Origin of the sequence: Porphyromonas sp. oral taxon 275, from assembly GCF_018127745.1 — a bacterium.
Lineage (GTDB): Bacteria > Bacteroidota > Bacteroidia > Bacteroidales > Porphyromonadaceae > Porphyromonas.
The window spans coordinates 403,237-864,609 of record NZ_CP072333.1; the positions used below are offsets into that span (position 1 = coordinate 403,237).

The 461,373-nt window shown below is 59.9% G+C and carries 374 protein-coding genes, 9 tRNA genes, 2 rRNA genes, 1 other RNA gene, 4 pseudogenes, 1 CRISPR repeat array and 1 riboswitch (2 of these 392 cut by a window edge); of the genes and pseudogenes, 180 read left to right on the plus strand and 210 right to left on the minus strand.

Features of this window, described 5'->3' with window-relative positions; all coding sequences use genetic code 11:
- The 3 genes from J4862_RS01480 to J4862_RS01490 all read right to left on the minus strand — a co-directional run.
- Window positions 1-275 carry the 5' portion of an ATP-dependent helicase gene (locus tag J4862_RS01480; RefSeq protein WP_211788979.1) on the minus strand. The gene continues 2,044 nt to the left of window position 1, outside the view, so only the first 275 of its 2,319 coding nucleotides appear in the window; its start codon is at window positions 273-275; its stop codon lies beyond the left edge, outside the window.
- A gap of 122 nt (window positions 276-397) precedes the next feature.
- On the minus strand, window positions 398-1,069 hold the full coding sequence (locus tag J4862_RS01485) for a GNA1162 family protein (RefSeq protein WP_211788980.1): 672 nt from the start codon (window positions 1,067-1,069) through the stop codon (window positions 398-400).
- A complete protein-coding gene (locus tag J4862_RS01490; RefSeq protein WP_211788981.1) occupies window positions 1,050-1,424 on the minus strand; it encodes a DUF4810 domain-containing protein in 375 nt (124 codons plus the stop codon). Before J4862_RS01490 ends, J4862_RS01485 begins: the two co-directional genes overlap by 20 nt.
- Before the next feature lie 498 nt (window positions 1,425-1,922).
- On the opposite strand from J4862_RS01490, the gene J4862_RS01495 reads away from it, so the two are divergent.
- The 17 genes from J4862_RS01495 (at window position 1,923) to cobT (ending at window position 20,323) form a co-directional block, all read left to right on the plus strand.
- Window positions 1,923-2,309 (plus strand): rhodanese-like domain-containing protein, encoded by a 387-nt coding sequence (locus tag J4862_RS01495; RefSeq protein ID WP_211788982.1) that lies wholly within the window; start codon window positions 1,923-1,925, stop codon window positions 2,307-2,309.
- A gap of 288 nt (window positions 2,310-2,597) precedes the next feature.
- Window positions 2,598-3,404, plus strand: a complete 807-nt coding sequence (locus tag J4862_RS01500) for an outer membrane protein assembly factor BamD (protein WP_211788983.1) — start codon at window positions 2,598-2,600, stop codon at window positions 3,402-3,404.
- 50 nt (window positions 3,405-3,454) lie between these two features.
- Window positions 3,455-3,781, plus strand: coding sequence for a DNA-directed RNA polymerase subunit omega (locus J4862_RS01505; protein ID WP_211788984.1), 327 nt, complete (start codon window positions 3,455-3,457; stop codon window positions 3,779-3,781).
- 18 nt (window positions 3,782-3,799) lie between these two features.
- A complete protein-coding gene (locus J4862_RS01510) occupies window positions 3,800-4,261 on the plus strand; it encodes a DUF4293 domain-containing protein (RefSeq protein WP_211788985.1) in 462 nt (153 codons plus the stop codon).
- Between the two features lie 150 nt (window positions 4,262-4,411).
- A complete protein-coding gene (purB, locus tag J4862_RS01515) occupies window positions 4,412-5,752 on the plus strand; it encodes an adenylosuccinate lyase (protein ID WP_211788986.1) in 1,341 nt (446 codons plus the stop codon).
- A gap of 317 nt (window positions 5,753-6,069) precedes the next feature.
- Complete coding sequence (locus J4862_RS01520) at window positions 6,070-7,434, plus strand: DUF389 domain-containing protein (protein WP_211788987.1); 1,365 nt, start codon at window positions 6,070-6,072, stop codon at window positions 7,432-7,434.
- A gap of 410 nt (window positions 7,435-7,844) precedes the next feature.
- Window positions 7,845-8,285, plus strand: a complete 441-nt coding sequence (locus tag J4862_RS01525) for a PepSY-like domain-containing protein (RefSeq protein WP_211788988.1) — start codon at window positions 7,845-7,847, stop codon at window positions 8,283-8,285.
- Window positions 8,286-8,335: 50 nt separating this feature from the next.
- Window positions 8,336-9,046 carry a superoxide dismutase gene (locus tag J4862_RS01530; RefSeq protein ID WP_211788989.1) on the plus strand — a complete coding sequence of 237 codons (711 nt, stop codon included), beginning with the start codon at window positions 8,336-8,338 and terminating at the stop codon, window positions 9,044-9,046.
- A 430-nt stretch (window positions 9,047-9,476) separates the two neighbouring features.
- On the plus strand, window positions 9,477-10,619 hold the full coding sequence (locus J4862_RS01535) for a hypothetical protein (RefSeq protein ID WP_211788990.1): 1,143 nt from the start codon (window positions 9,477-9,479) through the stop codon (window positions 10,617-10,619).
- A 24-nt stretch (window positions 10,620-10,643) separates the two neighbouring features.
- Complete coding sequence (locus J4862_RS01540; RefSeq protein ID WP_211788991.1) at window positions 10,644-11,339, plus strand: SAM-dependent methyltransferase; 696 nt, start codon at window positions 10,644-10,646, stop codon at window positions 11,337-11,339.
- 4 nt (window positions 11,340-11,343) lie between these two features.
- Window positions 11,344-12,786 (plus strand): RsmB/NOP family class I SAM-dependent RNA methyltransferase, encoded by a 1,443-nt coding sequence (locus tag J4862_RS01545; protein WP_211788992.1) that lies wholly within the window; start codon window positions 11,344-11,346, stop codon window positions 12,784-12,786.
- Window positions 12,776-13,519 carry a tRNA1(Val) (adenine(37)-N6)-methyltransferase gene (locus tag J4862_RS01550; RefSeq protein WP_211788993.1) on the plus strand — a complete coding sequence of 248 codons (744 nt, stop codon included), beginning with the start codon at window positions 12,776-12,778 and terminating at the stop codon, window positions 13,517-13,519. Before J4862_RS01545 ends, J4862_RS01550 begins: the two co-directional genes overlap by 11 nt.
- Window positions 13,520-13,608: 89 nt before the next feature.
- Window positions 13,609-14,238: a DUF417 family protein gene (locus J4862_RS01555; RefSeq protein WP_211788994.1), complete on the plus strand. Its 630-nt coding sequence runs from the start codon at window positions 13,609-13,611 to the stop codon at window positions 14,236-14,238.
- 161 nt (window positions 14,239-14,399) lie between these two features.
- Window positions 14,400-14,921, plus strand: coding sequence for an NAD(P)H-dependent oxidoreductase (locus J4862_RS01560; RefSeq protein WP_211788995.1), 522 nt, complete (start codon window positions 14,400-14,402; stop codon window positions 14,919-14,921).
- 439 nt (window positions 14,922-15,360) lie between these two features.
- Entirely contained in the window at window positions 15,361-18,744 is a 3,384-nt protein-coding gene (gene mfd, locus J4862_RS01565; RefSeq protein ID WP_249107434.1) for a transcription-repair coupling factor, read from the plus strand.
- Complete coding sequence (gene cobU, locus J4862_RS01570; protein WP_211788996.1) at window positions 18,741-19,262, plus strand: bifunctional adenosylcobinamide kinase/adenosylcobinamide-phosphate guanylyltransferase; 522 nt, start codon at window positions 18,741-18,743, stop codon at window positions 19,260-19,262. Before mfd ends, cobU begins: the two co-directional genes overlap by 4 nt.
- An 8-nt stretch (window positions 19,263-19,270) precedes the next feature.
- Window positions 19,271-20,323: a nicotinate-nucleotide--dimethylbenzimidazole phosphoribosyltransferase gene (gene cobT, locus J4862_RS01575; RefSeq protein WP_211788997.1), complete on the plus strand. Its 1,053-nt coding sequence runs from the start codon at window positions 19,271-19,273 to the stop codon at window positions 20,321-20,323.
- 293 nt (window positions 20,324-20,616) lie between these two features.
- Here the strand turns inward: cobT and J4862_RS01580 are convergent, their stop codons facing one another.
- The 4 genes from J4862_RS01580 to gyrB form a co-directional block, all read right to left on the minus strand.
- Window positions 20,617-21,258 carry an NAD(P)H-binding protein gene (locus J4862_RS01580; protein WP_211788998.1) on the minus strand — a complete coding sequence of 214 codons (642 nt, stop codon included), beginning with the start codon at window positions 21,256-21,258 and terminating at the stop codon, window positions 20,617-20,619.
- Window positions 21,259-21,352: 94 nt separating this feature from the next.
- Window positions 21,353-22,261 (minus strand): TIGR01212 family radical SAM protein, encoded by a 909-nt coding sequence (locus J4862_RS01585; protein ID WP_211788999.1) that lies wholly within the window; start codon window positions 22,259-22,261, stop codon window positions 21,353-21,355.
- 5 nt (window positions 22,262-22,266) lie between these two features.
- The gene (locus tag J4862_RS01590) at window positions 22,267-23,034 is read right to left on the minus strand and encodes a biotin/lipoate A/B protein ligase family protein (protein WP_211789000.1); all 768 of its coding nucleotides are present in this window, start codon (window positions 23,032-23,034) and stop codon (window positions 22,267-22,269) included.
- Between the two features lie 176 nt (window positions 23,035-23,210).
- On the minus strand, window positions 23,211-25,178 hold the full coding sequence (gyrB, locus tag J4862_RS01595; RefSeq protein WP_211789001.1) for a DNA topoisomerase (ATP-hydrolyzing) subunit B: 1,968 nt from the start codon (window positions 25,176-25,178) through the stop codon (window positions 23,211-23,213).
- A 463-nt stretch (window positions 25,179-25,641) separates the two neighbouring features.
- Here gyrB and J4862_RS01600 point away from each other — a divergent pair, with 463 nt between their 5' ends.
- The 14 genes and pseudogenes from J4862_RS01600 to rrf all read left to right on the plus strand — a co-directional run bounded on the left by J4862_RS01600 (window position 25,642) and on the right by rrf (window position 42,125).
- On the plus strand, window positions 25,642-26,289 hold the full coding sequence (locus tag J4862_RS01600; protein ID WP_211789002.1) for a DUF4230 domain-containing protein: 648 nt from the start codon (window positions 25,642-25,644) through the stop codon (window positions 26,287-26,289).
- Between the two features lie 10 nt (window positions 26,290-26,299).
- The gene (locus J4862_RS01605) at window positions 26,300-26,941 is read left to right on the plus strand and encodes a hypothetical protein (RefSeq protein ID WP_211789003.1); all 642 of its coding nucleotides are present in this window, start codon (window positions 26,300-26,302) and stop codon (window positions 26,939-26,941) included.
- Window positions 26,938-28,875 carry an ABC-F family ATP-binding cassette domain-containing protein gene (locus J4862_RS01610; protein ID WP_211789004.1) on the plus strand — a complete coding sequence of 646 codons (1,938 nt, stop codon included), beginning with the start codon at window positions 26,938-26,940 and terminating at the stop codon, window positions 28,873-28,875. Before J4862_RS01605 ends, J4862_RS01610 begins: the two co-directional genes overlap by 4 nt.
- Window positions 28,876-28,950: 75 nt before the next feature.
- Window positions 28,951-29,277: a hypothetical protein gene (locus J4862_RS01615; protein ID WP_211789005.1), complete on the plus strand. Its 327-nt coding sequence runs from the start codon at window positions 28,951-28,953 to the stop codon at window positions 29,275-29,277.
- Window positions 29,278-29,285: 8 nt separating this feature from the next.
- Window positions 29,286-30,032 carry a tRNA (guanosine(46)-N7)-methyltransferase TrmB gene (trmB, locus tag J4862_RS01620; protein WP_211789006.1) on the plus strand — a complete coding sequence of 249 codons (747 nt, stop codon included), beginning with the start codon at window positions 29,286-29,288 and terminating at the stop codon, window positions 30,030-30,032.
- 9 nt (window positions 30,033-30,041) lie between these two features.
- A complete protein-coding gene (locus tag J4862_RS01625; RefSeq protein WP_211789007.1) occupies window positions 30,042-31,157 on the plus strand; it encodes an Mrp/NBP35 family ATP-binding protein in 1,116 nt (371 codons plus the stop codon).
- Window positions 31,158-31,192: 35 nt separating this feature from the next.
- Window positions 31,193-31,557, plus strand: an RNA gene (gene rnpB / locus J4862_RS01630) — RNase P RNA component class A.
- 29 nt (window positions 31,558-31,586) lie between these two features.
- The gene (locus tag J4862_RS01635) at window positions 31,587-32,948 is read left to right on the plus strand and encodes a YihY/virulence factor BrkB family protein (protein WP_211789008.1); all 1,362 of its coding nucleotides are present in this window, start codon (window positions 31,587-31,589) and stop codon (window positions 32,946-32,948) included.
- 5 nt (window positions 32,949-32,953) lie between these two features.
- Window positions 32,954-33,304 (plus strand): CidA/LrgA family protein, encoded by a 351-nt coding sequence (locus J4862_RS01640; RefSeq protein WP_211789009.1) that lies wholly within the window; start codon window positions 32,954-32,956, stop codon window positions 33,302-33,304.
- Between the two features lie 2 nt (window positions 33,305-33,306).
- Window positions 33,307-33,998 (plus strand): annotated as a pseudogene (locus J4862_RS01645) (LrgB family protein).
- Window positions 33,999-34,378: 380 nt separating this feature from the next.
- Window positions 34,379-36,214 (plus strand): DNA polymerase III subunit gamma/tau, encoded by a 1,836-nt coding sequence (locus tag J4862_RS01650; protein WP_211789010.1) that lies wholly within the window; start codon window positions 34,379-34,381, stop codon window positions 36,212-36,214.
- Between the two features lie 44 nt (window positions 36,215-36,258).
- Window positions 36,259-38,310 carry a S9 family peptidase gene (locus J4862_RS01655; protein ID WP_211789011.1) on the plus strand — a complete coding sequence of 684 codons (2,052 nt, stop codon included), beginning with the start codon at window positions 36,259-36,261 and terminating at the stop codon, window positions 38,308-38,310.
- A 732-nt stretch (window positions 38,311-39,042) separates the two neighbouring features.
- Window positions 39,043-41,933: ribosomal RNA gene (locus J4862_RS01660) — 23S ribosomal RNA — on the plus strand.
- Between the two features lie 83 nt (window positions 41,934-42,016).
- Window positions 42,017-42,125: ribosomal RNA gene (gene rrf, locus J4862_RS01665) — 5S ribosomal RNA — on the plus strand.
- Between the two features lie 1,140 nt (window positions 42,126-43,265).
- Here the strand turns inward: rrf and J4862_RS01670 are convergent.
- The 5 genes from J4862_RS01670 to J4862_RS01690 all read right to left on the minus strand — a co-directional run bounded on the left by J4862_RS01670 (window position 43,266) and on the right by J4862_RS01690 (window position 48,731).
- Window positions 43,266-44,333: an AAA family ATPase gene (locus tag J4862_RS01670; RefSeq protein ID WP_211789012.1), complete on the minus strand. Its 1,068-nt coding sequence runs from the start codon at window positions 44,331-44,333 to the stop codon at window positions 43,266-43,268.
- A gap of 263 nt (window positions 44,334-44,596) precedes the next feature.
- Window positions 44,597-45,295, minus strand: coding sequence for a 6-phosphogluconolactonase (pgl, locus tag J4862_RS01675; RefSeq protein ID WP_211789013.1), 699 nt, complete (start codon window positions 45,293-45,295; stop codon window positions 44,597-44,599).
- A complete protein-coding gene (gene zwf, locus J4862_RS01680) occupies window positions 45,292-46,839 on the minus strand; it encodes a glucose-6-phosphate dehydrogenase (protein WP_211789014.1) in 1,548 nt (515 codons plus the stop codon). Before zwf ends, pgl begins: the two co-directional genes overlap by 4 nt.
- 11 nt (window positions 46,840-46,850) lie before the next feature.
- Window positions 46,851-48,317 carry a decarboxylating NADP(+)-dependent phosphogluconate dehydrogenase gene (gene gnd / locus J4862_RS01685; RefSeq protein ID WP_211789015.1) on the minus strand — a complete coding sequence of 489 codons (1,467 nt, stop codon included), beginning with the start codon at window positions 48,315-48,317 and terminating at the stop codon, window positions 46,851-46,853.
- Between the two features lie 48 nt (window positions 48,318-48,365).
- Window positions 48,366-48,731 carry a DUF1304 domain-containing protein gene (locus J4862_RS01690; protein ID WP_211789016.1) on the minus strand — a complete coding sequence of 122 codons (366 nt, stop codon included), beginning with the start codon at window positions 48,729-48,731 and terminating at the stop codon, window positions 48,366-48,368.
- Between the two features lie 644 nt (window positions 48,732-49,375).
- Between J4862_RS01690 and J4862_RS01695 the strand changes: the two genes are divergently transcribed.
- Complete coding sequence (locus J4862_RS01695; protein WP_211789017.1) at window positions 49,376-49,954, plus strand: nucleotide exchange factor GrpE; 579 nt, start codon at window positions 49,376-49,378, stop codon at window positions 49,952-49,954.
- A gap of 17 nt (window positions 49,955-49,971) precedes the next feature.
- Entirely contained in the window at window positions 49,972-51,129 is a 1,158-nt protein-coding gene (gene dnaJ, locus J4862_RS01700; RefSeq protein ID WP_211789018.1) for a molecular chaperone DnaJ, read from the plus strand.
- 213 nt (window positions 51,130-51,342) lie between these two features.
- Here dnaJ and J4862_RS01705 read toward each other — a convergent pair whose 3' ends face one another.
- The 5 genes from J4862_RS01705 to guaA form a co-directional block, all read right to left on the minus strand.
- On the minus strand, window positions 51,343-52,989 hold the full coding sequence (locus tag J4862_RS01705; RefSeq protein WP_211789019.1) for a diphosphate--fructose-6-phosphate 1-phosphotransferase: 1,647 nt from the start codon (window positions 52,987-52,989) through the stop codon (window positions 51,343-51,345).
- A gap of 54 nt (window positions 52,990-53,043) precedes the next feature.
- Window positions 53,044-55,377, minus strand: coding sequence for a helix-turn-helix domain-containing protein (locus J4862_RS01710; protein WP_211789020.1), 2,334 nt, complete (start codon window positions 55,375-55,377; stop codon window positions 53,044-53,046).
- A 221-nt stretch (window positions 55,378-55,598) separates the two neighbouring features.
- Window positions 55,599-56,261 carry a trimeric intracellular cation channel family protein gene (locus J4862_RS01715; protein ID WP_211789021.1) on the minus strand — a complete coding sequence of 221 codons (663 nt, stop codon included), beginning with the start codon at window positions 56,259-56,261 and terminating at the stop codon, window positions 55,599-55,601.
- Between the two features lie 12 nt (window positions 56,262-56,273).
- Window positions 56,274-57,041, minus strand: coding sequence for a 3-methyl-2-oxobutanoate hydroxymethyltransferase (gene panB, locus J4862_RS01720; protein ID WP_249107457.1), 768 nt, complete (start codon window positions 57,039-57,041; stop codon window positions 56,274-56,276).
- 184 nt (window positions 57,042-57,225) lie between these two features.
- Window positions 57,226-58,746 (minus strand): glutamine-hydrolyzing GMP synthase, encoded by a 1,521-nt coding sequence (gene guaA / locus J4862_RS01725; protein ID WP_211789023.1) that lies wholly within the window; start codon window positions 58,744-58,746, stop codon window positions 57,226-57,228.
- A 503-nt stretch (window positions 58,747-59,249) separates the two neighbouring features.
- Between guaA and J4862_RS01730 the strand changes: the two genes are divergently transcribed.
- Window positions 59,250-60,020, plus strand: a complete 771-nt coding sequence (locus tag J4862_RS01730) for a glycosyltransferase family 2 protein (protein ID WP_211789024.1) — start codon at window positions 59,250-59,252, stop codon at window positions 60,018-60,020.
- 50 nt (window positions 60,021-60,070) lie between these two features.
- Window positions 60,071-61,264 carry a glycosyltransferase gene (locus tag J4862_RS01735; protein ID WP_211789025.1) on the plus strand — a complete coding sequence of 398 codons (1,194 nt, stop codon included), beginning with the start codon at window positions 60,071-60,073 and terminating at the stop codon, window positions 61,262-61,264.
- Here J4862_RS01735 and J4862_RS01740 read toward each other — a convergent pair.
- The 4 genes from J4862_RS01740 to J4862_RS01755 are packed head-to-tail and all read right to left on the minus strand — an operon-like array spanning window position 61,261 to window position 65,101.
- A complete protein-coding gene (locus J4862_RS01740) occupies window positions 61,261-62,199 on the minus strand; it encodes a glycosyltransferase family 2 protein (RefSeq protein ID WP_211789026.1) in 939 nt (312 codons plus the stop codon). The genes J4862_RS01735 and J4862_RS01740 overlap by 4 nt on opposite strands.
- 36 nt (window positions 62,200-62,235) lie before the next feature.
- Window positions 62,236-63,174, minus strand: a complete 939-nt coding sequence (locus tag J4862_RS01745) for a glycosyltransferase (protein WP_211789027.1) — start codon at window positions 63,172-63,174, stop codon at window positions 62,236-62,238.
- A 21-nt stretch (window positions 63,175-63,195) separates the two neighbouring features.
- Complete coding sequence (locus tag J4862_RS01750) at window positions 63,196-64,194, minus strand: lysophospholipid acyltransferase family protein (RefSeq protein WP_211789028.1); 999 nt, start codon at window positions 64,192-64,194, stop codon at window positions 63,196-63,198.
- The gene (locus J4862_RS01755) at window positions 64,187-65,101 is read right to left on the minus strand and encodes a GIY-YIG nuclease family protein (protein ID WP_211789029.1); all 915 of its coding nucleotides are present in this window, start codon (window positions 65,099-65,101) and stop codon (window positions 64,187-64,189) included. Before J4862_RS01755 ends, J4862_RS01750 begins: the two co-directional genes overlap by 8 nt.
- 681 nt (window positions 65,102-65,782) lie before the next feature.
- On the opposite strand from J4862_RS01755, the gene J4862_RS01760 reads away from it, so the two are divergent.
- The 11 genes from J4862_RS01760 to J4862_RS01810 all read left to right on the plus strand — a co-directional run bounded on the left by J4862_RS01760 (window position 65,783) and on the right by J4862_RS01810 (window position 77,804).
- Window positions 65,783-66,229: a SoxR reducing system RseC family protein gene (locus J4862_RS01760; RefSeq protein WP_211789030.1), complete on the plus strand. Its 447-nt coding sequence runs from the start codon at window positions 65,783-65,785 to the stop codon at window positions 66,227-66,229.
- 4 nt (window positions 66,230-66,233) lie between these two features.
- Entirely contained in the window at window positions 66,234-67,142 is a 909-nt protein-coding gene (locus J4862_RS01765; RefSeq protein ID WP_211789031.1) for a Fe-S cluster domain-containing protein, read from the plus strand.
- 25 nt (window positions 67,143-67,167) lie between these two features.
- Entirely contained in the window at window positions 67,168-68,502 is a 1,335-nt protein-coding gene (rsxC, locus tag J4862_RS01770) for an electron transport complex subunit RsxC (protein ID WP_211789032.1), read from the plus strand.
- Between the two features lie 4 nt (window positions 68,503-68,506).
- The gene (locus tag J4862_RS01775; protein WP_211789033.1) at window positions 68,507-69,484 is read left to right on the plus strand and encodes an RnfABCDGE type electron transport complex subunit D; all 978 of its coding nucleotides are present in this window, start codon (window positions 68,507-68,509) and stop codon (window positions 69,482-69,484) included.
- 1 nt (window position 69,485) lies between these two features.
- Window positions 69,486-70,157: an RnfABCDGE type electron transport complex subunit G gene (locus J4862_RS01780; RefSeq protein ID WP_211789034.1), complete on the plus strand. Its 672-nt coding sequence runs from the start codon at window positions 69,486-69,488 to the stop codon at window positions 70,155-70,157.
- Window positions 70,158-70,166: 9 nt separating this feature from the next.
- Complete coding sequence (locus J4862_RS01785) at window positions 70,167-70,745, plus strand: RnfABCDGE type electron transport complex subunit E (protein ID WP_211789035.1); 579 nt, start codon at window positions 70,167-70,169, stop codon at window positions 70,743-70,745.
- The gene (gene rsxA, locus J4862_RS01790) at window positions 70,742-71,323 is read left to right on the plus strand and encodes an electron transport complex subunit RsxA (RefSeq protein WP_211789036.1); all 582 of its coding nucleotides are present in this window, start codon (window positions 70,742-70,744) and stop codon (window positions 71,321-71,323) included. Before J4862_RS01785 ends, rsxA begins: the two co-directional genes overlap by 4 nt.
- 549 nt (window positions 71,324-71,872) lie before the next feature.
- Window positions 71,873-72,529 (plus strand): aminodeoxychorismate/anthranilate synthase component II, encoded by a 657-nt coding sequence (locus J4862_RS01795; protein ID WP_211789037.1) that lies wholly within the window; start codon window positions 71,873-71,875, stop codon window positions 72,527-72,529.
- A complete protein-coding gene (locus J4862_RS01800; RefSeq protein WP_211789038.1) occupies window positions 72,516-73,664 on the plus strand; it encodes a DNA polymerase III subunit delta' in 1,149 nt (382 codons plus the stop codon). The genes J4862_RS01795 and J4862_RS01800 overlap by 14 nt, the downstream gene beginning before the upstream one ends.
- 95 nt (window positions 73,665-73,759) lie before the next feature.
- Window positions 73,760-75,244 (plus strand): glycoside hydrolase family 27 protein, encoded by a 1,485-nt coding sequence (locus J4862_RS01805; protein WP_211789039.1) that lies wholly within the window; start codon window positions 73,760-73,762, stop codon window positions 75,242-75,244.
- A gap of 40 nt (window positions 75,245-75,284) precedes the next feature.
- Entirely contained in the window at window positions 75,285-77,804 is a 2,520-nt protein-coding gene (locus J4862_RS01810) for a glycoside hydrolase N-terminal domain-containing protein (protein WP_211789040.1), read from the plus strand.
- A 546-nt stretch (window positions 77,805-78,350) separates the two neighbouring features.
- On the opposite strand, the gene J4862_RS01815 is transcribed toward J4862_RS01810, so the two are convergent.
- From J4862_RS01815 to J4862_RS01890, 16 genes are all read right to left on the minus strand, one after another.
- Window positions 78,351-79,154, minus strand: a complete 804-nt coding sequence (locus J4862_RS01815; protein ID WP_211789041.1) for a DNA adenine methylase — start codon at window positions 79,152-79,154, stop codon at window positions 78,351-78,353.
- A 153-nt stretch (window positions 79,155-79,307) separates the two neighbouring features.
- Window positions 79,308-79,625, minus strand: coding sequence for a hypothetical protein (locus tag J4862_RS01820; RefSeq protein WP_211789042.1), 318 nt, complete (start codon window positions 79,623-79,625; stop codon window positions 79,308-79,310).
- A 13-nt stretch (window positions 79,626-79,638) separates the two neighbouring features.
- A complete protein-coding gene (locus J4862_RS01825; protein ID WP_211789043.1) occupies window positions 79,639-79,914 on the minus strand; it encodes a hypothetical protein in 276 nt (91 codons plus the stop codon).
- Window positions 79,905-80,327, minus strand: coding sequence for a hypothetical protein (locus J4862_RS01830; RefSeq protein WP_211789044.1), 423 nt, complete (start codon window positions 80,325-80,327; stop codon window positions 79,905-79,907). The genes J4862_RS01825 and J4862_RS01830 overlap by 10 nt, the downstream gene beginning before the upstream one ends.
- 5 nt (window positions 80,328-80,332) lie before the next feature.
- Window positions 80,333-80,785 carry an N-acetylmuramoyl-L-alanine amidase gene (locus J4862_RS01835; RefSeq protein ID WP_211789045.1) on the minus strand — a complete coding sequence of 151 codons (453 nt, stop codon included), beginning with the start codon at window positions 80,783-80,785 and terminating at the stop codon, window positions 80,333-80,335.
- Entirely contained in the window at window positions 80,763-81,008 is a 246-nt protein-coding gene (locus J4862_RS01840) for a hypothetical protein (RefSeq protein ID WP_211789046.1), read from the minus strand. The genes J4862_RS01835 and J4862_RS01840 overlap by 23 nt, the downstream gene beginning before the upstream one ends.
- A gap of 2 nt (window positions 81,009-81,010) precedes the next feature.
- On the minus strand, window positions 81,011-81,319 hold the full coding sequence (locus tag J4862_RS01845; protein WP_211789047.1) for a hypothetical protein: 309 nt from the start codon (window positions 81,317-81,319) through the stop codon (window positions 81,011-81,013).
- A gap of 1 nt (window position 81,320) precedes the next feature.
- Window positions 81,321-81,824 (minus strand): hypothetical protein, encoded by a 504-nt coding sequence (locus tag J4862_RS01850; protein ID WP_211789048.1) that lies wholly within the window; start codon window positions 81,822-81,824, stop codon window positions 81,321-81,323.
- A 1-nt stretch (window position 81,825) separates the two neighbouring features.
- On the minus strand, window positions 81,826-82,779 hold the full coding sequence (locus J4862_RS01855; RefSeq protein ID WP_211789049.1) for a hypothetical protein: 954 nt from the start codon (window positions 82,777-82,779) through the stop codon (window positions 81,826-81,828).
- Window positions 82,779-83,369: a DUF6046 domain-containing protein gene (locus J4862_RS01860; protein ID WP_211789050.1), complete on the minus strand. Its 591-nt coding sequence runs from the start codon at window positions 83,367-83,369 to the stop codon at window positions 82,779-82,781. Before J4862_RS01860 ends, J4862_RS01855 begins: the two co-directional genes overlap by 1 nt.
- Entirely contained in the window at window positions 83,366-85,126 is a 1,761-nt protein-coding gene (locus J4862_RS01865) for a tape measure protein (protein WP_211789051.1), read from the minus strand. The genes J4862_RS01860 and J4862_RS01865 overlap by 4 nt, the downstream gene beginning before the upstream one ends.
- A 177-nt stretch (window positions 85,127-85,303) precedes the next feature.
- Window positions 85,304-85,594, minus strand: a complete 291-nt coding sequence (locus J4862_RS01870) for a hypothetical protein (protein WP_211789052.1) — start codon at window positions 85,592-85,594, stop codon at window positions 85,304-85,306.
- 20 nt (window positions 85,595-85,614) lie between these two features.
- A complete protein-coding gene (locus tag J4862_RS01875) occupies window positions 85,615-86,034 on the minus strand; it encodes a hypothetical protein (RefSeq protein ID WP_211789053.1) in 420 nt (139 codons plus the stop codon).
- Window positions 86,035-86,041: 7 nt separating this feature from the next.
- Window positions 86,042-87,238, minus strand: a complete 1,197-nt coding sequence (locus J4862_RS01880; protein WP_211789054.1) for a DUF2586 family protein — start codon at window positions 87,236-87,238, stop codon at window positions 86,042-86,044.
- A gap of 15 nt (window positions 87,239-87,253) precedes the next feature.
- Window positions 87,254-88,159, minus strand: coding sequence for a P22 phage major capsid protein family protein (locus J4862_RS01885; protein WP_211789055.1), 906 nt, complete (start codon window positions 88,157-88,159; stop codon window positions 87,254-87,256).
- 39 nt (window positions 88,160-88,198) lie between these two features.
- Entirely contained in the window at window positions 88,199-89,323 is a 1,125-nt protein-coding gene (locus tag J4862_RS01890) for a head maturation protease, ClpP-related (RefSeq protein ID WP_211789056.1), read from the minus strand.
- 174 nt (window positions 89,324-89,497) lie between these two features.
- Here J4862_RS01890 and J4862_RS01895 point away from each other — a divergent pair, with 174 nt between their 5' ends.
- The 12 genes from J4862_RS01895 (at window position 89,498) to J4862_RS01950 (ending at window position 105,380) form a co-directional block, all read left to right on the plus strand.
- Window positions 89,498-89,974 carry a helix-turn-helix domain-containing protein gene (locus J4862_RS01895; RefSeq protein WP_211789057.1) on the plus strand — a complete coding sequence of 159 codons (477 nt, stop codon included), beginning with the start codon at window positions 89,498-89,500 and terminating at the stop codon, window positions 89,972-89,974.
- Entirely contained in the window at window positions 89,971-91,500 is a 1,530-nt protein-coding gene (locus J4862_RS01900; protein ID WP_211789058.1) for a hypothetical protein, read from the plus strand. The genes J4862_RS01895 and J4862_RS01900 overlap by 4 nt, the downstream gene beginning before the upstream one ends.
- On the plus strand, window positions 91,500-91,958 hold the full coding sequence (locus J4862_RS01905; protein ID WP_211789059.1) for a phage protein Gp36 family protein: 459 nt from the start codon (window positions 91,500-91,502) through the stop codon (window positions 91,956-91,958). Before J4862_RS01900 ends, J4862_RS01905 begins: the two co-directional genes overlap by 1 nt.
- Before the next feature lies 1 nt (window position 91,959).
- Entirely contained in the window at window positions 91,960-92,805 is an 846-nt protein-coding gene (locus J4862_RS01910) for a hypothetical protein (RefSeq protein ID WP_211789060.1), read from the plus strand.
- The gene (locus J4862_RS01915) at window positions 92,795-93,283 is read left to right on the plus strand and encodes a hypothetical protein (protein ID WP_211789061.1); all 489 of its coding nucleotides are present in this window, start codon (window positions 92,795-92,797) and stop codon (window positions 93,281-93,283) included. Before J4862_RS01910 ends, J4862_RS01915 begins: the two co-directional genes overlap by 11 nt.
- Window positions 93,276-94,133: a hypothetical protein gene (locus J4862_RS01920; protein ID WP_211789062.1), complete on the plus strand. Its 858-nt coding sequence runs from the start codon at window positions 93,276-93,278 to the stop codon at window positions 94,131-94,133. Before J4862_RS01915 ends, J4862_RS01920 begins: the two co-directional genes overlap by 8 nt.
- A 14-nt stretch (window positions 94,134-94,147) precedes the next feature.
- Window positions 94,148-100,894 (plus strand): CotH kinase family protein, encoded by a 6,747-nt coding sequence (locus J4862_RS01925; RefSeq protein WP_211789063.1) that lies wholly within the window; start codon window positions 94,148-94,150, stop codon window positions 100,892-100,894.
- A gap of 4 nt (window positions 100,895-100,898) precedes the next feature.
- Window positions 100,899-101,474 carry a hypothetical protein gene (locus tag J4862_RS01930; protein ID WP_211789064.1) on the plus strand — a complete coding sequence of 192 codons (576 nt, stop codon included), beginning with the start codon at window positions 100,899-100,901 and terminating at the stop codon, window positions 101,472-101,474.
- The gene (locus J4862_RS01935; protein ID WP_211789065.1) at window positions 101,458-102,774 is read left to right on the plus strand and encodes a DUF935 family protein; all 1,317 of its coding nucleotides are present in this window, start codon (window positions 101,458-101,460) and stop codon (window positions 102,772-102,774) included. The genes J4862_RS01930 and J4862_RS01935 overlap by 17 nt, the downstream gene beginning before the upstream one ends.
- Window positions 102,775-103,079: 305 nt before the next feature.
- The gene (locus tag J4862_RS01940; RefSeq protein ID WP_211789066.1) at window positions 103,080-104,162 is read left to right on the plus strand and encodes a hypothetical protein; all 1,083 of its coding nucleotides are present in this window, start codon (window positions 103,080-103,082) and stop codon (window positions 104,160-104,162) included.
- Window positions 104,163-104,290: 128 nt separating this feature from the next.
- Complete coding sequence (locus J4862_RS01945) at window positions 104,291-104,869, plus strand: phage virion morphogenesis protein (protein WP_211789067.1); 579 nt, start codon at window positions 104,291-104,293, stop codon at window positions 104,867-104,869.
- A gap of 1 nt (window position 104,870) precedes the next feature.
- The gene (locus J4862_RS01950; RefSeq protein ID WP_211789068.1) at window positions 104,871-105,380 is read left to right on the plus strand and encodes a hypothetical protein; all 510 of its coding nucleotides are present in this window, start codon (window positions 104,871-104,873) and stop codon (window positions 105,378-105,380) included.
- A 345-nt stretch (window positions 105,381-105,725) separates the two neighbouring features.
- Here the strand turns inward: J4862_RS01950 and J4862_RS01955 are convergent, their stop codons facing one another.
- The 11 genes from J4862_RS01955 to J4862_RS02005 form a co-directional block, all read right to left on the minus strand.
- On the minus strand, window positions 105,726-106,196 hold the full coding sequence (locus J4862_RS01955) for a DUF4494 family protein (protein WP_211789069.1): 471 nt from the start codon (window positions 106,194-106,196) through the stop codon (window positions 105,726-105,728).
- Window positions 106,193-106,495 (minus strand): hypothetical protein, encoded by a 303-nt coding sequence (locus J4862_RS01960; RefSeq protein WP_211789070.1) that lies wholly within the window; start codon window positions 106,493-106,495, stop codon window positions 106,193-106,195. The genes J4862_RS01955 and J4862_RS01960 overlap by 4 nt, the downstream gene beginning before the upstream one ends.
- An 11-nt stretch (window positions 106,496-106,506) precedes the next feature.
- Entirely contained in the window at window positions 106,507-107,163 is a 657-nt protein-coding gene (locus tag J4862_RS01965; protein WP_211789071.1) for a DUF3164 family protein, read from the minus strand.
- A gap of 8 nt (window positions 107,164-107,171) precedes the next feature.
- Entirely contained in the window at window positions 107,172-107,387 is a 216-nt protein-coding gene (locus tag J4862_RS01970; RefSeq protein WP_211789072.1) for a hypothetical protein, read from the minus strand.
- 11 nt (window positions 107,388-107,398) lie between these two features.
- Window positions 107,399-107,830, minus strand: a complete 432-nt coding sequence (locus J4862_RS01975) for a hypothetical protein (RefSeq protein WP_211789073.1) — start codon at window positions 107,828-107,830, stop codon at window positions 107,399-107,401.
- A gap of 2 nt (window positions 107,831-107,832) precedes the next feature.
- Complete coding sequence (locus J4862_RS01980) at window positions 107,833-108,030, minus strand: hypothetical protein (RefSeq protein WP_211789074.1); 198 nt, start codon at window positions 108,028-108,030, stop codon at window positions 107,833-107,835.
- A 4-nt stretch (window positions 108,031-108,034) separates the two neighbouring features.
- A complete protein-coding gene (locus J4862_RS01985; protein WP_211789075.1) occupies window positions 108,035-108,451 on the minus strand; it encodes a hypothetical protein in 417 nt (138 codons plus the stop codon).
- A gap of 21 nt (window positions 108,452-108,472) precedes the next feature.
- Complete coding sequence (locus J4862_RS01990; protein ID WP_211789076.1) at window positions 108,473-109,105, minus strand: hypothetical protein; 633 nt, start codon at window positions 109,103-109,105, stop codon at window positions 108,473-108,475.
- Window positions 109,106-109,107: 2 nt separating this feature from the next.
- The gene (locus J4862_RS01995; RefSeq protein WP_211789077.1) at window positions 109,108-109,989 is read right to left on the minus strand and encodes an ATP-binding protein; all 882 of its coding nucleotides are present in this window, start codon (window positions 109,987-109,989) and stop codon (window positions 109,108-109,110) included.
- Window positions 109,990-110,024: 35 nt separating this feature from the next.
- A complete protein-coding gene (locus J4862_RS02000; RefSeq protein WP_211789078.1) occupies window positions 110,025-111,968 on the minus strand; it encodes a hypothetical protein in 1,944 nt (647 codons plus the stop codon).
- Window positions 111,969-112,122: 154 nt separating this feature from the next.
- A complete protein-coding gene (locus J4862_RS02005; protein WP_211789079.1) occupies window positions 112,123-112,482 on the minus strand; it encodes a hypothetical protein in 360 nt (119 codons plus the stop codon).
- 101 nt (window positions 112,483-112,583) lie between these two features.
- Here J4862_RS02005 and J4862_RS02010 point away from each other — a divergent pair, with 101 nt between their 5' ends.
- A complete protein-coding gene (locus J4862_RS02010) occupies window positions 112,584-113,051 on the plus strand; it encodes a hypothetical protein (protein ID WP_211789080.1) in 468 nt (155 codons plus the stop codon).
- A gap of 634 nt (window positions 113,052-113,685) precedes the next feature.
- Here the strand turns inward: J4862_RS02010 and J4862_RS02015 are convergent.
- Window positions 113,686-115,968 carry a GH92 family glycosyl hydrolase gene (locus J4862_RS02015; protein WP_211789081.1) on the minus strand — a complete coding sequence of 761 codons (2,283 nt, stop codon included), beginning with the start codon at window positions 115,966-115,968 and terminating at the stop codon, window positions 113,686-113,688.
- 102 nt (window positions 115,969-116,070) lie between these two features.
- Window positions 116,071-117,870 (minus strand): arginine--tRNA ligase, encoded by a 1,800-nt coding sequence (gene argS / locus J4862_RS02020; RefSeq protein WP_211789082.1) that lies wholly within the window; start codon window positions 117,868-117,870, stop codon window positions 116,071-116,073.
- A gap of 508 nt (window positions 117,871-118,378) precedes the next feature.
- Here argS and rfbA point away from each other — a divergent pair.
- The 5 genes from rfbA to J4862_RS02045 are packed head-to-tail and all read left to right on the plus strand — an operon-like array spanning window position 118,379 to window position 122,293.
- A complete protein-coding gene (gene rfbA / locus J4862_RS02025) occupies window positions 118,379-119,254 on the plus strand; it encodes a glucose-1-phosphate thymidylyltransferase RfbA (RefSeq protein ID WP_211789083.1) in 876 nt (291 codons plus the stop codon).
- A 3-nt stretch (window positions 119,255-119,257) separates the two neighbouring features.
- Window positions 119,258-119,818 carry a dTDP-4-dehydrorhamnose 3,5-epimerase gene (gene rfbC / locus J4862_RS02030; RefSeq protein ID WP_211789084.1) on the plus strand — a complete coding sequence of 187 codons (561 nt, stop codon included), beginning with the start codon at window positions 119,258-119,260 and terminating at the stop codon, window positions 119,816-119,818.
- Window positions 119,815-120,693, plus strand: a complete 879-nt coding sequence (gene rfbD, locus J4862_RS02035) for a dTDP-4-dehydrorhamnose reductase (protein WP_211789085.1) — start codon at window positions 119,815-119,817, stop codon at window positions 120,691-120,693. Before rfbC ends, rfbD begins: the two co-directional genes overlap by 4 nt.
- A complete protein-coding gene (rfbB, locus tag J4862_RS02040) occupies window positions 120,686-121,735 on the plus strand; it encodes a dTDP-glucose 4,6-dehydratase (protein WP_211789086.1) in 1,050 nt (349 codons plus the stop codon). The genes rfbD and rfbB overlap by 8 nt, the downstream gene beginning before the upstream one ends.
- A 45-nt stretch (window positions 121,736-121,780) precedes the next feature.
- The gene (locus J4862_RS02045; protein ID WP_211789087.1) at window positions 121,781-122,293 is read left to right on the plus strand and encodes a methylated-DNA--[protein]-cysteine S-methyltransferase; all 513 of its coding nucleotides are present in this window, start codon (window positions 121,781-121,783) and stop codon (window positions 122,291-122,293) included.
- A 185-nt stretch (window positions 122,294-122,478) separates the two neighbouring features.
- Here the strand turns inward: J4862_RS02045 and aroB are convergent, their stop codons facing one another.
- From aroB to tyrS, 5 genes are all read right to left on the minus strand, one after another.
- Window positions 122,479-123,549 (minus strand): 3-dehydroquinate synthase, encoded by a 1,071-nt coding sequence (gene aroB, locus J4862_RS02050; RefSeq protein WP_211789088.1) that lies wholly within the window; start codon window positions 123,547-123,549, stop codon window positions 122,479-122,481.
- 9 nt (window positions 123,550-123,558) lie between these two features.
- Window positions 123,559-126,195, minus strand: coding sequence for an alanine--tRNA ligase (gene alaS, locus J4862_RS02055; RefSeq protein WP_211789524.1), 2,637 nt, complete (start codon window positions 126,193-126,195; stop codon window positions 123,559-123,561).
- 152 nt (window positions 126,196-126,347) lie between these two features.
- Window positions 126,348-127,733, minus strand: a complete 1,386-nt coding sequence (locus J4862_RS02060; protein ID WP_211789089.1) for a YgcG family protein — start codon at window positions 127,731-127,733, stop codon at window positions 126,348-126,350.
- Window positions 127,734-127,738: 5 nt separating this feature from the next.
- Window positions 127,739-128,338 (minus strand): LemA family protein, encoded by a 600-nt coding sequence (locus tag J4862_RS02065; protein WP_211789090.1) that lies wholly within the window; start codon window positions 128,336-128,338, stop codon window positions 127,739-127,741.
- 48 nt (window positions 128,339-128,386) lie between these two features.
- Window positions 128,387-129,691: a tyrosine--tRNA ligase gene (gene tyrS, locus J4862_RS02070; protein WP_211789091.1), complete on the minus strand. Its 1,305-nt coding sequence runs from the start codon at window positions 129,689-129,691 to the stop codon at window positions 128,387-128,389.
- A 473-nt stretch (window positions 129,692-130,164) separates the two neighbouring features.
- Here tyrS and rbfA point away from each other — a divergent pair, with 473 nt between their 5' ends.
- The 3 genes from rbfA to gdhA all read left to right on the plus strand — a co-directional run bounded on the left by rbfA (window position 130,165) and on the right by gdhA (window position 133,233).
- Complete coding sequence (gene rbfA, locus J4862_RS02075) at window positions 130,165-130,500, plus strand: 30S ribosome-binding factor RbfA (RefSeq protein ID WP_211789092.1); 336 nt, start codon at window positions 130,165-130,167, stop codon at window positions 130,498-130,500.
- Window positions 130,501-130,533: 33 nt separating this feature from the next.
- On the plus strand, window positions 130,534-131,775 hold the full coding sequence (locus J4862_RS02080; RefSeq protein WP_211789093.1) for an FtsX-like permease family protein: 1,242 nt from the start codon (window positions 130,534-130,536) through the stop codon (window positions 131,773-131,775).
- Between the two features lie 120 nt (window positions 131,776-131,895).
- Window positions 131,896-133,233 (plus strand): NADP-specific glutamate dehydrogenase, encoded by a 1,338-nt coding sequence (gene gdhA, locus J4862_RS02085; RefSeq protein ID WP_211789094.1) that lies wholly within the window; start codon window positions 131,896-131,898, stop codon window positions 133,231-133,233.
- Window positions 133,234-134,304: 1,071 nt separating this feature from the next.
- A riboswitch (cobalamin riboswitch) is annotated at window positions 134,305-134,553 on the minus strand.
- A 116-nt stretch (window positions 134,554-134,669) separates the two neighbouring features.
- On the opposite strand, the gene J4862_RS02090 is transcribed toward gdhA, so the two are convergent.
- The 4 genes from J4862_RS02090 to J4862_RS02105 form a co-directional block, all read right to left on the minus strand.
- On the minus strand, window positions 134,670-135,155 hold the full coding sequence (locus tag J4862_RS02090; protein ID WP_211789095.1) for a ferritin: 486 nt from the start codon (window positions 135,153-135,155) through the stop codon (window positions 134,670-134,672).
- Between the two features lie 102 nt (window positions 135,156-135,257).
- Window positions 135,258-135,767 carry a S4 domain-containing protein gene (locus J4862_RS02095; protein WP_211789096.1) on the minus strand — a complete coding sequence of 170 codons (510 nt, stop codon included), beginning with the start codon at window positions 135,765-135,767 and terminating at the stop codon, window positions 135,258-135,260.
- A gap of 49 nt (window positions 135,768-135,816) precedes the next feature.
- Window positions 135,817-136,881 (minus strand): glycosyltransferase family 9 protein, encoded by a 1,065-nt coding sequence (locus J4862_RS02100; RefSeq protein WP_249107435.1) that lies wholly within the window; start codon window positions 136,879-136,881, stop codon window positions 135,817-135,819.
- A gap of 45 nt (window positions 136,882-136,926) precedes the next feature.
- Complete coding sequence (locus tag J4862_RS02105; protein ID WP_211789097.1) at window positions 136,927-137,538, minus strand: DUF4254 domain-containing protein; 612 nt, start codon at window positions 137,536-137,538, stop codon at window positions 136,927-136,929.
- An 816-nt stretch (window positions 137,539-138,354) separates the two neighbouring features.
- On the opposite strand from J4862_RS02105, the gene J4862_RS02110 reads away from it, so the two are divergent.
- The 5 genes from J4862_RS02110 to J4862_RS02130 all read left to right on the plus strand — a co-directional run bounded on the left by J4862_RS02110 (window position 138,355) and on the right by J4862_RS02130 (window position 143,068).
- Window positions 138,355-140,256, plus strand: coding sequence for a hypothetical protein (locus J4862_RS02110; RefSeq protein ID WP_211789098.1), 1,902 nt, complete (start codon window positions 138,355-138,357; stop codon window positions 140,254-140,256).
- A gap of 201 nt (window positions 140,257-140,457) precedes the next feature.
- Window positions 140,458-140,542: transfer RNA gene (locus tag J4862_RS02115), tRNA-Ser, on the plus strand.
- Between the two features lie 312 nt (window positions 140,543-140,854).
- Window positions 140,855-142,081, plus strand: a complete 1,227-nt coding sequence (locus J4862_RS02120; RefSeq protein ID WP_211789099.1) for a site-specific integrase — start codon at window positions 140,855-140,857, stop codon at window positions 142,079-142,081.
- Window positions 142,082-142,119: 38 nt separating this feature from the next.
- A complete protein-coding gene (locus J4862_RS02125; RefSeq protein ID WP_211789100.1) occupies window positions 142,120-142,584 on the plus strand; it encodes a DUF1896 domain-containing protein in 465 nt (154 codons plus the stop codon).
- 148 nt (window positions 142,585-142,732) lie between these two features.
- Window positions 142,733-143,068 (plus strand): hypothetical protein, encoded by a 336-nt coding sequence (locus tag J4862_RS02130; RefSeq protein WP_211789101.1) that lies wholly within the window; start codon window positions 142,733-142,735, stop codon window positions 143,066-143,068.
- Between the two features lie 426 nt (window positions 143,069-143,494).
- Here J4862_RS02130 and J4862_RS02135 read toward each other — a convergent pair whose 3' ends face one another.
- Window positions 143,495-145,195 (minus strand): hypothetical protein, encoded by a 1,701-nt coding sequence (locus tag J4862_RS02135; protein WP_211789102.1) that lies wholly within the window; start codon window positions 145,193-145,195, stop codon window positions 143,495-143,497.
- Between the two features lie 653 nt (window positions 145,196-145,848).
- On the opposite strand from J4862_RS02135, the gene J4862_RS02140 reads away from it, so the two are divergent.
- From J4862_RS02140 to J4862_RS08885, 4 genes and pseudogenes are all read left to right on the plus strand, one after another.
- Window positions 145,849-146,247 (plus strand): hypothetical protein, encoded by a 399-nt coding sequence (locus J4862_RS02140; RefSeq protein ID WP_211789103.1) that lies wholly within the window; start codon window positions 145,849-145,851, stop codon window positions 146,245-146,247.
- 5 nt (window positions 146,248-146,252) lie between these two features.
- On the plus strand, window positions 146,253-146,675 hold the full coding sequence (locus J4862_RS02145) for a PcfK-like family protein (RefSeq protein WP_211789104.1): 423 nt from the start codon (window positions 146,253-146,255) through the stop codon (window positions 146,673-146,675).
- A gap of 2 nt (window positions 146,676-146,677) precedes the next feature.
- Entirely contained in the window at window positions 146,678-147,946 is a 1,269-nt protein-coding gene (locus J4862_RS02150) for a PcfJ domain-containing protein (RefSeq protein WP_211789105.1), read from the plus strand.
- Between the two features lie 170 nt (window positions 147,947-148,116).
- Window positions 148,117-149,204 (plus strand): annotated as a pseudogene (locus tag J4862_RS08885) (IS5 family transposase).
- A 388-nt stretch (window positions 149,205-149,592) separates the two neighbouring features.
- Here J4862_RS08885 and drt3b read toward each other — a convergent pair.
- The 10 genes and pseudogenes from drt3b to J4862_RS02220 form a co-directional block, all read right to left on the minus strand.
- Window positions 149,593-151,770 (minus strand): antiviral reverse transcriptase Drt3b, encoded by a 2,178-nt coding sequence (gene drt3b / locus J4862_RS02165; protein WP_211789108.1) that lies wholly within the window; start codon window positions 151,768-151,770, stop codon window positions 149,593-149,595.
- Window positions 151,761-153,221 carry an antiviral reverse transcriptase Drt3a gene (drt3a, locus tag J4862_RS02170; RefSeq protein ID WP_211789109.1) on the minus strand — a complete coding sequence of 487 codons (1,461 nt, stop codon included), beginning with the start codon at window positions 153,219-153,221 and terminating at the stop codon, window positions 151,761-151,763. The genes drt3b and drt3a overlap by 10 nt, the downstream gene beginning before the upstream one ends.
- Before the next feature lie 76 nt (window positions 153,222-153,297).
- A pseudogene (locus J4862_RS08890) lies at window positions 153,298-153,900 on the minus strand (ISAs1 family transposase).
- A 271-nt stretch (window positions 153,901-154,171) separates the two neighbouring features.
- Window positions 154,172-154,495, minus strand: coding sequence for a hypothetical protein (locus tag J4862_RS02185; protein ID WP_211789111.1), 324 nt, complete (start codon window positions 154,493-154,495; stop codon window positions 154,172-154,174).
- Window positions 154,496-154,694: 199 nt separating this feature from the next.
- The gene (locus J4862_RS02190) at window positions 154,695-155,066 is read right to left on the minus strand and encodes a hypothetical protein (protein ID WP_211789112.1); all 372 of its coding nucleotides are present in this window, start codon (window positions 155,064-155,066) and stop codon (window positions 154,695-154,697) included.
- 835 nt (window positions 155,067-155,901) lie between these two features.
- Complete coding sequence (locus J4862_RS02195; RefSeq protein ID WP_211789113.1) at window positions 155,902-156,420, minus strand: DUF4303 domain-containing protein; 519 nt, start codon at window positions 156,418-156,420, stop codon at window positions 155,902-155,904.
- A 190-nt stretch (window positions 156,421-156,610) separates the two neighbouring features.
- Window positions 156,611-157,165, minus strand: coding sequence for a hypothetical protein (locus tag J4862_RS02200; protein WP_211789114.1), 555 nt, complete (start codon window positions 157,163-157,165; stop codon window positions 156,611-156,613).
- Window positions 157,166-157,275: 110 nt separating this feature from the next.
- Window positions 157,276-157,851: a DUF6707 family protein gene (locus J4862_RS02205; RefSeq protein ID WP_211789115.1), complete on the minus strand. Its 576-nt coding sequence runs from the start codon at window positions 157,849-157,851 to the stop codon at window positions 157,276-157,278.
- Between the two features lie 423 nt (window positions 157,852-158,274).
- Window positions 158,275-158,778: an Imm26 family immunity protein gene (locus J4862_RS02215; protein ID WP_211789117.1), complete on the minus strand. Its 504-nt coding sequence runs from the start codon at window positions 158,776-158,778 to the stop codon at window positions 158,275-158,277.
- Window positions 158,779-158,803: 25 nt separating this feature from the next.
- The gene (locus tag J4862_RS02220) at window positions 158,804-158,989 is read right to left on the minus strand and encodes an RHS repeat-associated core domain-containing protein (RefSeq protein ID WP_249107436.1); all 186 of its coding nucleotides are present in this window, start codon (window positions 158,987-158,989) and stop codon (window positions 158,804-158,806) included.
- Window positions 158,990-159,422: 433 nt separating this feature from the next.
- Between J4862_RS02220 and J4862_RS02225 the strand changes: the two genes are divergently transcribed.
- Window positions 159,423-159,908, plus strand: a complete 486-nt coding sequence (locus J4862_RS02225) for a histidinol phosphate phosphatase (protein WP_211789118.1) — start codon at window positions 159,423-159,425, stop codon at window positions 159,906-159,908.
- 96 nt (window positions 159,909-160,004) lie between these two features.
- Here J4862_RS02225 and J4862_RS02230 read toward each other — a convergent pair whose 3' ends face one another.
- The 9 genes from J4862_RS02230 to dapA all read right to left on the minus strand — a co-directional run bounded on the left by J4862_RS02230 (window position 160,005) and on the right by dapA (window position 168,599).
- Window positions 160,005-160,694: a hypothetical protein gene (locus J4862_RS02230; RefSeq protein WP_211789119.1), complete on the minus strand. Its 690-nt coding sequence runs from the start codon at window positions 160,692-160,694 to the stop codon at window positions 160,005-160,007.
- A 3-nt stretch (window positions 160,695-160,697) separates the two neighbouring features.
- A complete protein-coding gene (locus J4862_RS02235) occupies window positions 160,698-161,378 on the minus strand; it encodes a hypothetical protein (protein ID WP_211789120.1) in 681 nt (226 codons plus the stop codon).
- A gap of 780 nt (window positions 161,379-162,158) precedes the next feature.
- The gene (locus J4862_RS02240) at window positions 162,159-162,701 is read right to left on the minus strand and encodes an isochorismatase family protein (RefSeq protein WP_211789121.1); all 543 of its coding nucleotides are present in this window, start codon (window positions 162,699-162,701) and stop codon (window positions 162,159-162,161) included.
- 136 nt (window positions 162,702-162,837) lie between these two features.
- On the minus strand, window positions 162,838-164,031 hold the full coding sequence (locus J4862_RS02245) for a saccharopine dehydrogenase family protein (protein WP_211789122.1): 1,194 nt from the start codon (window positions 164,029-164,031) through the stop codon (window positions 162,838-162,840).
- A 130-nt stretch (window positions 164,032-164,161) separates the two neighbouring features.
- Entirely contained in the window at window positions 164,162-164,788 is a 627-nt protein-coding gene (locus tag J4862_RS02250; protein WP_211789123.1) for a fumarylacetoacetate hydrolase family protein, read from the minus strand.
- A complete protein-coding gene (locus J4862_RS02255; protein WP_211789124.1) occupies window positions 164,785-165,459 on the minus strand; it encodes a redox-sensing transcriptional repressor Rex in 675 nt (224 codons plus the stop codon). Before J4862_RS02255 ends, J4862_RS02250 begins: the two co-directional genes overlap by 4 nt.
- Window positions 165,449-166,984, minus strand: coding sequence for a lipopolysaccharide biosynthesis protein (locus tag J4862_RS02260; RefSeq protein WP_211789125.1), 1,536 nt, complete (start codon window positions 166,982-166,984; stop codon window positions 165,449-165,451). The genes J4862_RS02255 and J4862_RS02260 overlap by 11 nt, the downstream gene beginning before the upstream one ends.
- Window positions 166,985-167,038: 54 nt before the next feature.
- Window positions 167,039-167,668 carry a YigZ family protein gene (locus J4862_RS02265; protein WP_249107437.1) on the minus strand — a complete coding sequence of 210 codons (630 nt, stop codon included), beginning with the start codon at window positions 167,666-167,668 and terminating at the stop codon, window positions 167,039-167,041.
- 13 nt (window positions 167,669-167,681) lie between these two features.
- Window positions 167,682-168,599: a 4-hydroxy-tetrahydrodipicolinate synthase gene (dapA, locus tag J4862_RS02270; RefSeq protein ID WP_211789126.1), complete on the minus strand. Its 918-nt coding sequence runs from the start codon at window positions 168,597-168,599 to the stop codon at window positions 167,682-167,684.
- 173 nt (window positions 168,600-168,772) lie between these two features.
- Between dapA and J4862_RS02275 the strand changes: the two genes are divergently transcribed.
- The gene (locus tag J4862_RS02275) at window positions 168,773-169,423 is read left to right on the plus strand and encodes an outer membrane beta-barrel protein (RefSeq protein WP_211789127.1); all 651 of its coding nucleotides are present in this window, start codon (window positions 168,773-168,775) and stop codon (window positions 169,421-169,423) included.
- Window positions 169,424-169,528: 105 nt separating this feature from the next.
- Here the strand turns inward: J4862_RS02275 and J4862_RS02280 are convergent, their stop codons facing one another.
- From J4862_RS02280 to J4862_RS02360, 17 genes are all read right to left on the minus strand, one after another.
- Window positions 169,529-171,121, minus strand: a complete 1,593-nt coding sequence (locus tag J4862_RS02280; RefSeq protein ID WP_211789128.1) for a PAS domain-containing protein — start codon at window positions 171,119-171,121, stop codon at window positions 169,529-169,531.
- Window positions 171,122-171,132: 11 nt separating this feature from the next.
- Window positions 171,133-171,417 carry a cupin domain-containing protein gene (locus J4862_RS02285; protein ID WP_211789129.1) on the minus strand — a complete coding sequence of 95 codons (285 nt, stop codon included), beginning with the start codon at window positions 171,415-171,417 and terminating at the stop codon, window positions 171,133-171,135.
- 256 nt (window positions 171,418-171,673) lie between these two features.
- Window positions 171,674-172,762 carry a mannose-1-phosphate guanylyltransferase gene (locus J4862_RS02290; protein ID WP_211789130.1) on the minus strand — a complete coding sequence of 363 codons (1,089 nt, stop codon included), beginning with the start codon at window positions 172,760-172,762 and terminating at the stop codon, window positions 171,674-171,676.
- A 489-nt stretch (window positions 172,763-173,251) separates the two neighbouring features.
- Window positions 173,252-174,634, minus strand: a complete 1,383-nt coding sequence (gene xseA, locus J4862_RS02295; RefSeq protein ID WP_211789131.1) for an exodeoxyribonuclease VII large subunit — start codon at window positions 174,632-174,634, stop codon at window positions 173,252-173,254.
- 11 nt (window positions 174,635-174,645) lie between these two features.
- Window positions 174,646-175,116, minus strand: coding sequence for an Lrp/AsnC family transcriptional regulator (locus tag J4862_RS02300; protein ID WP_211789132.1), 471 nt, complete (start codon window positions 175,114-175,116; stop codon window positions 174,646-174,648).
- A 288-nt stretch (window positions 175,117-175,404) separates the two neighbouring features.
- Window positions 175,405-175,479 (minus strand) — tRNA-Pro (locus J4862_RS02305).
- Between the two features lie 108 nt (window positions 175,480-175,587).
- Complete coding sequence (locus J4862_RS02310) at window positions 175,588-176,871, minus strand: anaerobic sulfatase-maturation protein (protein WP_211789133.1); 1,284 nt, start codon at window positions 176,869-176,871, stop codon at window positions 175,588-175,590.
- A 41-nt stretch (window positions 176,872-176,912) separates the two neighbouring features.
- Window positions 176,913-179,186, minus strand: a complete 2,274-nt coding sequence (locus J4862_RS02315) for a bifunctional (p)ppGpp synthetase/guanosine-3',5'-bis(diphosphate) 3'-pyrophosphohydrolase (RefSeq protein ID WP_211789134.1) — start codon at window positions 179,184-179,186, stop codon at window positions 176,913-176,915.
- Between the two features lie 40 nt (window positions 179,187-179,226).
- Window positions 179,227-180,198 (minus strand): calcium/sodium antiporter, encoded by a 972-nt coding sequence (locus J4862_RS02320; protein WP_211789135.1) that lies wholly within the window; start codon window positions 180,196-180,198, stop codon window positions 179,227-179,229.
- 48 nt (window positions 180,199-180,246) lie between these two features.
- Window positions 180,247-180,396 (minus strand): FeoB-associated Cys-rich membrane protein, encoded by a 150-nt coding sequence (locus J4862_RS02325; protein ID WP_211789136.1) that lies wholly within the window; start codon window positions 180,394-180,396, stop codon window positions 180,247-180,249.
- 18 nt (window positions 180,397-180,414) lie between these two features.
- A complete protein-coding gene (gene feoB / locus J4862_RS02330) occupies window positions 180,415-182,946 on the minus strand; it encodes a ferrous iron transport protein B (RefSeq protein WP_211789137.1) in 2,532 nt (843 codons plus the stop codon).
- 1,040 nt (window positions 182,947-183,986) lie between these two features.
- Window positions 183,987-185,303 carry a thioredoxin fold domain-containing protein gene (locus tag J4862_RS02335; protein ID WP_211789138.1) on the minus strand — a complete coding sequence of 439 codons (1,317 nt, stop codon included), beginning with the start codon at window positions 185,301-185,303 and terminating at the stop codon, window positions 183,987-183,989.
- A gap of 12 nt (window positions 185,304-185,315) precedes the next feature.
- Window positions 185,316-185,780, minus strand: a complete 465-nt coding sequence (locus J4862_RS02340; protein ID WP_211789139.1) for a hypothetical protein — start codon at window positions 185,778-185,780, stop codon at window positions 185,316-185,318.
- Window positions 185,781-185,796: 16 nt separating this feature from the next.
- Window positions 185,797-186,507 (minus strand): fasciclin, encoded by a 711-nt coding sequence (locus J4862_RS02345; RefSeq protein WP_211789140.1) that lies wholly within the window; start codon window positions 186,505-186,507, stop codon window positions 185,797-185,799.
- A gap of 23 nt (window positions 186,508-186,530) precedes the next feature.
- Window positions 186,531-188,078, minus strand: coding sequence for a RagB/SusD family nutrient uptake outer membrane protein (locus J4862_RS02350; protein WP_211789141.1), 1,548 nt, complete (start codon window positions 188,076-188,078; stop codon window positions 186,531-186,533).
- Window positions 188,078-191,548, minus strand: a complete 3,471-nt coding sequence (locus J4862_RS02355) for a SusC/RagA family TonB-linked outer membrane protein (protein ID WP_211789142.1) — start codon at window positions 191,546-191,548, stop codon at window positions 188,078-188,080. The genes J4862_RS02350 and J4862_RS02355 overlap by 1 nt, the downstream gene beginning before the upstream one ends.
- 192 nt (window positions 191,549-191,740) lie before the next feature.
- Window positions 191,741-194,608: a pitrilysin family protein gene (locus J4862_RS02360; RefSeq protein WP_211789143.1), complete on the minus strand. Its 2,868-nt coding sequence runs from the start codon at window positions 194,606-194,608 to the stop codon at window positions 191,741-191,743.
- A gap of 650 nt (window positions 194,609-195,258) precedes the next feature.
- On the opposite strand from J4862_RS02360, the gene J4862_RS02365 reads away from it, so the two are divergent.
- From J4862_RS02365 to dgt, 7 genes are all read left to right on the plus strand, one after another.
- On the plus strand, window positions 195,259-195,660 hold the full coding sequence (locus J4862_RS02365; RefSeq protein ID WP_211789144.1) for a patatin-like phospholipase family protein: 402 nt from the start codon (window positions 195,259-195,261) through the stop codon (window positions 195,658-195,660).
- 115 nt (window positions 195,661-195,775) lie between these two features.
- On the plus strand, window positions 195,776-196,465 hold the full coding sequence (locus J4862_RS02370; RefSeq protein ID WP_211789145.1) for a hypothetical protein: 690 nt from the start codon (window positions 195,776-195,778) through the stop codon (window positions 196,463-196,465).
- A 435-nt stretch (window positions 196,466-196,900) separates the two neighbouring features.
- Entirely contained in the window at window positions 196,901-197,371 is a 471-nt protein-coding gene (gene rimP / locus J4862_RS02375; RefSeq protein ID WP_211789146.1) for a ribosome assembly cofactor RimP, read from the plus strand.
- A 46-nt stretch (window positions 197,372-197,417) separates the two neighbouring features.
- Window positions 197,418-198,716 carry a transcription termination factor NusA gene (nusA, locus tag J4862_RS02380; protein WP_211789147.1) on the plus strand — a complete coding sequence of 433 codons (1,299 nt, stop codon included), beginning with the start codon at window positions 197,418-197,420 and terminating at the stop codon, window positions 198,714-198,716.
- 127 nt (window positions 198,717-198,843) lie between these two features.
- Window positions 198,844-201,882, plus strand: coding sequence for a translation initiation factor IF-2 (gene infB, locus J4862_RS02385; RefSeq protein WP_211789148.1), 3,039 nt, complete (start codon window positions 198,844-198,846; stop codon window positions 201,880-201,882).
- A 114-nt stretch (window positions 201,883-201,996) separates the two neighbouring features.
- Window positions 201,997-202,200: a hypothetical protein gene (locus J4862_RS02390; protein WP_211789149.1), complete on the plus strand. Its 204-nt coding sequence runs from the start codon at window positions 201,997-201,999 to the stop codon at window positions 202,198-202,200.
- Between the two features lie 20 nt (window positions 202,201-202,220).
- Window positions 202,221-203,561 carry a dGTP triphosphohydrolase gene (gene dgt, locus J4862_RS02395; protein WP_211789150.1) on the plus strand — a complete coding sequence of 447 codons (1,341 nt, stop codon included), beginning with the start codon at window positions 202,221-202,223 and terminating at the stop codon, window positions 203,559-203,561.
- Window positions 203,562-203,912: 351 nt separating this feature from the next.
- Here dgt and J4862_RS02400 read toward each other — a convergent pair whose 3' ends face one another.
- From J4862_RS02400 to J4862_RS02430, 7 genes are all read right to left on the minus strand, one after another.
- Complete coding sequence (locus J4862_RS02400) at window positions 203,913-205,178, minus strand: amidohydrolase (RefSeq protein WP_211789151.1); 1,266 nt, start codon at window positions 205,176-205,178, stop codon at window positions 203,913-203,915.
- Between the two features lie 5 nt (window positions 205,179-205,183).
- The gene (locus J4862_RS02405) at window positions 205,184-206,548 is read right to left on the minus strand and encodes a dipeptidase (protein WP_211789152.1); all 1,365 of its coding nucleotides are present in this window, start codon (window positions 206,546-206,548) and stop codon (window positions 205,184-205,186) included.
- Between the two features lie 36 nt (window positions 206,549-206,584).
- Window positions 206,585-207,127, minus strand: coding sequence for an FHA domain-containing protein (locus tag J4862_RS02410; RefSeq protein ID WP_211789153.1), 543 nt, complete (start codon window positions 207,125-207,127; stop codon window positions 206,585-206,587).
- A 1-nt stretch (window position 207,128) separates the two neighbouring features.
- Window positions 207,129-208,706, minus strand: a complete 1,578-nt coding sequence (locus J4862_RS02415) for a S41 family peptidase (protein ID WP_211789154.1) — start codon at window positions 208,704-208,706, stop codon at window positions 207,129-207,131.
- A gap of 149 nt (window positions 208,707-208,855) precedes the next feature.
- On the minus strand, window positions 208,856-209,548 hold the full coding sequence (locus tag J4862_RS02420; protein WP_211789155.1) for a YggS family pyridoxal phosphate-dependent enzyme: 693 nt from the start codon (window positions 209,546-209,548) through the stop codon (window positions 208,856-208,858).
- The gene (locus J4862_RS02425) at window positions 209,538-209,999 is read right to left on the minus strand and encodes a DUF4494 domain-containing protein (protein ID WP_211789156.1); all 462 of its coding nucleotides are present in this window, start codon (window positions 209,997-209,999) and stop codon (window positions 209,538-209,540) included. The genes J4862_RS02420 and J4862_RS02425 overlap by 11 nt, the downstream gene beginning before the upstream one ends.
- Before the next feature lie 64 nt (window positions 210,000-210,063).
- A complete protein-coding gene (locus tag J4862_RS02430) occupies window positions 210,064-211,887 on the minus strand; it encodes a long-chain fatty acid--CoA ligase (protein ID WP_211789157.1) in 1,824 nt (607 codons plus the stop codon).
- 785 nt (window positions 211,888-212,672) lie between these two features.
- Between J4862_RS02430 and rplM the strand changes: the two genes are divergently transcribed.
- From rplM to J4862_RS02510, 16 genes and pseudogenes are all read left to right on the plus strand, one after another.
- The gene (rplM, locus tag J4862_RS02435; protein WP_211789158.1) at window positions 212,673-213,128 is read left to right on the plus strand and encodes a 50S ribosomal protein L13; all 456 of its coding nucleotides are present in this window, start codon (window positions 212,673-212,675) and stop codon (window positions 213,126-213,128) included.
- Window positions 213,129-213,140: 12 nt separating this feature from the next.
- Window positions 213,141-213,527, plus strand: coding sequence for a 30S ribosomal protein S9 (gene rpsI, locus J4862_RS02440; RefSeq protein WP_211789159.1), 387 nt, complete (start codon window positions 213,141-213,143; stop codon window positions 213,525-213,527).
- Between the two features lie 170 nt (window positions 213,528-213,697).
- On the plus strand, window positions 213,698-214,495 hold the full coding sequence (gene rpsB / locus J4862_RS02445; protein WP_211789160.1) for a 30S ribosomal protein S2: 798 nt from the start codon (window positions 213,698-213,700) through the stop codon (window positions 214,493-214,495).
- A gap of 161 nt (window positions 214,496-214,656) precedes the next feature.
- Entirely contained in the window at window positions 214,657-215,481 is an 825-nt protein-coding gene (tsf, locus tag J4862_RS02450; protein ID WP_211789161.1) for a translation elongation factor Ts, read from the plus strand.
- Between the two features lie 80 nt (window positions 215,482-215,561).
- The gene (locus J4862_RS02455) at window positions 215,562-215,960 is read left to right on the plus strand and encodes a DoxX family protein (protein WP_211789162.1); all 399 of its coding nucleotides are present in this window, start codon (window positions 215,562-215,564) and stop codon (window positions 215,958-215,960) included.
- 46 nt (window positions 215,961-216,006) lie between these two features.
- Window positions 216,007-216,102 (plus strand): annotated as a pseudogene (locus tag J4862_RS02460) (hypothetical protein); the annotation flags it as partial.
- Between the two features lie 190 nt (window positions 216,103-216,292).
- The gene (locus J4862_RS02465) at window positions 216,293-217,483 is read left to right on the plus strand and encodes a hypothetical protein (protein WP_211789163.1); all 1,191 of its coding nucleotides are present in this window, start codon (window positions 216,293-216,295) and stop codon (window positions 217,481-217,483) included.
- Window positions 217,484-217,518: 35 nt separating this feature from the next.
- Window positions 217,519-218,613 (plus strand): DNA polymerase IV, encoded by a 1,095-nt coding sequence (dinB, locus tag J4862_RS02470; protein ID WP_211789164.1) that lies wholly within the window; start codon window positions 217,519-217,521, stop codon window positions 218,611-218,613.
- Between the two features lie 123 nt (window positions 218,614-218,736).
- Window positions 218,737-218,813: transfer RNA gene (locus J4862_RS02475), tRNA-Met, on the plus strand.
- Window positions 218,814-219,070: 257 nt separating this feature from the next.
- Window positions 219,071-220,165, plus strand: coding sequence for a glycine cleavage system aminomethyltransferase GcvT (gcvT, locus tag J4862_RS02480; RefSeq protein ID WP_211789165.1), 1,095 nt, complete (start codon window positions 219,071-219,073; stop codon window positions 220,163-220,165).
- Window positions 220,166-221,172: 1,007 nt separating this feature from the next.
- Complete coding sequence (locus tag J4862_RS02485; protein WP_211789166.1) at window positions 221,173-221,940, plus strand: ParA family protein; 768 nt, start codon at window positions 221,173-221,175, stop codon at window positions 221,938-221,940.
- 5 nt (window positions 221,941-221,945) lie between these two features.
- Window positions 221,946-222,839, plus strand: a complete 894-nt coding sequence (locus J4862_RS02490) for a ParB/RepB/Spo0J family partition protein (protein WP_211789167.1) — start codon at window positions 221,946-221,948, stop codon at window positions 222,837-222,839.
- 10 nt (window positions 222,840-222,849) lie between these two features.
- Window positions 222,850-223,617, plus strand: a complete 768-nt coding sequence (locus J4862_RS02495) for a DUF5683 domain-containing protein (protein WP_249107438.1) — start codon at window positions 222,850-222,852, stop codon at window positions 223,615-223,617.
- An 11-nt stretch (window positions 223,618-223,628) separates the two neighbouring features.
- Entirely contained in the window at window positions 223,629-225,074 is a 1,446-nt protein-coding gene (locus tag J4862_RS02500; RefSeq protein WP_211789168.1) for a lytic transglycosylase domain-containing protein, read from the plus strand.
- A 35-nt stretch (window positions 225,075-225,109) separates the two neighbouring features.
- Window positions 225,110-226,018: a sugar phosphate nucleotidyltransferase gene (locus J4862_RS02505; RefSeq protein ID WP_211789169.1), complete on the plus strand. Its 909-nt coding sequence runs from the start codon at window positions 225,110-225,112 to the stop codon at window positions 226,016-226,018.
- 81 nt (window positions 226,019-226,099) lie between these two features.
- Window positions 226,100-226,900 (plus strand): DUF5020 family protein, encoded by an 801-nt coding sequence (locus J4862_RS02510; RefSeq protein WP_249107439.1) that lies wholly within the window; start codon window positions 226,100-226,102, stop codon window positions 226,898-226,900.
- 107 nt (window positions 226,901-227,007) lie between these two features.
- Here the strand turns inward: J4862_RS02510 and J4862_RS02515 are convergent, their stop codons facing one another.
- From J4862_RS02515 to pyrH, 10 genes are all read right to left on the minus strand, one after another.
- Entirely contained in the window at window positions 227,008-229,566 is a 2,559-nt protein-coding gene (locus J4862_RS02515) for a TonB-dependent receptor (RefSeq protein WP_211789170.1), read from the minus strand.
- Window positions 229,567-229,946: 380 nt separating this feature from the next.
- Window positions 229,947-230,018: transfer RNA gene (locus J4862_RS02520), tRNA-Arg, on the minus strand.
- A 413-nt stretch (window positions 230,019-230,431) separates the two neighbouring features.
- Complete coding sequence (locus J4862_RS02525) at window positions 230,432-231,097, minus strand: porin family protein (RefSeq protein ID WP_211789171.1); 666 nt, start codon at window positions 231,095-231,097, stop codon at window positions 230,432-230,434.
- A gap of 12 nt (window positions 231,098-231,109) precedes the next feature.
- Window positions 231,110-232,630, minus strand: a complete 1,521-nt coding sequence (locus J4862_RS02530; protein ID WP_211789172.1) for a LysM peptidoglycan-binding domain-containing protein — start codon at window positions 232,628-232,630, stop codon at window positions 231,110-231,112.
- 48 nt (window positions 232,631-232,678) lie between these two features.
- The gene (locus J4862_RS02535; RefSeq protein WP_211789173.1) at window positions 232,679-232,870 is read right to left on the minus strand and encodes a hypothetical protein; all 192 of its coding nucleotides are present in this window, start codon (window positions 232,868-232,870) and stop codon (window positions 232,679-232,681) included.
- Between the two features lie 119 nt (window positions 232,871-232,989).
- A complete protein-coding gene (locus J4862_RS02540; protein WP_211789174.1) occupies window positions 232,990-233,154 on the minus strand; it encodes a hypothetical protein in 165 nt (54 codons plus the stop codon).
- A gap of 15 nt (window positions 233,155-233,169) precedes the next feature.
- Complete coding sequence (locus tag J4862_RS02545) at window positions 233,170-234,078, minus strand: M48 family metallopeptidase (protein WP_211789175.1); 909 nt, start codon at window positions 234,076-234,078, stop codon at window positions 233,170-233,172.
- A 102-nt stretch (window positions 234,079-234,180) separates the two neighbouring features.
- A complete protein-coding gene (gene rsgA / locus J4862_RS02550) occupies window positions 234,181-235,125 on the minus strand; it encodes a ribosome small subunit-dependent GTPase A (RefSeq protein ID WP_211789176.1) in 945 nt (314 codons plus the stop codon).
- Window positions 235,126-235,140: 15 nt separating this feature from the next.
- Complete coding sequence (frr, locus tag J4862_RS02555; RefSeq protein WP_371742408.1) at window positions 235,141-235,662, minus strand: ribosome recycling factor; 522 nt, start codon at window positions 235,660-235,662, stop codon at window positions 235,141-235,143.
- A gap of 92 nt (window positions 235,663-235,754) precedes the next feature.
- Window positions 235,755-236,465, minus strand: coding sequence for a UMP kinase (gene pyrH, locus J4862_RS02560; protein WP_211789178.1), 711 nt, complete (start codon window positions 236,463-236,465; stop codon window positions 235,755-235,757).
- Window positions 236,466-236,979: 514 nt separating this feature from the next.
- On the opposite strand from pyrH, the gene J4862_RS02565 reads away from it, so the two are divergent.
- The 11 genes from J4862_RS02565 (at window position 236,980) to gpmA (ending at window position 248,943) form a co-directional block, all read left to right on the plus strand.
- Window positions 236,980-237,570 carry a hypothetical protein gene (locus tag J4862_RS02565; RefSeq protein WP_211789179.1) on the plus strand — a complete coding sequence of 197 codons (591 nt, stop codon included), beginning with the start codon at window positions 236,980-236,982 and terminating at the stop codon, window positions 237,568-237,570.
- Between the two features lie 29 nt (window positions 237,571-237,599).
- Window positions 237,600-238,550, plus strand: coding sequence for a DUF2764 family protein (locus J4862_RS02570; protein ID WP_211789180.1), 951 nt, complete (start codon window positions 237,600-237,602; stop codon window positions 238,548-238,550).
- Between the two features lie 58 nt (window positions 238,551-238,608).
- A complete protein-coding gene (locus J4862_RS02575) occupies window positions 238,609-240,366 on the plus strand; it encodes a V-type ATP synthase subunit A (protein WP_211789181.1) in 1,758 nt (585 codons plus the stop codon).
- A gap of 7 nt (window positions 240,367-240,373) precedes the next feature.
- Window positions 240,374-241,696: a V-type ATP synthase subunit B gene (locus tag J4862_RS02580; RefSeq protein WP_211789182.1), complete on the plus strand. Its 1,323-nt coding sequence runs from the start codon at window positions 240,374-240,376 to the stop codon at window positions 241,694-241,696.
- A gap of 81 nt (window positions 241,697-241,777) precedes the next feature.
- Window positions 241,778-242,431: a Type 1 glutamine amidotransferase-like domain-containing protein gene (locus J4862_RS02585; protein ID WP_211789183.1), complete on the plus strand. Its 654-nt coding sequence runs from the start codon at window positions 241,778-241,780 to the stop codon at window positions 242,429-242,431.
- A gap of 22 nt (window positions 242,432-242,453) precedes the next feature.
- On the plus strand, window positions 242,454-243,068 hold the full coding sequence (locus J4862_RS02590; protein ID WP_211789184.1) for a V-type ATP synthase subunit D: 615 nt from the start codon (window positions 242,454-242,456) through the stop codon (window positions 243,066-243,068).
- 8 nt (window positions 243,069-243,076) lie between these two features.
- On the plus strand, window positions 243,077-244,891 hold the full coding sequence (locus tag J4862_RS02595) for a V-type ATP synthase subunit I (protein ID WP_211789185.1): 1,815 nt from the start codon (window positions 243,077-243,079) through the stop codon (window positions 244,889-244,891).
- Between the two features lie 47 nt (window positions 244,892-244,938).
- Entirely contained in the window at window positions 244,939-245,397 is a 459-nt protein-coding gene (locus tag J4862_RS02600) for an ATPase (protein WP_211789186.1), read from the plus strand.
- A 507-nt stretch (window positions 245,398-245,904) separates the two neighbouring features.
- Window positions 245,905-247,461 carry a PglZ domain-containing protein gene (locus tag J4862_RS02605; protein WP_211789187.1) on the plus strand — a complete coding sequence of 519 codons (1,557 nt, stop codon included), beginning with the start codon at window positions 245,905-245,907 and terminating at the stop codon, window positions 247,459-247,461.
- Window positions 247,462-247,488: 27 nt separating this feature from the next.
- The gene (locus tag J4862_RS02610; RefSeq protein WP_211789188.1) at window positions 247,489-248,124 is read left to right on the plus strand and encodes an HAD family phosphatase; all 636 of its coding nucleotides are present in this window, start codon (window positions 247,489-247,491) and stop codon (window positions 248,122-248,124) included.
- A 72-nt stretch (window positions 248,125-248,196) separates the two neighbouring features.
- On the plus strand, window positions 248,197-248,943 hold the full coding sequence (gpmA, locus tag J4862_RS02615) for a 2,3-diphosphoglycerate-dependent phosphoglycerate mutase (RefSeq protein WP_211789189.1): 747 nt from the start codon (window positions 248,197-248,199) through the stop codon (window positions 248,941-248,943).
- Between the two features lie 416 nt (window positions 248,944-249,359).
- Here gpmA and J4862_RS02620 read toward each other — a convergent pair.
- The 9 genes from J4862_RS02620 to J4862_RS02660 all read right to left on the minus strand — a co-directional run bounded on the left by J4862_RS02620 (window position 249,360) and on the right by J4862_RS02660 (window position 257,210).
- Window positions 249,360-249,432, minus strand: a tRNA-Thr gene (locus J4862_RS02620).
- Between the two features lie 48 nt (window positions 249,433-249,480).
- Window positions 249,481-249,936, minus strand: coding sequence for a hypothetical protein (locus tag J4862_RS02625; RefSeq protein ID WP_211789190.1), 456 nt, complete (start codon window positions 249,934-249,936; stop codon window positions 249,481-249,483).
- Window positions 249,937-250,384: 448 nt separating this feature from the next.
- The gene (msrB, locus tag J4862_RS02630; protein ID WP_211789191.1) at window positions 250,385-251,479 is read right to left on the minus strand and encodes a peptide-methionine (R)-S-oxide reductase MsrB; all 1,095 of its coding nucleotides are present in this window, start codon (window positions 251,477-251,479) and stop codon (window positions 250,385-250,387) included.
- Between the two features lie 346 nt (window positions 251,480-251,825).
- Window positions 251,826-252,617: a nucleoside triphosphate pyrophosphohydrolase gene (gene mazG, locus J4862_RS02635; protein WP_211789192.1), complete on the minus strand. Its 792-nt coding sequence runs from the start codon at window positions 252,615-252,617 to the stop codon at window positions 251,826-251,828.
- A 20-nt stretch (window positions 252,618-252,637) separates the two neighbouring features.
- Window positions 252,638-254,731, minus strand: a complete 2,094-nt coding sequence (locus J4862_RS02640; RefSeq protein WP_211789193.1) for a cytochrome c biogenesis protein CcdA — start codon at window positions 254,729-254,731, stop codon at window positions 252,638-252,640.
- 29 nt (window positions 254,732-254,760) lie between these two features.
- Entirely contained in the window at window positions 254,761-255,330 is a 570-nt protein-coding gene (locus J4862_RS02645; RefSeq protein ID WP_211789194.1) for a protein-disulfide reductase DsbD domain-containing protein, read from the minus strand.
- 28 nt (window positions 255,331-255,358) lie between these two features.
- On the minus strand, window positions 255,359-256,438 hold the full coding sequence (locus tag J4862_RS02650) for an RluA family pseudouridine synthase (protein ID WP_211789195.1): 1,080 nt from the start codon (window positions 256,436-256,438) through the stop codon (window positions 255,359-255,361).
- Window positions 256,422-256,781 (minus strand): hypothetical protein, encoded by a 360-nt coding sequence (locus J4862_RS02655; RefSeq protein ID WP_211789196.1) that lies wholly within the window; start codon window positions 256,779-256,781, stop codon window positions 256,422-256,424. Before J4862_RS02655 ends, J4862_RS02650 begins: the two co-directional genes overlap by 17 nt.
- A gap of 45 nt (window positions 256,782-256,826) precedes the next feature.
- The gene (locus tag J4862_RS02660) at window positions 256,827-257,210 is read right to left on the minus strand and encodes a septum formation initiator family protein (RefSeq protein WP_211789197.1); all 384 of its coding nucleotides are present in this window, start codon (window positions 257,208-257,210) and stop codon (window positions 256,827-256,829) included.
- Between the two features lie 672 nt (window positions 257,211-257,882).
- Here J4862_RS02660 and prfB point away from each other — a divergent pair.
- Window positions 257,883-259,005, plus strand: a protein-coding gene (gene prfB / locus J4862_RS02665) for a peptide chain release factor 2 (protein ID WP_211789198.1) whose coding sequence is annotated in 2 segments (ribosomal slippage) — window positions 257,883-257,945 and window positions 257,947-259,005 — 1,122 coding nt in all. Because the reading frame shifts where the segments join, the coding sequence is not laid out codon by codon here.
- 187 nt (window positions 259,006-259,192) lie between these two features.
- On the opposite strand, the gene J4862_RS02670 is transcribed toward prfB, so the two are convergent.
- Together J4862_RS02670 and J4862_RS02675 are read right to left on the minus strand one after the other, a co-directional pair.
- The gene (locus J4862_RS02670) at window positions 259,193-259,825 is read right to left on the minus strand and encodes an OmpH family outer membrane protein (RefSeq protein ID WP_211789199.1); all 633 of its coding nucleotides are present in this window, start codon (window positions 259,823-259,825) and stop codon (window positions 259,193-259,195) included.
- 46 nt (window positions 259,826-259,871) lie between these two features.
- Window positions 259,872-260,087 (minus strand): hypothetical protein, encoded by a 216-nt coding sequence (locus J4862_RS02675; RefSeq protein ID WP_211789200.1) that lies wholly within the window; start codon window positions 260,085-260,087, stop codon window positions 259,872-259,874.
- Window positions 260,088-260,243: 156 nt separating this feature from the next.
- Here J4862_RS02675 and J4862_RS02680 point away from each other — a divergent pair, with 156 nt between their 5' ends.
- Window positions 260,244-261,704, plus strand: a complete 1,461-nt coding sequence (locus J4862_RS02680; RefSeq protein WP_211789201.1) for an aminoacyl-histidine dipeptidase — start codon at window positions 260,244-260,246, stop codon at window positions 261,702-261,704.
- 237 nt (window positions 261,705-261,941) lie between these two features.
- Here the strand turns inward: J4862_RS02680 and J4862_RS02685 are convergent, their stop codons facing one another.
- The 12 genes from J4862_RS02685 to J4862_RS02740 form a co-directional block, all read right to left on the minus strand.
- Entirely contained in the window at window positions 261,942-263,252 is a 1,311-nt protein-coding gene (locus J4862_RS02685; RefSeq protein WP_211789202.1) for a UDP-glucose/GDP-mannose dehydrogenase family protein, read from the minus strand.
- Between the two features lie 12 nt (window positions 263,253-263,264).
- Window positions 263,265-264,434 carry a non-hydrolyzing UDP-N-acetylglucosamine 2-epimerase gene (gene wecB / locus J4862_RS02690; protein WP_211789203.1) on the minus strand — a complete coding sequence of 390 codons (1,170 nt, stop codon included), beginning with the start codon at window positions 264,432-264,434 and terminating at the stop codon, window positions 263,265-263,267.
- Window positions 264,435-264,446: 12 nt separating this feature from the next.
- Window positions 264,447-265,145, minus strand: coding sequence for a WecB/TagA/CpsF family glycosyltransferase (locus J4862_RS02695; RefSeq protein WP_211789529.1), 699 nt, complete (start codon window positions 265,143-265,145; stop codon window positions 264,447-264,449).
- Between the two features lie 2 nt (window positions 265,146-265,147).
- Window positions 265,148-265,573, minus strand: coding sequence for a DapH/DapD/GlmU-related protein (locus tag J4862_RS08895; RefSeq protein WP_211789204.1), 426 nt, complete (start codon window positions 265,571-265,573; stop codon window positions 265,148-265,150).
- Window positions 265,574-265,584: 11 nt separating this feature from the next.
- Window positions 265,585-266,592, minus strand: coding sequence for a glycosyltransferase family 4 protein (locus J4862_RS02705; protein ID WP_211789205.1), 1,008 nt, complete (start codon window positions 266,590-266,592; stop codon window positions 265,585-265,587).
- A gap of 22 nt (window positions 266,593-266,614) precedes the next feature.
- Window positions 266,615-267,625, minus strand: a complete 1,011-nt coding sequence (locus tag J4862_RS02710) for a glycosyltransferase family 4 protein (RefSeq protein ID WP_211789206.1) — start codon at window positions 267,623-267,625, stop codon at window positions 266,615-266,617.
- Window positions 267,626-267,839: 214 nt separating this feature from the next.
- A complete protein-coding gene (locus tag J4862_RS02715) occupies window positions 267,840-269,162 on the minus strand; it encodes a hypothetical protein (RefSeq protein WP_211789207.1) in 1,323 nt (440 codons plus the stop codon).
- Window positions 269,143-270,129, minus strand: a complete 987-nt coding sequence (locus tag J4862_RS02720) for a glycosyltransferase family 1 protein (RefSeq protein WP_211789208.1) — start codon at window positions 270,127-270,129, stop codon at window positions 269,143-269,145. The genes J4862_RS02715 and J4862_RS02720 overlap by 20 nt, the downstream gene beginning before the upstream one ends.
- Before the next feature lie 67 nt (window positions 270,130-270,196).
- Complete coding sequence (wecC, locus tag J4862_RS02725) at window positions 270,197-271,399, minus strand: UDP-N-acetyl-D-mannosamine dehydrogenase (protein WP_211789209.1); 1,203 nt, start codon at window positions 271,397-271,399, stop codon at window positions 270,197-270,199.
- Window positions 271,400-271,451: 52 nt separating this feature from the next.
- Entirely contained in the window at window positions 271,452-272,462 is a 1,011-nt protein-coding gene (locus J4862_RS02730; RefSeq protein WP_211789210.1) for a glycosyltransferase family 2 protein, read from the minus strand.
- A complete protein-coding gene (locus tag J4862_RS02735) occupies window positions 272,438-273,973 on the minus strand; it encodes a lipopolysaccharide biosynthesis protein (RefSeq protein ID WP_211789211.1) in 1,536 nt (511 codons plus the stop codon). Before J4862_RS02735 ends, J4862_RS02730 begins: the two co-directional genes overlap by 25 nt.
- 38 nt (window positions 273,974-274,011) lie before the next feature.
- On the minus strand, window positions 274,012-275,115 hold the full coding sequence (locus J4862_RS02740) for a glycosyltransferase family 4 protein (protein ID WP_211789212.1): 1,104 nt from the start codon (window positions 275,113-275,115) through the stop codon (window positions 274,012-274,014).
- Window positions 275,116-276,028: 913 nt separating this feature from the next.
- Here J4862_RS02740 and J4862_RS02745 point away from each other — a divergent pair.
- Window positions 276,029-277,885 (plus strand): 2-oxoacid:acceptor oxidoreductase subunit alpha, encoded by a 1,857-nt coding sequence (locus tag J4862_RS02745; RefSeq protein WP_211789213.1) that lies wholly within the window; start codon window positions 276,029-276,031, stop codon window positions 277,883-277,885.
- Between the two features lie 4 nt (window positions 277,886-277,889).
- Window positions 277,890-278,933 carry a 2-oxoacid:ferredoxin oxidoreductase subunit beta gene (locus J4862_RS02750; protein ID WP_211789214.1) on the plus strand — a complete coding sequence of 348 codons (1,044 nt, stop codon included), beginning with the start codon at window positions 277,890-277,892 and terminating at the stop codon, window positions 278,931-278,933.
- A gap of 110 nt (window positions 278,934-279,043) precedes the next feature.
- Here the strand turns inward: J4862_RS02750 and udk are convergent, their stop codons facing one another.
- The 10 genes from udk to metK form a co-directional block, all read right to left on the minus strand.
- Window positions 279,044-279,667, minus strand: a complete 624-nt coding sequence (gene udk / locus J4862_RS02755; RefSeq protein WP_211789215.1) for a uridine kinase — start codon at window positions 279,665-279,667, stop codon at window positions 279,044-279,046.
- A gap of 28 nt (window positions 279,668-279,695) precedes the next feature.
- Entirely contained in the window at window positions 279,696-280,850 is a 1,155-nt protein-coding gene (locus J4862_RS02760; RefSeq protein ID WP_249107441.1) for a glycoside hydrolase family 3 protein, read from the minus strand.
- Between the two features lie 132 nt (window positions 280,851-280,982).
- Complete coding sequence (locus J4862_RS02765; protein WP_249107442.1) at window positions 280,983-281,384, minus strand: GtrA family protein; 402 nt, start codon at window positions 281,382-281,384, stop codon at window positions 280,983-280,985.
- 37 nt (window positions 281,385-281,421) lie between these two features.
- Window positions 281,422-282,117, minus strand: a complete 696-nt coding sequence (locus J4862_RS02770) for a CDP-alcohol phosphatidyltransferase family protein (RefSeq protein ID WP_211789217.1) — start codon at window positions 282,115-282,117, stop codon at window positions 281,422-281,424.
- 115 nt (window positions 282,118-282,232) lie between these two features.
- Window positions 282,233-284,386, minus strand: a complete 2,154-nt coding sequence (locus J4862_RS02775) for an Ig-like domain-containing protein (RefSeq protein WP_211789218.1) — start codon at window positions 284,384-284,386, stop codon at window positions 282,233-282,235.
- Between the two features lie 25 nt (window positions 284,387-284,411).
- Window positions 284,412-285,749, minus strand: a complete 1,338-nt coding sequence (locus J4862_RS02780; RefSeq protein ID WP_211789219.1) for a serine dehydratase subunit alpha family protein — start codon at window positions 285,747-285,749, stop codon at window positions 284,412-284,414.
- Window positions 285,750-285,761: 12 nt separating this feature from the next.
- Window positions 285,762-286,604 (minus strand): 5'-nucleotidase, lipoprotein e(P4) family, encoded by an 843-nt coding sequence (locus J4862_RS02785; RefSeq protein WP_211789220.1) that lies wholly within the window; start codon window positions 286,602-286,604, stop codon window positions 285,762-285,764.
- Window positions 286,601-287,197, minus strand: a complete 597-nt coding sequence (locus J4862_RS02790; protein ID WP_371742409.1) for a thymidine kinase — start codon at window positions 287,195-287,197, stop codon at window positions 286,601-286,603. The genes J4862_RS02785 and J4862_RS02790 overlap by 4 nt, the downstream gene beginning before the upstream one ends.
- Entirely contained in the window at window positions 287,197-287,649 is a 453-nt protein-coding gene (gene tsaE / locus J4862_RS02795) for a tRNA (adenosine(37)-N6)-threonylcarbamoyltransferase complex ATPase subunit type 1 TsaE (protein WP_211789222.1), read from the minus strand. Before tsaE ends, J4862_RS02790 begins: the two co-directional genes overlap by 1 nt.
- A 559-nt stretch (window positions 287,650-288,208) precedes the next feature.
- Complete coding sequence (gene metK, locus J4862_RS02800) at window positions 288,209-289,507, minus strand: methionine adenosyltransferase (RefSeq protein WP_211789223.1); 1,299 nt, start codon at window positions 289,505-289,507, stop codon at window positions 288,209-288,211.
- 452 nt (window positions 289,508-289,959) lie between these two features.
- Between metK and cas9 the strand changes: the two genes are divergently transcribed.
- The 23 genes from cas9 (at window position 289,960) to J4862_RS02915 (ending at window position 317,834) form a co-directional block, all read left to right on the plus strand.
- Window positions 289,960-293,478, plus strand: a complete 3,519-nt coding sequence (gene cas9, locus J4862_RS02805) for a type II CRISPR RNA-guided endonuclease Cas9 (RefSeq protein WP_211789224.1) — start codon at window positions 289,960-289,962, stop codon at window positions 293,476-293,478.
- An 18-nt stretch (window positions 293,479-293,496) separates the two neighbouring features.
- On the plus strand, window positions 293,497-294,420 hold the full coding sequence (gene cas1, locus J4862_RS02810) for a type II CRISPR-associated endonuclease Cas1 (RefSeq protein ID WP_211789225.1): 924 nt from the start codon (window positions 293,497-293,499) through the stop codon (window positions 294,418-294,420).
- Window positions 294,402-294,740 (plus strand): CRISPR-associated endonuclease Cas2, encoded by a 339-nt coding sequence (gene cas2, locus J4862_RS02815; RefSeq protein ID WP_211789226.1) that lies wholly within the window; start codon window positions 294,402-294,404, stop codon window positions 294,738-294,740. Before cas1 ends, cas2 begins: the two co-directional genes overlap by 19 nt.
- A 110-nt stretch (window positions 294,741-294,850) precedes the next feature.
- A CRISPR array of direct repeats spans window positions 294,851-296,666; the repeat unit is 47 nt; unit sequence GTTGGATCGCTACTGCGAAGGTACATAAACGGGAAGCCAATCACAAC.
- 556 nt (window positions 296,667-297,222) lie between these two features.
- Entirely contained in the window at window positions 297,223-297,948 is a 726-nt protein-coding gene (locus J4862_RS02820) for a 4-hydroxy-tetrahydrodipicolinate reductase (RefSeq protein ID WP_211789227.1), read from the plus strand.
- 22 nt (window positions 297,949-297,970) lie between these two features.
- A complete protein-coding gene (gene lepB / locus J4862_RS02825) occupies window positions 297,971-299,416 on the plus strand; it encodes a signal peptidase I (protein ID WP_211789228.1) in 1,446 nt (481 codons plus the stop codon).
- Window positions 299,406-300,101 (plus strand): signal peptidase I, encoded by a 696-nt coding sequence (gene lepB, locus J4862_RS02830; protein ID WP_211789229.1) that lies wholly within the window; start codon window positions 299,406-299,408, stop codon window positions 300,099-300,101. The genes lepB (J4862_RS02825) and lepB (J4862_RS02830) overlap by 11 nt, the downstream gene beginning before the upstream one ends.
- Window positions 300,101-300,757 (plus strand): WbqC family protein, encoded by a 657-nt coding sequence (locus J4862_RS02835; protein ID WP_211789230.1) that lies wholly within the window; start codon window positions 300,101-300,103, stop codon window positions 300,755-300,757. The genes lepB (J4862_RS02830) and J4862_RS02835 overlap by 1 nt, the downstream gene beginning before the upstream one ends.
- Window positions 300,750-302,852, plus strand: a complete 2,103-nt coding sequence (locus J4862_RS02840; protein WP_211789231.1) for a S9 family peptidase — start codon at window positions 300,750-300,752, stop codon at window positions 302,850-302,852. Before J4862_RS02835 ends, J4862_RS02840 begins: the two co-directional genes overlap by 8 nt.
- Window positions 302,853-303,283: 431 nt before the next feature.
- Window positions 303,284-303,868 (plus strand): FKBP-type peptidyl-prolyl cis-trans isomerase, encoded by a 585-nt coding sequence (locus J4862_RS02845; protein ID WP_211789232.1) that lies wholly within the window; start codon window positions 303,284-303,286, stop codon window positions 303,866-303,868.
- Window positions 303,869-303,874: 6 nt separating this feature from the next.
- Window positions 303,875-304,693 (plus strand): FKBP-type peptidyl-prolyl cis-trans isomerase, encoded by an 819-nt coding sequence (locus J4862_RS02850; RefSeq protein ID WP_211789233.1) that lies wholly within the window; start codon window positions 303,875-303,877, stop codon window positions 304,691-304,693.
- A gap of 31 nt (window positions 304,694-304,724) precedes the next feature.
- Window positions 304,725-305,612 (plus strand): FKBP-type peptidyl-prolyl cis-trans isomerase, encoded by an 888-nt coding sequence (locus J4862_RS02855; protein ID WP_211789234.1) that lies wholly within the window; start codon window positions 304,725-304,727, stop codon window positions 305,610-305,612.
- A gap of 229 nt (window positions 305,613-305,841) precedes the next feature.
- Window positions 305,842-305,913: transfer RNA gene (locus J4862_RS02860), tRNA-Met, on the plus strand.
- A 110-nt stretch (window positions 305,914-306,023) separates the two neighbouring features.
- A complete protein-coding gene (locus tag J4862_RS02865; protein ID WP_211789235.1) occupies window positions 306,024-306,851 on the plus strand; it encodes a threonine/serine exporter family protein in 828 nt (275 codons plus the stop codon).
- 43 nt (window positions 306,852-306,894) lie between these two features.
- Window positions 306,895-307,386, plus strand: coding sequence for a threonine/serine exporter family protein (locus J4862_RS02870; protein ID WP_211789236.1), 492 nt, complete (start codon window positions 306,895-306,897; stop codon window positions 307,384-307,386).
- Window positions 307,387-307,500: 114 nt separating this feature from the next.
- Window positions 307,501-310,302: a leucine--tRNA ligase gene (leuS, locus tag J4862_RS02875; RefSeq protein WP_211789237.1), complete on the plus strand. Its 2,802-nt coding sequence runs from the start codon at window positions 307,501-307,503 to the stop codon at window positions 310,300-310,302.
- Between the two features lie 40 nt (window positions 310,303-310,342).
- The gene (locus J4862_RS02880) at window positions 310,343-311,341 is read left to right on the plus strand and encodes a YitT family protein (protein ID WP_211789238.1); all 999 of its coding nucleotides are present in this window, start codon (window positions 310,343-310,345) and stop codon (window positions 311,339-311,341) included.
- 626 nt (window positions 311,342-311,967) lie between these two features.
- The gene (gene nusB, locus J4862_RS02885) at window positions 311,968-313,023 is read left to right on the plus strand and encodes a transcription antitermination factor NusB (RefSeq protein ID WP_211789239.1); all 1,056 of its coding nucleotides are present in this window, start codon (window positions 311,968-311,970) and stop codon (window positions 313,021-313,023) included.
- A 40-nt stretch (window positions 313,024-313,063) separates the two neighbouring features.
- Window positions 313,064-313,366, plus strand: a complete 303-nt coding sequence (gene yajC, locus J4862_RS02890) for a preprotein translocase subunit YajC (RefSeq protein ID WP_211789240.1) — start codon at window positions 313,064-313,066, stop codon at window positions 313,364-313,366.
- 156 nt (window positions 313,367-313,522) lie between these two features.
- Window positions 313,523-314,560, plus strand: a complete 1,038-nt coding sequence (locus J4862_RS02895; RefSeq protein WP_211789241.1) for a YbbR-like domain-containing protein — start codon at window positions 313,523-313,525, stop codon at window positions 314,558-314,560.
- Window positions 314,538-315,170: a dephospho-CoA kinase gene (coaE, locus tag J4862_RS02900; protein ID WP_211789242.1), complete on the plus strand. Its 633-nt coding sequence runs from the start codon at window positions 314,538-314,540 to the stop codon at window positions 315,168-315,170. Before J4862_RS02895 ends, coaE begins: the two co-directional genes overlap by 23 nt.
- A gap of 49 nt (window positions 315,171-315,219) precedes the next feature.
- The gene (locus J4862_RS02905; RefSeq protein ID WP_211789243.1) at window positions 315,220-315,636 is read left to right on the plus strand and encodes a DUF5606 domain-containing protein; all 417 of its coding nucleotides are present in this window, start codon (window positions 315,220-315,222) and stop codon (window positions 315,634-315,636) included.
- A gap of 79 nt (window positions 315,637-315,715) precedes the next feature.
- On the plus strand, window positions 315,716-316,906 hold the full coding sequence (gene kbl / locus J4862_RS02910; protein ID WP_211789244.1) for a glycine C-acetyltransferase: 1,191 nt from the start codon (window positions 315,716-315,718) through the stop codon (window positions 316,904-316,906).
- Between the two features lie 94 nt (window positions 316,907-317,000).
- Window positions 317,001-317,834, plus strand: coding sequence for a DNA-processing protein DprA (locus J4862_RS02915; RefSeq protein WP_211789245.1), 834 nt, complete (start codon window positions 317,001-317,003; stop codon window positions 317,832-317,834).
- A gap of 261 nt (window positions 317,835-318,095) precedes the next feature.
- Here the strand turns inward: J4862_RS02915 and J4862_RS02920 are convergent, their stop codons facing one another.
- The 8 genes from J4862_RS02920 to J4862_RS02955 are packed head-to-tail and all read right to left on the minus strand — an operon-like array spanning window position 318,096 to window position 327,526.
- Entirely contained in the window at window positions 318,096-319,619 is a 1,524-nt protein-coding gene (locus J4862_RS02920; protein ID WP_211789246.1) for an MBOAT family protein, read from the minus strand.
- 9 nt (window positions 319,620-319,628) lie between these two features.
- Complete coding sequence (locus J4862_RS02925) at window positions 319,629-320,873, minus strand: GDSL-type esterase/lipase family protein (protein ID WP_211789247.1); 1,245 nt, start codon at window positions 320,871-320,873, stop codon at window positions 319,629-319,631.
- A complete protein-coding gene (locus J4862_RS02930; protein WP_211789248.1) occupies window positions 320,857-322,311 on the minus strand; it encodes an acylhydrolase in 1,455 nt (484 codons plus the stop codon). The genes J4862_RS02925 and J4862_RS02930 overlap by 17 nt, the downstream gene beginning before the upstream one ends.
- Window positions 322,312-322,353: 42 nt before the next feature.
- Complete coding sequence (locus tag J4862_RS02935) at window positions 322,354-324,240, minus strand: U32 family peptidase (RefSeq protein WP_211789249.1); 1,887 nt, start codon at window positions 324,238-324,240, stop codon at window positions 322,354-322,356.
- A gap of 37 nt (window positions 324,241-324,277) precedes the next feature.
- Window positions 324,278-324,931: a uracil phosphoribosyltransferase gene (gene upp / locus J4862_RS02940; RefSeq protein WP_211789250.1), complete on the minus strand. Its 654-nt coding sequence runs from the start codon at window positions 324,929-324,931 to the stop codon at window positions 324,278-324,280.
- Window positions 324,932-324,977: 46 nt separating this feature from the next.
- Window positions 324,978-326,201: a class I SAM-dependent rRNA methyltransferase gene (locus J4862_RS02945; RefSeq protein ID WP_211789251.1), complete on the minus strand. Its 1,224-nt coding sequence runs from the start codon at window positions 326,199-326,201 to the stop codon at window positions 324,978-324,980.
- Window positions 326,202-326,217: 16 nt separating this feature from the next.
- Window positions 326,218-326,988: a 3'-5' exonuclease gene (locus J4862_RS02950; RefSeq protein ID WP_211789252.1), complete on the minus strand. Its 771-nt coding sequence runs from the start codon at window positions 326,986-326,988 to the stop codon at window positions 326,218-326,220.
- Window positions 326,939-327,526: a DUF5063 domain-containing protein gene (locus J4862_RS02955; protein ID WP_211789253.1), complete on the minus strand. Its 588-nt coding sequence runs from the start codon at window positions 327,524-327,526 to the stop codon at window positions 326,939-326,941. Before J4862_RS02955 ends, J4862_RS02950 begins: the two co-directional genes overlap by 50 nt.
- A 615-nt stretch (window positions 327,527-328,141) precedes the next feature.
- Here J4862_RS02955 and ruvA point away from each other — a divergent pair.
- Window positions 328,142-328,765 carry a Holliday junction branch migration protein RuvA gene (gene ruvA, locus J4862_RS02960; protein WP_211789254.1) on the plus strand — a complete coding sequence of 208 codons (624 nt, stop codon included), beginning with the start codon at window positions 328,142-328,144 and terminating at the stop codon, window positions 328,763-328,765.
- Between the two features lie 5 nt (window positions 328,766-328,770).
- A complete protein-coding gene (gene sprA / locus J4862_RS02965) occupies window positions 328,771-335,781 on the plus strand; it encodes a cell surface protein SprA (protein ID WP_249107443.1) in 7,011 nt (2,336 codons plus the stop codon).
- Between the two features lie 331 nt (window positions 335,782-336,112).
- Here sprA and J4862_RS02970 read toward each other — a convergent pair whose 3' ends face one another.
- From J4862_RS02970 to porV, 9 genes are all read right to left on the minus strand, one after another.
- Window positions 336,113-337,249, minus strand: a complete 1,137-nt coding sequence (locus J4862_RS02970) for an endonuclease/exonuclease/phosphatase family protein (RefSeq protein ID WP_211789255.1) — start codon at window positions 337,247-337,249, stop codon at window positions 336,113-336,115.
- An 18-nt stretch (window positions 337,250-337,267) separates the two neighbouring features.
- Window positions 337,268-337,735, minus strand: a complete 468-nt coding sequence (gene folK, locus J4862_RS02975) for a 2-amino-4-hydroxy-6-hydroxymethyldihydropteridine diphosphokinase (protein ID WP_211789256.1) — start codon at window positions 337,733-337,735, stop codon at window positions 337,268-337,270.
- A gap of 20 nt (window positions 337,736-337,755) precedes the next feature.
- Window positions 337,756-338,817, minus strand: coding sequence for a tRNA preQ1(34) S-adenosylmethionine ribosyltransferase-isomerase QueA (queA, locus tag J4862_RS02980; protein WP_211789257.1), 1,062 nt, complete (start codon window positions 338,815-338,817; stop codon window positions 337,756-337,758).
- Window positions 338,818-338,840: 23 nt separating this feature from the next.
- Window positions 338,841-339,572, minus strand: a complete 732-nt coding sequence (truB, locus tag J4862_RS02985; RefSeq protein WP_211789258.1) for a tRNA pseudouridine(55) synthase TruB — start codon at window positions 339,570-339,572, stop codon at window positions 338,841-338,843.
- 6 nt (window positions 339,573-339,578) lie between these two features.
- Window positions 339,579-340,412: an undecaprenyl-diphosphatase UppP gene (gene uppP, locus J4862_RS02990; RefSeq protein ID WP_211789259.1), complete on the minus strand. Its 834-nt coding sequence runs from the start codon at window positions 340,410-340,412 to the stop codon at window positions 339,579-339,581.
- Window positions 340,409-340,654: a DUF3098 domain-containing protein gene (locus tag J4862_RS02995; protein WP_211789260.1), complete on the minus strand. Its 246-nt coding sequence runs from the start codon at window positions 340,652-340,654 to the stop codon at window positions 340,409-340,411. Before J4862_RS02995 ends, uppP begins: the two co-directional genes overlap by 4 nt.
- Window positions 340,655-340,719: 65 nt before the next feature.
- Complete coding sequence (locus J4862_RS03000) at window positions 340,720-341,598, minus strand: ABC transporter permease (protein ID WP_211789261.1); 879 nt, start codon at window positions 341,596-341,598, stop codon at window positions 340,720-340,722.
- Window positions 341,599-341,836: 238 nt separating this feature from the next.
- Window positions 341,837-342,331 (minus strand): 2-C-methyl-D-erythritol 2,4-cyclodiphosphate synthase, encoded by a 495-nt coding sequence (ispF, locus tag J4862_RS03005; protein WP_211789262.1) that lies wholly within the window; start codon window positions 342,329-342,331, stop codon window positions 341,837-341,839.
- Between the two features lie 34 nt (window positions 342,332-342,365).
- Entirely contained in the window at window positions 342,366-343,532 is a 1,167-nt protein-coding gene (gene porV, locus J4862_RS03010; protein ID WP_211789263.1) for a type IX secretion system outer membrane channel protein PorV, read from the minus strand.
- 816 nt (window positions 343,533-344,348) lie between these two features.
- On the opposite strand from porV, the gene J4862_RS03015 reads away from it, so the two are divergent.
- The 7 genes from J4862_RS03015 to J4862_RS03045 all read left to right on the plus strand — a co-directional run bounded on the left by J4862_RS03015 (window position 344,349) and on the right by J4862_RS03045 (window position 351,613).
- Window positions 344,349-344,603 carry a GlsB/YeaQ/YmgE family stress response membrane protein gene (locus J4862_RS03015; protein ID WP_211789264.1) on the plus strand — a complete coding sequence of 85 codons (255 nt, stop codon included), beginning with the start codon at window positions 344,349-344,351 and terminating at the stop codon, window positions 344,601-344,603.
- A gap of 449 nt (window positions 344,604-345,052) precedes the next feature.
- Window positions 345,053-346,789, plus strand: coding sequence for a lysine--tRNA ligase (lysS, locus tag J4862_RS03020; protein WP_211789532.1), 1,737 nt, complete (start codon window positions 345,053-345,055; stop codon window positions 346,787-346,789).
- An 11-nt stretch (window positions 346,790-346,800) separates the two neighbouring features.
- A complete protein-coding gene (locus tag J4862_RS03025) occupies window positions 346,801-347,829 on the plus strand; it encodes an NAD(P)H-dependent glycerol-3-phosphate dehydrogenase (protein ID WP_211789265.1) in 1,029 nt (342 codons plus the stop codon).
- A gap of 56 nt (window positions 347,830-347,885) precedes the next feature.
- The gene (locus J4862_RS03030; protein WP_211789266.1) at window positions 347,886-348,674 is read left to right on the plus strand and encodes a polysaccharide deacetylase family protein; all 789 of its coding nucleotides are present in this window, start codon (window positions 347,886-347,888) and stop codon (window positions 348,672-348,674) included.
- Window positions 348,675-348,694: 20 nt separating this feature from the next.
- Window positions 348,695-349,441: an SIMPL domain-containing protein gene (locus J4862_RS03035; protein ID WP_211789267.1), complete on the plus strand. Its 747-nt coding sequence runs from the start codon at window positions 348,695-348,697 to the stop codon at window positions 349,439-349,441.
- A complete protein-coding gene (locus tag J4862_RS03040) occupies window positions 349,441-350,421 on the plus strand; it encodes a glycosyltransferase family 2 protein (RefSeq protein ID WP_249107444.1) in 981 nt (326 codons plus the stop codon). Before J4862_RS03035 ends, J4862_RS03040 begins: the two co-directional genes overlap by 1 nt.
- A complete protein-coding gene (locus tag J4862_RS03045) occupies window positions 350,399-351,613 on the plus strand; it encodes a glycosyltransferase family 87 protein (protein WP_211789268.1) in 1,215 nt (404 codons plus the stop codon). The genes J4862_RS03040 and J4862_RS03045 overlap by 23 nt, the downstream gene beginning before the upstream one ends.
- 152 nt (window positions 351,614-351,765) lie before the next feature.
- Here J4862_RS03045 and J4862_RS03050 read toward each other — a convergent pair whose 3' ends face one another.
- The gene (locus J4862_RS03050) at window positions 351,766-352,479 is read right to left on the minus strand and encodes a porin family protein (protein WP_211789269.1); all 714 of its coding nucleotides are present in this window, start codon (window positions 352,477-352,479) and stop codon (window positions 351,766-351,768) included.
- Between the two features lie 17 nt (window positions 352,480-352,496).
- Complete coding sequence (locus tag J4862_RS03055) at window positions 352,497-353,081, minus strand: RNA polymerase sigma factor (RefSeq protein ID WP_211789270.1); 585 nt, start codon at window positions 353,079-353,081, stop codon at window positions 352,497-352,499.
- Between the two features lie 684 nt (window positions 353,082-353,765).
- On the opposite strand from J4862_RS03055, the gene J4862_RS03060 reads away from it, so the two are divergent.
- Window positions 353,766-354,599: an enoyl-ACP reductase gene (locus J4862_RS03060; protein WP_211789271.1), complete on the plus strand. Its 834-nt coding sequence runs from the start codon at window positions 353,766-353,768 to the stop codon at window positions 354,597-354,599.
- Between the two features lie 78 nt (window positions 354,600-354,677).
- A complete protein-coding gene (gene lptB / locus J4862_RS03065; RefSeq protein WP_211789272.1) occupies window positions 354,678-355,424 on the plus strand; it encodes an LPS export ABC transporter ATP-binding protein in 747 nt (248 codons plus the stop codon).
- Window positions 355,425-355,631: 207 nt separating this feature from the next.
- On the opposite strand, the gene J4862_RS03070 is transcribed toward lptB, so the two are convergent.
- The 11 genes from J4862_RS03070 to J4862_RS03120 all read right to left on the minus strand — a co-directional run bounded on the left by J4862_RS03070 (window position 355,632) and on the right by J4862_RS03120 (window position 369,323).
- On the minus strand, window positions 355,632-358,313 hold the full coding sequence (locus J4862_RS03070; protein ID WP_211789273.1) for a transglutaminase family protein: 2,682 nt from the start codon (window positions 358,311-358,313) through the stop codon (window positions 355,632-355,634).
- A gap of 22 nt (window positions 358,314-358,335) precedes the next feature.
- Window positions 358,336-359,085, minus strand: a complete 750-nt coding sequence (locus J4862_RS03075; RefSeq protein ID WP_211789274.1) for a copper homeostasis protein CutC — start codon at window positions 359,083-359,085, stop codon at window positions 358,336-358,338.
- Entirely contained in the window at window positions 359,085-360,416 is a 1,332-nt protein-coding gene (locus J4862_RS03080) for an alpha-L-fucosidase (RefSeq protein ID WP_211789275.1), read from the minus strand. Before J4862_RS03080 ends, J4862_RS03075 begins: the two co-directional genes overlap by 1 nt.
- A 781-nt stretch (window positions 360,417-361,197) precedes the next feature.
- Window positions 361,198-363,096, minus strand: a complete 1,899-nt coding sequence (rho, locus tag J4862_RS03085; RefSeq protein ID WP_211789276.1) for a transcription termination factor Rho — start codon at window positions 363,094-363,096, stop codon at window positions 361,198-361,200.
- A gap of 185 nt (window positions 363,097-363,281) precedes the next feature.
- Window positions 363,282-363,355 (minus strand) — tRNA-Arg (locus tag J4862_RS03090).
- Window positions 363,356-363,570: 215 nt separating this feature from the next.
- A tRNA-Leu gene (locus J4862_RS03095) sits at window positions 363,571-363,654 on the minus strand.
- A gap of 464 nt (window positions 363,655-364,118) precedes the next feature.
- Window positions 364,119-365,303: a cytochrome d ubiquinol oxidase subunit II gene (locus tag J4862_RS03100; protein ID WP_211789277.1), complete on the minus strand. Its 1,185-nt coding sequence runs from the start codon at window positions 365,301-365,303 to the stop codon at window positions 364,119-364,121.
- 29 nt (window positions 365,304-365,332) lie between these two features.
- A complete protein-coding gene (locus tag J4862_RS03105) occupies window positions 365,333-366,913 on the minus strand; it encodes a cytochrome ubiquinol oxidase subunit I (protein WP_211789278.1) in 1,581 nt (526 codons plus the stop codon).
- A 66-nt stretch (window positions 366,914-366,979) separates the two neighbouring features.
- Entirely contained in the window at window positions 366,980-367,237 is a 258-nt protein-coding gene (locus J4862_RS03110; protein WP_211789279.1) for a DUF4492 domain-containing protein, read from the minus strand.
- 113 nt (window positions 367,238-367,350) lie between these two features.
- On the minus strand, window positions 367,351-368,274 hold the full coding sequence (queG, locus tag J4862_RS03115; protein ID WP_211789534.1) for a tRNA epoxyqueuosine(34) reductase QueG: 924 nt from the start codon (window positions 368,272-368,274) through the stop codon (window positions 367,351-367,353).
- 59 nt (window positions 368,275-368,333) lie between these two features.
- Window positions 368,334-369,323, minus strand: a complete 990-nt coding sequence (locus J4862_RS03120) for a hypothetical protein (protein WP_211789280.1) — start codon at window positions 369,321-369,323, stop codon at window positions 368,334-368,336.
- A 506-nt stretch (window positions 369,324-369,829) separates the two neighbouring features.
- On the opposite strand from J4862_RS03120, the gene uvrA reads away from it, so the two are divergent.
- The 23 genes from uvrA (at window position 369,830) to folE (ending at window position 399,954) form a co-directional block, all read left to right on the plus strand.
- On the plus strand, window positions 369,830-372,664 hold the full coding sequence (uvrA, locus tag J4862_RS03125; protein WP_211789281.1) for an excinuclease ABC subunit UvrA: 2,835 nt from the start codon (window positions 369,830-369,832) through the stop codon (window positions 372,662-372,664).
- A gap of 29 nt (window positions 372,665-372,693) precedes the next feature.
- A complete protein-coding gene (locus J4862_RS03130; RefSeq protein WP_211789282.1) occupies window positions 372,694-374,118 on the plus strand; it encodes an SWIM zinc finger family protein in 1,425 nt (474 codons plus the stop codon).
- Window positions 374,119-374,624: 506 nt separating this feature from the next.
- Window positions 374,625-375,824 (plus strand): pseudouridine synthase, encoded by a 1,200-nt coding sequence (locus tag J4862_RS03135; RefSeq protein WP_211789283.1) that lies wholly within the window; start codon window positions 374,625-374,627, stop codon window positions 375,822-375,824.
- A gap of 15 nt (window positions 375,825-375,839) precedes the next feature.
- Complete coding sequence (gene asnS, locus J4862_RS03140; protein WP_211789535.1) at window positions 375,840-377,246, plus strand: asparagine--tRNA ligase; 1,407 nt, start codon at window positions 375,840-375,842, stop codon at window positions 377,244-377,246.
- A 587-nt stretch (window positions 377,247-377,833) separates the two neighbouring features.
- Complete coding sequence (gene gcvH, locus J4862_RS03145) at window positions 377,834-378,214, plus strand: glycine cleavage system protein GcvH (RefSeq protein WP_211789284.1); 381 nt, start codon at window positions 377,834-377,836, stop codon at window positions 378,212-378,214.
- On the plus strand, window positions 378,211-378,723 hold the full coding sequence (purE, locus tag J4862_RS03150; RefSeq protein ID WP_249107445.1) for a 5-(carboxyamino)imidazole ribonucleotide mutase: 513 nt from the start codon (window positions 378,211-378,213) through the stop codon (window positions 378,721-378,723). The genes gcvH and purE overlap by 4 nt, the downstream gene beginning before the upstream one ends.
- 77 nt (window positions 378,724-378,800) lie before the next feature.
- Entirely contained in the window at window positions 378,801-380,576 is a 1,776-nt protein-coding gene (ispG, locus tag J4862_RS03155; RefSeq protein WP_211789285.1) for a (E)-4-hydroxy-3-methylbut-2-enyl-diphosphate synthase, read from the plus strand.
- Window positions 380,577-380,588: 12 nt separating this feature from the next.
- Complete coding sequence (gene dut, locus J4862_RS03160) at window positions 380,589-381,026, plus strand: dUTP diphosphatase (RefSeq protein ID WP_211789286.1); 438 nt, start codon at window positions 380,589-380,591, stop codon at window positions 381,024-381,026.
- Window positions 381,027-381,160: 134 nt separating this feature from the next.
- A complete protein-coding gene (locus J4862_RS03165; protein WP_211789287.1) occupies window positions 381,161-385,603 on the plus strand; it encodes a translocation/assembly module TamB domain-containing protein in 4,443 nt (1,480 codons plus the stop codon).
- An 11-nt stretch (window positions 385,604-385,614) separates the two neighbouring features.
- Window positions 385,615-386,616 carry a malate dehydrogenase gene (locus J4862_RS03170; protein WP_211789288.1) on the plus strand — a complete coding sequence of 334 codons (1,002 nt, stop codon included), beginning with the start codon at window positions 385,615-385,617 and terminating at the stop codon, window positions 386,614-386,616.
- 489 nt (window positions 386,617-387,105) lie between these two features.
- The gene (locus tag J4862_RS03175) at window positions 387,106-387,687 is read left to right on the plus strand and encodes a hypothetical protein (RefSeq protein ID WP_211789289.1); all 582 of its coding nucleotides are present in this window, start codon (window positions 387,106-387,108) and stop codon (window positions 387,685-387,687) included.
- 150 nt (window positions 387,688-387,837) lie between these two features.
- Window positions 387,838-387,910 (plus strand) — tRNA-Gly (locus J4862_RS03180).
- Window positions 387,911-387,983: 73 nt separating this feature from the next.
- A complete protein-coding gene (locus J4862_RS03185) occupies window positions 387,984-388,670 on the plus strand; it encodes a MarC family protein (RefSeq protein WP_211789290.1) in 687 nt (228 codons plus the stop codon).
- A 25-nt stretch (window positions 388,671-388,695) separates the two neighbouring features.
- A complete protein-coding gene (locus J4862_RS03190; protein ID WP_211789291.1) occupies window positions 388,696-390,639 on the plus strand; it encodes an NAD(+) synthase in 1,944 nt (647 codons plus the stop codon).
- Window positions 390,640-390,752: 113 nt separating this feature from the next.
- Window positions 390,753-391,202 carry a copper resistance protein NlpE gene (locus J4862_RS03195; protein WP_211789292.1) on the plus strand — a complete coding sequence of 150 codons (450 nt, stop codon included), beginning with the start codon at window positions 390,753-390,755 and terminating at the stop codon, window positions 391,200-391,202.
- 567 nt (window positions 391,203-391,769) lie between these two features.
- Entirely contained in the window at window positions 391,770-393,056 is a 1,287-nt protein-coding gene (locus J4862_RS03200) for a regulatory iron-sulfur-containing complex subunit RicT (RefSeq protein ID WP_249107446.1), read from the plus strand.
- A gap of 20 nt (window positions 393,057-393,076) precedes the next feature.
- Window positions 393,077-393,568 carry a hypothetical protein gene (locus J4862_RS03205; RefSeq protein WP_211789293.1) on the plus strand — a complete coding sequence of 164 codons (492 nt, stop codon included), beginning with the start codon at window positions 393,077-393,079 and terminating at the stop codon, window positions 393,566-393,568.
- Between the two features lie 90 nt (window positions 393,569-393,658).
- Window positions 393,659-396,124: an endopeptidase La gene (lon, locus tag J4862_RS03210; RefSeq protein WP_211789294.1), complete on the plus strand. Its 2,466-nt coding sequence runs from the start codon at window positions 393,659-393,661 to the stop codon at window positions 396,122-396,124.
- 10 nt (window positions 396,125-396,134) lie between these two features.
- Window positions 396,135-396,686, plus strand: coding sequence for a DUF1599 domain-containing protein (locus J4862_RS03215; protein WP_211789295.1), 552 nt, complete (start codon window positions 396,135-396,137; stop codon window positions 396,684-396,686).
- 3 nt (window positions 396,687-396,689) lie between these two features.
- The gene (locus J4862_RS03220; protein ID WP_211789296.1) at window positions 396,690-398,018 is read left to right on the plus strand and encodes a BT_3928 family protein; all 1,329 of its coding nucleotides are present in this window, start codon (window positions 396,690-396,692) and stop codon (window positions 398,016-398,018) included.
- Window positions 397,993-398,754: a triose-phosphate isomerase gene (tpiA, locus tag J4862_RS03225; RefSeq protein ID WP_211789297.1), complete on the plus strand. Its 762-nt coding sequence runs from the start codon at window positions 397,993-397,995 to the stop codon at window positions 398,752-398,754. The genes J4862_RS03220 and tpiA overlap by 26 nt, the downstream gene beginning before the upstream one ends.
- A gap of 86 nt (window positions 398,755-398,840) precedes the next feature.
- Window positions 398,841-399,368: an SPOR domain-containing protein gene (locus J4862_RS03230; RefSeq protein ID WP_211789298.1), complete on the plus strand. Its 528-nt coding sequence runs from the start codon at window positions 398,841-398,843 to the stop codon at window positions 399,366-399,368.
- Between the two features lie 13 nt (window positions 399,369-399,381).
- Window positions 399,382-399,954: a GTP cyclohydrolase I FolE gene (folE, locus tag J4862_RS03235; protein WP_211789538.1), complete on the plus strand. Its 573-nt coding sequence runs from the start codon at window positions 399,382-399,384 to the stop codon at window positions 399,952-399,954.
- A gap of 397 nt (window positions 399,955-400,351) precedes the next feature.
- Here folE and J4862_RS03240 read toward each other — a convergent pair whose 3' ends face one another.
- The 23 genes from J4862_RS03240 to greA form a co-directional block, all read right to left on the minus strand.
- On the minus strand, window positions 400,352-401,602 hold the full coding sequence (locus J4862_RS03240) for an ABC transporter permease (RefSeq protein WP_211789299.1): 1,251 nt from the start codon (window positions 401,600-401,602) through the stop codon (window positions 400,352-400,354).
- A gap of 3 nt (window positions 401,603-401,605) precedes the next feature.
- On the minus strand, window positions 401,606-402,772 hold the full coding sequence (locus J4862_RS03245) for an AI-2E family transporter (protein WP_249107447.1): 1,167 nt from the start codon (window positions 402,770-402,772) through the stop codon (window positions 401,606-401,608).
- 14 nt (window positions 402,773-402,786) lie between these two features.
- Window positions 402,787-404,217 (minus strand): arylsulfatase, encoded by a 1,431-nt coding sequence (locus J4862_RS03250; RefSeq protein WP_211789300.1) that lies wholly within the window; start codon window positions 404,215-404,217, stop codon window positions 402,787-402,789.
- Window positions 404,218-404,233: 16 nt separating this feature from the next.
- A complete protein-coding gene (locus J4862_RS03255) occupies window positions 404,234-406,234 on the minus strand; it encodes a family 20 glycosylhydrolase (RefSeq protein WP_211789301.1) in 2,001 nt (666 codons plus the stop codon).
- Between the two features lie 21 nt (window positions 406,235-406,255).
- Window positions 406,256-406,702, minus strand: coding sequence for a ribose 5-phosphate isomerase B (rpiB, locus tag J4862_RS03260; protein ID WP_211789302.1), 447 nt, complete (start codon window positions 406,700-406,702; stop codon window positions 406,256-406,258).
- Between the two features lie 24 nt (window positions 406,703-406,726).
- Entirely contained in the window at window positions 406,727-408,763 is a 2,037-nt protein-coding gene (locus tag J4862_RS03265) for a transketolase (RefSeq protein WP_211789303.1), read from the minus strand.
- Between the two features lie 476 nt (window positions 408,764-409,239).
- The gene (locus tag J4862_RS03270) at window positions 409,240-411,240 is read right to left on the minus strand and encodes a TonB-dependent receptor (RefSeq protein ID WP_211789304.1); all 2,001 of its coding nucleotides are present in this window, start codon (window positions 411,238-411,240) and stop codon (window positions 409,240-409,242) included.
- A gap of 18 nt (window positions 411,241-411,258) precedes the next feature.
- Window positions 411,259-412,713, minus strand: a complete 1,455-nt coding sequence (locus J4862_RS03275) for a sodium:solute symporter (protein WP_211789305.1) — start codon at window positions 412,711-412,713, stop codon at window positions 411,259-411,261.
- Between the two features lie 98 nt (window positions 412,714-412,811).
- Window positions 412,812-413,639: a glutamate racemase gene (gene murI, locus J4862_RS03280; protein WP_211789306.1), complete on the minus strand. Its 828-nt coding sequence runs from the start codon at window positions 413,637-413,639 to the stop codon at window positions 412,812-412,814.
- A gap of 3 nt (window positions 413,640-413,642) precedes the next feature.
- A complete protein-coding gene (locus J4862_RS03285) occupies window positions 413,643-414,230 on the minus strand; it encodes a chromate transporter (RefSeq protein ID WP_211789307.1) in 588 nt (195 codons plus the stop codon).
- A 4-nt stretch (window positions 414,231-414,234) separates the two neighbouring features.
- Window positions 414,235-414,783 carry a chromate transporter gene (locus J4862_RS03290; RefSeq protein ID WP_211789308.1) on the minus strand — a complete coding sequence of 183 codons (549 nt, stop codon included), beginning with the start codon at window positions 414,781-414,783 and terminating at the stop codon, window positions 414,235-414,237.
- A 105-nt stretch (window positions 414,784-414,888) separates the two neighbouring features.
- Window positions 414,889-416,940, minus strand: a complete 2,052-nt coding sequence (locus J4862_RS03295) for a M13 family metallopeptidase (RefSeq protein WP_211789309.1) — start codon at window positions 416,938-416,940, stop codon at window positions 414,889-414,891.
- A gap of 382 nt (window positions 416,941-417,322) precedes the next feature.
- Window positions 417,323-419,611: a BamA/TamA family outer membrane protein gene (locus tag J4862_RS03300; protein WP_211789310.1), complete on the minus strand. Its 2,289-nt coding sequence runs from the start codon at window positions 419,609-419,611 to the stop codon at window positions 417,323-417,325.
- Window positions 419,604-420,356, minus strand: coding sequence for a shikimate dehydrogenase (locus tag J4862_RS03305; RefSeq protein WP_211789311.1), 753 nt, complete (start codon window positions 420,354-420,356; stop codon window positions 419,604-419,606). The genes J4862_RS03300 and J4862_RS03305 overlap by 8 nt, the downstream gene beginning before the upstream one ends.
- An 11-nt stretch (window positions 420,357-420,367) precedes the next feature.
- The gene (cbiE, locus tag J4862_RS03310; protein WP_211789312.1) at window positions 420,368-421,585 is read right to left on the minus strand and encodes a precorrin-6y C5,15-methyltransferase (decarboxylating) subunit CbiE; all 1,218 of its coding nucleotides are present in this window, start codon (window positions 421,583-421,585) and stop codon (window positions 420,368-420,370) included.
- 676 nt (window positions 421,586-422,261) lie between these two features.
- Complete coding sequence (locus tag J4862_RS03315; protein ID WP_211789313.1) at window positions 422,262-423,692, minus strand: MFS transporter; 1,431 nt, start codon at window positions 423,690-423,692, stop codon at window positions 422,262-422,264.
- 9 nt (window positions 423,693-423,701) lie between these two features.
- A complete protein-coding gene (locus tag J4862_RS03320; RefSeq protein ID WP_211789314.1) occupies window positions 423,702-425,012 on the minus strand; it encodes a folylpolyglutamate synthase/dihydrofolate synthase family protein in 1,311 nt (436 codons plus the stop codon).
- A 21-nt stretch (window positions 425,013-425,033) separates the two neighbouring features.
- A complete protein-coding gene (locus J4862_RS03325) occupies window positions 425,034-426,317 on the minus strand; it encodes an adenylosuccinate synthase (RefSeq protein ID WP_211789315.1) in 1,284 nt (427 codons plus the stop codon).
- Window positions 426,318-426,823: 506 nt separating this feature from the next.
- Window positions 426,824-427,150: a MerR family transcriptional regulator gene (locus J4862_RS03330; protein WP_211789316.1), complete on the minus strand. Its 327-nt coding sequence runs from the start codon at window positions 427,148-427,150 to the stop codon at window positions 426,824-426,826.
- Window positions 427,151-427,177: 27 nt separating this feature from the next.
- Window positions 427,178-428,170 carry a type I phosphomannose isomerase catalytic subunit gene (locus J4862_RS03335; RefSeq protein WP_211789317.1) on the minus strand — a complete coding sequence of 331 codons (993 nt, stop codon included), beginning with the start codon at window positions 428,168-428,170 and terminating at the stop codon, window positions 427,178-427,180.
- 36 nt (window positions 428,171-428,206) lie between these two features.
- Window positions 428,207-429,847, minus strand: a complete 1,641-nt coding sequence (locus tag J4862_RS03340) for an ABC-F family ATP-binding cassette domain-containing protein (protein ID WP_211789318.1) — start codon at window positions 429,845-429,847, stop codon at window positions 428,207-428,209.
- Window positions 429,848-429,920: 73 nt separating this feature from the next.
- The gene (locus J4862_RS03345; protein WP_211789319.1) at window positions 429,921-430,316 is read right to left on the minus strand and encodes an HIT family protein; all 396 of its coding nucleotides are present in this window, start codon (window positions 430,314-430,316) and stop codon (window positions 429,921-429,923) included.
- 26 nt (window positions 430,317-430,342) lie between these two features.
- Window positions 430,343-430,813 (minus strand): transcription elongation factor GreA, encoded by a 471-nt coding sequence (gene greA, locus J4862_RS03350; protein ID WP_211789320.1) that lies wholly within the window; start codon window positions 430,811-430,813, stop codon window positions 430,343-430,345.
- Window positions 430,814-431,446: 633 nt separating this feature from the next.
- Here greA and J4862_RS03355 point away from each other — a divergent pair.
- From J4862_RS03355 to J4862_RS03370, 4 genes are read left to right on the plus strand one after another with little or no spacing between them, the layout of a single operon-like run.
- Complete coding sequence (locus J4862_RS03355; RefSeq protein WP_249107448.1) at window positions 431,447-432,703, plus strand: ectonucleotide pyrophosphatase/phosphodiesterase; 1,257 nt, start codon at window positions 431,447-431,449, stop codon at window positions 432,701-432,703.
- A gap of 6 nt (window positions 432,704-432,709) precedes the next feature.
- A complete protein-coding gene (locus J4862_RS03360) occupies window positions 432,710-433,261 on the plus strand; it encodes a DUF4924 family protein (RefSeq protein WP_211789321.1) in 552 nt (183 codons plus the stop codon).
- 34 nt (window positions 433,262-433,295) lie between these two features.
- The gene (locus J4862_RS03365; RefSeq protein ID WP_211789322.1) at window positions 433,296-434,891 is read left to right on the plus strand and encodes a peptide chain release factor 3; all 1,596 of its coding nucleotides are present in this window, start codon (window positions 433,296-433,298) and stop codon (window positions 434,889-434,891) included.
- Between the two features lie 40 nt (window positions 434,892-434,931).
- Entirely contained in the window at window positions 434,932-436,350 is a 1,419-nt protein-coding gene (locus J4862_RS03370; protein ID WP_211789323.1) for a Gfo/Idh/MocA family protein, read from the plus strand.
- A gap of 480 nt (window positions 436,351-436,830) precedes the next feature.
- Here the strand turns inward: J4862_RS03370 and J4862_RS03375 are convergent, their stop codons facing one another.
- From J4862_RS03375 to gmd, 9 genes are all read right to left on the minus strand, one after another.
- Window positions 436,831-438,687, minus strand: a complete 1,857-nt coding sequence (locus J4862_RS03375; RefSeq protein ID WP_211789324.1) for a sulfatase-like hydrolase/transferase — start codon at window positions 438,685-438,687, stop codon at window positions 436,831-436,833.
- A gap of 112 nt (window positions 438,688-438,799) precedes the next feature.
- Window positions 438,800-439,822 (minus strand): FAD:protein FMN transferase, encoded by a 1,023-nt coding sequence (locus J4862_RS03380; RefSeq protein WP_211789325.1) that lies wholly within the window; start codon window positions 439,820-439,822, stop codon window positions 438,800-438,802.
- Between the two features lie 53 nt (window positions 439,823-439,875).
- Window positions 439,876-440,829, minus strand: coding sequence for a glycosyltransferase family 2 protein (locus J4862_RS03385; RefSeq protein ID WP_211789326.1), 954 nt, complete (start codon window positions 440,827-440,829; stop codon window positions 439,876-439,878).
- A 27-nt stretch (window positions 440,830-440,856) separates the two neighbouring features.
- A complete protein-coding gene (locus J4862_RS03390) occupies window positions 440,857-441,381 on the minus strand; it encodes a DUF4199 domain-containing protein (RefSeq protein WP_211789327.1) in 525 nt (174 codons plus the stop codon).
- A 490-nt stretch (window positions 441,382-441,871) separates the two neighbouring features.
- Window positions 441,872-444,382, minus strand: coding sequence for a primosomal protein N' (gene priA / locus J4862_RS03395; RefSeq protein WP_211789328.1), 2,511 nt, complete (start codon window positions 444,380-444,382; stop codon window positions 441,872-441,874).
- A gap of 15 nt (window positions 444,383-444,397) precedes the next feature.
- Window positions 444,398-446,806 (minus strand): BamA/TamA family outer membrane protein, encoded by a 2,409-nt coding sequence (locus J4862_RS03400; RefSeq protein ID WP_211789329.1) that lies wholly within the window; start codon window positions 446,804-446,806, stop codon window positions 444,398-444,400.
- Window positions 446,807-446,818: 12 nt separating this feature from the next.
- Entirely contained in the window at window positions 446,819-451,648 is a 4,830-nt protein-coding gene (locus J4862_RS03405) for a translocation/assembly module TamB domain-containing protein (protein WP_211789330.1), read from the minus strand.
- A gap of 60 nt (window positions 451,649-451,708) precedes the next feature.
- Window positions 451,709-452,794, minus strand: a complete 1,086-nt coding sequence (locus tag J4862_RS03410; protein WP_211789331.1) for a GDP-L-fucose synthase — start codon at window positions 452,792-452,794, stop codon at window positions 451,709-451,711.
- A gap of 2 nt (window positions 452,795-452,796) precedes the next feature.
- Window positions 452,797-453,867: a GDP-mannose 4,6-dehydratase gene (gene gmd / locus J4862_RS03415; protein WP_211789332.1), complete on the minus strand. Its 1,071-nt coding sequence runs from the start codon at window positions 453,865-453,867 to the stop codon at window positions 452,797-452,799.
- Between the two features lie 778 nt (window positions 453,868-454,645).
- On the opposite strand from gmd, the gene J4862_RS03420 reads away from it, so the two are divergent.
- The 3 genes from J4862_RS03420 to cobM are packed head-to-tail and all read left to right on the plus strand — an operon-like array spanning window position 454,646 to window position 458,351.
- Window positions 454,646-455,947 (plus strand): Na+/H+ antiporter NhaC family protein, encoded by a 1,302-nt coding sequence (locus J4862_RS03420; protein WP_211789333.1) that lies wholly within the window; start codon window positions 454,646-454,648, stop codon window positions 455,945-455,947.
- 12 nt (window positions 455,948-455,959) lie between these two features.
- Window positions 455,960-456,499 carry a GNAT family N-acetyltransferase gene (locus J4862_RS03425; RefSeq protein WP_211789334.1) on the plus strand — a complete coding sequence of 180 codons (540 nt, stop codon included), beginning with the start codon at window positions 455,960-455,962 and terminating at the stop codon, window positions 456,497-456,499.
- 37 nt (window positions 456,500-456,536) lie between these two features.
- Window positions 456,537-458,351: a precorrin-4 C(11)-methyltransferase gene (gene cobM, locus J4862_RS03430; RefSeq protein ID WP_211789335.1), complete on the plus strand. Its 1,815-nt coding sequence runs from the start codon at window positions 456,537-456,539 to the stop codon at window positions 458,349-458,351.
- Between the two features lie 419 nt (window positions 458,352-458,770).
- On the opposite strand, the gene dprA is transcribed toward cobM, so the two are convergent.
- Both dprA and J4862_RS03440 read right to left on the minus strand, forming a co-directional pair.
- A complete protein-coding gene (gene dprA / locus J4862_RS03435) occupies window positions 458,771-459,907 on the minus strand; it encodes a DNA-processing protein DprA (RefSeq protein ID WP_211789336.1) in 1,137 nt (378 codons plus the stop codon).
- Window positions 459,908-460,028: 121 nt separating this feature from the next.
- A protein-coding gene (locus J4862_RS03440; RefSeq protein ID WP_211789337.1) for a family 20 glycosylhydrolase crosses the window boundary here: on the minus strand, window positions 460,029-461,373 show its 3' portion. Its footprint extends 1,010 nt past the window's final position; 1,345 of the gene's 2,355 nt are visible here — the last part of the coding sequence; the start codon falls outside the window, past its right edge; the stop codon is at window positions 460,029-460,031.

Consider the following 461,373-nt stretch of genomic DNA (forward strand, 5'->3'; position numbering starts at 1 on the left):
CCCATACGGATGTGCCGCGCTGCAGCTCCCGCTCGCTGGCTGATACGCTCGCGCATCTCGCGGGCGGCCTTGTTGGTGAAGGTCAGGGCCATCAGCCCCTTGGGGTGGTAGCCCGAGTCGATGAGGTAGAGCAGCTTGTAGACCAGCACGCGCGTCTTGCCGCTGCCGGCGCCCGCGATCACCAGCGCAGGGCCATCGTTGTAGGTCACAGCGGCACGCTGGGCATCGTTGAGTTCGCTGAGGTAGGGGAAGTCGAAGGGGGCTGCGCCTTGCATAGGGGAGCTTGCTTAGGTCTATAGGGGAGATGAGAGTAAGGGAGCGGGGCTGAGGCGGTAGGGCCTCAGCCCCGCTCCTCTGAGGCCACAAAGATACGGAATTACCCGCGGGGCTCCGTGCGCTAGGGCTCGCGCTCGCGCTCCTTCATATCCACGTAGTGCCGCTTGTGGTAGGGCCCGTAGGGGAGCTCACCGATGCCGAAGTCCTGCACTCGGTCGATCGCGTGCCGTGGCGACCTGAAGAGGCTCGTCAGCGCATTGAAGAAGAACTGGAAGATGTGCGTGCCGACGGATTCGTCGCGGAAGTCCACCACGCTATCGTCGATCACTCCGCTGACGCGGCGATTGATGAGGGTCTCGCCCGATCGGAGCGAACGCAGCTCGTAGCCGATGTTGATTCGTGTCTCCCCCTGACCCCTATTCTGCTGCCAGTCGAGGATGGTCGTGTAGAGGGCGGCATCGGCGCCGAAGAGCTCCACGAGGTAGTGGGGCTCCATCGTGCGATAGAACTCCAGTCCGCCTGCCCCGACAAGCGCCGAGACCACGCGCGGGCTGATGACGTAGTAGCCCTGCTCGCTCAGAGCGCGTACACTGGCTTGCAGCAGGGGCTGGTCCAGCTGGGCTCCTCCGCCCTTGTTGACTACAGGCATCAGGAGGATGGTGCGGGGGCGCTCGGCGTAGAGCTTGCTGTAGTTGTCCATGCGGCTGCGCTGCACGTGGGTGTTATTCTGTATGCTGCAGCTGCTGAGGGCGAGGAGGGCGCCGAGGGCTAGGCTAAGGGCGTGGAGCTTCATCCTTCTGTAGACGCTTGATGAGACGTGTGATCATAGGGCTGCTCTCGGGGTAGAGCTCCATCTCCTGGCGGAGGTAGTGGAGGGCCTCCTCCCGGCGCTCGAGCTGCCAGAGGAAGAGCCCGTACTCGGCGCAGCGTCCAGGGGCGGGGCGGCGTAGCTGGCCACCAGGCTGCTGTATGGCCTTGAGGTAGAGCTGCTCCAGGGTTTTTGCGCGGCTAGGGGTGAGCTTCTTGGGCTGCAGGTCGACCAGTGTGTCGTACTGCTTCCACGAGTAGAGCATGCGGCGGCCGCAGCTGGAGGCGCTGAGCGTCAGCACGAGGGCGGCCAGGGCGCAGCCTAGGGGGAGGGTCCTCATATGATAGGTATATACGTGTCCTTGGGGGAGCGGGGGCGGGCACCCGCCCTGCTCAAGGCGCAAAGATATAGGGAATTGCGCACGCGCGCAAGGGGGGGCTTGTCCATTGTCTTGTTCTTGTTTGTGCCTTGCGGATAGGGAATTGCGCACGCGCGCAAGGGGGGGGCGCTGAGGGGCTTCCCACAGAGGGGTGAGGCCTCCACGCCCTCCTGCCGTCCTCCTCTGCCTTATCCTTGAGCCACTTTGAGGGATATCCCTCAGCGCGCCCACTGCCGTCCCTCAGCTCCCTGACTGCCGTCCCTCAGCGGGCTGACCGATATCCCTTAGGAGACCTCGGGGCTAGGACGGCTGTCCGCTCAGCTCCTTAGCCCCGCCTGCGCGGCCTAGGTGGGTGAGGCGTGACGAAGGGCCTTGAGGACGGTTTGCCGGGAATTCTCGACCTTTGTACCCAAGGAGGGGACGGCGCTCCCCTCAGCACACCATCACCTGTCGTTCATTATGAAGCATCTCTTTATGACCCTTGTCTCCACCTTCGGGCTTCTCTCCAGCGCGGCTGGCGATGAGGCCATCCCCCTGCTCGCACCTAAGGCCTTCCAGGAGGCTTTCCAGGCAGACAGCACCGCTGTGATCCTCGATGTACGCCGTCCCTCAGAGTTCGCCGAAGGGCATCTCAAGGGCGCCGTGCTCCTCGATTGGCTCAGTGATAAGGCCTTCGTCGAGGGGCTGGCGAAGCTCGACAAGAGCCGTACGCACTATGTCTACTGCCGCAGTGGCCATCGCAGCCATGCGGCGGCCACGCTGATGAAGTCCCGCGGCTTCAAGGTCGTCGAGATGAAGGGCGGCTATCTGAGCTGGGTCTCCGAAGGGCTCCCCGTAGAGAAGTAAAGCCCTCCCCACTAGGCGCTCCTAGAGCTGCTGGGGCAGCCTCCTTCTACGTGAGGGGGCTGCCCCAGTGCGTCTGCGTCGGGTGGGGGCCTCGGGCCCCTCAGTGCGGGGCAGGCGTGGCGCCTCATCCCCTGCAGCGGAGGACGCGGGTGGGGGAGGCGTGCTGCGGCCCTAGCTGGGGAGGAGGCTTGCTATACTGAGGCGACTTCCTTGGCCGTTTATTCGTCTGAAACTAGTATCTTTGCATGACCCTGCACCCGCGTGCATGGGTACAGACTAATGTATGTTATGATCAAGAGACTCTCTATAGCGGCCTTCGGGCTACTGCTCCTCTCCTCCTGCGGCGAGTACTATCGCGTGCAGAAGTCCACGGACGTGGCCGAGCGCTACTCCTATGCCAAGAAGAGCTACAACGAGCAGAAGTACGGCCGTGTGGTCAGTCTGCTGGAGGATGTCGTGCCCTCGCTGGTCGGCACCGCCGAGGGGCCGCAGAGTACCTATCTCTTGGCTAACTCCTACTTCGAGCAAGGGCAGGAGGCCGATGCCGCACGCTACTTCCAGAGCTACTACACGAGCTATCCCAAGGCTCCAATGGCCGAGGAGGCGCACTTCAAGGCTGGCTACTGCCTCTATAAGGCTTCGCCCGACGCACGCCTCGATCAGTCCGCTACGCTCGGCGCGATCAAGGAGCTGCAGACCTACCTCGACCTCTACCCCGAGGGGGGACACAAGGGGGAGGTGGAGCAGATGCTCTTCGACCTGCAGGACAAGCTTGCCTACAAGGAGTACCTAGCGGCCAAGCTCTACTTTGACCTAGGCCTCTACCTGGGGAACAACTATGAGTCGGCCGTCATCACGGCGCAGAACGCACTCAAGGACTTCCCCTACACGCGCCACAAGGAGGATATATACTTCCTCATCCTGCGCGCCAAGTATGAGCAGGCCGAGCTCAGCGTCCCCGAGCGTCTCCAGGAGCGTATCCGTGAGGCCCTCGATAGCTACTACGCCTACGTCAATGATTTCCCCGAGGGCAAGTACCGCAAGGCTGCCCAGCGCATCTATGAGCGCATGAACAGCCGCAAGACGCAGGACTAGCCGCCGCCCTTCCCTCCCTCAAGACGATATCTACAGACAATAAAGAGAATATGCCCAAGTACAAGAAGAACGTACCGACCAACACGATCAGCCGTGACATGGTCAGCCTCAGCAAGGATACGGAGAACATCTACGAGACGGTGATGATCATCGCCAAGCGCGCCAACCAGATTGCTCAAGAGACGAAGCAGGAGCTGGAGGCGAAGCTGCAGGAGTTCGCTGTGTACACCGATGAGAACCAAGAGGTCTTCGAGAACGAAGAGCAGATCGAGCTGTCGCGTCAGTACGAGCGCCTGCCCAAGCCTACGCTCGTAGCGGCGAAGGAGTATGAGGACGGCGAGCTGTACTACAACATCGCCGGTCGCAACAAGAAGTAATCCCCGACGTCTACCGCTATGTGGCAACGTATTCAGACCCTCTGGCTACTCCTTGTAGCCCTGGCTATGGGCGTCTTCGCCTTCCAGGACATCGCCATCTTCACAATGGATGAGGGCACCTACTGCCTGCTCAATAACTGGGGCATCTATAACGGCGCCGACGGCCTCGTCCAGCACCGCGTCTACGCCATCGGGATCCTCAGCTGGCTCAGCTGCCTCGGCGCGCTCGGCCTCATCGGGCTCTACAAGCGCCGCATGCTGCAGATGCGCCTGACGATCCTCCTGGCGCTCGTCATCTTCGGCGAGCTGATCTACATCGGCTTCGTTAGCTATGCCTTCTGCTTCAACAATACGGCGAGCTTCGGCATACGCTTCCCGCTGGCTCTGCCCATCATCTGCCTTCCGCTGCTGTACCTGGCTGCGCGACGCATGATCTACGACGAGACCCTCGTCCGAGCCTCCAATAGACTCCGAGACTAGGCAGTGTATCCCCTCGTCCAGACCCCACAGTAGACGAAGCGAAGTCTTACCCCTTGCCCCCGCGGCGGCCTTGGTAGGACTTCGCTTTGTCGTATCCCCCCGCTTATCCTAGTCTACACTTCACCATCCCTAGACCCACAGTCACAGCTCATGCAGTTCGATTCCCTACAGGCGATCTCGCCTATCGATGGCCGCTATCGAGCCCAGGCCGAGGCCCTCGTCCCTTATTTCTCTGAGGAGGCCCTCATCCGCTACCGTGTACGTATCGAGATCCTTTACTTCATCGCCCTCTCAGGCGAGCTGCCCAATCTGCGCGGCGTCCTGAGCGAGGAGCGCCTAGAGCGTCTCCACGACATCTACCTCAGCTTCACGAGCACCGACGCAGCACGTATCAAGGACATCGAGCGTATCACCAACCACGATGTCAAGGCCGTCGAGTACTTCATCAAGGAGAAGTTCGACGAGCTCGGACTGGCGGATGAGAAGGAGTTCGTACACTTCGGTCTGACGTCTCAGGATATCAATAACACCGCCTTCCCGCTGATGATCCGAGAGGCGGTAGAGCACGTCTATCTGCCCGAGCTGGGTGGACTGGTCGACCAGCTACAGTTCTACGCAGAGGAGTGGGCCGACGTGGCGATGCTGGCCCGTACACACGGGCAGCCTGCCTCCCCGACGCGCCTGGGTAAGGAGCTCGCGGTCTATGTCTACCGCCTGCAGGAGCAGCTCAAGACGCTGGAGGCCCTACCCCATACGGCTAAGTTCGGCGGTGCAACGGGCAACTTCAACGCCCATGCCGTGGCCTATCCAGGGCGTGACTGGCGCCGCTTCGGGGCGGACTTCGTCCAGAGCCTAGGCCTGCAGCGCGAGGAGTACACCACGCAGATATCGAACTACGACCAGCTGGCGGCGCTCTTCGACGTCCTGACGCGCATCAATGTCATCCTCATCGACCTGGCACGCGACTTCTGGATGTACATCTCGATGGACTACTTCAAGCAGCAGATCCGTGCGGGTGAGGTCGGCTCCTCGGCCATGCCGCACAAGGTCAATCCTATTGACTTCGAGAACGCGGAGGGCAACCTCGGGATGGCCAATGCCGTCTATGGCTTCCTGGCGCGCAAGCTCCCCATCTCCCGCCTGCAGCGTGACCTTACGGACTCGACCGTCCTGCGCAACGTCGGCGTCCCCCTGGCACACAGCATGATCGCCCTGAAGAGCCTACGCAAGGGACTGGGTAAGGTGCTCCTGAACAAGGAGGCGCTGTACCGCGACCTAGAGCACAACTGGGCCGTCGTGGCCGAGGCGCTCCAGACGATCCTGCGCCGCGAAGGCTACCCCAAGCCCTACGAAGCGCTCAAGGCTCTGACCCGCACCAATGAGGGCATCACCGAGAAGTCGATCTACGAGTTCATCGAGGGGCTGCCCATCAGTGCCGAGCTCAAGGAGGAGATGCACCGCATCAGCCCACACAGCTACACTGGGATCTAGGCTCCCGCCTTCCTCCCCTTAGCCTCTCGGTAGAGGCAGGAGCCCCGCAGTGATCTGTCCCTCCAGAGTGGAGCTGGGAGCGGTCGCTGCGGGGCTCGCTTGCTTCGACAGTCTGGGGCTACGGGCAGTCTCCTCGCTCCAGCACCCCGCCTCGCCCCGCACCGCTTGCTGGCCTCGCTCCCGCCCTAGGCGCTTGATCCGAGCGTCCTTTGGGACTTCGCCTTCCCCTTTCACTTTGTATTAACCTCTCCCTGCGGCATGGCGCTCGCGCTGAGCGCTCCTTTCACTGACCGCAGGCGCTTACCAAGCTCTCCTATATGAATATACTACGGCGCGTATGCGTCTTCCTCAATCTGCGTCCTGTCCTCGAGGACGAGCAGCTCGTCGTGGCCGAGATCACGCAGGGCGTCTCCTTCCGTGGGGCCAACCTATGGATCTTGATCTTCGCCATCTTCACTGCATCGCTGGGCCTCAATGTCAATTCGACGGCTGTCATCATCGGCGCCATGCTCATCTCCCCGCTCATGGGCCCTATTATCGGTATGGGGCTAGCGGTGGGGATCAATGACCCTGACCTCCTGCGACGGGCGGCGAAGAACTTCAGTATCGCTACGCTGATCAGCGTCCTGACGGCTATGGTCTACTTCCTCATCAGTCCGCTGGGGGAGGCGCAGTCCGAGCTCTTGGCGCGTACCTCTCCGACGATCTACGACGTGCTGATCGCCTTCTTCGGCGGAGCGGCAGGGATCGTCGCGCTGGCGACACGTGGGGGTAAGAGCGGCAATGTGCTTCCGGGCGCGGCTATCGCTACGGCGCTGATGCCGCCGCTCTGTACGGCGGGCTACGGGCTAGCGACAGGGCAGCTGCTGTACTTCCTCGGTGCCATCTACCTCTTCTTCATCAATACGGTCTTCATCGCACTGGCTACTATCATAGCCGTGCGGCTGATGCGCTTCACCCCGCACAGCTTCCTGACGCCCGAGCGTGCCAAGCGTGCGCGCCACATGCTCACCCTGATCGTCATCGCTACGGCGCTTCCTGCACTGTGGATGACGGTCGACATCGTGCGTAGTAGCATCACGGCGGCCAACCTGCGGAGCTTCGTCAAGGGCGAGCTGACGCAGTCGGGCACGCAGATCCTCTCCAGCGACCTCGACCGCGGGGAGCGGACGCTGCGTATCGTGGCCGTAGGCCGTGAGCTCAGCGAGCAGATGCAGCAGGAGGCCGCCGCGCGTCTCTCGAACTATGGCCTCTCGGGCTATCAGCTCTCCGTGATCCAGGGGGTGCAGTCCGATAGCATCCTGGCGCTGAGTAGCCAGCTGGAGCAGCGCCTCAGTGGGCAGGAGCAGCAGCGCCAGCAGCTGCTGCAGCTGACGCAGGAGCACGCGCTGCTCACGGATCGCCTTGCAGGCTATATGCGCTACGAGGAGCTGAGCCGTCAGCTGCAGCCCGAGCTACGGGCGCTCTTCCCTGGGGTGCAGCACCTGGCGCTTGCCCCCGTGGCTGAGCCCGAGGGGGACAGTACGCTGCGCTATGTCGTGGGGCTGCTGAGCCTCGAGGAGTCGAAGGTGCTGACTGCTGCCGACCGCGAGCGTCTAGAGGCCTGGCTCCGTACCCGTCTCGGTGGGGATAGCCTCTTGCTCGTCCAGCGCCCCGCTCCGCGTGGGCGGCCTGTGCCTTAGACGATAGCGCTAGGGGATAAGGGGGAAAGGCTCCCAGCGAGAGCCTCCTCCATAGCTGGCCGTAAGGCCTAGCCAAGGGAGCAAGATGCCCCTGCAAAGCTCAGCTATAAGGGGGAGCCGTTCTGAAGGATACCCGTCAAGGCGCTGAGGGACGTCCCTCAGCGCCTTGACGGACGGCAGTGAGCTCCGCGAAGGGTATCCCTCGCGGAGCTCTGCCTTAGGTGGCTACCTTGCTCTACCTCCTTCCCGCTCTCGCCCCAGGAGCCTAGGACGGAGCTTTGCCCCCCGCTCCCAGCATCCCTTGCGGCGGCAATAAGTACCCGAAAAGCAAGGGACTGCGAACCTTTGGGCAGGCAGCGAGGTTTTATATACGTTCACATACATATTACTCACACTTTTACCTGAACGTTATGAAGAGATTCTTTGCCTTTGCCCTAGCCCTGATCGCGATCTCGATCACCGCACTAAAGGCGGACAATGATCGCATCATCACCTTCAACCAGCTGCCCGTGGCAGCTCAGCAGTTCATTAAGTCTTACTTCCCTGATCGTACGGTCGCCTATGCCAAGGAGGACCGTGAGCTCACGGGTAAGACCTATGAGCTACGCCTCTCCGATGGCATCGAGATCGAGTTCGATGGCAAGGGGAACTGGAAGGACGTCGATGGAGACCACGTGCACATCCCTACGGGCTTCATCCCCAAGGGCGTCCTGAACAGCCTAAATGCAGCACATCCCGGCGATCGCATCGTCAAGATCGAGCGCAAGTGGCACGGCTACTATGTCGAGCTTGCCTCTGGCCTGGACGTCCTGCTCAACAAAAGCGGTAAGATCACCGGCTACGACGACTAAAACACACAAACAGCACACTTACACCACACACATCACAATCCCCTAACTCAATGAGACGATATCTCCTGACCCTACTCTTGGCTAGCCTCGGGCTACCTCTATCCACCTCTTCGACGCTGCAGGCGCAGACGACGAGCCCCGCCACTACCCAGAGCTACGAGCTCATCAAGCTACCCTACGCCAGCGATGCCCTAGCGCCTGTCATCAGCAAGCGCACGGTGGAGCTACATCACGGCAAGCACCTGGCGGGCTACGTCTCCAAGCTGAACAGCCTCCTCAAGGAGTCGGGCATGCCGGGCTCGGACCTGGTGCGCCTGGTGCGCTACAGCTCGGGGGCTATCTTTGACAACGCGGGTCAGCTGCTCAATCATAACCTTTACTTCCTACAGTTCCGCCCTGCCACAGCCGAGGCGACCAAGCCCGTAGGAGCATTGGCCAAGATGATCGAGGCGTCTTATGGGAGCTTCGAGGCCTTCCAGAAGGCCTTCGAGCAGGCAGGGGTCTCTATCTTCGGATCGGGCTGGCTGTGGCTGGCCTGCGACGCCGAGGGCAAGCTCTACATCGATAAGGAGCCCAATGCGGGCAACCCCGTAGTACGTGGGCTGACGCCCCTCCTCGGGATCGACATCTGGGAGCATGCCTACTATCTAGACTATGAGAACCGCCGTGCCGAGCACCTCAAGCAGGTATGGCGTATCATCGACTGGGAGGTCGTGGGCAAGCGCTACGACCGCCGTGCCGAGGGGGTCCGTCCCTACTAGGCACTCCAGAGCTCAGCTATAGGAGCGGGGCGAGCATCCATCAGGGTGCTCGCCCCGCTTCCTTTTGGGCGCTAGCACTAGGCGGCAGGCCTTGCGCGCAGGGAGGGCTCCAGAGCGTGGCGGACGAAGGGCGGGCGAGGCGATCGCCCGAGGTGAGGGTGCTGACTGCTATCCCTCAGCCCTCTGACTGCTATCCCTCGCGGCGCTGACGGACGTCCCTGAGCTCGCTGACTGATATCCCTCAGAGGCCTCCCCCTTGGGATAGCACTTCGCGGGGGAGCTTCGTCCCTTCGCTGGATGAGCGGGGAGGCCAAGGCGCGGGCTGGTCTGCAGCTCGCTTCGGTCGAAGGTGACGAGGAGTTCGGGCTAAGAGAGGCCGCGTGGAGGGGGCGAACTGAACCCTGCCCCCCAAGGCTTGTTATAGCTATACATGACGAAGCAAAGCAGATATCTCTACGCCCTACGCCGCCGCCTCGGGCTGATGCAGCTCCCCTTGCCTACGGAGTTCTTCACGCTCCCCGTGGGGCTGGTGCTGAGCCTTTTCCTCTCGCCCTTGCTGGCGCTCCTAGGGGCAGCCCTTGGCCTGGGTCTTGGCATCCTGCTGCTGTGGCTGGTGGGGGGGCTCGCGGCCAATCGTCCCAGTGTGGGGCGCTCGCTCTTCGTCCTGCTGCTCTGGGCGACGCTGGTCCTCAGCTTCGATGACTTCTATGAGCACCCTCTGTGGCTGCAGTCGCTGCTGCTCTTCAGCTACATCACCAGCAGCCTCGTGGCTGGGATCTATCGCTGGGGACGGGATCGCTGGGGTACGCGTAGCTGTGGCTGCATACGCACGCGCATCCTTAGAGAGGAGCGGCTACGCTTCGAGCGCATCCTCATCGCCTTCTCTCTGGTGACGCTCTGTGCCATCTCGACCTGCGTCCACCTCTGCCCCGTGGAGTGGGGCGAGCTACTGCAGTACTTCGCGATCTTCGTGGCGCTCTTCACCTGGGGCGTCTATGCCTTCGAGTCCCTGCACCTGCTGTGGGTCAATAAGCGCCTAGACCGCGAGCAGTGGATCCCCGTAGTGGGCGACCAACAGCAGCAGCTGGGGCGCGTGTCGCTGACTGATGCGCGTAGCGACCAGGGGCGCCTGCCCGTGGTGCGCCTGATGGCTACCACAGGCGACATGCTCTACCTGGAGCACTCCGAGCGGGAGCAGCTGCCGATTGCCGCGGGCTATGACACGCCCTTCGTCAGCTGGCTCACCGAGGGCTGCCGCCCCGAGGCGCTGGCGCAGCTGCTGATCGATCAGCGCTTCTGCGGCGTACGCCGAGCCCGCCCGCGCTTCCTCCTGCACTACCATGAGACGCTAGAGAGGCAGCCGCTCAGCGTCTACCTCTACGCCGTCGACATCGCTGAGCCCAGCCAGCTGCTCGTAGACTGTCAGCCGCAGCAAGGGCGCTGGTGGCCGCTGGAGCACATCACCGCGCAGCTCGAGCAGCTGGATTTCGCCCCTTATCTACGTGCGGAGTTACCCTACCTCGAGCAGACCATCCTCTTGGCGCAGCGCCTGCGTCAGGGCGCTAGCCTCTAGACCTCCCTGCCACTTACCCCTTCTATGATCTACCTCATCCCCGTACCGCTGGCTGACGTAGCCCACGAGACTTGCCTGCCCGAGTACAATAGACAGCTGCTGCCCCAACTACGGCACTTCATCGTGGAGAACGTACGCTCGGCACGCCGCTTCCTCAAGGCGGCCGACCGCAGTATCGATATCGACGCCTGCACCTTCTACGAGCTGAACAAGCACACCCCCGCCGAGGAGCTGGCGCGCTACCTAGAGCCCGCCCTACGCGGAGAGGACATGGGCATCATCTCCGAGGCAGGCTGTCCCGCCATCGCGGACCCTGGGGCGGATGTCGTGGCCCTAGCCCAGCGCAAGGGGCTGCGCGTCGTCCCACTCGTCGGGCCCAGCTCCATCCTGATGGCTCTGATGGGCTCGGGCTTCAATGGGCAGCGCTTCGCCTTCCGCGGCTACCTGCCCATCGAGGAGGCCGAGCGTAGCCGTACGCTGCACGAGCTGGAGCAGCGCCTGCGCTCCACAGGGGAGACGCAGATCTTCATCGAGACGCCCTACCGCAATGTACAGCTGGTGGAGCAGCTGATCCGCCACTGCTCGGGCGATACGCTCCTCTGCATCGCCTCGGGGCTGACGGGGGAGGGGGAGCTGCTGCAGACACGCCGTCTCAGCCAGTGGCGCGGGCACATCCCCGACATTCATAAGGTGCCTACCATCTTCCTGATCGGACGCTAAGCCTATGCCGCTGACTACGCCGCTACCTGCCGAGTTCGCTCGGCTCATCCAGCAGCTCCTGCCTGAGGAGGCCGAGGCGCTGCTGGGCGCGCTCGAGGGAGAGGCCTCGGTCTCTGTGCGCCGCAATGCGGCCAAGTGCGCCGCCCTGCCCTCCGAGCTCCCGCTCGCTGGGCTCGTAGCTTGGTCTCAGGGGCTCGGCTACTACCTCAGCCGCCGCCCGAGCTTCACCGCCGATCCCCTCTGGCATGCGGGGCAGTACTACGTGCAGGAGGCCTCCTCCATGACGCTGGCCGCCATCAGCCCCTACCTCGGAGAGGAACCCCTAGTAGCCCTCGACCTCTGTGCCGCCCCTGGGGGGAAGAGCACGCTGCTCCTGGATCTACTCCCCGCGGGTAGTACCCTCGTGAGCAACGAGTACGTCCGCAGCCGCGCGCATATCCTTACGGAGAACCTCCAGAAGTGGGGCTCGCCCTACAGCATCGTCACCAGTACGGACGCTGCGAGCCTGGGGCGCATGCGCTCCAGCTATGATCTCATCCTCGTGGATGCCCCTTGCTCGGGCGAGGGGATGATGCGCAAGGACGAGGAGGCACGGCGTCAGTGGTCGCCTCAGCTGGTCAGTCAGTGCGCTGCCCTACAGCGCAGCATCCTCGAGGATATATGGCCGGCGCTCGCCCCAGGCGGGCTGCTGGTCTACAGCACCTGCACGCTGAACGGCCAGGAGGACGAGGCGCAGGTAGCCTACCTCGTGGAGGAGCTCGGCGCCGAGCCGCTCGGGCTGCAGGCGCTGGAGCCCTTCGTCGCACCCTCAGCCCTCAGTCCCTATCCCTGCTACCGTATGATGCCGCACCGCACACGTGGGGAGGGGCTCTTCCTCGCGCTGCTCGGCAAGCCTGCCGCCGAAGGGACGTCAAGGCCCTCCACCGCACGTAAGGGCAAGGCGACCAAGGCGGGGCGTAGCGCGAGCGTCAAGCCCCCGAAGGAGCTCCTCCCGTGGCTCAAGCCCATCCCCGAGCTGCAGTGGCGCACGCTGGAGGAGACGCGGCTGCTGGCACTGCCTGCTCCCACCGCCCGCCTCCTAGAGGAGCTCGAGGCGCTACGTATCCCCGTGCTGAGCGCGGGGCTGCAGGTGGCCGAGCTCAAGGGGCGTGACTGGCTGCCCCAGCCTGCACTGGCACTGAGCCAGCTGCTCGCTCAGGAGGCCTTCCCCCGTGTGGAGCTGACACGTGAGGAGTGCCTGCGCTACCTCGCTGGCGAAGCCTTGACGCTGCCCCCCGAGACGCCGCGCGGTTTCGTTCTCATCGCTTATCAAGGTGCGCCCTTGGGCTTCGCCAAGCATCTGGGCAACCGTACGAACAACCTCTACCCCCAGCCCTGGCGCATCCGTCAGCTGGACGCCGTGCTGCGCCGACTAGAGGAGTCCCAGCCTGAGGAGGATGTCCAGTAGCACGGAGATCTTCCACTTCCGCCAGTTCGAGCTCAGGCAGGGGCGGGCCGCGCAGAAGTGTGGTACGGATGCCCTGCTGCTGGGCGCTTGGCAGCCCGCGCGTCTCACCCCGCCGCGGCGTATCCTCGACGTCGGTACGGGTACGGGCGTGCTGGCCCTGATGCTCGCCCAGCGCTACCCGAAGGCCGAGATCGAGGCTTGGGAGCTGGAGGCCGAGGCCGTAGCCGAAGCGGCGGAGAACTTCGCCGCCTCCCCCTGGGGCACACGCCTCCGCCTACGGCAGACGGACTTCCTCGACGCGGTGAGGACAGCAGAGCCTGCCCGCTATGACCTCATCCTCTCCAATCCTCCCTACTATACCGAGACGACGCTAGCCCCCGAGGCGAGCCGAGCGTTGGCGCGCCACACGCTCGGGGGGAGCCTCTCTCCCGCCCTACTGCTAGGCTATGCAACCCACCTCCTGGAGCGCGGTGGAGCACTCGCCCTCATCACGCCTGCCGAGCAGCTCGAGGCACTGCGGCAGCAGGCCGTCAGGAGCGGCCTCTACCTGTCGGAGTGGGTCGCCGTCTCCTCGCGCCCCGCTCGCCCCGTGCGTAGCCTCACGCTCTGGCGCCCCATCGCCGAGCTCACGAGCTACCAGCCCTGCCTCCGTAGCGAGCTCGTCCTGCAGGAGCCGGACGGCTCACCGAGCGCTGACTACAGGCGCTTGACGGAGGCCTATCTACTGGGTTAAAGGCCTCCCTACTGAACCATCACCTCCCTCTCTGGTTACTAAGGAGTAAGCAAGTAATCAATACAACAACTAATCAACACCTAAGTATTATGCAATCTGCATTCCTATCCTTCCTCGAGTGCGCCAGTAAGCTGCGCGGGCTCGGCCTGAAGCTCATCCGTGTCGCCATCCTCATCATCTTCGTCTGGATCGGTGGTCTGAAGTTCGCCAACTACGAGGCCAACGGTATTATCCCCTTTGTGGCCAACAGCCCACTGATGAGCTTCTTCCTCAAGAACGCTAGCAATGAGGTCACTACCGACGAAGGCAAGGTCGTCAAGGAGTACACCCTCAACAAGGTCCCCGAGGGCAAGTACGATCAGGCCAAGCATGACTGGCACGTCGAGAACCGTACCTACCTCTTCTCGCACGGCCTCGGTATCCTCATCATGACGATCGGTATCCTGGTCTTCCTCGGCCTCTTCAGCCCCTACCTCGGCATTGTCGGTGAGCTGCTGTGCATCATCATGACGATCGGTACCCTCAGCTTCCTCGTCACGACGCCCGAGACCTTTGTCAGCGCTTCGCCCGAAGCTCTGGCCGCTGGTGAGTGGGCCAATGGCTTCCCCTTCCTCTCGGGTGCTGGCCGTCTGGTGATCAAGGATACGGCTATCCTCGCGGGTGCTGTCGTCCTGCTCTCTGACTCGGCGAGCAAGATCCTGGCACGCCTCAAGAAGTAGGCCCGCCCCTATAGCATAAGACCTAGGCGCAGCGTCTCGACCCTCGCGGTCGGGGCGCTGCGCTTTTTTTGTGCCAAGCGAGAACAAAGTCCCTCGCCTGCTGTTACCTCTATATAAGTAGGCCCTAAGTCAGGGCCTAAGTAACTCAAGATATATTCCCAATGAACGTACTCGTCATTTATTCGCACACCTACCACAGTCAGAGCCACGCTGGTAAGGCCATCCTCGAGGTGCTCGAGGCACAGCCCGGCATCACCGTCCGTAACCTAGAGGAGCTCTATCCCGATAATCGCCCCATTGATGTGGCCGCCGAGCAGGCAGCGCTCGTGGCCGCTGACGTCATCGTCTTCCAGCATCCCCTCTTCTGGTTCGCCACGCCCGCGCTCATGAAGCGCTACATGGACGAAGTCTTCCAGTACGGCTTTGCCTACGGCGATGATAGCTTCAAGCTCGCAGGGAAGAAGTTCGTCCACAGCTATACGACAGGTGCGGCTGCCGAGGTCTACACCGGTGGTCTGCATCAGAATGCAGAGGCTGCGCTGATCGCTACGGCAGCCTTCTGCCGTATGGAGTACGCTGGCGCCTTCCCCCTCTACGGACAGCTGGCACTGACCAATCTCAACGTCGCTGCCGAGGCTAAGGCACACGCCGAGCGCCTCGTCGAGTACCTCAAGACCCTCTAGGCTTGGGTGCTTAGCCCGCAGGCAGGAGCGTGAGCCCTAGTGCCTCCTTCGCCTCTCCCTTCGCCCCCAGCTGTCCACCGTATAGCGGACAGCTGGGGGCGAAGTCTTTTGCTGGCTTCCCTTAGTCTAAGTGGAGTAGAAGGCCCACTAGGCTGCCCGCCCGCTAGCTGCGAAGGGCGAGCGCTCCTGACCGATATCCATCAGCGCTCCTCAGGGATATCAGTCAGCTAGGCCGAGGGATACCCATCGGCGTGCTGATGGGTATCAGTCAGAGCGCTGAGGCTTCGCCCTCGCCCGAGGGTGAAGCCTAGAGTGAGCGCCCCGAGTAGCTGCTAGCAGCTCAGCGACAGAAGGAGCGAGCTGCGGGCGAAGCCTCCTTCGTTCGCCCTTCTGCCCGTGCGGGGAGCCGCTGGTGGACGAACTGCCGTATCTTTGTAGCGTGAAGAAACGAAAACAAGAGCTCGACCTCCCGAGCTTCCACTTCCCGAGCTACCTGACGCAGGCGGCGAAGGGACAGCTGCAGCGCCTCGATCCTCGGGGTGTGCTGCGCATCTCTGGCCTCTATGGCAGTGCCTTAGCCCCGCTGGTGGCGGAGCTGCATGGGCAGTCTCCGATCCTCGTGCTGCTGCGCGATGAGGAGGAGGCGGGCTACCTCTATTCCGACCTCGAGCAGCTGCTGGGGCGTGAGGCCGTCCTCTTCTTCCCCTCGGCCTACCGCCGTGCACTACGCTACGGGCATAGGGACGAGGCGCAGGTGCTGCTGCGCTCCATGGTGCTCAGCCGTCTCAGCGAGGAGGGCGGACGCCTACCCATCCTCATCTCCTACCCCGAGGCGGTGCAGGAGCTGGTGCCGCCGATGCGTGAGGCCAGCTACGAGCGCTATACGCTCCGCCAGGGGCAGCTGGTGGATCGCGACGAGCTGCGCGATCGGCTGCTGGGCTGGGGCTTCGAGCGCGTGGACTACGTCTACGAGCCGGGTCAGTTCGCCATCCGTGGGAGTATCTTCGATATCTATTCCTTTAGCTCCGAGCTGCCCTACCGCTTGGACTTCTTCGATGACGAGCTGGAGAGCCTGCGCCTCTTCGAGGTGGACAGCCAGCTCTCGGTGGAGCGCCTCACGGAGCTGACGCTGAGCCCCGACCTAGGACAGGCCGAGGACGGCGCGGTATCGCTGCTGGAGCTGCTGCCTGAGGGGCTACGTATCCTCTATAAGGGTAGGGGAGGGCTGCGCGCACGCCTCGTGACCAACTGGCAGACAGCCCCCGTGTACCAGGAGGAGGGAGGCTTCCGCTCGCTGGAGGAGGTACAGCGTATGCTGTGCTCCCCCGAGGCCCTGGAGGAGGAGCTAGCACGCCATGCCAGCTACGAGCTAACGAGTGACCGTGCGGCCGCCGACCTTGTCTTCTCCACGGCAGCCCCGCCGCACTTCCGTAAGGACTATGCGGCGCTGGCGGCGCAGCTACGCCACTGGCAGGAGGCGGGCTATCAGCTGTGGCTGGCAGCCTCGAGCGACAGCGCCTACGAGCGCGTCGTGGAGCTCCTCGCCCCACACCTCGCCCCGAACTACCTGCCGCAGCGTGTCCAGGCGACCTACCATGAGGGCTTCGTCGACGAGGCGCACCGCTGGGTGCTGCTTACCGAGCACGAGCTCTTCGACCGCTACCATAAGTACAGCCTGCGCAGCGACAAGGCGCGCTCGGGCAAGGTCTCCCTCTCGCTCAAGGAGCTGCAGAGCTTCCACCGCGGCGACCTCGTGGTGCATGCCGATCACGGCGTGGGGCGCTTCGACGGCCTGGTGACGATGGAGCAGCAGGGCCGCCCGCAGGAGTTCGTCAAGCTCATCTACAACCGCGGCGACAGCATCTATGTCAACCTCCACAGCCTGCACAAGCTCTCGCACTACCGCGCCGGTGGCGAGCAGTCCGAGGCTAAGCTGAGCACCCTCGGCACGAGTGCCTGGCAGCGCATCAAGGACAAGACCAAGAAGCGCATCAAGGACATCGCCCGCGACCTGATCAAGCTCTATAAGGAGCGCCGCGAGAGCGAGGGCTTCGCCTTCAGCCCCGATAGCTATCTGCAGCACGAGCTCGAGGCGAGCTTTGCCTTCGAGGATACCCCCGACCAGGCGGCGGCCACAGCGGCGGTCAAGGCCGATATGGAGCGTGCCTTCCCCATGGACCGACTGCTCTGCGGGGACGTGGGCTTCGGCAAGACGGAGATCGCCGTACGCGCGGCCTTCAAGGCTGCTACCGACGGTCGCCAGGTAGCCGTACTGGTGCCTACGACGGTGCTTGCCTACCAGCACTACCGTACCTTCTCTAAGCGCCTGGCAGACTTCCCCGTCCGCATCGACTATATCTCACGGGCCCGCACGCCTAAGGAGCTCCGCGCCCTGCTCTCGGAGCTAGCCGAGGGCAAGATAGATATCATCATCGGCACGCACCGCCTGACGAGCAAGGACGTCCGCTTCCGTGACCTCGGCCTACTGATCATTGACGAGGAGCAGAAGTTCGGTGTCGCCGTCAAGGAGCGCCTGCGTCAGCTGCAGGTCAACGTAGATACGCTGACCATGAGTGCCACGCCTATACCCCGTACCCTGCAGTTCTCGCTGATGGGCGCACGGGACCTGTCGAACCTCAACACGCCGCCCGCCAATCGCCGCCCCGTCGAGACCATGCTCAGTCAGACCTCGCCCCAGGTGATCCGTGAGGCGGTGAACTACGAGCTGAGTCGCGGGGGGCAGGTCTACTTCGTCAATAGTCGCATCGAGAATATCGAGAGCCTGGCAGGCCTCATCCAGCGTGAGGTGCCCGACGCGCGCATCGCCGTGGCGCACGGCCGACTGGCGCCCAAGGAGACCGAGCAGATCCTCACCGCCTTCGCCGCACACGAGTATGACGTGCTGGTCGCGACTAAGATCATAGAGAACGGCATCGACGTGCCGAACGCCAATACCATCATGATCCACGACGCCCACCACTACGGCCTGAGCGAGCTGCACCAGCTGCGCGGCCGCGTCGGGCGCAGTGACCGCAAGGCCTACTGCTACCTGCTGACGCCTCCGCTGTCGGGGCTGAGCGAGGACGCCCAGCGGCGTCTGCGTGCCATCGAGAGCTTCAGTGACCTCGGTAGCGGCATCCGTATCGCGCTGCAGGACCTCGATCAACGCGGCGCGGGCAACGTGCTCGGGGCGGAGCAGAGCGGCTTCATCACCGACATGGGATACGAGACCTACCAGAAGGTCTTCGATGAGGCAATACGCGAGCTCAAGGCCGACGAGTTCGCCGAGGTCTACGCCGAGCAGGATCAGCGCTCTGGGGCAGAGACGGCCGACCGCTTCGTCGTGGAGACGCAGGTAGAGAGTGACCTCGAGCTGAGCTTCCCCCAGGACTACGTGCCGCAGGACGGCGAGCGCATCCTCCTGTATCGCGAGCTGGACGGGCTGACGGAGGACGCGGAGCTGGAGGCCTTCCGTGGGCGCATGATCGACCGCTTCGGGCCGCTGCCCGAGGCTGCCGAGGCGCTCATCCAGGTGCCGAAGCTGCGGCGTCTCGGGCGTCACCTCGGCATCGAGAAGCTCGTCCTCAAGGGCGGCTCCATGAGCCTGCACCTCATCGCCGACACCGAGAGCGCCTACTACAGCACCGAGGTCTTCGGGCGTCTGCTGGGCTATGTGGCGCGCAATAATAGACGCTGCGAATTCGTCCAGCGCTCGGGTCGGCACATCATCCGCATACAGCATATACCCACCATCGCGCTAGCCCTCGAGACGCTAGAGCACATCCTCGGGGGCAAGGACTCCGAGGCGACGACCAAGGCATGACGACCATACATCTGATCACCGGCGGGGAGCGCTCGGGCAAGAGTGCCTATGCTGAGGCTGAGGCACTATGCCTCAGCCCTCAGCCCGTGTATATCGCCACGGCACGCATCTGGGACGAGGAGTTCGCCGAGCGCGTACGCCGCCACCAAGAGCGGCGAGGTCCCGAGTGGACGAATATTGAGGAGGAGAAGGCCCTCTCGCGGCACCCACTCTCGGGCCGCACCGTGCTCATCGACTGTGTGACGCTATGGGCGACGAACTTCTTCTTCGACCTCGAGCAGGACATCGACCGAGCTCTCGAGGAGATGAAGGCCGAGCTGGAGCATCTCTTCGCCCAGGAGGCGCACTTCATCCTCGTGACCAATGAGATCGGCCTCGGCGGTGTCCCGATGGACGCTGTGCAGCGTCGCTTCACCGACCTGCAGGGCTGGATCAATCAGTATATCGCCGCGCGCGCAGACCGCGTGACCCTTATGGTCTGCGGCATCCCTGTGCCCGTCAAGGGCGCACCCCTATAACTGGAACTATGAGACACTATGATATCAAGCCCCTGAGTGACCAGGCGCTCCTGCAGGCTCAGGGCTACATCGACCGCATCGCCAAGCCCCTCGGATCCATGGGGCGCCTCGAGGCGCTGGCCGCACGGCTGGCTGCTATCCAGGACACACTACGCCCCGAGCTGAGCCCCCGGGAGCACTTCGTCTTTGCCGCTGACCACGGCATAGCGGAGGAGGACATCAGTAAGAGCCCCAAGGAGGTGACCCGTCAGGTTGTCTACAGCATGCTGCGCGGCGGGGCGGGGATCTGCTTCCTCTGTCGTCAGCACGACTTCCGCCTGCATCTGGTGGATGTGGGTGTGGACCATGACTTCGGGGATGAGCCGGGGCTAGTGCACCGCAAGCTCCGCCACGGCACCCGCTCCTACCTGAGGGAGGCAGCGATGACTCAGGAGGAGGCGACGAAGGCGCTGGAGATCGGCGAGCGCTGTGTGGACGAAGCGCTGGAGCGTGGCTGCCGCCTCCTCAGCTTCGGCGAGATGGGCATTACCAATACCTCCTCCTCGGCGCTGTGGATGTACTACCTGACGGACCTGCCGCTGGAGGCCTGTGTAGGCCGTGGCAGTGGGCTCGATGATGAGGGCATGCAGCGCAAGCTCTCCGTGCTCCGCACCGCGGTGGAGCGCTACTCGGGGACGGGCGACGCCTGGAGCGTGCTCTGCTATTTCGGTGGCTATGAGCTGGTGGCGACCGTGGGCGCGATGCTGCGCGCGGCCGAGCGGCGTACGCCCTTCCTCGTCGATGGCTTCATCATGACGGCCTGCGTGCTGATGGCACGGAGCTTTGCCCCCGCGGTGACGGACTACGCCTTCTACGGCCATGTAGGGGATGAGGCAGGGCATGCACGCCTCTTGCGCTACCTCGATGCCCAGCCCATACTGAACCTCGGGCTACGCCTCGGCGAGGGTACAGGTGCTATCTGCGCCTTCCCCATCCTCGACTCGGCGGCGCGTATGCTGCGCGAGATGGCGAGCTTCACCACCTCGGGCGTTACGGACTATATAGGCGTCACCGAGGGCTAGCCTTAGCCTGCATACCCGCCGCAAGGTGGAGCAGAGCGCACGGATAGCCTTGTCCGAGCTCTGCGAGGGATATCCCTCAGAGGACTGACTGATATCCCTCACGAGCCACAGGGACGTCCCTCAGCCTGCTGACTGATATCCCTCAGAAGGCCTCCCCCTTAGTCTGGGGCGCAGTGCAGGCCTTAGTCCAATATACCTACATCGGATATAAATAGCGCGCCCAGCGATAGTCCTGCTATCGCTGGGCGCGCTATTTGCCTTGGCTTAGGCTGTGAGGAGGCGAGGCTTGCGGTCTAGTCGGCGTAGGTCCAGATGTCACGGGCCTCAAGGATGCCGCTGTGCTGGGAGCGGGCGAGCGCGTGCATGCAGCGCGCTACGACGCTCGTCGGCATGGGGCGGAAGGCACGTAGGAGCCCCAGCGCGCTCAGCCCCCGAAGGACGGCCGCTGTTAGGCGCTCGCCGCTGCGTGTGGAGCCAGGACGCAGGAGAAGCGGCGGGCGGAGGATGCTGATGCGTCGGAAGGGCAGCGCCTGGACGGCCTCTTCCAGTTCGCCCTTCATACGGGAGTAGAAGCTCCGAGCCTTGGGCTTCGCTCCCCAGGAGGAGACGAGGACGTAGTGCGGAACGCCTCGGGCAGCTGCGCGGCGTGCTACTTCGTACTGATAGCCGTAGTCCACGCGGTACTGCGCGGCTTGGCTGCCCGCATCGCGTAGCGTCGTGCCGAGAGAGGAGAAGAGGACGTCAGCCTCGGGGAGTTCGGGCCACTGGTCGGGCTGGTCGAAGTCGAGGAGCTCGATCCTGAGCTTGGGGGAGCTGAGCCCCTCGAGAGGGCGGCGTACGAGGAGGTAGAGCTCGGTGAAGCGGTCGTCCTGCAGCAGCTGGCGGACGAGGTCGCGCCCGACGGCGCCCGTAGCGCCTAATAGGATGGCCTTCATCGTGTGGGGAATAGGGGGAGGCTTAGGTGGGGGAGTGCTTGGAGCCCTTTGCTGGTGAGGCTAGGGAAAGGAGGAAGCTGAGGGGCGGGAGCGGCTAGGGCTCGGCTTCGAGGAGGGCGCGCTCGATCTTGGCCGTGAACTCGAAGTTCTTCCAGCCCCAGCGCGGCGCCAGCAGCAGCTCGGGTGGGGACTGCGAGACGAAGCGCTCGATGACGAGCCCCCGCGGGAGGCGGCGCACGAAGTCCACGCAGAGGGCGATGTACTCCTCCTCGGTGAAGAGGTGGAAGTCCTCGGGCTGGCGGAGGTATTCGCCTGCCATCAGCGTGCCCTTGATGATCTGCAGCTGGTGTATCTTGAGGGTCGTCAGCGGCAGCGCCCCGAGGCGGCTGGCATGGCTCAGCAGCTCCTCACGGCTCTCGCCAGGTAGCCCCAGGATGATGTGCGCCCCGACCATGATGCCCGCTCGGTGCGTACGCTCGATGGTCTCCACGCTCTCGGCCCAGCTGTGCCCGCGCTGGATGCGCTCGAGGCTACGGTCCAGCGTGCTCTCCACGCCATACTCGATGAGGACGAAGCGACGGCGTGCCAGAGCGCTCAGATAGTCCAGCAGCGGCTCGGGCATGCAGTCGGGGCGCGTGCCTATGATCAGCCCCACGACGCCGGGGTGGGCTAGGGCCTCCTCGTACTTGGCTATGCAGTCCTCGACGGCGCCATAGGTATTGGTGTAGGACTGGAAGTAGGCCAGGTACTTCATCGCAGGGTACTTGCGGCTGAAGAATCGTATGCCCTCGTCGAGCTGCTCGGTGATGCTGCGCTGCTTGGCGGCGTAGTTGGGACTGAAGCTTTTATTATTGCAGTAGGTGCAGCCCCCCTTGCCCCGCGAGCCGTCGCGGGTGGGGCAGGAGAAGCCCGCCGTCAGGGTGATCTTCTGCACCTTCTCGCCTGGGAAGTGCTCCGAGAGGAAGCTCGAGAAGCTGCGATAGGGGAGTGTCGGTGTGCTCATAGGGGCTACTTAGCTCGGCCTATAGGGGCGTGGATCCAGTCGGGATGCTCGAAGTGCGTCTCCCGCTGCTCGCGTATGTAGTCCTCTACCTCGGGGCGGAAGTCCAGCGGATAGAGGGCACCTGCGTGGCGACGCTCCAGCTCGGAGAGGATGCTGCGCTTGAAGTCCTCGATCGTGAAGCCTGCAGGGAGGTGCGGCCTGAGGTTCGTCACCACGGAGCGCACAGAGGCCACGCGGGATCGTGCCTCTGTCTCGGGGACGGTGAGGATACGCTCCAGTTCGTCGAGGTCTGTGTCGAAGAGCAGGCAGATGTGGTACAGCATGCGGCTGCGCGTGGTGGCCTCGGCAGCGCCGCCGACCTTCAGCCCGTCGAGCCTCAGATCCCCGCGGGGCGAGCGTACGACCTCTACGCCGAGTGTGGCGAGGGCGGCCTGCACGGGCTCGGGGAAGGCCTTGAGGTCGAAGCCTCGGCCCGTATGGTCGTTGCTGATGACCGAGAAGTTGAGGTTGCCTAGGTCGTGGTAGACGGTGCCGCCGCCCGAGCTGCGGCGCAGCAGAGCGATCTGGCGCTCCTCGAGATAGGCCATGTCCAGCTCGGCCTCGGCGCACTGGTAGCGCCCCATGAAGACGGAGGGGCGGTTGACCCAGAGCATGTAGATCGTGTCCAGCGGGCGTAGCTGGCGGTAGAGGTAGTCCTCGAGGGCGATGTTGTAGTAGGGGTCAGTCGAGGGGCTGACGTAGTAATAGGCGTGCGCGGGACGGTCGTGTATCATCTTTGTCCTAAGTGCTGGGGGGCGGGCTGAGAGCTCGTGGGTAGGCTCTTGGGGTGCGGGTGGGAGTGCGGCTCCAAGCGGGCTGCTCTCGTCGCGGTATATAGGAGCGAGCGCACAGACTCTAGAGGTAGAGGCTGTGCGCTCGTGCTGTGCTGGCGTCTTGCTAAGCTCGAGACCTAGGCATCGACATTGGCGTGGATGGCGTTGGCCTCAATGAACTCGCGGCGTGGCCCTACCTCGTCACCCATCAGCATGGAGAAGATGGCGTCGGCCTCGGCGGCGTTCTCGATGGTGATCTTGCGTAGGGTGCGGTTCTCTGGGTTCATGGTCGTCTCCCAGAGCTGCTCTTCGTTCATCTCCCCAAGACCCTTGTAGCGCTGTACGTGGACGCGCTTCTCGTCGCCCCCGCCGAAGCGCTCGACGAAGGCCTGACGCTGCTGCTCGGTCCAGCAGTACTCGCGCTCCTTGCCTCGCGTGCAGAGGTAGAGCGGCGGCGTAGCGATGTAGACGTAGCCGTTCTCGATAAGGGAGCGCATGTTGCGGAAGAAGAAGGTCAGGATCAGCGTGGCGATATGGCTACCGTCCACGTCGGCATCGGTCATGATGACGATCTTGTGGTAGCGTAGCTTGGAGAGGTTAAGGGCCTTGCTATCCTCCTCGGTGCCGATGGTGACGCCTAGGGCGGTGTAGATGTTGCGGATCTCTTCGCTCTCGAGCACCTTATGCTGCATGGCCTTCTCTACATTGAGGATCTTACCGCGCAGAGGCAGGATGGCCTGGTACTCACGGTCGCGTCCCTGCTTGGCCGTACCACCTGCCGAGTCACCCTCGACGAGGAAGAGCTCGGAGAGTGCAGGGTCCTTGGACGAGCAGTCGGCGAGCTTGCCGGGGAGGCCACCGCCTGAGAGGGGCGACTTGCGCTGCACCATTTCGCGCGCCTTGCGGGCTGCCTGACGTGCCGTGGCGGCAAGGATGACCTTATCGACGATCACCTTGGCCTCCTTGGGGTGCTCCTCGAGGTAGATCTCTAGGGCCTCGCTGACGGCGACGTCTACGGCGCCCATCACCTCGTTGTTCCCCAGCTTGGTCTTCGTCTGTCCCTCGAACTGTGGCTCGGCTACCTTGATGCTGACCACGGCGGTGAGGCCCTCGCGGAAGTCGTCCCCCGTGATCTCGACCTTGACCTTATCGAGGAGCTTGGAGTCGGTGGCGTACTTCTTGAGCGTACGCGTCAGCCCGCGGCGGAAGCCTGCCAGGTGTGTCCCGCCCTCGATCGTGTTGATGTTGTTGACGTAGCTATATACGTTCTCGTTGTAGGACGTATTGTAGGTCATCGCCACCTCGACAGGGATGCCCTGCTTCTCCGTGATGATGTGGATGACGTCCTCTATGAGGTGCTCCTTAGAGCGGTCGATATAGCGAGCGAATTCCTCGAGCCCAGTCTCGGAGTAGTATTCCTCGGTGAGCGGCGTGCCCGCCTCGTCGAGTACGCGCTCGTCGACTAGCGTCAGGCGGATGCCGGCGTTGAGGAAGGCGAGCTCGCGCAGGCGGTTGGAGAGGATCTTGAACTGATACTCCGTGACGGTGAAGATGGTCTCGTCGGGCTTGAAGATGACCGTTGTACCCGTACGATCGGTCGTGCCTACGGTGAGGAGCTCGGTCGTGGGGACGCCGCGACTGAAGTCCATGGTGTAGATCTTACCCCCGCGGTGGACGATGGCCTTCAGCGAGGTGGAGAGGGCATTGACGCAGGAGACCCCTACGCCGTGCAGCCCGCCCGAGACCTTGTAGGAGCCCTTGTCGAACTTACCCCCTGCATGCAGGACGGTCAGGACGACCTCGAGGGCGCTCTTGCCCTCCTTCTCGTGCAGGTCGACGGGGATCCCGCGACCGTTATCTTGGACCTCTATGGAGTTGTCAGGGTGGATGATGACCTTGATGTCGGTACAGTAGCCAGCTAGGGCCTCGTCGATGGAGTTGTCCACGACCTCATATACCAGGTGGTGTAGCCCCTTCTCGCCGATGTCACCGATGTACATGGCAGGGCGCTTGCGCACGGCCTCCAGTCCCTCGAGGACTTGGATACTGCTCGCCGAGTATTCCTTGGGCTGGGTAGCCTCTAGGTCAAATAGCTCTTCGCTCATTTAGATTACGTGCTTGTTTACGTATATATAACTATGTAGACAAAGATACGAAAAAGCCCCCAGCTGGCCAGCCCTAGAGGCCCTCCCGTGAGGTAGCCCGTGCGGTGCGTGCCCTAGCCCGCTTTGCCGCGCCTTTAGTGGGGCACGCGTCCCGAGCGGGCTCCTCGGGAGCTGAGGGCCTCGGGGCGGCAAGCTACCCCGAGGGGCTCGTCGGGGATTCTTATATTACTTCTCGCCGAATATTATATTACTTTCGGCGGAATATTATATTACTTTTGACAGGAAGTTATATTACTTTTCCCTGAATATTATATTATTTTTCTCCCTCCGAGCAGTATCTCAGCTCCGTCCCCCTTATCCTGCACCGCGCTGAGGGGCTCCTCGGGACGGCAGGGCCTACGTAGTTGCAAAAGCTTCGTACCTTTGTCTAGCTCATATAATAGCACTCTCTACCGTATATCCAATGAAGAAGATAAGTCCTATTCGCTCCCTCCTGCTGCTGGCGCTCCTCTTGGGGGGCGTGGCCTGCAGCTCAGGCTCGAAGGAGCAGAAGCCCGACCCCGTGCAGCTACTGCTGGTGGAGGCACAGAGCCTTGCCCGCCTCGAGCTGGCGACGACCAAGCTGCGTACGACGGTCGTCATCGACCCCAAGCAAGATGGCTTCCTCGGCTGGAAGCGCCTCTTCGGCACGCGTCGCACCGAGCTCGAGCTGACGAGTCAGGCCTCCGTATCCTGTGACCTCAGCAAGCTCACCGAGTCTATGATCCACAGCGTCAACGATACGCTGGTGGAGCTGACGCTGCCCCCGCTAGAGGTGCAGCGCGAGCTGGAAGGCGTCCATCGCAAGGTGCGGCGTGAGGCCGACCCGCTGCGCTCCTCGCTGACGGCCAATGAGGTCAACGAGCTGCTCCGTCAGCGCAAGGAGCTCATCGAGGAGACGCAGGAGCGTGCCCTCATAGAGGCGCGCCCACAGCTCTTCCGTGCCGCCGAGCGTAGTGCCCGCACGCGCCTAGCGCCGCTCTTCGCTAAGCTCGGCCTCGGGATGCGTGTTTCCCTCGCGCCTCAGGATGCTGCCTACCTCGCCCCGAGTGGTGAGACGAACCCCCAATAGCTAGACGACGATGACACTCAAGTCTTGGCTACGCCTCGTCCAGGGGCTCATCGTACTGGTACTGGCCCTCGGCCTCGGTGGCTACATCCTCTATACCTGCCGCTCTAGGGAGGCGGAACGCCAGCCTGAGGTGACACCCCAGGAGATCCAGATGGAGATCACCGAGCGCCTCCGACTGATCACCCAGCGCATCACCTACCGCAGGCAGATCTACATCCGCGACGGGGCCTACAGCGCCGAGGGAGTGGCGGATCTAGCGGCCTACAGCAAGTTCGATCTCGAGCGGCTTAAGGTCCAGCGCGGCCCAGGTGATACCATCTACATCTCGCTGCCCGAGCCACAGGTGGAGCTGGGTCAGACGCCTGGGGGCTCGCACAGCGTCAAGTACTACGAGTATAGCCAGGGCCTCTGGGGGACGCGTCGCAGGGCTACGAGTGATCGCCGCGCCGTCAAGCGCCTCGACGACTCCATCATGAGCCGCGCCTGGCGTGAGATCCAGGCGGACCCCCAGCTCGTGCCGCAGTCCAAGGTGGAGGCGCGGGAGCGCCTGCAGAGCCTCGTCAGAGCGCTCTACCCCCAGCAGCATATCATCGTCACCGAGGAGCTCCTGCTGCCGGGTGTCGAGACCAGAACGAACATAGCGCCTCAATGATCAGCGTCAACAAGGTATCCGTATACTTCGGGGCTAAGCCCCTCTTCGAGGATCTTTCCTTCGTCATCTCAGCGCGGGAGCGCATCGCCCTCGTGGGCAAGAACGGGGCGGGTAAGTCCACCCTCCTCAAGCTGCTGGCAGGCGTCTCCTCCCCGACAGAGGGGACGATCGCCTTCCCCAAGGGGCTGCAGATCGGCTACCTGCCGCAGGTGATGCAGCTCAGCGATGAGCGCACCGTGCTGGAGGAGTGCCAGCAGGTCTTCAGTCACATCACCGAGCTGGAGGAGGAGGTAGCGCAGCTGGCGGCCGAGATGGCCGAGCGCACCGACTACGAGAGCGAGGCCTATATGGAGCTCATCGAGCGCCACGCCCAGCGCTCGGACCTCTTGCTGATGCACGGCTCGGACAACTTCCAGGCCGACATCGAGCGCACGCTGCTCGGGCTGGGCTTCGAGCGCAGTGACCTCGAGCGCCCGACCTCCGTCTTCTCGGGCGGCTGGCGTATGCGTATCGAGCTGGCGAAGATCCTTCTGCAGCGCCCCGATATCCTCCTGCTGGACGAGCCGACCAATCACCTCGACATCGAGTCTATCCGCTGGCTGGAGCGCTTCATCGCCTCCAGCAGCTCGGCGCTTGTACTCATCAGTCACGACCGCGCCTTCATAGATGCTACCACCAGCCGCACCCTAGAGATCGAGCTGGGCCGCCTACACGACTACCGCACCAACTACAGCCACTACCTCGAGCTGCGCGAGGAGCGCCTGGAGCAGCAGCGCCGCGCCTACGAGAACCAGCAGAAGGAGATCAAGGACACCGAGCGCTTCATCGAGCGCTTCCGCTACAAGCCCTCCAAGAGCGATCAGGTACAGAGCCGCATCAAGCAGCTGGCCAAGATCGAGCGCATTGAGGTCGAAGATGTGGATCGCCGCGCCATGCACTTCTCCTTCATGCCCGCCGTCACCTCGGGCGCCTACCCCGTCATCATCGAGAACCTCAGGAAGGACTACGGCGAGCACACCGTCTTCTCGGGCGTCAATATGACCATAGAGCGCGGGGAGAAGGTAGCTTTCGTCGGGAAGAACGGCTCGGGAAAGTCGACGCTGGTCAAGTGTATCATGGGCCTCATCAACGATTACGAGGGCGAGCTGCGCCTAGGGCATAATGTCGAGGTCGGCTACTTCGCCCAGACGCAGAGCCAGGAGCTCGCGGGGGACTACACCGTCTACGAGACGATCGACCGCGAGGCACAGGGTGAGATACGCACGCGTATCAATGACCTCTTGGGAGCCTTCATGTTCGGCGGCGAGGAGGCAGAGAAGAAGGTCAGCGTCCTCAGTGGTGGCGAGCGCGGACGTGTCGCGCTCATCAAGCTGCTCCTACGCCCCGCGAACCTCCTGATCCTCGACGAGCCGACGAACCACCTGGATATCCGCTCCAAGGAGGTACTCAAGGAGGCTATCCTACGCTTCACGGGCACGGTCATCGTCGTCTCGCATGACCGTGAGTTCCTCGATGGGCTGGTGAGCCGCGTCTATGAGTTCCGTCGCGGCAAGGTTACCGAGCATATCGGCGGCATCTATGACTGGCTGCAGGCTCGTGACCGCGAGGACAGCACGGAGGCTGGGACTCCGCGCCCCGGGAGCACGGCAGGCGCCTCTTCGGCCGCAGCTTCCACCCCCAGCAGTGGGGCGGAGGATTACCAGCGACAGAAGGAGCTGGCGAAGCAGCGCCGCAGCCTGGAGCGCGAGCTCAAGGCGCTGGAGGAGCGCAGCGAGGCCATCGACGCCGAGCTGGCGGCTCTGGAGGAGCAGCTGGCCGAGCCCGAGCACGCTACGGACGCGAGCCTATTCCAGCGCTACTCGAGCCTTAAGAAGGAGCAGGAGACGACCCTCGAGCGCTGGGCCGAGCTTAGCCTCGAGCTCGAGGAGGCCTAGACAGAGGCGCTCCAGCCTTTTTGCGTAACTTTGCGAAGAAGGAACCCTAAGTAAAGATTCACTACATAGATCAGTATGGCAGAAGACGAATTCGACGGCTACGATGACGCTGCGTCCGTGGCCTTCATACGCAACTATATCCCCCAGGAGATGAAGGAGCTGCTGAGTGACGATGATATCGTCTACTTCGTGGACCTTATCTACGACTACTACGAGAGCCGTGGCTACATGGACGAGGACCTCGATGAGGACGAAGCCATAGAGGTAGACGAGGACGAGCTCGTAGAGTATGTCGTGCGCAATGCCCGCAAGGATGGCGTCGGGAAGTTCGAGCCCGAGCAGATCCGCTTCGTCGTACAGGGCGAGCTGGAGTATTGCCAGAGCATCAACCTCTTTGACTAGGCGCGCGGGTGGGAAAGAATAAGCTGGCGAAGTTCGCCGAGATGGAGACCTTCCCCCATGTCTTCCAGTATCCCTTTGCGCGTCTGCAGCAGGAGGACTTCCCGCTGCGTGGTCGTTGGCGGGAGGACTTCTTCCACAACGATCACCCCATAGTCCTCGAGCTGGGCTGTGGCAAGGGCGAGTACACGGTAGGCCTCGGAGAGGTCTATCCTGAGAAGAACTTCATCGGCGTGGACGTCAAGGGGGCACGTATCTGGACGGGGGCTAAGGCTTCGCACGAGGCAGGGATGAGCAATGTGGCCTTCCTGCGCGGCGAGATCGAGTCCCTGGGACGCTTCTTCGCCCCCGGGGAGGTGGACGAGATCTGGATTACCTTCCCCGATCCGCAGATGAAGAAGGTGACGAAGCGCCTGACCTCCTCGCGCTTCCTCCTGCGCTACCTCGAGGCCCTCAAGCCCGGCGGTATCATCCACCTCAAGACGGACAGTCCCTTCCTCTATACCTATACTAAGGCCTTCGTCACGCTCAACGCTCAGGAGATCATCACCGACACCGACGACCTCTACAGCGGAGCCTACGAGGACAAGATCCTTGGTATCAAGACCTACTACGAGCGTCAGTGGCTGAGTCGCGGCCTCACGATCAAGTATCTGAGCTTCCGCCCCGCGCTCCCTGCGGGAGGCTTCGTGGAGCCCGACATAGAGATCGAGCCCGACAGCTACCGTAGCTTCAGCCGCTCGCGCCGCGTACAATAAATGAGTACTATGGCCACGACCCTATATCCTAATCTGATCCTCGAGGCGCTCGCCAAGGTACGCTACCCGGGCACGGGGAAGAACCTCGTCGAGTCGGGCATGGTGGAGGATGACATCCGTATCGAGGGGATGAAGGTGAGCTTCTCACTGATCTTCGACAAGCCCAATAACCCCTTCGTCAAGTCCGTCGTACGCGCTGCCGAGACGGCCATCCTTACCCATATCGGCCCTGAGGTCGAGATCGTAGGGAACATCTCGGTCAAGCAGCCCGAGCTCGTCCCCCAGGAGGAGCTGCCGCTACTGCCCGAGGTGCGCAATACGCTGGCGATCTTCTCAGGGAAGGGCGGCGTCGGCAAGAGCACCGTCTCGGCCAACCTCGCCGTAGCCTTAGCCCAGGCTGGCTACAAGGTGGGACTACTGGATGCCGACATCTTCGGCCCCTCGCAGCCCAAGATGTTCGGCTGTGAGGACGCCCGTCCCGTCCTCGAGGCGACGAGCTCGGGGCGCGAGCTGATCGCTCCCGTAGAGCGCTACGGCGTCAAGCTCCTCTCCATCGGCTTCTTCGTCAACCAGGAGAGCCCCGTCCTCTGGCGAGGCAGCATGGCCAGCAATGCCCTCAAGCAGCTCCTCACCGAGACGAACTGGGGCGAGCTAGACTACCTCCTCATCGACCTCCCCCCAGGGACGAGCGACATCCACCTGACGCTCGTGCAGACGCTGGGCCTTACGGGCTCGATCATCGTCACGACGCCGCAACAGGTGGCTCTGGCGGATGCCATCAAGGGTATAGGCATGTTCACCGACGAGCACGTACAGGTGCCCATTCTCGGACTGGTAGAGAACATGGCTTGGTTCACCCCTGCCGAGCTGCCCGAGAATAGGTACTACATCTTCGGCCGCGAAGGGGGCAAGGAGCTGGCCGAGGAGCTCGGCCTGCCGCTGCTAGGGCAGCTGCCCCTCATCCAGAGCGTATGCAGCTCGGGGGATGAAGGGCGACCGATAGCCACCGACGAGACCAGTCTGATGGGCATCTACTTCCGCACGCTGGCGCGCAACGTCGTCGAGCAGATGGAGGCGCGCAATGCCTCCGCCGCGCCGACACAGCGGGTCGAGGTACAGCGCTAGGTACGCGCGACACATCATCATAGTCAAGTAGCGTCGCAGTGGGGCGGTCTGTCGCTTCTCCCCCAGAGGGAGGTGAGGAACGTCCGGGCAACGCAGAGCACCATGCTTCCTAACGGGAAGTCGTCCGTGAGGGCGAAGTAGCGTAACAGAGAATGACCGCCCGCAGCCTCGGCTACGGGTAAGGGTGAAAAGGTGCGGTAAGAGCGCACCGAGCCTGTGGTGACATCGGCTGCCGTACGCCTGATGGGTTGCAAGATCATGTATACCGACGTCACGAGGCTTGCTCGGCCCATGTCGGAGGGTAGATCGCTTGAGAGGAGTGGTGACACTCCATCCAGATAAATGGCAGACGCCGAGCCTTGGCTCGGTACAGAACCCGGCTTATAGCCCCACTGCCGCTGCTTGACTTCCCCTTTATCCCCCTTCTATATGAGTAGTAGCATACGTAGACTCACCGCACTAGGCTTCAGGAGCTATCGCTTCCTCAGCCTCGATATGTGGCGCCTTCGTCCCGAGGGCCTCAGCTCGACGAAGCGCTATGGGGTCGCGACGCTGCGCGTGCTCTACATGACGATCCTCAGCTATATCGAGCAGGGCATAGGCACGCTGGCGGGTTCGCTGACCTACAGTACGGCGCTCTCTATCGTACCCCTGCTGGCCGTGATCATCGGCATTGCGAAGGGCTTCGGCCTGCAGGAGATCGTGCGTGATGCCCTCATCCAGGGGCTCCCTGGGCATGAGGTGGAGCTGGCGAAGGCCTTCACCTACGTCGAGAACTATCTAGCGCAGGTGCAGGGCGGGCTCTTTATCGGCGTGGGGCTAGCGGTGCTCTTCTACACTGTGCTGATGCTCATCTCGACAATCGAGGATAGCTTCAACCGCCTGTGGCAGGCGCCGAGCGCGCGTCCCTGGGGGCGTAGGATCATGGGCTACCTCAGTGCCTTCCTGCTGCTGCCCCTCTTGATGACGATCTCCAGCGCCACGACCATTTTCCTCTCGACGCTCAATCATACCTACCTCGCTCAGCTAGGGCTCATCTCCACGGTGACCAATCAGCTGCTGCAGCTGCTGCCCTTCGCCATCCTCATCATCCTCTTCACGCTGCTCTATCTGCTGATCCCCAATGTGCGGGTACACTTCGTCCCTGCGCTTATCGCGGGCGTCATCGCGGGGCTGGCCTTCCAGTGCTTCCAGGCGCTGTATATCAATGGGGTGCTGTGGATCTCCAAGTACAATGCCATCTATGGGAGCTTCGCCGCCGTACCTCTGGCCTTGCTGTGGACGCAGCTCTCCTGGGTCATCATCCTGCTGGGGGCGCAGATCAGCTATGCCGTGCAGCATGTGTGGTACTTCACGACGCCGCCCCTGAGCGGGCGGCTCTCCCGTCGCTACGAGGATCTTATCCTCATCTCGGTCGCGGCTACGACCGCACGCCTCTTCGCCGAAGGCTACCGTCCGCTGCCTGAGGCCACGACGCTGGCCGAGCGCAGCCGTCTGCCGCTGCGAGAGACGCAGGAGGCGCTGCTCAGACTGCTGCGCCTGGGGGTGCTAGCCGAGGTACGTACGCTGCAGCATGGCTCCGAGCAAGTCGGCTACCAGCCCGCCCTGCCGCTGGATAGGCTCACGCTGGGCTACCTGCTGGAGCTCCATGATCGGGGAGGGGAGGAAGTGCTGCCGCTGGAGCTGGACGGGCGGCACGAGTCCGTTTGGCAGCTACGCCGTCAGCTCTATCGCCCGCTCTTCAGGAGCGCGGCACAGCTTCGTATTTGTGATATCGATTTAGACACTTAGACCTTATGCAGACATTGATCAAGATCTTCGCGATCTTTCTCTTCTATTGGATAGGAGAGTTTGCCTCCAGCTTGATGGGCGGCTTTGTCCCCGGGAGCGTCCTTGGGATGGTCTTCCTCTTCCTTGCCTTGCAGCTCAAGTGGATCAAGGAGGACCAGGTGGACACCCCCGCCAAGGCCTTGACCGACAATATGGGCCTTTTCTTCATCCCCGCTGGTGTAGGCCTCATGGCACAGATGGATACTGTGCGGGAGAACTGGTGGGTGATCCTCGTGGCGGTGCTGGTGAGCTCGGTGCTCGTCATCGCCTCGGTAGCATACATTCAGGAACACATGGAGCGTAGGAGGAGTAAGTAATGATACAGCAGTTCTTCAACAGTGAGGTCTTCACCATCACCTTCGTGATCGCCCTCTACCTACTCAATTACAAGCTCTACCGCCTGGCGGGGACGACGCTGCTGCACCCTGTGCTGCTGACGATCATCGAGCTCATCGTCCTGCTGATGTACCTGGATGTGCCCTACGACACCTTCAAGAGCGGCAGCCGTATGATCCACTTCATGCTCGGCCCCTCGGTAGTCTCCCTGGGCTACATCCTGCACCAGCAGGTCGCGCACCTCAAGGGCAACGTCATCTCCATCATGGTCGCCATCACCGTGGGAGCTATGATCGGCATCGGCTCCATCATCGGCATCGGCCAGCTGCTGGGGGCGCATCAGACGCTCATCGCTTCGCTAGCGCCGAAGTCCGTGACGACGCCTATTGCTATGGAGCTCTCGGGGAATACGGGCGGCATCCCTGGCCTCACGGCCGTCATCGTCGTCTGTGCTGGGATCCTCGGCAGCATCATCGGCCCCCCATCATGAAGCTCATGGGGATCAAGAGCCCCGTGGCTAAGGGCCTGGCTATGGGAGCCTCCTCGCACGGCATCGGTACGGCGGCGGCCATACAGATGGGCGCGATCGAAGGTGCACTGAGTGGCCTGGCCATCGGCATCATGGGGCTCATCACGGCGCTGCTGCTGCCGCTCTTCGCCCACTGGTTAGGCTAGCCGACGCCCTAAGTACTCACTTAGCTTGCCTCCCCGCAGGGTCACAGCTCCAGGCTGTGGCGCTGTGGGGAGGCTTCTTTTTGTCCCTGCCCGCGCTTTGTGCTTCGCCCCGCCTTCGTGAAGGGTATCCCTCAGCGCTCTGACTGCTGTCCCTCAGCCTCGTGACTGACGTCCCTCAGTGCGCTGATGGATATCCATCAGAAGGCCTCCCCGCTACACGTAGCCCCCTCGGGCTTGTTTCTTCCCCCTTTGCCATAAAGGCGAAGGAAGCGCCGAGGCTCGTCCTTAGACCTCTGCCCAGACGAGGTAGCGCTGTGCGTGGCGACGCCTCAGGACTTTTGTATCTTTGCAGCAGAAGCATTTCCCCAAGCTAAGCATTCATGTCAGATCAATATATCGTCTCGGCTCGTAAGTATCGCCCCGATAGCTTCCACAGTATCGTGGGGCAGGGGGCTATGGCCTCGACACTGCGTACGGCGGTGCTGGAGCGCAAGCTCGCACACGCCTATCTCTTCTGCGGCCCGCGTGGGGTGGGGAAGACGACAGCGGCGCGCGTGCTCGCCAAGACGATCAACTGTACCAACCTGCAGCCCGACGGCGAGGCCTGCAACGCGTGTGAGAGCTGCCGTGCCTTCAACGAGCAGCGCTCCTTCAACATCTTTGAGCTCGACGCCGCGTCCAATAATTCGGTCGACGACATCCGTACCCTGACCGAGCAGGTAGCCATGCCGCCTGCCCTCGGGCGCTACAAGGTCTACATCATCGACGAGGTGCACATGCTCTCGGCGGCGGCCTTCAACGCCTTCCTCAAGACGCTCGAGGAGCCTCCCAGCTACGCCATCTTCATCCTCGCCACGACGGAGAAGCACAAGATCCTGCCCACGATCCTCTCGCGCTGCCAGATCTATGACTTCAAGCGTATCACGGTCGGGGACATCACCCAGCACCTGCGCTACGTGGCCGAGCAGGAGGGGATCGAGGCGGACGAAGCCGCCCTAGGGCTCATCGCCGAGAAGGCCGATGGGGGGATGCGTGACGCGCTGTCGATGTTCGACCGCATCGCTAGCTTCTCCTCCGGGCATATCAGCTACCAGCACGCACTGGAGAGCCTGAACGTCCTGGACTACGGCTACTTCATCCGTATCTACGAGCAGCTGCTCAGCGGGGACTTCCGTGCGCTGCTGCTGCTCGTAGATGAGCTGCTGGCGCGCGGCTTCGAGGGGCAGCTGATCCTCAATGGTCTGGCCGCCTTCACCCGCGACCTGCTGGTGGTGCAGCACCCCGATACGGCGCAGCTGCTGGAGAAGCCCGAGGGCGTGGCGCGGCAGTATCAGAGTCTGGCGCAGCGCTGCACGGCGGCGCAGCTCTTCGGCGTGCTGAAGGTGCTCGTCGCGGCCGATCAGCAGTGGCGTGCGGCCACCAGCAAGCGCCTGCTGCTGGAGCTCTCGCTGCTGCAGCTCGTGGCGCTCTTCCCCAGCTCGGGGGAGCTCGCCGCTCCCGCTCCCGAGCCTAGTGCCGCTTCGAGGACGAGCCCCAGCCCTGCGACTCCTAAGGCCGCCCCTGCTCCCGCCCCGACGCCGAGCGCAGCCCCGACGGCAGCCCCCGTCTCCGCTCCGCCTCCTCCAGTCCCCGCCGCTGAACCTCAGAGCGCTCCGCCTGCCGCACCTCAGCCAGCGTCCACTCCCGCGCCCGCTCCTCCCGCGGCGGCTCCCGAAGCCCCTGCACCTGTCTCCCCCGAGCCGCCGAAGCGCCGCCGCCCCATCTTCGGCGGGCAGCGTGCCGCCCTGCAGCAGGCACAGCAGCAGGCCGAGACCTCCGTGGCAGCCCCCACGCTCGAGGAGCACGAGCCCTTCACCGAGGAGCAGCTACAGCGCGCCTGGATGCGCTACATCGAGGAGGTACTGCCGAGTGAGCAGATCGTCTGCCGCTCCATCCTGCTGGAGTCCCTGCCGCATCAGCTCAGCGCTACCGAGGCCGAGACAGCGCTCCCGCCGAGCTCCGCCGCTCGTGAGGCTATCGAGGCCATCTACCCTCAGCTACTTAGCTACCTGCGCGGCCAGCTGCACAACCATGACCTGACGCTGCTGCTGCGCGAGAAGAACGCCGAGGAGCAGGCGCGCCTAGCCTTCACTCCCGAGGATAAGCTCAAGAAGCTAGCCGAGGTCAACCCGCAGGTGCTTGAGCTCAAGGAGCGCCTGGGCCTGCGCTTCACCTAGGGCCCTTCCCTTGCCCCGACCCAACCCCAAATACAGCATAGACTATGAAGATCAAGCAACAGATGGCGGCCCTCGTGGCGGCCACCACGCTGGCTGCCGCTGCCCCCGAGCAGCTGGCCGCACAGCAGCACATGAGTCCGGAGATGATGCTGAGCCTAGCGCGCCTCGGCGAGTCCGCTGCTTCGCCCGACGGCAAGCAGATCGTCTACAGCGTCGGCTTCCCCAGTATCAAGGACAATAAGATACGTACCGAGTTCTTCACCATCACGAGCTCGGGCAGCGCACGCCGCCAGATCACCGAGGGGCTCAAGGGCATCCACGCTCCTCGCTGGATCCAGCAGGGGCGCCGCATCAGCTACCTCTCCTCCGAGAGTGGCAGCTCGCAGCTCTGGACGATGGCGCCCGACGGCAGCGATCGCCGTCAGGTGACAGACGTCGAGGGAGGCATCACAGACTACCTCTATTCGCCCGATGAGACGAAGCTCGCCTATATCCGCGAGATCAAGTTCGGCCAGTCCACGGCCGACCTCTACCCCGACCTGCCCCAGGCTACAGGGCGCATCATCACCGACCTGATGTACAAGCACTGGGATGAGTGGGTAGAGACCGTCCCGCACATCTTCGTCGCTGAGCTGGGCTCGGGACTGGTGAAGGCGGGCAAGGACATCCTCGAGGGCGAGCCCTACGAGGCGCCGACCAAGCCCTTCGGCGGTGCGGAGGAGCTCTCCTGGAGTCCCGATGGCAAAACGCTGGCCTATTCCTCGCGTAAGAAAACGGGCCTGGAGTACGCCCTCTCGACCAATACCGATATCTACCTCTACGACCTCGCGACAGGGCGTACGCGCAACGTCACCGAGGGCAACGGCGGCTACGACACGCAGCCCCGCTTCTCCCCCGATGGCCGTAGCCTCAGCTGGATCAGCATGGAGCGCGACGGCTACGAGGCTGACCTCAAGCGCCTCTTCACCCTCGATCTGAAGACGGGGGCGAAGAGCTGGCTCACCGAGGGCTTCGAGTGCGACGTCGACCAGACCGTCTGGGCTGCCGACAGCAAGTCCATCTACTTCCTCGCTACGAAGGAGGCCGAGACGCAGCTCTGGCAGCTGACGCTCCGTGGCAAGAAGCTCCGCCAGATCACCTCGGGGACGCACGACTACACCTCCATCGCGCTGGCAGGAGGCAAGCTGCTGGCAGGTCGCCAGACCATGGTGCAGCCCAAGGACCTCTACCTGGTCGATCCCAAGACGGGCGCAGCGCAGCAGCTGACCCAGGAGAATGCCGCTACGCTCGCCCAGCTCGCTACCCCCACCGTCGAGAAGCGCTGGATCCAGACCACTGACGGTGGGCGTATGCTCGTATGGGTACTCCTGCCGCCGCACTTCGACAAGACGAAGAAGTACCCCGCGCTGCTCTACTGCCAGGGCGGGCCGCAGAGCACCGTCAGCCAGTTCTTCTCCTACCGCTGGAACCTTCGTCTGATGGTCGAGCAGGGCTATATCGTCATCGCCCCCAACCGCCATGGCGTGCCTAGCTTCGGCAAGGCGTGGAACGAGCAGATCAGTGGCGACTACTCGGGGCAGAACATTCAGGACTACCTCACCGCCGTCGATGAGGTGAGCAAGGAGCCCTACGTCGACAAGGCGCGCCTGGGCTGCGTCGGGGCTAGCTACGGCGGCTACTCGACCTTCTACCTGGCGGGCGTGCATCAGAAGCGCTTCGCCGCCTTCATCGCACACGCGGGGATCTTCAACCTCGAGCACCAGTACATGTGTACCGAAGAGATGTGGTTCGCCAACTGGGATATGGGCGGTGCACCCTGGGACAAGGGCAATGCCGTAGCGCAGCGCACCTTCGCCAATTCGCCCCACCGCCTTGTGGGCAACTGGGATACGCCTATCCTCGTCATCCACGGCGAGCGTGACTACCGTATCCTCGCCGATCAGGGGATGGCGGCCTTCAATGCTGCCAAGCTCCGCGGCATCCCTGCCGAGCTGCTCGTCTACCCCGACGAGACGCACTGGGTCGTCAAGCCGCAGAACGCGCTGCTCTGGCAGCGCACCTTCTTCGGCTGGCTCGACAAATGGCTCAAGAAGTAAGCCCGCCCGCCCGCTAACCTAGCTGGTATATAAGTAAGCCTCGCCCCCGCAACGCTCGTCGAGCATTGCGGGGGCGAGGCTTTTCCTTGTCCTCGGCGCTCGGACCGATATCCCTCGCCGCGCTGACTGGCGTGGGTCGTGGGGCTGACTGGCGCCGGTGGGCGTCGTGACTGCTATGGGTCAGCGGCGGCCAAGCGGCTCCGCGAGGTGCTGGGCCAAGCCGCTCAGCATCCTCGGGCAAGTCCTTCGCCACCTCTCTCGCCTCGTCCAGCCACCCCGACAAGCCCTCAAGCCCGCTCCGAGATCCCCTTTTTCGCGCCTCCTCGCCTTGCTTCGAGCTCGTTGAGCGCCCCTTCCTGCTCCTAATTCCGCACAAATGGGAAAAAACTTTTGGTCCTTGTAATCGCCTGTTCTAAGGGGTAATGAATAGCACTCAGGGCCTACTCCGATCGCCTTTTTCTCCTCATGATTTGGTTGGTATTACTTTTTCGTCTTACCTTTGCAACCGCAAACGAGGAAACGCCCCACGGAGCTACGGCAAGCGCGCCGAGCTGGGATGAATAAGACAAGCCTCGGGAGCGAGATGAGTCTAAGACGAGAAGCGATTCTCCTTAGATAGCTAAAAGCGATCATTGACATACTTGATAAAAACAAACGAGAAAACAACGTAGAGCATATTAAATAAGTTAGTATACAACCTGGATGCGGATGGGTAACCTGAAGCATCTTAGGCGCAAAAACAGATAAGGGCAGACGGTGGATGCCTAGGCTCTCGGAGGCGACGAAGGACGTGATAAGCTGCGATAAGCTACGGGGATCGGCACATACGAATTGATCCGTAGATTTCCGAATGGGGCAACCCGGCATGTAGAAGACATGTCACACTGCAGAGCAGTGAGCGAACGTGGGGAACTGAAACATCTAAGTACCCATAGGAGAAGAAAACAAAAGTGATTCCCTTAGTAGTGGCGAGCGAACGGGGAACAGCCCAAACCGTGCTTGTTTCGGCAAGCACGGGGTTGTAGGACTCCGTCATATGAAGACAAGACTAGGAGAAAGGTCTGGAAAGGCCTGCCATAGAACATGACAGCTGTGTATCCGAAAGTTTTAGTTGGAGTTAGGAGTATCCTGAGTAGCGCGGGACACGTGAAATCCTGTGTGAATCTGCGGGGCCCATCCCGTAAGGCTAAATACTCCCGAGAGACCGATAGTGAACCAGTACCGTGAGGGAAAGGTGAAAAGAACCTCGAACAGAGGAGTGCAATAGATCCTGAACCCGTCTGCCTACAAGCGGTAGGAGCAGCCATTGGCTGTGACTGCGTGCCTTTTGCATAATGAACCTACGAGTTACTTTCTCTGGCAAGGTTAAGTGATGAGGAGTCACGTGAGCCGAAGCGAAAGCGAGTCTGAATAGGGCGGATAGTCAGAGGGAGTAGACGCGAAACCAAGTGATCTACCCTTGGTCAGGTTGAAGGTTGGGTAAAACCAACTGGAGGACCGAACCGGTAAGCGTTGAAAAGCTTTCGGATGAACTGAGGGTAGGGGTGAAAGGCTAATCAAACTTGGAGATAGCTCGTACTCCCCGAAATGCATTTAGGTGCAGCCTGTGGAGTTTCTTGTGTGAGGTAGAGCGACTGATTGGATGCGAGGCTTTCACCGGCTATCAAGTCCAGACAAACTCCGAATGCACACAAGTTAGATCCATGGAGTGAGGGCATGGGTGCTAAGGTCCATGTCCGAGAGGAGAAGAATCCAGACCATCGGCTAAGGTCCCGAAATAATAGCTAAGTTGACCAAACGAAGTCAGAGTGCTAAGACAGCTAGGATGTTGGCTTGGAAGCAGCCATTCATTTAAAGAGTGCGTAACAGCTCACTAGTCGAGTGCTTTGGCGTGGATAATAATCGGGCATAAGCTATTTACCGAAGCTGTGGGATATGAAAATATCGGTAGGGGAGCATTCTAGCGGCGTAGAAGGTTTGAGGACAACTCAGGCTGGAGCTTCTAGAAAAGCAAATGTAGGTATAAGTAACGATAAAGGAGGTGAGAAACCTCCTCGCCGAAAGACTAAGGTTTCCTGATCAACGCTAATCGGATCAGGGTTAGTCGGGGCCTAAGGGGACAGCCGAACGGCGCACCCGATGGACGAACCGGTTAATATTCCGGTACTAATTATGTGAGCGATGTGGAGACGGAGATGTGACGGTCCTGCCAGCTGACGGAATAGCTGGTTGAAGGGTGTAGGCGATGATCGGGGTAGGCAAATCCGCCCTGAGAGCTGAACCTGACAGTACGCTGAGTGCTTGCACGAGGTGATATGGACAGAGTAACGGCGCTCCCAAGAAAATCCGCTAAGCATATTGCATGATTACCCGTACCATAAACCGACACAGGTGGTTGGGTTGAGTATACTAAGGCGCTCGAGTGATTCGCGGTTAAGGAACTAGGCAAAATGGTTCTGTAACTTCGGGAAAAAGAACGCTCACTCTAAAGGTGAGCCGCAGAGAATAGGCCCAGGCGACTGTTTAACAAAAACACATGGCTATGCTAAATCGAAAGATACTGTATATAGCCTGACACCTGCCCGGTGCTGGAAGGTTAAGAGGAGATGTCATCGCAAGAGAAGCATTGAATTGAAGCCCCAGTAAACGGCGGCCGTAACTATAACGGTCCTAAGGTAGCGAAATTCCTTGTCGGGTAAGTTCCGACCTGCACGAATGGTGTAACGATCTGGGTACTGTCTCAACCGCGAGCTCGGTGAAATTGTAGTATCGGTGAAGATGCCGATTACCCGCAACGGGACGAAAAGACCCCGTGAACCTTTACTATAGCTTTGCATTGGATTTGGGTAACAAATGTGTAGGATAGGCCGGAGACTATGAATCGGGTACGCCAGTATTCGTGGAGTCGCCGTTGAAATACGGCCCTTTTGTTATTTGGGTTCTAACTCGCGGATGCGAGGACATTGCATGGTGGGTAGTTTGACTGGGGTGGTCGCCTCCAAAAGAGTAACGGAGGCTTCTAAAGGTACCCTCAGACCGATTGGTAACCGGTCGTAGAGTGTAATGGCACAAGGGTGCTTGACTGGGAGACTAACAAGTCGCACAGGTAGGAAACTAGAGCATAGTGATCCGGTGGTTCCGTATGGAAGGGCCATCGCTCAAAGGATAAAAGGTACTCCGGGGATAACAGGCTGATCGCTCCCAAGAGCTCATATCGACGGAGCGGTTTGGCACCTCGATGTCGGCTCGTCACATCCTGGGGCTGGAGAAGGTCCCAAGGGTTGGGCTGTTCGCCCATTAAAGTGGCACGCGAGCTGGGTTCAGAACGTCGTGAGACAGTTCGGTCTCTATCTGTTGTGGGCGTTTGAGATTTGAGGGGGCCTGACACTAGTACGAGAGGACCGTGTTGGACGAACCGCTGGTCTATCGGTTATACCGCCAGGTGTAGTGCCGAGTAGCTACGTTCGGTTGAGATAAGTGCTGAAAGCATCTAAGTACGAAGCTTGCCTCAAGATTAGATCTCATTATAAGGGTGGTTAAAGACGATGACCTTGATAGGCTACAGGTGTAAAGATGGTGACATCAAAGCCGAGTAGTACTAATAGCCCGAAAGTTTTTGCGCGCGTGGTTGTATACCGACTTAGCGCTACGGTGGTGAGTATCGGATGTTTTTATCAAGTCAATGATTGTCTAGATATTGAGATATTTAGGTGGTTATAACGTTGGGGTTCCACCTCTTCCCATTCCGAACAGAGAAGTTAAGCCCAATTGTGCCGATGGTACTGCGAAAGTGGGAGAGTAGGTAGCCGCCATTTTAGGATGAGCGGGTGTGATTGCAGAAGCGATCGCACCCGCTCTTTTTTTGTGCCCTGCTGCCAGCTGGCACTCAGCTCACCCCACAAGGGCGGCAGAGCTTCCTACTAACAGCGTCGCCACTTACTATCTACTACACCTGCCCTGCTCCGCCGCAGAAGCAAAACCACCTCAGACCGTGCATCGACCGAGCTGCCAGCCGGCACACGCCGCTTACCCCCTTGCCTAAATCAGTCAGTAGCTTAGGGGGAGCAGGCCTGCTAACCTTGCCCAAGTCTATTTCCCTATTCGCGGGACAGGCGTCGTTAGTTTAGCACGAGCCTACTCGTTCGCCTTACCTAAGTGCAGGCTTCTCTTCGCAGGATGTGCGCCGTCAGTCTAGCGCATACCAGCCGCCACTCGACTGCTCCCCTGTCGTCAGCTGTGCCCGCCCGCCCTTCCCAAGTTTGTCTTAGCTCGCCTGTCATTCGGGGGGAGGCGGGCTTTTAGTTTAACGTAAGGCTGCCGACACATATCCGTACACTCTGCCTCCGCAGTCCTTGCAGGGCTCCTTTAGCTTGGGATACAGCTGCCCTGCTTGTTGCTTGTAAGACCATTTGTTGACGCTCCGCACAGCACTAGACCTTCGGGCAGCTCCCGCCTGCATGGATGGGGAGGGCGCGCTGCTCGGAGCTCTGGGTAGCGTTTGGAGGGCTTGTCTGAACCACGGAGACACAGAGCCTTTAAGCCTACTTACTGCCTTGGGAGGCGCGGGCTAGTGACCGAAATCATGCCGCTTGGGGGCGGCAGCGGGGCTAGCTCTCAGTTTGGGGATAGGTATTCGTTTAGGGGGGAAAGGTGTGTTTGTGGTGAAGGGGGGGCTGGCGGAGCTTCTTGCCTTGGGTAGACCAGCTCTGTGTCGCCTTAATTAGGGCGGTAAGCGGTAGGGGGAGCGGGAAGGTATGACGATAGGTAAAGAATAGCTCAGCCCCAGCGTGGTAGCGCTGGGGCTGAGCTATTGATTCCAGTCAGGTGGGGAGGTACTAGGCTTAGAGATCGCTCTAGACTCCGGCGACAAGGCGGGCAAGCGGGACAGAAAAAGAGAGCCCCCAGCGCGGTAGCGCTGGGGGCTCTCTTTTTGGCTTTGGTCTAGCGGGGAGGGGCTAGAGGCGGCGGTAGTCGGGGTCGTCGGTGATCTCGCGGACGACTTCGATGAAGGGGGGGAACTTGACCTCCAGCTCGGGGGCGCAGGAGAGCTCGAGGATCTGATGGTCAGACTTGGGGACGATGAAGTCATCGACCTCGAAGTACTGCTTGGCCCAGACAAAGTTGCGGCGCAGCTTGTGCACGACCTCGGAGGCGGGTACGGAGCTGAGGTAGGAGAGGTATTCGTCGGGCCCGATCTGACGCTCGGTGATGATGGACTGCGACTCGATGGGGCTCTTGCGCGTCATGAAGTAGACGTAGTTGCCCCGCAGGCCGCGCTTGCGGATGCGGACGCTGGAGCCGTCCTCCAGGTCGATATAGGCCTGGTAGAGGTCGGTCTCTACGCCATAGGGGATCTGTCCCGTGACGCGTACGAGGAAGCGGCGGCGTACGTCGGTGAAGGTGGAGGGGTCATCGCCTAGCGTCTCGTGGATGGCGTTCAGCACGTGCTGGATCTTCTCCTGGAAGTCGACGTTGTTCTCCACGATGTGCAGTTGAGGGTGGCCCGTCCAAGCCTTGAGGATGCGGGAGTCGAGGTCGCGTGCTTCGTCGATGGTCTCGTGGCGGGCGGCGTTGGTCTCCAGCGTGTAGAATTCCTCGGCGCCCTGAGCGGCCGTGACCATGTGGATGACGGCATCGTAGCGGGCATCGCGCAGCTTGATCTCCGAGAGGCTGAGCTCGTCGAGGATGGCCTGCCACATGGTGCGCTCCATATAGTTGGAGATGTCCATGGTGCCGCGGTCGGAGATGATGATGACGGGCTGCGAGGCGGCGTGGGCCAGCTCGAGGAAGGTATCCTCCATCTGCAGCTGGTACTTCATCACGGCCTTCTCGATATTGTAGAAGTACTGCCTATCGGGTGTGCCGAAGTTGATCGAGGCATTGCTGAAGAGCGTGGGCGTCTCGGGGAGGGCATAGACGAGGTAGCCGAGGTCGCTGAAGTGCTCGATGATCTGAGCCAGCGCGGTCGTCTTGCCAGCGCAGGGGCCCCCAGTAAGGGCGATGCGCGTGATGTTCTTATTCATCTATAGGTGTGGTGTATTCTTGCTTTTGCGCCGCAAAGATACGGCGACTTGGCGAGACCTTCGGCCTCACGTCGCGGCCTCGCTATCAGCGTGATGGCTGGGGTTCGGGGAAGGGCGGCCCTTTGCTGTGGAAGGAGGCGGCTGGGAGGCTGCTTTTAGCTCCGTCCTATGGGGGATAGGCTTAGGGGAGGGCACGAGTAAGGCCGCACGGCAGCGCTCGGGAGAGAGGCGGTACCGTGCGGCCTTATGCGTAGGGTGAAGCGCTAGAGCTCGACGTCGGTGTAGACGGCGATGTCGTGGCGGTGTCGGAGGATGTAGTCGGCGGGGTAAGCCTTCGCCTCAGGGGTCTTCGCGGCGATGGCGCGCAGGATGGGCGCCTTCTTCTCGCCCGTAGCGTGGAAGAGCAGCTGTCGCGCCGCCAGGATCGTGGGACCCGTCATCGCTACGCGTGGCTGCCCCTTGGGGCTGATGCCTACGGCGTAGGGCTGCTCGGTCTTCAGTAGCTCCATCTGATGGGGGAAGATGGAGGAGGTGTGGCCGTCATCCCCGAGGCCGAGGATGATGACATCGAAGACGGGATAGTTCCCATCGAAGGGCAGCTCCGCTCCGACGAGCCAGGAGTAGTCCTTGGCCTCACGCTCGGGATCATTCTCTCCTGCTATGCGGTGCACCTGATCCTTGGGGATGGGCACGTGGTCGAGGAGGGTGGCCTTGGTCATCCCGTAGTTGCTCTCGGGATCGGTGGGGGGCACACAGCGCTCATCGACCCAGTAGAGGTGCACCTTGTCCCAGCGCACGGCGCTGCGGAGGGGCTCCTCAGCTAGCAGCTCGAAGAGCAGGCGCGGCGTGCTGCCGCCCGAGACGGCGATGTGGGCCCAGCCGCGCTCGGAGGGACGGACGAAGGCTTCCTTGGCTACGGCGCGGGCGACTTCCTCGGGCGTAGCGTAGTGGTTGATGATCATAGTTCGCAGTAGAGCTCGGAGTTGGTGAGGTTGCGGCAGGGGTTGGTCCAGCTGTGGTCACGCTCGATGATGGCGTCACTCTGCTTGGGCCCCCAGGTACCTGCGGGATAGCCGTAGAGGGGGAAGTCCTCATCCTGCCAGAGGCGTAGGATGGGGTCGAAGAAGCGCCAGCTCATCTCGACCGCATCGCTGCGGGTGAAGAGCGTGGAGTCCCCGAGCATGCAGTCCTCGAGGAGGCGCGAATAGGCATCCCCTGAGGCCAGACCCCCGAGCTGATCGTAGGTGAAGTCCATGGAGACGCGCTTGACCTCAAAGCCCGAGCCGGGCACCTTGGCTGCGAACTTGAGGGCGATCCCCTCGTCGGGCTGGATGCGGATGATCAGCTGGTTGGGCACGGCCTGCCCGTCGCTGTCGGTGAACATCTTGTGGGGCGTGGGCTTGAAGTGGACGACGATCTCCGTGACCTTGGTAGGCATCATCTTCCCCGTGCGGATGTAGAAGGGGACACCCTGCCAGCGCCAGTTGTCGATGTAGAGCTTCATCCCGACGAAGGTCTCGGTACGGCTGTCGACGGGTACCTTGTCCTCCTCGCGGTAGCCACGATGGTGCTCGCCGCGCCACTCGCTCTCGGTGTACTGGCCGCGGATCACGCGGCGGCGTACCTCGGCGTCGGTCATGGGGCGGAAGGACTGGTAGACCTTCACGACCTCGTTGCGGAAGAGGTCGGCATTGAACTGTACGGGGGGCTCCATCGCCGTCAGCGCTACGAGCTGCGCCAGGTGGTTCTGCACCATGTCGCGCAGTGCGCCCGTCTGGTCGTAGAAGCCGCCACGGCTCTCGATGCCCATGTTCTCCACGGCGGTGATCTCTACGCGCTCGATGTAGTTGCGGTTCCACAGCGGCTCGAAGATCCCGTTGGCAAAGCGCAGCGCCATGATGTCCTGCACCGTCTCCTTACCGAGGAAGTGGTCGATGCGGTAGAGCTGATGCTCCTCGAAGCCACGGCGGTAGATCTCGTTGAGCTCCAGGGCGGAGGCGAGGTTGTAGCCGAAGGGCTTCTCGATGACGATGCGGCGGATGGCGGGCTGGCCTGCGGCATTGAGCTCTTCGTTGAGCCCGACGCTCATCAGGTGCTGCGGCACGACGCCGTAGAGGGAGGGCGGCGTGGAGAGATAGTAGATATAGTTGCCGGGGTTGTCGATCTCGGCATCCAGCTCCTCGAGGCGTGCCTTGAGGGCAGGGTAGTCCTCAGCCTTAGCCGGGTCGATGGCCAGATAATGGACGCTGGAGAGGAACTGCTCGGCTAGCGACGCGTCGTACTCGCCCGCGGCTAGGTACTGCTGCAGGGCGCTGTCGAGGTGCGGGCGGTAGCTGGCATCGTCGTAGGCGGTGCGGCCGAGCCCTAGGACGGCAAAGCGCTGGGGGAGCTTGCCCTGCTTGAAGAGCTGGTAGAGCGAAGGGATGAGCTTGCGCTTGGTGAGGTCACCCGAGCCGCCGAAGATGGCGAGGACGAGGCTCTCAGGCTTGGTGTGTGCTGTCTGCATCGTGCGCTCCTTTAGACATTATAGGTAGTGGAGGAGGTGTCGCTGCCGCGGCCCGTCCAGTTCTCGTGGAAGAACTCGCCGCGGGGGCGGTCGGTGCGCTCGAAGGTATGGGCGCCGAAGTAGTCACGCTGGGCCTGCACCATGTTGGCGGGCAGACGGCGGCTGGTCAGCGAGAGGAAGTAGTTGAGCGCAGCGGAGAAGGCCGGTACCGAGCACTCATGCTCGAGGGCGCTGGCGACAGTACGCAGCCAGTCGGCCTTAGCCTCCTTGATCTCCTGCTGGAAGAAGGGTGCCAGCAGTAGGTTGGGTAGGGCGCTATCCGCCTCATAGGCTGCGGCGATGTCGCCGAGGAAGGCCGAGCGGATGATGCAGCCATTGCGCCAGATGCGGGCGATGGAGGCGAGGTCAAGCGCCCAGTCGCGACTGCGTGAGGCCTCCGCCAGCAGCGCGAAGCCCTGCGCGTAGGATACGATCTTGGAGGCGTAGAGGCTCTGCTCGAGGGCCTTGGTCTCACGCTCGCCGAAGGAGGCGATACGCTCCGTGCTGCGGGGATAGGCCTCGGCAGCCTCGGCACGTAGCTCTACCGTCGAGGAGAGGCTACGCTCGTAGACGGCGGTAGCGATCAGGCCGAGCGGCTGACCGAACTCCAGCGAGTTGATCACCGACCACTTGCCCGTCCCCTTCTGCCCTGCGGCGTCGAGGATCTTATCGATGAGGTAGTCGCCTGTGCTCTCGCGGTGCGCTAGGATCTCGGCGCTGATCTCGACGAGGTAGCTGGAGAGCTTGCCCGCATTCCACTGGGCGAAGATCGCGGCCATCTCCTCGTTGGTCTTGCCTGCCACGCGGCTCAGATAGCCGTAGGCATCAGCGATGAGCTGCATATCGCCGTACTCGATGCCATTGTGCACCATCTTGACGAAGTGCCCCGAGCCGCCTGCGCCGATCCAGGCACAGCAGGGCGTGCCGTCCTCGGCCTTAGCGGCGATCTTGGTGAAGATAGGCTCGATGCTGGGCCAGGCTTCCTTAGCTCCGCCAGGCATGATGGCGGGGCCATTGAGCGCACCCTCTTCGCCGCCCGAGATGCCACAGCCGACGAAGTGAATGCCGTGACTGCGCAGTTGTGCCTCGCGGCGCTCGGAGTCCTCCCAGTTGGAGTTGCCCCCGTCGATGACGATGTCGCCTGCCTCGAGGTAGGGCAGCAGCGCCTCGATGACGTAGTCTACGGGCTTACCGGCGCGGATCATCATCATGATCTTGCGTGGACGCTCGAGGGAGGCGACGAAGTCCTGAAGGTCGGTGAAGCCAAGGAAGTGCTTGCCAGCACCGCGGCCCTCCATGAAGTGCGCGACGACCTCGGCCTCGGCGCCCTCAGCGCGATTGTATACGGAGACTTGGAATCCATTACGCTCCATGTTGAGCGCGAGGTTCTCACCCATTACCGCTAGGCCTATGAGGCCGATGTCTGATTTCTTGTTCATATGCTTGTTGTCTTTGCTTGTGTCTGTTGCTTGTGCTCGTTCCTTATCCTAGCTCAGCAGGAGGCTGAGGAGGGCAAGGGCTGCGGGCAGTCCTTGCTTGAGGAGGATGCTCGGCGAGGAGCGCAGGGCGCCGAAGGTCGCCGCGATGAGGACGCAGCTGAGGAAGAAGCTCTGTACGCGTAGCGCCCAGAGCGGGTCTGCGATGCAGAGCCCCCAGATGAGGCCCGCGGCGAGGAAGCCGTTGTAGAGGCCTTGGTTGGCAGCTAGGCCCTTGGTCTGCTCGAAGAGTTCGTCGGGCAGCGCCCCGCGGAAGACTTCGCGCCCCTTGCTGGTCCAGGCGACCATCTCGATCCATAGGATGTAGCTATGCTCTAGCGCGACCAGCGCGACGAGTATGAGGGAGAGTGTCTGCATGAGGGTCTCTATATATATAATGTAGGGGCGCTGGGGCGCCCGCGTGGGGATTAGGCCCTTTTACCGAACAAGTCTCCCCGCGCTATAGTTCGATCGCTGCCCGATCCATGCCTTAGTCTAAGCGCTGTCCCTCAGCCGCTCGCCGCGCTTGGCCTAGCCTCTGAGCTGGGGCTGATGAGTCACTTGGCGGGGGCGCATCAGTCCTTTGTCGAGCGAAGATACTGATGAGGCTGAGAAAAGTAATATAATAATTGAAGAAATATTATATAACTTTCCGACAAAAGTAATATAACTTTTGGCAGAATATTATATAACTTTCCGCCAATTATTATATAACTTTTCCCGAAATATTATATTACTTCTCGACGAATATAATATAAGTTCTCCCGAGATATGATATAAGTTCGCTCGTGATATGATAGTATTTTGCTCGGAGTGATAAGGCACTTCGCTCGCTCACTCCATACACTTAGTGCGCTGAGCTTAGTCCCTTGGCGTAGCCTGACGAAGCAGGGGGCGGCGTGCACTGTGGTATCATCTTTGCCTCTTAGAGGATGAGCGCCAGGCGGATGTACGCCCTTCGGGGGCGCGCTTAGCCCTATGCGCCGACGTCAATAGATTAGTAAATAAGCAATTAAGATAATATGAGCGAAGAAATTAAGGACTGCCAGCAGGCAGAAGAGCAGGGACTGGAACAGTCATTTTGTCAGACTGAGGCGGCAGCGTCCGCAGCCGAAGAGGCTAATCTGTCAGCCGAGGATGGCAGTCAGCCCAGCACTGAGGAGCAGCTACAGCAGGAGCTGGAGCGCCTCAAGGATACGCATCTGCGCTTGGTAGCCGAGTACGATAACTTCCGCAAGCGCACGCTCAAGGAAAAGAGCGAGCTCATCCGCAACGGCGGAGAGAAGGTGCTCACGGAGCTGCTTCCCGTCGTCGATGACCTCGACATCGCGCTGCAGAACCTCGATAAGGCTAGCGACCTGGAGGCCCTCAAGGAGGGCATGCACCTCATCCACGCCAAGTTCGTCGACTACCTCTCGCGTCAGGGCGTCAAGGCCATCGAGACCGAGGGAGCAGCCTTCGACGACGAGCTGCATGAGGCCATCGCGCTACTCCCCGCGGCAGCAGAGGAGCAGAAGGGCAAGATCATGGACTGCGTCAAGAAGGGCTATAAGCTCCATGACAAGGTACTGCGTCATGCCTCGGTAGTCGTCGGTCAGTAAGGAGAAAGGAATAGATCATGGCAGCAAAGAGAGATTACTACGAGATACTTGGGGTGAGCAAGGGCGCTTCGGCCGATGAGCTGAAGAAGGCCTATCGCAAGCTCGCCATCAAGTACCACCCCGACAAGAACCCTGGGGATAAGGAGGCCGAGGAGAAGTTCAAGGAGCTGGCCGAGGCCTATGACGTGCTGAGCGACCCCGACAAGCGCCAGCGCTACGATCAGTTCGGTCATGCCGGTGTCGGTAGCAGTGCTGCTAGCGGCGGCGCTGGAGGCTTCGGCGGCGGCATGAGCATGGAGGATATCTTCAGCCGCTTCGGCGACCTCTTCGGCGGTGGCGGCTTTGACTTCGGAGGCTTTGGTGGCTTCGGTGGCGGTGGCGGCGGACGTCAGGTCATCCGCGGCTCGGACCTCCGCGCCCGTGTACGCCTCACGCTCGAGGATATCGAGAAGGGCGTGGAGAAGAAGCTCAAGATCAAGAAGAATGTCGCCTGCTCGCACTGCGGCGGCGAAGGAACCTCCGACCCCAATGGCAAGCAGACCTGCGGTACCTGTCACGGTACGGGCTCGGTCGTCACGGCACAGCGCAGCCTCTTCGGTATGGTGCAGACGCAGAGCGTATGCCCTACCTGTGAGGGGACGGGCGAGGTGATCACCAAGCCCTGTAGCTACTGTAAGGGTCAGGGGACGCAGATCGGCGAGGAGCTGGTCAGCTTCCGCATCCCTGCTGGCGTGCAGGAGGGTATGCAGCTGACGGTCTCGGGCAAGGGGAACGCTGCTCCGCGTGGCGGCATTCCTGGTGACCTACTCGTCCTGATTCAGGAAGAGGAGGATCCCAATCTGATCCGTAACGGCAGCGACCTCATCTACAACCTGCTCGTCTCCATCCCTATGGCGGCGCATGGTGGATCGGTCGAGGTGCCTACCATCGGCGGTAAGGCGCGCGTCAAGATTGCCCCGGGCACGCAGCCAGGCAAGGTACTGCGTCTGCGCGGCAAGGGCCTGCCCTCGGTCAATGGCTATGGGAAGGGCGACCTCTTGGTCAATGTCAATGTCTTCATCCCCAAACTCAAGGAGGATGACGAAGCGCTGGCGGGGATGTCGGGAGAGGCCTTCCAGCCCACCGAAGAGGCTCGTCGCGAGATCGACAAGCACTACCGTCAGATGCTCCGCTAGTAGCCGCGCGGCGAGCTCGCTATGAGCTGCCGCTGCCGCTGAATATACAAGGCCGCCTTCCCCCAAAGGGAGGCGGCCTTGCTTTTAGGCAGAGCCTGCCTTACTCTAAGCTAAAAAAGAAGTCGTCCCCCACGCAGACCTCCGATAGCGGAGTAGCGTGGGGGACGGCTTTTGTATTAGGATCAGCCGAGCGGCTGAGTAGGGTAGGACGGCTTACTTAGCCTGCTCCAGAGCGAGCGTACGCGAAGGCTGGTCGCAGAGCTCAGGAGCACCGTAGAACTGGATAGGCCCGGGGTAGATGTAGCTCGTGTTCTTAGCCCACTCCTCGCGGTGTGCTGCGAAGAAGGCGAAGGGCTTGCCCTCGAGGTCTACCAGCGCCTTCTGGATCACAGGCTTCATCTCGCCGTGACGACGCTCCATGTTCATCATCATCGTGGTGGGGATACCGCCAGCGATCCACTCAGAGGCAGGAGCCGTGAGGTTCTGCACGGAGCTCATGTAGCCCGTGACCCCTGCGGCGATGAGGCAGGCTGCCGTACGACCGAGGGCGTAGCAGTAGTCAGCGTCGAAGTTGGAGGGCATAGCGCAGCGGCCTTCGTAGCCGAAGAAGTGCGTCAGGGGCGAGAACTTGCCCGTGTAGCGACCCTCTGCCTTCCAGGCTGCGAGCTTGGTGCCGACCATCTCAGCCAGCAGCTTCTCCGTCTCGATGAGCGATACCTGGACGTTGCCGTGAGGGTCGCGGTCGAGCGTCAGCTGGCGAGCTACCGTAGCGGGGAGGCTAGCGTAGAGCTCGGAGTTGTCCTTGCTGAGCTTGCTGATGATATAGGCACGCTGGTCGGCAGCGGCTACGGCGCGGAACTCTGCCTCGTGGTGTGCGAGGTAGTCGTTGAGCTCGGCGATGAGCGCCTTCATAGCAGGGACGAACTCGATGAGCCCCTCGGGGATGAGGACGGTACCGAAGTTCTCACCAGCGGCAGCACGCTGTGCTACGACCTCAGCGATGTAGGTGACGACGTCGTCGAGCGTGAGGCGCTTAGCCTCTACCTCTTCGCTGATGATAGCGACATTGGGCTGTACCTGCAGGGCGCACTCCAGGGCGATGTGCGAGGCCGAGCGACCCATCAGCTTGATGAAGTGCCAGTACTTGCGTGCCGAGTTACAGTCGCGCTGGATGTTACCGATGACTTCGCTGTAGACCTTAGTAGCGGTGTCGAAGCCGAAGGAGGTCTCGATCTGCTCGTTCTTCAGGTCGCCGTCGATCGTCTTGGGGCAGCCGATGACCTGGACGGGGGCACCGATAGCCTTGTAGTACTCAGCCAGGACGGCTGCGTTGGTATTGGAGTCGTCGCCGCCGATGATGACCAGGGCACGGATGTCGAGCTTCTTGAGGACCTCGAGCCCCTTGTCGAACTGCTCCTTCTCCTCGAGCTTGGTACGACCCGAGCCGATGATGTCGAAGCCACCCGTATTGCGGTACTCGTCGATGATCTCGGGCGTCAGCTCGATGTAGTTGTGCTTGACCAGTCCGTCAGGGCCCATGAGGAAGCCATAGAGACGGCTGTCGGGATGGATCTTCTTGATGCCATCGAAGATCCCTGCGATGACGTTGTGTCCACCTGGAGCCTGACCACCGGAGAGGATGACCCCTGCGTTGAGTGGCTGAGCTGCAGCGGCCTCGCTGCTGGTCTCAAAGACGAGCTTGGGCAGCCCGTAGGTGTTGGGGAAGAGCTGCTGGATAGCTTCCTGGTCGCTTACGCTCTTGGTTGCTTCACCGAGGACAGCCTTTACATTGCCCTCTAGAGCCTTGGGCAGCTTGGGCGCGTACTTGCCACGAGCCTGCTGCAGTGCACTTTTAGTCATTGATCGATTATTGTGTTGTTAATCCGAAGTTTGCTTCTGCAAAGGTCTGAAATTTTATTCAAATAGCCGCTGCTCAGCCAGCTCGCGAGCCTTAGCCTTGGCTGCTGCGACACGCTGACGATGGAGGAAGGCAGCGTGATAGAGGCGGAGCTCCTGATAGCTGTAGCTACCCTCGGTAGCCTCGTAGATTGCCTTGAAGCCCTGCTCGCCGCGCATGTGCTCGAAGTGCGGAGCGAGCTCGTCGTAGATCGCGGGCTTGATGCCCGCCTCGCGCTCGCTCAGTAGGCCGCGCTCCATCAGCTGGGCGATGTGCCCCGCGATGGTGGAGGGAGCGAGCTCGCGCGCCTTGGCGATCTGGTTGAGGCTCTTGCCTGAGCGGAGCAGTGCGAGGGTCTGCTCCTGGGTACTGACCTTGGGCTCGCCAGTCGTGGTAGCCTGCTCTTGCTTCGCGCCCTTACCCTTGCCGGCGCTGCCCTCCTTGCTCTCGGGGACGATGTAGGGCGTCTTGAACTCGCTGTAGATGCCCTCGAGCCAACGCTTGAGCCGCCCGTCGATGTCGAGCTGCTCCCGCAGGAGCGGCTGTCCAGCACGGAGGGCCTGCATGATGCCCTGGATGCGGAAGAGCCCGCGCAGCGTCTGGATCAGTTGGCCGTGCAGCTCGTCGAGCTCGGCCTGGAACTCCTTGACCTTGCGCATGCCTCTGACCTTGCGCTGTACCTCCAGCAGGCTCCGCATGACCTCACGCCAGCGGGGGACGAAGTAGGCTGCTGCCTCCTCGATGCGTAGGGCGACGGCCTCCAGCGCCCCCTCCCCGCTCGCCCAGAGCTGCTGCAGCTGCAGGACGAAGCGCTCGGCGATCTGATGGAGCTCCTCGATGGTGGCGCTCACCTCAGCTGCCCAGTCCCCGAAGCTGCTCTTGGCGCTGCGCTCGCTCTCTATATGGTAGCTGAAGGCGTGGGTGCGGAAGCGCTGGGCACAGCCAGCCCAGCGGAAGGCTGCGAGGGTCTGCTCCTGCCAGTAGTCACGCTGGGCGGATGAGAGGCAGTCGGCCAGCTGGCTGTCGCTGGCCGCAGTCCCCTCGTAGGCCAGCAGGCGTGAGGGTACCGCGATCTGATGCCCGCGGTCGAGCTCCGAGATGAGGATGAGCCCCTCGGGACTGCGTAGACGGGAGAGGGCTACGTAGGCTTGGCCCGAGGAGAAGACGGCCTCGAGGTCGATGGCCGCCCGCTCGAAGGTCAAGCCCTGACTCTTGTGTATGGTGATAGCCCACGCCAGGCGCAGCGGGTAGTGCTTGAAGGTGCCGATGACCTCGGGTTGCATGTCCCCCGTCTCCTCGTCGAGGCCGTAGCGCTCGTTGTGCCAGGTGTAGACGGGTGCCTCGATCACCTCGCCCGTCTCGAGGCGTAGCAGCAGCTCCTCGCCGCTCATCTCCTCCACGGTCGCTAGACTGCCGTTGTAGTAGCGGCGGGGCGTCTCGCTGTCGTTCTTGATGAGCATGACGCGCGTCCCGACCTTGAGCGAGAGCATGGGGTCGACGGGGTAGAGCTGCTCGGGGAAGTCGCCCGAGATCTGGGCGTGGTAGTCCTGATAGGCGCCGGGGAGCTCCTCGAGGGCGTGGCGGTTGATCTCCTCAGCCCGCTGATTGTGCGTCGTCAGGCAGACATAGCCCTCGGTGCGGCTGGGGTCGAAGCTGCGGCGCACACGGCTCTCCAGCCAGGCTCGCTCGCTGGGCGTCGTCTCATTGTAGCGCAGATGATTTAGCAGCGTCACGAAGCGCTGATCCTGCTGGCGGTAGACCTTCTCCAGCTGCACATGGATGGGTGGGTACTGCCTGAGCACCTGCGCGTCGAAGAAGAAGTTGCTCTCGTAGTAGAGCCGTAGTCGCTCCTGCTCCTGGGGCTTGACCACGGGGGGCAGCTGCAGCATATCCCCGATGAAGAGCAGCTGTACGCCGCCGAAGGGGAGGGGCGAGCGCCGCACGCTCCTCAGCAGCGTATCCACCATATCGAGGGTGTCGGCACGCAGCATACTCACCTCGTCGATGATCAGCAGCTCCATGGCCTGCAGCAGCCGCACCTTCTGCTCGCGTAGATGTACGTGGCGGCGTAGGGTGGCGGGGGTGACGAAGAGCTGCTGCCCCTGCTCGGGCAGCCGGGCGCTACTGTCGGGGATGAAGGTCCCCAGCGGCAGCTGGAGGAGCGAGTGCAGCGTCACGCCGCCTGCGTTGAGCGCAGCTATGCCCGTGGGGGCGGCGACGACACAGGCCTTGTAGGTCTCCTGGATGATCTGCCGCAGTAGAGTCGTCTTCCCCGTTCCCGCCTTCCCGGTGAGGAATATGTTGTGCTTGCTGTGGGCTATGAGCTGCTTGATATAGTCTTGTCGCTGCATCCTAGGGCTTGTGCTTGGTTTTGGGGACAAAGGTACGGCTTTGCGCTCGGGCGCTGGCTCCGCTGCTCTCGCGCATGCCGCAGGACTGCCGCAGCGAAGGGCGACGTGCCTTGGTTATGGCCAAGGCCTCGGGCTCGGCGACACCTTAGCCTATACCTTATATATAGGTAGGGCGTCATCACCCAGCGGGGATGACGCCCTAAGTTGTATCGGGGCTTCGGCTAGCCTTGCTCCTCCTCGTGCTCTATGGTCGAGGGGTCGAAGGTCGGCACCTTGATATGCAGGGCGACGGCCAGCACGCGGAAGAGGAGCACCGAGCAGGCCGAGATGAACTGCACCCACTCGATGGACATCCCCGTATAGTGCGCCAGCAGCACGTAGATCACTGCCCCGAGGAGGCAGGCCGAGGCGTAGAAGTCCGTGCGGAAGATCAGCGGCGTCTCGCTGATGAGGATGTCACGGATGAGCCCGCCGAAGGAGCCTGTCACCGTCCCCATGACGATGGCAACCCACCAGGGGAAGGCCGCGGCGTAGGACTTCGCTACCCCTACGACGACGAAGAGGCCGAGCCCCACGGCGTCGAAGAAGAAGAGCGAGTGATTGAGCCGCACCACGTGGCGCCTGAAGACTATGGTGAAGAGTAGCGCCAGCCCCGTGATGACGAGGTAGGAGGGCTGCACCAGCCAGAAGGGCTTGATGTCTAGGAGAATGTCGCGGATCGTCCCCCCGCCCACGGCCGTGACGAAGCCGACGACGTAGGCACCGAACCAGTCGAAGCCCTTAGCGGCCGCCAGTCGGATACCACTGATGGCAAAGGCAAGCGTGCCGAGGTAGTCGCACCAGTTGACGAAGTCGTTGACGTCAACGATTTGCTCAAGCTGCATGGCTGCTGGGGACTAATAGGACTCGTCGATCGTGGGGAAGCTGCGCTCCTTGACGGCAGCGATGTAGTCGCTCGTGGCCTGGCGTATGGCCGCGCCCACGGCACCGAAGCGGCGTAGGAACTTCGGGCTGAAGCTCTCCTCCATCCCGAGCATGTCCTGCGAGACCAGTACCTGACCATCTACATCTGCCCCCGCCCCGATGCCGATGACGGGGATGGAGAGCTGCTGGGCGATCATCGCCGCCAGGCGTGCAGGTACCTTCTCCAGCACGAGGGCGCAGCAGCCTGCACGCTCCAGTGCCTCGGCCTGCGACTGGATGGCGCTGGCCTGGGCGCTGTCGCGCCCCTGCAGGCGGTAGCCGCCGAGCTGGTGGACGGACTGGGGCGTCAGCCCGAGATGCCCGACCACGGGGATACCCACGGTGGTGAGCTGGCGCACGGTGTCGATGAGCTCGGGGGAGCCGCCCTCGAGCTTGAGGGCATCACAGCCCGTCTCCTTCATGATGCGGATAGCAGAGCTGAGGGCCTGCTGGGCGGAGACCTGATAGCTACCGAAGGGCATATCTACGACGACGAAGGCACGCCGCACCCCGCGCACGACGGAGGCGCCGTGGTAGATCATCTGGTCGAGGGTGATGGGTAGAGTGGTGCTGTGACCTGCCATGACATTGGCTGCGGAGTCCCCTACGAGGAGGATGTCCACACCCGCGCTATCGAGGAGGCGCGCCATGGTGTAGTCGTAGGCGGTGAGCATACTGATGAGCTCGCCCGACTGCTTCATCGTGGCGAGGCTATGTGTCGTGAGCTTCTTAGTCTCAGGCTGGTGTTGTGACACGTCTGTCTTACTTAGTTAGTACTTTATATCCTATTTATAAGCAGAGCGCATACCCCCGGCGTCCGAGTGGGACGCTAGGGGTATGCTGCTGTTCTGATCGATCTCTAGTTGGTACTGCGGCTACTAGCGCTTACTCCCACTCGATGGTGCTGGGTGGCTTGGAGGAGATATCGTAGACGACGCGGTTGACGCCGCGCACCTTATTGATGATCTCGCCCGAGACCTTCGCCAGGAACTCGTAGGGGAGGTGGGCCCAGTCGGCACTCATCGCGTCCGTGCTGGTGACAGCACGCAGTGCGATGGTGTACTCGTAGGTACGCTCATCACCCATCACGCCGACCGAGCGAATGGGCAGCAGGATGGCTCCTGCCTGCCAGACCTCGTCGTAGAGCCCCCACTGGCGCATCATCGTCATGTAGATGTCGTCGGCATTCTGGAGGATCTCCACCTTCTCAGCCGTGATCTCGCCCAGGATGCGGATGCCGAGGCCAGGGCCGGGGAAGGGCTGGCGCTTGATGAGGTGCTCCTGCATGCCCATCTCCAGGCCTACGCGGCGTACCTCGTCCTTGAAGAGCAGGCGCAGCGGCTCGACGAGCTTGAGCTTCATGCGCTCGGGCAGGCCGCCTACGTTGTGGTGGCTCTTGATGACCGTCCCCGTGATGCTGAGCGACTCGATGACGTCGGGGTAGATGGTGCCCTGACCGAGCCACTTGATGTCCTTGAGCTTGTGCGCCTCCTCATCGAAGACCTCGATGAAGCCGCGGCCGATGATCTTGCGCTTCTCCTCGGGGTCGGTGACGCCCTTCAGGGCGCTGAGGAACTTGTCCCGAGCATTGACGCCGATGACGTTCAGCCCCAGGTGCTCGTAGTCGCGCAGGACGCTCTCGAACTCGCCCTTGCGTAGCAGGCCGTGGTCGACGAAGATACAGGTGAGGTTCTTGCCAATGGCCTTGTGCAGCAGCACGGCCGTCACCGAGGAGTCGACACCGCCCGAGAGTGCGAGGATGACCTTGTCGTCGCCCAGCTGCGCTTGGAGCTCGGCCACCGTAGCCTCGACGAAGGAGGCAGGCGACCAGTTGCCCTTGATGCCCGTGAGCTCAAGGAAGTTGCCGAGCAACTTCGTCCCCTCCTCGGAGTGGAAGGCCTCGGGGTGGAACTGTACGCCCCAGGTATGCTCGCCGTCGATGCGGAAGGCCGCTGCGGGTACATCCTCCGTGCTGGCGATGATGCGGAAGCCCTTGGGCAGCGTCGTGATGGTATCGCCGTGCGACATCCATACGGTGCTGCCTGGGGTCAGTCCCTTCAGCAGCGGGTCGTTGGCATGGTGTAGCGTCAGGTGGGCACGTCCATACTCGCGGCTATCGCAGGGCTCTACCTGACCGCCAGCCTGATGGACGAGGCTCTGAGCGCCATAGCAGATGCCTAGCAGGGGGCGCTGGCCACGGATGGCTGCGAGCTCGGTGCGGAAGGCCTCCGCATCGTAGACCGAATAGGGGCTACCCGAGAGGATGATCCCCGCGATACCCGTGAGGTCCTGGGGGAGCTTGTTGTAGGGGACGATCTCACAGTAGGTATTGAGCTCTCTGAGGCGACGCCCGATGAGCTGTGTGGTCTGTGAGCCGAAGTCAAGGATGAGTATCTTCTCCTGCATAGTTGCTTCTGTTGGCTTACTCTGGTGGAACAATGTAACGCAAAGATACACATAAGGCCGCGGATGGCAAGTCTTCTGTCGGGCCGCAGGCTCAATCCACCTCACGAGCTAGGCGGGGCGGCGAGTGGGCGCCTTCGCCTAGGCGGCAGAGGGAGGCTCCGAATGGGGGCGAAGCCTCCGCAGTGAGGCGACGGGGTGCGGCGACTGCCTGCTCCCGCCTCCGTGAGGGATATCCCTCAGCGCGCTGACGGCTATCCCTCGCGTCCCTCACGGACGTCCCTCAGCCCTCTGACTGATATCCCTCACGGAGCCTCCCCCTATGGCCTCGCTTCGCTGGGGCTTATCCCAGCCTGCCTGCTCCTTCAGGATAGAGGAGGTGGGTGACGGCCTTGGCTCCTAGCCCCGAGCGGAGAGGCCAGGCGGCTCCAGCCTCGGGGGCGTACGCCCACGGCGTGGGGTGCACCTCCGCGCTCCGATCGGCTATTTCTTTGTAGCTTTGCTCCATGATGAATCAGCACGGAATATCGGTCATTATCCACACCTACAATGCGGAGCAGCACCTGGAGCGTGTGCTCCAGTCGGTCGCGGGCTTCGACGAGCTCATCGTCTGCGATATGGAGAGCACGGATGCGACACTCGCCATCGCCGAGCGGCATGGCTGCCGCATCCTCACCTTCCCGCGTGGGGAGCATAGGATCGCCGAGCCAGCCCGCCAGTTCGCCATCGACCGTGCCAGCTGTGACTGGATCCTGACCGTCGACGCCGACGAGCTCGTGAGCCCCGAGCTGCGGGACTACCTCTACGCGCATATCGCCTCGGAGCAGCCTGCCGCGGGGCTATATCTAGCGCGGCGCAACTACTTCATGGGGCGCTTCCTGCACGCAGCCTATCCCGACTACGTGCTGCGCTTCTTCCGCCGCGAGCAGACGACCTGGGCGCCCTATGTGCATACGCTGCCCGTAGTCGTCGGCGAGGTAGCGCACATCGACAAGCGGCGGTACGAGCTGGCGCTGGAGCATCTAGCCAACGACTCGGTCGCGGTCATCCTACGCAAGACCAACGACTACTCTGACAACGAGCAGATCAAGCGCTCGGGCAAGCGCTACGGCGTCGCGGCGCTCTTCCTGCGCCCGATGGTGCGCTTCACCAAGTCCTACTTCATCAAGGGGGGCTGCCGCGACGGCGTCCCTGGACTCATCCATGCCCTGCTGGACGGCGTCTACCAGCTGGTGATGGTGGCCAAGAACATCGAGCGTCGTCAGGGCAAGCCTTAGCCTAGCGCCTTGTCCTAAGACCCTTACTACCTTCTCCTAAGACAGCCCTCATGCAGCCCCTACGATTGACCTTCCTCATCACCAGCCTACGCGACGGCGGCATCGAGACGGTGCTGCTGGAGTACCTCCAGCACCTAGCGGAGGATCCGCGCTACCGTCTGACGCTAGCCATCGCTAGCTATATGGGAGATCTGGAGGTCTATAGGGAGCGCATCCCCGAGGGCGTGCGGGTATGCTATCTCGTCCAGGCGGCTCCACTGGTCTACGTGCCGCAGCAGCGTGCACGCCGTAGGCTGGGGGGCGCCATCAAGCTCTGTGACCAGCTGCTGGCGAACCCGCTGCGGCGCTGGCTCGTGCAGCGTGGCATCCAGCGCCTCGAGGCGGAGACGGATATCTTCGTGGACTTCGATACCTGTGCCTACAGCTATCTGCGCTCCATCGGGCGGCCGAAGGTCGCCTTCCTGCACTTCAGTCTCGAGCAGCTCATGCAGCAGAATGCCCGCCGCATGCAGCGTATCGGGCGTATGCTCCCGCTCTACGATCGTGTCGTCTGTATCTCGGAGGCCATGCGCGCTGAGGCCGAGCAGCTCTTCCCAGAGCTGGGGTCTCGCCTGCGCGTGCTCTACAATCCCAAGGACGTCGCGCGCCTTCGGCAGCGCGCCTCGGAGCTGCCCGAGGATCCGCGCATCCAGCGTCCCTACCTGCTGGCAGTGGAGCGACTGGAGGAGTCGCAGAAGGACCTCAGCACGCTGCTGCGCGCCTATGCCCTGCTCCAGAGGGACTACGGAGTCGAGGAGCAGCTCTATATCATAGGGAAGGGGGGATCGGAGGGCGAGCTGCGGCAGCTCGCAGAGGAGCTCGGGATAGCAGGCTCAGTGTGTTTTCTAGGCTTCATCAGCAACCCCTATCCCTGGATCCAGCGCTGTCGCCTCATGGTGCACAGCGCGAAGTTCGAGGGGCTACCTACGGTCATGATCGAGGGGCTCCTGCTGGGCAAGCTCATTGTGGCGAGCGACTGCCCTACGGGGCCTCGCGAGATCCTCGAGGGGGGAGCAGCAGGGATGCTGGTGCCTGTGGGGGATGCCTCGGCCTTCGCCAGCGCCATCCATCGCCTCCTGACGGACGAGGCCTATGCTCGAGAGCTCGCCTGTGGGGCAGCGCTCGCGGCGGGGCGCTTCACCTTCGAGACCATCGCCCCCCAGCTCGACGAGCTCTTCCTTGGGCTAGCTGAGGGAAAGGCTTAGCCCTTCTTCCTCGAGAGCTCCCGCACTACCTTATATATACGCTCTAGGATATAGTCCGCGCGCGTCGCTCCGATAGCTCGATGTAGCTCCTGGAGGGCGTGGGTGCGGCTCGCCTTGTCCCTATTGAGGCGCAGAGTCTGCTTGTAGAGGTGGCCACGGCGTAGGCGCTGCTCCCAGCGGCTGGGGTAGCCGTGGGCGTTGAGGTAGCGGGTGATGGCGACGTGCTCCGAGAGGCGCGCCCCCGACTGATCGGAGCGCACCGTGACGCGCTGGGTGTGCTGGCGGAAGCGGTTGAGCTTGCTCCTGAGCTCCAGCACGGCTCCCTGCTCCACCAGCTTGATCCAGAAGAGCCAGTCCCCGCAGGAGCGCATCCCGAGATAAGCCTTGCCCTCGAGCCGCAGCCAGGCCTCGCGACGGAAGACGACCATGCTGGCATTGTAGATACTGTTCTCTCGGGAGAGCCTATGACGCAGGTAGTAGTAGGAGCTGTAGGTATAGAGCTGCTGATCCTCCTGCCATCGGTCGTAGTCGCGGGGAAGCCTCTCGCCGTGTTCGTCGACCTGCAGCGAGCCGCAGTAGGCCAGTACTGCGTCGGGCTGCGCCTCTAGGGCTGCCACGAGCCGATCCAGCAGCTCGGGCGTGCAGCTGTCGTCACTCTCCGCGATCCATACGTAGCGGCCACGCGCCAGCTCGAGGCCCCGCTCCCACTGAGCGAAGGGGCTGCCGCTGTTCTGCTCGTTGGGGACGTAGTGGCTGACCTTGGGATGGGAGGCGTAGCGCTCTAGGATGCTGCGGCTCTCGTCGGTGGAGCAGTCGTCCAGCAGGATGAGCTCGAAGTCCTGAAAGCGCTGCGTGAGGATGCTCTCGAGGCGCTCCTCGAGGTAGCGCGCATAGTTGTAGTTCGGCACGATGACCGAGACGAGGGGGGCGTCCATAGCTGGGCGTATCTAGGTGAGTGAGGGGCGGGATTGCTAGTAGCGGCGCCCTGTGAGCTGGCCGAGGACCTTGGTGAGGCGCTCGAGGAGGAAGTCCCTGCGGGTGGCACCGAGCTGCTGGTGGAGGTAGCCGAGGCAGCGGGTACCGAGCTCAGGCTCCCTGCGTCTGAGGCGGCTGCACTCCTTGTAGAGCTGTCCCCGACGGCGGTGGCGCTCCATCCAGCCGAGTGGATAGCGCTCCTCGATGTAGCGGGCGATGTCGATCTGCTCCCTGAGGCGCTCCCCCGAGCGGTCGGAGCGCATGGTCACGCGCTGGGTGTGCTGGCGGAAGCGGTTGAGCTTGAGCCGCAGCTCGAGGACGTCCCCCCAGCGTGAGAGCTCCAGCCAGAAGATGCCGTCCCCGCAGTAGCGCATACGGGCGTAGGTCGTGTCGATGCACTCCGCGGCCGTGCGGCGGAAGAGCACCTTGCTGGCGTTGTAGAGGGTGTCGCGGTGGCGCATCGCCTTGTAGAGGTACTGCTCGGGGCTGTCGCGATGCAGGCTGCCGTCTGGCTCCCAGCCGTCGAAGTCACGCTCCAGTGGCTTGCCCTCCTCGTCTATTTGCACGGAGCCCACGTGCGCCATCACGGCCTGGGGCTCGGACTCGAGGATGCTGACGAGCTGCCCCAGGAGCTCGGGCGTGCAGCTGTCATCGCTCTCCGCGATCCATACGTACTTGCCCTGCGCCAGCTCGAGACCCCGCTCCCACTGGGCGAAGGGGCTACCGCTGTTGTGCTCATTGGGGACGTAGTGGCTGACCTTGGGATGGGTGGCGTAGCGCTCGAGGATGCTGCGGCTCTCGTCGGTAGAGCAGTCGTCAAGCAGGATGAGCTCGAAGTCCTGGAAGCTCTGCCCGAGGATGCTCTCGATGCGCTCCTCGAGGTAGCGCGCGTAGTTGTAGTTCGGCACGATGACCGAGACAAGGGGCTGGGGCATAGATATAGGGGTGTGAAGGGGCTAAGACTTGGCCGCATGCGCCTCAGCCTCACGGCGGGCGAGGATTTGCTCTATAGGGCTGTGGTCGATGGCCCCAGTCTTGGGATTACGTCTGAGGTCATACTCCCAGCGCGTGCGCTTCCAGCGGTTGTGGCTCCAGAGGTAGAGCTCGGGCGAGGCCTGGATATTGGCCTCGAGGAGGCGGAAGTATTGCCTGGTCAGCTCGTGCTCCTGGAGCGCCTGCGGCTGATCAGTCATCAGCTGCAGCTCACAGCGGTAGTGGCCGCGGCGCACGCGACTGATCGCGCCGTAGAAGGGCACCTCGTCGGCGCGCCGTATGATGCGCTCGGCACCCGTCAGCACAGGCGTATCGTGATGTAGGAAGGGGAGCCACAGATGGATGCTGTCCCACATGGGCACCTGGTCGGCTATGTAGCCGATGACGATGGGCTGCTGGGCACGCTGGTAGCGGAGGACTCGTCTCAGGGTGTCCTCCATCTGTACGCTGATGGCACCGTTGCGCCCGCGTACGTGCAGCAGTAGCTTGTCGAAGGCGGGGTTCTCCAGCGCGTGGTAGATCTGTACGCAGGTGCTGTCGGGACGCAGCCAGTTGGGTAGGGTAGAGATCCATTCCCACTGGCCGAAGTGCCCGAGGTAGACGGCGCAGGAGCGCCCCTGGGCGGTGTAGTGATCGATCTGCTCGGTGCCGACGAACTCCATGCGCCTGCGGAGCTCTTTGGGTGAAAGGCTCATCAGCTTCACCGTCTCGATGATGTAGTCGCAGAACCAGTGGTAGAAGTCCCGCTGCAGCCTACGTAGCTCGGCCTCACTGCGCTCGGGGAAGGACTCGGAGAGGTTCTTCCAGATCACCTTGTGGCGGTACTTCACCACGTAGCACATCAGCAGATAGAGAAGGTCCGAGAAGCGGTACAGCAGCCAGAAGGGCAGCAGCGAGGCTAGATACCAAAGGCCGAAGCCCAGCGCGTAGCCTAGGCGTGACCCGAGACTCAGCTTACTCATCGGCGTCGTGCGCTGCAGCTAGCCCCAGAGCTGGGCGTAGCTCGGTGAGCCCCTCGAAACTTGTCCAACCATTGGCGCTGCGGCCACATAGGAACTGCGCAGCCGCCGAGGGACTATTGAAGGCGATAGGTTCGAGGCTGCGATAACCTCCCTCTTCCGCGGTAGCAAGGAGACCCTCGGCGAGGTACTTTAGGCGGAGGCTTTGGATCCGTTCATGCAGTGCGACTTGCTTCTTGGGCGGATTGAGTGGGGGGAGGAGGGCTTCGCGCTCGATGAAGTACTTGTCTGCCTCTTGATATAGCTCGGCGAAGCCTCGCCCGCCGATCCATCGGTAGTATCTCTTCTCTGGAGCTTGGCTAGCATCCTTATTAGCTGGCGACTTAGCTTTACGCGGCTTGGCCTGCGCATGCGTAGGGAGTGGTACTCCCTCGGCGCGTAGGAGAAACTCGATCTCGGCGATATACTTCGTATAAGCCACCTTATCAAATGAACTGACGTTGGGAGCCTTGTCTCGGAGCTCACAGTTCTCTAGCTCGTAGCGGTCTGCATCCTTGAAGCGGTGGATAAAGTGGTGCTCCATGAAGTCGATAGCATTGGCATCAAAGCTGTTATTCTCCGAGATGAACATCAGGCAATGCGTCCAGAAGTCCTTCTTCGTCTTGTGCTGGCTGATACGTGTGATACCGTTGCGAGACTGCCCGATATAGACCCGAGGTCGCTGGCCTGGGGCTGGGCTGTCAAAGAGGAAGTACACGGCGTAGTAGCCCGTTCCCTCCTCCTTGCTTACCGCCGTAAGTCGGCCTGCGCTGAAGTAAAAGCCTTTGATGGAGCTGGCAGCCTCCTGGATGATCTTGAGCTCGGTCGGTGCGTGCTCGTCGGGGAATGTATATCTGATCGCTTTAGCCATATAGGGGTCTATGTCTTGCAAAGTTAGTACAAGCCAGTGCGATAGGCAAATGCCAGCGACGGCGCTGATCGGCTTGCCCTGCAGCCAGCCTCGGCACGCTGTCGAGAGCCGAGGAGGGCGAGTGGCCTACCTTGGGCGGTACGTGACTACCCGGCGCGGCGGTCGGAGCTTGTCCTCTACCCTTGGCTGCCTTAGCTCAGTCCTTGGTCGGCCTCCCCAGTAGTGCCTCGCTAGCCCCCTATATAGATCGGAGTGAACGGACCCTAAAGGGGGACTGAAGTTTATTATATAAGTTCTCGCTGTCACAGCTATCAGTCAGCTCCATTTATTATATCATATCTGGCGAGAACTTATATTCCTTTTCTCCGTCCCCCTAGGCTGTGAGCTTCGGCAGGGACTTGTCGGGGCTTCGTCACCCTTATCCTTGATCTCGCTGTGAGGGGGCTCGGAGGGCCCTTCTGAAGAGGCGCTGAGGAGGGCTGCCAGAGGGCGGGAAGTGCTCCACGACCTATTACCAAGAATTATGTATTCTAGGGCTTGTTTCTTTGGGGCAGAATACCTACTTTTGTCTATGTGAATTGTTTGGGGCTGGGGCTGAGTACCTTCGCAAGAGCTGGGACTAAGCCCTCGGTCTGATCTGAGCTGATAACTACAGCTCCTCACCAGCAATAGGACATCACAATGAACGGATCATGTACTGGGTCGGAACGCCGGTCGGGGGTTGTCGTGGCAGTGACCCCGACCGAGGTGACCGTGAAGATCCAGCAGCTGAGCGCCTGTACGGGCTGCCATGCCAAAGAGTTTTGTACCACTGCCGACAGCCAGGATAGGCTTCTCAAGATACCTACCCAGGGAAGACACTATGAGCTCGGCCAGGCTGTGCTCGTCGAGGCGCGCGATAGCATCGGACGCCGTGCTATCCTCTTGGCCTTCCTCCTCCCCCTCCTTCTGCTCCTCCTAGGTCTCGGCCTCGGCCTGCATGCCCTCGGCCTCAGTGAGGGGCTGAGCATCGCCCTCAGCCTCGCCTTCCTCGGGCTCTATGGCCTCGTGCTCTACGCCTCTCGAGGCCGCCTGGCGCGCTCGCTGCGTCTGGAGCTGCATCCCCTGACATCTACTACACATCCCTAGCATCATGTTTACCACCATCGCTGTCCTCGCTCTCATCGGGGCGCTAGGTGCAGGACTGCTGTATCTGGTCTCACGCCGCTTCGAGGTGCAGGAGGATCCCCGCATCGCTGAGGTGGCCGAGGTGCTGCCCCAGGCCAACTGTGGCGGCTGCGGCTACCCGGGCTGTGCTGCCTTCGCCTCGGCCTGCGCTCGTAGCGAAGGCCTCGAGGGGCTCTTCTGTCCCGTGGGGGGCTCGCCCGTCATGGACAAGGTGGGCGCTATCCTCGGCATGGCCGCCAAGAAGCAGGACCCGCTGGTCGCCGTCCTGCGCTGCAATGGCACCTGTGACGCGCGCCCGCGTACCAATATATATAATGGTGCCTCCAGCTGTACCGTCGCCTCGGCCCTCTACAAGGGCGAGACGGACTGTAGCTGGGGCTGCCTCGGGCTAGGGGACTGCGTCGAGTCCTGCCACTTCGATGCGATGTACATGGACGAGGAGACGCGCCTGCCCGTGATCCTAGAGGACAAGTGCGTGGCCTGTGGTGCCTGTGTCAAGGCTTGCCCTAAGACCATCATCGAGCTGCGTAAGAAGGGGCCCAAGAACCGCCGCATCTACGTCAGCTGCGTCAATAAGGACAAGGGCGGCGCGGCGAAGAAGGCCTGCAGCAATGCCTGCATCGGCTGTAGCCTCTGCTTCAAGGAGTGTAAGTTCGAGGCCATCACCATCGCCGACAACCTCTCCTATATCGACCACACCAAGTGCCGCCTCTGTCGCAAGTGTGTCAGCGTCTGCCCCACGCACGCCATACACGAGCTGGGCTTCCCGCCCAAGAAGGAGCCTGCCGCTGAGCCCGCTACCCCCGAGGCCGCAGCGGGTCCGGCATCCCCTCCGCCAGCCGCCCCCGCTAGCAGCGGAGCTCTTCCTGCCTAAGGATCCCCTAACTAAGAGCTAGACCATGCTACGTACCTTTCGTCTCGGAGGCATACATCCTCCCGAAAACAAGCTCTCCGCAGCCGTCGCCCCTCAGCCGCTGGCGCTGCCACGCGAGGTCATCATCCCCATCGGGCAGCACATAGGCGCCCCTGCCGTGCCCGTCGTCGCTAAGGGCGACCTCGTCAAGGTAGGCACCGTCATCGCCAAGACAGGGGGCTTCGTCTCCGCCAACATCCATTCCTCAGTCACGGGTAAGGTCACCAAGATCGACGCCGTCTACGACGCTGGGGGCTACAAGCGCCCTGCCATCATCATCGCTGTCGCTGCTGAGGAGGAGTGGGAGGAGGGCATAGACCGCAGCCCCGAGTTGGTCCGCGACTGCACGCTTAGCCCCCAGGAGATCACCAGCGCCATCGCGGCAGCTGGGGTCGTCGGCCTCGGTGGGGCAACCTTCCCCACGCACGTCAAGCTCGCTCCGCCCCCAGGGGCCAAGGCCGAGCTCCTCATCGTCAACGCCGTGGAGTGCGAGCCCTACCTGACCAGTGACCACCAGCTGATGCTCACCAAGGCACCCGAGATCTTCGTCGGCGTCCAGCTGCTGATGCGTGCCCTCGAGGTAGGCCGTGCCGTCATCGGCATCGAGGCCAATAAGCCTGACGCCATCGCCCTCATGACGCGCCTGGCGAAGGACTACCCTGGGGTAGAGGTCATGCCACTGAAGGTACAGTACCCGCAGGGAGGGGAGAAGCAGCTCATCGATGCCGTCCTACGCCGTCAGGTCAAGAGCGGCGCCCTGCCGATCTCCGCGGGTGCTGTCGTGCAGAACGTCGGTACGGTCTTTGCCGTCTACGAGGCCGTGCAGAAGCACAAGCCCCTCATCGAGCGTATCGTCACCGTCACGGGCAAGCACCTCGAGCGCCCAGCCAACTACCTCGTGCGCATCGGTACGCCCATCCACGAGCTGATCACGGCCTCGGGCGGGCTGCCCGAGGACACGGGGAAGATCATCGGCGGCGGCCCTATGATGGGCAAGGCGCTCCTTGGCCCCGACATCCCCGTCACCAAGGGGACCTCGGGTGTGCTACTGCTGCCGCGCGAGGAGTCCGTACGCCAGCCCATGCGCGCCTGCATCCGCTGCGCCAAGTGCGTCAACGTATGCCCTATGGGGCTCAACCCTACCTACCTGATGCGCGACGTGCAGTACGCCGACTGGGATCAGGTGGAGCGTGGCTACGTCCTCGACTGTATCGAGTGCGGCTCCTGCAGCTACGCTTGCCCCTCGCATCGCCCGCTGCTGGACTTCATCCGTGTAGGCAAGCAGCGCGTCTCCGCCATCGTCCGTGCCCGTAAAAGCTAAGCTCATGGATAAGCTCATCATCTCTCCCTCCCCGCACATACACAGCGGTGATAGCATCGAGCGCAATATGTACGCCGTGCTGCTGGCGCTGGCGCCTGCTTGCCTCGTCTCGCTGGTGATCTTCGGCCTTGGGGCGCTGGTCGTCCTGCTGATCAGCGTCCTCGGCTGCTGCCTCACGGAGTGGCTCATCGCGAAGTACCTCTACGGCAGTGAGCCCACGCTGCGGGACGGCTCGGCTGTCCTTACGGGGCTGCTCCTAGGGATGAACCTCCCCTCCAGCCTCCCTTGGTGGATCGTCCTCATCGGCAGCCTCGTAGCTATCGGCGTGGGCAAGATGAGCTTTGGTGGCCTCGGGGGGAATATCTTTAACCCTGCGCTCGTCGGGCGTGTCTTCCTGCTCATCGCCTATCCCGCACCTATGACGCTGTGGCCTGAGGCAGGGCAGCTGCTTCGCTATACCGATGCTACGACGGGGGCTACGCCACTGGGTATCGCTAAGGGCGTAGCGACGGCGGCCCCAGGGGTGAGCTGGGAGCAGCTCCCCTCGGCGGGTGACCTGCTGCTGGGGCTGCACGGCGGTAGCCTCGGGGAGGTGAGTGCCCTAGCGCTGCTCCTAGGCCTCGGCTATCTGCTCTGGCGGCGGGTCATCACCTGGCACATCCCTGTGGCGGTGCTGGGCTCTGCCTTTGCCTTCTCTGGGCTGATGCACCTGATCAACCCCGCGCTCTATGCCTCGCCGCTGGTGCACCTCCTCTCGGGAGGGATGCTTCTCGGGGCGATCTTCATGGCTACGGACTACGTCACGAGCCCGCTTTCAGCACGTGGGCAGCTGATCTACGGCGCCTTCATCGGGCTCCTGACGATACTGATACGCCTTTTCGGGAGCTACCCCGAGGGGATGTCCTTTGCTATCCTGATCATGAATGCCTTCACGCCTCTGATCAATATCTACGTACGCCCTAAGCACTTCGGAGGACGCTAAGATGAAGAAGCTAAGTTCGACCCTGCCCAATATGCTGCTCTCCCTGACGGGGATCTGTATCGTCGTCTCGGGGATCCTGGCTCTAGTGAATAAGGTGACCGCCGAGCCCATTGCGGCCTCGGCGATGAAGGCCAAGGTAGAGGCTATACGTGCCGTGACACCTGCCTTCGATAATAACCCCTACGCCGAGCGCGAGCGTTTGCTGCCCGAGGGCGAGACCGATAGTCTGACGGTCTACCCAGCCAGGAAGGGCGGCTCCCTCGTAGGCTATGCCGTGGAGAGCTACACGCGGGCGGGCTTCAACGGCCTGATCTCCGTGATGGTGGGCTTCGATGCTGAGGGCACGCTCGTGGACTTCTCCGTGCTGGAGCATAGCGAGAGTCCCGGCCTTGGCTCGCTGATCCCCGAGTGGTATCACCAGAAGAGCGAGACGGGCGGCCTAAGGGAAATGCGCGGCCTCAGCATGAGCAAGGAGGCTCCGCTCTCGGTACGCAAGGACGGCGGACGGGTGGATGCCATCACCGCCGCCACCATCAGCAGTCGTGCCTTCCTCGACGCTGTCAATCGCGCCTGGCGTGCCTACCGCCAGCTGCAGTCGCAGGACGCAGCCCCTTCAGCAGAGCCCTCCAGCTCCAGCACCGCAGTCTCTGCCCCGACCTCCTCACCTAGCTAGCCTACCGCCATGCGACCTCTAGACATCATCAAGAACGGCATCACGACAGAGAACCCTACCTTTGTCCTTCTGCTCGGGATGTGCCCTACGCTCGCCACGACCAGCTCGGCACTGAATGGACTGGCGATGGGGCTGGCGACCATGTTCGTCCTTATCTGCTCCAATAGTGCGATCTCGTTGATCAAGCACCTTGTCCCCGACGCCGTCCGTATCCCCAGCTACATCGTCGTCATCGCAGGCTTCGTGACGATCGTCCAGCTGCTGATGCAGGCCTATCTGCCCGCGCTGTACGCGTCGCTGGGGCTCTTCATCCCGCTGATCGTCGTCAACTGTATCGTCCTAGGGCGTGCTGAGGCAGTGGCGGCGAAGCAGCCCGTACTGCACGCCAGTCTTGATGGCGTAGGCATCGGCCTAGGCTTCACGCTCTCGCTGACGTTGCTGGGGCTGCTACGCGAGCTCCTCGGGGCAGGCACCGCCTTCGGCCTACAGCTCTACCCCAAGACCTATAGCGCTCTGCTCTTCGTCCTCGCTCCAGGGGCCTTCATCGTCCTGGGCTATCTCATCGCACTGAAGAATAAGCTATCATGACGCACTACCTACTCATCTTCGTCGCGGCGGTCTTCGTCAACAACGTCGTCCTCTCGCAGTTCCTCGGCATCTGTCCCTTCCTTGGCGTGTCGAAGAAGGTAGATACGGCCGCTGGTATGGGTGCTGCCGTGACCTTCGTCCTAGCGCTGGCGACGATGTGCACCTTCCTCCTGCAGCGCTTCGTCCTAGAGCCGCTGGACATGGTCTATATGCAGACCATCGCCTTCATCCTCGTCATCGCGGCCCTGGTGCAGATGGTGGAGATCATTCTTAAGAAGGTCTCGCCCGCCCTCTACCAAGCGCTCGGCGTCTTCCTCCCGCTGATCACGACCAACTGCTGCGTGCTCGGCGTGGCGATCCTCGTGATCCAGAAGGAGTTCAGCCTAATGGAAAGCGTCGTCTATGCCGTCTCCATCGCGCTTGGCTTCACGCTCGCACTTGTCGTCTTTGCGGGCATCCGCGAGCAACTGGCGCGCACCGAGCTCCCGTCCAGTATGCGTGGCATTCCCATTGCTCTGATTTCGGCGGGTATCCTCGCCATGGCCTTCATGGGCTTCAGCGGCATGGTGCGCCTCTAGCCTAGGCTAAAGCTCCACGTCGGAGGATCAGGCACGGGAGGGAACGAAGTACGCTTCGTTCCCTCCCGTGCCGTTTTTGTTTTAGGGCTAAGGTGCTGTTTGGGGCTTGGCTCTCTCCTTACTTCCAGTAGGCCGATTGGGGAGGAAGAAGTCCCCTAAGGGCTTGCTCGCTATTAGATTATAAGTCCGAGATCAGTGGTGCGAGCTCAAGACTCACTGCCCGCTCTAAAGGTAGGGCCGAAGGCTCGGCGGCGTGCGGCAGCGTGCGGCGGATATAGGGGGAGGGCGGCCGAGGGATATCAGTGGGCGGGCTGAGGGGCGTCAGTCAGAGGCGTGAGGGATAGCAGTCAGCGAGGCTGAAGGATATCCCTCGCGGAGCTCGGCTAAGGCTGGGGGCGCGCTGGGCCTTTGCTTGGAGGGACGCTGCGCCTTTGCTTGGACTACGCTGGGAGGGCTGGAGTGGGGTGGGGTGGTGGCTGGGCTCCTGCACCCTGGCTTATCCTTCGCTGTGTGCGGCTAGGGCAGGGCTTTTCCGTACCTTTGCCTCATATGATACGTCTACTCGTCATTGACAATAGGGACTCCTTCGTCTACGACATCGTCCAGCTCCTTCGGGAGCTGCCGGACATCAGCTACGAGCTGAGGCAGGAGGAGACGCTCGCGGAGGAGCAGCTCGAGGGCTACGATGGGCTGATCCTCTCCCCAGGGCCGGGACTGCCTCGGGATTATCCCGAGATGCTGCGCCTGGTGCGGCTGGCACTGGATCGGGGGCTTCCGCTGCTCGGCGTCTGCCTCGGACACCAAGCGCTGGCAGAGACGCTCGGCGCCCAGCTCTACCAGCTGGAGCGGCCCCTGCATGGACATGCCAGCCAGCTCGTGCAGCTGGTGGCCGATCCCATCCTCGGGGCGGAGGCCAGCGGGCGTATCATCGGGCGCTACCATAGCTGGGCGGTGGAGGCGAAGAGCCTGCCGCCCTGCCTCGAGGTTACGGCGCTGAGCGGCCCGCTAAGTGCGGACGGCCGCGAGGAGCCCGTGGTGATGGCCCTTAGACACCGCAGTCGTCCCGCCTTCGGCCTGCAGTTCCACCCCGAGAGCATGATCAGCCAGGAGGGGGCGGGCTATATAGAGCGCTTCGTCGCCCTCATCGCTGCGGGGCTGGGACAAGGGGCGCGCTTCGACCAAAGAATAGACTATGTACTTCCGTGATATCATCGGGCAGGAGGCTGCCAAGCGGCTCCTGCTGGAGACCGCACAGCGAGGCATCGTGCCGCACGCACAGCTCTTCGTCGGGCGCGACGGCTCGGGGGCGCTTGGGCTGGCCTATGCCTATGCGCGCTACCTCAACTGTCAGGAGCCTAGCGCCACTGACGCCTGCGGGCACTGCCCCTCCTGTCGTCGCTACGACGGCTATGCCGAGCAGGAGCTGCTCTACCTCTTCCCCATCGTCAACGAGGCGGGGCGCAACTACTGCAGCGACTACCTCGAGCCTTGGCGCCAGTACCTCGCGCGGGGCCCCTACGGTCGCTATGAGGAGTGGCTGGAGCAGCTCGGGGCGACGGGCAAGCGTGCCTCGATCTTCGCCCGCGAGGGAGACGAACTGCAGCAGCACCTGAGCTACCGCGTCGGCGGGAAGGGCTATCGTGTGCTCATCGTGTGGTGTCCCGAGCGGATGCAGGAGGCGCTGGGCAATAAGCTCCTCAAGTTCGTCGAGGAGCCCGCAGCCCGCACCGTCATCCTCATGGTGACGATGCAGGAGGAGCTGGTGCTGGGCACGCTGCGCAGCCGCATGCAGCGCCTACAGCTGCAGCCGCTGAGTGAGGGCGAGCTGATCGGCGCCCTGATGGCGCTGCCGAGTGTCCCCGCAGGCTCGGACGCCCTGCTAGCGGCACACCTGGCGGACGGGAGCTGGCGCCGTGCGCGCGAGCTCTTCCTCGGAGAGGACACGAGCGATCGGGAGCTCTTCGGCTACCTACAGCGTATCCTCCGCGCTACGGTCAATGCCCAGCCGCTGGAGATGCGCGCTCTCGGCGATGAGCTCGCCCAGCTGAGCCGTGACGAGCAGACGCAGCTCATCGAGTACCTCGCGCGGATGTTCCGAGAGTTCTATCTCTACAACCTGCAGCAGCCCGAGCTGAACTACCTGACCAGCCGCGAGCAGGGCATAGCCCAGTATCTGCGCCGTGTCGTCACGGGGCAGAATGTGCGTGTCGTCCAGGAGGAGTTGGATCTGGCGCAGCGTCACCTGGCGCAGAATGTCAATGCGCGGATGGTCTTCTTCGACCTCCTACTGCGCTTGACCTCGGCTCTGGCGGCCAGCTACCGCCAGCATGGGATACGCTGACGCTACACGCGGCGCGCTGCTTCGCCCAGTCCCGCCTCCTCGCCTAAAGGGCGTATCTTCGCACTACGAATACTCATCTAATAGCACTTCCCTCTATGAAGCATCTACTCTCACTAGCCTTGCTGGCAGCCTGCAGCACCCTGCCCGTGGCGGCTCAGAGCGCGTCCGATAGTCTCGGCCTCAGCTGCGCTACTGAGGTCTTCAGCCTCCCGCATCGCCCCTTCATGCACAAGATCGTAGCCTCCTCCCCCGAGGTGCAGCTGAGCGTCAAGGGGCTGCCCAAGGGCCTGCGATGGAATGCGCAGCGTCGCCTCATCGAGGGTACAGCACCCGCCGCAGGGAGCTACAGCTACAGCCTCATCGTGAGCTCGGGCAAGGAGCAGCGTACCATCCCCGCCCAGCTCACCGTGAGCAAGAGCCTCGGGCTGGCGCGTCCCTTCATGGGCTGGATCTCGTGGAATGTCGTCGAGGGCAATATCTCCGCCTCCATCGTGCGGCAGGTGGCTGATGCGATGACGACGCAGGGGCTGAGTGCCGCAGGCTACCGCTACCTCATCATCGACGACCTGTGGCACGCACCCCAGCGTGCTGCCGATGGCGCTACGCAGCCCGACCCGAAGAAGTTCCCCGAGGGGATGAAGCCCGTGGTAGACTACGTCCACGGGCGTGGGCTGAAGTTCGGGATCTACTCCGACGCTGCTGAGCGTACCTGCGCAGGTGCCTATGGCTCGCTCGGCTACGAGCAGCAGGATGCGCGCACCTATGCTCAGTGGGGCGTCGATCTCCTGAAGTACGACTATTGCTTCGCCCCTAAGGATGCCGCCACGGCCGAGGAGCGCTACCGCACGATGGGTACTGCGCTGCGCGAGGCAGGGGGTATCCTGCTCTATATGTGTGAGTGGGGCGCCCGCAAGCCTTGGCTCTGGGGGGCACGCACGGGGGCCTCTGCCTGGCGTGCGACCTACGACACGCGCGACTGCTGGGTCGGGAAGCCCGGCGGCATAGGCGTGACTCAGAGCATCGAGGACATGAAGGGGCTATGGCCCTACAGCGGGGTGAACCGCTTCAACGACGCTGATATGATGTGTGTCGGGATCCATGGGACGGGGAAGTCCAGCAATGATCTCTGCGCCACGGGCCCAGGGATGACTCAGGACGAGTACACGACCCAGTTCGCCCTCTGGTGCATGTGGTCCTCACCGCTGCTGCTGTCCTTCGACCTGACGAAGCCCATCCGTCCCGAGGACAAGCACCTCATCACCAATGCCGACCTCATAGCCCTCGACCAAGACGAGCTAGGGCAGCAGGCCGAGCTCGTCCTGGAGGATCAGGGCATCATCTACTTCATGAAGGACCTCGCGAATGGGGATGTGGCCATCTCCGCGACCAACCTCAAGGACTCGGAGCAGACGGCACACTTCGACTTCACACGCTTCTCCGCCCTCCAGCCCAAGGTGCGCTACCGCGTCCGCGACTGTGTGGAGCAGCGCTCGCTCCCTGCCGTACAGGGGCAGCTCTCCCAGACGATCCGCCCTCATGCGACCCTAGTCTATCGCCTTAGCCGCCTAGCACGCCGCTAGCCTCTCTCCTATGACTCACTTCACCAAGCATAAGCTATCCATGTATAGACCCAAGCAAGTCATCCTACTCCTCGGCCTGAGCCTCGCCCTTCCGCTGGGGCTCTCGGCAGGCGTGCGCCCTAAGGCCACTCCAAGCCCCCTCCTCAAGGACAGCAGCGCCTACCGCCAGGCGCTGAGCTACCACCTCGATCGCCCTGCACGCAGCATGATGGAGGAGCTCCCCCTGGGCAATGGTCGCCTGGGGATGCTCTCCGATGGGGGCGTGCAGCGCCAGCGTATCACGCTCAACGAGAGCTCTATGTGGAGCGGCAGCATCGACTCTACGGCGCTCAACCCCGAGGCGGCCAAGCACCTGCCCGAGATCCGTCAGCTGCTCTTCGCAGGTAAGGCCAAGGAGGCCGAGGCCCTGATGTACCGCACCTTCGTCTGCGGGGGGAAGGGCAGCGGCCACGGTAGTGGTGCCAAGACGCCCTACGGCAGCTACGAGGTCGGGGGCTTCCTCCAGCTGGACTGGACACGTGCACCGCAGCTCTCCGCCTACCGCCGTAGCCTCGATCTCCAGGAGGGGATCAGCACCGAGCGCCTCGAGGTCGCAGGCAGTCCCTACCGCCTCAAGACGCTCTACAGCTCCATGACCCAGGATGTGCAGGTGCTGCACATCGAGAACCTCAGCCCCGAGGCCAAGAGCGATACCCTTCGCCTCACGCTGAGCCGCCCCGAGTGCGGCCAGACGGCCGTGATGGGCGGTATGCTCACCATGAGCGGGGCTCTCAGTGATGGCAAGGGCGGCCAAGGGCTGCGCTATGCTATCCTCGCTAAGCCCGTGCTCCCCGAGGGCGGGCAGCTGATCAGTGAGGGGCAGGAGCTCCTCGTCGTCGGGGCGCCCGTCGTGACGATCTACCTGGCGCATAATACCAACTACTACGACCCACGCCTCCCCCTCCTAGCCAGGGGTGTCGAGCAGCTGGTGGCGGCAGAGCGCCTTGGTGAGGCCCAGCTCCGTCGCGCCCAGCAGCAGGCCTTCGGCGATCGTATGGGGCGCGTGCAGATCGCTCTGAAGGGGAGCGATGAGACGCTGCTGCGCTTGCCGATCGATCAGCGCCTCGTCGCCTACTACCGCGACCCTCAGCGTGACCCTGCGCTGGCTGCGCTCTACCTGCAGTTCGGCCGCTACCTCCTCCTCTCCAGTACCCGACCTGGTGCTCTGCCCCCCAATCTGCAGGGGCTATGGACCAATACCATCCAGGCGCCATGGAATGGGGACTACCATCTGAACATCAACCTACAGATGAACTACTGGCCTAGCGAGAAGGGCAACCTTGGGGAGGCCGTCAGTCCGCTCACCGACTGGATCGCCTCCCAGGTACGCTCGGGAGAGGCCACGGCTAAGGCCTTCTACAATGCCGAGGGCTGGGTGACACACATCCTTGGCAATCTCTGGCAGTTCACCGCCCCTGGCGAGCATCCCAGCTGGGGCGCGACGAATACGGGCGCGGCTTGGCTCTGCCAGCATCTCTACAACCATTACCGCTACACGCAGGACAAGGCCTACCTCGAGCGCATCTATCCCATCATGCGCGGCGCGGCACGCTTCTTCTCCAGCACGCTGGTGGAGGACCCGCGCAATGGCTATCTGGTCAACGTGCCGACGACCTCGCCTGAGAACCACTACCTGACGCCCGAGGGCAAGAGCGTCGCCGTCTGTGCGGGCTCTACGATGGACAATCAGATCATCCGCGAGCTCCTGCAGAACACCATCGCAGCGGCCAAGACGCTCGGCGTCGATACCGCGGCGCAGCGCCATCTGGCGACGCTGCTCCCCCGCATCAAGCCTACCACGATCGCTCCCGACGGGCGTATCATGGAGTGGATGGAGAACTTCGCCGAGGCTGAGCCACACCACCGCCATGTCTCCCACCTCTACGGGCTCTACCCGGGCAGCGAGATCACCCAGGAGGAGACGCCCGAGCTGGTGGAGGCTGCACGCCGTAGTCTCGACGCCCGCGGGGCTAGTAGTACCAGCTGGTCTATGGCCTGGAAGGTGAACTTCCGTGCACGCCTCGGGGACGCCGAGGAGGCCTACAAGGTGCTCAACCTCCTGCTGCGCCCCGTCGCTGAGCTGGACCCCACGACGGGCAAGGCCAACGGTAGCGGCACGGAGAACAATCTCTTCAGCGCGCACCCACCCTTCCAGATCGACGGCAACTTCGGCGGTGCCTCGGGCATCATGGAGATGCTGCTGCGTAGTGAGACGGGGAGCATCACACCGCTGCCGGCCCTGCCCAAGGCTTGGGCTAAGGGGGAGATCACGGGTCTGCGTGTGGTGGGGAATGCCACCTGCTCCCTCTCTTGGGATCAGTCGAAGCCCGGCAGCCTGAGCTACCTCGAGCTCGTCAGCCATAGCCCCTACCGCCATCAGCTCACCCTGCCCAAGGGGCTCGAGCGCTACGAGCTGCGCCTCAACGGGCGTCTCCTGCAGCCCAAGCAGCTCCTGCGCTCGGGTCGCCTCCAGCTTCCCCTGATGAAGGCGGGCGATAAGCTCACCCTCACGGTACGCTAGAGGCAGCGGGGAATGTAGCTTGCCCTACTAGGGCTGGCTCTCTGAGCCCCTAGCCAGCCTACTTGATCCGCTAGATATAGCGCCCCGCAGCTCCTTGTGAGCTGTGGGGCGCTGTGCTTTGGGGGGCTGAGGCGGGAGGCTTGTCCTAGCGGAGTGACGGTCTAGGGGGAGGCCTTCTGAGGGATATCAGTGGCGAGGCTGAGAGACGTCCGTCACGCCTGCGAGGGATATCCCTCAGCCCTGCCCACTGATATCCCTCACCGAGCTGGGCTAAGGCTGTCGTCTCGCTGCGACACCTTCCTCCCTTTGCTGGGCGGCCTTGGCTAGGGTGCTGGGCCTTCGTCTCTTCCTTCGTCCGCGGGCTGAGATCCGTGCACGCTTAGCCTGCTTATCGTGCCATTAAGACACTATAATCCGCAAAACGAAGCGTGCGGCACATTGCAAACGAAGCGTGCACCCACACACCCCGCTGAGAAGAAACGAAGCGTTACATTTTCGGGGAATATACTAAGGGCGTTCGGCAACCATCCGAACGCCCTTCTTTCATCAGTCGAACAGGGTCGGCTCCTCCACCTTTACATAATTACACACCATCCACTCCTCCTGTTTTCGTCGGGAGGTCTTAGAGGCCGATATCGTGCGCTCGATACGATGGATGTGCCACCCGTATTGAGTGGCATATCGCTCAATGTTGACATCGGGGAACATCGTCAGCATGAACTTACCCTTGACCTCTGCAAGGAGGTCAAGGAGAGCCAGCAGGTGGCTCTCGCCGAACACGCCCTCATAATGGCCGCAGTCACTCCCCACATAGGGAGGGTCGACGAAGTGAAAGGTGTCGGGAGTGTCATAGCATTGGATGACCTCAAGAGCATCCCTATTTTCGATCGTGACGTTATCCAAGCGCTTGGATAGGTGCTCGCCGAACTCCTCCTTGGCGTTGCGTATCTTTTTCGGTAGCCCTCCCCCGAAATCATAGCCAAATGAACCGTCCAGCATACTGGCAAAACTCATCTTAGACAAGGCCCACACTGCCCATGCTCGGTCCATACGAGTGAAGAACTGAGGGTACTCCAAGATGTGTGCTGCATGGGCATGCATATCTCTGGAGTGCACGGTAACATCGACTCGAGCTTTAAGCGTGTCGTACTCACTCTTGAGCATCTCGTAAAAGTTGGTCATCTGCTGGTTGAGGTCGTTGATGACCTCACCGTCGGAAGGCTCCTTCGCAAAGAGCACCGCTGCGCCCCCACAGAAGGCCTCGGTGTAGAGGGTGTGCGAAGGTATTAGCGGCAGAATGTGCTTGAGCATGGTCTGTTTGCCGCCGTAGTAGGTGATTGGTGTCCTCATATATAATATAATGCTTACTTTTGCAGTGTCTCACCCCTATATAATAGCAACGCCAAAGCGTGGAAGAGAGCCCTAAAGAGCCCCCGACCACACGCTTTGGCGTTGCCGCATTATAGAGGTGAGATCCTATTTTGCAAGGTCGGGGGCTCTCCTTTACCCCCTCTTGCCTGAGTGATAGTTGAACTGCCCGCCCCCGAAGGCGCGCACTGCGAGATAGTAGAGGTAGCTGAGGAGGACGAACCACAGCTGTGAGGAGGGCTTGCGTCCCTTGAAGTAGGCGGAGGAGCGGGCTACCATATCCTGAAATAGTCGGATATCGGCCTTGCGCCTATCCGCAGCACTGCCTCCAAGGTTGTAGAGCTCGTCATGCAGCGTACACTCCTTGACAAAAAAATCATGATGGGGCGGGCGCAGCCAGGCGAAGAAGCCACTGCAAGCGCCGCATCCGTTAACCTTAGACTGCTCTCCCATCGTCACCCGAATGCTATGCGAATACCTCGCTGAAGGATGGGGAGAAGACACGAAGCGCAGCACGCGGGAGCTGCTCGAGCGTTGCTGGCTCAATCTTATTGAGCTTGGCATAGCGCTCAAGCGCCTTGTCGTAGACGACGGAGGGCAGGGGGTAGCTAGCGCCCTCCTGTGGCGTCTCCGTCATCGAGCGGCCAGCTGACCGCGCCATATCAATGCCTGCGCGCCAGTCACCCTTGTGCTGCACGGCTAGATCCCACAGCGTCTGCCCCCGCTGCAATATCACCTCCATCTCCGTCGGAATCGGGCGTAGAAGTAGAGCGTTACGGCGACGAGGGAGCCAAGCACCAGGAGTCGAATGCTGTAGCCTGCATCGCCGAGGATCCCCATCTTTTTAACTTGCGTATCCACGTACACGCTGTCTACCTTGTGCATATATACGGTGTCACGCTGCAGGCGGTCTCGGAATCGGGTACGCCAGCGCTCTAGGTAGACAGTGTCCCCCCTTGAGTGGAGGTACACGCTGTCGTGTACGTAGATACTATCGCGCCGCTCGGTGAGGCGGTCGCGCCACTCGGTACGCACCGCCCCCTCCTTAACGATGGTGCGCGTCGTCGCGCAAGAGGATAGAGCGAGGAGGATGAGCGCCCAAAAGAGGATGAGCGCCAGGAGCATCAGTAGCCGTTCTGTTCGTAGTCGTGTCATAGCTGCTATATGTCTTTGTATTCGGGGATAGCGTCAAAGCAGGGGCACTCTTTGATCCGCTCCCAGGGGTCGACGATGCCGTTGCCGTTTTTGTCGGGGGAGAAGTCTCGGTGGCCGAGGATGGAGGCCGTCGGGTACTGCCGCTTGAGCTCACGCAGGAGGTCTAAGAGGGCTGCCTTCTGCGCGGGGGTGCGGTTATCGACACCCTTGCCCTCACGATCAATACCACCGATATAGGCCACATGGATGGAGGTTGCGTTGTGTCCTCGCACACCATTGCTCACTCGGTCGGGGCTGAGGAGCTCATGGAGCTTGCCATCGGGAGTGATGACATAGTGATATCCAGGAGCGGACCAGCCACGGGCTCTGAAGGCCGTAAGCAGGCTAGCTACGGAGGTAGACTGCGAGGTGGCAGTACAGTGCACCACGAGGTGCTCAATCTTGCGGGGGGTCGTCATCTGATGTCTTTGTTTTTTTGTTGTTTAGGTCCTTGTTTAGTCGGTGTTTGTAGTCGATGCCGAAGAGTGCCCCCGCGAAGGTGGACATCTCGCCAAAAGCGAGGAGTACGGAGTTGTGTATCTCCCCGAGGGGCACGACCAGGAAGGCAGCCCATAGCAGAGCAATACCTGAGAGGGTGAGGATGACAGCCACCCACAGCTGTATCGTTAGTCGTCTGTGCATTGTTAGTAGTGCGCGTCTATGGTGATGCCTTGAGCAGTGATGCTCACTCTGTCCACCCGCTGTCCGTCGAGCTCAAGCTGCTCGCGTATCCGCGCCCGCCAGTAGAGGGGGCGATGATCGAGGGGCATATCCGTGATCCCTACGCCAAGGGCGGGTGCCTCCTTGAGCTCCCCCTGATGCATCAGGAGGAGGAGCGCTTGATTCTGTGGCGTCGTCTCCGCGAGGCTCAAGCCGCCGAGGATGCGCCCCTCTTTATCACGGGCGATTCGGACGGCAAGGTCGTAGTCCTCACCAAGCTGCAGAGCTATCATATCAGTGTCTAATTTTGCTGTTCTCGAGCTTTTTGCGGGTCGTCCGCTCGAGGGGTTTGGAGGCCCATCCCGCTAGCGAGGCCTTGAGTGCAGCGCCCCCATCGTTAGGGACAGGAGTCCAGCTGGCTATGCCCTGCCTTAGCTCCTCGATGCTGCGCTCCAGCTGCTCGAGCTGCTCGACCAGTGGGCCGACCTTGACGAGGCCACCGAAGCGACCGCCCATAAGTACTAGCTCCTCCGCCTTATCGCAGGAGAGCACCACCAGCTGGTCCAGGTCCCCCGTAAGGGAGCCGAGGATGACGACTGAGCCGACGGCAGGCCTCACCAGCAGCTGGGCATCCTCCTCAGCCGTAGAGGCTCTCAGGCGTACCTCGTCGATAACGAGCCCCTCCACCTCGACGGAGCAGGTGAGCTCACCCAGCTCTGTGACGATGCCCTGCAGGAGTACGGACCTATTGGGCGCGAGCGAGCGAAGGAGGTCGGCGAGCTCTCTGTACTTATCCATATCAGCTCAACCTAAATCCCAACTCCACCTTACGCTTGCCCCCCGAGGCGGAGAGCTCCGTCGTCACCGAGCGAACGAAGTAGCTCCCCTCCTTGTAGGGGTAGTCCTCGTCGATGATGAGCGCCGTGTCGCCTGGGCGGCACTCTGGCTCAAGCCAGGTGGTGATACTGCCATCATAGCCGTCAAAGGAGCGGCGGCGCAGCTCGGCCTCGCCCCTGAGGCGCATGCTCGTCTCGTCGGAGGTCGGGCACTTGATGGTGAGCTTATCGCCGCCAGCGCTGCCGACCTCCACCTCACGCACCTTACCGTCGGGGAGCAGCGCCTTGACGGTGATCTGATATTTTTTATCCTCCGCACGACGATAGGCAAGGTCCGCCTCCTCGATATTGTGGGCAAAGTTGTAGACCCGCTCCTGACCTACGAGCTCCCCAGGTGGATGCAGGTGCAGCGTCCCGCCCTCGATGTAGATGTCCGCCCCACACTCCTCTTGCACCTTGCGCAGCGCGTCATAGCCCGTCGCCCCCTTAAGGACGAACTTGTTGTAAGTCCAGCTGTAGGTAGACGACACCCTCAGGGGGAGGCCAAGCTCGCGGATGATGAGCTCCAGGAGCTTAGAGAGCGTGATCTGCTTGTGCACCGCATCCGCTAGGGGCTTGCGGAAGAGATATAGTGCGTCCTCACAGTGCAGGGTGATACTCCCCCCATCGGTGGCTATGCGCTGCAGGTAGCCGCGGAACTCCTCCCTGAGCCCCGTCTCCTCGTAGCCGAGGGCTATGACCACCTCATCGCCACGGCGCAGTGCATCCTCCACCTCGAGCGTCTTGTTGTACTCGCTACCAGGCAGGGTGATCGTCGCCGTGTCAGCGAGGAGCTCCACCGATCGATGCAGCTCCACCTTGTCGAGCATGCCCAGGCTGTAGTCACCTATCTGTATGTCGTAGGAGAGGGTCAGCATTAGCGTGCGAGGGTCTTACGGGTGAGGAGGAGCTTGTAGCTATCGTCGCTCACGGCCTGGGCTGTGAAATTTTGGTTGGCGGTCCCCGAGGTATGGGGCAGCTCCCAGCTCTCGACAACGATGCGGGATATCCCGAAGAGCTCCAGGAGCGGGCAGTAGGCGATGAGCTTCCCCGCCTCAAAGTAGCTCACGAGGCGGCGCAGCTCCTCGCGCGGATACTGCCCACCCGCCCCTATGAGTGTCCCCTCGAGGCGTATGATGTAGTCATCCTGAGCCCATCGCTCCTTGATGCTGCCGCGTATCTTGCCCTTGGCCACCTGCCGCTTGACCAGGATGTGCGCGCCCGAGACGGAGAGCATCAGCTCCTGCGGGATCAGCCAGGGCTCCTCACCTTCGCGGGCGAGAGAGAGGGGGAAGAGCATCGGGAGGCCTAGGGCGTTGCTCTGCAGCTCCTCGAGCTCTTGCTCCTCCAGGGGGATCTCCACCTGAGGTACAGCACCTGAGGGGACTACGGTGCTGATTCGATCGAAAAGAAAAGGAGGGGGGACAGGGAGGCGGTGTGCCAGGCTCTCTAGGTCAAAGCGTGTCATCGGTCGGTGGAGGTGCTTATCGCCAAGGCGCGGTTAATCGATGAGAGGACCAGCTTATCGAGCTCGGCTGTGTCCGCCTTGTCGTGCATGGTCACCTCGAAGCGTTCGATGAGCTTACCGATATGCATGGTGATTTGCGTGTTGCGCGTGCCACCCGTGGCTATCGCATCGCCCGTCTTGCCTCGCCCGTGCTTTTTGTCCTTGCCCTTGCCTGCGCCAAAGATGACGCTCTCCTCGCTGCCCTTGAGCCCAGGGAGGCTAATCTTCGCAGGCTCGGGCTTCTTCGTCTGCTCCTCGACAGCCTGCTTCGCTGACTGCGTGGCAAGCGTGGCATCGTAAGCTGAACCGAGCCCGCCGAGGAGGTTCTTCGAGGACTCATAGGCGGCCTTAGCGCTATTCACCCCGAGGACGCCCTTGCCTGCGTCCTGGACGGCCTGAGCCGCACCTGAGAAGTCCCCCTCGAAGAGGAGCTTAATTGCCTTGCCGACCTTGCCTATAGCGCCGAGGAGCTCCTCGATACGGCTGACCACATAGTCCTTGATGATGCCCCCAAATCCCGTCATCGTGTCCCACATGGTGAGGATGAAGGCGCGGAAGCCCGCGAACTTGTTCCAGCAGTAGACGACGCCTCCAGCGAGCATCGCAATGCCCGTGATGACAAGGCCGATGGGGTTAGCGGTGAGGGCTGCGTTGAGCAACCACTGCACCGCTGTCCATGCGGCTGTAGCTCCCTGGGCGACGTAGGCGGCTGAGGCGAGGGCAAGGTGGCCGATTGCTTGCGCCTTGAGGGCGACGGTGGCAACACCGACGACCCACGCGGCAAGGAGCAGCTCGCTCCGCCAGCTCTTGACGAATTTTGCCGCAGCGACCACTCCGTGGATGAGCTTAGTCACTGCCTGGACAGCCTTAGGGACATTGGCCGTAACGAGCTCCACTACGCCGATGAGGTAGGGCTTGAGCTCATCGTAGATACTCACCGCCCCCTTAATGATGACTCCTGCCAGTTTATTCCAGCTCCCCGCCCCCGAGGCAACGAGGGCGTCCATCATCCCATGAAAGCGCCCGCCCTCGCTCGTTGCGTGGCGGATTGCCTGCGCTACGTTGTAGGCGGAGATACGCCCCTTCTCGCTCATCGCCTGTATCTCGGCGTAGCTCTTCCCCGTCATCTCCGCCAACTCCTTCATCGGATTGAATCCCGCCTCTGTAAACTGATTGTTCTCCTGACCCATCAGGTGCCCCTTGGAGGTGACCTGACCAAAAGCCAGGGCAAGAGATCGGAGACGCTCGGCGCTACCGCCCGAGATATCACCCAACTGTTTGACCAGCTGAACGACATCCTCGGCGGCTACGCCATAGCCCATAAGAAGTTTAGAACTCTCCGACACCTGCAGGCGTGAGAACACGCTCTCGCTGTCCGCGTACTCATTGAGTTCAGCGAGCTTACTCGTCGCAAGCTCGACATCACCCACGAGCGTTCGAAAGCCGATAGAAGCCTGTTCGGCCTGCATCCCCACACGAGAGATCGCCGCAATCCCCCCGCCAAGGAGCCCGTAGGGGTTCGTCAGCAGGGCGAGCCCTGGGATGCGGCTAAGCTCGCGCCCCAAACCCGACAGCCCAAAGGCCCCTGCAAGGCTCGCGCGGACCTTATGAGCCCGACGCTCTATGCCCTCGAGTGAGCTGGTAACGCCTCGAGCGGTGGACAGCAGGTTCGAGCTGTCCGCCTGGAGCTTGATGAGGAACTTAAGGGTCTTATCCATTATTTGCGGCTTCGAGCTTACGTATCTCGTTCAGGTGGGCAATGGTCATCGCCCACTGGTTGTCGGAGAGAGTGTCGGGGTTGAGGTGGAGGTAATAACGGAGGTAGGTGTCGAAGAAGTAGAAGCTCTCCCAGGTGATTTGCTGCTCTTCGGAGGCAGAGATCGCACCCGCCCCCCTTAGAGCTTTTTTATCTGGGCCTCCTTCTGCTTGAGGAGCGTATCTAGCGTGCCGATAGCAGGGAGGAAGTAGTCATCGTCCTGACGCATCTCCTCATCGCCATCTATCCACACAGCCCCGAGCACCGCTGCCGACATCTCGATAGGGTCCGTCAGCCCAGCCACGAAGCTAAACACTTCGCGATTCGGCTTGCGAACAAGACAGCTCTTATCTTCTACCTCGATGAGATAGACGTTGTCCTCGCCGAACTTTTTCTTATACTCTTCGATCTGTTCTTTGCTGAAATCCATAATGATAGGTTCGTTTTGTGTTATTCGGCCTGCTTGCGGAGGAACATGAAGGGGATAGGGAACTCAGCAAACTTGTCGCCTTGTTTCCACTTGTCCTCCTCCTTACTGAAGGTGCAGCCCAGGAGGGTATCGGTATGGATGACATCCCCTTCTGAGGGGTTGCCATAAGCGACCACGATGGTCGTCGAAGCGCCGAGGATACTCCCCCCGCAGGCCCGCTGCAGTAGGTGGTACTCGCTACCCGTGAGGGTGATCGTCCCCGAATACTTGATGTTGCCGCGCTGGATGCCCATAGGCTGGCTGCCTGCTCCGTAGATGACCTCCTGCTCTTCTTCGGCCGTGTACTCGATGCCTCGGAGCCCCACGATACGGCGCCCGCCAACAAGCACGGTGATTTTGCGCCACTCGTACTCGCTATAGTTAAATACATTTACTGGCATAGCTCTATTACTGTTTAGTTACGGCGAATCCTAGTGCAACATCGATGTAGCGCGCATAGCCCAGGGGGCGTACGCTCAGCACGCCCTCCACCTTGGAGGAGGCGAGGACATTGCCAGGCTTGAGGACGAAGCGGCAGCCGCTGCCCGAGGTCTGATCCGCCGAGAGCTCACCCCTAGCGGTCATTGCCTTGTCGACGGCGCTGGTGACGGCACTCTCCCACTGCTTTGCTCTGGCGGGGTGCAGCGATCCATCCTCCTCGACCTCGAGCTCATCCAGGAGAAACTCCAGCAACTGCCCGTAGGCGATACGGTAAGCCTTGTCGGCCGTGCGGCGTGAGGTCAGCTGGCTATAGTCGTCGACATCTGCGGTGCAGAGTCGGTCGTCGGTGAAGTAGTAGCCAACACGACCGACGTGCTGACGCGGGCTGATGTAGCCCTTGGCGTAGAGCTCGGCCACGAAGGCACTCTGCTCCTCGATGGGCTTGCCCTCGAGATAGAGGGCCTCGGCCTTAATCTTACCATCGGCCACACGTCCGACATTGCGCTGCACCCCCACACGGGCGATGCGCCCCGCAAGCAGGCCAACAGCCGCCCCCTTGCTCTCGGGGCTCGTGTCCCCGACAAAGACGGCCACACGATTGGACGCTAGCTCGCTGAGGTCAGTGAGCCCCTGACGCTTCAGCCCGCGCCCCTCAAGCAGGACAAAGAGCGGAGCGTAGAGCTCGCTGGTAGCCCACTCGGCCGTCTCTTGCGCCTTGGGGATAGCGGTGAGGACGTCAGGGACGAGTCCCGCCGTGGCCTCCTGCTCATCGGAGGCATCCAGCGCGACGACGACGCCCCTAAGGCGTCCACCTGTGAGCGTGATGAGCTTGCGCAGCTCGCCCGCGTCCTCATCGCTCTCACCCTTGGCGACCAGCTCTGTCATGGTCTTGCCCTTGGGGACGCCGTAGAGGACGAGGGGGACCCCCTCGCCTGCCTCGGCGTAGAAGTCACGGAGGTGCTTCAGGAGGACTCCGTTGTGGGGCTCATCGATCCCTGTGGGCAGGTCAGCCATGCTATTCAGCTCGTAGGGGTGGCCGAGCTGGAAGCCCCCACCGCTGGCCTCGGCACTCACGAGGAGTGCCAGGAGACCATCGGGGGACTCAGAGACCTTACCCAGCTTCCCATTCTGAAAGGCGATTTTTACGCCTGGTAATTTCTTCATAAGGCGAGGTTTTGTTTAGTTCGTTCCTTCGGCCACGAGGAGGATACCCTTCTTGTCCACACGGTGACGAGCGCCCCCAGTGCGCAGGAGGAAGGAGTAGATATCACCGTAATGGGTAGGATCACCTTCTTTCCCAAACATCTCAAGCTTGGTGAGTGCACGGGCCACACTGTTGCGCTGCCAAGCAATACCCGCAGCGACCTCAGTAGCCTGCCCCTCGTCCTTTTCCCCGATGATCGTCGAGTCGCTCAGGACACGGAGCACCGTGCTGCGCATCATGATGTCGATGCCGAAGAGTCGGCCGACAGTACCCTTGGTGACGTCCGCCGAAGAGAGGAAGGCCAGCTGCTGGTGGTCCGCGAGCGAGCCCAGCAGGTCATCGTACATCTCAGCATCCAGCAGGAGGTAGCGCTCGAGGGCGGGGACGTTCTGCTTATTGAAGATGACGGAGATGCGCTTGACATCTCGCCAGGTAATCTTCAGTCGCTTGCCCGAGCCCTTGAGGGTGTGGGCGTCACGGGCTTCCCCCGTCGTGAGGACCGTCTCTGCCGAGGTCAGGCCCTCGGTCCACTTCTTCAGCAGCAGCTCGTGCGCCACACGCTGCAGCTCGGCCTTATCCTCCCCGATGATGCTATCGCGCTTGTCATAGGTCAGCTCCACCGTGTCCTTGTGCGACAGTCGGATGGGGTCCGTCGTCAGCTCATGGATCTTATATACCAGTTCGGAGTCGGTGCGCTCATTGACCTCAGCGGGCTTCTTGGTTCGGTCGATTTCCACCCTACTGGGGCGCCCTGCGTTCGGCACGTGGACGATACTTCCACTCACATACTCGGAGTCGTCCAAGCTCTTGACGGCAAAGCCGTCGTCGGGGAAGAAGCCTTCCTCGATGTGGTTAATCCACAATTCTTTGTTTACAGCCATTTTCCTTTTTGGTTTTGTTGATGCTAGAGGTTCCTTGAGTTAGTCCTCGTAGGACTTACCCCAGGTCTCCTTGTAGAGGTTATTGAAGCCTTCAGGGTCCTCGCGCTTGAAGGCGACGAGGTCACCCGAGCGATCGAGCTCCTTCCAGCTGCGCCCCGCAAAGCGATTCGAGGGTCCGTTCTCCTTGCCGATGTAGTCGGCGGCGCGGGGCGCACTCTTGCGGGCGGGGAGCGAGTTCAGCAGCTCACGCGTTTCCTCGGGTGCCGCCTTGAGGAGCTCGGCATACCTTTCGCGCTGCGCCTCGGCGATCTTACCCGAGCTTACGGCCTCATTCAGGAGCGCGGCATTCGCCTCGCCCTCGAGGGCCTCTACACGAGCGCGCAGCTGCTTGTTCTCCTCGTCTTTCACCCCGAGGCGGGCGTACATCTCGGCGACGGCATGAGCCGCCTCTGCATCGCCCATGGAGGCGGTGATCGCAGGGCAGCCCCTGCGCAGTTCATCTAACAGTGCCATGTCTTTATCTTTTAGTGCCTGGTTGTTCAGGCGGTTCGTAAAATACTTTTCGATCTCCTCAGCCGTCGAGCTATCAGAGAGGCTCCCCTCCTCGTCGTCGAGGTTGTAGATACCATCGATGAGCCCCAGCTCGAGCGCTTCACGGGCGGTAATCCAGTGGTCCTTACCGTCGTTGAAGTAGGCGTCCTCGATCTCCTCGGGCTGCTTACCAAGACGCCCAGCAATCATACGCGCTAGGTCCTGCTGCAGGCTCTCCATGTGCTCGGCCGTCTCGCGCAGCTCCTTGCTGTTGCCCCAGCTGCCGCCACTGACATTGTGCAGCATCAGGCGGCTGAAGGGGGACATATAGAGGGGTTTGCCACAGAGGGCGATGATAGCGGCCATCGACGCTGCGATACCATCGACATAGATGGTGACATCCGCCTTGCTGTTGACGAGGGCTTGATAGATGGCCATACCCGCATAGACCTCACCGCCCACGCTATTGATGCGCACGTCTATCTTCTGATAGCTACGCTCGAGCTCCATGAAGGAGCTGACGACCTTTGCGCTGGAGAGCTCGGACCAGTCGCCAATCTCCCCGTAGAGGATGAGTGAGGCCTCGCCTGAGGCGGAGGGCAGAACGTTAAAATAGCTTTGTTTCTTCGGCATATCGCGTCATCTTTTGCTGGCAAAGTTAGGGCGCGAACAGGGGCTAACGCAAATACGTTATCATGCACGTAAGGTATTGATTACGTGCTATAAACAGCGCGTTATCTGACTAATATCCGATTTGTAAAAGCACACAAAAGCGCCCGAACTTTGCGGTAAAAGATGACGCGAGAAATGGCAAAGACTAAGGATACAGAGAAGCTCACGGCGAGTGCTCGGATGGCACTAGCGCAGCGCCTCTACGTGGACAACGGCTACACGCAGGAGGAGATCGCGGGCATTATCGGAGTGAGCCGCCAAACGGTGGTGCGCTGGGCCAACAAGATGCACTGGCAGGACTTGCGCGCAGCTACCTCGGTGACCCCCGCCGAACAGATACGCCAGCTGCGCGCGCAGATAGCTGCCATTAACGAGCGCATTGCGCAGCGACCTCTTGGGGAGCGCTGGGCGACGCCTGCCGAAGCGGACAGCCTGAACAAGATTGCCTCCGCCATCCAAAAGCTCGAGAAGGACGTAGGCATCGAGGACCTCGTAGCGGTGGCCATGCGTATGACCGCCTGGCTGCGCTCCTCCGAACCTGAGCGCGCTAAGGAGCTCGGGGCACTCTTCAATAGTTACATACAAGACGTCTCGGGAGGGGCGAGACGATGAAGCTACAAGAGAAGCAAGCCCTAGCTCAGTGGGAGGAGTTCCACCGATCACTCCAAAGCAACGTCTTCATCGACACCTCGCTCTCGGCTCAAGAGCTGGAGGCACTCAGAAAGCGGCTTGAGTCGGATCCCATCGCCTGGATCGAGCATATGTTTCCCGCCTACGCCAAGTACCCCTTCGCCGACTTTCAGCGCGCGGCCATCAAGCGCATCATTAGCAATGGGGAGTGGTACGAGGTCTTGTCCTGGTCACGAGGGCTCGCCAAGAGTACCGTGGCGATGTTCTGCCTGATGTACCTAGCCTTCACGGGGTGCAAGCGCTTTGTCATCTGCGCCTCGGCTACCGAGGACGCGGCCACGCGCCTGCTCATCCCCTACCGCATCAACTTCACCAGCAACCCGCGCATCCGTCAGCTCTACGGGCCTCAGGAGACGATAGGCGCCTGGACGGAGAGCGAGTTCACGGCTCGCTGTGGCTGTAAATTTTTAGCGATAGGCGCGGGCTCAGCACCTCGAGGAGCGCGCAACGAGTACTCGCGCCCCGACGTACTCTACCTCGACGACTTCGACACCGACGAGGAGTGTCGCAACGAGGAGCGTCTAAAGAAAAAATGGGAGTGGTGGGAGCAGGCTCTGTACGGGACACGCGACATTTCTGAGCCCCTCCTCTCGCTGTGGTGTGGCAATATCATAGCCAAGGATTGCTGCGTAGCCCGTGCAGGCAGGCAGGCAGACCACTGGGACGTAATCAACATACGCGACGCCGAGGGGCGCAGCATCTGGCCAGCGAAGAACAGCGAGGAGAGCATCGATATCGCCCTGTCGAAGATCAGCAAGCGTGCTCAGCAAGCCGAGTACTTCAACAACCCAATCAGCGAGGGGAAAATACTCACGCAGCTCCCCTTCGGCAAGGTGCCGCCCCTCGAGTCCTTCAGCTTCCTCATCACCTACGGGGACCCCGCCTACTCCGACAGCCGCAGTCGAAAGAGCTCGACGAAGTCGCTTTGGCTCATAGGGAAGAAGGGCGGGCGCTACTACATCATTAAGGGCTTCCTCGGGCACGCCACCAACGCCCAGTTCATCGACTGGTACTTCCAGCTTGAGGACTACGTAGCAGGCGCCTGCCCACTCTACCACTACATCGAGAATAATAAGCTGCAGGATCCTTTCTTCCAGCAGGTCTTCCGCCCGCTGCTCCTGGAGGCCAACAAGCGGCGAAAGAAGAACCTCTACATCCGACCTGACGAGAAGAAGAAGACGGACAAGGCCACACGTATAGAGACGAGGCTTGAGCCCATCGACCGCGAGGGCCGCTGGCTCTTCAACGAGGAGGAAGCCGACAACCCCATGATGCAGGAGCTCATCGAGCAGTGCAAGCTCTTTGAGCTGCACCTGCCCTATCCAGCCGACGGCCCTGACTCCCTGGAGGGCGGCATCCGCGTCCTGGACGACAAGCAGCGCGAGTCGGAGCCCCCCGTAGTCATTGGCTTCGACCGCTTCAATAAAAAAAATAACTACCGCCTCTAATGGACAACTTCATCGACCTCAAGGATTACGACGCCTCGCTCCATAAGGAGATCCTCAGCTCGCTGGTGAGGCGCGAGAGCGCTGCGGGGGTGCCTAACCCCGACTATGATCCAAGCATCATAGAGATCTGCGAAGACAGGGCAGTCAGTGAGATGGAGAGCTATCTCAACAAGAGCTACGACACGGCAGCCATCTTCTCGGCGCGAGGAGAGGCACGCCACGCGCTCATCCTCATGTACGCGATCGACATCGCCATCTACCACATCTACTCCCTCCACAACCCTTATAAGCTCTCCGAGCTACGCAAAGAGCGCTATAAGCGTGCCACCGAATGGCTGCAGCTCGTCGCCCGCGGGGAGCTCACTATAGGCGGGGCACCCCGCCTCAGCCAGGAGCAGCAAAGCGCGAACTCCCCTTGGCAAATACACAGCGAGCGCGCTCGCCCTCATCGATTATAAGATGGCTAGAGACGTCGACGAAATCAAGAAGGCCATGACCGACGCCTTCATGGCTGACCCCGTAGTGCGCGAGCGCTACGGGCTAGAGGAGGGCGCGAGCTTCCGCAGCTCCTTCTCCCTGCTCTCGATCGAGAACATCCTCTTTTTCATCACGGCTGCTGCGCACCATGTGATGGAGCGCCTGTTTGAGGGCTACCGCGAGGAGCTTGACGAGCAGCTGCGCCGTGGTATCGTTGCTACGGTGCCCTGGTACTACCAAAAAGCGCTCGAGTACCAGCACGGACACGCGCTGCGCCTCGACGAGAAGAGCCGCCAGTGGGGCTATGCACAGCTGGACGAGGCCGCACGGCTCGTGAAGTTCGCAGCCGTTCGTGACCTCGGGGGAAGCATACAGATACTCGTCGCAGGGGCGGACAAGGACGGACTCCCCGAAGCCCTTCCGAAGGACAACCTAAGGGCGTTCGAAAGCTATATCAACGCTCTCAAGCCAGCAGGCACCATCCTCTCGGTGCGCAGCGTGCCCGCCGACCGTCTGAAGCTCTCGCTCACGCTTTGGGTAGACCCCTTACTCTTCGACCCTTCAGGGCGGAGCTTCGACACGGGCGAGGAGCGTGCACGCGCGGCCATCATCCGCTACCTCGGGGGCATCACCTTCGGAGGCGCCTTCAATCGAAACAAGCTCATCGACGCCCTACAGGCCGTGCCAGGCGTCCGAGACGTCAGCCTCTCAGAGGTAGAGGCAGCAGCTCACGACGGCGAGCTGCACCCCATCACAGGCCTAGGCTACACCTCCTATAGTGGCTGCTTCCTTCTTGACCCCTCTAGCACCCTGACCTATGTGGTATAACTTCGACCCTGAGCGCTTCGCCGAGGATATGCTCCCGCCCATCCTGAGGCGTCCGCTCCTGCTAGCCCTCCTGAGGGCCATCCTCAAGCCCCTAACGAGCCTCATGGCACGCTTCACCTCCCTCAGGGAGCAGTCACGCAAGCGCCTAGCTGTAACGGGGCAGACCATCTCTCTGGTGGAGACGCTCCGAGAGCGCTACCGCCTCCCCGAGGGCGTCATCTACATCACTGAGCCGAGCGAGTGGCAGCTCTATCTCTTTCAGGCTGGTGAGGGGCGAACTAACATATACATCCACTCTACACGGGAGCAGCGTGACCCCACCACAATCCGATTCGCCGAGGAGGGCAGTCGAGAGCCTGACTTCACGCTGCACCTCCCTGACTTCCTCGCCAGCGAAGAGGCCGAAATCCGCCGCTTCCTTGACCTCTACAAACCAGCGGGCAAACGCTACGCAATAGAACTCTACCCATATGCATAGACTATCCTTCTCAGAGGGCGGCCATCCGCTCTCCCTCGACGACTTTTACTTCCTCCAGGCTGCGCTGTCCACCCCCCTACTAGCATCGCTCAACGCTTGGGGCAACTGCATTGTCGGGGGCTGTGAAATCAACCGCAATGAGGCCACGGGGAAAATCAGCGTTACCCCAGGTGTCATTGCCTTTGCTGGTGACATATATCAAGCCTCTAAGCAAGAGCTCCCAGCCCTTAAAAACGGGGAGGTGCTCTACTGGGAGTTCACAGCCTTTTGGTCGGGAAAGCGCACATACGCGGACGGCGCCGAACGATACACCCAGGGGAATAGCGTGGCTATACTGCGCGCTTGGACAGAGCCGAAATCCAAGACCTTCGCCCGCGCTGACACCCTCCCGCGCCTTGGGGTCGACATCCTGCGCGCCACGCGCCGCACCTTCAGCTACGATGGCAAGGGGGATGTCGTAGACTTCCAGGAGCAGAGCGCTCACAGCGCGCTGGTGACCTTCAGGTTCGACGAGCACACCTATGCGCTCAACAGCACCCTCGGGACACTCACCATCGACGGAGCCTCACACCTGCATGCCTCGCATGGCCTCAACGGCAACTGGCTGACGATCTCCTCGGGCAACCTCCAGTTCACCTCGGACATCACTGGAGCCACGCGCACACCTCGATCCAGCGACCCTCGCGAGGCTGGAGGGCAGGGGGAAGTTCGCGATACCCTCCCCAAATATGTGACGCTCCTGGTGAGCTATGGCCCCGCCGAGACCACGAGCTCTGAGCCTAACGACCCCGACCGTAGAGGCACTGGCCCCGTAGGTGGAGGCTACTCTGGCCCTGCACGCAGACGATAATCACACGAAAAAAAATGAAGCAGGAAGAATTACAGCGCATGGCAGCCGCCATCGCAGGCGCCACAGGAGCAGGGAGTATCACCCCGCAGGAGGTCGGAAAGCTCTTCACGGGCGTCATCGACTACATCAGCGAGGTAGCGCGTGAGGGCGGCGCCCTAGGTGTGCGCAAGATCTACACGAGCGTCGAGGCGATGAAGGCCGACAGCGCGCCCAAGGGCGAGGGGGACAAGCCCCTTCGCCCAGGCAACCTCGTAGCCATCTACGACAAGACGAAGCCCGCCGCTAAGGACAACGGCCGCATCTTCGTCTACACGGGGGCGGGCTTTGAGCAGCTCGCCCAGCTCAGCGTCCAGGTGTCCAACGACTACAGCGACGAGGACAAGGCTAAGGTCAAGCTCATCCAAACGGATGGCGACCCCAACAGCTACCTCGCTGCCGATGGAAGCTACAAGCCTGTCCCCATCCCCGACGCTCCTATTCAGAGCCTCTCGGTAGGCGGTAATAAGATGGAGCCTGACGCGCAGGGCAACGTCGACCTTACCATCCCTAAGGCCCCTGTGCAGGGGGTGGCGGTCAATGGCAGCACGGTCGCACCTAACGAGTCGGGCATTGTCAACATCGAGACCAAGAGCGGCACTGTGCAGAGCGTCGTCTTCAACGGGGCGAAGCAGCTCCCCGACGAGGCGGGCGCGGTGCACATCACCACCGACATCGTCGAGGTGGACGAAACACTCTCCGCCGAGAGCACCAACGCCGTCTCCAATGCCGCCGTGTCGGCCAAGCTGCAAGAGCTCAGCGCCTCGAGTATCTCCGCCTTAGAGGCTCAGCTCTCGGAGGACGAGACGAGCGTCACCCTCAAGCTCCTCAACAAGGAGGGCGGAGAGGTGGCTTCGGCGAGCATCCCTGCAGGTGGCAAGGGCGGCGGCGGGGATGCCCCAACTACGCGTATCGTTCTGAGCGCCTCGGTGGATAAGCCGCAGCTTAAGGTCGGCGATAGCGCCACCCTCAGCTACAGCTATAGCCACGTGACGGCGGATAGCGAGGCGGCGCCCACGGGGCAGCGTGCCACGCTGAAGATGACCCTGAGGCGCGGGGCGACCATCCTCCTGGAGCGTGTGACCCCCGAGGTCAGCGCGGGTAGCTACAGCTTCGACCTCACCCCCTACCTCACGCAGGCAGGGACGCTCGACGTGCTCCTCTCGGCCGAGGTGAGCGACCCCGAGGGCAAGACCCAGCGCCGCAACATCGCCACCTCTGTGCGCGCCTACAGCATCAGCCTATCGACGAGCCACCCCCTTGCAGAGGGACTCGTCGGTTATACCCCTGGCACCATCCTCAACATCCCCTACCTCGTCACAGGCGTAGGCAACAAGACCGTCACGCTCTATATTGACGGCAAGGCTGCGGGGGCGCAGAGCGTGACCCGCTCAGGCGCCACGAGCGGAAGCCTGCAGCACCCCCTTACCTCTCTCTCCGAGGGACGACACACGGCACAGCTTGTGGCAGAGCTCTCCCTCGGCGCCGAAGAGCTCAAGAGCGAGAGCATCTACTTCGACTTCTACGTCGGAGCGACGCAGGAGCAGCCACGCATCGGCATCCTTATGCGCCGCGAGGACGGACACATCTTCGGCGAGACGGAGCACCTCGCCCCCGAGCTCTTAGCGGAGCAGTTCGCCCGCTACAGCTTCGCCTACGGCGTCTACGACCCCCTCAAACAGCCAGCAAGCCTCAGCCTCAAGGTAGGCAGCGCTGCACCTAGCATCCTCTCCGTCGCACGCGGGGCGCATGACTATGAGAGCCGAGCCTCGGAGAGTGGGCGCACAAGTATCAGCCTCTCCACGCGCCTCGGCGTAAGCTACGAGCTGGCGCTGCGCGTCAAGCCTGGCAAGGTGTCCGTTAGCGAGGTCAGCGATAGCCTCAGCCTCGCCCTCTCAGCCCTCGGCAGGTCCAATACCGAGGAGAACCCCGCCCTATGGCAGAGCGGGGATGTGGCGGCGCGCTTCCTCAACTTCGACTGGGCGGCGGGCGGCTGGCAGGACGGAGCGCTGCACCTGACGGGGCGCAGCGAGCTGACCATCCCCGCGGCTTTTTTTGTCCGCGACCCCATGACGGCGGGGGCAAGCATAGAGCTAGAGCTTAAGACCTCGAGCCCCCGCGAGCGATCGAGCGCCGTCTTCAGCTGCGTCGACAGTCGAGGGGTGGGCATCGTCATCACCCCTGGCGAGGCACGGCTCAAGACCAGTTCAGGGGCGGAGGTCGCCACTAAGTTCGCCGCGGGCGAGTGGTATCGCCTGGCCTTCGTCGTGCATCCGAAGGGTAGTACAAGGCTCCTCGAAATCTACGTCAACGGCATCCGCTCGGGCGTCGTCAGCTACGGGCAGGGGGATAGCCTCCTGCAGGCTGAGGCGATGCCCTTCCGCGCCTCTGCAGAGGCTGCCGACCTCGACCTCAGAGCCATCCGTCTCTACAGCCGCGCGCTGACGGACGACGAGCTCCTGGGCAACTACATTGCTTCTCGCCCCGAACCATCGGAGCTCATCGCCCTCTACGAGCGCAATGAGGTCCTCGGCGAGCGCGGGGAGGTGTCGCTCGAGAAGCTGCGCGCTCAGGGCAAGAGCGTGCTGCGCATCGTAGGTAACGTGCCACTGGTCAATGAGACCAACAACAAGAAATACGAGGAGCAGGTGGATGTCTACTTCTACAGCGGCTTCGGCAAGGAATACGACTTTGTCTGCAAGGGCGCAGGGTTACGCATACAGGGAACCTCGTCCACAACCTACCCGCGTAAGAACTACCGCATCTACCTCGACCGAAAGAAGAAGTACAACACGACGCTCACGGTGGGCGGCGTCGAGCAGAAGGAGCTCAAGTATGCCTTCTCCCCTGGCGCTGTGCCCGTCTCCATCTTCACCATCAAGGCGGACTTCGCCGAGAGCTCGTCCACGCATAACACGGGGCTCGCGAAGCTCATCGACGAGGCCTTCCGCAAGGCGGGCATCCTCACGCCCCCGCAGAAGGCGAATAAGGGTGTGCGCATCGCTGTCGACGGCTTCCCCTGCGATGCCTTTTTCGCAGGACAGGCGGCGGGCGAGAACACCTATCTCGGCAAGTACAACTTCAACAACGACAAGGCGGGCAGCGAGGCCGTCTTTGGCTTCTCAGGCGACGACTGCATCTGCCTGGAGTTCCTCAACAACAGCGAGCCGCTGGCGCTCTTCACGACGGATAACATGGCAGCCTTCAAGACGGCCCTCGAGTTCCGTCATCCCGACGGGCTCAAATGGGATGCCGCCAGCGAGGCGCAGAAGGGAGCCGTTCGACGCCTGTGGTCCTGGATTCAGAGCTGCAAGGGCAAGCCCACAAAGTTCCAGCGCGAGGTCGCTGACTACTTCGACGTGGAGAGCCTCTGCGGCTGGTACGTCATGACCGAGTACTTCATCATGGTCGACCAACGCGCGAAGAATATGATGCTCGCCACCTGGGACGCCCGTAAGTGGTACTTCCTCCCCTATGACAATGATACGGTCCTTGGCGTGCGCAATGATGGTAAGCTGGTCTATGACTACACCATCGACGAGGAGAGCTTCGACGAGAGCATCGGCTCCTACGCTTATGCGGGACACGACTCCCTGCTTTGGCAGCTCGTACGCCAGGCACTGCCTAGTCAGCTCGACGAGGTGGCGCAGAAGATCCGTGGCGTCATGAGCAAGGAGCATGTCCTCGAGGTCCTCAACGGCAAGTTCATGGGCAACTGGCCCGAGCGCGTCTACAACAAGGACGGGGAGTACAAGTACCTCACGCCCTTCAGAGAGCAGGCCATCGACTACCTCTACTGTCTGCAGGGGGCACGCTATGCTCACCGAACGGCCATCATCGGCGACCGATTCGCCCTCTTGGACGCGCAGCACCTGGCGGGCACCTACCGCGCCGACGCGCTGCGCCTCTATTTCTCGCATAAGTTCTCCAGCGACAAAAAGCGCATAGGCATCACCGCCAGCGAGCGCTACTACTTCGGCTATGGATACACCTCCAAGGCGCCGCAGGTCTCGGGCGTTCGTGCCGACAAGGCGGGTAGCAAGGTGACGCTCACGCTCGACACGGACCTCATCGTCAACGATCCGCAGAACCTCTACGGGGCGAGCCGCATGGCAGGGATCGACCTCTCGGAAGTCAGTGCCTACATCGTCGGCACGGCAAACTTCGACCGCTGCACGCAGCTCCGATCTCTCGACCTCAGCTGCAGCACGGGGCAGCAGACGCTCACAGCCATCACCCTCGGCGCCTGCAGCCAGCTCGAGCAGCTGAAGGTGGCAGGGCTTAAAGCCCCCTCCCTGCGCTCCCTGGACCTCTCGGCCAACAGCCGTCTCAAGAGCCTCGACGCCTCGAATACGGGGATTACTGACATCACCCTTGCCTCGGGGGCGCCCATCACGGAGCTCCGCCTGCCCGATACGCTCACCACGCTGCGCCTGGTACACCTACCCCTGCTCAAGCGCGAAGGGCTCAAGGGGCTCAGAACCGATGGCATCAGCCGTCTGTGGTTCGAGGACTGTCCCCTCATCAGCTGGGAGCAGCTCCTAGAGGAATTGAGCGCCGTGACGCACCTGCGCATTGTAGGCGTCAAGATGGAGGGCTCAGCCAGCTGGCTGACGCGCTTCCTTGGCAAGGGAGGCCTCAGCGCCTCAGGAGCGCTCACCACGACCTGCGCGCTGGTGGGGAGCTACCGCCTCACCGAGTACCTCGAGGAGGAGGAGCTCGCGCGACTGACGGCACACTTCCCAGAGTTGTCGATCCAACAGCCTGAATACACGGTCATAGGCTACTATAATCGCTGGACCAGCAAGGAGGGGCTACCCGTAGACCTCTCGGTCATGGATAAGTGGTTCAACCGCGACAACAACACGGGCTACGGCACAGGACAGCCCTACAAGCCCTCAGGGCACATCTTACGCATCACTGCTGCACGCCACCGCTGGCGCGGCATTGAGGCGCGTCGCGGCGAGATGGTCGTCTACCAGCTCAGAGACGAGCACTCGGGCTACTATGCCGATGCCACGGAGCTCAAGCGCTGCACCCCCTCGGACCTCTCCAGCGCCGAGGAGGGCGGACTGTGGGTCAATGAGCCGCATTATTGGTACAAGGGCGTGCATGACGGCGAGACAGGCACTGACTACCACGTCTACTCCTCGCTCCTGGAGCGCCCACGAATGCCCGAGGGCAAGCTGTACACCTCGACCGAGGTCATCAGTGTGCTGAAGCCCGTGCTCCAGCACTACATCCGCGTACCCAAGGGCACCAAGGCGGACGGCTCGGTAGCCGTCGAGTCGCTTATCTATAAGCACCTGGCGGCCTTTACCAATGAGGAGGGGTGCAACCTCTATGCCTATATCAAGATCCCCGTATCGGGCTATAAACGCGTACGCTTCCCGATCTGCAATAACGGCTATACCGACAGCGACAACGAGAGTATCGGGGTGTACTCCCCAGAAGATAAGCAGCCCGCGCCTTACCAAAATCGCTACAGATACGAGCGCGGGGTGTCCATCGCCTCCGTCTTCACAGATGCCGAGGGCAAGGTCATCCGTATCATTCGTCTCTCGAACAAGGAGTACCCCATCATGTACCGCGACTACGTGGCCGCTGTGCCTGCAGGCGCGACGCACCTCTATACCTCGGTGCTCACAGAGCTCATCGATGAGGAGCTGGACGTGTGGCTCACCTCGTCGGACAAGCCCGAGGACTGGGAGCCGCACTGGCAAGAACACAGAGAGACTTGGATAGCCGCCACACCGCTGCACTGGCAGCCTGGGGAAACCCTCCCCTCGATGCGGATCGGAGAGAACATCCCCCTAGGCCGACGAGACGAGGAGCGGTGGATCTTCTACCTCCGACATGGGTACTACGACAACGTTAGCTATGAGGAGTTCAAGGACCTCCGTAACCTCCTCTACGCAGAGATCGGCACCTTTGACATCAAGGGATATTACGGCAAATGCCAGTACTACATCAATAGCCCATCTTATAGGTATTGGACGCTCCCAGAGGCGGGGATGCTCGGAACACGAGCCAAAACTTTACAGGGGACAAAGGATGACAATCTCACCCCAGCAGTCATCACCGACGATGGTCTAGGCTCTGTTAACAGGAAGGCTTGCACTATGCCCTCAGCCCTTGGCTACACCTGGGCGATTACGGGCGTATGCAGCACGCTAAGCTCCCCGCAGCGCGACACTACTGTGCTCGCCGCCACAAAGAACCCCAGCATCTCCTTTACCCACCAGCTACGACGACAGAACACCCAGCTCACGAACCACCCGTATGGGATTAAGTTCGGCTTCACCGAAGAATGGCGCAATGCCTCATCCGCAGCTCTCAAGAAAGCTCGACGTATCATACACACAAGTAGATGGTACAGCTCTGAGGGGCAAGAGAAGAGCCACATCAGAGAGATGCTTGGCGGGCGGTACATGGACATCCTCTCCCGTCGCAACTACGTAGACCGAGTGCAGGGGTTAGCTACTGGCTGCTACGCCAACTTTTACAATTCGGGTGACAAGGATGCGATACTCTCCACAGAGCCCGATATAGGGAGCTACGATGATCAGATGCAGCTCTTCAGCACCCAATCGAGGCTAGAGCGCACTGCAATGATCCCCGTATATCGCGGCAAGGTCATCAAGGCCCGTACGCTCGCGGAGCTCCGCGCACTCAAGAATTATCAGTTCCTCCTTGACGAGAAGGCGGACTTCACTAAGTGGTAAAGACATGGCAACATACGGAAACCCATACAGAGAGGGCAAGCTCCTCTACCGCGTAGACCCCCTGAGGGACATCTACTACTTCGCCTACGACCTTCGGACGCCCAGCGAGGAGGAGTTCAGAGCGATCTTCGGTCGAGAGCGCCAAGACGGAGAGCAGCAGTACATCTACGAGTGGCAGTTCTTCGACCACAAACCGACGCACGAAGAGATGGCAGCGCTCATCTACGAGCGCATCAACGCGCGCTGCGACGCAGCGATCCTCGAGGGTGGAGCGTACACCACCCTCGAGGACGAACCGCGCCGCTGCCGCCTCTACCTCTCCCAGCAGAATCAGTTCAACTGGAAGGCGATCTACGACATGGCCTGTCGCCTCGAGGGGCGCAACCTCCCCGCCGTCTTCAAGCTGGGTGTCAGCGACGAGGACGCCTACTACTATACGATCACCTCCATGCGCCAGCTGGAGCACTTCATTCTATCGGTATTCAAATTCATCGAGACGACCCTCGCTGCCTGCTGGCAGGCGAAGCAGTCCGTCGACTTCACCCCCTATACCCTCGACCACGATGGCAAGACGAACTAAGAAGACCCAAAAGCGTATCACCTCGGGCGGCTCCTACAACCCAGGGACAGATATCGTCCTCTCTGCGCCGCAGCTCTTCTATTTCGACATAGACAGATACATATCCAGCGTCATCGCCGCAAGCAGCATCGACTTCAGCCGCCGAAGCCAGCTCTACGATATGTATGAGTCAGCCTTCCTTGACCTCCACCTCGGAGGGGTCATGGCCAAGCGACTGAGAGGGGTTACACGCCTGTCAATCGAATTCCAACGCAACGGCGTACCCGATGAGGAGCTCAACCGCCAGCTCGCCTCTCCCTGGATGAAGAGCCTGCGCAAGGATATCATCATGGCGGAATTTTGGGGCTACTCGCTCTTCCAGTTCTACCGAGACGAGGAAGGGCTGCTTCGCTATGACCTCATCCCCCGAAAGCACTACAACCCCATTTCCCGCAAGCTGCTTCGCAGGCAGTACGACAACGATGGCGTGGACATCGATGCCTACGACAACATGCTCTTCGTCGGGGAGGAGCGTTCGCTAGGGGTACTTGCCGAGCTTATGCCCGCGATCCTATACAAGCGCAACAACATCGGCGACTGGGCGAAATTCTGCGAAATCTTCGGCATCCCGATACGCAAGTACACCTATAATGCGGGCGACGAGAAGACGAGAGACCGCCTGCTCCGTGACGCCTATGAGCAGGGCGTAGGAGCCGTCTATATTACCCCCGAGGAAAGCAGCCTTGAGATCGTCGAGGCGGGCAATAAGGCAGGTTCATCACAGCTATACAAGGACTTCACGGACTACTGGGATCGCGCTATCTCTATCCGTGTACTCGGCAATACCCTGACCACCGATGCCTCGGCGACAGGGACACAGGCGCTGGGCACCATCCATAAGGAGGTCGAGGAAGAGCTCAACGAGGACGACTGCGCCACCATCCTCGACGTCCTCAACTACCACCTCAAGCCCATCCTCGAGGCGCTTGGCTTTCACGTCTCGGACGGCGACTTCGTGTACGCCGTCAAGGAGAAGCACGACCCCCTGCAGCGCGCTGAGCTCTACCTCAAGGCCAAGCAGCTCGGACTTCCCCTCGACGACGACGAGATGTACGAGACGATGAACATCAAGAAGCCCGACAACTATGAGGAGCAGCGGGCTCAGCTGGCCGAGCAGCGCGCCGCCCTCTCCGAGCGATTCGATGACAATCAGGAGGACAAGGACGAGGAGGAGCGCAAGGAGAAGCGCAAGCTCAAGGCGCGCCTCAGCCGTTTTTTCGGCCTAGCCCTCGGGGACACAGCCGAGGGCAGCGACTTCTAATTGAGGAGCTCTACTATGGCTGCCCCTGCAGCGCTTGTCAAGGCATCAAGGGCAGCACGAGCAAGGTCGTCTTCTCCCCCGATGTACTAGAGAGCTACCTGTACAAGATTTACGATGGCTTTGACAGCTCTTCCGCTATCGAGCCTAGCGCCTGGAGGGAGGTGCTGCGCCTTATCAATGAGGCTGCCGTCGAGGGGCTGACCAGCTCCACGACACCTCCAACGCATGAACAAGACTTCTTGCGCGCCATAAGGCATTCGAACGAGGTCTTTAGCGCCTTCAAAGTGCATTCGATGTCCACTAAAATGGCGGAGCGTCTCATAGGCGAAGACGGCAAGCTGCGCTCTTTTTCCGAGTGGCGTAAAGCCGTCGCACCCATAGCACGCCACCAGGTGGGCTCCTGGCTGCAGACTGAGTACGACACCGCCATCCTCCGAGCACATCAGGCCGCCGACTGGCTCGAATTCGAACGCAACAAGGACCTCTTCCCTCACCTGCGATGGATGCCCACGACGTCCCCAGCACCCGAAGCCGCCCACCGCGTATTTTGGTCTAAGCCCGTCGTGCTGCCCATCGATGATCCTTTTTGGAGCGAGCACCGCCCAGGCGACCGATGGAACTGCAAATGCTCAATCGAAGCTACCGATGAGCCGATGAAGCCACTCACAGAGGAGGAGCAGAAGATCGCCGAGGACCCCAAGCATGCGGCACAGCCAGGCCTTGAAGGCAACCCCGCACACAAGGGGCTCATCACCGACAAGCATCCCTATTACCCCTCCAGCTGCAGCAAGTGTCCATTCTACAAACCTAAGGGGCTGAAGGGGCGCCTGCAGAAGGCTTTCGTCGGGCGCATCAAGGACTGCCACAGCTGCCCCTACATCAATGAGGCCCTTGAAGAGGCGATGAAGGGTGACGCAGGGATATATAGGATCGTAGAGCGTGAGGAGTTCGGAGATCGCTTCAAAATTAGCGACACCGCCGACCCCTCAGACCTCGAGGATAACAAGCGAGTAGCACGGGCTATACTGCGATCCTTTCCCGATATTCGAGTTCGAATCAGGTCACACATTAGAGAGCATGAGGTTAAGAACCCCGAGCTAAATATAGATGGGCTTATTGCCGACAACAAGAGGATTAAGGGCGAGGAGGGTATTACCAGCGGATTCAACAAAGCCATAAAGCAAGGTTGCAAAGCTGTGGTAATCGACCTGGATGCCAATCTAGGGAGATTGCGAATTAACGACCTCTCTAAATATCTCTCTCGGCGAGCTACCGACTTTAAGGAGGGGAGGATTCAGAAGTGCTACGTGGTTTATAGAGGCAGGGCTATCATGATCGAAAGCGGAGACAAGGGAGGGATAAGAGAAGCCCTCCGTCAACTGCAATAAAAGGAATGGAGTCGCAGATAGCTCTACGACCCCACTATAAACGTCACCCAGAGACCAGCGGAGCTTGATAGAATCGCACTTAGAATAGCTGGCGTGCTGACAACACAAAGATACAAAACATTCATATAATGCAAAATCATGACCTTGAAGGCAAGTTTCGAGAGCTCGCCAGGGAGCTCGAGCGCGAACTGAATAATCGCCTGCCGCGCAGGGTGGGCGTCTACGCCAAGAACCACTTCACCGACAACTTCAGAAAGTCGGGCTTCGTCGATGGAGGGTTACACCCCTGGCAGCAGGCAAAGCGCCAACTGGGCAGTGGCACCTCTGCACGCTACCCTACGCTGACCTCCTCACGCAACCATCTAATGCGGAGCATCCAGTCCACCCCAGGACGCGGCTATGTGCTCATAACGAACCCTGTCCCCTACGCAGCGATACACAACGAGGGCGGCGAGCTAAGGGTGCAGCCCACCATCAGCCAGCAGATGCGCAAGTGGGCTTGGCGACGCTACTACGAGGAGGGCGGAAAGGAGAGCAAGGATGCTGAGAAGTGGAAGGGGCTAGCCCTGACGCGCAAGAAGACGCTAACCATCGACATCAAGATGCCTCAGCGCCAGTTCATCGGGGAGAGTAAGGAGCTGCGCGAGAAAATAGATGCGGCCATCGCCGACGTAGTCCACAGAATTAACGACAAGATATTTACGTGATATGGAACATATCCTTTTACCTATCATCCGAAGGCTCTCCGAAGGCATCCCCGAGCTCATGCTCGTCGATGAGGACTACGGACAGCTTGAGATGCTGGATGACTCCAAGCGCGACAGCTACGCCATTACCTTCCCCGCCGTGCTCATCGACCTCGAGGAGGTCAGCTGGGAGGGCATCGCAGGGGATGGGCAGTATGGGACAGCCAGCATTAAGGCACGGCTCATCATCGACTGCTATGACGACACGCATGCTGGTAGTGGCACGGAGGAGTTCATCCAAGAGCGCTCAGCACTCCGCTGGCGGATGCACGCGCTTCTGCAAGGCTTTTCAGTGGCCGAAGGGTCGGGAGGGCTCATCCGAGAGGAGAGCAAGTTCTACACATGGCGGCATGGAATTAAGGTCTACGAGGAGCGTTACAGCTGCCGCGTCGTCGAGCTCACGAGTCCCCAAAAAGCGACGGCGCCTCAGGGGCTACGCTTGGGGCTTTCCTCTTCCCCAGGGGCTTCCTGAAGCCCGAGAACTCGCGGGGGCGCTCCTCTGATTCCTTCTGCTCCTGGTAGACGTAGTGCCGCAGGATGTGCATGATGGTCCCCTCAGCGATAAAGAACTCTTCCTCGAGGATCGGGAAGATCGCCGAGTAGCGTAGACCGCGCTTGCTGAACAGCTCTTTATAGCGCTTATACAGCTTTCTATTGCGTAGCTCTATGAGTTCTTTGCTTCGTCCTTTGGGCATGAGAGAGGGGAGGGGCTAATTGTCGCTACAAAGATACAACCGAAACACCCCACGCAACAAGCGGCAAGGGGCTGCGCACCAACACGGTGCGCAGCCCCTTGCTGCTTTAGGTTACCTGGTGCTTAGTCCTTGTAGACCTTGACCTCGGCGGGAGCGATCTCGCGCTCTATGATCGTGTCGATGGGCGAGCGCTGCACGCTGACGACATCCTCAAGACCAGCCCCCACAGGGTAGAGCGCCTTCATTGACTCGAGCACGTCGTAGGTGTCTGTGGCCTCCACGAGGTAGAGCAATCGCCTCGTCGTCTCCTTGCCCAGCTCGCCCTCCTCGCGGTAGTCGAGCTTCACCCAGTAGTAGGCGGTCGCGGTGTCCTCGGCGAGCTGCTGACGGGAGACCTCCTCGACCTTGCGGCGGACCACGCTCACCACGTCGATGTATTGTGACCCCTCGGGGTAGTGCTCGGCGAGATCCTCCTGGAGTAGGCGCTCCGCCTCCGCATGAGAGTGGGCGCGCACGAGCGCCTGCAGCGTCGAGGAGCCGTCTGCGTCGAGGCCAAAGGAGCTCGAGGCCTTGCAGAGATACCAGTGTATCATCGGGCAGCTCCTTCCTCCTCGACGCCGAGGCTGCGCTTAAGGCGGGACTTATAGATGGCATCGCCGCTGGCCATCGCCTCCAGTGAGGACCGATAGAAGCCGAGACTATCGCCGTCGCTGAAGAGTATCCATTCGCTTCCGTCGTCGCTGTTGTAGTTGTGCACCACGAGCGTCATCAGGGGCAGCTCGGCAAGGTAGCTGCGGTGGATGGGTGACGCACCCGCCTCGGGGCTCTCCTCCTCTGCCCAAGGCATAGGCAGCCAGTCGATGTAGTCGGATAGTTCTTTCTTGTTGATCATCGCTGTGGTCATTAGATGTTAATCATTGCCAGGGGGACGTTCCTCCAGGCACCCGCCTCGTCCTTCTCTTCCGCGCGAAAGTAGTACTTCGTCCAGTCGAAGCGGAGCGATTCCTTAATGATACGGACGCCCTCGGCGAAGGTGTCCGATCCGAATTCTTCGGCGTAGCGGTCCAGCTGCAGGATCTTGTCGGGCTCGATCTCGCCCTGGGAGTTCTCGCTCAGCAGGTCAAGGATGATGCGCACCAGCTTTTGGCTCTCCTCATCCGTCCCGAGCGTTTCGAGGTACTCCTTCACCAGCCCGATGCCCGCCTCCGCGGTCGTGTCGTGGGTGAACTTCTTATAGCGCCCGATGATGATCCGCTGGGTGCACTCCTTGTTGACAAAGGAGTACTGCCCCTGCTTCGCTTCCGTGTCGAAGGCCTCGTTGCGCATCTTCAGGAGGCCGAGGAAGCGCTCCATCACCGTCTTCTTGGCGCCCTGCATCTGCTCGTTGAGAGACTTGATGAGGGGGAAGACCTCCGCCACCGCCTCCTCGCTGAGCGTGCGGTAGGCTTCGCGCTCCGCCTGCCGCTGGAGCGCCTTCTTACTCTCCTCCTGCTGCTGTTTCAGGGCTTGATACTCAGCCCACTCTTCGTCCGTCATTTGGACGGTCCTTACTTGTTCCATTTTTTGTTCTAGTAGTTTATGTGGATAGCTGGCGCAGCATAGGCGCTGCGCTTTTTGTCGTCTAGTCGGTCGCGTACGCTTTCGATTTTCCATCCGAGTGATCGATAGCGGACTTCTTCGCTTGGGGTGGCGACGCCGCGCAGCTTGCGATCGAGGAGCTCCTGACGTTCTCGCTCCAGCTTGGCGATTTCCGCCGTGTAGGTCTTTCTCAAACATTCTTCCATAGTCTGTATAGTTAGGAGGGGGCTTGCCCCTTGGTGAGTGCTTCGCCCAGTTTGCAGAGCTGCTGACGCTCCTGCTTGCGTGAGGCCTTGTTCTGCATGCTTAGAAGCTTGCGCCGAAGCGCCTGGAGCTCGCCTATCGTGAGGTGGCTGAACTTCTTCCCCGCGATTTTTGGTGAGGAACAGAAGCGATCGACGGCGTCCCAGTCGGATGTGTCGACGCCGTAGCGCTGTAGCTGCTTGAGTGCTGCCGAGCGCGCCTTTTTGCGGGCTGCCTCGTCCGTCGTCTCACTCTTCATCGCGCGCAGCATCGCATTGTACTCATTGACCTCCATGGCGCGCAGGCTGTCCGTGCGGCCGTTCGTCCACTGTATTACGAGCTCCTCCTTCGTTATGCCCTCCAGCTGCCGCAGGAGCGCATAGAAGGCAGCGTAGTTCTTATCCATGGCTATCGGCGGCTACGGTTGTATCGGCTGCGGCGCAGCTCTTCGTCGTACATCTTCTTCAGGTCGTAGCTGAGCAGCGTCGTATAGACGGACCAAAAAGCTAAGAAGACCAGTAGGCAGCCCCAACTACCATTAAGGTAGTCGAGGAGGACAGCGACGAGCGCGAGTACAATGCCGAGGGTGATCTGTAATGCGTTCATTGCTTTACTTGTCTTGGGGTTCAACTTGCTCCAGGAACGCCTTGTATATCTTTTCATTCCGCAGCTTGAGCTCCACGAGCTTCTGGCTCTTTTCGTAGTGGGCTTTACGTTCCTGCTTGAGCAGCATCCACAGACGCGTAACCTTCTGCTCCGCCTTCTCTCGAGCAGCTCGCTGGGCGTGCAGCTCGTCTCTCACGGCCTCCAAGACCCCCTTACACAGCAGCAGGATCCCTTGACTTTCAAGCTTCTCTTCCTCGAGCTTCTCCAGCTCGATATTCTGCTCCGCGATGAGCTGCGCCTGGGTCTTCACGACATCCCGATGCGCCTCGCGCTCCTTGGCGACCAAGTCGCCTGCGAGCCAGTTCCACACGCCCACTCCGAGCACGGCGCCAAGGACGCCCACAAATAGATTACTTACCATTGTCCTACGTATTTAGTGTTATTAGTTGTCATTTTCTTCTAATCCCCAGTACTTCGCCTCGGCTTCTGCCCAGATGCTATAGTGCTTACCCGCTTCGGGCACGAAGCGTCCCTTGCATATTGCTCGATAGCCTTGTACTAGGATTTTCATGTCAGCGTCATATTGGACGCTGACGGCAGTCGACCCTTTTGGCTTCTCCCCATCGGCGTGCGACACGAAGACGAAGAGCTTGTTGGGGAACTGCTCCTTGAGCTTTCTATACTCCTTGTAGTTCATACCTGTGTACTGTAAGGAGTCGATAATCACGAAGTCGGGGGATCGTTGGCGCTTGAGACGCTCGATGAGGGCTTCTATCGGCTCTCTGTCGAGGACCAAGAAGCGCCCCCGAGCTTCCTCCATTCGGCAGCGGCGCATATTGTTTTGGAAGGAGAGGGAGAGGGACTCTTCAAGAGAGTTGTAGGCGACCTTGCCGTGCTTAGTTAACTCTCTAGCTAGTTGCATCGCAAAGGAGCTCTTCCCGTTGGCGCTCTCTCCCCAAATGATCCAGACACCTGTGCGTCCTGGCTCCCCGAAGGCATCCCGCCACACTCCCTCGAAGGGGATGCTGGGGATCTTCTTACGGAGTATCTCGGAGGCTGAATAGGCTCTTTCCATCGTTATGCCCCCGCTTGTAGTTTGAGCTTCTCGATCTCGGTGTAAGCTCTACGAAGGCTCCCCGACTTTCGAGCAAGACTAACAGCGTCCACCCCTTGGGGTACATTGAGCTTTGCCACCTCGACCACCTGGCGCATCAGGAAGTTCTTTCGCTCCTCCCCGTCGAGCGGTGTCACCTGGCGGTAGGCATCGCCGAAGCGGGAGAAGAGCTCGGCATATCCCACCTTTCGACAGTCGATGCTTCGCTCAATCTTCGCTCGTAAGCCATCTGCACCCATCATATACCATCCGCAGGCATTCTCGAGCGCATTCCACAAGGCTTTGAGTTCAAGGAAGGCTTCATACTGAAGGTCTCCAGCCTCATCAAGGATGATCAGGGGCTGGTGGAGGCTCTTGACGTAGTAGACGAGGTTAGCGTAGATCTCTTCATATCTTCCCTTGGCTTCCAAGCCAAAGCCTAGGGCGATCTGTCGTACCAGACGAACCTTCGTCTTGACCTGCGAGCAGTCCACGTAGACTACATTCTTATGCGTCCGAGCGTATTGCCGAGCTGAGAAGGTCTTGCCGATGTTCGGTAGGTCGCAGAGCAGGGCAGAGAGACTTCGCTCCTGACATGCTTCCAGTTGTCCCGTTACATAGTCATAGGTAGCGGTTGGTGCTACCTTCCATTCGATTTCTCCACGCAGGGGCACGTTGAGTCGTCGGGCAATGCTAAGCCAAGCAGTCTCACTCAGCTGTTTCTCGACCTTCCCCTTCTTCAGGGCATTGTAGACGCTGGGGGAGATCCCCAGGGCGGTGGCGTGCTTGCTATCGCTGGGGTAGTTAGCACGGTCGGCGATGATTGCCTCGAGCGTGCGCCCCTTGAGTTCTTTCGTTAGCTCCATTCTAATTCTATTTGATGAGTGTTCGATTACTATTCTTACAGGTCTGCTAGCGCCCTCGCTCGGATGTCGTCGACCTCGGGGGAGGTCACCAGCCAGTCCTCTGTTTCGTTTTCGTCGTGGAGTTCACCATCCTCGCCACGGCGTAGCGTGACCACCTCCTGAGGCTTGAGGTCGGTAAGCATTCGGTGTGTCTCTTCCTTCAGCAGGCGAGCCTTATCAGGGAGACGCTCCGTGATGTAGGTGTCGAAGGACTTTACACGCTGTAGCTGTCCGTGTAGCTTCTTGCGATCCTCCGCTGTCTGTTCGATCGTCGCTTCATTGAAGCGTTCGACCTCGACCGCTGTCTCGATGTACCGCCCACCTTCGTAGACGTAGACCTCGTCCATCTTACCTTCTTCCTGTTCCCACCAGTAGGCATCTACCTTGCCGTTGCGGTCCTTCAGCTTCCCGATAGCTTGGGGCGAAAGGGAGAAGGAGCGGTAGTTCGCCTTGATAGCCCCTCGACGTACCGAGGTGGCGCGATGTTCGCCGAGCAAGACGGCTAGGCGGTGCATGTCGATACTTGCTAGTTCGGGATTGACCGACTCCTGGAGGACTTCCCATCGGGTGCGTCCGCCCCAATACGCTTCGTTGCTATGAGGCGAGTGGTTGTACTTATAGATGAGTTCCTCATAGTAGGCGACGGCATCCTCATACGCCCAAGCCTTGACCTTGAAGCGGTCGTTATGCTCATCGAAGCTCTTCTCTTCGCTGGTCTGGTTTGCCTCAAGCTTAGCGTAGTGGCGACCAGTGTTGGGGATGTACTCCTTCTCTATTGTGTACTTAAAGAGTCTGTTGAAGTGCTCAGCGCCCTTTGCCTGTGAGTTCCCAGGTGCCAAGAAGAGGGCCTTAGGGAAGAGTGCCCCATCCGCCATCAGTGAGGTGCGGAAGTCCGACACCAGGTGCTGTTCCACCTCCGCCTCATGTGGGCAAGGTAGCCCTAGCGAGAGGAGCGTGCGGAAGGTTGAGCGCAGACAGCCGATGAAGATGTCGTGGCGCTTCTTCCCCGAGAAGGCATACCCGATGATTGCTTGGCTTGCCAAGTCGTAAGCCACGTAGATCTTCAGGCTGACGGTCTCGCTGATGCCCTTCTCTCTCCAGTTGACCTTGATTTTGAGATCTCGGTCGTCGAGGGAGATCTTCGAGAGGGACATCGTTGGGCGATTACGCATCACATAGGGCTGGTGCTTGCCTCGCCAGGTCTGGTAGTCATCGTGTACCTTACCTCGCAGTGCCTTTGCCTCAGGGGTATTGAGGTAGAAGGCAACCGTAGAAGGGGAGAGGGGCTTGTACTGACGATTGTCGTACAGCTCACCCGTCTCGGGATTGTAGATGGCTACTAAACCTTCCACGAAGTCATTGTATCGGTCTGCCACCGTGCTGTTGTAAGGGCGAGTATCATCGTTATCGATGGCGAGGAGGAGGCGGAGCGTATTGTGATCGACTTTGCGACTCTGTTGGTTACCGAACTTCTTGCTTATGAGACTTTCGTAGCCCTCCTGCTCAAACTCCCGCAGTACCTTCCTAAAGCGGGGGGCACTCTGAGGGAGCGTATGCCCCACTTCTTGTCTATAGTAGCTGATAGCACTTGTCAGTTGTTCCCAGCGTACCCTTTTGCTACCTCCCATCACTCGCTTCAAGAGGCGTATGTCCGCTTGCAAGCTCCGTACGCTCTGTAGTACCGACGCATTCACGATGTACTCCTCTGTCAGCTGGGCTATGCGCTCAAGAGAGAGGGTGAGGTTAAGCTCGCGCAGGCGCTTAGGGTAGTACTCCTGAGCGAGGCGGTCTCTATGGTAGTGGTCGCTGAACCATTTGCGGAGTACCGCCACATGGACGGCATCGCTCCCAATGCGCTTATCCACCTTGTCTCGGAGCTCTCGGGGCAAGCTATCGTAGTCGATGAGCACGTTACTCCCAGCGCCTCCACCACGGCGCAAGACTTTAATCTTCCCTCGGTTGACAAGATTCCGATAGTTGTATGTGGTAATCACTGGAGCCAAACACTCGGACTTGTCATCGGCTGTGCGCCGATCCTCCGTGAGGTCAGCAAGATCTATCACCGTGGATTTCCCGTAGTGCTGGAGCATAGCCTTAGAGATTGGAGGCTAGTGTCTGGAGCCCATCAAGCATATTAATGGTTACGTGGTAGCAGAGGCTGACTACTCTCCCATTATGCTCAATGCGCCCTTCGCTGTTACCCTTGTCAATGATGATCCGTGCACCATTTCTGAAGACCTGGATCATCTGCCCGTCAGCGTCATGTATCGTCTCGCACTCTGGTATGGTGCAGTAGACCTCACCGCCTAGCTCGAGAGCCAGGGCACGAGCCTTCCTCGCATCCTCTCCATCTCGCTTGTAGTTGAGAGCGAGGGATAGCCCGCCCTCTGTGATGCCCAGCTCCTGCATGATGCGCTTGCGGACATCGGCACCTACTTCAATGTGTCGTTGCATAGTTGTTGCCATTGTGATTATTGTCTCTAATCAGTTTCTGTCTATCTTTACACGTTGTTAAGTCTTAACAACACTGCAAAGTAAAGACTAAATTTCGACTAATGCAAGAAAAGGGGTGCAAAATTTCGGCTCCAATCAAGGAGAGGGTACGTATGTATTTGAAAGTGAAGGGGGTAAAAATTCGTGATTTTCTCGAGGCTACTGGTGTATCAGAGTCTAATTTTAAGTCAAAGTACAGCGAGTTTGGCGGAGAGGCAATAGCCGAAATAATGTCTACTTACGGTGATATATCGCCATACTGGCTAATCTTAGGGAAAGGCGAGATGCTTACAGCGCATCGCCCTCTCATTGAGATCGGCAATATTAAAGGGGATAACAATATATATGGAGATGCCAACACCATACCCTCATTAGGAGACAGACACCTCGGAGATCAGGAGGCTCTTCTGCGAAGCCAATCAGAGCAAATCCGCATTCTTGAAGAGCAAGTGGGACACCTAAAGGAGCTCCTATCGAAACGAGACGACCAGATGGATCAAGTGTTAGCCTTGCTCCATTCTAAGAAGTAAGAGACTTTACCTGCTGTCTCTCAATGGGATAAGATTCAATAAGCAATGTAATACCCCCCTATACTCAAGTGTGATTGCGGTGTTTAATGGTAAATTAATGCTGTTTACTACTCTCACACATGAGGAAATTACACCCTGTTTGAATTTCCAAGTGAATTCCCTTGATGCCTCTTTTAGAATTCCCTTTTGGGGCAAGCAAGTGAATTCCCTATGCACTTCGAATGATGTATTTTCATATAACTGCCTCTCAATATCAAAGATGTGAGCGAGGGCAGAAACAGCATAGGCGGTTATAGCAGGACTCATCCTCTATAACCGCCTATTTCAAGCGTTTGCGCCCGCTATGGGCGTTCTATGGGGCTATCTCAGCCCTTCAGTGTTCGAATGTAACACGTACCGCCTTCTAATGCCATCCGAAGCCTCTCAATGTAACACCAATGTAACCCAAATGTAACGCTTCGTTTTGCAGGCGCATTTGCCTGTGTCCTTCACGAACTACGCGACAATCAGCGATTTAAGGGGTGTTGAGCAGAGGTATTATTGTGTACGTTTCGTTCTACCCCCCTTAACACAGCGCCCCGCAGCTCACGAGAAGCTGCGGGGCGTGATACCTGAGTGAGAGGAGGGACGGTGCCTAGCGCTCGTCCTTGAGGTCGATCTTATCGGCCGAGGGTGGGGGGAGCTTGGCTCCCCATTCCTTATTGGGCTTGTCGCCCATGACGAAGACGAGGCGGCCGCCCGAGGCGAGCTCGCTGTGACGCAGCCAAGCACGGTCGAGCGCCTTGCCGTTGAGCTCGGCGCGCTGGATGTACTTATTGACCGAGGAGGCGCCCTTAGCCTCGATGACGAAGCTACGTCCCGAGGAGAGCTGCAGCGTCACCTTCTCGAAGAAGGGCGTACCGATCACGTAGACGGGCAGCCCAGGCGTCACGGGGTAGATCCCCATCATGGAGAAGACGACGAAGGCGCTGAGTCCGCCACCATCCTCATCCCCAGGGACGCCCATCAGGTCATTGCGGAACCAGGTGTCAATGAGCTTGCGCACCAGGCGCTGCGTACGCCAGGGAGCCCCAGCGTAGGTATAGAGGTAGGGGATGTGCATGCTGGGCTCGTTGCTCATGGCGAACTGCCCTACGTTGCCCGTCTGGTCGGGGAGCTGGCTGTAGAACTCCCACTTGGACTTGCTGAGCGGGGTGCGCAGCGTCTGGTCAAGGTTGGCGATGAAGCGCTCGCGGCCGCCCATCAGGTAGATGAGGTCGGCGGGATTGTGCGGTACGCCCCAGCGGTAGGTGTAGGCGTTGTTCTCGTCGTAGTAGTCGCGCGCCCCGAGGCCACCCGAGAGCTCGTAGTCGAAGGGCTGGATGAACTGCCCGCGGCTGTCGCGTGGATGGAAGAAGCCCGTCTCGTAGTTGAAGAGCTTGCGGTAGTCGTAGCTGCGGCGTAGGTAGCGTGCGGCATCCTCGTCGTGCCCCGCGCACTTAGCCAGCTGCGCCAGCGTCCAGTAGTCGTAGGCCGCAGCTAGGCTTACGGCTACGCTCTGGCGCTTCTCCCAGAGGGTGACGCGTGGGTCACTCTCGCGCTCGCCTGGACGTAGGGCGGGCATGTAGCCGCGCTCGTCGAGTGCCTTAGAGAGGGGCCCCTTGGGGATGCGGGTCCAGGGGAGGTAGGACTTCTCCTCCAGCGTGCGCTGGGCAGCGGTGTAGGCCGCTGCGAGGTTGAAGCCCGTGACACCCTTGGCATAGGCATCGGCGAAGGTGGCGATGGTGTGCGAGCCGTTCATGCGGTGCGTGTCGCCCTGTACCTCGGGGAAGGTAGGCAGCCAGCCCTCGGGGGACTGGTGCGCCATCCGCAGCAGCGAGGTGAGCATCTGCTGCTCGCGCTCAGGGTCGAGCAGCAGGCGCAGCGGGTGCACGGCACGGTAGGTATCCCACAGCCAGTCATCGGTGTAGAAGGGTACGCCGCCGTCCTCGTGTACCTTGTTGTCGAAGGCCGACCAGTAGCGTCCCTCCTCCGAGATGCAGACCATACGCTCGTAGGTGCGGTAGAGGGAGGTGTAGAAGGTGCTCCGCTCGGCGGCCGTCCCGCCCTCGACCTGGATCTTGTCCAGTGCCTTGGCCCATTCGTTGCGCCCAGCCTTGGCCACGAGCTTGAGCTCGTAGGACTGGATCTCCCGCTGGACATTGCGCTGCGCCTGCTCTACGCTGATGTAGGAGACGCCGTAGCGCAGGGCGCCCTTGTCGCCGCTGAGTGCCACGACGATACTTGAGCCCGAGACGCTGTCGGGCTGCATCTGCACGCGCCCTGTACGTACCTCCCGCAGGCCAAGCGCCTTGGGCGCCTCGCTCAGCTCTGCCCAGAGATAGACCCGCGTAGAGTCGGAGAGCTGCTGCCAGCCCGAGATGCTGCGCCCCGAGGCACGTAGCTGACCGTCGGGCGTGGAGAAGACGAGATAGCGCCCCGAGCCCTGTCCCTCGAAGTCAAAGGTATAGAGGGCGCTGCGTGCTGCGGGGGCATAGCCTACGCTGACCTCAGGCTCCAGCAGGCGTACGCTGTAGAGGTAGGGCTTGACCTCCTCCTGGTCGTAGCTGTAGCGCGTGACGGCGGGGACGGAGTCCTCCAGCGAGGTGCGGGGGCTGAGGGCAAAGGCGGAGATCCCGCGGTGCGAGGTGAGGATGAGCGGGAGGCCCTCCAGCTGCTCGGCGGCGTAGTCCGTGCGCTGGGGGTGGACGCGCATCATACTGTTCGGTAGGTGCACCGTGGGGAAGGTGGGCACGAGCAGGTGGCTGATGCTCCCCAGGTAGGGGTTCACGTAGTCGATGGGATCACGCTGCTCCCCGCTGGTGCTGCTGCTCGGGCTGCAGGCCACGAGGAGCCCCGAGCCCAGGAGGAGGGCATAGAGGATCTGTCTAGTCGTCATAGCTGCTTTATGAATGCCGGAGGGACGCCCCGAGGCGGCTTGCCTCGAGGCGTCCCTCCGCTCTTAGATGATGCTGGTGGCGCCCATGGCTGGGGGCTTGGGTTACATGCGCTCGGGCATCTCGATGCCCAGCAGGGCCGAGCCCGCGGCGATGGTACGGGCGATGACCTCGGAGAGGGCGAGGCGGAAGGCACGCTTCGTCTCGTCCTCCTCCTTGAGGATGGAGTGCTCGTGGTAGAACTGGTTGTACTCCTTGACCAGCTCGTAGACGTAGTTAGCGATAAGTGCGGGGCTGAAGTCGCGGGCTGCATCGGCCACGACATCGGCGTACTCGGCGAGCTTGGCTACCAGCTCCTGCTCCTTCGTCTCGAGGGTGAGGGTCTTGGGATCGAAGCGCTCGGGCAGGCTGATGCCCTGCTCGGCGGCACGGCGTAGCACGCTGCGGATACGGGCGTAGGTGTACTGGATGAAGGGGCCCGTATTGCCGTTAAAGTCGATGATCTCCTCGGGGCGGAAGACGATGTTCTTGCGGGGATCGACCTTGAGGAGGAAGTACTTCAGCGCTCCGAGGCCTACGCGGCGAGCTACCTCGTCCGTCTCCTCGGGGCTCATATCCTTGGCCTTGCCCTGCTCCTCGGCGATGCTGCGCGCCGTGGCGATCATCTCGTCCATGAGGTCATCGGCGTCGACGACCGTGCCCTCACGGCTCTTCATCTTGCCGTTGGGCAGCTCGACCATGCCGTAGCTGAAGTGTACGAGCCCCTTGCCAAAGTCATAGCCGAGGCGGTCGAGCAGTAGGGAGAGCACCTTGAAGTGGTAATCCTGCTCGTTACCCACGACGTAGACCATCTTGTCGATGGGGTACTCGTCGAAGCGCTTCTTCGCCGTCCCGATGTCCTGAGTCATGTAGACGGAGGTGCCGTCGGAGCGCAGTAGGATCTTGCGGTCCAGTCCTTCGTCGGTGAAGTCGGCCCATACCGAGCCGTCGGGATCCTGGACGAACTTCCCCTCCTTCAGTCCACGCAGTACCTCGGCCTTCCCCTCGAGGTAGGTCTCGGACTCGTAGTAGATCTTGTCGAAGCTGACGCCCATGCGCTCGTAGGTCTCGTCGAAGCCCGCGTAGACCCAGCTATTCATCATGCGCCAGATGGCTACGGTCTCCTCGTCGCCCTCCTCCCAGCGGCGCAGCATGGCGCGCGCCTCGGCCATCAGCTCAGAGGCGGCCTCGGCCTCCTCCTTGCTCTTGCCTGCGGCCATGAGGGCCTCGAGCTCGGCCTTGTAGTGCTTGTCGAAGAGGACGTAGAAGTCCCCGATCAGGTGGTCGCCCTTCTTGCCCGTGCTCTCGGGCGTGGCGCCCTCGCCCCAGCGTACCCAGGCGAGCATGGACTTACAGATATGGATACCGCGGTCGTTGACGATATTGGTCTTGACCACGCGCTGCCCTGCGGCCTCTAGGATCAAGGCGAGGCTGTAGCCGAGGAGGTTGTTGCGCACGTGCCCGAGGTGCAGGGGCTTGTTGGTATTGGGCGAGGAGTACTCGACCATGACCAAGGGGGACTGCTCCGTGGCGCGGATATGTCCGTAGTCCGCATCGTGGCGTATGGCGTTGAAGTCCTCGACCCAGGCCGCGGTGGCGATGGTGAGGTTGAGGAAGCCCTTGACGACCTGCACGCTGGTGACGAGCTCAGGGTGACGCTCCAGCAGTGCCTCGCCTAGCTCCTGGGCCGTAGCCTCGGGGCTCTTGCGGGAGACCTTCAGGAGGGGGAAGGTCACCAGGGTCCACTGACCCTCGAATTCGCTGCGTGTCTTCTGCAGCTGTAGCTGCTCCTGGGGCACGCTCTGTCCGTAGAGCTGCTCTACGGCTTGGCTCACTGCGCTCTGCAGTGCGTGTACGATGGACATATTGCTCTCTGCTTATCTTATACTTTGTCGGTGGGTGGCTTAGCCTCGGGGCTACGGCCTCGGGATCGCCCCGAGCTGCTGCCTCCGCTGGCTAGGAAGTACAAAGATACGAATAAGGGGCGCAAAGTCCAGACACTCAGCGCTGGGCTCGCCCTACAGCGCCTCGCGGAGTGCTTCCCCTTCGTGGGCGAGGATGCTCCGTGCTCGGGGTGAGCTCCGCTGAGGGATATCAGTCAGCCCGTCGAGGGCCGTCAGTCAGCGCCGTGAGGGCTATCCCTCAGCCCGCCGATGGGTATCAGTCAGCCCGCCGAGACTTGGGGTGGACGAAGCGCGCTGCCTCGAGTGGCTGCCCTCGGGCTGGGATGAGGCGGCTGCTCAGCCGCTCGGGAGGAGTCCGTCCTCCTGCCTACTGCGGCGTGCAGCTCGCTGGGGCTCGCGGGGATACGGGCAAAAGCCGTATCTTTATCCATCATTAAGAATCAGAACGGCAAACGACTCACCTAGATAGATGAAAGGAATAGTCCTAGCAGGCGGTGCGGGCACGCGCCTCTATCCCATCACCAAGGGCGTGAGCAAGCAGCTCCTGCCCATCTACGACAAGCCGATGATCTACTACCCGATCTCGGTACTGATGCTCGCAGGCATACGCGAGATACTCATCATCTCCACCCCCGAGGATCTGCCCGGCTTCCGCCGCCTCCTCGGTGACGGGTCGAGCTATGGGCTCAGCTTCAGCTACGCCGAGCAGCCCTCTCCCGACGGCCTAGCTCAGGCCTTCATCATCGGTCGGGACTTCATCGGCGACGACAGCGCCTGCCTCGTGCTGGGGGATAATATCTTCTACGGTATGAGCTTCACGCAGCTGCTGCAGCAGTCGGTGGCGCGTGCCGAGCGCGAGGGTAGGGCGACGATCTTCGGCTACTGGGTCAGCGACCCCGAGCGCTATGGGGTGGCGGAGTTCGACGCCGAGGGGCGCTGCATCTCCATCGAGGAGAAGCCCGCCCAGCCCAAGAGCAACTACGCCGTGGTAGGCCTGTACTTCTATCCCAATAAGGTCGTCGATGTGGCGGCTGAGGTCAAGCCCTCGGCACGCGGCGAGCTGGAGATAACGAGTGTGAACCAGGCCTTCCTCGAGTCGGGCGAGCTCAGCATAGAGACGCTGGGCCGTGGCTTCGCTTGGCTCGATACGGGTACGCATGACTCCCTCTCGGAGGCCTCTACCTTCGTCGAGGTCATAGAGAAGCGTCAGGGGCTCAAGGTCGCTTGCCTCGAGGAGATCGCCTACCACCAGGGCTGGCTCAGTGCTGAGGAGCTGCGCCGTGTGGCCGAGCCGATGAAGCGCAATCAGTATGGTCAGTACCTCCTTAGACTCCTCGAGCGCTAGCGTATGAAGATCCTAAATACTGCTATCCCCGAGGTCAAGATCCTCGAGCCGCGCCTCTTCGAGGATGCCCGCGGCTACTTCTTCGAGTCCTTCAATGAGCGCCTCTTCGCCGAGCTCGTAGCACCCGTACACTTCGTCCAGGACAATGAGAGCCGCTCCAGCTACGGCGTCGTGCGCGGCCTTCACTTCCAGTGCGGCGAGGCGGCGCAGGCCAAGCTGGTGCGCGTCATCCGTGGCCGTGTGCTGGACGTGGCGGTAGACGTGCGGCGGGGCTCGCCCACCTTCGGGCAGCACGTGGCCGTAGAGCTGACGGAGGATAATCACCGCCAGCTCTTCATCCCCCGCGGCTTCGCCCACGGCTTCAGTGTGCTGAGCGAGGAGGTCATCTTCCAGTACAAGTGCGACAACTACTACGCCCCCGAGGCCGAGGGCGCTATTGCCTGGGATGATCCCGCGCTAGGGATCGACTGGCGCATCCCGCACGAACGGGTGATCCTCTCGGCCAAGGACAGTGCTCACCCCCGCCTCTCGGAGGCCACCAAGCTAGCCGAGTACATCCGATGAGCTACGCCCAGCCACTTCTACTCCTCGGCGCCAGCGGTCAGCTCGGCAGCGAGCTGCGCCGCCTGCTGGATGCCGCCGCCGTACCTTATCTAGCCCCTGAGCTGGACGAGCTTGACCTCACGAGCCCCGCCTCCCTGACGAGCTACCTAGCGGCTCATCAGCCGCGCCTCATCATCAACGCAGCGGCCTATACCGCCGTGGACAAGGCCGAGAGCGAGCGTGAGCTCGCCGAGCAGCTCAATCATCTAGCCCCTGCTCAGCTCGCCCAGTGGGCTGCCGAGGCGGGCGCCTACCTCATCCACGTCTCGACGGACTATGTCTTCGACGGCACGGCACACAGCCCTCTGAGTGAGGAGCAGCCCACGGCGCCCCTCGGCGTCTATGGCCGTACGAAGCGCTCGGGCGAGGTGGCCATCGAGCGCTCGGGCTGCCGCTACACGATCCTCCGTACGGCCTGGCTCTACTCCAGCTACGGGGCGAACTTCGTCAAGACGATGCTTCGCCTGATGCGCGAGCGCAGCCAGCTCACGGTCGTCGCGGACCAGATCGGGAGCCCCACCTATGCGCGAGATCTGGCGGGCTGCATCCTCCAGCTCCTCCAGCTCCCCGAGCCGCTGGTCGGGCTCTACCACTTCAGCAATGAGGGGGTCGCCAGCTGGTACGACTTTGCCGAGGCCATACGCGAGTACGCAGGCCTCGACTGCGAGGTGCTGCCCATACCGACGAGCGCCTACCCGACGGCAGCCGAGCGCCCGCTCTATTCGCTCCTAGACAAGGCGAAGATCAAGGCAGCCCTGCCCGAGCTCTACATCCCCCACTGGCGCAGCTCGCTCCAGAGCTGCCTGCCCCTAATCCTAGCGAACACTCATGACTAAGTATACCCGTAGCCTCCTCATCACTGGGGGGGCGGGCTTCATCGGGGGGCACGTCGTGCGCCTGATGACCCAGCGCTACCCCGACTACCACATCATCTGCCTCGACAAGCTCACCTACGCGGGCAACCTCGAGACCATCTCTGACGTAGCCGAGGCACCGAACTTCACCTTCGTCCAGGCCGACATCTGCGACTACGAGACCATGTGCCGCCTCCTCGTGGAGCACGAGGTCGACGGCATCATCCACCTCGCGGCCGAGAGCCACGTGGATCGCAGCATCAGCGATCCCTTCACCTTCGCCCGTACCAATGTCCTCGGGACGCTGAGCCTGCTGCAGGCCGCCAAGGAGGTCTGGTCGGCACGCCCCGAGGGCTACGAGGGCAAGCGCTTCTACCACATCTCTACCGATGAGGTCTACGGAGCGCTGGAGCTGGACGGCGGCTTCTTCACTGAGGAGACGAAGTACGATCCGCACAGCCCTTATTCGGCGAGCAAGGCCTCCAGTGACCACTTCGTCCGCGCCTTCCACGATACCTACGGCCTGCCTACGCTGGTGACCAACTGCTCCAATAACTACGGGCCCTATCAGTACCCCGAGAAGCTGATCCCGCTCTTCATCCACAATATCATCCAGCGCAAGCCGCTCCCCGTCTACGGCAAGGGCGAGAACATCCGTGACTGGCTCTATGTCCTAGACCACGCCCGCGCCATCGACACCATCTTCCACAAGGGAGCCATCGCCTCGACTTACAACATCGGCGGCTTCAACGAGTGGCGCAACATCGACCTCGTGCACCTGCTGGTCAAGACCGTGGACCGCATCCTTGGGCACCCCGAGGGCTACTCCGAGGAGCTCATCACCTACGTCACCGACCGCGCGGGGCATGACCTGCGCTACGCCATCGACTCGTCGAAGCTCAAGGAGGAGCTGGGCTGGGAGCCTAGCCTCCAGTTCGAAGAAGGGCTGGAGCTGACCGTACGCTGGTACCTCGAGCACCAGGACTGGACGGAGCTCGTAGCGCGCCGCACGAGCGAGGCCTAGCTGTGCTATCCCTTGCGCTTAGCTTAGTTGCTTCGTCTCCAGCCCATGGATCAGCCGCTACACTGCTACGCCTACCCCTCACCCCTCGGGGTGATCACGCTGGGGATCAGAGCTGGTGCGCTCGCGCTGCTTGATCTCCCAGGCGAGGCGCGGCCTAGCGTAGACGCCGAGGAGCTCCGCACGGAGCCCCCAGCCGAGGAGGCCGAGCTCCTGGGGCGCGTGGGGCAGCAGCTGGCAGACTACTTCGCGGGGCGTCGCCAGCACTTTGATCTGCCGCTCGCCCCAGTGGGGACGCCCTTCCAGCGGGCCGTATGGGCCGAGCTCGCCCGTGTGCCCTATGGCGAGACGCTGAGCTATCTCCAGCTGGCCCAGCGCCTAGGCAAGCCTGCCGCCGTGCGTGCTGTGGCGCAGGCCTTGGGGCGCAATCCCATCGCCATCATCCTGCCCTGCCACCGCATTGTCTCTAGTGGTGGTGGCCTCGGCGGCTTCAGTGCGGGCCTCGAGACCAAGCGTAGCCTCCTGCAGCTGGAGGGCGTGCTTGCCCCTGAGCTCTTCTAGTCGGCGTAGCCACTCCACCCTTGGCGTAGAGCCCGCGGAGTCTTGCCCACAGTGCCCCGAGCCTACATCCGCTCCTCCTTGCATAGCCTCCCTAGGCCTTAGCGATAGCAGCAAACAGCCGCGCCCCCGAGTACATAGAGATGCTCGGGGGCGCGGCTGTTTGGATGGAGGAGGGGCGGGGGCGGCTACAGCCGTCCGAAGGTCTCGCGGAGGAAGTCTAGGGCGGCGCGCAGGGGCGCCTCGTCGCTGAGCTCCAGCAGCTCCCAGTCCCCCGGGGCCTTGATACCGACGAAGCGGATAAGGCCGTGGCTGTTCTTCTTGTCCTGACGCATCAGTGAGATCAGTTCGCCGTAGTCGCGGCAGCTGTAGAGCGCGGGCTGGTAGAGCTCCTGCGCGAGGTAGAGCAGCTGGCGGAGGTAGTCGCGGGAGCAGCCCGTGAGCTCCGTCGTGAGGTAGCTCTCGACGATGAGCCCGAGGACGATAGCCTCGCCGTGGCGCAGGCTCTGCCCCTGGGGACGCGCTAGGGCGAAGGCCTCGAGGGCGTGCCCTACGGTATGCCCTGCGTTGAGGATACGCCTGAGGCCCGACTCGCGCGGGTCGGCCGCGACGACGCTTGCCTTATAGTCTACGCTGGCGCGGATGAGCTCTAGCCACTCCGCATCGCTGAGCCCGACGGGGTCGCCGAGGCGCCGCAGCTGGTACCAGGCCTCCTCCCCCTGCAGGCTCGCGTGCTTGATGATCTCCCCGTAGCCCGAGAGTAGCTCCTCTAGGGGCAGGGTCTCTAGGAAGGCCGTATCAATGAGTACCTCCTCGGGGAGGTGGAAGGCGCCGACGAGGTTCTTGACCCCAGCGAAGTCGATAGCGGTCTTGCCGCCCACGGAGGCGTCTACCATGGCCAGCAGCGTCGTGGGGACATTGATCGTCCGTATGCCCCGCATGTAGGTAGCGGCAGCGAAGCCGCCGAGGTCCAGCAGGGCACCTCCGCCGATGATGACTAGTAGGCTCTGACGGCTGGCTCCTGCCTCCGCGAGCCAGCTCCAGAGCTCGGCCAGCTGGCTGGGGGTCTTACTCTCCTCGCCTGAGCACTCGAGGCTGTAGTAGGCCGTCGAGGGGGGGAGCTCAGCCTGGAGCACCGTGATGCGCTCAGCCTGCAGCTGTCGAAGTGCGGGGTCAATCAGGACAAAAAGACGGTCGCAGGCTAGCCCCTCGACGAGCGAGGGTAGCCTGCGACCGAGTAGGTCTGTGCCTAGGATCATGGGTGTGCCTTAGGCCTGAAGTCCGAGGTCAGCCAGCAGCTGGTCTACTGCGGCATTGAGCCCGTCGGAGTTCTTCCCCCCAGCAGTAGCGAAGTGAGGCTGACCGCCGCCGCCGCCCTGGATGTGCTTGGCAGCCGCGCGGAGGAGCTGGGCGGCATTCCACCCGCGGCTCTCGACGAGGTCCTTGCTCAGCATCAGCGTGAGGTTAGGCTTGCCCGAGGTCTTGTCCTCCTGGGCTCCGATGAAGACGAAGGGCTCGCTGAGCTCACCTGCGATCTGGAAGGCCAGGTCCTTAATGATCTCGGTGGGGACGTCCTGACGCAGGAGGAAGAGGCGGATACCATTTACCTCGTGGCGCTTCTCCAGTAGGCGTCGCTTGACCTCGAGGAGCTGCTGCTTGACGTAGTCGCCTACCTGGCGGGCCAGCTCGCTGTTCTCCTCGAACATCTTCTGGATAGCCGTCATCAGCTGCGGGCTATTGTTGAATAGCCCGCGGATGCTCTGCAGGAGGTCCTCCTGTGCATAGAGGTAGTCCTCCGCAGCAGCGCCCGTCACGGCCTCGATACGGCGTACGCCTGCAGCCACAGAGGACTCGCTGGTGATGCGTACCGTGCCGATGACGCCCGTGGAGGCGACGTGTGTACCGCCGCAGAACTCCGTGGAGCTGCCGAAGCGGATTACGCGGACGTGGTCGCCGTACTTCTCTCCGAAGAGCGCCATGGCGCCCATCTGACGGGCCTCCTCAATGGGTACCTCACGGTACTCCTGTAGGGGGAGGCAGGCGCGGATGCGCTCGGCGACGAGGCGCTCTACCGCACGGAGCTGCTCGGGCTCGACCTTAGCAAAGTGGGCGAAGTCGAAGCGCAGCACCTCGTCAGAGACGAAGGAACCCTTCTGCTCGACGTGTGCACCGAGGACCTCACGTAGGGCCTCGTGCAGCAGGTGCGTAGCGGAGTGGTTGGCCTCGATACGGTGGCGATGCTCGGCATCGACCACGGCTCGGAAGCTCCCCGCCAGCTCGGCGGGGAGCTGCTTCATCAGGTGGATGGCTAGGTTGTTCTCGCGCTTGGTGTCGAAGATCGCGTAGCGCGTGCCGTCCGAGGCGATGAGGACGCCGCGGTCACCGACCTGTCCGCCCATCTCGGCGTAGAAGGGCGTCTCGCTGAGGACGACCTGGTAGTACTCCTGCCCCTTCTGCTTGACCTGGCGATAGCGGAGGATCTCGGTCGTCGTCTCTAGCTGGTCGTAGCCTACGAAGCGTACGGCAGCCTCGTCGTGGACGCTGATCCAGTCACCTGCGTCGATGGCAGCGGCGTTGCGCGCACGCTCCTTCTGCTGCTGCATCGCAGCGTCGAAGCCTGCCTCATCGACCGTCATGCCCTGCTCGCTGAGGATGAGTGCCGTCAGGTCCAGCGGGAAGCCGTAGGTGTCGTAGAGGACAAAGGCGGCCTGCCCGTCCAGCACCTGCTGGCCCTGGCGCTGGCACTCCTCGATCTGCTTGTCCAGTAGACGGATGCCCGTCTCCAGTGTGTGCAGGAAGCTCTCCTCCTCCTCGCGCATCACCTTCTCGATCAGCTCGCGGCCTGCCACGAGCTCGGGGTAAGCCTCGCCCATCGTCTGTATGAGGACGGGTAGGAGGCTGTACATGAAGGCCTCACGACGCCCGAGGAAGGTGTAGCCGTAGCGTACGGCGCGGCGCAGGATGCGGCGGATGACGTAGCCCGCCTTAGCATTGGAGGGCAGCTGCCCGTCCGTGATGGCGAAGGCGATGGTACGGATGTGGTCGGCGATGACACGCATCGCCACGTCCGACTTCTTGGCCGCACCGTACTCTATGCCCGTGAGGGTGGCGATGGCCTGGATCATCGGGGTGAAGATGTCGGTATCGTAGTTGGACGTCTTGCCCTGTATGGCCATGCAGAGACGCTCGAATCCCATCCCCGTATCGATGACGCGCTTGGGTAGGGGCTCCAGTGAGCCGTCGGCCTTGCGGTTGTACTGCATGAAGACGAGGTTCCAAATCTCGATGACCTGAGGGTGGCCTTGGTTCACGAGGCTCAGCCCGTCGACCTGTGCACGCTCTTCGTCGGGGCGGATATCCACGTGGATCTCGGAGCAAGGACCGCAGGGACCCTGATCGCCCATCTCCCAGAAGTTGTCGTGCTTGTTGCCATTGATGATGCGCTCGGCAGGGAGGTGCTTCTCCCAGAAGCCTGCGGCCTCATCGTCGCGCTCCAGCCCTTCGTCGGGTGCTCCCTCGAAGACGGTCACATAGAGGCGATCCTTGGGCAGCTTGAGTACCTCGGTCAGGTATTCCCACGCCCAGTCGATGGCCTCGTGCTTGAAGTAGTCCCCGAAGGACCAGTTCCCCAGCATTTCGAACATCGTGTGGTGGTAGGTGTCGTGGCCTACTTCCTCGAGGTCGTTGTGCTTGCCGCTGACGCGCAGGCACTTCTGCGAGTCGGTCACGCGGGGGTACTTGATCTCGGCATTCCCGAGGATGATGTCCTTGAACTGGTTCATCCCGGCATTGGTGAACATCAGCGTAGGGTCGCCCTTGATCACCATGGGAGCAGAGGGCACGATCTGGTGTCCCTTGCTATGAAAGAATTGCTTGTACGACTCGCGGATTTCTTGCGAAGTCATGCTGCTCTTGTCACTCATCTATGTATTTAGGCTTGTATCAATGTGATTGAGGATGCAAAGGTACGCTAATTCCACGTATCGCTGCGGGCGCTGAGCCCTCGTCCTTGACTAAGGGACTGCCTGGACTAGCTAGGCGTGGACCCTCCGAAGGGCTACCACCCGCTGGTGGCGCCACCGCCGCCCGAGGAGCCTCCCCCGAAGCTGCCTCCACCAAAGCCCCCGCCGAAGCCTCCGCCGCCGAAACCCCCTCCACGGTGACGGCCTCCACTCAAGAGCCCGCCGAGGAGCATGGCGCCGAGGGCTGCGTCATCGGTCGAATTATCTCGGTGGTCGCGGTGATCGCTCTCCCCACAGTTGTGGCAGCGTAGCTCGGTACGTATGTAGCGGACCCCCTCGAGACGTATGCGCTGCTGCCTGACGACCTCGGCCGTACGTGCTCCACAGTGACGGCATACGCTCCAGTGCTCGGAGCGGTCCTCCCCGACGAGCTCTAGCTCGTGGCACTCAGGGCAGGCGAAGGCGACATAGCGCCGCGAGCCGAGGGCGGTCTCTAGGCGCTGGGGCTGCGTCAGATAGCTGTAGCTCTGCTCGAGGCTCAGCTGCTCGAGGAGCCCCTTCCGACAGTGCGGGCAGCGCGAGAGGCGCTGCTCGATCTCCTGCAGCCTACGCTGCATATATATATAGTATAGGATACCGACCGGCAGGCACAGCACGCAGAGCAGCAGCGCCCAGATGCGGTAGGTGCGGCGTAGGCTGGGGTAGCTGAGCAGGAGCTGACGCTGCCCACGCTGTGCCTGGTGCACTACGCCCTGCAGGTTGTTCACCAGCGAGAAGGCGATGATCGCTACGATGAGGATATAGAGGTAGAGGAGCGCAGAGCTATCCAGCCCGAGCCCCTCGCTGCTAGGGCCTCGGGCAGTGTGCCGATCCGAGCGGTAGCCTGCTGCGATCAGCTCCTGCTTCACAGCCTCTACCCCCATGATCAAGGCATCCGCATAGTGGCCCTGACGGAGGAGGGGGATCATCACTTTGCGCTGGATGCGGGAGGCTACAGCATCGGGCAGCGTACCCTCGAGGCCATAGCCGACCTCGAAGCGTACCTTGCGCTGGTCGAGGACGAGGAGGATCAGCAGTCCATCGTTGAGCGTGCGGGAGCCTATGCCCCAGCTGCGGAAGAGCTCGGTGGCGAAGCCCTCGATGTCGCGCTCCCCGATGCTAGGCAGCAGTACGACGGCGCACTCGACACCCGTGTCGCTACGTAGCTCGGTGAGCAGAGCGTTCAGCACATCTCGCACGCTGGGGCTCATGTAGCTCTCGGGATCGGAGAAGAGCTGGAGGCTATCCTCGGCGAAGACCTTGGGGACACGCTCTACCGTGTAGACTGTGCCGCTCGAGCCCTGTGCCTGGAGCTCTGGGCTGGAGAGCCCGAGGCCAAGCATCAGCGCCAAGAGGAGGCTAAGCGTGTAGCCTATATGACGAAGCCTGCCCCCACGCTCCCCGAAGGAAGTCCTGGGAGCAGGCTGTAGGTACTGCAGCATAGGCGCTACTTCTGACTAGAGGAGAAGTCGACCACTGGAGCTACATCGCTGCCAGCCTGGGCGGTGAAGTAGGGGCGGGGACGGAAGCCCGTGATACCCGCGATCAGCGAGTTGGGGAAGCTACGCACCTCGAGGTTGTAGGTCTTGGCGATCTCGTTGAAGTCACGGCGCGCCGTGGCGATACGATTCTCTGTGCCCTCCAGCTGCGCCATGAGTGTCTGGAACTGCTCGTTGGCCTTCAGCTCGGGGTACTTCTCCACGACGACCATCAGGCGGGAGAGCGCCGAGGAGAGGGCATCCTGTGACTGCTGGAAGCGTGCCAGTGCGGCCTCGTCCATATTGTTGGCATCGATCGTGGTGCTCGTGGCGCGGCTACGTGCCTGGATGACGCCCTCGAGGGTCTCACGCTCGTGGCTGGCGTAGCCCTTGACTACGTTCACGAGGTTGGGGATGAGGTCGGCACGGCGCTGGTAGTTATTCTCTACCTGAGCCCAGGCCGTATTGACCTGCTCCTGCGAGCCTACGAGGCCATTATACTTCGATACCCCCCAGAGGAGGACGAGGACAGCCACGACGGCTGCGATGATTCCTTTTGAGAACTTCATGATGTCTGTCTGCTTAGTGGTTTGAGTCTAGGGGCTGCGTGGGCTAGGCTAGCGGGCGATGAGGAGGTAGTAGTTTTTCTTGCCGCGCTGCACGAGCAGGTAGCGCCCGTCGATGAGCTGCTCGGTGGTGATCAGCTCGTCCGTGGAGCTGGCCTTCTCCTTATTGATACTGATGCCTCCAGCCTGGACGAGCTTGCGCAGCTCGCCTTTGGAGGGGAAGATGGCGGCATCCTCCGTCAGGAGCTCGATGAGGCGACGGCCTGCCTCGAGCTCGGTTCGGGCGACCTCGTACTGAGGTACCCCCTCGAAGACGGCCAGCAGCGTAGCCTCGTCCAGCGTCTGGAGCTGCTCGCGTGTGCCCTGACCGAAGAGAATGCCCGAGGCGGCTACAGCGGCCTCGTAGTCGGCGCGGCTGTGTACCAGTACGGTCAGCTCCTCCGCTAGGCGACGCTGCAGCGGACGTAGGTGCGGTGCTGCTGCCTGCTCGGTCTCGAGGGCAGCGATCTCCTCGCGGGAGAGCGTGGTGAAGATCTTGATATAGCGGGCAGCGTCGGCGTCGTTGACGTTGAGCCAGAACTGGTAGAAGGCATAGGGCGTCGTGCGCTCGGGGTCGAGCCATACGTTGCCGCTCTCCGTCTTGCCGAACTTACCCCCGTCGGCCTTGGTGATCAGCGGGCAGACGAGGCCGAAGGCTTCGCCCCCATCCTTGCGTCGGATCAGCTCTGTCCCCGTGGTGATATTGCCCCACTGGTCCGAGCCGCCCATCTGCAGGCGGCAGCCGTAGTTGCGGTAGAGGTAGAGGAAGTCGTAGCCCTGGAGGAGCTGGTAGCTGAACTCAGTGAAGGACATCCCGTTGGAGTTCTCCCCGCTGAGACGCTTCTTGACCGAGTCCTTAGCCATCATATAGTTGACGGTGATGTGCTTGCCGATGTCGCGGATGAAGCCCAGGAAGCTGTAGTCCTTCATCCAGTCGTAGTTGTTGACGAGGACCGCGGCATTGGGGGCGTCGCTCTCGAAGTCAAGGAACTTCGACAGCTGCTTCTTGATCCCAGCTTGATTGCGCTTCAGCGTCTCCTCATCGAGGAGCTTGCGCTCGTCCGACTTCATCGAGGGGTCGCCGATCATCCCCGTAGCGCCGCCCAGTAGGGCGATGGGGCGATGGCCGGCGCGCTGTAGGTGGCGCAGCATCATGACGCCCACGAGGTGACCTATATGCAGCGAGTCCGCCGTGGGGTCTATCCCGAGGTAGGCGGAGGTCATGCCCTTGGCGAGCTCCTCCTCTGTCCCGGGGATCATATCATGGATCATGCCACGCCAGCGTAGCTCTTCGACGAAGTTCTTAATCTCACTCATATCTATGCTGTGTTTATATCGTTTCTGCAAAGGTACGTAATCCCTACGTTCGCCCCACACGGAGGGACAAGCCGCGTTTGTCCCCGACGCAGCTCGCAGCTCCAGCCTCACCCCATCTCCAGCGAAGGGAGGGCTAAGCCCTCGGCGAAGTGCGCCCATAGGGAGAGCGCCTCTGAGGGATAGCAGTCAGCGCGCTGAGAGACGTCAGTCGCTCGCGCCATGGATACCCATCGCGAGGCTGAGGGATATCCCTCAGCGGCGCTCCGAGCCTAGTCAGCGGCCTGCGATCACTCAGAGGATGGTCCTGCCTAAGGGTAAATGGGATCGGACGTAGCAAGGGCCTTTGCTGCTGCTCCTAGAGAGTGGCAATGGGGTGGAGTAGTGGGGGCGCGGTGCGTCAGCCCGCCTGCTGCGTGCGGTCGGCGCAGGCTTTTACGTATCTTTGTGCCGTACCAACTAGACAGTATAGAAGAATGGACAATACCCGAATGAGCCGCATCAATCGGCTGATACAAAAGGAAGTCAGTGACCTCTTCCGCCAGCAGACCCAGGCCCTACCTGGGACGCTGGTCACCGTCACCTCGGTCACCGTGAGCCCCGACCTAAGCATCGCACGTGTGCGCCTCTCGATCTTCCCCACCGAGCGCGGGGAGGAACTGCTGGAGACCATCCGCTCCAACGCCCGCGCCATCCGCTACGACCTAGGGCTGCGCGTAGGCAAGCAGCTGCGTAAGCTACCCGAGCTGACCTTCTTCATCGACGACTCGCTCGACTACCTCGAGCGTATCGACGAGCTGCTGGGTCGCTAGTCGCCCCGATACCATATTATATATAGGAGGGACGTGCTCAGCCTACGTATAGCGCTCCGCTACCTCTTCAGCCGATCGCGCCTACATGCGGTGAACTATGTGACGGGGGTCTCCACCCTCGCCGTAGCCATCGTGGCCATGGCGCTGGTCTGCGTCCTCTCGGTCTACAATGGCTATGTGGAGCTCATCCTAGCGGGGACGGAGCGTACCGATGCCGAGCTGCTCGTACGTGCTCGCAGCGGTGGTGTCTTCGACCTCAGCAAGTATCCTCAGTGGCCGAAGCTCCTCCGTGAGACGGGTGTGCGCAGCTGTGTGCGCCTACTCTACAGCAAGGGGCTGCTGCGTGCCGATGAGCGTCAGTGGGTCGTCGAGGTGCAGGGGGTAGACCGTCACTTCGGGGAGGTCTACACGATGGAGCAGCAGCTCTTCTCGGGCCGCGCCCTGAGCTCGGCACTCCACCACTACAGCAGTGCCGACAGCCTCCTCCCCATCACCATAGGCGCGGGGCTGCCACTGCTCTCCGATAGCACGGCTCGCGGAGCTGAGCCCGCTGAGGTGACGCTACTCTTCCCCAAGCGTCGGGGCTTCATCAACCCGCTGAATCCCGCCAGCTCCTTCAGCGGTATGCCTGTCGAGGTCATAGGCCAGTATCCCCCGATGAGCCTCGAGACGGACCACACCATCTACGTGCCGCTGGAGGGCCTGCAGCAGCTGCTGGACTACGAGCGGGACGAGCTCAGTGCCCTAGCGCTTCGCTACCCTAAGGGGACGGACCTCGAGGCCGTCCGCGAGCGCCTCGCAGAGGGTCTCGGGTCGGAGCTAGTCGTACAGGACCGTGAGGAGCAGCACCCCGAGCTCTCCTATCTCATACGCATGGAGAAGGTGATGACCTACCTGATTCTGCTCTTCATCCTGCTGCTGGCCTCGCTCAATGTCGCCAGCAGCCTGACGATGCTGCTCCTGGAGAAGCGCAGCGACTATGCCATCCTCTACGCCCTCGGCGCCTCGCAGCGCATGGTGGGGAGCATCTTCCGCAGCGTAGGTCTGCTGATCGCCCTCATCGGATCGAGCCTGGGGCTCGTCCTGGGGCTCGTCGTCTCGCTCCTACAGCAGTACTTCGGCATCATCTCCACAGGTGCGGGGCTATCGGCGCAGGCACTTCCGGTGAAGATCCTGCCCCTGGACCTCGTGCTGGCCTTCGTCAGTGTCAGCGCGATCTCGTACCTGATCTCCCTCTATCCGATACACTTCTTCGTGCGTCAGCGCAAGGGATGAGGCGCGCTCCGAGGCTCAGTAGAGCGCGCATTTGGGCGTTACAAAATCATTGGTTACATTTGCCCATAGGAAACTAGACTCCACCAGGAGCCTACACATCATAACTAAATACTATTGCGTATGAAATCCGCAGAAATCCTCGCCTCGCTTGAGGCGAAGCACCCTGGAGAGAAGGAATTCCTCCAAGCCGTGAAGGAAGTGCTCCTCTCGGTAGAGGAGGTGTACAACCAGCACCCTGAGTTCGAGAAGGCCGCCATCATGGAGCGCCTCGTGGAGCCAGACCGTATCATCACCTTCCGTGTGCCCTGGATAGACGATGCCGGTAAGGTGCATGTCAACATCGGCTACCGCGTGCAGTTCAACAACGCCATCGGCCCCTACAAGGGCGGTATCCGCTTCCATCCCACGGTCAACCTCTCCATCCTGAAGTTCCTCGGCTTCGAGCAGACCTTCAAGAATGCACTCACCACGCTGCCTATGGGTGGCGGCAAGGGCGGCGCTGACTTCTCCCCCAAGGGTAAGAGCGACCGTGAGATCATGACCTTCTGCCAAAGCTTCATGCGCGAGCTGTGGCGCTACATCGGTCCTGACACCGACGTGCCTGCAGGGGACATCGGCGTAGGTGGCCGTGAGGTCGCCTATATGTATGGCCAGTACAAGCGCCTGGCGAACGAGCATACGGGTACGATGACGGGTAAGGGCTTCACCTTCGGGGGCTCGCGTCTGCGTCCCGAGTCTACGGGCTTCGGGGCTGTGTACTTCGTACAGCACATCTGCCAGCAGCACGGCATCGAGCTCAAGGGCAAGACGGTGGCCATCTCGGGCTTCGGTAACGTCGCTTGGGGTGTGGCCAAGAAGGCTACCGAGCTCGGCGCTAAGGTCGTGACGATCTCTGGCCCCGACGGCTACGTCTACGACCCCGACGGCATCAATACCGAGGAGAAGTTCCAGGCGCTGCTTGATCTGCGCTCCAGCGGTAACGACGTCGTATCCGACTACGTCAAGAAGTTCCCCAAGGCACAGTTCTTCGCAGGTAAGAAGCCCTGGGAGCAGAAGGTCGACATCGCTATGCCCTGCGCTACGCAGAATGAGATGAACGAGGCTGATGCCAAGATGCTGCACGCCAACGGCGTGACCATCGTCGCCGAGACGTCCAACATGGGCTGTACGGCAGAGGCTGCTGAGTACTTCGTCGCACAGAAGATGCTCTTCGCTCCTGGTAAGGCTGTCAACGCCGGTGGTGTGGCTACCTCGGGCCTTGAAATGTCCCAGAATGCCATGCACCTCTCTTGGACCAACGAAGAGGTGGATGCTAAGCTGCACCAGATCATGAGCGACATCCACGAGCAGTGCGTCCTCAATGGTAAGGAAGGCAACTATATCAACTACGTCAAGGGGGCTAACGTCGCAGGCTTCCTCAAGGTCGCCACGGCGATGCTCGAGCAGGGCGTCATCTAGTTCCAGCACCTACTAGACAGCAAACGAAGTCGCCCCCATCAGCTCGCTCTGAGCTGATGGGGGCGACTCTTTTTATTGGGATACGCGGTGGCGGGCTTCTTGCCTTGTCTCCTTCTTGGTCTCCTTGCTGGTCTGTTCCTTATCTCTTGATGCCGCTGCCTCCCTTGCTGGGCGCTGCGCTCGGAGCTATGTGCTCGGGTAGCTACAGCCGTGCTGTAGGACTGCCGCAGCGATGAGCTAGGCAGAGCATAGCACGGCTTGGCCTACCTTAGATTAGGCTGGAGGAAGGGGGAAAGGATGTTGTGGGGGGAGCTGCTCGCAGTAGGAGCTGAGGCTACAGGGCTGGGGAGGAAGGCCCTAGCTATAGGGTGCGGATGAGGTAGGATGGTCCTCGAGGGGTGTTTAGGTCTAAGGGGGGGGGCGCCTTGAGGGGCGGTGTGTGGCGACGCTTTGCCTTATGCTTTGTCTCCTTGGCTACTTGATCCTAGCGGGTGGGCTTACCTTACTTGAAGCGCAGGGGTGATGGTGGTGACAGAGGTGATCTCCCTCCGAGAGGGCTGCTCACGACTCTGTACCCGACCATGCACCTGCTGCATGTACGCTACCGGCTTATAGCTGCTCCTGGCACATGATCCACTCTGGACGCTATGCTATCTAGGCTGGAAGGGGCGGTTTTGGATAGGTTGGAGGAACAAATAAAGAGACCCCTTCGCGAGTCTAGCCTAGATCCCAGTCCGGAGTGTGTAGTGATCTGTCCTACTTCTCCCAAGTGGGTGGGGACGTCTCCCCAGCCTGGGGGACATCCGAGCATGAGGGAGCCTAAGGTCGGTCGTATGGTGCGGTCGGATAGGTACCCCTCGTAGAGCGAGCTTGGTCCTCGTCGTAGCGAGGACGATAGCGACATGATATCAAGAGGAGGTATCCACTGTGGCTAGGGAGCTACACAAGGGAAGACCCTTCTCTGACCTATACGTCGAGCAGAAGGTGCACCTAGGGTGAGGATAGCTGGCCTAGAGGCGGCGCGCTATGGGGTCACATGGCTGTCGTCTTCTCAATCTTATTCCCGAGATTGTCACACTGGTCCTTACGGGCAGGTCTCCTGGCTCATCACCCTGGTCTATCCCCGAGCACGCACCTTCCCAAGTCCTAGGACTCAGTGGCAGGCCGTAGCCTTTGGTGTCGGAGACCCTCCCTGAGGGGGAGGGGGTGACTCACAGTAGCGGGTACTGCGCCGGATTCGCACCGGCTTCCCTTACTAGCCCCGTCCTCTAGATGCGCTTCATCTGCTGCGGCGGCTATACCTGTAAGACACTGCAAAGGTACAGATTATATTCGATAGCGCCAAGGACGCTACACGGGGCTAAAGCAAAGCCAGCCCGCAGCTCCCTTTCGTGGGGCGTGCGGGCTGGCTTGGTCTTAGGGGCTAGGAGGGGCGCTTACTTGCGCTCAGCGAGCTCCTTGTCGAGGAAGATCAGGGCTGCACCCTGAGCCAGGCGCAGGCGATCGACGAGGTTGGAGGCGGTAGCCTCTTCCTCTACCTGCTCGCGGATATACTTCATGAAGAAGTCCTGCGAGGCCAGGTCCTGCTCCGCAGCCGCTAGGCGTACGAGCTCCTCGATCTTGGAGGACACGAGGCACTCGTGGGCGTAGGCCTTCTCAGCGATCTCGAGGGCGGAGGCGAAGTCCGTCTCTACGGCGGGAATGGCCTGGATGCGTACCTTGCCCCCACGCTCGATGCTGTACTTCATCATGTCCTCGGCGTGCCCCAGCTCCTCGCGGTACTGGACATAGTACCAGTGGGCGAAGCCGTCTAGGCCAGCCGATGCGTAGTGTGCCGACATCGAGAGGTAAAGGTTGGCGGAGAACATCTCCAGGGCGATCTGCTCGTTGATGGCAGACTGCATCTTCTCAGTAAACTTCATAATAGCTTGTTCTTGTAATTGTGATTGTATAAACCGTTCGTCTAGTAATACAGCCGAGCGGTCCTCTTTGTTCATTGGGGCAGGCGTGGTGCCTGCGCCTCCTTAGTCGTCCCAGTCCTTGCGTAGGCGGGCGGGACGGCCCTTGGGGGTACTGCGTTCCTGGCGTACGGCGCCGCGGCGGCCGCTATTGCGATGCCTCAGGGCACGCTCGTCGAAGGACTGTTCCTCTTCGTCCCAGCCCTCGATGCGCTGCTTATGGAGGCGGCGGTTCTCGGGGTTATTCTTGCTGGTCTTGCGTAGGGCCGCGCTCTTGGCTGCCGAGGCCTGGCGCTGGCTCTCGGCGCGCTCGGTACGCTTGTCTCGCGTGCGGCTGCGGCTGGCATCCTTCTTCTCCTTGGCCTGGAGCTTCTCCTCCGCTAGGTGATCACGGATGAGATCCTTGACGGGCAGGTCTACTTCGTCAAAGTAGACGCTGTCCTCGGGGCCGACGAGATCGGCCAGGGTGGCGCGGCGTCCGTTGACCTTGACGCGTCCCTGCCGTATGTAGTCCTCGGCATCGCGACGAGAGCCGAGGCCAGCGTCGCTGATGAGCTTGTTGATTCGTAGTTTCATTCTGCTGTGGTATGGGGTCGCTGATGGGGGTGTCTGGGCTGGGGCGGGCCTAGGGGCGGAGCTGTGCATCCGCCCAGGCTGTGATATGCTGCACGACCTGGGCGCTGGGCATAGCCTCCGAGCAGCTCAGCCCCTCGGAGTGGCATTCCTTATTGTCCCCGAAGATACTGCAGGGGCGGTGCTCCATTCCCTCGGGCTGTAGACAGTCCTCGAGCTGCTGCCCGATGCCGAGGAAGCCCGCCGCGGGATGGGTGCAGCACCAGATGGAGAAGCAGCGGACACCGACGAGCGATGCCAGGTGCATATTGGCGCTGTCCATGCTGAGCATGGCGTCGAGCGTGGCGATGAGGAGCAGTTCTTCGGAGAAGTCCAAGAGGCCAGCCACCGTGCGCAGCTCGGGGAGCTCCTTGGCCCAAGCCTCGAGCTGCTGGGCCTCACGGCCAGGCGCCCCGAAAAGGTAGAGCTCGAAGCGGCCGTCCTTGACTAGGGCCGCGAGTACCTCCTTCATGCGCTCGGGCGCGTAGGTCTTCGCCGCCGTAGAGGCGAAGGGGGCTATGCCGAGGCGAAGGCGCCCGCGTGGCGTCTGCACCAGCTCGGGGTGGAGGCGTGCGAAGGTCTCCAGGAGCGAGGGGTGCAGCGCTATGGGCGGCGGGAGGTCGGGGACCTCGAGACCCGCCTCGACGAAGACCTTGCGGTAGAGCGTCCACATCGGCGGCACAGGCTGTATAGGTGCTCCTGCGGGGCGGTGAAGTAGGGCGCGGCGCTCGCGGCGGGGCTTCACCAGATGGCGCACGGGGATCTCCCAGAGGCTGAGGTAGCGGCGGAGGAACTTGGTACGCAGCACATCGTGCAGGTCCAGCACGGCGTCGAAGCGCTCCAGCCTCAGCCTGCGGGCATAGCGCATCAGCCCGAGGAGGCTGCGCTCCTCGCGGCGGGTGTCTATGGCCATGGCCTCGAGGTTGTCGGGCGGATCGACCAGCAGCTCCGTCATGAAGGGCTGTGTCAGGAGGATGAAGTCGTGCTGCTCATTGGCCCGAGCTACAGCGTAGAGGAGCCGGAGGAGCATCGCCACGTCCCCCAGAGCGGAGAGGCGAATGACGAGGTAGCGCGCCACAGAGGTCTGTTATATATGGAGTAGGGAGCTCGTGAGCGTCGTGGGCTAGAGCGTCTGCCCCTTCAGGAGGGGATTGAGCTGCGGGTCGTTGTACATCTTCATCTGCTTGTAGACCTTCATGTACTTACGCCCTGCGGCGATGTCCTCTAGGAGCTCGTCGATGGCCTGCGTCAGGTCGCGCTCCTGCTCGAGGAGTATGGTGAGCTTGCTGCTGCACTTAGCGCGCAGCTCTTCGTCCCCCTCGGCACCCTTGAGCGCCTTGCCCATGTTGTAGATCTTCAGCTCGAGGATGGAGAGGCGATCGATGGCCCAGGCTGGGCTCTCGGTATTGATGCTGGCCTCGGACAAAGGCTTCACGGAGGCAAACTCCTGCAGGAAGAAGCTGTCGATGAGCTCCACGAGGTCGGTGCGCTCCTGGTTGCTGCGGTCGATGCGGCGCTTGATCTTGAGCGCCTCCACGGGGTCGATGTCGGGGTCGCGGATGATGTCCTCGAGGCACCACTGGGCGTTGTCGATCCAGTTCTTGCGGAAGAGGTCGTGCTCGATCGTCCGCTCGGGATAAGGGTTGACACAGGGAGTATCGACGCTACCCTGAGTCTCGTAGACCCCGATAGCCTCCTTGAAGATGCGTGTAGCTAGGTGACTGAACTGCTTCATAGATGGTTGCTAGCGCTTGATTGCTAGCTCAAAGATAAGTAAAAGCCCCTAGCGCACCAAGCCCCCATAGGGCCTAGCGCGTAGGGGCTTCCCCGTGTGCTGTCTCCTGCTCCTTATCGCTCCCGTCTGCTACCTGCCGCTCGCCGTCCTCCTTCGCTGCTGTCCGTCCCTCTGCTGAGCCTTATCCCTCGGCCTGCTGACTGATATCCCTCACGGCGCTGACTGCCGTCCCTCAGCTCGCTGACTGATAGCCCTCGTGAGCCTCCCCCTTGTATTTGCGTAAAGTCCGTCAAGGCTGTCTAAGGCGTGAACGACCAAAGGGCGGACGCTTGAGGAACTTGGGGGGCAAGCTAAGTAAGCCCTCCGAGCGAAGTCCCTAAGCTGGCTTCGGAAAGTACCTTATGAATCAAGAAAAAGTGGCTAATCTTTTGCGCAAAAGATTAGCCACTTTTTCTGAAAAGATTAGTTACTTTTGGGAGGAAGATTAGGGACTTCGTCTCGGGCCTGCCTCAAGCGCCCTTGCGAAGTCCTTCGACCTCACCAGCAAAGGCTAGCGACTTCCTTCGTCCTTAGCCTAGTCTAAGGGAAGGAAACGGCTGAAGGAAGGCTTGGAAATCTAGCCACATTCCCCGCCTTCTGGCTGGGCTTCGGGTCGTCTTCGCAGCTCGAGCCAAGCGGCCGAGGCGGTAGCGCCTTCGCCTTGTCGAGGGCGAGGCGAAGCAAAGCTGCTATCTCATCTGTAGGCGGACGGGCTACAGAGCGTTGAATGGATAGGGCTTACCATTGTTTGATTAGGTATTTGTAGTAAGATAGATTATGAAGATCAAAGGACTTAATAGGGTGATTCCTGGAGGCCGCCATATCGAGAGTATGGGCGATAACCTTTTGTTATATACTTTGGATGATGGACTGTACTGTAATGGGGAGCTCATTTTTCCTACGTACTTAGAACCGTACTTCAACTATGATGGTGGGCACTACCTAAGCTCTTCGGAGCCATCTGGAATATACAAGCTCGACCCCGAGAGTAATTCTATTAGGCTTTGCGTGTCGAGATCACGAAGAATACGATTAGGTACCTCTGATGAATGCTTGCTTCTAGGGAGATACAAGAATAGGGAGCACACCTATACACTAGAGCTTGAGGGAAAGGAGATTTGGACTAAGACCACTAGTCTCTCTCAAGTCATCCAAGTAGGGCCGTATGCTCTGTTTTATCAGGGGAGAGGACAACTTGAAGGTTCTTGTCAGCTCATCGAGCTCGCTACTGGAGCTGTGCTTTGGAAATTAGACCTCCCAGGTGCTTATATCTACAAAGTTTATCCCTACGAGGATAAGGTCGTTATCGTGTGGTTCCCTCCTATGGGGGAAGAAGATAAAAGTCGTGTGTCGTGTGTGGAGGTGCCATCAGGGAAGATTATCTGGGAAAATCGAGAGCCGAGATACTACCAAAAGTATGGCAACGACAAACTAGTATTCTTCTGCTCTTCACTTTGGGAGGATGGATATGAGCGTGGAGATAATCACGAGCTTGCAGAGCTAGATGTACGGACTGGAGCCTTTCAAACGTATACGTTCCCAGGCTATAACACCAGTACCTATGTAACGACGGTCTACAAGAACTATCTTTTCTATGGAACACTGAACTATTACTTCTACGTTGGGGCTATCGACTTACGCACGCACGAGATGCTTCCAGAGGTTAAGATTGACTACACTCCAGGGAATCTTAACCAAATATCGAGCATCGGCGTACACGATGGACAGCTCTACGTGGAGATTCAGACTGAGCTCGACCATAGCGATATCCATGTCCTCGACCTAGACGAGGAGGAGTGCTCAGCGGGTAAAGAAGGAATTAATATGGGACGAAAAATAAGGATCTGTAGGTGTCGAGGCGAATGCTGTTACCCCGAACAGAGCACAGGATTCTATGCGCACTTATGCGAATTGCTGAAAGACCCATCAAGGGTCGAGCAACTAGTTAAGGAGGGGTATGTAGTCTTTGATCGTTACCTAGATAGCGGGGCTTATAGAGCTCCAGACCTAGAGTTCTTGAAGGCGCTACAAGACCACTTTCTGGAGCTAGAGCGTAAGGGTAAACTATACACCACAGGAGATCCAGACCCTTACATACTTTTCCTATATCAGCCAGGGGTTACCTCAAAGCTGTTGGCTCAAAGCTTTATTGAAGTGGAAGCAGTACTCGGTCCACACACGATACGCTATGAGTACTCTAGAGCCTATATGAATGTGATCTATTGCGACACGAATTTCATCGGTCCCGAAGAAAAAGAGTACCTTATAGAGAGGTATGGAGCGCCTACATATACCAAGGAAAGTAGGGGAGAGCAATATTGCCCAGGAGGGTATATCATTATCCCAGTAGAGGATGTCGATAAGCTCGTTGCCGTAGAGCGCTTCCGAGCGCTAGATGACACTGATGAGAGACCAGTATACACGGGTGAAGAGCGGATCTACGAGCTAGACTTGAGGGCCCCCGAGGAAAGTGTCTATAAGTACTTCCTAGGGCATGGGATTATCCTAGAGTATGATCCCGAGAACTTCGCTCCGGAGTATCTGTATCCTCCACAAGAGGAAGACGACACGGAGGAGCAACGCTCCAAAGGATATCTCCCCGCTTGGCTTCGATCTCTATGTCGTAAAGTGTCAACGCTACTTCGGGGTGAAGAATCAGAGAGTTACTATCGTAGATAAGCAAGCTACTTATTGAGACTATTGCACGAAGAGAAAGTGAAGCCGATAGGAGTTGCTTGGTACCTCCGCTTGTCTGTGGAGTAAGGGGCGCTATTTATATGGGATGTACAGAAATGTCCATACGAGCGAGGTGCTTGCAGGATTAGCCTAAATATCGTACCTTTGCAGCGCAAGTAAGCGCTAGCTTATTTGCTGACCAACGGAGAGATGGCAGAGTGGTCGAATGTGGCGGTCTCGAAATCCGTTGTACCGCAAGGTACCGGGGGTTCGAATCCCTCTCTCTCCGCAATGAGGCTTCAAAGTGACTGCAAAATGGTCGTCAGAGAAGCCTTCAAAATCAAAGAGAAAGCGTTGTAAGACCATGTCTTACAACGCTTTCTCTTTGTACGCTGTGCATAGACCTGACGGCTTACCCTTAGGGTCTAATCGTCATCAATCGGTCAAATTCTGCTACAGAAACTGCTACACAAATCGGGGCCTAGCAATTTGTGTAGCAGTGACGGCTAGATGAAGGGCTATTTGAAGGCAGCAACGTGCTCTCATTCAATGTGTAAGTAAGTAACTTTGTAGCACCCGCTACACTAAGGAATGATGCATTATGAGACAATCGTTCAAGGTGTCCTTCTACCTACGCTCCAACTACGAGAACAAAGAAGGCAAGTCGCCCGTCATGCTACGTATCTTCCTCTCAGGAGCAATGAGCAATCTTGGCTCCACGAAGATCTTCGTAGACAAGGCACAGTGGAACAGCAGAACCAGCCGACAGAAGGGCCGATCCTCAGAAGCCCTCGCTGTGAATGCTAGCTTAGATGCCATCTCAGCCAGCCTCCACTCCCTCTATCACAAGTACCAAGACGACGAAACCATCTCGCTCGACAAGCTCCGATCCGCCTACCTCGGACAAATCCAGGAGTTCAGCACCTTTCTCTCTGTCTTTGACAAGTTCATCGATGACATCCGTCAGCGCGTGGGGCACACCATCAGCAAGGAGAGCTTGCAGAAGTACAGCGTCTTGCGTAAGCACTTCTTCGAGTTCCTAGTACACAGATATAAGCGTAAGGACATTGGACTGATGGAGCTCACACCTGCCATCATCCAGGACTTCGAGTTATACCTCACGACAGTGACCTCATGTGCCTACAATACCGCTGTCAAGAAGATGAAGACCTTGAAGACTGTCACTATCTATGCCCTCAAGCGGGGCTATCTCCTCCAAGATCCTTTTCGCGATCACCACTTCCACCTCGCACCAGTGGACAGAGGCTTCCTCACCGATGAGGAGATCCTGAAGATAGCCAACAAGGAGCTGACCATCCCTCGCCTCGCGCTCGTCCGTGACCTCTTTCTCTTCTCCTGCTTCACGGGACTTGCCTATATTGATGTCGCAAACCTCAGAAGAGAACACCTCGTTACTATGAATGGAAAGACATGGATCATGACGCGGAGAAAGAAGACAAGCGTAGAGAGTAACATCCTCCTCCTGGACATCCCCAAGGCCATCATCGAGAAGTATAGCCCTAGTACGACTTCCAAAGACGGGAAGCTTTTCCCCATCCTCTCCAACCAGAAGATGAATGCCTACCTCAAGGAGATCGCTGACGTATGCGGGTTGCAGAAGCGGCTCACCTTCCATCTAGCCCGCCACACCTTTGCGACGATGTCGCTCAGCAAAGGTGTACCGATGGAGAGCGTCTCAAAGATGCTAGGACATACCAACATCAAGACCACGCAGATCTATGCCCGTATCACCAGCAAGAAGATCGAGCACGATATGGAGCAGCTAGCGAGTAAGCTCGATAAGTTCAACGAAGCCATGGGCCTCTAACCTAATCAATCATCTCATCATAAGCTATAAGCTACATTATGAACCAGACCAAGAAAGAGCTTTCCTACTTCCGACTCAAGCTGGAAGGCTACCTCAGAGACCATCATCCCGAGCTAGTGGCCAACAGCGCCTTCATCGGAGCTCGTACAGACCTAGCCCTTTCCTCCTACTGCGATAGCGTAGCCCAGGGCTTCTCGCACCTCGAAGCGGAGGCAATGGCTAGCGAGGTCCTCTACCAGGGACTCCACTTCTCCAAGTATGACACCCTTGTCTCCATCCTAATGGAGGAGTTCTCCGAAGAGCTTCCCGATCCCCTTCCCCGTAGGCTCGCCCCCATCCTCCTGGGCAACAAGTCCGTCCAAGCGGTCTTCTCCAAGTACGAGCTACACGATGACTTCGACGGCAGTCCTGAGTACGAGCTACTCTACACCGAGCTGACGGGTACCATCGTCCTGCTCATTGAGGAGAATCACCTCCCCACTCTCGGCAAGGCAGAAGCGTAAGCTCAAGAACAAGATATCATCCAGGGGACACGCGAGTATCAAGAGCCAAGATATACGCTCCGCTCCACACGTCAAGGGACCAGCGCCTTGTCCTTTGTGTCTTGGAGCATCTTGCCCCTGCTCTTGAATCTCTAGCATGTCCCCAGATATGAATACTCAAGCAATGAATCACGATCCGCACAGCCCCGTCTTCATCAGGGGCAAGACCACTCCCGATAAGCAGACGAAGGAGCAAGCTCCTCCCTCTCGCTCCATCGACTGGCGACGCCTCATCGAGCTGGCGCTTCTCCTGGTACTCGTGGTAGCTGCCCTCTACCTCGTCTCGAGGCTCGTCACACCACAGCTCGTGACGATTGTAGGTATCATCATGGGCTTCCTCCTGCTACGCTTCGTAGTACGAACAGTCCTACGGGTTACCTTCACCATCCTTGGCTTCCTCTTCTGGCTAGCCATCTGCGTGGCGATCCTAATCTGCATCCTTTAGCAAGGATACTTCCTCATGCTCTAGACGGGTGGCTTGCTCTCAGGAGCTAGCTACCTTTTCAGTTTCAACTTATAGGCTTTGCACTTCTGCTTCTCATCCAGCCGCTCCACTTGATGCGTAAGCGACGGATGCTGTTTCTTTTCCCTAGCAAAGGTAGGACGGGGCTGGGGCTACCCCAAGGTCGGTGCCTGCGGTTGGCAGGAAAATCTCCACACTTCCGCCTCAAGGGCTCCAGGTCGTATTTTCCCTCCAAACCTTGTGTCCGCCATCGCCCCGCTACCTCTGTCTTGCTCGAAAAAGGAATCAGCATACTCCGATCGTTGGACGCATAAAATATTAATATTGAGATAATATTCCATATTTTCTCAGCGTATCATAACTGAGTGATAGTAAGTTTCCGTAAAGCAATCTAGACAACCTATAAGATTACAGGTCTTTCTTTGAAATCTCGCAAAATGAAATATTCTTGCATTTCTTTGGGTTAATCACTATTTCCTTTTTCTCACCTTTGACACCCCAAACTGCAAAAATCTCACTTTTATCAATCTCCATATTTGCACACCAACCAATATCCCCTATTACCTCGTTCTTCTTATAGAAAACATAATCCAAGGCATTGTTTTTGTCCATAGTCCAACTGATACCAAACTGCCTAGATTGTTTTTCCTCATCACACATACCTCTATATACTGTAACCTTTTGGGGCAATCCTTCATAAATGTATTTTTCCTCATCAGTCAGCTCATCTGAGTTTCTATTTGGTAGCTCATTTTCCAAATTTTCAAGATAGTCCTCCAGCGCAAAATCATAAGTTGTTTTTTTCAACTGTCCATAGATGTTATCTGTCATGATATAAGCCTCTTTTAACAAGTGATAAGCTAACTGGGCATCATCCCTTAGATTAGCTGTTTCATTAAGAAGCAGTACAAACATTAGCATTCTAAACGGTCTGCCATTAGAATAACCACTATACATCAGTTGGATTCCTAAATCTTTCGTTAGCGTTAGACCTTTGCAAAGTCTAGCAATTATAGAATGCAATGAGAGAAATTCAGGCATCAAGAAATCCATATCTTTTAGCAGTTCTTCATCTGAATATTTATCTCCCATTATGTTTTTTTTGCTAACAATTTGGTTCCCTAAAAGTCTACATATAGCCATTTCTGTAGCTTTGGTCTTATTCTTTATGCTCGTTTTCTTCTGTAGCACATTAATCAGAGTTTTAATCGTATTATTCAGTAGTTCCATGATACCCTTCACAAGCTCAGGAAGGAATACATTTATTTTATTGCCCTTTGCGTAGAATTTATTTCTCGTCCCCGATGATACTAGACGACCTTCAATATCAATGTCTGGCATCAGAATAAAAGGCTCCACAGGGTTGCCACCCTCAACAAAAGGATAGTAGATGGCACAACGGTAATCCCATGCACCGTTATGAATAAACTCATCACGGAAGCTGATAGCTGTTCTAACATATTTAGGCTCACTATATAATAATCCATCAGCCTTCAACTCGTCAAAACCGAAGTTCCCTTTTTTATATAGTATACTTTGGGTTCTGCATTTCAACTTCTTATATTTAGAAAAATCTTGGGAATCATACTCCGAGCATTCATATACTACTTTTGTAAAAAGATCAAACGATGAACAAAGCGACACAAAAACATTATTGATGGCCGTATGTACTTTATCAGATGTCTCATCCAGTCCTCTCGTTGCTGCTTCATATTCGCTGTCCTCATACAAGCAATAAGTAGGAAGGTACTTATATATCACTTCCAGATAGCTTCTAATAGACATTACACGATCTTGAAATGCATTCAAGACTCCTTGCATGTCTGCCCAATGAATAATCCTATTTGATACTGGGTCATTAAACATAGAGCGTAATTGCTCGTAACATTCCTTATCCATCATGGATTCTGGGGACCTTCCTGCATCTATCATCCATAGAGGAATAACAGACATTAGCCTTTGGTAGTCTAAATCCTGGAATAAGTAATCTTCTATAACATCATACAAAGGAACCACGCATTCAGATGTATAAAAAATCTGCTGATACAATGCTGTGAGTAATTCCTTGCTGTGTTCTTTTGCCATTTTGCTATCTTGTTCTGATTTCATGCGCATCTTATTTGCCACTATGTTTCTTCATATCATTAAGACACTAAGTAGCTTCAATAGAAACCACTACGAAACATCCATATTTCATTATATTCGATGTATGACGAACCCCAGTAATATCAACCGAGAGATACGAAATTACGACATTCTCTTATAAGTCTCGATTAAGATGTTCCTAAATTGAGTTTCCGTTGTGATCTTCTATTGATTTTTCTTCTGTATTTGAGGAATCTTCTTGTACGGTAATCAAAAGTTGTGTATGATGCAGTAGCATCTACCTATTTTAATTTTTCATCTTCACGGATGGCGAGCTCTTCGGAGCTTGCCACCTTTTACTTTCAGCTTATAGGCCTTGCCTTTCTGCTTCTTCATCCAGACGCTCCACTTGATGCGTAAGCGACGGATGCTGTTTCTTTTCCCTCGCAAAGGTAGGACGGGGCTGGGGCTACCCCAAGGTCGGTGCCTGCGGTTGTCAGGAAAATCTCCACACTTCCGCCTCAAGGGCTCCAGGTCGTATTTTCCCTCCAAACCTTGTGTCCGCCATCGCCCCGCTACCTCTGTCTTGCTCGAAAAAGGAATCAGCATACTCCGATCGTTGGACGCATAAAAAAAATGTCACTATGGATAAGCAGAATGTACATACCACAGCTCCGATGAAAAGAAAAGGAGATAGCTCCTCCTCCCATTACCGCATAAACTCGGGACTTGAGGAGTGTGCGTGTGCCGTAGCGACTAAGTTCGTGCAGTGGGAGGTGCAACCCTTGGAAACCCTCTGGGCCTGTGAAGCCGACCTCCTGCGTGTGAAGCTCAATCGTGGCGAAGCGATGAGTCGTGAGGAAAAGGATTGGCTATGCGAAGCCATGAATAGCAACACCTACTTCCGCACCGCTGTCCCCGTGATGGGCTACCGCTTTGACTTCTTCGATGTGCTGGAAAAGTACTTGCTCAGGCAATACGGACAATGGGCTGAATACTATGCCTCTGACCGCCCCAGCCTATGTAAGCACCTTCATGGACGTATCAAGCAGATTGTAGAAACCCCTAAATACTAAGGACAATGAACGGAACAGAACAATTCACTCGTACCATAGCCGAGTACCTCAACCTACGAGCAGCTACAGACCCTCTGTTTGCTCCTAACTTGGCAAAGCCCCACAAGAACATCGAGGACTGCATCACCTATATCTTAAAGCAGGTACAACAGAGTGGTTGCAACGGCTTTGAGGACGATGAGATCTACTCCATGGCGGTACACTACTATGATGAGGACGATCTTGAAGTGGGTAGCCCTGTCGCCTGCCATGTGGTCGTCAATCATACCCTAGTCCTTACCGAGGAAGAGAAAGCCGAAGCCCGCAAGCAGGCGATACAGCAGTATCAAGCCCAGGAGCTACGCAGGTTGCAAGAGCCGAAGCGAGTAAAATCCAAGACAAGCACCGAGAGTGAGCAAGTACCCGAACCTTCTCTATTTGATATGTAGCTATGAAACCGAGAAACAAGTTTGAGCAAGCTGTCCTCACTCAAAGCAAGTACCTCCGTCTCATAACGAAGGCACAGACGCAGTGGGCATTCCGTGAGTGCATTGACCACTATGCCTATCGTCTACCCAAGGGCAACACTACTTGCATGGATTGTGGTCATTCGTGGCAAATAATTGAGCCTACAGAGCATTGCACCTGCCCCCAGTGTGGGGCAGGCTTAGAGGTCATAACGACAAGGGCGAGGAAGTTAAAGCAACGGCAGTATTTCACAGTGCTGACCACTTCGGGAGGGTATCAAGTCTTGCGTATGTTCTTGCTTATTTCGGGTATGGAGAAAGGCTACCAAGCCACCTCCTCCGTCATGGAGATTGGCCAGTATTGGTGGGATGAGCGTGGCAGGCAGTCGATTGTCGCCGTACAGCGAACGATGGGGCATTATATAGATAGTTTTGCCTACTATTCGCCTATGGCTATTCGTCGGGACAACGAAGCCTACCGCTTCGTCGCCCGTTGTCCTTTATGCCCTAAGGTTAAGCTAAGCGACACATTAAAGAGAAACGGCTTTGAAGGCAAGTGCTATGACATCGCTCCTACGAGCCTTATCCCTGCCCTCCTCACAGACAGCCGAGCCGAGACCCTGATGAAAGCTGGACGTACCGAGCATTTAGCTTACTTTCTCAGCCGTCCAAGGAATTGGGATGCCTATTGGCCAGCCTACAAAATCACACTTCGCAGGGGCTACGACATCATGGACATCGCCCTTTGGTGCGATTATGTGGATATGCTCCGTAGATTAGGTAAGGACACGCACAACGCCCACTACGTTTGCCCCGAGGATCTACAGCAAGCCCACGACGAGGTACACCGAAAGTTGCGGGCCCGGGAAGAGCGAGAACAAGAAGAGCACAAACGACAGAAGGCGCAGGAGGATGAAGCACGATTCCAAAAACTCAAAGCCCCATTCTTTGGCGTTGCCTTCACTGATGGTAGCATCCAAATCCGAGTGCTGGAGAGCGTGCAGGAGTATATTGAGGAAGGACAAGCTCTACACCATTGCGTATTCACTAATGAGTATCACCTCAAGGAAAAGAGCCTTATTCTATCGGCTCGCATTGAGGGCAAACGGATAGAGACCATCGAGGTATCGCTTGAAACAATGGAAGTCCTTCAGTGCCGTGGCTTGATGAATCAAAATACCGAGTATCATGAGCAGATTATCAATTTAGTTTATAGTAACATCTCGTTCGTCGCTCAGCATATGAGGGCATAAGGCAAGAAATTTATGAAAGAACAAGTATATGCAGTGAGGGCATGATACATCTTTTGAGAGAGGTCAAGATATATCAAGTGGAGACCATTGCACGGTATTCAAAGGTGTACAGGGTTGTGATTGCTTCATATATCACTGATATTTAGTATCTTCATAACCAGAACAGTCATATAGCTATGCCTACCAAACAAACCGAATCCGCTCCGAGCTTCCTGCAAGTTTACACGCAGGTGCGTCGCGACCGCATGAAGCACTCGTTCCTTCGACAGATCAGCGCTTGCGTTGACTGGCGAGGTATTCGCACACTACTCAACAAGAAGTATACAAAGACCCAGAACGCCATAGGCAATCCAGCCTATGATGCTTTGATGATGTTCAAGATCCTACTGCTTCAGACCTGGTATGGCCTGAGTGATTACGAAGTTGAAGAACGAATCAACGACTCCCTCCTCTTCAGCAAATTCCTCCTCTTGGACATGGGCCTTCCAGCTCCAGACCCCAGCACCATCTGTCGCTTTCGTGCTGAACTGACACGCTTGGGGATTATGGACAAGCTCCTTCGCGAGCTGAAAAAACAGTTCAAGAAGCACGGGATTAGCCGTATTGACCAAGGGGCTATCGTGGATGTGAGCATTGTGGATAGCTCGCACGCTCCCGATGGAAGTATCCTTATCGAAGTGGCGGACGACCGAGAGGACTTGCACACCGAAGAAGAGCAAGCCGAAGAGCAGGCTTATCAGTATGAGCTGAAAAGTCGCAAGCCAGGGGTGGATACGGAAGCTCGTTGGGTGCGCAAAGGCAGGCACTATCGCTACGGGTACAAAAAGCACGTGCTGACCGATGGGAAGGGTTGGTGGAGAGCATAATTACCAGGCCAGCCAATTGTGCCGATACGGTGGTATTGCCCGAGCTGATCGAGAAGGCTGAGCTTACTCAGGGCGTTAGTGTCCTTGCCGATAAAGGTTATTGTAGCAAGAAGAACTCGGCTTGTCTCTTTGAGCACGGCTTGATTGATGGGATTATGCTTAAGGTGCAGAAGGGGATGAAGCTCACAGAGCGACAACGTGAGTTCAACAATCTTATCAGTAAGACGCGCTGTTTGATAGAGCGTACTTTCGGAAGCATACGAAGGTGGTTTTTGGGAGGGCGATGTCGCTACCGAGGGCTTGAGCGAACGCATACACAGAATGTCTTGGAAGCTATGGCATACAATCTGAAGCGTATGCCTGGGCTTCTTGTGCTCCAGAGCTCCAAATAGCCCGGAAAAGCCCCCTCTCGGAAGGATGATCCTTCCGAGAGGGGGCAAGGGGGAGAGACAGGCATCCCACTGCTCAGCCTAAAGATCCCGATTTTCGAGGCAAGAGGGTACGTGCAATGAAGGGCGGGCTTGCGCAATGGGCTCCTTTGGAAATGCCGTGCAATGCGCTCATACATAGAAATCGATCAGTATAGAAAAAGCTACCCCCAAGACTATTAGTCTTGGGAGGAGTTCGTTATTGAGAGGTTTATAAGTTTGAGAAAGGCAAGATTTCACATTCGGTACAACCCTAACCAACCATTTGGGAAAACGCAACTTCCTGCTTAGTTTCGGCTAGCTGAAGGTTATGTGTGTGAATGTATAGTTGGACCAACAGCTGTTACAGAAGCTACGAATATACCTCCTGTGAAATCTTTGCCTGTAATTCTTTATTCAAATTAAACATTGTCCAGCGAGTGAAAATGTACTTTTGTTTCTTCGCAAAGCGCATTATCATCTGCTGATCTTTTGGCTCAGTAATGCCCATCAATTTAAGAAGGCTTTGCTTGTATACATCATCTACAAAGGGACAAGTCATCATATCTGCGGTGAGAATAGTAAGTTCCGAACTGCGTTTACGTTCTGACTCTGCTATGAGCCTATACTTCTTCAAAATTTCATCTTTTAATGAATCCTTTAGTTTATCATAGCACTTATGATTCGAAAAGTAATACAATAAGATGATACATGCAAATAGCTCATACTGCAATTCACTCTTTTCAATGAAGGATTTGATAATTTCAGGTGCGAATAGATATGTGGAGCCTAATTCTTTGGCTAGTATTAATAGATAGAGACTTTCATGCAAGGTGTGCCGATGTGAATCAGTTGTAGCTAGTACTAGGGCTATTTCATCCTGAATCTTCTTAAAAAGAATATCCTTGCTTACCGTTTGAAATCTAACTTCTGGATTATCCATGAAATTACCATGTCGTTTTGCATAGATAATGATGGAGTTCATTATCTTCTGCAATTTCAATGTAGTGTTTATCTGTCTGTTACTATTGAACACGAAGAACGCCACATCAATCAGAGATACAAGATAACTTGTAAGCTTCCTTTGCACTCCTTGTGCCAGAAGCTCAACCTCCTCCTTATCGGTATCCTCTTTAGACATCAAGCGTTCATACTTCTTAAGCCCCATTTCATATCGATTGAGAAAAGCGTCAAGGCGTTGACTCATTTTCTCAAGCAGATAGTTTGCTATATCGCGATATTCAATTCCACATTCCCTTACTATTGCCTTTATTCGAGTATTTATGCTATTTGCAGGCAAGTATATATTGAATTTTCTGTATAGTATTTCCTTGTCTTTATCAGAACATAAATCTTCAGCATCCTCATCTTTCTCTGCCCCTAAATTTGATTCTACTTCTTCCCAAAGTGGGATTGAGAATATATCGCTGAACAAATCATCGATTCGATGTTTGGCTATTGTAATTTTTGTGACGAAAGGTCTTTCAAACTCTTCTGTTTTGGATGGACTAATTTGTAACTTGAACTCCTTCAGCCATTTTACTAAGCTTTCCAAGAAGAGATTTCTATCCTTTTCATCATTATAGAAGAGAAAATAGTCATCAACATACCGAAAACATTCATAGTTAGATTTCTGACAAAGCTTTTCTTCCAATAGTTCCTGCTCAACCTTTTGGTCTATATACTGAAGTATAATCTCTGCAAAGATTCTTGAAAATTCAGGACCTATAACAATACCATTTGTTTCACGAGCATTGACCGACTGCATTAGATTATCAAATGCATCACCGACCCATGATCCATGATATCCGGGCAAAACCTTTACCTTATCCGCACCCCCAGCTGTTGCCCAGCTTATTGTATGAGTATAAATACTGTCGAAACAGCTTTGAAGGTCAAACTTGGTGAGATACTTGAACTTCTTTTCAGCACGCTGATACCGATAGTCTTCGTAGAACTTGTATATACTTGAGTACTTCTCGTAACTAAAATAGGTTTTCAAGTTCTCATATTCATTGAAGAATAGCTCGACTTTGTCACTTTTCTGTCCTAACAACTTTTGATGGAGTCGATCTCTATAGTAAAAGTACTGTGCTATCTTGTGAGGCTTGCGAAGAGAGTATCTACTTTGGTTGCATAGATATAGTATGGAGTACTTATACTGATCATAAAATTCTACTACCTGCCATTGATTATATGGATGTATAATTGATAGCGTTCTGTTCTTATTTGGCTTGTGAGCTATATTGAAATGATAAGGATAGAATAGAGCATTTGGTCGATGTTGAAGAGTCCCGATTCCTTTCCCCTTTTCATAACACCCGAATAGCAATGCTGCAAAAGCCGATGCATCTTTTTCGCCAGTCCGCTTGTTTTGCTCTAATTGTATTTTCCCCCCATTGACTTCACCAACCCATAGATATTTTGCAAGAAATCTGTATAGATACCTATTGGAAAAGATAATAGGACATTCGTAGGGCAAAACATCGGAAAAGAGAACTCGCTCTTTGCTATAACTAAGCTTTATCTTCTTTCTCTTTCTTATACCCACGATGATTTTATAGTTCGTAGTCTCTGCTTCTTTATTTTGTAACGCTTGTGGGGATAATTGAATCCTTTTGTAAAAGACAGTAAAGCAAGCTTTCTTTTCAGTCTATCCTCTAGTACAGCCCTATCTGCAATTGCAATAGATGTCTTTGAAGAAAGACTCAGCCTACCTATGTTGCGACTCAATTGTCCATCCAAGTATGACAGATTTCTTTTATTATCCAATAGCTGATTGGAATAAAAGATGCCAACCTTAACTCCTTTCTTTGCGTTATACAGATTTATGTTGCATGTCAATACATGAAGTGCATCAAACAAATAGTGTGCTGCTACATCGAAACCTACTATATCAATCATGTTGTCAAAAGTAGTGAACGACTTATCTATTCTATTTGTAATACTTTTCAATTTGTCTTGGGAGAGCGAGAATACCAAACTATCTCTATTCTTATTGCCAATATGAATATTATATCCTAATAGATTGAAGTCTAAATCTATTGCATTAGCCGAATCATACATATAGCATTTTCCTAAGCCATCTGATGGTGTGTGTATTGTCAATCCCTTTTGAGAATAAATTTCCTTAAGCTCTTCAATATACCAATCTATTGATTTATGGTATTCATCTCTGATATCAGGGTGAATAACAAGCACCATATCGTCCACATATCTACCAAGAAATAAAACACCTGGCAAAAATCTCTTTATCACCTCATCTATCTTGGATAAATAGAATTCAGATAGTAGCGAACTGATAGCGCAACCTCGTGGAATACCAGTCTGTAAGGTCGGTACAAGTGGGCGTAGATTCTTGGCTTCAAACTCCTTTCGGATGAGTCCTCGCAAAAGGGATTTACTCTTTACATCAAGCAGATTGTTACCCTCCAAATACTCAAACAACTTATCATGTGGTATCGACTCGAAACAATGACGAACATCCGTTCGGATGATATAGTACCTGCTCTTATCCTCCCTCAGTAACATCTTTAATTGAGAAAGTATCTCGTCACGACTTGACATGGATATCTTAAACAGTTTCTTTACATTTTGGCAAAGGACTTGCATAGCAAAGAACTCTTCAGCTGTAGTCCCAATAGAATAAACTGGCTTCTCTGGATTTTCTGATGCATCTGGAGTGAGGGTGAAACGAAAACTACTTGATGAAATATTTAAAGACACTTCACTAAGATGTGCTTGTAACAGGGCTTTCTGCTCCTGAGCATTCTCCTTCATTGATTGCTTCAAGTTGACGATCTGGCTCGTTTCTACCTCCGTACGCTCTTTCTTTTTCTTTCTCAATAGCTCATTGAGTTCCTTCCTCATCTCACGATACTCCTGAGCTGCAACCAAATATTCAGGTGAAAGATACCTTTTCTGCATCTTTCCCTTCCTATTCACCGCATTGAATGCATCATTCAGCGATTCGCAGTTATATGAGAAACTATATTGGGACATCTCGTTAGAACCTATTTGGCTATAAAGGTATAAAATTATCCTCAGTAAAAAACGCTCTAGTATCAGGACCCCCGCATCAAAATCCGAGTACCAGCTTGAGGTAGTCGATGCGCAGGCTGCATTTCCAACGTCTGGCCTTAAGCGAGAGCGTGTCATGCTGCCTGCGAAGAATAGCCAAAGCAAACTTGCGGATGAGATTCAGATTGCGCGCCGAAAAGTTCTTTCGCGCCCGGAAAGCATCTTCCCGAAAGGTCACATCCAACTGCCAATGTAGGCAGTTCTCAATTCCCCAATGCTTCCTTATATAGTAGGCTATCTCCTTTGCAGAGGTCTCGTTGAAGTCCAAGCTTGAGATGTAGTAACGCGTTTCCTTCGTTGGTTGTGCACTGGGCTTGGTAACCTCATGTTCGACCCGTACCAAGCTACGTATCATCGGCCAGCGTCGAGCAACTTCATCGGTAAGATTGCCCTCTGCTGGGAGCACTTAGTAGCTCCTTTTGTCGATACGCCCATGCCCCTTCTCCTGCTCAAGGTATCGCTTGTGTGGCTGTCGCGTGGAGAAAGCATCGGTCGTGTCCTCGAAGAGATGGCGCTGATTTCCCTTGAGAGCGAGGACAAAATCTGCCTTCTTCTTGACCACCTGTTCGGCTATTTCCACCCGCGTACCCATGGCATCCATCGTAACGATGGCCTCTCATTCTTTAGCTGAACAAGAACAGGAGTGGTCTTGTCCTCAGCAATCTCGATGGAGAAGACGGAAGATATCGGTGCTGGCTGCTCGTGGAGGCAGGAGGAGAAGAGTACTATCAAGAGATCTGTTATTATTTGCCTAAGAAAAATACTTCCATATTTCATATTCACCGTCTTATTCCCAAAATATCATTATCATACTTAATCAGGTGTTGGATGCTGATTTAACAAATTACTACGCCCCGTTGATGTTGATCTAGTTATATATTTCTTTTTTTACAGACACGTATAACTTGTTTTTTCAACAAGTCTTGTGTTCTCTCTATCTTGCTAATGAGAGAATCACAGGTCTCTTCTGATACACCTCGTAAATACCCAGTATCATAGAAGGTTCTTACCAATTCAAAAAGCCAACGATCTACTAAATGGAATTGCTTTATATTTTTATGTTCGACAACTTGAATACTCTTCCTGAGCTCTTCTATTGGAGGCAATTTGAGTTTAGCATATAAAACCTCTTGTACTTCTAATAGAAGACAAAGAGCCTCTTGAATATTAAGCTTATCCGATATTTTTGAGTCCATATTACTATGTGTTTTATCTATCTATAACTACCTAAAATCAGGGAGCTCTTTATCCGTATATACTCATGGATACGCTCTCGGAGCTGTTGAGTGATACGATCTATACGTATGAGCTAATCGTACGCTCCAACCTGAGGTCGTCTACCCGAAGCTTCTCCAGATTCTCCGCTGTGATGGGGAGCAGTATACCTTACCACTTCTATGGGGAGGTACTGTTGTGATAATACTCTCGTTGAAAATCTCGCCAGTCTCGCATCAGTTCGTAAACCTCTTCGATAGGTATAACCGCTTCTATACGATCGTCTTCATAAACATTTTTTACAACAGCCTTCTCTCGGTCACATTCAATCATATAAACCTCAAAGCCAAATCCTTCATAAAAGTCGACTTCTCCATTTAGAACTGCTTCAATCTCTCCGACAATCTCTTCAACGTAGTCTAAAGACAGATGATGGATTTCAGCCTGAAAGAAGCTTCCGTATTTCTTAGAGTCTTCTATAACAACTGAAGGATAGTTGTTTTCTCTACCATCTCTATCTACATAGGTTGTTTTTTTGAAAGAATAATGCATAATTACTCCGTTGTTATTGGATAATACGAACTTATCTCACCCTCCTCATAAAAGAAGTTGATTGTAACTTTCCCATCCTTAGACTTACCTGTATAGGTATTTAGTGAGAAAATCCTGAATTGCTAGGATATGGCATGGATACAAAAACGTTTTACCATAATCGTCAATTCGGCATCCAAATAAGGGGTAAAGACACTCTTCTGAAAGCAAAAAGACTTCCTTGTCTGATAAGAAAAACAATTCATGTTTCCCTTGCCTATCTTCTATGGGGTGCACAGAAACAGCCATACTATGAGGTTCTAAATTGTTCTTCGGGGAATGAAGCTACAATCTTATTCTTGACAGGATCGACCATCACTCGTAGCCTTTCTTCCCCTTTAGTACCTATTCTTCGTCCAAAATCCTTTTCATAGACGACTCTGCCATCGGGCTACATCGTCTTTCTGTCAGGTTGTTTAATGGTACGTTCTTCTAACTTTTTGTAGTTCTTGTCCTTCCCAATGCGTTCTGTAGATGTTTTAGGCGGATGTGTCCATAGATATCTAGCACACAGTCCCACACCTTGTTCCCTCGGCTATCACAAAGACTTGCGTTGGTGTGCCAAGATGGTCTTGTACAATACTGTAGCAATCCTTTTCGGTAAACTTCGCCACAGGCGTATGACTTTGGCCATCATACATCCATGTTGTAACATTCGTTAGTGGCTCAGGACTGCTGTAGCTACCGACCATACTTGTCCTTCCTCCGAACAGGTTTAGTCCAACTTTGATAGTTCCACTCATGGAGCAAAACATTACTATCCCAAGCATAGCGATAGCGTATAAATTCTATATACTTATTGCATATCGCTTAACCAATCTTTTAGAATTTCTGAGCTGGGATTTAATCTTATAGCTCTTGATATATCTGCTTCTTCCATGGGCATTGATTCGACATTTATATACACTTGCTTTCGAGTTTCTCCCTGACCAAAAAAAAACTCTTCATCTAGATTCTTCATCGCCCGTTCATAAGCAAGCATTCTATCTTGCCATTCTTTATCCCACTCTTCATCACTTAATTCGTCAATTGATGGTCGCAGACTCAAATGGTGTTGCACAGGCAAAAAGAATTCTTCCCCAAAAGCGTAGTAGGGAGAATCTGCGTAAGACCACATAAGCTCGCTCCGAAGATGTTCAGCTTCTTGTTTTGTGCACTCCCTGTTCAATGCTTCCCAGGACCAAGCTGATATAGTAGGAGCATATCCCTCACCTGTAACGAGGAGAACACAGTAGTAAAAATGCTCTTTGTTACCAAATAATTCACTAAAGGCTAATCTTGTGCAAGCTTGTACAATAGAAACCAATTCATCCATTCTATTATAGTGTTTATTTTATCTTCTTCAATACATTTTTCCCTATATTCCGCAATTCTTTTCTTATCGCAGGTCTTCTCGGCTTATGTGTAATTAAAGAGTCTACTGCGCCATGTGAGAACACACACTTCTCCTGATATGACCCAATCTTTCCCGTGATTTCATCGAACTTTTTACAGGAAGTGAAAATCTATGATCCGCTTCTCTCATCTATTGGAATGTTACCACACTCAAGCGACGCACAAAACCTCTGCCTGCACTGACGGAGTAACTCCTCGATTTTCTGGCTGGGAAAAGGTTCATCCCCTCTTATAACCAACATCACAATCAGCTCATGAGTTAAGCCTATAATTTGCGACTGATATTTATCATCTTTCCTAATTGGCTCTTCTAATACAGAAGCATCCAACTCCTCTCCTCTTAAAACACGCTGGAAGACTCGCATGTTGACAGCTTTTCCTGCACGTAACACTTCCCATACACGATCTTGTACCCTATCAAGTTCAATCATCCCAGCATGTCCTTTAAGACACATCACACCTCTAATCCATGCCCATGTCAGGTAATCAATAAAGGGATATTCCTCTACTGGATATGATAGATACTTTTGGAGTAGGGTATCATCTAACAGGTACAAGGAAAAGGCATAGAAGCAATAAACCTCCATACTGTCTGGCGAAGAAGGATCTATCCCCGATTCTATGAATTCTTTTGCCTCCTTCACAAATTCTTTTCTTCTGTTCATAAGCTTAGAGTCTTACTTGTAAGATATTTAATCGATCACTTCACACAAGAATCCTCATCAAGTTACCATAGATGCTCTACCATACAAGTGCTGATCGTGCCACTGTTAAGTTACACTATCCCAAAGGACGCTTGAAACTTAATCTTGCATTCCTCTAATAGTTCGTGAGCTCGAGCAACAGGGAAAGCTTCGCTTCCTCCCAGTTCAGCAATTCGGACTATGTCCATTGCAAGTATCACCAAATCAAAAACATTAGACCATTTAGTTTTAGCATTGAATATCGAATTCAAGGTATCCAAATCTAAATGCTCTCCTTTTAGAGTACGAAGAAAAACAGACCGATTTACCTTTTGTGAAAGTTCGTCTCCTGAATTTAGTGCTTCTTCAACACGTTCTTTCCCCTTGGTTCTTGTACACTTACCACACCTTACCTTGAGCAACAATAAAGGCTCTATAAACTCCCAAGAATTGAAGTCTATAAAGGGAAGTGATTCAATAGGTTTTTCTAAGAACTGCCATAGGACTGGACTATTAAGCAAGTAGGAACAGAATGAGAAATGAGCAAAAAGCTCTATTTCTTCCGTATCGTCCAAGGAGGGGAATTTTTCCACTTCCCGAATGAATCCACTCGCCTGCTCTTGAAACCATACAAACTCTCTATGCTTATACAAAGCTACTGCATTCATATTTAATCTATTATCTTAAATGAAACTCCTGTATCTTTTGATTTTCCTTTTAACGCGTGCATAATAGCAGCACCAGCCCCTCTATTGTCAGAGGGAGATATGTACCGAACACTTGCACCTTTCCCACCTTCCTTAAACATCACCATGGGCCATTCATCACGATCAAAGCCTTTTTTTTGTTGCTATGTCCTTAAGAGATTCAGCTCGGCGATTACTCCAACTCTGGGAGCACTATAGTCGTCACAGACCACTGAAGAAAGCAGGTGGATTCCCCCATAACAAATCATCATCAGCATGAAAGTAAGCGCTGCTCCCAATATATTCAGATCTTATCCAAGATTTCATCAGACGTTTTTACAAAGAAGCTCCCGATAAGGGATTAGAGCTCTCCTAACCAGCTCTGGAGCTTTCCACAAGGAAGGTTCAGAAGGATATGCCCTCATCGGTCAAGGCTTTAATTATTCGCTTTTCAAGATGAGGGGCTAGCCAATAGATCCATTCTTCATATGGTTCAATGGCCTCATCGGGAATTCGCCCCAGACTATGCCCCCCCCTCCATAGGAAATAGTGCCCTTCTGCTCCCGACACTAATGTTATATCAGAATACATAGAGTCTTGTTCCTTATTATAGTTCTCTTGCTTACCTATTCTTCTCCATCTCCCTTTTCTAATAGGTAAGGGTGTAATAATTACAGGAGGAAATAAACGCATAGACTCAACCACTTCTTCAATAGATATATCTAAAGTCCCTACTTTGTTGAATATTTCTACTAAAATCCCCCTCGAGCCTAGGTCTTCTATTATACGACAGTAAGCAAACTTTTTGTCGTCGCCTCTTAAATCCTTTAGAGATACTCGTGTCGTAAAGTGAATATCTGTCAGGAATAGAGGGATAGCATATACCTCACCAGGAATCACGTTCTTCATTATTCTACTTTATTATATTGATGACTCAATCATAGATTACTATAGATGCAGATTCAGCATACCCATACAAAGAAACTCCACCCTCTAATCTTATCGGATCCTCCGAGATATATCTTCTACCCAGCTCGGGGTCGTAGTAGCGGCATCGATTGTACGTCAGTCCCGTCTCCCCATCATAGTCCTGCCCTTGGAAGAGGGAGGCTATCGACACATCACCCTCGGGATTCAGCGCTGCCTTGCCTATATGCTGCTCTTTGTCTCGTGTTACTTTATTCTACTTCTTCCTTGAGTGGTTGTTGCTTCGTCGTCCAGCTTCTTGGCTCAAAGCTACAGGTTTTTCGCGACAGAATGATCGCCACTCTGTCGGTAAGGCTTAGGGACTTGGCAAGCAGTCTCAGTAAGCCATTCGAGCAAGATCACTAAGCCCTTCGAGCGAGGTCTCTAAGCCGGATTCGGGAAATACCTTATGAATCGACAAAAAGTGGCTAATCTTTTCGGAAAAAGTGGCTAAACTTTTGCGCAAAAGATTAGCCACTTTTTCTAGGAAGATTACTAACTTTGTCCTCGAAGCATCTAATACCTCATCGCAAAGTCCCTCCTCCTTCCTTGAGGTTCACCTGAGGGAACTAAATCTTAATCATGTCATGGCCAACAAACCATTGCAATTCGTAGTCGTCGAGCGCAAGCTCAATGTCGGCAAAAACGCAGGAAAACTCGTCCAGATCGCCAAGCCGACGGGCCGACATCGCATCGACTTCCGCAACTTCTGCGAGCGTGTCGCCAAGTCCACGACCTTCAACCGCCAGGAGGTCGAGGCCGTCCTGAACTACGCCACCGAGATCGCCAAGGACATCGTCGCCAATGGCGATATCGTCGAATTCGGGGATCTCGGCACGCTGATGCCTTCGTTCAAGAGCAAAGCCGTCGAGCAGGGCACCAAGTTCAACGCCAACGTCCACATCGAAAAGCCCGTGGTGCTGCTCCAGCCCTCCAAGAAGTACTTCACGCTCACGGGTGTCAGCTACGAGCAGACCGAGGCCAAACCCACCAAAGCGGCCAAGCCCGCCAAGCCCAAAGCAAGCGAACCCGCGCCTAAATCCAAGGACGAGTCCCACAACAGCGGGCTATAAGGGCTTCGTCCTCCCCTGAAAAGACTTCGCCCCGAGCAGCCGTCTGTGGCCGCTCGGGGCGAAGTCTTTTCAGGGGAGGTGGAGGTTTTTATAGGCCTAGATATTGTACTTGGGCTCGATCGTTGGGAGCACCTCGGCCTTTAGCTTCTCGTAGTAGGGAAGCCACTCATTATTTGTCCCATCATAAAGATACTTCTCGCAGAACCTAACTTTGCTCTCGAAGTTCGACTCTGGATCATTACAGAGCTTGGCAATGATTAGACCTCGGAAGAAAGCATCCAAGGTCCAGTCGAGGATGCCCTGTTTGCCATTTTGCCAAGATAGCCCTTGACTTAAGAGTTCATCCATACGCTTGAGAACATTCGGCAAGTAGGAGTAGTGCTGTACGAAGTCCGCTCCTTCGCCATTGATATAGCCGAGGTACCAATCGCAGAACTCTTCCACTTCCTCTTCCGTATCAATCGCCACTAAATGGTACTTCCGGATGAAGCTGTGGTGACTTACCGTGCTCGTCAGTATTGTCCCTCGATGCATATCCCATGGGAAGGGGTAGTGCTCATCTGCGACCCGCTGCAATAGGAGTTCTACTTCATCATGAGTTATTCTTGCACGGTGAAAATCTATAAAGCTGTACTTCTTCTGAAAGCCAAGTGACCAAGTGACGGTTATCCCATCTTGATGCAGATAGTACCACATGCCATCAGCTTTTCTCGTCTTATAGCCCTTCGCCTTCAGGACGGGGTCGATACGCTCTAGGGTGAGCCTTTGTCTCTCTGCTCTTTCCATTGCCTACAGATTGTACTTGGGTTCGATGGTTGGGAGCACCTCGGCCTTTAGCTTCTCGTAGTAGGGAAGCCACTCGTTATTTGTCCCATCGTAAAAGCGCTCGTCGCACCAAGCTATCTTCTTCTCAAAGTTTGGGTCATTGCACAGTTTCGAGATGATTAGCCCTCGAAACCTTGCATCCAAAGTCCCTGAGAGTATTCCCTTGTCAGGGTATTGCCAAGTTAACCCAGCTTCGACCAATTCATCCATGCGCTTGAGGACATTCGGCAAGTAGGAGTAATGCCGCACGAAGTCCGCTCCTTCGCCATTGATATAGCCAAGATACCAGTTACAGTAATCCTCTATCTGTTCCTCGGTATCCATATCTGCCGTTTGATACTCATCAACGAACGTGCTGTGACTTATTGTTGGGGTTAGTATTGTCCCTCTATGTGTCTGCCAAGGGAAGGGATAGTTCTCATCTGCAACCCTCTGTAGTATCAGTTCTACCTCGTCATGGGTAACCATAGCTTCTCTTGAGTTGATCCACCCCAAGTTGAGGAAGACAATCGCCCATGCGGTAGTTATCCCATCTTGGGATAGATAGTATCGTATTCCATCGGCTATCCGAGCCTTGTATCCTCTCGGCTTCAGAACCGCATCGATGCGCTCTAAGGTGAGCCTTTGTCTCTCTGCTCTTTCCATCTTATTTGATTCTATTGATTGTTATGTGCGCTGTCTATCCTTTGGGCAGCGACCAAATCGAAGTTTCTGTTTCCTGCTGATGCGAAGATAGGGAAAGTTCCTTAAAAGGTATTGGCTTACAGGCTATGTGACGATGCTTAATGGCTTCGTCTATGATGCCTATTGGTCGGAAAAGATAGAGCGTGCCTTTGGGCTACTAGATCAGCTCCAGCCTAAGGAGCTGGGCCTAGCTTCTACGCTATCAGTGTACTCATTCTGCTGCTCCATCTGCTGCCGTTCTTATTCGTGAGGAGCAGATACCTTTATGCCTTCGGATGGGGAGCCGTGCGCTATCCTTTCTATGGTTTCTTCCCTGCCATTTGTCTTGTCCCTGCTTCCTTCTTGCTGATGCTTGGTGTCAGACTAAGCCAATATAGGGTGCTCTTTAGGGCGGCGTAGGCCTGAAGTCCTTGGGAGAATAGACTAAGCGGCCTTATGCTCCAGCTGCTTAGTTTGCTCCGAGGAGTGGGAGAACTCTTCACCCCTCACTCCTTCCTTAGACGCTTAATCGGCGTTCGAGGAAGCGCCTAGGGATGGTGAGCGCGATGACGGATATCAGTCGGCGAGTTCAGGGATGTCGGTCAAGGAGCCGAAGGGTATCCGTCAGCGTGCCGAGGGATATCCGTGAAAAAGCCCAGGCATATGCTAGACGATCGTCTAACATATGCCTGGGCTTCTGTCTTGGTTTACGGGGAGGGGCTGCTTAGTCCCCTTGGCTGGTAGATGGAGGGGCTTGACCTCTTACTTCTGCTGCCTGGAGGTAGAGGGGCAGAGCGGCTCGGGGGTGCCTATCCAGGCGATGCCCTCATCTAGGGGATGGATCTCCGTCATCGAGAGCTGACGGCGGATATCCTGGATCGAGCTCTTGACGCAGTAGTCGCCAGCCAAGCCCGCGACATCAATGCGGCTCGCTGCGATGAGGAGCTCTGGGATGGTGTCGGCGAAGGCACTATAGGAGTCACGATGCTGTGACATCGCCTTGGGGATATAGAGCAGTGGGATGCGGTGGCTGCACTTGATTCGCCCCAGGACTTCGGCTAGGGGTGGATAGATCGCTGCGCCGTAGGTGTAGCGGACGCAGTGCGGGGGCCATGGGCCGCCCATTCGATCGAAGCTGCAATGGTCAGCTGGGTGCTGGTCCATAGTCACGACGATGGCGTCGTAGTCCTGCTCGTGCTGCTCGATCCAGTGGGTCAGGAAGTCCATGGCCTCCGTAGCGCCAGGGACAGCGAGGCTGCCGCTGATGAAGTCGATCTGCGGATCGATGATAAGGAGTACGTTCATGTGTCTTTGAGGCTGTAGTTAGGATGAAGTCTCCCCATAGGGAGTAGGGTATAGGAGGAGTGATATAAGCACACAGGCGGTAGTCCCCTCAGCGAGGGAACGACCGCCTGCATGCTTGGCTAATTGTCTGTGTACATCAGAGCTCGAGGTCGAGGTCGAACTGCTCGTGCCAAGGCAAGCCCTGCGTCATGAGCTGCTCCATGAAGGGATCTGGATCGAATTCCTCGACGTTGTAGACCCCAGGCTTGCGCCACAGTCCCTTGAAGAACATCAGAGCACCGATGGTCGCTGGTACGCCCGTCGTGTAGCTGACGCCCTGAGCGCCCGTCTCCTGATAGGCGGCCTGATGGCTGCAGTTGTTCCACACGTAGTAGGTCTTCTCCTTGCCATCCTTGATCCCGCGGATGCGGCAGCCGATGGAGGTCTCACCCGTATAGTTCTCGCCGAGCTCACCGGGGTTGGGGAGGATGGCCTTGAGGAACTGGATGGGGACGATCTCTACGCCGTTGTAGAGGACGGGGTCGATGCGCGTGATCCCGATGTTCTGCATGACGCGCAGGTGCGTCAGGTACTCCTGCCCGAAGGTCATCCAGAAGCGTGCACGCTTGATCGTGGGGTAGTTCTTGACGAGCGACTCGAGCTCCTCGTGGTAGAGGAGATAGGACTCACGTACGCCGATGTTGGGGTAGGTCAGCGGCTTGTGGATCTCCTGGGGCTCGGTCTCGCGCCACTGGCCATCCTCGTAGTACTTACCCTTCTGCGTGATCTCACGGATGTTGATCTCGGGGTTGAAGTTGGTGGCGAAGGCCTTGTGGTGGTCGCCCCCGTTGCAGTCTACGATATCCAGGTAATGGATCTCGTCGAAGTGATGCTTGGCAGCGTAGGCCGTGAAGACCCCCGTCACCCCTGGGTCGAAGCCACAGCCGAGGATGGCCGTCAGCCCTGCTTCCTCGAAGCGCTGCTTGTAGGCCCACTGCCAGCTGTATTCGAACTTAGCCTCGTCCAGCGGCTCATAGTTGGCCGTGTCGAGGTAATTGACGCCAGCCTCTAGGCAAGCGTCCATGATATGGAGGTCCTGGTAGGGCAGGGCTACGTTGATGACGAGCTCAGGCTTGAAGGACTTCATCAGCGCCACCAGCTCGGGGACGTTGTCGGCGTCCACAGCTGCGGTCTGTATCTTGACGTTCTTGATCTCGGAGGCGATCTTGTCGCACTTGCTCTTGGTGCGACTAGCGAGCATGATCTCGGTGAAGACATCACTGTTCTGCGCCACCTTCTTGGCTACTACCGTGCCGACACCGCCGGCACCGATAATGAGCACTCTTCCCATAGGCTAGGTCTTAAAAGTCTATATGATTACTGAATGTTGCACTGTGACGTAGCCCAAGAGCGGTCTCCCTTTACCCATAACCATGGGGCTAAGGCGCTCTAGACTACGGCGCAAAGATACGAAAAGTGCACTACTTGATCGCGAGCTCCAGCACGCGCTCCTCCCCGAGGTAGCCCTCGAGGTGATCCCCGATGGCTACGGGGCCTGTGCCCACAGGGGTGCCGGTGAAGATGAGGTCGCCCATGCGCAGCGTCTGGTAGCGACTGATGTAGGCGATCAGCTTGTCTATGCTGTGGATCATGCAGCTGGAGTCGGAGCGCTGCACCTCGAGGCCGTTGTGCCTTAGGGCAAAGGGGATGGGGTGCTCGGGATAGCCAAGCGTATCCTTGTCAATCCAGTGCCCGACGACCGCGGAGCCGTCGAAGACCTTCGCGCTAAGCCAAGGCTTCCCCTCCGCGATGGCTGCTCGCTGCAGATCGCGTGCGGTGAAGTCGATACCTAAGGTGATGTGCTGGTAGTAGCGGTGGGCGAAGCGCTCGGCGATGCACTTGCCCACGCGGCAGATCTGTACCACGAGCTCAGCCTCGTAGTCGATCCTAGAGCCCATGTCGGGCAGGAAGAAGGGCATGCCCTGCTTGAGTAGCGCATCGCCCTTGTGGAAGAAGAGGGGCTCGGGCTGATGAGGGAGACCTATCCCTAGGTCTGTTGCCTCGGCCGTGTGCTCCCGATAGTTGAAGCCTACACCTAGGATTTTCATGCCTCACCTTGTCCCTGGCGCTCGCCAGCAGCCTTCATCCGGGTGAACATGAGAGCGAGGTGTGCGTACATGGAGGTGTTCTGTACGACGACGTCAGCTGGCGCCTGGATGCGGAAGGGGGTGAAGTTCCAGATCGCCTTGATGCCCGCTCGCACGAGGCGGTCGGTCATGAGCTGCGCCTGCAGGATGGGGACGGTGAGGATGGCAATCTTGATCTCCTCGGCCTGGATGCGTGAGGCCAGCTCGTCGATGTGATGGACGGGGACGCCTGCGACCTCTGTCCCAATGAGCTCCTGGGCGACGTCGAAGCCTGCCCGCACCTCGAGCCCGAACTGATTGAGTCCCTTGTCCGCAAGCAGTCCAGAGCCGAGACTCCCCACGCCGATGAGGAAGGCTCGGTGGCGCTGGGTGAAGCCTAGGAATTCCTCGAGGTACTCGATAAGGGCCGTCGTCTCATAGCCGACACGTGTACGGCCCTGGAGCTTGACATAGGAGAGGTCCTTGGCGACGAGCGCTGCATCAACGCCGACCCCAGAGGCGATGCGAGGGGAGGATACGTAGCGATGCCCCTCGGTCTGGAGGAGCTTGACGAAGGATAGGTACCAGGGGAGGCGCCTCAGGGTGGGCTCGGGGATGGATCCTATCTTTTCTTTGCTTTCTTTAGTCTTCATTGGGCGTGCTTGTGGAAGCCTTGCTAGGACGCTTGAGGATATGATGGTAGGCGTAGTCCCAGATGTAGAGTAGATCCTCGCGAGAGAAGAGCCACAGGAGCGCGACGTAGCTCGCGGCCATGGTCACTCCGCCTAGAGCCAGACGCCAGAAGGGTGCCCAGCCCGCCATGAGGAACGTGTCGAGGAGCCAGACTAGAGCTCCAGAGACTAGCCCCAGGAGGAAGAGCGGGAAGAGCTCGCCGAGCTGCTCGCGCAGCGGGAAGTGAAGGAGCTGCCCCGAGTAGCGTGTATTGATGAAGAGATTGAAGACCTGTGCTACTGCTAGGGCCCAAACGAGACCATAAATTCCGCCAAACCATAGCCCGGCTAGCATAGCTCCGAATTCAACTACTTTACGGATGATGTCTAGCTTGAGGTGGAGATCACTGCGCCCCTTCACTTGGACTACGTTGATGTTGTAGTTGTTGATCGGTCGTAGGATACCGTTAACGCATAGAACCTGGAAGAATGGGGCTGCGTCTAGCCACTTCTCTCCGAAGAGAAATAGGTAGAGGGGTTTACCCAGGACGATCAAGGCCAGCATTACCGGAGTAGATAGCTGGAAGAGGAGCCGCTGAGCACGGCGGTACCCAGACTTGAGACGCTCAATATCATCCTGTATCCGTACAAATATCGGGGCTGTCACCTGATTGATTGGATCGGCGATGATCCCTACAGGTACTGCTTCGAAGGTCTTTGCCTGATTGAAGAGGCCTAGCTCCCGTTGGCTAAAGAAGCGTCCAATCAAGATGGTGGATACCTTGTCGTAGGCTACAGTCAGTACTTGGGCTGTTGCCATACGAGACCCGAAGGCAAAATGCTTCTTGAAGTGCGGTACGCTGAACATTAATTTGGGGCGCCACCAAGAGGCGTACCAGTTGAAGACCATGAAGGTGAAGGCACGTGAAAGCTCCTGCGCCACCAAGGACCAGGGGCCGTAGCCTAGATTCGCCATGGTGCAGCCTACAATCCCACCAACGAGGGTCGAACTAGCGCTTGACCAGGTCTGGACCCGGAAGTTCATGGCACGCCATATTAGGATCCATTGTATGGTCCCTAAAGCTCCGAGAATGAGGCTGAGCGACTGAACGCGCATCAGTGGAACAAGGTTCGGGGCATGGAAAAAGTCGGCAATCCAGGGGGCGGCAACGAAGATGATGAGGTAGCAGATACCACTCATCGCGAGGTTGAAGTAGAAGACGCTATTGATATCGCGCTCATCGACCTCAGGGCTGCGTGCCAGTGAGGCTCCGAAGCCGCCATCCGATAGGACGCGCGCTATGTCGGTCAAGATCGCCACGGCTGCCAAGGCTCCGAAGTCCTCTGGGGTCAGGAAGCGAGCCAGGAGCAGCATGACCGTGAAGCTAATGATACGCCCCAAGCCCTGCTGCAGTACGGCCCAGCCGAATCCTGAGACCGACTTGCGCTTCAAGGCCTCAGTGTCGTAGAGGACCTCTTTAAGTTCTTCTTCTTTATTGCTTGCCATGTAAGCCTATATATTAGGATGCGAGGGCACGAAGCAGAGCCGATCGCTGTGAAGTTAGTCTTTGCTTGATTGCTTGATAGTGAGGCCGTAGATGGCTCCGAGCCGCTGCTCTAGCTCTGGGATCTTGGCCTGGCGCAGCTGGAGGCGGAGGATACAGCTCTCGCGGAAGTCCTGTGCCTTTACCTCAGCCTCGAGCTCCTTGACGTGGCGCATGACGAGCCCCATGAGCTCGTAGCTAAAGTGGAGCTCGATCTCCTCGGTGAGGATGCATTCCTTTCGCTCGGCGGGCTCGAGGGCGGCTAGTGTTGCCTCGCGATAGGCTTCGATCAGTCCGCTGGTCCCCAGCTTAACTCCGCCGAAGTAGCGAACTACGAGCACGATGATCTCTGTTAGTCCTAGTGAGGTGATGATCCCTAGGATGGGCTTCCCAGCCGTCCCCGAGGGTTCTCCATCATCGTTGGCGCGGGTCGTGCCGCCATCTGGTCCTAGGCGATAGGCCCAGCAGACATGACGCGCATCGTAGTAGAGGCCGCGGATCGTGGCGACGTGTGCTAGCGCTTCCTCCTCAGTCGTGACGTGGTAGGCAAAGGCGAGGAACTTGCTCCGCTTCTCGGAGTAGTTGCCCTCTGATTCGCCCGCTATCGTCCAGTAGCTATCCTTTATCTCGATTAGCTCTTCGCTCACGGTTTACCTTGTGCTAGCCTCTCCGTCCTTGTTCGTAGTGGATCAAGCTCTGGGCTGCCTGGCCTAGCTTGGTCTTGAGCTCCTCGCTGACGGGAACTAGAGGAAGGCGCAGCTGCTCACTTGCGATGAGCCCCATCTCTAGGAGGAGGGCCTTGATTCCTGCGGGGTTCCCCTCCTGGAAGAGTAGGGTGTTGATCTGCTGCATCTCGGTCTGTATCATGTCCGCCTCGGGATACTTCTGCTCCATCGCCAGATGGATGAGCTCCGAGGTGAGCTGGGGGAAGGCGTTACCGACTACAGAGATGACTCCTTGAGCACCCTGCTGCATGAAGGCGACGCTGAGGGCGTCATCCCCTGAGAGGACTACGAAGTCCTCGGGAAGCTCAGCTGAGGTAATCTGTCCTGCCTGCTGAGGGAAGCCCGAGGCCTCCTTGACCCCCATGATGTTGTCGAAGTCACGAGCTAAGCGTACGACCGTGTCGGAGGCCATATTGACCCCTACGCGCCCGGGTACATTATATAGGACTATGGGGAGACGGCTGCAGCGAGCGAGGTGGGCGAAGTGCTGATAGATGCCCTCCTGGGAAGGCTTGTTGTAGTATGGGACTACGGAGAGTATTCCTTGAATACCCTCGGTGTCGAGGTCTGCAATGCGCTGCCCGATCTCTCTGGTGTTGTTTCCCCCGAGGCCGATCATGATGGGGCAGCGTCCAGCCACCTCCTCTATTACGAAGCGGGTGACCTGATCACGTTCCTCGCGTGTCAAGCAAGGGGATTCCCCCGTCGTCCCATGGACGACGATAAAGTCCGTCGCTTGATTCTTCAGTAGGTGGTTGAGTAGAGTACGTAGGCTCTGATAGTCTACCTCTCCTCGCCCGTCGAAGGGGGTGACGAGGGCTACTCCTAGCCCACGGAATGCATGCTTGCTCATACGCTGTCGTCTGACTAGAGGGCTCTGCCCTCCTGCTTGTGATGGAGCAAATATAATGATTTTTGACTAGTATTCGTAAGGCTACGTCTTGGGGGCGGCAGGCTATCTGTTTGATAGCAAGGGGACTTTTAGTTACCTTTGCACCAGGTAAGTGTAATCGTAATAATATGCAAATGGTAAGTGTTAAGAAACTTGGGCTCCTAGCCCTTGGGCTCCTCATCGGGGCTTCCAGCATGTCAGCCCAGGTCCTGGGCCCATTGAACTACCGTGCTGAGGTCGGTACTACATTCTCTAAGATCTCAGCTCTCGGCCTTGGGATGAACGGGGATAAGGGGAAGCAGTTCGTGAGCTTCCGCGTTGGGGGGAGCGTCGTGATGCCCTTTGAGGGGACTGCCTTGAGCTTCAACCCTGGGCTCTATCTCCTGGGACGTGGTGAGAAGCAAGGCTCGCTGCTGGCTACTCAGAAGGATCCCTACGAAGTAAGTAGCTATGCGCTGCAGCTCCCTCTCGAAGTCTCGCTGATGCTGGCTGAGTTCGACGAGAAGCAGCACCTCTATATCAACGCTGCTCCCTACGTAGCCTATGGTCTCAGCGCTAAGCTCTCTGGTCATGGCGAGAGCGTCAATCTCTACAAGCAGAAGATCTTCCGCCGCATGGACGTCGGTGCAGGGGTGAGTCTCCTCTACAAGTATCGCAAGGCCTTCCTACGCGTGGGCTTCGACACGAGCCTTATGGGTCAGGTCAAGGGCGCACACGAGGCACTGGTCAATGTCGGCACCTCACGCTTCTTCACGACTAATATCTCTGTAGGCTATCAGTTCTAATCTACGCAAGTAAAGTACGCTGCACGCAGCGTCTCGATAAGGCATCGCCCCCTGTGACCCGATGGTCACAGGGGGCGATGTTCGTTTAGGGAGGGCTAAGAGAGCCTAGCCCTGATGCTGGGTGATACGCTGGAGGATGGCTGCACGCAGCTCCTCGAGTGGCATGCCGCTACGCTCGCTCATCATCGCCAGCGTTGCCTTGGGGATCATGATACGCGCTAGGGGCGAGGAGAGCATCTTGAAGGCTGGGTTGATCTCTGGGAGAGCTTGCTTGAGCCAAGGGTAAGCCTCCAGTAGCGCCTTGAGGCGCGTCTCGGGGCCTAGCTCCAGGAGCTCAGAGGTAGAAGGGGTGGGCTCTGGGCAGATTTCTTCTGGCTCGTGGGCTACCTCGGGCGCAGCTGCGGGAGCTGCCTCAGCCTGGCCCTTGCTCGCTTCCTTATTGCTCTTATCCCAAGTCAGCAGCGTGCGCGAGCCCTCGAGGCTACGGATGCGTGTGCAGTCCTGCATCATCTCCAGGACGCCGCGGAAGCGTCCCTCGGCATCGCGCACGGCGACGTAGTAGATGTAGATGAAGAGCCCAGGCTTATTGATCCAGAAGTCTACCGAGTCCTGCTCCCCGCTGCGGAACTTCTCGATGATCTCCTCGACCAGGTGCACGCTGGTACGGGGGTGACAGTTCTTGACATCGCGGCCGATGACATTCTTGCTGCGGGGGAAGACGCGGTGCTCCGTATCGGTGTAGAAGCGTACGATCTCCTGCTCATCGACGTAGGAGAAGTCCACGGGCATGTGCTTGTAGACGAGGTTGACCTGCTCAAGCGTCATCTGCCCTGTGGCTAGCTCGAGTAGCTGATCGGGGCTGGAACCACCGCCGAAGCCGTACTTGCCGAGGAGCTGAGCCAGTTCGCCTGCGAAGCCTGTAGCTGAGGCCTCTTCTTGCGTGGGGGCACTTGCCTTGGGCTGCTCACTAGCCCCCACTGTGATCCAGGCGAAGCCGATCTCTCGGTCGCCAGCCTTCATCTCCTCAAATTCCCGAGGGCTGATCATCGCCAGCGAAGTGGGGTAGAGGACGGTCTCCTCCTTCTGCATCAGGTCGAGCACGTCGGCGACGATGGTCTTCTGCTCGGCGATGAAGGCCTCATCCTGATCCTCCTCCAGAAGGCGGCGCGCATCGCGGATCTCGTCGCGGACGAAGTCGTCGAGGAGCCACATGGTCGTCGTCGGGCGGTCGAAGCCCTTGCGCTCTAGGATCGAGTAGAGCTGGTTCTGCTTGCGCGAGAGGTGTGTGCGCCACTTCTGCAGCTCGTCGTAGAGCCCCAGCCACTCGTTCTTGATGACGGGATAGGGGGCGAGGCGCTCGACTTCCTTGAGCCACTTGCGCATCTCGTCATTCTCGCGGTAGTAGCACATGATGGGGTGCTCGGGGGCGAGCTCGGGGCGTCCCGTGTCGAGCAGCCCGTCGAAGAGCAGCATCATCTGCTGGATGTCCTCCTTGCGGCATTCATCCTCCTCGAAGGTCTTCAGCTCCTGCTCCGCCAGCGCTAGCTCATAGGGGCGGATCTTCTTGACCTGCTGGCGTAGCTCGGCCTGTGCCTCCGAGAGGCTCAGCTGCCCCGCCAGATAGCGCGCCTTGATGTCAAGGACGCGCTTGAGCTTTTCCATATCCACCTCAGGGAGGTGCTTCCTCATATCTTCCATGCTCGCTGCTCTTAGGGGCGCTTGACCAGGGATACGAAGAACTCGCTATCTACGAGCGCCTCGATGGAGATGGTTGCCTCACCTGGGAAGCTGAGTACCGTCCCAGGGCTGAGGCGGTGCTCCTCTACGCCGTCTAGTATGGTCTTGACCTCACCACGGACGATGGTGAAGTATATCTCGTGGTCGAGGTGGTCGTGTGCGGGGATGACCTTCCCCTGGGGGAGGTTGACGTGTACCAGCTTGAAGTGTTCTTCCTTGATGACCTGACCGAAGTCCTTGATCTCTGTTGCTATCATGATCTTGTAGCTATATATATAGTGTGTAGCTCCACTTGGGAGGGGCTGCAGTAGGCTTGTCCTAGCCTAGATCGCTGCAGTTAGGATGAGGGCAGGAGCTGAATGATCCCTCTGTAAGCAAAACAAGGCATGGGGCACTTCGGTTGTGCCCTGCTCTTAGCTGTAATGATCGAAGCCCCCAGCGCCAGCGGCTCTACTCGTCGGAGTATAGCTGCTGGGGCTGGGGGCTTCGCTGTAGTATCTGCGGTGTGGGAGCTTAGTCGAACTTCTTCTCGAAGCGGAGCGAGATCTCGCTCATGAACTCGCGGATGCGCTGCTCCTGGTCGCGCTTGCAGATGAGCAGGGCGCCCTGGCTCTCGGAGATGATGCAGTCGTCGATCCCCTGGACCACCACGAGACGCTCGCTCTGGGTGCCGTCCATAGAGACGATGTTGCCGCTGGCCTCGTAGAAGAGCACCTCGGTGTGTAGGGCTACATTCGCCTGCTCGTCCTTATCCTTGAGGCTGTAGAGCGAGCCCCAGGTGCCGAGGTCTGCCCAGCCGAAGTCTACCGGCAGCACCATCACATTGCTCGCCTTCTCGAGTACGGCGTAGTCGATGGAGATATTGGGGCACTCGGGGAAGACCTTGCTGATGGTCTCCTGCTCCCTAGGTGTGGCGAAGCAGTCCTTAGCCTCCTCGAAGAGCGTGGTGAGGCTAGGAAGGTACTCCTTGAAGGCCTCTAGAATGCTGGGGATACTCCAGGCGAACATCCCGCTATTCCATAGGAACTCTCCGCTCTCGAAGAAGACCTGAGCCATCTCGCTATTGGGCTTCTCGGTGAAGGTCTTCACCTTGTAGAACTCTTGGTCGGGCTCCCCGACGGTCTGTATATAGCCGTAGCCTGTCTCTGGACGTGAGGGACGGATCCCGAGGGTCGCCAGCTGGGGGTGGGCTGCCACGTAGGCCAAGGACTTGCGGATGGCCTCGACGAAGAGGTCCTCGTGGAGGATGAGGTGGTCTGCCGCGGTGACGATGACGTTGGCCTTAGGGTTCTTGGCCTGGATGTGGTAGCTAGCCCAAGCGATGCAGGGAGCGGTGTTGCGCCGCATCGGCTCCAGTAGGATCTGACTTTCCTGTAGCTCGGGGAGCTGCTCGAGGACGAGCGCCTTGTAGCGCGCGTTGGTCACGACGACGAAGTTCTCCCGAGGGATGACGCGCGCAAAGCGGTCATAGGTCATCTGTAGGAGCGTGCGTCCCGTGCCGAAGATGTCTAGGAATTGCTTAGGCTTCGCCTCGCGACTGAAGGGCCAGAAGCGGCTACCTACGCCGCCGCCCATAATGACGCAATAGTTGTCTGTATGCATCCTGGTGCTTGTGGGTGTGGATCTTGCGATCGATGAGTTCCGTGACGAATCACTTCACAAATGTATACAATAAAGCCGAGACTGCAAGGCATTGGAGTGCTTGCTCTAGTCGGGACGCTCCATTTGCCTTAAGTGCTGGGGAAGTAGCCCTTGGGAGAGCCCTTCCGTCACGGTAAAGCGCTAGCCTGCGTCGAGCTGTCGGAGGCTCCCCGAGGTGCAGGCTGTGAGCTCGGTGGGCGAGGGGGCTTGGGTACAGCTTAGGAGAAGGCGCAGCGAAGTGACAGCCTTGCCCCAGCTCCCTGAGGGATATCCCTCAGCCTCGTCACAGGTATTCCTCACGCGTGTCACTGACGTCCCTCAGCGCCCGCACTGATACCCCTCAAGAGTGCTCCCCTTATGCTCGGAGCCTTGCTGGGGCTTGTGCGTCCCTTCGCTATTCCTAAGGGGAGGGTGGAAGTAGAGGCCTCAGTGCTGGCTTCGCTTTGGGGGCTAGCCCTCTACGCGTACGCGTATTGAATCTTGGTAGAAGCAGAGCTCCAGTTCCTCGCCCTTCCGCAGTTCGCTGGCCGAGGTCTGGATCTGGCCAGCGCGCTTGACGATGCTGAAGCCTCGCCGTAGAATGTTGTCGGGGTGGGAGAGCCGTATCGCCTGCTCGTAGTGCTCTAGCTGCTGATAGCTGCGACTGCGTAGATGCTCGAGTAGCAGTGGAAGGCGCAGCAGCGGGCGGTGCAGCTCCTGATGGGCCTCCTGTAGGCGTAGGCGAAGTAGATCGGGAAGGCGGCGCCCAAGCTGTCCCAGCTGGAAGTCCGCTCGGCGTAGGGTGGCCTGGGTCTGTAGGCCTAGCTGCGACTGCTGCTGGGTGAGGCTGTACTGTGCCCGAGCGATGCTGCGCTGTGCAGTCTGCTGCAGGCGGCTGCTCAGTAGCTGTAGGCTTTGGCCGCGCCCCAGGGAGAGGCGCTCTAGGAGTCGGGGTAGGCGCTCGCTGCAGTAGGCGACGCGTCCTAGCTCGGTCGCAAGCCCCTCGATGAGGTAGCTAGCGACGGCCGTCGGTGTCTTGAACGAGCTATGGGCCACCAGGTCGAGGACGGAGACGTCTCGCTCGTGGCCTATACCGGTGATGATGGGGAGGGGGTACTGGGCGCAGCTCTCGCAGAGGCGGTAGTCGTCGAAGGCGCGCAGCTCGCTGACGGCGCCCCCGCCTCGGATGATGACCACGGCGTCGAAGTGCTCCTGGTACCTAAGTATACGCTCGAGGGCTGAGAGGATGGAGTCCGTCGTCTGCTCCCCCTGCATCTGCGCACGGAAGAGGGCGGTATAGAGCTTGACCCCGTAGCTATTGGCCTCGATTTGCCGCATGAAGTCCCCGTAGCCCGCTGCGGTGGGCGAGGAGATGATCGCCAGACGCTGCAGCGGCTCGGGGAGCTCCAGCTCCTTGTTCATCTCGAGGAGCCCCTGTCGCTTTAGGCGGGCTATGGTCTCCTGTCGGAGGCGTGCGAGCTCGCCGAGGGAGTAGCGGGGGTCGATGTCGGCGATGTTAAGGCTTAGTCCATAGAGCTCGTGGTAGCTGAGACTGACCAGCGCCAGCACGTTCATCCCCGAGCTGAGACTGCCTAGCCCCTGCTGGGCGAGTGCCCGCTCGATCTGCTGGTAGGCTGTACTCCATATAGTAGCGCGTACGCGCGCGACGATATCGCCCCCAGCTCCCTTCTCTAGGAGCTCGAGGTAGCCATGGCCTCCCGCGCCAGAGCGCCTTAGGTCGCTCACCTCAGCACGTACCCAGTAGCGTGTCGGGTAGGTGTGCTCGATGCAGCGTCGCACCGAGCGGAGGAGCTCGCTGAGGCTGAAGGAGCGGAGGTTCGCGCTATCCTCCATCGTGTCTCGGACTATTGGGGCGGCTGATTGGGGATGTGGATGCTACGCTCGAAGCTCACGTCCAGCGAGATGAGCGTCTCCGTGGCTGTGACCCCAGGGATCTCCTGGATGGTGCCGTTGAGGATGCGCATGAGGTCGTTGTTGTCCGTAGCGTAGAGCTTGATGAGCAGGGTGTAGGGACCCGTCGTGTAGTGGCACTCGACGATCTCGGGGATGCGCTCCAGCAGGGCCGCTACCTCCTTGTAGAGCGATCCGCGCTCCAGGCGAACGCCGACGAAGGTGCAGGTGTTGTAACCTAGCATTTTGGGGCTGACGTGGTACTTCAGTCCAGTGATGATGCCATTCTCGATCATGCGCTGCAGGCGCTGGTTGACGGAGGAGCGCGAGCTGTTCTCCCCTTCTGCCACGTTGCGTAGGGGGACACGAGCGTTCACGGTCAGTCGACGCAGGATCTTTAGGTCTAGTTCGTTCAACTTCTTCATTGGGACTCTGAATCTTGCTATTTGCTGTGGTTCGTTTTCTACAAAAGTACGAAACTTTCCTACGATATAGCATTTTGTTACAATTTGCAGGGTGGGGGAGCTCCTCGAGCGTATGCGGGAGGGTGGCTGAGGCCTTTGGTGCGAGGTGCTCCAGGGAGGGCGGAGCTCCGCCAGCCTTTACTAGGATAGTGTTGTGTAGTGTCGGAGAGGAGGGGTCTTCCTTTGTGGGCCGATCGTTGTGGGTAAAAAGCAAAAGGCATCGACAGCTGTTGCTATCGATGCCTTCAGTCGGGATGACTGGATTCGAACCAGCGACCACTCGCCCCCCAGACGAGTACTCTAACCGGGCTGAGCTACATCCCGCGGTGCTTCACTCGAGACTTTGTCAGCCTTTCAGCGTGCTTATCTCTCGTTTGCGCTGCAAAGGTAAATACTTTCTCGCAAAGTACCAAATCTTGTGTTTTAGTAAGGCTAAGTATTGCGTCCATCCTGCATTCGTGCCCATTGCATGACCTGGGCGGGAGGGAGCTCCTGCATGAGGCAGGCCTTCATATAGTCCATGTAGGGAGCGACGTGATCCCAGTATTGGTAGTAGCCCTTGCAGAGGTAGTTATGCCCGGGTTCGCCCTCGAGGCTGTAGCCGAAGCGGTTCTTGGGACACTCGCCCCAGCAGGCGAAGAGGTATTCGCACTCCTGACACTGGCGCGTGAGCCCCGTGCGCTTGGCTCGGCCGAAGCGCAGCTGCTCGGGCTGGTCCATAAGGCTGCGGATGGGCTGCTCGGCGATATTGCCGAGGCGGTAGCGCGGGTAGACGAAGTGGTCGCAGCTGTAGAGGTCGCCATTATGCTCGAGGGCGGCAGCGTGCCCGCACTCCGAGGTGAAGATGCACACCCCAGGGGGGACGCCCACCCAGTTGGCTAGCGTCGCGTCGAAGAGCTGGATGAAGTAGCGCCCCACATCCTGCCGTACCCATTCGTCGAAGATCGTGGTGATGAAGTAGCCCCACTGCTCGGGCTGGACGCTGTAGGGGGCAAGGATCACCTCATCATCCCCGTGCAGCTCACGCTCCTCGGGACGCTCCGTGATGAAGGGAGCCTCGACGAAGGCGTGGCGCTTAGCCCCTGGGCGTAAGCGCTCGACGATGGGAGCAAACTGGATGTAGGGATTGCCGATGGCCTTGAGGAAGTGGTAGAACTCCAGCGGCTCGTCAGCGTTGAAGCGATTGACCGTAGCAAGGATGTTGAAGTCCACACCTCCGTCCTGCAGTAGCTTGACGCCACGCATGACGCGCTCGAAGGTCGGGAGGCCCGAGACCGTCCTGCGGTAGCGGTCGTGCATCTCCTTGGTCCCGTCCAGAGAGATCCCGACGAGGAAATGATGCTCACGGAAGAAGTCGCACCACTCCTTGCTGACGAGGAGCCCATTGGTCTGCAGCGTGTTCTCGATGAGACGTCCCTCGCCGTAGCGCTGCTGCAGCTCGATGGCCTTGCGGTAGAAGGAGAGCGGCCTCAAAAGTGCCTCCCCGCCATGCCACGTAAAGGTCACGGGGGTATCCTTGGGCTGTGCCTCGATGTACTGACGGATGTAGCGCTCGAGGAAGTCCTCGGGCATCATCGTGCGGGGCGTCGGGTCTTCGTCCTGCTTGTACAGGCGCTCCTTGTCGAGATAGTAGCAGTAGTCACAGCGCATGTTGCAGGCAGCGCCTGCAGCCTTGGCCATGACGTGTATAGGGCGGTGCTCTGGGGCGGTGCTCATAGTATTATAGGGAGAGGGGAGGGCGTCCCTAAGCTCAGGGCCTAGGGACGCTCGCTGAGCTCAGAGAGGCGGTAGGCCTCGTGGATGGCTTCGTTGCGTCGCAGTAGGGCGCAGATAGCCTCGACCTGGGAGACGCCTAGCGTGCGCAGGCTGATGACGCCCTCGAAGACGCCATCCTTCGCTGCCATCTGGATCGCGGTGATGCTGACCTTGAAGTCCTCGAGCAGCACCTGCGTGATCGCGTTGAGCAGCCCGCGGCTGTCGATCCCGCCGATGACGATGCTGGTCTCGAAGAGGGGGCTATGCTGCGCACCCCATACGGGGGCAAGTAGCTGGTCGCCCTGAGTCGTCTTGTAGCGTGTGGCCTCGGGGCAGCTGCTGCGGTGCACCACGACTTTGCCTGATCCGTCCTCGATCCCGAGGATATCGTCCCCAGGGATGGGGTGGCAGCAGGGGGCCATACGGTAGCGTATGCCGTAGCCGTCTTCGGTGAGCTCGAAGCGGTGGCTGTGGTCGACGTGCTCCTGGCCCTCGGTCTCTGTACTGCCCTTAGTACCCTTGTCGCGGCCTGAGCTGAAGAGCCCTCCGATGGCACGCGACACACGTCCTAGCCGTCCCTCGCCCTTGCCACGCAGTACGGCGTCTAGGTCCTGCGGCAGGGAGAAGCTCCCGTCCCCGATATGCCGCAGGAGCGTGTCGGGACGGTCGAAGCTATAGAGGTGCGTGAGCTTATTGATGATGTCGGAGGAGAGTGGGCGTCCTGTCTCGGCTAGCGCGGCCTCCAGCAGCTCCTCGCCGCGGGTGACCAGCTCGCGCTGGTGGCGGCGTAGAGCCGTCTCAATCTTGACCTTGGCGTAGGCTGTGGTGACGAAGTCGAGCCAGCTCGGCTCGGGGCGTACGCTTCGGCTGGTCAGGATCTCCACCTGGTCACCGTTGGTCAGCACCTGGGAGATGGGTACGACCTTATGATTGACCTTAGCGCCGATACAGCGGTCGCCCAGGTCGGTGTGCACGGCGTAGGCGAAGTCCAGGACGCTGGCCTGTATGGGCAAGGTGATGGTGCGCCCCTTGGGGGTGAAAGTCGTGATGTCGTTGGCATGCAGGCTGAGGTGCACCGTGTCGAGGAACTCCATGCCCTCGCTGTCGGGGTGATTGAGTACCTCGCGGATGGTGTCTAGCCAGATGGTCAGCTCGCGATCCTCCTCGACCTCGTTGCCCTTGTAGCGCCAGTGGGCGGCCAGCCCTTGCTCTGCGATCTCGTTCATCCGCTGGCTACGTATCTGCACCTCGACCCACTGGGCGTCGGGGCCGAGGACGGTCAGGTGTAGGGCCTGATAGCCGTTGCCCTTGGGGGTGGAGATCCAGTCACGCAGGCGCTCGGGGCGGTTGCGGTAGGTCTCGGTGATGGTGGTGTAGATGTCCCAGCAGCGGTTCTTCTCGGGGTAGCCGTCCGAGCTGTCGAAGATGATACGCACGGCGAAGAGGTCGTACACCTCCTCGAAGGGGATGCCCTTGGTCTGCATCTTGCGCCAGATGGAGAAGCAGCCCTTGACCCGCGCCTTCATCTCGTAGACGAGCCCCATGGCATCGAAGCGCGCCTTGAGCGGCTCGGCAAAGCGCTGGAAGAGATCCTCACGTCCCGCCTCGCTCTCCTGTACCTTACGCAGTATCTCGCGGTAGGCCTCGGGGTGCTCGTAGCGGAAGGAGAGGTCCTCTAGCTCTGTCTTGATGGAGAAGAGCCCCAGGCGATCAGCCAGTGGAGCGTAGAAGTAGGCCGTCTCACCTGCGATCTTGAGCTGCTTCTCTGGCTTCATCGAGGAGAGCGTGCGCATATTGTGCAGGCGGTCGGCGATCTTGATGAGGATGACACGGGCATCGTCGCCTATGGTCAGCAGCAGCTTGCGGATGTTCTGCGCCTGCAGGCTGTCGATCGGCTGCGTGACCTGCTGGGCTGAGATCTTGGTCAGCCCCTCGACGATCTGGGCGATCTTGTCACCGAAGTGATGCCGTATATCCTCCACCGTGTACTCGGTGTCCTCCACCACGTCATGCAGCAGGGCGCAGCAGATAGAGGTCGAGCCGAGCCCGATCTCCTTGCACACGATACGCGCCACGGCGATGGGGTGCAGGATGTAGGGCTCGCCACTGCGGCGGCGTACGAGGCCGTGGGCATGCCGCGCCAGGCGGAAGGCTCGGTCGATGATCTCCGTCTTCTTGCGGTGCGGGGAGTTGACGTAGTCGTAGATGAGTGCTTGGTATTCGCGCTCGATCAGCGCCTCTTCCTCGGGGCTGAATGCGGTGTAGAGCTGTTCCATAGCTACTGTCCTGTACGTGGTGTGTCGCTTGTCTTGACCCTTAGAGCTGGGTGATCAGGTAGATGGTGTAGGCGATATAGCAGGAGAGGAGGATGAACCCCTCGCCGCGCTTGATGACCTTGTCGCCGAAGAGTAGCGCGAAGATATAGAGAAGTAGCGCGGCTGCCGTCATGACCACGAGGTCAAGCACCCCGATGCCGCCAGCACGGATGGGCTGTACGGTGGCCGTCGTACCGAGGATGAAGAAGATGTTGAAGATGTTGGAGCCGACGATATTCCCCACGGCAATCTCGGGCTGCTTCTTCAGTGCGGCTGCTACCGAGGTGGCGAGCTCGGGCAGTGAGGTGCCCGCAGCTACGATGGTCAGCCCGATGAAGCTTTCGCTCATCCCGAGGGCACTGGCGATCGACGAGGCCGAGGAGACGAAGAGATCCCCGCCCCAGACCAGTGCCGCTAGCCCGCCGAAGATAAAGAGCAGCTGCAGCCACAGAGGATAGTTATTCGGGCTATCGCTCACTTCATGGGGATCTCCAGGGCGTCTCTTGGCGATGGCGAAGGTATAGCTCAGGAAGATGAGGAAGAAGGCCAGCAGCGTCAGTCCCTCGCTGCGGGTGATCATATTGGCCGTCGCCGTAGGATCGAGGACTCGGTCCAGCACCATGAAGGAGAGGACGAAGCTCGCCAGCAGCATCAGCGGTATCTCACGCTTCAGCGTACCGCGTGTAATGGAAATCGGGGCAACGAGGGCGGTGACCCCTCCGATGGCTAGGACGTTGAAGAGGTTGCTCCCCACGACATTCCCCAGCGAGATGTCGGCACTGCCCTTGAGGGCTGAGGTAAGGCTGACGATGAGCTCGGGAGAGGAGGTGCCGAAGGCTACGATGGTGAGCCCCACGACTAGGGGCGATACGCCGAAGCGGCGAGCGAGCGTCGAGGCGCCCTCGGTAAGGTAATTTGCTCCTCCGATGATCAGGCCGACCCCGAGGACGAAGTAGAGTATATCTAGTATCATAGGCTATCAATGCTTAGAATGTGCATGTGCTGCGGCTAGCTCCTTGATTTAGCAAGAGCCGCCACAGCTACCTGAGCAGCCCGTACATCCTGGGCCGCGTTGCCCTCCCTTGGGTGGACGCAGCATGCGCCATAGGGAGCGGAAGATGAAGAAGAGGACGACGCCGACGATGGCGAAGACAATAAATTCCTGTACCATGATAAATAAAGCACGGAGCTAAGCTAAAAGTTGTCCCACCTGGTAGACAGCGAAGCATACGAGCCAGGCCACGACGCAGGAATACACGGCTGCGAAGAGCCCCCAGCGCCAGTCATCCGACTCCCTCCCGATGGCGATGAGCGTCGCGATGCAGGGGAAATAAAGCAGGATGAAGAGCATGAAGCTGTAGGCGATGAGCGGCGTGAAGGAGGGACTACCATCCGCGCGCCGCTCCTGCTGCATGCGTGTAGAGAGCTGGGCGATAGCTGCATCGTCATCCTCCCCTACGCCTGTGTAGATGACGCCCATGGTGCTGACGACGACCTCCTTGGCCATCAAGCCCGACACGATGCTTACCCCCATCTTCCAGTCGAAGCCCAGCGGACGGATGACTGGCTCGCAGACCTGACCGATACGCCCGATGATCGACTGCTCCTGATGGAAGGTGGCGAAGGCGTGCTCCAGCGAGTCGATGCGCTCCTGACGTAGCTCGGGGGCGAGCTCGCTCTGCTCCAGCTGCTCGATCTGGTGATCCACCTGCTGGCGTGCCTGCTCCTGCCTGGGGTAGTAGCTCATGAACCACACGATCACGGAGGCCGCGAGGATGACGGTACCCATCTTCTGTAGGTACTGCTGTGCTCGCATCCATACGTGGATAGCTACCGAGCGCAGCGTGGGGCGACGATAGGGCGGCAGCTCCATGACGAAGGGGATATCCTCGCCCTTGAAGGCTACGGTCTTCAGCAGTCGAGCCGAGAGCACGGCCACCAGTACCCCGATGACATAGAGGGAGAAGAGCACGAGCGTCGCCTGCCACGGGACGGGGAAGAAGGCCCCCGCCAGCAGGATGTACACGGGCAGACGTGCCGAGCAGCTCATGAAGGGCAGCACCAGCATCGTGATCAGACGGCTCTTGCGGCTCTCGATCATACGCGTGCTCATGACGGCGGGGACGTTGCAGCCGAAGCCCATAACCAGCGGGATGAAGCTCTTGCCATGCAGCCCCATGCGGTGCATCAGTCGATCCATGATGAAGGCCGCACGCGCCATATAGCCGCTGTCCTCCAGCAGCGAGATGAAGAGGTAGAGTAGGACGATCTGCGGGAGGAAGACGGTGACGCCGCCTACGCCCTTGATGATGCCATCAACTAGCAGATCACGCAGTGGTCCTGCGCTCATCTGGCTGCCGATCCAGCCGCCGAGGAGGCCGATTCCCTCCTCGATCCAGTCCATAGGGTACTGCCCGAGGGAGAAGGTGACGAAGAACATCGTGATCATCAGCCCGAGGAAGATAGGGAAGCCCCACAGACGACTCGTGGCCAGGTCATCTAGCCTATCGGTCAGCGTGCGCTCGCCTCGGTGCTTGGGGCGGTAGGTCTCCTTGAGCGCACCCGAGATGAAGCCGTAGCGTGCATCCGTGATCAGTTCCTCGGCCTCCTCGCTGGCGTGCTCCTGCAGCTTGTGCAGGGCGTAGTCACGTGCCGAGAGGAGGAAGCCTCCGCGGGCGTGACGTGCCAGTAGCTCCTGCTCGGTATCCTTGTCCCGCTCCAGGAGGCGTATTGCGATCGAGCGCGCAGCGATGGGATCCTTGATCTCGGAGTGCTCCTGGACCTTCTCCGTCAGTTCCTCGATGATGGGCTCAAGGAGCGGTCCGTAGGGGATACGTAGCGGGCGGAGCTTGCCCGTCTCTGCTGCGAGCAGCGTCTCATCGCCCTCCTTGAGTCCCTTGGCTAGGCTGATGACTTCGTCGAAGAGTGCTTCGAGCCCCAGCCCAGTTCGGCAGATTGTCGGGATCATCGGTACGCCCAGCAGGGTCGCTAGGCGTGGGTAGTCGAACCATTCCCGACGCTGCAGGAACTCGTCGTACATATTCAGCGCCGCGATGACCGGCAGCCCGAGCTCCTTCAGCTGGAGGGTCAGGTAGAGGTTGCGCTCGAGGTTGGTCGCGTCGATGACGTTGAGCACGAGGTCGGGACGCTCCTCGCCCGTCAGGTAGTGACGGATGTAGAGCTCCTCGGGGCTGTAGGGGGAGAGGGAATAGGCACCGGGCAGGTCAATCAGCTCCAGGCGGTAGCCGCCGTAGTAGATGTGCCCTACCTTGGCCTCGACGGTGACGCCGCTGTAGTTGCCCACGTGCTCGTGCGCTCCGCTGGCTTGGTTGAAGAGCGAGGTCTTCCCGCAGTTGGGATTCCCCACGAGGGCGACGCGCAGTGTGGGTAGCTTCTTGGTCTCGGAGCCACGGCCGTCCATGCGCTGCAGGCTGTGCAGCTCGGGGGCGGGGAAGAGCTCCTCCTCGGGTTCACTCGTGGGGCTCGTGCTGAGGGCCTCTAGGGGCCGGATCTCGATACGCTGGGCATCCTTGCGTCGCAGGGATACGTTGTAGTCGAGGATCTTATAGTATATGGGATCCTTGAGCGGTGCGTTGTGTACGGCCATGATCTCCTTGCCTTGGACGAAGCCCATCTCTAGGATGCGCTTGCGGAAGGCTCCAGAGCCACCGACACGTAGGATGACTGCTCGCTGTCCTGTCTGTAGTTGCGCTAGATTCATATAGCGCAAAGATACTAACAATTCGCGCTGAAGTCTCTATCGAATCCCGCCGAGCTCTCTATCGAATCTCGCCGAAGTCCCCAGCCAATAGCCCCGCACATAAGTCCCCTAAGCTGCAAAAGCGATGATCTATCCTTGCGCCGAGGCCTGAGGGCTGCCTGGCTGATGCTCGTCGATCGGGCTGAGGCTGCTGATGAGGCTAGGGAGTTCCATAGCTTGAAGCATGCGCGTTAATCGCACAAAGCTAGGCAAGTGTGCCCTTCGATCAAGATTATTCCTCAGGCCTGCTGGGCTTTCCTGCGCTCAAACCAAGGCCCTGTAGCCCTTCTCCCTACAGCTAGGATAGTAAGTTCGCTTCGTCTCGGCCTCGACAAGTCGAAGGCGCTACAGCGCCCGCCGCTTTGCTCGGGCTGCGCAGACGACACGAAGCCAGTCAGGAGATGAGGGGATGTAACGAGACTTACAAGCCTTCCTTCAGCCGCTGAATTCCCTTAGACTAGGCTACGGCCGAAGGAAGTCGCTGGCCTTTACTGGCGGGGTCGAAGGCCTTCGCAAGGGCGCTTGAGGCAGACTCCAGACGAAGTCACTAATCTTCCTCCCAAAAGTGGCTAATCTTTTTGGAAAAGTGGCTAAACTTTTGCGCAAAAGATTAGCCATTTTTTCTTGATTCATAAGGTACTTTCCCGACACGGCTTAAAGACTTCGCTCGGAAGGCTTACTTAGCTGGCTCGCCAAGTGCCTCAATCGTCCGTCCTTTGGTAGTCCAAACCCTTGACCGCCTTACCCAACTTTACGTGAAACTAGGGGGGAAAGGCTCGTGAAAGTGGTTAGTCAGCGCCGTGAGCGCTATCAGTCAGCGAGCTGAGGGACGTCCGTCAGCGCCGTGAGGGATATCAGTCAGCGAGCTGAGGGATAAGTAAGGGCGCGGCGGAGACAGGACCAAGGGCGGGAGCGGTAGCCCGAAAAAGAGCGAGCCCCGAGCATCCGAAGAGGGACGCTCGGGGCTCGATGGATGGAGCACTCGAAGTAGAGCGGGCGGCTTACTTCTCGAGGAGCTCGAGGGTGGAGAGCTTGTAGACGATGGAGGCCTGGATCATCTGCTGGGCCTGCTCGGCCTCACCCATCTGGAGGGACTCGCCGTAGGCTTGGTTGTAGTACTCACGTGCCTGCTTGTAGTCCTTGAGCTCGCGGTAGGAGTCACCGACCATGACGAGGAAGTTGATCTTGTTCATCAGCGTCCGTTCGCTGGGGATGGCCTTCTGGAGCCAAGCGATGGCCTGCTTGTGGTCTGCGGCGGTGAGCTTGTTGCCCGCGGCATTGTAGAGCGACTGGGCTGCGATGCCGTAGTCGGCAGCGTTGGCGTCCTCGCCGAGGCCGTCGAGGTAGCTGGACATGAGCTGGATGTAGCGGGGGACGTCCTTGCTCTTGTAGATGGCGTAGAGCGCACCGTAGTAGTCGACGGACTTCTGGTAGGGCGTGACCTTCTTGAACTTGATGACGTCGTAGGCCTTCTTGTAGTCGGTGCGGATCTTCTCGAGATAGGTCTTGTAGGACTCGTCGCCCTTCTTGACGAGCTCGAGCATGCGCTCATCATTCTTCTCGATGACGTAGTAGGCGGCAGGCTCACCGACAGCAGCGATCCAAGCGTCGAGATTGGCATTGATGTACTCGACGACGCGGGCTACTTCGTCGGCATCATCGCCGCCGAGGTTGCTGATGATGAGGTAGTCCTTCTTGTTGATGAGGCTGCCGTCGGCCATCTTCTTCGCCAGGTACTCCTTGTAGAGCTTGCGGACGCGGACGACCCACTTCTCAGCATCCATGCCGTCCTGCGTGGTGAGGAAGCGGGGAGCGATGGTGAGGAGCTCCTGCTGGATCTTGAGATCGTCGGGCTGAGCACGGTATTCCTTATACAGCTCTTCGAAGCCCTTGATCTCCCCGACGGCGGTCTTGGCCATCTCGAGGAGTTCGTCGGCCTTCATGAAGCCTACGTTGATCTGTATGGCCTTGCCGTCGGGGGCGATAATGCCGAGGGTGGGGAAGGCCTCGATCTTGTACTTCTTGGCGATCTCTACATTCTCGGGGGCCTCGGCGTCGAGCTGGAGGTTGACGAACTTAGCATTGAAGAAGGCACCGACCTCGGGCTGGGTGAAGATGGTCTTCTCCATCTTCTTACAGGGGACGCACCAGGTGGCGAAGAAGTCTACGAAGAGGGGCTTGCCCTGACGCTGTGCCTCGGCCTGCGCCTCGGCAAAGCTGCCCTTGAAGAAGCGGATGCCCGCGGTCTCCTGAGCAGAGACCAGGGCAAAGGCTAGGAGCGCTACGACCACGGAGGTCATGTACTTGAGGTATCTCATAGGGGGAGAGTGTTAGGCTTCGTCTTGGATGATGAAGGTGAAGAGGCCACGTAGCTCACGGCTGTAGCCCTCATTATAGACGCGGAGATTGACGGTATAGCGTCCGTTCGGCAGGCTCTGCACGGCCTCGGGGAAGAGGTTGATCGTGCCGCCATTGACGGTGATCTTGCCTGCCTGGACGGCGGCGGCGAACTTCGCTGCGTCGCCTCCGTCAGCGACGTCGACGCTGAGGAACTGGTAGTTCACGGGATTCGTCCCCGAGACGCCCTGGATACGCTGGGAGGTCCAGGGAGCTGGGTACTTCTGCTTGAGGCTGTGGGGATCGTCGTCCGCTACGGTGCGGTAGACCTTGAGCTCCTTGGAGGCGAAGGTGGCGTGCGTCGTGTCGAGGTAGCCCACCGTCACCTTGCGGCAAGAGGGTAGGGCGAGCGCTAGGAGCGTCACGAGGAGCAGGCTATAGATGGATCTTGCTGTCATCGGTCAGGAGAATGTATTAGAAGTCCGTAGGCGTGAAGTCGTACTGGAGGGAATGCACCACGCCGGTACGCGTCTGGATATTGTGCGAGGCGATATCGCGGGAGATGCTCGTCGTGGGTGAGACGACGTGCAGGCGGTTGGCCCCAGCGCCCGCCACACCTGCATAGGTGTCGCGGAAGGTATAGAGCCATAGCTGCTTGCCCGAGGCCATCGTATAGGTCTTCCCCCCCGTGCCGACGGCGCTCCCATCGGCTGCTCTACGGCCAGCGGGGAAGTCCTCCAGGAGGATCTTCTCCTTGGGGATGACGCAGTCGAGGATGAGGCTACGGCAGGTGGCGACACTCATACGGTCGATGAGCTTCATCGTCTCCTCCTCTGTGAGCTTGCTGGGATCGACGGCGTCCTCAGGCGACTCGGAGCCATCGGTCTTGATGCCGTAGGTGCGGTAGAGGTAGCGGCGGATGCTGTGATTGGTCATCCCGAGGAAGGTGATATCAGGCCCGTACTGGGTGCTCTTGCCCTGGAAGAGATCCTCCAGGCCGGCACGCTTGGTCATATAGACTAGGTAGCTCCAGTTGTAGCTATCGGTCTGGAAGTACTCCCACATCGTCGTGTCGTGGTAGGCCTTAGCCTTGCCCGTCTCGACGAAGTCATACTTAGTGCAGGAAGAGCATATCGTGAGCAAGAGTAGGGCGAGTAGGTAGAGAGGATGCTTGATCGTACGCATAATGGATAGATCCTTAGTAAGTACTACATGTAGCGGAACCAGTAGGGACGCTGCAGGATGAGGCCGTTGATGACCTTGCCATCCTTGTCACGCTGGGCACTCGAGGGAATGGGTAGGTTGAGCGCACCGCCAGCGATGTCCGCCGTGGTGAGCGTGGGGAACTTACCCTTGAGCTCGGTCTTGTGGTAGCCGTTGCGCAGGATGTCGTAGTAGCGGCTATCGTTCTCGAGGATGAACTCACGCTCACGTTCGCGGAAGATGGCCTTCTTCAGGTCACTCTCCCCAGAGGCGGGGTAGCTAGCGGCACCAGCGCGGGAGCGGATCTTGTTGAGGTCAGCTATAGCGCTCGTATTGTCGCCGAGCTTGGCGGAGCACTCGGCACGCAGCAGATAGACGTCTGCCAGACGCCAGTAGACATAGTTGGCATTGATGCTGAGGAAGCTCTTGCCCGAGTCCGAGCTCTGGTCGACGGTGTAGACCGCGGAGCGGAACTTGTAGGGTACGGCATAGTTCACCCCCGAGACCTCGTGGTCGGTGTCGAACTCATAGAAGAAGGCCGTACGACGTGCATCACCCGCATCTGGGTAGAGCTTCTCGATGGTCGTCTTCTTGAGACGGAAGGAGGCCTGTGCTAGGTTCCCCTGCGTCAGCGTGCTATTGACAGGCCAGGTAGCGAAGAGATTGGCCACCTCGTTCTTGGAGGTCGACTCATTGCCTCGGCTCTTGTCATAGACGAGGGAGAAGATTTCCTCGGGGTTCGTCGCACTGGGATCCGAGAGGAGCTGGCAGAGCTGCTCGGGCGTGGAGACGAGGCTGTAGGCACCGACCTCGCCGTTGATGACCTTGCTGGCATACTCGACGCTCTTGCGGTAGGCTGCTGCTGCATCTACGGAGGTATCGGAGTAGAGCTCGGCCATGCTTCCCTTCCAGGCGTAGAGGTGGGCAAGGAGCGTCGCGCTATTCCCCTTGCTGCCGTACTGCTTGTAGCTGGCCAGGCTCCCCGAGGCCGTGCGGAGCTTGTCGTAGGTAGGCAGCAGCTCGAAGGCCTTGAGGGCATGCGCGATCCCCGCATCGATGACCTGCTGCTGGGTGGATAGCCCATAGAGCTTCAGGTCCTTGGCATTGTCGGTGACGACGGCCTGACCATAGGCGCGAGAGAGCATGAAGTAGCCGAAGCCAAGGGCGAAGTGCGCCTGCCCCGCATGGTAGGCATAGCGCTCCTCGGAGAGGCCCTGGGTCTTGTCGATGTTGTCCAGCAGGAGGTTCGCCTCGAAGATCATACGGTAGACGTACTCCCAGTCGGCAGCTGCCTCGATGATGCTGCGGGGGTTGCCCTCACGGAGCTGCCCGTCGTCCTGCGTCTCGTCGGCGAGGAGGCCGATCTTCGTCAGGGGCGTGAAGGCATCCATGCAGTTATCGAGGTAGAAGTGTATGGTGCTCGTCGTGGTGTTGAGCTCAGCCTCAGAGGAGAATGCGTTGCTGTAGGTGATGGCATTCTCGGGCGTCAGGTCTAGCGTGCAGGAGGAGGCCAGCAGACTGATCGCTAGAGCGGGTAGGATATAGCGTTTCATCAGAACTTCAGATTGAGACCAAGGGTCAGCTTACGATTGAGGGGATACATGCGCCCCGTATCCTTACCCGTAGCCGGGTCGACGATCTCGGGGTCGAGCCCAGAGTAGTTCGTCAGGAGGAAGAGGTTCTCACCTGCGAAGTAGATACGCAGGTCCTTGAGGCGAAGGCGCTTCGTCCAGCTCTCGGGGAGTGTGTAGGAGAGGCTCAGCTGCTTGAGGCGCAGGTAGCTCACGCGCTCGATGTTGCTGTCGATGTCGCCATCGAACTGCCCCGTGTAGCCGTCATCGGAGAACTCCAGCGAGGGGTACTGCGTCTCATCCCCAGGCTTCTGCCAGAAGGAGGCGCGGGAGAAGTCGTTCATCACGACGCCGAACTTCTTGTTGAATAGGAAGGCGCCATTCTTCACCATGTTCATCATGCGCTGGTCGAGCGTGTAGGTCAGCAGGACGTTCAGCGCAAGGCGCTTGTAGGTAAAGGTGTTGGTGATCCCCCCGTAGGCCTTGGGGATGGCGCTGCCCGCGTAGTAGAGGTCCTCGCTGTTGATGTAGCCATCGCCGTTCTGGTCCTTGATCTTGCGGGCACCGACACGCAGCGGATAGGCCAGCGAGCCGAAGGAGAGGGGTACGCGCTGACCCGTCTGGTCGTAGTAGTAGGGGATGTCGGACTCACGCTGTACGAGGCCCTCGTCCTTGTAGGTGTAGATCCCATAGATAGGACGACCGAGCACCTTGTCCCCGAGGTCCTTGCCGTCGTAGGAGGCGAGGAAGCGGTTCCAGTTGCGTGCGATGTTGAAGCGCAGCGTCCAGCTGAAGTCCTTGCGGCGCATCACGTCGGCCGAGAGGTCGAGCTCCAGACCTTCGTTGGAGATGGCGGAGGCATTGGTCCAGGTGGTCTTCGAGATGAAGAAGTTCCCTGGGGTGGGCACCTGCATCAGTAGGTCGTAGGAGTGCTTGTAGTAGTAGTCGAGCTTGACCTTGAAGCGGTAGTTGAGCAGGTCTAGGTCGAGCCCGAGGTCGTACTGGTCGCTCTTTTCCCAGGTCAGGTGGCTATTGGCCATGGCGCTGGGCTGGAGCCCGGGCTGGCCGAGGAAGGAGTTGGACTCCTCCATCAGCCCGTGGGCGAGGTAGGCCTCCTGGAACTTCTGCCCGCTCTTACCCCAAGAGGCACGGAGCTTCCCGAAGCTGAGGAACCAGAAGTCCTTCATGAAGGGCTCCTTGGAGAAGGCCCAGGCAGCACCCAGCGAGGGGAAGGCCGCCCAGCGTACATCGCGGCCGAAGACGGAGGAGCCGTCGTAGCGGAGCGAGGCCTCGAGCATGTAGCGCTTGTCGAAGTTGTAGGCGACGCGTCCCAGGTAGCTGAGCATGATCTGCTCCTGGCGGTCGGTTGTCACACGCTGGAGGTACTCGTCGCGTCCCTCTACCGAACGTGCCTGGGGCCAGCCGTCACCGATCTCGTAGATCTTATTGGTCGGGCCCCCTGCAGCCTTGCCCTTGATGTTCTCCATCAGGTCGTAGGTCGTGGTGACCCCAGCCATGACGTCGAAGTTGTGGCGGTCGCGGAGGTTGAAGCGATAGGAGAGGATGTTCTCCCACTGCAGCATGGCGACCATCGAGCGCGAGGCCTCCACGGAGGAGAGGTTATTATTATTGAGGTAGGAGGGGCGGAAGACGTGGTTGTTGGAGAAGTAGGCGTCCCCTGAGGCCGAGGTTGCGAACTTCAGCCCCGAGATGGGCGCGTAGTCGAGCCCGACGGAGAGACGGGCGTTGAACATCCCGTTGCGGGCCCGCACATCGCGGATCTTCTGCAGCGTGAGCTGCTCGGCGATCGAGCCGCGGCCAGGGTAGACCGAGGGCGTCTCCTTGGGGTCGACGTCCAGGCCCTGGATGTTGGATCCGCTGATGGCGTCCTGCTTGTTGTAGGCGAGGTTGAGGCGCGTGAAGGCGTTGACCTTCGGCGTGAGGCGTAGGTCGAGGTTGGAGAGGAAGCTCAGACGCTTAAAGCCTGAGTTGATCTGGATCCCGCGCTCATCGTAGAGCCCAGCGCTGACGAGATAGCGTACGTTGTCGTTCCCGCCCGAGGCGTAGAGATCCCCCGAGCTGACACGGCCGAGCTGGAAGATGTACTTCCACCAGTTCGTGTCATTGTTGTAGAAGCTATTCAGCGAGTCCTGCGCCGAGGCGGGGGGCTGGTTGTCCTTCGCTAGCACATTCCCATTACCCCAGAAGTAGTCGTAGGCGCCGTCCAGCGTAGGCTCCCAGCCATAGGACTGGCCGTAGCTGCGGGGCAGGGTGTAGCGGTTGGTGGTGTAGTCGTTGTGCCCGATACGCTGGTGGCGCGCCAGGAGGTTGTGCACGAGGCGCTCTCCGTGGCCGCGCATCTGCAGCGGCGTGGCGGGGAGGAAGGAGATGGACTGGGAGAAGTTCAGCCCGAACTCTGCCTTGCCTGACTTCCCCTTCTTGGTCGTGATCAGCACGACCCCATTGCCCGAGCGCGAGCCATAGAGCGAGGCGGAGGCAGCGTCCTTGAGCACCTCCACCGACTCGATGGTCGAGGGGTCGATCCCAGCCAGCGCGTTGATCCCGCCCGTAGTCTCGGCCGAGACCTTCGAGAGGGGCACCCCGTCGACGACGAAGAGGGGCGAGCCATCGTTGATCCCCTGATCATTGAGCGAACTGATCCCTCGGATGTTGATGCGCGCACCGCCCCCACCAGGTGAGCCGGACTGGTTCGTCACAGAGAGACCAGACATCTGCCCCTGTAGGAGGGACTGGATGCTGGGGGCGGGGGCGTCCTTGAGCTGGTCGGCCTTGATCGAGCTGACCGCCCCGACGAGCTCACGCGTATTGCGTCGGCCGTAGGCGATGACTGTGACACCGTCGAGCGCCTTGACATTCTCCTTGAGGACGATGGTCACGGGCTGGCCCGCGGAGAAGGAGGCGCTGCCGTCGTAGTAGCCGACACAGCTCACCTGGAGCTCACCAGAGGTCTTGTCCGTGTGGATGGTGAAGCGCCCCTCGATGTCAGTCTGGGCACCGAGCTTCGTACCCTTGATGCGGACGTTGGCACGGATGACAGCCTCGCCTCGAGCGTCCTTGACGACACCCGTGAGCTGCCCCTTAGCACTGGCCTGCTGCTGGGGACGGAAGATGCGGATGGTCTTGCCGTCTACGGCGAAGACGAAGGGCGTGCCCTTGAGCAGACCTTCGACGGCCTTCTCTGGGCTCACCTCATCGAAGGAGACCGTGGCCTTGTAGCCCGCTGTGCGGAGCTCGGGCTCATAGTCGATCTTGTAGCCTGAGCTCTTGGCGATGAAGTCTAGGATAGAGGCGATCTCCTTGTCCTTGAAGGAGATCGAGACGGTCGGCGTGGGGCTCTGGCTCCAGCTCTCCGTCGGTGTGGAGAGGCCGAGCGTACAGAGGCACAGCCCAAGGGCTAGGCGCCGACGTGTACTATGTAATGGTTGTCGCATGGAGAATAGGTATGGACTATGACTTATCTATTCGGGGTGATGGGGACTATGTATAGCAGTGCGAGCCTCCAGCGAAGGTGCCTAGAGGGGCTACTCTAGGGCCGCTTCACTTAGGCACCTCCGCTGGACGTCGCTAGCCGATTGCTGTCGTGCTATACATATATAATGTATCTCGCTATCTCGATGAGGCTGCTAGTGCTCCCAGGTCTTGGCCTCGGGGGCGATGCTCTTGACCACGATGTCGCGGCGCTTGCCCTCGTCGAGGAGCTTCTTCAGGAGTGCGGAGAGGTCTTGGGCGGTGACCGCCGATACCTTGACCTCCTGCCCTGGAGCCTTCTTGGAGAGGTCTGGTGCCTTGCCCGTCTCGGCATAGGCGTTCAGCAGCGCGATCCAGTCGCCGAGCCCTAGCTCATTGCCTGCAGCCTTCTCCTCGGCCTCTTCGTCGAGGACCTGAGGGATGTGCACCTTCTTGTACTCGTCGCGGTCGATCTTGCCCGCAGCGATGGAGCGGAGGATCTCATAGGTGCGCGCCTTGAGGTGGTCGGCCTTGGCTCGGGAGGTGATGAAGTGGATCGAGAGGCTGCTGCTCGCTAGGGGCTCGTCGGTATAGCTCGTCTTGACGGCGATGCTGTAGGTGCCCTGCTCCTTCTCGCGGAGCTCATCGAAGAGGCGGTTCTGCAGCAGGGGCTCGAGGAGCCCGAGTGCTAGGCGCTCGCGCTCGCTGAGCTTCTTGTCGCCGAGGAAGGAGAGCTCGACCTCGCCGAGATCCCCCTCAGTGTCTACCTCGAAGGTGCGCTCGATGACGCGCTCGCGGGAGCTGTGGTCGCGGATCGTGTAGCTGCGGCGTGGTGCCTTGGGGTCGCCAGGCAGAGCGGCTAGGTAGGTCGTGACGATACGCTTGGCCTCGGCCTCGCTGATATCCCCGACGAGACAGCCCGCCATCTGGGAGGCGTCACCGAAGTGCTCTTCGTAGAGGCGGCGCACATCGTGCAGATTCATCTTGTCATAGAAGGCCTGATCTTCACGAGGATTGGCCTCGGTGATGGGATTCAGGAGCTCACGTATCTCACGATCGACCGCCTCACGTCCTTGCTGGGGCTGTGAGGCATATATATAGCGCTTGCGCTGGAGCCACTTATTGAAGATTAGATAATTGAATTGTTGCTTGTTGAGTACAAGATAGAGGTAGGAGAAGAGGTCGTCTACACCGTCGGTCTTGCTACGTGCCTGCATCCCGTCCATGTACTCCGTGATGGAGAGGTTGACCTCCATAGGGCGTCTACGCAGCCACTGAGCAAGCTGGTTGCGGTTGTACTTGTAGAGACCAGAAGCCATGATGAGGCTCTGCATCGCAGAGAAGGAAGCTAGATCCCGAGGCTTGACGATGGACTGACCACCCTTAGCCGAGGCGAGGAAGAGTACTTCACCCTTGAGCTCCTTAGCTAGGTTCTTATAGATCACCTTCATGCCATTGGAGAGCGTCCACTCGGTAGCGCCGAGCGCGGGGATCTTCTTCTCCTGAGTGATCTTCCCTGCGGGGAGCTCGAAGTCAATGAGCTTAGTGATAGGTGTGAAATCTATCATTGAGGCATAGACGCCGGGACCATTGTGTTCCGCTAGTTGGCGACGGAAATCCTGCTCGGAGATAGCCTCTGCTTCGGGGCTATTCGTGTAAGCCACGAAGGCGAGGTTGCGATCACCCATCGCACGCTCTTTGAGCCAAGCGCGTAGGTCGTCAGCCTCCAGCTCTACCAGTGCCTCGAGGTTGTCCTCGAGCTGCTGACGGAACTCACGCATCGGCGTCCCGTAGAGGTAGTTGTTGCGGTAGATGTCGATGAAGTTCTGCGGTGTCCCCAGGCCCTTGTCGTCACTCAGTACCTCCTTCATCCCCTCGTAGAGCTTCTGCTTCTCTGCCTTGAAGGCCTCATCGATGATGAAGTCGTAGGGTATCATAGCTCTACTCATGAGGATCTGCGCAAAGGCGTACTCATCCTGACCCGAGTAGGGCACGAAGTCCCAAGCAAACTGAGCGTAGCCACGTACCAGCGGTGAGTAGCTCACCGAGACGGCGATATTAGCCTCCTCCCCATTGTTGCGCAGGCGAGCGAAGAACTGTGGCGCAAGAGTATTGAAGAGCTGACCGAGGAGATAGTCCTTCGTCGCCTCTGCCGTAGAGCGGTTGGTGGGGGTAGCTACGCGCTGGTAAAGTCCGTAGGAGTGGAAGCGGTTCTCCTTGTCGATGAAGCGGTAGTAGAGGGGCTGCTCGTTATCAGCTATGGTGAAGGCAGGGCGCTCCTTGGCCTTGCGTGCTGCGGGGAGCGAGGAGAAAAGCTTCTGCACCTGCTGCTCGTAGGCCGCAGGGTCGATGTCCCCGACGATGATGACGCACTGCAGGTCGGGGCGGTACCAGGTCTTGTAGAAGGCCTGGATGTCGCGATACTTGAAAGTCTTCAGCACGTCGAGGCTGCCGATGACATTGCGCCGAGCGTATTGCGAGCCGTTGTAGATGACGCCAGCGATGCTGTCACTGAGGCGCTTGTCGATGCCGCCACGCTGGCGCCACTCCTCGATGATGATACCACGCTGCTTCTCCGTATCCTTCTCGGTGATGGAGATGCCATTGCACCAGTCCTTGAGGATGAGGAGCACGGAGTCGGTGAGGCCGCGCTCGGCGGTGGGGACGTCGAGGATGCTGTAGCGGGTGTCGTCCGTCCCTGTGCGGGCATCGAAGCTATAGAGGCCGCGGGCACGGAGGAAGTTCATCACCCCTCCTGGGAAGTGCTCGGTGGCTTCGAAGGCCATGTGCTCCAGGTAGTGAGCTAGGCCATTCTGCTGCTCGCCCTCGAGGATGGCTCCTACATTCTGCAGGAGGAAGAAGTGTGCTGTACCCTGGGAGGCGCCAGCGTCGCGGCTGATGTAGTAGGTCAGTCCGTTGGGCAGGCGGCCGGTACGTAGCGTAGAGACTTGGGCAGCGAGGGAGGCGAAGGAGAGGCCTCCTACGGCAGCTGCTATCAGGATGCGTTTAGCCAGGCGGGTGGCTTGTGGTGTCTTGATCGTCATCACGTGTTGGAGTCTAGTGGGTCCATGGAGGCGAGAGCGGGCACCGACAGCCTCGGCCAATGCGCCCTGTGCCCTCACCTAAAATCACCCTAAAGGTACGCAAAGTCCTCCGTAATCACAGCGTAGCCTCCTTGGTGCCTACTTTAGAGAACGCGCACGCGAGACGGGTAGCTGAATTTTCAGCCTTGGTATATACCTCTGTCTTAGCTTCTCCGCCAGCTCGTCGGCTCGCCGCTCCCGTGGGGTGTAGGCGAGGGGAGGAAGGCGGCTGCCGAGGCTCGGGCCGCACTCAGAGGTAAGGGTGAGGGGCTCTAAGGGATATCAGTGGGTGTGCTGAGGGACGCCCATCAGGCCTCTGAGGGATATCGGTCAGTGAGGCTAGGGGTATCCCTCGCGGAGGTGCGGCAGGGCTATCGCCTCGCTACGCCTCTTCCCGCCAAGCGCTGGCGGGCTTAGCGCGCCTCATTGCGACTAAGGACAGAGCTCCCCCGAGGGCCTTGGAGTGCCTTCGCACGGAGGGGGTGACGGCGCTCTGAGATGCCCCTCGCGGTGAAGCAGAAATAATGTAGTATGTTTGTGCTAGGCAAGACTAAGTTCTTCGTACATACTTTCTTCACCTTGCATCGTATCACCTTCATTATTGCCAGACCATGAGCATCGCAGGAAAGAAAATAGGGGTGGCCTTATCCGGAGGAGGCTATAGAGCGGCAGCCTATCATATCGGTACGCTGCGCGCCCTGCATCACCTCGGCCTACTAGACAAGGTAGATGTACTCTCTTCGGTCTCCGGGGGATCGATCACAGCAGCCTACTACGCGCTGCACAAGGACGACTACGAGGACTTCGAGCGGAGCTTCATCAAGGGGCTCTCACGGGGCGTCTTGTGGTCCTCCTTCCTCTATCTCGGCGGCGTCGGGCTCGTGCTGCTGGCGCTCTCGGTAGCGCTGGGCTACCTGGCGGCCTCCCTCGCGGGGCATTCCGCTTGGCTGACCGAGCTCCAGCTGCGCCTCTACATGCCCATGCTGCTGACCCAGTCCGCCGCGCAGCCCTAAGCCCTAGACGCCTTTCCCGACCCTAAGCCGTATAGCGCCTCCTCCCGCCTCGGCGTAGTCCGAGCGCTAGTCGTAGAGAGGCCGTAGCCTCGGTGCGGCAGAAGCAAGCTAAACAATGGTAATCAAGAGACTTCTTATCAAGCTAAGCCTAGAGCAGAGCAAAACCCCGCACCCGCGCTTTGCGTATGAGTTCTATCTCAAGAGTAGGCACCTCTTCAACTTCATTGAGCGTACCTGCCTCAGCAAGCTCAAGCAGCAGGCAGACTATGATACCATCTGTATCGACGCTCGGTATGGCTTTGACGCCCCGTATATGGAGCGAAGTGCAGAGCTTGTTTATCCTGGCGTCCTTACGATCGTCTTGCCCTTTGACCTTGCAGGCTACAGGAGCTTGACGACGATGGTAGACTACTATGACTTCATAGAGCGTCTACTCGTGGAGGGCTTCGCGATCGCTGGTGATCGCTTCGCGCTGCCACAGCATGATGTGCTGGAGAGCTTCCGTCAGTTCCGCTCGGAGGGCTGCGAGAACACGTGGAGCATCTTGAGCAAGGTCATAGACAAGGAGCGGAAGCTCAAGGTGCAGCTACGTGGACGATTGACTGCTGATAGCTTCAGCCTTGAGTATTCGCTCCTTCAGGGTAAGGCCTTAGTGGATGCCCAGGTCGTGTTTGTTGGGGAGCCTGACGAACTGATCTTTGCCAAGATCGTCCAGGCGCTTTACGTAGACCAAGGAGAACTCGTCATTCAGGGCAAGCGCGGGGTGCTCAAGCGGCTACCCTTGCCCGCAAGCGAAGGATTGTAACCAAGCTGTTGAGACTTGGCCATTAGGCTAGGCTAGCCTCGCTGTCCTCATCGTGAGGGATATCCCTCAGCCTCGCGACTGCCGTCCCTCAGCTCCGTGATGGGCATCCCTCAGCACGCTTACAGATATCCCTCACGGGGGCTCCGCCTAGAGCGGCGCTTCGCTGGGGCTTAGCACAGCCCTCGTCGTACGCAAAGGGAGCGTGGGGAGGAGTGGTATGAGGGCCTGGGCTTGGGGTGCTTATTCGGGGAGCTTGCGAAGGGGGGATGGGCTGTCTTAGAGCAGACCTTTGGCTATGCGGCTAATTTGTGCTACCTTTGTAGTGTAAGATACAGAACGAGAGAGCGGAGGAGGCAAAGAGCTTCCTCCGCCTCATTTTATAAAGCTCCCTCATGCGCTGAGCGCAGGGGCGGAGCAAGCAAAGAAAGCTAAGGAATGATCGCAAAGAGCCTCATCGAGCAGCTGGTCACGGACTTCTGTGCCAGTGAGCATCCCGACTATTACATCGTAGACGTAGCCGTCCACCCCGGCAATAGGATTGTCGTCGAGCTGGGTGCAGACGAAGGCATCAGCATCGATGTCTGCGTGGTGCTGACCAAGCATATCGAGGCGCACCTAGACCGTGAGGTCGAGGACTTCGAGCTCGAGGTCGGTTCGGCGGGGCTTACCAGCCCGTTCAAGGTGCTTCGTCAGTACGAAGGTGCCATAGGCGAGGAGCTGGAGGTGCTGCGTAAGGGTGGCGTGAAGGAGAAGGGACTGCTGACGGCGGCCACAGCCGAGGCCATCACCCTCATGGTCGTGCGCATGATACGCCCCGAGGGAGCTAAGCGCAAGCAGGCTGTAGAGGAGTCCCTCGTCATCCCTATGGAGGAGGTGCTGCAGGCCAAGCGTATCCTGAAGTTCTAGCCCACCAGTCAAGCAAGTGAACATACAACAATAATAAAGCCCAACAATGGCAAAGAAGAAAGAACAAGCTAATCTCATCGACGCCCTCTCTGAGTACAAGGAGGAGAAGAATATAGACAAGAACACCACCATCAAGGTGCTGGAGGACTCCCTCCGCAATGTCCTGTCCAAGATGTTTGGCTCGGATGACACCTTCTCCGTCATCATCAACCTGGAGAAGAAGGGGGACTTCGAGATCTGGCGTACACGTCGTGTCGTCGCTGACGGCGAGGTCGAGGATCCCGTCCGTCAGGTCGCGCTCAGCGAGGCACAGGCCGTAGACCCCGACATCGACCTAGGGGAGGACTTCGTCGACGAGGTGGACTTCAAGAGCTTCGGCCGTCGTGCGGTGATCAACCTCCGCCAGGCGCTCTCGAGCAAGATGCTGGACCTGCAGAAGGAGAACTTCTACCACAACTTCGCTGGCCGCGTCGGTGAGCTCGTCACGGCCGAGGTCTACCAGGTGTGGAAGCGTGAGGCGCTGCTCGTCGACGACGATGGCAACGAGATGCTCATGCCTAAGAGCGAGCAGATCCCAGGCGACTACTTCCGTAAGGGCGAGACCGTACGCGCCGTCATCGAGCGTGTGGAGAATGAGAACGGCAATCCTAAGGTCATCCTCTCCCGCATCAGCCGTCGCTTCCTCGAGCGCCTGCTGGAGCAGAACGTCCCCGAGATCGCCGATGGCCTGATCACCATCAAGGCCGTAGCGCGCATCCCAGGTGAGCGTGCCAAGATCGCCGTCGAGTCCTATGACGATCGTATCGATCCAGTAGGGGCCTGCGTCGGGGTCAACGGCTCCCGTATCCGCGGTATCGTCCGTGAGCTACGTGGTGAGAACATCGACGTCACCACCTACACGACCAATACGCTGCTCTTCATCCAGCGCGCCCTCAGCCCTGCACGTGCCACCGCCATCACCCTCGATGAGGAGGGCAAGCAGGCCGAGATCTACATGCGCCCCGACCAGGTGCCCCTGGCTATTGGTAAGAACGCAGCCAACCTCAAGCTCGCCTCGCTACTGACGGGCTACCGCATCGAGGTCTTCCGCGACGGGGACGCCGAGGAGGACATCTACCTGGATGAGTTCAGCGACGAGATCGACACGTGGATCCTCGGCCGCTTCAAGGAGAACGACTACACGACGGCCAAGGCCGTGCTCCGTGCTAGCCGTGAGGAGCTGCTCGAGAAGACCGACCTTGAGGAGGAGACGCTGGATCACGTCCTGAGCGTCCTGGCTGCAGAGTTCTCCGAAGAAGAGCTCGCCGAGGAGCCTGCCGAAGAGGGAGAGGAAGAAGAGGCCTAGTGCCCATATCGTCATCGTATGCTGCCCTGTCCATCAGCTCCCGTTGCGAGTAGAGACACCCATAGAGAGTAGGGGAGCTGCCCAGTGCAGCCGATGAGTCACCATATAACAAGAGGAATAGATATACATGCCAAAAGAAATTAAGCTCTTCACCCTGGCCAAGAAGCTCAACGTAGGGATGAACTCCTTCAGGACATCCCTCGAGAAGCGCAATGTGCCAGGCGCCGACAATATCAACCCCAATAGCCGCGTGCCCGTAGATGTCGCCCTTCAGCTCATCCAGGAGCATGGCAAGGGGATGAACAAGACGCAGATCGACGAACTGATCACCGAGCTGCAGGGCGGTGCGCCCAAGGCTGAGCCCGCAGCGGCTCCAGCCCCCGCGCCCGAGCAGCCTGCCGCTCCAGCCAAGGAAGAGGCGCCCCAGCCCGCTCCCGAGCCTAGCCGCCGCCAAGGCCTCAAGGTCGTCGGTAAGCTAGCTGCCGACGGCTCCATCCAGAAGTCCGAGCCCGCAGCCCCCGCGCCTAAGGTCGAGGCTCCGAAGGCCGAAGTGAAGCCCGAGCCCACCCCACAGCCCGCGCCTGCAGCTCCCGCCGCTAAGGTGGAGGAAGCACCCAAGGCAGAGCCTAAGGCCGAGGTCAAGCCTGAGCCCGTGGCCGCACAGCCCGAGCCCGCTGCTCCTGCCGCTAAGGTAGAGGAAGCACCCAAGGCCGAGCCTAAGGCCGAGGCCAAGCCTGAGCCCGTGGCCGTACAGCCCGAGCCCGCTGCCCCTGCCGCTAAGGTAGAGGAAGCGCCCAAGGCCGAAGCAAAGCCCGAGCCCAGTCTTGCAGCACCCGCCGCAGAGCAGCCCGCCGACGAAGTGCCTACCGAGCGTGAGCCCGAGATCTTCCGTCCCTCGACGCCTAGCGCAGGCATCAGCTTCAACGTCGTAGGTAAGATCGACCTTTCCGCGATCAATGACAACACGCGTCCCTCCAAGAAGAGCAAGACCGATAAGAACCGCAAGCGCGCTCGCGTAGGCAAGAACCCCGTCGACGTCAAGGCCGAGGCTGCCAAGGCTGCCGAGCTAAGTGCCAAGACGCAGGGAGCTAAGAAGCCCGCCCAGGGCCCGGGTGCGCAGGGTGGTCGCTCCGCAGATCCCAACGGTCGTGGGGCTAATCGCCCAGGTCAGGGTGCTACAGAGCAGAAGCTGGGCCGTAAGGCAAAGCGACAGAACCAGCAGCCCCAGCAGAAGGCGCCCGTCACCGATGAGGACGTACAGCGTCAGGTCAAGGAGACGCTGGCACGCCTGCAGGGTAAGAACCAGCAGGGCGCTAAGTCGGCCAAGTACCGCCGTGACAAGCGTGACGCTGCCCGCTCGGCAGCACTGGACGCGCAGGAGCGCAGCCAGGAGGAGAGCATGACGCTCAAGCTCACCGAGTTCGTCACCGTGAGCGACCTGGCGAGCATGATGGACGTCCCCGTGACGCAGGTCATCGGTACCTGCATGAGCATCGGGCTGATGGTCTCCATCAATATGCGTCTCGACGCTGAGACCATTGAGATGGTCGCTGAGGAGTTCGGCTTCAAGACCGACTTCGTCAGTGCTGAGGTCGTCGAGGCCGTCAATCAGGACGATGAGCCCGATAGCGAAGAGGACCTCGTCACGCGTCCGCCGATCGTCACCGTTATGGGACACGTCGACCATGGGAAGACCTCGCTGCTCGACTACCTCCGCAAGACCAACGTCATCGCTGGTGAGGCAGGGGGGATCACGCAGCACATCGGGGCCTATGCCCTCACGCTCGCAGGTGGCAAGCGTATCACCTTCCTCGATACCCCAGGTCACGAGGCCTTCACCGCTATGCGTGCTCGTGGTGCCAAGGTGACCGATATCGCCATCATCATCGTCGCGGCTGATGACGATGTGATGCCTCAGACCAAGGAGGCGATCAACCACGCTGCGGCTGCAGGTGTACCCATTGTCTTCGCCATCAATAAGGTGGATAAGCCCGCTGCCAACCCCGACCGCATCCGCGAGCAGCTGGCTGCGATGAACTACCTCGTAGAGGAGTGGGGCGGTAAGTACCAGTGCCAGGAGATCTCCGCCAAGCAGGGGCTCAATATCGACGCCCTCTTGGAGAAGGTGCTGCTGGAGGCCGAGCTCCTCGAGCTGAAGGCCAACCCCAAGCGCCGCGCTGTGGGCTCGATCATCGAGTCTTCGCTGGACAAGGGCCGCGGCTACGTAGCCAAGATCCTCGTGCAGAACGGTACGCTGGCTCAGGGCGACGTCGTGCTCGCCGGTACCCACTACGGGCGTGTCAAGGCGATGTTCAACGAGCGTGACCAGAAGGTCATGAAGGCTGGACCCAGCGAACCCGTGCTGATCCTCGGGCTCGATGGCGCACCTACGGCTGGTGAGACCTTCAACGTCATGGAGAGCGAGCAGGAGGCCCGCAGCATCGCCAGCAAGCGTGAGCAGCTCAAGCGCGAGCAGGACAACCGTACCAAGAAGGGCCTTACGCTGGACGAACTGGCGCGTCGCCGCGCTTTGGGCAACTTCCAGGAGCTCAACGTCATCATCAAGGGCGACGTGGACGGCTCGATCGAAGCGCTCTCCGACAGCCTCATCCGTCTCTCCACCCAGGAGATCCAGGTCAACGTCATCCACAAGGGCGTCGGTCAGATCTCCGAGAGCGATGTCGTGCTGGCCTCGGCCTCATCGGCGATCATCCTGGGCTTCCAGGTGCGTCCCAGCCAGGCCGCACGTCGCCTAGCGGACCGTGAGGGCGTCGAGATCCGTACCTACTCCATCATCTACGATACGATCGAGGACATCAAGTCCGCTATGGAGGGGATGCTCTCGCCCGAGATCAAGGAGAACATCGTGGCCAACCTCGAGGTACAGCAGACCTTCAAGATCACCAAGGTCGGCACGATCGCTGGCTGTATGGTCATCGATGGGAAGATCAAGCGCAACAACAAGATCCGCCTCATCCGCGACGGGATCGTCAAGTATGCTGGGGAGCTCGGCTCGCTCAAGCGCTACAAGGACGATGCTAAGGAGGTCGTCATGGGTCAGGAGTGTGGTCTCAATATCGAGGGCTACAACGACATCATGGTCGGCGATATCATCGAGGCCTACGAGGAGATCGAGCTCAAGAAGACGCTCGACAGCATCAGCTAGTCTCCCCCATCCTCCCTACAGTGCTAGAGCCTACGCCTCACGCCGCAGCGAGCTGCGGCCGAGCGTGGGCTCTAGCTCTTTACTCCACATCCATCATCTCACCCGCTATACACTATGCCTACCCCTAGTCAGCGCCCTCAGCACGATCGCATAGACACGGCGCTTACCCTCTGGTTCTTCATCCTAGCAGGCGGAGCGCTCGTGGCCTTCTTCCTCTACCGCCACACGCAGCCTCTGCTCTTCCAGGCGCTCGGGACGGCTGCGCTCGTCCTGCGCGTCATCTACTACGCCAAGCAGCTCCTCACACGCCGCCGCTAGGCCCCTTAGTCACCACGCTTATGCTTTGGGAACAGTTACTCTCTGATCGGCGGCTTGGTGCGAGTGCCAGCAGCCGCCCCGCCTCGCGCTCCATCGCCCGCAGCGACTTCGAGCGCGACTATGACCGCCTCGTCTTCTCGCCGCCCTTCCGTCGTCTGCAGAATAAGACCCAGGTCTTCCCCCTCCCGGGCAAGGTCTTCGTCCACAACCGACTGACGCATAGCCTCGAGGTCAGCTGCCTCGGGCGCTCGCTCGGTTCGCTGGTCGGCGACTGCCTCGCCGAGCGTCATCCCGAGGCACGCGAGGTGCCGCTGCGCTCGGGGCTAAGCGCCATCGTCAGCGCGGCCTCACTGGCACATGATATGGGTAATCCGCCCTTCGGGCACAGTGGGGAGCGTGCCATCAGCGCCTACTTCACTGAGGGCGCTGGGCGTAGGCTGGAGGATCAGGTGCGCGCCGAGGGGGGGCGCTGGGAGGACTTTGTCCACTTCGAGGGCAATGCCAATACCTTCCGCCTCCTGACGCATCAGTTCCGCGGGCGCCGCGAGGGGGGCTTCGCCCTCACCTACAGCACGCTCGCCAGCACGGTGAAGTACCCCTACAGCTCGGAGCAGGCGGGAACGAAGGGCAAGTTCGGCTTCTTCCAGAGCGAAGAGGAGACGATGCGCGAGGTCGCAGGTACGCTTGGGCTCATCCAGCGCTCCACGGCGCCGCTGAGCTATGTCCGTCATCCGCTGGTCTTCCTCGTCGAGGCGGCCGATGATATCTGCTATCAGATCATGGATATAGAGGATGCGTCGAAGCTCCACCTGCTGCCCTACAGCGAGGCGACGAGCCTATTGGAGGCCTTCTTCACTGAGGAGGAGCTCCGAGACGTCCACGCCGTCTGCCGTACGATAGGGGATGATAATGAACGCCTCGGCTACCTGAGGAGCAAGGTCATCAACCTGCTGGTCGAGGAGTGTGCTGCGGCCTTCCTCGACTGCGAGGGGGCACTGCTGGCAGGCACCCTCGCCGAGCCGCTCATCCAGCTCACCTCCCCACATACGCGCCGTGCCTACGAGGCTTGCTCGGAGGTCGCACGTGCCCGTATCTATCGTGCCCGCGAGGTGGTAGATGTCGAGCTGGCAGGGCATCGCATCTTCTCGGCCCTCCTGGACGAACTGATTAAGGCTATGGAGCAGCCCGATCACCTCTACAGCCGCACACTCCTCAGCCGCGTCAGCAGCCAGTACGACACGGCGCAGACGACGCTCTACGGCAAGGTGCAGTGTGCCCTGGACTACATCTCGGGCATGACCGACCTCTATGCCCTAGACCTCTACCGCCGCCTGACGGGGATGAATCTCCCAGCCGTCTAGGGTGGCTTCGCTGCGAAGTAAACCAGCGCTCAGTGAGGAAGAAGGCTTCGCTGGGCAGGCCGCAAGCCCGCTTGCACGGAAGCCGTGACGCCTTGCTCAAGCCTCATGAGCAAGCGCTGCACGAAGGCGCGGCGAGCTCACAGCTTCGACCTAGCCGCCGTGAGGGATATCCCTCAGCGTCTTGACGGATATCCCTCAGGCGTGTGACTGACGACCCTCAGCCTGCTGACTGATATCCCTCAGGAGCGTCCCTCCGCGTCGCTCGCACTTCGATCCCATAATAAAGGCCCTCGCCCCCAGCAGTCGCGGCTGCTGGGGGCGAGGGCCTTTTATAGAGGTGTGGGTAAGGGGCTACTTGCGCCCGAAGAGGCGATCCGCGACCTCCCGAGCCTCGGCGATGATCTGCTCCTGCCCGGGGACGTGGCGGTGACGCATGCGGATGACGCCGTCGATGATGACTGTATCGACGCAGCTCGAGCCTGAGGTGGCGTAGACGAGATTGGAGGTAAGGTTATTCAGCGGCACGAGTTCGGGGACGTTGAGGTCTACGAGCGAGAGGTCGGCGAGCATCCCCTCAGCGATCTTTCCAGCCTTGAGGCCGAGGATCTCGGCACCACCGACGGTCGCCGAGTGGTAGATGTCGGCAGCCTTCGTCGCCGTGGGGCTGAAGCGCCAGGCCTTCCCGAGGAGCGACGCGAGCTTCATGGCGATGACCATGTCGAGGTTGTTCGACGAGGAGCAGCCATCGGTCCCGATCCCGAGCTTGATACCACGGCGCTTCATCTCCTCGTACTTGAAGGTGTAGCCGCTGCAGAGCTTCATGTTGGAGGCGGGATTGTGCACGACGCTGACGCCATGTTCGGCCAGTAGGTCCATCTCCTCATCGTCGACCCACACGACATGGGCGATGACGAGGTGCGGGCTGAGGATGCCGAGCTGGTGGAGGTAGCGCACAGGGGTGGTGCCGTGCAGGCGGATACAGTCGTCGACCTCGCCCTTGGTCTCCGCCAGATGCAGGTTGATCTTGACGTCATGCTCTACGGCAAAGCGGTGACAGAACTGCAGTTGCTCCCCGCTGACGGTATAGATGGCATGTGGCCCGAGGGTGAAAGTCACGCGGTCACTGAGCCCCTTGAAGGCCTCATAGTACTCGTAGCTACGCTTGCGATCGAGGGCTGCACGCTCCGCTCCGCCCTGGTCGAAGAGCGTGTAGGAGAGGTGGGCTCTGAGGCCGAGCTCCTCGACGGCGCGTGCCGTCTCCATAGGGTACATGTACATGTCGAGGAAGCAGGTCGTCCCCGAGCGGAGCATCTCGAGGCAGGCGAGCTTCGCCCCTACATAGACGTCATGCTCGGTCATCTTGGCCTCCACGGGCCAGATGTAGTCCTGCAGCCACTCCATCAGTGGCAGGTCGTCCCCATAGCCGCGGAAGAGGGTCATCGCCGCATGGGTATGCGTGTTGATGAAGCCCGGGATGGCGGCCTTGTCACGGCCGCTGAGGATCTCGGCGCCCTCGGGAGGATCGATGTGTGGGGCGATACGCTTGATGTACTTGCCCTCGATGAGGATATCGGTGATCTGGTCCTCCAGGAGCACCTGCTTGATGAGTAGGGACATAGGCACTAGTGCTGGGGATAGATCTTGTAGAACTCGGCGACGGCCTCGATGCCCTTGTAGAAGACATCGAGCGGCATGTTTTCATTGGGCGAGTGGATAGCGTTGCTCTCCAGCCCGAAGCCCATGAGGATGGTCTTGATACCGAAGACGCGCTCGAAGGCCGCGATGATGGGGATGCTCCCGCCACGGCGTACGGCTAGCGGGCGCTTGCCGAAGGCCACGCCTACAGCCTCCTCAGCAGCCTTGTAGGCGGGTAGGTCGATGGGGCAGAGGTAGGCCTCGCCACCGTGCATCGGGGTGACCTCGACGCGGACGTACTTAGGTGCGATGCTTTTGATGTAGTCGATGAAGGCCTGGCTCACCTGGTGGTGATCCTGGTTCGCCACGAGGCGGCAGGAGACCTTGGCGTAGGCCTTGGAGGGGAGGACGGTCTTGGAGCCTTCGCCCTGATAGCCGCCCCAGATGCCGCAGACGTCGAAGCTAGGGCGGCAGCTATTGCGCTCCAGCGTGTGGTAGCCCTTCTCGCCGAAGAGGGCATCGACGTCGAGGAACTTCTTGTACTGCTCCTCGTCGAAGGGGATCTGGGCGATCATGGCGCGCTCCTCGTCCGTCAGGTCGACGACCGCGTCATAGAAGTGGGGGATGGTGATGCGCCCATCGGCGTCCTGCACCTGGGCGATGAGCTTGCAGAGCTCGTTGATGGGATTGGCCACCGCACCGCCGAAGTGACCCGAGTGCAGGTCGTGGTTGGCACCCGTCACCTCGATCTGCCAGTAGGCTAGCCCGCGTAGCCCCGTGGTGAGCGAGGGCGTCTCGGCGCTGACCATACTGGTGTCGGAGACGATGATGTTGTCTGCGCGCAGCATCTCGAGGTGCTCGCGGCAGAACTGCTCCAGGTGCGTCGAGCCGATCTCCTCCTCGCCCTCGAAGAGGAACTTCACATTGCAGCGTACCAGCCCAAGCGCTAGTGCCGTCTCGAAGCCCTTGACCTGGATCATCGACTGACCCTTGTCGTCGTCGGCGCCACGTGCCCAGATGTGGCCGTCGCGTACCTCGGGGGCGAAGGGTTCGCTCTTCCATAGCTCGAGGGGCTCGGGGGGCATGACGTCGTAGTGGGCATAGACGAGGATGGTGGGGAGCTTGGGGTCGAGCTCGTAGTGCCCGAAGACAATGGGGTTGCCCGCCGTCTGGTAGATCTCCACGGTCTGGACGCCGAGGCTGCGGAGATGGTCACGCCAGTGCTCGGCACAGCGCTGCATATCGCTCTTGTGCTCGCTCTTGGCGCTGACGCTGGGGATACGGATGAGGGCGAAGAGGTCCTCGAGGAAGCGTGCCTGGTGCTGCTGGATGAATTCCTTGATCTGGCTCATGATACTGCTGTACTTTAGGGTAGTGATAGGGGGAGATCAGCTGATGTCGGCCTCCTCCTCGAGGGGCTGATCGCTGAAGATGATGCTGGTGGCACCGAGGGTGATGACGTCGCCACTCTGGAGATAGACCGACTCGCGGGGGCCGAGGATCTGCCCGGAGACGAAGGTGCCCACGTGGCTATCGTCGTCGGAGAGGGCGAAGCGTAGGGTGCCCGTCTTGCCCTGGGTGACCTTGATGATGGCGTGATGCCTGTCCATACTGGGGTCGCCCGTGATGATGGGGATGTCGGTCTCGGTGTCCTTGTTGCGGCGGCCGATGCGGTTGACTCCTAGGTATAGGGGGAAGGTCTGCTTGTAGCCGAAGCCGTTCTCCACCACCAGCAGGTGCCCCACGCTCTCACGCTCAGGGCGGGGCTGCTTGCCCTCCTCCTTGGGGAGACGTAGCTTGAGGTTGAGCTGATGCGTGCAGCTGGGGCAGACGATGGAGAAGCGCTCCTCACCGCGCTCACGCAGCTGGCGCAGGCGCTCTGCCGTCAGGACGATGGGGTTGTCACACTTGGGGCAAAAGATCTTCTTCATGCTACTTCTTTGCTGGGGGACTAAGGAGCTGGCGGTAGCGCGTGCCGTCGGCCAGGAGTTTGAGGCCCTCGGCGATGACCTTATCCTCCGTCACGCCACGCTCGCGAGCTCCACGGTCGTAGTAGTAGCGGGTAAGGATGCTCGTCGTCAGCTGGCGCTCGATGGCGGCCTTGTGGTAGTCAAGGTCGTGCTTGAGGTCGGGGACGAGCAGCGTCTTGAGGCGCTCGAACTCCGCCTTGGTACGCTCGTAGTAGCCCTCGAACTTAGCTAGGTCCTCCAGTCGCTTCAGCTCCTTGCTGCTCTGACGGTCGTAGTCGAACTTCTTGTCGATCATGTACTGGGAGAAGTCGGCATAGTCCGCGGCGCTGAGACGGAACTCTAGGGGTGAGGCGATGGTCTTGTGCTGCTGCGTGTAGCGCGTGACCCAGTCGAAGGCATCATTATTATAGGTCAGGTAGAAGAGCATCGTGGGCAGGCTGTCCGCCGTGACCTTGACGTCGGGGAGGATCCCCCCAGCGTCACGTACCTCACGGCCTGCCCGCGTGTGGAAGACCTGCGTCAGGCTGTCGGGCGTGACCTGCTCGCCCTTGCCCTCACGTACCGAGCGGTAGTTGATACGCTGGATGCAGCGACCGCTGGGAATATAGTACTTGGCCGTCGTCAGCTTGATCGTGCCGTCGTAAGGGAGCTGCATCGTCGTCTGCACAAGCCCCTTGCCGTAGCTCTTCTGACCCATCACGACGGCGCGGTCCATATCCTGCAGCGCGCCACTGACGATCTCGGAGGCGGAGGCTGAGGAGCCGTCGATGAGGACGACCAGCGGCAGCTCCGTGTCTAGGGGCTTGGCGGAGGTCCGGTAGGTCATCTCCTGTCGGGTGGATAGGGCACGTCCGCGGGTGGTCACGACGACCTGTCCCGCGGGGACGAAGAAGTTCACGATCTTGATCGCCTCGTCGATGAGGCCCCCGCCGTTGCCACGTAGGTCGAGGATGAGGCCCTTGAGTGCCTTGCGTCCCTTGAGGTCAAGGAGGGCGCGCTTGACCTCCTCGGCAGCGGTGTTGGGGAAGCTCGTCAGCGCGATGTAGCCGTAGTCCTTACCCACGATCCCGTAGTAGGGCACGGGGTTGACCTGCACCTGCTCACGTTTGAAGGAGAAGAGCTGGGGCTTGGGCGCCCCTGGGCGTTGCACGAGGATGGTGATCTTGCTTCCGGGGCTGCCCTTGAGGGCCGCGCTCACCAGCTCGCTGGTGGAGCGGCGGAAGTCCTTGCCGTCGACCTCGAGGATGATGTCCCCTGCCTTGAGCCCTACCTTAGCTGCAGGCATGCCCTCCATAGGGCTGTTGATGATGATGGTGCTGTCGGGGCGCTGCGAGATGATGGAGCCAATGCCGCCATATTCGCCTGTGGTCATGAGGCGGAGCTTGTCGTTGTCCTCCGCAGAGTAGTACTCCGTGTAGGGGTCGAGGCTCTCGAGCATGCTCGCCAGCCCGAGGCGGCTGAGCTGCTTGAGGTCGACGCTGTCGACGAAGTAGCGGTCCAGCAGCGCCATCGACGAGCCGAGGACGTCGATCGCCTGCATGTAGTTGAACTTGTTGTCCTGCTTGGGCTGGGCGCTGCGCGCTGAGGGGGAGGATGCAGGCTAGGGAGAGCAGCGCGAGGCTAGCTCTATGTAGTAGACGCATAGGTGAGAGGTCTATTAGCTGTATATAAAGTGAGGAGCAGGACACCTCAGTGCCGCTCCCCGAAGAGTGCCGAGCCGATACGTACGTGCGTGGCGCCCTCCTCTAGGGCTAGGGGGTAGTCCCCACTCATGCCCATGGAGCGGATGGTGAAGCGCTCGCTGTCGACCCACCCCGAGCGGAGGAGCTGTGCGTGGAGCTCGGCCACTCGGGCAAATTCGCCCCGTACCTGGGCGCTGTCCTCGGTATTGCTGGCCATAGCCATCAGTCCGCGTAGCTCGATGCCTCGGTAGTGCTCGGGCTCGTGGTGGATGCGCTCGACGAGCTGCAGGAGCTTCTCGGGGCTGAAGCCGCTCTTGGTCTCCTCCTCGGCCACGTAGACCTCGAGGAGGATGGGGATACGACGGCCCACGCGCTGCCCCTGGCGGTTGATCTCCTCGAGGAGTCGCTCGGAGGTCACGCTCTCGATCATGTGGATGAAGGGGGCGAGGTACTTGACCTTATTGGTCTGTAGGGGGCCGATGAAGTGCCAGACGATGTCAGGGCAGTCGGCGGCAAGGGCCTCATGCTTGGCCACGAGCTCCTGCACGCGGCTCTCGCCGAAGAGGCGCTGCCCCAGCTCGTAGCTGAGGCGTACGTAGTCGGCGGGGTGGAACTTCGATACCGCCACCAGCTCGGCGCGCCCTGCGAGGCTTGCGCGGACTTCGCTGAGTCGTGCGGCTAGTTCGTCTTTACTTAGCATCCTTGGCTGGTGCTACATACTGGTAGACGTCCATGATCTGCGTCTCGGTGATCGAGGCGAGCTCATAGGCCGAGAGCTGTCCGTCCATCTGGGCGGTGAGCTCCTTGACGGCTCCCTGTAGGCTGTCGCTCTTGACGATCATCTGTGCGGCGGTACGCTTCTCCTTGCCGCTCTTCTCGTCGACGGTGACGAAGTTCACCTTGGCGCGGTAGTAGCGGTCGTGGTCTGGGTCCTCGCTGAGGAAGAGCTCCGCGATGCGTGCGCGGCGTATGTTCACCACCTCGAGGTCGCCGCCGCCGATGGCTGCGAAGGGGGTCACCTCCTCGATGATGCGCTTCTCTGCCTCTGTGAAGCTGAGGGCATCTACCAGGTAGCTCTCTGATACCTTAGCCGTACCTAGGTTGTCCGTCTGTCGCTCGTAGGACACCTTGCATTCAAACCAATAGTTCATCTTGGGTATGTCTTAGTCTTTGTGGGTCTATATATAATGTATGTAGCTAACGCAGCAGCTGGGGCTATTCGGCATATAGGCCAGCGATGGCCTCGGCGAAGTGCTCGTTGATGACCTTGCGGCGGATCTTGAGCGTGTTGGTTAGCTCGCCTCGCTCGAGGCTAAAGGGCTCGGTGAGCAGGACGAAGCGCTTGACCTTCTCGTACTGAGCCACCGTGCTCAGCGCCTGCTCGATGTGGGTGGTCATCAGTCGATGTACCTCGTGGTCGCCCGCCAGAGCCACATCGCTCTGCGTCATATCGACCCCGCGGGCCTCGGCCTCGCGCCTGAGCAGCTCCCAGTTGGGGTAGATCAGCGCACTGACGAACTTGTAGCCGTCGCCGATGATGGCTACCTGCTCGATGATGGGGTCTAGGGTAAGCATCCCCTCCAGCATCTGTGGGGCGATGTACTTCCCGTTGGCGGTCTTGAAGAGGTCCTTGAGGCGCTCGGTGAAGTAGAGGACGTCACCCTCCAGGCGACCAGCGTCTCCAGTGCGGAAGTAGCCGTCCTCGGTGAAGGCCTCTGCGTTGGCCTCCTCATTATTGTAGTAGCCCTGCATCACGCTGGGCCCCTTGATGAGGATTTCGCTTGTCTCAGGATCGATGCGCACCTGTAGGGTGGGCATGATGGTCCCGATACTCGTCGGGTCGAAGCCTACCAGCGGGCAGGAGCTGACCGTGGCCGTGCTCTCTGAGAGGCCGTAGCCGAGGCAGATGGGCACGCCAATCGAGCGCATGAAGCGGTAGATCTCTACCGAGAGTGCAGCGCCAGCCGTGGGGAAAAACTTGCCGCGCTGTATGCCTATGGCCTGCTTGACCTTCATGAAGAGGGTGTGGTCATAGAGCTTGAAGAGGGCATTGAGCCACAGCGGAGGGCGCTTGCCCTCGTTGACATAGTCGAAGAAGTAGCGCTCCCCGATGCGTATCGCGTGGCGCATGATCCCACGGATGGGGCGGGGGGACTGCTCGATCTTCTGCTGTACGCCAGCGTAGACTTTCTCCCAGAAGCGGGGTACATTGCTCATCATCGTGGGGCGCACCTCGGGTAGGGCCTCGAGGATCTTCTTGGGGTCGCTCAGTACAGCTACGCAGCAGCCCATGCTGAGGCAGAGGTAGCACCAGGCCTTCTCGAGGATGTGATTGAGCGGGAGGAAGCACATCGAGGTGTCGCGGGGCGACATGAAGGGGTACTTCAGCTGGTGCGCGTACATCTGCTCGATGAAGTTGCTGTGGTGCAGCAGGACGCCCTTGCTACGCCCCGAGGTGCCCGAGGTGTAGATGATGACGGCTAGATCGCTCGCCAGCGCCTGGCTGGCGGTGACGTTGGCCTTGTTCTCATAGGCCACGGCATCACCGCGGCGGATGAACTCATCGTAGTACGTGCTGGTCGTGTCGCCTGGGGCAAGGACGACCTCGGGGTCGATGATGATGAGCTGACGTAGGACCTCGGAGCGCTGCTGCACCTCGTAGGCATTGTTGTACTGGAACTGTCCGCCGACGAACATCGTCGCTACCTGGGCGTCCTCGATGACGAACTGCACCTGCTCGGGCGTGCTCGTGGCGTAGAGCGGCACCGAGACGCCGCGCATCATGAAGAGCCCTAGCTCGGCAGCGATGCCCTCGACGGTGTTCGGGGAGTAGATGCTGACCTTGTCCCCAGGCTGGAGCTGGAGCCAGGCGAAGCCCTTAGCCGCAGCGAGACACCGGTCGGCTACCTGTTCGCCCGAGAGCTTGACCCAGCGCCCCGAGACCTTGTCGTGGTAGCGGAGCATGGGTTTATTGGGGTAGCGGAGGCGGAACTGGTGGGGGTACTCAGCGAGGTGATATTTGGGGTAGGGTGTTGTCATTGCGACGCGTTACAAGGGTGATCGTGTACCCATCACCGCTCTAGGCGGGGTACTATTACTACAAAGATACTGCGATTACTCGGATTTGCTTCGGTCTTGTCTCCGCGCTTCTGTGCGCCTCCTATACCTATATATAAGGGGACTTCTCCCGCTGCGCTGGATAGCTCTGCCGCTTTACTTGGCTGCTCGTCTTGGATAAGGATGCTACTACTTAGCTGGGGTTCTTCGAGCCTCTCGCTAAGGCTGTGCCGAGGCTAAGTTCCCCCGCCACGTAAGCTGTGAGCTAAGGGGGAGCTCGCTGAGGGATATCCGTCAGCGAGCTGAGGGGCGTCTGTGAGGCGGCTGACTGATAGCCGTGGGCGGGCTGAGGGGTATCGGTCAGCGTGCTCCGAGCTCGGGGCGCGTGGGGTGGGGGATAGGGAGGCCTTAGCTAAGGGGCTGCTTGTGACGACTTGAGGGGATTGTTTGGAAGGGCAGGTGTGTATGTGGAGGTGCCGCTGAGCCAGGCTGGAGGGCAAGGCGAAGATGGGGAAGTCGCGGGGCTTAGGCAGGTGCTGTGAGGAGGCTATTGCTGGGCGCTTGAAATTTTGTATCTTTGTGCGCTGTTTATCAAATAGTACCCCTACGAATCCGCCGACTGAGGGTGGCTGCTCTTCCCCAAGCGAAGGGCGCACTCGTGCGAGATCAGTGTCCAATCTGTATGATCTCGTGGCGGCTGTATGGTCATCCAAAGCAGGAGTGGATCGTGGGTTTGTCTAACTTAATCATTATTAACAACAGAAGTAATGGACACGCTAAGTTTCAAGACTGTCTCAGCTAACAAGGCGACCGCTCAGAAGGAGTGGGTCGTAGTGGACGCTGCGGGTCAGAGCTTGGGTCGTGTATGCTCCAAGGTGGCTAAGCTCCTCCGCGGTAAGTACAAGCCCAACTTCACGCCACACGTCGACTGTGGCGACAACGTCATCATCATCAACGCCGACAAGGTCGTCCTCACGGGTAAGAAGTGGGATGATCGCGTCTACCTGAAGTTCTCGGGCTACCCTGGTGGTCAGCGCAGCTTCAGCCCCCGCTTCCTGCAGGCTAAGGGCTCTGATCGCCTCTTCCGCAAGGTCGTCAAGGGTATGCTGCCTAAGAATCGCCTCGGTGCAGCTATCCTCGACAACCTCTACGTCTATGACGGCGCAGAGCACAAGCATGAGGCTCAGCAGCCCCGCGTCATCGACATCAACACGCTCAAGTAATACTCAGGACAGATGGAAATGATCAATGCTATTGGCCGTCGCAAGGCCGCCGTCGCTCGTGTATACGTAGCAGCTGGTAGCGGTAAGATCACGATCAACAAGCGTGATATCGCTACCTACTTCCCCTCCTCTATCCTCCAGTACATCGTCCGCCAGCCTCTGTCGGTCCTCGATGTAGTAGAGAAGTACGACATCAAGATCAACCTCAAGGGTGGTGGCTTCAAGGGTCAGAGCGAAGCAGCTCGCCTGGCTATCGCTCGTGCGCTGGTCAAGATCAATGCCGAGGACAAGCCTGCACTCCGTGCCGAAGGCTTCCTGACGCGTGACTCCCGTGTCGTCGAACGTAAGAAGCCAGGTCGCCCCAAGGCACGCAAGCGCTTCCAGTTCAGCAAGCGTTAAGATCGGTCACCAGGTGTGCTGCCTAGCGTGTGCCGCCTGATCCGACTTATCTCGCGTTTAGTATCTAAACCGCCTAGAGCTACAGCCTAGCTTGCTCCTCGAGCCCGAGAGGCTGTCCTACCAGACGGTTGAAAGTAATCCAGTTACATTTATAGAACGTAAACGAAATCATGTCAAGAGTTTCCTTTGACCAACTCATCGAAGCTGGCGCACACTTCGGTCACCTGACCCGCAAGTGGAACGCAGCTATGGCTCCATACATCTTCATGGAGCGCAACGATATCCACATCATCGACCTGCACAAGACTGTTGTTAAGGTTGACGAAGCAGCAGAAATCGCCAAGGCTATGGCTAAGGGTGGCAAGAAGATCCTCTTCGTCGCTACCAAGAAGCAGCTCAAGGGCGCCGTCTCCGAACTCGCTAAGGCCGTAGGTATGCCCTACGTCACCGAGCGCTGGCCCGGCGGTATGCTCACCAACTTCGCCACGATCCGTAAGGCCGTGAACAAGATGAGCTCCATCGATAAGATGACTGCTGATGGTACTTTTGATAACCTCTCCAAGCGTGAGAAGCTTCAGATCTCTCGCCAGCGTGCCAAGCTCGAGCTCACCCTCGGCTCTATCGCTGACATGAAGCGCCTGCCCTCTGCCCTCTTCGTCGTAGACGTCATGAAGGAGCACATCGCAGTGGCTGAAGCTAATCGTCTCGGTATCCCCGTCTTCGCTATTGTGGACACCAATAGCGATCCTAGCAATATCGACTACGTCATCCCTGCCAACGACGACTCCACGGCAGCTGTCGAGCTCATCGTCTCGGCTGTCTGTGCAGCGATCGCTGAAGGCCTGCAGGAACGCAAGGCCGAAGGTAAGGGCGAGGAAAAGGAAGAAGGCGAAGGCGCTAAGCGCATCGGCGGCGGTCGCGGCCGTGCTCGCAAGGCGGCTCCTGCTGCTAGCAGCGAGGAGGCCTAAGCCCGTCCTCTCCCCTCTGACGTAGCCCCAGCTAGCCTGGGAGCGGACGCAGCATAAAATAAGAGACGAGGATAAGCCGGCAAGCTCCAGCTTGTCCTCGGATCTTATTCTACCCCCATAAAACTATTGTAACGTAACAACCCAATACCCATACTGCAATTATGAGTGCACTGATGGAAAGCATCAAGAAGCTCCGCGCCCTCACCGGTGCTGGCCTCTCTGATGTCAAGAAGGCGATTGAAGAAGCCGAAGGCGATCTCGAGAAGGCGATCGAGCTGATCCGCAAGCGCGGTCAGGCTATCGCTGCTAAGCGTGGTGACCACGACGCTGAGGAAGGCTGCATCCTCGCAGCTCACGAAGGCGACTACGCTGTCATGGTCGGCGTAAAGTGCGAGACCGACTTCGTAGCTAAGAACGAAGACTTCATCAAGCTCGTCTCGACGATCCTCGAGGTAGCCAAGAGCAAGAAGGGCGCGACGAAGGAAGAGATCCTTGCTACGACGCTGGAGAACGGCCGTAGCGTGCAGGAGTACATCACCGAGCGCAGCGGTGTCTCTGGTGAGAAGATGGAGCTCGGCGTATACGAGTTCGTCCAGGGCCCCTTCACGACCTCCTACGTACACCCCGGTAACATGCTGGCTACCATCGTTGCCTTCAACGAGGCTACCGATGCACAGGTCGCTCGCGACGTAGCTATGCAGATCGCTGCTATGGCTCCCGTCGGTATCACCGAGGAGGACGTACCCGCAGAGATCAAGGAGCGTGAGCTCGCCCTTGCTCGTGAGAAGGCTATCGAGGCAGGCAAGCCCGCCAACCTCGTAGACACGATCGCTCAGGGTGCCCTGAAGAAGTACTACAAGGAGAACACGCTCCTGGATCAGCTCTTCGTCAAGGACAACAAGCTGACGATCGCTCAGTACCTCCAGGCACAGAGCAAGAGCCTCACGGTGACTGCCTTCAAGCGCGTTACCCTCAAGGCTGAATAAGCTCACCACGTCTTATAGCATAGCCCCGCAGAGCTTCGTCTTCTGCGGGGCTATTCTTTTCTCCCATCAGATTTATACGTATGCTTAAGTACCGTCTTTATTTCTTCTTCTATTACCTCTGTGGGATCTCCTATATCCTAGCAGGAGTCAATCACTTTGTCAATCCTAACTTCTACCTCCGCATAATGCCAGACTATCTGCCTGCTCACGAAGCCTTGGTCGCACTAAGTGGTGTCGCGGAGATCCTCCTTGGGCTAGGGCTGGTGGTCAGACCCAAGAGTCAGCTTCGTGTTTGGTCGGCTTGGGGGATTATCCTACTCCTGATCGCTGTCTATCCGGCCAATATCTACTCCTATACACACCTAGCTGAGCTCGGTGATCCTCGTGCGACGATAGCCTTGATCCGCCTCCCCTTCCAGCTTCTCTTCCTTTGGTGGGCTTGGGTGTATACCCGTCCTTTCCCCAAGCGTCCCGAGTAGAGCTCGATGACTGTCTTAGCCCCGTCTATTTAGGTCTTCCTCCTTCATGCGCAAGATCATACACATCGATATGGATGTCTTCTATGCCTCGGTAGAGCATCATGATCATCCGGAGCTGCGTGGTATCCCCATCGCCGTTGGGGGAGGACAGAGAGCCAGCGCAGGCTGCTGCGTGTATCCTATGTATAAGGTAGAGAGCCTCTACGACGCGCCTTATCTCGGCCTTGTGATCGGTGGAACGGAGCCCCAGCGACGAGTGCTGTGGAGCTCTGGTAATGGATAGGAATAGTGTAGGTGTCCCTTAGGGGGCTACGAATTACCAACGATAGCTAATGGATTATAAGGACCTCCTGCTGCGCGGCTATAGTTCCGCCCCGCGGCTGTCGCTTCAGTACTTCGGCTCGCCAGCGCCTAGCCTCATCGTGGGCCTACCCTTCGAGCAGGATCGTAGCTCCCTCGAGGAGCGCCTAGGTTATCGTCTGAAGCTCTATACCATCCTAAGACAGGATGAAATCTGCTTCACTCCTGGGGACGATGAGGACGCCTACATCGTGGTCTCGTACTATAGCGATGACTACGGGCATTGGGCCTATGTCCTCTATCCCTTCTGGCTGGGGCTGCCTAAGGCAGATGATGCGGCTGGGGCAGACGCTGTGGCTGCTTCGGCTACTATCCCTAGTCCCGTAGCTGGGGCGACAGTGCCTGAGGGGCCTGCCGATGAGGGGCCTGTAGGGGTGACACTGGAGGATGATGCGAGCTCTTTCATAGCGTCACCCGATCCCGATACGCTCGTCTTCGTCTACGAGGTGCTCGGGGCGATCAGCGATGAGGCCCCCGAGGCGGAGCCTACCCGACCGGTCAGCGATCTAGAGAGCTACCTCTATAGCATCTTTGTCACGCCACTGATCCCTGTCCCTGCCATTCCCCGTGAGCGGATTAGCTCGGAGGAAGAGGTGCGCGAGATCGTGGCCCAGCTACTCCCCGAGGAGGAGCTGGTATACCCGCCCTACATAGAGCGCATCGTCGATCGCTACGATCGCTGCGCGTGTGTACCTCGCTATGAGGTCAGCCTCCGAGGGGCACAGCTGGCTGACGCTGCCTACCTAGAGGGTGGCCATCGTCTGCTCCTTGATCTGGGGGGAGACCTCTGTGCGGAGGTTACGAAGCTCTACCAGTCGATCGGCTACGAAGCGGTACTGATCCAGCTCTCAGGGGTGCCACGCTGGGGCTACCTTGGGTACTTCATCCTGGAGCAGCGTGCCTCGACAGTCGAGGCTTACCTCGCTCAGCACTATAGAGAGCTCATGCTCCTAGGGGCTGTACGCAGCTCGGTGCGGAGCTGGGACGAGCGTATCTCGGTCTCGCAGCTACAGCTAGAGGAGCAGGCGTCAACGTCTCAGGAGTCCTTGGCCGAAGCGGAGAAGGCTGAAGCGGCAGGACGGCCTCAGCTCGTGAAGTACCTCGTTCTCTTGCTCGTGCTCCTATCCTTGATCCTACGCCTCATCTACTGGCTACGCTGGTAGCCCCTACCCATAGCCCTTTTCCCAAGCGAGTCCTCATGCGCAAGATCATACACATCGACATGGACGCCTTCTTTGCCTCGGTAGAGCAGCATGATCATCCGGAGCTGCGTGGTATCCCCATCGCCGTTGGGGGGGCGGAGCATCGAGGAGTGGTCTGTGCCGCGAGCTACGAGGCGCGTCGCTATGGAGTGCGCTCGGCGATGTCAGGGGCAGAGGCGCGCAAGCGCTGCCCGCACATCACTTTCGTGCCCGTGCACTTCGAGCGCTACAAGGAGGTCTCGGCGGCTATCCATAGCATCTTCCACGACTATACCGATATCATCGAGCCCATCTCCCTAGACGAGGCCTTCCTCGATGTGACCGAGAATAAGCCCGGCATCCCCCTCGCGGTGGACATCGCCAAGGAGCTGCGGCGGCGCATCTGGGAGGAGCTCGGGCTGACGGCCTCGGCGGGCGTCTCCTATAATAAGTTCCTGGCGAAGATCGCCTCCGAGGAGCGTAAGCCCAACGGCCTCTGTACCATACACCCCGACCAAGCGCTGGAGCTCATCGAGCGGCTGCCCGTGGAGAGCTTCTGGGGCGTGGGACGTGCCACGGCACGGCGCATGCACCAGCTGGGGATACGCACGGGGGCTGACCTCAGGGCGCGCAGCCTTCAGGAGCTGCAGCGGCACTTCGGTAAGGCTGGACAGACCTTCTATGACTATGCTCGCGGTATAGACGAGCGCCCCGTGGAGTACGAGCGCGTACGCAAGTCCATAGGCTGCGAGCATACCTTCGAGACGAATACCGCCGAGCCGCTGGAGCTCGAGCAGCGCCTCCTCGAGGTGCTCTCCGACCTTAAGAGGAGGCTAGAGCGACGCTCCTTCCGAGGGCGTACGCTGACGCTCAAGCTCAAGTTCGCCGACTTCTCCGTCCAGTCGCGCGCCTATTCCGCGCCGCATCTCCTCGAGGAGGCCGAGCTGGAGGCCGAGGCCCTCACGCTGCTGTGGGGCGTGGAGCTCTCCGGGCGCTCGGTGCGCCTCCTCGGGCTCACGGTCTCCAACCCTCCCGAGGAGCTTAGGCCTGGGATGTGGGTGCAGCAGTGGCTGGACTTCGATCCCGCCTCGCTGGAGCTCAAGTTGCTCTAAGTCATCCCCAAGCCTTGGGGGCAGCCCTTAGACACCTTTAATCCCTTTAGATGCTGGGGGACGAGGCATTTGGATAGTTCGTTTACTTTCTCTATCTTTGCAGTGCTTTAAGCGATAAGAGGCGGCGAGATAGCTCAGCTGGTTAGAGCGTCGGATTCATAATCCGAAGGTCGGGGGTTCAAGTCCCCCTCTCGCTACCACTAGGACGGCAGGCATGATCTAGAGATCATGCCTGCCGTCTTTTTGTATGCTTCCCCTTGCGCTTCGGTGGCATTTGGCTTCGGGCGCAGCGGGGGCTCTATCGGCTCTGGATGAAGGGCATGGTGGGGACGCTGCTGGGGGAGGGCTCGGCGGGGTGCTGCTCCTTTAGGGGGCGAAGGTGGATACTTCGTTTGTTCTTAGTACCTTTGGGTCAGTAGTACAACTAACTTTTATATTAGAGCACGCTTCCAAGAACATGAAGACAACTCCATTCACTGCTCTGCACGAAGCCCTGGGGGCTAAGATGCACGAGTTCGCAGGCTACAACATGCCTATCGAGTACAGCACGGGGATCATCGACGAGCACATGACAGTGGTCAAGGGCGTAGGTGTCTTTGACGTCTCGCACATGGGTGAGTTTTGGGTCAAGGGGCCTCAGGCGCTCCAATTCGTCCAGGACATCACCAGCAATGACGCCTCCAAGCTCGGTGTCGGCGATATCCAGTACACCTGCTTCCCCAACGCTAGCGGAGGGATCGTCGACGATCTGCTCGTCTATCACTATGAGGAGGAGAAATACCTGCTCGTCGTCAATGCGGCCAACATCGACAAGGACTGGGCCTGGTGCCAGGCCAATAACAAGGTTGGGGCTATCCTCGAGAACAGCTCCGACAATGTCGGGCAGCTGGCTGTCCAGGGGCCTCTAGCTACCCAGGTACTGCAGCGTCTCACGGAGGTCAACCTCAGCGAGATCCCTTACTATACCTTCAAGGTCGGGGAGTTCGCTGGCTGCCCCGAGGTCATCATCTCCAACACGGGCTATACGGGTGCTGGGGGCTTCGAGCTCTACTTCTATCCCCAGTATGGCGAGCGGATCTGGAATGCGATCTTCGAGGCAGGTAAGCCCGAGGGTATCCGTCCTATCGGCCTGGGCGCACGCGACACGCTCCGCCTCGAGATGGGCTTCTGCCTCTACGGCAACGATATCACGGATACGACCTCACCCCTAGAGGCGGGCCTCGGGTGGATCACGAAGTTCAAGGACGACAAGCACTTCCCCGGACGCGCCCTCCTAGAGCAGCAGAAGGCCGAGGGGATCAAGCGTAAGCTCGTCGCCTTCCGTCTCAAGGACAAGGGCATTCCCCGCGCGCACTACGAGATCGCTGATGCCTCGGGTCAGGTGATCGGCGAGGTGACCTCAGGGACGATGTCGCCCACGCTCAAGGTCGGTATCGGCATGGGCTATGTGGCTAAGGAGTACAGCGCTCCCGGCACGGAGATCTACATCGTGGTACGTGGGCGTCAGCTCGCGGCCGAGGTCGTCAAGCCGCCTATGCGTCAGGTCGACTAGCTCGCTGAGCTGATACTTAGACCAGTAAGCAAACTAGGCCGAGGTGCTCGCTGCACCTCGGCCTAGCTTTTTGATGGGGCTTCGTGTTTCCTTTGGGACTTATGGGGGAGGCTGGGGGAGTCCTGCTTTGCGCTGCAGCTGGGAGCTACTCCTGAGCCCAAGGTACCCTCCTTTGTCGAGGGCCTTATAAAATGAATAGGGACTGTCTCCCGACACCCCCTATTCCAGTTAACCTTAAATCTAATACCATGAAAAACACACTGCAAAGATACAACATTTATTTATATATGCAAACTTCTGTAAAGCATCTCGACGCGCTCCCCCTAATTTATGGGTGCGCTAGGAGCTAAAGGAGGGTGGTGTTCTTGTTTTTATTCGCTCTTGCTTAGTGTCTTATGTGTCTATCGTGAGGCTAGGACTAGCGAGCCTTCAGAGCGAAAAGTTTTTTCGCTGAGAGGCTGAAAAGTTCTCCTTGAGGCCAAGTTTGGAGCTCCCTCGGGGGCTGAGTGAGGGGGAGCGGAGCGGCATGGACGAGTGTGCTGCGAGAAGCTAGGGGGGGCGCCTCGATACGCTGGAGGCTAAGTTCGCTCCTTAGTCTTGCTCAGCGCTCGGCATAGCCCGCCCAGCCTGAGGGCTATCCCTCAGCGCGCTGACTGATATCCCTCAGCCGTCTGACTGATACCCCTTACGGCGCTGACTGCTATCCCTCAGAGCGCTGAGGGATAGGTCGGCGGATGGGGAGGGCTTCGGAGGAGGAAGCCGAGTGCCGTAGGGTGGGGGCGCTTGCTCTTGGCCTCAGTTGGGCTGGGAGCCTCGCTATACCGAGGGTGGAGGAGGCTGCGTTTTCACCTCAGAGCCAGGGCGAAGGAGGGTTGCTGGCACTAGAGATGTCGTCTATGTCGGCGAGTAGTCGTAAATTTGGAAGTTATTTAGGAACTATAGCGCCTGGCTCAAACCGGGCTAAATAGAATAGGATAAGGATAATAGACTATAGGGAGACCATAGGAATGGGACGAATCATCGCCTTAGCAAACCAAAAGGGTGGCGTAGGGAAGACTACGACAGCTATCAATCTGGCAGCCTCGCTGGCCTCGCTCGACAAGCGCGTGCTGCTGGTGGATACCGATCCGCAGGCCAACGCCTCCTCAGGGCTGGGCGTCGAGAGCCTCAAGCTCGGCAAGACGATCTACGAATGCCTCTGCGGCGGCCTCGCGGCCTCCGAGGTCATCATCCCTACCATCGTGGACGGCCTCGAGCTACTGCCTTCGCACATCGATCTGGCGGGGGCAGACATCGAGCTGATGGAGCAGGACGAGCGCGAGCACAAGCTGCGCCGCGTCCTCGAGCCACTCGTAGACCGCTACGACTATATCCTCATCGACTGCTCCCCTTCGCTGGGCCTGATCACGATCAATGCGCTGGTAGCGGCGGACGCCGTCCTGATCCCCGTGCAGTGCGAGTACTTCGCCCTCGAGGGCATCTCCAAGCTGCTCAATACCATACGTATCGTACGCCAGCGCCTCAACCCGCGCCTCGAGATCGAGGGCTTCCTGATGACGATGTACGACAGCCGTACGCGCCTCAACAATCAGATCTACGAGGAGGTCAAGAGCCACTTCAAGGAGCTCGTCTTCGAGACCGTCATCCAGCGCAATGTCAAGCTCGGCGAGGCGCCGAGCCATGGGCTACCTGCCCTGCTCTACGATGCCGACAGTCGCGGCGCCGTCAATCACCTCCAGCTGGCAGTCGAGCTGATCAATAAGACTAAGAAGTAGACGCTATGGCAATGAAGACTAAGAGCGTCCTCGGGCGCGGCCTCGGCAACCTCCTCCCCGATGAGCCTATGGCCAGCCTCAGCGGGGCCGCCTCGATCCAGGAGCTGAGTATTTCACTGATCCAGCCTAATCCCAATCAGCCTCGCCGCGAGTTCGACGAGGAGCGCCTCGAGGAGCTCGCGAGCTCGATACGCGCCCTAGGGCTCGTCCAGCCCATCACGGTGCAGGAGCTCGGGGGCGGTCAGTACCAGATCATCTCGGGCGAGCGCCGCTGGCGTGCCGCCCAGCGTGCGGGGCTCGAGCGTCTGCCCGCCTACATCCGTCCCGTACGCGCCGAGGAGCTCATGGAGCTGGCACTGGTGGAGAACATCCAGCGCGAGGACCTCAATGCCATAGAGATCGCCCTAGCGTACCAGCAGATCATCGACCTGCAGCACCTCAAGCAGGAGGAGCTCGCCGAGCGCGTAGGGAAGAAGCGTACCACGGTGGCCAACTACCTGCGCCTACTGCGCCTGCCCGCCGAGATCCAGCTGGGACTCACCCAGCGCCTCATCGACATGGGCCATGCCCGTGCCCTCCTGCAGATCGAGGATACCGAGCGGCAGCTCGAGCTCTACGCCCTCATCCAGCAGGAGCAGCTGAGTGTGCGCGCCGTCGAGGAGCTCGCCCGTGCCGTCCAGCAGGGCGGTGAGGAGCTCCCCACGGCTAAGCCAGCCAGCGCCCCCAAGCCTTCTGCACGTGCGGACTACAAGATCCTAGAGCAGCACCTGGCACAGGTCTTCGCCTCGCGCGTCACCCTGCGCTGCAACGCTCAGGGTAAGGGACGCCTGACGATCCCCTTCTCCAGCGATGAGGAGCTGGAGCGTATCATGCAGCTCCTCGAGCGCGTACAGCACTAGCCCTCCGTCTATGACCGCCTCCAGCTATCGTCCCTTGCTCCTCCTCGGCCTTGCCCTCCTCCTCGGTGCGGCCTCTGCCCGAGCTGCAGCTCCCGACAGCCTCCTCACGCTGCGTAGCTATCCCTCCCTAGTGAGTGCGGGGCTCGAGGGCCTTCCGCGCTATGTCGGGGACGAAGCACCGCGCCGCGGACTCGTCGCACGCTACGATAGCCTCGCGCGTGTCCCCGAGGCACCACAGCAGGTGCAGCTCTCGCCCCAGGCGACGGCGATAGCTCCGCTTTGGCAGCCCAATTCGACCAAGGCGCTCCTCTGGGCGCTCCTCCCTGGGGGCGGACAGATCTATAATCGCAAGTACTGGAAGCTCCCCATCGTCTGGGGCGCACTCACGGCCTGCTACTACGCCATCAGCTGGAACAACCGCCAGTACCGCGACTACCATGAGGCCTATCGCGACATCATGAGTGCCGACCCCGCGACCAATACCGCTTGGCTGGCCTTCGCCCCCGCGGGCGCCAAGGCCGAGGACTACGCGCAGTACAGCTCGCTCCGCTCGACGCTCAAGCGCGGCAACGACTACTACCGTCGCTACCGCGACCTCAGCATCGTCGCCACGGTGCTGGTCTATGGCCTCTCGCTCCTCGACGCCTATGTCGATGCCGAGCTCTACACCTTCGACATCTCTCCCGACCTATCGCTGCGCCTCAGCCCAGAGATAGCCGTGCCTGCGCTACCCCGACCCGCACTACAGCTGGGGGTCAACTGTAGCCTTACCTTTTAATGACTCCCTCTATGAAGAGCCTCCTCAGGATATCCCTTCTCTCGCTTCTCCTCACGCTCTCGCCCTCCCTCTGGGCACAGCGCGACAGCATCCGTCAGCAGGGATCTCCGCTCTCGCTCTCCCTATCCTCAGCACTGCTCGATCCCATCACGCTCCCCGCTTCGCTAGACCGCGACGTAGAGAGCCTGCTGGAGCAGTGGTATAGCGGCTATGGGCGCAAGGGTACCGCGCGTACCAGTCCCGCCCTCCCCGCCTCCGTCTCCGTCCCTTACACTGCCGACAGTACCTACATCAGGATGCTGAACCGCATACCCTCGGTGATGCGCTTCAGCTACAATCCCCTCGTGCGTGAGGCCATCGAGCTCTACCTCTACCGTCGCCGCGGCCTGCTGAGCTCCATGCTCGCCCTCTCGGATCTCTACTTCCCCGATATAGAGATAGCGCTCGACAAGCATAGTCTGCCTATGGAGCTACGCTATCTGGTCATCGTCGAGTCGGCGCTCAATCCCAAGGCCATCTCCCCCGCTGGGGCCGCTGGCCTCTGGCAGCTGATGCTCCCCACGGGCCGCGCCTATGGGCTCAACATCAATAGCCTCGTGGATGAGCGCATGGATCCCATCCGCAGCACGGAGGCCGCGAGCCGCTTCCTCAAGGACCTCTACAAGATCTACGGCGACTGGTGGCTGGTGCTGGCGGCCTATAACTGCGGCCCGGGCAACGTCAATCGTGCCATCAAGCGCTCCGGGCTCCTCAAGCCGAACTTCTGGGACATCTACCGCTTCCTCCCTGGGGAGACGCGTCGCTACATCCCGCTCTTCATCGGGGCTTACTTCGCCATGCACTACTCGCGCCACTACGGCATCCTGCCGCGCGAGCTGGGGCGTCCGCTGGCTACCGACTACTACGTGACGCCGCACCGCGTGACCTTCGACCGCATCGCCGAGCTTACAGGGCTGGATCGGGAGACGATCTCCACCTTCAACCCCCAATACCGTAGCGGCATCATCCCAGGGAATAACGCCTCGGTACGCCTACCCCTGACAGCCATCCTCAAGCTCGATAGTCTCGGCGAGGCTGTGGTCTCCCCCGAGCTGCGTGTCAACCTCGAGGGGCCTGACCAGCAGGCCTCCGCACGTCGGAAGCAGAGCCCGAGCGAGGAGACGAGCGAGGAGGAGGCAGAGGCCGAGACCAGCTCCAGCCGCTCCCGCACTCGCTCTAAGGCTGAGCCAGCCACCACGAGCCGCCAGCATAAGGTCAGCTCGGGCGAGACGCTCTCCAGTATCGCCCATCGCCACGGACTCACCGTCGAGGAGCTCAAGAAGGCCAATAGACTTCGCTCCGACAAGCTCAGCGTAGGTCAGAGCCTATCTATCCCTGGCAAGCACAGTGCCAAGGCGGCGCAGAAGCACACGTCCTCTAAGGGCAAGGCCACGAAGAGCCGCAGGCGCCGCCGCTAATGCGTCATCACTAACTCCTAAACACTATAAGTACAATGAAACAACCTACACTCGTTGTCCTCGCTGCAGGTATGGGTAGCCGCTACGGCGGTCTCAAGCAGCTCGATGGTCTAGGCCCCTCGGGCGAGACCATTATGGACTACTCCATCTACGACGCTATCCGTGCTGGCTTCGGCAAGGTCGTCTTCGTCATCCGCCACCTCTTCGAGGAGGAGTTCCGCACGAAGATCGTCTCCAAGTACGAGCACAAGATCCCCGTCGAGATCGTCTTCCAGGACCTGGACAAGCTGCCTGAGGGCTTCACTGTCCCTGAGGGGCGTGAGAAGCCCTGGGGTACCAACCACGCCGTCATGATGGCTGAGGAGGTCGTCAAGGAGCCCTTCGCGGTGATCAACGCCGATGACTTCTACGGTCGTCATGGCTTCGCTGCGCTGGCGGACAAGCTCCGTAGCCTCTCCGACAGCGAGGGTAAGTACTGCATGGTTGGCTATCGTGTGGGCAATACCCTCAGCGAGAGCGGTACAGTAGCGCGTGGCGTCTGCCAGGTCGACGCCAAGGGCTTCCTGACGGAGGTCGTAGAGCGCACGGCCATCGCTCGCGGGGAGGATGGACGCATCTTCTTCGAGGACGAGCAAGGTCAGAAGCAGTACCTCGAGGAGAACACGCCCGTGTCGATGAACATGTGGGGCTTCACTCCCGACTACTTCCGCCACTCCAATGAGCTCTTCCGCCACTTCCTCCAGGCGCTGGACACGAACCCTAAGTTCGAGTACTTCATCCCGCTGCCCGTCAACCTCCTCGTAGCTCAGGGCAAGATCTCGGTCGAGGTGCTGGATACGCCCGACCAGTGGTTCGGCGTGACCTACGCTGCTGACCGCCCCGAGGTCGTAGCCAAGATCCAGGCACTGGTCGACGCCGGTGAGTACCCCACCAAGCTCTTCTAGGCGCTAGCGTCTCCCTCATGACAGGCGAGCGCAGTCGGTAGCTCCCGCTACTGGCTGCGCTCGTGTCTATAGCTCCTCAGCATGATGATGTCTCGCTTCCGCCAGTCCCAGCACGGCCGAGGCCTTCTCCTCGTCGCTCGCCCACTCCTTGGCCTCCTCTTCGTCTCGGCAGCCCCGCTCCTCAAGGCGCAGAATATCCAGCTGCACTACGACCTCGGCCGCGCCCTCTACCCGACGGTGCAGCGCGAGCGTCCTATGATGACGGCTACCGTCGAGCAGCAGAGCCTCGACCGCTTCGGCGATACCTTCTACTTCGTGGACATGTCCTGGCGTGATCAGGGTGCGGTGAATGCCAACTGGAAGTTCATGCGCAACCTCCGCTTCTGGCGCGCGCCCTTCGCCCTGCACCTCCGCTATGATGGGGGCCTCCGCTTCAGAGACTACGCCCCGAGCACGGAGCGGACCAAGCCCGCCTTCTCCCTCAACGATGCCTTCATGCTCGGCGGGAGCTACACCTACCTCAGTCCTACACGCCGCACGATGCTCCAGCTCATCCCGCTCTACAAGTATATTAAGGGGGCAGAGCAGCCGCACAACTTCGAGCTCTGTGGTGTCTGGCGCTTCGCCTCGGCCTCGGAGCTCTTCACGGCGACGGGCTTCTTCAGCTGGTGGCGTCAGGAGCTGAAGGCACCAGGCTGGGGAAGCACGACCTTCAAGTTCATGTCCCAGCCGCAGCTGTGGTGCAATCTGAACCGTATCAAGGGCGTCGCACCCGACTTCAACCTCAGCGTAGGCACGGAGCTGCGCGTGTCCAAGAACGTCGATGCCCCTCAGTGGATCGTAGCCCCGACGCTTGGGCTCAAGTGGAGCTTCGGCCGCTAGACACACTCCTCACAGTATAAGGGCAGCGCCCCCAGCATCTCGATCGGATGCTGGGGGCGCTGCTGTATGAGGGGCGCTCGCTCTCTGCTCCCTGCTGTGGCACCTCGCTAGAGGTCGAAGGTCGCCGAGAGGTAGAGGCGTCGTGGACGCGTGGGGCCGTAGATGTAGGCCGAGGCGCGGCCAGGTCCCTTGTCGGTATCCTGCTGGTAGGAGTTCAGGAAGTTCTGTATACCAGCGTCCAGCGTGAGCTTGACCAGTGAGGTGAGGTCTAGCGCGTAGCTGATGCGCAGGTCGAGATCAAGGAAGGGCTTGGTCGTGGTGAGCTGTGCGAAGCCTGGGGCCAGGCCGCGGTGCTGCGTGCCTGCTGCGTCGGTGTAGTCGAAGGCTCCACGGCTGTCGGGCTTAGCCGCGCTGGCGATCCCATCGAAGCCCTCGTAGGTCTCGTGGGGTACCTTCATCGAGCCCGTGTAGGTGCCCGAGAGGGTGAAGCTCAGCGGCCGGCTGGGGCGCAGCGTAGCGGCGAAGTAGCCGTACACATTGGGTGTACGCTCGTAGTCGCGCGTGGTGATGGTCGCCTGCGTGGGCGTCTCGTCGCTGGGCTCGAAGAGCGTCTTCTCCGCCCCATAGCGGCTGCGCTGGAGCGTCAGTCCTGCCTGCAGGTCGAGGAGACGGCGGTACGCCAGGCGTCCCTCGAGGTTGATCCCGTAGACCTGGCTGGGGCTGCCCGCGGCGTTGACGATGGTGATGACCTTCTTCCCCGTCTTGGGGTCGAGGACGCCATCCTCGTTGTCGGCGGTGAACTTATTCTTGATGAAGGTGGCGAAGCCCTCTCCCATGAGGTTGAGCTGCCAGCTACCGAAGGCGGTATACCAGTCGGCCGAGGCGCTGAGGCTACGGCTGCGCTCCTCGCGGAGGTCCTTGCCGAGGACGCGCTCCTTGGGCTCACCACCAGCGAGCGTCACGTGCATCTCCTCGTCGAAGAACTGCGGGGCGCGGAAGCCCTCGCTATAGGAGAGGCGTAGGCCGAGGTCCTTGGTGGGTGCGAAGCGTACGTTGGCACGCGGACTGAGGATGAGGAGCGGGTCGATGCTCTTCTTGCCCCCCTGCGTCAGATGCACGTAGTCGAGGCGGCCACCGAGGAGGAAGCTCCAGCGGTCGAGGCTGTACTCGAGCTGGTCATACTGGCTCCAGGTCCAGGTCTTCTGGTCGATACCCTGAGCGCGGTAGCCGCTCTTATCGTTGAGCAGCGAGTAGCTGACCTCAGCCCCAGCCGTGAGTGTCCAGGGGCGGTCGAAGTGGTGGATGTAGGTGCCGCCTGCCTGGAAGTCGAAGCCCTTGGTCTGGCCGTAGGAGGTCAGCGCCTTGAAGGCGGCATCGTAGGCCTCCTGATAGGCCGACTCCTCGGCGCTACCCTGAGCGCCACGAGGCAGCTCGCGTAGAGGCTTGAGCAGCTGTTCGGCATAGTCACCCCCGCCGTAGTAGCTCTTGCGCAGCACCTGCTGGCCCGATCCGTAGAGGCTGAAGCTATCCTTGCCCTCGGCCGTATTCTGGTCGAAGCGCAGGCTAGCGCCGTTAATGAAGTGCTGGAGATACTCGGCGATGCGCGCCTGGAAGGGAGCTTCGTCGAGGCGGTCACCGCCGCGGCGATACTCGTGCATGGAGCGCCATTCGGCCGTGAGCTTGCTGTAGATACCCGTCTTGTAGTAGGCACGCAGACCGAGGGCGCGCTGCTTGAGCTCGGGGATGTCGGTGAACTGATCCCCGTCGACGTCGACGAAGCCACGGCGGGCGTGCTGCCCGAAGACCATGACGGCAGCGCGTCTATCTTCACTGACGAGGCTCGCATTGTAGCTCGTCACAGGCATGGGCGTGGTATAGCGATGGTCCGACTGCTCGTAGCTGGTGATGCTCTGCTTGAGCGTGGCGGTGCTACGCAGAGGCTCGCGGGTGATGACGTTGATGACGCCTCCCACGGCATTCGCCCCGAAGAGCGCCGAGCCTCCTCCACGGATGACCTCCACGCGCTCGATCATCGAGGCGGGGATCTGCTCGAGGCCATAGACGCCTGCTAGGGCGCTGAAGACGGGACGGCTATCGATGAGGATCTGCGAGTAGGCGCCCTCGAGACCGTTGATACGCACTTGGTTGAAGCCGCAGTTCTGGCAGTTGTCCTCGATGCGCAGCCCGGGCTGGAAGCGCAGTCCCTGACTGAGGTTCTCGGAGTTGGTCTTGGTGAAGAGCTCCTGCGAGAGCACGGTCACGAGGCTGGGGGCATTACGCCGCATCGTCTCGTGTCGATTGGCCGAGACGACGACGCCATCGAGGTCTATGCTCTGCGCCTTGAGGTAGAGGTCGAGGTGGCGGCTCTGGCCTGCGGTGACGGAGAGGCGTACCTGCTCGGAGGCGTAGCCGACGAGTCGTGCCTGGAGGGAGTAGGTGCCAGGCTTGAGCTTGGTCAGTGAGAAGGCTCCATTGGCATCGGTCGTAGTGCCGAGCGTAGTACCCGTGATGAATACCTGGACGAAGGGAAGGGCCTCGTGTGTCGAAGCGTCTACGACGGTGCCCACGATACTTCCTGTCGTCGCTGTCTGCTGCGCGCTGCCGCTCCAGCTGACTCCGAGGAGGAGTAGGGCGGCCAGCAGCACCTGCTGCATCAGCTTGTTCATTGCGTTTCGCTTGGTTTTATGCCCCTATGCTCCTAGGGCATGGGGGCGGTTAGTAATAATGAAGGAATGATGCTCCCGATGGGCGCTGAGCGAGGGCACACCAGCGGGGGACCGCGGCGTAGCTTGGGCTGTCAGGGCTAGGCACTCGTGGATGGGATGGGGGAGTAGTTAGCTCGGCCAGGGGCAAGCGGTAGCTTCGGTCAGTGCAAAGGTAGGCCAAAGCCTATAGCCGCGCTCTATCTGGCGATAAAATACCTATTCTTGGGGATGGCCCTCGGCTGGGGGAGAGGGAGGCTCGGATTAGGCTTTGAGACTAAGTCTATTAAGGAGCGAAGCCCACTCAGGTTGCTGCTGCAGGCCTGAGTGGGCTTTGTCGTGCGTACCCCCGAGCAGAATCGAACTGCTATCTAAAATTTAGGAAATTCTTGTTCTATCCGTTGAACTACGAGGGCCCGGTGCTCGCCTTGGACGGAGGACTCCTTTGTGGGAGGCTTGCTGACGAGTTAGCGCAAAGATAATGAAATTTAGCTAGAGCCCTCGTGGACAGCTCGCGTAGCGGCTTCGTTGGGCGAAGCGTGCGGCGACTAGCCCGCTTGTGATGCCAGATGTCTAGGCTAAGGCGGGGATGGTGGATTGGCTTGTCTTGGGAGTGGCTAAGCCGCCCTCGAGACGACTTAGCCTAAGGCCTAGAGCGCTTCGGCAAGAGGGGGACAGAAAAGGCTAAGCGGAGGGCGAGCGAGAGGACAGCCTAAACGAAGCGGCGCGAGGGATATCAGTCAGGGGGGTGACTGGTATCCCTCGCGCGGCTCATGGACGTCCCTCAGTTCACTGACTGATATCCCTCGGGAGCCCTCTGCCCTAGGGGTTAGAGCTGGATGACGTAGCTGAGGCGTGCGCCGAAGCGCAGCTCGGAGGACTGGGGATAGGGCGAGGTGCGTGCACTCGACCATATATTGCCGAGCCCGTAGACGAGGCGTCCCTCCAGCTCGATGCGGTGACGGCCGCCGAGCTGCAGGCTAAGGCCTGGGCCACCGCCCAGCCCCCAGAAGAAGCGGTTGGCGACGGGCAGCGCATGGCGCACCTTATCCTGATCACTCATCGCATCCTCTCCCGAGCTCGTGGAGGCCTCGGAGAGGATGTAGCCGACGAAGGGACCCGCGTTGAGGTAGAACTTAGCGCTCCCTTGCCCCAGATAGAGGTGCGTCAGCAGCGGCACCTCGAGCGCGTTCAGCGTACGGCTGTAGCTGGTCGTAGCGGCATCGTACTTCTCCCGCCAGCCGCCTTGGACATAGTTGGCCTCGAGCTGCAGGGAGGCACCACGCTCTACATTGTAGCGGAGCAGGACACCGCCCATCAGTCCTGAGTGCAGCCGCTGGCTGACGCTGGGGACGAAGTTGATGCGGCTCATCAGCATCCCACCATGGACACCGACGGCGAGTGACTGGTGAAAGGGGGGCTTGGCCTCCTGGGTGCTGGCCGTCGTAGCGGCGAGCCCTAGGACGAGGAGGCTGTAGCATAGGGTACGTATCATCTCTGGGCGGAGCTAGATAGCATCACGCTGGATGGTGCCCGAGGACTTGTAGGTGACCAGGTAACAGCGGGTGTTGGTATAGACGCTGCGGCGTACGCCATCCTGCTCGTCGGTGAAGGTCACCTTGGGGTAGATATCCAGTTGCAGCCCGTCCGAGGGTAGGGAGTTGAGGTGCTTGACGAAGCCTTGCCCGTAGAGTGAGTAGGCGCGGATGAAGTAGCGGGCTAGGTCGTAGCCAAGGACGCTGTACTTGGGGTAGGTGTTGTCGATCTTGTGGCTGAACCAGTGATTGTACTGCGTGAGGAAGTCGCGCGACTCGCTGGTCGTCGGGTCGAAGAAGAAGCTCGAGTAGATCGTCGCATTGTAGCGGCTAAGGCTACGCTGGAAGCCGCCCCCGAAGGACTGCCACTGTGGGTAGCCGAAGAGGGTAAGGTTCGCCGAGCTCTGGCGCTCAAGGTAGCTGATGGTAGCCTGCGCGAGGTTGCGATCCGCTGAGACGGGTACGAGGACGGCCGTCGTGCCTAGGGTCGGGCTCTGCCCGCCGAGCTCGATGGAGCGGTGGGGGAGGCCAGCGCTGCGTAGGGCCTTGCGCAGCTCCTGGGCGAAGAGGTCCTCGCTGTCGCTGCTGCGCTTGACGAAGACGACTTCACGTCCCTTGTAGCGATGTAGGAAGCTCGGGATGACGCGGTCGATCAGGTACTCGGGGTGTGCGTTGACGAGGACGGCCGAGTTCCCCGCCCCGAGCTCCAGCCCGTCGACGCGGCTGAAGGGGACGACATAGTAGCGGTAGCCGCCCGCGCGTGCTAGGGCACCGATCTGCTGCTCATTGACCCCGCCGAAGACGAGATCCATATCCCGCAGCTTGCCCTGCGCGATGTGCCCCGAGAGCGCGTCGTCTGTCGGCGTGTCGAGCGTGGTCAGCTGGATGCTGACGCCCGTCTTCTTGAGCTCGTACATGCCGAGGAGGAAGCCCTCGTAGAACTCTACGTAGCGGCGTCCCTTCGTGAGCGGTAGCAGCAGCGCCACGCGTACCTGCGCCTTGGCCACCTGGTTGGAGGCGATCTCTACGCTCTGAGGCTCAGGGGCAGGGCTGGCCGTGGCGGACTGCTCGGCCTCGGGGCTGGGGATGACGAGCTCCATGCCTACCTTGACATTGGAGGAGGTGACGCCGGGATTGGCACGCAGGAGCTGCTCCAGCTCGATGCCATAGTTCTTACTGATGCGGTAGAGCGTCTCGCCAGCGGCTACGATATGCTTGCGGCTCTCGGCCTTGGGGTTGGTGCTGCTGTGGCTCGTCGCCTCGCTTGGGATCAGGAGCTTGTCCCCGACCTTGATCTGGGTACGTGCCCAGGGATTCAGCTCGTAGATCTTCTCTATGGGGACATTGTAGCGTCGGGAGATGCTGTAGACGGTCTCCTCGCGTACGACCTCATGCTCGCGGATGCGCTTGCTCTGTGCTAGGACGGGGATGCTGATGAGGAGGGCTAGGGTGAGGGCTAGGACGCGGCGCGTCCGCCTAGAGTATGGGCTCATAGCTGTGGGCTGTGCTGATTAGTCGCTGCTCGAGTCGTGGTGCTGCTGCTAGCGGCGTGGCTCTGGGCGCTTACTATTCTTGCTGATGAAGAAGAGAATAAAGACGAGGTTGAGGATGGCAAAGCCGCCCCCGACGAGGACGATCATGCGCTGAGCCTCCGAGAGGAAGGCTAGGGAGACGAGGCACCCGACGGCGACGAGGATGATCAGGATGAGGACGATTTGCTTCAGCAGTTTCATAGGGCTGTGTGGCTAGGGGAAGAGGGTGGGGTGGCTGTGGGTCGGCGACGCCTCGCTCGGGTGACCTAGGCGGCCTGAGTAATAGAAGCTCAGCTGGCCGAGTAAGTTGGGCTCGGCAGCTAAGGTACGATGGCGCTGCGGCTCGGCGCGAGCTCGCCCTGCCGCAGAGTAGCCTTGCCGCGGGGCGAGGTCGTCTCTAGAGCAGGGCGAGGGGTCGATCCCAGAGCCTCGAGGCTATAGGCCAGGGGGAGGCTAAGCTGGGGGCGCAGCGAGGCAGAGGCCATCGTCGGCTAGGCGAACTAGCGCTTGAGTAGACGGTTGAGGTCCGAGACGCGTACGCCCTGCTGTTGGGTAGAGCGCGTCGTCGTGGGGCTCGTGCTGGGAGTGGCCTTGCCCGTGTAGTACTTCAGCGCCGTGGGGAGGTACTCGTTGATGGCGCGGATGCGGTTCTCGTCGCTGGGGTGCGTGCTCATCAGTTCGCTGACCTGCTGGCCGCCCTTGCTAGAGGACATCTTCTGCCAGAAGTTCACGGCGTAGCGTGGATCGTAGCCTGCGATAGCCATGAGGACGAGTCCCATCTTGTCGGCCTCATACTCCTGTTTGCGACCGAAGGGGAGCATCACACCGACCTGAGCACCGATGCCGTAGGTCTGATTGATGAGTGCGCCGAGGGTCGCCGAGCGTGATCCTACTGCAGCGCCGAGGATCTGGCCGCCTGCCTGCAGGAGCATCTGATTGCTGATGCGCTCGTTGGCATGCTTGGCCAGCGCGTGGCTGAGCTCGTGCCCCATGACGGCTGCGAGCTCGTCATCCGCGTGGGCGCCGTTACCTACGAGATTCAGCAGACCGGTGTAGACGACGATCTTGCCGCCAGGCATACAGAAGGCGTTGACCTGCTTGCTATCGACGACGTTGAACTCCCAGCTAAGTGTGGAGAGCATGTCGGTATAGCCGTTCTCCTTGAGATAGGAGTTCGTGGCCGCGGCGAGGCGACGGCCTACCTGGCTGACACGCGCGTTGTAGCTGCTGTTCCTGCTGAGCTGAGCCTGGCTGATGAACTGGCGGTACTGCGTCGCGCTCATCGATAGGATCTCGCCGTCGGATACGAGGCTGAACTGGTTGCGCCCCGTGATGGGCACGGTGCTGCAGGCTGTGAAGAGGAAGAGGGCCGCTGCTGCAGCGCATCCTCTAGATAGGATATTCATCATTCGTACTAATGCTACTGATTGCTTAGGCTGGGCTGTGGGGGCTAGGCTGAGGCCGCAGCCCAGGGGCTTAGGACGTCGTGCCTGAGGCCTCCCGGCCTTACCTTACTTATACTCGGGGCGGTACTTGCCACCTTCTTTGTCCTCGAGGATACCGAGGTAACTGGTGTATCGGGAGGGCGCGATGCGTCCCTCCTCTAGTGCTGATAGAACGGCGCAACCAGGCTCGTGCGTATGCGAGCAGTTGCCGAAGCGGCAGTGTGCGCTCTCTGCGAAGATCTCGGGGAAGTAATGCGAGACCTCTGCCTCCTCCATCTCCAGCATGCCGAAGCCCTTGATCCCCGGCGTGTCGATGAGGTAGCCTCCGCCAGCCGAGGGCAGGGGGATCATCTGCGAGAAGGTCGTGGTATGCATCCCCTTGAAGTGCGCCATAGAGATCTGCCCCGTGCGCAGCTCCGCGCCAGGGATGAGCCTATTGATGAGCGTGCTCTTGCCGACGCCTGAGTGACCGCTGAAGAGGGTTATCTTGCCCTCCAGCCTGCCTAGGAGCTCGTCGACGCCCTCACCTGTGGTGGCAGATACTGCGTGGCAGGGGTAGCCGATGCCGCTGTAGAGCTCGATGAGCTCCTGCATGTACTCCAGCGCCTCGGGGGTATAGAGGTCGACCTTGTTGAAGATCAGCTCCGTCGGTACCCGATAGGCCTCCGCCGTCGCGAGGAAGCGGTCGATGAAGGTCGTGCTGGTCTCGGGGGCAGCGATGGTGCAGACGAGGAAGGAGGCGTCGAGATTCGCCGCTAGGATGTGCGACTCCTTGGAGAGATTGGCCGAGCGACGGATAATGTAGTTGCGTCGCGGCAGGATGTCGCGGATGTAGTGCACCTCGTCCTGCTCGTTGAGCTCGAGCTGGACGAGATCCCCCACTACGATGGGGTTGGTGCTGCGGAAGCCTCTAAGGCGTAGGTTGCCCTTGGCAAGGCAAAGATATTCCTTGCCGTCCTCGGCCCGTACGCCGTAGTGGCTCCCGGTATTCTTGATGACTAGTCCCGTCACACTACAGGGCCTAGATTAGACGGTCATGATTTCCTTCTCCTTGGCGGCGAAGAGCTCGTCGATCTTCTTGATATAGCGATCATGAATCTTCTGCACCTCGGCCTCGGCGTCCTTAGCTACGTCCTCGGGGGTGTTGTCCGCCTTGATGCTCTTCTTGATGGCATCGTTGGTGTCGCGGCGCGCATTGCGTACGGCTACCTTGGCAGCCTCGGCGTCGGCCTTGACCTGCTTGACCAGCTCGCGACGGCGATCCTCGGTGAGGGGCGGGATGCCCAGGCGGATCAGCTCGCCATTGTTCTCAGGCGTGATACCCAGGGGCGAGTTGATGATGGCGCGCTCGATATCGCGGATGATATTCTTCTCCCAGGGGGTGATGACGATACTCTTGGCGTCGGGTACGGTCACGGTACCTACCTGCGTCAGGGGTACGAGGCTGCCATAGTACTCGACCATGATGCCGTCGAGGATCTTGACATTGGCCTTACCAGCACGCACACGTGCCAGCGCCTCCTCGAGGTGCTCTACCGTCTTCTCCATCTGGGCGCCAGCCTGCGCCGTTAGATTCTTCAGTTCGCTCATTGATATGCTTTATAGATTTATGCTTGTCCTTATATATAATGTATCTGTCCCTAGAAGCCCACGTAGGTGCCGATGGACTCGCCGCGCAGCACCTTCAGTAGGTTGCCCGGGGTATCCATATCGAAGACGATGATGGGGAGCTTGTTCTCCATGCACATCGTCGTAGCCGTGAGGTCCATGATCTTCAGCCCGCGCTGATAGATCTCATCGTAGGTGATGCGGTCGTACTTGGTCGCCGTGGGGTCCTTCTCCGGGTCTGCCGTGTAGATCCCATCCACGCGGGTACCCTTGAGCATGACGTCGGCCTTGAGCTCGATGCCGCGCAGCGAGCTACCTGTATCGGTGGTGAAGTAGGGATTGCCCGTACCGCCCGAGAGGATGACGACCTCGCCACGCTCCAGCGCCTCCAGGACGCGGGGCTGTGCGTAGTACTCCCCGATAGGCTCCATGCGTATGGCGGTGAAGACGCGGTTCTTGACGCCGAGAGCTGTCAGTGCAGAGCCTAGGGCGAGGCTATTGATGACCGTGGCGAGCATCCCCATCTGGTCGCCCTGCACGCGATCGAAGCCCTGGGCTGCACCGCTCAGTCCGCGGAAGATGTTGCCCCCGCCGATGACGATCGCTATCTGAATGCCCTGCTCCGAGGCCGCCTTGATGTCGCGGGCGTAGTCGCCCAGGCGATCCGTGTCGATACCATACTGCTTGGCGCCCATCAGAGACTCTCCGCTGAGCTTGAGCAGCACACGCTTGAATGTATTCATACCTTGAGTATATGCTGATTATATATACAAAGTAACGACTTTTCTGCCACACTCCAAGGAGTGCACACCCACTGCGGCGGGCTGTCGTAGGGGGCTGCGGGGCTTGGACGAAGGGCTTGTCTCGGCCCTGCTCGCTTGCCTTGGGTGCAGCTTGCGTGAGGCCTTAGCTTCCTCCGCAAGGGGCTCCACAGGCTGAGGCTTAGGCCGCGCCGCACTGAGGGATATCAGTCAGCACCCCCGAGGGATATCAGTCAGGGCACTCATGGACGTCCCTCAGCCTCGTGAGGGATATCCCTCAGGTCCACCGAGCCTTGCCCTCGAGCGCTCTTGCGAGGCAAGGGGGGCTGGCCTGGAGGACCCTTGGGAGCTACTTGAGACGGGGACTGTGTGGGGCTAATTTGACGACTTCGGCGAGGGGGTGTTTTGAAGTGAAAAAATCTTTACCTTTGTCCAAGACGCAGGGAGCACAGCCTCCTGACGATACTACTGCAGACAAACGAACGTAATTCAGGATATGGATGCAAAGATTCAAGAACTGACCGAGAAGATCTACAACGAAGGGGTAGAGCGAGGACAGACGGAAGCACAGCGACTCATCGCTGAGGCCGAGACCAAAGCCAAGACCATCGAAGCCGACGCACAGGCACGTGCCGCAGCACTCATCGCAGATGCTGAGCGCCGAGCCAAGGAACTCAAGGAGAACACACAGTCCGAGCTGCGCCTCTACAGCGCCCAGCTCGTCGACAGCCTCCGCAGCAGCATCGCTGACCAGATCCAGGGCCAGGTGGCAGAGCAGAATACCAAGGCACTAGCTGTAGATCCCCAGTTCATCCAGGGCCTCGTGGCTCGTATCGTCGAGGGCTTCGACCTCAACCGCGGCGTAGAGATCGCCACGGCTGACGCCGAGGCACTGCGTAGCTACTTCGCGTCCAACGCCAAGCAGCTCCTCGAGCAAGGGGTCAGCATCCGCTCTGTCGCGGGCAAGCCCACAGACTTCACGATCTCCCCTAAGGATGGCAGCTTCAAGATCCAGTTCGGAGAGGCTGAGTTCGCCGAGCTCTTCAAGAGCTTCCTACGTCCCGAGCTGAGCAAGATGCTCTTCTAAGGCCTCACCAGCATCCTTGAGACAAGACCATGGCTAAGTACTACGGCTTAGTATCAGGGCTCCCAGTCTTGACCGCTGAGATGGCGAAGCCTCCCTATACGGCGGAGGAATTCTACCACGAGCTACAGCCTGTCCTCAGCACCGCCGACCGCCAGCTCCTGGAGGCGCTGCGTGCCGAGCGGCTGCATCCTCAGCTCATCGACTGGATCAGCACCGATGCGCTAGCCCCCAGCCCCGAGGGTGACTCTGAGGAGCTGCCCCATGAGGATTCGGACGAGAGCTCTAGGCGCCTCGATGCGCTGCGCTCGATCGCGCAGCGCGCCTCCGAGGGAGCACGCCTCACAGCACCAAAGGGGATCCCCAGCTATCAGGCACGCTTCGTCTACGAGCTCTACTATCGTCCCGCGGCCGATGACTGGCGCGCCGATAGCACCACGCCCGCCCTCATCGAGGAGCTGCGCCACGAGCGTATCGCCCTAGAGGATCGCCTCTCGCGCTACTACTATGAGTGGCTCGGGACGAGCTCCAGCGCCTTCGTCCGTGGCTGGGCTGAGCTGAACAAGAACCTACGTAACATACTCGCGCTCTATACCTGTCGTCGCCTCGGCTGGGACCCTAAGGACTACATCGTAGGCAACGGTGAGGTCGAGGAACTGCTGCGTACCAGCACGAGCAAGGACCTGGGGCTGGGCGATCAGTTGCCCTACCTCAAGGACGTGCTTCGCATCGCTGAGGAGCGTGATATCGCGCGCCGCGAGCGCCTCATCGACCTGCTGAAGTGGCAGTGGATGGATGAGTGGACCTTCGTCCGTGTCTTCGATATAGACAATGTCCTTTGCTACTACCTGCGCCTAGAGATCCTCGGCCGCTGGGTCCAGCTAGACGCCGAGCACGGCGAGGCTACCTTCCGCGGTATCGTACACGGGCTCAAGGGCGAGAGCGCACGCGTCCTCGATGACTTCAGGCACAGCCACCGATAGGCGGCCCCCGAGGGACATCGCAATCACATCGCAACACCGAAGAATACAATCATACATAATGGCAACAAAAGGCATAGTAAAGGGCGTGGTCGGTAACCTCGTGACCATAGAGGCTGACGGTCCTGTGTCTCAGAATGAGATCTGCTACATCACCGTCGCAGGCGTAGACCTCATGAGCGAGGTCATCAAGGTACAGGGCAAGAACGCCTACGCCCAGGTCTTCGAGTCGACGCGTGGCATGCGCATCGGGGACGAAGTCCGCTTCGAGGGGCACATGCTCGAGGTGACGCTCGGCCCAGGGATGCTCTCCAAGAACTACGACGGGCTGCAGAACGACCTCGACAAGATGGAGGGCGTCTTCCTCAGCCGCGGTACCTATACCTATCCCCTAGATGAGGGCAAGCAGTGGGGCTTCTCTCCGCTGGCTCAGCCTGGGGATCGCGTGCAGGCTGGGAGCTGGCTGGGTGAGGTGACGGAGAACTTCCAGTCCATCAAGGTCATGGTCCCCTTCACCTTCGAGGGCCTCTATACCGTCAAGACCATCGCCGCTGCGGGGGACTACACGGTAAAGGAGACCATCGCTGTCCTCACCGACGAGGCAGGGCAGGAGCACCAGGTGACCATGGAGCAGAAGTGGCCCGTCAAGCGCCCCATTAGCTGCTATGCCGAGAAGCCTCGCCCCCATAAGCTTCTCGAGACAGGGGTGCGTATGATCGACACCATGAACCCCATCGTAGAGGGCGGTACGGGCTTCATCCCCGGTCCCTTCGGTACGGGGAAGACCGTGCTCCAGCATGCCATCAGTAAGCAGGCCGAGGCCGACATCGTCATCATCGCTGCCTGCGGGGAGCGTGCCAATGAGGTCGTGGAGGTCTTCAAGGAGTTCCCCGAGCTCAAGGACCCCAACACCGGCCGCCCGCTCATGGAGCGTACCATCATCATCGCTAATACCTCCAACATGCCTGTGGCAGCCCGTGAGGCCTCGGTCTACACCGCGATGACCATCGCCGAGTACTACCGCTCCATGGGGCTAAAGGTGCTGCTGATGGCCGACTCCACCTCCCGCTGGGCTCAGGCGCTGCGTGAGATGTCGAACCGCCTCGAGGAGCTCCCTGGCCCCGACGCCTTCCCTATGGACCTCTCGGCCATCGTGGCGAACTTCTACGCTCGCGCTGGCTTCGTCCACCTCAACAACGGCGCTACGGGCTCCGTGACCTTCATCGGGACGGTATCTCCTGCAGGGGGCAACCTCAAGGAACCCGTGACGGAGAACACCAAGAAGGTAGCCCGCTGCTTCTACGCCCTCGAGCAGGAGCGTGCCGACCGCAAGCGCTACCCCGCCGTCAACCCCATCGACAGCTACTCCAAGTACCTGGAGTACCCTGAGTTCCAGGACTACATGGCCGAGCGCATCGGCTCGGGCTGGATCGCTAAGGTCGGGGAGATGAAGCAGCGCCTCATCCAGGGTAAGGAGATCTCCGAGCAGATCAACATCCTCGGTGACGACGGCGTGCCGCTGGACTACCACATTACCTTCTGGAAGAGCGAGCTCATCGACTTCGTCATCTGCCAGCAGGACGCCTTCGACGAGATCGACGCCAACTGCTCGCTCGAGCGTCAGGAGTACATGGTGGACAAGGTCATGCAGATCTGCCGCACGGACTTTGCCTTCGAGGACTTCGTCCAGGTGGGTGAGCACTTCAAGGATCTGATCAATGCCCTCAAGCAGATGAGCTATTCGGTCTTCCGCAGCGAGGACTTCGCGCGTAACGAGGCACGCGCCGACGAACTGGTCGCACAGCGCGCAAAAAACTAAGACGATTATGGCAGCAAAAGCATTCCAAAAGATATACACCAAGGTCGAGAACATTACGAAGGCCACCTGTATGCTCCGCGCTACAGGCGTAGGTAATGAGGAGCTGGCTACGATCGACGGGCGCCTGGCGCAGGTCGTGCGTATCATGAACGATGAGGTCACGCTGCAGGTCTTCGGCGGTACGGAGGGCATCCCCACGGACGCCGAGGTCATCTTCCTCGGCAAGGCCCCTTCGCTCCAGGTCGGCGACCAGCTCGTAGGGCGCTTCTTCAACGCCTACGGCGAGCCCATCGATGGCGGCCCCGCCGTCTCGGGCCAGGAGGTAGAGATCGGCGGCCCCTCGGTCAATCCTGTTCGCCGCGAGCAGCCCTCCGAGCTGATCGCCACGGGGATCGCAGGCATCGACCTTAATAACACGCTCGTCACGGGGCAGAAGATCCCCTTCTTCGCTGACCCTGACCAGCCCTTCAATGAGGTGATGGCCATGGTGGCCCTCCGTGCCAAGAGTGACAAGATCATTCTCGGCGGGATGGGTATGACCAATGACGACTACCTCTTCTTCAAGAATACCTTCAGCAACGCCGGTGCCCTAGACCGCATCGTCAGCTTCATCAACACGACGGAGGATCCCTCCGTCGAGCGCCTGCTCATCCCCGACATGGCGCTCACGGCCGCTGAGTACTTCTCCGTTGTCAAGGGCGAGAAGGTCCTTGTGCTGCTCACCGACATGACGAACTACGCCGATGCCCTGGCTATCGTCTCCAACCGTATGGACCAGATCCCCTCCAAGGACTCGATGCCGGGCTCGCTCTACTCCGACCTAGCGAAGATCTACGAGAAGGCGGTACAGTTCCCCGACGGAGGCTCCATCACCATCATCGCCGTGACGACCCTCTCGGGTGGGGACATCACCCACGCAGTGCCCGACAACACGGGGTACATCACCGAGGGGCAGCTCTACCTGCGCCGCGACTCCAATGTCGGTAAGGTCATCATCGACCCCTTCCGCTCGCTGTCGCGCCTCAAGCAGCTCGTCATCGGCAAGAAGACCCGTGAGGACCATCCCCAGGTGATGAATGCTGCCGTCCGTCTCTTCTCGGATGCCGCTGGCGCACAGACCAAGATGGAGAACGGCTTCGACCTCACCGACTACGACGAGCGCACGCTCTCCTTCGCGGCCGACTACTCCCGTGAGCTGCTGGCCATCGACGTCAATATCGATACCGAGCAGATGCTCGATACGGCATGGCATCTCTTCGGTCGGTACTTCCGTCCAGCAGAGGTGAATATCAAGCAGTCCCTCGTCGATAAGTACTGGCCTAAGGCCTAAGGGAACTCGCGACAGTATGTTGGCCCACGGGGAGCCTCCGCTCCCTATAGGTGTGGCTGGTAGAGTCAAATAGTACAGAGAATGAACCCAAATATCTTCCAGAGAATGAACCCAAATATCTTCCTTTTCCTCTGCTCCTCTTTCGCCGATGTAGCTCCTCTACTAGAGCAAGCCTGCCCTATGGAGCTACGGGAGAAGGTCGTCACCTTTATCCCCACAGCTAGCATCCCGGAGTCCTATACGGGGTATGTCGGGCTGGGGCGAGAGGCCTTGGAGCAGCTAGGGCTAAGGGTACTCCCCCTTGATGTCTCTAAGGCTTCACCTGAGGAGATAGCAGTCTCCCTCTCGCAGTGTGACCTTATCTACATCTCGGGAGGCAATGCCTTCTACCTCCTTCAGGAACTGAAGCGTAAAGGTGCGGATAAGCTTATCCAGCGGGAAATAGAGAGAGGAAAACCTTATATAGGCGAGTCGGCAGGGTCGGTGATCCTGGCACCTAGCATCGAGTATGTTCAGCTAATGGATGAGACCCAGGCGGCTCCTGAGCTGACCTCCTTCGCTGCACTAGGCTTGATCGAGAAGTATCCTTTGCCGCACTACCGGTGCTTCCCCTTCGTCGAGATGGCGGAGACTGTGCTCGCTACGTATGGTGGCCGACTCTCTCTCGTACCGATCACGAACCACCAGGCTATAATCGTCCGGGGTCGAGAGCTCACCATCGTGACTAAGGAATAACTAGGTAGCCATCAAACGTCTTATGGCGATACGATTTCAATACAACAAGACCTCGCTACAGCAGCAGGAAAAGGCGCTGAAGATGCGCCTGCGCACCTTGCCTACCATCAAGAGCAAGGAGAGCGCCCTGAGGCAGCAGGTCAAGCAAACCAAGCGCGAGGTCGAGGAGCTAGAGGCGAAGCTGGAGCGAGAGCTGCAGGGCTACCAGGGTATGGTGAGCCTGTGGGCAGAGTTCGACCCCAGCTTGATCACCGTCGATAGGGTAGACCTGTCCATGCGCAAGGTCGCTGGCGTCATGCTGCCCGTCCTCGGAGAGATCCACTACGAGGTGCGTCCCTTCAGCATCTTCAACGCCCCGAGCTGGTTCGCCGAGGGCATCGAGCTGCTCAAGACGCTTGCCACGACGGGCATCCAGGCCGAGTTCCTCCGTCTCAAGATGGAGTACCTCGAGCACGCTCGCAAGAAGACCACGCAGAAGGTGAACCTCTTCGAGAAGGTGCAGATCCCTGGCTATCAGGATGCCATCCGCAAGATCAAGCGCTTCATCGAGGATGAAGAGAGCCTCTCGAAGGCCTCGCAGAAGATCATGCGTACCAATATCGAGAAGCGTAAGCAAAAGGAGGAGGAAGAGCTATGATACAGCCAATGAGTAAATACGCCTTCCTCGTCTTCCATAAGGACTACGAGGCTGTGCTCCACCAGCTGCGTGAGCTCGGCGTGCTCCACATCCAGGAGCGTCGCGATACGCGTGAGGTGGAGGAGCTGCAGCAGATCCAGCAGGAGCGTGGTGAGGTCAAGACCCTGCTACGTCAGCTGCGACCCTTCGCCGAGGGGCAGGACCCCGAGCTGCATCCTCGCCTCAGGCAGCGCGCTGAGGGGCAGGAGCTCAGTCGTGAGCTGCACGGACTCCTCGAGCTACGTGGACAGAAGCAGCAGGAGCTCGCCGCCCTACATGCGGAGGCTAGCGAAGTAGCGCTGTGGGGCGACTTCAGCCCCGAGCGTCTCGAGGAGCTGGATGCCGCGGGCTATCAGCTGGAGTTCTATAGTATGCCGCTGGCACGCTATACGGAGGACTTCGAGGCAGGGCACGATGTGCTCTCCATCGCCGAGCAGGCGGGGCGTAAGTACTTCGTCCTCGTGCGTCGTGCTGGGGATGCTGCGCCGCTGACCGAGGCCGATCGCCTAGCTCGCCCCGCACGTAGCGTGGCACAGGTCGAGGAGCTCATCACGCAGCGCCGTGAGGAGCTGGAGACGCTGGAGCGTAGCATCACGATCGAGGCTCCCAGCCATCTGGCTGAGCTGGAGCAGTATGATAGGGTGCTGGAGAATGAGCTGAGCTTCGGCAAGGCACAGCTGCAGGCCGAGCGCCTGGCCGATGAGCGCCTGTATCTGCTGGAGGGCTTCGTCCCGACGGAGCAGGCCGCGGCCTTCGAGCAAGCACTGGCGGGCTCGGGCTGCTACTTCAAGCAAATCGACTTCGACCCTGCGACGGAGCGCGTGCCCATACAGCTCAAGAATAATAGCTTCGCCCGTAGCTTCGAGTTCATTACGCAGCTCTTCTCGTTGCCCAACTATGGAGAGATCGACCAGACGGTCCTCATCGCACCCTTCTTCATGCTCTTCTTCGGCATGTGCTTCGGCGATGCAGGCTATGGGCTCATCCTCCTGCTGGCCTCGACCTACTTCCGACTCAGGAACAAGGGCGGGGACAATAGTCTCCTCAGCCTCGGGCAGTGGCTCGGAGGCGGCGCCTTCGTCGTAGGGCTCGTCCTCGGCTCGATCTTCGGCATGGAGCTACCCTGGGCACGGGACAAGGACTACCTCTTCAACCAGGACAACATGATGGTCATCGCCGTGGTCATCGGCCTCATCCAGGTCTTCTTCGGTAAGCTCGTAGGGGCCTACAAGACGAGTCGACAGCAGGGCTGGCGCTATGCGCTCTCAGGCTATGCCTGGGTGCTGCTGCTCATCGGCCTAGGTCTGATCTACCTCCTGCCGAAGCTCGAGATCGCGCTGCCCCTATGGCTGCAGTATGGCCTCTACGGCATCGTCGGGCTCTCGGTACTGGTAGCCTTCCTCTACAACAGTCCAGGCAAGAACCCGCTGATCAATGTCGGCTCGGGCCTCTGGACCTCCTACAACAATGCCTCGGGGCTGCTCGGGGACGCCCTCTCCTATATCCGCCTCTTCGCCATCGGGCTGACGGGGAGTATCCTAGGGAGTGTCTTCAACCAGCTGGCTATGTCCTGCATCCCCTCGGGGGCTGATGCGAGCATCGGCGGCATCGTCATCGGCTGGGTGATGGCGCTCTTCATCCTGGCCTTTGGGCATACGATCAACTTCGGCATCGCCCTCATCGGCGCCTTTGTCCACCCACTTCGTCTGACCTTCGTAGAGTACTACAAGAACAGCGAATTCGAGGGCGGAGGCCGTCCCTATGCGCCCCTCAAGCGTAAGTAAGTAAACAAGCAAAAGAATAATAGTACTATTAACTCAACTCAACGATTATGAATGAGATGTTGTCATTCCTCGGCCTCGCGCTGATGGTAGGCCTTACAGGTATCGGTAGTAGCATCGGCGTGACGATCTGCGGTAATGCTGCAGTCGGAGCGATGAGGAAGAACCCTGACTCGCTGGGGCAGTATATCGGTCTGGCGGCGCTACCTAGCTCCCAGGGGCTGTATGGCTTCGTAGGCTTCTTCATGGCCAAGACGGCGCTGGATAAGCTCATCGCCGCAGGGGCGATCACTCCCTTCGCTGCCTGGGCGATCTTCGGTGCTGGGCTGATCCTCGGTATCGTCGGCCTCTACTCCGCGATCCGTCAGGCGCAGGTCTGCGCCAACGGGATTCAGGCCATTGGTAGCGGCGAGAACGTCTTCAGCGCTACGATGGTGATGGCCGTCTTCCCTGAGCTCTACGCCATCCTGGCCCTGCTGGTGGCTATCCTCACGGTGAACTCCCTCTAATCTAGGATAAGCTGGCTTAGGCCGCAGGCCTTAGGCGCTACGAGGGGCGCATCCTCCGCTGGAGGGTGCGCCCCTTGTCTTTTGCCGAGGCTGCGGGAGAGGGAAGGTGAGATCGTGAGCTAAGGCGGAAGGCCTCTGAGGGATATCAGTGGGCGTGCTGAGGGGCGTCAGTGAGGCGCCTCAGGGATAGCAGTCAGGAGGCTGAGGGATAGCCCTTACGGTGTCGAAGCCTTGTAGGGGGCTTCGCTGGGCCCCTTGGACTGCTTTGCTGGGGGACTTGGGCAAGGGGCTCACGGCCTTGGCCGTCGCTTGCCCGCGGGCAACTGGAGCGAGGCTGCGGCTTGGCTCTGCCTTTGCTGGGCCTTAGGGGCGGGGCTTCTTGTCCGAGCTGAGCCCTAGGCCTCAGTCCTGCAGCGGAGGGCTCGGGGGCAAGGCTATGTGCTCGGAATGCCGTATCTTAGTAGAGGCAATGCGCATGGCATCGCCCCGATAAAGGACTGCAGACAAATGAGCACAAGCAAAGTATATCAGATCCTCTGGGCAGACGATGAGATCGACCTGCTCAAGCCCCACATCCTCTTCCTGAAGAATAAGGGCTACGAGGTAACGCCCGTACTGAGTGGCAACGAAGCCATCGATGCGGTGCAGGCGGAGCACTTCGACCTCATCTTCCTCGACGAGCATATGCCTGGCCTCACCGGGCTCGACACGCTGCAGCGGATCAAGGAGCTGCGCCCCTTCGTCCCCGTCATCATGGTGACCAAGAGCGAGGAGGAGGAGCTGATGAACCAGGCCATCGGCGGCAAGATCACGGACTACCTCATCAAGCCCGTCAATCCCAGCCAGCTGCTGCTCTCGCTGAAGAAGCATCTCCACCAGAGCGACATCATCAGTGAGGCTACGACGATGAACTACCGCCAGGAGTTCGCCCAGATCAGCATGCAGCTGAGCGATCGCCTTAGCCTCGACGAGTGGAAGGACCTCTACCGTCGTCTCGTGCACTGGGAGCTGGAGCTGGAGCAGGGCGATGCGCAGATGCGCGAGCTGCTAGAGATGCAGAAGGCCGAGGCGGGACGCCTCTTCAGCCGCTTCATCATGCGCCACTACGAGGGCTGGATACGTGAGCCTGAGGGGCGTCCGCTGCTTAGTCCCGACCTCTTCAAGAAGCAGGTCTTTCCGCTCCTGGACGCTGGGGAGAAGGTCTTCTTCATCCTCATCGACAACTTCCGCTACGACCAGTGGGAGTCGGTCAAGGCTATGCTCAGCGAGTTCTACACCTTCGACGAGGAGCAGCTCTACCTATCCATCCTGCCGACGGCGACGCAGTATGCGCGCAATGCGATCTTCTCTGGGCTGATGCCGCTAGACATCGCCAAGATGTTCCCCGAGCTATGGGTGGACGAGGAGAGCGAGGAGGGGAAGAACCTCAACGAGGAGCCCATGATCCAGACGCTGCTGCAGCGCTACCGCAAGAACTACAGCTTCTCCTACAATAAGGTCTACGAGCCGCGCTTCGGTGAGAAGCTCCTCTCGAACCTCAACAGCCTCAAGCAGTACCCGCTCAATGTCATTGTCCTGAACTTCGTCGACATGCTCTCGCATGCTCGTACCGAGAGCAAGATGATACGCGAGCTGGCTAATACCGAGGCCGCCTACCGCTCGTTGACCAAGAGCTGGTTTCGCCACTCGACGACCTACAACCTCTTCAAGCAGATCGCCGAGATGGGCTACCGCGTGATCCTCACGACAGACCATGGTACCATACGCGTCAAGGGTCCCGTCAAGATCGTAGGCGACAAGAATACCAATACCAACCTACGCTACAAGGTCGGCAAGACCCTGAGCTACAATCCCAAGGAAGTCTACGAGGTCGCTGTGCCCGCCAAGGTGGGCCTGCCGCAGACCAAGCTCTCGGACAAGTACGTCTTCTGCTACAACGACGACTTCTTTGCCTACCCCAACAACTATAACTACTACGTGCAGTACTATCGTGATACCTTCCAGCACGGCGGTATCTCGCTCGAGGAGATGCTCGTGCCGCTGATCACGATGAGCCCCAAGTAGTAGCCCCTATACTCATTATTTATCTAGATGATCAAGAACATAGTATTAGACCTCGGTGGCGTGCTCTTCTACCTCGATCGCGAGGAGGCACTGCGCCGCTTCGATGCCCTAGGCGTGCCCAACGTGGCCGAGATGCTCGACCCCTACCTACAGAGTGGCTACTTCCTCCAGGTGGAGGATGGACGCATGACGGAGCCTGAGTTCCGCGCTGCCCTGAGCCGCAGTGCGGGCCGCGAGCTGAGCTACGAGGAGATCGCGCACGCCTACTTCGGCTTCCTGCGCGAGGTCGATGCCTACAAGTTCGACTTCGTGGACGAGGAGCTCGGTGACTACCGGATCTTCATCCTGTCGAATACCAACCCCTACGTCATGGACTTCTGTGAGAGCGACCGCTTCCTACCCAATGGGCGTACCCTATCGTCCTATTGCGTCAAGAAGTTCGCCTCCTGCGAGATGGGGATGGTCAAGCCTGACCGCCGTATCTTCGAGACGATGCTGCGCGAGGGCGAAATGAAGCCCGAGGAGACACTCTTCCTCGACGACGGCCCCGCCAATGTGGCCATGGCGGCAGAGTTCGGTATCCACACCTACTGCCCTAAGAACGGCGAAGACTGGCGCGAGCCCGTCCGCAGGCTCCTGGCGGAGCTCAACGCGCGCGGTTAAGAATGGCTATCTTTGTAGCCGCAAGCACATGCAAGCAGATTATTAGTTCACTATAAGTATCAATATCACATCATGAAGAGAATCGTACTGATCCGTCACGGCGAGAGCGTGTGGAATAAGGAAAACCGCTTCACGGGCTGGACGAACGTCGACCTGTCCGAGAAGGGCGTAGAGGAAGCAAAGAAGGCTGGGGCGCTGCTCAAGGAGAACGGCTTCCACTTCACTAAGGCCTACACCTCCTACCTCAAGCGCGCCATCAAGACGCTCAATCAGATCCTCGACGTCATGGACCTCGACTGGATCCCCGTCTCCAAGAGCTGGCGCCTCAACGAGAAGCACTACGGCATGCTGCAGGGTCTGAACAAGGCAGAGACGGCAGAGAAGTACGGCGATGCTCAGGTCAAGATCTGGCGCCGTAGCTACGACGTGCCTCCTACGCCTCTGGCGATCACGGATGAGCGCGCACCTCAGGCTGACCCCCGCTACGCTGGTGTCGTACCTGCCTACCTCCCTCTGACGGAGGCGCTGTGCCACACGGTAGCGCGTACGCTGCCCTACTGGGAGGGTGAGATCTTCCCCTCGCTGATGGAGCATGACGATGTACTCGTGGCTGCACACGGCAATAGCCTGCGTGGTATCATCAAGGTTCTCAAGGGGATCTCGGACGAGGACATCATCGAGCTGAACCTGCCCACGGCTGTGCCCTACGTCTTCGAGTTCGACGATCAGCTCAACCTCGTCAAGGACTACTTCCTCGGCGATCCAGAGGAGATCAAGAAGCTCATGGAGGCTGTTGCCAACCAGGGTAAGAAGGCCTAAGACCCTTTCGGTGGCTTAGCCTCATCCTTTAGAGGCCGAGTTCCATAAAGCAAGCGAGCGCGCCAGCATCCCGATCGGGGTGCTGGCGCGCTCTGCTTTTATCCCCTTCGCTCCTTGTATGTACCGAGGCTAGGGAAGGACTAGGGCGGACCGTCTCCCGTGTTCGCCTGGGCTCTAGTATAAGGGAGCATGCGCTACCAAGCCTGCGGCGACGATGCAGGCTATAAGTGGGAGGAGGAAGGGAGAAAGGCAGGAGTGAGATGGATATAGCTCGAAGCGAGGCTGGAAGATAAGGTGGGCCGAGGCCGAGCTGTAAGTGGGGGAGGGGTAGCCCCCTAAGGGCTAGGACTATAAAAACTCAGCGCTGCCTGTCTCCCGACAACCAGCGCCTATAACATACTTGTTCATACTACTTGAGCCGAAAGCCGGACTCGAACCGGCGACCTATTCATTACGAATGAATTGCTCTACCAACTGAGCTATTTCGGCAACCTTGCCTTAGTGGCTTTCCCGCTAAAGCGATGCAAAGATAGGGATTTATTTCAAATCCACCAAAAGCTCGCTCAGAAATTCGTTGAGCTCGGCATTGAGCCCCTCCAGCAGCGGCGTCGAGAGCTGTACCAGCTCCTCATCGAGGAAGAGCAGCTCCTCGAGGACGGAGAAGTCGGAGCGTACGAGGACGACGGAGAAGGGACGGGCGAAGAGCGCCTTGTCCCAGTAGCCCTTTTGCTCGAGACGCGTCACTACCTCGCGCAGGGTCTCTAGGGCCGCCTCGCTGGGGGCATCTACCGAGCCCGTGTCCTCCCAGGCGTAGACCGGTAGGCGTGAGAGCTCCTCGTCGGTGTCGTCGTAGAGGCGCAGCTCGCCAGCGGCGCAGTCTAGCTGGATGAAGAGGTCATTGATCGGGTGGTCTAGCCGTGGCGCCTCCTCGCTGAGGAGACTGAGGAAATGCTTGCGTAGGAGCTGTAGCTCGCGTTCGTTGCTGTGCGACATCGTTGTACTATCTAGGTGTAGCCCGCTCCTGCCCTTGGGGGCTCCACGGAGAGCCCGAGGGTGGGAGGCAGACGCTCTACCGCAAAGGTACGCAGTAATCTTTACTTTTTCGGCCTGTCCGCCTTGGCCTCTGCGATATGCTCATCCTAGTCTCCTCCCCGATCGGCCTTGAGCTCAAGCCGAGGGATAAAGATGTCGTAGCGAAGGGCGGGTATAGGGGGAGGGGCGTAATGGATATCAGTGAGCTTGCTGAGTGCCGTCAGTCAGGCGGCTGAGGGCTATCTGTCAGTTGGCTGAGGGATAACCCTCGCGAGGCTAGGGAAAGGCCCTGGGCTTACTTTGCCTAGGCTGAGACAAAAGCGGGAGGGCTGCTGGGGTGATACCCAGCAGCCCTCCCTAATAGTTTGCCTATGGTGTGGGTGAAGTGCTTCTTCTCTAGCTTGATAGCTTACTTTTTCTTCGGCTCGGACTTCGTCTGTAGCAGGGGAAGGTATTTGCCGTAGCCCTGCTGCACCATGGAGTCGCGGGGGATGAAGCGCAGGGCTGCGCTATTGATGCAGTAGCGCAGACCGCCTCGCTCCTTCGGTCCGTCATCGAAGACGTGCCCGAGGTGTGCCTTGCCCGTCTTGCTTCGCACCTCGATGCGTAGCATGCCGAGGGTCTTGTCCTGATGCTCCTCTAGGAGTTTGTTGTCGATGGGACGGGAGAAGCTCGGCCAGCCGCAGCCCGAGTCGAACTTGTCGGCCGAGACGAAGAGCGGTTCGCCCGTAGTGATGTCTACGTAGATCCCCTCGCGCTGCTCATCCCAGTAGTCGTTGTCGAAGGGGTGCTCCGTCGCGGCGTGCTGCGTGACGGCGTACTGCGTGGCCGTGAGGCGCTGGCGTAGCTCGCTGTCGCTGGGACGCACGTAGGGATTGGCCTCACGCGCGATGCGGAAGAGCTCGGGGCGTATGTGGCAGTAGCCGCTGGGATTCTTGTCCAGGTAATCCTGGTGGTAGTCCTCCGCGCTGTAGAAGTTCTGCAGCGGGGCTAGCTCTATGGCCAGGGGCTTGGAGTGCTTGGCCTGGAGCGCGCTGAGTGCCGCCTGGATCACGGGTAGATCCGTGGAGTCGGTGTAGTAGATCCCCGTGCGGTACTGGTCCCCGATGTCGCCGCCCTGTCGATTGAGCGAGGTGGGGTCTATGGTGAGGAAGTAGAGCTCGAGGATCTTGGAGAGGGCGAGCTGATCGGGGGCGTACTGGAGGTGTACGGCCTCGGCGAAGCCCGTCGTATGGGAGCATACCTGCTCGTAGGTGGGGGCGCTGGTATGTCCGTTGGCGTAGCCGACCTCGGTGGAGGTGATGCCGCGTACTTGCTTGAAGAAGTGCTCCGTACCCCAGAAGCAGCCTCCGGCTAGATAGATCTCTTTCATGCCTGCTAGGTGTTGAGTGGGTTTGCTAGGTGTCTGTGCTCGTCTCGTGGCAGAGGTGTAGCTGGCTAGTCCAGCTGTGGCGGCAAGGATGAGGATGAGGAATCCGAGCGCCCTGAGTGACTTGGTGTTCATCTGTATGGCTTGTCTATGGCGCACGCAGTGGCGTGGCTCTGTTTGGAAAACGCGGTGTTGTCGAGGCGCATTGCCTAGGTGCTCAATGAGCCCATATACGCTATCTATAGGAAGCACTGGGGCGCTGACTCTAGGGTAGAATCAGCGCCCCAGCTCCTTAGGGTCGTGTCGGCAGTCTGCGCCGTGAGGCCTGCTAGAGCCCCTTACGCTTGGCCTCGTTCCAGAGCTCGTCCATCTGCCCCAGCGTCAGCTCACGCAGCGACTGGTGTCCCAGCTCGGGACTCTAGGGTAGAATCAGCGCCCCAGCTCCTTAGGGTCGTGTCGGCAGTCTGCGCCGTGAGGCCTGCTAGAGCCCCTTACGCTTGGCCTCGTTCCAGAGCTCGTCCATCTGCCCCAGCGTCAGCTCACGCAGCGACTGGTGTCCCAGCTCGGCAGCGCGTGCCTCGACGTAGCCGAAGCGGCGGATGAACTTCTCATTGGTACGCTCTAGGGCGTCGTCGGGATTGACCTTATACTTACGCGCTACGTTGATGACGCTGAAGAGGAAGTCCCCGAACTCCGCCTCGGTGTCCTCCACCGAGCCGCTCGTGATGGCCTCCTGGAGCTCGTCGAGCTCCTCGCGCACCTTCGTCCAGACCTCCTCGGGCTGCTCCCAGTCGAAGCCTACACCGCGTGCCTTGTCCTGGATGCGGTAGGCCTTGATAAGGGCGGGCAGCGAGCTGGGGACGCCCGAGAGGACGGTCTTATTGCCGTCCTTCTCCTTGCGCTTGAGCTCCTCCCAGCGCTCCAGCACGATGTCGGTGGACTCGGCCGTGGCCTCGCCATAGACGTGCGGGTGGCGGTAGATGAGCTTGTCGCAGAGGGCGTGGCAGACATCGGCTAGGTCGAAGTCCCCCTGCTCCTGAGCGATCTGGCTGTAGAAGACGATGTGCAGGAGCACGTCACCGAGCTCCTTCTTGAGCTCCTCGTGCTGCCCCTTGAGGATCGCGTCGGAGAGCTCGTAGACCTCCTCGATGGTGTTGGTGCGCAGGCTCTCGATGGTCTGCTCCCTATCCCAGGGGCAGTCCACGCGCAGGCGCTCTAGCACGTCGAGGACGCGACTGAGCGCGGCGAGCTTCTCTTCTCTCGTGTGTGCCATATCTTGTATCGCTTGCGCCTTTACTTGGTGCGGCTGGCGAACTCACTGAGGCCGCCCTTGAGGAAGGAGATATAGGCAGGCACGTCCTCGTCGTAGGCACGCGAGGGTGCCAGCGGCTTGCCCTGGTGGTCTAGGAGGACGTAGAAGGGCTGGGCGTTAGCGCCGAACTTCACGCGCTGCAGGTAGCTCCACTTATCCCCGATGGTGCGGAGCTTGACCTCATGGCCGTCCTCCTGGACGACCATAGGCTCGGCGAGTGGCTTCTTATCATCGACCATCAGCGTGATCAGTACGTAGTCCTGCTCGAGCAGCTTCTTGACCTCAGCGTCGATCCAGACGGAGGCCTCCATCTTGCGGCAGTTCACGCAGCCGTAGCCCGAGAAGTCGATGATGACGGGCTTGCCCACCTGGCGGGCGTAGGCCATCCCCGTCTCGTAGTCGTCGAACTGGGCGTGCACCTCATTCTTGTACAGGTTGAGGTCCTGCGTCTTGAGCGGGGGGGCGAAGGCACTGATCGCACGCAGCGGAGCTCCAATGAGCCCAGGCATCATGTAGACAGCGAAGCTCAGGGATACGATGGCCAGGAAGAGGGCGGGGATAGGGGTCTTCTCCTGGGGCGAGTCATGTGGGAAGCGGAGCTTACCCAGCAGATAGAGCCCGAGCAGGATGAAGATGACGATCCAGAGCGAGAGGAAGACCTCGCGGTCGAGGATATGCCAGCCGTAGGCAAGGTCCGCGATGGAGAGGAACTTCAGTGCCAGCGCTAGCTCGATGAAGGCCAGGACGACCTTCACGGAGTTCATCCAGCCGCCGCTCTTAGGCATGGACTGCAGCAGCCCTGGGAAGATGGCGAATAGGGTGAAGGGCAGAGCAAGGGCGAGGGCGAAGCCGAACATCCCCACAGCGGGTGCTAGGAAGCCCGAGCTCGAGGTAGCAGCCTGCACCAGCAGCGTCCCGATGATGGGGCCCGTGCAGGAGAAGGAGACCAACGCGAGGGTGAAGGCCATGAAGAAGATGCTCACCAGCCCCGTAGCGCTGTCGGCCTTCTGGTCCATCTTCGTCGTCCAGGAGGCGGGCAAGACGATCTCGAAGGCGCCGAAGAAGGACGCTGCGAAGACGACCAGCAGCAGGAAGAAGAAGATGTTGAAGTAAGCATTGGTCGCTAGGTTGTTCAGCGCATCAGCACCGAAGAGCGCCGATACCGAGAGGCCGAGCGCCAGATAGATGACGATGATCGCCAGTCCGTAGATGGCGGCGTCGCGGATGCCCTTCTTGCGGTCCTGGCTGCGCTTGAGGAAGAAGCTCACCGTCATGGGGATCATAGGCCAGACGCAGGGCGTCACAAGGGCGACGAGTCCCCCTACGAAGCCTGCGAAGAAGAGCATCAGCAGACCCGAGTCCGCCCCGCTGAGGGCGCGGTCTCCATAGGCCTTGAGCTCGGAGATGACGGGCGTCCAGAGGGCGCTGGCGGCATTGGAGGGCTCGGCAGGGGCTACAGCGGCGCTGTCGGCAGCCTGCTGGGTGCTGTCTACCGTGAGGGGCTGAGCGACCTCGGCGGTAGGAGTGGCCTCGGCCTTAGCCTCGGTCTGCTCGGCTGCGGGGGCAGCTGCGACCTTGCCTAGCTCCTTGAGGGCGATAGTGAAGTCCCAGTTGGTGGGCGGGAGGCACTGCTCGTCATTGCAGACCATATAGCGGATAGCCCCAGAGAAGGCAAAGGCCTTAGGGTCGGTGATGCGTAGGGTCTGGCGGAAGCTGACCTGGCCCGAATAGAAGCGCAGCGTCATGTCGAAGTTCGGGTCATGCTTCTCGATGGGCTTCTTGCTAGCCGTGAGCTTGCCCACGAGCTGGGCGCCCGCGATCTTGTCTACGATGAGGCTCGTAGGGGTGGGGCCCCCGCTGGGGAGCTCGGTACCGTAGAGATGCCAGTCGCCCTTGATGGTCGCCGAGAAGACGATGACCTTCTCCGTCGGGGACTTGTCCTCTACAGAGTGCGACCAGCTGACGGCGTCGCGTATGATCTGTGCCTTGGCCCCGAGGCTCGTCAGGAGCAGGGCTAGAGGCAGGAGCAGGGCACCTAGCCGGCGGGCTAGATGGCGTGAGGATGGGATCTTCATCTGTGTGTTTATTATCGTTTAGCTGTGTGTTACTTACGTCCCTTGCTGGTGCGCCTTGGCTGGGACTGATCGGCGCCTGTCTTCGCTGCGGTGACCTTACCCAGTTCCTTGAGTGCGATGTCGAAGGTCCAGTTCGCTGGCGGGAGGCACTGGTCGTCATTGCAGGCCATATAGCGCATCGCTCCCGAGAAGGCGAAGGCCTTGGGGTCGGTGATGCGTAGGGTCTGGCGGAAGCTCACCTCTCCAGCGTAGAAGCGGAGCAGCATGTCGAAGTTGGGATCGTGCTTCTCTATAGGCTCGCGGCTCGGCGTGAGCTTGCCGACGAGCTGGGCCCCCGCGATCTTGTCCACGATGAGGGTCGTGGGTGTGGGGCCTCCGCTGGGGAGCTCCGTGCCGTAGAGGTGCCAGTCGCCCTTGAGCTTGGCAGTAAAGACGAAGACCTTCTCCGTCGGGGACTTGTCCTCTACGGAGTGCGACCAGCTGACGGCGTCGCGTGCGATCTGTGCCTGCCCTCCTAGGCTCGTGAGGAGGAGCGCTACGGGGAGCAGTAGGGTGGTGGCTAGCCTGCGGGCTAGATGCTGTACGGATAGGATATTCATAGCTGTCTATCTCCTAGGGTGGTGGATCTTATCTGCGGGCTTTCGTCGGGGTGCCTTTGGCCGAAGGGCCCTTGCTGGAGCTGGCTCTGCTGGGGCTAGGCTTGGCGGGACGCTTGCCCTTGGGGCTGTCGAGGCGGCCGAGGGAGCGCAGGAGCTTGCGGAAGAGTGGGGGGATGGGGCGACGGAAGTCCAGCTCCTGCCGCGTCACGGGGTGCGTGAGCGTGAGGTGCGTCCCCTCGAGGGCTACACGCCCCAGCTCGGCCTCGGTCGAACCGCTACGCCAGTCGCCGACGATGGGACAGCGTAGGGCGGCGAACTGGCGGCGCAGCTTGTTGTTGCGCCCCTTCAGGAGCTCGATGCTCACGAGGCTACGCTCGGGGCTGGCGCTGAGGACGCGGTAGCTGGCGAGGCCTGCCTGACTGAGCTGCTCCTCATCCGAGCCCTTGGTGCGCTTCTTGGTGCGAAGTCCCTTCTTGCCCTTCGTGTCCTCCTCTGGGGCAGGGGGCGTCAGGGTGCCTTGCTCGGGGCTCAGGTGTCCCTCGACGACAGCGGTGAAGTGCTGATGGCGGACGTAGCGCCCCCAGTGCTCACTCAGCTCCTGCTGCAGCTCCTTGCTCTTGGCGAAGACGACGATACCCGCCGAGTCCTTATCCAGACGGTTGACGTGGTAGACCTTCGCTAGGGGGTTGAAGCTCTTGAGGTGCTCGGACAGCAGGCGCAGTACCGTCTTGTCCTTCTCCTCGCCGCTGGCTACCGTGGGGAGGCCTGCATCCTTGTACACGACCACCAGCCACTCATCCTGATAGAGGACGTTGAGCTGGGTGTGGTGGAGCTGCTTGGGCAGCGGTGCGGGGTGTACCTGCACGATGTCCCCAGCCTTGAGCGGCGCGTCGAACTGCGTCGTCGGCTCGTTGCCGATGGCGATGAAGCGGTCGTGTAGGAGCTGCTTGACCGTGGTGCGGCTCTTGTCGCTCAGGGCCTGCAGGAGGAAGGGCAGTAGGGTCGTATCCTCACTGACGCGTAGGCGCAGGAGGCTCTTGCCGCGGCTGCCCGGTACGCTGATGCGCTCAGGGCCTGCGGGAGGCTGGGGCTTAGTTCTTTTTTCCATGCTTCTTTTCATCTAGGTAGAGCAAGACATTGCCGTAGATCATATAGACCAGGCCGAGGGCGAGGAAGAGGAGCCAGGCGTTCTGCCCATAGGCATCGAAGACCCCAAAGCGCGCGACAGCCGACAGCCCGAAGAGCAGGCCAGAGAAGACGCCCATGCGAGCGACCCGGCGTATGACTTGGGGCGCGTCTCGCTCGGGGGCTACGAGGTAGTAGACTAGGTAGCCTACCGCCCCCAGCGCATAGCACAGGTCGAAGACGAAGTGCCCCGTCAGCTGCAGGGCCGCCCCCGAGAGGAGCAGCAGTAGGCTGACGATGTAGAGATACTTATACTTGATGTTCATTGACGGGTATGAGGCTAGCACCCTCGGATACTGTACTTAGTCGGGCTAGTGTGCCGTGGTGTCGGCGAGCTCGGCCTGTGGCGTGATGAGGAAGATCTCCTCACCAGGGGTACGCATATAATACTGTTCGCGGGCGATATGTTCGATATGCTCCACGCTGGTACGCACATCATTGAGGCGCAGACTATCGCTGCGGTAGCGCTCTTGGTAGTACTGATAGCTCTGCTGTACCTGCTGCATACGCGCGCGATGCTCGATGTAGGCGCCGATGCTGTACTTATTGGAGGTGCCTAGGATCCAGACCACGATGAGCGGCCCAGGGAGGAGGATGAGTGCCGTGCGGTGGCCGTAGAGCCATCGTCTGCAGCGGGTGAGCTTGTCCTTTAGCCAGCCTTGCTGCTGGTCGTCCTTGTCTTGCATTCTTGTCATCTGCCCCTTGGGATGAGGCTATAATAAGGCATAATATATACCGCTAAAATACGGAAAAATAGCTTACCTCCCTCCGCTGTCTCCTCCAGCACAAGCTCCCCACCCACTGGGCTGCAGCGCCCGCTCTCCCGTGCCCTAAGGCGAAGGAGCGCTTCCCTTCCTTCGTAGCTCAGTGCCGTCCTAGGGTGGAATAGCCGCCGAAGTCCTTCGCGCCCTCCGAAGTCCTCCCCTTGGCTTGCTCTAGGCGCTTGCTCATCGAGGGAATAGCCTTGCCTTAGTTCCCTCATCCTAGTATCTGACCTGGCGCAGGGTAGTCCCTCAGCGCGCTTCCACTAGTCCCTCGCAGCGCTCGCACAAGCCCCTGGACACGCCCACAGCAGACCCTCGGCGACATTTCTTATATCACTTTTGCTCCTGATGGACGTCAGTCAGCACGCTGACTGACGTCCATCAGCGCCAATTATTATATTATATTATATTACTTTACTCGCTCCCCCTTAGCTCGGAGTTTGTCTCCAGTAGGCTGGGAGGCGCTTACCCCTCCTGTGAGGGCTGCGGGGGACAGGGCTTCGGCGGCTCTTTCGGAGGGCTGTCGTATCTTTGCGCTCGGTGTAGGACTTCGCTCCTTCCCTAATAGATAACTACTTTACCCATCCCATACATCACAGACGTATGATAACGACAGACCAGCTCAATGACCTGCTGGAGCGCAAGCTCGCGCTGAGGAGGTACCTTTGACATCGATAGCCGACGTATAGAGCTCGAGGAAGAAGAGCTGCGCACGGCCGACCCTGCCTTCTGGGAGGACCGTAGTCGTGCCGAGGTGCAGATGCGCCGTGTAGGCGAGCTGCGCCGCTGGATAGGCTACTACGACGAGGTAGAGCGCCTCGTGGACGAGGTGAGCCTCGCCCTAGAGTACTACCGAGAGGAGATCACCACTGAGGAGGAGGTAGATGCGGCCTGCGCAGCGGCCGTGGCCCTCCTCGAGGAGGTCGAGCTGAAGAACATGCTTCGCTCGGAGGAGGACAGCCTCGGCGCGGTGCTCAAGATCAATGCAGGGGCGGGCGGCACCGAGAGCCAGGACTGGGCCTCGATGCTGGCACGCATGTACAGCCGCTGGTGCGATAGGCAGGGCTACAAGACGACCATCACCAACTGGCAGGATGGCGATGAGGCAGGCATCAAGACCATGACCATGCAGGTCGAGGGCGATCAGGCCTACGGCTTCCTCAAGAGTGAGACGGGCGTACACCGACTGGTGCGTATCTCGCCCTACAATGCGCAGGGTAAGCGTATGACCAGCTTTGCCTCCGTCTTCGTCGTACCCCTGGTCGATGACAGCATCGAGGTGGAGGTCAATCCCGCCCTGATGAGCTGGGATACCTTCCGCTCCAGTGGCGCAGGGGGGCAGAATGTCAATAAGGTCGAGACTGGCGTACGCCTGCGCTACCGCTATACCGACCCCGAGACGGGCGTAGAGGAGGAGCTGATCATCGAGAATACCGAGACGCGCAGCCAGACGGACAATAGAGAGAACGCCCTGCGCCTGCTGCGTTCACAGCTCTACGACAAGGAGCTGGAGCGTCGCCGTAGGGCACAGGCCGAGGTCGAGGCTGGGAAGAAGAAGATCGAGTGGGGGGCACAGATACGCAGCTATGTCTTCGATGACCGCCGCGTCAAGGACCACCGCACGGGCTACCAGACCTCCAATGTCACGGCGGTGATGGACGGCGAGATCGATGGCTTCATCAAGGCCTACCTGATGGAGTACGGCGCCGCGCCCAAGGAGGACTAGCCTCGCGCCTCGGTGCTGAGGCTTCTAGTCACCCGCCCGCCCTACTGAGGCAAAGCTCCGCGCCAAGCGTGCGGCTATATCAAGCGATAAAGGGACAAGCCCAGGCTACCAGCTGGTAGCCTGGGCTTGTCCCTTATCTTAAGTCGAGCTGCGAGGTAGCTCGTGGACGCTCGTGGGCGTATCTGTCTTACTTCTTGCTCGTAGAGTCAGCCTTGGCAGCCGTAGCCTTGCCTGCGGTGTAGTGCTCGTTGAGATACTTGATGAAGTCGTCGGTGATGTCCAGTGCCTCCTCAGCGTAGAGCACGTTATCCCCGACCTGCGTGAGGACGAGCTTGTAGCGGCCATCCTTGTTGTACTCCTTCAGCTGGGCGCGTAGCTCCTTCATCATATCCTCGAGCATGAGCTGCTGCTTCATCGCCAGCTGCTGGGAGAGCTGAGCGCCGAGGGCCTCTCCCTCCTGCTGCATACGGATGAGCTTCTGCTGCTCGCTCTGCTGTGCTTCGGCCGAGACGAAGGCGTTGATACGCATGCGACGCTCGAAGTCGGCAGCGGCCTTCTGTAGGGCAGCTCCCTTGCTCTGTAGGCGCATCTGATGCTCCTGGGCATCCTTCTCTAGTGCGGCCTTGACCTCCTGGGCGTACTTGTACTGGGAGGTGACCGAGTCCATACGGACCAGGGCGATGGGCAGACCTGTAGCCTGTACCTCGGCGGCAGTGGCAGGAGCGGACTTCTGCGCCTTATCCTGACAGGAGGGGAGGCTGAGGACGGAGGCAAGCGCTAGCGTCAGCGAAGCAAAGCCTACGAGACTTTTCTTTGTCATAAGTGATGTATCTGGGATTAATTCTGTTGCGTATGGGATGAGGGGCCTAGTCCTGCTGGGCGACGCGCTCGGCGAGCGAGCGGCGCTGCTGGGCCTCCTTGTGCTGAGAGGTGTGGCAGGAGATGCCACGTGCCTGCATCGCCTTGCTACCCCCGACGTGGGTGTTGGGGAAGCGGCCTCCTCGCTGTAGAATGATGCGTACCGAGAGTAGGAGCACAGCGATCGCCACGATGAGGAGTGAGACGAGGATGAGTGCCATCATTAGTTTACTATATTATCTTTATATTTGCTGTGGACAAAGTTACGAGTTTTTGTGCTACCTAGCGTAGCGCACCTCTGCCCGTAGCTAGGGCGCCTCCGCCCAGCTGTCCTCTAGTCTGTGACACGTACGCATCATTAACACATAACAGTAAGTACAATGGAGATTACAGAACTGAACCCCAAGATCGTATGGAAGTACTTCCATGAGATCACACAAGTCCCCCGCCCCTCGAAGAAGGAAGGTAAGATCATTGCTTATCTGGAGAAGTTCGCCAAGGAGCATGGCATCGAGTATAAGAAGGATCATGTCGGCAACATCGTCATGATCAAGCCCGCCACCCCAGGATACGAAGATCGCGTCAAGGTCATCCTCCAGAGCCATGTCGACATGGTCTGTGAGAAGAACGCTGGCACGCAGCATGACTTCGACAACGATCCTATCCGTACGATCATCGACGGGGAGTGGCTGCACGCCGACGGCACGACTCTCGGCGCGGACAATGGTATCGGCTGCGCTGCTCAGCTGGCGCTGCTCGCCTCCACGGATCTAGAGCATGGCCCCATCGAAGCCCTCTTCACCGTAGACGAAGAGACGGGTATGACGGGTGCCTTCGAGCTCAAGCCCGGCTTCCTCACCGGTAAGATCCTCATCAACCTCGACAGTGAGGACGAGGGCGAGCTCTTCATCGGCTGCGCCGGTGGTAAGGGGCTTGAAGCTACCTTCAGCCCTCAGTGGCAGCCCGCTCCTGCAGGCCTCGTATGGCTGCGCGCTGCGGTCTCTGGCCTCAAGGGTGGTCACTCGGGCGGCGAGATCCACTGTGGTCTCGGCAATGCCAATAAGATCCTCACCCGCTACCTCTATAGCCTAGAGCGCGAGCTGGGTAGCTGGTCGCTGGCCGAGATCGCTGGGGGGAACCTCCACAACGCCATCCCCCGCGAGGCACACGCCGTCATCGGTGTACGCCCCGAGGACAAGGCTAAGGCTGAGCAGCTCCTCGAGACGCTCTTCAAGAACGTCCAGGCAGAGCTCAAGCGCGTCGATCCTAAAGTCCGCCTCGAGCTCACGGAGGCTGCTGCCCCCAGCCAGGTCATCGACGACAAGACCAAGCACGGTCTGGTGCGCTCGCTCTACGCTTGCCCCCACGGTGTCCTCGGTATGAGCCACGAGATGGAGGACCTCGTAGAGACCTCCAATAACCTCGCCTCCATCAAGCAGCGCGACGGCAAGATCGTCGTCACTACGAGTCAGCGCAGCTCTACGACGAGCCTACGCGACAGTGCGAGCGAGATGGTCGCTTCGGCCTTCGAGCTCGGCGGAGCTCAGGTAGCCCTCACCGACGCCTATCCAGGCTGGAAGCCGAACCCCGAGTCGGCTATCCTCAAGGCTTCGGCGGATGCCTACCGCAAGCTCTTCGGCAAGGAAGCAGCGGTCAAGGCCATCCACGCTGGTCTGGAGTGCGGCCTGATCCTCGACGTCTATCCCGACCTCGATATGGTCTCCTTCGGTCCCACGCTGCGTGACGTCCATTCGCCCGCTGAGCGCATCGAGATCAAGACGGTAGACCTCTGGTGGCGTCACCTCCTCGAGGTCCTCAAGGAGATCCCTGCCGATAAGTAGGCCTTCCCCTCACCTTGCCTCAGCTTAGTCTGTAGCGAGGCTCTGACAAGCAAAGCCCCACGATAGGAGGATCTCCTCGCTATCGTGGGGCTTGCATTTTGTCGTCGCTGTCCAAGCATGCGGCTGTCGCGAGACTAGCCTAGGGATAAAAGCGAAGCGCTGTAGGCGTGCTGCTCCGAGAGAGCGTAGCACACCTACAGCGCTTGTGCTTGGGGGAGGCTAAGTAGGGGAGTACCCTTAGCCGATCTTGTAGTAGACGAAGCCCTGCTCCTGCAGCTGCTCCTTGTCGTAGATGTTGCGCCCGTCGAGGATGAGGGGCGTGCGCATGGTGCGCTTGAGGACGTTGAAGCTCGGCAGGCGGAACTCCTTCCACTCGGTCACGAGCATCAGTGCATCGGCATCGACAGCGGCCTCGTACATGTCACGGCAGTAGCTGACGCGATCGCCCAGGCGGCGGCGTGCCTCGTCCATAGCTATGGGGTCGTAGACCTGCACGCGGCAGCCTGCCTCCAGGAGGCGCTCGATGAGCACGAGGGCAGGTGCCTCGCGCATGTCGTCGGTCTCGGGCTTGAAGGACAGTCCCCAGAGCGCCACCACGCGTCCCTTGAGGTTGCCGTCGAAGTGGCGTAGGAGCTTCTCGAAGAGGATCCCCTTCTGCCGCTCGTTCACTCGATCCACCGCCTGGAGCACCTCCATGGGGTAGCCTGCGCGCTGGGCGGTCTGGATGAGCGCCTTGACGTCCTTGGGGAAGCAAGAGCCACCGTAGCCGCAGCCTGGGTAGAGGAACTTGCGCCCGATGCGCGTATCGCTGCCGATGCCGCGGCGCACCATGTTGACATCCGCCCCGACGAGTTCGCAGAGGTTGGCGATATCGTTCATGAAGGAGATACGTGTGGCGAGCATGGCATTGGAGGCGTACTTGATCATCTCGGCCGAAGCGATGTCGGTGAAGATGATACGCTCGCGCTGCAGGAGAAAGGGCTTGTAGAGGCGGCTCATGATCTTCTCCACGCGCGGGCTCTCGGTACCGATGACCACGCGGTCGGGCGACATGAAGTCGCGGATGGCAGCCCCTTCCTTGAGGAACTCGGGGTTGGAGGCGACGTCGAAGGGGACGGCCACGCCGCGGCGGGCGAGCTCCTCCTGGATGACCTCCTTGACACGCTGCGCCGTCCCGACGGGCACGGTGGACTTGGTGACGAGGATGGTGTAGCGATTGATATGCTGACCAAAGGTGCGGGCGACCTCAAGGACGTAGCGCAGGTCCGCCGCCCCATCTTCGTCGGGCGGCGTGCCGACGGCGGAGAAGACGACCTCCACGTCCTGCAGGCAGCTGGTGAGCTCAGTGGTGAAGTGCAGGCGGCCAGCCTCGACATTGCGCAGCACCATCTCCTCGAGCCCAGGCTCGTAGATGGGGATGTGTCCCTGACGCAGCGCCTCGATCTTCGCCGCATCGACGTCGACGCAGGTCACGTCGACGCCCATCTCAGCGAAGCACGTGCCCGTGACGAGCCCGACGTAGCCAGTACCAACGATTGCGATATTCATAGCTTGGGATGTTTAGTAGGAAGAGGTCCTTAGTACCTCAATGATACGCTCAGAGGCGTGTCCATCTCCATAGGGGTTGACCGCTTGGCTCATCCTGGCATATAGCTCTGCATCCTCAAGGAGGTCAGAGACGCCCTTAACAATGCAATCGTAGTCTGTCCCGACGAGACGAACTGTACCAGACTCTACAGCTTCCGGGCGCTCTGTCGTATCACGCATGACTAATACAGGCTTACCAAGACCTGGAGCTTCCTCTTGGATTCCACCACTGTCGGTGAGTACGATATCCGCATACTGCATCAGATAGACGAAGCCCATATATTCTAGCGGTTCAAGGAAGAATAGGTTGGGATACACTGAGAGATCCTCACCGAAGACCTCATGGATTGGCTGGCGTACATTGGGGTTAAGATGCATGGGGTAGATGAAGTCTACCTCAGGATAACGCGCGCGAAGGTCACGGATTGCACTGCAGATTTGGATAAAGCCATCTCCAAAGTTCTCCCTTCGATGTCCTGTGATGAGCACCATACGTCGACCTGTATCTATGAGGCGCTGGGTATCGTAGCCTAGAGAACAGAGCTCCCTATGTAGGTTTTGCTTGAAGGTAGGGTTGTCTCCTAAATATCGGCGAACCCACTGTAGAGCATCAATGACTGTGTTCCCCGTGACGAATATCTGCGTCTCGTCGATATTCTCTGCAAGGAGGTATTCTTTACTTTTTGCTGTAGGAGCAAAATGTAGGTGAGCGATACGTCCTGTGAGTTGACGATTGAGCTCTTCTGGCCAAGGGCTATATATATCATGGGTACGTAGACCTGCCTCGATATGACCAACAGGTATATGCTGATAGAAGGCAGCCAATGCAGCTGCGGTACTAGTAGTCGTATCGCCGTGTACGAGGACGATATCGGGCTGGGCTTCCTTAAGAACCTCTCTCATGCGCATAAGTACTCGGCAGGTGACGTCGTAGAGATCCTGCCCCTGCTGCATGATGTCAAGGTCGTAGTCAGCAGTCAAGCCGAATACATCCATTACGGAGCGGAGCATATCACGATGCTGTCCCGTAGTGCAAACGATGGTTTCGAAGTCCTCCTTATGCTGCTGCAATTGGAGTATGAGTGGGGCTACTTTGATGGCTTCGGGGCGCGTCCCGAAGACCAACATAATCTTGCGTGGCATAGTTATGGGGCTTTAAATACGATTGGTAATGAGTAAAAAAAGGAAGCGAATAAGGTGTATTTGCCGCTTGATGCGAGTGGGCTGTTTCAATAGGCGATAGGCAAACTCTAGTTTATGATCAATCCACCATTGAGGGGCTCGTTCGACGTGCCCCGTATAGACATCAAAGCTCCCTCCGAGACCCTGATAGATTGCCTCCGGATGCTGTTGTTGCATGCGTTGCATCAGGTATTCTTGTCGAGGTGAGCCCATAGCCACAAAGACTAGGTCTGGTTTTTTCGCCGCAATGTCTTGGAGAAGAGCATTCTCGTCCTCTTTCTTAATGTAGCCATCTCGGTAGCCCCTAATCTGGAGGCCTGGGTATTCGTGCTGGAGCTTGGTGACTGTTTCCTTGATTACTTCTGGCTTTGCTCCTACAAGGTAGATGCTCTTGGAGGTGTAAGTTCGTGCGATGATCTCAAGCCAGAGATCGCACCCCGCGATCTTAATGACGTCAGGATACCCTTTACGTTTAAGAGCCATAACGGCTCCGATCCCATCACAGTAACCGATACCAGAATTAATAATGGCACGCGTCTCGTCTGTTGCATGAAGTATTTTCTCTGCATTGACTGCGACTAGGATTCCAGGATGCTGAAGAGTGTGGTCAAGTAGCTCTTCTGTCGATCGGAAGGGGTAGACGGCTACACCGTTAAGCAGTATTGGTGAGATTTTCATTGTACGAGTTGTCCGAATCGTTTTGTCCGTATGTTAGACCTGATAATCCGCGCTGGGTTTCCTCCAATTATTGAATGAGAGGGTACATCTTTGGTAACAACAGCGCCCGCACCCACAATGACTTCGTCTCCAATGGTCACACCACACATGATGATGGCATTTGCTCCGATGAAACAGCGCTCTCCTATGTGTGTCTCTCCATGACTTGCATAAACATAGTTATGGGCCAGAATAAGGGCTCCTGAGGCAACATAAGAGTCTGCTCCAATGTGTACTCCGTGAGGATTCGCTCTATCTAAGATTGCCCCGAAAGATATACTGGCTGAAGGGTGTATGTCCATCTTATAGATACGAGTAAGGGTAATATGGTGAGCCCATAGAATTGCCCTCCTCAAATGATGTCTGAGTGTGGTAATTATCATGCCGCGATGAATTAATTGTCCTGGATGATTTCCTCTAGGGTAGCCTTATAGGCGGCTATCATATCCTCTTCCCTGAAGAGCTGAAGATATCTCTCTCTCGCATTACGAGAAAGAACTTGGTACTGATCGGATTCAGGGGGAGGGAGCTCTCCTATGCGGGCTTTGAGATCCTCAAAATCCTTATATATAAATCCTGTGATTTGATCCTCATTAATTTCTCGAAATACGGGGATGCTACCAGTCAATATAGGTCGAGCCGCCCGTAGGCCTTCGATCAGAGACAATCCGAGGCCTTCATTTAGAGAAAAGAGCATTACATAGTCATAATCAGGGAGAAGTTCTTGGACATTCACAAAACCGAGGGCCTTTATGTTATGATAGGGTGCAATAGCTTCTTTGAGAGCATCATAGTCTGGACCTACCCCTGCGAAATGAAGGACTATATGTGAGGGAAGTATTGTTGCTAACTCTTTGACTAAACGTAACTGTTGCTTCCCAGGATCAATACGGGCTGGGAAAAGAATTTTGATAGTTGTTGAGGTTTCTTTCTTATGTGGTAATAGGGTAAGATCTGGAAGTCCATTATATATCACACGTACCCGCCGCTCAGCTACCCCAAAGTAGTTAATGAGATTGTCCTTGACTGTATTCGATACAGCAATGATATGCTTAGGGAAAAAGCTCAATGACTTGAGAGACGAAAACGTGCTGTGTGCGACATGAATAAGCCGGCCTTTACGTCTCAGCAGATAGAGAAAGGGTAGGAGGAAGGAGGTATATTTGCGATGATGCGAGAGAAAGACAACATCTTCGATCTGAGAATACCTTCTGAGTGCTCCCCAAGAAAGAGGGATAAAGGTTAGGCGCTCAAAGGACCTATAATGAGGATGTATTTGGTCTACCGGGGTGTCCGTAAGAATAATTGCTTCACCCTCATTCAGCTTCAGGGCGAGTTGTATACATACGTTCTGGGCTCCTCCCCGGACATGAAAATTGCATAAGATAGATATGACCTTCATCGTGGCTAAGATAGAAGTAAACTTAATGGGTGCCGCTAATTAGAGCGCCTTCAATTAAAGAACTATAGATTTCTTTAAGTTGTAGCATAATCTGGGGGAGGTAGAATCGTTCTGCTAGCTTTTTGCTATTATTCCCATACCGTATTCGTCGCTCGTTATCCTTCGCTAGAAGAACGAGTGCTTGGTAGATGGCTTCTGAGCTCTGCGATGGGATAAGTATACCATTAACATCGTTCTTCACGAGCTCAGGAATTCCTCCTCGATTTGAGGCTACAATGGCAGATCCGTAACTCATCGCCTCCATAATACCGATCCCTAAAGATTCAAACTCTGAAGGTTGGAGGTAAATTTGAGCTTGCCTCAATAACTCTTGTTTTTGCGGTCCTGTAACCCATCCGTGGTAGGTCGTAAAATCAGAAAGAGAGTCCTGTACTCGTTGATCAACGATTCTCTGAAGGGGGCCCACACCGCAGAGGTGTACCTCTACTTGGTTTGCTAGGGTATCTCGATTCGCCGCTAGACAGTCTAGAATGTTCATAATCCCTTTATTCTCATTCATGGTTCCAAAGAATAGAACCTGTATCTTATCAGGGGAGTCAGGGACACAAGATCCTGTCCTTAGGTTCGGCTCAGGAATAGGGTTATAGCAGGTTTGTAGAGCTATGCCTTGAGGAAGCATAGGCTTAAGCTGTTCTCGGAGATAATCAGAGACAGTCAGTACTCGATCTACGAGTTTAAATACCCGACTACAATAAGATCTGTGAGATTGATAGAAAGGGACAAAGAATCCCCCATGAATATGTAGGATTACCTTTTTTCCAAAAAGCTTAGCTAAAAGTACATAGAGGGATTTCCGATAGAAGGATAGATGAGAGGAGCTGTGAATATGTACCACTTTAATCTCCCTAAAGAGCATGTAAAATATGAAAATCGGAAGGGAGCGGAGAAAAAGCCACAGTTTCTTGAGTTTGGGACCCTCTCCTTGAGAGGTCGGAATAAAGTTAAAATCTCCAGGGTTGGCGTCTTTGTACATGCGTATGACGGCAGCTATGCCCCCGGGGCCTATACAGTTGGTGCCTATATGAAGAACTTGAGAGAATGGATTAAAGGGTGTCTTAAAGGGTGTCATATTAATTCATCGCGTAATTTGTCTCTAGTTTTTACGGCTTGCTTCAGAGACGTTATTGAGATTCAATGCTAAAATACGTTGATAGTACTGTGAAGTAGCGGTAGTTCAAGATTGGGGCTTAATACAGCTGCATGTTGAACAAGAATAGAATGACAGTGGCCGCAGCCATGTATATAGGATACAGATTCGTTCGCTGTCGAGCTCCTAGCGTCATGAGGATATAGGCGCAGGGGAGTATAATGTAGATGTATCTATAGTCAAGCATATGTAGTGAGACTATAAGGAGCAAGCTTGTAAATAGGAATATAGAGATTAGTGGATAAACGCGATAATCCTTGTTTTGGATTGCCTTGACTCCCCCCCAGATTGCTAACCCAGATAAGAAGAACTTGGGGATGGAGAATGTGAAGAGGAACTGCTCAACCACATATAAAGGACTATAGAATCGGGGTATTGGCCCTAAAAAAGTAATGGGAATACTGAAGATACGGAAGGCTAAGCCTTTACTTTGATAGAAACCTGAACTCGAACTGACGACGCTATCAATTGCTGGAATATAGCTTCCAAGAATCTGTGGTAGCACAATACAGATAATCATCGCAGTGATACAACCAACTGCGAAATACTTGTTATAGATACGAGGAAACCAGCAATAGCCTAGGTAGATAATGATAAAGAAAAGACTCATATAGTACCTAAAGAACCATGTTAGGGTTATGAATAGGACTACGGATAGATGCCACATTATCCCTCCAGAAGATTTAACCTTATAAATAGAGTGCATGACGGCTGTACAAAGTAGAAGGAATAGTGGTTCCTTGAGCATGGATACATTGAAATATAGAGATGCTCCATTAAGTCCCCAGAGTCCTATTATCCACATAGTCTCTCCGTGCCGTAGCCCTACTATCTTGGCTATGTCATAGATAAGGTAGACTGTCAGGGTCTGGAACCCCACATTAAGGAGCAAGAGGAAGAGCCTTACCCATTCAGTATCGCCATTCCCAATACGATACAAAATGCTGATAAATAGAGGATATCCTTGGTCTGAAATATCTTCGAGATAGAATCCAATGACGTCGAAAACCTTGGCTAGAGGTAGCTGGGCAGCCTGTAGACCAATTTTATTATATAGCTCTGCGTCAACTGAGCCAAAATTGAACTTTAGAGAAAGCTCTGAGTCAAAGATCTGTAGTAAGATAAAAGAAAGCGCAAGCTGATAAGCCGCTATGTAAAATAAGGCTGCATTGATGCTTAGCTTCTGGACTAAATGGAGTGAGGCTAAGAAAATAAGCATGCCTCCCAACTGCCATATGACAATGAGGGGCTCTAAAGTGTTATTGGTAAGTAAGGCGACCTGTAGAAGGAATGTTATAAGAATTCCCACATAGAGGTAGCGCTTGGGTATTCCTGAATCTAAATTATCTGGATAGGCTTTCATATAGATCTGCGTAAGCGGAACACATATGGGCAGGGCTATAGCGTTGTGCGTTCGAACGTCCCTTCTCTATCAGTTCCTTTCGGTAGTTTTCCTCATGAATGACACGTAGAAAACCAGAGCGTATACTAGATATATCTTCTGGATCAACATAGCATACGGAGTCCTGTGCTATTTCAGGGATAGCGCCAGCTCGGCTGCTGACGACTGGGCGTCCTATAGCTCCAGCCTCAATAATAGGCATACCGAAGCCTTCATACAGTGACGGGAAGCTGATAATATCGGATTCTCTATACAGCTCGATGATACGCTCTAGCGACACATCCGATTCTTGGGTGAAAGATATCTGATGTTTGTCTAGTAGTAAGGTCTGATCTGCAGAGAGTCTCCCCACAATACGCAGGATACAATCTATGCCCTCAAGCGCAGGAATTACACGTTCTAGATTTTTGCGCTTGGCCGTACCTATATGCAGTATCACCGGGGAATGCATCTCAAACGCAGATCGAGCGGGGGTGTAGGTGAAGAGCCTATTATAGGAGTTGGGAATGACACGAATCTTTGCTGCTCCTTGAGGGTAGATGCTCTCAAGTTCACGCCGGGTGGATTCAGAGATGGCTACAATAAAGTCTGCATAGCGCATAGGCCAGCGCATGGAGACGTTGAAACGCAAAAATTTCTTGAGCCTAGATCGGGATTGCAATGCCGTTGATACATCATGCCAAGTAACAATCTTCTTTCCCCTTATGAAAGGTAATACATAGCTTTCTACAGGAGCTGACAGATGATTAACCTCTCCAGCATGCTTTATTGCAAATACAATGTTCTTTAGCATACCCCATATATTAACACTGGGTGCAGGGAAGGTTTTAAGAACAACTTGACCTATCCCTTGCTGAAGCGAAGCGGCAAGCTCCTCAATACTGTTTTGCCCAAGCGTCTTATGTCGGAGGAAAATAACAGTCGACATGACTAATATTTATGATTGGGTGGAACATACCTCTGGTATGTTCCACCCAGTAGACTCAATCTAATATTTACTTTCTTATTCCGCAGAAGTCCAACTCGATCTTGTTGGTGTCGCGAGTGAGGGTCTTGAAAGGTGCATGCGCTGTCAGGAAGGCAACGATGTCGGCACGCTGATAGGCCTCACGATAGTCCGTGAGCGTGTAGTCCTTGTAGCTCGAGACGTTGGGCTCTACGATGAGGAGCTGATGCTCGGGGTGTTCACGCTGTACCTGCTCCACGATGTGTATCGCTGGGGATTCACGCAGGTCGTCGATGTCGGGCTTGAAGGCGAGGCCCATCAGTGCAATGACAGGCTTGCGACCATGCTTCAGCTCGAATTCTAGAGCCGTGCTGTGGATGCGCTCGGCGCACCATACTGGCTTGTAGTTATTGCGCTCACGTACAAGCGCAATCATTTGGCTTTCACCTGGGAAGGCAGCCGTGAGGAAGTAGGGGTCTACTGCGATGCAGTGACCACCGACGCCGCAGCCTGGCTGGAGGATGTTGACTCGTGGGTGCTTGTTCGCTAGCTCAATGAGCTCCCATACGTTGATCCCAGCCTTGTCGCAGATTAGCGAGAGCTCATTGGCGAAGGCGATCTGAGCATCGCGGCTAGCGTTCTCCGTCAGCTTGCACATCTCTGCTGTACGGGCATTGGTGGGGTGCAGCTTGCCCTGGACGAACTGAGCATAGAAGCTCTGTGCCTTAGCCGTTGACTCGGGATTGACCCCTCCGATGACACGGTCATTGTGCACCAACTCGTGGATCACATTGCCTGGGAGTACACGCTCGGGGCAATAAGCAACGTAAATCTTATCCTTGAGTTCGGGGCGTTGGCTGAAGATGAGTTCAGCCATCAGCTCCGTCGTACCTACAGGAGAGGTGGACTCGATGACAAAGAGGTCTCCTTCCTTGAGGAGAGGGAGTGCTGCGCGGGTGGCAGCCTCTACATAGGATATGTCGGGCTCATGATCTCCCTTGAATGGGGTGGGGACGACGATGAAGTACGCGTCACTAACCTCAGGGCTTGTCTGGGCATGCATCTGTCCCGTGCGTACGACCTCCTGCAGAAGCTCCTGTAGACCAGGCTCTACGATATGCAATTCCCCCGCGTTGGTCTTTGCGACAACGTCGGGATTGATGTCAACACCGCAGACCTTAACACCATGCTTGGCTGCGATGATAGCAGTGGGGAGGCCGATGTAGCCTAGCCCGAGGAAACAAGCTTTCATTATGACGATTCCTAAATAATGGTTGAAATTTGAAACTTTGAAAAATACCCTCTTAGCGAAGGTAGTAAAAAGTGCTGAATATTACGTGTTGTAAGGTCTTAGGAAGATATAAGTAAATCCAGCGCATGACACGGAGAGAGAGAGGTCTTCGTATGTCTGCGGAGGTCACCTTCTTCCTGTATTCGGCTAATCTTCGGAGCAGCTCTAGCTTCTCTTGATTACTCACCGCTCCTCTATAAGCATAGGCAATTGTGCGAAAAAGAGTGCTACAAAGAAAGGCGTTAATCTCTCGTTCGTATGAAGTACTTTTAATAGTGAAATGCTCCGAAACGTCTTTGAAAGACTTGTCTAGATACTTGAGGGCACGTTCAGACTCAGTATAGGGATGGAGTCTATGAGTTAGGCTTCCAGAGCTCTGTCTATATAAGTACTCGGTGGCTGGGCATAGGTGTATCCTATCCACATGTTGCATGTAGCTCAGTACAAATAAATGATCCTCATGAAAAGATATGCTTGCGTCAAAGCAGAGAGCATACTGATGGATGAGGTTCGTATTGAAGAGCTTAAGTACCGGATGCCCTGCGTGTAGTAGCCTATATTGAGGAATCAACTGGGGAGCTGTAGCCATCGTGATCGTCTCTCTAGGGTATTTCAAAACCGAGAGCTGAGTTTGCAAGTCTTCAGTCATGACTTGCATCCCTTGTATTACGAGCGTGGTTGGGGCAAGTGCCCCTTGCTCCCAGAAAGCCCTAAGATAGTCGGGGCCTATAACATCGTCCGAATCAACAAAGCATAGCCACGGAGCACATGCCACCTCTATCCCTTTATTGCGTGCGGCTCCAGGACCTGCATTGTCCTGAGAGAAGACCTTTACTCGAGAATCCTTTTGCTGATATTCTTGGCAGATCGCGAGTGAATCATCTTGGCTTCCATCATCGATAAGAATCAACTCGAAGGTAGGAAGACTCTGTGCTAGGACGCTCTCTATGCATTCCTTAAGATAGGCCGCAGCATTATATACGGGGACGATAACAGAGACTACAGCTTGCTGGGGCGCTTCCATAATTTTGCCTTAATGAACCCTAAAATTTGGTTGCGTTCATTTCTCCTGAGACCAATCATATAGATTGTAAGGATACCTAGTGCTGACACACTAAGACTCCGAAGTCCAATAGCTACCAAATCTGACCCCGTAATATATCCTCTGAGTACATAGCCCAGTGCAAACAAGACCATGGATACCCCTACGATTGGGGAAAGAAAGTATAGATAGCGTCGTATAGAAAGGCCCGTCTGGGTTGCTACTATATATAGACGTACGAGCTGGGCTACGCACTCTGCTAGTAGATATACTCCGATGACTTGAGAGGGGGATATGCTAGTGAACTTGAGTAAAAGATACGCAGCTGGAATGACAAGCAGAAGTATGCCCCCTTCGAAGATCTGGAATCTCCGAATGTTTCCCGTAGCATGTATTGCTGTAAGGAGGGGGATCTTCAGAGGAGAGACGAGTTCAACACAGAGGAACATGACAGACATTCCAACCGTATAAGGGGGGACCTCTCCAAGCCATAGCCGGAGTATGGCTTCTATTGACGTGAATAGAGGAGCGACCAATAAAAGAGTAAGGAAGAAGCCGTATTTGGAGGATATAAGAACGAGCTTATACACCTCTTCTTTGTTGCCGAGGGCGTATTGCTTGATAATTTGTGGGCGTACAGCTGTCTGGAAGCCTAAAATTATGTTCTCTACTGCTGCCTGTATTTGTACAGCGAACCCCCGGGCCGCATTAGCGACTGGGCCGAAGAAGAGATTGAGTAGAATATTGATGCCTTGAGTGTAGCCAATCACGGAAAGGCTGCCTGAGGCATTCCAGCCTACGAAGCCGAGAACCTCCTTGCCGATAGCCTTGTCGTATCTTGGTTTGGCTCGCTCCTGTTTGAATTTGGAGCGGCAGACAATGAGGTATGCCAGCCGAATGATAATCTGGGAGACGAGCGTGAAGACCCCAAAGTAGAGGAGTCGATCAGCGTCAAGATAACTAAGTAGACAGACGGATAGGAGCTTAAGCATAGCCTCGCCGATGGCAATGTAGGCATATATATCCATTCGCTCATGCGCCATGATTAGCGAGTTGTCTGGCACCGCGATGATGGATACTGCGGCAGAGATCGCAGAGCATTGTAGTAGCCAGAAAGCTGTGTCAGCTCGGTCTACAGGGATGTCGAGTATAGAGTAAACAAGGTAGTGGGCAAAGAGCTGCGTGACGACTAAGAGAAGAATCGCAAGCGCAAGATGAAGGAATTGCAAAGTTGCATAGTAGGCCCGCACCTTCTCCACGATCCCCTCCCCCAATGCGTAGGTGATGAAGCGCGATGAGGCCCCAGCCAGTGAGGAATTGAGGAAGGATAAGGATACGATGATTCCCCCGATGAGATTGTATATACCCAAGTCTACCACCCCTAGACTCTGAAGCAATACACGGGAGGAATACAAACTGACCCCAAGCACCAAGATCATGCGCAGGTAGAGGTACAGCGTGTTCTTCGCGATGCGCTTATGCTCGGATGCCATATACTCTAATTCCTTGATGGGTCATCTATCCTTGTACCCTATCTTTGGGCGGCCTGCAGCCTGCGGGCTACGACGCCGACGAAGGCGAGGTAGGCGACGTAGTCTAGGATGAGTGTTGCCCAGACGTTCGTAGTCGTGAGGAGTACTAGGTGGAGTACCCCGAGGAGTACCGCGCTCAGCAGAATGATGAGGCGGGTCTTGGCCTGCGAATAGCCCTGGTCGAGCAGATAGTGATGTATATGATGGCGATCCGCAGAGAATGGGCTGCGGTGCCTGTAGATGCGCAGGAAGAAGAGGCGCGCCGTGTCGAACATCGGGAGTAGCAGCGGTGCTGCACCCAGTGCCAGGGGGGCTACGTCTAGCCGCGTGATGACCTCGCCAGGCAGGCTCAGCGACTGAAGCCAAAAGAAGCTGACTATCGCGCCTAGCGTCAGGGAGCCCGTGTCGCCCATGAAGAGCTTGGTCTGGCTCGTGGACCTGCCCCATACATTATAGTATAGGAAGGGTATAAGGGTCGCGATCACCGCGCAGGCAAAGACTACAATGCAGCTATGGGCTCCAGTCCCTAGGCAGCTAAAGAGGAGTAGGTAGAAGCCCATCGAGAGGACAACGAAGCTCGCTGCGAGCCCATCCAGACCATCGATGAGGTTGAAGGCGTTGACGACGAGCATCACGGCTACCACGAGGAGCGCCATCTGCAGAAGATGCGGCAGCTGTGTGAGGGGCTCGAAGCCTGAAAGCGGAGCTGCGGGCAGCTTGAGTACCAGCAGGATGCCGGCGAGCATCTGTATCGGTGCCTTTAGGGTCGCCTTTAGACCCGATAGATCGTCAAAGATCCCTGTGACGTAGAGGATGAGTGTCGCTAGCAGCAGGTGTAGGTACTCCGAATTGACCTCAAAGGGAACCTCTCCTGTGAGGAGGGGAGAGAGGAAAGCTGCTAGGGTGAGACCGAATAAAATGCTGGGGAGGAAGCTCAGGCCTCCGAGACGAGGCACGGGGAGCGTGTGTGAGCTGCGTTCGTTCGGTTGGTCGTACAGCTTGCGCGCGTAGGCAATACGGAGCACCTTCTTGAGTAAAACCCAAGAAAGTACTAGCGCGCCAGCGCTAGCAAAGACGACACTTACTAAATCTCCCGTACGCATGTTCGTAATGAGCTTCGATGCTAGAGTTTAAGGTGATTTGATATCAGGCTATTAGCCGATGTCTACACTTACCGTCATCTAGCCCGGCCTAGTTGCAAAGGTAGCGTAAGTCTCGTAGCTGTGCAAGTTTAGGGGCTGAAGTAGGCAGAACAGTAGAAAGATGTCAGGAACTGGAGCAGTAAGTCCGCCCGCACTCTTCCTCCTTCGGAGGGCAGATTTAGGGGTAGAAGTGAGGGCGCTCAGGGATAAGCCTCGTCGCGCTGAGGGCTAACTGAAGCCGAGGAAAGTAATATAAGAAATGGAGCTGAGACTTATCAGTCAGCGCGCTGATGGATAAGGGGGACGAGCAGAAGTTATATAATAAATCTCGCTGAGACCCTGCTTGGGCTTTGCTAAGCCCTTGGTGGAAGATCGCCCCAACACTGCTCGGGGCTCGCCGAGGGAGGGCTGCGGACTCGATGAAGGCCTGTGATTTACTCGCTTGCGAGACTAGTCGTACTTGCCTGAAGGGTAGCTGATGGGAAGGCTGCGGAGGGTGAGCTTAGTTGGCCTTCTGGAGGGTTTGGCTACTTGATCCGAATATGTCGGTGGCAGAATGTCAAGTTTTGAGCGATATGCGGCCCTCAAGGGAGGGAATCTGCCGTAAATAGGGTAGAGCGGTGCGCTTCGTAGGGTAGAGCCGGGATGAGATTGCTGAGGTCAAGACTCTAGGCTTCTTGGCATTTTGCTAACTCTAGTTTATTCCTTAGCTTTGTGACAAGCAATAAAGCTACTTAGCTGTTAGAGCAAAGCGACCTCTATCACTTATCAAACGGTGTTCAACGGTGCTACGACCTATGGGCAAGACCCGTGGGGAGTCCCTCGCGGCCGACTTGCTGTGACATACACATTATTATATAGTTAGTTTAAGACTATGGACGAACAGAAAGCGGTCAAGACGCTCAAGGACATCGTCATCCGATTCTCAGGAGACTCGGGTGATGGTATGCAGCTGACGGGGACGATCTTCTCTGACCTCTCTGCCATGACGGGGAACACCATCTCGACCTTCCCAGACTTCCCAGCTGAGATACGTGCCCCACAGGGTACGCTGAGTGGGGTCTCCGGCTACCAAGTACAGATCGGCTCGCGAGCGGTGCGTACCCCAGGGGAGCGCGCTGATATCCTCGTGGCGATGAACCCCGCGGCCCTCAAGGTCAGCGTGGGCTACCTCAAGAAGGACTCGATCATCATCATCGATACCGATTCCTTCGCTGCCAATGACCTGCGCAAGGCCGAGTTCCAGACCGAGGATCCCTTCGAGGAGCTCGGGCTACGTACCCAGCAGATCATCCCTGCGCCTATCTCCTCGGTAGTGAAGGAGGGGCTCAAGGACTTCGGTCTTGATGCCAAGAGCGCCCTGAGATGTAAGAACATGTTCGCTCTAGGGCTCATCTGCTGGCTCTGTGATCGTCCACTGGGCCCAGCTGAGGCCTTCCTCGACCGCAAGTTCGCCAAGAAGCCCCAGCTGCGCGATGCCAATAAGGCCTCGCTCAACCACGGCTTCGACTTCGGGGCTAATACACACGCCTCGGCAAGCATCTTTCGTATCGAGACGCAGAAGCCTACTCCAGGCCGCTACCTCGATATCAATGGGAATAAGGCTACCGCCTATGGCCTCATCGCAGCTAGCGAGCGTGCCAGGCTGGAGCTCTTCCTCGGGAGCTATCCCATCACTCCTGCGACGGACATCCTCCACGAGCTAGCCAAGCATAAGGCGCTTGGGGTAAAGACCGTGCAGGCAGAGGATGAGATCGCGGGGATCTGTACCGCTATCGGTGCGGCCTTCGGCGGTGACCTCGCCGTGACGACGACCTCTGGCCCAGGCCTTGCGCTCAAGGGCGAGGCGATCGGGCTGGCTGTGATGGCCGAGCTGCCGCTGGTCATCATCGACGTCCAGCGTGGGGGACCCTCTACGGGGCTGCCTACCAAGAGCGAGCAGACCGACCTCATGCAGGCGCTCTACGGACGCAATGGGGAGGCTCCGCTGCCCGTCGTCGCGGCTACGACGCCTGATACCTGCTTCCTCTACGCCTATTGGGCAGCCAAGCTCGCCCTCGAGCACATGACCCCCGTCATCCTGCTGACGGACTCCTTCATCGCCAACGGCTCCAGTGCCTGGCGTATTCCCGAGGCCGATACCCTCCCCGATATCAAGCCTCAGTACGTCGACCAGCTACCCGAGGGGACAGAGAACTGGCGTCCCTACCTGCGCAATGAGGAGACCCATGTGCGCTACTGGGCCGTACCTGGTACCCCAGGCTTCGAGCATCGACTCGGGGGACTGGAGAAGAACTACAAGACGAGCGCCATCAGTACCGACGGGGCTAACCACGCCCTCATGGTCGCTACCCGTCAGGCCAAGGTCGACTATATCGCCAACAGCATCCCGCTGCTGGAGGTAGAGGGGGATCAGGACGCCGAGGTCCTCGTCGTCGGCTGGGGGGGCACCTACGGGCACCTCTACGAGGCAACGCATAAGGTGCGTGAGCGCGGCTACAAGATCGCCCACCTGCACTTCAGCTTCATCAACCCGCTACCTAGCAATGCCGCTGAGCTGCTGCTGCGCTACAAGAAGGTCATCGTCGCTGAGCAGAACCTGGGACAGTTCGCCCGCTACCTGCGCGGCCTGATCCCAGGCTTCGCCCCACGTCAGTACAACGAGGTGACTGGACAGCCCTTAGTGCTCTCGCACCTCATCGAAGAATTCATCAAGCTAATCGAGGAGTAAGATCATGGATACGAATGCAAATGCCGTCAAGCTCGATGCTAAGAGCTTCAAGAGCGACCAGTACGTACGCTGGTGCCCAGGCTGTGGTGACCACGGCGTGCTGGCGACGCTACAGAAGGCTATGGCCGATGTAGGGGTGACGACGGAGCAGACCGCCGTGATCTCGGGGATCGGCTGCTCCTCGCGTCTGCCTTACTACATCAATGCCTATGGCTTCCATACGATCCATGGTCGTGCCGCAGCCATCGCTACGGGGCTCAAGACGGCTCGTCCTGACCTCTGCGTCTGGATCGCCACGGGGGACGGTGATAGCCTCGCTATCGGGGGGAATCACTTCATCCACGCCGTCCGCCGCAATGTGGACCTCAACTTCATCCTCTTCAATAACCGCATCTATGGGCTGACGAAGGGGCAGTATTCGCCTACCTCCGAGCGCGGCTTCGTCTCCAAGAGCTCACCCTACGGTACGGTGGAGGATCCCTTCATCCCCGCTGAGCTCTGCTTCGGGGCTCGCGGTCGCTTCTTCGCTCGTTCGCTAGACATCGACATGAAGCTCCTTGGCTCCTGCATGGTAGCAGCCGCTCAGCATAAGGGGGCTGCCGTCGTAGAGGTGCTGGTGAACTGTGTGATCTTCAACGACGGCGTACACAAGGGGGTAGCAGATCGCGCCACCCGAGAGGAGCGCTCTATCGTGCTGCGTCACGGAGAGAAGATGATCTTCGGCAAGGATAAGAATAAGGGGATCGTCCTCGATGGGCTTCGCCTCAAGGCTGTGACGATCGGCGAGGACGGCTATACGCTGGACGATGTGCTGACGCACGATGCTCATGAGGAGGATCCTACGCTGCACACCATGCTCGCTATGATGGGTACCAATGATGATATGCCCGTAGCTATTGGCGTCATCCGCGACGTCGCAGGCATCAGCTACGACGAGGCGGTCACGCAGCAGATCGAGGAGGTCAAGGCTCAGAAGCCAGGCATTCGCAAGCTCGAGGACGTGCTCCTCAAGGATGCCTACTGGGAAGTCAAGGCCGAGGATCTCTAGTCCTAGACCATGCCCTGAGCGTAGCATAGCGCTCGGCGGACAGAAGGACAAAGGGGCTAGCACCACGTAGGTGCTAGCCCCTTTGCTGTATACTAGGAGGTCGAGGTCGCCTAGCGGAGGAGGGAATGGATATTCTCCACCAAGAGGGAGAGGGCCACGGGATTCATGCCGCCCTCGGGGATGATGATGTCGGCGTAGCGCTTGGAGGGCTCTACGAAGTCGCGGTGCATGGGCTTGACCGTAGAGAAGTACTGCTTGAGCACCGAATTCATGTCGCGTCCACGCTCCTGGACATCGCGCACGAGGCGGCGTGCTAGGCGTACGTCGGCATCGGTATCGACGAAGACCTTGACGTCCATCAGTTCGCGCAGCTCCTTATGCTCGAGGATGAGGATACCATCGAGGATGAGCACCTTGGCTGGGTGTACGAGTACCGTCTGCGGGAGTCGGTTGTGCTCGGTGAAGGAGTAGACGGGGCGCTGGATGCTCTCTCCCTGCTTGAGCTGGCGGATATGCTCGATCATCATATCCGTGTCGAAGGAGTGCGGATGGTCGTAGTTGAGCTGGGTGCGCTCCTCGAAGCTCAGTTCGTCATGGGCCTTATAGTAGTAGTCGTGACAGAGCGTGGTGACGTGCTCCTCGACAAAGGCCTCCTGCAGCTTGCGTACGAGGGTAGACTTACCAGAGGCCGAGCCTCCAGCGACACCAATTACCGTAGTTTGATTAGGACTCATCGGGATGATATTATGCTGATAGTGATATTTACTTGCGGCGGGAGGCAGCGCCCGTGGCTGCCGTGGGGTCTTGCTCCTTCGCTCGCTTCGTCCCCAGCTGCTCGAGCTGCTGCCTGAGGCGAGCCTCCTCACTAGTCCAGATGCGGTGCTTGACCTCAGCAGGGCTGGCCTCCTGGCTGGTGCCCGGGTGGACGATGAGGGCGTACTTGAAGCGTAGGATCTTCTTGCACTTCTCCTCCAGCAGTTGCGCGGGGATCTCTCCCTTGCTTAGGGCTTGCTCCAGCTCCCGTAGGGCCTGCTGCGGCTGAGGGGGGCCAAGGAGGATGTCGTTGCCTGCTAGTAGCGCTGCGACGATCAGGGACTCTCCAGGCTTCACCTGTGCTCCTTTCATCTCGAGGGCATCGGTGAAGATTAGCCCCTTGAAGCCCATCTGCCTCTGGAGTAGGTCGGTTGTGATCGCTTGGCTTAGGGAGGCGGGGCGCCCCGTAGAGTCATAGGCGGGGACACGTAGGTGGGCTGTCATCACGCCTCCATAGCCCGCAGCGAAGTAGCTGCGGAAGGGCACGAGCTCGAGGGCCTCCATACGCGCCTTGCTGGCGTTGACACTCGGGAGCGTCTTGTGCGAGTCCTCGGAGGTGTCGCCATGGCCAGGGAAGTGCTTGGCTACGGAGAGGACGCCACCCGACTCGAGCCCTCGGGCGTAGGCCAGTGCTCCACGCTTGACCTCTTCCACGGTGCTGCCGAAGCTACGCGTGCCGATGACAGGATTGCGCGGATTGCTGTTGACGTCCAGCACGGGGGCGAAGTTGATGTGTATCCCCATGAGGCGGCATTGGCGGGCGACCTCACGGCCGTAGGCCTCGAGGAGCTGGGTGGAGGCGGCTGCGATCTGCTGGCTGCGTGGATAGCGCGGGGCATCCTTGAGGCGCATATAGAGCCCCCATTCGCCGTCGAGGGCGATGAGCAGGGGTGTACGGGCTGCCTGCTGTAGGCGGAGGGTAAGCTGGCGCTGCTCTGCCAGCAGTCCCTTCTGGAAGAGGATGCCACCCCACTGCTCGCGCTTTAGGCGCTCCAGCAGCTGTGTGCTATCGGCGGGGACGGGGTAGATGATGGGCATGATGAGCTGCCCGAGACGCTCGCGGGGGCTGAGTTCCCGATAGACGCTATCGACCCAGCGTTCCATAGGACGCTGGGGGACACCCTCTAGTACGCGTAGGGATCTAGAGGTCGTGGGGCGCTGGGCTGCCAGTGGGAGCGCTGCGAGGAGTAGAAGGGCGCAGCGGAGAAGCGGAGTGATCATCTCGAGGTCATGCAGTTACTTAGGCGCGCGGCGGAAGACCCAGAAGCGCTGTAGGGTGTAGTTGAAGAGGACGGAGACGACGAGGTCGGCTGCGAGCTTACCCAGCTTGTAGTCGACACCAGCATAGCGCTGCAGTGCATAGGTGCCTAGGTACTTGAGCAGGATGCTTCCTGCGACGGTGAGGGTGAAGCGGAAGAGCTGCCCCCTGAGGCTGCTCGTATAGTCCGCCTTAGGGTCGCTGCTGCGGAAGGTCCAGTAGCGATTGAGCGTGAAGTTGATGATCGCCCCCACGATACCTCCGATCGCGATGGCCCAGAAGAGGGGGAAGCCTAGGAGCTGACGGCAGCAGACCATCAGCCCATAGTCCACGACAGAGCCTGCACCGGCTGAGACCTGCGCTAGGGAGAAGGTGAGCACTAGGGCTCGGAGACGAGCGCGGATTCCCAAGGGGCCCCTAGGACTCGGATGAGTGCTTCTCCTTCTGCTCCAGGCGTGCAGCGGCGTCACGCTCGTTGGCCAGTGCCAAGAGACCCGCGAAGTCTGTGAGGAAGGCAATGAGGAGTACGACGGAGATAGCGAGGCCTATCCACTGGATGCTGCCTGGGAAGAAGTACTCGCTAGAGAAGAGCAGGGCGAGGATGATACGCACCTCCGTCGGGCCGAGGAGGCCCGAGTCGATGGAGTAGCGGTCGGTGACCTTGTAACGGAGCTGGGAGATGATCATCTCTGCACCGTAGAGGGCGACGAAGATGAAGCCGACGAGCTTCCACTCAGGCGCTACGTAGCTGTAGTATCCGAGTCCGATAGCTACGATGCCTATCCAGTCCACGACGATGTCGAGGCAGAAGCCGAACCACTTGCGTGGCTTGCCTCGGTAGTAGGCGAGGCGCCCGTCGAGCGAGTCGCCGAACCAGTTGATGGCGAAGCCTAGGGGCGTGAGTAGGAGCCACCAGCTCTCACCCGTCAGTGCCCCGAGGAGCATGAAGAGGGCTACGAGGAGGTTGCCACAGAGCCCGATGGTGGTGAGCATATTGGACGTGACCCACCGCGGCATACGCTCGACGAGGTAGGCAATGAGGGCGAGCTCCTGGGTGTGGAGCACGTTGGTGCGTTTGCGATCTTGGCTGATCGACTTCTTTGTATCCGACATAGGGTGTGATGTCTTTACGCTAGCTGGCCCCTAGAGGGAGGGGCGAGGCTGCTGTTCTTATTCTAGTTAAAGTACCAGCGGGGGCCAAGGCTTAGTCGCTACCTCAAGCGGCAGGCTAGCGTGGCTGGGCTAGCTGGGGCTGTGGGGCGGCTTTGCCCCCCTTGCCCCAGCGCTTGTAGTACTCGATGTTCTTATCTATGCGCTGCTTCTTGGCCGTGTCAGGCTTGACCTTGCGCAGCTCCTGGGGCTTCGACTCCATGGGATCTGTGGCCCGGATGTCCCACTGCTCCTCGGTGGTGAAGCCCTTCTTGATCGCGAAGGTCTGCGGGCAGTAGAAGACCTCCTCGGGCTGTCGTGGGTAGTCCCCAGGAGTGAAGGCTCCATCGCCGTCTGCGTCTACGATGAGGCGCAGGTAGTATTCCCCAGGCTTGAGGTCCTTGAAGCGCACTGCGAGGAGGCCAAGGCTATCCGAGGCTGCTGGCTTCGCGCTGGGCTGGCTTAGGCTATCGCTAGCAGCCTTTTGGGGGCTCTGGGTGAGGCTGTCTGCTGTGCCGCGTGCCTGCTGGCGCTGCTTGTTGAGCAGCTGCTGGAGGACGGCATCGGAGGCCTCGGACTGGGGTGCAGGGTTGGCCTTGGCCTGTGTCGAAGCGCGCTGCGCGCTGTCCTTATGAAGGGGGAGCGCCTTGGTCTGGGTGATGACGGCGTCGCTCTTGTCGAGGAGCTGCACGAGGGCGTGCTCGTGTATGCCCTTGAGTTGGACGGAGAGCTGGCCGAGCTCCTGCTCCGCAAGGGTGCTTTGGCTGAAGCTCAGCGAGTCGGCGGCTGCCCCGTAGATGTCGCGTACAGTGGCCGAGTCGAGCTTCAGCTGATACTGTCGCCCATAGCCTCGGGCGAAGTGTAGGCTGTAGCTGAGGCGGTCGAGACTGTCCTGTACGAGGGTGAAGTCAAGAGGCTTCGTCGTGGAGTCCACCGTCACCGTCAGCCGCAGCGCCTCCTTGGGCAGCTGAGCGAGGGGACGACTTGCGGTGATCTTGAGGCTATCCTCTAGGCTCTGGGCGCGTAGTCCTGTGGCGCCGCTCGCCAGTAGCTGCAGGGGGGACTTCTCTACCTCGCCCTTCTTGGTGCGCGGCGTCCGTAGGCGGGGCTTGAGGAAGCTAAGCGTATCGGTATGCAGGGCTACGCGCTGCAGGGAGTCGCTGCGCTCGTAGCTGAGGGCGAAGCGTACCGAGTCCCCAGCGATGAGCTCGGCATCACGTAGCCATAGGTCGAGGGTGCGGCCCTTCATGCTCGCCAGATAGAGCTGCGCAGCGGGAGCGCTCGGCTTGTCGAGGGAGCGGATGACGGGGAAGCTACCCGTCGGGGAGAGGAACTCGATGCGACAGAGGAGGCTATCCACTCGGCTGTGGCGCTCTATGCCCTTGCGGACGATGGTGGGCACGGAGTAGCGCAGGGCTACATCCTGGGGGTAGTAATAGGTATAGGGGCGCGTAATCAGGCTGTCGCGGTGGAGCGTGTCACGCCGCACGATGGAGTCGATGCGCAGCGTGTCGGTGCGCAGGCTGTCCTTGAGCGAGGTGCGGTAGCTGCGCGGGCTGAAGGCGAGCCCTTCGCTAGGCTCGTTGTAGCGGTAGTTCCTATCGTTATCCTTCGTGGCGAAGACGAGGTAGGTGGAGTCGGGGAGGCCTCTCAGGGTGAAGCGCCCCATCTTGTTGCTCTTGGATACGTAGGGGAAGGTACGCTGGGCGAGCGTGCTGTCGCTCATCTGCCCTGGGTGGTAGGCGCCGATGAGCAGGTCGCCGATGGGCTCGTAGGTGAGGGCATCGACGACGCGCCCCGAGACCTGCATGGAGTCTACTCTGTCCCCCGTGGAGAAGAGGTAGGAGAAGTCCTCGAGGGCGTTGTCCTCATTGTTGTCCATGATCGCGTCATCGAAGTAGAAGCTGTAGGTTGTCGCTGGGCGCAGGCTATCCTCTAGATAGATGATGACGCTGTGCCCGCTGGTGGTGATGCGCGCGGGCTTGAGCTGGGCGGGGGATACGATGATCTTATCCTGGTCGCTGGAGAGCTTGATATACTCGTCGAAGTTGAGGACGAGCCGTCGGCTACGTACCCCCGTGGCCTTGTTCGAGGGGTTGGCCTGCAGGAGGCGTGGAGGCTGGGTATCGTAGGGGCCTCCCTCTGGGGCGCCTTGGTTCGCACAGCTGCCGATGAAGAGGGCGCTGAGGAGGAAGGCAAGGACGAAGCAGAGGGTATGCTTGGGATAGGTCATCTAGGAGGTCTGTCGTTGGGAGTCTTTAGTGAGCAGCGGCCTTGGCCTTCTTGCTCGTCATGATCTTGAGGACGTGCTGGTCGGTCAGAGCCATACCCTCACGCCCTAGCTCGGCGAGGTTGCTGATGCAGCGGTCTATGTCCTCATCCACGATCCCCTCGTTGCCCGTCACGACCTGGCCCTGCATGGACAGGAGGGCGGCGATCATCGCGGAGCCCACGCCCGTGGATGCCTTGAGGCTGCAGCTGGGCTTGGCGCCATCGCAGATCATCCCTGCGACATTGCCTATCATGTTCTTGATCGCACCGATGGCCTGGTCTCGTGTGCCGCCGAGGAGGTAGGTCAGGGCGCAGGCCGTGCCTACCCCCGAGACGACCATGCCACAGAGGCAGGATAGACGCCCCAGCTGCTGCTTGATGTAGATGACGATGAGGCTGCTGAGCATCAGCGCCCGTGTAGCCTCCTCGCGGCTCGCCCCCTGGTGCTCGGCGAAGGTGAGGACGGGGAGCATGGAGGAGATCCCTTGGTTGCCGCTGCCCGAGTTGCTCATCACCGTCACGGGCGCTCCGTCCATGCGGGCATCGCAGGCCGAGCTCGTGTAGGTGAGCATCTGCGCCAGCACCGTGTCGCCGAAGAACTGCTTCCCGAGGTCACTCTGCATCATCTTCCCGAGCTGGTGTCCGCAGCTGTGCCCGAGGGAGTACTCACTGGCACGCTTGTTCTGCTGGGCCGCCTCGTAGATGAAGTCCATGTCCTCGATGGGTCCCGTGAGGGAGTATTCGTAGACGAGGTCGAAGTCGAGGCGGATGTCCGTGCCCTGCTCGGGGCAAGGCGAGCCCTCACGCTCTGTCTCGACGCTCTGTCTCGAGGCTCGCTGGGGGACACCGTCCAGCTCCAGCTCCGTGAGCCCCGTGTGCGTGCGGCAGAGGACGGCGCGTGCGCAGTGCCCCGCAGTGTCCTCCAGGAGTGCCTCTACGTAGAGCTTGTCGATGCCCTCGCCCTCCTTGAGTCCGATGGTAATGAGACCACTGTCTACGAGCTCCTTGGCGTGCTGGAGCTCCTCGCAGCTGAAGCAGTCGAGCAGCTCCAGCTGCTTCTCCGGCCGTGCTAGGATGACCCCGAGGGCGATAGCGATGGGGATGCCGAACATGCTCGTCCCTGGGATGCCGACTCCGAGGGCGTTTTTCAGCATGTTGGCGCTGAGGAGTACCTCGACGCGGGAGAGCTGGGCTCTGTCCTCGAGGAGGGAGGCCGCATAGGCTACGGTCAGCGCCACGGCGGCGGGCTCTGTACAGCCCGTAGCTGGGACGACCTCGCGGTGCACCAGCTCGGCGATCTGCTTCAGCTGACAGGGGGTAAGCATAGGATAGGCTGCTTAGGGGTGGCTACGTAGGAGCTGGGGGAGCTTCTTGTCGCGCTTCTTGAGGGGAAGGTAACCGCCGTTCATAGCGGGCTCCCAGGTGCCGTAGTTGGGGTTGGGCAGCACGATGAAGCGTCGGCCGAACTCCCGAGCGAGCTTGGCCACAGCTGCCTCACGTGTCTGCTCCTGCTTGCTGTCGAAGACGTGATCGAAGTCCCCGAGGTTGTCCCCCAGCAGCATCAGGATCTCGTACTGCTGGAGTACGGCGTTGCGGCGCGCTGTCTTGTCTGAGTTGCGGGAGGCATCACGCAGCATCAGGTGCTGGTCATCGGCCTGCGGTAGGCCGAGGCTGCGGAGGTTGCGCAGCGTGCCCGCGCGGTTGGCCTCATCACGGTTGGAGATGTAGAAGATCTGCACCCCGAGGGAGTCTGCCTTGCGGAAGAAGTCGATGGCGCCCGCCAGTGCGATGGCGGAGGCCTGGTCGCACCACTTGTCCCAGGAGGCCTGGGTGAAGTCCTCGCCCTTGAGGGCCTGGTGCACGGAGTTGGCGCTGTTGTCTACGATCGTCTCGTCGATGTCGGTGACGATAGCCCAGCGGTGCCCGCCTCGGGCCGTGGCGGCCAGGAGCCGCTCGGTGGCGATGTTGTAGGCCTGATGGCAGAGGGCCTTGTATTCGGCCGAGCGCTGGATCCAGGCCGAAGTATAGAGCTTGCCTCCCAGTGTGGGGCTCATAGCCTCGGGGCTGGCCTTGGGCGTCATGACGCTGCGATCATTACCCACGGCGATGATGCAGCTGGAGGTGGTCGCTAGGGCGAGGGAGCTAGCTAGCGCCATGGTGAGGTAGGTACGGCGGATCATAGGTTCTTACTTTCGTGTGGTGTATGCTGGTGATTGAGGTAACACTTGCGGCAGAGCGGGCTGTACTCCTGGGCCTCCCCGAGCATGACCTGCTGGTCGCCCGCTACCAGGCGGTAGGAATAGTTGGCCCAGCTGCCGCACTCGACGCAGATGGCGTGTATCTTGTCCACATTGTCTGCGATGCAGCAGAGCTCGGCCATAGGGCCGAAGGGGCGCCGCTGGAAGTCCATGTCCAGCCCTGCGATGATGACGCGCACCCCTTGGTCGGCGAGCTGCTCGACTACGGAGATCAGCCCCTCGTCGAAGAACTGAGCCTCGTCGATCCCGATGACATCCACGTCGGAGGCCATCAGTAGGATGCTCGAGGAGCCCGATACGGGGCTGGAGGGGATGGCGTTCTGGTCGTGGGAGACCACCTGCTGGACGTCGTAGCGGGTGTCTAGACTGGGCTTGAAGATCTCCACGCGCAGCCCAGCGATCTTGGCCCTGCGTAGGCGGCGCAGCAGCTCCTCCGTCTTGCCGCTGAACATCGAGCCGCAGATGAGCTCGATGCTCCCGCGCTCGCGTGCGTGGCCTGTCTCGAAGAGGTTCATCATCGTCCCACCCCTCCCTCGGCGCGTATGCGGAGCTCACGTGTGCCGTCGGCCAGCTCACGCAGCTCTATATATAATGTATCCTCGGGGAGTAGGGGCTCGAGGACCTCTGGCCACTCGATGAGGCAGATCGCGCCGCTCTGGAGGTAGTCGTCGGCGCCAAGGTTCAGTGCGTCCTCCAGCCGTTCCAGTCGGTAGCAGTCGAAGTGGTAGATCACTTGCCCCGAGGGCTCAGCCTGATACTCGTTGATGATGGAGAAGGTGGGGCTATTGATCACATCCTTCACTCCTAGGCGCTCACAGAGGGCTTTGATGAAGGTCGTCTTCCCAGTCCCCATGGGAGCTAGGAAGGCAAAGACTCTGCTCTGAGGCAGCACCTCGCGGATGAAGCGGTCGGCGACGTCGCCAAGCGCATCAGGGGAGGGAAGTAGATAGCTGGTGTCTAAGTCCATTTGTTCGTTGCCTCGCAGGGTAAGCTATACCCTACATATAGGATATTACAAATTTAGGACATTCGGCGCATATCACCGCATGCCGAGCTGTGGGCAGAGGGATGAACTCTTGCTAAGGCTCAGGGTGGGCTGCTCTTGCTCCCTGCCTCGGGATGGTGGAGCGATAGGCGGTGCGGGAGGCCTTGCCCTTAGCCCTTGTAGCCTCACGAGCAGGCTGCGAAGGCTGCCATAAAAGCTCCTAGCAAAGGGCGCAAGGTGGGCGCCTCAGGGGGAGGGCCTGGTCTCTGCTCCGTGAGGGATATCCCTCGGCCTCCTGACCGCTATCCCTCACGCTCGTGACGGACGCCCCTCAGCGCTCTGACTGGTATCCCTCACGGGGGCTCCTTCTAGGGACGCAGCTCGGGGCGACTTGCCTGTCCTCTCTGCGATTTTATAAATAGGGTAGGGGAAGAGGTGCTGCTTCGTCCCGATAGAAGCAGCTAGCCCCGATAGCGTGGCGGGTGCCGTCTATCGGGGCTAGTAGAGCATGGGCTTAGCTCCTAAGAGGGAGCTGGGGCAGCTAAGCCTTGATGCCGAAGGCCTCGCGCACCTGATCTACGTAGTCGAGACGCTCCCAGGTGAAGAGCTCGACGTCGAGGCTCAGCGTGCTGCCGTCGTAGTTATTGACCGTGCGGGTCACGCGGCGGGGCTCACGGCCGAAGTGTCCGTAGCTCGCCGTAGCCTGGTAGATAGGCTTGCGCAGCTGTAGGCGCTGCTCGATGGCATAGGGGCGTAGGTCGAAGAGCTGCTGGATGCGCTCGGCGATCTCGCTATCGCTCAGCCCTACGTGGGACGTGCCGTAGCTGTTGACGAAGATGCTGATGGGCTTGGCCACCCCGATGGCGTAGGCCAGCTGCACCAGAAGGCGGTCTGCGACGCCAGCAGCGACGAGGTTCTTGGCGATATGGCGCGCAGCGTAGGCTGCCGAGCGGTCTACCTTAGAGGGGTCCTTACCCGAGAAGGCGCCGCCACCATGCGCCGCACGACCGCCGTAGGTGTCGACGATGATCTTGCGCCCCGTCAGGCCCGTGTCTCCGTGGGGGCCTCCGATGACGAACTTGCCCGTGGGGTTGACGTAGAGCTTGAAGTCCGCATGCTCGATCTGCTCGAACTCGGCGGCGTAGCCAGCAAAGACGCGGGGCAGAAGGTGCTGGCGGATGTCGGCCGTGATCTTGGCCTGCATCGCAGCGTCGGCTGCTGCCTGTGCCTCGGGGCTCTTGTCCTGGGGCTGGATGAACTCATCGTGCTGCGTGCTGATGACGATGGTGTCGATGCGCAGAGGCTTGCCCTCCTGGCTGTACTCGACCGTGACCTGGCTCTTGGCATCGGGGCGTAGGTAAGGCATCAGCTCGGGCTCCTCCTTACGGATGCGAGCTAGCTCCTCCAGCAGCGCGTGCGAGAGGTCAAGGGTCAGGGGCATATAGGAGGGGGTCTCGCGGCAGGCGTAGCCGAACATGATCCCTTGGTCTCCTGCGCCCTGCTCCTCAGGTTGTGTGCGGTCTACCCCGCGGTTGATGTCGGCACTCTGCTCGTGGATGGAGGAGAGCACGGCGCAGCTATTGCCGTCGAAGCAGTAGTCACTCTTGTTGTAGCCGATCTGGCGGATGACCTCGCGGGTGATCTCCTGGAGGTCTATGTAGGCCTTGCTCTTGACTTCGCCAGCGAGGATCACCTGCCCCGTCGTGACGAGGGTCTCACAGGCGACCTTGGACTGCGGGTCGAGGGCGAGGAAGTGGTCGAGGATGGCGTCGGAGATCTGGTCTGCGACTTTGTCGGGGTGTCCTTCGGAGACGGACTCCGAGGTGAAGAGGTAGCTCATAGCTATATATCTTGTAGTTATTTGGTTGATAGGAGGCCGAGCGCCTATAACGTAAAAAGCCTTGGCTGCAGTGGGGCAACCAAGGCGCGATAAGGGCGTTCACTCTGTCCTGCCGCAGCACTCGAGCCAGCAGGCTACTGGTGGCGGCGTGACGGGTTTAGCATTTTTTCGCGTGGTTGCAAGCATCACAAATCTGTCCACGTACTGGTCTCTTAGCCGCCACAAAGGTACGAAAAAAAGCGATGTAGCTTATCTCGTCCCTTGTGGAGCGCCCTAGGGAGCGGGGCTGTGCGCTAAGTGCCTCGCTCCCTCTCGGGACGCGTCTGCTCGAGGACGAGGGATAGGGACTGATACTCCTTGTCCTAGTGCGTGCTAAGTTATTTGGCTTATTCCTTGATTTTGGCTACGTTTGTAGCAAGCCTTCAACGTGTAAGGCCCTAATAGAGTATAGCATGAAAAAAGTCTTAGGTCTCGACCTCGGGGTCGGATCCATAGGGTGGTCACTGATCACCCTCGACGAAGACCAGCACCCCGCCGAGATCCTTGGCATGGGCTGCCGCATCGTCCCCCTCACTACCGAAGAAAGTAAGTTCGCCAGTGGCGAAGGCATCAGCAAGAATGCCGAGCGTACCCAAATGCGCACCATGCGCAAGATGCTCGACCGCTACCAGCAGCGCCGCACCAAGCTCGCCAACATCCTTCACGAGCATCAGATGTACCCCGACGAGGCACTCATGCAGCTGCCGCTCATGCAGCTCTGGCAGCTGCGTGCCGATGCTGTAACGCCTGGGCGACAGCTGAGTCTACCCGAGCTGGGGCGCGTCCTCTACCATCTGAGTCAGAAGCGCGGCTACCGACACAGCAAGAGCGACGAGAGCGGAGAGAAGAAGGACACGGAGTATGTCGCCGAGGTCAAGAGTCGCTACCAGCAGATCCAGGAGGAGGGCCTCACCGTGGGGCAGCACTTTGCCAAGCTCCTCAAGAATAACGAGCAGCACAGCGAGCGCGGCGGCGTGTACTACAACTACCGCACGAAGGATCAGGTCTTCCCCCGTGAGGCCTATACCGAGGAGTTCGATCGCATCATGGCGGTGCAGCGCGGCTTCCATCCTAGCCTGACGGATCGTCTTATCGCCAAGCTAAGGGACTGCATCTTCTACCAGCGCCCGCTCAAGTCCTGCAAGCATCTAGTCTCCTACTGCGAGTTTGAGCGCAAGCAGGTCGAGCTCCCCGTCAAGCAAGTGGAGCGCGACGGCACGATCACCTACAAGAAGCAGCTCGTAGACGTCGGGCCCAAGGTGGCGCCCAAGTCCTCGCCGCTGGCCGAAGTATGCCGCATCTGGGAGACGCTCAATAACCTCTGCCTCTACTTCCCCGACGGCAGCGAGCGCACTATCACGCAAGAGGAGCGCCAGCGGCTCTTCGATTACCTGCAGGAGAACGATGCCCTGAGCTTCACCCAAACAAAGAAGCTCCTTAAGATTAAGCCTAAGGAGCAGGTCTGGTGCAACGATCTATTGACAAGTAAGGTAAAGGGGAATCGTACTATAGCACCCCTCATTAAGGCCTTTGCCGACTATCCGCAGTACCTTGACCTGCTGTCCTTCGAGCTCTCCGAGGAGGAGAAGGCTGATCCCGAGACGGGCGAGCTGCGTCCTGCCATCAGCGAGCGCTACCAGCAGGAGCCTCTCTACAAGCTGTGGCATATCCTCTACTCCATTGAGGACAAGGAGGCTATGAGACGAGCGCTGACGAGGCAGCTCGGCATCTCCGAGGCCGACCTCGACACAGGGCTCCTCGATCAGCTCTTCAAGGTAGACTTCGTCAAGCAGGGCTACGCCAACAAGTCCATCAAGTTCATCAGCAAGCTCCTCCCGCACCTTATGCAGGGGCAGATGTATAGTGAGGCAGCCAAGCGAGCAGGCAAGCGCCATTCCGAGAGCCTTACCCTAGACGAGCTCCAGACTCGTCCGCTCCTCGATAAGATCCCCGTGCTCCAGCGCAACTCGCTTCGTCAGCCCGTCGTGGAGAAGATTCTCAACCAGATGATCAACCTTGTGAACCAGCTCAAGGCGGACTACGGGGAGATCGACGAGGTACGCGTAGAGCTAGCCCGCGAGCTCAAGATGAGTCGCGAGGAGCGTGAACGTACTGCGAAGAATCAACGTAGGAACGAGAAGGAGAACAAGCGTATCGCTGAGCTGATCAACGAGCTAGGTCTTTACCCAACGCGAGCCAGGATACAGAAGTACAAGCTATGGGAGGAGAGTCAGGAGTGCTGTATGTATTGTGGCAAGATGATGAACCTTACGCAGTTCCTTTCGGGGAGCGAGGTAGAGGTTGAGCACATCATCCCGCGCTCCATACTCTACGATGATTCGCTGTCGAATAAGACTTGCGCTTGTCGCCGATGCAACCAAGAGAAGGGAAACCGTACGGCCAAGGAATATATCCTAAGTAAAGATGAGGCGACTCAGAAGGACTATAACGCTCGGGTGCAGGAGCTCTTCGAACTGCATAAGATTAGCGCCTCGAAGCGTAGCCGCCTGCACATGACGCTCGCTGATATCCCCGAGGACTTCCTCGAGCGACACCTTCGCTTAACGCAGTATATTTCGCGTGAGGCACATAGCATCCTCGCTAAGGGAATACGCCGCGTGCAGGCCTCCGAGGGCAGCATCACCGCGACCCTACGCCGCCTCTGGGGCTACGACGAGATCCTCAAGAGACTGAACTTCGAGATCTACAAGTCCCGAGGGGAGACCGAGATGGTACGCGTCGGAGATACGCCTACTGAGCGTATTGCGAACTGGTCCAAGCGTAATGACCACCGTCACCATGCCTTGGATGCCCTCGTCGTTGCCTGCACACGTCAGGGCTACATTCAGCGGCTGAATCGCCTAAATACGGAGGACGATAAGCTGAGTATGTGGGATGAGCTAGCCTCACTAGAGCGGCAGCATGCGGAGCGGCTGCAGTTGCTAGAGCGCTGGCTGACCGCGCAGCCGCACTTTGCTCCGCGTGTCGTGCAGGATAGAGTTGCTGAGATCCTCGTCTCCTTCCATCCCGGGGGGAGGACCTATTCTAGAGGACGGAATATCATCAAGCGGAAGGGACAAAGGTTTGTCCAGGAGGGCATCCTGGTGCCACGTGGGGCCCTATCAGCTGAGACCGTCTATGGCAGCATACAGCAGGGAGACCACAGAGAGGTCGTCTGCAAGTACCCGCTACATAGTATCACGGCGAAGGATACGCCCTATATCATAGACCCGCGCCTAAGGAATATCATTGCCGAGCGCCTAGCGGAGTACGGCGATGACCCCAAGAAGGCCTTCGCTGAGCCGCTGTACTCAGACCGAGCTCAGACGCAGCAGGTACGCACTGTGCGCTGCTTCACGGGGCTACAGAAGGAGAAGCTGGCTCCGCTACGTCGGGATGAAGAGGGGCAGGCTACAGCCTTTGTCTCGCCCAGTAATAACCATCATGTTGCTCTCTATCGAGATGTAGAGGGGCAGCTGCAGGAGTGTGTCTCTAGCTTCTGGCAGGTCATCGAGCGCGTGCGCTTCGGCCTACCGTCCATCATCTACGACCCTCGAGCTACGATGGAGCAAGCCCTTGCCATCGCTGAGCTCCCTGAATCTGTTCTCAAATCCCTCCCTCCTTCGGATTGGCGCCTCGAGGTGACGCTGAGGCAGAATGAGTTATTCCTTATGGGGCTAACTGACCAGGAGCTAGCTACAGCTCTCGAAGTTCAGAATTACAGCTTGCTCAGCCTCCACCTTTACCGTGTACAGAAACTCTCCTCTATGTATTACGTCTTCCGCCATCACTTGGAGACTAGTGTAAAGGATGAGCAGAATACTACTGGGGAGGTTCCTAAGTTCTGTAGAGTACGTAGTATGAAAGCCTATATCTCTCTTAATCCAAGGAAGGTGAAGGTCGACCGACTCGGTAAGATCAGCCTCCTCTAAACCATCAAAGCTTGTATCATGATAAAACGCACGCTTTACTTTGGGAATCCTGCTTATCTGTCTCTTAGGGACAGACAGCTTGAGGTACACCTAAGACAGGATTCCCCTAGTAAAGTACCATCACGGACGATCCCGATAGAAGATGTCGGGGTCGTCCTCCTTGATGATCCTCAGATCACCATTACCCACGGAGCCTTGAATGCTCTGCTGGAGCAGAACTGTGCCCTCATTACTTGTGGAGCTAGTCACCTGCCTTCGGGCTTGATGCTCCCTTTAGATGGGCATAGCCTTCAGAATGAGCGCTTCCGGAGTCAGCTTGATGCCTCATTGCCGCTACGCAAGCAGCTATGGCAGCAGACGGTGCAGGCCAAGATTCGTAACCAAGCTACGCTGTTGGCCTATGTGCTGCAGGAGCCTGTCCCCAATATGCTTGCTTGGGCTCGACAGGTAAAGAGTGGGGATAGTGAGAATCTCGAGGCACGTGCGGCAGCTTTCTACTGGCGCAATCTTTTCATTCCACTTCCTGATTTTACTCGTGAGCGAGAGGGCTCGGCTCCTAATTCGCTGCTGAACTATGGCTACGCTATCCTCCGCGCTGTCATTGCTCGCGCCCTAGTGAGCGCTGGCCTACTGCCTACCCTTGGTATTCATCACCATAATAAGTATAATGCCTATTGCCTTGCTGATGATATCATGGAGCCCTACCGCCCCTACGTGGATCAACTCGTGGTGGAGCTCTGTCAGGATGGGTATCCCAGTGAGCTCACGAAAGAACTAAAGGCTGAGCTGCTGATGATCCCGACGCTCGATGTGGAGCTGGAGGGGCAGCGGCGGCCCTTGATGGTCGCTGCAGCGCAGACGGCGAGTTCGCTGCAGCAGTGCTTCGCTGGCAAGCTTCGTACTCTAGCTTATCCATTACTGCGATGCGACGACGTAGACTAAGTGAATATCGTATTATGTGGGTGTTTGTTCTCTTCGATCTCCCGACCTATACTGCCTCCGAGCGTAAGGCGGCCTCCGGCTTTAGACGCGAACTGCTCAAGGATGGCTTCATCATGTTCCAGTACTCGGTTTATATACGACATTGCTCCAGTGTGGAGAATGCTGCCGTACATATTCGTCGAGTCAAGAATATGCTTCCAGAGGAAGGGGAGGTCATTATCATGCAGGTCACAGATAAGCAGTTTGGAATGATCGAGCATTTTTCCTCGCATCAGATTGGGCCGACTCCCGCCCCCTCTCCCACCGTAGAGATGCTTTAGGCTCAGAAAAAATGGGCCTAAACGAGAAAAAGCCAGTGGTCACCCACTGGCTTTTTCTTTCTTCGCATTCCTTGCTAAGTAGCTGGTCCTATTCGATTTGTTGAGGTCGTGTTGGATCGCTACTGCGAAGGTACATAAACGGGAAGCCAATCACAACCTCGGTGGCTTCGGGCAGCATAGCCTACGGGTTGGATCGCTACTGCGAAGGTACATAAACGGGAAGCCAATCACAACACCCTCCCAGCGCTTGCGGATGCGATAGAAGTTGGATCGCTACTGCGAAGGTACATAAACGGGAAGCCAATCACAACTGTAGGTAGGTCGCTCTCAGCGTGGTGTTCGTTGGATCGCTACTGCGAAGGTACATAAACGGGAAGCCAATCACAACAACTGAGTTGGCGAGACAAGCAGGCGTGACGTTGGATCGCTACTGCGAAGGTACATAAACGGGAAGCCAATCACAACTGTATCGAGCGCCGCAAGTACCTCTGTCTCGTTGGATCGCTACTGCGAAGGTACATAAACGGGAAGCCAATCACAACGCAGCACCAACAGAGCAGACTTATTGATGCGTTGGATCGCTACTGCGAAGGTACATAAACGGGAAGCCAATCACAACTCAAGGAGGAGACGCACCGCAAGCTCACGGGTTGGATCGCTACTGCGAAGGTACATAAACGGGAAGCCAATCACAACATATCTATTATACTTATCCTCTCTGTTTGAGTTGGATCGCTACTGCGAAGGTACATAAACGGGAAGCCAATCACAACATCGATGGTGCGATGTGTGGTAACAACATCGTTGGATCGCTACTGCGAAGGTACATAAACGGGAAGCCAATCACAACAAATGGGCGGATAGCTTGGGCGTAGACCTCGTTGGATCGCTACTGCGAAGGTACATAAACGGGAAGCCAATCACAACATCCATAAGGATAGGCGTGGCGTAGCATAGTTGGATCGCTACTGCGAAGGTACATAAACGGGAAGCCAATCACAACCGCAAGCCAACGATAGTGCAGCTCAAAGATGTTGGATCGCTACTGCGAAGGTACATAAACGGGAAGCCAATCACAACACTCCGTCCAGACGGTGATGCTGTTCGTCCGTTGGATCGCTACTGCGAAGGTACATAAACGGGAAGCCAATCACAACAATATCACCTAACACGATGAGTAAAGATTCGTTGGATCGCTACTGCGAAGGTACATAAACGGGAAGCCAATCACAACTTCCTGTTGAAAGGAGCTACAACCTTCTGAGTTGGATCGCTACTGCGAAGGTACATAAACGGGAAGCCAATCACAACCCCAGCGGGTGGCGATCTCCAAGCGCGGATGTTGGATCGCTACTGCGAAGGTACATAAACGGGAAGCCAATCACAACGGCGCAATCAGGGTAGTGCTCGGTGATTTCGTTGGATCGCTACTGCGAAGGTACATAAACGGGAAGCCAATCACAACAAAAGAACGTGCGCTTACGGCGATCCTTGGTTGGATCGCTACTGCGAAGGTACATAAACGGGAAGCCAATCACAACACGACGGCCAACACTGACCACGGCGAGACAGTTGGATCGCTACTGCGAAGGTACATAAACGGGAAGCCAATCACAACGAGGTCGTAAGTGTGAATTACGGCCTCCATGTTGGATCGCTACTGCGAAGGTACATAAACGGGAAGCCAATCACAACTAGCATGATGTGGTTGTAGCTATGGATGGAGTTGGATCGCTACTGCGAAGGTACATAAACGGGAAGCCAATCACAACTACGATGCCGTCAGCCTCTACGTCGAGGAGGTTGGATCGCTACTGCGAAGGTACATAAACGGGAAGCCAATCACAACTGCTGGAGGCCGTCTTTGGTAGAGCGGTTGGTTGGATCGCTACTGCGAAGATACATAAACGGGAAGCCAATCACAAGCACCAGTAGGCGTCCACCTTGCGCCTCGAGTCGGATTGCTACTACGAAGGAGTATAAATGATTCGAATCTAAGGCTTGAGCTTTGGTGTTCTCAGCGGATAGATGGGTATGTCTCTGCTCTATCGGCTGATAATCCTCACATGTGTAAGCATACATGCCTTGCTGGCATTGACGGGTATCCTTGGGCGCGCTGACAGATATCCTTCAGACGGCTGACAGGCATCACTGAGAGCGCCGACTGATATCCTTCAATGAGCTGAGGTACTGGTCGCAGATCAAGGCCGCTAGTGAGGTGACTTAGCGTACTGGAAGTTTGGAGAGAAGGTACTGACCCAATATAGGGAGATTAGCTTCCCCGTTAATGTGTCTTCACAGCAGCGATACAACTCCTCGAGTATAGTTGCTCGTGGATTCCCCCTTGTTATTGGCTTTCAGTTTGTGCGGGACTTCGGTGCGGCTTCCCCTCAGTATTTGTATCTTTGCTCTAGGCGCGTGCTGCGCTAGGGCTGGATCTTGGCCTCGCGCGCGTACCTCTATTATTACAGACTAGTCAAGGATGAAACAACTCAAGATCGTACTCATCGGCTACGGCAAGATGGGACGCATCATCGAGCATATCGCTCAGGAGCGTGGCCACCAGGTCGTGCTCACGATAGACCGAGGCGAAGAGGCGCTCTTCGATGATCCGCGCTTTGCTTCGGCGGATGTAGCCATCGAGTTCACCTCCCCCCAGGCAGCCTATGCCAACTGCTTGAAGACCTTAGAGCGGGGCCTACCCTTGGTCTCTGGCTCTACGGGCTGGAGTGAGCGTCTGCCCGAGCTCAAGACACTCTGCGAGCAGGAGGGGAAGACCTTCTTCTGGTCCTCCAACTTCAGTATCGGCGTCTACCTCTTCCGTCAGCTCGTGGCTCAGGCCTCGCGGCTGATGAAGCTGGCCCCTGACTATCAGCTCAGCATGAGCGAGACGCACCACGTGCACAAGCTAGATGCCCCCAGCGGTACGGCTATCACGCTGGCCGAGACGGTGCTGGCCGAGCGCCCAGAGCTCGAGCGCTGGACGCTTGGTGCAGCTGTGGAGGGCGAGTTGCCTGTCGTGGCCTATCGCGAGGGCGAAGTCCCAGGGACGCATAGCCTGAGCTTCACCTCCGGTGTAGATCGTATCGAGCTGACGCACGAGGCCTTTGGGCGCGAAGGCTTTGCTCACGGTGCTGTCCTCGCAGCCGAATATGCCGCCACGCATAGCGGTTGGCTGACGATGGAGGACCTCCTGCAGTCTCGTTAATCCTAAGTATGCCGATATCCCTATGAATAGATACCCGCTCTCGGGGCTCAGTCCTCGTCAGCTCCTCATCCGCCGCGTTAAGGGCGGGATTATGATCGTACTGCTCCTGCTCTTCGCCCTCTGGGCGGGCTGGGGCTGGCTTCTGCTGCTGCCTTTCTTGGTAGACTTCTACTTCACACGCTTCATCCCCTGGCGCTACCTCAAGGAGCACCCCAACGGTATGGTACGCCTGCTGGGAGGGCTGCTGGAGGACATCGTCTTCGTCGTGGTGACGGTGACGATCATCTTCACCTACTTCTTCCAGAACTTTGCCATCCCCTCCTCCTCGCTGGAGAAGACGCTCTTGATTGGGGACTACCTCTTTGTCAATAAGCTCAGCTACGGGCCGCGCGTGCCGATGACGCCGCTGGCACTGCCGCTGGCGCACAATACGGCCTTCGGGCACAAGTCCTACCTCGATAGCCCTTCACTGCCTTACCGCAGGCTCAAGGGGCTGGGCAAGGTGGAGCGTAATGACCTCGTTGTCTTCAATTTCCCTGCGGGGGACACGGTGGCGCTTTCCATGCCGAACCCCGACTACTATACGCTGTGCGCGCAGTACGGGCGCGAGCAGGTGTGGAGCGATCGCCAGCAGTTCGGCGAGGTCGTCGCTCGTCCTGTAGACCGTCGTGACCACTATGTCAAGCGCTGTGTCGGGCTGCCCGGAGAGACGGTAGAGCTACGTGCCAATCAGCTGTACATCAATGGTAAGGCCATGGCCAATCCGCGTCAGATGCAGCTCAACTACTTCGTCCAGACCGACGGGACGCCGCTGTCGCAGGAGCTCCTCGACCAGCTGGAGATCAACGACAGAGATGTGCAGCTCATCTACGACTACCGTACGAGCGATGGGGGAGACCTCTCGCCCTTCCTTGCGCAGATGAAGCTCGCCTTCCAGTCCGAGGGTTCGCGTGGCTACGGCCTTATCTATCACCTACCGCTGACGGCTGAGATGGTGCGCGTACTGCAGGCTGAGCCCTATGTCAAGGGCCTTGGGGTGGAGCGTACGACGACCGAGCTCAGCGGGCAGGTCTATCCGCTGGACTACGCTACGGGCTGGACGCGTGATGACTACGGGCCGCTCCTCATCCCGCGTAAGGGACTGACGGTCGAGCTCACCCCCGCGACGCTCGCCTACTATGCCCGCTGCATCCATGCCTATGAGGGGCACCAGCTGGAGCAGCGCCCCGATGGTGTGATCCTCATCGATGGTCGTCCCGCGACGCACTACACCTTCGCGATGGACTACTACTTCATGCTGGGGGACAATAGGCATATGTCTGCTGACAGCCGCTACTGGGGCTTCGTGCCCGAGGATCATGTCGTAGGTAAGCCCGCCTTCCTCTGGCTCTCCATCAATAGCGAGCGTCCGCTCCTCTCTGGCGGTATCCGCTGGGGGCGGATGATGCGTCTCATCAATGGGAAGTAAGGGCCGATATATCCCTAGCCTACTACGCTACGGAGCCTTGCCGCTGGGAGTCGTACTCCTGGTGCTGCTCCTACGTGCCTTTCTCCTCGTGCCGCTGACGCTGCAGACCAGCGCCCTGGCCCCGAGCTATCCTCGGGGAGCGTGGGTGCTGGTGCTCAAGAGCTTCGAGCCTGAGCGTGGCGACTGCGTCCTCATTGACCTAGCTCGACTAGGACTGGCGAAGCCCTCAGAGCCTAGCCTCGTGGCAGGGCGTGTCGTCGGTCTGCCGGGCGATAGCCTCGAGCTACGACAGGGACTGCTCTATGTCAATGGTCGCCGCACGCTCGATCATCGCCGTGCGCTCAGCGCTGGCGAGAGCTACGCACTGCGTCTACCGCGTGCTCAGGGCGTCTATCCCCTGAGCCCCGTGAGCCTCGTGGCCTATCGCCAGGCCCTCCTAGAGGAGCAGCGCGCCGAGGAGCGTCTGCACCCAGGGCGCGGACAGCTCGGGCTGGACTCCGCCCGCTGGATGGCGCGCCTCAGTGAGCGAGCGCTCTACACCTTTGCCCAGGACTACTACTGGGTGCTGGCGGACGACACTGCCTCGGGGCCTGACTCACGTCACCTAGGGATTATCCCGCGCGAGGCCATCGTAGGGCGTCTGCTCTTCGGCCTCGGCACGCGCAGCCCCTTCGTCTATCCTTGATGCACTACGACCTCCTGCTCTCCACGGCGCTGACGCCCCCCATCAGCTACTTCACCCTCCTGTATCATCACCAGTCGGGTAGGGTAGGCCTTGAGGCTGCCGAGCACTACATCAAGCAGAGCTACCGCAATCGCTGCTACATCCTCGGGCCTAACGGCGTGCAGCCACTGAGCATTCCCGTGGAGCTCCCCCAGGGGACGAAGACCCCCATCACCGAGGTGCGTCTCTCTACGCACGGGCAGTGGCGCTCCGTCTGGCATCAGACCCTAGCCACGGCCTATGGTGCTAGTCCCTACTACGAGTACTACATCGACGAACTGGAGGCGCTGTGGGGCACCCTCGAGGACGATAGCCTCTGGGCCCTGAACCTGAGGCTGCTGCAGCACCTCTGTCCCCTGCTCGAGATCGACCCCGCCTGCCTCTGCCCGACCGAGGACTTCACTCCGCTGGAGTGCCACGAGGCGGACTACCGCTATAGCCTGCGCCCCAAGCAGGGCACACTGCCCCCTGCCTACCTCCCCCAAGCCTATCATCAGCTCGATCGACCCGCTCGGGGCTTCGTCCCTGAGCTCAGTATCCTCGATCTCCTCTTCAATATGGGGCCCGAGAGTCCCCTTATTCTCCAAGCTAGCTACCATCCCTATCCTCATGAATAAGCCAAAGCAATCAGCCTTCGGCCCAGCCCCTCGTGTGGCTTCGCGCCCCGAGGAGCTGCGTCACCTCGATGACCTACGTGTCGACCCCTACTACTACCTGCGGGACAAGGAGCTCCCCGAGCTACAGGACTACCTCCAGGCCGAGAATGCCTACACCGAGGAGGTGATGGCCTCGACCCAGGAGCTGCAGGAGGAGATCTATCAGGAGATCGTGGGGCGCATCAAGGAGACCGACCAAAGCTATCCCACACTGCGCCGAGGCTATTACTACTATACCCGCACCGAGCAGGGCAGGCAGTACCCTAGCTATTACCGCTACGAGGAAGAGGCCTTCGACGAGCGCTGGAGTGAGCGCCCGCAGGAGGTGGAGGGTGGCGAGCTGATCTTCGACGTCAACCTCATGGCCGAGGGGCAGCCCGCCTATATCTTCGCAGGCTATAGCGTCAGCCCTGATAATCGCTGGGTAGCCTATATGTCCAATACGACGGGCTCCTACGCCGAGTTCGACCTCAGGATCAAGAGCCTCGAGACGGGGCAGGAGCTGCCGCTGTGCATCGCGGGCGTCGCTTCGCTGGCCTGGGCTGAGGATAGTGAGACCATCTACTACAGCCTGATCGACGAGACGCTGCGCTCTAGCCGCGTCCTTCGTCAGCGTCTCGACGAGGCCGAGGGGCAGCTGATCTACGAGGAGCTGGATGGCCGCTTCTCCTGCAGCGTCAGCGAGACCAAGACGCACGAATACCTCTTCATCTCCTGCTCGAGCAGCACCAGTAGCGAGGAGTACTACCTGGCTGCGGACGGGCGGGACACAGAGCCCAAGCTGCTGCTAGCGCGCCAGCCCGACGTGCGCTACTCGGTGCTGACGCACCGCGATCGCCTCTACCTATACTATAAGGATAAGGAGCAGCTCAACGGCGCCCTCTACGCGACGAGCCTCGAGGGCGTGGCTGACCGCTCCTCCTGGCGTACGATCCTGGCGCATCGCCCCGAGGTGCGCCTCGAGAGCCTCGGCATCTACGAGCACTATGTGGTGACGGAGGAGCGCGTCGAGGGCCTCTCGCAGATCCGCATCCTCGATCCGCTGGGGCAGCCGCTGCGCGAGGTCGCCTTCCCCGAGCCCGTCTATACGCTGGCTCTGAGAGGTAGCAGCCAGTACAGCACGCGCAAGGTGCGCTACACCTATTCCTCGCCCAATAGACCCAGCAGCCTCTATGAGTACGACCTCGAGACGGGGCAGAGTCGACTGCTCAAGCAGCAGGAGGTCGGCGGGGGCTACCAGCCAGAGGACTACATCGTGGAGCGCCGCTGGGCGCTCGGCGAGGACGGCACGACGCGCATCCCTATGGCCTTGCTCTACCGTAAGGGCCTCAAGCGCGATGGCTCGGCGCCTGCTCTGATCTACGGCTATGGGAGCTATGGGATCTCGATGGAGGCACAGTTCAGCGTCTCTATCCTTAGCCTCGTGGATCGTGGCTTCGTCTATGCGCTGGCTCAGGTGCGTGGCGGGAGCGAACTCGGGGAGCAGTGGTACGAGGATGGCAAGTTCCTCAAGAAGGAGCATACCTTCACTGACTTCGCTGCCTGCGCCCGTCTCCTCGTGGATGAGGCTTATACCTCCCCCGAGCGTTTGGCAGCTATGGGGGGCAGCGCGGGCGGTATGCTGATGGGGGTCGTGGCCAATCGCTGGCCCGAGCTCTTCGGCTGTATCGTCGCCCAGGTGCCCTTCGTGGACGTCGTGACGACGATGCTTGACGATAGCCTACCTCTGACGACAGGGGAGTACGAGGAGTGGGGCAATCCCAATGAGCCGGAGTACTACCACTATATGAAGGGCTATTCCCCCTACGACAACCTCCGTGCGCAGCGCTATCCTGCGATGCTCGTCACGGGCGGGATCAATGACTCGCAGGTCCTCTTCCACGAGCCGACCAAGTACGTGGCGAAGCTGCGCAGCCTCAAGACGGATGACGAGCTCCTCTTGCTGCGCATGAATATGGACTCGGGCCACGGCGGCGCTACGGGGCGCTACAGCGGGATACGCGACACGGCCTTTGAGTACGCCTTCATCCTCTACGCCCTAGGGCTTGTCTCCTAGACGAGGGGAGGCTGCCCCTAGGGGCACTGTCTAGCGGAGGGCCTTAGCCTAGGTGCTCTAGTACAGCCCGATAGGATCTGGAGCGAGGCGCTAGCCTACTCCTAGCTTTTCGAGGGATAGCGGTCAGGACGCTGACTGCTATCCCTCGCACGCTTTATGGACGTCCCTCAGCCTCGTGACTGATATTCCTCAGGCACCCTTCCCCTTATCTCTGGGCTTTGTGGGACTACCTCCGCCCCTTTGTCTTACCTAAAGGGAGGGTAGGGGGAAGGCTATTCCCTGCCTGCTCTGATGCTCTGTGTGCGGCGTCGCGTCTAGTGCAGTAAAATTCATTACCTTTGTCCCCGTATTATCCCAGTCTCTCGGTAGCGGGCTCTTGCCTCGCCCTTCGTAGGGCTGCGGACGCACTAGATACATTATATATAAAGGATATGAACAAGGTAAGCTATGCCCTAGGGCTAAGCATCGGGCAGAACTTCCGTGCCTCGGGCTTTGACGAACTGATCTTCGAGGACTTCCTACAGGGCGTACGCGCCGTCTACGAGGAGGCACAGCCCGAGATGAGCTACGACGAAGCGAAGCAGATCATCAACGACTACTTCCAGGAGGTGCAGCGCAAGGCTGTCGAGCGCAACAAGGAGGCCGGTGAGGAGTTCCTCAAGATCAACGGCCACAAGGCAGGCGTCGTCACGCTGCCTAGCGGTCTCCAGTACGAGATCCTGCGCGAAGGCGATGGCCCCAAGCCTAAGCTCACCGACAGCGTAGAGTGCCACTACCACGGTACGCTCATCAATGGGCAGGTCTTCGATAGCTCGATGGACCGCGGCGAGACGGCTACCTTCCCCCTGCAGGGCGTCATCAAGGGCTGGACGGAGATCCTCCAGCTGATGCCTGTGGGCTCTAAGTGGAAGGTCACGATCCCTGCTGACCTGGCCTACGGCGATCGTGGTGCTGGGCAGATGATCCAGCCAGGCAGCACGCTCATCTTTATCATCGAGCTCATCGCGATCAAGTAAGGCTAGATGAAGAAGACCGCTCTAGTGAGCCTCGGGCTGGCTACGGCCCTGCTCCTGGGGGCTTGCTCCCCCCGCCTCAAGCAGCGCACCAGTGCCCTACCCTCAGCGCAGGACTCGGTGGCCTATGCCTTTGGGGTGCTGAATAGTCAGGCCTTCTCCTCCGCTATGGCGGGTATGCCTGGCGATAGCCTTAGCCGTGAGCAGATCCTACAGGGCTTCTCCGACGCCTTCCTCAGCCGCCCCGCTCAGGTGCTCAGCCTCGACGAGGCACGTCGTATCTACGAGGGCTATATCAACGGGCTGCGCGCAGCCGAGGCGCGCGAGCGTAGCGCTCGTGCCGACTCGCTGCTGCGCCTCAACGCTCAGCGCCCTGGCGTACAGACGACCGCGAGCGGCCTGCAGTGGCGCGTGCTACGTGCCGCCGAGGGGCAGCGCCCCAGCGCTCAGGACACCGTAGTGGTGAACTACGTGGGTCGACTGGCCGATGGGGGCAAGGAGTTCGATAGCTCCTACAAGCATGGCGAGCCCGCGACCCTTCCGCTCAGTGCCGTCATCAAGGGCTGGACGGAGGGTATCAGCCTCATGTCCAAGGGGGCTAAGTACGAGTTCCTCATCCCTGCGCCCCTGGCCTACGGCGAGCGTGGCGCAGGTGGGGTGATCCCCGCTGGGGCGCCTCTCTTCTTCGAGGTCGAGCTCCTGGATATCAAGCCTTACGTCGAGCCTCAGGCAGCCGACGAGGTCTCAGAAGCACAGCCACAGTCCGGCTCCAGCACTAAGGCTAGCCCTCGGACTAAGGTGGGTAAGCGCACCAAGCGCACTAAGTAAGTAAACTTCAAATCAATTCTATAAGACGACAATGAAAAAGTTCGCAATGATCCTGGCTGCATCAGCCATGGCCCTCGGTACCTACTCCTGCCAGCAGGGAGGCTCCACGCCCAAGGACAGCGTAGACAGCGTAGCCTACGCTATGGGCTTCAGTAATGCTGCTGAGCTGATGAACGCCATCAAGGGCGCTCAGGCTCAGGGCCAGCAGATTGACTCCGCGCTCTTCTTCAAGGGCTTCGAGGAAGGCTTCAACAGCGATACGACCAAGCTCTGGTACTACGTAGGTCAGATGCAGGGCGTACAGGCTGCTCAGCGCTTCAAGGAAGACTCCACGCTGATGAACAAGAAGGCCCTCTTCCTCTCTGGCTTCAAGAAGGCGCTGGCTCTGGACTCCGCTACGCGCGTAGGCCAGGTAGACAGCCTCGGAGCTGTCGCTCAGAAGTACTACGAGAAGAAGTACGAGGAGGAGCAGAAGAAGCAGGAGGCTGAGATGGCGAAGCAGATGGAGCAGCAGTATGGTGAGAATAAGACCAAGGGTGCTGCCTACATCAAGAGCTTCGCCGCTGAGGCTGGTGTCAAGACCACGGCTAGCGGTATTGCCTACAAGGTGATCAAGGAAGGTACGGGCGCTACGCCTACGGCTAACGATGTCGTGAAGGTCAACTATAAGGGTATGCTCATCGATGGTACCGTCTTCGACGAGTCCAAGGATAAGCCCGTCGAGTTCCCCGTCAACGGTGTCATCAAGGGTTGGACCGAAGTGCTCCAGCTGATGAAGGCCGGTGAGAAAATCAAGGTGGCTATCCCTCAGGAGCTGGCCTACGGTGCACGCTACCAGGGCGACAAGATCCCTCCCTTCAGCACGCTGGTCTTCGAGATCGAGCTCCTCGAGGTCAAGCCCGCTGCTGCCCAGCAGTAGGGTAGTAGCCTTGGGCTAAGCCTAAGACATTAGTGCGCAAGGGCCGCTGCTCCATATGGAGCGGCGGCCCTTGCTGCTTTCTCGGCTCTGTGGTAGCATGCTAGGGGCTCGGTCTAGAGCCTGATCTCGCGCGCGGGATACCTTAATAGAAGGTGCGTTGAGGGATAAGTTTTGGCTAGAATTTGGAGCGTATGGATAAAAGTGCTACCTTTGCAGTGCAAAAAGATAGCGCGGAGTGGAGCAGTGGCAGCTCGTTGGGCTCATAACCCAAAGGTCGTAGGTTCGAATCCTGCCTCCGCAACTAAGTAAGGGTATCCTTATCAGAAGAGAGTCTCCACAGTCACTAGCGGAGACTCTTCTTGCATTTACGACAGCGTACTACTCACCTCCCCAAGGCAGCGATCATCTATTATGGCCCAGTCCGTCCCCCTAGCACTACGAGATATTGACAAGGAGCATCTCCTGGAGTTCCTTCTGCGCTACGCGACGACGCAGACCAGCGTCGGGGTGCAGACCTCCCGCATCGTCGTCAATACGACGCGTATAGCCCATGCCTATGGCTATGAGCTGACGATCATGATGTTCCAGCGCAACATCGCCATGACGCTGACCCCCGTCCTGGAGGGTGCTGCGGGGAGCTATCAGCGCCTTGACTACGCCCACCCCGTGACGGGCATGAGCCAGCATAAGCACAGCCCGCTGAACTTCTACCTCAATGCCGAGCTTAGCCGTCTGAGCTGGTACACCTATGATAACCACCCCGATCTAGATGAGCTGGAGGCACGCTTCGAGCGTATCCTCACCACACAGCCCGTCAATCGCTGGCTCGTGCTCTACCTCATTAGCCAGGCCAATATGTGCCTGTGTCTGCTCTTCGGCGGCGATCTCGTCTCCTCGCTCTTCGTCTTTCTCGGGACCTTCCTCGGCTTCTTGGTGAGGCAGGAGCTCAATAGACGGCACGCCTATATCTACCTGACGATATGCCTCTCTGCCTTTATCGCCTCCTTCGTCGTAGGCCTAGGGGCGAAGTGGGGGCTGGAGGCTAGCCCTGAGATCGCCCTAGGGGCAAGCGTCCTCTACCTCATCCCCGGCGTCCCCTTCATCAATGGCATCATGGACCTGCTGGACGGCTATATGCTCAATGGGCTTTCGCGTCTGATGACTGCGGCCATGATCGTGGTGAGCATCACGGTCGGGCTCAGCGGTACGCTGCTACTGCTCGGACTATCGCTGCTCTGATCCCCTCGCTTCGCCTCTTCCCCTTATACGACACACCTTCCCTATGGACTTCGTCTTGATCTTTCAGAAGGGCTTCTTCGCCGCCATCGCAGCACTCGGCTTCGCTGCTGTCGGGAATCCCTCGCCTGCGGCCTTCCGCTACGCTCCGCTTCTAGCCTTCTTCGGCAATGTGATCCGCTTCTCTCTCATGCAGTACGCAGAGGTGAACATCGCTGTGGCCTCCTTCTTCGCCGCCATCTTCATCGGCTTCATGGCCGTAGGCTTCGCCTTCTATGCCCGCTATCCGATCGAGGTCTTTGCCTTCCCGGCCTTGCTCCCGATGATCCCAGGGCAGTATGCTTACCGCTCACTCCTGGCGATGATCCGCTTCATCGAGACCAGTAGTACTGAGATGCAGGAGCAGTACCTGCCGATGATCATCAGCAACGCGATCACGGCGCTCCTGACGATGTTCGCCCTCGGGGTCGGGGTCGCGATCCCGCTCTTCATCTTCTACAAGACCTCCTTCCGTATGACGCGTGGCGAGGCCAAATAGGAGGTTGCTCTAAATGATGTACCTTTGTGTTGCGCTTACCTATACCCCTTGACGGAGCTATATGTAGGCGCAACGATTATTTAAGGAATACGTATCATCATAGTAAGGTCATAGATGGAATACAACTTTAGAGCGATAGAGGCTCGCTGGCAAGAGTACTGGAGCGCACACGAGGTCTACCGAGTCACTGAGGACAGCACGCGTCCAGCGTATTATGTGCTAGATATGTTCCCCTATCCCTCTGGTGCAGGGCTGCACGTGGGGCATCCACTGGGCTACATCGCCTCGGATATCTTCGCTCGCTACAAGCGTCTACGCGGCTTCAACGTACTCCATCCTATGGGCTATGATGCCTTCGGTCTGCCCGCCGAGCAGTATGCGATCCAGACGGGACAGCACCCCGAGGTCACTACCGAGGAGAACATACGGCGCTACCGCAGCCAGCTGGAGCGTATCGGCTTCAGCTACGACTGGTCGCGCGAGCTCCGCACCTCAGACCCCGAGTACTACAAGTGGACGCAGTGGACCTTCATCCAGCTCTTCCACTCCTACTATGATAAGGCGGCTGATAAGGCTCTCCCCATCGCCCAGCTCGTGGCTCAGCTGGAGCGCACGGGTACGGCTGGCCTTCATGTCGCTCAGGGCGAGGAGCTGCACTTCACGGCAGCCGACTGGCAGAGCTGGTCGGAGACCAAGCGTATGCAGGTGCTGATGAACTATCGCCTTGCCTACCTCGGCGAGACGATGGTCAACTGGTGTGCCGCTCTGGGCACCGTGCTGGCTAATGATGAGGTCAGCGATGGCGTCAGCGTCCGTGGTGGCCACCCTGTGGAGCAGCGCAAGATGCAGCAGTGGTGTCTGCGCGTCTCGGCCTATGCGGGGCGTCTGCTGAGCGGCCTCGATGGACTGAACTGGAGCGAGTCACTCAAGGAGTCGCAGCGCAACTGGATCGGCCGCAGCGAGGGTGCTGAGGTGCGCTTCCCTGTGCTCCGCTCGCCTGAAGGCTCCGAGGAGAAGGGAGCCCTGACGGTCTTCACCACGCGTGTCGATACGATCTATGGTGTGACCTTTATGGTGCTTGCCCCCGAGAGTGACTACGTCGCCGAGGTGACCACCCCTGAGCAGGCAGCGGCTGTCGAGGAGTACCTCGCTGCCACGCGCCGCCGTACCGAGCGCGATCGCATGTCCGATCGCCGCGTCTCGGGCGTCTTCACTGGCGCCTATGCTCGCCACCCGCTGACGGGTGCAGCCATTCCCATCTGGGTCAGCGACTATGTCCTGGCGGGCTATGGTACGGGCGCTGTGATGGCCGTACCCGCCCATGACAGCCGGGACTTCGCCTTTGCACGTCACTTCGACCTGCCCATCGTGCAGGTCGTCGTCCCCGAGGGCGAGGAGCCCAGCGATACCAGCACTTGGACGGAGAGCAAGGATAGCAAGCAGGGCGTGCTTATCAATTCGGGTATCCTTGACGGCCGCTCCGTGGCCGACGCCATCGCGACGATGAAGGCCTATGTCGAGGCTGAGGGCCTCGGCCGCGTCCAAATCAACTACCGCCTACGTGACGCCATCTTTAGCCGCCAGCGCTACTGGGGCGAGCCCTTCCCTATCTACTACGACGCTGAGGGCATAGCCCGCACGCTCCCCGAGGATCAGCTGCCGCTGCACCTTCCCGAGGTCGATAAGTTCCTCCCCACGACGGACGGGCAGCCACCGCTGGGTCGTGCTAAGGGCTGGCATACCGCTGAGGGCTACCCCTACGAGCTGAGCACGATGCCTGGCTTCGCAGGGAGCTCGGCCTACTACCTCCGCTATATGGACCCCCACAATGAGCAGGCACTCGTGAGCCCCGAAAAGAATGCCTATTGGCGTAGCGTCGACCTCTACGTCGGCGGCGCCGAGCACGCTACGGGCCACCTGATCTATAGCCGCTTCTGGAATAAGTTCCTCTACGACCTCGGCCTCGTTGTCGAGGACGAGCCCTTCCAGAAGCTCGTCAATCAGGGCATGATCCAGGGACGCTCCAACTTCGTCTACCGCATCAAGGACACCAATACCTTCGTCTCGCTCGGTCTACGCGATCAGTACGACACGACACCCATCCACGTGGACGTCAACATCGTCTACAACGACCAGCTCGACCTCGAGGCCTTTAAGGCCTGGCGCCCTGAGTATGCCACTGCTGAGTTCATCCTCGAGGACGGGAAGTATATCTGCGACTGGGCTGTCGAGAAGATGAGCAAGTCGATGTTCAACGTCGTTAATCCCGACATGATCATCGAGCGCTACGGTGCCGACACCCTTCGCCTCTACGAGATGTTCCTTGGCCCGCTCGAGCAGAGCAAGCCTTGGGACACGAACGGCATCGACGGGGTGCACCGCTTCCTACGTAAGCTCTGGGCGCTCTACTACGGTGCTGAGGGGCTGCGCGTGACAGATGGGGCGGCCACCAGCAAGGACGAACTGAAGAGCCTGCACAAGCTGATCAAAAAGGTCACGCAGGACGTCGAGCAGTTCTCCTTCAATACCTCCGTAGCAGCCTTCATGATCTGCATCAACGAGCTGCAGGCGCTTAAGACTAGCTCCCGCGAGGTGCTGCAGCCGCTGCTCATCCTCCTAGCGCCCTTCGCTCCGCACATCACCGAGGAGCTGTGGCACGCCCTCGGCGAGACGACGACTATTGTCTCTGCGCAGTGGCCCGAGTGCCGCGAGGAGTATCTGGTAGAGGATCAGGTCAAGTATCCCGTCAGCTTCAACGGCAAGACACGCTTTACGATGGAGTTCCCCACCGCGGCCACACCCGCCGAGATCCAGGAGGCTGTACTCGCCTCGGAGGAGGCACAGCGCTGGCTCGAGGGTAAGACGCCCAAGAAGGTGATCGTCGTCCCTGGGCGCATCATCAACATCGTCCTCTAGCTCCCTTAGCTACTACTACCACTCATTATATCTATCACCTATGTCTGCTCAGTTTAACCTCCTGCACTTCTTCGGGCGTAAGTTCAAGGAGCTAGGAGAGGAGCTCTCGCGTCAGCTGGTATCGAAGTACTTCTGGCGAGACCTTCTTGTCGTCTTCGCTGGGGTGCTCATCTACACGGTGGGCTTCAGCTTCCTTATCTATCCCCAGCGTGTCACTACGGGGGGGCTCATGGGGATCTCCAACATCATCACCATCATCACGGGGGTGCCCGTTGACGTGCCGTACAACCTGATCAACATTACCCTGCTGGTCATCGCCTTCCTCTTCCTTGATAAGAACTTCTTCATCAAGACGCTCATAGGCATTGGTCTCCTGGCGATCATCGTCCCTATAGCGACGCGCTATGTGATCCCTGACCCCAGCAATGAGGCCTATTGGCACCTGATGGTACTGAAGGATCAGCCGCTCCTTGCGCTTATCCTTGGGTCGATGATGACGGGGCTTGGGCTAGGCTTTGTCTTCTCGGTGAACGGCAGTACGGGGGGGACGGACGTGATCGTGGCGCTCATCAGCCGCTATCGCAACATGTCCTTCAGCCGCCTCTACGTGGCTACGGACTCCACCATCGTCCTCTTCTCCTTCATCGCCAACGTGTATCTGGCGGACATCAAGATCGACCCGCTGGTCGCCTTTGACAAGATCGTGATGTCCTTCATCCAGGTTGTCCTGCTCGGCATCACGATGGATTGGTACACGAGCGGCAATAGGCAATCCATCCAGTTCCTTATCTTCAGCCAGAAGTACAAGGAGATCAACGACGCGATCATCTCACGCCTGCACCGCGGTTGCACCATCCTAGAGGCTACGGGCGGCTATACGGGGCAGTCGCAGAAGGTGCTGCTGGTCGTCGTGCGTAAGCAGCAGTCTGTCGCCATCTCCCGCGTCATCGAGGAGATTGACCCCAAGGCCTTCGTCTCACAGGGGGCGGTCAAGGGCGTCTACGGCCAAGGTTTCGAGAGCCTCAAGAGCCTCAAGTAAGGTCTTCCGCATCCTTCCCCGCGCTTATCTACATCTTAGCCTAAGCGCCGACTCCCTCCTCATATAGAATCTCATCACGAGCGCCCCACCTACCTTCGCGGTAGGTGGGGCGCTCGCTGTTTATTGGGCTGCGCCCTTGGCCTCCCGAGGCTCTTCAGCTGGTGAGGTAGGTCGCTGATGCTTCTTGGAGCCTGCGACGAGCCTCCCCGTCCTTGCTCCTCGGCAAGTTGACTGATATCCCTGAGCGAGCTGACGGACGTCCCTGAGGTCGGTGACTGATAGCCCTCACGGCGCTGAAGGATATCGCTCAGCCCCCGTCTGACTAGGCTCGCAGCTTGCTGCTGGGCGGGGCAAGCCGAGTGCTTGGCGGTCTACTCCATGAGGCCTGGCTGATTGCCTTAGGCGTCTTCGCCTGCTGTGGAGCCTTAGGCGAATGCTCCCTAGGGGAGAGCTATGGATGTAGCTTGCGCTCCTTCGGCTTTAGGCGGTGCGTACTAATTGGCCGAATCATCGTATCTTTGTCGTACAGCTAGAGGATAGCCTGGTGATCTTTGCTCATAGGGACTGGTAGTCGTCACACCGAAGAGTACTGTCATCCGTCCCGAGAGCTCAAGGAATCAAACGATATGATCAACAGAGTACTGATACGCACCCGTGTGCTGCAAGTGGCCTACGCCCACCTACATCGAGGAGAGCTAAGCCTCTCAGCGGCTGAACAAGATCTAGAGCTGAGCCTTCAGCGCACCTATGATCTCTACCTCTACCTACTGCAGCTGATCCCTTCCCTTACCGACTTCTATCGCGAGGTGCTCGAGGTGCGCCGCCGTAAGCATCTGGCTACACAGGCCGAGCGTACGCCGAATATGCGCCTGGTCGAGAACCGCCTAGCCGCTCAGCTCTCTGAGACGCCCGAGCTCACGGCCTGGTATGCGAACTTCGGTCTCCGCTGGGAGGACGATGAGGCGCTGCTGCGTCATCTGCTGCGCAAGATCGAGCGCTCCGAGCTCTACCAAGACTATACCCATGGTCGCAGTGATAGCTGGGCCGCTGATCAGACCTTCTGGCTAGAGGCCTTCCACCAGCTCATCGCGGGCGACGAGCTCCTCAATGAGTACCTCGAGGCACACTCTATATACTGGGAGGATGACCTTGCCGTGGTCGAGAAGGCCGAGGTAGAGGAGCGTCCACACAGCGAGGAGGAGCAGCTACAGCAGGCTCTTCAGGTAGCCCGTGAGGCCGGTACCTATCAGGCCGTACGCCTGGAGAACGGTCCCGTAGAGGTCGTCAAGGACTTCCTTGAGAAGACGCTACGTCGTGCCACCGAGGAGGAAGGGCTGCAGGGGCAGATCCTGCCGATGTTCCGCGACGAGGAGGACGAGCTCTTCGCCCGTCACCTCCTTCGCCAGCTCCTGATGAAGGGCAATGACTACATGCAGTTCATCGAGCCGGTTCTCTCCGAGGGCTGGAGTACCGAGCGTCTTGCTGACATCGATGCGCTGCTGCTGCGTCTAGGCGTGACCGAATTCCTCCACTTCCCCGCCATCCCCACGCACATCACGATCAACGAGTACGTCGAGCTCGCCAAGCACTATTCGACGGCGCACAGTGCAGCCTTCGTCAACGGCGTGCTGGATGCTGTAGCGCGCCAGCTCAAGGATAGTGGGAAGATCATCAAGCAATAATTCAACCTTTTCCCAAAAGAACTAAGAACAAGTACAAACGATGGTAATGACGATCCTACAAGCCTCCCCTCAGGGTGGGGGTATGATGAATATAGCGATGATCATACTGATCTTCGTGATCTTCTACTTCTTCATGATCCGCCCACAGCAGCGCAAGCAGAAGGAGCTCCAGAAGAAGCGCGAGGCGCTCGGGACCAATGACCGTATCGTGACCAGTGGCGGCCTCTATGGCGTCATCAAGGATATCAAGGAGACGGAGTTCGTCGTCGAGATCGCCGACGGCGTGCGTGTGCGCGTCGATAAGGGCTCGGTCTTCCCCGCTGGCGATAGCTCAGCTCGATAAGCGCTCCCTATAGAGGAGCAGATCCTACTACGTGAGGGCTGCCCTCGGAGCGTACCGCGCTCGGAGGGCAGCCCCGCTGTTTGTTCCCTAGCTGGGAGCCTCGGGCTGCCTTGGCCTTAGCCCCTATGCCCTGCTAGGACTCATAGATCATATAGGATGCGTCTCGAGATAAAGAACCTCCCCACGACGAATGCCGACAGGCAGCAGCCCCAGCAGCGCTCTCGGCGGCAGGGGGCTAGCCGCCAGCTGCTCACCTTCCTCTTCTTCGTCTTGCTCTCCGCTGCCCTGTGGTTCATCCAGAGCATGGAGCGCCGCTTCACCTACACGCTGCATATCCCTGTCCGCTATGACTCGGTACCGCCAGCGGTAGGGATCAATACGCGTCTGCCGGAGGAAATCCAGGTGACGCTCGAGGATACGGGGGCGCACATCCTCGAGTATGCGACGCGCGGAGTCAATGTCCTGCACGTCCCACTGAAGCTCGACCAAGGGGTCCCCGTGGGCTTCAGCCTCAGCGTGGAGGAGCTGCAGCACGCTGTCAGTCAGCGCCTCTATAATACGGCGCGCGTCAGCCAGATCACTCCGCAGACGCTCCAGGCGACCTCCTACCGTAGGCAGCGCAAGGTCGTACCCGTGGAGCTGGGAGCACTGCCTCCCATCGTCTCGGGCTTCACGGTACAGGATCGGGAGCTGACGCCGAGTGAGGTGACGATCTTCGGCTCACGCGAGCAGCTCGATGGCATCAGCAAGATCTATACGGCGGCCTTTGCCGAGGAGCAGCTCTCTGGGACGACGACGACCAAGGTCGGGCTCCAGCTCCCCGAGGGCATCTATGCCTCGACGCGGGTCATCCAGGTGCACCTAGCCATCGAGCGCCTGATCGAGAGTAGCCTCACGCTACCGCTCTCCGTCCTCGGTGTCCCCGAGGGGCAGACGCTCTACCCCCTGCCCAGCCGCGCCACACTCCAGCTGCGCATCCCTTACTCGCGTAGCGGTCAGGTACGTCCTGAGGACTTCGCCCTCACCGTCAATTATCCTCAGCCTACGCCAGACGAGCATGGGCAGCTGCGCTACCCGCAGAATCTCGCCGTGGAGCTGAGCAAGAAGCCCAGCTGGGTCAAGTACTGGAGCATACAGCCCGATAGCATACAGTACGTCATCGAGTCGGATCATGAGCGCGCACAATCCAAGTAATCCCTACCGCGAGCCGCGTATCCTGACGCTGGGCCTCACGGGCGGTATAGGCAGTGGCAAGAGCTATGTCTCGCGTCTCCTCGAGGCGGCAGGCCTCCCCGTCTACGACAGTGATCGGCGGGCTAAGGAGCTCTACGATGAGGATACCCAGCTACGAGGCGCCGTGCAGGAGCTCTGTGGGGCAGATGTTTACGACGCGGAGACGGAGCGCCTCGACCGAGCGCTGCTGGCCTCGCGCATCTTCGCTGACCCGAGGCTCCTCCAGCAGGTCAATGCCTTAGTACACCCTGCGGTGCGTCGAGACTTCCAGCGCTGGCGCCGCGAGCAGCTCGAGGCGGGCGCTGCGCTTTGTGCCCTAGAGAGCGCCCTTCTACTAGACTCGGGCCTGCGACACTATGTCGATCGGGTCGTCGTCGTCGCGGCCTCGGAGGCACTCCGCCTGGCGCGGGCGATGGCTCGTGATGGGGTAGGGGCGGAGGCGATACAGCAGCGTATGGCGCGTCAGAGACCCCAGGCGGAGCTCATCGCCGAGGCCGATCACGTGCTCTACAACGAGCTAGACAGCGATCTCGAGGCTCAGGTATCGAGCCTTCTGGCCTCGTTAGCGTGATATTGCTTACATTTGCACTACCAAGTATATAGAACCACATAGCAATCATATGTTACAGACCATCCTCTCCGTCTCAGGTAAGCCTGGGCTCTATCGCCTCCTATCGCAGGGTAAGAATACGCTCATCGTCGAATCGCTACAGACGAAGCAGCGCCTGCCCATCCTCCCTAAGGATAAGGTGGTCTCGCTGGGGGATATCTCTATGTTCACCATCGAGGAGGACGTGCCTCTGTCGGAGGTGCTGACCCGCGTGCAGGAGCATCAGGCAGGCGTGCCCTTCGCCGAAGAGCTGCTGAAGGACGGCGACGCGCTGCGTGAGACCTTCGGTGAGATCCTCCCCAGCTACGACAGAGAGCGTGTCTACACCTCGGATATCAAGAAGCTCTTCAGCTGGTACAATATCCTCCTCGCCGCTGGCATCACCAGCTACAACGACGAGGAAGAGGCCACCGAGGCAGAGCAGTAAGCACAAGTAAAAGGGTAGCGCAGCACGAGGCTGCAGCTACCCTTATCAGTTAATATACCTACATTAAGACACAAGTACTATGTTCGCAGGCATGAAGGAGTTCCTCTCCAAGGAACTGCAAGCCATCGATGAGGCTGGGCTCTACAAGCGTGAGCGCATCATCGTCACCCCACAGACGGCTGACATCAAGATCAGCACGGGACAGGACGTCATCAACTTCTGTGCTAATAACTACCTCGGGCTCTCCGACCATCCCCGCCTCGTGGCTGCGGCCAAGGCAGCTATGGATAGTCATGGCTTCGGCATGAGCTCGGTGCGCTTCATCTGCGGCACGCAGGATCTGCACAAGGAGCTGGAGCAGGCCATCGCCCGCTACTTCCACACCGAGGACACCATCCTCTACGCTGCGTGCTTCGATGCCAATGGTGGGCTCTTCGAGCCGCTCTTCGGCCCTGAGGACGCTATCATCAGCGACGCCCTGAACCACGCCTCCATCATCGACGGCGTGCGTCTGTGCAAGGCTCAGCGCTACCGCTACGAGAACGCCAATATGGAGGACCTCGAGCGCGTCCTCAAGGAAGCCCAGTCCGCACGCTTCCGCATCATCGTCACTGACGGGGTCTTTTCCATGGATGGCAACGTCGCTCCTATGGATAAGATCTGTGACCTGGCAGAGCAGTACGATGCCCTCGTGATGGTCGATGAGTGCCACTCGGCAGGAGTCGTCGGTGCTACGGGGAGAGGTGTGGCAGAGCAGTTCGACTGCTACGGCCGTATCGACATCCACACCGGGACGCTGGGTAAGGCCTTCGGCGGCGCGGTCGGCGGCTTCACCACGGGCCCTAAGGAGATCATCGATATGCTTCGTCAGCGCTCGCGCCCCTATCTCTTCAGCAACTCTATCCCCCCCGCAGTTGTCGGCGCAGGGCTCGAGGTCTTCAAGATGCTCGAGGAGAGTGACGAGCTCCACACCAAGCTGATGGAGAACGTCAACTACTTCCGCGACAAGATGCTGGCAGCGGGCTTCGACATCAAGCCCACCCAGTCAGCGATCTGCGCCGTGATGCTCTACGATGCCAAGCTCTCTCAGGAGTACGCTGCTCGTCTCCTCGAGGAAGGGATCTACGTCACGGGCTTCTACTATCCCGTCGTCCCCAAGGGGCAGGCACGTATCCGTGTCCAGCTCTCGGCTGCACACGAGCGTCACCACCTCGACAAGGCGATCAACGCCTTCATCAAGGTAGGGCGTGAGCTCGGCGCGCTGAAGTAAGCAGAGCGCCTCCCCACCTATGACACTAAGGCTACCGCTCTGCCCTCGCTATGGGGTAGGGCGGTAGCCTTACTTACTTCGCCCCTTCGCTGCGATGACAGACCTTTTAGCTAATCGCCTGATTGACCTCCTAGCACTGCAGCAGGCGGGGCTGGCGCGTCGTGAGCTCCTGCAGCTCTTTGACCCCACCACGACTGAGCCCGAGCTGCCCCTAGACCTACCGCCACTGCTTCACGCCTATGAGGCCGAGCTAAGGAGCGGCCACGCGGCTGCCTGCACGCTCCTCGAGCGCTGCGACGAGCTCGGGATTAGCCTCCATCCCATCTTTGCCCCAAGCTATCCCCAGCGTCTACGACGCCTCGGCGCAGGGCGCCCGCTCGTCCTCTATAGTCGGGGTAATAGCCAGCTGCTGGAGTCGCCGAGCGCGCTGTGTATCGTGGGGACGCGCCAGCCCGATGCAGCGGGAGCAGCCCGAGCCTACCAGCTGGGCTATGATGCCGCACGGAGTGGCGCAGTGGTCATCAGTGGCTTGGCGCGGGGCTGTGATGCTGAGGCGCACCGTGGGGCACTCTCCGCGGGAGGAGCGACGCTGGCCGTCGTCGCCACGGGGCTCGATGTGACCTATCCCGAGGAGCACGCCGAGCTCTCGGAGCAGCTCCTCGTGCACGGCGGCCTCATCCTCTCGGAGTACCCTCTGGGCGTCGGGGTCGCCCGGGAGCGCTTTGTACATCGGGATCGCTTGCTCGCGGCGCTCGCCGAGGAGGTGCAGGTCGCGCAGTGTGGCCTCGATAGTGGTACGCTGCATACGGTGCGGGTCGCTCGGCGGCTGCACATCCCCGTCTCGGCCTCCAGCTATACCCCTTATACCGAGCAGAGCCGCGGCAATGAGTACCTCCTGGAGGCGGGGCTGGCACGGCCTTTAGATTAAGTCAAAGGTCTCCTCGCCTTAGCCTAAGGGTAGGGTCAAGGGGGCTCAAGCGAAGCCCGAGCATAAGGCGAAGGTTCCTGATGGATATCAGTCAGGCTGCCCAGGGGCGTCACTCAGCAGCGTGACTGGTATCATTCAGAGGGCTGACGGCTATCCCTCACGGAGCCTCTGCCTCTCCCTTGATTCCCTTAGCGCGTAAAGATAAAGCCCCGAGCACCGTATGGCGCTCGGGGCTTCCTTGTACCCTAGGGGAGGCTAGGGCTAGAAGTTGAAGTAGATGAAGGGCTGGGCATCTGCGCTGCGTATCTGGATGAGCAGGAAGATGACCCCTACGAAGAGCAGCAGCTGCACGAGGAAGCCGCTCTCGGTGATCCACTGGCGCAGGGCGAGCTCCTGCCTGCGGCTGGTGAAGTGCAGCAGGTAGCCCACTGCCAGCATCGCCAGCGGTCGCCAGTAGCCGAGCACGAACTGGTCGAAGATCTCAGGACTGAAGTGATCCTTGATCTGCCCGATGACACCTAGGGCACTCTCCATGCTGTCGGCACGGAAGAAGATCCAGGCGAAGCAGACCAGGTGGAAGGTGATCACGCCTCCGAGGATGCGCTGGATGCGCCAGGGCTGCTTGCGCCTCAGCCCCATCCAGCTGGTCAGCTGCACGTAGAGCTTGTGCAGCGCGAGTGCCACACCATGGATCGCGCCCCAGAGGACGAAGCGCATGGCAGCCCCGTGCCATAGTCCGCCCAGCAGCATCGTCACGATGAGGTTGACATAGGTGCGTACCGCGCCCTTGCGATTGCCCCCGAGCGGGATGTAGAGGTAGTCCCTCAGCCAGGTGGAGAGCGAGATGTGCCAGCGCCGCCAGAACTCCGTGATCGAGCCCGACTGATAGGGCGAGTCGAAGTTGATATTGAAGCGGAAGCCCAGCAGCAGCGCGATCCCGATAGCCATGTCAGAGTAGCCCGAGAAGTCGCAGTAGATCTGCATCGCATAGCCATAGACAGCGAAGAGGTTCTCCACGCCCGTGAAGCGGGTGGGCTCGGCGAAGATCTGGTCGACGAAGTTCGTGCCGATGAAGTCCCCGATGATAGCCTTCTTGATGAGCCCCGAAAGGATGAGCGTCAGTGCCTCGCCATACTCCGCCTTCAGCAGCTGCGGGCGGCGGTAGATCTGAGGGATGAAGTCACGCGCGCGGACAATCGGCCCAGCGACGAGCTGAGGGAAGAAGGAGAGGTAGAAGAGGTAGTCGATCCAGCGCTTGAGGGGCTTGATCTCCCCGCGGTAGATGTCCACCGTGTAGCTCAGCGTCTGGAAGGTGTAGAAGGAGATCCCAGCCGGGATAAAGTAGTCCCGCGCCTCTAGCGGCACGAGCGGCGCACTTGCCCAGCCAAGGTAGCTGAGGAGCTCCTGCCCGAGGTCGAGGATGAAGTAGAAGTACTTGAAGTAGGAGAGTAGCCCGAGGTTGACGAGTATGCTCAGCGTCACGAGCCGCTTGCGTGCCCTTGGGTCCTCACTAGCTCCCATTGCCCGCCCGATGCAGTAGTCCATCGTGGCAGAGAAGAGGAGGATCAGGACGTACTCACCGCTGCTCTCGTAGTAGAAGAAGAGCGAGAAGAGCGCGACGAAGAGGATGCGCAGCGTCGTCGTGCGCCGCAGCATCATGTAGATGGGGAGGAAGAAGAGGGCGCAGAAGAGGAAGAGCCCCGAGGAGAAGATCATCGGGCTCGACTTGGAGAAGCGTAGCACCTCAGGGAGGCGCCCCCAGTCTATGCTGTCGATATAGTCCATGCGTGTGGCTTAGGGCTTAGGCTCGAGCTGAGCGAGGAGCGCCTCGGTGAGCAGCTGCCCCTGGCGCTCGTAGCCCTCCTGAGCGTAGTGTACACGATCCCCGAGGAGGAGACCATCGGCGATCCAGCTCTTGATCCCCTGCTCGCCCCCCATAGCGCTATGGAGGTCAAAGGCGGCGATGCCCTCCTCCTGGGCTAGGCGTATTAGGGCTGCGGCGAATTCGCGCGCTTTCGTATTGTAGCTGTAGACGGTCGTCGTCACACGACGGCGACGGCGCTTCTTGCGCTTCCCCGTGTAGACATAGCTGACACTGGCGCTGCGGAAGTAGCTTGGGGGCGGGGTCGTGAGGAGGATCTTGGTCTTCGGTAGCAGCTCACGGACCAGCTGGACGAAGCTACGGGCCTGCGCCAGCGCCTCCTCGACATTGGCCTTGGTGCTGTAGGTGTCGTTCGTGCCCAGGGAGAGGATGAGGAGCTCGGGGCGAAGCTGCGCGAGCTGCTCGGCGTAGTCTGCCGCGAGATAGTGGCGGTAGGCAGCGCCGTTGATGCCGATATCACTGACGAGGGCACCGCCCTTGCCTGAGAGCAGGGCGCAGCCTGCGTAGACGGCTTCATCGCCCTCCGAGAGCTGGGGGCTGAGGCTGGTATCCATGATCGGCGTGCTCCAGCTGAGGGTGTCGGCGACATAGCTGCCGATGGCGAACTGTCCGCGCTGTGCGCTGCTTTGCCCCGTACCCACCAGAGGATAGGAGAGGGCGGAGCGTAGGACTACGAGCTGACGAAAGGGACGCCCGAGGCTGCTGATGGATAGGGTGAAGGAGCGTCCAGCGGGGGCGGAGAGCGAGTAGCCCCCGAGGCCGATGGGACGCGTAAGCTCGCTGCGCAGCACCGTCTCGCCGCTCCAGGGGAGCCCCAGGCTGGTGACGCTGTAGTCGCGTGGGGCATTCGACCCATAGAGTCGATACCAGCCGATCCAGCCACGGCCTGCATCCCCGTAGCGCTGCTGCAGCGCCTGGCGTAGGGGGCGTGTCGCATAGCCCGCCTGGATGTGGCTGTCGCCGAGCTGTATGATGGAGACGCTGCGCTGCTCGGCTTGGGCGGCCTTGAGGCTCGTGCTGAGCTCCGTGAGGTAGCCCTTGGGAGCATACCAGTTGGGGAAGCTCATAGGGCTGGGGGGCGCGGCCTCGGCATGACCAGCCCCGAGCATGAGGCTGAGTGCGAGGGCTGTGTATCGTAGCTTATCGAATAGCATCATAGTATTTGGCTTCGAGCGTGAAGGCATCGAGGAAGATCCGAGCGAGCTCTGCTCCGCCTCGATGCGAGAGATGGGTGAAGTCCTTGCTGGCCCAGCCCTTAGCTGCGAGCTGGCCTATACCCCCGATCTGCAGCACGGCCGAGCGGGTACTCCAGAAGGCGAGCCCCTGTGCTGCCGCTAGGCGTATCTGCGCCTGCTCGAGGCTGCGCACGGCGGGCATGGTGACGACCACCCCGTCCTGCTTGGTGCCTCGGTCCGAGACACCGAGCAGGAGGTAGTCGGCACGGCCGGTCTGCTGTCTGAGGTGCTGGATAGCCCCCGCCATCTGCTTGGCGTAGCCCGTGTAGTCGAGCTGCTTGGGCGAGATGATGTTGAGCCCGTACTGTAGGATGATGAGGTCGTAGGGGCGTGCGGTGCAGAAGGCGGCGTTGAGGTCGCTGGCTACGGAGCGCAGGCCAGTGCCTGAGTGGCCTCTTAGGGAGAAGTTGTCCAGCGAGATGCCGCTCTTCCCGTCGAGGGAGATCCCGTAGCAGGTGAGGGCGCTGGCCTCAGCTCCTACGCTGAGATAGATGCTGCGCACCTGCCCTTCGGCCAGCGTATAGCTGCGCATCGCCTCTCCCTCGGTGGCGGGGAGGGTAAGCTCCTGGGGCTCGCCGCCATTGACCTTGAGGCTAAGGCTGACGGGGCTCGTCGCCTTATAGTAGATCGTCGCCAGCTCGCAGGGGCGGCTAAGGGTGTAGCGCGCCCAGTCGCCTGGAGCTGCCGTGTAGTAGTGTCCCGTGATGGGGAAGCGTCCCTTGGCATGCAGCTGGTTGCGCTCACGCCAGCCCTTGAACTCGTGGCGTACCGTCTTGCGGAAGCCCGCCGTCTCGCTGCTCATCGGGAGCCAGCCGACGCCGCTACCGCCGTAGCGCTCCTGGAGGGCCTTACGTAGGCTGCCAGTAAAGATGTCGCCCTCGATGAAGGAGTCGCCGAGCACGGCGATGCGTACGGGGCGTCCGAGACTGGAGCGGCGGTGCAGCGCGTCGTAGAAGTGGATCAGCGCGTCGTGGTGGGGGCTCATGTCCACGAAGTTATTATGCGCCTGCAGTGTCGAGTCCGTAGGGAGGGCGGCGTCGGTATCGATGCTACCCAGTGGGGCGCGGGGTGCCGCCTGCTGCTCGGCCTGCTGCTCCTGGATGAGCTTGAGGTGGATGGCTTCGCGCTCCTGGGTCACTTGGTCGCCCTTCTTCGCTGCTTGGCTCAGGGCGAGGGCATCGACCTCAGTCTCTGCCGTGCTGTCGGCCGCACTGCGGCGTAGGTCGCCGAGGAGGTCTACCTTATTGAGCTCCCAGGAGCCGATGCGCTCGGGGAGGAAGTAGAGCGCTCCTAGCACGAGGGTGATACTAAGGGCTAGGAGCCAGAAGCGTAGGAGGTAGTCGGGTTGTTTCTTATCCATTGTAGGGGTAGGGTCGGGCAGAGCCCGAGGGGGAGGAGAGGTCTAGGCCTGATAGATCTTCATCTGGCAGACGGCGCAGTCGAACTCTAGGCGTAGTCTGTTGCCCTCATGCAGCAGGTACAGCGGTTCGGCATAGGGGAGGGGCTCCTTCGTCTCACGTATGCAGTAGCCCAGCTCGTGCTTGATGCAGTGCTTGGTGCACATCAGTTCGGCATCCGCCACGGGGCTGAGCTCGAAGGCATCGGCTGCCTCCGTATAGCCCATAGCCGCATAGTAGGCATGGGCCAGCTGGTTGGCGATGTTCGCGCGGTAGTCGGCCTGCTTCATGCGGCGTGGGGGGACGTCGCTCTGCGTCTTGGTGCGCATCAGCGGAGTCTTCTCTGAGCTCAGCGGCGTAAGGGCGCTATCCCAGCGCGCGAGGAAGCGCTCGCAGACGGCTCGGCGTAGAGGCGCCAGCAGCGATACGGGGATGAAGGGCGGGGTGTCCCCGAGCTCGAGCTGCACCTCAGCGGCTAAGAGGTCGGTATCCCCGAGCTTGCTCAGCTCTGTGCGTAGGCGCTCGGGCTGGTAGCGCTGGGCGGGCTCGAGGCTGAGCTCAAGGACCTGGCTAGCCTCGATCTCGGGCTTGTCAAGGGAGCGCATCGAGAGCTCCAGTTCGCGCTCATGGAGGCGCAGCGTCAGCGCGACCCTTAGGCGGCGCTCTGCGGTCGGGCCAGCCAGCAGCCGCTCAAAGGCTTGGTCGTAGTTGCGGTACACCTCGCTCCCCTCGGGGATCGACTCGCGGCGTGCTAGGAGCAGCTGTCCACGCTCGTCTACCCGATTGACCTTGATGCCCCCGACCTGGCCTGCGGGGGTGATGAAGAGCAGGCCGTCGCCGTTGCTCATCGCCTGCTTACTCTCGAGGATGAGGCTGCCGCTCTTGCTGCGCTTAGCCTTGCCGAGGTACTCGCCCTGGCTCTTAGGGGAGTGGACGTTGATGACGGAGGCGTTGGGCTTGCTGGGGGTGGCGTGGTGGAAGAGGTAGGGGGTGAAGCCTCGGTTGAAGCTCTTGTTGGGGTCGGGCGTGAAGCGATGCTGCACCTCGCCGTAGCTGGCGCGGCAGTAGCGCTCGGGATAGCGTGCGATCAGCTGGTCGAGGAGCTGGCGGTAGTGCGCGGTGATGTTCTTGACGTAGCTCTCACTCTTGAGGCGCCCCTCGATCTTGAGAGAAGAGGCACCCGCATCCAGCAGCGCCTCCAGCTGGGCCGAGCGGTTGAGGTCACGCGGGGAGAGGAGGTGCTCGTCCTGGCGTATCTGCTGCCCTGAGGCGTCGATCAGCTCGTAGGGCAGACGGCACTGCTGGGAGCACTCTCCACGGTTGGCCGAGCGCCCCGTCAGGGCATGCGAGAGGTAGCAACGCCCGCTATAGCTGACGCAGAGGGCGCCGTGGATGAAGACCTCGAGCGGCACCTGGGTCACCGCATGGATGCGTCGTATCTGCTCCACATTGAGCTCGCGTGCTAGCACGACCTGCTCGAAGCCCAGCGCCTCGAGGTGCTGGACGTCGCTTGGCTCCAGCGTGTCGCACTGGGTGCTGGAGTGTAGCGGGATGGGCGGTAGCTTCATCCGCGTGATCCCCATATCCTGAATGATCAGGGCATCCACGCCTGCACGCCACAGATCCCAGATCATGGCCTCGACCTCGGCGAGCTCCTTGTCGTAGATGATCGTATTGCAGGTGACGTAGATGCGCACCCCGAAGCGATGCGCCTCCTCAGTGAGCGTCCGTATGTCCTCTAGGGAGACCCCAGCGGCAGCACGAGCTCCGAAGCGAGGCGCACCTATGTATACGGCGTCAGCACCATGAGAGATGGCTACGCGCGCGGTGCTGAGGTCACGGGCGGGCGCTAGGAGTTCGATCGGGCGTGGGCGTGGGGCTGTCTGCGGCATCTATTATGGGCTAGGTGAGGGAGGGCGGTGTGCTGGGCTAGAGCTTCTCGCCGTAGGCTAGGTCGCCAGCATCCCCGAGGCCGGGGACGATATAGGCGTGCTCGTCGAGCTGAGGGTCAATGGCGGCGACCCAGAGGGTGATGTTGTCCTCGGGGAAGAGCTGCATGAGGTTGTCCACTGCCTGCTGGCTGGCAATGATGGAGACTAGGTGTACCTCGGCGGGCTTGCCCTTGGTCAGTAGCGCACGATAGGCTAGCTCCATAGAGCTCCCCGTGGCGAGCATGGGGTCTACCAAGAGGAGGGTCTTACCCTCGAGTGCTGGGGAGGCGATGTACTCGATGAAGATGTCGAAGTTGAGTCTATCCTTGTACTTGCGGTAGGCCGAGACGAAGGCGTTCTCCGCCTTGTCGAAGTAGTTGAGGAAGCCCTGGTGCAGGCTGAGCCCCGCGCGTAGGATGGTAGCGATGACGACCTGGTCAGAGATCTGGGCACAGCTAGCTACGCCCAGCGGGGTACGTACCTCGCGCTGCGTGTAGTGGAGTCGCTTGCTCAGCTCGTAGGACATGATCTCGCCGACGCGCTCTACGTTGCGGCGGAAGCGCATGGAGTCACCCTGTACAGTGACGTCACGCATCTCGGAGACGAAGTGACAGAGGAGGGAGTTCTCCTCGATGAGGTGTTGGACGCGCATAGTGCTTGTGTTCCTTAGTCGGTGAGGGGATAGGGGGAGCTATACTCTATTCAACGTAGAGCACGAGCCCCTTGAGGTATTCGCCCTCGGGGTGATAGATATTGATGGGATGATCCACGGGCTGCGTCAGCTGGTGCAGGATGCGTACGCGGCGTCCCGAGCTGGCTGCGGCGGTGAAGACCGCCAGGCGGAACTCCTCCTTGGACACCGCCTGAGAGCAGCTGAAGGTGAAGACGATCCCGCCAGGGGCTACCTTCTTGAAGGCAAGGGTATTGATCTTGCGGTAGCCCATCAGGGCATTGCGTAGCACCTTGCGATGCTTGGCGAAGGCAGGCGGATCAAGGATAATCAGGTCATAGGCATCCTGGGGCATCTGCTCCAGGTACTCGAAGGCATCCTGCGTGATGGAGCGGTGACGTGGGCAGTCCTTGCCGAAGTTCAGCGCCACATGCTCCTCGGTGAGGTACATCGCCTTGGCCGAGCTGTCTAGCGAGTCCACCTGCTGGGCTCCAGCATGGAGGGCATAGATGGAGAAGCCGCCCGTGTAGCAGAAGGCATTGAGCACGCGACGGCCTGAGGCGTAGTCGGCCACGAGCTGGCGGTTGTCACGCTGGTCGATGAAGAAGCCCGTCTTCTGTCCCTTGAGCCAGTCGGGGATGAAGCGTATGCCGTGCTCATAGACGGGCTGCGCCTCGCTGTGGCCGATGAGGAAGCCGTCCTCGGCCAGCTCGCGCAGCTCCTGCGTGGGGAGCGTCGTCTCGGACTTGTAGTAGACGGCCTCTAGGGGGATGGGCGCCGCTTCGCTCTGGTAGACCTCCATGAGGACCTCGGCGAGCGTCTGGCGGATGAGGTGCATCCCTAGGCTGTGAGCCTGCATCACGGCGGTGCTGCCGTAGACGTCGATGATGAGCCCGGGTAGGCCGTCGCCCTCGCCATGGACGAGGCGGTAGCAGGTATTGGGGCACTCTGTCCCCTCGGGGCGCAGCAGGTGGCTGCTGACGCGTAGGCGTAGGGCCTCGCTCAGGCGCTCGCGGTAGAAGGCTCGGTCGATCTCCGTGGAGGGCTCGAAGGTGAGCATACGTACGGCGATGCTGCCCGAGGCGTAGTGCCCGAAGCCGCGGCTGGTGCCGCGGCTGTCACGTACCTCGACGAGCGAGCCCTCAGTGGGCTGCCCCTCGATGCGGGCTATAGCCCCCGAGAAGATCCAGGGATGGAGGCGCTGTAGGGACTCCTCCTTGCGAGGATATAGATGTACAGTGGGGTACTTCATAGCTGGATGATGGGGGCTAGAGCAGGGCAAAGTATACGGGCGAGGGATTGGGCTGCTGACGGAGCTCGAGGAAGATGCGCAGCGCGGCCCAGGCGTCGAGGGCAGCGTAGTGGATCTGTGCGGGGCTGAGCTCCTTGGCCTCCCAGTTGCTCATCCGGGAGGCCTTGCTCATGCGCTCCTTGAAGAGGATGGCGTAGATCTTCTGCAGGCCGAGCTCGCGTATGCCGTAGCCGAAGCAGAGCTTCTGCAGCTCGACGAAGGAGCCGGGCTCGAAGGGGCGCAGACGTCTCAGGCAGCGCACATCGTCCGAGAGGCTCAGGCCGATCTTGAGGATCTTCTCATCCGAGAGGAGGTTCGCCAGCGCTACGGAGAAGCCGATGAGGTTCAGTCGGAAGAGGTAGCAGTCCGTGGGGGTGGCTATCTGCAGTAGCGATACCTCGTAGCGTATGCCCTGCGTGAAGCTCGGGCGCGTCTCGGTGTCGATGCCGATGACCTCGTGGCGGCGTATCTTGGCGATGGCCTTGCGTGCCTCCTCCTTGTCGGTGATGACGTGCAGGGGGACGGGGCACTTAGCCAGGGGGAGTGCCTCGAGTTCGCTCTCGAGGATATGGCTCGGGTAGAGGTAGGGTGGGTGGAGCTGTACCTTGGGCTGCTCCTTGCGGCGCTTCTGCTCCTTGATCTCGGCTCCCTCTGGGTGCTCGGTGCGCTGGCCCTTGGAGCTGCTGCGCTTGCTGCTTTTAGAGGTACTCTTCGTCCTCTTCGTTGTCGTCTGCGTAGTCTTCGTCATCTTCTTCTAGTCGGAGGAGCTGGGTGTAGGTGCGATGGAGCGAGGTCAAGGCCTCGAGTAGATGCGCTCCCCAGTATTCGCGGAAGTAAAGGATACAGCGCCCGATGGCTGCCGGGAGGGCGCGCTCGTTCTCATCGCGTAGCACCCCGAGGAGGTTGCCCACCTGCTGGTAGACATCAGCCAGGTACTCCGAGACGAAGACCGCCAGCGGCGTATCGCTGTACTGCATCTCCTCGCCCTGGCAGGAGAGGAAGCTATCATCCTCGTCCAGCAGGGAGGCGATACCAAGGCGTATACGCTCGTAGCTCTCCTCGCTGACGAACTCAGGGACTAGGTCCTCCTCCGCATTATATAGGTAGTCGGGCAGTCGGAGCGTCGCGTAGTAGAGCTGGGGGAGTAGGCTGAGCGCCTGCTCGATGAAGGGGCGCTTCTCTAGGGAGCGTCCCTCGAGTAGGGCGGCTGTCTTCACCCCAAGGGCAGCAAACTCTAGGACCTCGGTCGTGTAGAGGGTCCCGGTGACTTGTTCCTTTGATTCCATAACGTCTGCAAAAATACCGCTTATTCTGCTAATACTCCTTGTCCTAGCTCAGCGCCTAGGGCTAAGCCCCTTCCTCTCCTGGGGGGCTTAGCCCTTACGAGCAGCCGAAGAGCCGTATGCAGCTAGGCTCGGGAGCAGCCTTAGTCTAGGCCTGTGCGGGCAGGCGCACAGGAAGAGGCGGGGCTTCGTCCAAGCCTCCGAGCTCGGGGTGGAAAGCGAGGCAGCGCGGCCAGTGCCTAGCCCCAGTACCCTGAGGGGTATCCCTCGGCCCTCTGACTGGCGTCCCTCAGAGACGGCACGGACGTCCCTCAGCGCCCTCACTGATATCCCTCAGCTAGCCTCCCCTTCATCTCTGAGTAGCGACCAAGGATAGCCCAGCCTCGGGCACACTCTAAGGGGTGCAGCATCATAGGGCTGCCCCTAGCTGGTTCCCGAGAGCTAAGGCCTAAGGTGCCCCACTAGGATGACTTGTCCCCTTCCTTACCTATTATAATAGGGGAGAAGGATCGAGGAGCAGAAGCTGCCTTGCCCCTTGTCAGCCTCCCGAGGGAGCGGCATAGTGCGCCTATTTGGCTATTTTTGTGCCTACTCAAGGATACGACTAATCTTACCTCTATGATTGCTTACCTCAAAGGACTATATACCGAGCTGAGCCCTACGGCTGTGACCGTGGAGTGCGCAGGCGTCGGCTACGCCGTCTCCATATCGCTGACGACCTACTCTGCCCTGATGGGGCAGCGCGAGGGGCGGCTGCTCATCACGGAGATCATCCGTGAGGACGCCCATCTGCTCTACGGCTTCGCCACGAGCGCAGAGCAGGAGCTCTTCCGTCACCTCATGAGCGTCTCGGGTGTCGGGCCCAATACGGCGCGCATCATCCTCAGCTCGTACCCTCCTATGGAGCTCAATAGCATCATCACCCTCGGGCAGATCGAGCCACTCAAGGCCATCAAGGGGATAGGCCTCAAGACCGCCCAGCGCATCCTCGTCGACCTGCGTGGCAAGCTCCCTCCCATGGACGAGCTGCCCGCAGACGAAGCTCGCCCCAGCGGCGCCTCCGCCTCCGCGAGGTCGCGCCAGCAGCCGCTCGATACCGCCACGCCCAGCGAGGCCATCAGCGCGCTCAAGATGCTGGGCTTCCCCGAAGCTGCTGCGCAGAAGGTCGTACGCCAGCTCATCGCCTCCGATCCCACGATCTCGGTCGAGGAGCTGATCAAGCAGAGTCTCAAGCTCCTCTAGAGCGCGTGCGTCGGAGCTGCGTCGTCTATGTCGTCTGTCTCGGGCTGGGCCTCGCGCCTAGCTCGCAGCCCTCAGCGGCACAGCGCCTAGCCAGCGCCCTCGACAGCACCGCCCTGAGCCTGAGCTACCGAGGCGGGCTCCTAGAGCAGCGCTTCGTTTACGATCCCCGCACCCAGCTCTATCTGCTGACCAGCTACGTCGCAGGGCAGCCTCTCGGCGAGGCCGTGCCCTATACTCGGGAGGAGTATCTGAGGCTACGGGCGCAGTGGGGAGAGGCGCGCTACTGGGCGGAGCTCAATAAGGAGGGAGGCGTACGGGCGCAGGGCTTCGACCCGCTCAGCCTCCGTCCGCAGCGGGTCTCGGCGATTGACCGCGCCTTTGGCCCAGGAGGCCTGCAGCTCACCCTTCAGGGCTCTGTAGAGCTGAGGGGCGGGGTGCGCAGTGTCGTCAATCCCAATCCGCTGCTCAGCCAGCGGGCGCGTCGTCGGGAGGACTTTGACTTCGGCGAACAGATACAGGCCAGCCTCGATGCACGCCTCGGGACCCGCCTCGGGCTCAAGCTCCACTACAATAGCAGCTCTACCTTCAGCGTTGACAGCCGGCAGCTGCGCCTGCGCTATGAGGGCCGAGAGGATGACATCCTGCGCTTCGTCGAGCTCGGGCAGGTCCAGCTCCAGTCGCGCAATCGCCTGATCCATGGCGGTGGCTCCGCACTTGGACTGCGGGCACAGATGCAGCTGGGACGCCTGACGGCCGACCTGCTGGTGAGCCAGCAGCGCAGCCAGCTGCATACGCTCCAGACGCAGGGCGGGGTGCAGACGCAGGAGTTCAGCTGCCGCTCCAGTGACTATGATGCCTCGCGGCACTTCTTCCTCTCGGGCTTCTTCCGTGCACGCTATGAGGAGGCGCTGCGCCAGCTTCCGCACATACGCTCAGCGGTGCGTATCACGCGTGTGGAGCTCTGGGTGACCAATAGACGCGGCGACTACAGCGCTTCGCGTAGTCTGCTGGCGCTGGCGCAGCTGGCCGATCCTGCCCGAGGAGATACGCAGCAGCCCCCGCACAACGAGGCGGGCTTGGGCTACCGCAGGCTGAGTGCCCTACCTCAGCTCCGCATGCTAGGCGGCGTCGAGACGACGCTGGCGGGGACGGGGCTACGCGCTAGCTGGGACTACGAGGCGCTGGAGCATGCGCGACGTCTCGAGCCCAGCGAGTACACGCTGCAGCCCGAGCTCGGCTACATCAGTCTCAAGACGGCGCTAGCGCCCGACGAGGTGCTGGCGGCGGCCTTCGAGTACAGCTATGAGGGACGTATCTATCGGGTGGGGGACTTTGCTCGTGGCGATGTGGGGGCTCAGGGTGGGCGCCTCTTCGTCTCGCTCTTGAAGGGGACGGAGCCGAGCCCCGAGACGCCCTACGGCTCCTTGATGATGCGCAATGTCTACCGCATCGGCTCGGGGACGACGAAGCTCGAGCCTAAGGGCTTCGAGCTCGAGATCAACTATCAGGATGCCGCTACGGGGCTTAGCCTCCCGTACCTAAGTGAGGGTCCGCTGAAGGGGCAGACGCTTCGTAGCCTCCTCGGCCTCGACCGCCTCGACCGTAGCGGGGTGCAGCGCCCCGATGGGCACTTTGACTTTGTCGAGGGCTACACAGTGCGCAGTAGTGAGGGGCTCATCATCTTCCCCACGCTGGAGCCCTTCGGGAAGACCCTCGAGGGGCTGCTGGGCTCTGAGCCATGGAAGGGGCGCTACAGCTACCCCGAGCTCTACAGCCAGACGAAGGCAGAGGCTGCGCGCGTGACGGCTAAGGACAGATACCAGCTGCGGGTGCGCTACGAGGGACGTACCCTCGGGGAACTCGACCTCGGGCGCCGTGAGGTAGACCCCGAGTCCCTGCGTCTACGTGCTGCAGGGCAGGAGCTGAAGCCCGGAGTTGACTACCTCCTCGACGCCAGCGCGGGTAAGGTACGCATCCTCAACCAGCAGCTCCTCGAGAGCAATACGCCCATAGAGGTCTCGCTGCAAGGCGCAGCCGAGCAGGCGATGACGCGCCGCAACCTCGTGGGGCTGGAGCTAAACTACGAGCTCAGCAAGCAGCTGAAGCTGGGCGCGACCCTCATGCACCTCAGCGAGCAGCCTGGGAGCAGTCGCCTCCGGGTGGGGCAGGAGCTGCTGCGCAATACCATGTGGGGCGCGCATCTGAGCTACGAGGCCGAGAGCATGCGCCTGACTGACTGGCTCAATAAGCTCAGCTGGGGGCACTTCACCGTCCCCTCTCGCATCCAGCTGACGGGGCAGTTCGCTCAGCTCCACGCGGGGACGGGGACGGACGGCTATGATGATGGGGCGAGCAGCTTGGATGACTTCGAGCAGGCACGTAGCGGCATCGACCTGATGAACCCGATGAGCTGGCACCTCGCCGCTACCCCCGTGACGCTCAGCCCGCGCTTGGGGCAGGGGCTGGCGCAGAACGGCGAGCGGGCACTGCTCTCGTGGTTCAGCATCGACCCGATATTCTCGCAGCACCGCAGCAGCCAGACCCCCGCCTACATACGCAACAACCCCGACCTCGTCAGCAACCACTTCGTCCGCGACGTGCTGAGCTCGGAGCTCTATCCCTACCGTGAGCAGCTCCTCAGCCAGGCGAGCTATCTCCCGACGCTCTCCCTAAGCTATTACCCCAGGGAGCGCGGCCCCTACAACCTCAATGCCGCAGCCCTCACCACCGAGGGCTATATCGCCGAGCCCGAGCGCAGCTGGGCCGGGATCACACGGAGGGTAGACCAGACGGACTTCGACCAGGCGGGTATTGACTACCTCGAGTGCTGGCTGATGGATCCTTTCGTCTATGAGCCTACAGCACGTGGCGGCTCGCTCTTCATCAACCTCGGGGAGATCTCGGAGGATGTCCTTCCCGATGGCTACAAGGCCTATGAGAACGGCCTCCCGCTGACCGATGATCCCGCCTCGACGCGCAGCACGCTCTGGGGGCGCGTCTCCACACAACCCAGTGTGGGCTATAGCTTCGCTACCTCAGCCGAGGGCCTGAGGAAGCAGGACGTCGGCCTTGACGGCCTTGCCTCGGCGGCCGAGCAGAGCCATCCCAGCTACGGCAGTTACCTCGCCCAGCTGCGCAGCCGTATGAGTGCCGCGACCCTCTCCCGCTGGGGACAGCAGCCCATGAGCCCGCTGAGGGACCCTGCAGGGGATGACTTCCACCACTACAGAGGCTCTGACTACGATGCCGCTCAGCTACCCATCCTCGAGCGCTACAAGTACTATAATGGTACGGAGGGCAACTCGACGGATGCCGACTATGCAGCCAGCGCGAGCCCCGACACCGAGGATATCAATAGAGACAATAGCCTGAACGAGGCCAACCGCTACTATGAGTATGAGGTCAAGCTAAGCCCCGAGGCGCTACGCGTCGGGCAGGGCTTCGTCGTCGGCGAGCGTAAGGTCGATGTGCAGCTACGCAATGGGCAGACCTCGGAGGTGCGCTGGTACCAGCTGCGTATCCCGCTGCAGGCGCCTACGCGCCGGGTCGGGGGCATCGAGGACTGGCGTAGCATACGCTTTATGCGCCTTTACCTCAGGGGCTTCGATAGGACGACGCAGCTACGCTTCGGGGCACTCCGCCTGATGCGGGGGGACTGGCGCGCCTGGCAGGGGAGCCTCGGGGAAGAGCAGGGGGCGGCAGCTGCCGCGGCTCCGAGCGTAGAGGATGGCGGCCTGCTCGTCTCCTCGGTCAATATCGAGGAGCATGGGGATCGCCGCCCGATCAACTACGTCTCGCCTCCCACCAGCGCCCGCCAGCTGGGGCAGCGACTAGGGCAGAGCCAGCTGCAGAACGAGCAGGCGCTCTCGCTCAAGCTCCGTGAGCTCGAGCCGCAGCAGGCACGCGCCGTCTACCGCAGCGTGCAGTACGACCTCAGGCGCTACGGGCGCTTGCAGCTCTTCGTCCACGCTGAGCAGCTCCTCGAGCAGCCGACGGACACCCAGGACGATGAGCTCCAGCTCTTCCTCCGCTTAGGCTCGGACTACACGCGCAACTACTATGAGTACAGCCTCCCGCTCAAGCTCACCGCCCCGGGACGCTATGCCAATGAGCTGGCCTCCGACCGTGCTCGGGTGTGGCCCCTAGCCAATATGATCGACCTTGCCCTAGAGCAGTTGCCGCAGCTCAAGCAGCGACGTAATGCTCTCGCGGCTACCCGTCCCGAGCAACTCTATCGGCGCTACAGTGAGCCCGACCCCGAGCACCAAGCGGCCCAGTGGAGCGTGCTTGGCAACCCCAGCCTAGCGCATGTCCGCTCGCTGATGATCGGTGTGCGCAATCGTTCGGGGCAGGTGCGCAGTGCTGAGATCTGGGTCAATGAACTCCGTGCCAAGGACTATAGCGCTCCTGGGGGATGGGCAGGTAGCGGACAGCTGGGGCTCCAGCTCTCGGATCTAGGTACGGCTAATGTCAGAGCGCACTATCAATCGGCGGGCTTTGGCGCTATTGACCAGGCGCGCGCGCAGCAGTCCTTGGAGTCACGCAAGAGCCTAAGCCTCTCGCTGCGTGCCGACCTGGGGAAGCTCCTGCCGCAGGGCGTGAAGCTCCGTGCCCCCATCTACTATGCGCTCAATAGCGAGGAGGCGCGCCCCGAATACGCCTCGGGAGCGGAGGACCTACGCCTTAGTGAGGTGCTGGATGCCGCACCTACGGAGGCGGAGCGGCACGCCCTGCTGCAGCGCAATCAGCGTGGGCGCAGTAGCCAAAGCCTCTCACTGACGGGACTTCGCCTTGAGCAGCGCTCCCGCAAGGCTATGCCTTATGACCCAGCCAACCTTTCCCTTAGCTTTATGCAGAATAGCAGCCAGGAGCACAGCCCCGAGACGGAGTACCGCCGCACGCTCGATTGGCAGGGTAGCCTCAACTACGACTATAGCCCGAGCTGGGAAGCCTGGCGCCCCTTCCGTAGCCTCTCAGGTGCGGGCGCCTGGCGGCAGTTCCTCAGGCAGTATGGTCTCAAGCTCTGGCCCGAGAAGCTCAGCCTACAGACCAGCATGCAGCGCCACTATGATGAGGAGCAGCTGCGCAGCATCACGCCGCAGGGCGTGGAACCGAGTGCGCTGGCGCCTAGCTGGTCGCAGCTCTTCCTCTGGAACCGACGTCTAGACCTCAGCTGGACGCCACTCACCGACCTCCACCTTAGTCTACAGGCAGGAACCGATACACGTATCGAGGAGCCGCACCGCCAGGTCAATCGCCAGCTCGACCCCGATGGCTGGCGGGTCTGGCGCGACTCTGTCCTAGAGAGCATCGCCGCGGGAGGTACGCCGCTGCACTATGGGCAGCAGACGAGCCTCAGCTGGCAGCTCCCGACGACACGCATCGCGCCGCTCTCCTTCCTCACGGGTCAGCTCAGCTATCACGCTAGCTATACCTGGGATCGGGGTACGCTGCTCCCACTAGAGACCGAGCAGCTGAGCAATAGCCTAAGTAATGAGGGAAGTACCGAGCTGCAGCTACGCCTGCAGCTACGCAAGCTCTATCAACAAATCCCCTACCTGCGCCGCCTCGAGCAGCGCTATGGCTCGAGTGGCAGCGGCAAGCCGCAAGGTGTGACCTCCTGGCTCGACCGACTCGTCTACACCCTCCTGATGCCGCGGGAGCTCAGCCTCCACTGGCGACACAGCCAGCACAGCCTCGTCACGGGCTATCTGCCCCTCATCGGGAGCCTAGGGGGGCAGGTACAGCAGTCTAGTGGAGGCCTTAGCCCAGGGCTGCCCTTTGCCCTCGGGCTAAGCACGCTCGAGACGCTGGAACAGCTCGCGCGCCGTGGAGAGCTGGTAGCAGACGCTAGCTACGCCCGTCCGCCCGTCTATAGCCTGACGCGTAGCCTAGACCTCAAGGCCACCCTGCAGCCGCTGCGCGACCTCACGATCACCCTTACAGCCAACCACACACGCACCGAGCGCACCGAGCTCCAGTACTACTATCCCGAGGCTCCACGGCTCTATGGCGGGGACTTCACGATGACGACGATTGGCCTCAGGGGCTTCTTCGCCCAGCCCCGACTAGAGGCAGGCTATCGCTCGGCGAGCTTCGAGCGCTTCCTCGACTACAGGGCACGGATCGCCGCGCGACAGCATGCCCGCAGTCCCGAGCCCTTGGTGCAGCTGGAGGCGAATGATCCCGCGGTCTTGATCCCCGCCTTCCGTGCCGCCTATGGCCTAGCTGGAGGAGCCGAAGGCGTGAGCCTCGAGGCACTGCCAGGCCTTGGGAGCCTGCTCCCCAACTGGAACATCTATTATTCGGGACTAAGCCGTCTGCCGCTCCTCAGCCGCTACCTACGCAGCGTCGTCCTGCGCCATGCCTATCGCGGCGTCTACACGGTCGGGGCTTACAATAGCTTCGGTGACTGGCAGGGCACAGATCCCGACGGGCTGGGACTGCGGCCTCAGACGGAGGGCAGAGCACCGCGCCTCAGCTACGCCTATGACCTCGGGAGCGTGGCCCTGCAGGAGAGCTTCTTCCCCCTGATTGGGCTGGATCTGACCTGGCTTAATGGTCTTGGCCTCAGTACGCAGTGGCGTCGTAGTCGTGGCCTCGTGCTTGGGCTGAGCGCCCAGAGTATCGTGGAGACCTTCTCCGACGAACTGGCGCTGGACCTCGGCTATAAGGTGGCTGATCTCACCGAACTCTTGCGCCCCGGGCGCAGCCGTCGACGGAGCCCGAGAGGGGCTGTAGGTCGCGGCCTTATCCTTAAATCCTACTACAGCTACCAGCGCAGCCTAAGCCTCATCCGCCGCATCGAGGAGCTCTACACGCAGAGCCTCGCGGCGACAGACGAGCATCGCCTGCGCTTCAGCGCTGAGTACGAGCTGAGCAGCCTTGTCAGCCTGCGTGCCTACTACGAGTGGACCCGCAGCCGCAGTCAGGTCAGCAGCTATGCCTTCCCCATCACGCTGCGTAGCTACGGTCTCAGCCTACGTCTCTCGCTTCCTAGTTCGCTAGGACGCTAGGGGCTAGAGCTGTCCTGTCCTAGCCCAAGCGCCTTGCCTCCGTCCTCGTCTTTATGGGTGAGGAGGGAAGCATGCTGTATCGCACTGCGCTGTGGGGTAAGGGGAGGGGCTGGTGAGGGATATCAGTCAGCGCGCTGAGGGACGTCCGTGACGGGCGCGAGGGATATCAGTGAGTTGGGCTGAGGGATAGCCCTCACGAGGGGTCGGACGAAGCGCTTGCTTCTTCCCTAGCTTCATGCTAAGGAAGTACCCCCCATCCTTTTGTGATCTAAGACATGCTCTGAGCCCTCGCCCCCCTGCCGTGTGGTGCGAAGGGGAGGCTTTAGTTCTGCTACTTCGCGGACTCGCTGGGGAGCGGGTAACTGAAGCCTGCGAGCACGGGGTAGTGATCGCTGTAGCCTCCATGGTAATAGGTGCCGAGGTAGCTGCGGCGTGGGCGAGGAAAGTCGCTCCGCTCCTTCGCCTGCTCCCCGAGCCAAGGGAAGAAGACTACCCGGCTGGAGTGGGGCAGGTAGCGTAGCCCCTTGGGCTCCTGCTCCAGCAGCGAGGCGGAGGCAAGGATCTGATCAAGGTAGCTCCATATCCCTTGATAGCAATAGCTGCCCGGGGGCTCTCCCTTGCCTTGCCGTGGCTGTAGGTAGTAGAGCTTCGCAGGCGAGGCTTGCATCGCAGCATCGGATGGATAGGGCTGCGCTCCGAGGATACGCCGCGTCGGGGCTTCGTCGGGTGTCCCATTGAAGTCCCCGAGGATAAGGATATGGCAGCGAGCACCCTCTACCGCTTGCTGGAGGAGCGGCTGGCAGCGCGCAGCTAGGAGCGAGGCGGCATGATCTCTATAGGGCTGGCTATGTCGGGCGCCGCCTCGTCGTGAGGGCAGGTGGCAGACGAAGATGTGGAGGCTGTCGCCTGAGGGGAGCCGCCCGAGGGCATGGAGTAGGGGGCGCGTGGCTAGTGGCTCGACCCCAGGAGGCTGCAGGTCGATTTGCTCCCAGCCAAGCAGCTGAAAGGCCGAGCGGCGGTAGAGCAGGGCGACATCTATGCCGCGGCGATCGGCCCCCTCTGTGATCAGGTAGCTGTACTCCTCAGAGAGGCGCGTCTGTAGCCGAAGGAGGTCCTCCAGACAGCGTGCACTCTCGACCTCGACGAGGCCTATGAGGTCAGGCGAATAGAGGCCCTCTCGAGCCGAGCTGAGGACGGTGGCGACCTGCATGAGTTTGGTGCGGTAGCGCGTCTTCGTCCAGTGGTAGCTCCCCTCGGGCAGGAAGTCTTCGTCCGCCTTCGACGGGTCGTCCTCGGGGTCGAAGAGGTTCTCCACGTTGTAGCTCATCACCCAGAGCTCGGCACGCTCTTGGGCTGCGGCTTTTGCGTCTCCTAGCAGGAAGGCGAGGAGGAGTAGGCTAAGGCGGAGGGCAGAAGGGCGGCGAAGGAGGTGGGAGGTGTGGGGCGCGGAGGCTGTGGTGTCGTTCATGGCTAAGGTGGGGGTAGCCTAGCGCTGGAGCCTGCTGTAGAGCTCGGCGATGCTGAGCCCCAAGACAGGGTGCTGCAGCGTAGGGGCAAGCTGCTGGAGCGGTTCGAGGACGAAGTCCCTGAGGTGCATCAGCGGGTGCGGTAGGGTGAGGCGGGGCGTCTCGAGTACGAGGTCGTCGTAGAGCAGTAGGTCTAGGTCAATGGGGCGGTCTTGGTAGCCAGCCGCCGAGCTCTTGGTCTGACGCCCGAGCTGCCGCTCGATCTCCTGCGTGCGCTCTAGGACTGCTAGCGGGCTGAGCTCGGTCTCCAGCTCCAGCACGGCATTGAGGAAGGGGTGGGGGCTCGAGAAGCCCCAGGGAGCGGTCTCTATATAGTCCGAGCAGCCCGTGACCCTCCCGAGGGAGGCATCACAGGCTGCTCGTGCTGCGTCTAGAAGGGCCTTGCGGTCGCCTTGGTTGCTCCCGAGGGCAAGATAGAGCTTCGCCATGGGATGCTTAGCGCTAGGCCTTAGTCGAGGATGAACATCGCGTCGCCGTAGGCGCCGAAGCGGTACTTCTCCTTGATGGCTACCGAGTAGGCGTGCATCACGTGCTCGTAGCCCCCGAAGGCCGCGGCCATCATCAGGAGGATGGACTTCGACATGTGGAGGTTGGTCACTAGGCGGTTGGGGACGTTGAACTCGTAGGGGGGGAAGATGAAGCGGCTGGTCCAGCCGTCGAAGGGCTTCATGTGGCGCTGCGTGCCCGAGGCTGTCTCCATGGCGCGGAGGGTAGAGGTACCGACGGCACAGATGTTGCGTCCCGCATCACTGGCCTTATTGACGATGGTGCAGGCCTCCTCGGGGATGATGATCTGTTCACTCTCCATCTTGTACTTCGTGAGGTCCTCTACGTCGATGTCACGGTAGTTCCCCAGGCCGTTGTGCACGGTGATGAAGGCCTTGTGGATGTCGCGGATCTCCATGCGCAGCAGCAGCTCGCGGCTGAAGTGGAAGCCTGCTGCTGGGCCGATGACCGCACCTTCGTTGCGTGCGAAGAGCGTCTGGTAGCGCTGCGAGTCGTCGCTCGTAGGCGTGCGATTCATGTATTTGGGCAGCGGTGTCTCGCCCATGCTGTAGAGCATCTGGCGGAAGGTCTCCTGGTCGCCATCGTAGAGGAAGCGCAGCGTACGACCGCGTGAGGTAGTGTTGTCGATGACCTCGGCCACGAGTTCGTCGTTCTTCCCGAAGTAGAGCTTGTTACCGATGCGGATCTTGCGCGCGGGGTCGACGACGACGTCCCAGAGCTTGAGGGCGGGGTTCAGCTCGCGTAGGAGGAAGACCTCGATTTGGGCGCCCGTCTTCTCCTTGTTGCCATACATGCGGGCAGGGAAGACCTTGGTGTCGTTGAAGACGAAGACGTCATCCTTCTCGAAGTAGTCGAGGATGTCCCTGAAGTGTCGGTGCTCGATCTCGCCCGTCTGGCGGTGCAGGACGAGCATACGGGCATCGTCGCGGAAGGCAGCGGGCTTCTTGGCGATGAGCTGCTCGGGGATGTCTAGTTCGAAGTGACTTAGCTTGGTATCCTTCATATTGTATCTTCTCTGTTTCTTGCTTAGTTCGTGGCGCAGGCAGCGGCTTCGTCGAGCGTCATCACCTGCTCGTGGAGGAAGTGCTCGAGCTCCTCGAGGGTGATGCACTGGTCTATGCTGTAGTCACCCACACGGGTGCGTCTGAGGTCGGTGAGGTAGCCGCCCGAGCCTAGCGCCTGCCCGATGTCACGGGCTAGAGCACGTATGTAGGTGCCCTTGCTACACAGCACGCGGACCTTGAGATCCGGGAGCTTGCATTCCAGCAGCTCCAGCTCGTCGATGACGATGGGCTTGGCCTTGAGCTCGAAGTCGCGTCCCTTGCGGGCGAGGTCATAGGCGCGACGGCCATCGACCTTGACGGCGGAGAAGGTCGGCGGCACCTGGTCTATAGGGCCTACGAAGCGCTCCAGGGCCTGGGCTACCAGCTCGGGGGTGATGTGCTCGGTGGGGAAGTGGGCGTCGGGCTCACTCTCGCGGTCGAAGGTCGGGGTCGTCGCCCCGAGGCGGATGTCCGCGATGTACTCCTTGCGTCCCGCCTGCAGCTCCTCGATGCGCTTGGTATGGCGTCCCGTGCAGAGGATCATTACGCCGCTGGCCAGCGGATCAAGGGTGCCAGCGTGGCCTACCTTGAGCTTCTTGATGCCCAGATAGCGGCAGCACTCCTTGCGTACCTTATTGACGAGCTGGAAGGAGCTCCAGGTGAGGGGCTTGTCTACCGCGAGGGTAGCTCCGGCTACGAGGTCTAGCTTCTGCATGGAGGCTTAGCTGAGCGAGAGGTCTGCGCCTAGGAGGAGCGCCAGGGCCACGATGAGCGCCAGGGCGATGCGATAGTAGCCGAAGAAGCGGAAGCCGTACTTGCTGACGAAGCCGATGAAGAACTTAATGGCCAGCAGAGCTACGATGAAGGCAACGACATTACCTACGAGGAGCGTATCCCAGTTGTCGCGGAAGACCTCTACGCCTAGCTCCTTATACAGCTTGTAGCCCTTCAGCAGCGTAGCCCCTGCCATCGTGGGGATGGCGAGGAAGAAGGAGAACTCGGCTGCCTGGCGGCGTGTGAGCCCCTGCTGCATACCCCCGACGATTGTCGCCATAGAGCGCGAGACCCCAGGGATCATCGCCAGGCACTGGAAGAGCCCGATGATGAGGGCGTTCTTCGGCCTTAGCGGGCGCTCGCCGTGCTCAGGGAAGAGGCGGTCGATGTAGAGCATGAGGATCCCCCCGAGGAAGAGCATCACGAGGACGACCCAGGTGCTGCCTAGGAGGGTGTCTATATAGTCATTGAGCAGCAGCCCCAGCACCGCAGCGGGGATGCAGCCTAGGATCATCAGCCCGTAGAGTGACCAGCCACCGAGGCTCGTACTGCTGTCGGGCTTCAGCCCAAATATAGGAAAGGGGAGGAAGCGACGGAAGTAGTAGACCAGCACCGAGAGGATGGCGCCGAACTGGATCATCACCGTGAAGGCCTTGAGGTAGGCCGTGCTCTCCATGCCCAGGATACCCTCGGTGAGGATCATGTGCCCCGTAGAGGAGACGGGGAGGAACTCGGTCAGACCCTCGACTATGGCGAGGATGAAGCTCTGTAGGATGGTCATGCTGCGTCCTCTCCTCCCTTCTGATGATGCCCACGGGTGCCGCCGGCTAGGATAGCATAGATCATTAGCACGAAGCCGAGGACACAGATGATGGGCGCCACGACAATGCGCTGCGCGCTGAAGATCTCGGCGCTGAAGGCCGTCGGATCAGTACTCTTGCCCCCCGCCATCAGGAGGAAGCCCACGAGGATGAGCAGCACAGAGGCTCCCATTAGGGCGTAGTTTTTCTTGCTGTAGAGCATAGCTTAGGATATTACTTGCTCAGCAGGGGAGGGCTCTTGGACGCTCCCCGCTGCATTCATTGAGTCTAGAGGAGATGGATCTTAGCCTCCTCCATGTGGATGTACTTACGTGTGGCGATCCAGGAGGAGAGGCAGCTGACGAGGACCCCCACGAGGAGGACGCATAGGGCGATGATGCCCAGCTGGAGCGGGCTGCAGAGCTGGAGCAGAGCGTAGCCGAAGAAGTCCTGGCTGAACCATGTGAGCCCCGCGATCAGCCCGAGGGCGATGACGCCCCCGCCCAGCCCGTCGAGCATGGCGCTGCCGATGAAGGGGCGGCGTACGAAGCCTGGGCGCGCGCCGAGGAGCGACAGGGTACGGATGCGCATGCGCTGCGAGTAGATGACGAGCCCCGTAGCAGTGTTGATCTGCAGGAAGCTCACCAGGAGATGGAGGCCGAGGAAGGCCCAGAGGATGTAGCGGATGGTCTGTAGATTGCGCGCAGCGCTGCTCCACTGCGTCTGCTGGTCGCTGTAGCCCTCGGAGCGGCGTAGGATGGGCTCGCGCTTCATCAGCTGCTCGAGGCTGTCGGGATGGGTGTAGGCGGGCTGCAGGTAGACCTTCATCAGGGGCTGCAGCGGGTTATAGCCCAGTAGTTTGGTGGGGTCCTCTCCGAGTAGCGAGGATAGGGAGCGGGCGGCGCTATCGGCAGAGATAAGCTCTACGTGATGCACCCAGGGTGCTTGCTTGAGCTGGATGATGCTGGTCTGAGGGCTGGCTGCCTCCTGCTCGCTGAGCTCTATGGTCAGGCTCATGCGGGACTGGATGGAGGAGCTGAGCCCCTGCTCGAGGGCATAGACGAGGCCGAGGATGCCGAGCATGAAGAGGGTAAAGGTGATGCTGATGAAGCTCAGCAGACGTGCATAGCGCAGCGTCGAGGATTGTTTGGCTTTGGGGGCACCCATCTGTATGGTTTATTCCGAGTTCGCTTACCTTCTAGTTCCTGTCCCTAAGACTCTATAATAGGGGCAATTTGCGCACAAAGATAGTCATAATTGCTGGTATAGTGCGCGAGGCGCTTGCCCTAGCTGCACACGGAGCTGTGTCACGGCGCGGCGCGTGATGGGATGAGGAGAAGGATACAGCCCCCAGCCGAGGTCTAGGCCTTCGGCTGGGGGCTGTGCTGTCTGTGGAGGCTGTGTGCTAGAGCGCCTCGCGCAGGGCGATCAAGGCCGTCGCGTAGGCGGCCATCCCTTCGCTGCGCCCGACGAAGCCTAGGCGCTCCGAGGTCGTAGCCTTCAGCGAGATAGCCTCGACCTCAAGGCCCATGATGCCCGCCATCACCTGACGCATCTGGGGAATGTGTGGGTTGAGCTTGGGCGCCTCGGCTGCGATCGTCGCGTCGATGTTGCCCAGCTCATAGCCGGCCTCACGTACCAGCTGGCATACGCGCTCGAGGAGGATCTTGCTGTCGATGCCCTTGTACTGCATGTCCGAGGGGGGGAAGTGGACGCCGATGTCGCCCAGGGCTGCGGCGCCAAGGAGCGCATCGCAGACGGCGTGCAGCAGGACGTCCGCGTCGGAGTGGCCCTCTAGCCCGAGTTCGTGGGGGATCTTGATCCCGCCGAGCCACAGGTCATAGCCTGGCTCCAGGCGGTGCACATCGTAGCCGAAGCCGGTACGGAATGGTATCTTCATCGCTTTACTTGATAGATGGTGTTGCGTGTGGACTTTACTTGAGGAGCTCGCGCAGCCCTTCGTAGTCGAGGCCTAGGGATAGGCGGAAGGTCTGGTCGAGCGGATTGTGCTTGATCGTGCTGATGAGGTAGGAGGCGTCTAGGCGGAAGGCCTTGAGGCGCAGTCCTACCCCCGAGGTCAGTGCCTGTAGGTTGCCCTTGGTGGGGTGGAGGTAGCTATAGCCCAGGCGCACATAGAAGCGCTGGTCAAAGCTGTATTCTGCCCCGAGCGCCCAGCGCACCTCGTGAAGCTCCTCCTTGAGGCCGTCGGGGGCGTCGCTCAGGCTGCGGAAGATCCCCGCGATGGAGGAGGTGTCGTAGTAGCGCTGGCGTGCGGCGGCATCGTCGCCCATGATGGGACTCGGGACGAGCAGCTTGCTAGCCTCGATATGTAGGGCTAGGCTGTGCACCTGGTCGATCGGGTAGCTGAGTCCCGTGCCTAGGCTGAGCTTGGTGGGGATGAAGGAGCTGGTCAGTCCGTCGTCGAAGCTCATCTTCGTCCCTATGTTGCTTAGGTTGAAGCCCAGCGTCCAGAGACTCTCGCTCGATCCTATGCGTAGATCCCGCTGCAGGTAGCCCGCGACATCGGCGGCGAAGGCCGAGCCCGCACGCTGATCCCCGCTGCCGTCGAGGGCAGAGTGCATGTAGCGTAGGGCGACAGCGAGGGAGAAGCTGCGGCTGAGCGCACGCGAATAGCTTAGGTCAAGGGCGTACTCGTTGGGCCGTACATCCCCGAGGCTATTCCCCTGAGCGTCGTAGCGCACCTGTGTACCGCTGGCGAAGTAGCGTAGGCTCGCGCCCACGGCCTGCGGTGTCTCGCCGCCTAGGCTGTAGTAGCCGCCTAGCTGCATCAGCGCGATGCCGCTGGTCAGGCGTGAGAGCCAAGGGGTGTAGCCGAGGCTGAGCCCCGCACGCTCGGGGAGGAAGGCGTACTTGGCAGGATTCCAATGCTGGGCGTAGACGTCAGGCGTCGTCGCCACGCCCTGGTCCCCTAGGGCGGCACTGCGCGCATCGGGGGCTATCTGTAGCGAGGGCATCGCCGTGAGGATGGGGCGGTAGACCTCGGTCGTCTGCGCTGCGGCTTGCCCAGCCCCGACGAGGAGCCCGAGGGCGAGGAGGCTGTGCTGGAGCACGGCCTTATGCTTTGGGATAAGTCTCTTCATATATAATGTAGGGATCACACGTGTCGCGCTGCGCCCGAAGGCTGGGAGCCCGCTTGACGAGACAAAGATAAGCCATTTCCCTAGCCCTAGGCTAGCAGGAGGAGCTTGGGGCTCCGAGACTCCTTATTATATATAGCTGCGCTGGATCGACTATCGGGCGGAGCGCTTGCCTTAGTTTCGTCTCCCTTCGGCTGCTCCAAGACCCGCCTTTACGCTCTCGGGAATGCGGATAGGGAGGCTATCTGTCTCCGCCGCTTGGCTAAGTCAAAGCGCCCACTATCCAAGCCCTAGAGACGGTGCCCCATAAGTCGCCCCGAGGCCACGGATAGCCGTCGCCGAGTTGATCCCCTAGCGGAGCTGAGGAAAGTAATATAATATCTAGGGAAAAGTAATATAACTTTTGGCTGAAAGTAATATAACTTCTCCCGAGAAGTAATATAACATTGCTCGAGAAGTAATATAACTTTGCTCGCCCAGCCTTATCCTAGAGCTCGGGGAGCCTCCCACGCGGCGGGACCGAGGGGCTACTTATAGCTCGAGAAGGGGCAAGGTGCAGCGTGCCCCCTGTGCTAGGGAGGGTGGCTAGCAGCGTGGCTAGGGGTCGTCCACTGCGTCGCTTGATTTCCCTCTGTGCCAAGTATCGCTACTCGCCCAGCCGCTTGAGGGCGCCGTCGGAGTAAGTAGGGGGCGTCATGTTGTGCATTGGGTGCATGCCTATAGTTGCTTGGGGGGCGTGCTTCAGGTCGAATATGTACCCATACTTGTAGTTTGAATGAATAAGGCTTACCTTTGCTTCATAACTTAATACTAATAACTATGGGTATTATCGCATCACTTATCGTTGGAGCCATCGCGGGATGGCTGGGAGGAAAGATTTATAAGGGCAGTGGACTAGGCCTTATCGGGAATATCATCGTTGGTATCCTTGGCGGTGGCGTGGGGTCTTGGCTCCTGGATCGCCTATTCCACACCTCGCTCGGAGAGGGCTGGTTTGCCTCCATCCTGACGGGCGCTATTGGCGCTATCGTCATTCTCTTCGTGCTGAATCTAGTGTTTGGAAAGAAGAAGTAAGGAAGGGAGACCAGGCATTTTGATGCCTGCTGTCTTATCCCTGACTATCTCTCTGATGAATGGAAAGCCCCAAGACCTCTATGGCCTTGGGGCTTTCCATTGTATGCTTGCCGAGGGCTAGTCCCTGCAGGCAGTGCAGTAGTTGGGCTCTCTAGCTGGGCTCCCAAGGGGGCTCTCGATAGTCCGATTGCTGCGCCTCGTAGAGCCTAGGACGTAGGGAGCTAGCGCTGTGACGCTCGCTGATTGAGCTGTGCCCTTTGACGAGGCAGGGTGCTCGCATCCCTTAAGGAACGAAGGTGAGACGAAGTGGGACTAAGCCCGCCCGCTTAGCTGGGCGCAATCTTACCTGCCAGCCCCCTTCGCTCCAGTACTTTTCCCGTAGGCCTCAGGATAAATGTGTATCTTTGCCTTTGTTAATAGGACAAAGGAATTAAAGCCATATAATGAACATCAATATCTTAGAGCTGAGCGAGCAGGAGAGCTTCCGCCGTCGTAGTCTGGAGGAGCTTCGCGCCCTTGGCATTAACCCTTATCCCGCAGAGGAGTACGAAGTGACAGGACATGCCCGAGAGATCCTCGATAGCTTCGAGGACGAGGCACCCCGCCGCCAGGTGCGTGTGGCAGGACGTGTCATGGGGCGTCGTATCATGGGGAAGGCCTCCTTCCTCGAGCTGCAGGATGCTACGGGGCGCATACAGATCTACATCACGCGCGACGAGCTCTGCCCTGGAGAGGACAAGGCGCTCTACAATAGCGTGGTGAAGAAGCTGATGGATATTGGTGACTTCATCGGGGTGGAGGGCGAAGTCTTCCGCACCCAGATGGGGGAGATCTCCGTCCACGCCCACAGCCTGACCTTCCTGGCGAAGGCACTGCGCCCACTGCCCGTGGTCAAGGAGAAGGACGGCCAGACCTTCGATAGCTTCACGGACCCTGAGCTGCGCTTCCGCCAGCGCTACGTCGACCTCGTGGTCAATAGCGGGGTGAAGGACATCTTCCTCAAGCGTACGAAGACCTTCACGGCGATGCGCCAGTTCTTCAATGATCGCGGCTACATCGAGGTAGATACGCCCGTGCTGCAGCCTATCCCTGGTGGAGCAGCGGCGCGCCCCTTCATCACGCATCACAATGCGCTGGACATCCCCCTCTATCTGCGTATCGCCAATGAGCTCTACCTCAAGCGCCTCATCGTCGGTGGCTTCGAGGGCGTCTACGAGTTCAGCCGCAACTTCCGTAACGAGGGGATGGACCGCACGCACAACCCCGAGTTCACCGCCATGGAGATCTATGTCTCCTATAAGGACTACAACTGGATGATGGCCTTCACCGAGCAGATGCTGGAGTACATCTGCATGCAGGTGCTTGGCACGACGAAGGTGAAGGTAGGGGAGCGCGAGATCGACTTCAAGGCTCCCTACAAGCGTATCTCCATGCTCGACGCGATCAAGGAGCATACGGGTATCGATATCAGTGCTATGGATGAGGCTGAGCTGCGCGCGACCTGCCAGCAGCTCGGCATCGAGGTGGACGAGACGATGGGCGTAGGCAAGCTGATTGATGAGATCTTCGGCGAGAAGTGCGAGGGCAGCTACATCCAGCCTACCTTCATCACCGACTACCCCAAGGAGATGTCCCCGCTGACCAAGGAGCATCGCTCCAATCCCCACCTCACCGAGCGCTTCGAGCTTATGGTCAATGGCAAGGAGCTGGCCAATGCCTACTCCGAGCTCAACGACCCGATCGACCAGCGCGAGCGCTTCGAGGAACAGCTCCGCCTCTCGGAGAAGGGCGATGACGAGGCTATGTTCATTGACAATGACTTCCTCCGTGCCCTGGAGTACGGCATGCCTCCGACCAGTGGCATGGGTATAGGTATGGACCGCCTGGTGATGCTGCTGACGGGTCAGGAGAGCATCCAGGAGGTGCTTCTCTTCCCCCAGATGCGTCCCGAGAAGGTGGCTCCCCGCGACAAGAAGGAGGTCTTCGCCGCCGCAGGTATCTCCGAGGAATGGGTGCCCGTACTGCACAAGGCTGGCTACCTCACCCTCGAGGCTGTGCAGAGCGAGGAGAAGCCCGGGCGTCTCCTGCAGCAGCTCATGGATATCAAGAAGAAGTATCAGCTCGACTTAGCACCGCTGACGCTCGAGACCGTCACCGCATGGACCGAGGGCGGAGCTAAGGCTTAGATCATAGGCTTATGGCTATAGCAGATCCAGTGCCCAGCTTACCTGGGCGTGTAGGCATACTCGGCGGAGGGAGCTGGGCTACGGCTCTGGCGAAGATCGTCTTGACGAAGCAGCCCCAGATCAACTGGCTGCTGCGCACCTCGACGCATGTCAAGGAGTTCACGCGCCTCGGGCATAACCCGAGCTACTTGACCTCCGTAGCCTTCGACACCTCACGGATTACCTTCTTCACCGACTCGGACGTCAATGACTTCTTCCGAGCCTGTGATACGGTGATCCTCGCGACCCCCTCTCCCTACATCCGCTACTACCTCAAGCGGGTACGCAACTCGGTCATCCGCCCCAAGCTCGTCATCAACGCGATCAAGGGCATGGTCCCTGAGGAGAACATCCTCATCTCGGACTACCTGCAGGAGTACAAGGAGCTGAAGCCCGGGCAGATCGCCGTCATCGCTGGCCCCTGCCACGCTGAGGAGATCGCCAAGGATAGGATGTCCTACCTCACGGTGGGCTGCTTCGACCTCGGCAAGGCCAAGATGCTGAGCGAGGAGCTCTTCAGTAACGAGTACGTCCACTGCGCCGTCAGCCGCGACGTCGTCGGCATCGAGTACGCCGCAGTGCTCAAGAATATCTACGCCATAGCCTCGGGGATCTGCCATGGGATGAACCTCGGGGACAACTTCCAGTCCGTCCTCATCTCCAACGCGATCGCCGAGATGAGCCACTTCGTCAATACGGTGCACCTCCTTTCGCGTGACGTCACCGAGTCCGTCTACCTCGGTGACCTCTTGGTGACGGCCTACTCGAGCTACAGCCGCAATCGTACCTTCGGCAACATGATCGGTAAGGGCTACAGCGTGCGCGCCGCTCAGATGGAGATGAACATGGTGGCCGAGGGCTACTACGGAGCCAAGTGTGTCCACGAGATCAACCAGCGCTACCAGGTGACGATGCCCATCTGTAAGGCCGTCTATGATATTCTCTACGGCGGCGCTCCCGTTGAGCAGACGATCCGTCAGCTCAGCACCCTCTTCAAGTAGTCGAGGTGCGGTAGTGCACCCCTCACCCCTTCCTCTTCCTATCCTTCCCCTTGGTGATGACTAAGCCGCAGCGTATCCTCCTGAGCTTCGACGTCGAGGAGTTCGACGTGCCTCGCGAGCATGGTGTAGACCTCCCGATGGAGGAGCAGGTGCGTATCTCCACGATCGGGACGCACGCCCTGCTGGACGTGCTGAAGCGCCACGGCGTACGTGCGACGATCTTCTGCACGGCCAACTTCGCCCTCCGTGCCCCCGAGGTCTTACAGCGCATCCTAGACGAGGGGCACGAGCTGGCCTCCCATGGCTACTACCACTGGACCTTCGAGCCCAGTGACCTGAAGAAGTCTAAGGACGCCCTCGAGCAGCTCTCGGGGCGAGCGGTCCGCGGCTATCGCCAGGCACGTATGATGCCTGTGCCCGAGGCCGAGGTAGCACGTGCGGGCTACTGCTACAATAGCTCGCTGCATCCGACCTTCATCCCAGGGCGCTACATGCACCTCACCGCCCCACGCACCTACTTCATGCAAGAGGGTGTGATGCAGATCCCCGCCTCAGTGACGCCGCTCCTGCGCTTCCCGCTCTTCTGGCTCTCCTGCCACAACCTCCCCTTCTTCCTCTATCGCTGGCTCTGTCGCCGCACGCTGCGGCACGACGGCTACCTCGTCGTCTATTTCCATCCCTGGGAGTTCTACCAGCTGGACGAGCACCCCGAGCTAAGGCTCCCGCGCATCATCCGCAATCAGTCGGGGCGCGGGATGATCGACCGCCTGGACCGCTGGATCGCGGGCTTCCTGGCTGAGGGGGCGAGCTTCGTGACCTTCTCTGAGTTCGTCGACACACTATAATCCCTACACTACATCATCCTATGCAGATCAATCGTAACCTCATCGCCGCTAGTGCCATCGCCGCTGTGGCACTCGTGGCCTCGGTCTTCCTCCTGGCGGGGGGCATGAAGGGCTTCCGTAGCCGCAGTGCCAAGACCATCGCTGTGACGGGTAAGGCTGAGCGTACCTTCACCTCGGACCTGATTGTCTGGACGGCGACCATCAACAGCGAGTCGCTTACCCTTTCGACGGCTTACTCCGAGCTCAAGGAGAGGCAGAAGGCCGTCGCCGACTACCTCAAGTCCAAGCAGATCTCTGCCGATGCCATCACCTACAGCAGTGTGGACATCACCAAGCAGCATGATAGCTTCTATGACTCCGAGGGTAGCCGCGTGGTCTCGACCTTCCGTGGCTACCTGCTGAAGCAGACTGTCACCATCTCCTCCAAGGACATCCACTCCATCGAGGCCGTGTCGCGACAGATCTCTGAGCTCATCAACCAAGGGATAGAGATCGAGTCTGGTGCTCCCCGCTACTACTATACGAAGCTCAATGAGCTGAAGATCCAGATGCTCAAGGAGGCTGCCGAGGACGCGCGTAACCGAGCTAAGGTCGTAGCCGAGGGCGGCGACAGCCAGCTCGGGAGCCTAGAGCGCTCCTCTATGGGCGTCTTCCAGATCGTCGGTGAGAACAGCGACGAGGACTTCAGCTGGGGAGGCTCCTTCAATACCAGCTCGAAGGTCAAGACCGCTAGCATCACCGTCAGCTCTACCTACGCGATCAAGTAGTGAATAGACCCATCGTACCCAAGCTCGTGATCGTCTCCCCGTGCTACAACGAGGAGGCGATCCTTGCTTATTCTGCCGAGCGCCTCACGAGCCTCCTGCAGCAGCTCCTCCAGCGGGGCAAGATAGCGCCCGAGAGCTATATCCTCTACGTCAATGACGGCAGCCGAGACCGCACCTGGGAGCTCATCGAGGAGCTGCACCAGCGCTATGCGGAGGTCAGCGGCCTTTGCCTAGCGGGTAACGTAGGCCATCAATCCGCCATCATGGCGGGGATGATGGAGGTCGTGGAGGAGGCGGATGCCGTCATCACGATCGATGCCGACCTGCAGGACGATCTCGGAGCCATCGAGACGATGATCGACCGCTACAGGGAGGGCTACGACATCGTCTACGGCGTGAAGAAGACCCGCGAGGCCGATCCCTGGCTGAAGCGTACGACCGCGCTCTCCTTCTACCGCCTGCAGAGTGCGATGGGGATACGAGCGGTGTACAACCATGCGGACTTCCGCCTGCTGAGCCAGGCTGCGCTGCGTGCTCTGGCTAGCTACCCCGAGCGCAACCTCTACCTGCGCGGGCTCATCGCGCAGCTGGGCTTCCCCGCCACAGAAGTCGATGACCACATCAGCGCGCGCGTGGCAGGCAGCTCGAAGTACACGGTGCGCAAGATGCTCATCCTTGCCATCGATGGCATCACCTCCTTCACGACGCGCCCCATCAGCTGGATCATCGCTATGGGCTTCCTGAGCCTGCTGATCAGCGTAGCTATGGCAGTGTACGTGCTGGTCTCCTATGTCGAGCACCGCTCCGTGCCAGGCTGGGCCTCACTCATGCTCTCGCTGTGGTTCATCGGGAGCATGCTCCTCTTCTCCCTCGGGGTCGTAGGGCAGTACATCGGCAAGATCTATATGGAGGTGAAGGCACGCCCTCGCTATCACATCGCCAAGCAGCTCAAGCATCATGACCGACCTACAGAGCACTAAGCCTAGCACCCTGCAGCGCCTGGAGCGCCTGCTGGCCCAACCCTTCCTCCGCAGCCCACGTACCCTCCTCGGGCTGTGGACGCTGCTCGCGCTGGTGGCTGGCCTGACGAAGATGTCGCCTGCGCGGCACAACAACTTCCTCATCTTCCGAGGCGTCTTCGACCACCTCACGCAGCAGCTCTCGCTCTATGCCGAGTACCCGCAGGAGTACTTCGACCACAACCACTACGGCCCCTTCTTCTCTCTCGTCATCGCTCCCTTTGCCGTCGTGCCCGATGTGCTGGGGCTGCTGCTCTGGCTCGTCGCGCTCTCGCTAGGGCTTTACTGGGCGGTGCGCTATCTACCGCTGGCGGAGGGCAAGCAGGCCTTCGTCTACTGGTTCTGTGCCCACGAGCTGCTCACCGCGCTGCAGATGCAGCAGTTCAACATCGCCATCGCGGCCATCCTCGTGGGCTCCTTCGCCGCCATCGAGCGCAGGCAAGAGTGGCTCGCAGCGCTGCTCATCGTGGTGGGCACCTTTGTCAAGCTCTACGGGATCGTAGGGCTGGCGCTCTTCTTCTTCGTACAGCGCAAGCCGCGCTTCATCCTTTGGCTCGCCCTCTGGTCGGTGGTCTGCCTCGTCAGCCCCATGCTCCTCAGTTCGCCCGACTACGTGCTGGGGCAGTATCAGGAGTGGGCGGGGCGCCTAGCGACGAAGAACGGGGAGAACCTCTTCTCTCTCATGCAGAACGTCTCTCTGCTGGGCATGGTACGCAAGCTGACGGGCATCGCCAGCTACTCCGACCTCTGGCTGATCCTGCCTGGACTCGTTGTCTTCGGCCTGCCCTACCTACGTGTCGGGCAGTATCGACACCTCGCCTTCCGCTACGGCATCCTCTCCTCGGCGCTCCTCTTCCTCGTGCTCTTCAGTACGGGGAGCGAGTCCAGTACCTACATCATTCCCTTCGTGGGGATCGTGCTGTGGTACACCACTGCCCCCTGGCAGCGCGGACGCTGGGAGCAGCTGCTGATGCTTTTGGTCTTTGTCTTCAGTAGCCTCTCGCCCTCGGATCTCTTCCCGCGCGCGCTGCGCACCGAGCTGATCCAGCCCTACGCCCTCAAGGCGCTCTTCCCGACCATCGTCTGGCTGCAGCTCAGCTGGGAGCTCTGCACGCGTGACTACAGCGCAGCTCCCGAGGGGAAGGATATCTAGGGCTTGAGCAGCCTCAGCTCCTCGCAGCTAGCACTTCGTCACTCCTCGGAGCCTCCTCGACCCTAGCCTAACTATACGATCAAAGGCAGCGCCCAGCTCAGTCCCTCATGGGGCTAAGCTGGGCGTTGCCTTTGCTGTTTGCTTCTGCTTACTTACTCGATGCTGAGGCTGAAGAGGAGCATCCGTGCTCGTGCGTGTGCTATGGCCTCGGTGTAGTAGCGCCGGCGGTCTCCTTCCAGCTCAGGGCGATCACGCAGGAGCGCATCTCCTAGACCGTAATGGAGGCTAAGCTGGGGCGAGAGCTTGAAGCGACTGAAATAGAGGTCACAGCCCAGCCCCGAGCTCCATCCGTAGCTGAGCGGGCGAAGGCGCAGAAGGTCGCTCTGCCGTCCCCCGAGCTCGATGTCCGTGTAGAGCCCCGTGAGGAGGAAGGGGCGGATATTGCCTCGCCGCAGTCCCCACTTCAGCTCCAGTGGGAGTTGTAGGGAGGAGCTCCGCGCCTCTGTGCGTAGCAGCTCGCTGAGACCATCGGTATAGCTGACGGAGACGCTCCCTAGGTGCAGCGTCGGCACGAGACGCAGCTCCAGCCCGGGCGAGAGCGTCAGTCCGCCGATGACCCCGATGCTGAAGCCTGGCTGATAGTCGGGACTCTGCGGGATGAGTACCCGTCCCTCGTGATCGCTCAGCCCCGAGGGGCGCAGCTGTAGATCCCTGCTGTGCAGCCCTATCCTCAGCCCGAGATAATACCTGCGTAGGTCGAGGTAGGGTTGATGCTGGACGTGGCGCGTGAGCTCCTGCGCTGAGAGGGCGCCAGCCCTGATGAGGGGCAGTGCCGCGAGGCAGCCGAGGAGCAGAGAGCGGAGCACGGGGGTGGGGGAGCGGCTTAGGCCTGGATATGGCGGCGCAGATGTGCTAGTGCATAGCGCATGCGCCCCAGGGCGGTGTTGATACTGACGTTGGTCTTCTCGGCGATCTCCTTGAAGCTCAGTTCCTCCCAGTAGCGTAGGCGGATGACCTCGCGCTGCTCGGGGGATAGCTTCGCCAGCCCCCTAGAGAGCTCGCTGATATGCTCGTGACGGATCAGCTGCTCCTCCGCCGACAGCTCGTCCGAGGAGAGCTGTAGCGTGAAGAGTGCTTCGTCGGCACTCTGCGTATCCTCGATCATCTGCTCCTGTCCGCGCGTCTTGAGGCGGCGGTAGTGGTCGATGATGAGGTTATGGGCGATGCGGGAGATCCAGCTCTTGAACTTCCCCTCAGCCGAATAGCGCCCCTGACGGATGGTTGTCATGACCTTGATGAAGGTATCCTGGAAGATATCTTCGGCTAGGTCCTCGTCCTGCACCGAGTAGCGGATGTAGGTGTGGACGTAGGAGTCGTATCGGTGGAGTAGTTCGTTGAACGCCTCGTTGCATCCTGTAGCGTAGAGCTGTACCAGCTGGTCGTCGCTCTGACTTGCATATCTTCTCATTGTCGTCTGGGTATTTGTCCCAGCCCTCTTGCACCGCGGGGCGCACTAGAGCCGGGGTGAGTCCGACTTACTTACTTGTTTTAGATATGTACAGTTGCTTCTATAGGCAGTTCCTTCTTGTTACTGGGGTAAGACTTATATCGTGTAGTTGTGACCCTACACTTAGCACAAATTAAAGCATATATTTCGACTTTTCAAAATCTAAGGCCGCCTTTGCCCTTTTGGGGCAGTGCCTGCAGCGCGGCTGTTGAGGCTATATGCTCGCGTGCGGCTACTCCCAGAGCTCGCCTCCCACGCGCGAACGCACCGTATACAATGGAGAAGTCTTCCCTGCCTTGTCTCTGCCCTTGCTGACTGATATCCCTCAAGCAGCTGACTGATACCCATCAGCGTGCTGACTGGCGTCCCTCAGGGAGCTGACTGATATCCCTCAGCGGCCTGAGGAGTAGGCGGGTGCTTCTTGGGGCCTTGGGCACATGGCTTTAGCCTGCCTTTCTCTTTGTCCTTAGCCTAGGGAGTTCCTGTACTGGAGGCCGAGAGGGAGGAGCTCCCTCCCTTGGTTTAGGCTACTCGGCCAGGTAATAGCGGAGTGCATCCGAAGCCTTGTCCTAGCGGGCTTGCACATTTTTTGTATCTTTGTGCTATAGTCATTACGATCATTCAATAACAAAATACAAGCTACTTATGAGCTACAATCTGCTAGCAGGTAAGAAGGGGATCATCTTCGGTGCCCTCAACGAACAGTCCATTGCATGGCGCGTCGCAGAGCGTGCCGTAGAGGAGGGTGCTGAGATCATCCTGACCAATACCGCTGTAGCCGTCCGCATGGGACAGCTCAACGAACTGGGTGAGAAGCTCGGCGCTAAGGTCGTCCCCGCAGACGCTACCAAGGAGGAAGAACTCGAGGTCGTCTTCCAGGAGGCGATCAAGTCCTTCGGCAAGGTCGACTTCGTCCTGCACTCCATCGGCATGAGCCCCAATGTACGTAAGGGCCGCTCCTACGATGACCTCGACTACAAGATGCTCCAGACGACCTTCGACATCTCGGCCGTCTCCTTCCACAAGATGCTCCAGGTGGCGAAGAAGCTGGACGCCATCGCCGAGGGGGGCTCGGTCGTCGCACTGACCTACGTAGCGGCACAGCGTACCTTCGTAGGCTATGGCGATATGGCCGATGCCAAGAGCCTGCTCGAGTCCATCGCTCGTAGCTTCGGCTACATCTATGGCCGTGAGAAGGGCGTGCGTATCAATACCGTCTCTCAGTCGCCTACGGTCACGACTGCAGGTAGTGGGGTCAAGGGCATGAGCGACCTCCTGGACTTCGCTCAGGACCTCTCGCCCCTGGGCAATGCCGACGCCAACGACTGCGCTGACTACTGCATCACGCTCTTCAGCGACCTGACGCGCAAGGTCACGATGCAGAACCTCTTCAACGACGGGGGCTTCAGCTCCATGGGGATGAGCCTCGATGCCATCGAGGTCTTCGCTGAGGGTCGTGCCGCTCGTCAGGCTAAGTAAATAGGCTACACGCTTAGCGCCTCCGCCGGTCTCACGCGTAGACTGACGGAGGCGCTTTGCCTTATCCATGCTCGCTATATGATACTACGTACAGAGAACCTCGTCAAGCGCTACCGCACACGTACCGTGGTCAATCACGTGTCCATCCAAGTAGGGCAAGGGGAGATCGTCGGGCTCCTCGGTCCCAATGGGGCGGGTAAGACGACGACCTTCTACATGACCGTGGGGCTCGTCGTGCCCAACGAGGGGCGCATCTTCCTCGACGATGAGGACATCACGAAGTATCCCGTCTATCAGCGTGCCCGCGCAGGCATCGGCTACCTAGCGCAGGAGGCCTCGGTCTACCGCCGTATGTCGGTGGAGGACAATATCCTCTCGGTACTGGAGTTCACCGACCGCACGAAGGCCGAGCAGCAGGCGCGTCTGGAGGAGCTCATCGCGGAGTTTCGCCTAGAGAAGGTACGCACTAACCAAGGTAACCGCCTCTCTGGGGGCGAGCGCCGCCGTGCTGAGATCGCGCGCTGCCTGGCCATTGACCCTAAGTTCATCATGCTGGACGAGCCCTTCGCTGGGGTAGACCCTATCGCGGTGCAGGACATCCAGAGCATCGTGGCGCAGCTCAAGCATAAGAACATCGGCATCCTCATCACCGACCACAACGTCTACGAGACGCTGAGCATCACCGATAGGGCCTACCTCCTCTTCGAGGGTAAGGTGCTCTACGAGGGTACGGCCGAGCAGCTGGCGGAGAACGAAGTCGTCCGCGAGAAGTACCTCGGTAAGGACTTCCAGCTCCGTCGTCGTACCTTCGACGTCAAGCCCTAGCGCGGACACCCCGCCTCGGGGAGCCTTCCTCCCCCGCTCCTCCGAGCAGCACCGAGCCCTAGGTGCAAGTGCCTCCCGAGCACTCCTAAGGGCATAAGAAAAGTGGCTAATCTTTCTGCAGAAAGATTAGCCACTTTTTGTCAAAAGATTAGCCACTTTTCGTCGAAGGCTAAGCGAGCGCGTGCGGCAAGCCTTCGGTGGGGGCGCTTAGTCCTTGGTGCAACCACCGCGCTCGCAGGCGGAGCTGGCCTGGGTCAGGCGCGTGAGCGTCTCCCTCAGCTGGCGTCCCAGGCCGATCGTATAGCCCTGCGAGACGAAGACCACGCGGTCGAAGGTGTCGGCCACGACGATGATGGGGTAGAGGCCTGCGCGTAGCTTGAAGCGCTCGGTCAGCTGCTTGGCCAGACCCTCCGTATCGAGGCCGAAGAAGGTCTGCTGCGGTAGACCTGCGCGGTCCTCGGGACGGTAGCCTGCCGCTGCGGTGCTGTCGGGGAATAGGAGGGCGATGGGACGGCCGAGCTGCTCCAGCGCGGGGGCCTCGCCGATGAGATCGCGGAGGGCGTGCTTGGTCGGCTCGCTGCCCGCATCCATGAGGCAGAGGACGTAGTAGCCGCGACCCGTGCTGCTCAGCAGGCTTCGCTCCTCACCCGCGGGGCTTAGCTTCTTATCCTCGCCAAGGCTGAGGGGACGGTAGCGGCTCTCGGAGCTGAAGTTGCCCAGCACAGCGATGGCGGTGCTGTCGCGGCGCATCACGAGGCTGTCGCTATGCTCCTGTCCTGCCTTGATGTCGAGGCTACGCAGCTGGGCCAGTACGCTGCCGTCCGCTAGGCGCGAGCCCGAGACGAGGAGGTACTGCCCCGCGTCGAGCTTGGTGCCGCGCTTGAAGGTAGGACGCCAGGCGCTGCCTTGCTCCAGTCCGTTGGCATCCTCGTCGTAGCTCAGTAGGTGCAGACGCCCCGAGCGGTCGAAGCGGCTCAAGGTGAAGTGGTAGTAGTACTTTGGGTTGTCTAGGATGCCGTTGTCCTGGTAGGCCAGGCGAAGTGTCCCCTGCGGGCTGACCGAGCTAGCTGCGGCAGCCTCCTCGAGGGCGAAGTCCTGCCACTGACCCTCGTGGTAGTACTGCGCCTTCCCCGTGACGGGCTCGAGGCGCGCCGCCCAGCCGCAGCTGCGCAGGAGCGAGAGGCAGAGCAGCGTCCGCGAATGGCTGTCAGCGCGGCGACTACGCCATACCTGCAGCGGCTCGGTGGGGTAGCCGAGCGGGTTGAAGTCCTTGTCCAGCGCGATCTCCTTGCGACACCAAGCGACGATCGCCTCGGGGCTGCGGTCGAACTGCTGCCTGAGCTCGCTCGGGAGCGCCTGCCGTAGCGCCGCCTTGTAGGGCGTCAGCGCCTCGTGAGCAAAGCGTGGGTTGTAGACATAGCGCATGCAGAGGGCGCTGTCAGCCGCGATGCTGGGCTGGGGCTGGCTATGCTGGAGGTGGTCACGCAGCACGGCTAAGGGCACGTCACGCAGGTCCTTGGCCGAGAGCACGTAGAGCAGGGCGCGGGCCTTAGCCTTGTCTGTTGACTCCTCGACGAACTGCCTCAGGACGCCCACATTGGCTCGGGCATCGAGGCCGAAGACCTGCTCGGCGCGTAGGCTGTCCAGGTAGCGGGTGCGTAGGCTGTCCTCCCAGGCGAAGCGCTGAGTATTGCGCTGGCGTGCCTCGGCGCTGACCTCGGGATAGCGTGCCGCCTCGCTCGGAGGCGTCAGCTTGAGGTCGAGCTGTAGCCGTTCGCCTGCCTGATGATCGAGCACGAGGCGCACGGCCTTATCCTGACCGAAGCGTATCTGCTTCAGCCCATAGACATAGCTCGAGCCCTTAGGCTGGCTGGCGTAGGCGATGAGGTCGCCCTGACCCGAGGTGAAGCGCGTGCGTCCCTGGGCGTCACAGCGCTGGCGCGCCACGGTGTAGAGCTCGCCGTAGTTGTACAGCTTGAACTCCACCTCGGCGTGCGGTACAGGTCGGCCCTTCGTATCCCGTACCTCCACGAGGCAGGTCGCCGCATGGGCGTAGCCCTCGATGACGTTGATCTCGGTGTAGGTCGGCGTGCGGCTGATGACGGGCTCGGGCCCATCGTAGTGCCCGAAGGCCTTGGTATGGACGAGTATCGCGCGGGACACGGGGGCATTGAACCACGCTAGGTCCAGCACGGGCTCAGGCTCGCAAGCGCCGAGGAAGTGCCAGCGGCCATCGACCCAAGCCTCGACCCAAGCATGGTTGTCATCCGTATGCGCCCAGCGTGGCGTATAGACCTGGCGGGCAGGGATGCCTATGGTGCGCAGGGCGGCCACCAAGAGCGTCGATTCCTCTCCACAGCGTCCCGTCGCCGAGGCAAGGGTACAGAGCGGCGAGGAGGTGCGCGCGTCGCTGGGGTTGTAGGTCACGTGCTCGTGGCACCAGTGGTTGACCTCAAGGATGGCCTCACGGAGGCTGAGCCTGCGCACACGATCTCGTAGCTCGGTGTAGCGAGCGGTGCGGAAGTCGTCGAGCGCCTCATTATTGACGCGCAGGGGCAGGACGAAGTGCCGCCACTCGCGCTCGGGGATCGCCTTGCCCCAAGGCAGCTCCTGGCGTGCCCGCAAGGTCGTGCGGACGTTGGCCAGATAGTACTCCCCGCTGCGGTTCAGTAGGTCACTGGAGGGCATATAGGCGTAGAGGAACTCTAGGGCGGAGCGCTCAGCGGGCTGGAGTTGCTGCTGGAAGATATCGAAGAAGCCGCCTCGGGGGAAGCTGCGCTGCTTCAGGGCGAAGTCCTGCTGCAGCTGCGTCGTGCGCGCCTTCGGCGTCTGGGCACCTAGTGTGAGCGGCAGGCTGAGGAGCCCGAGGCTAAGGAGAAGAGCTTTCATAGTGTAGGGATGAGGGATGATCTTAGGGAAGCTGCTCGAGTGCCAGGTGGGCAGCGCGTATCTTGCTCGGGTCGGTGAGGAGCTGGGCGTATTCGTCCACGCCGTTTCCACCACCCATGCTGACCCGAGGGTTGCGGTAGCGCATGGCACTGGCTACGGGGCTACGCGCAGAGAGGTGCAGCTCGTGGGCCCCTGTCTCTAGGGCTACCTGCTGGATGTTCTCGGGCGTGATGCCGCCGCCTGGCATGATGCGGATGCGCCCAGCGGAGCGCTCCACGAGCTGACGCAGCAGCGGCGCACCCTCGAGGGCTGTAGGGGCTGCCCCCGAGCTGAGGACCCGCTGACAGCCGAGGGCGATGATGTCCTCCAGCGCCTCGAGCGGGTCACGGCACATATCGATGGCGCGGTGGAAGGTTACGGGGCATCCCTCGGTAGCCGCGATGAGGCGCTCCATCAGCGGGCAGTCAATGTCCCCCTCGGGGGTCAAGGCCCCCAGGACGAAGCCGTCCACGCCGAGGGCTAGATACTGGCGGATGTCCTCCAGCATCAGCTCCTCTTCCAGTGGGCTGTAGAGGAAGTCGCCCGAGCGTGGGCGTACTAGCACGTGTAGCTTGATGTCGATGAGACGGCGTGCCAGCTTGACCTCGCCGTAGGAGGGGCTCAGGCCACCTTCGCTGAGGGCAGCGCAGAGCTCTACACGCTGAGCGCCGCCCTCCTGGGCGCGCAGGGCGCTGAGGGCGCTGCCCGCGCAGTTCTCGATCAAGTACTTCATCAGCGTAGCTCTACCTGGACGATGTAGTCGACGGCGTTGGCCGTGGAGGGTGCCTGGTCGAAGCTCAGGGTCAACCCGTCCCTGGACTGCTGGTAGCGTATGGGGCGCTGCGTGTCGTAGCTGAGGACGCGCTTGACGGGCGTGGTGAGGGGGAGCGAGAGCAGGCGGCTACTCCAGTCGAGGATGTGCAGGTAGAGGGTCTTGCCTCGCTGCGTCGTCACGCCCCACTCTTGCGGGGGGAGCAGCCCAGCGCGCACGCCTCGGACGGTCGCTCCGTAGCGCTGCATCCAGGCTCCGATCTTACTCAGGCGGTCGAGGGCAAGTGCAGGCAGGGCACCCGAGGGCTCGGGGCCGATGTTCAGCAGGAGGTTGGCGTCACGGCCTGCAGTGGATACGAGCAGGCGGATGAGCGTCGTGTCGCTCTTGTAGTTCTGGTCGGCGATCTTGTAGCCCCACATCCCGTTCATCGTCTGGCAGGTCTCCAGGGGGAGCTTGCTGATGGCTTGGCCCGAGAGCCCTGCGGTATTGGCTCCAGGGACATCGCGCTCGAACATCTGGAAGTCCTCCCCTGCGTGCGGCGTGCCGTGGTGGTTGTTCCCGATGAGGCAGCTTGGCTTGAGCTGATGGATGAGACTGTATAGAGCGGGGAAGCCCCAATCGAAGCTGGGGTTCTGATCATGGTCCCACTCGCCGTCCAGCCAGATCGCGTCGGCATCGTAGTCACGGACGAGCTCGGTGAGCTGTGCCTTCATGAAGGCATCGTAGCTCGACCACTGGCCGTGCTTGGTGCGTCCCGTACCTCGACCCGTGCGGCCGAGGGGGTAGTAGTCCTCACGGCTCCAATCGAGTAGGGAGTAGTAGATATGGAAGCCCAGTCCATGGCGGCGGCAGGCATCGTGCAGCTCGCGTAGTACATCGCGGCGGAAGGGCGTGGCGCGTACCATATTATAGTCACTCTGCTTCGTGTCCCAGAGGGAGAAGCTGTCGTGATGACGTGAGGTGATGGTCAGGTAGCCTGCACCCGAGGCCTTGATCGCCTTTACCCAAGCATCGGCGTCGAAGCGGCTGGGGTAGAAGCCCGCTGCTGCCTTGGCATACTCGGCGTGATTGATATTCGCAACGGTCATGTACCACTCGCCCTGCGCAAAGGTGCTGTAGAGCCCCCAGTGGAGGAAGATGCCGAAGCCGTGGTCACGGAAGGCTTTGCGTGCCTCTAGATTACTTTGGCTGGGCTGGTAGTTGCTTTGGGCATGGCCGAGGAAAGAGACGCCGAGCGCTGCTGCCAGGAGTAGGCTGCGTGCCTTGCGGCCTCGAGGTGTAGACTTACTCATGATGTACTAAGATGTTTGATGGTATCCAAAGGTACTTAATCTTGGCGAGAGCTCGCCTAAGCTCCAGTACCGACGCGTCAGCAGACTAAGTGCCATATGCCTAGCTTGTCGCTGGGCGCTCACGTATGGTCGTATAGCGTGGCGCTCACTTAATCCTCAGAGAGCAGTTGTCAGATGGAGCTAAGCCCCTATAGGGGCAATCCCTCTAGAGCCCAGGGTGCGTAGCCCTGTAAGGGCGACCAAACCCTGGGTAGCCTTCATCAATAAGGATAGAGCCCTACAGGGGCGACCCACAAAGTGGTCGTAGCGTTGTAGCTGTACGGCTCTGATCTCGCTTTGCTCCGTTTGGATGGTCGCCCCTGTAGGGCTCTCCATGTATGGGGCTCTTTCTCCCAGGGTTCCGTCAGGCTTACAGCCTTCCCTCACCCTGGGCTTTGGACGGGTCGCCCCGCAGGGGCTTGCGCAGCCGCTGGTAGCCTATGGGCATGCGGGACTACAGCCAGCTGAGTTCCTTGTCCGAGCGCTCTGGGGGATAGCCCTCATAGAGCTGACTGATACCCCTTAGCCTCCTGACTGGCGGCACTTAGCCTCCTGACTGATATCCCTCAGAAGAGCGCTCCCTTATCCCCCGCATTGCTTAGCCTCCGAGCGGGGAAGACGCTCGGGGGGACTTAGCCTCCGTAGCACGAGGGCATGGAGGAGGCGGAGCAAAAGAAAGCAGGGCGGTATACGCTCGCTGCGTATACCGCCCTGCTTGGTAGGGGGAAGAGGCTTCGGAGGCCTAGCTATTGGCTTCGGCGAAGAACTCCTCGTTGTTCTTGGTGCGGAGCATGAGCCCCTTGACACGCTCGAGGGCCTCGATGGGGTTCATCTCGGAGAGTACCTTGCGCACGCCCCACATGAGGGTGCCGGTCTTGTCGCCCAGCAGGAGGTCGTCGCGGCGCGTGCTGCTGGCCACCAGGTCGATGGCGGGGAAGATACGCTTGTTCGCCAGGCGACGGTCGAGCTGCAGCTCCATGTTACCCGTCCCCTTGAACTCCTCGAAGATGACGTCATCCATCTTGGAGCCCGTCTCCTGCAGCGCTGTGGCGAGGATGGTGAGGCTACCGCCACCGCGGATGTTGCGCGCAGCACCGAAGAAGCGCTTAGGCTTCTGCAGCGCATTGGCATCGACCCCACCGGAGAGTACCTTACCCGAGGCAGGCTGTACCGTATTGTAGGCACGTGCCAGGCGGGTGATGGAGTCAAGGAGGATGACGACATCCTGACCACTCTCGACCATGCGCTTAGCCTTGTTGAGGACGATCTCGGCGATCTTGACGTGGCGCTCGGCAGGCTCGTCGAAGGTCGAGGCTATGACCTCAGCATTGACGCTCGTGGCCATATCGGTGACCTCCTCGGGACGCTCGTCGATGAGCAGGATGATCATGTAGACCTCGGGGTGATTGGCAGCGATGGCGTTGGCGATATTCTTCAGCAGCATCGTCTTACCCGTCTTGGGCTGCGCTACGATGAGGCCGCGCTGTCCCTTACCGATGGGGGCGAAGAGGTCGACGATACGCATAGCCGTCTTGTCCTGGACTGCGGGGCTATTGCCTGCGGCGAGGTTGAACTTCTCCTCGGGGAAGATCGGTGTCAGGTGGTCGAAGGGTACGCGGTCGCGCATCTCGGCGGGCGTACGGCCGTTGACACGGGTGATCTTGTCGAAGGGGAAGTACTTGTCCCCCTCCTGAGGAGGACGGATGAAGCCTTCGACGAGGTCACCAGGACGGAGGCTCCACTGCTTGACCTGGGCGGCCGAGAGGTATATATCGTCGGGTGAGGGCAGGTAGTTGTAGTCTGCCGAGCGTAGGAAGCCGTAGCCGTCGGGGAGAATCTCGAGGACGCCGCTGCACTCGAGGATACCCTCGAAGTTGAACTCGGGCTGCTGCACGGGCTGCGTGCGAGGCGCATTAGAGCGCTGTGCAGGGCCTGCGTTGTTGCTTGCCTTGGGCTCGGGACGCTGGGGCTTGGCGGGGGTGTTGAAGGCTGGGAGCACCTGGTCGAGTACGGACTTGCTGTCCTTGTGGCGGAAGACCATCTGCGCGGGGCTAGGGCTGGCCGCTGCCTCGGTCTCGCTCGTGCTGGGCTCCTTAGGGCTCTCTGTCTGCTCGCTGGGCTCAGCGCTCGCGGCTACCGCACGCTGGCTGCGCTGGCCGCGGCTTCGGCTCTGGCTAGACTTAGGGGCTGGCTGCGCGCTGCTGGCTCCCTCGGGCTGAGGGGCTGCGACGCTCTCGGGAGTAGCTTCCTCCTCGGAGGCCTTAGCTACGGCCTCAAGGGCCTGGTTGCGCTCCTGCTCGGCACGGGCGGCGAGCTCAGCCTTGGTGGGGCGTCCGCGCTTGCGCTGCTTGGGTGCGCTCTCTTCTTCGGGGGATTGAGCTTCAACAGTAGGGGCTACGGCTGTGCTCTCGGCTTGTTCTTTGGGCATTGGATTCTTAGATTTGGTTCGGCTCTTGGGGCGCTCGGAGCTGCGCTTGACCGTCTGGGTCTCCGCGATGGAGGTAGCCTGCTGGTCGAGGATGCCGTAGATGAGCGCTTGCTTATCGGCGTAGTCCCCGAGCTTCATGCTCAGCTCTTCGGCGATGCTATTGAGCTCCTCTTGGCTTTTGGCCAGTAGCTCAGTGATGTTGTATCGTTGCATATGTGTGAATATAACGTCGGTGCTTGGTGACGAGACTGACGCTAGAGGGACAAGCCGCCTGTCAGATAGGCGCTGCCACGGGCTCTAGGATCCCTAGCCCAAGGCCTCCCATAGCTCTCTGGAGACGATAGTTGAGGATGTATAAGCGGGAGGGGAAAGGGGGGGAGGGATGCGTATCCGTCGAGTGATTGGGCTGGGATTCGAACCCAGGACCGATAGCTTAGAAGGCTATTGCTCTATCCAGCTGAGCTACCCAACCATCATATCTCTCACTGCGCTGTATAGTAGAACTGAGGACACAAGGAGAGGTGGGGACGGGAGGAGCGGTGCCTCCCAATTGCACGGCAAAGGTATCAATAATTGAGGACTTTGGCAAATGCTCGCCCAGGAGCGGGCCTGAGGACTAGCTGAGGCAAAGAGCCCCGAGTGCCACAGGGCGCTCGGGGCTCATCCTTAATCAGGCTCGTGCTGCTGTACCCAGAGCCGGGCTCGAACCGGCACAGCCTAATTGGCTAAGGGAGTTTAAGTCCCTCGTGTCTACCATTTCACCATCTGGGCATCGCTGGCGCAAAGGTAGCCCAATTCTGCCGTATACACAATAGCGGGAGCGAGGGAGGCTTGGCGTGAGGGCTAAGACTTCCTTTGACTTCCACCCCTCCTCGGTAGTCAAGCTCAGGGCAGCTAGGCCTCGGCAGATCGTGCCTATAGAGGGAGGGCTCGTGAGGGATATCGGTCAGCGTGCTGAGGAACGTCAGTCAGCCTCGTGAGGGATACCAGTCAGCCAGCTGAGGGGTATCAGTCCTGGAGCTTAGACTAAGCAGGGGCTTCGCTTCGCCTTTCTACGTATTGCGGTGAGGAGGGCTTTGTGCTGGGCAATAGACAGCACTGGGAACGTACGCGGAGGCGTGGGGAAAAACTGTGCTGATTGGGGGGGCGCCTTAAATGCGGGAGCGGCTGCAAGGATCTAGCATCTAGATCTTGCAGCCGCTCCGCTTATAGAGGGCTAGGGCTGAGGTAGCCGACTAGTAGTTGTGCCCGTGGGGATCCTCCATCTCCTTACGCGTGATCTTGTGTAGATCCAGAGCGCGCCAAGCGTAGATGATGTACGCCAGTACGAAGGGGATGAGCAGCGAGACGAAGCTCATCGTCTTGAGCGTGAAGGGGCTCGAGGAGCTGTTGCGGATGTTCAGCGAGTTGTTGATGATCTCGGGCATCTCAGGGCTGTAGGCAGGGTAGTAGGAGGTGTTGTTCCAGCCTGCGATGAGGAAGAGCGCCAGTGCGGTCAGTACCACACCGATGCCTTCGTACCAGATCCCCTTGCGGAAGCCCTCCTTGAGGAGGGTCAGTAGGATACCAGCCAGCACGAGGACCACCCCGAGGAGAAAGATCGCCAAGACGGCAGGCATCTCGACGAGATTGAGCCAGTACTTGTAGTCCACGAGGAAGGTGACGTCGGGGTTCGCTGGATCATAGGCGAAGCCCTGCTTGGTCAGCAGGAAGAAGAGGTAGCCGAGGAAGAGCAGCAGGAAGGCAGCGGCATTCCAGGCCAGCGCAGCGCGTGAGCGGCGGTAGATGGTCTCGTCATCGATGTTATTGATGAAGAAGAGCAGTGCCGTGGTGCGTGAGAGGAAGAAGATCGCCAGGCCGAAGATGACGTTCCACACGTTGAGCACCGCCTCCAGACCATGCAGTTGTAGCCCCTTATAGGGGAGCCACTCCGAGATCACCTGGCTGGCGCCCGAGAGGTCAGCGATAGCCTCCTTGTTCACCTGGAAGGTAGATCCGGTGAAGAAGGTTGACACCGCAGCTCCGAGGAGGATAGGTGCCAGGAGCCCATTGATGAAGAGGAAGGTCTGGTAGGTGCGGCTCCCGAGGACGTTCCCATTCTTATTCTGATACTCATAGGACACGGCCTGGATGATGAAACAGAAGAGAATGAGCATCCACACCCAGTAGGCACCGCCGAAGCTGGTGGAGTAGAAGAGGGGGAAGGAGGCGAAGAAGCCACCGCCGAAGACCACCAGTGTGGTGAAGGTGAATTCCCACTTGCGCCCTACGGAGTTCACCAGGAGCTTGCGCTCGAGCTGCTCCTTGCCGAGGCTGAAGAAGAGGGACTGGCCTCCCTGGACGAAGAGGAGGAAGACGAGGAGTGCCCCGAGGACCGAGATCAGGAGCCACCAGTAGGATTGGAAGAATGCGTAATCCATTGTATGCTGTGTTGCTAGAGGATTCGACTTTAGTGCTGCTCGGGGCCCGACTTGATGGCCTTGCGCATGATGTTCACCTCAGCCACGAGCATGATGGTGAAGAGCAGGGCGAAGAGCGTGAAGGTGATGATCACGGAGCTTGCCTCGATCTTGGAGATAGCTGCCTGCACGGGTAGGAGGTTCTGGATGGTCCAGGGCTGACGTCCTACCTCCGCTACGACCCAGCCTGCCTCAGTAGCGATCCAGGCCATGGGGGTCAGGATCAGGCTTATCCATAGCAGCCAGCGGGTGGACTGGAGCTTATCGTTGCGCTTGTAGGCGTACCAGGTCAGCAGTAGGTAGAGCAGTAGGAAGGCGCCGCCCAGACCGACCATAGCACGGAAGGAGTAGTAGGTCAGAGGTACATTGGGCACCGTCTCGTACTTGCTGTCGAAGTAGCCGTAGCCGTAGTAGGGGAAGTGCTCCTCGAGGATCTGACGCTGGGCCTGAGCCGCTACGCTGTCGCCCGCCTTGCGCGCCGCACGGAAGGCGTTGAGCGCGTCGATAGCCTGGCGGCCGCGCTGCATCTTCTCCTCTGCCGAGAGGGCTACCGTGCCATCGGGGAGGTGATAGCCGCCCTCGAGGATGTTGTTGATACCAGGTACGTAGTGCGTCCCATTGTTCGCGACCATGAAGGAGAGGAGGCGGGGCGCCTCGATGCTAAAGAGGTGCGAGGGCTCAGCGTCGTCGGGACGCTGCTTGGAGGGGTTGAGGACGCCGATGATACCAAGGCCTACGCCTTCACCATCAGCGGTGTGGCCGTCTGCGGTGCTCTTGCCCGTGTCGTAGATGGCCTCCATGGCGGCGAGCTTCATTGGCTGATTCTTCGCTACGTCTACGGCAGAGAGGTGTCCCGTCTCAGCTGAGAGGATAGCTGCCAGCAGGCCAAAGGGAGCGATGATCTTGAGGTTGCGACGAGCGAAGTCCGTGTGGTGGCCACGCAGCAGATAGAGGGCGCATATCCCAAGGGCAAAGAAGCTCCCCAGTGTCCACGAGGTCGTGACGGTGTGGAGGAACTTGATGACTGCCGTCGGTGACAGAGCTACGGCCCAGAAGTCGTGCATCTCGTTGCGCATCGTCTCGGGGTTGAAGATCATCCCCTGGGGGTTCTGCATCCAGGCATTGGCTATGAGGATCCATACGGCCGAGATGGTCGCACCGACGATGGTGAGCCAGGAGGAGGCCAGGTGGAAGCCCTTGCTGACCTTGCCCCAGCCGAAGAACATCACGGCGATGAAGGTCGACTCCATGAAGAAGGCCAAGATGCCCTCGATGGCGAGAGGCGCGCCGAAGATGTCTCCGACGAACCAGCTATAGTTGGACCAGTTCGTCCCGAACTGGAACTCAAGGATAATCCCCGTGGCGACGCCGATAGCGAAGTTGATCCCGAAGAGCTTCTGCCAGAACTGTGCTGACTTCTTCCAGAAGGGGTCACCGGTACGGTAGTACTGGGTCTCAGCCAGGGACATGATGACCCCCAGCCCGAGCGTCAGCGGCACGAACAGCCAGTGGTACATAGCTGTCAGAGCAAACTGCGCACGTGACCATGCGAGTAATGATGTTACATCCATTGTAAATAGTGATTAGCGTATTGGGTTGGTTCTATTCCTTTGATATGGGCGCTGGAGGCAGCCTGTCTAGTGGCTAGGGAGGCTGTCCACAGCACGGCGCTGGATCAGTTCGTCCCCGACGACCTCGGACTTCTCTACGTGGCGCTCGGAGGCCTGCTGCTTGAGGAAGTTGGGGAAGAAGAAGGCGCGCAGCACGGCGAACATAATGAAAAGCTTGATGGCGATGATGAGCCAGAGCTTCTTGCTCGTCGGTGTGAGGCCGCGGAAGCCATCACGGTAGAGCCGGAAGGCGCGGACGAAAAAGTTTGCTTGGTCGCTACTCATTGAGTTATAGGTTTGCTAATAGGAGGGCTCTACAGGCGGTCTCCCGTCTAGGACAAAGATATGTAAAGGTGTCTGTCTGCACAAATTGCCGCCGTGCAAGGATGTCCGTCGGCTTAGTCCTCGAAGTTGGCGCGCAGGCCGCGCATCGTACGCTGTAGGCCGCTGAGACCAGCGCGCTTGACGGCTGTGCCTGCGAAGAGGGCGAGGTACTCCTCCTCACTCAGCTGGTCGAGCTGCTCTGCGGTGAGCGCTAGGAGCGCCTCGCGGGGAGCATAGTCGGCGACCGTCGTGGGACGGGCAAAGCGATTCCAGGGGCAGCACTGCTGGCAGGCATCGCAGCCATAGACGCGGCGGCCGATACGCTCCCTGAGCTCGGGCGGGATCTCGGCCTTGGACTCGATCGTGAGGTAGCTGATACAGCGACGGGCGTCGATCTTGCCGGGGTGGGTGATGGCCTCGGTGGGGCAGCTCTGGAGGCAGCGGGTGCAGCGCCCGCAGAGGGACTGCATCGGGCTGTCGGGAGGCAGGTCGATCGAGACCAACAGCTCGCCGAGGAAGAAGTAGCTGCCTGCGCGGGGGATGATCAAGAGGCTGTTCTTGCCTCGCCAGCCGAAACCTGCGCGCTCCGCCCAGTAGCGCTCCATGATGGGCGCCGAGTCGGAGAAGGCACGCCCCTCGACCTCGAGCCCTAGCCCCTCACGCATGTAGTGGAGCAGCTGGTCGAGGCGCTTCTTGACGACCTTGTGGTAGTCGCGGCCGTAGGCGTAGTAGGCGAATTGGGGTGCCTCGGGATCCTGCTTGCGCTCGGGGTAATAGTTCATGGCGACCATGATCAGCGAGCGTGTCCCAGGCAGGAGGAGGCGCGGGTCGGCCCGCAGCTCTCGGTTGCGCTGCAGGTACTCCATGGTGCCGTGGTGCCCCTCGTCGATCCACTGGTCGTAGCCCGCTAGGATCTCCTCGGGGACGGCCTCGGCTAGGGCGATGCCACAGGCTGCGAAGCCCAGGCGCCGAGCCTCCTGCTTGATCGCGTCGGCCAGCGCTTGGGCTGAGGGGAGTTGCCTATCCTCGCTGTATGCTGATGGAGGCGAGTCGGGCACTACTTGTTATGGAAGACCCAGGAGGAGCTGTAGGCACGGTGTGCCTTCACCAGCCTATTGAGGTAGTTGTAGGCTGCCGCTGCGTCGTCGAAGGAAGCCGCGGCCAGGCGGAGCGTCGAGCTGTGGCGTGAGCGCAGGGCGACGATGGCCTCAGGCTCCTCGATCTGGTGGCGCGCCTCCTCGTAGTAGCTCAGTAGACGCTCCTCGCCGCGCTCGGTAGCGATGATCACGTAGTAGCGTCCGTCGCCCGAGCTACCCCAGCGGAGACCCCTGTCAGCGGGTGCGGCGGGTGCCTCCTCTTTGGGTTGCGTCGCGAGGCTGCTGTGTCCCCAGAGGCTCTGTGCCGCCTCGGGCGTCGGGGTGAAGCCTGCCTGGAAGTATTGCTCCGTCACGGGGCTCTGCTGCCAGGGGATGAGGCTCAGGATGAGGATGATGATGGAGGCGGCATAGGCCGCGACGCGCTTGGGGATGCGTAGCTGTATGTAGTCGCGGCTGGGACGCTCGGTCTGGGGCGCCTCGTGTGCCTTGGGCAGGGGCTCGGAGCTCCCTGCAGCTGTCTCCTGCTGGAGGAGGGGGAGGGAGAGCGGACTAAGCCCGTAGGCGATACCCTGTAGGAGCTTGGAGCTGCTGTAGGGGACGAAGTTGATCTTGCCCGCTCCCGTCAGCTCGAGTGTGCCGAGTAGGGGCAGCTGATACTGCCCACGCTGTATGAGGATGTGCCGCAGCTGCTTGACCTCCTCCTCGAGGATGAGGCGCGCGCGGCGCAGCGAGATCCCCAGGAGGAGCGCATAGCGTGCCTCCAGCAGCCCATCACTGTGCTGCAGCTCCTGGCTGAAGTGGAGCTCGGCGCTCGGCGGATAGGCGAGATGCTGCTCGTGCTGGTAGCTGGCGGGGAGTGCTTCGCGGATGAAGCCCCCGAGCTGCGGCACTACGACATAGCTATGCCGAAGGAGGAGGTAGGATATTTGCTCTGCTAAGCGATTGTTCATAGATCGGAGACCCTAGCGCTCATAGTAGGCCTAGGATAGTGCAAAGATACGGCTTTTCTCGCTCTAGCCTCGCGCTAGCGGAGCAGCCCGCGCCTAGCTTAGCTCTTCGTCCCCTTTGTCTCCTGGGCTGGTCTCCCTTAGGAGAGGGAGCGTTCTAGGGATATCCCTCAGCCCGCTGAGGGATATCAGTCACGGCGCTGAGGGGTGTCAGTCAGCCTCGTGATGGATATCAGTCAGCGCGCTCACCCCTGAGGGGGAGCGGGTACGAAGGGCTTAGGCGAGACCTCCTCGAGGGTGTGAGGGGCCTTTGGCTTAGGCCGAGCTGTGGTGAGGCTTCGCTCGTGGGGAGATGCCTTGTCGGGCCTCGTCCTACGGCGAGGCGTGTGGGATGTGCGGGGGGAAGTAGCTTGGGGGCAGCGAGCTACGACGCTTTTTACTTATATTTGTATCTATAGCAGTCCTTGAGCTAAGGGGCTGCCTTGCTTTATTTGATATATCAGCTGTAGATGCAGGACTTAGAGATACGGGGAGCGCGCGTGCACAACCTCAAGAACATAGATGCCCATATTCCCCGCTATTCGCTCACGGTATTCACCGGGCTGAGCGGTAGTGGCAAGTCGTCCCTCGCCTTCGATACGATCTATGCCGAGGGCCAGCGCCGGTACATAGAGACCTTTAGCTCCTATGCCCGCGGCTTCCTCGGGGGCGGTATGGAGCGCCCCGACGTGGAGCAGATCGATGGCCTCGGGCCCGTGATCTCCATCGAGCAGAAGACGACGAACCGCAACCCGCGCTCCACGGTCGGCACCGTGACGGAGATCTACGACTTCTTCCGTCTGCTCTACGCGCGTGCTGGTGAGGCACGCTCCTACCTCACGGGGCGCCCCATGGTGCGCTATACCGAGGAGCAGATCCTAGAGCTGCTCTTGGAGCGCTACGAGGGCAAGCGGGTACTCCTCTTGGCGCCCGTGGTCAAGCAGCGTAAGGGGCACTACAAGGAGCTCTTCGAGCAGCTGCGCAAGAAGAGCTACCTCACCGTGCGTGTCGACGGCGAGCTGCGTGAGCTGACCTACGGGATGAAGCTCGACCGCTACAAGATCCATAGTGTAGAGGTGCAGACGGATAAGCTGACCATCTCGGCCAAGAATAAGGACCGCCTGCTGGCTAGCCTGAGGCTGACGCTGCGCGAGGGGGATGGCGTGATGATGGTGCAGGAGCTCGAGCACAATACCATAGCCTACTACAGCCGTCATCTGATGGATCCCGAGACGGGGCTATCCTACAGCGAACCCGCGCCGCACAACTTCTCCTTTAATTCGCCCAACGGAGCTTGCCCTCGCTGCAAGGGGATGGGGGAGATCCGCGTCATAGACCCTGCCAGCATCATCCCCGACCCAAGCAAGAGTATCTATCAGGGAGGGATCATCCCGCTAGGTAAATACAAGCGCAACCTAGTCTTTGCCCAGATCGAGGCGCTGTGCGAGCGCTACGAGCTTAGCCTCAAGACGCCGATCAAGAGCCTCCCCGAGGATCTACTCACCGAGATCCTAGAGGGGAGTTCGGAGCCCATCACCCTCGCCGACGAGCGTATGCCCGAGCTCAAGGGCATCCCCCTGAGCTACGATGGTCTCGGCGCCTACCTGATGAGTCAAGTCGAGGAGGTCGAGAGCAGTCGTGAGAGCGAGCGCTGGATGAGCCAGTTCACCAAGGGCGAGGTCTGCCCCGAGTGCCACGGTGGGCGACTGAATCAAGAGGCTCTACATTATTATATAGGGGACAAGAACCTCGGCGAGGTAGGGATGATGGAGCTGACACAGCTCACGGCCTGGATCGACGAGGTAGTGAAGGAGCTCTCGGAGTCCCAGCGACAGATCGCCACCGAGGTGCTCAAGGAGATACGCACGCGCCTCTCCTTCCTCCTAGATGTCGGGCTGGGCTACCTCTCGATGAACCGCGTGTCCTCCACCCTCTCGGGCGGTGAGAGCCAGCGCATACGTCTGGCGACGCAGATAGGGACGCAGCTCGTCGAGGTGCTCTACATCCTCGACGAGCCCAGCATCGGCCTGCACCAGCGGGACAACCTACGCCTCATCCACTCCCTGCAGAAGCTGCGCGACCTCGGCAATACCGTCATCGTCGTCGAGCACGATAAGGATATGATGCTCGAGGCCGACCATATCATCGACATGGGACCCCGTGCGGGACGCCTCGGCGGTGAGGTCGTCTTCATGGGCAGCCCTGCTGACATGATGAAGACCGAGACCCTCACAGCTCGTTATCTGCGGGGTGAGGAGGAGGTAGACGTCGAGCAGCACAAGCCGATCAGCTCTGAGAAGCTGCTCCTCAAGGGCGCACGCGGGAACAACCTCAAGGGTATCGACGTCAGCTTCCCCCTCGGTAACCTCATCTGCGTGGCTGGGGTCTCGGGTAGCGGCAAGAGTACGCTCATCAACGACACCCTATACCCCATCCTCAGCCAGAGGCTCTACGGATCGCTGCAGGAGCCCCTTGCCTATGATTCCATAGAGGGGCTGGAGCTCGTCGACAAGGTCGTGGCGGTGGATCAGGCGCCGATCGGACGCACGCCGCGCAGTAATCCCGCCACCTATACGGGCGTCTTCACCGACATCCGCAACCTCTTCGTAGGGCTTCCCGAGAGTAAGATGCGCGGTTACAAGCCTGGGCGCTTCTCCTTCAACGTCTCGGGTGGGCGCTGCGAGACCTGCTCGGGGAACGGCTACAAGACCATAGCGATGAACTTCCTCCCTGACGTCTATGCCCCCTGTGAGGTCTGCCACGGACGCCGCTACAATAGGGAGACGCTCGAGGTACGCTTCAAGGGGAAGTCCATCGCCGACGTCCTGGATATGACGATCAATGCCGCCGTTGAGTTCTTCGCCCACGTGCCTCCCATCCTCAAGAAGCTACAGGTGCTGCAGGAGGTAGGCCTAGGCTATATCAAGCTAGGGCAGTCCTCCACGACCCTCTCGGGTGGGGAGAGCCAGCGCATCAAGCTCGCCTCCGAGCTCTCCAAGCGCGATACGGGGCGCACGGTCTACATACTCGATGAGCCGACCACTGGCCTGCACTTCGAGGACATCCGCGTCCTGCTCGGCATCCTGCGCCGCCTGGTGGATCGAGGAAATACGGTCATCGTCATCGAGCACAACCTCGATGTGCTGAGGAGTGCGGACTACATCATCGAGATCGGCCTCGACGGGGGGCGGAGTGGGGGAGAACTCGTCTTTGCAGGGAGTCCCGAGGAGCTCATCAAGCGCAAGGATAGCCCCACCGCGCCCTACCTCAAGGAGGAGATGAAGGGATCCAAGAAGGCTAAGTAGGACTACACCATACAAGAAGAACACAGCTTATGAAACTAGGGAATCGCCTCTCCAACAAGATCTGCCCCGATGATATGACCATCGAGGAGTGGCAGGTAGCCCTACGCCGCGAGACGGCGCAGATGAGCAACTTCAAGGTCGAGCACCTGGATCGTAACCGCATCTGGGGCGACTACCTGGTCTCCGGAGTGACGGGTCGCTACAAGGTCGCCTTCCGTGGCGTGCAGAGCGACCGCAACTTCTGCTCCTGCCTAGACTTCCGTACCAACGGGCTGGGGACCTGCAAGCACCTCGAGGCCGTAGCGCTCTACCTGCAGGATCACGTGCCGGGCTACCCCTGGGCAGGGCTAAGCTACGCTGCCGAATACACCTCGATCTTCGTTAGCTACAAGGGGGGGCGTAGCATCCGTGTACGTATAGGGTCGTCCCATCGAGCGGAGTTCGAGCAGCTCTTCGCGGAGTACTTCGACCGTACGGGGGTACTACCGAGGACGGCCTACTACCAGCTGGATGAGATCTGTCGTAGGGCTCGGGAGATCTCACCCTCCTTCCGCTGCTACGACGACGTCCAGGACTTCGCGCGTGAGGTCGTGCACTACGATCAGTGGCAGGTGGAGCTGGACTCAGCCTATCCCGATAAGGCGATCCCCTGGGACAAGCAGGAGCTGAGCAGCCGCTACGCCCCGCTCGAGCAGCTCCTCTATGCCCTCTGCTTTCAGAGTCATGGCTTCCTGGTAGGAGACCACCACGCCTTCTACATGCACCTGGTGGCGCGCCTCGTCGAGGAGATCTATCAGGGAGAGGAGCACAAGGAGCGGGGCTACATCGTCGTCGCGACAGAGGACGAGATGATGTCCTGGCAGTCCGTCATGATGCAGTACAGCGAGTACATCACGCTGCCCGTGCAGGTGACGACCCAGGAGCACTTCATCCAGCAGCAGGAGGCGCAGCTGGGGCAGCGGGCGACCTTCGTCTACATCCACGAGGCCGACTGCCTCAAGGAGTGGAAGAACCCCCTATCCCTAGCGGTAAAGAAGCTCGAAATACGGCACCTCTACCTCCACGTCGAGAACCTACAGCACTATACGCCCGTACAGCTGTCCTCCATCCTGCAGCACATCAATCCCTTCCTCATCGGGCCCTTCTACAAGTTTATCCATACCTACCGTCCCTACTTCCCCTTGGTGGAGCAGGAGGAGCGCTTGCCCGAGGAGATACGCCCCTTCACCTTCTTCACCACGCGCCTCTTCGTGTCGGCCCCCCAGCTCCCGACCGCGGGCGATAGGCCTGCGCCTGCTAGCCTGAGCCCCGCACCCCAGCCGCAGACCCCTGAGGCTAAGGTGAGCCACTTCCTTCGAGGGCTGAGCCAGCTGCTCGAGGATCCGCGTGCGACCGAACTGCTACGTGCCCGCTTAGGGCAGCTCCTGGCTGACGAGAGCCCCGTGCAGCACTAGGACGAAGTACTTGGAAAGCTACCCTTCTGCTACGCCTCCGCGTAAGGGGCCTAAGGATACGGAGCGAGGCAATCGCCTGCAGCCCGTGCATTGAGGGATATCCTTCAGCCTCCTGAGGGACGCCCCTCACGCGGCTGACTGACGGCACTCAGCTCCCTGACTGATATCCCTCAGGAGGCCTCCCCCTTGTCCTTTAGATCCGCCATGCTTCCTTCGCCCCTCCCGTCTTCCCTAAAGGGGGCTAAAAGTCGCTAGGGAAGGGCCTGGTCAGACAGCTTGGTCGGGGTAGATGAGTGAGATACGCCAAAATCTTAGTATCTTTGTGCCAATAAAGGCATCACTCCGTACTTGGACCACCCTCCACCCTTAGGAGGAAGTAGCGATGCCACGACCAACGCATATATATGACCTACCGTCCCGAGCGGACTATATCCTTACATTGACCGAAGGGGAGCCGAGAGGCTGTCCTCCAGATCATCTTAAAACAAGCTTAACAACACCTAAACATGGCTGAAGACAAAGAGAAGCTATCTCGTCCTGATCAGCAGCGTACCCCATCGGCCAAGCCCCGAGTACGCACCCGTCGTATCCCTACCGCCTCGACCGATGGCCTGCAGGCCAGCTCGCATGGGACGACACCCTCACGCCGTCGCCGTGTGTACATCGCTTCGGACGACCTAGGCCACGACACGCCACGACCAGCACACACGCCTCGCCCTTCCTACCCCTCGAATCGCGGCTTCGACGATGCACAGCAGCGTGCTGGCGAGCAGCGCTCGCGCTACGACGAGCGCTACCAGGCCGAGCGTACCAGTGGCAACTACAGCTACAACTATAATCGCAGTGAGCGCCCCCAGCGCCCTGGCCCTCATGCCGCAGGCCCACGTCCAGGCGGCAAGAAGAAGGTCAAGAATGCCCCTAAGGGTAAGAAGCAGCGCCCCTTCACCCCGCCCGCACCCATCAAGTATGCCGAGGCTGTAGACCCCGCACAGGATCTGCGCCTCAATAAGTTCCTCGCCAACGCCGGAGTCTGTTCGCGTCGTGAGGCTGACCAGCTCATCCTCGCAGGGGAGATCACGGTCAACGGGCAGGTCGTCACCGAGCTGGGCTCGCGTGTCACACGCCTAGACGATGTCCGCTACAAGGGCGAGCCAGTATCTACGCAGAGCAAGGTCTACATCCTCCTCAACAAGCCTAAGAACTGCGTCACCACCTCCGACGACCCCGAGTGCCGCCAGACGGTCATGGACCTAGTCAAGGGCGCTTGTGAGGAGCGTATCTATCCCGTAGGCCGCCTCGACCGTAATACGACGGGGGTCATCCTGATCACCAATGACGGCGATCTCTCCTCCAAGCTGACGCACCCCTCCTTCATGAAGAAGAAGATCTACCACGTCTGGCTCGACAAGCCCGTATCCATCGAGGACATGCAGCGTATCGCTGAGGGCATCGAGCTCGAGGATGGCGAGATCCACGCAGACGCCTTGAGCTACGTCAAGGAGGATGATCTCAGCCAGGTCGGGATAGAGATCCACTCCGGTCGCAACCGTATCGTGCGTCGTATCTTCGAGCATCTGGGCTACCACGTGCATAAGTTGGACCGCGTCTACTTCGCTGGTCTGACGAAGAAGAACCTCCCACGTGGACGCTGGCGCTACCTTACTGAGCAGGAGGTCAACAACCTGCGTATGGGCGCTTTCGAATAGCAATCTACATACCTCATATACATAATGAAACGTACTAAAATCATCGATCTACTGCGCGGCGAGCTCGTCGGGCAGCAAGTCCTCGTCAAGGGCTGGGTGCGTACGCGCCGTGGTAACAAGGCCGTTAGCTTCGTTGCCCTCAATGACGGATCGATCATCCATAACCTGCAGATCGTCCTAGATCTAGCCAAGTTCTCCCCCGAGGAGCTGACGCTGATCACCACGGGTGCCAGCCTCAGTGTCGTCGGTACGCTTGTCGCCTCACAGGGGCAGGGGCAGACGGTAGAGCTCCAGGCGGAGCGCGTCGAGGTGCTCGGTGCAGCCGACCCCACGACCTACCCACTGCAGAAGAAGGGGCATAGCCTCGAGTTTCTCCGAGAGATCGCGCACCTGCGTCCGCGTACCAATACCTTCGGGGCGATCTACCGTATGCGCCACCACATGGCTATGGCCATCCATAGCTTCTTCCATGAACGTGGCTTCTTCTACGTCCACACGCCGCTCATCACCGCCAGTGATGCCGAGGGGGCTGGGCAGATGTTCCAGGTCACGACGCTGGACCTAGAGAACCTCCCTCGCACTGAGGAGGGCGCTGTAGACTATAAGGAGGACTTCTTCGCACGTCCTACCTCGCTCACCGTCTCGGGCCAGCTCGAGGGGGAGATGGCGGCTATGGCGCTCGGGGCGATCTATACCTTCGGCCCTACCTTCCGCGCTGAGAACTCCAATACGCCCCGTCACCTGGCGGAGTTCTGGATGATTGAGCCCGAGGTCGCCTTCCTCGAGATCGAGGAGAATATGGACCTAGCGGAGGACTTCATCAAGTACTGTGTACAGTGGGCTCTGGATCACTGCATGGAGGACCTCACCTTCCTCTCCGAGCACTACGACAAGGAGCTTATCGAGCGTCTACGCTTCGTCCTAGCACAGCCCTTCAAGCGCATGACCTACACCGAGGGTATAGAGATCCTCGAGGCAGCAGTAGCCGCTGGACACAAGTTCGAGTTCCCCATCTACTGGGGCGCAGATATGGCCAGCGAACATGAGCGCTACCTCGTCGAGGAGCACTTCCAGCGTCCCGTCATCGTCACCGACTACCCCAAGGAGATCAAGAGCTTCTACATGAAGCTCAACGAGGATGGCAAGACGGTGCGCGGTATGGACGTACTCTTCCCCAAGATCGGGGAGATCATCGGCGGATCGGAGCGTGAGGCCGACTACGACAAGCTGCTCCAGCGTGCTCAGGAGGTCGGTGTGCCCGAGAAGGACATCTGGTGGTACCTCGACTCTCGCCGCTATGGCACGGCACCTCACTCGGGCTTTGGGCTAGGCTTCGAGCGTCTGCTGCTCTTCGTCACGGGTATGGCCAATATCCGCGACGTCATCCCCTTCCCACGTACCCCACGTAGCGCAGAGTTCTAGTGACTCGGGGCCTTCGTCGAGAAGCCCCTAATATATAAGGAACGTGCGGTAAAGCCTCGGAGCTTTGCCGCACGCTCTTTTTATCCCCCTTGATGGCGGAGTCTGTGGGGTGGGGAAGGGGCTCGGGTCGAATTAGCTTAGCCTCCTCCCCGCCTTTTGCCATTGGATGAGGCGAAGGGACGCACGGACGCTCGTCTAGCTCTCGGATAGGGGGAAGGCCTTCCAAGGGATATCAGTCAGAGAGCTGAGTGCCGTCAGTCAGCCACGTGAGGGACGTCCGTCACGCGGCTGAGGGATATCCCTCGCGGAACTAGCAGCAGGCAGTTGCTTCGCTTGGCTTTCTTGCTCGTTGCCTTGAGGCGTGGGGCTAAGGAGGCTAGCTTTAGGGCTTCGTCGAGGGGATTGTTTAGTCCGCTTGAAGGGGGAGACTGCGGGGAGGAGAGTCGATGCTATTGGGGCAAGGATGGGGTGTGGCTAGGGGGATAGGGGCGCTCCCTTTTCCTTAGTTGCGAGATGTTGCTTATATTTGCTCTATAAAGAGCATGTAAGCAGATCACATTCACCTAACTTATAACCCCATTACGAACATGAACATTCCTCAAGAACTACGCTACACCAAGGAGCACGAATGGGCTCGCCTCGAGGGCGATGTCGTCTATGTCGGGATCACGGACTACGCTCAGGGCGAGCTCGGTGAGATAGTCTTCGTCGATGTAGACACGGAGGGCGATAGCCTAGAGGCCGAGGAAGTCTTTGGCTCGATCGAAGCCGTGAAGACCGTCTCCGACCTCATGCTGCCCATCGAGGGAGAGATCCTTGAGCTCAATCCCGAGCTAGAGGAGTCCCCCGAGCTCGTCAATAGCGACCCCTATGGCAAGGGTTGGATCGTCAAGGTCAAGCCTGCCAATGCAGAGGACCTCGACGGCCTGCTCTCGGCTGATGACTACAAGGCTCTGATCGCAGGATGAGCCTAAAGCCTCAGGTCAGCATCATCATGGGGAGCACCTCGGATCTCCCCGTCATGGAGAAGGCTGCAGCACGCCTGGATGCCCTCGGCGTACCCTTCGAGATCCTTGCCCTCTCGGCACACCGCACGCCTCGCGAGGTAGAGGCTTTTGCCTCCAGTGCCCATGAGCGTGGGATCAAGGTGATCATCGGTGCCGCTGGCATGGCGGCGCACCTCTGTGGAGTCATCGCCTCGATGACCTCGGTACCCGTCATCGGCGTGCCCATCAAGGCCAGCCTCGAGGGCGTCGATGCACTCTACTCCATCGTGCAGATGCCTCCAGGGATCCCCGTGGCTACTGTCGGGATCAACGCCGCAGAGAATGCCGCACTCCTGGCCGTGCAGATGATGGCTACGGGTGACCCCGAGCTCTACCAGCGCCTTGAGGAATACAAGGCTTCACTCAAGGATAAGGTCGTCAAGGCCAACGCCGAGCTCGCCGAGCTCAAGTACCGCTATAAGACGAACTAATCCTCCCAGCACGCTGTTGTAAACCCAGGTGCAGCTCATCGTGTGCTGCGCTTGGGTTTACTACGTTCACAAGCAATATGACAGACCAACATAGCTCCTCGCTCCTCTCCGAGCCTTGCCACTACGCCCGCCGTCGATCGGTAGCCGTATCTATAGGTACGACGCCGCTGGGGGCAGACTATCCCGTACGTGTCCAGTCTATGGCCACGACCTCTACCCTAGATACGGAGGCCTCCGTAGCTCAGGCCAAGCGCATCATCGGCGCGGGCGCAGAGTACCTGCGCTATACGGCGCAGGACAAGCGCGTCGCCCTGAGCCTAGGCCCCATCCACGCTGCACTGCGTGCCGAAGGGATCACGACGCCGCTCGTGGCGGACATCCACTTCAACCCCACAGCGGCCGACACCGCACTGGAGTACGTAGAGAAGGTACGTGTCAACCCGGGGAACTATGTTGATACGAAGGGCGTGAAGGAATGGACTGAGGAGATCTTCGCCTCTATGCACGCCCGTGTCGAGGAGCGCTTCGGGGTCTTTGTCGATCGTGCCAAGGAGCTTGGCCGTGCGATACGTATCGGGGTCAATCACGGTTCACTCTCCGAGCGTATGGTCATGCTCTACGGGGACACGCCCGAGGGGATGGTGCAGAGCTGCCTCGAGTACCTCGATGTCTGCCGTGCTCATGACTTCCACGACATCGTCATCTCGATGAAGAGCTCCAATACGCTCGTCATGACGGCTGCCGTGCGTCTCCTGGTGCAGCGCCTCGATGAGCTGGGCTATCCCGCCTATCCGCTGCACCTCGGGGTGACGGAGGCAGGTGAGGGCGAGGACGGTCGTATCAAGAGCGCCGTGGGTATAGGCTCGCTCCTGGCCGACGGTATCGGCGATACGATACGCGTATCCCTCAGTGAGGAGCCCGAGTGCGAGATCCCCGTGGCGCGCGCGCTGGTCGACTACATCAGCGCCCGTGCCGAGCTTCCCGCGCCTTCCTATAGCTTGTCTTGGGCTGAGTACCGCACCTTGGCTCGTGATGCCCGCCGTGAGTCCCGAGCCATAGGGCGCCTTGTCGGTGGGGCTAATCTCCCCATTGTCCTCTCGGAGCAGGGGGCTGAGGCCTTCGCCGAGCAGCGCCCCGATGTGTTGCGCTCTGGCGAGCGGCTCTTGCTCCCCGGCGGTACGCCCATCGTGGGGGTACGTGTCTACGAGCTCGAGGCGGGGACTGAGCTCGATGCGACGCTCCTCGAACAGATTCAGCAGGATGTAGAGGCGCTTGTCCTACTACGCAGCACGGGAGCCAATCCCGTCGCTGAGTGGCGCTGGGGCTTCGCTCAGCTACGCCGAGCAGGCGTCGAGGCGCCCATTATCCTATGTCGTCACTATGACGTGGCCGAGCTGGACGCCTTCAGACTCTATGCCGCCGCCGACTGTGGGAGCATCCTCCTTGATGGCTGGGCCAATGGTCTCTGCCTCTCCGCCGACGGGATTGCCCCCGATGAGCTCGTCAAGACGCAGCTCAGCATCCTGCAGGCGACGCGCCTCAGGATGAGCAAGACGGAGTTTATCAGTTGCCCTGGCTGCGGCCGGACGCTCTACAACCTACAAAATACCATCGCTGAGATCAAGGCTGCGACCTCGCACCTCAAGGGGCTCAAGATCGGCATCATGGGCTGTATCGTCAATGGTCCAGGGGAGATGGCGGACGCGGACTACGGCTATGTCGGTGCCGCCCCTGGCAAGATCGACCTATACAAGGGGCAGGAGTGCATCCAGAAGGGGGTCCCACAGGCGCAGGCCGTGGAGCACCTCATCAAGCTCATCAAGGACGGCGGGGACTGGAAGGACCCCGAATAAAGCGCTACAGATATGCTAGAGGTCAAGATAGTCAACCGCTCGCGCCATGCTCTACCCGCCTACGCTACGGCAGGGGCAGCAGGGATGGATCTTAGGGCACAGCTAGAGGCTCCCATCACCTTGGCTCCGCTCGGGCGTGTGCTCGTACCGACAGGCCTATTCATCGAATTGCCCCAGGGCTACGAGGCGCAGGTGCGTCCCCGTAGTGGGCTGGCGATCAAGCACGGGCTTACCGTCCTGAATAGCCCAGGGACGATAGACGCCGACTACCGCGGCGAGATCAAGGTTGCGCTGGTCAACCTCTCTGCCGAGCCCTTCGAGATACAGGACGGGGAGCGCATTGCACAGCTCGTCGTCGCCCGACACGAGCAGGTCGCATGGCAGCCCGTCGAGGAGCTCGGGGAGACCGAGCGCGGCGCAGGCGGATTCGGGCATACGGGGCGGGGGTAATGCTTCGTTACTCATCTAGAGGCTAGGGAAAGGCCTAGCTCTGGTCTTAGCTTATCCTTAGCCTAGCTGAGGAGCGGCTAGGCTAAGGCAGGACGTTCGTGTCATACATATATATAGAGTAGGATAGGGCAGGCATGCGCTACTGGCAAGTAAATAAGCACGTGCTGCGAGTGCTGAGAGTGGTCGTGAGGATCGCGCTCGGGCTCTTCCTATGCCTCTATGTACTCCCCTTATTACTCTTCCGCATCCCTGCGGTACAGCGTAATGTCGCTAGTCGGGTGAGCAAGGAGCTGACGAAGCTCTTCGACGCGCCCGTAAGCCTAGAGCGCGTCGACCTCCTGCGCTGGACGGATCTCGAGCTGCACCAGGTGCTGGTGCGCGATAGCCTCAATCGGCCTATGCTCACGGCTAGCCGACTCGTGGGGGGCATCAGTCTCCTAGATCTCATCACAGACCAAGAGGTACGGATCACCTCGGCTCGCCTCTTCTCGGCGCACCTATTGCTGGTACGGGATCCCCGTACGGGGCGACTGAATATCCAGCATGTGATCGATCACCTAGCACGCCCCAAGAAGGACAGCTCCTCGATCCCCGTCGACATCAATAGCATCATCATCCGCGACATGCGCTTGACGCTCGAGGAGGAGGGACGGCAGCGCCTTCGCCTGGATCGTATCTCGACGCGCATCCGACGCCTACGCTTCGCTCCGCAGTATGTGGGAGGGGCGCTCGATGAGCTCTCCTTTACCTCGAGCCTCGGCCTTGAGGTCACTGACCTTACGGGGCAGGTCGAGCTACGCCAGCAGCAACTCACGCTGCTGAACCTACAGCTGGCCTTACCCAAGAGCCAGGGCTCTATCCCCCTCCTTCAGCTCGACCTTACTAAGCGTGGACTGCCTATACTACAGGCCCTGCGCTTAGGGCGCTCCAGCCTGTCCCTCACGGACCTCGCCTTCTTCGCTCCCGCTTGGCGTGGCCGCAGCGAGGCGCTACAGCTCTCAGCCAGCTATCAGCAGGAGCCCCATGGGCGTGGTGTAGGGCAGCTCAGCGCAGAGCTAGCTGGACAGCTGGCCTTGGAGCAGAGCTTCCAGCTCTCGTGGGATGTGGAGGCGCACCTCCAGCAGCTGACGCTCAAGACCCCGACGCTGCAGCTCCGTAGCTCACTCCTCCCACTCATACTCCCCCTCCTTGGGCAGCAGGCCCTCCCCGAAGAGCTCATCACGCGTCTCGGCAAGCTTCGCTATCAGGGTGAGCTAAGCTATACCCCCTCACAGGAGCTCAAGGGGACGGGGCAGCTGGCCTCAGACCAAGGCCGCCTAGAGTATGAGCTCGCGGCGGTACTAAGCGGGCAGCAGCTGGAGCGCGTCACGGGCTTCGTCCGTACCGAGCAGTTTGACCTCGGCGCACTTCTTGGCCCTAAGACGGGGCTCGGGGCGCTGGCGGGGCAGGTGACGCTGGATGCTAAGCACGAAGGGCAAGGGCTAGAGGGCTGGAGCCTCAATGCCCTCGCGACGCTGCGCGACCTGGACTTCCGTGGCTATCGGTATCAGGGCCTGCAGCTAAGCCTCCAGCCACAGCAGGGGCAGCGCCATCTCGTAGATCTAAAGCTGGATGATCCCAATGCCGATCTGCACCTCGAGGGCTCGGCGCGCCTCAGCACTGAGGGGCTGCGTGACCTAGAGGCGCGCCTAGATCTCCAGCACGTGCGGGCTGACCAGCTGCACCTCCTCCCGAATCTTCATGAGGACCTAAGCCTGCAGGCCTCCCTCTCCCTAGACCGCATCGACCTAGATCGTATGCAGGGGCATATAGCCCTAGAGGGGCTCCAGCTCCAGGGGGGCTCGGGCCTCAAGCAGCTGGATGAGCTGCGCCTACGCCTGCATGGTAGCCCCGAACGTGGCCGCCTACTGCGCTTGACTTCCCCTTATCTCTCGGTGGAACTGACGGGGAACTATACCCTTGCCACCCTGATCCCCGACGCGCAGCAGACGCTGAGCCACCACCTCCCCTCCCTCTTCCCGCCCAATCCTCTGTGGGCTCGCCGAGCTGCCCAGGCAAGCTATGAGCTGCGCCTGGAGCTCAAGCAGATCCCTGAGGTATGGGCCGAATACCTGCGCCTCCCCCTTGGCCTAGATCAGGGGGCACACCTCTGGGCGACACTCGAGGGCGATGCGCGGCGCATCCAGTGCCACGCCAGCTTCCCGCAGCTGCGCTTGGGGGCGAATCAGCTGCGCTCGGCTAAGCTCGACTTCGATGGGGAGACGCTGGAGCTAAGCTCCGATCTAAGGCTTGCTAAGGGTGCCCTACTCAAGGGGCTCCTTCTTCGCAGCCAGCTCAGTCAGGATAGTATCTACACCCAGCTCAACCTCGGGGAGGATGACAAGGGCGTCTCGAATGGGACGCTGGGACTGGCGGCACGCTTCCTCCGTACCCCCGAGCGTCACCTCGGGATACAGCTGGGGTTAGACTCCTCGCGCCTTCGTATTCATAGCGAGGCCTGGCGTATCGCACCAGCTACGCTGCGCTGGCAGCCAGGCTTACTCTCAGTCGATGGACTTGACCTCTCGAGTGCGGACCGCCGCGTCAGCGTCTCGGGACGCCTCAGCGAGCACGCAGGGGACCGCCTCTCGGTAGCCCTGCAGCGGATCAACCTACTCTATATCCTCGAGTCGATCGGGGTAGGCTTCAACATGCTGGATGCCGACCTCACGGGTACGGGCACAGCTAGCCTGCGTGCAGGCGTCGTCTCGGCCTCGGCTGATGTCTCGAGTGCCTCCTTCCACGTCAAGGGCGTGGATGTCGGCGCGCTCCGAGCAGCGCTGCACTTCAATAGCTCCGAGGGCCTCATCCATCTCGACGGTGAGGTGCAGCAGCCTGAGGGCGGCCACTCGGCTGTCGCGGGCTATATCCGTCCTGTGGGTGGAGCGGGCATTGACCTACGCTTCGATGCCGAGCGCCTGCGCACGGACTTCATCGCTAAGTTCATGGATACGCTCTTCGACGAAGTCCGAGGACGGGCCACGGGCAAGATGCGCCTTTTCGGTCGCTTTGAGGAAGGGGTGACGGTCGAGGGCCTTGCCGACGTGACGGAGGGAAGCATCGGGGTGCGCCTGCTCGGCACGCGCTACCTTTTCGAGGGGCCCCTACGCTTTACTCCCGAGAGCATCCTCTTTGATAAGATCCCCGTCCGAGACGACGAGGGACATACCGGGCGCCTAGATGGCAGCATACGCCACCGCTTCTTTGACCACTTCGACCTCGACCTGCACGCCGATGGGCTGGACCGTATGAAGGTGCTGCAGACGCAGAGCAAGCAGAGCCTACCCTTCTTCGGGACGGCCTATGGCTCTGGGCGGGCTACGCTGAGGGGCAAGCTTCCCCGCCTGCAGCTGGGCGTCGAGATGACGGCGCAGCAGGGGACGGATGTGACGCTGGACTTCAATCAGACGGATGTGCGCAAGGAGGATCGCCTCTTTACCTTCAAGCCGCTGCGTCCCCGCTCCGAGCGGGATAGCCTCCTGTATCTGCCCCTGCCCCCGCCCGAGGAGGCTCAGGGGACGGAGCTCAATATGCAGATGAGCCTACGTGTGACGCCTGCCGCGCAGCTGACGCTTCGCTTAGGCTCGGGCGAGATCCCTAATGAGGTGAAGGCGCGCTGTGAAGGGGCCTTGACGATCGACGTCCCCCATATCGGTTCGCCCAAGACCTACGGCTCGCTGCGCCTTGTCGAGGGCTCCTATGTCTTCAACTTCGAGCAGCTCACCCGCCGCCGCTTCACCCTGCGCGAGGGCGGTTCGTTGGACTTTCGTGGCGATCCTATGGCTGCGGAGATCGACCTCAAGGCCAGCTACAGCCTCACGGCGAGCATCTCTGATCTAGATGCCACGCTGGCTGCAGAGGCTAGGCGCAATACCGTCCCGGTGAACTGTATCCTACAGCTGGGTGGTGTGATCACGCAGCCCAGTATCAACCTCGGACTGGAGCTGCCAGGTGCTGAGCCCGAGATCGAGCGCCGCCTGCAGTCGCTGATCAATACCCGCGATGAGCGCAATCGACAGGTGCTCTACCTGATGACGCTCGGGAAGTTCTACACGCCTGAGACACGTCAGACGACCACGACCTCGGTGTCTGATGGCTGGGCCTCGCTAGCCTCCTCGACGATCTCGGAGCAGCTGACCAACCTCCTGGGCAACCTGTCGAAGGACATCCAGTTCGGTACCAACATCCGCACGAGCAATACCGCCTTCGAGGATACGGACGTCGAGCTACAGTTCTCGGGGAGCTGGTTCAATAACCGCCTCTCCATCAATGGTAATGTGGGCTACCATAACAATCCCTTCCTCCAAGGGAAGTACATCGGGGAGTTCGACCTCGAGTATAAGCTCAACCCCGAGGGGACCCTCCGCTTGAAGGGATACAACCACTACAACAATATGTACCAGTACCTCCGTCAGTCACTGACGACGCAGGGAATAGGCGTCATGTTCCAGCGGCGCTTTGACTCCTTCTCCGAGCTACTGTCGCGTAAGCAAGCGAAAAAGCGTACATTTGTGCCAAAGCAACAACCATCACATTAAGTGCAAATATTATGAGCTACCTAACACAAGACAAGCTTACCATCGTAGGCGCTGCTGGTATGATCGGGTCAAACATGGCACAGACTGCTGCCATGATGGCTCTGACGCCTAACATCTGTCTCTATGACCCCTTCCCCACGGGACTCGAGGGTGTCGCGGAGGAAATCCGCCACTGTGGCTTCGAGGGGCTGAACCTTACCTTTACCTCTGATATCAAGGAGGCTCTCACCGGGGCTAAGTACGTAGTATCCTCGGGTGGCGCTCCTCGTAAGGACGGCATGACCCGCGAGGATCTGCTCAAGGGCAACGCTGAGATCGCAGCCCAGCTGGGTAAGGATATCAAGGCTTACTGCCCCGATGTCCGCCACGTAGTCATTATCTTCAACCCCGCTGACATCACGGGGCTCGTCACTCTGATCCACTCCGGGCTACGTCCCGAGCAGGTCACGACCCTCGCTGCTCTCGACTCTACGCGTCTGCAGAGCGAGCTCGCCAAGCACTTCGGCGTAGCACAGAGCGAAGTCGTAGGGGCTCGTACCTACGGTGGCCACGGTGAGGCTATGGCTGTCTTCTCGAGCGGTGCTACCGTCGCTGGCAAGCCGCTCTCCTCGCTCATCGGTACCGAGGCGCTGTCCGAGGCTACCTGGGCTGAGATCAAGGAACGCGTCACGAAGGGCGGTGCCAACATCATCAAGCTCCGTGGTCGCTCCTCCTTCCAGAGCCCTGCCTATGTCTCTATCGAGATGATCCGCGCTGCTATGGGTGGTGCTCCCTTCCGTTGGCCCGCTGGCTGCTATGTCAATATCGACGGTATGGACCATGTCGTCATGGGCATGGAGACGGTGCTCGACAAGGATGGTGTACACTACAGCCACGAGCTCAAGGGGAGCGAAGCCGAGAAGGCTGCACTCAAGAAGAGCTACGAGCATCTGGTGAAGATGCGCGACGAGGTCATCGGCATGGGCGTCATCCCTGCTGTGGCTGATTGGAGCAAGGTTAACCCCAATCTCTAGGCCGCGCAAGGACGATTCCCGTCCACGACGCTTTGAGCCCCCTATCCTCCAGTTGCCTTAGGGCGCTGCAGGGTAGGGGGCTTTGCTATGTCTACTCTTGGACAAGGTCAGCCGCTTGGGACGGTTTACAGCGGCTTTCCCTCTTGTGCGCTCGCTACGAGGCTGTAGAGGAAGTCGGCGCAGTAGCCTTGGAAGTTGCATAAGGTGAAGCGGCCAAGACTGCTGCGCTTTGGCTTGGAGTGATGCTGAAGTCCTTGCTGCAGCGCGATGCGAGTAGTGGGGGAGGGCTCGTGAAGGATATCAGTCAGGAGGCTGAGGGCCGTCAGTGGCGAGCGTGAGGGATAGGCATTAGCAGCCTGAGGGATATCCCTCATAGAGCCTAGTGGCGGGCTGTCGGCGTGCTACGGCTTTTTCTGAACCCCGCTGAGGAGGCTTGGCCTAAGAGCTGTATCTTTGCAGCACGAAAGATTACAGATAAGTACAGACGATATGGATATACAGGAATACCAGTCAGAGTATCGGGCTAAGGTGCTGCAGCAGCTGACGGACTACGCTCGGGAGAAGGGATATGGCAGTGTTCGCCTCCTAGAGACCGATGACCTAGACGAGATCGCCCCAGTCTTGCTTCGGGCTTATTTCGCTGACTCCGTACCCGACTTTGCCCAGTATCCTGCGGTCTCACTAGGCTGGAGCTGCTTCGTCGGCGTCGCGCTCGCGGTCCTATGGGACAGCGACTGGGAGAAGTATGGGGCGGCTCCGGAGCAGCTCTACCCGATGATACGCGATGCGCGTGGCTGGGATGAGCTGGATGAGTACGTCCTGGAGGAGGTGCTGGGGTGGCAGCTGGATAGTGAGGAGGCGAAGGCGCTGACGAACTTCTTCAAAAGCGCTGTAGAGCTCTGCTATACGACGCTGCGCCATGAGCGTATCGAGCCCGGGACGCCTGCGGCCTTCCAGCTCTATGGGGCCACGGTCTTCGCCCTCTATAAGCTCGGAGTCTCCGCCGGGCTGAAGATCCTAGGCTATAAGCTGGAGGCGGTGCAGCCTCAGTCTATGGGGCTGCCGAACTAAGGTGTAGCTGGGCGCGGGCTCTGTGTGGACTCGCCGAGCAGGCGGCATAGGGTCGAAGCCGATGCTGTAGAACCACTTTGCTAGGCTACTTGCAGCGAATAGATATTCTTATTACCTTTGCACCAGCAAGCCCTAAGGGGTATCAAGATCGCGGTAGTAGCTCAGTTGGTAGAGCATCAGCTTCCCAAGCTGAGGGTCACGAGTTCGAGCCTCGCCTACCGCTCTGATGGAGGGGTACCTTTCTCATGAGAGGTATCCCTCTTTGCTGTCACTACACAAGTACAGATTACACGCCTATGCTCGGTTTACCTCTACTGGCTGCAGCTAGCGAAGGCATCTTTGCTAAGCTGGTACACGAACTAAGCCTCTTCGATCTTGACCAGCTCTACAAGAGCTTCCTTACGCTCTTCGTCACGATAGATATCATCGGGGCTATCCCCATCATCCTCTCACTGAAGTCCAAGGGCAAGGTGTATAATGCCACGCAGGTCGGTGCCTACTCGGGACTCATTCTGCTGGTCTTCCTCTTCGTCGGGGAGCGCCTCTTGCAGTCCTTCGGAGCCGATATCTCGACCTTCGGCGTGGCGGGGGGGATCGTCCTCTTCGTGATGGCCGTGGAGATGATCTTCGGGCTCGAGATCTTCAAGAGTGAGGAGGATGACAATGGCAACTCCACCTTCGTGCCGCTGGTCTTTCCCCTCTTTGCAGGCGCTGCCTCCTTCACCACGCTCCTCACGCTGCGCTCGGATGGGATGGCGATGATCAACCTCGCGCTGAGCATCGTCGTCAATATGATCCTCGTCTACCTCGTCCTCCGCTACGTCTCTATCCTAGACCGTCTGCTCGGGGCCAACGGGGTGTACATCCTGCGCAAATTCTTTGGGGTCGTGCTCCTGGCTATATCGGTGAAGTTCATCACCAAGAACCTCATAGACGTCATCGCCATGGTGCAGCACGGTGTGGCTGCGCTGGGCGCTCAGTAGCTGATACTACGTATACATTATATATATGAAGCATGGATTCATCAAGGTAGCAGCGGCGGTACCCTTCGTCCGCGTCGCTGACTGCCAGTACAACATAGAGCATATCGAGGCGCAGGTGCGCCAGGCTGACGCTCAGGGAGTAGAGATCATGACCTTCCCCGAGCTCTGCATCACGGGCTACACCTGTGGGGACCTCTTCCTCAAGCCCTTCTTGATCCGCCAGGCGCAGGAGTCGCTCCTCGAGCTGGCGCATCGTACGGCGGATACCGAGGTGCTCTTCATCGTCGGGATGCCTATACTCATCGAGTCGCAGCTCTTCAATGCGGCCGTCGCCCTACAGGGGGGGCGCATCCTCGGCGCCATACCCAAGACCTACCTGCCGAACTATCGCGAGTTCCAGGAGGCACGCTGGTTCTCGCCTGCCAAGGACCTGCAGCTAGCGACCATACAGATAGGGGAGCAGCAGGTGCCCATAGGCTATAATGTCCTCTTCCGCTCGGGTGGGGTGGCCATCGGCATCGAGATCTGCGAGGATATGTGGACGCCCTACACCCCTGGGACGCGCCTCACGCTCTACGGCGCACAGATCATCTTCAACCTCTCGGCGAGCAATGAACTGGTGGGGAAGAACACCTATCTACGTAGCCTCATCAGCGGCCTCTCCTCGCAGAACCTCTGTGGCTATGTCTACGCCTCCTGCGGCTATGGCGAGAGCAGCACCGACACCGTGCTCACGGGCAAGGCCTTCATCGCCGAGGTCGGTAAGCTGCTGGTGGAGATGCCCCGCTTCGTCTACGAGGAGCGCATGATCATCAGTGATATCGATATCAGCCGCATTGACTACGACCGCATGAGTAGCAATAGCTTCAACGCCTCGGTGGCAGACCATACGGAGCGCGGGCTGCTGACGGAGATCCCCTTCCGTCTGCGCAGCGAGGAGGCCTCGCACGACATCGACCGCACGATCGATCAGAACCCCTTCTATCCAGATAATGGGACGCGTGATGAGCGTGCCGAGGAGACCTTTGACATCCAGGTCAGCGCCCTCGTGCAGCGCCTGCGTCACATGGGTGCCGAGCATGCCGTCCTGGGCATCTCGGGCGGACTAGACTCTACGCTGGCGCTGCTCGTGACGGTGGGCGCCTTTGACTTCCTAGGCCTCGATCGCAAGGGCATCATCGGCGTGACTATGCCTGGCCTCGGCACGAGTAGCCACACCAAGGGCAATGCCCTGCGTCTGATGGAGCTGCTGGGGATCACGCAGCGCACCATCGACATCAAGGATGCCTGCCTGCGTCACTTCGAGGCCATCGGTCACGACCCTGCTGTGCAGGACGTCGTCTATGAGAATGCCCAGGCGCGCGAGCGTACGCAGATCCTGATGGATCTGGCCAATGCCTACAACGCACCCGTGATCGGGACGGGCGACCTCTCGGAGCTCGCCCTCGGCTGGTGCACCTACAACGGCGATCACATGTCTATGTACGCGGTCAATGCCGGCCTGCCGAAGACGGGGGTACAGCTCGTCGTGGCCTATCTGGGGCGCTCGGAGCGCTTCGGCCACGAGCTGCGTGAGGTGCTGCGCTCCATCGTCGAGACGCCCATCTCTCCCGAGCTGAAGCCCGTGGATGCCTCAGGCGCGATCCAGCAGAAGACCGAGGACGTCGTCGGCCCCTACGAGCTGCACGACTTCTTCCTCTATAACTTCCTTGGCTTCGGCTACGAGCCGAGCAAGATCTACTACCTGGCTTGCCTCGCCTTCAAGGATAAGTACGACGAGGAGTCCATCTATCGCTGGCTACGTACTTTCTACTACCGCTTCTTCACGCAGCAGTACAAGCGCACCTGTATGCCCGATGGACCTAAGGTCAGCCGCGTGAGTCTCTCGCCTCGTGGCGACTGGCGTGTCCCCAGCGATGTAGCCCCTACGGCCTGGCTGCGCGAGCTTGATTCGCTGCGCCCTAGCTAATCTTTGGCAGGGCTTGGTGGTATATCCTGTTTTTTTTGTACGTTTGCACCAGCAACGGGCTACAGAGTGGCTGAATCACGAAGGACCCGTATAGGAATTAACTTAAAGGAATTATGAAGAAAGTATTTGTTTCTTTTGCAGTTCTTGCTATGGCCCTCGCATCTTGCGGCCAGAGCAATCAGGAGGCTAACCAGGCAGACAGCCTAGCCCAGGACTCCGTGACGGCTACCGTAGCAGAGGCAGCTCCCCAGGGTGAAGCACACCTCGGTACCTACGTAGGTACGATCCCTGGTGGGGACGGCTCTGTCAAGACCACCATCACGCTCAACGCTGATGGCACCTACAGCTCTCGCGAAGAGTTCTCCAAGGCTGGTCAGGAGCCCATCGAGGAGAACGGCACCTACACGCTGGGTGCTGACGGCCTCGTGACGCTGATCACTCCCTCCTCTGGGAACGAGCGCTACTTCAAGGTAGCAGAGGGTACCCTCACGCTCCTCGATCAGGCTACGAAGCAGGCTCCTACGGGCGAACTCGCTGCTCAGTACGTCCTGACGAAGCAGTAAGAGACGCGCATAGCCTAAGCTAAGCACACAGGCGACAGCCGCAGGGAACGGAGCTAAGTTCCCTGCGGCTGTCTCGTTTTACTTCGCTACGGCAGCCCCCAGCAAGGCCTATGAGCTTTGCTGGGGGCTGTTGTTTTATTCGCTTGGAGCCTTTCGGCCGAGTTCGTGACCTTGCGACAGAGGGGGTAAGAGGTACCACTCAGGCTGGGGAAGGGTATCAGTCAGAGGGCCGAAGGATATCCCTCACGAGGCTGACTGATAGCCCTCAGCGCCGTGCGACTTATCGCTTAGCGCTCTGATGCCTAGGCTGAGGGCGTCTACCCCTTGAGTCTGCTCGTTTCTTCCCCATAAGGTAGGTCGTGGCTATAGCCTCAAATTCCGTATCTTTGTACAATGCCGTATTACTCCCGCATCTTGCTGATGTAGGAGGCTCAGAGGTCGCTAAGTGCGGCGCTCTACGGCACCTTCGGTAGGCGAGGGGCGTGTGGGGGATAGCTTCCTCAGCGCTTCGCCGAAATATCATATACGGTCTGTGTAGTGACGCAGACCCCCCTAGTAAGATACACTATGGACTATAAGACCACACGGGCTAACGTCGGCTGCTGTGCTATGACCGCTGGTGGGTGTGAGGGCTGTAGTAAGGCTCAGATGAGCTCTTACGACTGGCTCAGTGACATCCCCGAGGCCTTGCGCAGCTCCGATCTCGTAGAGGTACAATTCAAGAATACCCGCAAGGGCTACTACATAAATAAGGAGCAGCTCGATCTCTCCAAGGGCGACCTCGTCGCCGTCGAGTCCACGACAGGGCACGATATAGGCTATGTGACCCTCCTGGGGAAGATGGCAGAGCTGTCGATGAAGTCGCATCGCTACCGCCCCGATAAGGGAGAGTTCCTCCAGGTCTATCGTCTAGCGCGCCCCAACGATATAGAGCGCTGGGAGGAGGCCAAGCGTAGGGAAGAGCCCACGATGATCCAGTCGCGCCAGATCGCTGCTGGCCTTGGCCTCGACATGAAGATCGGGGACGTGGAGTATCAGGGGGACGGGAATAAGGCTATCTTCTACTACATCGCTGATGGACGTGTAGACTTCCGCCAGCTGATCCGTGTGCTGGCCGACACCTTCCACGTGCGCATCGAGATGAAGCAGATCGGGGCACGCCAGGAGGCTGGCCGCATCGGGGGGATAGGCCCCTGTGGGCGCGAGCTCTGCTGTGCGTCCTGGATGTCGGGCTTCTCCTCGGTCAGCACCAATGCCGCACGCGTGCAGGACGTCACGATGAACCCGCAGAAGCTGACCGGCATGTGCGGCAAGATCAAGTGCTGCATGAACTTCGAGGTCAATGCCTATGCCGAGGCGCAGCGCTCCCTACCTGACAAGGAGATCGTGCTCGAGACTGCGGCGGGGAGCTACTACCACTTCAAGACCGACCACTTCCAGCGCCAGATCACCTACAGCACCTCGCGCCATGCCCCTGTACACCTGGTGACGATCTCCTCGGAGCGCGCCTTTGAGGTGATTGCCCTCAATAAGGAAGGGCAGCAGCCCGAGAGCCTAGAGGAGCTTGCGCCTAAGGGGCGCAGGGAGCGCAACCATGATATCCTCGCCGACAACAGCCTGACGCGCTTTGACAAGGCAGGCCGCGGTGGACGAGCTGGTACTCGTCCGCGTCGTCACGACGCAGCCCCCAGCGGGCGCCGTCAGGAGCGTCCGGAGCAGGGCGAGCAGCGGGCGGATCGTAGTCAGGTACGCCAGTTCCGTGGGCCTCGAGGAGCGCAGCAGGGGAGTCCTTCCCCGCGAGGAGCTGCCGAGCGTCCCGCCCGTGAGGGGGCCAAGGCAGAGGAGCGCCACTAGGCGACCAAGCTCGACACGCGATGCAGCTATTCTCTTGGCTTCGTCCCCTCATCTTGCCCGTACTCCTCGGCGTGCTGGTTGCTGGCTGTAGCCCACTGCCCAAGGAGTACTACTGCTACTATGTGCCCAAGCAAGGCCTGTGGGGGGAGCGGATGTGCATCCTCTATCCGCTGCTGGTCACGCAGTCGGAGCGACAGCATCATGCAGAGCTACTGCTGCGCCTAGATAGCCGTATGAGGCAGTCCGATCATCGCCTGATATTGGAGCTGCAGCGCGGGGGGCGTACGCTCACCAGCGATACACTGCGCCTGAGCGTAGCTGACCCTCGGGGCGAGTGGTCCCAGGCTGGAGTACATTATCATGAGTATAGGCTCCCTTTGGCACGGGCTTTGCAGATTAAGGCGACAGGGCTCTATCAGCTGCGCCTACGCCACCTAGACGGGCACCCGATAGCGGGTGTCGCTGGTGTCGGGATTTATGTGCGGCCTAGGGTAGAGCCTCGGGCTAACTAATTTGAGTGTAGAGGATTGAGTGCCTCTACAGCTGGCAGAGGGCGCTGCGGTGTGCCTATCCCATCTCTCTGCTAGCATGGATATGAATGTATGAGTAAGAAGAAAAAGAATACTGACGAAGTGGCAGGCGCTGAAGAGCAGCGCCCCTTCCTCGCGATACCTGTACTGGCTAACTATGAGGAGCAGGAGGGCTTCGCCCCCGAGGCGAGCGAGCTCCCAGAGGAGCTCCCCATCATCGCTCTGCGCAATATGGCGGTCTTCCCAGGCACGCTAGCGCCGATCCTGATCGGGCGCAAGAAGTCTATGCAGGTCATCCGCAAGGCTGAGCGCGAGCAGCTCCTCATCGGGGTGCTGGCACAGCGCGACGCACTTGTGGAGAACCCCAAGGAGGCTGATCTCTACCCCCTAGGGACGCTCGTCGAGGTGACGCAGATCATAGAGCTTCCCTCGGGAGAGTTCTCTGCTATCCTGCGTGGACGCCAGCGCTTCGTCCTTGACGAACTGAAGACGACGACCCCTTACCTCAAGGGAAGCTATCATACCCTCCCCGATACAGCTCGGGAGCTGGAGGCGAGTCAGGACTTCGACGTACTGGTCGGTATGCTCCACGAGCGCCTCATCACGCTGCTGGAGCGCCTTACCCCTGGCGCGCCCAAGGGCTTCATGGATACGATCCGAGGCATACGCAATCGCGCTTACCTCGTGAACCTCGCCTCCTCAGTCGTGGACGTGCCGATTGAGGTACGTCAGGAGCTGCTCAATGCCGAGGACCTGGGTGCGCGGGCGATGCTTGTCCTGCCGCTCATCCAGCGTCAGATCAGGGAGGCCGAGCTGCGTGACGAGATCCTGGCCAAGACCAAGCTGGAGATGGATCAGCAGCAGCGTGAGTACTTCCTCCAGCAACAGATGCGTGCCATCCAGAGCGAGCTCGGGCACGAGGACTCTGCCGAGGACGAGATCGAGGAGCTACGCGCCAAGGGAAAGAAGAAGAAATGGAGCAAGGCAGTCGCGGAGACTTTCGCCAAGGAGCTACGCAAGGCCAAGCAGCTCAACCCACAGAGCCCCGACTACTCCGTCCAGATGCAGTACCTGCGCACGATCGTAGATCTGCCCTGGGGCATCTATAGCAAGGATCACTTCGACCTCAAGAAGGCAGCCGAGCTCCTCGACCGCGAGCACTATGGTCTGGAGCGCGTCAAGGAACGTATCCTAGAGCATCTAGCGGTACTGAAGCTCAAGGGGGATATGAAGTCCCCCATCATCTGCCTCTACGGCCCTCCAGGGGTAGGGAAGACCTCGCTGGGGCGTAGCATCGCCGAGAGCCTCGGGCGTAAGTACGTCCGCATCTCCCTCGGGGGTGTCCATGATGAGGCCGAGATACGAGGCCACCGCCGTACCTACATCGGTGCTATGAGTGGGCGTATCATCCAGAGCCTGCAGAAGGCAGGGACCTCCAATCCCGTCTTCGTCCTCGACGAGATCGACAAGCTCTCCAGCGACTACAAGGGTGATCCCGCATCGGCACTCCTAGAGGTCCTGGATCCGGAGCAGAATACGACCTTCCACGACAACTATCTAGATATAGACTACGACCTCTCGAAGGTGCTCTTCATCGCTACGGCCAACGATGTCTCCAGCATCCCTCAGGCACTCCGTGACCGTATGGAGCTCATCGAGGTCTCGGGCTACATCGCTGAGGAGAAGCTGCAGATCGCTCAGCAGCACCTCCTGCCCCGTGAGGCTAAGTCTCATGGTCTGGCGGAGCGCATCCCTCCCTTCAGCCGCGAGGCACTGGAGCTGATCATCGAGGAGTACACCCGCGAGAGTGGGGTGCGTGGTCTCACGAAGCGTATCGCCGCTGTGCTACGTAAGCTCGCCTGGGCGCTAGCCTCAGAGGAGGGCCTCCCCGAGGAGGTGACGCCCGAGCTGGTGCGTCAGTACCTTGGCAAGACCGTATATTCGCGCGACAAGTATCAGGGCAATGAGCTCCCAGGCGTGGTCGTTGGCCTTGCTTGGACGAGTGTCGGAGGGGAGATCCTCTTCATCGAGAGCAGTCTACAGGCGGGGCAGAATGGCCGTCTGATCCTTACGGGGAGCCTCGGTGATGTCATGAAGGAGTCTGCGACGATCGCCCTCAGCTACGTCCGTGCCCACGCCGAGGAGCTGGGCATAGACCTCGAGCAGCTCAAGGACAAGGAGCTCCACATCCATGTACCCGAGGGCGCCATCCCCAAGGATGGCCCCAGCGCAGGGATCACGATGGTGACCTCTATTGTCTCGGCACTCACACGCCGCAAGGTGCGCCCACGTCTAGCGATGACGGGCGAGATCACCCTGCGCGGCAAGGTGCTGCCCGTCGGTGGCATCAAGGAGAAGATCCTCGCTGCTAAGCGATCGGGTATTCAGGACATCATCCTCTGCCGCGAGAATGAGCGTGACATCGAGGAGATCAACGAGCGCTACCTAGAGGGCCTTAGCTTCCACTACGTGGACGAGATAGGTCAAGTGCTTGACTATGCTCTCCTTGAGGAGCGCGCAGACGAAGTAAATAAGTAACTTTGCAGCGATGAACCCTAGCCAACTAAACACGGAGGAGGCCTGTCGGCAGATCTTGCAGATCTGTCGCAGGCTCTTTGTGCAGAAGCTCCACGACTACGGAGCCTCGTGGCGTATCCTTCGTCCAGAGTCCCTCACAGATCAGATCTACATCAAGGCAGAGCGCATCCGTAGCCTGCAGACCAAGGGCTATGCCCAGGTCAATGAAGGGATAGATGTCGAGCTCATCGCGATCGTGAACTATGGCCTCATCGGGATGATACAGCTCCAGCTCGGGGCTGTATCCTCTCCCGATATCTCGCCTGAGGTAGCCCTAGAGCTCTATGATCGCTTCGCTGAGGATACGCTGCAGCTGATGCTAGCCAAGAACCATGACTATGGCGAGGCCTGGCGTAATATGCGCATCTCCTCCATGGTCGATATGATCCTCTCCAAGGTCTACCGCACTAAGCAGATAGAGGACCTCAAGGGGCAGACACTTGTCTCCGAAGGCATCGACGCCAACTACAAGGACATGGTCAACTACGCGCTCTTCTGCCTCATCAAGATTGCCGAAGCCTAAGCCGTGATACATCTACGCCATACGATCGCTGAATGTGCCCGCCTCATCGTAGGGCTGACCTTCGTAGCCTCTGGGCTGCTGAAGGCAGTGGATCCTGTGGGCACGGCGCTCAAGATCACGGAGTACCTGGCGCCTGTCTTTGCCTTCACTGGGCATGGCTATAGTCTCGCGCTGGGGCTATCCTTCGTCCTATGCGCAGGGGAGTTCATCCTTGGCGCCTTCCTCCTGGCTGGCTCCTACCGCCGTGTCTGTGCCCGCTTCGCCTTCGTCTTCATGATCTTGATGACCTTGGTGACGGGCTACATCCTCATCGCGGATCCCGTCAGTGACTGCGGCTGCTTCGGGGACGCACTGCACTTGACCAACCTTCAGACCTTCCTGAAGAACCTCGTCCTCCTGCCGCTGAGCTACCTCGTCCTACGGGACGCCTCAGCGCTAAGGCACCTTTTCAGCCTTCGGGAGCGCTGGGTCCCGACCCTCCTCGCGCTTGGGGGAATCATCTTCTTCCTCGTCGAGAACTACCGTCACCTGCCGCTCTTCGACTTTAGGCCCTATACGGTGGGGCTCAAGCTCGATGAGGCCATCATCGCCGAGGAGGAGCAGTTCCAGCGTGCGGCACTGCAGAGCACGAGCTATATCTACGAGAAGGCAGGGGAGCAGCGCAGCTTCTCTCCCGAGGCCTTGCCTGATAGCAGCTGGGCCTTCGTCCGAGTGCAGGATAGCCTGGCGCTGGAGGCCTTCAAGCCCAAGTACGACTTCGCTCCCGTCGATAGCCTAGGTTATCCTATGGCTGAGGATCTACTGAGCGATTCCAGCGTCACGCTCCTACTGCTGGCGCCTAGCTGGGATGCGGCGAATCAGAGTGTCATCGACGAGGTGGGTGAGCTCGCTACGCAGGCGGCTGCCTTGTGCTACCGCTTCTACGGCCTCACGGCTTCGGGGGCAGAGGAGATCGCCCGCTGGCGCTACCAGACGGGTGCGACCTACCCGATGCTGCAGATGGACCCCACGCCCATACGTACGATGATACGTGCCTATCCAGGCCTCCTTGTACTGCGCGGTGGTCAGATCATTGACAAGCGGGCCTACTCTGACTTCCCCAAGGTGGAGGAGGTCACCACCTACCTCAAGGAGCTCGGCGATCCCAAGCGTCCGCTCCCCACACCCAGCTACGTCCGCACCTATCCGCTCCTCCTCTGGGCACTTCTCCTGGTGCTGGCCTTCCTACGCTTCTGGGCCAGGAAGCTCCACCTTACCCTCTACCTCAAGAGACGTATACATTATTCACATATAAAGGAAATAGACAATGAGAAAGAACATCGTCGCCGGTAACTGGAAGATGAACAAGACCCTTCAGGAGGGTACGGCCTTCATCGCTGAGCTCAAGCAGACGCTGGCAGGCAAGAGCCTGGGCTGTGACGTCGTCATCGGCGCTCCCTTCATCCACCTGGCTACCATCGCTGAGCAGGCTAAGGGCAGCGCAATCGGCATCGCTGCTGAGAACTGCGCTGACAAGGCTGAAGGCGCTTACACAGGTGAGGTATCGGCTGCTATGGTAGCCTCGACGGGCGCTCGCTACGTCATCCTCGGCCACTCGGAGCGTCGTGCCTACTACGGTGAGAACGATGCTATCCTGAGCGAGAAGCTCGCCCTGGCGCTAGCCAATGGCCTGACTCCCATCTTCTGCATCGGGGAGGTCAAGGAAGAGCGTGAGGCTGGCAAGCACTTTGAGGTCGTAGCACAGCAGCTCGAGGGCACGGTCTTCGGGCTTTCTGCCGAAGACTTCTCCAAGGTCGTCCTGGCCTACGAGCCTGTATGGGCCATCGGTACGGGTCTGACCGCTAGCTCGGCTCAGGCACAGGAGGTACACGCCCACGTGCGTCAGCTCATCGCTAGCAAGTATAGCGCTCAGATCGCTGAGGACTGCACGATCCTCTACGGCGGTAGCTGCAACGCTAGCAACGCCAAGGAACTCTTCGGCCAGCCCGACATCGACGGCGGTCTGATCGGTGGTGCTTCGCTCTCGGTAGAGAAGTTCCTCCCCATCATTGAGGCCTTCAACAAGTAGACCTTATCTTCCCGACCACTTCCTCCGCTGACGGCGCCTAGCCTCAGTTGGGGAAGTGGCTTCATTCATTTAGCTGCACGCGATTCATGCTAAGACGATATCGACTGACCCTCGGCTTGCTCCTCTGCGCCCTTGTGTCGGGTAGCCTCGCCGCTCAGACGCTGCCCGAGAAGAGCCGCCCGCGCAATATCTTTGAGGCCCTCGAGGAGCCTTCCTCGGGCGAAGGGCTCATCACCATCATCCAGTCGTCCGAGCTGCGCACACTCGTCGGCTCTGTCGCTGGTGGGCGTACTGCGACGCTGGGACGTGATGGTAACTATACCCTGCTCATGGGCTATCGCATCCAGGTCTTCAATAGCAACCTGCCCAATGCCAAGGCTGAGGCTTATAGTCGTGCTGAGCAGCTGAAGCGCTTAGCCCCCTCGATGAGCAGCTACATCACCTATAAGGCTCCCTTCTGGAAGCTCACGATCGGCAACTTCCTTACCCGAGAGGAGGCCAGCCAGACCCGCACGAGCCTCGTCCGCACCCTGCCTAGCTGGATGCGCGAGTCCTACGTGGTGCGCGATAAGGTGCGTATCCTTAACTACACAGATCCCAATGTCAGCCAATAAGTATATCCCCACCATGAGCGATCAAGAGCGTGATGAGGCGCTGCGTCATCACTACACGCAGATCCTCCAGTTGCTGGGCGAGGATCCCGAGCGAGAAGGTCTCGTCAAGACCCCCGAACGGGTGAGCAAGGCGATGCGCTTCCTGACGCAGGGTATGGCGCAGTCCCCTGAAGAGATCCTTCGCTCGGCGATGTTCAAGGAGGACTATCGCCAGATGGTCATCGTCAAGGACATTGACTTCTATTCCCTCTGTGAGCACCACATGCTCCCCTTCTTTGGTAAGGTGCATATCGGCTATATTCCGAATGGCTACATCACGGGGCTGAGCAAGCTGCCACGTGTCGTGGACGTCTTCGCTCGCCGCCTGCAGGTGCAGGAGCGCCTCACGATGCAGATCAAGGACTGCATCCAGTCGGCGCTCAATCCCCTTGGGGTCATCGTCGTCATCGAGGCGCAGCACATGTGCATGCAGATGCGTGGGGTGGAGAAGCAGAACTCTTACACCACGACCAGCGACTTTACGGGGGCCTTCCGCGAGGCCAAGACGCGCGAGGAGTTCATGCAGCTCATCACGCACGGCAAGTAGCCTCCTTCGCTTAGCTGAATAGTAAAGCGCGAGGTCAGCAGCCACTCAGGCTGCTGACCTCGCGCTTTATTCATGTCTTGCTCTCTCCTTGGTCTTAATGTTCGTCTGATATAGCTTGTCGTCCATACGAAAGCCTAGTAGGCGACCTTAACTATCTGCATTAAGTAGAGCTGCAAGGGAGGGTAGAGCCAGTTCCTTAGCCTACCAAAGGCCAACCCGCATACTGCTTGCGTGGTCTCGTCGAGACCGTATCCGTAGAGGGGGGAGGCAATGACGTGAGGGGATAGCCTAAGCGGAGCTCCGTGAGGGATATCCCTCAGCCTCGTGACTGCTACCCCTGAGCTTCGTGACTGACGTCTCTCAGCGGGCTGACTGATATCCCTCGGGAGGGCTTCTCCTAGTCTATCCGCATGCTCTCGGCGGGACGTATGCGACCTACCAGCCGTGTCGGGATAAGGATCATCGCAAGGATCAGTACGAGCGTGCCGAGGTTGATGCCCAGCCACAGCAGTAGGTCTAGCTGTATGGGTACGGCATCGGTGAAGTAGTTGGCTGGGTTGAGACGGATGATGCGGTAGTGCTGCTGCAGAAGACAGAGGCTAAGGGCGAGGAGATTGCCCCAAAAGAGCCCCTTGACGATGATACGCCCCGAGAGGAGCAGAAGGCTGAGGCGCAGCGTGCTATCTTTGCTGCCGAGCGCCTTGAGGATACCGATCTGACGGCTCTTATCAAGTACAAGGATGACAAGCCCCGTGATCATGGAGAAGCCGCCGACGAGTAGCATCAGCGCCAGCAGGGCATAGACATTGGTGTCGAGGACGGCAAGCCAGCTGAAGAGCTCGGGCTGGAGCTCTTGCCCGAGGTTGAGCCCGTAGCGCTCGCCACCGATGAGCTCGGGGCGCTGCTCTAGTTCACGCACGAGACGATCGAGGACTTTGGGAGCTTCGTCTGGCTGCTCTAGCATGATCAGCAGACGGCTATAGCTATGCTCATCCCACTTGCGCAGACGCTGTAGCGTCACTAGGGGGCAGAGGGCAGGCGAGAGCTCGAGCCCCGCCGACTCGTAGATGCCGACGAGCTGGAAGGCCCGCACACGCATCTTCTCCCCCATGAAGTAGATACGTACCTTGTCGCCGAGCTTGTAGCCGAGGCTACTGGCTAGATGTGAGGGGAGGGCGATCTCGGGCTGCTCCGAGCCCTGGGGCTTCGGCAGGCGTCCTTGGCGGAGCTGCTCGTCGAAGTAAGAGCTGTGGAAGCTGCTATCGACCCCATAGAGCGAGATACCGTCGAAGCTCTCCTCGGTCTTGATAAGCCCGGCCTCCTGGATCAAGGGCATGACCGAGCGCACGCCAGGGCTATGGCGCAGGTACTGGAGGAAGGGATCGGAGATGTAGAGCGGGCTGTTGCTGTCGCGCCAGCTAGCGCCGTAGCCCGAGAGACTGATGTGCCCCGTCTGGCTGAAGGCAAAGGAGCGCACCTGTCCGCGGAAGCCGAGGATGATGCTCACGGCTAGCAGCATCACCGCCAGCGAGAGGGTAATGCTGAGTGTCGTCAAGCTCAGCGTACGGGCGAAGCCCGACTCCCCACCGCGCGAGCTGCGGGCAAGACCTCGGGCGAGGAAGATACTGGGATGCTGGAGCAGTCGCATGGCCTAGTCTTCACTCTTAGCCTGCTTGGGCTGCTTCGCTCGCTTGCTCTTGCGCCCCCGCAGGGCATCCGCCTCAGCGATGTAGGCTTCGTCCTGCAGCACGTAGCGCATATAGAGATTGTAGCCGAACATCGTCGCGGGCAGGGCGATCAGCATGCCGAAGAAGCCGAAGAGTGAGCCCCACACAGTGAGCACCAGTAGGATCAGCGAGGGGCGCATGCCCATCGAATGCCCCATGATACGCGGGACGATGAACATATCCTGTAGGATCTGCACCAGCAGCAGTACGCCGAAGCCCAGCAGCAGGCAGATGAAGGCGTTCTCCCCCGTCTGTGCCGCCATCAGCAGGCAGGTCAGTCCGAGCGGGATGACACCTAGCGCCTGCATGTAGGGGATGAAGTTGAGGAGCCCGATGAATATGCCCATCGCTATGGCCAGCGGGAGCCCAATGATGTTGAAGCCTATGGAGAGCAGCACCCCGACGCTTAGCGCTACGAGCGCTTGGCCACGGAAGTAGCTATTCATGTAGTAGTCTAGATCCTTGAAGATGCTGTAGGCTGTGGGGCGGACGCTCTGGGGGAAGAGACTGACAAGCCCACGGGCAAGGCCCTCGAAGTCCAGTAGGATGAAGATGAAGTACATGAGGCCCACGAGGAAGACGAAGCCCCAGGAGAAGACTGAGAGCGTCCCTGAGATGATGCTCCCAGCTTGGTCGATGATGATCTTCGTATTCTCAATGATCTGCTGGAAGGAGACGCCGCGCGAGAGGCGGCCGAAGTTGAAGCTCCCTTCCAAGTAGCGTCGCATCTCGGGCGGGAGTATCCGCTTGAGGATGTCCTGTCCACCGTTGTAGGACGAGATGGAGCTGAGGGTCTTCTCTACCTCCTCGCGCACCGAGGGGACGATATAGATGAGGCCTAGCCAGATCAGTCCGCCCAGCAGCACGAAGGTCAGTAGCACGGCTAGCCCGCGATAGCGCAGCCGTAGCCGATACTGGAAGAAGCGTACTATGGGCATCATCACATAGGCAAAGATCCCCGCTACGAGGAAGGGCAGGATGACGCTCCAGATGGCGCTCAGGGTCCAGATGAGTAATACAAGGAGCACGAAGAGGAGGAGCATCCTCACCGTGCGATCGAGTGTGAAGGGTCTTGAGAGGTACTGCTTCATAGGAGTACGGGGAGCTATCTAGGATGGGCCTCGGCGGTGTGCTCGTACTTGAAGGGGAAGGCCTTGGAGGGCGTACGCATGGAGTGCATCTGCTTGTAGAGCCGCTCGACGCGCTCGGGCTGCTCCTGGCTGAGGTCCTTCGTCTCGCTGGGATCCTCCTTGAGGTTGTAGAGCTCCAGCTTGGGCTGTCCGCCATCGACCTGGAGGGCAACGAGCTTCCAGGGGCCTTGACGTAGGGCCATCTTGCCCCCATCCTCGTGGAACTCCCAGTAGAGGGGACGCTCTAGGCTACGCTTGGTCAAGGGCCGGCCCTTGAGGAAGCTAGCGAAGCTCTGGCCGTCACTGCCTTGTGCAGCTCCACGCTGCCCGATCAGCTCGGCGAAGGTCGGGAGGAAGTCCCAGAAGGCAAAGGGCGCGTCACTGCGTCGCCCTGCAGCGATCTGCCCCTTCCACGCAATAGCCATGGGGACGCGTATCCCTCCCTCGTAGACATCGCGCTTGATGCCGCGGAAGATGCCGTTGCTGTCGAAGTACTCAGGGTTGGCACCGCCCTCACGGTGGGGACCGTTGTCGCTGGTGAAGATGATGATGGTGTTGTCCTCGATGCCGAGGCGACGGATCAGCGCCGTGACCTCACCCGTGTATCTGTCTAGACGCTCTACCATGGCGGCAAAGGAGGCGTGGGCGTTGGGGGAGGACTCGTAGTCCCAGGAGGCGCGCTGCTTATACTCGCGAGGCGTCAGCTTCCCCTCGTAGTACTCGTAGACGGCGTCGTGGGGGAGGTTGAGCTCGGCATGTGGGAGCGTGTAAGTGAGGAGGGCGAAGAAGGGCTTGCCACTGCCTGCCGACTGCTCGATGAAGCGTAGCGCCTCGCGGTGGATGGTGTCTGCTGAGTAGACGCCCTTGCCTCCATCCTTGTTGGCAGCAAAGTCTACGCGCTCCTTGCCACGCCACAGGTGGTCGGGGTAGTAGGAGTGTGCTAGGCGCTGGCAGTTGTAGCCGAAGAACTCGTCGAAGCCTCTATCCGTAGCCTCAGCGCCTGAGCCGGGATAGCCTAGCCCCCACTTGCCGAAGATCCCCGTGCGGTAGCCCGCGCGCTGGAAGAGGCGCCCCAGGGTCATACGGTCGGCCATAGGCGCCTGCCCCTCGGGCTGTATCTCGTGGTTGCCGCGCACCTGGGTGTGCCCCGTGTGCATACCTGTCATCAGCGAGGCACGGGAGGGCGCACTGACCGAACAACCCGCATAGAAGTCCGTCATCTGTAACCCTCGGTGTGCTAGGTCGTCGATATTTGGGGTGCGGACGTGGCGCTGTCCATTGAAGCCCACATCACCGTAGCCGAGGTCATCGGCAAGGATGAAGACGACATTGGGCAGAGGACGCTTGATCTGGGCCGTTAGGCTGGTGGCAGAGGCGAGTACGAGGAGGCTTGCTTTGGGTATCATTGAGGTATAGCTTGTACTAGAAGGCTAGATAGCGGACGGGCGCAGCGCGGCGTCCGTCGGGGGTGAGTAGTGAGGCGGTGAACATCCACTTGACCAGGCGTACCTCACGGGAGGTGAAATGGTCGATGGGGAGCTTGATGCAGATTTGCGTCCAGCCCTTGGGGAGCTGTAGGGGGATGAGGGGGCGGGCACTGGCATTCTCGTTCTTCAGGGCTAGCTCCTTGTCCTTCTGCTGGTGCTGGTTGGTCCAGCGAGGGGGGAGGAGCTCACGTCCCCCGACCCAGATGCGGCTGCCTCGCCAGTCCCAGGCACCCTGGGGCGGTGCTAGATCCTGCTCGGAGCGGCTATAGTTCTGCGTCTCGAAGAAGAGCCCGACGCGCTGCGCCCGCTCACTGTAGACCCAGGCCGTGGCGTAGACGGTGTGTTGCGGCTGCGGGTCAAGTAGTGCCCCGGGGCAGATGTCGCCCCAGACGTGACGTAGGTAGATACCTGAGCCCGCTACCTGCTGGCTGGGGTACTGCTTCCCCTCGTAGCTGTAGCTAGGGAGCTCTGTGGGTGGTGTCGCCTGCCCTAGACCCTCCTCGGGTGGGAAGCGGCGGCCGAGGTCTCCCCCATTAGGGAAGGGGGCGCTTAGCAGCCAGCGTGCCTGCGTCTGCTGGACGTAGGGGAACTCCTCGGGAGGGAAGTGCCCCTTGTAGCGGAGCAGTCGCTGCTCGAACTCGCGGAAGTGCTGGAAGGCAGCTCCCTTAGGATCATAGCAAAGACTGTGCCTATCGGTGAAGTAGCCCTGCCCCCCGCCGCGCCAAGCACGCTCCGCCAGTGCCAGCATCGCGGGATAGAGGCTATTCTCCTGTATAACCTGCTTCGTGTCCCTCGGTGCCCTATCTGTCCAGATGCCTAGGATAGCCCCCCAGAGGGTGGAGTCCCCTACGGGCTTGCCGTAGATCGTGCTGCTGTAGAGCTGAGCGATGTCGGCGAAGTAGTCGAAGTGATTGAGGTAATGGTAGCGGCTGTCTACCGCTGCGATCCCCTCATGCACCTTGCCACGGGAGCTCCACAGCTGGAGCAGGTCGACCTCCCCAGGCTTGTAGTGCCAGCCTGGGTTCCACGAGATCGCCTTGCGCCCGAGGCTATGGATGTAGCTCGTCATCTCGGGGCCGAAGTGCGGATCCGTGAACTGCACCTCGTCTGTCCCTATATGGATGTAGGGCACGTCTAGCGCCTCGGTGAGCTCCTTGATGAGCTCCTTGAGCGTCGCCTTACCCTCGGGCGTCTGCATGCCGTAGCCGAGCGCTCGCTCGAAGGCTGCACTATGGCCAGGCATATCGAGCTCTGGGATCATCAAGACATGGTGCTGACGACAGTAGTCGGCGAGCTCCCGTGCCTCGGCGAGCGTGTAGTACTTCCCCGCATCGCGTGTCATGCTGCTCGCGGCATTGAGCTGAGGGAAGCGCTTCGACTCGATGCGCCAGGCCTCGTTCTCCGTCAGGTGCCAGTGGAAGACATTGACCTTGAAGGGCGCTAGGCGGACGACCAACTCCTTGAGCTTCGCTAGAGGAATGTAGCTGCGCCCCGTGTCTATCATGAAGCCACGCCAGCGGAAGGCAGGCCAGTCCGTGATCTGCCTGCTGCGCCAGCCTCGCCCCTCGCGGAGCTGCACCAGCGTCTGAAGCCCCCGATAAAGGCCTGTGGGCTGCTGAGCCTCCAGCGTGATCGCCTGCTGCGTGATGTGTAGGCGATAACCCTCCTCATCCCCCTGAGGGAAGTGGAGGCTGCTGTCGAGACGTAGCTCTAGCCGCTGCCTAGCTCGCCGATCTAGGGTAAGCCCGAGCTGCTCGCCCACGAGCGGGGCGAAGCGCCGACTAAGCTCGGGGCTCGCTACCAGCTGCACGGAGCGCGCGACGAAGCGCGCCGACCCGAGGAGGCTGTCCTGCTGTGCACTCGGGAGCAGCGTCTGGGCAGAGCTCCCTATAGAGCATAGTCCCGTGGCGAGCAGGGCAAGGAGGCTAGAGCGCATAGACCTAGGGGGGGAGATGGGCTAGTCCTGAATGGGGATCTTGGCTACACGCGCGGTGTGACGGCCGCCCTCGAAGTCCGTGTCGAGGAAGGCAGAGACCATCGTCTCAGCTGTCTCGAGGCTGACGAAGCGGGCGGGGATGGAGAGCACGTTGGCATCGTTGTGCTGGCGTGCGAGCTCGGCGAGCTCCTTGGTCCAGCAGAGGGCAGCGCGCACCCGAGGATACTTATTCATCACCATAGAGATGCCGTTGCCCGATCCGCAGACCGAGATGCCGCGCTCTAGGGCACCCGACTGCAGCGCCTGCCCCATGGGGTGGGCGTAGTCGGGGTAGTCACAGCGCTCAGCCGAGGGACACCCGAAGTCCTCGACCTGAAGACCTCGGGCGACCAGCTGAGCCTTGATATGCTCCTTGACCTCGTAGCCTGCGTGGTCGGAGCAGATACCAATCTTGTTGGAGTAAGGCATAGTAGTTAGTTCGTGCTCGCGAGGCTATCGGCCTAGGAGCTGTTTGACCTGCGTGCAGACGTTCTGGGCGGTGAAGCCGAGCTTCTCGTCCAGTACCTTGTAGGGTGCAGAGAAGCCGAAGGAGTTCAGCCCCCAGATGCTGCCGTTGTCCCCTACGAGTCCGAGGAGGTTGACGGGGAGCCCTGCGGTGAGTCCGAAGCGCTTGACGCCCTGGGGCAGTACCTCGTCCTGATAGTCCTTGGGCTGCTGGCGGAAGAGTCCTTCGCTAGGTACGGCTGAGATCTGTAGGCGGATGCCCTCGGCGCGCAGCAGGGGTGCTGCCTCTACGAGCGTGGAGACTTCGCTGCCGTTGGCGATGAGGACGACCTCGGGCTGCTCATCGGCTAGGACGACATAGCCACCGCGTGTAGCAGCCTCGGCAGCTGCGCGGCGCGTCTGTCCCTCGGGGGCGGGGAGGTCGTTGATGTTCTGTCGCGAGAGGATCAGTGCGGTAGGCGTATGCGTGTTCTCCATAGCCATGCGCCAGGCTACGGTCGTCTCCTCGACGTCGCAGGGACGTAGGACGAGCACGCTGTCTCGGCCGCTGTGGTTCTGCAGCTTCTCCATCAGACGGATCTGTGCCTCCTGCTCTACGGGCTCGTGCGTCGGGCCATCCTCGCCGACGCGGAAGGCGTCGTGCGTCCAGATGAACTTGACGGGTAGCTCCATCAGAGCAGCCATGCGGACGGCGGGCTTCATGTAGTCCGAGAAGACGAAGAAGGTACCGCAGGCAGGGATGACCCCACCGTGCAGCGCCATACCGATACAGAGGCAGGCCATCGTCAGCTCAGCGACGCCAGGCTGGAGGAAGGCCCCGCCAAAGTCCCCATGGGAGAGGGCGCGCGTCTTCTTGAGGAAGCCATCGGTCTTGTCCGAGTTCGACAGGTCGGCCGAGGCTACGATCATATTCTCTACCTGCGTGGCTAGGACGCTGAGTACCGTAGCGGAGGCAGCACGCGTCGCCTGATTGGGCTTCTGCTCTACCTGGCTCCAGTCGATGCTGGGGGCTGCTCCACCGAACCAGCGCTCCAGCTTGGCCGCGCGGTCGGGAGCCTCCGCAGCCCAGCGTGCCTCTTCCTCACGGCGTGCAGCTGCTAGCTGACGGAGCTCGGAAAGGCGTGCGTCGTAGAGGGCCTGGACGTCCGGGAAGACACGGAAGGGATCCTCGGGATCCCCGCCAAGATGGCGTACCGTAGCGGCGAAGTCAGCCCCTGCGGCCGAGAGTGGCTGGCCGTGCGTGCTCACCTTGTCCTCGAAGCTCGAGCCGTCGGCAGCCACAGCACCGCGGCCCATGATGGTGCGGCCGATGATGAGGGTAGGCTGCCCGACGGTAGCCTTGGCCTCGGTGAGGGCTGCGCGGATTGCGTCGCTGTCGCAGCCGTCGATAGAGAGGACCTTCCAGCCCCAGGCGCGGTACTTGGCTGCTACATCCTCGCTATCGACTTCGTCTACCTTGGTCGAGAGCTGGATGTTATTGGCATCGTAGTACATGATGAGGTTGTCCAGCCCGAGGTGTCCCGCGATGCGGCCAGCGCCCTGCGAGATCTCCTCCTGGATTCCCCCGTCGGAGATGTAGGCATAGATCGTCTGGCTCATGACCCAGCCGAGACGCTCGGCGAGGAACTTCGCGGCGATGGCTGCACCGACAGCGAAGGTATGCCCCTGACCGAGGGGCCCCGAGGTATTCTCGATGCCGCGCTCTACATCTACCTCAGGATGCCCAGGCGTGGGGCTGCCCCACTGGCGGAGCTGCTTGAGCTCCTCCATATCGAACTTGCCGACCAGTGCCAGCTGTGCGTAGAGCATAGGGGACATGTGCCCGGGGTCGAGGAAGAAGCGGTCACGCCCTGACCAGGTAGGTCTGTCGGGGTCGAAGATGAGGAACTCGGAGTAGAGCGTATTGATGAAGTCTGCTCCACCCATAGCTCCACCAGGGTGACCACTCTTAGCGCGCTCCACCATAGCGGCGGAGAGGATGCGGATGTTGTCCGCTGCTCGCGTCATTAGCTGCTTGTCGTTCATGAGCTGTATGATTATGTTTAAGTTCAGCCTCGTGTATCGTGTCGTCTCTCGGGCTGCTGAGGATGGATGCTCCTCCGAGGGCTACCCTTTGACTAGTCCAAAGATACGATAATTCGCCCTATCCCTTGCCTGCCAGCAGTAGCCTCGTGGGGCGGACGCATGCTCCTGCAGGGAGCGGCCTCATCCTAGCTCCTCACGTCCCTCTCTAGGAGCCTTGTCGGGCTGCGCTGACTGATATCCCTCGCGGGGCTGACTGCTATCCCTCAGCGCGCTCAGGGATACCCATCAGGAGGCTGACTGATATCTCTCGGAGAGCCGAGACCTTGGTCTGGGAGCGCTGGGGGACGAAGTTCGTCGCATCTTTCCTTAATCCCTGTGCCTATCTCTATATATGCAGGAAGCCTCCTTGATCCCGAGCGTGCGGGATCGAGGAGGCTTGTCCTTAGGAGGCTACTTAGCCGTCTAAGCGAAGTCCGCTAGAGGCTGTAGCTGAGCTGAGCGGTGACCCAGCGCCCTGGCTGCTCGACGCCTGCGAAGTCGCTGTACTTGGTCGCGGTGAGGTTGCTCACCTCGAGACCGAGCTTCACGCGGGAGCTGTAGCGATAGTCCAGCTTAGCATCCAGCGTCGCATAGGCTTCGCTCTGGGAGATGCGCTTCTGTACGCGCAGTGCCCAGCTGCCCTCTAGGCGGGGGCCGATCTGATACCCGAGGCGTGCGGTGAACTTATGCTTGAGGTAGTTGAGGGCGTACATCGAGATGATCTGCCCTGCGTCGTGCTCCTGCGTCATGTAGAGGTAGTCGAGCTGCAGGCGGCTACCGAGCCCCAGGAAGGGTAGGTACTCCCCGTAGCGGAGGCTAAGGCCCAGCTCGAGGCCACGGCTGTCGGTCTTCCCTATGTTGCGCGACACCCACTTGGCGTCGCTAGCTGCAGTCTTCGTCCAGTCTAGGAGGTTAGTGCCGCGGGAGTAGAAGCCTGAGACGTAGCCCTGCAGTAGGCTGGTCGTATAGCGGGCCGAGAGCTCGATGCCCTCAGACTGCTCCTCGCGCAGGCCCGTGCCTGCCTGCTGTATGGGCGAGGAGTACCAGAGGTCGGTGAAGGAGGGCAGGCGCATGCTGCGGCTCCAGCTGGCCGAGAGGCTCAGTGCCCCCGTGGGGCGGTAGCTGATGCTCGCAGAGGGCAGCAGGCGCGTCTTGACGCCCTCGAGACTTGTAGCCTGTAGGAGTGCTCCCGCAGAGAGCGTCCACTGCTCTAGGCGCAGGCTGTGCTCGAGGGCTAGGCTGCTATTGGTACGGCCATCGTACTTGGTATAGTGCTCCTCGGCGCGGGCGCGTAGGCGGCCTAGGTTGCTGCTGACGATCTCCTCGTGACGCAGCTCACCCGCGAGCGTCGTCAGCCCTAGGGCGCTGCTGTAGTTGAGCGCAAGGCTGGCGCTGTAGTTGTTGCTTCGGTGGTAATTGCGGTACTGAGGGGAGCCCTTCGTCAGGTCAAACTGGTCGTAGCCCCTGTCCCAGGCGAGGGTGGGGATGATGCGTAGGCGTCCGCTGCCTAGCTCGCCACGTAGGGAGGAGAAGTAGCGACGCGAGTACTCGTACTGCATGGGGTAGCGCACGGAGTAGAAGCTATTGGCGCCGAACTGCTTGTCCAGCATCCCTACCTGTAGAGTCATCTTGTCTGCTGGGCTGAGCTGGTACTGGGTCTGCCAGAGGGCGCGGTTGATGAGGTAGTCGGTGTTGTCGATGTAGCCTGCACTGGAGCGGCTGCTGGCGGAGAGGCTATTGATGCTGCGTCCCCACTTGGTCGTGCCTCGTGCCTCGACGCCGAAGAGGCGGTGCTGACCGGCCGAGATCGTAGCGGAGAAGCCGTCGCGCTGATCGTGTCGTGTGATGATATTGATTGCCCCAGAGAAGGCTCCCGAGCCGTAGATGAGTGCTGCGGGGCCACGTAGCACCTCGATGCGCTCGATGTCGGAGAGGTTCACGGGGAGGTCGAAGCTCAGGTGGCCGGTCTGCGCGCTCGTGAGGTTCACGCCGTTCAGCAGGACGAGGGTCTGGTCCTGATGGCCGCCACGTATGGAGATGTCGGACTGTACGCCATGGGCGCCGCGCTGGGAGACATCGACCCCAGCGACGTAGACGAGGAGATCCTGGATACTGCGCACCGGCGCCGCAGCGATCTCCTTAGCCGAGAGGACAGTGACGAGCTTGGTCGCCTCACCAAGGGGCGTGGCGAGCTTGGAGGCAGTGACGGTGACGGCCTCGATCTCGTACTCACGCTCTCTATCGGGCGAGGTGCGTGGGTCGCGCCCCGAGACATTCTGTGCGCTAGCGGTGCTGCTGTAGGCGCACGCTAGAGCCAGCGAGCTGAGCGTGCCGATGGTGACGACACGGTGCATCGTGTTGAAGGCTCCGTAGCCCTTGTGCGTCATCCGTCGGAAGCGGAGCGTGGGAGCCTGCTGCAAATTGCTTTGCTTGGTCATAGGTGAATAATTAGAGGATTATACGTAGACCTTCGCCGCACGAGGCTGACGGAGCAGCCACAGCCCGACGAAGGTAAAGAGTCCATTGAAGAGGAGGATCTCGTAGCCTACCTTGTAGCCCCACAGCAGCTCGCAGCTATAGGCCAGGGCGTAGCTGACGAAGGGGGAGAGGAGGCACACGTAGGGGGTATAGCGATCCCGCACGGCGTAGTGTGTCAGGAGGCCGAAGGCATAGAGCCCCAGCAGCGGCCCGTAGGTGTAGGACACGGCGGTGAATATGGTCGTCAGTAGCGAGCCCTGCTGTATCCCCCCGATGAAGAGTACCATCAAGGCGAAGGCCACACACATCACTAGGTGTATCCACCAGCGACGGCGCGCCGTCTGCTCCTCATCCTTGAGGTCCATGCCGAGGAAGTCGGTACAGACCGAGGTGGTCAGCGAGGTGAGGGCGGAGTCGGCATTGGAGAAGGACGCCGCCGTGATCCCGAGGGTGAAGCAGATCATCACGCCGCTGCCTAGGTAGCCCGAGGCGAGGAAGGGAAGGATCTCATCGCCCCGCTCGGGGAGCGTGATCCCGCGGGCTGAGGCATAGCCCAGGAGGAGGATACCCAGGACGAGGAAGAGGTAGTTCAGCGGGATGAAGCCGAAGCCATAGCTGAGCATATTGCGCTGCGCCTCGGGGAGGCTGCGGCAGCTGAGGTTCTTCTGCATCATGTTCTGATCCAGCCCCGTCATCACCACGACGATGAAGGCACCACTGATCAGCTGCTTCCATAGATAGAGCGGACTGGCGACATCGTCGAGGACGAAGATGCGGCTGTGGGGAGACTGCCGTACCAGCTCCACGATGCCGCCGAGGTCGAGCTGCATCTGCGTCGAGACCTCGTAGATGGTGAAGACGAGGGCTAGGACGAGGCAGATCGTCTGGAGGACATCCGTCCAGATGATGGTGCCCATACCTCCGCGCTGCGTGTAGAGCCAGATGATCCCGACGACGCCGACGACAGTCAGACTATAGGGTACGCCCATAGGAGCGAAGACCAGAGACTGCAGGATCAGTGTGATCAGATAGAGCTTGGCCGCAGCGCCGAAGAGCTTGGAGATAAGGAAGAAGAGTGCCCCCGTCCTGTAGCTCCAGCGGCCGAAGCGCTGCTCTAGGTAGCTGTAGATGGAGACGAGCCTCAGCCTATAGTATAGCGGGAGCAGCACGTAGCTGACGATGAGGTAGCCGAGGAAGAAGCCGAGGACGAGCTGCATGTAGCTCATGTCCGCGCTCCCGACCATCCCTGGGACGGAGACGAAGGTCACGCCCGAGATGGAGTCCCCAAGCATCCCGATGGCCACGACCCACCAGGGGCTGGTGCGCCCCGCGAGGAAGAACTCGGCATTGCTCGAGCGTCTGCGGGTGAGCCAGGTGATGAAGAAGAGGAAGAGGAGGTATAGGACGAAGGTCAGGAGGACACCAGAGATCATGATCGTGTGTGGGGCTGCTACAGAGGCGAGGCACTAGGGCGTGCTGCGTGAGGCTATGCTGTGGGCTTACTCTAGGGACTGTTGTGTAGGGGGAGGGACTAAGGGGCGATGCGGACACGCACGGCATCGACCTCGGTGCCAGTGAAGATGCTTGCCAGCTCGGCGAACTTCTCAGGGCACTCCGTCGTGCGGTAGGAGATGCCTCCGCCTTGGCTGAGGCGCTGCTCCATCTCGGGGTGGCGCTGGAGGTAGTCCTCCAGTGAGGCAGCTACCAGCTCGCCCTGAGAGATGATCTTGATATGCTCGGGCAGGGCTGCCTCTATCTTGGGACGCAGCAGCGGGTAGTGGGTGCAGGCTAGGATGAGGGTATCGATGTCCCCGTCCTGGGCTAGTAGCTGCTCTAGGTACTGCCGTACGAAGTAGTCCGCCCCTGGGCTCTGGCTCTCGCCGTACTCCACGAGCGGCACCCACATGGGGCAGGCCTGCCCCGTCACCTGCACGTCGGGGAAGAGCTTGGCGATCTCGTGCTCGTAGGAGTGCGAGGAGATCGTCCCTGGGGTGGCGACGACGCCGATGTGCCCTGTCTCGGTGAAGCCCTCGATGGCCTCCACTGTCGGGCGGATGACGCCCAGGACGCGGCGGCTGGGGTCCTGGCTGAAGGGGAGGTAGTGCTGCTGGATCTCGCGCAGCGCCTTGGCCGAGGCGGTGTTACAGGCAAGGATCACCAGCGGGCAGCCCTCAGCGAAGAGGTACTCGACGGCCTGCAGGGTGAAGTCATTGATCACCTCAAAGGAGCGCGTGCCGTAGGGTGCACGTGCGTTGTCCCCGAGGTAGATATAGTCGTACTGGGGGAGCTGCTTGCGGATCGCGGAGAGGATGGTCAGGCCTCCGTAGCCTGAGTCGAAGATGCCAATAGGGGAGCGCATAGCCTAGGCTGGGATGATACTGTAGAAGAGCATGCCGAAGACGCCCGCCACGCCTAGGATAAGGATCGGACTGACGCGGAAGCGGTAGACGGCGATGAAGGCAGCGGCGAAGAGGATGAGGCTGAGGCCGAACTGCAGGCGTGCTGTGACTGGTGTGCCGAAGGTCTCGGCATTCATCAGCACCAGCGCAGCCGCTGCTATGAGGCCGACGATGGTCGGGCGTAGGACGGCGAAGATCCCCTTGATGATGCGGCTATCCTTGTGCCGTACCAAGAGACGACTGACGGCGAGCATTAGGATGAAGGGGAGCCAAAGGATGGAGAGGGTCGTCAGTAGCGAGCCCAGCATAGCCATCGAGGGCGAGTAGCCTGCGTTGACAACTGACGTGTAGCCCACGTAGGTAGCCATGTTGATCCCGAGGGGGCCAGGCGTCATCTGGCTCACCGCGACGATGTCGGTGAACTCTGCCGAGCTCAGCCAGTGATGCCTGGTCACGACCTCGCCCTGTATGAGCGAGAGCATGGCGTAGCCGCCGCCGAAGCCTACGATACCGATCTTGGAGAAGACGAGGAAGAGCTGTAGGAAGATCATAGCACTAGGGGCGACGTGAAGAGAGCAGGCCATAGACCCAGCCGCAGAGTCCCGCGACGAGGATCACGTACACGGGCGAGACCCCGAGCAGATAGATGAGCCCTGCCGCAAGGATAGGGATCCAGAAAGTGTAGCGCGTCAGCTGTGCCGTGCGCGCCATGGAGAAGACGGGGGCCGCGATCATCGCCACGACTACGGGGCGTATGGCACGGAAGGCATACTCCACGAGCTGGATATCCTTGTACTCATGGAAGAAGGACGCCAGTAGCAGGATGATGACGAAGGAGGGGAGTACGTTGGCCCCAGCTGCTAGCAGAGCCATACGTACCCCACCGAGCTTGTAGCCGATGTGCCCCGCCATGTCGACGGCGAAGATCCCCGGGGTGGCCTGGGCTACGGCGAGGATGTCGAGGAACTCCTGCTTGCTGAGCCAGCCTGCCTTATCGACGATCTCACGCTCCATCATCGGGATCATGGCATAGCCGCCGCCGATGGTCGTGATGCCGATCTTGAAGAAGATGCTGAAGAGTTGTCGCTGCTCTTGGCGTGTCATTGGATAGGGTAGAGGGAGAGCTGCTCCTGAGGCCAAAGAAAGGGCGAGCAAGTACCCTGCTGTAGGGCTAGGTACTTGCTCGCTTGCCTTGGGAAGGGGAGTGGGCTACCAGACGAGGACGCGCTGGCTAGGAGCCAGGTACATCTTGTCGCTCGGCTTGATCTGGAAGGCCTTATAGAAAGGGTCGATGTTTTTGAGCGCCTGATTGACACGCAGCAGCCCGAGGCTGTGGGGGTCGATCTTGGTCAGGCGGCGGATCTCAGCCTCGGTGATATTCTGTCCCCAGAGGCGTGCGTAGGCGATGTAGAAGCGCTGCTCGGGTGTCAGGCCGTCGATCTTAGTCACCTTCTGCCCCTGCTGGGCGATCTGCAGCGCCAGGTGGGCGATGGTCAGCCCGCCCTGATCGGCGATGTTCTCCCCGAGTGTCAGGGCTCCATTAGCCTTGAGCCCTGGGGCTACCGTGACGGCGGAGACCTGCTTGGCCAGACGCTCGGTCGTAGCCTCGAACTTCTTACGGTCCGACTCCGTCCACCAGTTGTTCATGTTCCCGTCCTTGTCGAAGTTGGAGCCCTCGTCGTCGAAGCCGTGTGTCATCTCGTGCCCGATGACCACCCCGATCGCTCCGTAGTTCACGGCGTCGTCGGCCGCCATATTGAAGAAGGGCGGCTGGAGGATCCCTGCGGGGAAGCAGATCTCATTGGTCGTGGGCATATAGTAGGCATTGACCTCCTGGGGATTCATCAGCCACTTAGCGCGGTCTACGGGCTGACCGAGGTCCTTGAGGTTGTCGGCCTGCGCGAAGGCAGAGGCCGCCTCGAGGTTCTCATAGTAACTCTTGCTGGCGTCGATGTCGAGGCTGCTGAAGTCCTGCCACTTGTCAGGGTAGCCGATCTTGATGACGAAGCTGCTGAGCTTCTCCTGAGCCTTCTGCTTGGTCTCGGCACTCATCCAGCTGAGGGCATCGACGCGCTGCGAGAGGGCCTTCTGTAGGTTCTTGACCAGCTGGAGCATGCGTTCCTTGGCCTCGGGGGAGAAGTGACGCTTGACGTACTCCTGCCCTAGGGGCTCACCCAGCACGCTCTGCACGACGCTGAGGCTGCGGCGCCAGCGCGGGTGCATCTCCTTGCGCCCGCTCAGTTGCTTGCCGTAGAAGTCGAACTTAGCCTCGGCGAAGGCATCGCTCAGGGCATCGGCCGCCCCATTGACGGTGTGGGCCAGGTAAAAGTCCTTGAGCTCGGCGAGCGGAGCGCCCGCGTACCACTTGTCGAAGGCCTTGAAGAAGTTGATCTGGGAGAAGTTCGCCGTCTCCAGCTTCAGCCCGCGCTTCTGGAAGTAGCCCAGCCAGTCGAAGCCCTTGTGCTCGGCGGCGAAGTCCGCGATACGTACGATGTTGTAGTTCTTCTGCGAGTCGCGCAGCTCGGTCTGTGCGTAGGCGAACTGTGCCAGCTCGGTCTCCACCTTGAGCGTATTGCGGGCGATGCGCGCGGCATCCGTAGCGCTGTAGCCTGCTAGCTGCAGGACGCGCACGAGGTAGGCCTCATAGCCCTGGCGCACCTGCTTCATCTCGGCGCCCTCCTCGACGTAGTAGTCGCGGGGACCGAGACCAAGGCTGGGCTGGAAGAGGGCGAAGATGTTCATCGTGCTGTTCTTTTCGTCAGCACCCACCCCCGAGCGGAAGAGGAGTCCCTCGCCGTACTTCTGGTCCTCGGCTGCGATGAGGTCGAGGAGCTCGGCCTTGGACTGGAGGCCCTCGATACGAGCTAGGTGGGGCTTGATGGGCTGAGCACCCTGGGCATTGCGCGTGACGCTATCTAGCGCCTGGGCGTAGAGGGTGGCGATGCGGTATTCATTGCTCCCCTTCGCTTGCTGGCTGTGGGAGAGCTCCTCGACGATTTGGCGGATCTGTGTCGTGGAGGAGTCCTGAAGGATGTCGAAGGTGCCGAAGCGGCTGTAGGCAGGCTTCAGGGGATTCTTCTTGATCCAGCCGCCATTGACGTAGTGGTAGAAGTCGGTCTGCGGGCGCACCTTGAGATCCATGTCTGCAAAGTCGATGGCGGGCTTGCCCTTGCCCTTGGGTGCCTGAGCGCTGGCCGTCGTGAGGCCCTGGGCGATGAGTGCCCCGAGGCCTAGGGTGATAATAGTCTTTTTAATCCCCATAGTTGTATCTCTTATCCTTGATGTGTGTGCGTGCGGGCTAGGGATGCCAGGCCCGCCTTTGCGTGCGACAAATATACGACTTTCTTCCCTCCCCTAGGGCGACGCAGCCTGGGGCAAGCGCTAGCGGCACGAGGGATATCCGTCACGGAGCTGAGAGATATCCGTCACGGAGCTGAGGGCTATCTGTCAGCCACCTGAGGGGTATCGGTGAGCTAGGCTGAGGGATATCAGTCAGCGCTGTGAGGGCTATCAGTCCGCTACGCTCGGGCTAAGGGCTGCCTTGATACAGCACGAGCCCAGCCGTCGGGGAGGGCTGGGCTCGTGCTACTTAGGGCGAAGGTGAGGCGCTGCGGCCTCGCGTATGGGATGGGCCTCGTGTGCCTTAGAAGGGGTAGCCGATGGCGAAGTGGAAGGCTAGGAGTTCGTGCGGGCTCTGATAGCCGATGACCCAGGGGCGGCCATTCTCGACCTGTGGGTCATAGAGCTTGAGCCCTGCGTCGAAGCGTAGGACGAAGTAGTTGAAGTCCCAGCGCAGCCCCATCCCAGAGGAGAGGGCAATCTCGCGGTAGAAGCGCTTCACGTCAAAGACGCCCTGCGGCTGGTTCTCGTAGTCGCGGATGGTCCAGATATTCCCCGCGTCGGCGAAGAAGGCCAGCTGGATGTCCCTGAGGGCACGCATCCGATACTCGGCACTGAGCTCCAGCTTGAGGTCTCCCACCTGGTCGAAGATCGTACGGCTTGCCGAGCGGGGCATGCTCCCTGGGCCTAGGCTGCGGGCACTCCAGCCGCGTATGCTATTGGCCCCCCCGACGAAGTAGCGCAGGTCCACGGGGACGAAGCGGCTATTGCCGTAGGGGATAGCGGCGCCTAGCCCGAGGCGATAGGCGAAGGCATTGCCCTCACCGAGGCGACGCAGGCCGCTGTAGTCGATCTCGGCCTTGACGAACTGCGCGTAGTTCGTGCCAAAGAGCTCGTATTCGCCACTCCCTGCCTTCTCCTGCCCTAGGAGATGGGAGAGCCCGTAGAGGACGTTGCCCGCCGACTGGAGGTAGAGGCGGAGGTTGTGCACCCAGGGGCTGGTATTGAGGCGATAGTCGTTGAGCGAGTTGTAGCGGAAGAGGTAGGAGGCGCCGAAGACAAACTGGTCACGGTAGTTGAGGATCTGTGTGATCAGCGGTAGGAGCCTGCGGAAGTCCTCGTTGATATAGCCGAAGTGGAGGTAGTCCAGGTCCACCACCTTGAGCTGATGGCGGTAGGCGCTACTGTAGTGGCTGTACCAGCTATAGCCCCAGTCGAAGGAGAGAATATTGCGGCTGAACTCGGGACGGCTGTGGTGGTCGTAGCTGAGCTGCAGGTCCGTAGTGGAGCGGATTGTCGAGGGCCCGCTGGTGTGGAGGAAGGGGATGAGGAGCTTAGGGAAGCTCAGCGAGGTCTCCAGGCCGTAGCTGCGGTGGTCGCTGGCCTTGCCGCGGAAGCTCTCGTAGCCGCCGCGTAGCTGCAGGCGCCACTGCTCACCCCCAGCGAAGAGATTATTGTGCAGGAAGGTCAGTGAGGCACTCGCCCCTAGGCTGCCCGAGGAATTGGTGCCGACGATATCGCCGCTGAGGCTCTTGCTGCGCTCGGCCGTGGTCAGGATGTCGGCATTCAGCACGGGCTCCTTGGACACTGTGTCTGGCTGGTAGCGTATGGAGACGGAGCGTAGGCTCGCCAGGTCGCTGAGGCTGGAGTAGGTGCGTGCCGTGCTCTGCTGGGAATAGAGATCCCCTGGGCGTATCCAGATACGGTGGTCGAGCTCCGAGGGGCGCAGGTAGTGCAGGCGCTCCAGGCGGTAGTCGATGCCATTGTGCGTAGTGTCGCGGTAGAGCATCGTGTCACTTGGCTCGCTGCGCCCCTGATGCAGCAGGCGCACCCGCCCGATACGGTAGACGGACTGGCTGCTATTGATACGGCTGCGTACCCAGACGTCCTGATGGGCCAGTGTGTCGACATCGAAGCGAATGCTATCCCCCGTGAAGGTGTAGTAGCCGCGATTGCGTAGGATGAGGGCGATACGCTCCTGCTCGGCGCGCATGGCCTTGGGCGAGAGCTTCTGCCCAGGACGGAGGAGGCTGCTGTACTGCTCCCCGTAGTAGAGCCGTCGCTGTAGGAGCGTGTCTGTGGGGTGAAGCAGGGGGCGGAGGGTGCTGTCGCTGATCGCCTCTTCGTGATGGCCTATGGTGAAGCGTGGCCCTGGGGTGATGTGGTATAGGAGACGCGCCTTGCGCCCCGCGGTATCGACCTGCAGCTGGGTCTCGGCATTGAGGTAGCCGAGGTTGTAGAGCGCGGCGGTGAGATTCGCCCGACCGAACTCTGCCTCCTGCTCATTGTAGAGTACGGGGGCGCTGCCGATACGGCGTAGCAGGCGGTTGATGAAGCTGTTGCTGCCTGGCTTACTTAGGTTGTAGATGCCCAGCGTCCAGTCGAAGACGCCGAGCAGACGCGCATTGGGCTGTAGCGGGAGGTAGTTCCTCAGCTCGCCCAGCTCCCGCTCTTCGCTCGGGCTCAGCGAGTCCACCTGGATCTTGACACTACGCAGGAGGTACTGCCCGGGCTGTACGTGGCGCGTCGTATTGCAGGCACTCAGCAGGAGGAGTCCCGTGAGACCGTAGAGGGGGGGCCGTCTTCTAGTCATTGCAGGTCCATATATGCCAGGCGGCATCGGCCTGGAGGTGGAGCATCTCGAGCCCGTCCTTAGTCTGGGCACCTCGGGCTGCAGCCAGCTCGAGGAAGCGGATGGGCGAGGGATTGTAGATGAGGTCGTAGCAGTAGTGTGCGGGTGTCAGCGCCTCGTAGGGTAGCTGTAGCGTCTCCCCGAGCTGGAGGCCGACGGGTGTCGTATTGACCCAGAGCGGGTAGCGAGCGGCCAGCTCTGGGCTTAGCTCCTCGTAGCTTAGCTGTTCTGCACGGGGCTGGCGGCTGACGAGCGTCGGGCTGATGCCGCGCTCCGTCAGGGCATGGACTACGGCGCGAGCAGCGCCCCCAGTTCCAAGTACCAGGGCTCGATCGAGCTTAGCTTCCCGTAGCCAGCCGTCGAGGCTAAGGCCGAAGCCGAGGTGATCCGTATTGTAGGCCTTGATCTCCAGCGCATCGTCTGTGCGGCGATGTATGGCGAGGACATTGGCCGAACCTATAGCCTCGACCTCGGGACTGAGCTGCTGGGCGTAGCGCAGCACCTGCTCCTTGTAGGGTAGTGTGACGTTGAGCCCGACCAGCTCAGGCTGCTCGCGGAGCAGTGCCTCGAGCTCCTCGATGCGCTCCAGAGGGAAGAGCCTGTAGTCCGCAGCTATCCCCTCGCGCTCGAAGCGCTCGCGGAAGTACTCAGGGGAGAAGCTGTGGGAGAGCCTCTGGCCTATGAGCCCGTATAGCTTAGCCTTCATCGCCTCGCTGCTTAGCCCTGGCCTGGCTTGGCCTGAAGTATAGTGATGGGGTTGTGCTGGTCTACGGCCAGCAGCGTCTCATAGCTGATGTGCCAGCCTACGGAGGCTACTGCAGCGCGGAAGTTGTCTAGGGTCTCGGTGGAGACCGAGTTGAATACCAGTACCCCGCGCTCGCCCATCAGCGCGGTCAGGCGCTCTACGAACTCCTGCAGGTGTCCGCCATGCCCGCCGATGAAGGCAGCCTCGGGGCGCGGCAGCCGCTCTAGATCCTGCTGCAGGAAGTCGCCGATGAGGTAGTCGATCCCAGGGGCGTGGAAGCGGCGACTATTGGTCTGCATCAGTTCGTCTCCCTCGGGGCGTATCTCGAAGGACTGTACATGCAGGTGCGGATAGCGGAGCTTCGCCTCGATGGAGACACTCCCCGTGCAGAAGCCCACATCCCAGAGACAGCGGCGCTGCTCCAGCTCGAGGAGGCTGAGGCTCACTAGTCGTATAGGCATCTTGGTGATCATATTCACTCGTCCATTGAGGGGGAAGAAGTCCAGCTCCTTGAGGCCCAGAGGAGCGGCGTACTGCGTGGGGGCCTTATGCTCCAGGATGAGGCAATTGGGGTGTGCAAAGTCGCGTCCTGGTACTTCCTCTAGGGGGAGGCTGTAGGTCTCCTGCCGCTCGCCCCCGAGCAGCACCCCGATGTGCATCGTGTAGCCCTCGTAGCCGTAGTCGAGCATATGCTGGGCGATGACGCTCGGCGTATGCTTCTTGTCGGTCAGCACCCCGACCTTAGCCCTGCGCTCTATAAGGGCGCGGTCGAACTCGTGCCAAGGGCGTCCCGTCAGCGAGACGACGTACATATCGTGGTAGGGCAGACGCAGGGCATGGGCCAGCATCTGCAGGGAGCTGAAGCTAGGCACGGTACGCTCGACACGCCCAGGGAACTCGCGCATCAGTGTCGTGGTGAAGCCGAAGAAGAGCGGGTCGCCCGAGGCGAAGACCACGACGGGCGCGTCGTGCTGGCGGTATTGTGCGTAGACGTCCTCTAGCGGTACGGTGATGTCGATCCAGAGGGCATCCTCGGGGAGCAAGGCCGCGACGAGCTCGCGGTGACGGCGTCCCCCTGAGAAGATGCGGTGCTGGGCGATGAGAGCCTGAAGGTCTGCGCTGAACTGGGGGGCCTCCTCGTCGTTCATGCCGAGGACGATGAAGGAGAGCCCGCTATTGTGATGCTTCATTGAGCTAGGATATTTGTGGTGATGGTCTTGGATGTATCATCCGCTTGCGCTGCAAAAATACCGCTAATTCTGCGCTTCGCCACATGGGCGCTCCGTCGAGAGGTCTCATAAGGCGCTCGGGCACTCGTTGGCCTCTGCCGAAGGCCAAGGGCGGACGAAGCTCCCTCGGGGCAATCCGTGCAAGGTGCGCAGGGGCTCGCTTACCCCTAGTTCGCCTCCGAGGGCCACTTGCCTTACTCCTTAGCTTAGCTCCTATAGGCTGGAGCTAGCCCGCTCCCTTATCCTGCAAAGTAGCTCGAGTATAAGGGGAGGGCTCGTGAGGGATATCAGTCAGCCCGCTGAGGGACGTCCGTCACGCCTCTGATGGATACCAGTCAGGAGGCTGAGGGCTATCCCTCACGGAGCTGGGATGAGGCTGTCGCCGCGCTGCCGCTTGGGTTTCCTTGACTCGGCCTAGGCTGGAGATGAAGTCTCGACTACGTCTTGACTGTGCCTTCGCTTTGCTGGGCAAGAGCGTAGAGCGGCCTCCCCGCTTTGCTTAAACGCAGCTCTCCTTCCCTTGGATATAGGCCTTTTTAGCCTTTAGTCTAGGAGCTAAAAAAGACGAAGCCCCGAGCGCAGGACTGCACTCGGGGCTTCGTAGGAGTGGACTTGCTCGTGAGCGAGCGAGGTGAGCTTACTTGGACTCGGTTACGTTGGGTAGTTCGAGGCCGTAGCCCTTCTTGCGGTCGACGGCCTTGAGGAAGGCACTGAGGACGAAGGCAACGACGCCGAAGCTAGCGAAGATGAGCATCGCCAGCGTGTAGTCCTTAGGCTGGCCCGCAGGGATATCCTTGTTCACGCTGTCCAGTACGCCGCCGATGACCACAGGCACAGACATCAGACCGACATTCTGGATCCAGAAGATAGCGGAGTACGCAGAGCCCAGTACTTTGCTGTCGATGAGCTTGGGGACGCTGGGCCAGAGGGTCGCTGGGACAAGCGAGAAGGAGATCCCGAGCAGTACAATCGCTAGGAAGGCCACCGTAGAGCTACTGCTGCTACCGACCTCGAAGGGGTAGATGGCGAAGATGAGGTGACAGGCGACCATCAGCACGGAGCCTGCGATGAGCATCGTCGCGCCCTTACCCTTGCGGTCGAGGAAGAAGCCGAGGAAGGGCGTGATGATCATAGCCCCGATGGGGAAGTAGCTAAAGAGGTTGGCTGCCTCCTCGAGCGAGAGCCCTACCTTGGCATTGAGCATCTCGGTAGCGAACTTCTGGAATGGGAAGATCGCCGAGTAGTAGAGGACGCAGAGCAGAGCCACCACCCAGAAGATCCCCTTGCCGAAGACCAGCTTGAGGTCGCTGAACTTGAAGGGCTCTTCCTCCTCGCTCTCCTCGCCGTCGAGCTCCTTATCCAGCGCCTTGTCCATGAAGCCGTAGACGATGTACAGCAGCAGACCGATGCAGAGCAGCGCTGCGCAGAAGATAACGGGAGCCTGCACGCTGCCCCATTCGGCTGCGATCTTGGGCGAGAGACGGAAGATGGAGAAGACGCCGAAGCGTGCCACGGCCATCTCGATACCCATAGCTAGCGCCATTTCCTTACCCTTGAACCACTTGACGATGGCACGGGATACGGTGACCCCCGCCATCTCGGTGCCGCAGCCGAAGAGCATGAAGCCGAGGCTCGCACAGAGGGCCGTCGGAGGCAGATTCCAGCCTGCTAGATCCTTGAGGAAGCCCGAGAAGCTATTCATCGCATCGTAGCCTAGGCCTCCGTTCTTAAAGGTCGCGCTGAGGGCATAGACCTTGAGGAGCGCGCCGATGACCATCAGCGAGCCCGAGAGCAGCGCCGTGAAGCGTACGCCCATGCGGTCGAGGATAATCCCCGCCAGGATGAGGAAGCCAACGAAGACATTGAGGAAGAACTCGCTCCCCCCATAGAGGCCGAAGACCGTAGAGTCCCACCCGAGCTCCGTCTCCACCATCGTCTTGACGGGCGAGAGCACGTCGACGAACATATAGGCGAAGAACATCGTGAGCGAGAGGATCACGAGTGCTCCCCAGCGCGCCGCTGGCTTGTCACGCAGCAGCACCTTGGCCTGTGATTGTACTTGTTCCATAGTGAGTAGTTATTTAGTGTTGTGATAGATGCTGATGAGGTCCGCTACGAGGAAGTTGCTTCCCCCGACGAAGATGAGTTCGCCCGCTGCTGCCGATGCCTTCGCAGCCTCTAGCGCAGCGCTGATATCAGGGTAGGCCTCGCCTCGGAGCCCGTAGCTCTCGGCGAGCTCCTGCAGCTCTCGAGCTGGCAGCGCCCGTGCTACACGTGCGGCCGTGAAGTAATAACGAGCCTCCGGCGGAAGTAGTGCAAGGACGTGGCGGACGTCCTTGTCGCTCACCATACCGAAGATGATGTGCAGCGGACAGCCTAGAGAGCGCAGCTGCTCGACGACGTAGCGCACGCCGTCCTCATTATGCCCCGTGTCGCAGATGACCCAGGGGGAGCGGCTGAGCGTCTCCCAGCGGCCGCGCAGTCCCGTGAGGGCGCAGACTTCGGCAAGGCCCTTACGGACAGCTTCGTCAGGGAGCTCCAGACCTAGGCGGCGCAGCTCCTCGACGGCGGTGAGGATGGTCGGTACATTGTAGCGCTGCGCTGCGCCACCGAGCTCGAAGTAAACGGAGCGCTCTGCTTCCCCTTGTCCCTTAGGCTGGAGATAGAGGGTCTGCCCTGTGGCCTCGGGCTGGGATCGGACGAAGCGGAACTCTGTGGCAGCGAGCCGCAGTGGGGCTGCTTCCTCCTCAGCACGCCGCTGGAAGGTCGCCAGCACCTCGGGCTCCTCAGCCCGACCGATGATGACGGGAGTCTGGGGCTTGATGATGCCCCCCTTCTCATAGGCGATCTTCGCCAGTGTGTCCCCTAGGTACTGGGTGTGGTCGAGGCTGATGCCCGTGATGGTCGAGAGGATAGGGGAGATGATGTTGGTACTATCGAGTCGGCCGCCCATCCCTACCTCGATGATGGCGTAGTCTACCTGCTGATCATGGAAGTAGCAGAAGGCCATGAGCGTCGTGAGCTCGAAGAAGGAGGGCCTCAGCTGGGCGATCTGCGCTCGGGCGCCCTCGGTGAAGCGCACGACGTAGTCTTGGTCAATAGGCTGGCCATTGACGCGTATGCGCTCGCTGAAGTCTAGGAGGTGGGGCGAGGTGAAGAGGCCCACACGATAGCCCGCAGTTTGTAGGATTGCCGCCAGACTATGGGAGGTAGAGCCCTTGCCATTGGTGCCAGCTACGTGGATGGAGCGGAAGGCGCGGTGCGGATGCCCGTAGTGCGCATCCAGCTGCCTCGTTGTATCCAGCCCAGGCTTATAAGCGCTAGCCCCCACCTCTTGGAAGGCAGGGGTAGCGGCATATAGATATTGGAGTGCTTCGGTATAGGTCATGTAGCAGCAGACTCCCCTCTACTAGGGAAGTAGCTCGGGGTGTAGCGCGATTGTCTGCGCTCGGTCGGGGCCGACAGATACTACGGCGATGGGCACCCCGATCTGCTCCTCGATGAAGGTGATGTAGTCCCGCAGCTCCTGGGGGAAGTCCTCGTAGCGCGTCAGCTGCGTGGTGTCGCACTTCCAGCCCTTGAGCTCGGTGTAGTGCGGCTTGACCTCGTCGCTGAGCTCGTAGGGGAAGCTGCGCGTCAGCTCGCCCTTGATCTCATAGTCGGTACAGACGCGGATCGTGTCGAAGCTATCCAGCACGTCGCTCTTCATCATGATGAGGCGCGTGGCGCCATTGAGCATCACCGTGTAGCGCAGAGCCACCAGGTCGAGCCAGCCGCAGCGACGGCGGCGCCCCGTGACGGAGCCGAACTCATGCCCCAGCGAGCAGAGGCGCTCGCCCGTCTCATCAAAGAGCTCGGTGGGGAAGGGCCCCGCACCGACGCGCGTGCAATAGGCCTTGAAGATGCCATAGACCTCGCCGATATGCCGGGGCGCTACGCCCAGGCCGGTGCAGCAGCCTGCGCTGATGGTGCTGCTCGAGGTGACAAAGGGATAGGAGCCGAAGTCGATGTCCAGCAGTGAGCCCTGGGCTCCCTCCGCCAGGACGCTCTGCCCGCGGTGTAGCGACTCGTTGACGAAGTGCTCGCTGTCTACGAAGGTGAACTCCTGTAGGTAGCGGATGCCCTCCATCCACTGCTGCTCCAGCTCCTCAAGCCCCTCTACGGGGTAGTCCCAGGCACGCAGTAGTGCCAGGTGTCGCTCCTTGGCTGCCTGATAGCGCTCCTCCAGCTGGTGCTCGATGTCGCCTACACGCAGTCCCGTGCGCCCGATCTTGTCCGTATAGGTCGGGCCGATGCCCTTGCCCGTGGTGCCGATCTTGGCCGAACCCTTGTGCGCCTCCTGTGCTGCGTCGATGTAGCGATGCGTGGGGAGGATCAGATGGGCCTTGCGCGAGATGAGGAGACGCTTGCGGAGGTCGTGTCCGCTACGCGAGAGCGCACGAGCCTCCTCGGCGAAGAGGATGGGGTCGAGTACTACACCATTGCCTATGACATTGAGCTTGTCCCCCTGGAAGATCCCCGAGGGGATGGAGCGCAGGATGTACTTCTCGCCCTCGAACTCTAAGGTGTGCCCTGCGTTGGGCCCGCCCTGGAATCGAGCTATGAGGTCATAGGAGGGGGTCAGGACATCGACGATCTTGCCTTTGCCTTCGTCGCCCCATTGCAGTCCGAGCAGGACATCAACTTTCTTCATTATAGTATCGAGTGTGTATCTGTGATTCGTTCGCTTGCGCTGAGTCGGGTCGTCTACTGCTAGTGCGACAGCCCAGCGAGTGGTGCTACAAATATAGTCATATTTGCTAGGCTATATCCATCCCTTTGCTAGCTAGCTTAGGCTGGAGCAGGGGAAGCCCTCCAGCAGTGCCCTTATCCTTAGTCAAGCGGGCAGGGAAAGCTAAGTCCCAGCGGTGCGCGGCTATAAGGGGCACCCCTCTGAGGGATGTCAGTCAGCTTCTTGAGGGACGTCCGTCAGGCGCCTGAGGGATATCGGTCGGGAGGCTGAGGGATATCCTCCACAAAGCTGCAGCAAGGCTGTGGCCTCGCTTTACCGCCTTAGTCCCCTTTGTCGGGACGCCTTGGAATAGCCCTCGGCACGCAGTCTGCGAGCTCCTTTTGTGTCCCTTGGGCAAGGCGGTTCCCATTGCCTCCCAGTCAGCCTCAAGCCGCTCCTGCCCTTGGCCCGGAGAGTGCCTCCAGCCTCTAGGACTCTAGCTGCGCCCTCAGCTCAAGCAGACGCTCACGGATCTGGCGTAGCCGTGTGAGCGTGTCTAGCTGCGTGTCTAGGCGCTTCTTGGTACGCTTCAGTTCGTCCTGTGCGCCCTCGATGGTGAACTTACGTACGCGCAGTAGATACTGCACGGTACGTATGTTCTCTATATCCTGCTGGGTATAGCGCCTAGCTCCCTTGTCGCAGTGCGCGGGGGCGAGGTGCGGGAACTCCGACTCCCAGTGGCGCAGGGTAGAGACCTGCTCCCCCAGGAGATGGGCGACCTCCTTGATGCGGTAGTAGAGCTTGGAGCCAGCCATAGGGGTCGTCTGACTACAGTAGGGAGACTACAGCTCGGGGATGTAGGTCTCGAGCAGCTTGCAGCTGGGGCTGGGTAGGAGCGTCAGTTCGCGGTTCTCTGCTGGTACCAGCACGCTCTGTCCCTGGTGGAGCTGGACCTCGTAGCCTGCGGCGTCACGTAGCGTTAGCGCACCCTCCATACAGATGTAGATGACAAAGCTATCCAGGGCGCTCCAGTCGCGGTGGAGTGGGGCGTCGAGGTCGAGGAGCTTGGTCTCGAAGTAAGGGCAGGAGACGAGGTCCACGGGCTGGTCCTTGGCGGGCGTATAGGCCGTGCGGTAGTCGTCCTGTAGCTGGTAGTCGATGGCATCCTTGGCGAGCTCGGTGTGCAGCTCACGCTTGTTGCCCGCTGCGTCGGTACGATCGTAGTCGTAGATGCGGTAGGTGATGTTGGAGGTCTGCTGGATCTCGGCGATGAAGCAGCCTGCACCGATGGCGTGGACGCGCCCTGCGGGGAGGAAGAAGACGTCGCCGGGCTTGACCTCGTACTCCGCTAGAGCCTCGACGATCGTACCCTCGGCGATGCGCTTCACGTAGTCCTCGGGCGAGGACTGGACGGCGAAGCCGCTGTATAGCTTAGCCCCCTTAGCGGCGGAGATGACGTACCACATCTCCGTCTTGCCGAAGGAGTTGTGGCGCTTCATGCCCAGCGCGTCATCGGGGTGTACCTGTATGGAGAGGTAGTCGCGTGCGTCGATGAACTTGATGAGCAGCGGGAAGCGGTCGCCGAAGCGCGCCTTCACGCGTGCGCCGACGAGACGGTCGCCATAGGTGCGGAGTAGCTCGTCGAGGTTCTGCCCCTTGAGGGCGCCCTCGGCTACGATGCTGTAGTTGTCATCGACGTGGGAGATCTCCCAGCTCTCGCCCACCTTCTTGTCATCGGGCTCGAGTCCCTTGAAGGGGCGGATGTCTTGGCCTCCCCAGATGACTTCCTTGAGTAGTGGGGCGAAGGTCAGGGGGTATAGTGTCTGCTGTGCCATAGGTCTATAGGTATTGCTATCAGTAAGTGTTGATGATTATCCTTGGGTACGCTCCAGCTCGCGGAGGTTCTCCATCTTTTTTCGTTGCATGAATTCGTAGATCCCCTCGAGGTGCTCTGTGACCTTGCCGCCACCGAACTCGTAGACCTTGCTGACGAGCCCGTCGAGGAAGTCACGGTCGTGTGAGACGAGGATGAGCGTCCCGTCATAGGCTAGGAGGGCCTGCTTGAGGACCTCCTTAGTCTTCATGTCGAGGTGGTTGGTAGGCTCGTCGAGGATGAGGAGATTGTAGGGCTCGAGGAGCAGCTTGAGCAGGGCTAGACGCGTGCGCTCTCCGCCAGAGAGCACCTTGACCTTCTTGGCCGAAGCCTCGCCACCGAACATGAAGGCCCCCAGTAGGTCCTTGATCTTGGTGCGTATCTCTCCCTCGGCGATGTCGTCTATCGTCTGGAAGACGGTGCGTGTCTCATCCTCTATGGCCGCCTGGTTCTGGGCGAAGTAACCGATCGAGACGTTATGCCCGAGCGTCAGGGTGCCCTCGTGCTCGAGCTCCTTCATGATGCAGCGCACCAGCGTACTCTTCCCCTCGCCGTTCTTCCCGACGAAGGCGATCTTGTCTCCGCGCTCGATCATCAGATCGACCCCAGAGAAGATACGCTTGTCCTCGAAGGCCTTGCCTACGCTCTCCATCTGTACGGGGTAGGTGCCCGAGCGAGGGGCTGGTGGGAAGCGGAGACGGATTGCGGAGCTGTCTATCTCATCGACCTCGACGAGCTCTAGCTTCTCCAGCATGCGCACGCGGCTCTGCACTTGGTTAGTCTTGGAGTAGGTGCCCTTGAAGCGCTCGATGAAGTCCTGGGTCTCTGCGATGAACTTCTGCTGCTCCTCATAGGCCTTCTGCTGCTGCTCGCGGCGCTCGGCGCGTAGGCGCTGGTACTCGCTGTAGTTGACCTTGTAGTCATAGATGCGCCCCATGGTGATCTCTAGAGTGCGCGTCGTGATATGGTCTACGAAGGCGCGGTCGTGGCTGATCACGACGACGGTCTGCCCCGTCTCGATGAGGAAGTCCTCCAGCCACTGGATGGACTCGATGTCTAGGTGGTTGGTCGGCTCGTCCAGCAGGAGGACGTCGGGCTTCTGTAGCAGGAGCTTCGCCAGCTCGATACGCATACGCCAGCCGCCACTGAACTCTGAGGTCTGTCGGTCGAAGTCGCTACGCTTGAAGCCCAGGCCCAGCAGCGTCAGCTCTACGGCCTTGTCGTAGTTGATCTCCTCGATGGCATAGTACTTCTCCCCTAGGGTAGAGACCTCCTCGATGATAGCCATGTACTCCGGACTGTCGTAGTCGGTACGTGTCGTCAGCTGCTCGTTGAGCTCCTCCATGCGTGCCGCCATAGCATGTATATGGCTGAAGGCCTGCTCTGTCTCCTCGAAGACGGTGCGTCCATCCTCGGTCAGTAGATGCTGCGGCAGGTAGGCGACCTTGACGCCCGAGGGTACGTTGACCTTACCTCGGGTAGCCTCGCGGGTGCCGCTGAGGATCTTCAGTAGCGTGGACTTCCCCGCACCATTCTTACCCATCAGGGCTATACGGTCCTTGGGGTTGATGACGAAGGAGATGTTCGAGAATAGGGGAGCGCCACCGATCTCAACGGTGAGCCCATCGACAGATATCATATAGAGTATATGGGGAGTAAAGGTCTGCGGAGATCGAGCCGCAGGGCTGGGTGAGGCGGCCTCGAGTGGAGGGCTAGACTAGCGCTGCAGCACGAAGGCGGGCGGCCATGTCGGCGAGCTCATCCTGGCTGGGCTGTAGCTTCTTCTTGAGGTCGATGTCCCCCTCGGTGTTGATGGGGACGAGGTGGATGTGGGCATGATTGACCTCTAGGCCAAGGGCGAGGACAGCCACCTTGCGGCACTGGGTGACGGCCTTGATCTGGGCCGCGACCTGCTTGGCGAAGATCATCATACGGCCGAGGAGCTCGTCCTCGAGGTCGAAGAGGTAGTCCTCCTCGAGGCGCGGGATGACGAGCGTATGGCCCATCTGTAGGGGGGCGATGTCGAGGAAGGCATAGAACTCCTCGCTCTCAGCGACGCGGTGCGAGGGGATCTCCCCCTGGATGATGCGGGTGAATAGGCTAGGCATAGTGTGTGTACGCTGTGGTGAGGGGTCTAGAAGCTGATCTCGAGGATCTCGAGGGAGAGCAGTCCGCCAGGGGTCTGTACCTCGACGACGTCCCCGACCTTGCGCCCCATCAGGCCCTTGGCGATGGGGGTATTGACGGAGATCTTCTTCTCCTTGAGGTTGGCCTCAGAGTCCGAGACGAGCGTGTAGACGAGCTCTGCCTTGGTCTTGGTGTTGCGGATGCGCACCTTGTTGAGGATCTGCACGGCCTCGGTGCCGAGGCGTGATTCGTCGATGATGCGCGTGTTGGCTAGCGTGGCCTTGAGCTGTGAGATCTTGGCCTCGAGGAGCCCCTGGGCTTCCTTGGCCGCGTCGTACTCGGCATTCTCTGATAGGTCGCCCTTATCTCGGGCCTCTGCGATCTGGCGGGAGATCTCGGGGCGCTGGATGGTCTCCAGCTCGTTGATCTCGGCGACGAGCTTGTCATAGCCCGCCTTGGTCATATAGTTGTATGCCATAGAAGAAGGGAGGGAGTTCCGATCGACTCCGTTCGTTGTGATTACTCGGGATGATTACAATAGCGAACCCTACTCCAGCCAGTTAGCCGTCGTAGGGTTCATAAACAAAGGTACGACAATTATCCGAATAGCCCCTGGCAGGGCGTGCGCTTCGTCTTGAACCCGCATTCGACCCTCTAAGGACAGCGTCGTGACAAGCAGCGCTAGATGGCTTGTCCCTTCCGCTTTGGGCGGAGCTACCTAGCTCGGCGGATAGGCTTGCCCAAGTCCTCCCCGTGAAGTGCCTCGGGAGGCGGAACAGGGTGGCAGCCCTGCCCTAGCTCGGTGAGGGATATCCCTGGGCCTCCCTGACCGATATCCCCCAGCCGCGTGACTGACGTCCCTCAGCTGCCTCACTGATATCCCTCGGGAGGCCTCCCCCTTAGCCCGCAGCATCGCGGAGCCTTGTCCCTTCCTGCGCTATCTATATAATGTAGGGGAGGAGCCAAAGGGCTTAACAGGCCTCAGCGCTGAGCTCGGGCTGCTCGGACTGGCATAGGCGCGGCTTTTTTGCTACCTTTGCCCCTGCAAATAGAGCGAGATCAGGATGATCCGCTACGGACTTGGAAGACTAGGTCCTACACTTATCTAAGAATGGGAAGGATTAACTCACTGCTCTTTCCGCTCCTGATGGGAGCGGGACTGCTTAGCCTTGGGCTGGGCAGCTGTGGCGTATCTAAGCAACACACTTCGGCTGAGCTAGCAAAGGCTAGCGACCGCTACGTCGTCGTACTCTCACTTGATGGCTTCCGTGCCGACTATCAGGGGCGGGCGCATACACCGAACCTTGATCGTATGGATGCCGAAGGACTGTCGGGTCGCTTCCGTCCGTCCTATCCTACCCTTACTTTCCCAAATCACTATGCGATGGCCACGGGGCTGTACCCGAATAATCACGGGCTCGTGGGCAACGAGTTCTGGGATGAGCGCGGTGCGCACTATCGCCTCGGGGATCGCGTAGCCGTGGCCGATCCTGCCTTCTATAAGGGCGAACCTCTGTGGAATGTGGCCCGTCGCCACGGGTTGAAGTCCGCGAGCTTCTACTGGGTCGGGAGTGAGACCGCCGTCGGCGGGCATCAGCCAGATCGCTGGAAGAAGTTCGACGACAAGGTGCCCTATACCGACCGTGCTGACTCGGTGCTGGCTTGGCTCCAGCTGCCCGAGGCAGAGCGTCCTCGTCTCCTGATGTGGTACATCGAGGAGCCCGACCATACGGGGCATCACGAGAGCCCCGAGTCACCCAAGACGCTACGCATGGTAGAGAAGATGGACTCCGTCGTCGGCTACTTCCGTCAGCGCCTAGCCCAGCTACCGCTCGCGCACAAGGTGGACTTCATCCTCGTGTCGGATCACGGGATGGCGAGCTTCGACAAGAGCAAGGCCGTGAACCTCGCCGACTACCTCCCCTTAGACAGCTTCGAGCACGTCGCCACGGGGCCCTTCACCCACCTCTATCCGAAGAAGGGCTACACCGAGACGGCCTACCGCATCCTCAAGCGTGTGCCTCACGTAGAGGTCTATCACAAGGGGGAGCTGCCCGAGCGCTTGCACTTCGGCTCCAGCCCTCGTATCGGGGAGCTGGTCGTCAAGGCCGAGCTCGGGACGCAGATCTACTTCAGTCCTCAGGGTATCCCTGCCCAGAGCTTAGCGGCAGGGCATGGCTTCGACAATAAGCACGAGGAGATGCTGGCGGTCTTCAAGGCCGTAGGACCCGACTTCGCCCCTGGGCGTCGTATCGCTGAGCCTGTCCCGAACATCACGCTCTACCCCCTCGTCTGCCGCCTCCTCGGGATCGCTCCGGGGACGCATGACGCTGACGCTAGCCTCGCCGAGCAGCTCATCAAGAAGTAAGTCCCTATGTACGTAGCCCAGGCCAAGCGCAAGGAGAACATCGTCGAGTACCTGCTCTACATGTGGCAGGTGGAGGACCTCATCCGTGCTGCAGGTGTAGACATGGAGGGCGTGGAGCGGCTCATCTTGCCCCGCTATGGCGAGCGCAGCGAGGCTGAGCGCCGTGAGCTCTACCGCTGGTACTCCGAGCTGGTGGACATGATGCGTGCCGAGGGCAAGCAGCAGAGTGGCCACCTGGACGTCCATCGCATCGTGCTGATGCAGCTGGAGGAGCTCCATCGCCGCCTGCTCTCTAATAGTGAGGACTACGTCTACTCGGGGATGCACCTGCAGATCCTCCCTGCCCTCATCCAGCTCCGTGCCAAGGGCGCCAAGGAGGAGAGCGAGCTGGAGACGGCGCTCAGTGCCGTCTATGGCTACCTTACCCTCACGCTCAAGGGGCAGGAGATCAGCGAGGAGACCCGGCAGTCGATGAAGCAGATCAGCGCCTTCCTTGCTCTGCTGGCGCACCGCTACAAGATGGAGCAGACGGGCAGTGATCTAGAGCCTCAGCCCTAGCCTGGCCCCACTCAGAATAGACACAAGAACCGTAATGAACGAGTATAAGGACGAAATAGACCAGCGGCGAACCTTCGCCATCATCAGCCACCCGGACGCCGGGAAGACTACCCTGACCGAGAAGCTCCTCCTCTTCGGTGGGGCTATCCACGTAGCAGGAGCCGTCAAGAGCAACAAGATCAAGAAGACGGCCACCAGTGACTGGATGGAGATCGAGAAGCAGCGCGGGATCTCTGTGGCGACCTCCGTCATGGGCTTCGAGTACGCGGGGCACAAGATCAACATCCTTGACACCCCAGGTCACCAGGACTTTGCCGAGGATACCTTCCGTACGCTCACAGCCGTAGACAGCGTCATTATCGTCATCGATGGAGCCAAGGGGGTAGAGGCACAGACCCGCCGCCTGATGGAGGTATGCCGCATGCGCAAGACGCCCGTCATGGTCTTCGTCAACAAGATGGACCGCGAGTGCCAGGACCCCTTCGACCTCCTAGACGAGATCGAGCAGGAGCTGCAGATACGCGTCCGTCCCCTCTCCTGGCCCATAGATATGGGGCAGCGCTTCCGTGGTGTCTACAATATCTATCAGCAGGGGCTGAATCTCTTCACGCCCGATAAGCAGCGCATCACCGAGAGCGTCTCCATCAGGGACATCCATTCGCCCGAGCTCGAGCAGCACATCACGGCGGAGCAGGCTGAGCGTCTGCGCGCTGACCTGGAGCTGGTCGATGGCGTGTACCCAGAGTTCGACCGCACGGAGTACCTAGCGGGAGATCTCGCTCCTGTCTTCTTCGGCTCGGCACTCAATAACTTTGGGGTGCAGGAGCTGCTGGACTGCTTCGTCGAGATCGCCCCTTCGCCGCGGCCCGTCCGTGCCGAGGAGCGCGAGGTGTCCCCCTACGAGCCTGCCTTCACGGGCTTCGTCTTCAAAATCCATGCCAACATGGATCCCAACCACCGCAGCTGTATCGCCTTCGTCAAGATCTGCTCGGGGCGCTTCGAGCGCAACGCTAGCTACAAGCATGTGCGCCTAGGCAAGCAGTTTAAGTTCAGTAGTCCCACAGCCTTCATGGCCCAGCGCAAGGAGACGGTAGAGGAGGCCTATGCGGGCGATATCATCGGCCTGCCTGATACGGGCAACTTCCGTATCGGCGACACGCTCACTGCAGGCGAGGAGCTGCACTTCCGCGGCCTGCCCAGCTTCTCCCCCGAGCTCTTCAAGTACATCGAGAACCAGGATCCGATGAAGACCAAGCAGCTCGCCAAGGGCATCGACCAGCTGATGGGAGAGGGCGTCGCACAGCTCTTCACCAATCAGTTCAACGGGCGCAAGATCATCGGCACCGTAGGGCAGCTGCAGTTCGAGGTCATCCAGTACCGCCTCTTGCATGAGTATGGGGCTGCCTGTCGCTGGGAGCCCGTCAATCTCTACAAGGCCTGCTGGATCGAGTCCGACGACCCTGCCGAGCTCGAGAACTTCAAGCGCCGCAAGTCCCAGTACATGGCTAAGGACCTTGCTGGCCGCGACGTCTATCTGGCCGACTCAGGCTATGTGCTGACGATGGCCCAGCAGGACTTCCCCAAGATCCGCTTCCACTTCACCTCGGAGTTCGGAGGCGCTGACGTTTAATACCCACCCAACACGTAATATTCACTAACACCCTTCTCTCATGAAGACAAGAAAGTTGCTCTCCGTCGTGGCGCTTGCGGCGACGGTGGCGCTCACGGGCCTGCAGGCGCAGACCGTGAAGCTGAAGAAAAACACCAAGACACACATCATCGAGACGGTCGTGCCTAAGCGTCCCGCTGGGCAGAAGGACGTCCTGGGGCTGCGCCTTGCCCCCATGCCCGTGGTGCGTGTAGGCTTCATCGGCCTCGGGATGCGCGGTCCCGGCGCTGTCGAGCGCTTCACACACCTTGATGGCGTCCAGATCAAGGCCCTCTGCGACCTCCATCCCGAGCGCGTGGCCAAGAGCCAGAAGTACCTCGAGAAGGCAGGCCTGCCTGCAGCCACCGAGTACAGTGGTAGCGAGGATGCCTGGAAGAAGCTCTGTGACCGCGATGATATCGACCTCGTCTATATCGCCACTGGATGGCAGCACCACGCAGAGATGATGATCTACGCCATGAACAAGGGCAAGCACGTCGCCTGTGAGGTGCCCGCCGTCATGACCCTCAAGGAGGCTTGGGACGTCGTCAACACAGCCGAGCGCACCCAGCGTCACTGCATGATGCTGGAGAACTGCGTCTATGACTTCTTCGAGCTCACGACACTCAACATGGCTCAGCATGGCCTCTTCGGCGAAGTGCTGAGCGCTAAGGGCGGCTACGTCCACAACCTCGAGCCCTTCTGGAAGTACTACGATGCCAACTGGCGTCTGGAGGCCAACATCGGCTTCCGTGGCGACGTCTACGCTACGCACGGCCTTGGCCCCGCCTGCTGGGTGCTCAACATCCACCGCGGCGACCGCATGGACTACCTCACCAGCATGGACGTGCCCGCTACGACCCTTCCCCGCTTCATGCGCGAGGAGATGAAGATCGAGAACCCCAAGGTCAAGAACGGCGAGATGACGCAGACGCTCATCAAGACCATCAAGGGCAAGACCATCTACCTCGAGCATAACGTCACCTCCTACCAGCCCTACAACCGCTACTACCAGGTCATCGGCTCGGACGGCTTCGCTAACAAGTACCCCAAGCAGGGCTATTGCCTCCGTCCTACCGAGGAGTCTAAGTCTGCCGTCCCCAACCACGAGGACCTCAAGAGCCACGACTATGTCAGCGATGCTACGCGTGATGCACTGATGAAGAAGTACCAGCACCCCATCCACGCTGAGATCGCTGAGAAGGCGAAGAAGGTCGGTGGTCACGGTGGTATGGACTTCATCATGGACTATCGCCTCATCTACTGCCTGCAGCATGGTCTGCCCCTCGATATGGACGTCTATGACCTAGCCGAATGGTCCGCTATCGGTGAGCTCACGGCGATCTCGCTGAACCACAACTCTGCTCCCGTAGCTGTCCCTGACTTCACGCGCGGTGCGTGGAATCGCCTCAAGGGCCTCCAGCTGCACTACGCTAAGTAAGGCTTAGCAAGGAGCGGACAGCCGCTTGCTGTCCCCCAAAGGACTAGGCCCCACGAGCTACTCGAGCTCGCGGGGCCTAGTCTTTTTTTTAGCTGTCGTTTTGCTTGGGTGCGCTAGCTAGGGATCGTTTGGGCTCCTGTCACCTAGATTAAGCTCGGGGAAAGGCTAGCCTTAGACAAAGGCTAAGGCTAGCTGACACAAGCGGCTGCAGCGCTTAGCTAAGAGCGGTCAGGAATGGGAGTGAGCGGGTAAAGCGAGCTGACTGCCTTGTCCTAGCTCCGTGAGGGATATCCTTCAGCCGTCTGACTGATATCCCTCAGGCTCCTGACTGATGTCTCTCAGCGGGCTGACAGATATCCCTCAGAGCCCCTTCCTCTCGCTCATAGCCCGCTGGGAGTCCTCTCTCTCTCTTCGCTAAAAGACAAGGTGGGAGAGGAGTGAGACTATGGTCTTTTGGCCGCGGAGGAGTGGGTGGGAGGCCTACTGACGGAAGAAGCTATTGAGGCGCTGGACGGCCTCGTTGAAGCGTCGACTGTCGATCTTGTAGTCCAGGATGGGCTTCATCTTAGGGTCGTAGACCTCTAGAGCGCCCTCGGCGGTCTTCTCGAGGATAGTGTCTCCCTCGATGATGAAGGCGTAGTTGAGGTTGCTGCCGACGATGTGCCAAGGGCGTGGCGAGGGGTCGCTGAGTAGGCGTCCCATGCTGTAGTCGCTTGGGTCGTTCTTCACGCCCAGCCAGTCGTGCATCAGGGTCGCCACGAGGTCGTAGTGTGTGGTGCGGTAGTCGATGCGCCCCGACGCCTGCCCAGGGAAATGGCAGATGAAGGGTACGCCGAGCTGCGGGTCGGCGAAGTTACTGTTGTGTCCCCAGTAGTTGCGGCCGCTCTCGTTGAACTCCTGCCCGTGGTCTCCCGTGAGGATGACGATGGTATTCTCCAGCGCCCCCGAGCTCTGGAGCGAGGCGAAGATACGCCCGAGCAGGAGGTCATCCTGGTAGCAGGTGTTGCGGTAGAGGTTCCACATCGGCGTAGGATCGCTGTCCTTGCTGAGGCGGGTGTAGTCGGCGAAGTCCCAGGCGGGAGAGAAGCGCTGGTTGAGTTCCTTGGGCAGCTCGAAGCTGTGGGGCAGGTCGAAGAAGAGGAAGGAGAAGAGTGGGCGCCCCGAGGCCTGGCGTAGAGGGAGCTCGGAGAGGTAATCCTCGGTGAGGCGTCTATCACGCTCAAGCGAGCTGGCGCCGGGGGTGGAGGTACGCAGCCCAGGGATCTGCTTGAAGAGGACGCTGGCGAAGTTGGGGTTCTCCAGCGTCGCGCTGGGATAGGCGCGCATATCGTATCCGAGCTCGCTAAGCCGGCTGATGAGTAGTGGCTGTACGTGTGATGCCTCGAACTCCTCCCAGTAATAGCAGCTGAGGCCGAAGAAGAGCCCGTAGACTCCGCTACGGGTGCCATTGCTGGCACTCTTGTGATCGGTGTACCACTGGCTACGCTGTGCAAAGGCGTAGGTGGCGGGCATAGTCTCGGGGGTGAGCGCACGCTTATTCCACGAGTCGAGGAGGATGATGAGGATGTTGGGCAACTGCTTGGGCTGCTCCTTGATCAGCGGACGACGAGGATAGTTCACTAGCCCAGAGCCACCGCGCTGGAGCGCCTCTAGGTCACTGGGCGAGTGGAAGCCTAGGCGCAGCATCAGGCTGTAGGAGGTCGTGGGGAAGTAGTAGGGGAGGAGCTTGGCACTGCGTACGATGGAGGGGCGCGATACGAAGGCACCGTAGATGTGCATCAGGTGCGCCAGCAGCGTCGCGCCCAGGATCAGTCCTAATCCCCAGCCCCAAAAGGCGCGCCCGTGCCTCCGCCACAGCCAGCTCGTCAGGAGGTAGATGCCGAGGCTCAGCAGGCCTATCGCCAGGAGCTGCATCCCCTCGCGCAGGTAAAGCGCGGTATCGAAGTTGAAGACCTCACCCGCTCCTGGGCCGAAGACCATATTAAGGATGAAGCCATTGATATGGAAGCGGTAGATCGCGTAGACCTGAGCATCGAGCTGGCAGAGGATGCTCACCAGAGCCGTCAGCAGCGTCTGTACCCAGAGCGCATAGCGGCCTGGTTGTAGGGTGATGAGGAGGCTCGCGATGAGGTAGTCAGGGAGCATCAGACAAGCCGCATGGGAGAGGCAGGAGGCTAGGTAGAAGGTGTAGCCGAGCGCGTCCATCAGTTCCGTCGTCGTGCTGCCGAGGAGCTGCAGGACGAACTGCAGGGCTAGGAGCAGCGTCCCGCCTAGGTAGAGGAGGAAGCCCTGCTGGAGGAGGCCGCGTCTCTGAGTCTTGGGGCTTATGCGTATCATTCGTCTATTGGCTGGGTGATAGGATAGAGCGCGGGGCGGCAGGCTGGTATCCAGTTGCCGCCCCGCGCTGCTGTGCTCGATGTGGGGAGCAGCCTGTGACGGCTGCTGTACATTACTTGATGACGAGGCGCTGGAAGCCTGGGCTCATCACCGTATGGTAGCCTCCGCTGGGGTTCCCGAGGATGAGCATATACTCCACACCTGGGAAGTGGCGGATGAGTGCAGGCACCTGGCTGGACTGACGCGTCATACAGGCGGTAGCCAGACCATCGGCGAGCATGCAGCTCGGGGCGATGATGGTCGCGCTCAGCACGTCGGTCTGCATCGGGTAGCCACTCTTGGGGTCGATGGTGTGGGCATACTTCTTCCCCTTGATGATCTTGAAGTTGCGGTAGTTGCCCGAGGTCGCTAGGCCGCCCGCCTGCCGGGGAAGACGGATGCGCAACTCGTAGTCATTGACGCTGCCTGAGGGGTCGTCTATGGGCTTATCGATACCGATGATCCAGCATTCGTCCTGAGGGTTCTTCCCCTGGAAGGCGATCTCTCCGCCCAGCTCGACGAGGTAGTTGGTGGCTCCTTGCTCCTTGAGGAGACGTCCCACGAGGTCGGCGCAGTAGCCCTTGGAGATGGAGGAGAAGTCGATCTTCATGCGTGGATCAGCCTTCAGCATCTGTGCCCCATCGAGCTGCACCTTTTGGTAGCCGACCAGCTGACGTACGCTGTCGACGATGTGCAAGGTGATGCTGTCGCCCTTCTTCTCGAAGCCGAAGCCCCAGAGATTGATCAGTGGCGCGCAGGTCACATCATAGCTGCCCTCCGTGTGGCGCGAGATCTCGACCGACTGCAGGAAGACCTCGCGAAGCATAGAATCCGTCTCGGAGGATTCGTTGCGATTGATCGCAGCGATGAGACTGGTGGAGTCGAAGGGGTTCAGCGAGTGGCTGAAGGAGTGAAAGGTCGAGTCGATCGCCTTGCTGTAGTCCGTGCCTAGATCGTACTGGATGGAGAAGTAGGTGTGGAAGACTTCGCCTGTGAGCTTGGTGTACTTACTGCTCTTGGTGCTGCCCGAGCAGGCGCTGAATAGTGCTAAGAGCCCGAGCCCATAGATACTGATACTACGACGTAGCTGATTCATGACGGTCTGATCTATGATGTGAGGTATAGAGGTGTCACCTGGTGAAGGAGGGGCTAGAGCTCCTCCTCGATCTTGTAGTCGTTGCGGTCCTGAGACTGGCGGGCGAGCAGCTCAGCGACGAAGCCCGCTAGGAAGAGCTGTGTCCCGATGATCATTGCGGTAAGGGCGATGAAGAAGTAGGGACGGCTCGTGACGAGCGGAGCAGGGGTATTCGTCCAGATGTGGAAGAGCTTGCTCCCCAGCACCACCAAGAGGGCGATGAAGCCAATGACGAACATCAGGCTCCCTCCGAGGCCGAAGAAGTGCATCGGCTTGCGGCCGAAGGTGGAGGTAAACCATAGGGTGATGAGGTCGAGGTAGCCGTTGACGAAGCGGCTGAGCCCAAACTTGCTCTCGCCATACTTACGTGCCTGGTGCTGGACGACCTTCTCGCCGATGCGGGAGAAGCCTGCTACCTTCGCCATGTAGGGGATGTAGCGGTGCATGTCGTTGTAGATCTCGATGCTCTTGACTACCTCAGCACGATAGGCCTTGAGCCCGCAGTTGAAGTCGTGCAGGTTATGTATGCCAGAGAGATGACGGGCCGTAGCGTTGAAGAGCTTGGAGGGGAGATTCTTGCTCAGCACGGGGTCGTAGCGCTTCTGCTTCCAGCCGCTCACGAGGTCGTAGCCCTCCTCACGTATCATACGATAGAGCTCGGGGAGCTCGTCGGGGCTGTCCTGCAGGTCGGCATCCATGGTGATGACGACATCGCCCTTGGTGCGCTCGAAGCCGCACTGCAGCCCAGGGGACTTCCCATAGTTGCGGCGGAACTTGATGCCACGCACGGCGGGGTTAGCCGCCTGCAGCTGCTTGATCACCTCCCAGGAGGAGTCCGTGCTGCCGTCATTGACGAAGATGATCTCGTAGCTGTAGCCGTGTGCCTCCATGACCCGGCGTATCCAGGCCTCGAGCTCGGGGAGTGATTCGGCTTCGTTGTATAGAGGGATGACGATGGATATATCCATAGTGGTATGCTGGTGGAGATAAGGGCGCTATTGGTAGAAGGGGCGCTGTCGCAGGGCAAGCCCCACAAGGGCGCCCCATACGAGGCCCAGGAAGAGGGTGAAGCAGTAGTCTACCCAGAGCCACTGCCATAGCGGGGTCGCCTCGAGGCTAGCCAGCGACTCCTGCAGCTGCTGCCCTAGTGCCTGAGGCTGACTGCTCAGCATCTCATGGAGCTGATCAAGGATCTCGGGGACGAAGTAGCGGAAGTAGAAGTACTGTGGGATCAAGGCGAGGATCCCCCCGAAGACGTGCTGGCGCAGGGTATAGCTCAGTCCCTGGAACCAGCTGAAGCCCGTGCTGGGCGTGGCTACCTGATCGCGGTAAGCCTTCGTGAGGCGATAGGCTGTATAGGGTATGAGGATGAGCCCAGCAAAGTAGATGAGGCTGAAGAAGGGGTAGCCGAGGCCTAGGATGCGGGCAAGGTAGGTCAAGCAGAGTACGCCGCCGAGCTTGAGCCCGTCGCGGGCAACAGAGGCTGTGGGCTTGAGTTTATCTTGTTCTTGGGTGCTCATGTGGTGCGCTTTATTCGCCACAAAGGTAGTACATATCGCTCTATCCCTCAAGCGTCACCGCACGTCATGGGAGGCAGAGGCCTCCTCTGCGCCCGTCCTCCGAGAGCAGCGCTGCCGTACCCTCGGCGGCTTGCCCAAGAGTAGGGCGAGGCCTTGCCCCCGTCTTCGCCCCTCTCTGATGGATATCCCTCAGCCTCCTGATGGCTATCCCTCACGCTCGGCACGGACGTCCCTCAGCGTGCTGACTGATATCCTTCAGCGTGCTGCTCCTTGTGCCAGAGGAGTATTGGCAGCTTAGTGGGTACTTCGCTGGCAGTAAGCTGAGGGGAAGGGACAAGGGCGAGCAGGCTGCCTCTACTTGGGTGGGGAAGTGTGCTTCCCTAAGGCGGGGAAGTGCGTGACCCCGTGTTGCCCCGTTCGGAAGGGGCATAACTCATCCTCCTGCACCAAGGCACTGGATGGGGTCTAGGGACAGATGTAGCGGGAGGCGCTAGAGGGGATCCACGTCGTAGGTGATCTGTACGCGGCGGCTCTCTGGGTAGCTGCTGTAGAGATGAGCGCGGGCTGTGGTGAAGGCGACACGCTCCTCGCTATAGCTGCAGCCGAAGGGACGCCGTACGGTGATCTGACGCTGGTAGAAGCCCTCGACGCGTCCGACGGAGGGGACGAGGGCTTCGCTGACTTCGCCCTGAGGTAGGAGAGCTCTGAGCGACTGGTGTAGGATGAGCCCGACCCGCGCTAGGAGCTCGGCATCCCGTGCCCGTAGCTGGACGTAGGTGATACGCCAGAAGGGCGGGTAGTGCAGCTCCTGTCGCTCGGCGAGCGTCTTGCGGATGAAGCGCTCATAGTCGTCGCTACGCAGCTCCACCAGGAAGGGGCTATCGGGGGAGGAAGTCTGTAGGAGGAAGTCCGTGGGCTCGGCGTAGGCACGCTGCGCCGTGCGTAGGCGTAGCTGGTAGAGCAGCTGGAAGGCACGCTCCTCGGAGCGGAAGTCGGGGTAGCCTAGGATGGCATCGAGCTGGATGACGGCCACGAGCCCGAGGTCGCGCCACACATCCTGCCCCTTGATGAGCTGCGTGCCGATGAGGATGTCTACATCGCCTCGCTCCAGCTGCTGCTGTATCTCCAGCTGGCGGCGGCGCGAGGAGAGGGTATCGCTGTCGATACGCAGGATCTGGCGCTCGGGGAAGAGCCGCTGCAGCTCCTCCTCTACGCGCTCGATGCCGTAGCCTACCTGGCGCAGGGCGGGGCGTGTCTCCCCGCGTCGGGTCGTGATGCTATCGGTGCCACAGCTGGGGCAGCACTTGGGTAGTGCCTCGCTATGGCCGCAGTAGTGGCAGAGTAGGGCGTGGCGTGCTCGGTGGTAGGTGAGGCTGACATCACAGTGGGGGCAGAGGATGCGCGAGCCGCAGCTGTCGCAGAGGATGTAGGGGGCGTAGCCTCGTCTATTCTGTACCAGCAGCACGGGGCGTCCTAGGGTGAGCTGCCGCTGGATCTCGGTGTAGAGCGGCGGCGAGATCATCGAGCCATAGGGCATATCATGGCTGCGTCTGAGGCCCGACAGATCGATGACCCCGAGCTGGGGTAGGGGTGCAAGAGGCGTCTCGGGCTCGGGGCGTAGCAACTGATACTTACCGCGGAGGGCGTGGAAGAGGACTTCGGCCGAAGGGGTCTCCGAGGTCAGTAGCACCTTAGCACCGAGCTCGTGGGCGCGCCATAGCGCCACATCTCGAGCGTGGTAGCGGGGGGCTGTGAGCTGCTGCTTGTAGAGGTATTCGTGCTCCTCGTCGACGATGATGAGCCCGAGACGAGGCAGGGGGAGGAAGATCGCGCTACGTGTGCCGAGCACGACGGCGGGCGTCTCTAGGGAGGCCAGGCGCTGGTAGGTCTCTACGCGCAGCGCCTCCGAGAGGAGGCTGTGGTAGGGGTAGTAGGCATCGGGGAGGAGGCGCTCCAGGCGCTGCTGCAAGCCGAAGTGCGCCCCGATGGAGCCTGCGGCCGCGCTTAGGATGAGCACCTGCTGCCCTGCCGCTAGGGCCTGCTGTGTCTGGGCGATGATGAAGTCCTCCGTCCCCTGGCGGCTATTGCCCCAGTAGAGCGTCACGGGGGCAGTGAGGGGAGGGCTAGCCGGGGGGGCTGTGGGCGCTTCGTCCTCGGCGTGCAGCTGCTGCCTTAGGCGACTCTTCGGGAGCTCAAGGAGCTCAAGGATTCCCTTATCGACAAGCGCCTTGAGGGGAGCATTGCCCTGGGGGAGGTGCTCTAGGAGCAGCGCTCGGTGTAGGGGCTCCTCTAGGGACGAGCCTGCCTGCTGGTGCAGCTCGAGGAAGCGCTCCAGCAGCTGAGCTTGGCGCGGGGCACGTCGTAGTGCGTCATAGGCCTCGGCGAGTAGCCCTTCGTCCTGGCGGTAGGGCTCGGCGAGGCGGAGGTAGCGCTCTAGTCTCGGCTTATACTTCGTCTGTAGCTGTTCCTCCGTGGTGAGGGCTCCGAGGCTCAGCAGCTGGAGGATGGGCTGTGTCAGCCGACGCCCGAGCTGGAGCTCCAGCTGCTGTATGGAGAGGGGGCGTGCGGCGGCTGCCAGCAGGTCGAGGAGGCGACACTCGAGCTCGCTGAGGGGAGTCGCTGCGACGAAGTCCTCATTCAGGAGGAGCATCGTCTTACTCTCGGGCAGGAGCGCCGAGGGGAGGGCTACACGCAGGACGGAGCCCAGGGGGCAGCAGTAGTAGTAGCTCATCCATTGCCACTGCCGCAGCTGATCGGCAGGCACCAGCGGCTGTGCATCGAGAACTTGCTCGATGGGGCGGAGCCTCTGCCCCTTGGCCTCCTCCGCGCTTAGTGGCTGTAGGCGAAGGATGACGGCCGTGTAGTAGCGCTTGGCACCGAAGGGGACGACGACACGACAGCCAGGGGAGAGCTGCGGATAGCTCGCCAGCAATTCGTCGGAGACGAGGTAGCTGTAGCTACCCTCTACGGCTAGGGGGATGATGAGCTCTGCCTGATACATCGTGCGGCTGGGGGCTTAGAAGGGATAGCCGATGGCTAGGTGGTAGCCGATGGCATCCTTGAAGCGCGGGATATTGTACCAGCCCCTGCGCTCGGTAGCATAGGGTAGGTGCAGCCCTATGCCGACGTCGAAGCGTACGACGAGGAAGGATAGGTCGTAGCGCAGCCCTGCCCCGGTACCCACGGCGATCTGATCCAGCAGGCGAGGCAGCGAGCCCGCCTCGGAGAGCGCAGCCCCAGGGCGCGAGGCGTCGGGGCGTAGGAGCCATACGTTGCCCGCGTCGAGGAAGACCGCGGCGTGACAGTCCCCGAAGAGACGGCCACGGTACTCGAGATTCGCCTCGAACTTGAACTCCCCGACGCGATCCATGAAGGAGTAAGCATTCTCATCCTCGGTGCGGAAGCGTCCTGGGCCGATGCTGCGCACGGTGAAGGCACGTATGCTGTTGGCCCCACCGACGTAGAACTGCTCGATGTAGGGTGCCGTCGTCGCATTGCCATAGGCGTAGATGGCGCCCGTAGCTAGACGGGTGGCGATCGTCTGATTGCGATCAATACGCCAGGAGTAGCGCATATCCAGCGCTGCCTTGACGAACTCAGCGAAGGGCACGCCGAAGAGCTTCTTCGTCTCGCCGTAGGGACGACCAGAGAGACTCTCCACGGCATTGACGACGTTCCCTGCCTCGCTGACCTCGCCGAAGAGCTGCAGGAAGTGCGGGCTCTGCTCGGGCTGATGCGTGTAGGTGAAGTAGTAGGCGAACTTAGGGATGAACTGATTGCGCAGCGAGAGGCCGAGGGCGGGATTCTCCTCGAGGAGCTTGTCGAAGCGTGCCGTCGTACGTGCCAGCTGGGTGTAGCTTAGGCTCAGGGGAACCAGCCTATGGCTCCAGCGCGCTGAGGGCTGGAAGCTGTACTCCATCGACAGGGAGAGGGAGCGCAGCGTATAGTAGCGGGCATGGTTGATGGCCTGCGCCCCGAGCTTGAAGCTCGTGCTGGTCGGGTACTTGTAGTAGCTGTCCAGCATGCTCGGGAAGAGGATCGTAGGGAAGACGAGGCTAAGGTCGCCCCCGAGCTGATAGCTATTGATGGAGACGGAGCTCCCGTCGGATGGGCTACGTCCCGTCTGCCACTCATAGGAGCCGTAGAGGTTCGCCGAGAGGCGTTCGCCGCCGCCGAAGAGGTTGTTGCGATCAAGGGAGAGGGATACCCCAGGGCCCATGTAGTTATTGGACTTCTTCATCATCGCCGCCCCGATATAGGCGGACCAGGGACGGCTGGGGCGTAGGAGGACCATGAGGTCAAGGTCGCCTATGCTATCCATCACCGAGGGGAAGCTACGGCGTAGGCTATCGCTCGTGGTGCTATCGGCACTAGCATTATCCTTCGTCTCCTCCCGCTTGGAGAAGTAGAACTCCACGGAGGAGAAGGCCCCGAGGTTATTGAGCGCCGCTAGGGTGCTAGCCTCCTCGCTGCTCTTATAGATCGCCTGGGGCGTCATGCGGATACGGGAGGCGAGCATCCGAGGACGCACGAGCGTCTTGTCCGTATAGTAGAGCTTGAGCCCTGACCCTAGCCCTACGCTATCGGTGGCAAGCGAGCCGAGACGCTCATTGTCATCGGGCAGTAGGCGCAGCTGGATATCCCCGATGCGCCACTGCCGGAGTGCCTCGGGGGGCGTCTCGGGGGCTAGGTGCGTGCGCAGAGCTACGTGCCCGGGCTTCTGTAGGGTGTCCGCCTCGTAGGTGATGTAGTCGCTCTTGAGGTAGTAGTAGCCGTGCTCTCGGAGGAAGGCCGTCGCGATGTCTCGGTCAGCCTGTAGGGCCTGCATGGAGAAGGGCCCCCCGCGGTGTAGGTAGCTCAGACGCTCGTGGCGGAAGAAGCGGTCCTTGCGGATAGGCACAGGGGGGAAGTAGCTGACGCTATCCAGTAGGTAGAGTGCCCCAGGGGTGATCTCATAGCTCACCTTGGCCTGTAGGGAGTCGCTTGGCAGGGGGTGAATGGAGGCACGTACCTGAGCCGATAGGTAGCCGCGGTCGCGTAGGGCCTGCTGAGCGACCTTGGCACGTAGCGTGGGGCTGACATCGCGCATCCATACGGGGCGGGAGGTCAGGCGGCGCAGTCCCTTGGTGAGCCAGTTGGGGTGCGACGAGAGGCTCATATAGAGGTAGGGGCTCACCAGCGGGAAGGGGAAGCGCAGGGAGTTGCTCCCCAGGATAGAGCCATTGGGGGCGTAGCTTAGCTTGGTCTCTGCCTCCGCCAGCGCATCCCCGAGGTAGCCCCCTTGTGCCTTGCCGACGACATCAATGGACTTGACGCCGATGTAGAGCTGGTCATCGGGCCCCTGATAGCGGTGCAGAGAGCAGCTAGTGAGTGCGGTCAGTGAGAGGGCTCCGAGCAGGAGGTAGGATGTCCGTATAGGCTGCATGGTGGGCTGAACTTAGTGGGTGGAGGAGCTGTGAGCTCCTTGGGTGCGACGTATGAGGGGCACGCTATCGTGGCGCAGCGTGTCGGCACTTGTCTGAGAGCGGGAGCTGGACGGGGTGCTATCATAGACGCCAGGGGTGAAGAGGAGGGGCTGAGCCTTCTGCTGTCCCGCCTTGGTCTTGGCCTTCGGGCGGAAGAGATCCCAGAGGCTGTAGAGCTTGCGCCGCAGCACATAGCCCACCCCGGTCTCGGAGTATTCGCCCTCAAGGATGTTATCCGTGACGCGCTTGTGGTAGAGACTGAAGTACTGCTCCCCGCTCTTGTCCAGCTGGTACTGGAGGGAGACGTTGTCGAGGAAGTTCTGCCCCTGGCCCGAGGAGTTAGCCCCGCTCTGCACCTTGCCCCCGACGACGATGCGTATGCGGTCGTTGTAGAAGCGGCGGCTGAAGCTATAGGTATAGTCCGTGCGTGCTGCCTCGCCGCTCGAGCCGTCGTAGCGGTCTACCCCGAGGCTGAGGTCAGTGCCCTGGAGGAGCTTGCCAGCGGTCTTATTGATCTGCGACTGCAGGAGGGAGGTGAGGGCGTTGTTTAGGTCGAGGTTCCCCGTGCCGCTACCACTGCCGAGGTACACGCCCGTGGCCATCAGGGCGATGGCCTGCTTGCCTTGCTCCTCTGCCGTCATCGTCGCGAGGCTGTTCTGCATGCTGAGGTTGTCGGGGGCACTTAGGCCGAAGCTCAGGTTCATACGGTTGACGTAGTCGCTGACCTTGATGCTGACGTTGAAGGTTACGCGCTGGGCGTTGCTCCCCGACTCGTTGACGGTCGCCTTGACGCTTTGGGTCGCGGAGAAGTTAAGGTAGGGGTTGGACACAGGCCCGTTCCAGGAGAGCGTGCTTGTGGGGTCGATGGAGAACTTCTTGTTCCCCACCACGGGTAGGGTATAGCTTAGGTCACCGCCTCCGCTCATCTCATAGCGCCCCGTGAGACTCATCTGCCCGAAGGGTGGGTAGGTGAAGTGGAGCGTCCCACCGCCTTGAGCGTGGGCGTAGTCCTGACCGTCGGCCGTGAGGTCAGCCCCTACACGCACCGAGGGATCGATATGGATGGAGAGGTTGACGTCCAGCCCGCCGAAGCTGGGGCTGATGGGCTCGACGCGCTTGGTGAAGAGCGTGTCGGCGAAGTCCACGAAGCTAACGAGGCCGTTGGTCCCCTGTGAGGTCTCGAGCGGATCCTCACGCATGATATAGGTGCAGTTGGTGCCGCTCAGTACATTCAGTGCCCCGCGTACACGCAGCCCTGTCATTGGGCCCGTCACCTGCATGTTGGTCGAGGCGACGATGCGGCCATAGAGGAGCTGGTCCTCGCGCTTGGGGTGGGGATCATTGAGCAGCGTCAGCTCGTCGGAGGTGATGCGTAGGGAGGCCTTGGCCTTGGGCGAGGTGCTTTGCTCGATCTTCCCATCGATATAGATGGCCTTCTTCGGGTCTACCGAGGGGTGGATGGCATAGTGGTCGAAGTGCATCGTCGAGCCCTCGAGGCGCACTGGGATGCTGTCGAGCTGGAGATGCATGCCGTAGGTGCTGAGGTGGAGGAGCGTCTTCGAGAGTGCTACCTGACCGCTGAGGATGGGCTCCGTCAGTGATCCCGAGAGGCGTACAGAGCCCTCAGCAGCCCCCTCGATGGAGCTACCAGAGGCGACGAGGAAGGGGTTCGCCAGCTCCAAGGGGAAGGAGTTCAGCTGGAGCGTCCCTGAGAGCGGTGAGACGCGGTGCTTGGGGTAGTAGATCCCGTCGATGGACATCGCCGAGCGCCCATTGTAGCCTACATCCGCCGTGATGTAGTGGGAGTCGTCGGTACGGGGCTCGTAGAAGAGGGAGGTCGTGAAGTGGCCGAACTTCTTATCCTCGTAGTGGAAGTTCGTCAGTGATAGGTCTCCCGAGATGGTGGGTTGGGCTGAGAGCTTGCCCTGACGCTGGTAATGTATGTCCCCAAAGAAGACCCCAGCGATGTCGGGGAGCCCAAGGGCACGGAAGTCCTCCAGGTAGAGGTTCTGTATGCTCAGCATCACGTCCTGCGTCCCGAGTGGCTCGTCCTTGGCCTCCAGCGATAGCAGGCCTCGCTCCGCTCCCTGTAGTCGCAGCGAGCCGAGGAGCAGGTAGTCCCGCTTGCGCAGGCTCAGGTGGTTGTCAGGGTTGATGCTGAAGTCCTTGTAGGCAATGCGTAGGTGCTCCTGGTCGAAGCGCAGCTGATAGGCATCGCCCCCCCACACGCCGCTGAGATGCGTGCCGTGGACGAGCGTCCCTGACTCATCACGCCAGGCGAAGCCCAAGGCCCCCGCCTGGAGGGTCGTCTGCAGCTGCGCCTCGATGTTGAAGCCCGCTTGCCCACGGAAGCGCTGCTTGTTGACCATCCCCTTGAGGTGGAGGGTGAGGCTGTCGGGCAGGGCAGGGCGTGCGGTACGCTCGGTCTCTGCCGCTAGGTGTACCTCCTTGAGCCTAAGGGTATCTATGCGTAGGTCGGAGATGTGCGTGCTCCCCGATAGCCCCTTGTAGGGATCGGTCTGCCAGCTGGCGCTGAGCCCTCCGAGGGCGATCTGCTGATTGGCTAGATAGTAGCGTAGGGGATTGTTGTTGCCCATCGTGAGGCTGAGCTGTGCGGAGGGGAGCAGCGGGACGAGGTCCTCGAGCTGGCGGCGTGCGGACTTGCCCGAGGCGATGAGCTGCCACTGCGCCGTCGCTTGGTCGAGCAGCTTGCCGAGGCTCTTCTGCAGCTCGGTGGGCCCTGCCGAGAGCTGTAGCTGCCCCTTCATGTCGCCCGAGCTCACATTCCCGAGGATGCTGTGGGCATTGGTCGAGACGAGGAGATCAAAGCGTGGTGGCTGAAGGGTATCCCCCTGAAAGACGAGGACAGCACTGTCGATGCTCGCCGTCAGGTCGTGCGTCTCCTTGAGGTCACTGCGGAGCTCGCCCTCCAGTCGGAGGCGGCCAGAGAGTCCCGTCTCACTGAGGCCGAGGCGCTGTAGGTCTAGATCGAAGAGGTCCAGTGCCAGTGCCGTGGTGATGCCCTTGCGCGAGAGGATGCCGTCGAGGAGGACGGAGAAGTTTGCCCCTCTATTGGCGCTGTTGAGGGCGAGGCCTAGATAGCCGCCCTTGAGATCCGCGTCGAGTGTGATATCGTGCAGAGGTAGTGTCCCGTAGTCCAGAGCCTCTAGACGCCCTGTGACCTTGGTCCAGGTGTGCGGGCTGAGAATGTCGAAGCCCTGCCCCTGAGCTGCGAGCTCGAGCGACATGGCCCCGAGGCCGAGCTTGGGGGCAAAGTGAGCCAGGTCGAGCCCCGCCGTGCGGAGCTTGGCCTCGTAGTGCTTGGCGCGGTCGAGGTAGCTTGCCTCGAGCTGAGCTCCTCCCGTGCCCTCCTTGAGCTGCAGCTGTAGGGCGTAGTCCCCCCGCTTGATCTTGACCTGACCCTTGAGGCTAAGCCCCTTGGGGAGCCTATACTCTCTCGTGAGCTCGGGCGAGACTAAGGAGAGGAGTGAGGTAGCCTTGGCTCCGAGCTCAGTCTCCAGCTGGAGGCGCCCCGAGCGCTGGGCCTCATCGGTGAGCGCGTAGAGGGGCCCGCCGAGCGAGAGGCGAAGGACGTCGGGCCAGCTGAGCTCGAGCCTAGTCTGCAGCTCGGAGAGCGTGCCCTTGAGGGCGAGGTCGAGCTTCAGCGGTGCCAGGAGCTGGCGGCGACGCATGCGGCCGACGAGCTGGGTCTCTGTCTCGACTTGCTCCAGCGCTTGGCCCGAGAGGTTCAGGATGTCGGCTGTGCCCAGGCTCGCCGTCAGGTCGAGGTCGATGGTGGCGCGCTTGTCTCGCTCCAGTAGGCTCCAGGGCATGCTGAGCTGCCCCTGGATGTGGGACTCGGAGGTCCTCAGCTCGAGGTCCTCCAGTTGCATCGCGAGGCTATCCATGCGATAGCTCCCCGAGAGCTGGCGGAGGCTCAGCCCTGAGCGCTCATCGAAGGCGGTACGCAGGAGCTGCAGCCTCAGGACGCGCCCCTCGGAGTAGATAGACGAAGCCTCCAGCAGCGTCTCGCGTAGCTCTATGTGCTGAGGATCGAAGTGGGGCGTCTGTGCCTGGGTCGTGTCCACGGCGTAGCGGAGGCTGGGAGCCTCGAGCTGTGTGTGGCCGATCTCGAAGCGCAGATGCTCGAGGTCGGACTGTATGCGCTCTGCACTGAGCTGCTTCACCTGCCCCGCGAGGTAGAGTGAGTCGTGGGGGAGGCGTATGTCGAGCTCCGTCGAGGAGAGGGACACAGCGCCAGCCTTGATGCGCCACTGGAGCGGGGGCGTCTCCTCGCTCTTGGTCGTGTCGCTGGAGTGATAGACCACGCGGCCGCCTCGGGTGAGGAGGCGGTCGAGCTGCACATCCTGTCTCCCCCAGTCGAGCCTAAGGCCCTCGGCGGCAGCGGCAGCGAGGGCAACCGAGGTATAGGTCAGCCCCGTGCTGTCGGTCTGCTGATAGGCGACGCGCTCCAGCGCTACTCGGGGTACCTCAAGCCGCTCATCGAGCAGAGAGCGCCATGAAGGCGAGAGGCTAAGGGAGCCTACGGAGAGCAGCGTGTCGCCAGGAGCCTGCACCATGCGGAAGCCCTTTACGCTCAGGTCTAGGGGGAAGCCGAGGTGCAGCTCATCGAGCTCTACCTGCATCCCGAGCTGCTTGGATAGCAAGGCCGTGGCCTGCCCGACGACGAAGCGCTGGATGGGCGGGACGTAGAGGGCGGCTATGAGGAGTATTATAAGCGCAAAAGGTGCTAGGAGTATCCCTAGCACCAAGCGCTTGACGAAGCGGGGCGAGTACTGCATCCTATCGGAGCGTATATAGATGAAGAGCGGAGGGGACTATGGAGGGATTAGATCGGGAGGCTAGTGCGTCAGGTACCAGTCGTAGAGTCGTGCCACGCCCTCCTCGATCTCCACGCTATGGCGCCAGCCTAGGGCGTGGAGCTTGTCGACGGAGCAGAGCTTGCGCATGGTGCCGTCGGGCTTGCTGCTGTCCCAGCGGAGCTTGCCCTGGTAGCCTATGGTGCGGGCGATGAGCTCGGCCAGCTCGCGGATCGAGAGTTCGCGGCCGCTACCGATGTTGATGTGGCAGTTGCGGATCTCCTTGCTCCCCTCGGGGTAGAGGTCGGCAAAGTCCACATGCTCCAGCACGTAGAGCGAAGCGGCAGCCATATCCTCACTCCAGAGGAACTCACGCAGGGGCTTGCCCGAGCCCCAGAGCTCGATGCGGTCGGCGTGGATGCCGAAGCGGGCGAGCAGCGCCGAGAGCTCGGCTTCGCTGGCCGTGCCCGCTTCGCCTGCTACGGGACGCTTCTGGAGGTCGGCGCGCACGGCAGCCCAGTCCCCGAGGCCGAGGCACTTGGAGAGGTAGATCTTGCGTATCATGGCGGGCAGGACGTGGCTGTTCTCGAGGTGGAAGTTATCGTTGGGCCCGTAGAGATTGGTCGGCATGACGGCGATGTAGTTGGTGCCGTACTGCAGGTTGAGGCTCTCGCAGAGCTTGAGCCCCGCGATCTTGGCGATGGCGTAGGGCTCATTGGTGTACTCCAGTGGGCCCGTGAGGAGCTCGTCCTCGGTGATGGGCTGCTTGGCCTCGCGCGGATAGATGCAGCTGCTGCCCAGGAAGAGCAGATCCTGCACGCCGTGGCGGAAGCTCTCGCCGATGACGTTCTGCTGGATCTGGAGGTTCTGGTAGATGAAGTCCCCGCGGTAAGTGTTGTTGGCGAGGATCCCCCCGACGTGGGCGGCGGCGAGGATGACGACCTCGGGCTGCTCTGTGTCGAAGAACTCGCGTACAGCCACGGGATCCAGCAGGTCCAGCTCGGCATGCGTGCGCCCGATGAGCTGGGTGAAGCCGCGGGACTCGAGCTGGCGCCAGATGGCCGAGCCTACGAGGCCGCGATGTCCTGCGACGTAGATCTTGGTACTAGGGTTTAGCTTGGTCTTCATCTTTACAGTGCTCTTTGGCCCTTGCGGACGTAGTCCATGTCGTGGGTGACCATGAGGCGGACGAGTTCGTCGAAGCTAGTCTTCTGCGGGTTCCAGCCCAGCAGCTGCTTGGCCTTGCTGGGGTCACCGAGCAGCGTCTCTACCTCTGCAGGGCGGAAGTACTGGGGATCGACCTCCACGAGCACGCGCCCCGTAGCCTGGTCGATGCCGCGCTCCTCTATGCTCGAGCCCTCCCAGCGAAGCTCTATACCCGCCTCACGGAAGGCCTTCTCCGTGAACTCGCGTACCGAGTGCTGCTCGCCCGTGGCGATGACGAAGTCCTCGGGCTGGTCGTGCTGCAGCATCAGCCACATGCACTCCACGTAGTCACGTGCGTAGCCCCAGTCGCGCAGGGCGTCGAGGTTGCCCAGGTAGAGCTTGTCCTGCATACCCTGGGCGATGCGTGCCGCCGCCAGCGTGATCTTGCGCGTGACGAAGGTCTCCCCGCGGCGCTCGCTCTCGTGGTTGAAGAGGATGCCATTGACGGCGAACATCCCATAGCTCTCTCGGTAGTTCTTCGTGATCCAGTAGCCGTAGAGCTTGGCCACGCCGTAGGGCGAGCGGGGATAGAAGGGTGTCGTCTCGCGCTGGGGGATCTCCTGGACGAGGCCGTAGAGCTCCGAGGTCGAGGCCTGATAGATACGTGTGCGCTGCTCGAGGCCGAGGATACGCACGGCCTCCAGTAGGCGCAGCGTGCCCGTAGCATCCACCTCGGCGGTGTACTCAGGGACGTCGAAGGAGACCTTGACGTGGCTCTGGGCGGCGAGGTTGTAGATCTCGTCGGGCTGGATCTGCTGGATGATGCGGATGAGCGAACTGGAGTCGGTCAAGTCCCCATAATGGAGGTTGAGCGCGCGCCGCTGCTTCATGTCGCGCACCCACTGCTCGAAGTAGAGATGCTCGATGCGCTCGGTGTTGAAGGAGGAGGAGCGGCGGATGATGCCGTGTACCTCGTAGCCCTTCTCGATGAGTAGCTCCGCGAGGTAGGACCCGTCCTGCCCCGTCACGCCCGTGATCAGTGCGACCTTAGCCATATATATAATGTATCGTGTTGCTTGTGTTGGTTTGCCTGCAAAGATACGCTATTTCGCAGAGCTCCTCGGGCCTAAGTGCGGCACGGATGCTCCCCTCTAGAGGCAGCGGCGAGCAAGGCTGCGCGTCTCGACCCTTGCCTTGGGCGCGAGCGGCCTCCTAAGGGCTGCCCCTCGAAGGGCTGTAAGGCGCTCTATAAGTCCGCCCTAGGGGCGTCGTAGCCTCGAGCGGCTAGGGGCGGGGGAAGTGCTCTCTAGGCAGACAACTACCCTTTCTCTAGGGGTGGAAGAAGGCGCTCTCCGCAGGGGGCAAAATTTCCGTCCGCAAGGCGTCAAATTTTTGTGCGGAAGAAAATTTCCTGCCCTGCGAAGGGCGTCACGACGCGCTCCGCAGCGGACTGCCCTTGCCACTAGGCTGGAGCGGCTGCTCGAGTCGGCCGCGGACTTCGCCCTCGCCTACGGGGGGAGGGCAGGGCGGGATGAGCCTCGTCGGGACGCGGGCAGTGGGGGAGGGGTGTGAGGGATATCCGTCAGGCGGCTGAGGGACGTCAGTCAGGCCACTCACGGATATCCGTCAGGAGGCCGAGGGCTAGCCCTCACGGAGCTGAGGCTAGGCTCGCACCTCACTGTACCCTCGCCTAGCCCTTGCTGAGCAAGGAATTTGGGGGGCTCCTCGCCAAAAGCTGTACCTTTGTGGGCGATTGCTTCGAGGAGGCGCGTGCTTGAGCCCGCGCTCGCTCCGTAGCTCTATTAGCTTAGTCTTCCCCTTCGCCCAAGACCTATGTCGCATCACCCCAATACTTCGCCCCGCTCGCTGGGTTGGCTCGGTCTGAGTCCGCTCTTTGTCTTCCTCGCCGTCTACCTGCTCAGCTCGCTGCTCTCGGGGGACTTCTACCGCATGCCCATCGCGGTGGCTTTCCTCGTGGCTTCGGGCTACGCGCTGCTGATTACCCGCGGGGTGCGTCTGGAGGAGCGTATCCGACAGTTCTCCCACGGGGCGGCCGACAGCAATATCCTCCTGATGATATGGATCTTCGTGCTGGCGGGGGCCTTCGCCCAGGGGGCTAAGAGCATGGGCGCGATCGATGCGACGGTCAATACCATCCTCAGCTTCCTGCCCTCCTCCTTTCTGCTGCCGGGGCTCTTTATTGCCTCCTGCTTCATCTCGCTCTCCATCGGGACGAGCGTCGGCACGGTGGTGGCACTAGTGCCCATCGCACTCGGGGTGGCGGATAATCTCGGCCTCTCGGACGCCTATGTCGCAGCCATCGTGACGGGCGGCGCCTTCTTCGGGGACAACCTCTCCTTCATCTCGGACACGACGATTGCCGCCACACGGACGCAGGGCTGCAGTATGCGAGATAAGTTCCGCGTCAACCTCGGGATCGTCCTCCCCGCAGCCCTCATCGCCCTCGTGGTCTACCTGCTGCGCGGGATAGACCTGCCCGAACCGAAGTTCGTCGAGCCGGGCTCCTTCTGGCTCATGCTGCCCTACCTGCTGGTCCTCATCTCGGCGCTGGCGGGGGTGAACGTGCTTCTAGTCCTCGGCATCGGCATCCTCTCCAGTGGCCTCATCGGCGTGCTGACGGGGGCCATCGCTCCCTGGGGCTGGGTCGCCGCGCTAGGCGAGGGGATAAGCGGCATGGGCGAGCTCATCATCGTCACCCTGCTGGCGGGGGGGATGCTCGAGCTGATCCGCTACAACGGCGGTATCGACTACCTGCTCTCCAAGCTCACCCGCCGCATTAATGGCAAGCGCGGGGCGGAGCTCACCATCGCCGCCCTCGTCTCCGTAGCGAACCTCTGTACGGCCAATAACACCATAGCTATCCTCACCACAGGTAAGGTGTCCCGAGAGATCACCGAGCGCTATCAGCTCGACCCGCGCAAGACGGCCAGCATCCTCGATACCTTCTCCTGCCTCGTCCAAGGGCTCATCCCCTACGGCGCACAGCTACTCCTGGCCTCCAAGCTCACGGGTGTCTCGCCCATCGCCATCATCCCGCACCTCTACTATCCCTTCATCATGGGCGGCATGGCGCTGCTCTCCATCCTGCTGCGCTACCCCCGTCGCTACTCCTAGCCCCCTAGCCTCATGTCTACCATCCAGCTACAGCTCCTCGGCCTCGACGATAGGACGCCCGAGCATCTGCGTGCCGCCTACGAGGCCGCCTTCCCGCCTGAGGAGCGCCGCCCTTGGGAGGAGCTCTTCGCTCTCGAGGGCTCGCGGCACCACGTCTGCCTCGTGCAGCAGGCAGGGCAGGCGATAGGCCTGGCCGTCGGCTGGGACCTCCCGAGCGCCCGCTACTACGAGTATCTGCTCATCGCCCCCGCCTATCGTGGGCAGGGGCTAGGCGCGGAGGTGGTGCGCCTCCTGCAGGAGCTGAACGAGGCTACCCGTCCCTTCGTCCTGGAGTGCGAGCCTAGGGGCTACAGCCCTGAGGCCGAGCGCCGCCTGGCCTTCTACGCCCGCCTGGGGCTCGACCCACAGCCCTACGACTACGTGCAGCCCCCCTACGGCGAGGGTCTGCCCTGGGTGCCTCTGCACCTGCTCTCTGACCGCAGCCTCGAGCTCGAGACCTACGAGCAGATACGCCGTGATATCCATCAGTATGTCTATAAGGTGATGCCCTAGCGGCGTCGCACGACCCATATTAACCAAAGGAACTCTAATGACAAACCTTGCTATCCTCGCCGTCTCGCCTCAGGGCATACAGACGGCACAGCCTATCCTCGCTGCCTATCCCCAGGCGCGCCTCTTCTCCACGCATCAGGGAGCAGGGGTGACGCAGATCGATCATATACAGAGCTTCGTCTCGGAGCACTTCGCTGAGTACGAGGGCTGGATCTTCATCGGAGCTATGGGCATCTGCGTCCGCAGCATAGCTCCCCTCATCGGGCATAAGTACAGCGATCCTGCAGTCATCAACATCGACAGCACGGGGCGCTTCGTCGTCTCCGTCCTCTCGGGACACGTCGGCGGGGCCAACGAGCTGACGCACGAGCTGGCAGGACTGCTGGGCGGCGAGGCTGTCGTCAGCACCCAGACCGACAATACGGGCCTCTGGGCCCTAGACCTGCTGGCCAAGAAATACGGCTGGCAGCAGTTCACGCACGAAGGTGGGCTCAATCGCCCCATAGCCCATTACACCAATGGTGAGCGTACGGCGCTGCTGCTGGAGGTCAAGGATAAGGGCACCTTCTACCTCGAGCGTACCAAGGCCCCCCACGTCGATGTCTACTACGACCGTACGGAGCTACGCGAGGAGGACTATGCCCTCATCATCGTCGTCTCCCCACGCCACTACGAGACCTCGCACCCCTGGATCCAGTACGTGCCGCGTGTGCTCTCCCTCGGGATGGGCTGCCGCTATCAGTGCGAGCCTACAGACATCGTCGCCTACATCCTCAGCGAGGTACGCCGACTGGGCTATTACCCCGAGGCTATCGGCCAGCTCTCGACGATTGACCTCAAGAAGGACGAGCCGCTGCTGAGAGAGCTGGAGGCGACCCTAGGGCTCACGGCGCAGATCTATACGGCCAAGGAGCTGGCGCCCGTCGAGGTCGCCAATCCCTCGGAGTACGTGCGCAAGGTGACGGGCGTCTGGGGCGTCTCGGAGAGCTGTGCTCGCTACGCTGCCGACCTCGGGCCGCTGGTCATCGAGAAGCAGAAGGGTATGCTGCATAATGGCAATGACTTCACCTTCGCCCTAGCGCTCGACCGTGCTGCCGGGCGTCGTGGCCACATCGAGATCGTCGGTGCAGGGCCTGGCGACCCCGACCTCATCTCCATCCGCGGACGCCAGTGGCTGGAGCATGCTGACCTCATCCTCTACGCGGGGAGCCTCGTGCCGAAGGCCCTGACGCTCTGTGCCAAGGCAGGAGCCGTCGTGCGCAGCTCGGCGGACATGAACCTCGAGGAGCAGTTCGCCCTGATGAAGGAGTTCTACGACAAGGGGCTCTTGGTCGCGCGCCTGCATACGGGTGACCCTTGTATCTACGGTGCGATCCAGGAGCAGATGGCCTTCTTTGACGAGTACGGGATGAACTACCACATTACCCCAGGGATCTCCTCCTTCCAGGCAGCGGCAGCCGAACTCCGCTCGCAGTTCACCATCCCCGAGAAGACGCAGACCATCATCCTCACACGCGGCGAAGGGCGTACCGCTATGCCCGAGAAGGAGAAGCTACACCTGCTGGCGCGCAGCCAGAGCACGATGTGCATCTTCCTCAGCGCGGGGATCGTCGATGATGTACAGGCTCAGCTGCTGGAGCACTACCCCGAGGATACGCCCGTGGCAGCCTGTTATCACCTGACTTGGCCCGACCAAGCGATCTACCGCGGCGTGCTCAAGGACCTGGCGAAGATCGTGCATGAGCACAAGCTGACGCTCACGACGATGATCGTCGTCGGTGAGGCCATCGACAACCGCAAGGGACTCTCGCGCCTCTACGCCGATGAGTTCAAGCACCTCTTCCGCCGCTAAGCCCTCCGCTCAGAGGCTGCGGTAGGAGCGCTCCGTCGGGCCGCTCCTTGGGGCTAAGTGTAGGTAATGCGGCTCCTCAGCCGAGCCTCTCACGATAGGCCCCGAGGGCGTGGAGCAAGCTCAGCGCCTGCCCTAAGCTCTGCGAGGGATGTCCCTCAGCCCGCTGACTGCTATCCCTCACGCTCGTGACGGGCGCCCCTCAGCCTCCTGACTGATATCCCTCAGAGCTCCGCCCCTGAGGCTTGCGCCTGGCTAAGCGCAAGCTCGGAGCTACAGCTCCTCAGCCTCTCGCCGCTTTATACACAAGGACAGCGCCCCGTGGGATCTCGTCACACGGGGCGCTGTCTTTGTGTCCTGGCGCACCTGCTGCGCTGTCGTGAGGGCGGATGCACTTAGCCCTCGGCTACCCACTCTAGCCCCTAGGCAAGGCGGTAGCTATCTCCAGGGAGGGTGACGATGCGGCCCTCGAGCTCGAGGTCAAGCAGCTCCTCGCTCAGCTGCGACATAGGGCGGCCAAGCGCTCGCGCTAGCTCGTCTAGACTGAGCGCCCCTTGGTCGGCGAGCAGCTGCAGGAGCGGATCGTCGTAGTGTGGGCGAGGGGCTGGCGCTGCTGGCTTTGCTTGCTCGGGCTGGGGCCTTGGGCTGGGAGTGCTTGTCCCCAGCCAACTGAGGGCGTCGAGGAGGTCGCTCGCCGTGCTCAGGAGCTGTGCCTCGCCGCGCTTCAGCAGCTCGAGGCAGCCTGCGCTCTGCTCGTCCGTGATGCGTCCTGGGAGGGTAAAGACTTCGCGACCATAGCTGAGGGCGAGCCGTGCTGTGGAGAGCGAACCGCTGCTTAGCCCCGCCTCGGGGAGGATGGTTGCTACGCTCAGCCCAGCGATGATCCTATTGCGCGCGACGAACTGCTTACGCTGCGTTGGCGTGCCTGGCGGATACTCACTGACCAGTACCCCTCCGCTCGAGAGGATACGCTCCGCCTCGGGGCGGTGGACGCTGGGGTAGAGGCGATCCAGCCCATGCGCCAGGACGGCGACGCAGGGCGTCCCCAGCTGCAGCGCCCGTCGGTGTGCCTCGATGTCGATGCCATAGGCCAGTCCGCTGACGATGGGGCTCTGCGGAAGGACTTCGCTGAGCTCGGTGACGATACGTCCCGTCATCTGCAGGCCGTAGCTACTGGCTTGTCTTGTACCCACGATACTGATGAGGGGCGCCTGCTGCAGCACTTCGCTCGCCCCACGCGCATAGAGGATGAGGGGGGCGTCGGGGCATTCGGCCAGAGCCTGGGGGTAGTTGGGATCTAGAAGGAAGAGCGGCGTCAGAGCCAGCTGCTGGCAGCGCTCGAGGAGTCTGTCTGCCTCACAGAGGATCTGGGCCGACTCGAAGAGCACACGTACTCTGCGCTGCATGCGCGGGAAGTGCTGGTCGAGGAGCTGTGGCTCGAGGAAGGGCTGGCTGATGTCCTCGAAGCATGCTCCGAGGGTGCGCACATGCTGCGGCCCCACACCAGGCATGAGGGCAAGGGCGAGGGCATAGCGTAGCTTAGGGTCAAGGGTGATCATGGTAGGAGGCTAAGGAAAGATGGCGACAGACGCAGCACGCAGGGGTGCAGGTCGGTCGCCATCCTTAGTGTGATCGCACTAGCTCAGCGCTGGGGCTAGCACTAGGGGTGTGGGGGTATGCTTAGTGGGCCAGCATCTCAGCGGTGACGGTGCTGAACTTAGCGTCCTCCAGCTTGCGGTACTCGACCTTGGTGTCCTCCCAGTAGGTGGGGAAGCCTCCACGTACGGCACCGACGAAGACGAACTTCACGCGGTGCCAGCCTGCCTTGAGGGCACGGCTCTTGTCGCGACGGCTGAACTTGGACGTCTCGCCTGAGTTGTCGATGAAGAGCTCGCCGTCGAGGTACATCTGGTCAAGGTTGGTGGAGAAGACATAGCTACCATCTGCGGGGATCTTGATATAGCCCTCGCCGACGACGGCCTTGCGCTTGATCTCGTCCATGTGGTTATTCAGCCTATCGGGACGCAGCTCCTGCGTGGTCTTGACGACGCCCTCCGTCCAGTTAGTCGCGGAGGCGAAGTCCGCCGCACTGTAGTAGTTGCCGACGGAGGTCTTGGTGCGCAGGCCAGGCGTAGGCGTGGTGAGCTCGACGGCAGGCGAGAGGCTCTGCTTGTCGAAGGTGATGGCGCGTACGCGGCTCAGCTTGCCCGAGGGCAGTACCGAGGCGACCTTGACGACCAGGCTCTTCGAGATGTGCAGGGGCTGGGTGTAGGTCTGGGACTTGGCCGTAGGCTCGCTGCCGTCCGTCGTGTAGACGATGCGGATGGGGCGCGTGGTCTGGAGCGTGAGGCTGGTGGTGTCGGTGAAGGCTACGTAGCTCAGCGAGGCGCTCTGACGGCTACCGGGCAGGGGCTGCTCGGGCAGCGGGATGTGGTAGTTGACCTTATGCTGGTCGAGGCGCACGTAGGCATTATCCAGGCGACGCTCGAAGTCCTTGTAGTTCTTCTTCTCCAGCGGCGTCCATACGGCCTCCGCCAGGGCGATCTCGCGGGGGAAGGCACGGTACTGCATCAGCGGTGTCGTGTAGAGGTACTCCGCCCAGAGGTTGGCCTGCGCGCCCTTGATGTGGTGGCGCTTGTCTGGCGCGATGGCCTCGGGGATGGGATTGTAGGAGTAGACCTTCTCCAGCGTAGAGTAGCAGCAGATGGCTACGGGCTCGATCTTGGGGTCACCCTGGTAGTGGTCGATGTAGAGACCGCCGCTACCGGGAGTCATGATGACGTCGTGTCCCATGTTGGCTGCCTGGATGCCGCCCTTCTCTCCCTGCCAGCTCATGACGGTGGCCGTGGGGGCTAGGCCGCCCTCGAGGATCTCATCCCAGCCGATCAGCTTCTTGCCGTAGCGCGCCAGCATCTTCTCGGCACGACGGATGACATAGCTCTGTAGCTCGTGCTCATCCTTGAGCCCTTCGTCTTTGATACGCTTCTGACAGTTGGGGCACTCCTTCCAGCGGATCTTGGGGCAC

What these genes read in the sequence shown, in the direction of transcription:
- J4862_RS02495 (WP_249107438.1), top strand. Translation starts at nt 222,850, where the DNA reads ATGACCGCCTCCAGCTATCGTCCCTTGCTCCTCCTCGGCCTTGCCCTC.
- J4862_RS01695 (WP_211789017.1), top strand. Translation starts at nt 49,376, where the DNA reads ATGAGCGAAGAAATTAAGGACTGCCAGCAGGCAGAAGAGCAGGGACTG.
- J4862_RS02955 (WP_211789253.1), bottom strand. Translation starts at nt 327,526, where the DNA reads ATGGAATCAAAGGAACAAGTCACCGGGACCCTCTACACGACCGAGGTC.
- J4862_RS01755 (WP_211789029.1), bottom strand. Translation starts at nt 65,101, where the DNA reads ATGGCTAAAGCGATCAGATATACATTCCCCGACGAGCACGCACCGACC.
- J4862_RS02610 (WP_211789188.1), top strand. Translation starts at nt 247,489, where the DNA reads ATGATCAAGAACATAGTATTAGACCTCGGTGGCGTGCTCTTCTACCTC.
- udk (WP_211789215.1), bottom strand. Translation starts at nt 279,667, where the DNA reads ATGAGTCCTAATCAAACTACGGTAATTGGTGTCGCTGGAGGCTCGGCC.
- J4862_RS02505 (WP_211789169.1), top strand. Translation starts at nt 225,110, where the DNA reads ATGAAACAACCTACACTCGTTGTCCTCGCTGCAGGTATGGGTAGCCGC.
- J4862_RS02640 (WP_211789193.1), bottom strand. Translation starts at nt 254,731, where the DNA reads ATGAAGATCCCATCCTCACGCCATCTAGCCCGCCGGCTAGGTGCCCTG.
- J4862_RS03245 (WP_249107447.1), bottom strand. Translation starts at nt 402,772, where the DNA reads ATGAAGCAGTACCTCTCAAGACCCTTCACACTCGATCGCACGGTGAGG.
- rsxA (WP_211789036.1), top strand. Translation starts at nt 70,742, where the DNA reads ATGACGCACTACCTACTCATCTTCGTCGCGGCGGTCTTCGTCAACAAC.
- J4862_RS02150 (WP_211789105.1), top strand. Translation starts at nt 146,678, where the DNA reads ATGAAACCGAGAAACAAGTTTGAGCAAGCTGTCCTCACTCAAAGCAAG.
- rimP (WP_211789146.1), top strand. Translation starts at nt 196,901, where the DNA reads ATGATCGCAAAGAGCCTCATCGAGCAGCTGGTCACGGACTTCTGTGCC.
- metK (WP_211789223.1), bottom strand. Translation starts at nt 289,507, where the DNA reads ATGAGCTACCTCTTCACCTCGGAGTCCGTCTCCGAAGGACACCCCGAC.
- J4862_RS03190 (WP_211789291.1), top strand. Translation starts at nt 388,696, where the DNA reads ATGAAGCATGGATTCATCAAGGTAGCAGCGGCGGTACCCTTCGTCCGC.
- murI (WP_211789306.1), bottom strand. Translation starts at nt 413,639, where the DNA reads ATGCGCTCCCCTATTGGCATCTTCGACTCAGGCTACGGAGGCCTGACC.
- J4862_RS02340 (WP_211789139.1), bottom strand. Translation starts at nt 185,780, where the DNA reads ATGACAGCAAGATCCATCTATAGCCTGCTCCTCGTGACGCTCCTAGCG.
- leuS (WP_211789237.1), top strand. Translation starts at nt 307,501, where the DNA reads ATGGAATACAACTTTAGAGCGATAGAGGCTCGCTGGCAAGAGTACTGG.
- J4862_RS02565 (WP_211789179.1), top strand. Translation starts at nt 236,980, where the DNA reads ATGGATGCAAAGATTCAAGAACTGACCGAGAAGATCTACAACGAAGGG.
- J4862_RS03355 (WP_249107448.1), top strand. Translation starts at nt 431,447, where the DNA reads ATGGGAAGGATTAACTCACTGCTCTTTCCGCTCCTGATGGGAGCGGGA.
- J4862_RS03120 (WP_211789280.1), bottom strand. Translation starts at nt 369,323, where the DNA reads ATGAACAATCGCTTAGCAGAGCAAATATCCTACCTCCTCCTTCGGCAT.
- J4862_RS02935 (WP_211789249.1), bottom strand. Translation starts at nt 324,240, where the DNA reads ATGCCGCAGACAGCCCCACGCCCACGCCCGATCGAACTCCTAGCGCCC.
- J4862_RS01650 (WP_211789010.1), top strand. Translation starts at nt 34,379, where the DNA reads ATGTCAGATCAATATATCGTCTCGGCTCGTAAGTATCGCCCCGATAGC.
- J4862_RS02145 (WP_211789104.1), top strand. Translation starts at nt 146,253, where the DNA reads ATGAACGGAACAGAACAATTCACTCGTACCATAGCCGAGTACCTCAAC.
- J4862_RS02010 (WP_211789080.1), top strand. Translation starts at nt 112,584, where the DNA reads ATGCAAGAAAAGGGGTGCAAAATTTCGGCTCCAATCAAGGAGAGGGTA.
- rpsI (WP_211789159.1), top strand. Translation starts at nt 213,141, where the DNA reads ATGGAAATGATCAATGCTATTGGCCGTCGCAAGGCCGCCGTCGCTCGT.
- J4862_RS01900 (WP_211789058.1), top strand. Translation starts at nt 89,971, where the DNA reads ATGAAGCTACAAGAGAAGCAAGCCCTAGCTCAGTGGGAGGAGTTCCAC.
- J4862_RS03175 (WP_211789289.1), top strand. Translation starts at nt 387,106, where the DNA reads ATGGATATACAGGAATACCAGTCAGAGTATCGGGCTAAGGTGCTGCAG.
- J4862_RS01500 (WP_211788983.1), top strand. Translation starts at nt 2,598, where the DNA reads ATGATCAAGAGACTCTCTATAGCGGCCTTCGGGCTACTGCTCCTCTCC.
- J4862_RS01510 (WP_211788985.1), top strand. Translation starts at nt 3,800, where the DNA reads ATGTGGCAACGTATTCAGACCCTCTGGCTACTCCTTGTAGCCCTGGCT.
- J4862_RS02535 (WP_211789173.1), bottom strand. Translation starts at nt 232,870, where the DNA reads ATGAAACTGCTGAAGCAAATCGTCCTCATCCTGATCATCCTCGTCGCC.
- J4862_RS01940 (WP_211789066.1), top strand. Translation starts at nt 103,080, where the DNA reads ATGGCGGAGCGTCTCATAGGCGAAGACGGCAAGCTGCGCTCTTTTTCC.
- J4862_RS02820 (WP_211789227.1), top strand. Translation starts at nt 297,223, where the DNA reads ATGAAACAACTCAAGATCGTACTCATCGGCTACGGCAAGATGGGACGC.
- J4862_RS02775 (WP_211789218.1), bottom strand. Translation starts at nt 284,386, where the DNA reads ATGACCTATCCCAAGCATACCCTCTGCTTCGTCCTTGCCTTCCTCCTC.
- J4862_RS02865 (WP_211789235.1), top strand. Translation starts at nt 306,024, where the DNA reads ATGGCCCAGTCCGTCCCCCTAGCACTACGAGATATTGACAAGGAGCAT.
- J4862_RS01535 (WP_211788990.1), top strand. Translation starts at nt 9,477, where the DNA reads ATGACGAAGCAAAGCAGATATCTCTACGCCCTACGCCGCCGCCTCGGG.
- J4862_RS02290 (WP_211789130.1), bottom strand. Translation starts at nt 172,762, where the DNA reads ATGCATACAGACAACTATTGCGTCATTATGGGCGGCGGCGTAGGTAGC.
- J4862_RS02135 (WP_211789102.1), bottom strand. Translation starts at nt 145,195, where the DNA reads ATGAAATCAGAACAAGATAGCAAAATGGCAAAAGAACACAGCAAGGAA.
- J4862_RS02455 (WP_211789162.1), top strand. Translation starts at nt 215,562, where the DNA reads ATGCTTAAGTACCGTCTTTATTTCTTCTTCTATTACCTCTGTGGGATC.
- J4862_RS01520 (WP_211788987.1), top strand. Translation starts at nt 6,070, where the DNA reads ATGAATATACTACGGCGCGTATGCGTCTTCCTCAATCTGCGTCCTGTC.
- cas9 (WP_211789224.1), top strand. Translation starts at nt 289,960, where the DNA reads ATGAAAAAAGTCTTAGGTCTCGACCTCGGGGTCGGATCCATAGGGTGG.
- J4862_RS01800 (WP_211789038.1), top strand. Translation starts at nt 72,516, where the DNA reads ATGTACTTCCGTGATATCATCGGGCAGGAGGCTGCCAAGCGGCTCCTG.
- J4862_RS02745 (WP_211789213.1), top strand. Translation starts at nt 276,029, where the DNA reads ATGGACGAACAGAAAGCGGTCAAGACGCTCAAGGACATCGTCATCCGA.
- dnaJ (WP_211789018.1), top strand. Translation starts at nt 49,972, where the DNA reads ATGGCAGCAAAGAGAGATTACTACGAGATACTTGGGGTGAGCAAGGGC.
- rfbB (WP_211789086.1), top strand. Translation starts at nt 120,686, where the DNA reads ATGACTAAGTATACCCGTAGCCTCCTCATCACTGGGGGGGCGGGCTTC.
- J4862_RS03100 (WP_211789277.1), bottom strand. Translation starts at nt 365,303, where the DNA reads ATGGATTACGCATTCTTCCAATCCTACTGGTGGCTCCTGATCTCGGTC.
- J4862_RS02390 (WP_211789149.1), top strand. Translation starts at nt 201,997, where the DNA reads ATGCCTACCCCTAGTCAGCGCCCTCAGCACGATCGCATAGACACGGCG.
- J4862_RS02205 (WP_211789115.1), bottom strand. Translation starts at nt 157,851, where the DNA reads ATGAATGCAGTAGCTTTGTATAAGCATAGAGAGTTTGTATGGTTTCAA.
- J4862_RS03165 (WP_211789287.1), top strand. Translation starts at nt 381,161, where the DNA reads ATGCGCTACTGGCAAGTAAATAAGCACGTGCTGCGAGTGCTGAGAGTG.
- zwf (WP_211789014.1), bottom strand. Translation starts at nt 46,839, where the DNA reads ATGCAGACAGCACACACCAAGCCTGAGAGCCTCGTCCTCGCCATCTTC.
- J4862_RS03130 (WP_211789282.1), top strand. Translation starts at nt 372,694, where the DNA reads ATGAAACTAGGGAATCGCCTCTCCAACAAGATCTGCCCCGATGATATG.
- J4862_RS01925 (WP_211789063.1), top strand. Translation starts at nt 94,148, where the DNA reads ATGAAGCAGGAAGAATTACAGCGCATGGCAGCCGCCATCGCAGGCGCC.
- ispF (WP_211789262.1), bottom strand. Translation starts at nt 342,331, where the DNA reads ATGAAGATACCATTCCGTACCGGCTTCGGCTACGATGTGCACCGCCTG.
- frr (WP_371742408.1), bottom strand. Translation starts at nt 235,662, where the DNA reads ATGGAGAAGACGGTAGAGCACCTCGAGGAGGCGCTGGCACGTGTGCGT.
- greA (WP_211789320.1), bottom strand. Translation starts at nt 430,813, where the DNA reads ATGGCATACAACTATATGACCAAGGCGGGCTATGACAAGCTCGTCGCC.
- J4862_RS01705 (WP_211789019.1), bottom strand. Translation starts at nt 52,989, where the DNA reads ATGACTAAAAGTGCACTGCAGCAGGCTCGTGGCAAGTACGCGCCCAAG.
- J4862_RS02595 (WP_211789185.1), top strand. Translation starts at nt 243,077, where the DNA reads ATGAGTAAATACGCCTTCCTCGTCTTCCATAAGGACTACGAGGCTGTG.
- J4862_RS01735 (WP_211789025.1), top strand. Translation starts at nt 60,071, where the DNA reads ATGCAGCCCCTACGATTGACCTTCCTCATCACCAGCCTACGCGACGGC.
- J4862_RS03215 (WP_211789295.1), top strand. Translation starts at nt 396,135, where the DNA reads ATGAACCCTAGCCAACTAAACACGGAGGAGGCCTGTCGGCAGATCTTG.
- J4862_RS02215 (WP_211789117.1), bottom strand. Translation starts at nt 158,778, where the DNA reads ATGAAGAACGTGATTCCTGGTGAGGTATATGCTATCCCTCTATTCCTG.
- rpsB (WP_211789160.1), top strand. Translation starts at nt 213,698, where the DNA reads ATGTCAAGAGTTTCCTTTGACCAACTCATCGAAGCTGGCGCACACTTC.
- lon (WP_211789294.1), top strand. Translation starts at nt 393,659, where the DNA reads ATGAGTAAGAAGAAAAAGAATACTGACGAAGTGGCAGGCGCTGAAGAG.
- rfbC (WP_211789084.1), top strand. Translation starts at nt 119,258, where the DNA reads ATGAAGATCCTAAATACTGCTATCCCCGAGGTCAAGATCCTCGAGCCG.
- J4862_RS03370 (WP_211789323.1), top strand. Translation starts at nt 434,932, where the DNA reads ATGAAGACAAGAAAGTTGCTCTCCGTCGTGGCGCTTGCGGCGACGGTG.
- rsxC (WP_211789032.1), top strand. Translation starts at nt 67,168, where the DNA reads ATGCTACGTACCTTTCGTCTCGGAGGCATACATCCTCCCGAAAACAAG.
- J4862_RS03335 (WP_211789317.1), bottom strand. Translation starts at nt 428,170, where the DNA reads ATGGCACAGCAGACACTATACCCCCTGACCTTCGCCCCACTACTCAAG.
- J4862_RS02240 (WP_211789121.1), bottom strand. Translation starts at nt 162,701, where the DNA reads ATGAACGTACTCCTTATCATCGATCCGCAGATCGACTTCATCAGCGGC.
- J4862_RS02590 (WP_211789184.1), top strand. Translation starts at nt 242,454, where the DNA reads ATGGCGATACGATTTCAATACAACAAGACCTCGCTACAGCAGCAGGAA.
- J4862_RS02525 (WP_211789171.1), bottom strand. Translation starts at nt 231,097, where the DNA reads ATGATACGTACCCTATGCTACAGCCTCCTCGTCCTAGGGCTCGCCGCT.
- J4862_RS03275 (WP_211789305.1), bottom strand. Translation starts at nt 412,713, where the DNA reads ATGATCTCTGGTGTCCTCCTGACCTTCGTCCTATACCTCCTCTTCCTC.
- J4862_RS02945 (WP_211789251.1), bottom strand. Translation starts at nt 326,201, where the DNA reads ATGAAGTACCCCACTGTACATCTATATCCTCGCAAGGAGGAGTCCCTA.
- J4862_RS03290 (WP_211789308.1), bottom strand. Translation starts at nt 414,783, where the DNA reads ATGACACGCCAAGAGCAGCGACAACTCTTCAGCATCTTCTTCAAGATC.
- J4862_RS02105 (WP_211789097.1), bottom strand. Translation starts at nt 137,538, where the DNA reads ATGAAGCAGTTCAGTCACCTAGCTACACGCATCTTCAAGGAGGCTATC.
- J4862_RS03425 (WP_211789334.1), top strand. Translation starts at nt 455,960, where the DNA reads ATGTCTACCATCCAGCTACAGCTCCTCGGCCTCGACGATAGGACGCCC.
- J4862_RS01555 (WP_211788994.1), top strand. Translation starts at nt 13,609, where the DNA reads ATGCAATCTGCATTCCTATCCTTCCTCGAGTGCGCCAGTAAGCTGCGC.
- J4862_RS02850 (WP_211789233.1), top strand. Translation starts at nt 303,875, where the DNA reads ATGAAGAAGACCGCTCTAGTGAGCCTCGGGCTGGCTACGGCCCTGCTC.
- J4862_RS03385 (WP_211789326.1), bottom strand. Translation starts at nt 440,829, where the DNA reads ATGGATATATCCATCGTCATCCCTCTATACAACGAAGCCGAATCACTC.
- folE (WP_211789538.1), top strand. Translation starts at nt 399,382, where the DNA reads ATGAGCGATCAAGAGCGTGATGAGGCGCTGCGTCATCACTACACGCAG.
- J4862_RS03360 (WP_211789321.1), top strand. Translation starts at nt 432,710, where the DNA reads ATGTACGTAGCCCAGGCCAAGCGCAAGGAGAACATCGTCGAGTACCTG.
- J4862_RS02275 (WP_211789127.1), top strand. Translation starts at nt 168,773, where the DNA reads ATGGTAAGTGTTAAGAAACTTGGGCTCCTAGCCCTTGGGCTCCTCATC.
- J4862_RS01955 (WP_211789069.1), bottom strand. Translation starts at nt 106,196, where the DNA reads ATGATACACTGGTATCTCTGCAAGGCCTCGAGCTCCTTTGGCCTCGAC.
- J4862_RS02490 (WP_211789167.1), top strand. Translation starts at nt 221,946, where the DNA reads ATGGCAATGAAGACTAAGAGCGTCCTCGGGCGCGGCCTCGGCAACCTC.
- J4862_RS02845 (WP_211789232.1), top strand. Translation starts at nt 303,284, where the DNA reads ATGAACAAGGTAAGCTATGCCCTAGGGCTAAGCATCGGGCAGAACTTC.
- J4862_RS03105 (WP_211789278.1), bottom strand. Translation starts at nt 366,913, where the DNA reads ATGGATGTAACATCATTACTCGCATGGTCACGTGCGCAGTTTGCTCTG.
- J4862_RS02235 (WP_211789120.1), bottom strand. Translation starts at nt 161,378, where the DNA reads ATGGAAAGAGCAGAGAGACAAAGGCTCACCTTAGAGCGCATCGATGCG.
- J4862_RS02855 (WP_211789234.1), top strand. Translation starts at nt 304,725, where the DNA reads ATGAAAAAGTTCGCAATGATCCTGGCTGCATCAGCCATGGCCCTCGGT.
- J4862_RS02185 (WP_211789111.1), bottom strand. Translation starts at nt 154,495, where the DNA reads ATGGACTCAAAAATATCGGATAAGCTTAATATTCAAGAGGCTCTTTGT.
- J4862_RS03205 (WP_211789293.1), top strand. Translation starts at nt 393,077, where the DNA reads ATGCAGCTATTCTCTTGGCTTCGTCCCCTCATCTTGCCCGTACTCCTC.
- J4862_RS02575 (WP_211789181.1), top strand. Translation starts at nt 238,609, where the DNA reads ATGGCAACAAAAGGCATAGTAAAGGGCGTGGTCGGTAACCTCGTGACC.
- J4862_RS01950 (WP_211789068.1), top strand. Translation starts at nt 104,871, where the DNA reads ATGGAACATATCCTTTTACCTATCATCCGAAGGCTCTCCGAAGGCATC.
- priA (WP_211789328.1), bottom strand. Translation starts at nt 444,382, where the DNA reads ATGTATCAGGCAGAGCTCATCATCCCCCTAGCCGTAGAGGGTAGCTAC.
- J4862_RS03410 (WP_211789331.1), bottom strand. Translation starts at nt 452,794, where the DNA reads ATGAAGACCAAGCTAAACCCTAGTACCAAGATCTACGTCGCAGGACAT.
- lptB (WP_211789272.1), top strand. Translation starts at nt 354,678, where the DNA reads ATGATACTACGTACAGAGAACCTCGTCAAGCGCTACCGCACACGTACC.
- J4862_RS02655 (WP_211789196.1), bottom strand. Translation starts at nt 256,781, where the DNA reads ATGAACATCAAGTATAAGTATCTCTACATCGTCAGCCTACTGCTGCTC.
- J4862_RS01710 (WP_211789020.1), bottom strand. Translation starts at nt 55,377, where the DNA reads ATGCAGCGACAAGACTATATCAAGCAGCTCATAGCCCACAGCAAGCAC.
- J4862_RS02060 (WP_211789089.1), bottom strand. Translation starts at nt 127,733, where the DNA reads ATGCTGCAGTACCTACAGCCTGCTCCCAGGACTTCCTTCGGGGAGCGT.
- J4862_RS02320 (WP_211789135.1), bottom strand. Translation starts at nt 180,198, where the DNA reads ATGATACTAGATATACTCTACTTCGTCCTCGGGGTCGGCCTGATCATC.
- J4862_RS01865 (WP_211789051.1), bottom strand. Translation starts at nt 85,126, where the DNA reads ATGGATAAGACCCTTAAGTTCCTCATCAAGCTCCAGGCGGACAGCTCG.
- J4862_RS02415 (WP_211789154.1), bottom strand. Translation starts at nt 208,706, where the DNA reads ATGCAGGCGATCGACGTCCTCGGCTCGTCGATGGCGCTGCTGGACCGC.
- J4862_RS02835 (WP_211789230.1), top strand. Translation starts at nt 300,101, where the DNA reads ATGCACTACGACCTCCTGCTCTCCACGGCGCTGACGCCCCCCATCAGC.
- purB (WP_211788986.1), top strand. Translation starts at nt 4,412, where the DNA reads ATGCAGTTCGATTCCCTACAGGCGATCTCGCCTATCGATGGCCGCTAT.
- J4862_RS02195 (WP_211789113.1), bottom strand. Translation starts at nt 156,420, where the DNA reads ATGGATGAATTGGTTTCTATTGTACAAGCTTGCACAAGATTAGCCTTT.
- purE (WP_249107445.1), top strand. Translation starts at nt 378,211, where the DNA reads ATGAGCCTAAAGCCTCAGGTCAGCATCATCATGGGGAGCACCTCGGAT.
- J4862_RS01540 (WP_211788991.1), top strand. Translation starts at nt 10,644, where the DNA reads ATGATCTACCTCATCCCCGTACCGCTGGCTGACGTAGCCCACGAGACT.
- J4862_RS02730 (WP_211789210.1), bottom strand. Translation starts at nt 272,462, where the DNA reads ATGGAAGCGCCCCAGCAAGCTGTAGTCTCTGTTATCGTCCCCGTATAT.
- J4862_RS01970 (WP_211789072.1), bottom strand. Translation starts at nt 107,387, where the DNA reads ATGGAAGAATGTTTGAGAAAGACCTACACGGCGGAAATCGCCAAGCTG.
- J4862_RS02335 (WP_211789138.1), bottom strand. Translation starts at nt 185,303, where the DNA reads ATGAGATACCTCAAGTACATGACCTCCGTGGTCGTAGCGCTCCTAGCC.
- J4862_RS02255 (WP_211789124.1), bottom strand. Translation starts at nt 165,459, where the DNA reads ATGAAGACTAAAGAAAGCAAAGAAAAGATAGGATCCATCCCCGAGCCC.
- J4862_RS01715 (WP_211789021.1), bottom strand. Translation starts at nt 56,261, where the DNA reads ATGCAGCTTGAGCAAATCGTTGACGTCAACGACTTCGTCAACTGGTGC.
- J4862_RS01580 (WP_211788998.1), bottom strand. Translation starts at nt 21,258, where the DNA reads ATGAAGGCCATCCTATTAGGCGCTACGGGCGCCGTCGGGCGCGACCTC.
- J4862_RS02125 (WP_211789100.1), top strand. Translation starts at nt 142,120, where the DNA reads ATGAACCAGACCAAGAAAGAGCTTTCCTACTTCCGACTCAAGCTGGAA.
- J4862_RS03255 (WP_211789301.1), bottom strand. Translation starts at nt 406,234, where the DNA reads ATGCGCTCTAGCCTCCTTGCCCTGCTCGCCACGGGACTATGCTCTATA.
- J4862_RS01625 (WP_211789007.1), top strand. Translation starts at nt 30,042, where the DNA reads ATGGCCACGACCCTATATCCTAATCTGATCCTCGAGGCGCTCGCCAAG.
- J4862_RS03230 (WP_211789298.1), top strand. Translation starts at nt 398,841, where the DNA reads ATGCTAAGACGATATCGACTGACCCTCGGCTTGCTCCTCTGCGCCCTT.
- J4862_RS03325 (WP_211789315.1), bottom strand. Translation starts at nt 426,317, where the DNA reads ATGAAGAAAGTTGATGTCCTGCTCGGACTGCAATGGGGCGACGAAGGC.
- J4862_RS02345 (WP_211789140.1), bottom strand. Translation starts at nt 186,507, where the DNA reads ATGCGTACGATCAAGCATCCTCTCTACCTACTCGCCCTACTCTTGCTC.
- ispG (WP_211789285.1), top strand. Translation starts at nt 378,801, where the DNA reads ATGACAGACCAACATAGCTCCTCGCTCCTCTCCGAGCCTTGCCACTAC.
- rho (WP_211789276.1), bottom strand. Translation starts at nt 363,096, where the DNA reads ATGCAACGATACAACATCACTGAGCTACTGGCCAAAAGCCAAGAGGAG.
- J4862_RS03400 (WP_211789329.1), bottom strand. Translation starts at nt 446,806, where the DNA reads ATGCAGCCTATACGGACATCCTACCTCCTGCTCGGAGCCCTCTCACTG.
- J4862_RS02915 (WP_211789245.1), top strand. Translation starts at nt 317,001, where the DNA reads ATGACAGACCTTTTAGCTAATCGCCTGATTGACCTCCTAGCACTGCAG.
- J4862_RS02200 (WP_211789114.1), bottom strand. Translation starts at nt 157,165, where the DNA reads ATGAACAGAAGAAAAGAATTTGTGAAGGAGGCAAAAGAATTCATAGAA.
- J4862_RS02740 (WP_211789212.1), bottom strand. Translation starts at nt 275,115, where the DNA reads ATGCGTACGGGAGATTTAGTAAGTGTCGTCTTTGCTAGCGCTGGCGCG.
- J4862_RS03270 (WP_211789304.1), bottom strand. Translation starts at nt 411,240, where the DNA reads ATGACCAAGCAAAGCAATTTGCAGCAGGCTCCCACGCTCCGCTTCCGA.
- J4862_RS02840 (WP_211789231.1), top strand. Translation starts at nt 300,750, where the DNA reads ATGAATAAGCCAAAGCAATCAGCCTTCGGCCCAGCCCCTCGTGTGGCT.
- J4862_RS02130 (WP_211789101.1), top strand. Translation starts at nt 142,733, where the DNA reads ATGAATACTCAAGCAATGAATCACGATCCGCACAGCCCCGTCTTCATC.
- J4862_RS03170 (WP_211789288.1), top strand. Translation starts at nt 385,615, where the DNA reads ATGAGCTACCTAACACAAGACAAGCTTACCATCGTAGGCGCTGCTGGT.
- J4862_RS03345 (WP_211789319.1), bottom strand. Translation starts at nt 430,316, where the DNA reads ATGCCTAGCCTATTCACCCGCATCATCCAGGGGGAGATCCCCTCGCAC.
- J4862_RS01525 (WP_211788988.1), top strand. Translation starts at nt 7,845, where the DNA reads ATGAAGAGATTCTTTGCCTTTGCCCTAGCCCTGATCGCGATCTCGATC.
- J4862_RS02895 (WP_211789241.1), top strand. Translation starts at nt 313,523, where the DNA reads ATGCGTCTCGAGATAAAGAACCTCCCCACGACGAATGCCGACAGGCAG.
- J4862_RS01895 (WP_211789057.1), top strand. Translation starts at nt 89,498, where the DNA reads ATGGCAAAGACTAAGGATACAGAGAAGCTCACGGCGAGTGCTCGGATG.
- argS (WP_211789082.1), bottom strand. Translation starts at nt 117,870, where the DNA reads ATGTCCATCGTACACGCACTGCAGAGCGCAGTGAGCCAAGCCGTAGAG.
- J4862_RS08895 (WP_211789204.1), bottom strand. Translation starts at nt 265,573, where the DNA reads ATGATAATTACCACACTCAGACATCATTTGAGGAGGGCAATTCTATGG.
- J4862_RS01495 (WP_211788982.1), top strand. Translation starts at nt 1,923, where the DNA reads ATGAAGCATCTCTTTATGACCCTTGTCTCCACCTTCGGGCTTCTCTCC.
- J4862_RS01850 (WP_211789048.1), bottom strand. Translation starts at nt 81,824, where the DNA reads ATGGATAAGTACAGAGAGCTCGCCGACCTCCTTCGCTCGCTCGCGCCC.
- J4862_RS02190 (WP_211789112.1), bottom strand. Translation starts at nt 155,066, where the DNA reads ATGCATTATTCTTTCAAAAAAACAACCTATGTAGATAGAGATGGTAGA.
- wecC (WP_211789209.1), bottom strand. Translation starts at nt 271,399, where the DNA reads ATGAAAGCTTGTTTCCTCGGGCTAGGCTACATCGGCCTCCCCACTGCT.
- rplM (WP_211789158.1), top strand. Translation starts at nt 212,673, where the DNA reads ATGGACACGCTAAGTTTCAAGACTGTCTCAGCTAACAAGGCGACCGCT.
- J4862_RS03365 (WP_211789322.1), top strand. Translation starts at nt 433,296, where the DNA reads ATGAACGAGTATAAGGACGAAATAGACCAGCGGCGAACCTTCGCCATC.
- J4862_RS02970 (WP_211789255.1), bottom strand. Translation starts at nt 337,249, where the DNA reads ATGAACGACACCACAGCCTCCGCGCCCCACACCTCCCACCTCCTTCGC.
- J4862_RS01990 (WP_211789076.1), bottom strand. Translation starts at nt 109,105, where the DNA reads ATGGAAAGAGCCTATTCAGCCTCCGAGATACTCCGTAAGAAGATCCCC.
- J4862_RS02720 (WP_211789208.1), bottom strand. Translation starts at nt 270,129, where the DNA reads ATGTCGACTGTTATTTTCCTCCGACATAAGACGCTTGGGCAAAACAGT.
- J4862_RS01490 (WP_211788981.1), bottom strand. Translation starts at nt 1,424, where the DNA reads ATGAGGACCCTCCCCCTAGGCTGCGCCCTGGCCGCCCTCGTGCTGACG.
- J4862_RS02680 (WP_211789201.1), top strand. Translation starts at nt 260,244, where the DNA reads ATGGAGATTACAGAACTGAACCCCAAGATCGTATGGAAGTACTTCCAT.
- J4862_RS01845 (WP_211789047.1), bottom strand. Translation starts at nt 81,319, where the DNA reads ATGATAGCTCTGCAGCTTGGTGAGGACTACGACCTTGCCGTCCGAATC.
- J4862_RS02300 (WP_211789132.1), bottom strand. Translation starts at nt 175,116, where the DNA reads ATGAAGAAGTTGAACGAACTAGACCTAAAGATCCTGCGTCGACTGACC.
- dapA (WP_211789126.1), bottom strand. Translation starts at nt 168,599, where the DNA reads ATGAGCAAGCATGCATTCCGTGGGCTAGGAGTAGCCCTCGTCACCCCC.
- cas2 (WP_211789226.1), top strand. Translation starts at nt 294,402, where the DNA reads ATGCGACGACGTAGACTAAGTGAATATCGTATTATGTGGGTGTTTGTT.
- J4862_RS02685 (WP_211789202.1), bottom strand. Translation starts at nt 263,252, where the DNA reads ATGAATATCGCAATCGTTGGTACTGGCTACGTCGGGCTCGTCACGGGC.
- J4862_RS02065 (WP_211789090.1), bottom strand. Translation starts at nt 128,338, where the DNA reads ATGAAGTTCTCAAAAGGAATCATCGCAGCCGTCGTGGCTGTCCTCGTC.
- J4862_RS02645 (WP_211789194.1), bottom strand. Translation starts at nt 255,330, where the DNA reads ATGAATATCCTATCCGTACAGCATCTAGCCCGCAGGCTAGCCACCACC.
- J4862_RS01670 (WP_211789012.1), bottom strand. Translation starts at nt 44,333, where the DNA reads ATGAATAAGAACATCACGCGCATCGCCCTTACTGGGGGCCCCTGCGCT.
- J4862_RS01690 (WP_211789016.1), bottom strand. Translation starts at nt 48,731, where the DNA reads ATGCAGACACTCTCCCTCATACTCGTCGCGCTGGTCGCGCTAGAGCAT.
- J4862_RS01820 (WP_211789042.1), bottom strand. Translation starts at nt 79,625, where the DNA reads ATGGGAGAGCAGTCTAAGGTTAACGGATGCGGCGCTTGCAGTGGCTTC.
- J4862_RS03315 (WP_211789313.1), bottom strand. Translation starts at nt 423,692, where the DNA reads ATGGAACAAGTACAATCACAGGCCAAGGTGCTGCTGCGTGACAAGCCA.
- J4862_RS02405 (WP_211789152.1), bottom strand. Translation starts at nt 206,548, where the DNA reads ATGAGCCAGATCAAGGAATTCATCCAGCAGCACCAGGCACGCTTCCTC.
- J4862_RS02465 (WP_211789163.1), top strand. Translation starts at nt 216,293, where the DNA reads ATGGATTATAAGGACCTCCTGCTGCGCGGCTATAGTTCCGCCCCGCGG.
- J4862_RS02925 (WP_211789247.1), bottom strand. Translation starts at nt 320,873, where the DNA reads ATGATGCTATTCGATAAGCTACGATACACAGCCCTCGCACTCAGCCTC.
- yajC (WP_211789240.1), top strand. Translation starts at nt 313,064, where the DNA reads ATGGTAATGACGATCCTACAAGCCTCCCCTCAGGGTGGGGGTATGATG.
- J4862_RS02310 (WP_211789133.1), bottom strand. Translation starts at nt 176,871, where the DNA reads ATGAGCACCGCCCCAGAGCACCGCCCTATACACGTCATGGCCAAGGCT.
- J4862_RS01960 (WP_211789070.1), bottom strand. Translation starts at nt 106,495, where the DNA reads ATGATCAACAAGAAAGAACTATCCGACTACATCGACTGGCTGCCTATG.
- xseA (WP_211789131.1), bottom strand. Translation starts at nt 174,634, where the DNA reads ATGGAGGATAGCGCGAACCTCCGCTCCTTCAGCCTCAGCGAGCTCCTC.
- queA (WP_211789257.1), bottom strand. Translation starts at nt 338,817, where the DNA reads ATGAAGGATACCAAGCTAAGTCACTTCGAACTAGACATCCCCGAGCAG.
- uvrA (WP_211789281.1), top strand. Translation starts at nt 369,830, where the DNA reads ATGCAGGACTTAGAGATACGGGGAGCGCGCGTGCACAACCTCAAGAAC.
- J4862_RS01730 (WP_211789024.1), top strand. Translation starts at nt 59,250, where the DNA reads ATGATGAATCAGCACGGAATATCGGTCATTATCCACACCTACAATGCG.
- J4862_RS01530 (WP_211788989.1), top strand. Translation starts at nt 8,336, where the DNA reads ATGAGACGATATCTCCTGACCCTACTCTTGGCTAGCCTCGGGCTACCT.
- cas1 (WP_211789225.1), top strand. Translation starts at nt 293,497, where the DNA reads ATGATAAAACGCACGCTTTACTTTGGGAATCCTGCTTATCTGTCTCTT.
- J4862_RS01885 (WP_211789055.1), bottom strand. Translation starts at nt 88,159, where the DNA reads ATGGCTGTAAACAAAGAATTGTGGATTAACCACATCGAGGAAGGCTTC.
- J4862_RS02425 (WP_211789156.1), bottom strand. Translation starts at nt 209,999, where the DNA reads ATGAACTATTGGTTTGAATGCAAGGTGTCCTACGAGCGACAGACGGAC.
- J4862_RS02785 (WP_211789220.1), bottom strand. Translation starts at nt 286,604, where the DNA reads ATGATCCGCCGTACCTACCTCACCATGGCGCTAGCTAGCTCCCTCGCC.
- J4862_RS02140 (WP_211789103.1), top strand. Translation starts at nt 145,849, where the DNA reads ATGAAAAGAAAAGGAGATAGCTCCTCCTCCCATTACCGCATAAACTCG.
- J4862_RS01830 (WP_211789044.1), bottom strand. Translation starts at nt 80,327, where the DNA reads ATGACACGACTACGAACAGAACGGCTACTGATGCTCCTGGCGCTCATC.
- J4862_RS03240 (WP_211789299.1), bottom strand. Translation starts at nt 401,602, where the DNA reads ATGCGACTGCTCCAGCATCCCAGTATCTTCCTCGCCCGAGGTCTTGCC.
- cobU (WP_211788996.1), top strand. Translation starts at nt 18,741, where the DNA reads ATGACGACCATACATCTGATCACCGGCGGGGAGCGCTCGGGCAAGAGT.
- J4862_RS03045 (WP_211789268.1), top strand. Translation starts at nt 350,399, where the DNA reads ATGACCGACCTACAGAGCACTAAGCCTAGCACCCTGCAGCGCCTGGAG.
- folK (WP_211789256.1), bottom strand. Translation starts at nt 337,735, where the DNA reads ATGGCGAAGCTCTATCTTGCCCTCGGGAGCAACCAAGGCGACCGCAAG.
- J4862_RS01810 (WP_211789040.1), top strand. Translation starts at nt 75,285, where the DNA reads ATGTATAGACCCAAGCAAGTCATCCTACTCCTCGGCCTGAGCCTCGCC.
- J4862_RS02735 (WP_211789211.1), bottom strand. Translation starts at nt 273,973, where the DNA reads ATGGCATCCGAGCATAAGCGCATCGCGAAGAACACGCTGTACCTCTAC.
- J4862_RS01740 (WP_211789026.1), bottom strand. Translation starts at nt 62,199, where the DNA reads ATGGACGCCCCCCTCGTCTCGGTCATCGTGCCGAACTACAACTATGCG.
- panB (WP_249107457.1), bottom strand. Translation starts at nt 57,041, where the DNA reads ATGAAGCAGTCGGGCGAGCTCATCAGTATGCTCACCGCCTACGACTAC.
- J4862_RS02705 (WP_211789205.1), bottom strand. Translation starts at nt 266,592, where the DNA reads ATGAAGGTCATATCTATCTTATGCAATTTTCATGTCCGGGGAGGAGCC.
- ruvA (WP_211789254.1), top strand. Translation starts at nt 328,142, where the DNA reads ATGATTGCTTACCTCAAAGGACTATATACCGAGCTGAGCCCTACGGCT.
- J4862_RS01640 (WP_211789009.1), top strand. Translation starts at nt 32,954, where the DNA reads ATGCAGACATTGATCAAGATCTTCGCGATCTTTCTCTTCTATTGGATA.
- J4862_RS01935 (WP_211789065.1), top strand. Translation starts at nt 101,458, where the DNA reads ATGGCAAGACGAACTAAGAAGACCCAAAAGCGTATCACCTCGGGCGGC.
- cobM (WP_211789335.1), top strand. Translation starts at nt 456,537, where the DNA reads ATGACAAACCTTGCTATCCTCGCCGTCTCGCCTCAGGGCATACAGACG.
- J4862_RS02005 (WP_211789079.1), bottom strand. Translation starts at nt 112,482, where the DNA reads ATGCAACGACACATTGAAGTAGGTGCCGATGTCCGCAAGCGCATCATG.
- J4862_RS02750 (WP_211789214.1), top strand. Translation starts at nt 277,890, where the DNA reads ATGGATACGAATGCAAATGCCGTCAAGCTCGATGCTAAGAGCTTCAAG.
- J4862_RS02880 (WP_211789238.1), top strand. Translation starts at nt 310,343, where the DNA reads ATGTCTGCTCAGTTTAACCTCCTGCACTTCTTCGGGCGTAAGTTCAAG.
- drt3a (WP_211789109.1), bottom strand. Translation starts at nt 153,221, where the DNA reads ATGTCCCAATATAGTTTCTCATATAACTGCGAATCGCTGAATGATGCA.
- cobT (WP_211788997.1), top strand. Translation starts at nt 19,271, where the DNA reads ATGAGACACTATGATATCAAGCCCCTGAGTGACCAGGCGCTCCTGCAG.
- aroB (WP_211789088.1), bottom strand. Translation starts at nt 123,549, where the DNA reads ATGATCCTAGGCACAGACCTACTCGGTCGCAGGCTACCCTCGCTCGTC.
- J4862_RS02530 (WP_211789172.1), bottom strand. Translation starts at nt 232,630, where the DNA reads ATGAGCCCATACTCTAGGCGGACGCGCCGCGTCCTAGCCCTCACCCTA.
- J4862_RS02950 (WP_211789252.1), bottom strand. Translation starts at nt 326,988, where the DNA reads ATGACGAAGACTACGCAGACGACAACGAAGAGGACGAAGAGTACCTCT.
- porV (WP_211789263.1), bottom strand. Translation starts at nt 343,532, where the DNA reads ATGAAGAGACTTATCCCAAAGCATAAGGCCGTGCTCCAGCACAGCCTC.
- J4862_RS02570 (WP_211789180.1), top strand. Translation starts at nt 237,600, where the DNA reads ATGGCTAAGTACTACGGCTTAGTATCAGGGCTCCCAGTCTTGACCGCT.
- J4862_RS03000 (WP_211789261.1), bottom strand. Translation starts at nt 341,598, where the DNA reads ATGGGTGCCCCCAAAGCCAAACAATCCTCGACGCTGCGCTATGCACGT.
- J4862_RS02365 (WP_211789144.1), top strand. Translation starts at nt 195,259, where the DNA reads ATGAGCATCGCAGGAAAGAAAATAGGGGTGGCCTTATCCGGAGGAGGC.
- dut (WP_211789286.1), top strand. Translation starts at nt 380,589, where the DNA reads ATGCTAGAGGTCAAGATAGTCAACCGCTCGCGCCATGCTCTACCCGCC.
- J4862_RS02250 (WP_211789123.1), bottom strand. Translation starts at nt 164,788, where the DNA reads ATGAAAATCCTAGGTGTAGGCTTCAACTATCGGGAGCACACGGCCGAG.
- J4862_RS01485 (WP_211788980.1), bottom strand. Translation starts at nt 1,069, where the DNA reads ATGAAGCTCCACGCCCTTAGCCTAGCCCTCGGCGCCCTCCTCGCCCTC.
- J4862_RS01590 (WP_211789000.1), bottom strand. Translation starts at nt 23,034, where the DNA reads ATGATACACGACCGTCCCGCGCACGCCTATTACTACGTCAGCCCCTCG.
- J4862_RS02485 (WP_211789166.1), top strand. Translation starts at nt 221,173, where the DNA reads ATGGGACGAATCATCGCCTTAGCAAACCAAAAGGGTGGCGTAGGGAAG.
- J4862_RS02500 (WP_211789168.1), top strand. Translation starts at nt 223,629, where the DNA reads ATGAAGAGCCTCCTCAGGATATCCCTTCTCTCGCTTCTCCTCACGCTC.
- J4862_RS01875 (WP_211789053.1), bottom strand. Translation starts at nt 86,034, where the DNA reads ATGCCAGTAAATGTATTTAACTATAGCGAGTACGAGTGGCGCAAAATC.
- J4862_RS03250 (WP_211789300.1), bottom strand. Translation starts at nt 404,217, where the DNA reads ATGATACCCAAAGCAAGCCTCCTCGTACTCGCCTCTGCCACCAGCCTA.
- wecB (WP_211789203.1), bottom strand. Translation starts at nt 264,434, where the DNA reads ATGCCACGCAAGATTATGTTGGTCTTCGGGACGCGCCCCGAAGCCATC.
- J4862_RS02090 (WP_211789095.1), bottom strand. Translation starts at nt 135,155, where the DNA reads ATGAAGTTTACTGAGAAGATGCAGTCTGCCATCAACGAGCAGATCGCC.
- rbfA (WP_211789092.1), top strand. Translation starts at nt 130,165, where the DNA reads ATGGACAATACCCGAATGAGCCGCATCAATCGGCTGATACAAAAGGAA.
- gyrB (WP_211789001.1), bottom strand. Translation starts at nt 25,178, where the DNA reads ATGAGCGAAGAGCTATTTGACCTAGAGGCTACCCAGCCCAAGGAATAC.
- infB (WP_211789148.1), top strand. Translation starts at nt 198,844, where the DNA reads ATGCCAAAAGAAATTAAGCTCTTCACCCTGGCCAAGAAGCTCAACGTA.
- nusA (WP_211789147.1), top strand. Translation starts at nt 197,418, where the DNA reads ATGGCAAAGAAGAAAGAACAAGCTAATCTCATCGACGCCCTCTCTGAG.
- nusB (WP_211789239.1), top strand. Translation starts at nt 311,968, where the DNA reads ATGATCAACAGAGTACTGATACGCACCCGTGTGCTGCAAGTGGCCTAC.
- J4862_RS03025 (WP_211789265.1), top strand. Translation starts at nt 346,801, where the DNA reads ATGGCTATAGCAGATCCAGTGCCCAGCTTACCTGGGCGTGTAGGCATA.
- J4862_RS03405 (WP_211789330.1), bottom strand. Translation starts at nt 451,648, where the DNA reads ATGCAGTACTCGCCCCGCTTCGTCAAGCGCTTGGTGCTAGGGATACTC.
- truB (WP_211789258.1), bottom strand. Translation starts at nt 339,572, where the DNA reads ATGCAGAAGCTAGACCTCGTAGCCGGAGCTACCCTCGCGGTAGACAAG.
- J4862_RS03110 (WP_211789279.1), bottom strand. Translation starts at nt 367,237, where the DNA reads ATGAGTAGCGACCAAGCAAACTTTTTCGTCCGCGCCTTCCGGCTCTAC.
- J4862_RS03200 (WP_249107446.1), top strand. Translation starts at nt 391,770, where the DNA reads ATGGACTATAAGACCACACGGGCTAACGTCGGCTGCTGTGCTATGACC.
- J4862_RS03285 (WP_211789307.1), bottom strand. Translation starts at nt 414,230, where the DNA reads ATGATCTTCCTACAGCTCTTCCTCGTCTTCTCCAAGATCGGTATCGTA.
- J4862_RS02585 (WP_211789183.1), top strand. Translation starts at nt 241,778, where the DNA reads ATGAACCCAAATATCTTCCAGAGAATGAACCCAAATATCTTCCTTTTC.
- J4862_RS01775 (WP_211789033.1), top strand. Translation starts at nt 68,507, where the DNA reads ATGGATAAGCTCATCATCTCTCCCTCCCCGCACATACACAGCGGTGAT.
- J4862_RS01750 (WP_211789028.1), bottom strand. Translation starts at nt 64,194, where the DNA reads ATGAGTAAGCTGAGTCTCGGGTCACGCCTAGGCTACGCGCTGGGCTTC.
- J4862_RS01860 (WP_211789050.1), bottom strand. Translation starts at nt 83,369, where the DNA reads ATGACACGCTTTGACCTAGAGAGCCTGGCACACCGCCTCCCTGTCCCC.
- J4862_RS02410 (WP_211789153.1), bottom strand. Translation starts at nt 207,127, where the DNA reads ATGAAGAAGATCTTTTGCCCCAAGTGTGACAACCCCATCGTCCTGACG.
- J4862_RS02660 (WP_211789197.1), bottom strand. Translation starts at nt 257,210, where the DNA reads ATGACAAGAATGCAAGACAAGGACGACCAGCAGCAAGGCTGGCTAAAG.
- uppP (WP_211789259.1), bottom strand. Translation starts at nt 340,412, where the DNA reads ATGACCATCCTACAGAGCTTCATCCTCGCCATAGTCGAGGGTCTGACC.
- J4862_RS03375 (WP_211789324.1), bottom strand. Translation starts at nt 438,687, where the DNA reads ATGATACGCATAAGCCCCAAGACTCAGAGACGCGGCCTCCTCCAGCAG.
- J4862_RS01760 (WP_211789030.1), top strand. Translation starts at nt 65,783, where the DNA reads ATGAACGGATCATGTACTGGGTCGGAACGCCGGTCGGGGGTTGTCGTG.
- J4862_RS02325 (WP_211789136.1), bottom strand. Translation starts at nt 180,396, where the DNA reads ATGGTACAGGAATTTATTGTCTTCGCCATCGTCGGCGTCGTCCTCTTC.
- dinB (WP_211789164.1), top strand. Translation starts at nt 217,519, where the DNA reads ATGCGCAAGATCATACACATCGACATGGACGCCTTCTTTGCCTCGGTA.
- dprA (WP_211789336.1), bottom strand. Translation starts at nt 459,907, where the DNA reads ATGATCACCCTTGACCCTAAGCTACGCTATGCCCTCGCCCTTGCCCTC.
- J4862_RS03055 (WP_211789270.1), bottom strand. Translation starts at nt 353,081, where the DNA reads ATGAGAAGATATGCAAGTCAGAGCGACGACCAGCTGGTACAGCTCTAC.
- J4862_RS02920 (WP_211789246.1), bottom strand. Translation starts at nt 319,619, where the DNA reads ATGGACTATATCGACAGCATAGACTGGGGGCGCCTCCCTGAGGTGCTA.
- rfbD (WP_211789085.1), top strand. Translation starts at nt 119,815, where the DNA reads ATGAGCTACGCCCAGCCACTTCTACTCCTCGGCGCCAGCGGTCAGCTC.
- J4862_RS02095 (WP_211789096.1), bottom strand. Translation starts at nt 135,767, where the DNA reads ATGAAACTACGAATCAACAAGCTCATCAGCGACGCTGGCCTCGGCTCT.
- J4862_RS03340 (WP_211789318.1), bottom strand. Translation starts at nt 429,847, where the DNA reads ATGATATCTGTCGATGGGCTCACCGTTGAGATCGGTGGCGCTCCCCTA.
- J4862_RS02770 (WP_211789217.1), bottom strand. Translation starts at nt 282,117, where the DNA reads ATGTCGGATACAAAGAAGTCGATCAGCCAAGATCGCAAACGCACCAAC.
- J4862_RS02350 (WP_211789141.1), bottom strand. Translation starts at nt 188,078, where the DNA reads ATGAAACGCTATATCCTACCCGCTCTAGCGATCAGTCTGCTGGCCTCC.
- J4862_RS02625 (WP_211789190.1), bottom strand. Translation starts at nt 249,936, where the DNA reads ATGTCGCACAGCAACGAACGCGAGCTACAGCTCCTACGCAAGCATTTC.
- feoB (WP_211789137.1), bottom strand. Translation starts at nt 182,946, where the DNA reads ATGAATCTAGCGCAACTACAGACAGGACAGCGAGCAGTCATCCTACGT.
- J4862_RS02780 (WP_211789219.1), bottom strand. Translation starts at nt 285,749, where the DNA reads ATGCTTACCCCCTGTCAGCTGAAGCAGATCGCCGAGCTGGTGCACCGC.
- J4862_RS02540 (WP_211789174.1), bottom strand. Translation starts at nt 233,154, where the DNA reads ATGGCCTCTGCCTCGCTGCGCCCCCAGCTTAGCCTCCCCCTGGCCTAT.
- tpiA (WP_211789297.1), top strand. Translation starts at nt 397,993, where the DNA reads ATGAGAAAGAACATCGTCGCCGGTAACTGGAAGATGAACAAGACCCTT.
- J4862_RS01550 (WP_211788993.1), top strand. Translation starts at nt 12,776, where the DNA reads ATGTCCAGTAGCACGGAGATCTTCCACTTCCGCCAGTTCGAGCTCAGG.
- J4862_RS01840 (WP_211789046.1), bottom strand. Translation starts at nt 81,008, where the DNA reads ATGCACAGACGACTAACGATACAGCTGTGGGTGGCTGTCATCCTCACC.
- J4862_RS01765 (WP_211789031.1), top strand. Translation starts at nt 66,234, where the DNA reads ATGTTTACCACCATCGCTGTCCTCGCTCTCATCGGGGCGCTAGGTGCA.
- J4862_RS02285 (WP_211789129.1), bottom strand. Translation starts at nt 171,417, where the DNA reads ATGATAGCAACAGAGATCAAGGACTTCGGTCAGGTCATCAAGGAAGAA.
- J4862_RS01965 (WP_211789071.1), bottom strand. Translation starts at nt 107,163, where the DNA reads ATGGAACAAGTAAGGACCGTCCAAATGACGGACGAAGAGTGGGCTGAG.
- J4862_RS03060 (WP_211789271.1), top strand. Translation starts at nt 353,766, where the DNA reads ATGAGCTACAATCTGCTAGCAGGTAAGAAGGGGATCATCTTCGGTGCC.
- J4862_RS02760 (WP_249107441.1), bottom strand. Translation starts at nt 280,850, where the DNA reads ATGGAACGCTGGGTCGATAGCGTCTATCGGGAACTCAGCCCCCGCGAG.
- J4862_RS01505 (WP_211788984.1), top strand. Translation starts at nt 3,455, where the DNA reads ATGCCCAAGTACAAGAAGAACGTACCGACCAACACGATCAGCCGTGAC.
- J4862_RS01815 (WP_211789041.1), bottom strand. Translation starts at nt 79,154, where the DNA reads ATGAGGACACCAATCACCTACTACGGCGGCAAACAGACCATGCTCAAG.
- J4862_RS03305 (WP_211789311.1), bottom strand. Translation starts at nt 420,356, where the DNA reads ATGAAGGCTAAGCTATACGGGCTCATAGGCCAGAGGCTCTCCCACAGC.
- coaE (WP_211789242.1), top strand. Translation starts at nt 314,538, where the DNA reads ATGAGCGCGCACAATCCAAGTAATCCCTACCGCGAGCCGCGTATCCTG.
- J4862_RS03030 (WP_211789266.1), top strand. Translation starts at nt 347,886, where the DNA reads ATGACTAAGCCGCAGCGTATCCTCCTGAGCTTCGACGTCGAGGAGTTC.
- J4862_RS01605 (WP_211789003.1), top strand. Translation starts at nt 26,300, where the DNA reads ATGACACTCAAGTCTTGGCTACGCCTCGTCCAGGGGCTCATCGTACTG.
- J4862_RS02045 (WP_211789087.1), top strand. Translation starts at nt 121,781, where the DNA reads ATGGATCAGCCGCTACACTGCTACGCCTACCCCTCACCCCTCGGGGTG.
- J4862_RS02400 (WP_211789151.1), bottom strand. Translation starts at nt 205,178, where the DNA reads ATGTCCCTACTCATCAAGCAGGTGCTCCTGGAGGACCAGATCACCGAT.
- J4862_RS03330 (WP_211789316.1), bottom strand. Translation starts at nt 427,150, where the DNA reads ATGGCTGGCTCCAAGCTCTACTACCGCATCAAGGAGGTCGCCCATCTC.
- J4862_RS02245 (WP_211789122.1), bottom strand. Translation starts at nt 164,031, where the DNA reads ATGGGAAGAGTGCTCATTATCGGTGCCGGCGGTGTCGGCACGGTAGTA.
- J4862_RS01560 (WP_211788995.1), top strand. Translation starts at nt 14,400, where the DNA reads ATGAACGTACTCGTCATTTATTCGCACACCTACCACAGTCAGAGCCAC.
- J4862_RS02120 (WP_211789099.1), top strand. Translation starts at nt 140,855, where the DNA reads ATGAGACAATCGTTCAAGGTGTCCTTCTACCTACGCTCCAACTACGAG.
- J4862_RS02225 (WP_211789118.1), top strand. Translation starts at nt 159,423, where the DNA reads ATGGCCAACAAACCATTGCAATTCGTAGTCGTCGAGCGCAAGCTCAAT.
- J4862_RS02670 (WP_211789199.1), bottom strand. Translation starts at nt 259,825, where the DNA reads ATGACAAAGAAAAGTCTCGTAGGCTTTGCTTCGCTGACGCTAGCGCTT.
- J4862_RS02710 (WP_211789206.1), bottom strand. Translation starts at nt 267,625, where the DNA reads ATGTACAAAGACGCCAACCCTGGAGATTTTAACTTTATTCCGACCTCT.
- pyrH (WP_211789178.1), bottom strand. Translation starts at nt 236,465, where the DNA reads ATGAATACATTCAAGCGTGTGCTGCTCAAGCTCAGCGGAGAGTCTCTG.
- gcvH (WP_211789284.1), top strand. Translation starts at nt 377,834, where the DNA reads ATGAACATTCCTCAAGAACTACGCTACACCAAGGAGCACGAATGGGCT.
- J4862_RS02605 (WP_211789187.1), top strand. Translation starts at nt 245,905, where the DNA reads ATGAGCACAAGCAAAGTATATCAGATCCTCTGGGCAGACGATGAGATC.
- J4862_RS02370 (WP_211789145.1), top strand. Translation starts at nt 195,776, where the DNA reads ATGGTAATCAAGAGACTTCTTATCAAGCTAAGCCTAGAGCAGAGCAAA.
- J4862_RS02870 (WP_211789236.1), top strand. Translation starts at nt 306,895, where the DNA reads ATGGACTTCGTCTTGATCTTTCAGAAGGGCTTCTTCGCCGCCATCGCA.
- J4862_RS01835 (WP_211789045.1), bottom strand. Translation starts at nt 80,785, where the DNA reads ATGACGACCCCCCGCAAGATTGAGCACCTCGTGGTGCACTGTACTGCC.
- J4862_RS01795 (WP_211789037.1), top strand. Translation starts at nt 71,873, where the DNA reads ATGATACGTCTACTCGTCATTGACAATAGGGACTCCTTCGTCTACGAC.
- J4862_RS02230 (WP_211789119.1), bottom strand. Translation starts at nt 160,694, where the DNA reads ATGGAAAGAGCAGAGAGACAAAGGCTCACCCTAGAGCGTATCGACCCC.
- J4862_RS02715 (WP_211789207.1), bottom strand. Translation starts at nt 269,162, where the DNA reads ATGAAAGCCTATCCAGATAATTTAGATTCAGGAATACCCAAGCGCTAC.
- J4862_RS01975 (WP_211789073.1), bottom strand. Translation starts at nt 107,830, where the DNA reads ATGGATAAGAACTACGCTGCCTTCTATGCGCTCCTGCGGCAGCTGGAG.
- J4862_RS02650 (WP_211789195.1), bottom strand. Translation starts at nt 256,438, where the DNA reads ATGGAAAAAAGAACTAAGCCCCAGCCTCCCGCAGGCCCTGAGCGCATC.
- gcvT (WP_211789165.1), top strand. Translation starts at nt 219,071, where the DNA reads ATGAAGACAACTCCATTCACTGCTCTGCACGAAGCCCTGGGGGCTAAG.
- J4862_RS01930 (WP_211789064.1), top strand. Translation starts at nt 100,899, where the DNA reads ATGGCAACATACGGAAACCCATACAGAGAGGGCAAGCTCCTCTACCGC.
- J4862_RS01785 (WP_211789035.1), top strand. Translation starts at nt 70,167, where the DNA reads ATGCGACCTCTAGACATCATCAAGAACGGCATCACGACAGAGAACCCT.
- J4862_RS01855 (WP_211789049.1), bottom strand. Translation starts at nt 82,779, where the DNA reads ATGCTGACCCTCTCCTACGACATACAGATAGGTGACTACAGCCTGGGC.
- J4862_RS02110 (WP_211789098.1), top strand. Translation starts at nt 138,355, where the DNA reads ATGAAGATCAAAGGACTTAATAGGGTGATTCCTGGAGGCCGCCATATC.
- msrB (WP_211789191.1), bottom strand. Translation starts at nt 251,479, where the DNA reads ATGAACACCAAGTCACTCAGGGCGCTCGGATTCCTCATCCTCATCCTT.
- J4862_RS03135 (WP_211789283.1), top strand. Translation starts at nt 374,625, where the DNA reads ATGGCTGAAGACAAAGAGAAGCTATCTCGTCCTGATCAGCAGCGTACC.
- J4862_RS01805 (WP_211789039.1), top strand. Translation starts at nt 73,760, where the DNA reads ATGAAGCATCTACTCTCACTAGCCTTGCTGGCAGCCTGCAGCACCCTG.
- J4862_RS02420 (WP_211789155.1), bottom strand. Translation starts at nt 209,548, where the DNA reads ATGCTAAGTAAAGACGAACTAGCCGCACGACTCAGCGAAGTCCGCGCA.
- J4862_RS02515 (WP_211789170.1), bottom strand. Translation starts at nt 229,566, where the DNA reads ATGAACAAGCTGATGCAGCAGGTGCTGCTGGCCGCCCTACTCCTCCTC.
- J4862_RS02545 (WP_211789175.1), bottom strand. Translation starts at nt 234,078, where the DNA reads ATGATGAATATCCTATCTAGAGGATGCGCTGCAGCAGCGGCCCTCTTC.
- gdhA (WP_211789094.1), top strand. Translation starts at nt 131,896, where the DNA reads ATGAAATCCGCAGAAATCCTCGCCTCGCTTGAGGCGAAGCACCCTGGA.
- J4862_RS01780 (WP_211789034.1), top strand. Translation starts at nt 69,486, where the DNA reads ATGAAGAAGCTAAGTTCGACCCTGCCCAATATGCTGCTCTCCCTGACG.
- J4862_RS02510 (WP_249107439.1), top strand. Translation starts at nt 226,100, where the DNA reads ATGATGATGTCTCGCTTCCGCCAGTCCCAGCACGGCCGAGGCCTTCTC.
- rfbA (WP_211789083.1), top strand. Translation starts at nt 118,379, where the DNA reads ATGAAAGGAATAGTCCTAGCAGGCGGTGCGGGCACGCGCCTCTATCCC.
- J4862_RS03015 (WP_211789264.1), top strand. Translation starts at nt 344,349, where the DNA reads ATGGGTATTATCGCATCACTTATCGTTGGAGCCATCGCGGGATGGCTG.
- J4862_RS02905 (WP_211789243.1), top strand. Translation starts at nt 315,220, where the DNA reads ATGTTACAGACCATCCTCTCCGTCTCAGGTAAGCCTGGGCTCTATCGC.
- J4862_RS03380 (WP_211789325.1), bottom strand. Translation starts at nt 439,822, where the DNA reads ATGAATCAGCTACGTCGTAGTATCAGTATCTATGGGCTCGGGCTCTTA.
- lepB (WP_211789229.1), top strand. Translation starts at nt 299,406, where the DNA reads ATGGGAAGTAAGGGCCGATATATCCCTAGCCTACTACGCTACGGAGCC.
- cbiE (WP_211789312.1), bottom strand. Translation starts at nt 421,585, where the DNA reads ATGAAGCATCACAATAGCGGGCTCTCCTTCATCGTCCTCGGCATGAAC.
- J4862_RS01880 (WP_211789054.1), bottom strand. Translation starts at nt 87,238, where the DNA reads ATGAAGAAATTACCAGGCGTAAAAATCGCCTTTCAGAATGGGAAGCTG.
- J4862_RS01890 (WP_211789056.1), bottom strand. Translation starts at nt 89,323, where the DNA reads ATGCCGAAGAAACAAAGCTATTTTAACGTTCTGCCCTCCGCCTCAGGC.
- lepB (WP_211789228.1), top strand. Translation starts at nt 297,971, where the DNA reads ATGAATAGATACCCGCTCTCGGGGCTCAGTCCTCGTCAGCTCCTCATC.
- tyrS (WP_211789091.1), bottom strand. Translation starts at nt 129,691, where the DNA reads ATGAGTGAGATTAAGAACTTCGTCGAAGAGCTACGCTGGCGTGGCATG.
- gpmA (WP_211789189.1), top strand. Translation starts at nt 248,197, where the DNA reads ATGAAGAGAATCGTACTGATCCGTCACGGCGAGAGCGTGTGGAATAAG.
- J4862_RS02355 (WP_211789142.1), bottom strand. Translation starts at nt 191,548, where the DNA reads ATGCGACAACCATTACATAGTACACGTCGGCGCCTAGCCCTTGGGCTG.
- J4862_RS01635 (WP_211789008.1), top strand. Translation starts at nt 31,587, where the DNA reads ATGAGTAGTAGCATACGTAGACTCACCGCACTAGGCTTCAGGAGCTAT.
- J4862_RS03195 (WP_211789292.1), top strand. Translation starts at nt 390,753, where the DNA reads ATGAAGAAAGTATTTGTTTCTTTTGCAGTTCTTGCTATGGCCCTCGCA.
- J4862_RS01585 (WP_211788999.1), bottom strand. Translation starts at nt 22,261, where the DNA reads ATGAGCACACCGACACTCCCCTATCGCAGCTTCTCGAGCTTCCTCTCG.
- J4862_RS03300 (WP_211789310.1), bottom strand. Translation starts at nt 419,611, where the DNA reads ATGACTAGAAGACGGCCCCCCCTCTACGGTCTCACGGGACTCCTCCTG.
- J4862_RS02600 (WP_211789186.1), top strand. Translation starts at nt 244,939, where the DNA reads ATGAATGAGATGTTGTCATTCCTCGGCCTCGCGCTGATGGTAGGCCTT.
- J4862_RS03390 (WP_211789327.1), bottom strand. Translation starts at nt 441,381, where the DNA reads ATGAGCACCCAAGAACAAGATAAACTCAAGCCCACAGCCTCTGTTGCC.
- guaA (WP_211789023.1), bottom strand. Translation starts at nt 58,746, where the DNA reads ATGCAGGAGAAGATACTCATCCTTGACTTCGGCTCACAGACCACACAG.
- J4862_RS01655 (WP_211789011.1), top strand. Translation starts at nt 36,259, where the DNA reads ATGAAGATCAAGCAACAGATGGCGGCCCTCGTGGCGGCCACCACGCTG.
- J4862_RS01545 (WP_211788992.1), top strand. Translation starts at nt 11,344, where the DNA reads ATGCCGCTGACTACGCCGCTACCTGCCGAGTTCGCTCGGCTCATCCAG.
- J4862_RS01980 (WP_211789074.1), bottom strand. Translation starts at nt 108,030, where the DNA reads ATGAACGCATTACAGATCACCCTCGGCATTGTACTCGCGCTCGTCGCT.
- J4862_RS02280 (WP_211789128.1), bottom strand. Translation starts at nt 171,121, where the DNA reads ATGGAAGATATGAGGAAGCACCTCCCTGAGGTGGATATGGAAAAGCTC.
- J4862_RS02260 (WP_211789125.1), bottom strand. Translation starts at nt 166,984, where the DNA reads ATGGCAAGCAATAAAGAAGAAGAACTTAAAGAGGTCCTCTACGACACT.
- J4862_RS01985 (WP_211789075.1), bottom strand. Translation starts at nt 108,451, where the DNA reads ATGGTAAGTAATCTATTTGTGGGCGTCCTTGGCGCCGTGCTCGGAGTG.
- J4862_RS01825 (WP_211789043.1), bottom strand. Translation starts at nt 79,914, where the DNA reads ATGGAGGTGATATTGCAGCGGGGGCAGACGCTGTGGGATCTAGCCGTG.
- J4862_RS03070 (WP_211789273.1), bottom strand. Translation starts at nt 358,313, where the DNA reads ATGAAAGCTCTTCTCCTTAGCCTCGGGCTCCTCAGCCTGCCGCTCACA.
- J4862_RS02675 (WP_211789200.1), bottom strand. Translation starts at nt 260,087, where the DNA reads ATGATGGCACTCATCCTCGTCTCACTCCTCATCGTGGCGATCGCTGTG.
- J4862_RS01600 (WP_211789002.1), top strand. Translation starts at nt 25,642, where the DNA reads ATGAAGAAGATAAGTCCTATTCGCTCCCTCCTGCTGCTGGCGCTCCTC.
- J4862_RS01995 (WP_211789077.1), bottom strand. Translation starts at nt 109,989, where the DNA reads ATGGAGCTAACGAAAGAACTCAAGGGGCGCACGCTCGAGGCAATCATC.
- upp (WP_211789250.1), bottom strand. Translation starts at nt 324,931, where the DNA reads ATGCGCGTCCAACACCTCATCGAGGAGAACTCCCTCCTCTGTCACTTC.
- J4862_RS03080 (WP_211789275.1), bottom strand. Translation starts at nt 360,416, where the DNA reads ATGAGTAAGTCTACACCTCGAGGCCGCAAGGCACGCAGCCTACTCCTG.
- J4862_RS01910 (WP_211789060.1), top strand. Translation starts at nt 91,960, where the DNA reads ATGGCTAGAGACGTCGACGAAATCAAGAAGGCCATGACCGACGCCTTC.
- J4862_RS02315 (WP_211789134.1), bottom strand. Translation starts at nt 179,186, where the DNA reads ATGGAACAGCTCTACACCGCATTCAGCCCCGAGGAAGAGGCGCTGATC.
- J4862_RS02790 (WP_371742409.1), bottom strand. Translation starts at nt 287,197, where the DNA reads ATGAACCTCTTCGAGACAGGCCACGCACGCGAGCGCGGGAGCATCGAG.
- rpiB (WP_211789302.1), bottom strand. Translation starts at nt 406,702, where the DNA reads ATGCCTTACTCCAACAAGATTGGTATCTGCTCCGACCACGCAGGCTAC.
- J4862_RS02580 (WP_211789182.1), top strand. Translation starts at nt 240,374, where the DNA reads ATGGCAGCAAAAGCATTCCAAAAGATATACACCAAGGTCGAGAACATT.
- J4862_RS02360 (WP_211789143.1), bottom strand. Translation starts at nt 194,608, where the DNA reads ATGACGATCAAGACACCACAAGCCACCCGCCTGGCTAAACGCATCCTG.
- J4862_RS03265 (WP_211789303.1), bottom strand. Translation starts at nt 408,763, where the DNA reads ATGAACGACAAGCAGCTAATGACGCGAGCAGCGGACAACATCCGCATC.
- J4862_RS01870 (WP_211789052.1), bottom strand. Translation starts at nt 85,594, where the DNA reads ATGGATTTCAGCAAAGAACAGATCGAAGAGTATAAGAAAAAGTTCGGC.
- J4862_RS01745 (WP_211789027.1), bottom strand. Translation starts at nt 63,174, where the DNA reads ATGCCCCAGCCCCTTGTCTCGGTCATCGTGCCGAACTACAACTACGCG.
- gmd (WP_211789332.1), bottom strand. Translation starts at nt 453,867, where the DNA reads ATGGCTAAGGTCGCACTGATCACGGGCGTGACGGGGCAGGACGGGTCC.
- J4862_RS01905 (WP_211789059.1), top strand. Translation starts at nt 91,500, where the DNA reads ATGGACAACTTCATCGACCTCAAGGATTACGACGCCTCGCTCCATAAG.
- J4862_RS02015 (WP_211789081.1), bottom strand. Translation starts at nt 115,968, where the DNA reads ATGACGACTAGACAGATCCTCTATGCCCTCCTCCTGGGCTCGGGGCTC.
- tsaE (WP_211789222.1), bottom strand. Translation starts at nt 287,649, where the DNA reads ATGGACTTAGACACCAGCTATCTACTTCCCTCCCCTGATGCGCTTGGC.
- J4862_RS02995 (WP_211789260.1), bottom strand. Translation starts at nt 340,654, where the DNA reads ATGCTCTACAGCAAGAAAAACTACGCCCTAATGGGAGCCTCTGTGCTG.
- J4862_RS02430 (WP_211789157.1), bottom strand. Translation starts at nt 211,887, where the DNA reads ATGACAACACCCTACCCCAAATATCACCTCGCTGAGTACCCCCACCAG.
- mazG (WP_211789192.1), bottom strand. Translation starts at nt 252,617, where the DNA reads ATGGCACACACGAGAGAAGAGAAGCTCGCCGCGCTCAGTCGCGTCCTC.
- dgt (WP_211789150.1), top strand. Translation starts at nt 202,221, where the DNA reads ATGCTTTGGGAACAGTTACTCTCTGATCGGCGGCTTGGTGCGAGTGCC.
- J4862_RS03075 (WP_211789274.1), bottom strand. Translation starts at nt 359,085, where the DNA reads ATGAAGTACTTGATCGAGAACTGCGCGGGCAGCGCCCTCAGCGCCCTG.
- J4862_RS01915 (WP_211789061.1), top strand. Translation starts at nt 92,795, where the DNA reads ATGTGGTATAACTTCGACCCTGAGCGCTTCGCCGAGGATATGCTCCCG.
- tsf (WP_211789161.1), top strand. Translation starts at nt 214,657, where the DNA reads ATGAGTGCACTGATGGAAAGCATCAAGAAGCTCCGCGCCCTCACCGGT.
- J4862_RS02930 (WP_211789248.1), bottom strand. Translation starts at nt 322,311, where the DNA reads ATGGATAAGAAACAACCCGACTACCTCCTACGCTTCTGGCTCCTAGCC.
- J4862_RS03320 (WP_211789314.1), bottom strand. Translation starts at nt 425,012, where the DNA reads ATGACCTATACCGAAGCACTCCAATATCTATATGCCGCTACCCCTGCC.
- kbl (WP_211789244.1), top strand. Translation starts at nt 315,716, where the DNA reads ATGTTCGCAGGCATGAAGGAGTTCCTCTCCAAGGAACTGCAAGCCATC.
- J4862_RS03035 (WP_211789267.1), top strand. Translation starts at nt 348,695, where the DNA reads ATGCAGATCAATCGTAACCTCATCGCCGCTAGTGCCATCGCCGCTGTG.
- J4862_RS01615 (WP_211789005.1), top strand. Translation starts at nt 28,951, where the DNA reads ATGGCAGAAGACGAATTCGACGGCTACGATGACGCTGCGTCCGTGGCC.
- J4862_RS03420 (WP_211789333.1), top strand. Translation starts at nt 454,646, where the DNA reads ATGTCGCATCACCCCAATACTTCGCCCCGCTCGCTGGGTTGGCTCGGT.
- J4862_RS03185 (WP_211789290.1), top strand. Translation starts at nt 387,984, where the DNA reads ATGCTCGGTTTACCTCTACTGGCTGCAGCTAGCGAAGGCATCTTTGCT.
- gnd (WP_211789015.1), bottom strand. Translation starts at nt 48,317, where the DNA reads ATGAACAAGAAATCAGACATCGGCCTCATAGGCCTAGCGGTAATGGGT.
- J4862_RS01945 (WP_211789067.1), top strand. Translation starts at nt 104,291, where the DNA reads ATGCAAAATCATGACCTTGAAGGCAAGTTTCGAGAGCTCGCCAGGGAG.
- pgl (WP_211789013.1), bottom strand. Translation starts at nt 45,295, where the DNA reads ATGATCATCAACCACTACGCTACGCCCGAGGAAGTCGCCCGCGCCGTA.
- alaS (WP_211789524.1), bottom strand. Translation starts at nt 126,195, where the DNA reads ATGACTTCGCAAGAAATCCGCGAGTCGTACAAGCAATTCTTTCATAGC.
- J4862_RS01920 (WP_211789062.1), top strand. Translation starts at nt 93,276, where the DNA reads ATGCATAGACTATCCTTCTCAGAGGGCGGCCATCCGCTCTCCCTCGAC.
- J4862_RS01610 (WP_211789004.1), top strand. Translation starts at nt 26,938, where the DNA reads ATGATCAGCGTCAACAAGGTATCCGTATACTTCGGGGCTAAGCCCCTC.
- J4862_RS03295 (WP_211789309.1), bottom strand. Translation starts at nt 416,940, where the DNA reads ATGGGGATTAAAAAGACTATTATCACCCTAGGCCTCGGGGCACTCATC.